The organism is Chryseobacterium sp. MEBOG07 (assembly GCF_021869745.1).
GTDB lineage: Bacteria > Bacteroidota > Bacteroidia > Flavobacteriales > Weeksellaceae > Chryseobacterium > Chryseobacterium viscerum.
Map to the genome: position 1 here is coordinate 2,825,904 of NZ_CP084579.1, position 461,373 is coordinate 3,287,276.

Here is a 461,373-nt window from a genome sequence, read left to right on the forward strand (position 1 = left end):
TCCAATTAATATGTTTCTTAAATACAGCAATTCGGGAGGCAGAACTTGTAAAAGTGCCAATCGTCAGAGAAAAAGGGACCAGAGAGGTAGGAAGCAGCAAATTCAAAATCGGAATCAGAATAAGACTTGCACCGCCTCCACAAATGGCACTGATCCAAAATGCAAGGATTGTTCCTGCGAATAAAAGGGCAATTTTTAAAATCATTTCTAAATAATATATATACCTCAGTATGTTTTCTATACAAAGGTGCAATCCGATTTAGAAGAAATTTAGAATTGTCTGAAGCAGGATATTTTTTAACTATAAATTAACAGTGAAAATATGTTGATTATTCTCAAATCTGTAACTGATATTCCAATGATGAAACTTACTTATTTCCTGTATAATGGAAAGCCCCAGCCCGCTTCCGCTGTTATCCGTTGAAAGTTTTGAAAATCTTTTGAACAGTAAATCTGTTTTCAGTTTTTCTATCCCGGAATTAGAAATTTCAAAGGAAGAACTGTTCAGGTGGATATTGATGGTGCCTCCTGGAGAAGTATGACGAATCGCGTTGAGGATGAGATTATTGATCAGTATTTCAGTGAGAATGCTGTTTCCCCTAACCACTACATTATGGGAGATCTCTTTCTGAATAGAAATATTTTTTTGTTCAATATGTTCCCCGAGAATTTCAATACTTTGATGAAGAAGATTATCAAAGGAAATAGTTTCTGAGCTGTCAAACTGGTTATTATCAATTTTAGCAAGAAGCAAAAGATTTTTATTGATGCGGGAACTTCTCGTAAGTGCTCTATTTATATCTTCTGCAATCCGATACTGTTTTTCAGTAAGATCCTGATCCTGAAGCAAAAGATCTAGCTTATTCTTGATAATGGCGAGCGGAGTTTGCAGCTCATGGGAAGCATTTTCTGTAAATTCTTTCTGAGTTTTATAAGTAGAAATATTACGTTCTATCAGCCTGTAAAGAGATTGATTAAGTTCTTCAAATTCAGTAGTATCAGAAATCGGAAATTTCAGTGTATTCTGACTGTTAAGTTTAAAAGTTTTCAGCTGATCGAGTGTATCCCTGAACGGTTTCCAGATAGATGTAGAAAGTTTTCTATTCAAATATAAAAGCCCAACTACAATGACTATAAAGAAAAATATGGTGATCATAGCAATCACAGCGATTGTCTCATGAGATTCTTCAATATTGGTCTGTATCGTAAAAAGATAAGGTTTGTGATGAAGATAAATTACCTTTTTAAGGCATCTATAGCGCTCTTTTTTCTGCTCTGATATAAAAGGTAGGTGTTTTTCATACGTATATATCGTATCTCTTTTAATCTGGCTGGAAGAGATTTTCTCAATATTCGTTTCAGGCTGAATATGGTTCCATAGTTCAAGACTTTTTTCCAGCGCTTCATCAGACAGCTTTAGTTGGTTGAACTCATAAGCTGTTTTCTCAACAATAATCTGATTATGCTCATCCAGCTCACTTTTCCAGATCGTATCCACCACAAAATAGTATACAGGAATACTTATCATCAGTACAATAAGTACGTAGATAAGAAAGGGTTTCGTGGTTTTGGTAAGTAGAGGCTTCACAGTAATGATGAATTATAAATTATGGATTATGAATTCTTTTTTTTTGATTTATTTTTTGATGTAATGATAATGCTTCGGATTATTTTTAATATTTATATCTGTAAAGATTAATAATCCTAATAGCAAAACTAAAACTTTTATCTTTTCAGCACATTTTTCTTTTCACTCATAATTTATAATTCATAATTATTTAAACTTCCCATTTATACCCCGTTCCATATACCGTTTTTAGATAATGCCCACATCCGGCATCATAAAGCTTTTTCTTAAGGTTTTTTACGTGTGCATAAACAAAATCATGATTATCAAGCATATCTGCGAAATCTCCGGAAAGATGTTCAGCTAATGTACTTTTGGAAATTACTTTATTTTTGTTGCCGATAAAATAAATTAAGAGATCAAATTCTTTCTTAGTCAGTGAAATGACTTCATCATTTACCGATACTGTTTTGGCCAGCAAATCAATCTGAAGTTCATTTTGCGTTACCACATTAGAGCTGCTGAACTGTTTTCTCCTGATAATAGAATATACCCTTGCCATCAGCTCCGAAAGATGAAAAGGTTTGGTAAGATAATCATCAGCACCAAGTTTCAGCCCTTCAATTTTATCATCAAGCGCATTTTTGGCAGAAATAATAATGACACCGTCCTGTTTCTGCTGTTTTTTTAATTCTTCCAGAATCTTCAGACCATTCCCATCCGGAAGCATAATGTCCAATAAAATACAGTCATATACAAACGTTTCTATTTTGTTCATAGCCTCACCAAATGTACTGGCGGATTCACAGAGATAATGCTCTCCGGACAGATATTCGGAAATACTTTTGGCAAGCTCTGCTTCGTCTTCAACGATTAGAATTTTCATGCAATAAAACTATTATTAAATTTCGAAGAAATTTTGAACTCAAAATAAAAGTTAATCATAATATAGCAAAAAACACTGAAATCACGTTATAAAACATTGATTTACAAATTTAAATAAATATTGCCTTTTTTAAGTTTAAGAAAGAATACCCACATTTTGGAAAGCCCTTTTTATGATTTTTTATTATATATTTCATAAATTTACGGTGCTGTATCAATCTGATGATAGTGTAAAATGTTTCGAAGGTGAAAATTCACAACAAAAAAAAATACCTAAGCTTCCTTAAATTTAAAAGAGATTTCCAGAAATACGGATTAGAAAAAGCACGCAGTTATGAGCTCATCCTGCATTGGCTGAATAACAGATTGAGCAGAAATCAATTTCTCGTTCTTTCAGGGATTCTGGTAGGCTGTACTGCAGGTCTTGCCGGAGTTATTCTGAAAACCCTGGTACACAATATTCATTATTTCATTACCAATAAAGTTCATTTTGAATATCAGATATTATTCTATATTGTTTTTCCATTTTTAGGAATTGTTCTGACCACGATGATTGTTCTGACCTTGTTTAAAGGACAGGACCGTAAAGGTATCGGAGCCATTCTCTATGAGATTGCACAGAATTCCAGTATTGTAGCTTCTGTTAAAATGTATTCGCAGGTGATACAGAGTGCGGTGACCGTAGGCCTGGGAGGTTCTGCCGGATTGGAAAGTCCGATTGCGGTGACCGGAGCAGCTATTGGTTCAAACTATGCACAGACGTACAGATTGAGCTACAAAGAACGTACATTATTGCTGGCTGCCGGTGCTACAGCGGGAATTGCGTCCGCATTCAATGCTCCCATTGCAGGGATTATGTTTGCGTTTGAAATCCTTTTGACCGGGGTTGTTTTTACAGATTTTATTCCTTTGGTGGTTGCTGCAGTTTGCGGAAGTCTTTTATCAAGGATTTTGCTTCAGGAAGATGTTCTTTTCAGATTTTATACAAGAGATCCTTTCAACTATAAAAATGTTCCGTATTATCTTATTTTAGGAATTTTTACAGGTTTGTATGCCCGTTATTTTGTGATCATTTCTCAAAAAGTGGAGCATTTTATTAAAGGACTTCAGCTTTCGAGAATGCGTAAAGCGATGTTTGGAGGTGCGGTACTTTCACTTTTATGTGTTCTTTTTCCTCCTTTATTCGGAGAAGGATATGAAACCGTAAAAGCCTTTACCAACGGAAATACCTACTCTATTATTGAAAACAGTTTTTTCAGATATTTTGAGATCGGAGACTGGACGATTATTATATTTTTAGTACTTGTATTGCTTTTAAAAGCATTTGCAACTTCTTTCACCATATTTAGCGGTGGAAATGGAGGTAATTTTGCACCTTCCCTTTTTGCAGGCGGAACTTTAGGCTATTTATTTGCCCTTATTTGTCAGCATTTAGGCTTTACGGATGTTCCGGTGACCAATCTTGTTTTGGTGGGAATGGCCGGAGCGATGAGCGGTGTTTTGTATGCTCCGCTTACTGCCATATTTCTGATTGCGGAATCCAGTTTTGGATATGACCTGTTTATCCCTCTGATGATTGTTTCTGTGATCTCTTATCTTATTGCAAAATGGTTCTCTCCAATTTCTCCGGAACTGGAATCTTTAGCAGATGAAGGAAAGATATTTACCAATAAGCACGATAAAAACCTTCTTTTTGCTTTAAGAACAGAAGATTTTATTGATAAATATTCGCAGACGATCAATGAAAATGCTTCTGTGACAGAATTATTTGAAATGGTAAAGAATGGCGATAAAAATATTTTTGCCGTTGTAGATGAAAACCGCAAATTAAAAGGAGTTCTTACATTGGATGACATCAGACCTTATCTTTTTAACAAAGAGATTGATGCTTCCCAGATGGTAGTTCAGTTGATGAAGGCCCCACCGGCAATACTTCATCGTGAAAATAAGCCGTTGGAAATTCTTCAGACTTTTGATGATACCGGAGTATGGAACCTGCCCGTAATCAGTGATAATAATGATTTTATAGGCTTTATTTCAAAATCTTCAATATTAATGAGCTACAGACAGCTATTGAAAGAATATTCTGATTAATAGTAAAAACCGAATATGACAACCGAAAGCCTGAATTCCCTTCCTCTGGAGGGGTGGCAAAAATTCAAAGAATTTTTGACGGGGTGGTTAGCGTCATCGAATCATAAAAAAATCCGTTCATTGTTGAACGGATTTAATTTTAATCTATAATGAAGTCGAAAACTAGTTGCTCGCGTTATTCAGCAGCTCAATATCTTCCTGATCCAAAACCAGTTTAGGAGCATTGAATACCGTTTCAAGCTGAGATGCACTGGTAGCACTTACAATCGGTGCTGTAATCAATGGATTGGATAATAACCATGCCAGAGAAACCGTTCCCTGAGTGGTATTATGCTTTGCACTCACCTGATCAAGAGCTTTCAATACTTCAAGTCCTTTTGGATTTAAATATTTTCTTACTCCTTCCCCTCTCGCACTTTTTGCAAGATCTGTTTCATCACGGTATTTACCTGTTAAGAAACCTGCTGCCAAAGACCAGTATGGAAATACACTTAAACCAAACTGTTCTGCCAGAGGAGCGTAATTTGTCTCAAAACCTTCTCTTTCCATTAAGTTGTAATGAGGCTGTAAAGCAACATATTTAGGAAGATTATTCTTTTCAGCGGCTTCAAATGATGCTTTTAAACGTTCTGGTGATAAGTTGGAAGCGGCGATATAGCGTACTTTTCCAGCTTTAATGATTTCATCATACGCAGAAAGTGTTTCTTCTACCGGAGTGATATTGTCGTCAAAATGAGTATAATAAATATCAATATGATCCGTCTGAAGTCTTTGCAGGGACTCATCTACCGATTGTAAGATATGCTTTCTGCTAATATCATAACCATGCTCTTTGGTTTCAGAACCCACCTTCGTAGCCAAAACAATATGATCACGATTCGCACGGCTTTTCATCCATTTTCCGATGATTTCTTCAGACTGTCCGCCTTTACCATTTACCCACCATGAATACGTATCTGCAGTATCCACAAAATTAAAACCGGCTTCTGCAAAGCGGTCCAATATATCAAAAGATTGTTTCTCATCCAGTGTCCATCCAAAAACATTTCCCCCGAAATTGATTGGAGCAATCGTTAAATCGGTATTTTTGATCTTTCTTTTTTCCATAAAAAAATTTTACTAAGTGACGTCTAAGGTAAGGAATATTAAGCCTGAAGAAAATTCAAAATAGCCATTCACTCCATAGTTATTATAAATAGAAATGCTGATGTTTCCTAAGTTTTTTTGATTATTGTTTTGTTGGAGAAACGCAAAGGCGCAAAGATTTATAGAATTATTGTGTATTTAAGGCGCAAGAAAATCATAGATTTTCAGCAAATGGTATGCTATAAATTTTTCCTGCAAATCTTTTCATTATCCTCTGCTTAATTTGCAGCATTTGCGAGAGAAGATTCAAAATATCCAGGATTCAATTTTATCGGAGATAAAATCTTTGCGCCTTATAACACAATGCAGGTAAGATTTCTTTGCGCCTTTTCGTTTTTCCAACAAAAACAGCTTAAAAAAAATAAAAACAGCCCCATTTGAAAGCTGTTTTTATTATCTATCAATTAAAAAAATACGGTTATTTTTCAACCTGAGGAACCTCAATAGCGATAAGCTGAAGTTTGTATTCCTGTAATTGCAGGTTGATGGTTGATAAACCGTTGCTGAAGTATGATGATGCTTTAAAAAGCTCATGATAATATTCTATACCTTCTAAGATATTTTTCTTGAAAGCATTCCATTTTTTGGTTTGTGAATGGGTAATCTGTGCTGATGATTCAACGATTTCTTTTTTAAGATAATCAACATACATTTTCAGTTCGTTGATGAACATATTGGGGCGTTGATTATCAGCAAGAATATTGGTGTTTCCATAAATATGCTTTACCATTTCCGAAAGCGAAACTTCTTTATCAAAAAAAGCAATATTCGGTCCGGGACATATGACAACTCCTTGTTTTTCACCTTTGATCTCAAGATTTTGCTCCATATAGGCAGCATTTACAAGACCTACACACAGACAGGCTTTATCTGTAATTTCGGATTTCCTTTTATCAAATTCTTTCTCTGTGAATGTTTCCCTGTCAGCATACAATTCTTTCAGTTTGATATCCTGATATTTCTTAGAAGCGGTGCAGGTGCCTTCCGGAGAGAACTCTTTACTCAATGCCAGAAGTTTTTTCGGACATGAGCTTCCATGTTTTCCCTTAGCCTCTTTTTCATGTTTCAATCTTTCGTTGGAGGTTCCTTTTACTGTATTGAAGGGAACTCCCAGTGGCGAAATATTACTGAGATAAAAATCCTGCTCTTTTGCTTTTACAAGAAGATTTCTGGTTTCGGTGTCTACAGAAGTCGCTTCGGGCACCAGTAAAAACGGTGAGCCCCATCCTACGCTGTCTACATTGTAATTGGCCAATAAAAATTCGTGTTCTTCAGAAGTTCCCACTCCACCCTGAACGGTAATTTTCATTTCTAAAGGTTCGGAAACTATAATTTTCCCTTTTTGCTCCAAAGCTTTCATCATCAATTGATGAGCTGACTGTATCAGTTCATTTTTTTTCTGCTTAAATTCTTCCATAATAGGCCCGAGAAGCATTCCTTCGGTTGCAAATGCATGTCCCCCGCAATTCAGCCCGGATTCTATTCTATATTCTGAAACCCATAACCCTTTTTTAGCAAGAAAGTTCCCTTGGATCATGGCAGAACGGAAGTCACTCACTTTAAGAATGATTTTCTTTTTAATCTTTCCGTTTTCATCCGGGAAAAAGTCTTCAAATTCTTCCATGTAGCTGTACAGACGAGGGTTCATTCCTGCAGAAAGAACCATAGAAGATGATAGTTTACTTTTTGCAAATCCGCGCAGTGAAGCATGGGCATCATTATACATGACAGGAAGCTGTTCGTTTTTTTGATAATTGTCTTTATCTACTTTCGTCATGATATTGACGTCGATACTTCCAGGTTTTAAGTTGGTTTCAATGAAGTTTTTTATAGAAGAACTCCAGTTATCCGTTTGATTAACCATGTTTTGAAGCCCGGATTTCAGATCTGAAGAATTCGGAAGCATCGCCACAAAGTCTTTTAGAGCCTCCTTATTTTTACTGATTTCCTGTTTGAAAGATTCAAATTTTTCGTTCACGATATCATCCACCATATCCAGATAGGCAGTAATTCTTCTTGCTCTGTAATCTTCCGTTTTCGTTGAAATGCCCCAATAGTCAAGATTAAACTTTTTGTTGTAAAAGTTTTTCATCTTTTCAAGGATTTCATCATCAATGATAGAGATCACAGAAGAGATTCCATATTGGGCAACACGGATCGGGCTGTCTATTGTATAAGCCAGTCCCATTACCGGAATATGGAAGTTGTGCAAAGGTTTTTTTGTCATAAAGTTTTGATAAAAGTTCTTTTATTATTCATCTAAAAATCCTTTACAACTATTCACTTCTTAAAAATATTATTTTAAAATGAATTATGCATTAAATAGTATTTCTCAATGTGTAAAACATGTCAAATGTCATGTTTTTAAGTTTTTTAATGCAAGGTAATAGTGATTCAAATGCTCATTTTGAAAGAGTAAAAAAGTGCGACTTTGTCACTGAAGAAGCTTTATAGTAAAACATTGAAGCCGTCTCAACTCCTATCTTGATTGTTTTTAATCACAAAAGGCACAAAAGTTTAAACACTTAAGCTTTTTAGAGCCAAGCTTTATGCATAGTAAGTACACCTAAGTTTTGTAAAAATCAAAGATTTTCATCTTATGTGAACTTTTCTTCAGAATAATTCTAACTAAATCTATTTGAGTAGATTAACATGTATTTAAAATGAAAGCTTTTGTGACTTTTGTGGTTTTATAAAGTTTAAACAACTTTATTGTATCAACAAAAAAGACCAATCTTTCGACTGATCTTTTGATTGTACAATATGTATTTAAAATTATTGTGCTTTGTTTTTAAGGATCATCAGAAGGCTGTAAGCACCTTTCTGTACAATTTTCTTATCTTTAAAAAAATCAGCTTTTAATACCTCTGTAAATTGGTCATCTGAAATTCCAATAACCACAGGAATCATTTTATAATTGGATTTTCCCAGGTCTTCAAAAATATAATTTTTATTTTCAAAAGAAACTACCGCTTCGTTGGGAAGTCCCTGCGTGTAATGGCTGCTGATATTGACTTCAGCGTTGATGTACATTCCTTTTACAAATTCAGAATTAGGAGAAGATAGTTTGGCTATTGCTGTTGCAGAACCTCCGTTTTCAATGTTTGGAACAACACTGACAATTTTAGCGTTTGATTTTATATCCGGTTTCTGATTGTTGTACACTAAGATTTCCTGTCCCACTTTTACATCATTCACATCATTTTCAAAGATTTTTAATTCTAAAAGAAGTCCGGCTGGATTGATCAGCTCAAATAAAGTATCTGCCGGATTGATGTATTGTCCATTATTCACAAGAATTTTGCTCACAAAACCTGTAAACGGAGCATAAATATTGATCTTACTTCTGATATTTCCGGTATTTAAACCTTTGGCATTAATTCCAATGATTCTTAGTTTTTCTTCAAGACCTTTTAAAGTTGCATTAAGGGTAGCATAGTCTGCCTGAGCGGTCTGCATCGTTTTATCACTGCTGGCTTTGCTTGTATTAAGATCTTTCTGGCGGTTGAAATTCAGTCTTGCTGCTTCAAGCTGTGCTTTGGTTACCAGATAATCCTGTTGCAGCTGTATAAACTGAGGATCTTCTACCACAGCAAGAACCTGCCCTTTGCTGAAATGACTTCCATTCATCACATGGATAGACTTGATGTGCCCACCCATAATGCTGGAAACTAAACTAATGTGAGAAGGCGCAATTTCAGCTTTCCCGTTCAGTCTCACCAGCTTTTCCATATTCCTGTTTTGGATGGCGGTTGTGGTAATTCCTACAGACTGAATCTGTTTTTCCGTAAGATGAATCGAATTTTGGTTGTTTTTAGTGAATTTTGTGTTTTCGTAAACCGTTTTTTCTTCCTCTTTTTTCCCTGAACATGAAGATAAAACAAGAAGTAGAGAAAGGCTGTATATTGATATGTTTCTGAATTGCATGACGTTGTTATTTTGAAATTAAGAATTGAAGTTCGGCTCCTATTTGATTCAATTTTTCCAACTGATCAATATAATCTGCTTTGGTTTTTACGGCCTGATTCACTAGTATTACCCAATTCAGGTAATCAATTTCCCCTACTTCCATCTGTTTCTGGGCTGCTTTTAAGATGATATCAGATTTTGGAAGCTGTTTTTGTTCATAATTTTCAATGATTCGTTGTTGGTTTTTATAATTGCTCAATTGCTGGTTCAATCTGTTTCTAAGTTCAATTTCTTTTCGCTGATATTGATTTTCGCTGATCGCAATTTTTGCCTGTGCAGCCTTTGCCAAAGCTCTTTGCCCTTTCGTAAACAATGGAATTCCTACCCCCACCTGAACCGAATTGAAGCGGTTATTGTTGATGTTTTTCATACTCTGATTGGTGTATCCTACAAGAAGATCAGGAAGCAGTCTGCTTTTTTCGAGTTGTACTTCGGCCTCTCCTATTTTGATCTGTTGCTGCAGGTATTGAAGCTCAGGATGCTGTTTTACCATTTCCTCAGAAATCTGAAGCCCAATATTCATCGTTGGTTGATCAGCAATTGGCTGGTAAGGAATCTCGGACTGAAGTAATAACTGAAGCTGAAGTTTTGTGATGTTCAGATCATTTTCAAGGGTGTTCAACTGTACTTTTATCTGTTCTTTTTGAATTTCAGCCGTTGATTCTTCCAGAATATTCGCTTCTCCCTTTTTTAATCTTAAGCCTGCTTTCTCAGCAAAATTATTGTACAGCTGGCTGATATATTCCAATACTTTTTTCTTTTCCTGAAGCACCAATATTCTGTAGAAAACGTCTGTCACTTCTTTGGTAAGCTGTGTTTTTGTCATATTTTGATTGATAACACTTGCAGACCATTCAGCATTCAGCATTTGTTTTCTTTTTGAATATACCGTAGGAAAACTGAACCTTTGAGAGATCCCGAATGAATTGTCGGTTTCTTCTCCCTGGATCTGTCCAAAACCTCCCGTCACTTCCAGCTGTGGAATATCCAGATAACTGGCTTTCAGTTTTTCCTGGTAATCGGATACCAATTTTGAGTTTTTAAGGATACCATTCTGTTGAAATGCTTTTTCCAAAGCCTGGTCGTAAGTAATGTTTTCCTGAGCCTGAAAGCTTCCGAAAGAGATCAACAATAAGAAAACAGACAATTTTTTATAGTTAAGTTTTTTTGAGAATTTCATTTTATCTTTATTAATATGTTCAAACAGGACGTATAGAATAGGAAGTACAAACAGGGTTAAAAGTGTAGCGAGCATCAGACCACCGATCACTACCGTTGCCAAAGGTCTCTGTACTTCAGCTCCCGCACCGTTGCTGATCGCCATAGGAAGAAATCCTAAAGAAGCCACAAAAGCCGTCATTAAAACCGGACGAAGCCTTATTTTTGTACCTATGAGTACAATTCTGCTGGTATTAGTTAATCCATTATTTTTCAATCGGTTAAACTCTGATATCAAAACAATTCCATTAAGTACAGCAACTCCAAATAAAGCGATGAATCCTACCCCGGCACTGATACTGAAAGGCATTCCTCTCAAAGCCAGAAAATAGACACCTCCTATCGCAGATAATGGAATGGCAGTGTAGATGAGTAAGCTGTGTTTTACAGAACCGAAAGCAAAAAACAATAACAGGAAAATCATGACTAATGAAATAGGAACAGCTAGTCCCAGTCTTGCTTTGGCTTCATTTAAATTTTCAAAAGCACCTCCATAAGAAACTGTATATCCTGGAGACAGTTTCAGGCTTTTACCTGCTTTTTGCTGAAGCTCTTCCACAATACTCTGCACATCTCTTCCTCTTGCGTTAAACCCTACAATAATCCTTCTTTTGGTATCTTCTCTTTGAATCTGGTTTGGACTGTTTTTCAGTTCCACTTTCGCCAGTTGTGATAATGGGATCTGTTCTCCTGAAGCTGTAGGGACCAAAAGATTCCGGATGCTTGTAATGTCTTTTTTATGCTCATTATCCATTCGGACAACGATATCAAATTTTTTCTCACCTTCATACAAAGCACCCGCAGTCTGTCCTGCAAAAGCCATATTGATCACTCTGTTGATATCTGCAACCGAAATATTGTAGCGGGACAATTCTGAACGGTTATAATCAATCACCACCTGCGGCGCTCCAACGACAGGCTCAATATAAAGATCCTGAGCGCCTTTCACGGTATTGATGACACTTCCTATTTTTTTGGCATACGCAGCAAGACTGTCCAGATCTTCACCATAAATTTTGCATACGACGTCCTGTCTTGCTCCGGTCATCAGTTCATTGAAACGCATCTGTACAGGAAACTGAAAACTGGTTGTTAATCCGGGAATAACGCTTAATGCCTTACTCATTTTGTCAGAAAGCTCCGGAAATGATTTTGCAGAAGTCCATTCTTTTTTAGGTTTCAAAACAATGATCATATCTCCGGCATCCATCGGCATTGGCTCTGTAGGAATTTCGGCACTTCCAATCTTCATCACCACCTTCTCTACTTCTGGAAACTGTGTTAAAAGGATATTGGCTGCCTGAGTGGTTGCTTTCTTGGTTTCACTGATATTACTTCCCTGAAGGATTCTCATTTCAACGGCAAAGTCACCTTCCTCCAAAGACGGAATAAATTCTCCTCCCATTTTGGAAAGGGTAAAAACAGCACCAGCAAACAGAATTAATACACTTACAATAATTGTTTTTCTGTATTTAAGGGCTTTCATCAGGAGCTTTTGGTGTCCTGTCTCCACTTTTCCCATTACCCTGTCTGAGATATTTTCTTTTTCTTTTTTCTTTCTGCTCAATACCAGAGAACTCATCATAGGAATGTAAGTCAGAGAAAGAATAAATGCTCCAATCAGGGCAAAAGCAACCGTTTGAGCCATTGGTTTGAACATTTTTCCTTCAATTCCCTGAAGCGTAAAAATTGGAAGATATACAATCAAGATAATGATCTGACCAAAGACTGCACTGTTAACCATTTTGGTTGCAGAACCAGACACCTGATCATCCATTTCCTTTTTGCTCAGCATATTGTCTTTCCCGAAATGCTTTTTGTGGGCAAGCTGATGCAGTACGGCTTCAACAATGATAACCGCTCCATCTACAATAAGACCAAAATCAAGAGCTCCAAGACTCATCAGATTTCCTCCTACCCCGAAGATATTCATCATAATAATGGCAAAAAGCATGGCCAATGGAATCACAGAAGCAACCAACAGTCCCGCTCTTAAATTTCCTAAAAATAAAACCAGAATAAAAACAACAATCAAAGCTCCTTCCATCAGGTTTGTTTTTACCGTACTGATCGTATTGTTGACCATTTTAGCGCGGTCAAGGAAAGGTTCAATGACAACGCCTTCGGGCAATGATTCCTGAATTTTTTCCAGCTTCTGTTTGATATTTCCAATCACCACATTGGCATTCTCCCCTTTCAGCATCAGTACAATAGCCCCGGAGACTTCTCCCGTATCATTATAAGTCATCGCTCCGTATCGTGTTGCAAAGCCAACCTTCACAGAGGCAACGTCTTTAATATGTACAGGAATGCCTTCTTTGGTTTCTGCTACCTGAATGCTTCCGATATCTTCCTTACTTCCCAGTAGTCCTTCACTTCGGATAAACAGAACGGTTTCTTTCTTTTCAATATAAGCCCCGCCGGTATTTTGGTTATTTTTCTCCAGAGCCGCAAAAACATCGTTGATATTGATATTAAATGCCTGAAGTTTGTTAGGATTAATGGCTATTTCATATTGCTTCAATTTCCCTCCAAAACTGCTGACATCGGCCACTCCTTTAGTCCCGAGAAGCTGTCTTCTAACTACCCAATCCTGAATAGTTCTGAGCTCAGTTTCATCATATACATTTTCGTATCCTTTTTTGGCCCTCACCACATATTGGAAAATCTCTCCCAGGCCGGTTGAAATAGGTCCCAATTCCGGTTTGCCAATTCCGGCCGGAATATTATCCTGAACAAGCTGTAAGCGCTCCTGAACCTGCTGACGGGCCCAATATACATCGGTATTGTCATCAAAAACGACGGTTACTAAAGAAAGTCCGAAACGTGAGAAACTCCGAAGCTCCGTAATTCCGCTGATATTGCTGGTAGCCTGCTCAATAGGAAATGTAACAAGACGTTCTATATCTGCTGCACCATAGGAAGGAGCGGTTGTAATAATCTGAACCTGATTATTCGTGATGTCCGGCTGCGCATCAATAGGAAGCTGGGTGGTCTCATAGACTCCCAAAAGGATAAGCCCCGCTGCAAACAGAGCGATGATGAGTTTATTCTTTACAGAAAACTCAATAATTTTATTTAACATGGAAAAAACTATTAATTGATAACCCGGAATGCTTTATAAAAGTTGGATGGCTTGAAGAAGTATCATAAAACCACTTTGTCAGATCATTGATTTGCTCCCCTTCATTCTCAGTCTTTAAATTCTGATATTTGGAGACAAAGTTTAAATGTTCAAGACAAAGCTTTGTAACTTCCTTAGAGTTTACGCACAGTTATAATACATTACGAATTAATGGATATGTAACAAGAATTGACTACTTTAAGTAAAAAACGTAAAGTATTAATTTTCAATTTAAAGTCAGTTAAGAAAGCCGTGGAGGCTGGAAAATTTGGGAAAGGTAATGGTTGGAAAAGTCTTTTTCCTTATAAATACTGTTTTTCTTTGAAACAGTAATTTCTTTAGGTTTTTTTATTTCAAATGTAAGTTCCGGAAGCTGGGCATGTACTGTCAATACAATCGGAGGATTGATAAAGGGTAGTTTTTGATCAGTATCCCAGTCAGAGTCTTGTTTATGGTTATCATAGTGCTCCATTACAAATTCTGAAAGACTTCCGTGATATTCCATATAATGTTCTACAAACATAGGTACCTTCAGTACTTCCCCCGCATTGGTGGTAGCCAGCACATACATCATCGAGCATAATATGGATAACCATTTTAACATTAATGCAAATATAAGGTTTAAATTTTTTCTGAAAAGGATCCAGTATTAATTTTCTTTTAATTTCTCTAGCTTACATCAGCCTTACAAGCTATTCGCTGATGAAGAATTTTTAAAAATAACTCCATAGCAGGACTGATCCATTTATTGGAATGGTGAGCTGTAATCATCGTAATGGTACGCTGAAATGCTTTGATCTTAATTTCTGTAATTTCTCCTCTTTTCAGTTCTTCTTCCACCACAAAATGCGGAAGACAGGCGATCCCAAGATTATTCATTATACTTTTTTTGATGGCTTCTATACTCCAGAGTTCGATACTTTGTCCGGTTCTGATGTTCTTTTTCTCAAGATAGTCTTCAAAGTATTGCTGATAGACTCCATTCGGATCATTATTGATAATAGAACATGTCTTTACCTGATCTTTTCTGTCAAAATTTTTTTCCCGTTCTAAAAATGCCGGCGATGCCATGACTCCTACTGTGAAAGAAGAAAGTTCTGTTACCTTGATTTGATCATCATATCCATGTACCTGATAGTGAATCCCCAGATCAATATCATTCCGGATAATCTCTTTCTGGACTTCGTAGCAGTTTCTCACTTTTAATTTAAGTTTTACATCAGGAGCCGTTTCCACAAATTCCTTAAGCACAGGCTGAAGAATATAAGTTAACAAACTGTCAGAAACTGAAATGGTAAGATTTCCTTCTATTTTTCTGTCTTTTGAATTCAATTGTTTGATCTGTTCTATTTCTTCTTCTATTTTTTTGATGTGAGGAATCAACTTCAGAGATTGTTCTGTAGGGAGCATTCTCCTTCCTATCTTTTCAAATAACGGAAATTTCACTTCATTTTCAAGCTGTTGAATCTGGTAACTTATAGCAGATAAAGAATAATTAAGTTCTTTGGCTGCATCCTGAAAATTTCCTTTTTCCACTATCGTTTTGAAGCTTCTGAGCTGATGAATATCCATACTTTAAATTTTTCGAAGTAAAAGTATAAATAATTCCGATTGTCTGAAGTATATACACTCGTTAATTTTGTCAAAAAAAAATATGTGGTTTTCATTTTTTATTTACAGCGTTTTGACAGCTCTTCTTCCTGGTCCTAATAATATTCTGGCGCTTAACAGCAGTATGAAATCAGGTTATAAAAATAGTAAAACATTGCTTTTTGGAATTTATTCAGGATTTACAGCAGTAATGATTCTCGCTGCCTTTTTCACGGAATTTATATTGAATTCCTATAGCTTTCTTCTCGATTACCTGAAATATCTGGGAGCTGTTTATCTGCTCTATCTGGCATGGTCTGTGATGTCTGGGAAACCTTCAGAATTACATGTTGAAAAAGAGGAATCTGTTTCTAAAGCAGCGACAGATTTCTGGAAAGGATTTTTCTTACAGTTCGTGAATGTAAAGATCATTATTTATGGTATAACGGCATTCAGTAGTTTTATTTTCCCACAATTCCAGGAGCTTTGGATCATTCTTGTTTTTGCTATTTTCCTTTCCTTTATTGGGAATTCTGCAACATGGATTTGGGCAATTGCCGGAGAAAAACTTCATTTGTTTCTCAATAAACATTACAAAATAATCAATATGGTAATGGGTATTTTATTGTTATATTGTGCTGTGAGCTTGTTCCTGTAATTTTGTAGAATGATCTGTTATTTAAAGTCTGGATTTCAGCCTGCTTAGTGTTTCCTGAGAGATATTGAGGTAGGAAGCCACCATTTTATTAGAAAGCCTTCTTACCACAACAGGATTTTCATCCAGTAGCTGACGGTATTTTTCAAGGGCATCCTGAACAAGAAAAGACATCAGTCTTTTCGTATTGTTAACATATGCGGTTTCCAGATAGATCCTGTAAAACTTTTCCCATTGCGGAATAATATCCAGAAGATGGTAGAAATTTGTATGGGTAATATAATATACTTCTGAATCCTCCACGGCCTGAATAAATTCCTCAGAGGGTTCAGAAGTAATAAAACTGGTGAGTGCTGTTGCAAACTGGTTTTCAAATGCAAAATATCGTGTGGAGTCCTGCCCTTCTTCATTGATGAAAAATATGCGCAGACAGCCATTTACTACAAAAAATGTCCGCTGGCTTTTTTGTCCGTTGGCAAGAAGCATTTCATTCTTTTTTAATGGAATAGCTCTGAAATAGGAAAGAATAGTTTCCAATTCATCATCCGTTACTGATATTCTATTCTTGATATATGAAGCTAAAAGTTCCTGCATGTAAGCAAAAATAGTGATAAATGGCTTTGCTTACTACTTTTATTCTATAACAATCTATCTATTTTCTGCTTGTCCGGCTTTCCAGTATGAGCCAATATATAAACCATGAGGATCCCATTCTAAGGTTGTTTTGAAGTAAGTTCTAAGCTCATGCACTGTACTGTATTCTGCAGCGATATAAACATATTCTTTTAATATTCCGGGAGGAAATGGAACAGATTTTACTGCTTCTGCAAGCTGGCCTCCCATTTCAGGATGAGGATTATGAAGCCAATCAACCGAAATATCTGCTGCAGAGCACAGAATAAGTTCATCTTCCTTGCCTGCTACCTCCAATACTATCTTTGCTGACACATAAGGCGGAAACTGTTCTGCAATAGCACAAATAACAGGTAACGCTGTTGCATCACCTGCCAGCAGATAGAAATCAGCATCAGGAACTAAGGGTTTTGCACTTTCTTTCATTCCTATTTCCAATACATCACCAGTATTGGCTTTTAATGCCCAGGCAGAAGCAGGACCGTTATCACCATGGGCTACAAAATCTATAGTCAGTTCTCGTTTTTCAAGATCGATTTTCCTGTTGGTATAGGTTCTTATTAACGGATCACTTCCTTCTTCAGTCGGGATAAAGATTTTATTATTAGACCCGGATTTCACATGGGCTAACAGCTCAGATTGGTTTTCATCAATATGAAATATAACCCGGATAAGATGGGGTGTAAGCTTATTTTTATTTTTAACAGTAAATACTGAACGTATTTTTTTAGTTTCCTTTACAGAAGTTATTATAGAATTTTCCATTTTATTTCTTATTACATAGTAAAACAATCATTGAGATAACGCAGCCTATTCCTCCGAACAGATATGCCGATTGATAATCAAACCAGCCGGCAATCAATCCTGCTAACGGTCCGGCCACACATAATGAAAGATCAACAAAAGCGACATAAGCGCCCAATGCAGTTCCTCTCATCTGTGGTTTCACTTTTTGAATTGCGAGAACTCCCAAAGCAGGAAAAATCAATGAAAACCCAACACCCGTCAACCCACATCCGATGATAGCCAGTGTTTTGGAAGCAGCGGTCCAGATTAATACCTGTCCTGCAGCTTCAATGAGTAAAGAGATCAATGCAATCTTAAAACCTCCGTATTTATCAGGAAAAGAAGCAAAGAAAATTCGGGTCAGGACATAGCATGCTCCAAAGATGATAAAGGCAAGTGAAGCATCACCCCAATTTTTTTCAGAGAAGAATAAAGCAATAAAAGAGGCAATACATCCAAAAGCCATTGATGAAAAGGCAAGACTCAGCCCTTGTCCGGATACTGCTCCGATTACTTTATAAAAAGGAGTTCTTACGTGATCTTTATCTACAGGAATAGAAGGGAGTTTTGCCGTAGAAATCCAGCTTACAAGCGGAAGTAAGGCAATAAGGATAAAGGCAGGCAGAATATGGTATTCTTTACTTATCCAGATGCTGATGGGCGCCCCGATGGCAATCCCGGCATACATCGCAATCCCGTTCCAGGTCATTACTTTCCCGGAATTGGAATGTCCTACGAGACCTATTCCCCATGTTAAAGCTCCGGTAACCAGAAAACTTTCCCCAACACCATGAATAATTCTCGCTACGAGCAGCAATACCAGCGCCAGCAATGGATGAGTCTGAAATAATACAGCCAAAACATATATAATTCCGGCAATAACGGCTAGTACCACGCCGGACATCTTACTTTTCTTAGCTCCTTTTGTATCTGTGATTTTCCCGGAATAAGCCCGGGTCAAAAGTGTTGACAGTGATTGCAGACCAATGACAAGTCCTACAATAATATTGTCAAATCCTAAGCTATTCTGAACAAACCTGGGAAGTACTCCCAAGGCAATTCCTATAGTAAGATAAACTCCAAATACCGAAATGATAATCGGAGTGATCGCCTGATAAAAATGAATGGTCTGACCTTTTGTTAATGTTGTACTCATAAATTTTGTTTAAAATATTCGGGTGCAAATGTCCCTGTACAACACATATAAAACTTTGATCTAGATCAAAAAAGGAATATCATGTTTAGTCAATATCCAAAAGACCGTCAGTGAGCTGCTTCCATTGAATTTTTGAAATACCCGTCATTCCTCCGACTGCAATGGCAAGATTTCTCATCGTATCAAGAAATTGCGCATTGAAATTCGGGGTTTCATTTCGCCCGTAGATCGCTGCTTTCAAATGAGCAGGATTTCGGGAGATCATAAAGGTAGAACTTGCTCCAGAGCTATAAAAATGAGCAATATGACTGCTTTTTCTATTTTCCGGATTGATGGATGGGCTGCATATCATGGATATGCTTTCAGAAAAACTATCCTCATAGAAACACATATCTGTAATTTCTACCCAATCATAGCCTTTGGCTTCGGTTTCTCCAGGTCCTGGAATATCGATCCTGATAAAATCTCCTTTTTGAGGTTCACGATCTACCGGATCGCCATTTAAATCATAAAGCTTAAATGCTGCAAATGCCTCTCCGCAATAACTTTTCCATTTATTGATTGAGAAAAATCTTTCTTTCAACATCTCAAACTTCAATGGAATCATATCCTGCTTAAATAGTTTTCTGCTTTCAGTATCATGAAAGCCTCCAAATTTTTGTGTAGGAACTCCCTTGAATGTCTTTGGACTCATTTAATATAGTTTTTGAACAAATTACTACAAAAACCGTACTGAACTTTATGAGTAGGCTCACAAAAAAGTTAAACACTCGTTTATATTAGAGTTTAAAAAGGGGCTGTATTCACTATAATTCACCATTTGGAATTCCTTATTATATTGGAAAAAACAGCACACAATTCATCAGAGCGCGAATTATCTTCGATAGGATATGTTTTTGCTTAGCTAATTCCAGAATCCTAAAGAAAAATAAAATCATTTAGAGAATAATTATTTTTACTTAAAATAAATAATATTTAAAAAAATGACCTTATAGTGTTTTGCATAACACAATTTTTGCTTATATTTGTGAATCGAAATAATTTTTTTTCATCATTTGTGTTTTTTTAAGGTCTCCATCCGTGGAGACCTTTTTGTTTTCAATGATCTCATAATTGAATATTAGCTATTGAAGTGGAAAATCTTACAAAATGGGAAATATTCTTTTTTTTAATTCGATCAATTGCTTTTATACAAAGGAATACTTACTATTTTAATAGGTTGATAATTCCCTTTTTTAGCATTTTTCAACGTGCTCTGTAAGCGCTTTAAACGGCTATTGAATCGTTTTAATAAAATCTGTAGGTCTGAACTGCATGACCGACAAAAAACTTCTGGTATAAGCCTGCACACTCTTGTACCCTACTTCATAGGCTGTTTCGGAAATTGTTAAGCTTCCTGAACTCAAAAACTCCAGACTTTTGATGATACGAAGCATCTGCTGGTATTTACTTAAAGTAAGACCCGTTTCTTTTTTGAAGATTCGCTCCAACGTACGGAAAGATAAAAGGACTGCGTCACTGAGATCTTCCATTTTAATTTCTTTATGGTAATGATTGTGAAGATGCTCAATCACTTTGGTAAGGCGTTTATCTTTTGGAAGACTGACATGAATTGTCAGTGAATGCTCTACAAACCGTGGAAGTTCATTAAACAAGGCTTTCAAAAATATATTTTCATCATGGTCTGCCGTCATCAATTTGGACCATTTTTCTGCATATTTTATCATTTCCTTTAAAACCGAAGGCACAGAAAATACATTGATCTCATGATAAAAAGGATTTTCTGTACTGATATCGGCAAACATAATCATCAGTTTTATCTTTTCAGAATGGGAATTGGTTTTATGAACAGCATTGGGAGGAATCCACACCGCATGATTTTGTGGTAGAAGATAAATTTTATCATCAATGGTAATATACTGGAAACCGCTTTCAACATAGACCAGTTGACCTTTTTGATGGTGATGGAGAACATTATCATGAACCCAGTTTTCTTCAAACCATACAAAGTAAGGCTTCTTTAGGTCGTCTATTTTTATGCTGTCATTAGTATTCATGTCGTTTTGGGTTAAAACTTTGGCAAAATTAAACAAAATTACTATACTAATTTTGCACAAAAGTTTTTATTATGATGAAGAATGAAGTAAAAAAGAACGCTTCGTATGTTTTATTAATTATAAATGTTCTGATAGTTATATTAATTTCCAGCAATCTTCGTTCACCGATCGTAGCGGTTGCTCCTGTACTTGGAGACATAAGAGATGCATTGAAACTGGATAATTTCCAGGTGAGCCTGCTTACCTCTATTCCACTGTTTATGTTTGCGACCTGTTCTGTACTGGTGAGTAAATTTTCAAATAAGTTTGGAATCAGTAAACTTTTGATGTATTCCTTGATTATTTTAAGTTTCGGATTGTTTCTGCGAATTAGCGGGTCTCTTTGGCTGCTATTTTTAGGCTCTATATTCATTGGCTTGGGAATATGCATCGGAAATGTAGTCACTCCGGGATATGTTAAAAATAATTTCCCGAAACAGATTGGCCTTATGACAGGGATTTTTGCTGTATCAATGAATCTTACTGCAGCTTTGGCTTCCGGTTTCAGTGTAAAAATCGGAGAATGGACAGGATTTGGATGGAAAGGTTCTTTGGGAATCTGGCTGGTGATTGCAGCATTGGGTTTCCTTGTTTTAATGGTGGAATTTATATTCAACAAAAGAAATCCGAATCAGCCTAAGACAGCACTGAGCACGTCTGATTTTAATATGTTTAAATCTGCCCAGGCATGGAATATCAGTATTTTTATGGGACTGCAGTCTTTATTTTATTATTGTCTGGTAGCCTGGCTTCCTTCATTTCTTTCAGATTTTCATATGCAGGGTGAAAGCTCCGGCTGGGTGTTTTTTGTGATTCAGATTACGATGATTCCTGTGACCTTCTGCTGCCCTATTATTGCCAGCAAAATGAAAGATCAGAGGCTGATGATTCTTTTTATATGTACTCTGATGTTCGGAAGCACCATGATGTTTGTATTCCTGAAATCCCAATGGATCTATTTGAATGCTGTTATTATAGGGATCTCCAACGGATTGTCTTTCAGTCTGTCTATCTTATTCTTTTCTACAAGGACGAAAAGCAGTATCAATGCAGTTAAAATCTCCGGAATGGCGCAGTCTGTGGGATATCTGATTGCCGCATTTGGGCCTCCGTTATTTGGAAAACTTCATGATTGGGATATCTCATGGAACAGTTCGTTCTATTTATTAAGCTGTGCTGTGTTTCTGATGCTGTATTTTGGATTGAAAGCCGCAAGAAACAAGTGTGTAGAAGACTAAAACGTATCGTTCCGAAAAAAATAAAGGATAGAGCAATTGTTCTATCCTTTTTATTTTGTATTATTTCTTTTTCAATGCTTTTAATTTCGATGCCAGTAAACTGTTCAGTTCCACGGCTACACTTCTTTTTCCTGCTTCTACAGATGCTGAGGAAATACTTGCATTAATCTCAGGAATATAAAGGGCATCAGTGCCCAATCCGCCTCCATGATTGTAAGCAGTCATCCCCCCGCTTTTAATTTTCCTGATTCCCAGACAGTAGTTGATTTCCAGATTGGGTGGAACATCGGTATACATCAGCTGTAAGACTTTTGGATCTTTGATTATTTTTCCATTAAATAATGCCTGGAAAAACGTTGCCATATCTTTCACATTGGACGCTATTCCGCCTCCGCCATAGAGATCCCATGATGGATTAAGATCCTTTATTTCCCAATCAAACTGCTTCCAGTACTGATTAACCAATGGAAGTGATTTCTTTGGCTGTTTTTCAAGCTGAATAAACCATGTATGATCAAGCCCCAGTTTTTTATAATCTAAAAGACTTCGCAAAGCCTGATAGAAAGGTTTTCCGGTTTTCTGTTCAATGATTTCAGAAATCAGGACGAAATTGATATCAGCATATCTGAAAACGGTTCCGGGTTCTCCTAATTTTTTTTCCTTTCCGGCTAGTGCAATTTGCTCATCTCTCGTCCAGTTGTGAGTTTTGTGACTGCTTATAAAACTGAAATAGTTTTCCGTCACATAATCATTAATCCCAGCAGTATGCGATAAAAGATGACGTACATTGATCTTATCCAGATCATACCCCGCATCGGAAAGAACTTTAGCTGTTTTTGAGCTTAAGAGACTTTTCACAGGATCATCAATACTTAACTTACCATTTTCAACCAATCTGAGAACGGCTGCTGCCATAAAAGGTTTTGTGGTGCTGGCGATCAGAAGAGGCTGAGCAGGATTAATAGATGCATTGCTTTTGTTTCCATTGTGTCCGGCCGCATAGCTCCATGAAATATGCTGGTCCGGAGATTCTACATCTACAATCAGTCCGAGCATTTCAGGATGGGCATTGTAAGTGGAATCCACTATTTTTTTAAACATAGCTTCTGTATTTTGAGCAAATGCAGAACTGCTTATAGTCAGAGAAACGGTAAGAGAAAGTAATAAACGCATAAGAATTGATAAGCAGCAAAAGTATTAAATCTCCCTGTAATAAAGAGTACGGAGAGATTTAATATTTCTATCACTCTGAGTTTAAAAATGAAGATCAACTTCTTCTCCGTCATCCAGAATAAAACACCTTTTCTCTAATCCATTTTCAAGGATCTTTTCCTTGATATATTTCCGGTCTTCTCTGCAATGGCTTACGGCTTCCAGATGCGTCACCCAAACAGTGGATTTTGGAGCGTATTCACAGACTTTGATAATGCCTTCGCTGGTCATAATTATAGGATCTCCCACGGAAAAAGTGGCTGCTCCTCCTGCAACAATGATGTGTTGTGGCTGATGTTGTGCAATTTCTTGAGCAATTTCGTCATACCAAATGGTGTCTCCTGCGATATAGACTGATTCATTTTGTGTTTTAAAAACAAAACCATTTACGATTCCCATTTTTTCTCCGATTTCTCCGGTTCCGTGTTGTCCTTTGGTGGTAGATATCTCAATGTTTCTCCATTGAAGTTGATCATTTACTGCTATAATATTTGTAAATCCCTGTCCTGCAATGTGGTCTGAAATGACATCTGAACAGATAATCGGAATATTTTTGTCAAGCAGTTTGATAGCCCTCGTATCCCAATGATCAGGATGAAGATGGGTTACAGCAACAGCATCTACTTTTTCCAGTTTTTGACTTAATTCTTCTTTATCAAAAGGTAGATCTACCAGCGGATTCAGTAATCCGCTGTCTGTCATAGGGATTTTTCCCATAGAACCTTTTTCTCCGAGCATAGGGTCTACGAGGATAGAAACCCCATTAATATTCAATAGCAATGTTGCATTGCGCCATAATTGTAATTTCATTTTGCCTAAGTTTGTACCACAAAACTATTGCCCAACCAGAGTAAAACAATCGAAGGTTACCAAAAGGTTAACCATATATATTCAATTGACTTATGAATTTTGAAGAATTTAAAAACTGTGGATTAAGACGAAGCCTGAATATCCTTTCGGGTAAATGGAAACCATTGATCCTTCATAACCTTTTTGAAGAAGATCAGGTACGTTTTGTAGAACTGTGGCGGAATATGCCCAGAGTTTCAAAGAAAGTCCTTGCAGAGCAATTGAAACAACTGGAAGAAGATCTTATTATCGAACGGATTGAGGTCTATAATTTCCCTCCGGAAGTGTATTATAAATTAACGGAGAAAGGGCAAAGATTGGGGCCTATTCTTTCTGAACTTCATTCATGGGGCAATGAACTTGGGTAAAATTTTTATTTAATTTTTATATATTGTGGAAATTACAGTGTAATTTTAATAGTCTAAAAACTAATAACAATCCTACAAATGAAAAGAATCATTATTTTGATTTCCTGTGTATTGAGTACATGGGCCACTGCACAGATAGCACCACCTCCGACTATTCAAAGGTCTAATACGACATCACGTGGACTTACAATCAATTCAAGAAAGGGGACATTAATTGAGAAAAAAATCACCAATCTAGGCAAGTTTAAAACCCTGAATATTCAGAAAATTGTAACGAAAGATATCTCGGACAGTTCATCAGAATCTCTTCTGGGAATCATGTATGAATATGAAACGTTTGACGAAATATTCAAAAAGACACTCACCGTTGATAAAAATGAATTGGGAAAACTGATTCAGGCTCTTCAGACTGTAGAACAGAGAGAAAACGAAAAAGCGACTCAAGAAACCAAGTATAAATTTGTTACAATGAGCAATATAGAATTTGGAAGTATTTATCGTGAAAAACTTTCATCATGGGTTAATTATATAAAAATTCCCTCCCATTATTTGAATCAGAATTTACTGGAATTCAATAAGGATGAATTGAAAGAATTAATTGGTGTTTTGAAAAAGGCAGAACAGGAACTTTAAAGATATCTGAGTATTAATCATCTGAACATAAAAACCTTATAGGTTTTAGAAACCTATAAGGTACATTTAAAAAAATTAAAAATAATTATTACCAGAAGGGACCGTTTACTCTTTAAACTGATCCAAAACTTCCATAATATTCTGATATACAAAGTCTAATTCTTCAGATGTAATACAATATGGCGGAACCAGATAGATTACATTTCCCAACGGCCTCATAATAATCCCTCTCTGGAGGAATTCATTGTAAAGCTTCTTCCCTATTTCATTAAAATAAGAAGTACTATTCCCGGTTTTAAAATCGAAAGCTAAAATAGTTCCGATCTGACGAACCTTTTCTACATGAGGATGAAAAGCAAGTGCTTTCACAAACTCTGAATGCTGATGAGTGATGCGGTTGATATTCATTTGAGTTTCGGTTGTAAGTAGTAGTTCCATACTCGCAAGAGCCGCTGTACAGGCTAAAGGATTAGCTGTAAACGAATGCCCGTGAAATAGGGTTTTATAACGGTCATCTGAAAGAAAAGCATTGTAGATTTCATTGGAGCAGGTGGTAATTCCCATTGGCATAGTTCCTCCTGTAAGTCCTTTTGAAAAACACATAATGTCCGGTTTCTCCGTAAGATAGTCTGCTGCGAAAAGCTTACCTGTTCTTCCAAATCCTGTAAAAACTTCATCCTGAATCATAAGAACGCCTTCTTCCCTGCAGAATTTCATCAGCTGGCTAAGATCTTCGGCTTTGTACATCAACATTCCGGCAGCACCCTGAACTAAAGGCTCATAGATAAAACAAGCGACTTCATCAGCATGTTCTTTAATCTGTGACTGAAGGCTATCCAGATTTTCGGAATTGGGGGTATCAATAAAAACAACTTCAAACAGCATGCTTTCAAAAGGTCTTGTCCAGAAGCTTTTTCCACTTACAGACATGGCTCCGAAGGTATCTCCGTGATAAGCATTTTTAAAAGCTAAAATCTTCGTTTTCTTTTTATCCTGATTGTATGCATATTGAATACACATTTTTAAAGCAACTTCTACTGCTGTAGAGCCATTATCAGAGTAAAAAACTTTTTCCTGACCTGCCGGAAGAAGCTTCAGTAAATTTTCTGAGAGCTTTACAGCGGGTTCATGTGTAAATCCTGCAAAAATAACCTGTTCCAGTGTATTCAACTGTTCAAAAACACGTTGTGCAATATAAGGATGTGAATGCCCATGCAATGTTACCCACCATGAAGAAACCACATCCAGGTATTTTTTCCCTTCATTATCATAGAGGTAAATTCCTTTTCCCTTTACAATAGGAATAATATCGTCAGCTGTTTTCATCTGAGTATAGGGATGCCAGTTGACTGCTTTATCTCTCTTTTGCAGACTGAGTTGTTCTGTTATTGTATTCATATATTGATGTAAAAAGTAATAATGAGTGATGAAATTGGATCTAACAATAATTGAGTTGAATATATTATGTTGAATAAGGCGCAAGAAAATCAAAGTTTTTCAGCAAGGAATACGTTATAATTTTCTCGCAGATTATGCAGATTTTTTCATAATCATCTTCTTAATTTGCATAATCTGCGAGAGACTAAAATTTACAATACCCAATTTTATCGGAGATAAAATCCTTGCGCCTTAAAATATTACTTACTAAAAAAGCTTTTGCGCCTTTGCCTTTTCCAACTTGTAGAGCAGTTTATAAAAATTCAAAAACAAATTTTATAACAAATGCCATAATACCAGTAATCCTGCTCATCACTCATAATTTATCATTTATAATTTTCTAACAGCATGTTTCTTTTTTCATCATAGGCTTTAATCCTAAAGTCTGCAGCATCTGCATATCTTCAGAAACCCCCGGATTAGGAGTTACCAATAAGGTTTCTCTTTCTCCTGTGAAAATAGAATTAGCTCCAGCCATAAAGCACCAAGCCTGCTCTGTTTCTGACATTTCTATACGTCCGGCACTTAATCTTACCATGGAAGAAGGCATTACGATTCGTGCTGTAGCGATCATTCTTACCATTTCCCAGGCATCTACTTTTTCATTATCTTCTAATGGAGTTCCTGCTACTCTGGCTAGTGCATTGATAGGAACAGATTCCGGATGTCTTGGCATCGTTGCCAACGTCAGAAGCATTGAAATTCTATCTCTATGCGTTTCACCCAGTCCGATAATTCCTCCGGAACATACTGTGATCCCTGCATTTCTTACATTGTTGATGGTATTGATTCTGTTATCAAATGTTCTGGTAGAAATGATCTCTTCATAATACTGTTCCGAAGTATCAAGATTATGGTTATAGGCATATAACCCTGCTTCCTGCAGCCTTACAGCCTGTTCTTCCGTAAGCATTCCTAAAGTACAGCACACTTCAAGCCCAAGTTCGTTTACTCCTTTTACCATATCAATTACCCTGTCAAAATCACGGTTGTTACGAACTTCACGCCATGCTGCAGCCATACAGAATCTTGAAGATCCTGAATCTTTTGCTTTTTGAGCGTGGGCAATCACTGTTTCTGTAGGCAGCAAAGCCTGTACTTTAATATTGGTGTGATAACGGGCTGCCTGTCCGCAGTAGGAACAATCTTCCGGGCAACCACCGGTTTTGATGGACAATAATGTAGAAATCTGTACTTCAGAAGGATCATGCCATTCACGGTGTACAGTGGCAGCTTTATAGATCAGTTCCATTAGAGGAAGGTTATAAATTTCTTCAATTTCCTCTTTGGTCCAGTTGTTTCTCAATGTTGTTTTTATATCCATTATCATAATTTTGTTATTGTTAATTGCTTTGCAGAATGTTGTATAGATTCCTTATCCGTAGTGTTGATTTCGGGAATCTTTATAATTTTTGTTTCTTTTTCTATAAAACTGCAGATCACTCTTTCTGTATCTTCGGGAAAATCTCCGTTAAGGATTAAATATTCCAGTTGCAGGTCTCTTTGTTGTAGAGCCATAATTGAGAGTAAGCTATGATTGATGCAGCCTAGATAATTTCTGACTACCAGTGCTGTTGGAAGATTTAATTCTTCAATCAGATCTATCATAAAAGTAGTATCAGAAATTGGCACCATAAGTCCTCCGGCTCCTTCTACAATTAATGGATTGTCAGTTTGGGGTAATTGAAAATCATCCAGATCTATTGTGATGTTTTCTTCCCTTGCAGACTGGTGTGGTGATGCTGCCAACTGTAAACGGTAAGCTTCCGGATGGCAGGTGGTATGATCAGTCCATGCTTCAATTTTATGGCTGTCTGTATGATGTAAGTCGCCGGATTGTATGGGCTTCCAATATTCTGCTTTAAAATGTTGAACCAAAATAGCCGAACAAACTGTTTTTCCTATTTCGGTTCCTATTCCTGTTATAAATAATTTCATGGGTCGGGATTTGTGTTCCGGGGTTCGAAAATTTCTTTGTTTTAAACAAATTCTTTAATAATTCCTGTCAGTCTTACAATTTCCTCTTCAGTATTAAAGCTGTGAAGACATATCCTCAATCGTTCGCCTCCTTCTTTTACCGTGGGACTGTATATCGCGTAGGTTAAAAACCCTTCCTCAGATAAAGTGTCTTGTAACTTTTTAAGTCTTTGGTTATCTGGGATTACAATCGCTTGAATCGGGCTTGTTTCTGACGATGGAGATTGTAGATTTCGGCTTCTGAAAACTCTAATATTGTCCTGAAGTTTTTTGGACAATTCCTCATGCTGATCCAAGAATTCATATCCTGTTTTTATACCCATCCACTGAAAATCCTGTGCAGAAGTGGTATAAATAAAAGGGCTTGCAAAATTGATCAGATAAGATTGTATTGTTTCATTGCAGAGAACTGCTGCTCCATGGGCTCCAAGAGCTTTTCCATAGGTCACTACTACCGCTGATACATGGTTCTGTAATTGATATTTTTCAACCAATCCATAGCCAAAAACACCAAAAGCATGGGCTTCATCAACAATCAGATACGCTTTATATGTATCGGCAAGCACAGCTATTTCCTGAATGGGAGCAAAATCTCCCTCCATGGAGTACAAACTTTCTATTCCGATATAACAATGTCCTTTTTGTCTCTTTAAAATATTTTCAAGATCCTCGAGGTCATTGTGCTTAAATTTTAGCTTTTTAGCATTGGATAACCGACACGCATCGTGTACAGACCGATGAATCTGCTCGTCTACAATCACCACATCATGACGACTGGGAAGCGTGGAAAACAAGGCCAGATTAGCATTATATCCCGATGGAAAAAGCAATGCCGATTCAAACTGATGTTTTTGAGCAATACCATTTTCTACCGAAGTCACAACGCTGCTGTTTCCACTGATCAAACGGGAACCCGTACTTCCTGAAAGCAGCAGAGGGTTATCTGTAACCTTTTGCAACAGGATATTTTGAAGTTCATTATTTCTGGCAAGACCGAGATAATCATTGGAATAAAAATCAATTCCTTCCCGCAGGGGTTTTAAACTTCTTATTATTCCGTCCTCTTTTCTTTTGTCAAGAGACTCCTGAAAACGAAAGACATTGTTAAGCATAATTCAACTGAGCTACTTCCTGCGTTATAGCATTGATCCATTGTTCATGCAATTCTTTTTCAATGGTCAGAATATGATCTGCATGTTGTCTCCAGTCTTGAGAAAACTCATTGAGCTGGTTGATCATTTCTTCCAGATGTCCTTCTTCTTCAAGAATAATAGATTTTACCATGATTTTAGAAGACGTTTCCGTAAGAACCTGCTGGTAAACCGGATAAAGTTCATCAGCACGAACCTCAATAGCGTAGGTTACAAAAAGGTAAGCCGCATATCTGAGATCTTCTTTGTTGAGTTGAAATGCCTCTTGAAGATAACGACAGGATTTAATATCCAGTGAATGGAGATACTGTCGCGTAGCAATAGAAGCCAGAAGCTCTGAACTTTCATAGGTTTTGCATAATTCAGGGTCTATTTTTCCAATCTGTTTTTTTAGATAATAAGCATGGCGGTGTTCTTCGGCAGCATGTTTCAGCTGGATCTGAGAAACCAATATTGGATGTTCACATTTTGATATTTTTCTTGCACCGGCATTTTCCATAAAAGAAAGGGTATTCAGCCATTTAGCATGGGTGCTTCCTTCCTGTACAATTTTTTTTAACAGATGATGAAATTCCATAGATTTTTATTTTGATGTCAAAAGTAGTATATTGCCGGATGGTTGTATGGTGCCAGTTTTTATATTATGGATAGTCCGGTTAAGATTCCTTATGAAAGTTTTATAAAAATAGATAGAAAATCAGAGACTTCTATCTATTTACAAATTGCGAATCAGTTGATCAATGCGATTCAGAGAGGAGTTTTGCCTTTCGGAACGAAGCTTCCCGGAACCAGAACTTTTAGTGAAATGCTGGAAATCCATAGAAATACAGCCGTTGCTGTATATGATGAGCTATCGGCTCAAGGCTGGACAGAAAGTTTCCCCAATAAAGGAACTTTTGTGATTGGGAAAGATCAGGAAAAACCTGTAAAAGTGAACGATTTTGAGCAGAATAACCTTCAAAACTATCCAATAACGACCGGTTTCTCATTCAAAACATCCAATATTCTAGATAATCCTTTTGAACATTCAGACTGTGAATATGTCTTTAATGATGGGGTGCCGGATATTCGTTTAACCCAAATCGGACAGCATTCCCGGTTTTACAGTTCTATTCTGAAGCGTAAATCCAATCAGAAAGCTTTAGGACATTATAACCATGACGGGAGTGAATTTTTTAAAGAACATTTGTCTGAATATCTGAATCTTTCCCGTGGACTTCCTATTTCCAAAAATAATCTGCTCATCACCCGAAGCACGGAAATGAGTATCTATATTGTTTCCGAAATTCTTCTTTCTGCAGGAGATACCGTATTAGTAGGCGCTCTGAGCTATTTCTCCGTCAATATGATCTTTATGAAAGCAGGAGTTGACATTGTTTCTATTCCCATTGATGAGGAAGGAATTATCGTAGAAAGTGTACGGGAAGCCTGCAAAAAGCAGAAAATACGAATGCTTTATCTCACTCCGCATCACCACTATCCTACTACCGTAGCGCTGAGTGCCCAGAGGAGATTTGAATTACTGGAACTGGCCAATGAATACGGATTTATTATTCTGGAAGACGATTATGATTATGAATTTCATTATGACAAAAGTCCTATTCTTCCCCTCGCTAGTGCCGATACGAATGGAATGGTAATCTATATCGGTTCTTTTGGAAAGTCTTTGGCACCAGGATTCAGGACCGGATTTATTGTTGCCCCTGAAAATCTGATGATAGAAATGCGGAAGTACCTGGGTATTATTGACCGTCAGGGTGATATTCTGATGGAAAGAGCCCTTGGAGATATGATTGCTGAAGGGGAAATTAACCGTTATCTGAAGAAATCTTTAAAAGTGTATCAGGAAAGACGGGATCATTTTGCTTTGTTGCTAGAAGAAAATCTGGGTGACCTCATCACCTTTCAAAAGCCATCCGGCGGACTTGCCATCTGGCTGGAATGGAATATTCCGATCAATCTTATGCAGCTGAGCCGAAATTGTATGAAGGATAATCTTTTCATTCCTAAAACCTTGTTGTATCAAAATAAAGGGCTTACGGCAATTCGATTGGGGTTTGGAGATTTGAATGTTGAAGAGATGAATAAAGGAATTGAAGTCTTTTCAAAAAATGTGAAGGGATTGGTTGGGTGATTGAATCTCTCGCAGATTTAGGGGGATTCTGCAGATTTTTTAATAGATATTTATAAAATTTGTGAAAAATTATATCATATTGCTTGCTGAAAATCTCTGATTTTCTTGCGCCAAAAAAAGTATAGAGATTAAAAAAATTGCGCCTTTGCGATTTCCAAAAAAACTTCAGCAAAAAGAGATTACATTAGTTTTAGAACGCAAAGGCGCAAATATGATGAAAAATAAGTTTTCATAAGGTGCAAGGATTTTATCTGCGATAAAATTGATACTGGATATTCTTACCTTTGGACTGTAAAAGTAAAGAGGCTGTCTTAAAAGTCAAATATTTGACTTTTGTCATTCTGACGAAGGAAGAATCTCATTGATAATCCAGTTTATGAGATTCTTCACTCCATTTCATTTCATTCAGAATGGCACTTTTGAGATAGCCTCTTCCTTTATTAATGATGAGAAGGAAAAACGACTTTGTTTTTCTTGTGCTTTGGTTTCTTCTTTTTCTTGTTGAGATAGATAATAAAACCGGTAATTGGGAGCGATGCTGCAATGATAGCAGCCAGAAAATAAATAATTCTGGTGGTGAGTCCCAGGATACTTCCTGTGTGGAGATCATAATTTCTATCTCTTAATGCGGTTCCATATCTGATATTTTTGTTTTTATAAGATCGAGATTTTAAAACATCTCCTGAATATTGATCAAAATTAAATTGTTCATTACGGTATTGTCTGCCGTCATACGTCAGTTCAGCGTAATAAGTTCCTTCTTCCGACCTTGGAAAATTGACAAGTGCAGATTTCTTATTTATCAGTCCTTTTTCCATTCTATTTCCAATTAAATCGAGAATATTTCCGCGGTTTGAAAATTCTTCGGAAGGGATTGTACTTTTGGCTTTCTTTTCTGTCGGAGTATTGCCATTCAGTGTATTCTTTACCCATTTATCTACATCTTCAAAGCTCCATATCAATGCGGAATAAGAGATTAGAAGTAAAGGAATCACGGCGTAGAATCCTAACACATTATGAGCATCATAGTTGATTCTTTTCCAATTGGCAGATGTTTTAATGAAAAACATTCCTTTCAGCATGGCTTTACTCATTTTACGGGGATACCATATCACAAGCCCCGATAAAAGGATAACAGCAAATATCAATGTGGAATATCCTGTAATGGTTTTTCCTATTTTCTCACCAAGCAAAAGTCTTCTGTGAAGATCCAGAACAATTTCAAAAAAATCTTGTTTTGCATTTTCTACTTCCTGTATTTTTCCGGTATAAGGGTCTACATAAACCCGGTAATAATAAAGATAGGTTCCCCAATAGGTCCACGCTTCATCATCCATCTTCAGCGTTCGGAATACATACGTTTTTGATGGATCAGAAGACATTATGACTCTCTTCATCTTCAATCCTTCAGGTAAAGCCTGTTCTGCTTTTCCGGTAAGCTCGGATAGTGAAAGCTTTTTTCTGCCGATATTTTCAACGAAATATCTGTTGGGATGAACAATATGTTTTAATTCTTCTTCAAAAGCCAGGATACATCCTGTAGCTGCCATAATAACAACTATAAGCCCGGACGTTAGTCCGAGCCATAGGTGTAATTGATATGCAATTTTTCTAAATTTTAATTTCATCCTTAGAACTTAAAGCTAACCTCAGCAACAAAATTACGAGGCATCTGAGCAACTACAACTCCCTGCCCTGCAAAATATTGTACATTACCCAGATTATTCATTTTAAATCCTAATCTGTATCTTTCTTTTTCAAGGGAAATGGAAGCATTCACTAAAGTATAGGCAGGGAATTCAAACTGTCCCGTTTTCACTTTATTTCCGGTAATCTGTTTTCCTACACGGTTTACTCCGAAACCTATTCCAAGTCCTTGAAGTCCTCTAATAGGAAGAATATAGCTGATCCATGAATTGAATACATTCGCAGGACCTGCAGATTCCGGACGGCGCCCTTCTACATCAGCATCTGCTTTTTCATATCTACTGTGATTGTAAGCATATCCGGCCATAATATTCAATCCCTGAACAGGATTCATGATGGTCTCGATTTCAATACCTTTACTTCTCTGTGTTCCGTCCTGAACTACAATATTATATTCTTTTCCGTCACGGATCACCCCACTTCCTCTCTGAATATTGTCCACTAAAATATCATAGTAGCTCACCGTGAAATTAACTTTGTTTCTCCAAAGATTTCCTTTGACCCCTACTTCCCACTGATTGGCCATTTGAGGCTTCATCTCTCCACTATAGTCTGGCAACTGCTGCGAAACAGGTGCTGTATAACTGAAACCATTCATATAGTTCCCATAAGCAGATAACTGATCTTTAAGGATCTGGTATACGATTCCTACTTTTGGAGACCATGCAGTCTGCTTGAAATCACCAACACGTTTGTTATCACTCATATTAAGTTGCCCTTTACTTTCATAATGATCCATACGTAAGCTTATAAGGGTGATCAAACGATCGGTAATATAGGTTACGTTTGAAATATAGGCTCCATAAAGGTTCGCTGAAGAGGTATTTCTCACTAAATTGGCTGGAGAGGCTTGAATCTTTTTTAGTGCCAAATCTTTAGATATATTACCATATACGCCTGTCACTGGTAATACAACTGGTCCTGTAGGATTTTTACCATCAATGTAATCAAACACCACAATTGGAGAATGATTATTGTTAATAGACTGGTTTAAATAATCTACCCCAATAAGGACCTTATTTTTAACTTTTCCAATGTTGAATTCTCCATTAAAGTTCTGCTGAACACTTGTAGAAGAAGCTTCAGAATTTTGCCACTGTACATTACGTTCCAGTATGGCATCACTTGTATTTCCTCTGATAAACTGATACTGATATAATCCTTCTGTTTTTCTGAAGTTTCTTGAAAGCAACGTTTGTGAAGTCCATTTATCTGAAATCTTATAATTGGCCTCAGCTTTTACGTTGATAGATGGCGCTTTCAAAGTCATGTCATTGTTTGAATATGATCTTTTCCAGTCGAAGCCTAGCTCATCTGGGTTGTGAGCGAAATAAGCTCTTGTTCTTGGAAGGAAGATAATTGGGGTATTGGTTCCTTCATAGTTGTAGATCTGAGCTCTTAAGTTAAATTTTAGTCTCTCATTAACCTGATAGCTTATAGTAGGGGCCACAAAGAATGATTTTCTGAATTCAGAATCTCTGAATCCGTTTTGATACTGATACGCGGCATTTAAACGGAATAACATATTTCTGGATTCTGTAATCGGGCCGTAAACATCAGCGGTTACACGGTTCAGATTGTAGCTTCCCATAAGATAAGAAGCTTCTCCTCCGAAATAGTCTTTCGGTTTTTTGGTTACAGCATTAATTAAACCTCCGAAAGAAGTTACAGCACCTCCATACAATGTTCCTGAAGGACCTTTGATCACTTCCAGACGCTCAAGGTCAGCAGGATCTATTTCTCCGTTCGTTGTTGCAGGAATACCGTCTACCATAGATACTTTGGTAGGAAAACCTCTAAGGCTGTAATAGAAACTTCCGTCTCCTGAACCTCTTCCCGGACTTCCCTGCATCTTTACCATACCCGGAACATTTTTCAATACCTCCGAAATATCGTAAGTAAGCTGTTCTTTCATGATCTGCTGATTGATGCTGGTATAAGCCTGTGGATTTTCAAGAACTTTCAAAGGCATTTTAGCCACTGATGTACTGTCTTTATCCAAAAATTTATTTCTGCTCACTGCATATACTGTAATTCCCTCAATCACATTATTGTGTAACGGGGCATAGATAGCAGGAATTTCGTGGACATCTTTCTGAATGTGGATAGACTCCCTCATCAGTTCGATATCATTTAAAACCACCTGAAGGGTATATTCTCCAGGTGGCACATTTTCAAAGTAATATTCTCCTAAATTATTGGTTTTTGCCTGATAAGACGTGTTGACAAGTCTTAAAATAGCATTTTTTACTGGTGCCTGTTCAGTCAGCATGATCTTGCCATGAATTCTGTCACCCTGCTGTGCAGAAAGCGAGTTTGAAGATAAAGCAAGACCAAGAAGTAATATAAGGGTTTTAGATGTTTTCATGCTGTAAGTTTTGTAACAGGGGATAGTTTATTTTACCGTTTTGTGATAATGGGAATGATTCTATAAGTTCGGTGCGTACATATAGTGGGTTGATACGCAGTTTATTTTTAATGGTTTCGGTGATGATTTGAGGATCTACATCCTGATTGTCATACAGTACAACGATTTTCTTATCATTGGCATTCAGACATACAAACGTATTGCCTTGCATTTCATTTTTAAGAATAAATTCTACCTCATCCAGATTGAGACGTATTCCGAAAAGTTTCATAATACGTTTTATTCTTCCTGTGATATAATAAATTCCGTTTTCACCTTTTCTGGCAGTATCCCCGGTATGAAGTAGAGAAGGCTGTTCATAAGTGGCTAGATCTTCCAGCGTATTAGCATATCCTCCAAAAATACTGGAATGTGAAAAGAGAAGTTCATCCGTTTCAGGATGAATTTGGAAACTTCCATTATCTATGGGAGTTCCGATAGAAGTTTCTTCTTCCAGCAATCCTTCTGTAGGCAGATAAGCCATTCTTCCTCCTGCTTCTGTCTGACCATATTGAGCAAAGAATTCTTTTTTGAATTCATGACAGTAAGAGAAAATTGTTTTTCTTAACTCCGCATTGATCACGCCTCCGGTGTGGGTAAAATACCTCAGGCTTGGAGAATCTTTTCTGAAAAACCCTATTCTATTCAGATTTTCATAGAGAAAAGGAACTCCTCCCAGTGTACTGTAACCATATTCTTCTAATTCGTCCCAGAATGCTTTCTGCATAATGTCTTTATCTGTACAGACTATTCTTCTGGCGCGCATACAGTTGGTCGTGAAAATAGAGAATCCGTATACGAAGTTGATCGGAACGTTTAAAGGAACCACATCAGATTCCAGAACAGGCATATATTTAAGAATACTTAAAGCATTCTTATAAAGACCTTCATCCGATAGTTTGACAAGTTTGGGAACTCCCGTTGTCCCTGAAGTGCTCAGAAGAATCTTGATTTCAGGATGAATGGTAACTTCATTCTTATAATCATCCTTTGCAAAAATTCTGATACTTTCTGAGAATTCTTTTAAGCTATAACCCGGAATATCTTCTCTTTCTGGATCGAAGATATACTTAGGACGGTATTCTGCTTCGATACGTTCTTTGAACTCCGAATGCAGTTTCTGTCCCAATACCGCAATCGCGTGTGCTGTTCCATAAAAATTGAGGAGAACCTCAACACTGGGCAGCTGATTGTCATTGTACAAAAAAAGTAATCCTTTTTCTACAGGGTTTAAGCCTAAAGATCGGTACAGCGTTCCCACCGGTATTGTTTTACCGGTGGAAGCATCTGTAAACTCCAAGTTCTTATTGGCAATTACATTTTCTAAAATTTTCATATGCTTAGTTTTCTACGAGTACATCGTATTTTTTCATTTTTTCCCGAATTTTTCCGACAGTTCCCATCTCCAGAATATCGTTAAAATCAAATTTGATCTGATAAAACTGTTCAAGTGCTTCTACGATAAGAAGGTGGGACATAGAATCCCATTCCGGGATTTCCTGATACGTCAATTTTTCATCTACCAATTCTTTCTTTATAGCGATGGCAGAGGCGATAATTTCATAAAATTCTTCTGTAGTGTTCATTTTAAATTTTTATAGTTTTCCATTTTCCATTTCTAAAAATCATTAGGAATAGTACTGCCAATACAATTTCCGAAGAAACGATAGCGGTAAATATTCCTCTCAGTTCCCAATGAAGCCTTACTCCAAGGAGATAAGCCATAGGAAGCTGAATTACATAAAACATCACGAGGTACAGCAGTGTAACCTGCAGGATGTTTCCAGCCGCATTCAAAGCACGGCTGATCACCATCGTGAATCCTAACAGCAGATAAGCCATAGATACCACATGGATATACTGCACTGCATATCTTGCAACCTCCGGTTCTGTGGTGAAAAATTTCACCACATATTCAGCGGCAATCTGCCAGAATAAGGCTACTATTACCAGATAAGTCATGTTGATTGTTCCTGCTCTCCAGACTGTTTTCTCTGCACGGTCAGGCTCTCCAGCTCCCAGGTTCTGTCCTGTAAGAACTCCAGCCGCATTTCCTATTCCCCAGGCAGGCATCGTAGCTACCGAAGCAATACGCTGGGCAATAATATATCCGGCAAGAGCGGTTGTTCCGAAAGTAGAGATGATCTTTACCATAATCAGCCAGCTGGATGTCGGAATGATATATTGAACCAATCCTCCAAAGGCTATTTTCAGAATTTTCTGCAGTAATGGGATGTCCAGATGAAAAGGGACTCTGATGCTGATGCTGGTTTTCCCGGTTATCAATATAAAAGCCTGGTATAAAACCCCTAATAGTCTTGATAAAACGGTAGCATAAGCCAGACCCATCAATCCGAAAGCAGGAATAAAACCTAGTCCGAAAACAAGAATCACAGCGAATATGATATTGGAAATATGACAGATCCAAAGTGATTTCATGGCAATATCTGCATCACCGGCACCTCTGAAAAGTCCATTTACCGAAAGTCTTAGAATCACAAGTCCTATACTCAGGAAGACCAATCTTGAGAATGATATTCCATCAACGACTACACTGGCATTCACTCCCAGGAAATCAACAATTTCCGAGGCGAAAACACACGAGATCCCGCCAATAAATAAAGCAAAGAATAAAGCAAGAAGGATAATGTATTGAGCCGTTCTGCCCATTCCTTCTGTATCTTTTTCTCCAGCCCTTCTGGCGATAAGAGTGGCTGCCGCAATACCAAGACCTACTGCTATGGCATAAGCAAAGTTGATGTAGTTATCCGTGATTCCCACAAGACCAAGAACTTTATCTCCTAATTTTGCAATAATCAACAGGTTGACACTCACAAAGACAGACTCCATCATAAGCTCCATCACCATAGGAATGGCCAGACTAAAGATGGAACGGTTGATGCTTCCTGATGTCAGCTCGACTTTTTTCCCAGCTATCGCTCCATAGGCAAAAACCATCCCTTCTTTTAGTATATGCAGGAATTTCCTCATACTGCTGCTACTGAATTTTTATTGGCAATCTGATACAGAGGATTAGGCAGTGCTCCATCTTTTCTAGGGATGGCAAATGCTTTATTTTCACTGTAGCCATTATTTTTCAGACGCAGACTGTTGATATAAAATCTTTTGAATGCCGGCACGTAAAGGTCATACTTTTCGTATCGTTCCTGAAGGTGGGTATTCTCAGCTTTATAATTTTCGATACAGTTGTGAACCAGTTCCCAGAATGCCTCTTCTTTAAAGTCAGAATACGTATGCAGGGCATTTGACATATATCTGAAGAATGCATCGAAAACTCCCAGGAGAATAAACAACGGAATATTTTCTTTATTGGAAGACTGGATCAAACCATCTGCAAGATGCGCAGGAAGTTTTTCTCTTGCTTCTACGGTAAGTACAATATCATCTACAAAGTCTTTGATTACAATTCTCTGCGGAACTCCATTTTTCAGCACAACCATAATGTTTTCTCCATGTGGAGTTACACATAATGAATGGGTATAATAGATGTGCAATAAAGGAGTAAGATACGCATCAAGATAGCTTTCAACCCATTCTTTGATGCTCATATCTGCCTTTTCTGCAAATGCCTGAACCAATGGAACTCCATTTTCATCTACATACAGTAGAGAAGCCATCGTTACCATTTGTTCACCTTCTGTCAGATAATTTTCAGCACTTTCTCTCCATAACGCGCCAAGGAATTCATTATATTGATAAGGAACACTGGCAATTGCTCCATATTGTGGATGCAAATAAGCTATGGAAGCCTCTTCACCTAAGAAAATAGTTCCTTTGTTTTCCAGATACGCATCATCTTTGATCAAGCCTTTTACCCAATCGGTAATAGCGGGAGCAATTTTCATCTGTTTAGGAGACAATCCTCTGATATTTCCGGTGCTCAAAATAGAAACAGCCGTTTTCAGATATCTTTTTTCAGGATGATCTACATTGAATAAAGTACGAATACTCTGCTGTGCGCTGTAGGTATCACTTCCCTCTCCCATTTGGATTAAAAGCCCTGAGGCAATATCTCCAGCGAAATGAATTTGAAGCTTATGCTCCCACTGCCAAGGATGTACAGGGATAAAATGATAATCTTCAACATCTTTACGGGCATTGATTAGCTTTTGTTGAAAATCATGATACAATTCCTCTCCTATTTCAGAACGATAAAACTCTTCTCTGTCTATATGTTCCAGAGATTGGAACGCTGATCTGCTCTTATGGGAAGCCAGCCAGATTACTTTTAGGTTTTCATCCGCTTCAGGAGCAAATGTTTTAAGGTCTCTTGGAGAAAAACCAAGTCTGCTTTTGTTCACAATAACCCATGGATGTCCGGTCATATTATGCTCAACAGTTTGATAATCTGAATGGGCAAGGTCTTTTGAAGACATGACGCCTTTAGATAAAATTAATGCATCACAATATAAAGTATGCAGTAATTCTTCCGTATATCTTGCAATGGTATAAGGATCTAAATCAAACACGGACTGCATTTCCAGAAAGAAAGCCGCTACATCTACCGCAGATAGATCTTCTCCGTTTTCTGTCTTTGTAATACTGTCTTTGTCGATATGCCAGTAATCCATCATTCTCTCTTGTCCGCGAAAGCTGTATACGACATTTTCAAACCCTGTTTCAAGTTTAAAAACAGTAAATCCTTCTTTATTTTCAAACGTTACCGTTGGTTTTAGAAGTTCTTCATGCATGAGTTCTGCAATGGTTTTGGCCATCAGATTTCTGTTAGCCTGCTGCCAGTTTTCCTGGCTTATTGTATTTTTTAAGTTGGTGTTCATTGTATGATTAAATTTTGGCAGTTGGTAGATCAGCATATTTTTCCACATCAAAATCCTGGAAAGCAATCTTCTTTTCGATTTTATAATGTTCTCTTCCAAGAATATCATTGATGATATAAGAATTGCGGTAAGCAGCCATTCCCAGATCTGTAGAAATATAACTGTGGGTGTGTACTTCTGCATGAAGCACATAAATTTCCCCTCCGTTGTGATCTATTGAATAATTTCTATTGACATCAAATAGTCCGCTTGAATCTCTTTTTATTCTTGACTGAATATTCTTCAAGAAAGCAGGCTCATGATAACGATATCCGGTTCCAAGGATGACATAGTCAGCTTCCTGATCATATGGTACATTCTGCTCCAGTTGTATAAATTCAAGGTTGATGAAATCAGGGTTGCTGTTATCAACAGTATTCAGCTGGCTGTTAGGGATAATTTTAAGATTAGGATCTGCATTATCGATATTAAGATCATAAATAAAATCATAGATATCATTGATCAAATCATAATTGATTCCTTTAAACTGAGCTTGCTGTTTGCTTAAAATACTTTTCCTTGCTGATTCACTTCTGTTGTAAAAATATTCAACATAATCCGGGGATGTGAGTTCCAGAGTCAACTTAGAATATTCCATAGGGAAAAATCTGTCCGGACGGGAATACCAGCCCAACTGAGTTTTTTCATTTCTGCTCTGAAGCAGGTCATAGAATACCTCTGCTGCACTCTGACCGGAACCGATGATGGCAATTTTCTTCCCTTCACTTAAAAGTTCCTCTTTTCGGTATAGATAAGAGCTTGTGTGGATGATTCGCGAATCATCTTTAGGAATAAAAGACGGAATATGAGGCTGTGTTCCTGTTCCTAAAATCAATCTCTCTGTTTTAAAAACAGTCGTTTCTTTGGTTTTTGTATGAACTGTAGTCACCTGATATAAACCCTCTTCATAGGTAATATCCACCACCTGAGTTGAAAAACGACACTGTGGAAGCTGCTCAATTACCCATTGGCAATAGCGGTTGTATTCTTTTCTTGGAATAAAGAAGCTCTCGCGGATAAAAAATTTATACAATCTTCCGGTTTCTTTCAGATAATTCAGAAGGCTCAAAGGATTGGTAGGATCAGCCATGGATACGCAATCACATAAAAATGGAGTCTGCAGGGTTACATGGTCAATCATCAATCCCGGATGCCAGTCGAAACCGTCTCTCTGGTCTAGAAAAAGAGTCTTCAGTTCCGGAATTGGGTTAGATAATGCGGCAAGTCCCAGATTAAAAGGGCCTATACCTATGCCTATTACATTGTATACGGCTTCGTTAGTCATTTTTTGTGATGTTTGTGGTGATTTGTACCTCTTTATTCTGTGGAAACTTTTCCCAGTACCATTCTCTGTAGCAGAAATTCAGATTGGCCTTTTTATGAGGCATCTCAATTACTTTGTCTACTTTGAAACCTACATGGGCTTTATTCATCATAGATGCCAGTGAATCTACAGAACCTTCCCCTACCATTTTACCTACCTGTGGCTGTGCAAAAACATAATCTACCATAGATTGTGTAGAGGGAGATACATTTTTCTTTTTAGGATCAGTTGGTGCTATGAATTGGTGTGTTCCGTAATCGGTAGGCAGTACTTCATAATAATCTCCTACGATATCTCTACATGCCCAGTAAACCTCGATATTACAAGAAGGTTCATCATTACCGGCAACGATGTAGCTGTGAGCTTCATCACTTGGAAGCATGAGTCTATAATAGGTTTCCAACTCATCAATGGGCCAGTTCATCTGCCATATTTTTACAGCATGCTCTCTATTGAACCATTCATGAAGCATTTCAAGGTCATTTTCAAGATCGATAGGACGCATACTCATGGTCACATCTTCTTTCTGAAAATATCTTTTAAAGAAAACTTCTGTCCCTTTCGGATGAATCAGCTGATCTGAGAAAAAATGTTTGTGAAGGATATTCGGAACTTTAGCATAAGAAATAGATGCCGCGCTTATCCCTCCATCTACATCAGAAACGGCCGACTGAAGGTTTGATTTTACGGCCCAGTATCTTTGATTCAGAGCATAATCTGTCAAAAATGATGGCTCAGATTCATGAAGCTCATCAAATTCTCTGTATAGAATATGGATAAGTTTTCTTTCCTTAACCAATCCGGTTTTTCCTATGGAAGAGATCAAAGCACTTAGATTACTTACCAAAAGATGGTGGGAAACAATATCCAGAAGACGCTCATCTCTGATAAAAAGATCTTCAACTTCAGGATAGTCTTTCATCAGGTTTTGATATTTCTCTTTAAAGCTTTCTTTAATCAGATATCCTTGCCCGTCTCTTACACAGATCGATTGCGGCAGAAGCTGATTATCCAGCTGAATAAGAAGATTCTGCTGGTGCACTTCCGGAGCCATCCCTAATTGATTGAATAATCTGTTTAAAGGGGACAACAGAAGGTTTACATATTTTTCAAACCAAATGATGGTTGCTTTCTCAGCATCAATTCCCAGATGATTGGCAACATTTTTAAAGAAATGTGCTGTAAAATTAAACCCATCTGTAGATTCATCCTGACAAAGTCTTGCCAATAAAAGAACCTTATCATCTGTTGAAAAAGGATTTTTACGGATCAGGATATTCAGGCTTTCTACATTCTTTTCTTTATAATGAACACTTAATGTAGAAGGTTCCATCAACAGTTTAAAATTGGGGAAGCTTTCTTCAAATGAAGCTTTTTCATGCTGCCACCAAACTGCTGAAGCATATCCTCTGTTAAGATCCTTTAAACTGTTGGTTCTCACAGATCCTGTCATTAAAACATGCAGAGAAAATTTCAGCATCCAGCTGAAATCAGGATTATACAAGGTTCTTATAGAAGATGTTGCATAGAAATCTTCTCCCAAAGGCCCGATATGGATGATTTTACCGGATCCGAGCATTTCGGGATATTCTTCTGTGGACAAAAGATATTGTGCTTCCCACGGATGGCACGGAACAATATAGAAATCATTTGTGTTTTCAAAATCGTAACTTTCTGGTATTGCCACCCACTGTTCGAATATTTCTTTTGCTGAAATTCCGGGAAGAGATTTTTCAGTGATACAGTCTTTATGAATCAGGAAATAATCCAGCTGGAATCCTTTCCCAAATTCGGGACCATATAAGAACTGCTCAGATTCAGAAAAGCCCATTCTTGATTTGGTAAAAGGATGCAGATTGTGCCCTGCCGGGAGCATCTGCTCAGATTCCAGAAATGAATAGGTTAAAAGTTGATCATCCTGTAAACATGCTTCTGTAGTCAGTTCCAGATTTTTCAGACTGCTCTGGATTCTTTCTGCAAATTGTTTGAAGCCTTTCTCATTGGTCGTCTCAGAAAATTCCTGGTAAACGAGTTCAATCAGTTTTTCAGTATTTACTTCAAAAACGGTCTGATTCTGGTGGTCAACAACCCATACAGCAGGGCCGTATTCATGAAAAAGAGTCTCGGAACGATAAGAAACCGGAGCAAATAAAAACAACCCGGTTTTCTTCATTTCAAACCTCATATGCAACGGGTAATCGCTGTTCTGAAGAGCTTTTGCTGTAAGAAGATCATATTTTGGAATTCCCTGATAGAATTTTCCATTTCCAAGCTCTCTTAACATTCCGTTGAGAAGAATCCTGAAAGTAATTTCCCGGGATTTTTCTCCTGTTTTATTTTTCTGTATTAAAGTCTTTTCCATGGCTTTTGATTGTCGTAAGAATTTGATGAACGTCTTCAGTTGTTGTGATCGGGTTCAGGAAAGTAAACTTCAGATAGAAGTTTCCATCCACCTTTGTACTTGCTACAAGGATTTCTCCGCTGTAGAAAAGTTTCATCTTGATATATTGGTTCAGGGCATTCAGATCGCTGATTTCCGGTCTTACATATCTGAAAACAAGAACACTTAGATCTGAATCTGAAAGCAATTCAAAATCAGCATCTTCGGTAATCATTGAGGCAACATCTTTTGTAAGATCAATAACGGTATCTGTATATTCTGCCAGCTGTTCTTTACCCATCATTCTTAGGGTAAACCAAAGCTTTAAGGCATCGAACCTACGGGTACTCTGTGTAATCGATTTATTGATCTGTGCCGGGATTTCTTCTTCATCCATTTCTTTAGGATTCAGATAATCTGCATGATGTTTAAGAATCAGCAATTCTTTTTTGTTTTTAACAATGAAAGCACTGCTGCTGATAGGCTGGAAGAAAGATTTGTGGTAATCAATCGTTACAGAGTCTGCTCTTTCGATTCCGCTAAGCAGATTACGGTATTTCTCACTCAATAGTAATGCACAGCCATAAGCTGCATCTACATGCATCCAGATATTATAATGCTCTGAAATATTCGCAATATCTTCAAGTGGGTCAACATTTCCGAAGTCTGTAGTTCCTGCTGTTGCTACGATACCAATAGGGATATTGCCTAGCTGCTCTTCCCTTTTGATGTATTTTTTCAAAAGAGAAATATCCATACAGAATCTTTCATCGGTAGGAACTTTCACTATGCTTTTCTCACCCAATCCCATAATGGAAGCATTTTTCAGATTGCTGAAGTGAGATTTGTCTGAAACAAAGATTCTGAAGCGGCTTGCCTCTGCTGGCAGACCATCCATTTTTATATTATGATTGTATCTCTTCTGGGAGAAGCAGTCACGCATCATTACCAGCCCCATTAAGTTACTCTGTGAGCCTCCCGCCGTGAAAACACCATCGCTTTCATTCGTATTATATCCAATCTGAACCGCGGTCCAGTCGATCAGTTTTCTTTCCATAAAAGTTCCTCCGGCACTCTGATCATAGGTATCCTGTGAAGAATTGATAGCACTCACAAGAATTTCTCCTGCCAACGCCGGAATGACAACCGGGCAGTTAAGGTGCGCTACATATTGTGGAAGATGAAAAGCTGTCGCATGTTTTACATAGATATCATCTACTTCATCTAAAAGTTCGTTATAATTGGAAAGTTTTTGATTAAGGTCTATCTGTTGTACCATTCCTTTCATTTCCTTGGCTTCTATACCGCTGAAAGGTTTGTCATTTCTGTAAAGAAATTCCTTTACGAGGTCTAATGTACTATCGACTGCATTACGATAATGATCGTAATTATCTGGATGAAAAATATTCCCAAAATTCCCCGAATTGTGAGGCAAGGTAGCATTTGAAAGCGCTCCTAGGGATATTATTTTATTGTTCATATAAGTATTTGTAAGGTGATTTTTAAAATCAGTGATTGTTGTTAATTTTCAGATATACGCATTTATATATTTGAAAATCAGGTTTTTAATTTTGTCATTTTTTTTAAGTTTTTATTTGGTGGTTACTTAATTATTCATAAATTTGAACCGGCTATTGTTATTTAGAATAATTAAAAACAAAGATAAAAATTATTAGTTAACACCAAATTTTTTTTAATGAATTCTACAGAAATTTTAGATAAAGACTGTTTAACGGCGGTAAAACTGCTTCCAACGGTCATAGAAGTCACCCCACAGGAGAGAAGAATGATAAAAGATGCAGCAGAGCATCTTCAGAAAAAATATGACAGTTATGAAAACCGCGACTTTATAAGACATGTTCATCAACTGGCATCCTATTTCTTACCGGAAAGGATATTAAACATAGCGGCTGATTTTGCGAGTGACTTTTCTAAAAATCAGTACGGAGCATTGATCCTCACCGGATTAATGGATATAGATCAGGAGGATATTGGTTCTACTCCTTCTAATTGGCAGTCTGCAGATTATTCAAAATTCAATTTATATGGTTTTGCATGCGCACTTATTCATGGTGCACTCCCTTCAAAGCCTGTACAATATTATTCACAGCGTAAAGGAGGAGGATTGATACATGCCATCATTCCGGATGAAAGAATGAAAGAAACGCAGACGGGATCAGGATCTTCAACAGATTTGTATGTACATACTGAAGATGCTTTTTTGAAACATCAGGCAGACTTTTTAAGTTTTATGTATGTCCGTAATGAAGAGCAGGTTCCTTCTACTCTTTACTCAATCCGCTCTCATAAGTCGATTGGTGAGAATTACAGACCTCTTTTTGACCGTATTTATAAAATCCCGAAAGATGCGAATCTTGAAACGGCAGAGAATGAAGAAGAGACATTAGATGCTGTATTGTATGGCAATTACAGTCTTCCTTTTATGAGATTTGATGCCGCTGAACAGCTTTTCAATTCCAGTATCAGACAGACGGACGAAGCTCATCATTCTCTGAATGAGTTCTGGGAAGAAGCCAGACATTTGATTTACTCAGGATTTACGCCACAGGCGGGAGATGTTATTTTGGTTAATAATCATCTTTGTGCACATGGAAGATCAGCTTTCCGTGCAGGAGTAAGAAATATAGATGGTATAGAACAGCCGTGCGAGAGAAGAATTATGCTTCGTATGATGAGTAAAGTGAGCCTTATCGATATGAGGGCACATACTCTTACAGAAGACCCGTTCTTTGTGATAGAAGAACATTTGGGTAAAAACTTTCAACATTTTTAATATGCTGACTTGTTAGCACTTTTGAATATCAATCAATCAACTCAAACCCTTTTTAAGCAATGCTTAAAAAGGGTTTTTGTTTTCCTTTTGAAATTTAAAAGCCATCTGGATCCTTGTCAAGGTTTAAAACCTTGACAAGGAGAAATTTTAATAAATTATTCTTTTTCATGAAACATATGCTGTTACCACACGACAGATATAAATGAAAATTAAAAGATCAAAATTTTCTTTAAAAACTAATCATCATGACAAACTTAATTTCAAGAAAAATAATCAGTCTTCCGCTCGTATTGTTTGCTATCGGTACGTATGCCCAGAATGAAGCCAAAACACTGGACAGTCTTTTTACAGCACTTCATCATCAGAAAAAGTTCAACGGAAATGTACTGGTTGCCGAGAAGGGCAAGCCTATCTTCGAAAAGAGCTATGGGATGGCAGATGAAGAAGCCAAGCGCCCACTCAATCTACAGAGTACTTTTGAACTCGCTTCTGTATCTAAGCAGTTTACCGCCATGGGTATTGTTCTTTTGCAGAAAGCTGGAAAGCTGAATTATGACGACAAAATATCTAAATATCTTCCTGAACTGGCTTTTTATGATAAAATCACTGTCAGAAATCTTTTGAATCATACCAGCGGACTTCCCGATTATATGGAGTTATTCGAAAAGAATTGGGATAAAAGTAAAATTGCTGTAAATGACGATATCATCAAAGAATTTGCAAAATCTAAACCCGCCTTGGAATTTGAGCCTAATCAACAGTTTGAATACAGCAATACAGGGTATGCCTTTTTAGCAAGTATTATTGAGAGGGTTTCTAAAAAATCGTTTGGGGAATTTCTGAACCAGAATATTTTCAAACCATTGGATATGAAGCATACATTGGTATACAGAAGCCGATATCAGCCGCAGACAATTTCCAATTATGCCCTGGGCTATGAAGCAGACAATTCCGGAAAAAAAGTTCTTTTGGACAGTCATGGAAAACAAAATTACTCGTATTATCTGGATGGAATTGTAGGTGATGGTATGGTAAATTCTACCCTTAAAGATCTTCTGAAATGGGACAGAGCTTTGTATACCGACAAACTGGTGAATGAAAATGATAAGAAGCTGATATTTAATGATGTCACTACAGCCAATGGAAAGGCAAGCAACTATGGATTCGGATGGTTTGTTCAAAAGACAACCAAGTATGGAAAAATAGCGAACCATTCCGGAGGCTGGGCAGGTTATACAACCTTTATAGAAAGACATCTTGATCATGATAAAACTTTTATTCTGCTTCAGAATAATAGTACTCCGGAGATAATGATTCCTACTGATGACGTGCGAAAAGTTCTTTATCATGAAAAACTGGGCGTAGAAAATCTCAAAAAAGCAACCCCAACAGCTGATCAATTACAGGCTTATACCGGAGTGTACTCCACTGCTGATTTCCCGATGAAGATAAAAGTATTTGTTCAAAACGGTACTCTTTACGGGCAGGCAATGGCGGAAGGACAGAATGCATTTGAACTGGCAGCCTATGAAAATCATATTTTTAAGTTTGATGATGCAGGCATAAGAATGGCTTTTGACCTTGAAAACCGTAAGATGGATTTCAGCCAGGGAGAAGCTTCAAAATACACCTTTTCGAAGGAATAATAATCTATACTAAATCTTATAAACAACAAAACCTCATGCGCGTACATGAGGTTTTATTGTTTTATATGAGGTTATTATTTAAAGAACCTGTTAAATAGAGCCAGCTGTTCTGATAATGATCTGCTCCAGTATTCTGTAGTATGTCCTCCTAAAGATTCTGTGTAGAGATGCTGAACCTTCATTTCTGTCAACTTTTTATGAAAATTTCTATTCATATTGATCATTTGAGTATCTTCTGTGCCACAGTCGAAAATATATTGCTGCCCGGCCCCAGCCATCAGTTTTATTTTGTTGTCTGTAAGAAAATTGGGATTCAAAGATTCCAATGGTCCCAGCACTTTATTCACCATATATTTCTGATATCCTTCGCCAAACGAATTGAAGTCTAAAGCTCCACATGAACTTCCTACGATACCGAAAGTCTTGTTATAAGTAACTCCAATATTCGTTGCACCATAGCCTCCCATACTCCATCCTAAAATACCCCGAAACTTTTTCTCAGCTTTCACAGGATAATTTTTATCTATAAAATCTACCAGTTCCTTTCCGATAAAAGTTTGATATTGGGAGTCTTTAACGATCGGACTGTCTGCATACCATGAACTGTAGTTTCCATCCGGAAGGACATAGATTGTTTTGTATTCCTGAGCTTTCTGAACCAAGTCCGGAATATCCTGCTTAATAATCCGGTCCGGATTGCCACTGAAACCATGAAGAATATAAACCGACGGATAGGTTGTGTTAGGTTGAAGATCTGGTGTAATGATAACCGTTTTGATCTTTTTATTCATTTTTGGACTGAAAATCTCCTGATGAATAATTTTTTGCGCTGATACCTGAACAAACGCTGTGAGTACAAATACAATGTTGATAAGCTTCTTCATGCTGAAAAATGTTTAATTAATAATAATCATAGAATCAATAGTATTCTAATGTTCTTAAAACATATTGCGTACCAATGATCTTATGACAAAGCAAAATTGTCACATAAAAAAGAGAAAAGCCTCAACATATGTTGAAGCTTTTGCTAATTTATTTTTCACTTCGGTCTAGGAATATTAGTGTATTTCCTTTTTTATCCGGCTTAGCTGTGTAGGGGTAATTCCCAGATAAGAAGCAATGTGATGCTGTTTTAACATACTGTACAATGATTCATTTTCAAGCAATTGTACATAACGCTGTTTGGCGGTTTCGTATTTCAGGGAGACTTCCAAAGGCTCTTTTTTCACCACCCAGTTTTTTTCTAAATAGTGCATGTGAAAAAGCGCCAGATCATGATACTTTTCGAGCAGTTCCCGATATGCTTTTACAGGATATTTTATAACGGAACAGTCTTCAAGCGCAACAATGTTGAAGTCGCTGGGTTCATTTTTAATAATAGAAGCTGTGGAGGCTACAAAGCTATTTTCTTCAAAGAAAATTTTATAAATATTATTTCCCTGCTCATCCACCGTGTAATATCCAATCAGTCCGGATCGTAGAAAATAATAATATCTTGCCATGGAGCCTGATTTCAGCAGAATATCGTTTTTGTGGTAGTATTCTTCAGTGCAGATATCCAGTAAAGCTTTAACCGTTTCTTCGGATAACGGATAATATTGGTTGATTTGTTTTACAAACTCTGAAATGTTCATTTTGAAATATTTTGTCTTACTGCATTAAACTTAGCATAAACCTTTCTAATCCAGCATCTTTTTCATCATCAGATCAGTCTGTTCTTCTTCTCCCAGTTTGAAAATATGCTTATCAAATTCAACAAATCCATTTTTCCTGTAAAAATTGAGCGCTCTTAGGTTTTCTTCCCAGACACCCAGCCACAGATAAGCTTTATTAAGGTGCTGAGCCGTCTCTAAAGCCTGGTGATAAAGAAGCTGGCCTACTTTTTTTCCATGGTGGCTTTTCTTTACATAAATCCGTTCAATTTCCAGACTGGTTTCATCCTGAAGCTCGGTCTGTGCCTTCCCGGAGTTCACTTTCAGATAGCCCACCGGATTGTCCTCTTCCCAGGCAATATAGAAAAAGGAATTGGGGTTATTCAACTCCGATTTTATTTTTTCGGTATTAAAGCTTTCTTCCAGGTACTTTTTCATAGCCTCTTCAGTATTATCTTCTGCAAATGTTTCTGAAAAGGTCTGTATTCCTAGGTTTTGTACAATTTCCAGGTCTTCAGAAGAAGCTTTGATGATGATAATTGATGACATAGTATGTATTTATTGTTCTAATGTATTAATAAGATTTTTTATTTCAGGTAAGGTTAATTCTGTTTTTGCACCTGTTGCTAAAATATTTTTCAAAATCTTAAGATGGGCAGCCTTTAAAGCACCTTCGCTTTTCACCTCCTGATCGGGAATCACTCCTAGATGTTCCCAATTTTTTTGAGTGATTAAAGAAGTTATTTTTCCTGTCTGAACAAGCAGTAAAATATAAAGGAAGGGTTGAGCGTAACAAAACAAATAGAAAACAAAATCCTGAAAATTTATTCAGGATTATATTGATGAGAACAGTATTTTCTTGAATGCTTCAGAAGCCAGATGTACCTGTACACTCCAATCGTCTGCAGCATCACTTCCGGCATCATCAGAAATATATTTCAGGCATAGGAACGGAATATTTTCCTTTTGAGCAATCAATGCCAATGGATAGGCTTCCATATCTACAATATTGTAATCTGTTTCAGAATGGTTCATTTCAAAGCTGTCTCCACTTCCACAGATTCCTTCTTTCAATACGTCCATTTTAAGACCATATTCCAATACAGGCGGCACTCCGGATAGCGGAGTTTCATAAAGTTTGAATCCCAGCCCTCTTACATCCATATCTCTCTGGATGAATTTTGTACAGCATACGACCTCTCCTTTGTGGAAGCCTTTACTTCCGGCAGAACCTAAATTCACGATCAGTTTAGGTTTTTTTGTATGAATTTCTTTGGTTAATTCGATCGCTGCATTTACTTTTCCAATCCCTGTAATCAGTTTATTTTTATCATCAAATACGGTTCCCGCTTCGGAATCCAATGCAAAAACAAAAAGGGTATCATCAATTGAATAATGAGTTTCGTTGTTAATTTTTATCATTGAGAAATCAGATTTATACAGCTATTGGTGCTGTATGACAAAGATACGAGACTATATTAAATTAAAAAACCCAAAATAAAACTATTTTGGGGTTTTGATATCTTAAATACTACATCCGTCAGCATCACAGGAAGCTCCGCTGTCGCCGGAAAGATCCTTAAAAGGACTCACTGTTTCTTTATATGTCTGCTGCAGTGCATTTTCAAATACGTCTACAGGCTGCGCTCCGGAAACAGCATATTTACCGTTCAGAACAAAAAATGGAACTCCGGAAACACCATTGTTTCTTGCTTCCTGAATATCCTGGTTCACTTCATAATCCAATTGATCCGTTGTAATCGCTTCTCTAGCTTCTTCTGTGCCAATTCCTAAACTTTCGGCAAGGGAAACCAAAACTTCTATATCCCCTACATTTTTACCGTCTATAAAGTGAGCGATAAATAATGCCTCTTCCATCTCATTGGATTTGTTGTGCTTTTTAGCCAAATGAAGCAGTTTGTGAGCACTAAAAGTATTAGTGATCAGTGTTTTCCCAAAATCAAAGTTAATTCCGGCGTCTTTTCCCATTTGGCTAACCTGACCAAGCATTTGGGTAGCCTGAGCTTCTGGAACTCCTTTCTTTTCTCTAAAATATTGAATGGTATCCTGAGTCTTTTGCGGATCTAAAGTGGGATCCAGCTGGAAACTCTTCCACTCTATTTCTACTTTATCTTTGAAAGGAAGTTTATTCAAAGCCTGTTCAAAATTATTTTTTCCGATATAACAAAACGGACACATTACGTCCGACCAGATTTCTATTTTCATTGTATTCAATTTTACATCAAATTAATAGTGCAAAGTTACTACAATTTACTCAATGTAACAAAATTTGTTACAGTTTAATTCTGACATGTGGAAAGCACCTGATTTCTTTTCTCAACAACACTTTTTAAAATCATCATCAAAAATGCAAGAAGCCCGAAAACAAAACCTATCCATGGAATATACTGTACTCCTTGTGTCATGATAATCCACCCTCCTATTGTCGTTCCCAGCGTTACACCCAGATTTCCAAATGATGTGGCAAGACTGTTGGCAAATTCCAGTGAGTCTGGTGCAGAAAAGATCATATAGGTGGAAGCATTCAAAAAGCTAGGTGAATACAGGAATCCCCAAATTCCGATCACTGCAATGGTTGCGAATAAATTTCCATCAGAAAAATATAAAAGCACAGGCACTAAAATAGTTCCCGAAAGAAAAAAAGCAGTAGTTCTTGCAACGTTCTTATTGAGCATTTTACCGGCTACACCATTCGCAATGATTCCGATACCACCAAAGAGAAGCAGCATATAGCTTATCATTGAAGTATCCATTCCTTTGGCTTTGTTCAGATAATCGGCAAAATAACTGTAGGTAGAAAACCATGCTGTAATCATGAAAAAATTCGTCAAAGTACTCAGAATAAATGGAGGATGCTTCAATATTCTGACCTGGTTTCCGTATGATTTTTTCTCTTTCACCGGCATAGATGGAAGAAGAAAATAAATACTCATTAAAGCAATCAAACTTACAACAGCTTGTATCATAAATGAATATTCCCAGGACCAAAGCCCGGCTATCCACGTTGCAAAAGGAACCGTAGTGACCATGGCAATAGCGACTCCATTAAAAACAATCCCCATCAGTTCATTCTTTTTCCGTTCATCTGCCTGAGATACCGCCACTGACAAGGCAGTTGCAATATATACAGGCTGCAGGAATGCCGGTAAAATCCTCACCAGCATCAGCAGCCAGAAAGGAGGTGAAAAAGAGGAAACAATTCCTGTAACCAGAAACATAAAAATGGCTGTAAGCATTATCTTTTTACGGTCAATTCCTGACGTAAGTAAAGTCATAAAAGGTCCTGTAAGAGCAATAATTAATGCAAAAGCACTCAGCAGGTATCCAGCCTTGTCAATACTGATCTTATAATGTTCTGCAATTTGCGGGAGAATTCCGATGACTCCAAATTCTGTAGTAATAACTGCTATAAATCCCAGACATCCAATATATGCGTATTTTTTCATTGTTACTGTTCTCTGTCGGATTCAAAATGGTGCGTGGCAAAAGCGGCCATCTCATCCACTGCTGATTGTACTTCCTCCAAAAGTTCTCCCATATGCATAAACCCATGAACCATATCTTTGTAAAGACTTGTTGTAAGCGTAACACCTGCATTTTCCATATTCAGGGAAAGCGTTTTGCCATCATCTAAAAGTGGATCATGCTCTGCCAGAATTACTAAAGTAGGCGGCGTTTCTTTAAAATCTTTAATCAACACAGGAATCGCCAAAGGATTATCTTTTTCTTCTTTTGGAAGATACCATTCCCAGGCTTCTATTCCGCCTTGCTTATTAAGAACCGGCCCGTTTTCATACGTTTCCCATGATTTTGAGTTCAACTGATTATCAGCTGCAGGATAGATCAATACCTGAAACTTGAACTGTCCTCCTATTTGCGTGGAAACGGCTGTTGACAAGGCTCCTCCGGCACTATCTCCTATGATTCCAATTTTATCAGGATCAATTCCTAAAGATTCTGCGTTGTCGACCACCCATTGTATTCCGTCAATACAGTCATTTAAACCTGCCGGAAAAGGATGTTCGGGAGCAAGACGGTAATCTATAAATATAATCACAGAACCCGTCTTATTGGCAAGTTTACGGACCACAGCATCGTGAGTTTCGTATCCTCCTGCTATAAACCAACCTCCATGAATATAAATAATAGCTGATGACTTCTCTGTTTTTGTTCCATTGGGACGGTAAATCCGAATAGGAATCTGATGGTTTTCCTGCTGAATATTCAATTCTTCGATCATCGCCACTGATTCTTTCTTACCGCTAAGCTGGAAACACATTGTTTCAAGATATTTGCGGGTACCATCTAAAGAATTTTGTGGATTGAACGGTTGTATTGTTTCTAAATGATTTAAAATCTGTGTTATTTTAGGAGTTAATTGCATTTTGATTTTGATTTAAGTTATTATTATGTCTGCAGGGAACATGAGCGCTATTGTTCATTACTGCTGTATATTTTCTATTTTAAACAACAAAATTAAATCTCAAACCTTACATTTGCACTGTATACAGCTAAATGTATGGTACTAACAAATTTGTAAGTAATGGGTAAAATAAAAGAGAATTCAACGAATAATATCAACCGCCAATATATACAGGGATGTGATTTAAGTTATGCAGTATGCAGAATCGGAGGCCGATGGAAGCTGATTATTTTAAACAAGTTAAAAGACGAGAAATTGCGCTTCAGCGAGCTTAGAAATTCTATTTCAGGAATAACGGAAAGAATGCTTACCCTTCAGCTGAGAGAGCTGGAAAAAGAAAGCTTAGTAACGAGAACTGTTCATGCAGAAGTTCCACCAAGGGTAGATTACGAATTGACAGCTATAGCCAGAGAGCTGATCCCCATATGGAAACAGCTTGATGAATGGGGAGGAAGACACAGAGAATTGATGCAGGAGCAGGAAGAAACCGGAGAATTAAAATAAAAAAGTTTCGGGGATTTTATCGCTGATAAAATCCCGAAACTTAAAAGAATCAGAAATGTAAAACAAATTCTGATTTATGCTTTATTGACTCTTTTACAAAATAATATATGTGCGATCAGAGCCAATACACCAAATACAGTTCCCACAAGGCATACACCACTCCATTGAGCTTTTTGCCATGCAATAGAAGCTAGCCAGGTTCCCAATGATCCGCCAATGAAATAGGAAACCATATACACCGTATTCAACCTGTTCACAGCATTCGATTTAATCAGAAAATAATTGGTCTGGTTCATAATATGGCTCGATTGTACTCCCAGATCAACAAGAATAACTCCTACAATCAGTCCCCAATAGGTTTCTCCTGCAAAATAGGTAAAGCCCCAGCTTCCTATGACAATCAGTAAAGAATACAATATAATTCGGTTAATATCCAGATACTTTTGAAGTTTTCCCACCTTTGCCGCTGCTAAAGCGCCTACCGCTCCTGCCAGCCCAAAGCTTCCTACAACGGAAGATCCCGCATTGAAAGGCGGTTTTTCCATATGGAAAACCAATGTTGTAAACAAAGCACACATAGACCCGAATGCCATTGCTCCACGAAATGATGCCAGCTGAAGAATAGGTTGTGTTCTGGCAAGATGGGCAACAGAACGCATCAGTTCTTTGTAACTCCCTTTAAAATTAGGTGACAGCTCAGGAAGCATTTTATATACAGCCAGCCACACCAGAATCATCAGCCCTGCTGCAATACCAAACATCGCTCTCCATCCCCATACTTCTCCTACAATTCCCCCTACAAAACGGGAAAGAAGAATTCCCAGTAACAATCCGGACATCACCAATCCGATATTGGATGATTTTTCTTTATCTGAAGAAAGTTCTGCTGCAATAGGAACAAAAAGCTGTGGAATAACCGAGGTAGCTCCAATCAATAAACTGGCTGCATACAACATCCATAACTCAGTGGCAAAAGTCATCCATAAGAGCGATCCGAAAACAAGAAACAGGTCTATTAAAATTAATCTCTTTCTAAAAAACTTATCTCCTAATGGAACAATCAGCAACAGTCCCAATGCATATCCTATCTGAGTAAGCACCGATATTTTGCTGGCAGCACTTTCAGAAACCTTAAAATCTTCCGAAATAAGCGCCAACAAGGGCTGGTTATAATAATTGTTGGCCACTACAAGCCCTGAAATAATAGCCATCAGCCAGATGACAGTCCGGGAAATACCTTGGGAAGAATTCTCCTGCATTATGTTACAATTTTATTTGAATCAATAGAAAGTGATCTGACATTTGATCATCATGTAGACTGTCAGATTTTTGAGACCTCAAAGATAATCATTAAAAAAAGAAAATTTCGGTACCCTGACTTTACATTTTTATGAATGATACAGGATTTTTTGATAAATACAATAGTCTCAGCATACTGCTGTATGATTGTTTTTATTGATGATATATATCGATGAAAAACCTTTTGAATATTAGAAATATTAAGGAAATTTGCATCATGAAAATCATTCCGCTCAAAGAAGGCAATTTTTCGGCTAGTAAATCCAAAGACTTCACTCTTTTAACAGAAGAAAATTTTGATAAAATTGGAGGAATCAAAATGTCTGTTCAGCCGTTTCTTATCATTACAGAAAATGATTATATCCTTCTGGATGCAGGGATTGGCTGGAAAAATGAGTCCGGAAAAACGATGGTCTCAGAAATTCTGGAAAGGGAAAATATCCATCCTGAACAAATCACAAAACTATTGTTATCTCACCTTCATAAAGATCATATTGAAGGAGCTGTGAAGCTTACAGAGAGTGGTTTTGAAGCAACTTTTCCGAATGCACAGATTTATATCCAGAAACGAGAGCTGGATTTTGCGATGGAAAAGAAAGGCAATCCTTCTTTTGATTTTGATATGCTGGAAAAACTGACTCAGCTTCCCAATATTATCTGGATGAATGAAGATAAAGGACAAATCACGGATGAAATTTCCTATGAAGTGGTGGGCGGACATACTCCTTTTATGCAGGTTTTCTGGATCAGAGAAAATGAAGAAACTGTTTTTTACGGGGCCGATGATCTTCCCCAGGCTTCTTATCTAAAATATCACTTAGCGTATAAAAGTGATTTCGATGGCAGAAAAGCCATGGAATTACGACTTCAATGGGAAAAAGAAGCCAGAGAAAACAATTGGAAAATTCTTCTTTATCACGATCTGGATAAAGCAATTCTGGACTTTTAAATCAGAAAAAATGGTTTAAATTTCATTAAACCATTTGTAGATATCAAATTCAGAAGCGATGTTGAGTTTTTTTCTGATTCTGTTTTTCCTGTTTTGTATAGCTTTTGGGGTAACAAAGATGCAGGTTGCAATTTCTTTTGTTGTCATATTCAGCTTTAGGTAAATACAAAAGATCAGTTCAGAATTTTTAAGACTGGGCTGTATAGCAGATAATTTTTTAAAAAAATCGGGATATACCAATCTGAATTTATTCAGTAAACGAGGCGAATTGGCTTTGGCTAATGCCACTATTTCGTCCTGTACACGAATTTTCTGGTCCAAATCCTCCAAGTTAGTTTCAGGTTTTCTATTTTTCATAATACTTTTTCATCTCTACTTATTTTAGATGCAGTATATTTTGTGCATCAGGATAAAGTCTTTTTCTACAATCAATCTGTTTCCTGATAATTTAATATCAAAACAAAATGATTTCTATATATTCATAAATGCAATATAACTTAATGATTTACAACACTTATTTATTTTTAATAAATGGCGAATGTAGAAAATCACATGTATGAATTTCGTTTTAATTTTATATAGACAAAGAAAGAAAAAATGATTAAAATTTTGTTAAAACTGTATACCACATAGATACCACGTTACGCCCTAAACAAAATATCATAACGGCTTTTATCAGCCTGTTTCCAATTATCCGCTTTGCTATTTTAATTATTGTAAATGTAAAGGCTTCCTAGGTTTACTTTTTATGATCTCGATCAATGTTTTGGGCTTAATAGAAACATATTTGTGACCAATGAATAGAAATGGATAAGTAAGAATAGTAAAACAGACAAAAAAGGATTTTTTAAAAGACAAAAGAGGCAGTCTCAAAAACCAAATTATTTGGCTTTTGAGATAGCTTCTTTCCAATATCATTATTAATTGTTTTCTATAAGTTTCAAATCTTTGAGGTAAGCATTACAGCCTTCAAAATCAAAATACTTTTCCTTCAAAACTTTTACCTGATAGTTTACAGGAAGATACTTTCCCCACTTAGAAAAGTCGATGATTTGGGGACTGTTTTCTAATAAATCGTTCAGAATTTCATCTATATTCTGACCGATATCTGAACGGGCTAAGGCTGTTTTTAACTCTTCTGCGGTATGATCTTCTATTTCAAAGGAGCTGTCTTTATCATCCAGTGTAGTTTCTATCTTCAACCCATCCAATAGTAATTTTAAGGTTCGGTTGATTTTTGAACTTGTAAAAGAATAGAAAGTCAGTTTTTCGTTATGATCCAATAATGGTCTTTCTTTTCTGAAATCATTGATGGTAAACGAAGAAAATTCATTTCGCAGAAGAAGAATGATTTGCTGGGCAGCCTCGTCCAGAAAGTCGTATTGCTCTTTTGACATAAGAATCTCAAGCATCTTTTCCCTGATCTGATAAGCAGTATCTGCAGCATCTCCAGAAAACTTAGGCTTTTTTCCATCTTTGGCAGGAAGCACTTCTATTTTTTTCGTTTGATAATCAATATCCTTTATGCTCCATATCTTAGCAGAGAGATAAATATTTTCATTCTCTCTTATCTGTGGTGATAGAGGCAATTCTCCAATTTTCACTCCACCGCTCGAAACTTTAAAGAATACAGGGGTATCAAAAAGGCTGTAAAAATCTTTATTGTTTACCACTTCCTCTCCTTCCATTCCAATGATCAGTTCATGGCCCAATTTTTCAAAAAAATCAATACTTATGAGATACCTGATTACGTCTTCTGTCTCTTCAGGACTGATATTTGAAAATGTTGAATTTCCAGCAATTTCATCCAGAAGCTGAGTCGTAGAAATCCCTGAAGATCCCTTCACAATAGACAAAAGCTGATGAACCAATACATCATAAGGTTTTTTGTTTACAGAGACAGGTTCTATGTATTGTTCCTGATAGAGCATCCAGCAGGCTAAAGACTGCAATAAACTCCAAGGTTCTGTAGCATAGAGAAACAGATTGCTGGCTTTCCCCTCTCTTCTTCCACTTCTTCCTACTCTTTGAATTAAAGAAGCAATACTGTGAGTAGCATCAATCTGTACCACATCATCTACATTCCCAATATCAATTCCAAGTTCCAGCGTTGAAGTACAGGAAATACAGAAGTTCTGTAACGTTGAATTTTTAGCAAAAAACTCAACATATTCACGGACTTCCTTGTCTACAGAAGAGTGATGTGAAAAATAATTCTTGTGACCGCCTACTTTTTCTGAAATCTGCTTTAGTTTTACTGCTACTTCTTCCACTCTTCCGCGGGCATTCGGAAATATTAAGACTTTACGATCTCTGGTCCTTATGTACAGGTCTTTTAATAAGGGTAATGGCAGTTCTTCAACAGAGCCTGCAAAATATTTAAATAAGACATTAATTGGCTTGGGAGTGGTGTCCCTGATAACTTTTGTACGGTCCGTATCTCCAAGAAATTCTTTCAGTTCAATGTATTGATTCGCATCACTTACGGTAGCCGAAAGTCCTACAATACTGAATTTTTTGATGTTGATCTTTTGAAGGCGGTTCAGCAAGGACTGCAGATGAGCTCCCCTGTCGGAGCCTAAAAAAGAATGAATTTCATCAATAACAACGTATTCCAGAGTAGAAAACAGATGGCGTAGATTATAAGGCTTATTCACAAACATGGCTTCCAGAGATTCCGGAGTGATGAGAACAATACCTTCCGGACTTTTCAGAAGGCGGTCTTTGGCACCTTTAGAAGCTTCGCCATGCCATTTCGTAACAGAAACGTCCAGATATTCACAAAGACTTTCCACCCGAAGAAACTGGTCGTTGATCAAAGCAATCAAAGGTGAAATATAGAGAACTTTTACACCCGGTTCTTTAAAATTAACCTTGGATAAAATAGGCAGAAAAGCAGCCTCAGTTTTCCCTGAAGCTGTTCTGGATATTAAAATATAATTGTTGCCTGTAGAAATAATCCTTTGGATAGAAGCTTCCTGAATAGGTCTCAGGCTCTCCCATTTTTTATCCCGGATATATTTTCTGATGGGCTCGGAAAGCAGATTGAAGGCTGTCATAGTTCTTCAATACTGTCTAACAGAATAAGATCACTCGGCCTTTCGTCTGCAATTTCAATTTCCCCGAAAAGCCTTCTTTTATCCACTTCCGGATTTTGTCTGATGATATTAAGGATATTCAGAAAGTCTCTGATCACTTCTCTTGGGGTCAGGAATTCTGCGGCACCAGGTTTGTTGAAAATTTCTTCCATAAAAGCAGAAATTTCTTCATCTGTAATATTCAGTTCTGTTTTATAATTAAAATCAAAGATGAGCTTCAATTTTTTGAGCAGCACAAAAATCTCATTATGATTCAGAGGCATCAGTTTGATCACAGGCTGTGCAAAATCACGAAGCTCAGAAGTTTCAAATTTATTGGATTCTAGTCTCGTTTTCAAAGCCTGATAGCTGAAAAGTCCTCTCCTTTCATTTTCCAGGAATTCTTTTGTCCCGGCAAAATTGATGAAAAGATTGGCCACTTTCCCTTGGAAGCAGTCATTATAAATAGATAAGATTTTTTCATAGTTTTTATCACGGGTAGCCGTAACAGAGATCTTATACAGATTGATGGCTTCATCCAGATTGATCATAAAACCGCTGTAGCCCATGCTTACAAAAAGCTTACAGAAGTTTTTAAGCATGTCATAATAATTAGAGTCATTGATAATCTCCCTGATTCCGAGGTCTTGTCTGGCTTCCGTTTTCGTGCTGTATTCGCCTTTCAGCCACTTTAAAGCATTTCTGCGCAATAGTTCATCTCCTTTGATATAGCCTTCATAGTATTTTATAATAGCAGACCCGAAATCAAAACCGCCAACTTCTGTAATCTCGTTTACCGTTTTCATAATAGAATTCTGAATCAGACTGAGATACTGATCATTTCGGATGTCCATCAGAGAAATATGATTTTCCTCTGCAGTTTTTACAATCACCTGCTCAATCCATTTTTCAAGTAAAGTCTGCAAAGCTCCGCCCTCCGGCTTCGTCTGGATCGCAATATTATCCATAATAGCAGAATATAGGATCACACTTTTCCCGTCATTGGAATAAAGCCTGTTATCCGGTGTAAAATCTGCATTGGCGACCACAAATTTCTGTTTTAAAGCCACAGTATTCAAAAGATGGAGCATAAAAGACTTTCCGCTTCCGAAATCTCCAATCCAGAATTTTACAAGACTGAGACCGTTTTTGACGTCTTCCAGAGAACTGATAAAAGCATGTATTTCTTCAGATCTTCCTACCGTAATATGTTGTACTCCTATTTTCGGAACGACTCCGCTTACCAGTGAATTGATAATGGAAGTCGCTTCTTTAGGTTTAATATTGTCAATCATTGTTTAAAAGTTTTTGGTAATAATTTGTGTTAATAATAAAATATTCATCTTCTTCCTCGATGAGAATATCATCAAGGGTCTCAAAACAGCATTCATTAATAGAATCTATGGTAGAGCCCATAAACAGGCCTTTTGCTTTGATAAAATCCTGAAGATCTTCCTGAAGTATATTGAAGCTGTGTTTTTCAAATAAGTCAAGGATATCCTTTTGAATATCTGTTAAATGAAGCTCTTCATTATATTTAGAAGTTTGAAGTTCCGTAACCTGCTGTGCCATAGTTATCGTTAACACTTTCGTATCTGCTGTTTCTGCCATTTTTAAAGAGGTAACTTCTTCTTCACTTTCGTCATTCAGAATCTGTCCTAAAATAGTTGCCGTTTCGGAATGCTGTGCCTGAATATTTTTGATGGCTTCATGATCAATCATGATTCTCTTTCTTTTGGGAAGATAAAGCTGATTGGCTTTTTCAAGGGCTAGCTTAAGGTTTCTGCCGGCAATAAATTCATTCAGGATATTTTCAAAATCAGAAAGCAGTTCTTCTGTTGGAAACAGATTCTTCTGGATATTTTTGGGGAAATCTCTTTTGTCAAATTTGGGAGAGTTCAGATCCTTTTCCAGATAATGGATATAAAGTCTTAATGTAGAGTTTTTATCATGTTCCGATACAAATTTTGAAGCTTCAAAAAACAGAGCATCCACAGACGGATTTTTAACATTGACCTCAGAAAGTCTGAAAATTTCCCTTTCAAATGCCAATGGATTGGAATAATCATCCCTGATCAGATCAAATTTTGTCTTCCAGCGGTTGGTATTATTCTCATTGAGGATAATATTGGTTTTGTAATCGGCATCAAGTATCTGATGGTGGTTTTCTGCCAGGAAAATATCAAGCTTTGAAACAATCTTTTTATTGTACTGGTGAAGAATATCCGGATCATTATAATTAAAATCAGTATTGATTTTCCTTTTAATACCATACACTTCACGGACCGTATTTTCACATAATTTCAAAATATGATTGAAAATTTCTGTTTGTACAGACTGATAGGTGTAATTGTAATTCAGGCTGTCTTTTTTATAGTTATACCGGAGGCAGACAATGATCTGCGAAAGCTCATCAATGACCGTCGGATAGGATTTGTTAACGGGAATACATTTCTGGTAAAGGTATTCAATAGACCTCAAGAATTGCTTTATGATCTGTATTTTACAATAGTCAATCTCATTGAAAATATTTCCGGCAAAAGACATTCTATCCAGCATGGCTGCCTGGTCTTCAGTAAGACTGAGTTTTCTGCTGTATTTTTTTCCTATTTTCCAGGAATCCGGATCATAAGATCTGTTCTGGTCCTCGGGAGAGTTCCCGGAAGCAGATTCAGTCCCAAAATCAATTGGGCTGTCCGATTGTCCGGAAACATCAATAATAAAAGAATCTGTATCGGATGAAAATTGATCGTTCGGCATAATATCATCAGGATTAATACAATTGAGTTATTGGTTAATTAGTTCTTTTGATCGTAAAATCAATTTTCTAATATAGTAATATATTGACTCAAATGTATTGAAGATTTGAAAATATTCTTTACGGTTTCCCGTAATGAAAGAACGAGAATTTGTAAGAGTAAATCTGTCAATAAGCTTACTTACTTTTATTCACTCTTACCCCTCCAATCCTCAAGCGCCACAACGATCTGCTATTGATCAAGTTGTTTTTGAAACTCTTCCAGATAGTGTGCTAGGTGAAGCCCGTCGGCCAGTCCATGATGCGCTTCAATAGAAACCGGAAGGTATTTTCTCCCCTCACGGATATTAAATCTTCCAAAAGCAATTTTAGGGATCGATTCTGTTGTATTAAAGTCTGTAGGATGCAGGATTGCACTGAACGAGTTCCATGGAATCGTGGTATGTCTTACATGATCTTTCCCTAATCTTTCATTCCTTATCCTCAATCCTGAAGTCTCATGTACCCCTTTTATTTCTTCCTGCAAAGCAACATTAAACGTTTCAAAATCTTCTGAAAAACGGGTAAACGAAAATCCGAAAGTTCCATCCGGTCTTCCGATTGTACTGCCGGCATGTAAAGTATCAAACTGTACAACCTGTCCATCTACAATTCTGAGTTTTAATTCGTCCACAGTATTGATCGCTACCATCGATTTGTGAAAATAATAGGCAAAAAATGAATACCCTTTTTCTTTAGCTGTATCATACGCTTTTGTACAGTCTACTTCTGTAGTAAATCCAAAATATGGGCTTGCCATACCGGAAAAAAATTCAAAATGCTCCTTTCTGTTCCATTTTTCAAGGTCTACGATCTTCATTGATTTTTATTTTGATGCAAATTTCTGAAAGTTTCTCCAGTTTTAAAAGTTTCTCATAGAAAATATAATTAAAACTTAACGTTATAAAGTTCCTATTTGGTAGATATTTTGCTTAAAAATAGAGGTATTTTGAAATCTCATTCATTATATCTGATACTAAATTCCTTCTTATTGAGGATATTTACACTCTAAAAGACTTAATTCATCATAAAAAAGAAAAATATGGCAATAGAAAAAATCGGATTCATCGGATTAGGAAATATGGGACATCCTATGGCCAAAAATCTTGAAAAAGCGGGCTTTCCACTTTCCGTTTACAACAGATCATCTGAAAAAGCCAAAGATTTTGAAGAAAAATCTACAGTCTGCACCCAAATTAAAGACCTGGTAGAAAACAGCGATATTATATTCACAATGCTCACCAATGATACTGCCGTGAAAGCAGTTTATGAGGAGATTCTGGCTTTGAGTATTCAAGGAAAGCTCTTTATAGATATGAGTACCATTTCTCCCGAAGCTTCCACAGAAACAGCCACATCTTTGAAGATAAAAGAAGCCTCTTTTATTGATGCTCCTGTAGCAGGAAGTACGGCACCCGCACAGGAAGGAACATTGATCATTATGGCTGGTGGCGTAGAAGAAAGCATACAGCGTGCTATGCCCTATCTGCTGAAGATGGGAAAATCTGTGAAACATTTGGGTGACAATGGAAAAGGAATTGCCGGGAAACTGTCTATCAATTATTTCTTAGCGACCATTTATCAGGGATTGGCAGAAACCGTTTTACTGGCCGGAAAATTAGGAATTGAACGATCAGACATGCTCGAAATAATCAATGAAAGTGCTAGTGGAAGCGGTGCTACCAAGGTAAAAACACCCATGCTGACTGCAGATCAGTATGCCCCGGCATTTGCGCTTGATCTTATGCTGAAAGATATTCTTCTTGCTAAAAATGCAGGAGCTGATTTTCCTCTGTCTGAAACCCTGATTCAAACTTATCAAAATGCTCATGATAAAGGCTTCGGGCAGGATGATGTCATAGGAATTATTAATTATTTAAAACAAAGCTAAATATGGAGATCATCAATTGTAAAGGAAACCATTGGTCTGCAAGAAAGGCAGGTCAAATCTATGTGGTAAGTCTCGACAATCATTCCAATATAGTGGAAACTTTAACGGATTTTATTCAGAATCAAAATATTCAGGCTGGAGAAGTGACAGGAATTGGTGCTGTAAGTGAAGCAACACTCCGTTTCTTTAATCCGGCAACCAAAAAGTATGTTGATAAAACTTTTAAAGAACAGATGGAAGTCACCAATATTTCCGGAAATATCTCTGAAATAGAGGGCAAACTTATGCCTCATCTTCACATTACGTTGGGGAGAGAAGATTACACCGCTTTGGCAGGGCATCTTTTGGAAGCAAAAATTCAGGGAGCTGCAGAATTTATTTTTTATCCATTAGATACCAGAATCGTAAAAATTAAAAACGAAGAAATAGGAATCAATCTTTATGATTTTGAAAAATAAGATTCAGTTTGCTGTTGAAAGTAGTATTTTTGATGAAATATTTATTTAATGTTTGAGGTCCTTCTTTCCCATATTGAGAATAAGGTTGATATTACAGAAGAGCAAAAAAGTCAGCTACAATCTTTTTTTACTCTTAAAAAGCTTCGTAAAAAACAATATCTGCTTCAGGAAGGAGATATCTGCAAATCTTTGTCTTTTGTAAGCAAAGGCCTTCTAAAATCTTATTTTCTGGATGAAAAAGGAAATGAGAATATCAATATGTTTGCCTTTGAAGGCTGGTGGATCTCGGACTTCAACAGCTTTATCAATCATGAAAAATCAGTCCTAAATATTGATGCTATAGAAGAAACCGAAGTGCTGATGATCACTTTGGAAGATTATGAAAAAATGATGATGGAAATTCCTGTGATGGACCGTTATTTCAGAATTTTATATCAAAACAGCCTCGTTACGAAAGATTACAGACTTATTGTTTCCAACAGCTACACGGCTGAAGAAAAATATCTTCAACTCACTCAGAAGAATCCTGAAATGATCAAAAGAGTCCCGCACAATCTTATTGCTTCTTATCTTGGCCTTGCTCCGGAAACCGTGAGCAGGATCCGTAAAAAGAATTCCCTGAATAACACTTGATCCAGATCAACCCAAACGCATGATCCACATCAAGGATAAAACCCTGATTCCGTCCATAATTTTGTACAAGAAATTTTACAATACTTATGGAAAATATTGCATTGGTAGTAGGCGCTACCGGAATTACAGGAAGTAACCTTGCCGAAGAATTGATCGCACAAGGCTGGACAACCTATGGCTTATCCAGAAACCCCAACACTAATACCCCTGGTCTTCGTCCTGTAAAGGCAGATCTTTTGGATGAACAAAGCCTTACTGAAGCACTGGAAGGGATCTCTCCTACTCATATTTACTTTACGACATGGATGCGTAATGATACTGAAGAAGAAAATATCCGTGTCAACAGCACGCTGGTAAGAAATTTATTAAATGTTTTATCTCCTAAAAAATCAGTGAAGCATGTGGCTCTGGTTACAGGACTTAAACATTATTTAGGACCATTTGAGGCTTATGCTAAAGAAGGTATTTTACCTGAAACGCCCGTAAGAGAAGAGCATCCAAGACTTCCGCTTCCCAATTTCTATTACGCACAGGAAGACGAAGTGTACAAAGCTTCCGAAAGAGATGGCTTCACATGGAGCATTCACAGACCTCACACCGTTGTTGGATATGCCATTGGAAACCTGATGAATATCGCAACCACATTGGCCGTATACGCTAGCATCTGTAAGGAAACCGGAAGAAAATTCATCTGGCCGGGATCAGAAGCACAATGGAACGGAGTTTCGGATGTAACGGATGCCAGAATATTGGCTGCACAATTGGCTTGGGCTTCTACTACAGAATCCGCAAAGCATCAGGCATTCAATATCACGAATGGAGACGTTTTCCGATGGAAATGGCTTTGGAAAAGGCTGGCAGACTGGTTCGATGTAGAAGCGGAAGGCTTCAATGGTACTATAAGACCTCTTGAAAAAGAACTGGAAAATGATCACGAAATCTGGACAGCCATTGCAGAAAAACATAACCTTAAAGAAAGCAATCTTGGTCGTCTGTCTTCAGCATGGCATACAGATCTGGATCTGGGAAGACCTTTGGAAGTGATGTGTGATATGTCTAAAAGCAGAAAATTGGGCTTCACAGCATACATCAGTACAGAAGATTCTTTTATAGATGTTTTTGAAAGACTTAGATCAGAAAATATGATCCCTTAATAAATGTAGGAAAACGCAAAGACGTAGGAAAATCATAAATGATTAATAGATTCTCGCAGATCTTAGAGATTACGCAGATGTTGTGGTTAATCAACAAGCATTTTGAAATATTCAGTGTTAAATTTTATCGGAGGTAAAATCCTTGTGACTTACAATCATCACATTGTAAAACCTTTCTTTCGTCTTTGCGTTTTTCCAACAGTTAAATTATAGTATAATTTGTGTTTTTTTATGGTTAAAAGCTATACCTCCGTAGTCGTTACGCCAAATTTTTTTTGAAAGAAGAATAAAAATGGGATAAATTCTCAAAACCCAGATCAAGATAAATATCTGAAGGCTTTTTATCCCTGTTTTTAATTAAATAATAGGCTTCTTTCAATCTTTTTTCTTTCAGCCATTGCTTGGGTGTCATCTCAAATGTTTTGTTAAAATCCCTCTTAAAACCTGATAGACTCCGACCTGTAAGCCGTGCAAAAGCATCTACCGATACATTGAACATAAAATTCTTATTCATAAACTCCTTAAGATCAATTTTATAAGGTTCGGAAAAATCAAAAAGGAGATTTTTAAGATCAGGATTACTCAGCAAAAGGAGTTCGATGGCTTCTTTCACCTTTAAAACCGCTAATTTGGGAGGAATTTCCTGTGTTTTATTGACGTAAGGAATAAGAGAAGCAAAATAGCTTTCAAAAAAATCATTGGGTTCAAAAAACAACCGCTGATTTCCTGGAAAATTATTATTTACAGCGATTTTGTTTTCAGTGGCATACTGTCTCAGTGTTTCATCATCCAATGTGATGGAGATAAACTGATACTTTTCATGAGCTGAAGGATATTTAATCGTTCTGATCAGTTGATTTTTCCTGACCAGGACCACTGTATTTTCTTTGATCACCGTTTTACCCTGTTCATGAAAAGCATGAGTTTCCCCGGATATCTGAAATCCAAGAAAATGGTCCGGAATAAACTCCTCATGGCCTCTATAAGATTCAAAAGCACATGAATAAACCAGTTTGTCGAATATGATTTCAGAAGTGTTTTCCATAGTACAAATATCTGAAATTTAAGCAATAACCTGAGCGCCTGCCCCGGCAATTTCTTTATCCTGCTCGGGAGTTCCACCTGATGAACCTATAGCACCAATGATCTTACCTTCTGCATTCTTAAGGACAACACCGCCTGCAATAGTCAGAAGTCCGTCATTGGAATTCAGCATTCCATAACCATGAATACCGGTTTCTGAGATGATTCCTCCCATCAGATCACTGTTTACTCCGAACATCACTGCTGTTTTTGCTTTTTTAATGGCAAAATCAATCACTCCGTAGACACTGTCCAGTCTTGCCAAAGCAACAAGATGTCCTCCAGCGTCTACCACGGCAATACTCACAGGAATATTCATAGACAATGCCTTTTCTTTGGCTGCATGTAAGGCTTTTTCGGCAACATTATAATTCAACTCCATGATATTTAGCTTTTTGAGGTCCATGCATCTGCCTGAAGCTGTTTTACAAAATCTTCAGTTTCTTTTGGATGTACATTTCTGAAATGACTGTCATCATCTAAAGCTACATTCACAATCACATCTGCCATAGACTGTGGATCAAGCTGGTGGGCTAAAGATTCTGCCGCTCCGTCAAAAGCGGATTCCGGAGTGAAGTTAATTTTCGGATCATACCAATGGAAAATAGAATCTACTCCCCTGTCATTAAATCCTGTTCCAAATACACCTGGGTTGCAGGTTGCAATTTTGATATTAAACGGAGCAAGTTCTGTTCTCAATCCTTCAGCGATAGATTCCAATGCATGCTTTGAAGCGCAATAAGCAGCCACATACGGAACCGTCCATAAACCTCCCATTGATGAAGTAAAAACAATTTTACCCTTCTTTTTTTCAACAAACTTTTTGATAAAACCCTGGGCAAGGTTCAATGCACCAAACACATTCACATCAAACATAGAACGGATAATATCGACAGGCTGCTCAGCAATCGGACCACCTTCCATGATTCCGGCATTACTGATTAAAATATCTATTTCATACTTTTTTAAGATATAATCAATATCTCTTTGGCTGGTTACATCCAGTTTATCCACCGTAAGGTCAACATTCTGTTCTTTAGCTTCACGGATTAAATCACTCATCTGAGGATAGACCTGCGCAGTAGCAATTACTGTATGCCCTTTTCTAGCAAGATCAAAAGCAGCAATCTTTCCGAATCCGCTTGCTGCACCTGTAATTAAAATTGTTTTACTCATTGTATTCTTTTTTTATGATAGTACAAATTTCAAAGATTTCAAGAAGGTCGATATTGGCTGAACGTTCATTTTTATATTGCTGAAAAGTTCAGATAATCGATTAACAAGAGTTTTATTTTAATTAAATATCCTTTTCAATCATAAAAAAATAGAATTATCATTAAATTTGTAACCCTTACAATAAAACTAAAAACCAACGTATGCTTAAAATCAAAGCACTTCTTTTCATTTTTATATCCTCTTCTTCTTTTAGCTTTGCCCAAAACTGTAATTGTGAAAGCAATTATCAATGGGTTAAAAAAACATTCGAGGAAAATGATGCCGGATTTCAATATGTGATCGATAAAAAAGGACTCCCAGCTTATCAGGCCCATAACAATGACTTTCTGAATAAAATCAAAAATGTAAAATCGGATACTGAATGTACTCAGACTATTTATGAATGGCTTAAGTTTTTCCGCTCCGGCCATCTTTCCATTTCAAGAATTGAAAAGAATAATCAGCAGGCTCAACCTGCAGCTGATGAAAATCTGAAAACAGAAATGGTAAAAGTAGATCTTGAAAAGTTTAAAAAAGAAGCGACATCCAAGAAAGACTCTGATATTGAGGGGATTTGGGAAACCCAGCCCTATACAATAGGAATTAAAAAATTTGGAGATATCTATAAAGGTTTTATTATCAAATCGGGAGCTGAAAACTGGAAACCCTATGAATTAAAATTGACTCTTAATGCTGATAAAACAAAAGGAACGTATTATGTAAGAAACAAATCCGGCCAGGAAATAACCAACATACGATTTATAGGGAAAAATTACCTTGAAATCAATGATTTTACCTTGAAAAGAATCTCTCCAACATTTGAAAAAGAAGAAGGAATTGAGACTTACTTTGAAGCTGCAATGGCAGAAAAACCTTTTTTGAAAGAGATTAACAAAAGTACTCTACTCTTAAGAATTCCGTCCTTCAAGGGTCCCTTTAAAAAAGATATAGACAGCGTTATTACAGCCAATCAGGCGAAAATTGAAAGTACGGAAAACCTTATTATCGATATTAGAAATAACGGTGGCGGAAGTGATAATAGTTTTGCCAAAATTATCCCATACCTCTATACAAATCCTATCAGAAGCATCAGAACACAGTTTTATTCTACAAAACTGAATAACCAAAGAATGCTGGATTTCTATGAAAACTACCAAAAATATGGGATATCTGCAGATTCCAGAGATTATCTAAAAAAGTCTTATGATAAACTAAGCCAGAATCTCGGCCAATTTGTAAGCCTGCAGGAAGACGGAAGTATGGTAGAGATCAAAAAAATGGATAAAATCCTGCCTTACCCAAAGAATGTAGGAATTATCATCAACAACGGAAACGGCAGTACTGCAGAAGAGTTCTTACTGGCAGCCAAACAAAGCAAGAAAGTGAAGCTTTTTGGAACAACCACTGCAGGTGTTTTGGATATCTCCAATATGTATTTCGTTACTTCCCCTTGCAACGAATTTAAACTGGGCTATTCCCTATCCAAAAGTTTCCGTATTCCGGATATGGCCATTGACGGAAAAGGAATTCAACCGGACTATTTCATCGACAAAACAATTCCTGATTATCAATGGATTGATTTTGTAAATGATGTCCTGAATGAAAAATAATATAAAGAAGCTGTTTCGAATAGAAGCAGCTTTTTTTTATGCTTTAAAATCCTCTTGTAATCCTTCCTTTCATTACTTAAATGCTATAGGATATCAATAGAAATGGGCTTTAGCCCATTTAATTTTTAAAATATTCCATCGGCTTTAGCCAAAACCTAAGATAAAAAATAAACAGTTTGTTGTAAATTGGTTAAGTTTTTGAAGCTTATTCCACAAAACCTGTCACACCATTGAAATTAATCACATTTACAAAAAAAGGAATTTACTGTCCACAGGGGAAATTTTATATAGATCCCTGGAGGCCTGTAGATCTGGCGGTTATTACCCATGGTCACGCTGATCATGCCCGCTGGGGAATGAAAAAATACCTTTGCCACCATTTCACGAAACCTATTCTCCATCAAAGAATAGGCATGGATATCGAATGCCAGAGTCTGGAATATGGAGAAATTGTGACCATCAATGGAGTAAAACTTTCGCTTCATCCTGCCGGACATATTATTGGTTCCGCACAGATCAGACTTGAATATAAAGGATATGTGACCGTCATTTCGGGGGATTATAAGGTTCAGGATGACGGCCTGAGTACTCCTTTCGAGCTGGTAAAATGCAATGAATTTGTTACGGAAAGTACTTTTGGACTGCCTATTTACAACTGGCTTGAAGTTCCGGATTTAAACAAAAAGCTTCAGAATTGGGTACTGAAGAATAAGGAAAATAATAAAACATCTGTATTCATCGGGTATTCTTTAGGAAAGGCCCAGCGTATCATGAAGGCGGTAGAAGGCCTGGGGAAAATATACGTACACTATTCCATCGGAAAACTGAATGAAGCCTTTGAAACAGTAGGAATCAATCTTCCGGACTATACCATTGCAGATTTTAGGGAGCGTCCCAAAGAGGTGGAACATGAAATTGTAATTGTTCCCCCGGCTTTATTAGACAGTAATATCATCAAAAAAATTCCTGATCCGGCTACCGCAATATGTTCCGGCTGGATGCAGGTTCGCGGTGCAAGAAGATGGCGCAGTGCAGATGCAGGCTTTGCAATGAGTGACCATGCAGATTGGAAAGGATTATTGCAGACTGTAAAAGCCACAGAAGCAGAACTTGTACATGTAACGCACGGACAGACAGAAGTCTTTTCAAAATACCTGAATGAAATAGGAATCAAGGCAGATGTTGTGGAAACCCTATTTGGTGAAGATGATGATGAATCTGAAAAAGAAACCATTGAAAATCCGGAATCATGAGACATTTTGCAGACCTTATCAACGCGTTGGAAACCACCAATAAGACCAATGCTAAAATTGATGCCATCATTGATTATCTGGAACGTGCTCCGGATGAAGATAAAGTATGGTTTATTGCTCTGTTTACCGGGAAAAGACCCAAAAGAAACGTCAATACCAATTATATGAAAGAATGGGCTTTGGAAATTACCAGGCTCCCTTTCTGGCTGTTTCAGGAGTCTTATTCTTCTGTAGGAGATCTTGGAGAAACACTATCATTGATTCTTCCTCCTCCACAGGAAAAAATAGAACGCACCTTATCAGAATGGATGAATGATATTGTTGGTTTGAAAGGTAAAACAGATTCAGAAAAGAAAGAATTTGTCTTAAACTCATGGAATGGTTTAGATTACACTGAACGTTTGATTTTCAATAAATTAATTGGCGGAAGTTTCCGTATCGGAGTCTCAGATAAAACATTAATCAATGCACTGACAAAATTTTCCGGCCAGGAATCGAGTGCACTGATGCATAGTTTAATGGGAAAATGGCTGCCTGATGAGGTCTCATTCAAAGAACTTATTGATGCTGAGAATGTAAATCCTGACAATTCAAAACCTTATCCCTTCTGTCTTGCTTATCCTTTGGAAAAAGTAACTGCAGAACTGGGAAATCCTGATGAATGGCTGGTAGAATACAAATGGGACGGAATACGGGGACAGATCATCCGGAGAAACGACGAAGTTTTCATCTGGTCAAGAGGTGAAGAACTCGTCACAGAACAATTTCCAGAAATCACAGAAGTCGTAAAAGCGATGAAAGGCAACTTTGTCATAGATGGAGAAATACTTGCGGTAAAAGACAGTAAGGTTTTAAATTTTAATGAATTACAAAAAAGATTAAACAGGAAAACTTTAACTAAAAAAATGTTATCGGAAATTCCGATAGAAGTCTTTGCCTATGACTTGCTGGAACTTGAAGATCATGATCTGAGAGAAAAACCCATCTCTGCAAGAAGAGCCCTGCTTGAAGAATTATTATTAAATGAAAATCCCCAAAATATAAGTCTTTCCAACAGTCTGGATTTTGAAAAATGGGAAGAACTGGATTCGCTTCGTGAAAATTCAAGAGCTGTAAACAGTGAAGGTTTGATGCTTAAACAAAAAAACTCTCCCTATCATTCCGGCCGGAAAAAAGGTGACTGGTGGAAGTGGAAAATCAATCCGTTTACCATTGATGCAGTCCTTATTTATGCCCAGAAAGGAAGCGGCAGACGAAGTGCTTATTATACCGATTATACTTTTGCCGTGAAAAACGGAGATGCTTTGGTGACCATAGCCAAAGCGTATTCCGGATTGACGGATAAAGAAATCATGGAAGTGAGCCGGTTTGTTACCAAAAATGCAATTGAGAAATTTGGACCTGTGAGAACGGTAAAAGCAGAACTCGTCTTTGAAATTGCTTTTGAAGGCATTGGTTTCAGCAACCGTCACAAAAGTGGTGTTGCGCTCCGTTTTCCAAGAATTGTAAGATGGCGGAAAGATAAAACCGTAGATGAAATTGACAACCTTGAAGAAATCAAAAAATTAATACAATAAAATTGGCAGCTTTTGAACATACCGACGGATTGAAGATCATTCAGCAATGGATGACCGATAAAGGTATTGCTCCTTTTAAATTTCAACTGGAAACCTGGAAGAAATTTGGAAATGGTTACAGCGGAATGGTGGTGGCTCCTACCGGTTTCGGAAAAACTTTTTCTGTATTTTTAGCATTGGTTTCAGATTTCCTGAATCACCCTGAACAATACAAAAAAGGGCTGAAAATGATTTGGATTACCCCATTGCGGTCTTTATCCAAAGATATTGCGAAAGCCATGCAGGAAGCGATTGATGAAATTGGACTTGATTGGGTCGTAGGCGTAAGAAACGGAGATACCGATCCGAAAGTACGACAGCAGCAGATAAAGAAAATGCCTGAAATTCTCGTTGTCACGCCCGAAAGTCTTCATCTGCTTCTGGCTCAGAAAAATAATGAAACGTTTTTCAGGGATATGAAATGTGTTGCTGTGGACGAATGGCATGAATTATTAGGTTCAAAGCGCGGTGTCATGGTAGAACTGGGGATTTCCCAGCTTAGAAAATATGTTCCCAAGATAAAAATATGGGGTATTACCGCGACCATTGGAAACCTTGATGAAGCCATGGACGTTCTTATTCCTTATGATATAAAAAAGACAAAAATTACAGCCAAAGAACACAAAAAGATAGATATTATTCCTGTTTTTCCGAACGAAATTGAAATATTACCGTGGGCAGGACATCTTGGAAACAAGCTTGCCGATAAAGTAGTCCCGATTATTCTGGAGTCAAAATCTACGATTGTTTTTACCAATACCAGGAGCCAGAGTGAAATGTGGTATCAGCTTCTGTTGGATGCTTATCCTGATTTTGCAGGTCAGATTGCTATCCATCACAGTTCCATTGATGCCCATTTGAGAATCTGGATTGAAGAAAATTTAAGTTCCGGCAAGTTAAAAGCTGTGGTTTCTACCTCATCTCTTGATCTAGGAATTGATTTTAAACCTGTTGATACCGTTATTCAAATAGGGTCTGCAAAAGGAGTCGCACGATTTCTGCAAAGAGCAGGCCGTAGCGGGCACTCCCCTTTTGAAACTTCCAGAATTTATTGTGTTCCAACCCATTCTCTGGAGCTGATTGAAGTTTCAGCTTTAAAAGAAGCCGTAAAACAGAAAGTTGTTGAGCCCAGAGAACCACAGGTATTATGTTTCGATGTGCTGGTTCAGTTTCTGATGACATTGGCTGTGGGTGATGGTTTTTATCCTGATGAACTGTATGAAAGAATCAAAAAAGTATATGCCTTTCAGGAAATCCTGGATGAAGAATGGAAAGGTATCCTGGAATTTCTTACCATTGGCGGAAGTGTTCTGAAAAGCTATGAAGAATTCCATAAGATCGTCATTATGGAAGACGGACTTTACAAAGTAACTTCAAGAAAAATTGCCATGCTTCACCGGATGAATATGGGTGTGATTGTAAGTGATGCCATGCTGAAAGTGAAATTTATTTCTGGAGGATATATCGGAATGATTGAAGAATATTTTATTTCAAAACTGAAAAAAGAGGAAAAATTCATTCTGGCAGGCCGTACCCTGGAAGTTGCTATGATCAAAGATATGACGGTTTATGTAAGAGCAGCAAAAGGAAGAGCTTTGGTGCCAAGTTATCTAGGAGGAAGACTACCTTTAAGTTCCAATCTGGGTCATTTTTTAAGAGAAAAACTTGCACATGCTTTAAATCCCAAAGCTTCGGAAAAAGAACTTAAATTTCTGCATCCTCTGCTCGCCAATCAGGAAGAAAATTCCCATATCCCAACAGAAAATGAATTTCTGGTGGAAATGATCAAAAACCGTGAAGGATATCATGTCTTTATGTATCCGTTTGAAGGGCGTCTCGTACATGAAGTGATGGCAGCTCTGATAGCCTATCGTATTTCCAAACTGGCGCCTATTTCCTTTTCTATGGCGATGAATGATTACGGATTTGAGCTGTTCAGTGATAAAGAAATTCCTTTGAATGAAGATAATCTGCAGCAGATTTTAAGCCGAGAAAACCTTATGAATGATGTGATTGCCAGTATCAATTCTGCTGAAATGGCGAGAAGAAAATTCAGGGATATTGCCGTGATTTCAGGAATGGTTATTCAAAACTATGCAGGACAGCAGCGCTCCAACAAATCTTTACAAAGTTCTGCCGGACTTATTTTTAAAGTTCTGGAAGACCACGACTCTAATCATTTTTTAGTAAAACAAGCTTATACGGAAGTCTTTAATATGCAGCTTCAGGAACAACGGCTTGTAGAAGCTTTTAAAAGGATTGAAAAGTCTGAAATTATTTTAAAACATTCCCGTTCTTTTACTCCGCTCAGCTTCCCGATCAAAGTAGACAGTTTGAGGCAGACCCTTTCTAGTGAAGGGCTGGATGCAAGAATTAAAAGAATGTTGAAATTATCCAATATAAGCGATGTCTGATGAATCTATCAATGCTTTTTTCAATGAATTTACCTGTCATTTTAATCTTATTCTTAGCCTAATATTCTAAGTTAATTTTCTTGATAAATTTAAATAATCATCGTACCTTAGAGTATACCTTCTTAGAAGTATAAAATAAAATTTAAATAATGGAAAAGTTGTTCTTAGTCCGTCACGGACAGTCACTCTGGAATCTTGAAAACAGATTTACAGGCTGGAAGGATATCGATATAACAGAAGCTGGTATTGAAGAAGCAAAAAAAGCAGGCCTTTCTTTACAAGGAGAAAAAATAGATATAGCTTTCACTTCTGCACTCATCAGAGCACAGCATACTCTCTCTATCATTCTGAATGAAATAGGAAATCCCAATATTCCGGTCGTTATGGATAAAGCATTAAACGAACGTTCTTACGGAAATCTTGAAGGATTAAACAAAGCAGAAACCGCATTGAAATACGGTGATGAACAGGTTCATACCTGGCGCAGATCTTATGATGTGGTTCCTCCCGGAGGAGAAAGCCTTAAAGATACCTACAACAGAGTGATTCCCTATTTTGAAAGTCAGATAAGACCGCTATTAAAGCAGGGAGAAAATGTATTGATCGTTGCTCATGGAAATAGCCTGCGTGCTTTGATTATGTATCTGGAACACCTTTCTCCTGAGGAAATTTTAGAAAGAGAAATTGCGACCGGCATTCCTCTGACTTATGTTTTTGATGAAAAATTTCATGTAAGCCGGAAGGTTAGCTGATGCAATTAATATAGTTCAATAAGTCTATTCAAATTTTCAATTATAAAACGTGTTTATAGCAACCAAAAGCATTTCCATCCAAAACGAAACTTTCATTCTGACCAATCAGCGTGCGGCATTCTGGGAAAGAGAAAAAGCATTGATCCTTTCTGATCTTCACATCGGAAAAACTGCTCATTTCCGTAAAAATGGTATTGCATTAGCGAATCATATTATGAAAAGCGACCTGGAAAGATTATCAGCACTGATTGAATATTTTCAGCCTGAAAAATTCATTGTGGTTGGAGATCTGCTTCATGCCGGAGACAATTCTGATGTGGATGAATTCTGTACATGGAAAAATCAATATCCTAATATACAGTTTTATCTTATTGAAGGAAATCATGACCGGATTTCAAAAGCTCTGGAGAAAAAACTATGTTTTAATAACAAAACTGAGTGTCTTGAAATAGAAGGCATTACCTTTATTCACGATTTTGATTCCGAAAGATCCGGATTCCAGATTACCGGGCATATTCATCCAGGAATTGTCCTGAATTCTGCTGTTAAAAATATAAGACTTCCCTGCTTTGCACTCAGTGACAATCAGTTATTACTCCCGGCCTTCAGTGAATTCACAGGATTGGATACTAAAAACCTGCCTAAGAAAAGTACATTTTTTGTATTTACCGATGCGGATATTTATGAAATTTAATAACCTAAGGTGTTAATTCGAGTGGATTTTGATATTTGCTGTTTTCTTCCCTTGTTTTTTCTCTCTTTTTTAACATTTCCTGTCCTTTTACGATAGTGGTTCCATAGCTTGCAAGTACGGCAGCTGTATTCGCTTCATTATTTCTTTGTGCTTGTTTCAATTTAGATTGTGTTGTTTCTACAGCCCCGGTATATCTGCTTTTCTTAATATTGATTAATCTTCCTTTTAATTGAGAATCAGATACAGATTTTACCAGCTCAAAATCAAAATCTTCCTTATCATCCGTTATTTTCACAATCAAACCGGGTAATCCACTGAATTTCATAGGGCCATACGGAAACGGAATTTCGGGGGCATACCATGCTATCCAGTTTCTTCCTTTAAAGGTAACTTCTGCTTTTTTGCAATGTATGGTATTGATTACTTTAGTTTCATTCACAAGTTTCCAGTTCTTTATGACCGGCTCTTTATAGGTGAGTAATGCCATGAAAACTGAATCAAAATATTGTATATTTTCATTGGTTTGTACAATGGTAAAGTTAAAATCTGTTTTTGGAATCGTTACTCCTTTTTTCCAACCAAGACTTATACTTCCATCAGAATTATGGGTAGTTGTTCCTGAGTTTGTCATTACAGAATCGCCTTTCAGTGATACAATACTTGCAAAAAATGCACGATTATCCCCTATTTGTAATAAGAAAAAGTCTTCAGATTTGTTATCATTTCGTATATCAAATTTAGCTTTTAACTGATAAGTAAACTCACCACGCAAAGTATCTTGTTTGGATTGAGCATAAGATAAAACACTATATAATAAAATGAATAATTGAAGTAGTTTTGGAGAATAATGCATAAAGGATATTTTATTATAAAATTGTTTTTACAATCTGTTTCAGTTCTGGATTAGTCTTTAAATTTTTTATCATTGTGTAATTTTGATGACCAGGAGATAAATATATACAATTAACTGAGACATAAAGAGCATTTTTTATTATGTTAAACACTTTTAAATCAAACAAAATAAGCTATACCTGTTTAAATAATGAAAAGAATTCTTAAAGAATAACCATATGATTTTTATATATGCAGATTACCTGTCATAAGCAGAAAAACTTCAATTGCGAACTTTTTACAAAAAAATAAAGGCAGATCAAAACCTGCCTTTATAAAACCATCTACTTCATCATCACCGTATTGGTTCCTCTTCATTTATATACCTCTAACATTCTGGTTCTTTTTTAACTATGAAACACATCCATGTCAAGGTTTTAAACCTTGACATGGATTGATAAGTCAGGTAAAACTATTAGTGAAATCTTATTTTTTGTTGCTTAAGCTGATACTATACATGGTAATCAATACCGTAACGACCAGGAATAAAGCTCCAATCCATGGTGTACTCACCAGTCCCAAAGATGAGGTTACAATCATTCCTCCGGCATAAGATCCTATCGCAATACCAATATTGAATGCTGCAATATTGATCCCTGAAGCAACATCCTCAGTACCGGGAAGTTCTTTTTCTGCAATCTGTACCACCAATAGCTGAAGTCCAGGAACCGAAGCAAATGATAAGGCTCCTAAAAAGAAAAGGGTAATGATACTTAAAACCGGACTGCTTACTGTAAAATAAAATGCTAATAAAACCAATCCCTGTGCTGCAAACATCCATAGAAGAGCTTTCAAAGGATTTTTATTGGCCACCTTTCCACCAATCAGATTTCCCAATGCAATGGCAACTCCATAGATCAACAGGATAAACGTAACGGTAGATTCCTGAAATCCTGTGATTTTCTGTAAGATAGGTGACAGATAAGTAAAAACTACAAATGTTCCTCCATATCCCGTTGCGGTCATCAAAAAGGCAAAAATAAGACGTTTATTTCCCAGAACTTTAAACTGGCTTTTTAAAGAAGCGGACTTCCCGTTTTTCAGATTATTGGGAACCAGTAATAAGCTGGCTACCAACCCTATGATTCCAAGAATTGAAACGCCTATGAAGGTCGCTCTCCATCCGAAATGCTGCCCGATAAAAGTCCCCAGCGGAACTCCTGTTACAATGGCCAGTGTAAGTCCTGCAAACATAATAGAAATAGCGGTTGCCCTTTTTTCTTCAGGAACCAGTGATGCTGCAATGGTAGAACCAATGGAAAAATAAACCCCATGGGCAAAGCCTGTTAATATTCTTGCCAAAACAAGTGTTACAAAGCCTGGAGCAATAGATGCCAATCCATTCCCGATAACAAACAGCAGCATAATGGAAACCAAAAGCATTTTACGGGGAATCTTCCCTGTTAAAGCCGTTAAAATTGGAGCTCCGATAGCCACTCCTATCGCATAAAGACTCACCAGCAATCCTGCTGAAGGAATCGTGATTCCAAGATCAGAAGCTACTGTTGGAAGCAGCCCTACAATCACAAATTCTGTAGTTCCTATCGCGAAAGCACTTATTGTGAGTGCCCATAAAGCTGCAGGAAGACCCTTTTTTACAGTCTGTGATGCAGTATTGGTCTGTATTTCTTTTTGAAAATTCATTGTCTTGTATTTTGTTGATATTGACAAGGCAAATTTCCGACGAATTATTGTATTATAAAAATTATTTAAATTGTATTAATGTATCAGAATAATGATAGTTTTATTTTTTGTTTAAATTTTGTTCCTTTGTATTATAAACAGCAGTTTTTATGAAGAAATCCGAAGCAACCCGTCTTACTATTCTCCAGAAAGCCTTTGAACTAATCTATGAGAAAGGCTTTCAGACAACGAGTATTGACGAGATTATTGCAAAAACTCAGGTCACAAAGGGTGCTTTTTATTATCATTTCAAAACTAAGGATGAAATGGGTCTTGCCATTATCACTGAACTTTTGAAATCTACTTTCAGAAAAACTTTTATTGATACTTTACAAAACGGTCCAAATCCTCTGGAAAACATCTATCAGGTCTTCTATAATCTTCTCATGGAAAATGATTTTCTAAAGGTTGAATACGGCTGCCCTACTTCTAATTTTGTACAACAGATGGCTCCATGGCATACTGCATTTACGGAAGCTCTGCACAAACTTTCAAAAGAATGGGAAAATGCTTTCACAGAGTGTATTGAAAAAGGCAAAGAAGCTGGATTGATCAAAAAAGAAGTAAGCGCAAGAGAAGTGAGCGTTTTTGTAATTTCAGGATACTGGGGCGTAAGGAATATGGGTAAACTTGAAAACTCAAAAGAAGTTTATCTTGTTTATTTAAAAGGACTTAAGTCTTATTTCAATACTCTTCAATAATTTTTTTGATTAAAAACATACTAATTAGTATGTTTTTGTTATACCTTTGCTTCATTCGAAAAAACAACCGATGTATCAGACTCTTACTTTTTTGCACTCCCTGACCCGCTGGCTGGTTTTATTAAGTTTATTCTATGCAATTTTCCGATCTTTTAAAGGATATTTTTCAGGCAGAAAATTCACCAAAACGGATGATTCAGTACGGCATTGGACCGCTACTATAGCGCATATTCAATTGATCATAGGAATGATATTTTATTTTAAAAGTCCGGTTATCCAATATTTCTGGAAGAATCTGAACGAAGCCAAAGAATCTTTTGAACATCTGTTTTTCGGATTAATCCATATTTCACTGATGATAACGGCTATTATTATCATCACGATCGGCTCTGCTTTAGCCAAACGAAAGGATTCAGATAAAGAAAAATTTAAAACGATGGGAATCTGGTTCTCCATTGCACTGATCATTATTTTCATTGCGATTCCGTGGCCCTTTTCTCCTTTTGCAAACAGACCTTATTTCAGATAATTATGATGGATTTATTTAAAACAAAGATCGGCCGGCTGAGGATTCTGGCTATTTTAGAAGGTATTTCACTGTTGAGCCTAATATGCATTGCTGTTCCCATGAAGTATGGGATGGGAAATCCTTTATTTGTAAGAATATTGGGTCCCATTCACGGAACATTATTCCTTCTTTTCCTGTTCAACACGCTGAGCGTGGGTGTAGAGCAAAACTGGAAGTTTAAAGAGGTAACATGGAAAGTGATCTTAGCCTGTTTTATTCCGTTCGGAACGTTTTATATTGATAAAAAAATACTAAGCAAGCTATGAAGAGTTTTCTCATATTCTGCGGTATAGCGCTTATCTTGTATGTTGCTTATAAAATTTACCGCTTCCAAACCCTAGATAACGGATTACCAGAACTGATGAAAAAAGGAGCCGTTATTCTTGATGTAAGAACCGAAAAAGAATATGAAACAGGACATATAGAAGGTTCCGTCAATATTTCGTTGGGAACCATCAGAGAGCGATATAGAGAACTTGATCCTGGAAAAACATACATCACCGTATGTTCTCACGGGTTAAGAAGTGTAAAAGCTGAAAACATTCTAAAAGAGAGGGGCTTCAAGCACATCTACAATGGCGGTGCCTGGAGCGATCTGCAGAAAACCATTCATCAGTAAATGAATCTCTCCTATAGATTATACTACAGGAGAGATTGTATTTTAAACTGTTTTATCGTCAAGCCACACCACTTTCTGCTCAGACGAATGTTCCTGCCCTATTATAGATCCATACAATTCCGGCCTGCGGGCTTTAATATACCTATATCCTCCTGCCTGGGTAAGTTTTTCAGGAGTAATCACAGCAGATTCGAAACTGTCATCGAAGGAACGGCATTCGGCAATGACATCACCGAAAGGATCTATAATCATGGAACATCCGTTTTTCAATTGGTCATCATCCATACCAATCGGATTTGAAAAAACAATATAAGCTCCGTTATCATAGGCTCTTGATGGCAGCCACTTCATCAGCCAGTCTCTTCCCTTCATCCCGTTAAATTCCAACCGTAAAGAGGTAGGATCTGCTTCTCTGTTTTCCCAAAGTTGAGGGTCTACAAAACCGGCTCCCGGCCTTGTAGAAGGCGTACACATGGTAACGTGAGGCATGAAAATAATTTCAGCACCAAGAAGTCTGGTAGCCCTCACATTTTCAATAATATTGTTATCATAGCAGATGAGAATACCACATTTCCAGCCCAAAATATCAAACACGCAATACTCATTACCGGGGGTAAGATGGGGATTGATAAAAGGATGCAATTTTCTATATTTTGCCTTCAACCCTGTTTTATCAACACATACATAGGCTTTGAATAGGTTATTATGTTCATCTTTTTCAAACAATCCGGCTAATATGACGATATCATAGCGAGCAGCAATCTCCTGCAGTTTTTGAATGCTTTCTCCTTCCGGAATACGCTCTGCAACATCAAGCAGCTGTTCTTTAGAAAGTTTTCGGGCGAAAGTATAGCCTGTAATAGAGCATTCGTGGAAAACAATTACATCAGACCCCTCAGAAGCAGCTTTGCCAGCCAGCTTTTCTATAACAGAGAGGTTATAAGCTTTGTCTCCACTTTTATTTTCAAATTGTGCGGTTGAAATTTTAATATTCATTGATTTTTTTTGACAAAACTAGATCAGATCGTCGTCAAAAAATTGTATAAAACCGACATGAATAGTTTACAACTCGATGAAATTAACAGCCATTTTATTTTCTGTTTTCAGGTATTGTTTGGGGGTAAGTCCGATATTATTTTTAAATTCCCTGATAAGGTGCGATTGATCAGAATAGCCCGCTTCATAAGAAAGCATCGCCATATTTTTATGATCAATACCTTTATTGATAAGGCTTAAGAAGTAATGAAGGCGTATAATATTTCCATATTTTTTAGGGGTTACTCCCATATGATATTCAAACTTCCTTTCCAAGTGGCGTTCTGAGTATCCTGTAAATTTTTCTAAGTCCTTGGATGATACGACACCTTTATGCTGAAGAATATATTTTTGAGTAGCCATCATAATCTGATGATCAATACTTATTCTTTCTGATAAAAATTCGGTAAAAAAAATATTCAGATGATTAATAATATCTGAAGGATCAACTTTATTAAAAAGCTTTTCCTGAAAGACTTCGAATCTGTTTTTCAATACATCTTCCACAGAAACAATCTGATTTTGAATCTCTTTTGCAGATGTTTTTAAAAGGATATTCAGAAAATAAGGTTGAAACACAACAGCAATCAAGGAAAATCTGCCTTTTGAAGAAAAATCTTTATATCCGTTTAATGCTCCGTAAAAAAAAGAAAGCGGCATCCGATCCTCAGAAATACCAGAATACAGTTTCATATCTCCGGATAGAATAAGTCCGGAACTTCCATCAGTAAAGAGTCTTAAACTCCTCATATTCTCCTCGGAATTTTCCAAAAAGATATAATGCCTTATAAAAGGAGCCAGATGTTTAGGAGGTGAAATCTGCATTCATCAAATTTACGTAAAACTTATTTCTAGAAAAGAACAATATCTAAATTTAAGACATGCAAAAATATAAATTTAAATTATCACGCAGATTTTGAAAATTAAGCAGATCTATACATAATTATCTGCGCAATCTGTGTGATCTGCGAGAGATAAAATTCTTGCACTTTATATAACATAGAAAACATCCTACATCTTTGCGATTTCCAAAAAAATAAAACAAATCCGTTTTAGGTACCACATTTTATTCCCTTTTGGTCGGGTATTTGAATGTTTTAATGAATAATATTCATCAAATTCTGTTGAATAAATTAATTTAAACATCAACCAATCACTTAAAATAGTATATTATGTCAACACAAAATCTTACCCATCTCGAAGCGATCAAAAAAATCAAGGAATTGTCAGAAAAAGCCCGAATATGTATGTTCTGTACAGAATTGGAAACTGTTCCTGTGAATTCAAGGCCCATGACACTGCAGGAAACGGATGACAGCGGAAATCTCTGGTTTATCAGCAGTGGAAACAGCAACAAGAATTTTGAAATAAAAGAAGACCGACAAGTACAGTTGTTTTTCATGAATAACAGTGATTCCCAGTATCTTTCAGTGTACGGAAAAGCTTCTGTTTATAAAGATAAAGCCACCATAGAAGAAAAATGGTCTCCTCTCGCTAAGGCCTGGTTTGACGGAAAAGATGATCCGAATGTTACCATTATCCGGGTAGAACCCAAGGAAACTTATTATTGGGACACTAAAGCTGGAAAACTGGTGAGTCTGTTTAGCTTTGTTGCATCAGCAATAACAGGTCATAAAACCAATAATTCTGACGGTATAGAAGGAAATGCTATAATTTAGACGGTACAAAATAAACCATAAATTCTCTCACAGATTTTGCAAATTAAGCAGATCTATAAATCATCAGCAAAATCAGCGAGAGATAAAAATAGTCAGCATTTAATTTTATCAAAGATAAAATCCTCGCGCCTTACAACACAAAGTACCTATTATATTTGCGCCTTAGCGCTTTCCAACAATAAAAAACGGCTCAATTTCTTGAGCCGTTTTTACAAGATTAAAAATACTATTTTTTCACATCTTCCATAGATGCTCCAAAATTAATATGAAGAACATTCCCGTTAGGAGTTACTAAAGCAGGCACAGATTGTACACCCGCTTTTTCAGCGTCTTCAATTTTGCTTCTCTCGTTTCCCAAATGGATGATTTCAACATTTTCAGGACCTACAAGATTGATAATATCGTGTTCTGCACTGATGCACACAGGACATCCGGCATGATAAAAAATGGATTTTTTCATAAGATTGTATTAATTAGTAAGAGTTTTAATAATATTTTTTAACTCTTCAGTTTCTTTTTCATGAAGAGGTTTTAAGGGACTTCTCAGATTTCCGCCATCTTCACCCAGAATAGTAAGACCTGCCTTTACAGCTCTCGGCAATCCTTTATTGACAATGAATTTTAAGAGATCAAACTGCTGGTAGAAAATAGCTTTTGCTTTTTCAAGGTTTCCTTCCTCTACCGCATTATAGAGGTTGATATTGAGTTCAGGAATAAGATTCGGGGCTGCGGTACACCACCCTCTCGCTCCAGCAGAAAATGCTGCCAATGCCAAAGGATTTGAACCGTTATAAAACGCTACTTCTTCTCCCAATTCTCTTCTCAGAGAATGCATTCTCTGTATATCTCCGGTACTTTCCTTGATCATGGTTACATTAGGAATCTCAAGAAGTCTTTTCAACAGAGCGGGCGACATATCTACTCCACTCGTGGCAGGATTGTTATATGCCATAATGGGAATGGAAATTTTACGGGCCACCGCATCATAATGCGTTACAATCTCATCATCAGTAAGTTTCCAGTAGCTCATCGGAATAATCATAACCGCATCTGCGCCTGCTTTCTCTGCAAACTGAGCATGGTGGATTGTTTTCTCTGTTGTAAGATTGGAAACCCCTACAAGAGTCGGAATTCTTCCTTTTACCTGCTGTAAAGTGGCTTCCGTCACTTCTTCTTTTTCTTCATCAGATAAGTAAGGCATTACTCCCGTACTTCCCAATGGAGCAATCCCATGACTTCCGGAAGTAATCAGCCTTTCTACAAGATGTTTGAAAAGGGTAATATTTACTTTTTCATTTTCATCAAAAGGTGTTATGGGATAGGCAATAATCCCTTTGAATGGCACATTTTTCATGTTTTGTGAGTTTAAAAATTTAAAATAATTTTTAGCAAAAGGTGTAAACCATTAAGAGAAATTAAACTGTTAAGACAATTAAGTAATAGCTTCACTTTGAAAAAGAAAATCATATCCATTATCAATAAAAATCTGTAAAACGATCCCTTAATGGTTTACCTCTCAAATATTAAAGGTCTCTGCCTTCCTCTTCTCTCAAAGCAACCCCTAAGTTCTGCAGTTGAGGAGCATTTTCGCAGGCAATATATTTGGCAGATTCCGTATCACTTAGGTTCTGGTGCTTATGCCATGCCCATGAAGGAATATATACGGCATCTCCGGCTTCCCAATGTACCTTTTCACCTTCTACTTCTGTCCATCCTTTTCCTTCAATGACAAACAATACGGTTTCATAAGTATGACGGTGCTTATTGGTCTGCTGCCCAGGAAGTAGTCCACCGATTGTCATGCTGACATTTTTACTCGGAAGATCTACAAAGAAAACCGGGTGCTTTCTTTCCGTTGAAAACTGATTGTGCTCTCCTGCATTCTCTACATTTTTATGAATTAAATGGCTTGGCTTTACATACTTTGGTCTTGCAAAAGTTTCGTGGAAATCTTTAGAACTGAATTCTTTCTTGTCCATGATTTTAAAATTATTATGGTTTTGTGCTTTATTGCATGACAAAATTATTCTATATTTGGACTATTAAAATGATTCAGTTTTCATATAAATAGATAGTCCAGATGTTACGACCTTGGAAATTAGAATTAGAAATAGATAAAAAGCTTGATAAAGCAGTTTATCTACAGATTGCAGATACGATTATCAGCGATATCCGTTCAGGCAGGTTAAAAGCCGGGGATGCACTTCCCGGAAGCAGGAATCTTGCGCAGACGTTAAAAATCAACAGGAATACCGTTGTGGAAGCCTATCAGGTGCTTATCAATGAAGAATGGGTAATTTCTAAAGAAAGAAAAGGTATTTTCGTATCAGAAAATCTGCCTGTTTTGCATGAGAGAAATGCTGATCATATCAATAATACCGGACAGCAGCAGGTCTTGTCTACTGGGTTTTTAATCAATTTTGACGATGGTCATCCAGACAGTAAACTTGCACCCGTAACGGAGCTGGCAAGAGCTTACAGACAGATCTTCAGCATCAAGGCAAAGTGGCAGATGATGGGTTATGGAGATGAACATGGTGATATTGAATTTCGAAAAATGATCTCCCAGATGCTCAATCACCAGCGTGGAATGCACATTCATGAAAATGAAATTTCAATTACACGAGGCAGCCAGATGGGAATGTTTCTGACCGCGCAAAGTCTTTTAACTTCAGGAGACCAAATTATTGTAGAAGATCCCGGATATCAGCCTGCATGGCGTGCCTTTGAATATGCTGGTGCAACCCTCCTATCCGTTCCTGTAGATCAGGAAGGAATCAGTATTGAAGCCATTGAGAAACTGGTGACACAGCATCAGAATATAAAGGCCATATACATAACTCCTCACAGGCAATATCCTACTACGGTTACGCTGAGTCTCTCAAGAAGATTAAGACTGATTGAATTATCAAACCAATACAATATCACGATCATTGAAGATGATTATGATAATGAGTTTCATTTTGGATATCGTCCTATCCTGCCGATTTCAAGCTTTCCCGAACTTCACAATTATGTATATATCGGGACATTGAGTAAGGTGGTAGCCCCTGCTTTGAGGATCGGTTATCTGGCGACTAAAAACCAGGAATTACTGAGGAAAATAGGGGATCTGAGGAAAATTATTGATGTACACGGAGATGTGATTATGGAACAGGCTGTTCTTCAGTTGATCAGGGAAGGTGCTGTGAAAAAACATATTAAAAAAGCAACGGTACATTATAAAAACAAGCGAGACTTTGTTTTTGAATTGTTGAAAAAACATATGAAAGACATTGTAGATTTTACACTGCCTGAAGGGGGCTTGCCTTTTGGATTGTTCCCAAAATACAATTGGATTGGGATATCGTAACAGATTTACTGCTGGAAAAAAATATTAAGATCATTCATCCGAAACAATACAGTCAAAATCAGGTTAATGGTTTCAGACTGAGCTATGGAGCGCTTTCTGAGGAGCAGCTGGAGCAAAGCATTCCTATTATTTCAGAGGTTTTTTCTAAATTTTCTTAATTATTTTAACCACAGATGCACACAGATTTTTATGCTTTCATTAGCATTTCATTGTACCCTTTATACACTTATAATCTATATACATCTGTGGTTAATATTTGAAATACTACTGCAGATTTTGATTGAAGTCTACTCTACTTCAAAAATCGCCTGAATCTCCACTGAAGAGCCTACAGGAATAGAGGAAGCTCCCAAAGTAGCTCTGGCATGTTTCCCTTTCTCTCCGAAGACTTCAACGGCCAGATCAGAAGCAACGTTCATCAGGTCTGCATGTTTGGTATAATCATCTTTGGTATTGAAAATTCCGGTAAGCTGAACACATTGTTTTACTCTGCTTAAGTCTCCTCCTACAGCTTCATTCAATACAGAAATAACATTCAGCATGGTCACTTTTGTAGCATCCTTTACCTGTTGCTCATTGACTTCCACTCCTAATTTACCAGGATTGAAAATCTTTCCGTCTTTCAAAGCAACCTGATTAATAAATACCAGATTTCCGGAACGGACAAACGGCTGATAATTTCCTGCCGGTTTAGGAACCTGTGGAAGGATAATATTTTTCTGTTTCAATATTTCATTGAAATTCTGATGATTTTCAACCATAGCTGTCGTTTTTTTAGATCTTGTACCTTGTAATGCCAGCGCTACTTTTGCAAAGTTTTTTCCTTGCAGCTCGGCTATATTTCGTTCCCCTTTTGTAGGTCGTTCAACATCTTTTAAAGAAGCCATACTCGTCACTCCTAAAACCGTATTTCCCTGCGGAATTGCTTTATTCAGTTCTTCAGTTCCTCGAATTCCGTTAGAAACCAATACCATTCCGTGCACCGCAAGACTGTTCCAGAATGCCTGAAGTGCCAGCTCTTTTCCTGCTCCGCTTCCTGCCGACATGAATACCGTCGCCGGAACGCCTTCTAATCCATGATTGGTCCAAATTTGAACCGTTTTGGATAAAAATTCACTCATTCCTGTGCTGATATTTCCGAAATAAACCGGTGAGCCAAAAGCAATTCCATCATAATTTGTCAATTCATCTACCGTGGCCACAGGCAGATTTTTAAGATTGGGATTTTGTGATGCTTTGACCAATTTTATATAAGGAACTGCATTGTTTTCGCTTTCAATTCCTTTGGCAATTTCCTTGGCCAGTTCGTAAGTTCCGCCATTATCTGAATGGATAAGAACCAATATTTTAGCTTTATTTTGTGCCATGATGTTGGTGATATTAGATACTAAAATTAAAATAAAAAAAAGACATAATTTTTTCATTCTGAATAAGATATAGGTTTTATTTGTATTGATATAATTGATAGTACAAAAATACTACTGGCGTTTTTATTAAATTTGCCAAAATATACATACAAAACGACAACATGAAATGTGGATTGATTGAAAAAACGGAAAGCCAATTTGTAGATTCCATCGAAAAAGAAGCTTATGTGTGGTGTGAAAAAAACTGGAAACATGATGATTATGAACATAAACACAACCGTGCCCAGCTAACTTTTGTGGAAGAAGGATACCAGTATTTTCATATCGACAGGAAAATTTATCTTGTCCCACAGCATCATGTCATCTGGATTCCTTCAGAAAAAGCTCACAAAATCACTTCTGAAGCCCAAACAGTGAATTTGATGGTATTCCTTTTCAAATCTGTCTTTGAAGATGAATTTTATAAGAATGTTCAGGTATTTGCCGTTCCGCCGGTTTTAAAGGAAATGCTGTTGTATGCTTCAAAATGGAACCAATCATTGGATGAAAATGAAGAACAGGATATATTTTTTAAAGCTATTTTAAAAAGTCTTCCCAATTTCTGCAGAGAAAGCAACGGACTGGAAATTCCTGTTCCTACGGATGTAAGACTGATTCCTGTATGTAATGATATCAATTCCAATTTCAGATACAATCTGGATATTGATTCCTTAGCTGAAAAAGCACAAATGTCTGTAAGAAGTCTCCAAAGAATTTTTAAAAACGAAACAGGAATTACTTTACAAAAATATCTGCAGCTGACAAGAATTTTAAAAAGCATTGAACTGATTGACACTAAGCAATATACTTTGAGTGAAGTTGCTTATAAAGTAGGATATCAAAGTCTTTCTGCATTTACGTCATCTTACTTCGCGATCATGCAGTCCAAGCCAAAACTAAACAAAAATTAAATCTTTAATACAATCAGCATACAGCTGAAAGTATGTAGTTATTTTAAAATTAAAAGACCGTTAAGTTCACTCTTAAAGCATCCCAAAATAAATTCCGTGTAATACAGCTGAGCATTTAAAGCCTGGGTTTTGGGGTGTAGTTCCAGTTTTTTATTCAGAATGATCTCCCCTTTATAGGAGAATGAGAAATAAGCAAAAATTTTATGTCCCGAATCCCGGATTGGTGTACAATATCCGGTGGTTGCAATAGACCAGTCAGATTCAAAAAGCTTTGCAACGTTTAATGCCATTGTTTGGGCAATATTTTCTGATACACAATCACATTCTTCGGCTTCCGGTCTGCTGACCTTTAATAATCTTACTTTTTCCTCTAAAGAATAAGTTGTTATCCCTCCTTTATAGAACAAAGAGGCATTGGGCATTTGTGAAAAGGCCAACTGCAAGCACCCTGAAGTGACACTTTCAGCGATAGAAATAGTTTCATCAGTAGTTAACAGAGACTGGCTTATATAATCAAGAAGATTTTTTTGAAATTCCATAATAAAATATTTTGAGTGGTTGGATAAAACATTAAATAATAGGATCAAAAAGCCACTGAATGTTTAAAAACAGCAGCTTTTATGATTACAATATTTAAATGATGTGAAGGTGTTCGTATTGTTATTAAATCTTTGTCAAAAGCAATTAAATAAGAATTTAGAGTATTATAAAGCTTACAGTATTCATTTAATTTTCCTTATTCTCATCGACATTAATGGATGTTTCAGCCATCTCTGCAGGTTGCCAATTCGGACTCTCAGCCTTATGAATATCTTTAAGAGCACTTATAAAAAATGGGTAAAGCAAAGCGTTCTTCATCTCATCCTCCTTTACAGCAGCATGATCTCGTTCCGTTTTTACAGCTGTGGAGGCAGTGGTATTGGATTCTGTGGTTTTATCAGCCATAATATGAATTTATATTATTGATTCTTACAGCCCATACATGGCATTAGTCTACAATTTCAAAGATGAACAAAGGGTGAACAACTTTATATTTCTCTTATTTAAGATGTTAAAAATTGTGTTGAAAATTATTATTTCAAATGTAGGTTATAATAATTCACTTTTTTATGATTTGAATCATCAAAATCGATATTAATATAAAATCTTTCGGTCTTTTAAAGTGATATTACCCTCTTTTTCCATCTTCTTTAAAGTTCTGATGACCGTTTCTACCCGGAGACCTACAAGATTGGCAATCTGTTGTCTGGTAAATGCAATATGAAAACACTGATGGCAGTCTTCATCATGATAGCTCTTAAGATAATCTAATAAGGCTCTCAATCTTTGCACTGGATTTTGAGATGCCATACTCTGCATCATTTTCAGTTTATAAAAAACTTCCTGAGAAAGGCAGGCATTCATTTCCAGAGAAAGATCGTGATTCTGGCTGAGCATTTCAAAGAAATTATTTTTGGGAAGTCTTATAATTCTAGCTTCCTCAAGACATACTGCATTGATCGGGTAATCCTGATTGAGAAAAAGCATTGCTTCTCCAAAACTCTGCTTCTTGCCTAAAATATTATGAATAAACTCTTTTCCGTCTTCATTATAGTTATTAAGCTTTACTTTCCCCTCACCAATCTGAAAATAATAAAGTGAGTGATCTCCTTCTTTAAAAACCATTTCACGTTTTTTCAAATCCCGATCTTCTGCACCAAAGGAATACAGAAGATTTTCATCAATGTTCATACAGCTTATTGTTTTCATAGTTTTATAAAGATTTAAATAAAAAAATCATAAAATAATATCTGAAATAGGGTTAATATAAAATTTTACGGTTTTCAATTCTTAAGATTTTATCTCTTTCCATATGTTTGATCGTTCTTATGGCAGTTTCTACGCAAAGTCCTGTAAGACTTGCCATCTGCTGCCGTGTCAGGGGAACCAAAAAAGAGTAAGGAGATAGATTCTTTTGAAAACTTTTAAGATAGTCCATTAATCCTTTCAGTCGTATAGATGGATTTTGTGAGGAAAGGTTCTGCATCATGATAAACTTATAATACAGACGTTCTGAAAGGTAACTGCTCACTTCCATGCATAATTCCGGAGATTCACTCAGTAAATTAAAAAAAACAGATTTATGGAGCCTTAGAACACTGCATTCTGTAATGGCTTCAGCATTCATAGGATAAGGTTTTTTTATAAAAAGAATAGATTCTCCACAGCTTTCTCCATCGGATAAAATGTTTTGAATAAATTCTTTCCCTTCCTCATTATAATTGTTCAGTTTCACTTCCCCTTTACTAATCTGGTAATAATAATTGGGGATATCTCCTTCACAGAAAATCATTTCTGAAGGGGTATAATGTCTCGTTTCTGCTCCCGCTGAAATCAAAATATTTTCGTCGATAACCATAATAATTGTTTTTGGCGTTGTTTTCTTCTTATCCTCTTCTTAGTCTTAGTAAAAATATCATTGGGAACTGATTTTGGTATGCATGCAAAAACCACACCTTAATCTTTGTTTATAAAGTTAAAAAAAGTTAAAACCATTGACAACTTTGATTAATTTTTGACTTATTAATTATTTATTTACATTAAAACTCAAATTAATTTACATTTTTGATACCACATTTTTACAAATAACTGTTTTAATTATTTGTAATAAAATAAGACAATAAACCCCGTTTTCACTCAGTGAAACGGGGTTTTAAAAGGAATAACAGAAAAAATTGTTATTTTTTTTATATTTTATTTAGAGGGCCGGATGACATCAATACTTTTTTGAAAGTCTTAAATCCTTATGCCTAGGGATAAAATTAGATATTGTATCTCAATTATTTCGCAAATTTTTTGGTTCCGGCAACACATAAGATCACTCCTACTGTAACTCCCAGCATTCCCATACTTACCGGCTCATGTAAAAATAAGCTGCCAAAGCAAGACCAAAGAATGGCTGAAGAAGCTGAAGCTGCCCTACTGAAGTAATCCCTCCCTGCGCTAGGCCTTTATACCAGAATATAAAACCAATGAACATGCTGAATAATGAGATATATCCCAATCCGAACCAGCCTTTAGAACTTACTGCTTCCAGATTTGTAGGGAAATAAATAAAAAATAACGGCAGCATTATAGGTAAGGATAAAACCAATGCCCATGAAATGACCTGCCATCCCCCTAAAGTCTTTGACAACTTTGCTCCTTCAGCGTAGCCAAGACCACATAAAATAACAGCCAACAGCATCAGAATATCGCCGATAGGAGAAGCCGAAATTCCCTGAGAAAAAGCATAACCAATGACTAAAACACTACCAATTATGGAAAAGAGCCAAAATATAGGATGCGGTCTTTCTCCTCCACGGAACACGCCAAAAATAGCGGTCGCTAAAGGCAGCATCCCTAAAAATACAATAGAATGAGCAGATGTCAGATATTGTAATGCCAGAGAAGAAAGCAACGGAAATCCTATCACACAGCCAATTGCTACAAGAACTAAGGAAAATATCTGATTTTTTGCAGGGCGCTTCTCTTTATAAATCAGTAAAACAGAAAGAGCCAGTAATCCTGCAATTACTGCCCGTGCAATGGTCACAAATATAGGATCCATCTCCATGACAGCTAATTTTGTAGCAGGCATTGAACCGCTAAAAAGCAGTACTCCTATGAAACCATTTATCCAGCCGCTTACTGCCTGGTCTTTTGAAATTGTATTTGTCATCATTTTAAGAAAGGTTTTAATTGATGGTTCAAAATTAGAAAGGATAATTTGATAAACACAGTCTCAGTTTTGTATATTTGCATGAACACAGTTGAACGTATGAGTAAAGAATTTTTATATACAGAAATTGCAGACGGAATTGCAGGACAGATCAGAAATGGCATTTTAAAAGCCGGAGATAAGCTTCCTTCGGTAAGAATGCTATGCCAGGAACATCAGGTAAGTATGAATACAGCCAAGCGTGTTTTCCTGGAGCTGGAATCTCAGTCTTTAGTGGAATCAAAACCGCAGTCTGGTTATTTTGTAAGCCAGTTGCTCTCTGCAAAACTCCCTTTACCGGAAGTCAGCCGTCCGTCATTGATCGCCAATAATGATGAACCGGACGAGCTGATCAGCAAAGTATATGAAAATATGGGTAAAAAAGACCTTACTTTTTTCTCAATCGGTATTCCGTCAGGAGATCTGCTGCCTCAGGCAAAGCTGAAAAAGAAATTGTAAATGCCATCCGGGAATTAAAAGAAGGAGGCACCGAATACGAAGAACTCCAGGGAAATCTGAAACTCAGGAGAATGATCGCCATACGTTCTTTACAATGGGGTGGAAATCTGAGTGAAAATGATCTGATCACAACCAATGGCGGGATGAATGCCTTATCTTTTTGCTTAATGGGGCTGGGAAAACCTGGTGATACGATTGCGATTGAAAGTCCTTGTTATCCCGGAATTCTACAGTTGGCCAACGGATTGGGTTTAAAAGTACTGGAACTTCCTACCCATCCCACTACCGGAATAGAAATTGAGGCTTTGAAGAAGGTAATTCCCAAAATAAATATGTGTCTGCTTATTCCCAATTTCAACTCTCCTTTGGGAAGCTGTATGCCGGATGAAAACAAAAAGGAAATTGTAAGAATACTTTCTGAAAACAACATTCCATTGATTGAAGATGACGTCTATGGAGATCTTTATTTCGGGTCTGCCCGTCCAAAATGCTGTAAATCTTTCGATAAAGATGGAAGCGTACTGTATTGCAGTTCCATTTCAAAAACACTGGCGCCGGGATATCGTGTAGGATGGATTGCTCCGGGAAGATATAAAGATAAAATCATGAAACTTAAGCTCCTGCACTCTACTTCATCTATTTCAATTGTGAATGAAGCAGTTGCCAACTTTCTGAAATCAGGAAAATATGAAAAACACCTCCAGCAGCTTCGCAGAACATTACAGTTCAATTACCAGAACTATGTTCAGACCATTGCAGAATCGTTCCCGGAAGGGACCAAAACCAGCCGTCCGCAGGGAGGATTATCATTATGGGTAGAGTTTGACAAGAAGATACGCACAACAGAATTATATGATCTGGCCATCAAACAAAATATAAGTATAGCTCCCGGAAGAATGTTTACCTTTCAGGAGCAGTTTGAAAACTGTATGAGGCTTTGTATAGGACTTCCATGGACGGAAAATACACAGACAAAACTCAGACAGGTCGGAAATCTTGCAAAAAAAATTTATTTGAAATAAGGAATATAGAGGCTGGAAGATGGAAGTTATTGTGTTTTAAATTATATCAATTCTTATTGATAATGTCTTAATAGCTCCCTAAGTTCTTTTATGTTCACTAGAACTTCAAGCCTCCATCTTCCGGCCTTTTCTATTTGTTATCCGGAACGAAATTTTTTCTCGCCAGTTCTTTTCTTACACGGCTCAGACTTTCAGGAGTAATCCCAAGGTAAGAAGCGATCATCCATTGCGGAACTCTCAAGAGCAAATCCGGATACATTTTGATGAACTTCATATACCTTTCTTCAGCAGTCTCTCCCAGCAAGGAATTGATTCTGTTCTGAAGGCTTCTGATATGTTTCTGAAGGAGAAAATCACTTCTTTCAATACTGTTGGGGAACTGCTCCACCAATTTGTTGAAGAAATCAGGATGCAGAAAAAGCACTTCCGAATCTTCAACTGCTTCTATATAATAAATAGATTTTTCATTGAAATAAAGACTGCTTCGGTCAGAAATCAGCCAGCTTTCCGGAGCAAACTGTATAATATGTTCCTTCCCGTTTTTATCAATGGAATACATCTTTATCAGTCCTTTTTCTACAAAGAATATATGACGGCATATCTCACCGTACTGAAGAAGAAACTGATTTTTAGGGATCTTCTTTACTTCATAATGCAGACTACAGGTATTAACGTTCTGAAGAGGAACATTTAAAACCTTGGCTAGATAATTATTTATATTCTTCATGATACAATCTGGCTTAAAGAAATATCCTGATGTGAAGCATTATTGATAGGCTTCCCATTCTCTATAACGATCAGCTGCGGACTTTCATGCCGTACCCCAAGCTCTACCGCTATTTTACTTGAAATAGCCCTGTTAGCCAACAGATCCAAATAATATAAACTAACCGGCTTGTCTGAATGTTCAACTTCTCTTTCAAAGTTTTTCAGTACAGTCTTGCTGATGAAACAGCTTGTTGAATGTTTAAATATTGCTATCTTATTCTGAAAAGAATCTTCTATAGCTTTTTTCAGATCTTCTTCAGATTCTATTTTTTTCCAGAACGATTTCTGATCAGGGGTTTCGCTCTTTCCACCGAATATTTTATCAAAAAAACTCATACACTAAATTGTTTTAAATGATGATCAAGATGTTTGTATTCTAAAAATTCCCAGTCTTTTTCAGTCATGTTTCCGAATAATCTGTGACGGTTTGGCAGGTTGCTTTTTGCACAAGCCTCCCCAAACTCCTCCAGCGTTTTCAGCAGATTGGTTTTTGATTCATCAAAATCACACTCAAAATTAACGATTAGTTTTTGAAAAGTAGGCATGTTTCTGGGAATTCCATTATTGAAAACATACATTTCTACTTTTGTAAAGATTCCTATTGTCTCAAACAGGATATTGATACGGGGAAGGTCTACTTTTTTCAAAGCTACTTGAAGGACTAGATCACAATGCTTTAGCATTTGGGACACGCTCATTTTCCCCCATTTTCCTGAGGAATTTTCAGATAACATGGAAATTCTGTTTACAATCTCCTTATAATATATTGGATTATTAAGATGCTTTCTTACCAACCTTTTTCGTTCTTCAGATTTTCAATATGAGCAAAATGATGGTTACAATGCCAGACGTATAAAGCAAGGCTCTCTCTTAAGTCATAATTTTTGTTGTGTTCAGGGTGATGAAACGTTCTTTCAAATTGTTTATTTGTAAGACTTTTAAGGAGTACAACCCATCTTTGGTGAGTTCCTTTCAGCATTCTCATAGCCGGTTTTACAGGCATATGATAGCTGTCCTGAAGCTCTGCCCATTTAGCCTCATCATAAGGTTTTATGGTAGGATTATCTTCCGTAAGAGCCAGTTTGAAACGGATAAAACTGTTCATGTGGCTGTCTGAAAGATGGTTCACAAGCTGTCTAACAGTCCATCCTCCTTCCCTGTAAGGAGTGTCCAGCTGATCATCCGTAAAATGCTCAATGAGGTTTTTTAGTCTGCCGGGAAAATCTTTGATCACTTTGATGTAAGTATCCAACGTGGTGTCACAGATATCCTCAGGAACTTCAAACGGTCCTATTGGAAACTTTTTTTTCTCTAAATCACTCATTGCTCAAGGTTTTATTTTTTAATTATTGCCGATTTGTCCGATGCTTATCTTTTAGAACAATTTTATCAATATCAGCTTGTGTAAATTTATCAAAAATTCAAGAATCTAAGGTGAAGAAAGCATTAATTGTACCGATAACAATTTTTGTGGTACCTATTCTCATCAAAAAAGGCTTCAATGATAAACTGAAGCCTTTTTAAATTATATTGATGAAGGACTAATAACCATGCAGATCAATACCTTCTGTTCTTTGCAGAGTAACTTTTTTACCCATTTTCTTTTGAATGACTCTGAAATGCTGCAGTTCATCATCTGTCAGAATGCTAATAGCCGTTCCTTTTTCATTAGCTCGCCCTGTTCTACCAATACGGTGAATGTAATCTAATGGCGAACGCGGCAATTCATAATTGATTACACATGGTAATGACTCGATGTGAATTCCACGGCCTATTAAGTCTGTAGCTACCAAAATCTGAGCTCCGTTTACTTTGAATTCTTCAAGGTTATTTCTACGGGCACCCTGAGATTTCTGACTGTGGATGGCTACCGCTTTGATTTTATTCTTTTTAAGCTTTTCTACTAAATTATCTGCAGATCTTGTAGACGAAACGAAAATCAATGCTTTTTCAACTTTCTTTTCTTTAATCAGATAGCGTAAAAAAGGACCTTTATCTTCAGGAGAAACATGATAAGCCAACTGCTCGATATTATCAATTTCAACTTCTTCTTTCTTAATTTCAATAATGACAGGATTAATGGACAAACGTTCCTTCATCTCAGAAACCTTATCATTTAAAGTTGCCGAAAACAAAGTGGTTTGTTTCACGACAGGCATCATTGCAAAAAGCTTATTCATTTCTTCGCCAAAACCTAGCTGAAACATTTTGTCTGCTTCATCAATTACCAGGTGCTGGATTCCTGAAATACTCAATGCATTATGATCAATGAGGTCTAATAAACGTCCGGGAGTTGCGATCAAAACTTCTACTCCAAACATTCCTTTCATCTGTGGGTTAATAGAAACCCCTCCATAAACTGCCATCGTACGAATCTCCCTTTTAAGATTTTCTGTAAAAGCTCTGAAAACTTCATCAATCTGAATGGCCAATTCACGGGTAGGCACCAATATTAAGACCTGAACATTACGGTCTTTTTTAACTTCCGAATTCTGTAATTTTTCTAAAATTGGCATCACAAAACAAGCCGTTTTTCCGGAACCTGTCTGTGCAATACCCATCAGATCTTTCCCCTGCAAAATAACAGGCACCGCCTGCTCCTGTATTGGAAATGGCTTTAAATACCCCAATTTGTTGACAGAACGAATAATATTGTGTGATAATCCTAAAGACTCAAATGACATAAAATACTTATTTACGGCAAAGATAAGCTATTGATATTTGGTTTATGCTTTGAAAGCTACTCCTCTGCCAATAAAGTTGAATTATTTTAATTTCTCGTTCTTTTATCCTGTCTTTACTGGAAATTTATTTTGCCGATTTGTCCGATAATTCAGTTTTGGACAAATTTTTGAAGATTAGTTTTGTAAATTTATCAAAAATTCGAGAATCAAAATATGAAAAAAGCATTAATAATAGTCGATGTACAGAATGATTTTTGTGAAGGCGGAGCACTTGCAGTCCCTGGATCCAACGAAATTATTCCATATATCAATCTTCTGATGGAGGAAAATGCATATGATCAAGTGGTTTTAACGCAGGACTGGCATCCTGCAGGTCACAAAAGCTTTGCAAGCAGTAATGGAAGAAAGGTAGGAGAAAGTATTATTTTAAATGGTGTTCCTCAGTTTATGTGGCCTGATCACTGTATTCAGGGAACTTTCGGAGCAGAATTCCATAAAGATCTGAACAGAGATAAGGTAACACACATTATACAGAAAGGTAAAAATATTGAAATTGACAGCTATAGCGGTTTCCAGGACAATAATCACTTTATGAAAACCGGTTTGGATGATTTCTTAAAATATCACGACATCCAATTGGTGGAAATTGTAGGATTGGCATTAGATTATTGCGTTAAATTTACCTCTTTAGATGCTGTAGCTAACGGATATGTTACATGCCTTCATTTCAACGGGACACGTGCTGTAAACGTAAAACCAGACAATGCAAGAGATGCAATTTATGATATGATCGAAAAAGGAGTTACTGTTCTTGGATAATCAATATTCAACTCACTTTTAGTACTATACATGTACTGATTAATATACATTCAAAAGCGTAGGAATTTATTTCTGCGCTTTTTCTATAATCAAAACACACGTTTTCCAACAGCTTAATACATTTGGGATAATTCTTTATATTTGAGAAAAACATTTGTAATGAAGAAAGTAATTCTATCCGCTATAGTCTTTTTTGGAGTGCTTACTAAGGCTCAAGGTACAGCAGATTCGCAATTCAAATATCTGGAATATGATATTGAAAAGATCCAAAATCTGTATAGAAATAATAAAGTGACGGTAAAAGAGGTTGTTGAAGCTTATTTTAAACGCATCAATGATATTGATAAAAACGGAATACAATTAAACTCTGTGATCACTACCAATCCGGATGCTATTAAGATTGCTGACTCTTTGGATCATTTGGATTCAAAGTTTAAAAATAAGCCATTATTTGGAATCCCTGTATTATTGAAAGACAATATAGATACTCATGATAAAATGCCCAATACGGCAGGTTCTCTGGCTTTAAAAAACTCTTTTCCGCTACAAGATAGTTATCTCGTTAAAAAACTTAGAGATGCAGGTGCTGTAATCATTGGAAAAACCAATCTTAGTGAATGGGCAAATTTCAGAGGGGAGAAATCCACAAGTGGCTGGAGTGGATTGGGCGGACTTACCAAAAACCCTTATATTCTTAATAGAAATACCTGTGGGTCCAGTGCAGGTTCAGGGGCTGCTATCTCCTCCAATCTCGGCATAATAGCAATCGGCACAGAAACTAATGGATCTATCGTTTGCCCTTCAAGTTTCAATGGAATTGTTGGTTTAAAACCTACTGTTGGTTTAATTTCCAGACAAGGAATTATTCCCATTTCCAGTTCACAGGATACCCCGGGACCTATGGCAAGAACGGTGAAAGATATTGCTATAAGCCTTGGAACGATGGCAGGTGAGGATAAAAATGATAAGAAGACCATTGGTAATACACCATTTCTACATAAAGATTATACCCAATTCCTTACTCTAACAGGATTGAAAGGAAAAAGGTTCGGATATGTAAAGGGAATTACCAAAGGAGCCAATAAAAAAGTGGACGATTTATTTTTACAAACATTAAAAATATTAGAAGCTCAGGGAGCCACAATTGTTGAAATAGAAAAAGATTGGATTTCACCCGAAATTTCAAAAAACTCTTTTGAATTAATGGTCAGTGAATTTAAGGATGATTTGAATGATTATTTAAAATCTTTAGGAAAAAATGTAGCAATAAAAAATATAGATGAGCTAATTGCTTTTAACAAAAACAACAAAGAAGAACTTCAATACTTTGGACAAGAATATTTGGAGATTTCGGCTAAAAGTAATGGGAAGAAAGATAAGAATTATAAAAAGGCAGTTACAATTGCACAAAAAGGTAGCCAACAAGGAATAGATTCTGTAATAAAAAAATATAATTTAGATGCAATAATAGCTCCTACTACTGCGGAAGCATGGAAAACAGATTTGAAAAATGGGGATAATTATGAAAATTTCTATTCAAGTTCCAGCCCTGCAGCTATTGCCGGATATCCAAGCATTACCTTACCCATGGGCTATATAAATGAATTACCTATTGGTATTTCTTTTTTTGCCGGAAAATGGGAAGAAGGTAAGCTGATCAATATGGCCTATTCATTTGAACAGATCAACCCACAAAGAAAAGTTCCTCAGTTTTTAAAAGAATAGCAAGTTTACTATCCGTTACAATATATCAAATACAGTTTTTAACTCCTGATCTTTTAAAATTTGATTAATTGTCAACTTATTTCAACAGGGAACATACAAAAACAAAAAAAGCGCAGAAAGTTCTGCGCTTTTTTATTCTTTACACTTAAAAGTACTGTTTAAAAGAATAAATGAAATAAGTTTGAAACATGAATCTGTTATTCATAATTTATAACTCATCATTCATTATTATTCTAAAGCATTTTAAGGTTGTTTACTTCCAGTTCTGTAAGGATTCTCCAGTGTCCTCTCTTGATATTCTTCTTCGTTAATCCTGAAAACATTACTCTGTCTAAAGATTCTACTTCATATCCTAATCTTTGGAATATTCTTCTCACAACACGGTTCCATCCGATGTGAATCTCAATTCCGATCTCATTTTTAGGTTTCCCTTCAATGTATGAAATCTGATCAACAAGGGCAACTCCCTCATCAAGACGGATCCCTTCAGCAATAAGACGTAGATCTTCAGCCGTAAGCTTTTTATCCAGCGTTACATGATAAATCTTTTTAGCATCAAAAGATGGATGCGTAAGTTTTTTAGTCATGTGTCCGTCATTCGTTAACAAAATAACTCCTGTTGTAGAACGATCCAGTCTTCCAACCGGGAAAAGTCTGTAAGGAGAAGCATTCGCTACAAGATCCATTACAGTTTTTCTTGCTTTATCGTCTTTCGTAGTAGAAATATAACCTTTCGGCTTATTTAAAAGTACATATACAGGCTTTTCAGGAGTAATATTTTGTCCGTCAAAGACTACTCTATCTGTTTTCTGTACCTGATACCCCATTTCATTGACAACTTTTCCGTTTACTTCCACCAATCCCTGAGTAATCAGTTCATCAGCTTCTCTTCTGCTGCAAATCCCGGAATTAGCGATATACTTGTTAAGACGGATAGTGTCTTTATGAACGTCTTTTTCGATTTTATTCAATCTCCTTTTCTGTACAAAAGATCTTGTTTTGTCTTCATTTCTTTCATCTCCACTAGAGGGTCTTCTTCCGTATTTCAGGCTGCCTCTTTCATACTTATCTCTGGTATCGAATTCTCTTCCGCCTCTTTTAGGTTTTCCAAAAGATTTTTTCTCATAGCCCTCACTTTTGTTCGTGATATAAGGTTTTCTTTCAGATTTTGAACCAGAATCGTCATTCGAGCTTTCTGCACTATCGGTATTTCTTTTGAAAGGTTTCTTTTCAAATCTTGAGTTGGATCCTTGATGTTCTGGGCCTTTTTTTCCGCCTTCTTTAGCAAAAGGTTTCTTGAAAGACTTTGATCCTGAAGAATTTCCAGATCTGGAAGCACGAGAATCATCAGAACTTTTCTTGGTTGAAATTCTTGGTCTCTTTGGTCTGTCTGAATTATTATTATCTCTGCTCATTCTAAAAATTTCTGCAAAGATAGTAATTTAGTTACGAGTTAAAAATTAAGAATCATAACTTTGCAATATAGTTTACATTTTAACTTTACATAAAATCGAAGATGATAACAATATTAAACGATAATTTTTCTCAGCTCAATACGTTTCTTCACGAAAAAACTTTCAGCAAAATTTTCATCCTGGTAGATGAAAATACACATGAATACTGCCTTCCTATTCTTTTGGGAAATATGGAAACAGATCTTGGCTTTGAGATTTTAGAGATTGAAGCGGGTGAGGAAATGAAAAATATCCAGACAGCCAATCAGCTGTGGGAAATTTTGACAGAGATGCAGGCAGACAGAAAAGCATTGGTTATCAACCTTGGAGGTGGTGTGATTACTGATATGGGAGGATTTGTTGCATCTACCTATAAAAGAGGAATACAGTTTATCAATATCCCTAGTACCCTTTTATCTATGTGTGATGCTTCTATAGGAGGAAAAACAGGAATTGATCTGATGCACTATAAAAACATGGTGGGAACTTTCGCTTTCCCGGAACAGATCTTTATTTTCCCAAAATTTCTGGAAACATTACCCTTTAAAGAATTAAGAAGTGGATTCGCTGAAATGCTGAAGCATGGATTAATTGCTGATAAAAATCATTGGGATCAGCTGATTCAGATTCGTAAACTGGAAGTTGAAACGGTAGTTCCCCATATTCAAGCTTCTATGAACATTAAACAAACTGTGGTAGATCAGGATTTCCATGAACAAAACATTAGAAAAACCCTGAACTTTGGTCATACAATAGGTCATGCAGTAGAAAGTTTGTGCTTACAGCAGGGAAATCCTATTCTGCATGGAGAAGCTGTTGCTATGGGAATGATTGCCGAAGCTCATCTTGCTTATCTTGAGAACCTTATTTCTGAAGAAGATTCAAAAGCGATCATTGAGAATATCCAGAGATACTATCCATATCTTGATATCAGCGATTTTAAAGATGAAGATATCACCGCATTATTATTGAATGATAAAAAGAATACAGACCGTAAAATCAATTTTTCTCTGCTTTCAGGAATTGGTTCTTGTAACTATGACCATCAGTGCAGCCAGGAAAACATCCTTGAGTCGTTATCTTTTTACCGAAAATTGAATAATGCTTAATTATTTTCTGAACTCAAATATGCTTTAAAAGGTGTTATTTAACAAAAATGTCAATTTAAACACCTTCTAAACAAATGTTTATTTAAGTAAATAATATACTGTAAATCAATTATATATTGAAAAAATCACTTAAACACTAAGTGATTTTTTTATTGATTTTACTCCTAAAAAAGATTTTTGGCAAGCAATTTGAAAGATACTCTGCGTTCAACTGAAAAGCTGAACAAGTAGTAAAATTTAAAATTAAGAAAGAGTAAAATTTAAAAAAATTAAAGTTATGAAAAAGTTAATTTTAGGATTAGCGTTAACTGCAGGAACATTCGCATTCGCTCAACAGACAACAAACACATCTTCTTCTAACCCAGTAACATTTGGGGTAAAAGGTGGGATGAACGTATCTTCACTTTCAAAAGATAGTGGTCTAGACGATCAGAAATCTAAAATAGGATTCAACGCAGGTGTATTTGCAAACATTCCATTAGCAAGTTCATTTAGTGTTCAACCGGAGGTGCAATACTCACAATACGGTAATAAATCTAATTATACTTTAGCAGGAACAAAATATTCAGCTTCTACTAAATTAGATTATATTACGGTTCCGGTAATGTTCCAGTATAACCTGATTCCTGATCTTTATGTAGAAGCAGGACCAGAATTCGGTTTCATGGTAAGTGCTAAGAACAAGTTCAAAAATGAATCTAATGGACAGTCATCTACTACAGATAACTACAAAGACAATCTAAGCACATTCAACTTTGGTATCGGTCTTGGTGCTGGATATTACTTCACACCGAACCTAGGACTTACCGCAAGATATGTTGCAGGTTTAACAGATGTAGCGAAAAACAGACCTAGTGGATCTGATGCTACAAGAAACAACCTATTCCAGGTAGGTTTAGCTTATAAATTTAAATAAGCTTACACATTCACTAACAAATTTTATATTCAATAGAAAAGATCAGATTAATATTTTTAATTTGGTCTTTTTTTATTGTAAAACGTTGATATAAGTTAGTATTTTAACAGGTGTGTTATAATATTCTCCTAATAGATTTCTAAACAATTTTTTTTCTTTTTTTGTGAAAGAACAACCTCAAATACTTCAAATATAATTGCTGCTTATTCAATAAATATTGAGCAAATAGAATAATAATAAGTTATCTAAAAAAATACAATTCAATAGGAATCGTATTTTTTTTAATTACTTCTTTGGTAAATTATTTTTTAATTCTTCTGTATATTTTTTTTTAAAAACAATTGCGCGAAGTTCACCATCTGAATTTTTATATGGTATTCCTTTGTACTCTTTGTTATTTAATACAGCCTTAACGTCTTCATATTTTAGCTTTTTATCTTCTAAGAAGAAGACTATAGGTTCTTTAATTTTAAATGATCCCAGTGCATTTTTTTCTTGTGAAGTCATTTCTTTAAGATCTTTCAAACCATTTGTTAACTCTTGTGAATTCTGAGTCTGAGCTGAAATACTCAAAGAAACAAAAAATAAGAAAACACCAAAGACTTTTGATCGTTTTTTTAGATTTTTCATCATCAATATTTTAGAATTAAGTTATAAATATATAATTATTTCAATTCCTCTACAAGGAACTTTATTATGCTAAAAACATTATCCTTTAATTAAGAAGCACAGCCATTCACTAACAAATTTTATATTCAATAGAAAATATCAGGTTAATTTTTTAATCTGGTCTTTTTTTATGTTAAATTTTTATTGAGTTCATAAAAGACTAAACATACCTCCCAAAATGTTGATTTTTCCATCTGTTAAAAAAACGATAAATTCTTTATCCATGGGATTCACGGCATATTGTTTGTTGATTGTCGGATGTTAAACAACTTAAAAATAAAACTAATCTATGAAAAAGATTTTTCTAGGCCTGGCTCTTATTGCAGGTACTTTTGCTTTTGCTCAAAGCACATCCACTTCAACTGAAACAACTGCTTCATCAACTCCTTCTAAATCCAAAATTAAATTTGGTTTAAAGGCAGGACTTAATGTATCCAACCTTTCTAATATGGATATGAATTCAAAAGCAGGATTTTATGGTGGTGTTTTTGTGAATATTCCTGTATCAAAGGATTTTTCTGTTCAACCGGAAGTATTGTATAGCGCTACAGGAGCAAAAGAAAAAGGAGGCAGTAATGCAAAACTTAATTTAGAATATGTTTCCGTTCCGGTAATGTTTCAATACAAAGCGCTTCCTAAATTTTATGTAGAAGCAGGTCCTCAATTTAATTTCTTAATGGATGCCAGATTGAAAGACAATGAAGGAAGTTTACACCTTAAAGACGCAACCAGAGGTTTTGATTTTGGAATTGGATTGGGTGCAGGTTATAATTTCACCAAAAACATCGGTGTGAATGTGAGATATACTGCAGGATTATCTGATATTGTAAATAAAAGCCAAAGATATCTTTATGGATATGACAGAACTGGTTCTGTGAAAAACAATGTATTCCAGGTAGGAGTAAATTACAAATTCTAAAGCATTATCAGCTTTTAACGACAAGTTTTTATAATTAAAGTAGATCCGGGCTCAAAATGAGCCCGGATCTTTTTATATAAATATCTTAAAAACAATAAGTTAAAAGTATTTATGAACTTTGGCACACCGTTTGTTTCTTAATGAAATGTTAAATAAAACTTAAAAACTATTAAAATATAAAACTTATGAAAAAGTTAATTTTAGGCCTTGCCTTAGTAGCAGGTACTTTCACTTTCGCTCAGAAGACTTCAACTTCTACATCTTCATCTTCTCCAGTTAGATTTGGAGTAAAAGCTGGTCTTAATGTTTCTAGCATTTCTAACAGTGATTTAAATTCTAAAGCAGGATTTTACGGAGGTGTTTTTGCAAACATTCCAGTAGCACAAGACTTCTCTGTACAGCCGGAAGTATTATACAGTGGTTTGGGTGGTAAAGCAAAATCTAACAGTAGTGCAAAAATTAATATGGATTATATCGCAGTACCAGTAATGTTACAGTATAACCTGATTCCTAATCTATATGTGGAAGCTGGTCCTCAATTCGGTTTCCTTATCAGTGCTAAAGGAAAAAGTAGCGGTGTATCTGTAGATATAAAAGACAATTTAAAAACTTTTGATTTCGGAATTGGTCTTGGAGCTGGATATTATTTCACACAAAATATCGGAGTGAATGTAAGATATACAGCAGGATTATCTGATGTTCCTAAAAACAATACTGATGATGCTTCAAGAAACGGAGTATTTCAGGTAGGTTTAGCTTATAAATTCTAAAAGCTGAATTCAGTTTTTAGACAGCAAAAACTTTATATTCAATACAAAGCCGGATTAGATTTATCCGGCTTTTTTATTGGGCTTATATTTTGGCAAGAAATTTGCGTACAGAGTAGTGATTGTACTCTATTTCGGAAATCCTCAACTTACGGTTTCTGTTTTTACAATGAAACAAGTGTTGATTCTTTTGATCAATCAATTGAATTTCAAAACTGAAATCTAACTATTACCATTATAAACTTTTTACCGAAAACTACATTAGAGTGCAGAACAGAATACTGAAAAGTATTTTGGCTATATAATTAAGATACATTTTGATTTCAATAGAAAAAGTCAGGTTTATTTGTTTAAGCTTGACTTTTTCGCTTACTGCATGATTTTTATCACATTTCCCCTTTGTGGCAGATATTTTGTCGCAATGAAGAAAAATTAAATTAAAACTTAAAATCATGAAGAAATTCTTTGCAGCGCTTGCATTCACAAGTATTCTTTTTGCAAACGCACAAGAAAAAACTCAGAAAACTTCTCCATCATCTCCTGTTACATTCGGAGTTAAGGCAGGATTAAATGGTTCTACATTGACCAGAGGAGACGGCTATGATTATGATAACAACGAAAAAATGAAAGTAGGTTTCCATGCAGGAGTATTCGCAAATATTCCGGTTTCAGCGAAATTTAGCATTCAGCCGGAACTTCTTTTCAGCCAGCTGGGATCAAAATCAGATTATAACTACAGAACAAGCTCTGGTAATTACAGAAGAACAGAGCACTATGATTACAGTACAACACTCAATTATCTTACTCTTCCTGTAATGGTTCAGTATAATATTCTTCCTCAACTTTATGTGGAAGCAGGTCCTGAATTTGGTTACTTGCTAGGTGGAAAAACAAAAGGAGACTTAACCACTATCGAGACTACCGGAAATTCAGTAAACATTGACCATACGGAACATGTTTCAAAAAGCATTTCAAACGATCTTTTTAACCGCTTCAACCTGGGAATAGGTATCGGTGCGGGGTATTATTTTACTCAAAACTTTGCAGTTACAGCAAGATTTACGGCTGGTATTACTGAAGTTTACAAATACAACCAAGAAGATAAGGTAAGAAATAATGCACTTCAGATTGGAGTCGCTTATAAGTTTAAATAGAGATATTTATTATTTTCAAAATTGATACCGGACTTTTAAGTTCGGTATTTTTTATTTCTAGTGTTAAAAATGATCCGAATAACTCATTATTTTTCTAAAAATCTATTCTGGTTTTTAAATTTTTATTATTTCTATTATCAACAATCAAGCTTTTTTACTATTGAATTTTTTTCATAAAATATCAAGTTTGGCAATCTATTTATTCATCGAAAAGTGATAAATGATTGAAAAAACACTTTCCGAAAACCACTTAGAAAGTCCTATAAATAAGCATTTTTCAACTTTGGCAAGCAATTTGCAAAATAATACGAGTCAGATGATAAATCATAAGACGCACAAATAGTAAAATTAAAAAATAAAATTATGAAGAAGTTATTTTTAGGATTAGCATTAACTGCTAGTACGTTAGCTTTTGCTCAGGAAACAGAAACAAAGACAGAAACGAAAACAGTAAATGCATCACCGCTAAAAAAAGATGTTCAACCTATTAGATTCGGGATTAAAGCAGGGGGAAACTCAGCATACTTCAGTCAACAGAAGTTCGGAATCAATACTCAACAACTAGGTTTCCACGCGGGGGTATTCGTTAATATTCCAATCTCAAAACAATTCAGCTTCCAACCAGAGGTATTGTATAACCAGATGGGAGCAAAAGATGTACTTTATTCTACAGAAACTGATAACGGTGTGACGAATGTAAAAACTAAAGCACAAAGTAGAGTAAACATGAACTATATTTCAGTTCCATTAATGGTTCAAATGAGACCTACTGATAAGTTTTATATTGAAGCAGGACCTGAATTCAGTTATTTCATTAATGGAAAAAACAAAGGAGAAACTACTGTAGCAAGTACTACTGGTGGTGTTACTACGACTACTTCAAGTTCTCACTCTGCAGATATCGACAAAGACATGATCAACCAGTTCAACTTTGGTTTAGGTCTTGGTTTAGGGTATGATATCACTTCCAATATCGGTATCAGTGCAAGATATGTAAACAGCTTGACAAAGATCGATAAGAGCAGACCTGCTGCTGAAAATAACAACAGAGTATTTCAGTTAGGTTTGAACTATAAATTTTAATTATAGAACCAATTTTTTAACCCCAAGTGCAGCCATCTGCACGCATAAAATAGCCGGAAGAATTTCTTCCGGCTATTTATTATTGTAAGTACAGCTATGTAAATGCTTACTCAAATATTCTCGGATCATCAGTGATTACACCGTCAATTCCCATCTCTTTTAATTCCTGTAATCTCTCTTTTGAGTTTACGGTCCAGGGAATCACTTTCATCCCTAATACATGGCATTCCTGTATTAATTGGGGAGTAACAAGGGTATGATCAGGACTGTAAATAGTCGGGGTAAAACTCAGGAATTTCATATCTCCTGAAACTCCATTCAGGTGGTCAGGATACATCTTGAATTTTTCTACAGAAATATTTTTAAAATAAGCCTGCTGCTGCGCCAGTTTTTTATCATCCACTTTTTCTACCAGCAAAGCGGTCATGATTTTAGGATATTGCTTATGCAGGATTTCCAGTGTTCTTGGATCAAAAGACTGAATAATGACCCTATCCTGGATTTTTTTCTCTACGATAATCTTCATCATCAGATCAACAAATTCTTTCGGTTCGGGGTGAAATATATGATCTGAGAACGGGCGGGTCTTAGTTTCTATATTATAAAAAGGCAGTGGTCTTTTCAATTCACGGGCATACGACTCGCAGGCATCTATGACGTCTGAGAAAAGTGGTTTTTGAGCCTTCATTTTCTTTTGATCAGGATAATTATTCAATTTCTTTAACCCTACATCAAAAGTTTTAATCTTTGCATAAGGCATCTCGTAGATTTTATAATAAAAACCTGAGTCTTTTGGAATATAGGTTCCATCAGGCTTTGTGACCAATTCAGGAGAAAGGAAAGCATCATGAGAAAGAATTACCTTTTTGTCTTTGGTGATAGCCAGATCCATTTCCAGTGTTGTGATATTCATTTTCAAGGCATTCTTCATGGCCGGGATCGTATTTTCGGGGTAAAGAGATTTTCCACCGCGGTGTGCCTGTTTGTCGAAAGACTGTGAAGAATAAAGTTGGGCACATACCAGAAAAATACCCGTCAAAAATGCGTTTTTCATATCCTGAAGTTTTAATCTGACAAAATTAAAACTTCGTTGTGTACTGTATAATAAAGGAATATTAAGCTTTTGCTACATTTATAAAACAAAAGAGCCAGGGACAGCCCTGACTCTTTTTGTTTTTATATTTTAATAAAAAATATTAATTGAATAATTCTACCTCCTCTCCTTTTTCTACCGGATATTCTTCAGTAAAACATCCGAAACAGTGATTGGCAGATCCTAAAATAGTTTTCAGGTTATCAATACTTAAAAACTCTAAAGAATCTACTCCCAGATAGTTTTTAAGTTCCTCTGTAGTCATATTCGCAGAGATCAAATCATCTTTAGACGGAGTATCAATTCCCAGATAACATGGAGCAATAATAGGTGGAGAAACACTTCTGAAGTGGATCTCTTTTACGCCTGCATCTTTTAAAATTTTAACCAGTCTTTTTGATGTTGTCCCACGAACAATAGAGTCATCAATGATCACTACTCTCTTATCTTTCATCTCGGAGATGATCGGGTTCAGTTTAAGGTTCACTACCCTTTCTCTCATTTCCTGTGTAGGAACGATGAAACTTCTTCCGATATATCTGTTTTTGATCAAAACAGGACGGAAAGGTATTCCTGAAGCCTTAGAGAAACCAATTGCAGCCGGAACTCCGGAATCCGGAACCCCAATAACCAAATCGGCATCTACAGGAGCCTGCTCCCAGATCTTCTCCCCTGATTTCTCTCTGATCTCATATACATTGATGTTTTCTAAGGTAGAGTCAGGTCTTGCAAAATAAATGTATTCAAAAGAACATATTCTCTGCTTTCCTTTCGCCTCATCCATCATGTAAGAGTGAAGTTTTCCAGGTTCGTTTTCATTGGTATAAATGATCTCTCCCGGAAGGATATCACGTACATACTGAGCTCCTACTGCATCCAGTGCAACAGACTCTGAAGCAACTACGTAAGATCTTTCGTCGATAGCTCCTAACACCAATGGACGAATTCCGTTGAAGTCTCTGAATGCAAAGAATTTGTTTCTTGTCATCCCAACTACAGAATAAGCTCCTTCAATCTTTTCCATCGTTGCTTTAATCGCTCCACGAAGACCTAAATCAAGGTTTTTCTGGATCAGTCTCAGGATTACCTCAGAATCGGATGTAGCTCTGAAAACAACGCCTTCAGCTTCTAATTCTGTTTTTAGTTCTCTCGCATTGGTAAGGTTACCATTGTGCGCTATAGAAAGTATAATCTGGTCATATTCGTTTTTCGCGAAAAATGGCTGGAAGTTATATTTCTTTTTATCTCCTGCAGTGGTATAACGGGTATGCCCAATTGCAGAATTTCCCATAAAAGTTTCAGGTTCCTGAATGTCTTTATAAACATCTAAAACCAGTCCTTCGTCTTTCATGTTGGTAATTCTTCCATCTTTTAAGACGGAAATACCACAAGCCTCCTGACCTCTGTGCTGTAATGCAAAAAGCCCGAACTGTGAAAGAGAGAAAGTATCCAGATCATTATCCGAATACAATCCGAAGATCCCACATTCTTCATTAGGAGCATCCAATCTTTCCTCTTCCTGAGTTCTGAAAAGATTTCTCCCGTAAGTCTGGGTTTCAAACTGTTTTAAATATTCACTTTTATGAATGTCTAAACTTTTCATTTCTATTTTTTCTAATTGTAGATCTTAGAAGTCAGATAACAGATCTCAGATTAAAGCCAACTTCAAATTTTAATTTTGTTTGAATTAACAATATTTTAGTGCCAACATCTGAAATCTGTTATCTTTTATCTGAAATCTTATTTCTGTAAAAGATTTTTAAGTCTGTTATAGATCTCAACATAAGCTTCAGTAACTTCTCCTAAGTCTCTTCTGAATCTGTCTTTATCTAATTTTTTCATGGTATCTTTATCCCATAGTCTGCAAGTATCAGGAGATATTTCGTCAGCTAAGATGATTTCTCCGTCTGAAGTTTTACCAAGTTCGATTTTGAAATCTACCAGGATGATATTGATTTTGTCAAACAGGTCGATAAGGATCTCATTGATGTCTGAAGTTAACTCATACATTTCGTCAAGCTCTTCATACGTAGCAGCACCTAAGAAAACAGCATGGTGATCGTTGATAAGTGGATCTCCCAATTCGTCTTTTTTATAGCAGATATCGAAGATCGTTACCGGAGATTTTATTCCTTCTTCCACTCCTAATCTTTGTGCCATACTTCCTGCAGAGTAGTTTCTTACTACCATTTCCAAAGGAATGATAGATACTTTTCTTACCAACTGCTCTCTTTCGTCCAATTGTTTGATGAAATGAGTTTTGATCCCTTTTTCATTTAAATATTCAAAAATAAGGGTTGTAATAGCATTGTTCATTTCCCCTTTCAGATCAACCTGACCTTTCTTTTGAGCATTAAATGCTGTAGCATCGTCTTTGAAACGTACTACTACTTCATCAGGATTATCGGTAGCAAATACCTGTTTTGCTTTCCCCTCGTACAACATTTCTTTCTTTTGACTCATAATTTTACTTTCTAAATTGTAGTTAGATTTATTGATTTATTTTATTATTATTCCTGTTAAGACAGCCAGTCCAAAACTCAGCAGTGTACCAATTAATACATATTCTGTAAGTTTTCTCTGTTTTGCCTGTGCAAGGTCGCTGAACCTGAAAACAGATTTGGCAGCTACCATGAAACCCACGCCTTCCCAGTGATTCACCATGATAAAAGTGAAAACCAGCAGACGTTCTAAAATTCCGATATATTTTCCGGCACTTGATAAAGATTCGGTTTGAATAGCGTTGGGGCCATCCGGAGCAGGGGTCCAGGATGACAATAATATTTTGATAAAAATAGAAGCAGGTGTTGTCAGAAACAATGCAGCCATGATAAGCTTTAAAAATTCCTGATTTTGTAAAAAGCTGAAGCTGAATTCCTGAAAATAAAAAGAAACTCCTGCAATGACCAGAACATGCAGCAACTGATCAATGAAAAACCATGTTTTTTTAGTTTTTACATTCTGAAAGCTAAGCTTTGCGGCATCTATCATAAAATGAGTAATCCCCACCAAAACAGCCACCCACCAAAGCTGCAGATCCCAAAGGAAAATAAGGCTTAAAGCGATGTGAATCAGAATATGAAAGTATAAAAACTTACTTTTTAGTTTATAGTTTTCCTTATCCGCAACCCATGAATTTGGCTGAAGTATAAAATCTCCGAGTAGATGTGCCAATATGAGTTTGATAAAGATCATGCCTATAGTTCTGAGATTTTCTTTCTGAAATACTGGTTGGTTTCCACGATGAGCTCATAGTTGGCTCGCTTCAGTCTCTGGCTTACAGAAGACTGTGAAATAGCAAATCTCTTGGCAAGATCTTCCTGCGTAATATCCTGGTTCATGATCATTTCATGAATAATCTCTGATGTAGCCATCGTCCAGTTATCAAAATCTTTGGATGACCATTTCAACAGAATATTAAGATCTCTGTCAACCGGGTCACTGGATGTTTTGATAGCCACGGTGTGGCCATCATTTTTAAGGTCATTCAAAAGTCTTCCGGAATTGACATACGCGGTACCATTGGATTCAGTGATCTTCTCAGAAGAAAAACTTTCCTCACCAATACCTATGGCCATTCTTACATCTAAATTTTCCTGACTTTTAATAAGAGATTTTATGGCTAGAAAACGCCAGAAAACGTCATCAATATTGCATTTGAACTGAAACTCATCTCCCCTGTAGATTTCCCATGTGAGAGGAGCGCTCCCCCATTTTTCGAGAAGATGTTTTAGTCTGGTAATCCAAACTTCAGTATCCGCATGCTGTGAATTTATAATATCACCGGTAATGACCGCTATCATACTGCAAATATAAGCATAATTACTTATATATAAAAAATATAAGCAGAAACACTTATAGATATTGATTATTAGTGAATCTGCTTATATCGATTATGTAGTAAACATAAGGTTTTTAAGACTTTATATAAAATTGCAAAATTATATAAAAACAAAAAATGGAGAAAATTTTTAAAATTACATTTCCTTTAACTCTACTTTTTTCATTTTTTTAGTGAGAAGCTATTCCTGCTATCCGCTCATACTCCTCGCTCCTTGCTATCCCAACCCCTTAACCCTCCAACCCTACACCATACTCCGGGGTAACCGCTTCTATCAGGGCTAAAACCGTCATTGCGAGCAAAGCGAAGCCATTTCATCAATTTCCTTTACCCATTATAAAAAATAAACCTCACAGGTTTTAAAAACCTGTGAGGTTTGGCTTGTCACAAAAATGATTATTATTTAAACACTGAGAAGCTTTTATTTTTTGATAAACTGATGGGCATTCTCATCAAGCTTTAAGAAATAGATTCCCGTCGGAATTCCTTGTACAGAAATGTTTTTCTTATTTCTGAACGGATCTTTCTCTGTATAAATCACTTTTCCGGAAAGATCTATAATTTGGGCTGTTTTTATTTTTTCCGTTACTCCTTTTACATAAAGGTTATCATAAACCGGGTTTGGATAAATTGTAAATTCATCATGAGAAGCAATCAATTCTGAAGTAGATAAGGTACCACCCAAATTTTGACAATAATTAGAAGGATAAGAATCCCACTCACTGATATTAAAGGTATCCGCAGGCTTATTGATTGTACTTTTTCTATACAAAGATACATTACCGTTATTGTTCGTTGTATATTTTATCCCAATAGCATCTACTGTAACCGTCTTATTATAAGCAAGCTCTACGTAGTTTCCTCCGGTAAACGTCAAAGGATCAGAAGCTGTTACAAACCTTGCCTGATCATTAGTATAACATGATAAGGTTGCTTTTGGATTCAAAATAACAAAAGTTTCATTATTCCCAATCTTACCTTCCAGTTCATACGTATCTCCACTGTAGATGGCTCCTGAACTGTTATTTTTAAACTGGATATTTATCCTGTAATTATTCAGATTAACTTCATGCCCTGTCTTATTAACTATTTCCAGCGCATTATTCTTAATAGTATTGTTGCTGTTATTGGTTCCTGATATATACTTTGTAATCATAAGATCCGGAGCATAAGAATCCGAAGCAATCGTAGAAGCTGTAACCGTATTACTAAACGGAGATTCCAGGTATCCTTTATCAAAAGCTTTTACAGTAAAAGTATAAGTCGTTGACGGGCTCAGGTGATCGATATTTACAGAAGTTCCTTTAGTAACTGTAACAGGGATTGTTGAACCATTCATATATACTCTGTATCCCAGCACGTCGGTATCGGGAGAAGCAGTCCAGTTCAAATTCACAAAATAAGCATTCTGCTGAGTTGAAACCAATGATCCAGGAGCTGCCGGAGCAACACTGTCTGGCGTTTCAGACCAAATCATATTAATCCATTCGGGATGATCAATAAATGGGTTTCTGTTTTTCTGTATGGTATAGATGCTGTTATTTCTATCAATTTCCCTTTGAGAAACAGGATCCGCTGTACTCCATTGTTTCAGCATGGCAACATAGGCAAGATCAACGGCTCTTTCTTCCGTTCCGTCAAGCGGACATTGATCTGTAGCAGGTGTTATGTTGGCTGATGTAGTATACGCTGTATTAAATGAACCTAGTTTTCCTTCATATCTTACCGCAAAGTACAATAAAGTTCTTGCGATATCCCCTTTAAATTCATTAATAGGTTCGTAAACTCTTCCGGTATAAGGATAATTGGGAATGGCCGCATTAGATATCCTCGACGTATTGGTAAAAATATAATGATTCGTATTATTTCCTATTCCATAAGGATAATTACTTCTGCGTTGGTTAATATAGGCGTCAGCAGGAATAATAAAATTAAGATCCGAATACATTGGATAATCACTGATTGATGAACTCGTACTGAACGTACTTTGCGGCATCATATGTTCTCTGTTATATCCTTGACCTTCCATACCTACCCCTGCTACCATTTGATCTACGGTATATTCATAGGCATCCGGCCCTCCAGGGATCTCAGAATACATATCTAACAGATACTGAGTATTGGAAGCATCATGGTCATAATATTTGTCAAGATCAGTCTGGCCATATAACGATTTAAGATCGTCATAATGCCAATTGACCATTTTTTCCGAAATAATATCGTGAAGTTTCGATTTCAGGGCATACCCCGTCAATCCGGCTGTTCCGTTATAATATCCGGCAGGAGCCTGCGCAGAAAAATAAGAGGAAATTAAAATGATAGGAAGTAGAATTTTTTTCATGCCTTAAAAATTGGGGGACTAAAATAGTGAAATAAAAAAAGCAAAATGCAGAATATTTTATTACGAAAGTGTTAATTTTTAAAATATAAAAAATTGAAAATTAATAGTATTGCCCTCTAAATATTATGAATGAAATAATTTTTTTTAGCATTCCGCCAATTTGGTTATCTTTGGGAACTAACTATTATTATCATATGAATACAGAGACTATTGACAACATCAAAATGATAGCGGAGACGGCTAGAGAATTTGCAGAAAAGAATATCAGACCGAACATTATGGAATGGGATGAAAGCCAAACATTTCCTAAAGATCTGTTCCACCAATTAGGTGAAATGGGTTTCATGGGGATCGTAGTTCCTGAACAATATGGAGGTTCCGGCTTAGGATATCATGAATATGTTACTATTCTGGACGAAATTTCTCAGGTTGACCCATCTATTGGTCTTTCTGTAGCAGCACACAACTCACTTTGCACCAACCATATCTATGAATTTGGAAATGAAGAGCAGAGACACAAATGGCTTCCTCAGCTAGCTTCCGGAAAAGTAATCGGAGCTTGGGGACTTACAGAGCACAACACAGGTTCAGACTCAGGAGGAATGTCTACTACAGCTGTAAAGGATGGTGATGAATGGATCATCAGTGGAGCTAAAAACTTTATTACTCACGCTATTTCAGGAGATATTGCCGTAGTAATGACAAGAACAGGAGAAATAGGAGCTAAAAATAACTCTACCGCTTTTGTTTTAGAAAAAGGAATGCCTGGCTTTACTTCCGGGAAAAAAGAAAATAAATTAGGAATGCGTGCTTCTGAAACAGCAGAACTTATTTTCGATAGTGTACGTGTACCAGATTCTCACCGTTTAGGAGAAGTAGGAGAAGGTTTCAAGCAGGCAATGAAAGTATTGGATGGTGGTAGAATTTCTATCGCTGCGCTAAGTTTAGGTACTGCAAGAGGTGCTTATAAAGCTGCTTTGAAATATGCAAAAGAAAGACATCAGTTTGGAAAGCCAATTTCAGATTTCCAGGCTATCAACTTTATGCTGGCAGATATGGCAACAGAAATTGATGCTGCAGAACTTCTTATCCAAAGAGCTTCTACATTGAAGAACGCTAAACAAAAGATGACAAAAGAAGGAGCTATGGCAAAACTATATGCTTCTGAGGCTTGTGTGAGAATTTCCAACAATGCAGTTCAGATTTTCGGAGGATACGGTTACACAAAAGACTTCCCTGTTGAAAAATTCTACAGAGATTCTAAACTTTGCACCATCGGTGAAGGTACTTCTGAAATCCAGAGACTGGTAATTGGAAGAGATATCACAAGATAACCTCACTTTTAAAATAAATACAAATGATTAAACAGGCACTTTTAGGTGAGTTTCTGCACGAAGCTGAAAACACCAGAAAAATTTTACAGGCAATCCCTGACAGCGCACTAGACTGGAAACCGTCTGAAAAGAACTGGACAACCGGTCAGCTGACTTCTCATATTGCTGAAGTATACAATTGGTACGAATCCACTTTCAATAAGGATACTTTTGATATGGGTGCGTATAAGTATGATAAAGGAGATATTTCTAAAGCTGAAAATATCTTAGCAAAATTTGAAGAAAATGTTGCCAATGCACAGAAAGTTCTTGAGAACTCTGACGAAAACACTTATTTTAATGAGTGGAAAATGGAAATGAACGGAAATGTACTTTTCCCTCCGTCTCCAAAGATTCAGGTGATAAGAGGCTTTCTTTATAATCATTTGTACCATCACAGAGGAGAACTGGTTGTTTATTTAAGATCAACCGGAAATAAAGTTCCCGGGCTTTATGGTCCCACTGCTGATGACAAAATGTAATTGAAAATATTATATTGAACAAATTAAGAATGACATATGCTGCGGTGTATGTCATTTTTCTTTTAGAGAAAGGCCTTTTCAATTATACTCAATGCATTACATAATATATTAAACGTAAAGTCTAAAATAATCTTAAAAAACTTAGTTTTCAATAACATATTTTTTATTAGCTTTGATATTCCACAATCAAATTTAATATTTAATATGAAAAAACAATTAACGCTGATTGGAATGCTCCTTATTTCGGGTATTTCTTTCGCACAGACTGACCGTCTTTGGTCCGAAGGCTCCAGAAAGGCTTCATCAGAGATTTTTGAAAACAAATCCAGCATCAGCAATCCAAAGGTGTACAACCTGAACATCAACGGATTGAAAAATGTTCTGGCAAAGGCTCCCAAAAGACTTGCAGCAGGCGAAAAATCAGAACTCATCATCTCTTTTCCCAATTCTGAAGGTAGAATGGAAAATTTTAAAGTGAGGGAGAATTCCAATTTTGCCCCTGAACTGGCAGCAAAATATCCGGATATCAAATCCTACGTAGGAGAAGGTCTGGATGATCCTAACTCTACAGTCTATTTCAGTGTTTCTCCACTCGGACTGTCATCGATGGAAATTTATGGTGATAAATCGGCAGTATTCATCGAACCTTACACTAAAGATCTTTCCACTTATGTAGTGTATAGAAAATCTGACAAAAAAGATGATCTTAACAAGTTTGAGTGTACCGTAGTAGATGCCGCACAGAAAGGAGTTTCCAACTCTGCTCTAGCTGCAAGACCTAATGCTGACGATGCCAAACTGAGAACATTCAGACTGGCTCTATCCTGTACAGGGGAATACACCACTTATTTTGGAGGTACAAAAGCTCAGGCCCTAGCCGCAATGAACACTACAATGACCCGCGTAAACGGTGTTTTTGAAAAAGATTTTGCTGCAAGAATGGTTCTGATCGCTAACAATGACGCCGTTATCTATACCAATGCATCTACAGACCCATATTCCGCAGCTTCAGGAATGAGCAGCTGGAATTCTCAATTACAAAGTACTCTAACTTCTGTAATTGGTGAAGCCAACTACGACATCGGACATTTGTTCGGAGCTTCAGGAGGCGGAGGAAATGCAGGCTGTATCGGCTGTATCTGTACAAACGGATCCAAAGGAAGCGGATACACGTCTCCAGCAGATGCTATTCCTTCAGGAGATAATTTTGATATCGATTACGTGGCCCACGAAATGGGACATCAGTTCGGAGGAAACCACACCTTCTCCATGAATAATGAAGGAACAGGTGTCAATATGGAACCGGGATCAGGATCAACAATTATGGGGTATGCAGGAATTACCAGTCAGGATATCCAACCGCATTCTGATGCATTTTTCCATGCGATAAGCATTCAGCAGATCACCAATAACATTAAGGCTAAAACCTGCTCTGTCAATACCAATACAGGAAATTCTATTCCAACGGCTAATGCAGGCTTAGACTATACAATTCCAAAAGGAACTCCATTCGTATTGACGGGTACAGGAACGGATGCTGACGGGGATTCTTTAACCTACATCTGGGAGCAGATAGACAATGCTTCTTCTTCTCAAACAGGAGCAAGTTCTGCCGCCAGCGCAACAAAAGCTTCAGGACCTAACTTCAGATCATGGGTTCCAACAACATCTCCAGCAAGATATTTTCCAAGAATGGCTTCTGTATTAACGGGGGCTACAACTACAGCCGGTTCTGAAATCACTGTGGAAGCTCTTTCTTCAGTAGCCAGATCATTAAACTTCAGATTTACCGTTCGTGACAACAAAGCGGGAGGCTCTGGAAATAATTCTGATGATGCTGTAATCACTGTGAATTCGACAGCAGGACCATTCCTGGTAACTTCACAAAACACAGCTACTACTTATGCCGGAGGAAGCTCTCAAACAATCACATGGGATGTAGCCGGAACTACAGCCAATAGTGTCAATACAGCCAATGTAGATATCCTTTGGTCAACAGACAGCGGAAACAACTGGACTACTCTATTAGCAGGAACTCCAAATGATGGTTCACAGGCTGTTACTATTCCAAATTCTACTACAACAACAGGAAGAATCATGGTAAAAGGATCCAATCACATTTTCTTTGATGTAAACAATGCCAACATCTCTGTAAATGCAGGTTCCGGAACTCCTGATACCGTTGCTCCTACAGCTCCTACCCTTGCTGCTTCAGGAACAACTGCTACTACCACTAACCTTTCATGGTCAGGGGCTACAGATAATGTAGGAGTTACAGGATATGATGTCTATCAGGGAGCTTCATTAATAGGATCTTCAGCTTCTACAACGTATACCGTAACAGGACTTACTCCTGCAACAACGTATTCTTTCTCTGTTAAAGCAAAAGATGCGGCAGGAAATGCTTCCGTTTCCAGTAATACAGTAAGTGTTACCACTCTTTCAGGAGGAACTGTTTCACATTGCTCTTCTTCAGCATCCAATACAGCGGATGAAAGAATCGGAAATGTAACATTCGGATCCATTAATAACACTTCTACAGGAACAGCAGGTTACGAAAACTTCACTTCAGTTTCTACCAACGTGACAAGAGGAAGTGCTTACACCATCTCTATCACTCCGGTTTGGACTTCTACAAAATACAGTGAAGCATATGCTGTTTATATTGACTATAACGGCGATGGAGACTTTACAGACAGCGGAGAATTAGCCTGGACAAAAGCAGGTTCTACAACCAGCCCGGTTACAGGATCTATTACAATTCCAGCTACAGCTACTGTGGGATCTACAAGAATGAGAGTGATGATGAAGTACAGCTCAATACCTACTTCATCATGTGAAGCTTTCACTTATGGTCAGGTTGAAGATTATACCCTTAATATCGTTTCTTCAGGAAAAGGAGATCTTCAGAACACAAAAGATCTGATCACAGATATTAAGCTTTATCCAAACCCGGTTAGAGACCTACTTTATATTTCCAATACAACTTCGGAAGACTACAAGATTTTCGATATGGGTGGAAAACTAATTGACTCAGGAAAACTACAGAGAGGCTCAGTGAATGTAAGCAATCTTATCAAAGGTGCTTATATGCTTCAAATTGGAGAGTCATCCAAGAGGTTTATTAAAAATTAATCAATAATAGACTTTTTAAAATTAAACGATGTGAAAAACTGTTCTGTATAGAACAGTTTTTCTTTTTTATCAAATTATATAAAATATTTTTCACAACCCCCTTTTGTTTATGGGGAGTCCTGGCAAAAAATACATGAATAAAATATTTTTCCAGATGTTTTTTTTATTATTTTTGATGAAAATACATTTACGTGAAAAAACAATTATTAATGACGGGGATGCTTGCATTGTCGGGTATTTCTTTTGCACAAACAGATCGTTTATGGATCTCGGGCTCTTCCAGAATATACTCTCCCATTTTAGAAAACATGTCACGTTTTGAAAACCCGCAGCTTTATCGTCTGAATATAAACGGATTAAAAAACATATTAGCAAAGGCACCCAAGAGATTATCAGAAAAATCTGAAATCATCATCTCTTTTCCAAATTCTACAGGGAAAATGGAAAATTTCAAAGTAACAGAAAATTCTAATTTTGAGTCTGAACTGGCCGCTAAATATCCGGATATTAAATCTTACATTGGCGAGGGCATAAAAAATCCGGGTTCAAAGGTTTATTTCAGTATTTCTTCCCTAGGACTTTCTTCTATGGAAATTTATAGTGACAAATCCGCCGTTTTTATCCAGCCATATACCAAGGATCTTTCTACTTATATTATTTACAAAAAATCTGACAGTAAAGACAATCTGAATAAACTAGAATGTAAAGTTTTTGATGCAGCTCAAAAAGAAAGCTCCAATGCCATAGCCAATAAAAATGCAAACGATTCTACACTAAGAACCTTCAGGCTTGCTCTTTCCTGTACCGGAGAATACACTTCTTATTTTGGAGGAACAAAAGCTCAGGCATTAGCAGCCATGAACAATACAATGACTCGTGTGAATGGTATCTTTGAAAATGATTTTGCTGCGCGAATGGTCCTTATTGCCAATAATGATGACATTATTTATACTGATGCCTCCACAGACCCCTATTCTCAGTCTTCACAAATGAAAAACTGGAATCTGGAGCTAATGAACAATTTAAGTACTTCTATCGGAAATAATAATTTTGACATAGGCCACCTTTTCGGCAGAGATGGCGGTGGTGGTAATGCAGGATGTATCGGATGTTTATGTGACAACAATATGTCTAGGGTGTAACTTATCCCAGCAGCTATAAAGGAAGCGGATACACTTCTCCGGCAAACGGTATTCCTTCCGGAGATACTTTTGATATTGATTTTGTTGCTCATGAAATGGGACATCAGTTTGGAGGAAACCACACATGGTCATACGAACCACAACCTGGATTAAAACCTGTAGAACCAGGTTCAGGATCTACGATCATGGGATATGCAGGTATTACCAACTATGATGTTCAGAAAAACTCCGATCCATTTTTTCATGCCTTAAGTATTGAACAGATTACCAAAAATATCAAAACAAAAACATGTTCTATCAACTCTCTTACCGGAAATTCAATTCCTACAGCCAATGCGGGGCTTGATTATATTATTCCGGTAAGCACTCCTTTCATGCTTACCGGATCCGGAACTGATGCAGATGGAGATCAGCTTACTTACATATGGGAACAAATGGATAAAGGAACGTCTTCCGAAACAGGAGCTAATTCTGCAGCAAAAGACACAAAAATTATGGGTCCTATATTCAGATCATGGACGCCTTCAAAATCTCCGGTAAGATATTTCCCGGTAATGTCTTCTATTTTGACAGGTACTCTCAAGACTGCGGGAGCCGAAATAGATGTTGAAGCTCTTCCTTCTGTTGCCAGAACTTTAGATTTTAGATTCACCGTTCGCGATAACAGAGCCGGAGGTGGCGGAAACAATTCGGATGATACAAAAATAACGGTCAATCCAGCTGCCGGGCCATTTGCCATAACATCACAAAACACATCAGTTTCTTACGTAAAAGGGAGCTCGCAAACCGTTACATGGGATGTAGCAGAAACCACAGCCAACGGAGTGAATACAAGCAGCGTAGACATTCTATGGTCAACAGACGGCGGCAATACCTGGACAATATTATTGGCGGGAGTCCCTAATAATGGCTCACAAACCATTACGATTCCTGATAGTTTAACAAATTCAGGGAGAATCATGGTAAAAGGAAGTAATCATATTTTCTTTGATGTAAACAACGCCAATATTGCTGTAAAAACTTCTGAAGACAAACCAACAGACGAAAATTCATCATCCACAGAAATCAGGCTGTATCCCAATCCTGTAAAAAGCATTCTTACTCTTACCAATACCAGCAATGAACAATATAAAATCTATGACATGTCCGGAAGGCTTGTCAGCGAAGGAAACCTGGAAAGCGGAACAGTGAATGTAAATAAATTAACCAATGGAACCTATGTAATCCAAATCGGAAAATTCACAAAACAATTCATTAAAAAGTAAGAAATATACAATTCAATCACAAAGCTGTCCGTTTGGGCAGCTTTTTTTATTCTCTAAAATGTAAAATATTAACACGAAAACATTTATCATTACATTTAATTCCATAATAATATTTTATTTAAAATAAAATTACTAATATTTGAGTTTTTTGGTTTAAATTTATCGCATAACAATATTTTGTTGTGCCGTTTACCCAGATTGTATTTAAGGGAGCTCCAGACCCTATTTTGACGTCTGATGCAGTTGCTTCTTTTGACTCTATTCTGAGATGAATTGATATTTCAACAATTTACTGTCAGAAAAGTGTATTATTCAACCCAATTTCAGTTCTGAAATTTTCTTTTACAGACTGGAAAACAGCAATACTATTCATACTACTATTTCACTTAAGATTTTTGTAAAGAAAATGATGTTTCAAAAAGGCAGACCCCTTTAATACCTTACTAATTTTAAAATAATTTAAAATTTTATATATGAAACATTTATTTAAGTACATTTTTTTTTTAGCGATTACTTCGCTCTCGGTTGCCTGTAATTCAGACAGGGATGATCAAGTTGAAACGAATTCGGATGTTACCACCGTATTCTACAAAAATGCTGATGAGCTGGCAGTAACCTACGACAGCAATAACACCGTAAGCCAAACCATTAGAAATCAAGCTTATGACCTTTACAAACAAGGTAAATGGAGCGAACTGGAATCTCTATTTAAAGCCAATAATTTAAATGGCGGATGGCCTCCTGCAAACGGCGGATACAATATTGTTGATGAAGTACCTTTACAGGTTGGACAAAAATTTGACCGTTATAGTGGGGCTGTCGGGAGTTATAATGGAACGGGAGTTCCTACTTTAGGAGGAAGTTTTACAAGTCCTATCATCAACGGATATGTATATACCTTTACCCAAAGAGCTTTAAATCAGGCGGAAGACAAATACGACTTCTATTATGAGATTGATGTAGTGAACAACTCCATGCAGTTCAAAACTCAGACAGCAGATATTATTCCTTGGTTTAACCAGGCAGGAAAAGGAAAACAAACGATGTGGAAAATTCCAATTGACATCAATACTGGGTATCAGAAAACATGGAATAAGCTGGCACAAGAGGGCTATATAAAAATTACCATTAAGAAAAGTCCTAGCGGAAAATATCCTAACTTAGTAGGCACAGTTATTCAGCCATAAAAAATTCAAATGTATTCAATATCAAAAAAATAAGCATTATTAAAAAGGCTTCTATTGCAAAAAGTACTTTCATGAATGATGAAGCCCTTCCCTCTGCAATCACCACTTTCACCTGCTGCAGTTGTGGTCATGAAAATACCGTAGAAATAAAACCCTACGAATCAGGATTCGCAATACTTCAGCTATACAACGAAGATCAGGTTTTATCCAAAAGTGAATTATTAAAGCACGGAATGGTCAGCGAAACTTCTCAAAGAATGATGTATTTCGGAGAATTGACAGTCAATGATCAGCCAACGTTATATTTTGGCACCGATTGTTCATCTTGTCGTTCGCAATACATTGGTGTATTTAGCTATGGGGAAAAACAACCAGGCCTATCGATTCTAAGTATCTCTGGCTTATGGAAGTATGAATAATTGAAATCATTTATACCGAATATAGAAAAGTCCACAACCTGAAAGTTGTGGACTTTTTCTTAATTTTGCAAACAAACTAATCGTACTCATTCAAAGTATTTTTAACCGTGGAAACACTTCTAAAATGAACAAAACAACCTTATTTCTCCTTATTCTACTCTCTGAATCAGCATTTTCACAAAAAACACTCGCAAAATACCCTGATGGCCAGTTTCCTTATAAAGGAGGGCCCACTCAAATGTCTTCAGAAATGCAGGACTATTTTTTGAAAAGCGGCACAAAACCCTGTGATAAAAACGAAATATATTATGTAACCTTGAAAATAGATGAAAATGGTAAACCTTCTTTGATAAAGAAAAAAAGTGATGAAAGTGCTATAGAAAGAAACAAATGCGCCTTCAATCTTGCTGTCAAATCCCTGGGGAGTTTAAAGAACTGGCAGCCTGCAGAAGAACAGGGAGAAAAAGTTAACGCCTATTTTGATTTTCCTTTTTTACCAGAAGATTTTTTTGAAAATTATAAATCTGATTATGATATTTCAAAAATATATCAGCCTGCTGAACTACCTGATGGATTGAGAGAACTAAGAAAAGAAATCCACAAAAAACTGGAAAACAATATAGATCCGGAATCTTACAACCCAAAAGGGAAATTTATTATATCCTTCATCATAGATACAGATGGCAATATTTCTAATGTAGATGTCGAACCTAAGGTAGAAAATAGTGAAAAGTTTTTTGAGGATATAAAATCTATAATGAAAAGAATCAAAGTAAAATGGAATCCTGGAAAAATTAAAGGAATACCGATACGATCAAAATTCCGAATGCCTTTTAATTTTAAATCGTCAGAAAGAGACTGAGATTCCTTACAGTCTGTTCTTTTTACGCTATACATTTCACATTTTACAAATCCTTTTCTATCTTTGTGGGAAATAAAAAAATTCATGGATAAAATTGATAGTTTGAACCAAGTAGCAGAATTCCATACTACTTTCAAAGCCCCTATTTTAGATACCCCACAAATTCCTTCTCCGGAAAGATGCAACCTGAGAGTAGAACTTTTACAAGAAGAATTAAACGAACTGAAGCAGGCCATTGCAGATAATGATATTGTAGAAATTGCGGATGCATTATGTGATCTTCAATACGTTTTGAGTGGTGCTGTACTGGAATTCGGACTTGGCAACAAATTTGTAGAGCTATTCAACGAAGTTCAGCGTTCCAATATGTCGAAGGCATGTGATAATGAAGAGCAGGCAAAGGAAACTGTTGAATTCTATAAAGAAAAGGAAGTAGAATCTTTTTATGAAAAGTCTGGAGAAAAATTTAACGTTTACAGACAGGCTGATCATAAAGTATTGAAAAACAAATACTACTCTCCTGCTGATTTAAAATCAATTATCGAAAAATAAATATGAAGAAAATTATTACCAATATTGTTGCCTTTTCAAGCTTATTTTTAGCCGCTCAACAGTTGAGCGCTCAAAAAGTAGTGATGAATCGTGAGGTTGACACCCAGAAAGATGGCAAAATGCTTTTAGGAAATCAATTGAAAGAGCAGTTTTTAAAAGCTCCTTATGCAGATTGGTATGTAAAAGAACATGACGAATATGTTCTTGACCAAAAGGCAGTCAGTGAATTGAAAAAAGAGAAAATTGGCACTTATGACATTATTGTTTTTATGGGAACATGGTGTGAGGACAGCCACAGAGACTTTCCAAGACTGATGAAAATATTGGAAACGGTAAATTATCCGGAAAATAAGTTAAACATTATTGCCGTAAACCGTAAGAAGGAATCTCCTACCGGAGATGAAAGTCTTTATAATCTTCAGAAAGTTCCTACTATTATCCTGAAAAGATATGGAAAAGAAATTGGGAGAATTATAGAAATGCCTACTACAGGATATATTGAAAGAGATCTGGTTCAGATTCTGAAAAAAAATGATTCATCTGTTATCAAAGAAATTTTTAAATAGATTTTGAGAAATTATAAAACAATTTTGTCTTTTGCAGCCGGCGCTGGCGTTGTGATACTGCTGTTTTTCGGTCTTAAATCCTGCCTAAACCTTGGAAATAAAACTGAGAAATCAGATTATTATATCCTGACCAATCAGATTTCCAAGATGAATAAGATGGTGGTAATCGAACAGAATACCTCCAGTATGCAGAAAACGAAGATGGGATTTGAAGTATTTGGCAAGGAGGTATCAAGCAACAGCATTATTACCTATACAAAGACCAATGCGCAGGTTTCTTATGATCTTAACAAAATGAAGATCGAAGTAGATTCCATCAACAAAAAACTGGTTATTACAGAGCTTCCTGATGCAGATATCAGAATCACACCAAGCGTTGAAATCCAGTCTTTAGATGATTCTTTCTTTAACCGAATTGAGGAAAAAGACATTAAGAATGTTACTCAAAAAGCTAAAGAAACTGCAGAAAAATCAATTGACCAGAATCAGCTGAGAAGTGAAGGCCATAAGCAGCTGATGGAAAATCTTAATAACATTTTCGTTCTGGCAAAAGCTTTGAATTACACTATTGAAGATAAGACAGGAAAAATTGGTATCTTAGGTCTCTAAGACTAAATACTAATATCATGAATTCAACAGAAGACAAAAAAGAAAAAGAAGAGACGTTACAGAATCAAGATTTGGAAAACAACCCATCTCCAAAAAAGACAGAGAAAGAAAATGTTCCAAAATCTTCTACAAACAAATCCGGTAAAACTGGGGGTTAAACAGGATGAGGATCTTAACAGTACCTCTCCACAAAAAAACCTGCTTGTGATAAAGAAGATGTTCCAAAGTCACAACCCAGAAATCAGGAACACGCGGAGGGTAACTTATGCTTTTCCATTTTGGCAAGCGCTTTGAATGATAATATCAATATTTTTGAAATTAAAAATTTAAAGTCATGAATACAAAAGGAAACACCAACAAAAAAGAATCTGCCAATACTGCAGAAACTAAAAAGCAGAATGAGGATTTCCAGGATATTCCTGCTGCCTCAAAAAAAACCAATCCACCTGAAATTGATAAGGAAGACATTCAAAAAGCTTCAAAAAACAAATCAGGAAAAACGGATAACACGAAAAGATAAAAGAGCTGTCAAAGCTTCTTTATAATTAAAACACGAAAAGTTCCGCTTCATATGAGGCGGAACTTTTCTTTCTAACTATCTAAATGAACTTTTTGTTTCTATACAATGGTTGATTTTCCGATCTTGATATTTTCAAAATTGTAATACGACTTTTCGGAATATCTGATATGGTCGGCAATAAAGCTTCCCACTTCACTTGTTGAGTAATACTGCTTTGTATTCAGGTCTACAGTAACATACTTATTTTCAATAGCATGCTCCACAGACTGCCTTAGTTTGCTGGCTGCAGCCTGTAAATTAAGATGGTCCAGCATCATGGCCACACTTAAAATAGAGGCAACAGGATTTGCAATTCCTTTTCCTTTAGCCTGTGGATAAGATCCATGGATAGGCTCAAATAAAGCATTCTTCTCACCCACCGAAGCAGATGGCAGAAGCCCGATAGAACCTCCAATCACACTCGCTTCATCTGAAATAATATCCCCAAACATATTTTCAGTCAGAATAACATCGAAGTGCTTAGGATTAAGGATCAGCTGCATTGCGGCATTATCCACAAACATATAATCAAGTTGTACATCAGGATATTCTGCGGCAATTTCCTGACATGTTTTTCTCCATAATCTTGAAGTATCCAAAACATTGGCTTTATCTATAAGCGTAAGCTTTTTATTTCTTTTCTGAGCTTCCTGAAATGCCATATGAGCAATCGGAATGATATCTTCACGGCTGTATTTACATACGTCATAGGCATAAGCTCCTTCCGGATCTGTAAATTTTTCACCAAAATAGATTCCACTTACCAGTTCTCTGAAGATCTGAATATCCGCACCTTCAATAATTTCTCTTTTGAGCGGGCTCTTATTAATTAAAGAGGCATACGTTTTCAAAGGACGGATATTGGCAAACAATCCCAGCTCTTTGCGAAGTTTTAGCAACCCTTGTTCAGGTCTTACTTTTGCATCCGGATTATTATCAAAAATCGGATCTCCGATGGCCCCAAAGAGAACAGCATCAGATTCTTTACAGATTCTCAGGGTCTCATCCGGTAAAGGATTCCCTGTTTTGAAAATAGCTTCTGCACCGATTAATCCATAATCAAAATGGAATTTACATTGAAAAGCTTCAGCAATAACATCTAATATTTTAATGCTTTCGCTGATGATTTCCGGGCCGATCCCATCTCCGGGAAGAACCGCGATTTTAAAATAATTGTCGTTCATTTGTTTTTTGTGTCTTTAGTTCAAACTTTGTAATCGCCTGTTTTCTGCTGATTAAAAAATCAATATCGTCATAGCCGTTTAATAGGCATATTTTCTTATAAGAATCAATCTCAAAGGTTTCAGTGGTATCTTTAAAGCTGATAGACTGCAGCTCTACATCAATAGCAATTTCATTGTCAGGATTTTCATTGATGCCTTCTAAAATTTCTTTTAAAAACTCTTCAGAAACTTTTACAGGAAGAAGTCCATTATTCAAGGCATTCCCTTTGAAGATATCCGCAAAATAGCTGGAAACAATTACTTTAAAACCATAATCCGTTAAAGACCAGGCAGCATGTTCACGACTGCTTCCGCAACCGAAATTATTTCCCGCCACCAGAATCTCACCACTGAATTTAGGATTGTTTAAAACAAAGTCAGGATTCGGTTCACCTGTATGAATATTGAACCTCCAGTCTCTGAACAGATTCTCACCAAACCCTTTTCTGTCTATACTTTTCAGAAACCTTGCCGGAATAATCTGATCTGTATCTATATTTTCTGCCGGCAATGGAACTGCAGTGGATTTTATAATAACTAATTTTTGCATGTATTCTATATTGTTAGACTTTAAACCACAAAGACACAAAAGTTTTCTTTTTTATCCTTCAGTTCAAAACATATTTTAAAATTCCTTTTTAGTGTACACTTTCAAAAGCGGAAATTTTACCTTCTATCGCTGCTTTTGCTGCGGTAAGCGGACTGGCAAGAATGGTTCTTGCTCCTTGTCCCTGCCTCCCTTCAAAGTTTCTGTTGGAGGTGGATACACAATATTCTCCTTCAGGAATCTTATCATCATTCATCGCCAGACACGCTGAACATCCCGGCTGACGGATCTGAAATCCCGCTTCATTGAATATCTTATCTAATCCTTCTTCATAGATCTGCTTAACAACCTGCTGAGATCCAGGTACTATAAGAGCTTTCACTGCTTCAGACTTACTTTTTCCTTTTATATACTGAGCTGCTGAACGGAAATCCTCTATTCTTGCGTTGGTACAGCTTCCTATGAAAACATAGTTAACCTTGATGCTGTTAACTGTCTGACCTGCTTCCAATCCCATATACCGTAATGCCTTCTCTTCAGATTCACTCTGGGGAGCCGGAATTACTTCACGGATAGAAATCCCCATTCCCGGGTTTGTTCCATAGGTAATCATCGGATAGATGTCTGCAGCATCAAAGCTGAGTTCTTTATCGAAAATAGCCCCATCATCTGTTTTCAGGGTTCTCCAATACTCTACTTTCTCTTCCCATTCTTCACCCTGCGGAGCGAATTTTTTATCTTTAACATATTCAAAAGTCGTTTCATCAGGAGCAATCATTCCGCCTCTGGCACCCATTTCAATACTCATATTGCATACGGTCATTCTTCCTTCCATCGACATTTCTTCAAATACATTTCCAGCATATTCACAGAAATATCCTGTTCCACCATCTGTTCCTATTTTTGAAATGATATAAAGAATAACATCCTTAGACTGAACATTTTCATTCAAAGCACCAGTCACAGTAATTCTCATTGATTTTGGCTTGTTGAGAAGCAGACATTGGCTGGCAAAAACCTGCGCTACCTGGCTCGTACCAATCCCAAAAGCAATAGATCCGAATGCTCCATGGGTAGAAGTATGGCTGTCACCGCAAACAATACTCATTCCCGGTTGTGTAATTCCCAGTTCCGGAGCAATGATATGAACAATTCCCTGGTATTGGTGCCCCAATCCGAAGAGTTCAATATTGTTTTTCTTACAGTTTTCGGTAAGCTGCTCGACCTGATTTCTTGAAAGCTCATCCCTGATTGGTTGTTCCTGATGCAAAGTAGGAACATTATGATCAGCTGTTGCTACAATCTGTTCCGGCCTGAATACTTCCAGGTTTCTGGACTCAAGTTCCGCAAAAGCCTGAGGGCTCGTTACCTCATGGATAAGGTGTTTGTCTATGTATATAATCTGGGGTCCGTCAGGAATAGTTTCTACCACATGAGCGTCCCAAACTTTATCAAAAAGTGTCTTTTTATTACTGTCCATTGTTTACTTTATCTTGATTTAAATCAAACCTTACCCTATTTTTCTACTGAAAGAATCCATCATTATGCTCAGGTCATCGTTGTCTATTTCTTTTTTAAGGTCAGCAATTTTCAAAAATTCCTGATATAAATAATCAAGTTCGTTCTTCGTAATATCATACCCTATATTTTTAAAGCGGTATGCCAATGCTGAGCGTCCGCTTCTTGCCGTAAGAATGATAGAAGATGCATTGACTCCTACTTCAGCAGGATCAATGATTTCATAAGTTTCTCTGTTTTTGATGACCCCATCCTGATGAATTCCCGAGCTGTGCGCAAATGCGTTAGCCCCTACAATAGCTTTATTCGGCTGCACAGACATCCCCATCAGTTCAGATACCATGGTACTCATTTCATTCAACATTCTGGAATTGACATCAGTATGTAGATTTAGATTTTTATGCTGTTTTAAAATCATGACGACTTCTTCTAATGCCGTATTTCCTGCTCTTTCTCCCAATCCGTTGATGGTACATTCGATCTGACGGGCACCATTGATAGCCCCGGCAATAGAATTGGCAGTAGCCAGCCCAAGATCATTGTGACAATGACATGACAAAACCGCTTTTTCAATTCCTTTTACATTTTCTCGCAGGTATTTTATTTTCCGGCCATACTCTTCTGGAAGACAATATCCTGTGGTATCAGGAATATTCAACACTGTAGCTCCGGCTTTAATTACAGCTTCACATACCTGTGCCAGATAATCATTATCTGTTCTTCCGGCATCTTCAGCATAAAATTCTACATCTTCCACATAGCTTTTTGCGTATCGAACTGCATCTGCTGCTCTCTCAATGATATCTTCTCTTGTTGAATTGAATTTATATCTGATATGGGAATCAGAAGTTCCGATTCCGGTGTGTATTCTTGGTCTTTTGGCAAATTTTAATGCTTCTGCAGCTACATCAATATCTTTCTTGTTTGCTCTTGTCAATCCGCATACTTTTGCATTTTTCACCAGTTTTGAAATTTCAGAAACAGATTCAAAATCTCCAGGACTGGAAATCGGAAACCCCGCTTCAATGATATCAATCCCCAGCCCATCCAGCCTTTCAGCAATAATCAGTTTTTGTTCCGTGTTGAGTTTACATCCCGGAACCTGCTCCCCATCTCTTAGTGTTGTATCAAAAATTTCAATTTTATCGGAATTCATAAGTGAAGTTTTTTACTTAATTTTGGTTCAAAACTACAGCTTGCAATATTTTTTGATTTTCACTTTTTGTGAAAACTACAATATTCAACAGTTGAAAAAATGACCGTATTCATTTATTAGTCAGTATTTTAATTTATAAAAATTTACAATGGCAGAATTGCAGAAAGATTTTTTGTTTGTATTGGTAAAGTCATTGACCACCTCAGAAAAACGACAGTTTAAGTTATATGTAAACCGTCTCGGAATCAACGTAGATGCCAAATTTCTCCTGTTATTTTCCGAAATAGACAAGATGAAGGAATATGATGAAAGTGTAATTATTGAGAAAAAAATCTCTACAAAGCAGCAACTTTCTAATCTTAAAGCCCACCTTTACAAGCAGGTTCTGGTAAGCCTCCGCATGAACCCAAGCCACCAGAATTATAGAATTCAGCTCCGGGAACAGTTGGATTTTGCCAATATCCTCTATCAAAAAGGTCTTTATAAGCAGGCTTTAAAAATATTGGATAAAACCAAGCAGTCTGCGCTGGAACTGGATGAAAAAAGTATTGCTTCCGAAATCATAGATCTTGAAAAAGTAATTGAATCACAGTTTATTACACGAAGTATTGAAGGACGCGCTGAAGAGCTCATCAAACAATCCCAGGAAATAAGCAAACAGAACCGATATACCACAAAATTATCTAATCTTTCACTGAAATTATACAGCGAAATGCTTACCCATGGCTATGTAAAAAATGATACAGGCCGACAGGAAGTGATGGATATTTTCAATGCTCAGATTAAAAATATAAGCCCGGAAAAACTGAACTTTACTGAAAAGCTTTGGTATTACAAAGCCCATGTCTGGAAAAACCAGCTTTTACAGGATTATAAGTATACATTGAAATACGCTTATCAATGGGTAGATCTTTTTCATAAGAAGCCTGAAATGATCTTCAGCCATCCGGTTTGGTACATCAAAGGCAATACGTATCTGTTGAAAATTCTGTTTTTGTATGGAAATATTGACATTCTGGAAGAACATTTTGCTAATTTTAATAAGATGGTGAATGCTGAGAATTTTGCACAGAATGAAAATCTTCAATCTCTTATTTTCCTTACCCACTACAATACACTGATGAATATTCACTTTGTAAAAGGTGAATTTTTCACCGGAACCAAGCTTATTCCTGAAGTGGAATTAAAAATGGAAAAACTCAGAGAAAGAATTGACGAACACCACTTTATGATTCTCTACCTTAAAATGGCAGCGATGTTTTTCGGCAGTAAAATGTTTGAAAAATCGATTGAGTATTCTATGAGGGTGATAGAGTCAAAAGGAAATGTACAGGAAGATCTGTTGTTTCATACCCGAATTTTGATTTTAATGGCGAAGTATGAATCCGGAAATGATGAGGATTATGATGAATTTATTGCCTCGACATTGAAGTTTGCAAAAAAAATGAAAAAGCCGGAAGACTTCCATTTTGAAAGCATTCAGTTTTTTAAGAATCTTAATAATCAGGTGTTGAATCAAAGACAGAAAGCCTTTGAAAGTTTTGATAAAAAGCTGGAAGAATTTTCCAATAATGAATATTACAGACGGTCATTATTTTATATTGATATTCATGGATGGATCAAATCTAAAGTCCAGAATGTAGATGTAATTGAAATTATCAAACAGAAAGTAAAGTATAAAAGAAAGCATTAAATAAAATATCATAAAACACTGTTTTAAAATCAATTAAAATGCTTTATTTAATGTAAAATTAAACATTGAAAACGGTCAGTTTATTTTAAAAAATAATCTCTCGCCGATTGAGCAAATTAAGCAGATCTTTTTATGTACATCTGCGAAATCAGCTGAATCTGCGAGAGAATAAAATCGTCTTCAATTCTGTTTTTATTTATACATATTCTCTATAAACCTAAGAGCATTTTTATGACTGATCTTTTCTACCAGTTCGGATGAGAAGCGTTTTTCAATTTCTTTATTGATCGCATTGAAGGCAGACGCATCATCATATCCTTCAAAGAAAAAAGGATAACGGGATTTATCCGGATGGTTTTTGCAAAAGAAAAAATCTGCACCATAAGCAATAGCATCTTCTGCTCCTAAATCAAGACCGTACTGAATATGTTCATATAACATCTCGGGATTTTTCTCATCAATACAGTTGCGGATAAAATTGAGCCCTATTAATCCTTTCCTTTTAATAACTTCTTTTGCCAGTTCATCAGGAAGGTTTCTTTTTTTGTCATGTACCTGTCTATAATTAGAATGACTTGCCAAAATAGGAATCTTGTAGTTTCTTTGATCTATATAATTAAGAATTCCATAGGCAAGCTGATCACTGGTATGAGCCAGATCAATAGCGATATTCTTTTCTGAAATATAATCTAGCAGAACTTTTCCGTCATCTTTCAGTCCCACATCAGAATTGTTTCCTCCTCCAAAACGGTTTTCAGTATAATGGGTTATTCCCAGGTAAAGAACTCGCTGTGTTTTTTCAATGATGTCTTCCAGGTTTTTAAAACCAGATTCCAGGGTATCACTTTCGCCACAAAAGCCGGATGCATTTTCAATAGAAGCAATAACCCCTACTTTGTTCGTGTTCTCAGGATTCTTATAGTTTTCCCCATCAAATAAGAAAAAACTTTCATTTTGTAGGAGATCCGAAAATATTTCACTCTGTTTTGCTCCATAAACAGTACTATTTTCTCCTGTTGCCGAGTATATGGCCATAACCTGAAGCTTTACATTTCCTTCTTGTAAATAAGGAAGTGAACAGCCAAGCTCTTTGTCATCAATTAATGAGCCCGGCTCTAATAAATAGCATAATAAATCGCAGTGCAAATCAACATTTATAGTATTCATATTGAAGTATAATTTGTTTGTTTTTTAAAGAATTTCAAAAAAATGAGTCTTAATAACAAGGAAATACATATCAGAAAATTCTGAAGTATTTTTTTGTGAAAAACTGAATCTGGAGTTCAATGAGACAAAAACACCCCTATTTTTCTTTTTTAATATTAATTCTCATTCTAAATATATAGGCTAATATAGTATATTATCTAAAAATTCCGTATTTTTGCATCTTAAAATTTCTTAGTAAACAATGATAAAAATTACACTTCCAGACAATAGTGTCAAAGAATTCGAGGGAGCAGTGACTCCACTAGATGTGGCAAAATCTATAAGCGAGGGATTGGCTAGAAACACCATTTCCGCAATTGTTAATGACAAACAAGTAGAAACAACCACACCTATAACCACGGATTCTACGGTACAGCTATTGACATGGAATGATGATCTTGGAAAGAAGGCTTTCTGGCACTCTTCTGCCCACCTTTTGGCGCAGGCAATCCTTGAATTTTATCCTAATGCTAAGTTGACCATCGGGCCTGCCATTGAAAGCGGATTCTATTATGATGTAGATTTCGGGGATGAAAACTTATCTGAAAAAGATTTTGAAAAGATTGAGAAAAAGATCTTAGAAAATGCGAAGAAAGGTTCTACTTTCTCCTTATATCCGGTTTCTAAAGATGAAGCTTTAAAAACATATGCAGACAACCCGTACAAAGTAGAATTGATTTCTAATCTTAATGATGGAGAAATCACTTTTGTAACACACGATAATTTCACAGATTTATGTCGTGGTGGTCACATTCCGAATACAGGAATTGTAAAAGCGGTTAAAATTTTAAATGCAGCAGGGGCCTATTGGAGAGGAAATGAAAAGAACCCACAATTGACAAGAGTATATGGTATTTCTTTCCCGAAACAGAAAGATCTTACTGAATATCTTGAAAGATTGGAAGAGGCAAAAAGAAGAGACCACAGAAAATTAGGTAAAGAACTTGGAATTTTCGCATTTTCTGAAAAAGTAGGTGCCGGTTTACCACTATGGTTGCCAAAAGGTACTGCTTTAAGAAGAAAACTGGAAAATTTCCTTTCTGATGCTCAGAAAAAAGGAGGGTATGAATTTGTAATGTCTCCACATATTGGATCTAAAGAATTATACGTAACTTCTGGTCACTGGGATAAATATGGAGCAGACAGCTTCCAGCCGATCAAAACTCCGAACGAAGGTGAAGAATTTTTGCTGAAGCCAATGAACTGTCCTCACCACTGTGAAATTTACAAGACTTCGCAATGGAGCTACAGAGATTTACCAAAGAGATATGCAGAGTTCGGTACAGTATACAGATATGAGCAGAGTGGAGAGCTTCACGGCTTAACAAGAGTTCGTGGATTTACTCAGGATGATGCTCACCTTTTCTGTACTCCGGATCAGCTTTCTGAAGAATTTGAAAAAGTAATTGACTTGACTCTTTATGTTTTCAAATCTCTAGGTTTTGAAGATTTTGTCACTCAGGTTTCATTAAGAGATCCTGAAAACAAAGAAAAATATATCGGTTCTGATGAGAACTGGGAGAAAGCAGAAAGTGCCATCATCAATGCTGCTCAAAAGAAAGGCTTGAAAACAGTTATTGAATATGGTGAAGCGGCATTCTATGGTCCTAAACTTGACTTCATGGTGAAGGATGCTTTGGGAAGAAAATGGCAGCTGGGAACCATTCAGGTAGATTATAACCTACCGGAAAGGTTCGATCTTCATTATATCGGAAATGATAACGAAAAACACAGACCGGTAATGATCCACAGAGCACCTTTCGGTTCTATGGAACGTTTTATCGCTATTTTGTTAGAAAATACGGCAGGTGATTTCCCATTATGGCTGAGCCCGGATCAGTTTATTATTCTACCAATCAGTGAAAAATATGTAGATTATTCGAAAAAAGTTTCAGAATTTTTGGAAAATCACGATATTAGCGGTCAGATTGATGACAGAAACGAGAAGACAGGTAAAAAAATCCGTGATGCTGAATTGAAGAAGATTCCTTTTATGCTTGTAGTAGGGGAAAATGAAGAAAATGAAGGCACGATTTCTGTAAGAAGACGTGGAGAAGGAGATCTTGGAGTGATGAAACTAGAAGATTTTGTAGCTTACTTCAAAAAAGAGGCAGCAATATAAATTTAAATTAAAAGATTGAAGGATTCAAAAATAAATGGATCTTTCAATTTTTAAATATTTAAATCAATTAAATTAAGTAATTAACCAATAAAATTATAATACAATAGCACAAAGATTTAACAACAGGGGCCCACAAAGACGTCCTGTACAGGAGGACTTACACTTGATCAACGATAAAATTCGTGTGAGAGAGCTTCGTTTGGTGGGCGATAACGTAGAGCCAGGAATTTATCCAATTGACAAAGCAAGACAGATTGCAGCGGATCAGGAGTTGGATTTAGTAGTAATTTCTGATAAAGCAGAACCTTTTATTGCAAGAATATTAGAATATAAAAAATTCTTGTATGAGCAAAAGAAAAAACAAAAGGAACTTAAAGCTAAGCAAGTAAAAGTGGTTGTAAAAGAGATCCGTTTCGGACCTCAGACTGATGATCACGATTATGAATTCAAGAGAAAGCATGCTGAAAAATTCCTTGAAGAAGGTTCAAAATTAAAAACCTACGTATTTTTTAAAGGACGTTCGATTATCTTTAAGGACCAGGGAGAAATTTTGCTTTTAAAACTTGCTCAGGAATTGGAGCATGTTGGTAAAGTAGATCAGCTTCCTAAGCTTGAAGGAAAAAGGATGATTATGATGATGAGTCCTAAAAAACCAGCAAAATAATTAAATCATTATTTTACATATAAACCTCAAAGCAATTTGAGGTTTTTTTGTTGTACAATTTTCAGGGAAGTTATAGAAATCGTTGATTCAGACTACTCTACCGCCTGAATCAACGATCATCTTCTCACAGAAATTTATAAAATTCTACTATCCTTCAAAATCACCACAATCATGCTCTGTAAAAAGAGACAAAGCTTTTTGGGTGGTGAAATAGGTGGATATTCTTTTGTTTTTCATTTCCAGTTTCTGACCTTCTATAACAAGTTCGTAAACCGGGGATTTATCTATTTGAATTAAGGTATAAATTCTTTCCGGGGTTTTAAAAATAGTTTTATTTCCTTCTATAGAATATGAAAAATCATGGATTTCAAAGGTGTCTTTTTCATCACAAACATTGGTCCATCTTATTTTCTTCTTTGTGATGGACAAGCTTGCTAAATCGCATGAATAACAGTTACCTGAGAACTCAATCCCATATTTCTCATACACGTTTGTACTTTTACTATTCAATACATCAATAGGAACTAAGGATGCAAAATCACTGGGTACTTCTAATTTTGATGTGTCCTTCTTTTCCGGATCCGTTTTAGAAACCGGAGCTGTTTTTACATCTGGAGAAGCATTTTTTTCCACTTTTCTTTCTGTAGCGGGTGAACAGGAAGCTAATAAAGCCATGACAACTGAAAAGCTGATTATTACGTTTTTCATTTTTATAAAAATAATTTACAATACTTAGTGTATCGCTTTGTAAAATTGTTCAAATTCTACCGTTTGATATATCCCTGTTTTCAGCCATTTATTCCCCATTTTAGGCGGTTTTGTTGGCTGCTGGTCTGAATACTGATACATTTGCCAAAAAATGTAAAATGAAATTCTTAAATCAATTCTTTATATCATCTATGGTTGTTTTTGTGGGATGTAACCAACAGAATAAAATGTCAGGGACCAACAAGGCAGAAACTGAAGTTAAGCAAAAAAGAATAACCTTTGCCGATTTCAAAAAAATAAAAGGAGTAGATAATGTACAGGATGTCCCCTTTCAGTTATTCACCAAGCTGGATTCTATACAGTTTTTTGTAAGTCCAAGCAAAGATGCGGCTCATCTGAAAATAGCTTATAATAAACTTCATAATTATTATGGATTTGAAGAGTTTGAGGACTTCTACTCCATTCATTACAGCATTGATAATAATATTTCGAACAGCATTGAAGCTTTTGTTTTGAAATCAGAATTCAAGGCAGCATTTGAATTGACTTTAAAAGGGGTGGATCTTTATGAGATCAGAAGCAGTACATTTAAAAAATCTGACGATTTTAAGAATAAATCTTTTAGCAAATACGGAACAATTGCTGAGATTTCAGAGCAGGAATTTAAAGCAAGCTCAAAAAACCGAATCGGTGAAGCGTTGGTAAAAAATCCGAATGTACAGCTGCAGGATGGTAACTGGGTATACACTGACAATAGCAGAAAAGAGGTTATCACACAACATGAAAATATATCTACCGAGACCGGACCACTTGCTAATGAATATGTAGGACGATCACCTTTCTTAAATCTGGAGGTTTTCAAAGAAAATACTGATGAAGCCGTAGATTCTTTCTATTCTTTTTACAATATAAAAAATGCACCCATGTTTGAATTGGGTACACAGGGTTATCCACAGATTCTACCTACTAAGAACTGGGTCACCTACATCTCATCCAATAATGATGTGGAGAGTAATTTTGTGATCACCCAATACTTACCACAAACTAAAAGACAGGAGAACCTTTTGTATGCAAATTTTACCAATTTCAAAATAGCCGATGAAAAAAAAGCATTCTGGACAGATAATGAGACCTTTTACGCAGAAGTTTATCCACTCAATTCTGCTTCGGCCAATGGTAAAAAACAGAAAACGGCTTTTATCAAAATTCAACTGAAGGCTAATCTGTTTTAAGTAAGAATGCATTTTAATATCTATCAATAAAATAAAAACCCCTGAAACCAGCGAGTGTCTAAGGGAATAAAGTCTAATATCTTTGCTGCAATTATTTAAAGAGATACAATGAAAAAATTAAGTTTAACCCTTCTTTTTTGTTTACTAAGTTTTATGACTTTCGCACAATCGTTAAAAGTAGTTATAAAACAGGATGGAAAAGTGATTGAGCCCGTGAATGATGTTTATGAACTGAAAAAATCTACATTCCTGTTCGAAATTACCTCTACCAATCTGGAAGGATTTTTAGTGGGGGCCACTACGAATAAGGACATTTATGCCGGAGCTTTAGGTCTTTTGAATACGGAGATTCCATGGTTTCAGAATACGGGAATGGCGGAGGAACTGTATAACAAGGATAAAGAAATGTTTCTGATGGATTCTGCGCCTTCGTACTGGTATTATACAGACGCAAGAGACCATAGATTCGATAAAAACCCTAAAGGTAACATCAAACAATGGACAGCTACCCGTACTATTACAAGGTTTTATGATATCATGGTGGATCAGCCCATCAATTTAAAAGATTTTGACGGCAGCGTTTACCTATTAATGTATCAGCCTGAATATAATGACGAGTATGATTTAATAGGAAAGAAAAACCTGTTTCAGGCTGCGTTGAAATTCAAAGATTAATGCTACACACCTAAATTATTTGATTATATAAAAAAAGGTCTGTTTCCGTAATGAAAGCAGGCCTTTTTTGTGGAATGAATATTTTTACGCGATAATCAAACCGTATTCTATCGCTAATTTTATAGCTGAGCTAAGATTGGATGTTTGAAATTTTTCAATAAGATTTTTTCTATGACTCTCTACAGTATGTGGGCTGATAAAGAGTTTTTCTGCCATTTGATTGGTAGTAAGCCCTCTTGCTGCTTCCCCCAGAATTTCTTTTTCTCTTCTTGTCAATTTCGGGACCTGGCTTAATCCATCCACCGATTTTTTCTCCAGAACAGACTTGGTTTGTGAGCATAAAAACCGATTCCCTTCATATACGGCAGTAATGCCTTCCAGAATTTCAGAAACTGAAGCATTTTTTTGAATGTATCCCAAAGCACCTTCAGCCAAAGAACTATTGATTACAGGCAGTTCATTGTGAACGCTAAGGATAATAATCTGGAGATTTCCGTATTTTTTCTTTAAAGGTTTTATGAGTTCAATGCTGTTGGTATCTACCAGATTGATGTCCAGCAACAAAATATCAATGGTTTGCTTTGCAAGACCTGCATTCATTTCTGAAACGTTTCTGAAACAATCTACAACATCTATGGTGTTACTGTTTCCTAAAATATTCTTCAATCCTTCTAAGAGAAGTGGATGATCGTCTGTTATGGCTACTTTTATCATGTTTAATGAATAGGAATTTGAAGTTCTATACTGGTTCCAATATTCAGTTCGGAGGTGATGTTCATCGTTCCTTTTAAAAACTGGACTCTGAGTTCTATATTGTGAAAACCAGCTGTTTTTTTCTCGTCTAAGCTTGCAGGGTCAAAACCTTTGCCATTGTCCTCTACGGTAAGGTTTAATGCATTTTCTCCCTCACTTATCTGAATAATAATTTCGGAAGTATTGGCATGTTTTATGGCGTTGTTGACCAATTCCTGGATGATTCTGTAAATGATCAATTGCTTTTCCTGTGATATGGAATTGCTGTAATTGATAAATTCTGTGTGAATTTCTAATGCATTATTGGAAATACGCAGGGCAAACTCCTGAATGGCGATTTCCAGACCGTATTTCATTAATAAATCGGGCATTAAATTGTGTGCTACACGTCTTAGCTCCTCCACTGCACCATCAATCTGGTCAATTGATTTAGAAATCCCTTCTTCTATATTCCCAGACTGATGAGGGTTCAAGTAAGACAACTGATGTTTGGTTCCGGAAAGCAGACCTCCCAATCCGTCATGGAGATCACGGGCGAGGCGGCCACGCTCCTGTTCCTGCCCTTCAAGCAATGCTGTAAGCGTGGATATTTTTGAGTTTTGTTTCTCTTTTTCCATGGCTAAAGTATGCAACTCGTCTCTCCGCTTGATGGATTTCGCACGTTGTTTATAGGCATAAAGCAGTAAAAGGATCAACACAATGAAGAATATAATAAAGAAAATATAGTAGGTATTGATCTTTTCTTTGAACGCCAGCAGCTTTTTGTAGGTATTGATATCGTTGTTCTTCTGCTGGGTTTCTAATTTTGCCAAGTGAAGCTGCTGCTCTTTTTTCTCCGATTCAAGTTCTGAGAATTTCAGTCGTTCACGTTGGTTTTCTTCTACCAGTTTTAAGTTGTTGTACACCTGTTCACGCTGTGCCCGCAAGATGTTGATCAACTTAATTTCCTGTGCTTTTTTATCACTTTCCAGCTGCAGCTTTATATACTTCTGCTCCTGTCGTTCTTTATCAAACTGAGATTCTAATCTTTTGGTAATATCGAGTTTTTCCTGATCGTAAATGCTTTTATATTTGTCAACATAACTTTTATAATACGTAAGTGCTTCTTTATAATTGCCCTGCTCTTCGCTGATTCTGGATAAAGATTCAAGAATAGACAATTCTATATTATGATCTCTAACCGGGCTTTTCCCAATTTCCATAGAAGCTTTTAGAAAATAAGATTTAGCTAAGTCATAATTTTTATCCTGTAGGGCCAATTCTGCCAGAATCCCAAATGAAGAAGCGATATGGATGGGATCTCCTATTTCCAGACTCACGCTGTTGGCTAACCTGGCATATTGCATGGCCTTCTCCCTATCAAAACCAGTATACAAATTGGCTAAATTGATCGCAGCATAGGAAAGACTGCTCCTATTGAGCATAGCCTCTTTGTTTTTGTTGAAAGTCGTGATAGCCTGCAGATAATACTGCTCTGTTTTATTTCTAAACTCTGTATTCGATGGAGTTTGGGTGTATTTTTGTTCGTATACGTAGCCCATTCGCATATAGGCATCGAAGATAAGATTAGGATCATTTTGTTTGGATGCCAACAGGAGAAATTGTTTGCTGTATTTCTCTTCCAGTTGGTATTCATTGAGGTTAGAATAAATAGCAGAAAGCTCTTTGGCTGTATTGCCAAATCTTCCGTACAGCGTGGAAGTCGTTGGCGAATTTTCGTAATATTCGATCGCTTTTAGATAAGCAGCAACGGCATCAGTTGTTTTATTATTGCGTACCAAAATCCAGCCTTTAGCATATTGCAGGTAGCCTTTGGCTTCGTTACTGTTCGTTTTTAAACTATACCCTTTTGCCATGTCCAGACTTTTTAAAGATTCCGCTCCTTTATTATCAAGCCGATAATTCATGGCTTGTACGGCATACAAAATGGTGGCGTATTTCCCGTCAGTCTGCTTTGTGGCGATGGAGATGTTGGTTTCTAAAACCTGATAAGATTTAGACTTAAGGTTGTGAAAAAATAAGGCTGTAGCGTATTTGGGAGCCAGATTCAGCTGCTCTGCTGTATTGTTTGAAGCATGGTTGTATTCCTTTTCAAATTTGCTTAAAACATCTTGTGCCTGAACAAAAAACGGACAAAAAAGTACAATAAATATAAACAATAACCTGTGCATCAAACCCTTATCTTTATTAAGTTGTATTGTAGTAAAGAATGTAAATATAAGTAAATACCTGCTAATTGATTTTGAAGCCATTTTCTTCAGCGAAAGATCTCCACTTCTGAAGTTTTTTTTCATTTTTAAATGCCGGATCTTCACCGTAGTAGTACACCAAACGCTGAGTAGCATATTCGTAGGCATTGTAAGCATTAGCTTGTTCGTAGTACTTAATAGCTTTCTTTGCATCGGCTTTTACACCCATGCCATGTTCATAGATAATACCGTAATAGATCCCCGAATAAGACTTATCATAGTCTTTCTTTAAATACATCAAAAGGTTCTTATAATCTCTTAGCTGATAATAGATTTCTGAAATCTTATCGTAGTTATAGTAGTATTTTTTCTCGGCCTTTTGATAAAAATCCAAAGCTTTATCATAATCCTGTACGACATGTTCTCCAAAATAGTACAAATCACCTAAATTGGTAAGCGCCATTCCGTCATCAAGCTCAGCGCCTTTTCTGTACGCCTGAATTGCTTTTTTGATATTAAAAGCATATCCGGTTCCGTTGTGGTACAAAGCCCCTATATTGTTCCAGGCTACAGGGTGATTTTGTTGTGCCGCTTTTTCGTAATATGCAATCCCTTTTTGTGGATTAAATAATGATTCAATTTCAGGATCGGTGAGTAATATCCCCATTTCTACCCAGCTGTCTACATCGTTTTTCTGAGCAGATAGTTCAAACAAGCGAAGTGCTTCCCGGTAATTTTGATTTTCTTTTGCATCAAAAGCCATTTTTTTAATGATTTCAACATCCATAAACTGTTCAAAGTTACTACCGGCCTGGTTTTTCCAACGGTTATAAAAGGAAGTAAAATATTCCAAATCTTTTCCCCGGAATGAATACCGATCCAGATAAATAGGTCCATACTCAGCTGTCTCTACCATCTGAATGCTTCTGTCTTCATTTATTCTAAACATATTGGCTCCTTTATATAGAAACAGCAACCCTTCTTCCGTTCTATAATTCAAAGGATTAGAAATATAGTCATACAATTCTGCCGACAAACCATTTTCGAAATCAAACAATAGATACCCTTTATTTTTTTGGACAGATAAAAATCCGTTTTGCAAATAATGCATCTGTTTAATTTCTGATTGAGGAGCGATTAACCAATTCTCATTATCTGCATCGAAAAGTCCTAATCCGGTTTGGGTTTCCAGGATAAAAGCATTGTTTTTATATCCAATACTTGATTCTGCTTTTACTTTAATAATATATTCATTGTCTAACAAAAACAGATGTTTTAAGGCATGATAGATCTTCCATTTTTTATCTTTACGAACAGCCAGTGCTTCAAAATGATCTATTAAAATCAATTGATCTGCTTCATCTATTATAAGGCCGCCATTTTCATCAATCAATCTACCTTTTTTGTCAAATTTGTTCGGTTTAATCCAGAAACAAGCATTCGTTTTTAAGATACTACCTTCTAAGAAATCACCCAAATAGCATCCTTCTTTTGTATAGTACCTGCGTTTGCTGGTTCCCTTTTGTTTGGTGAAAAACAACTCTGGAAAATAATCATACTCATAAGAGCTTTCGCTTTCAACAGGAATAATGATATTATTTTCATCGCCATACACTCCAAATTTCCCTTCTTTTTCCACCCCTAAAAATCCATAGGCTACTCTTTCGATTGCATCATAATCAGCGGGAACCAGCCAGGTTTTTGAATACACTTTTAAAATCCCCGATTTCCCATTCACTTTTACTTCACCCAAAGGTTCCAGAGCAAAATCGAACACATCAAAAGCTTCTTCATACATTGGAGGAACCAATTCTTTCCCGTCACTTTGCAGGTACCCGAACAGTCCTTCTTTTTGGATCACCGATATCCCGTAATGATAGTCTGTTTCAAATATTTCATCATAAACAGCCGGAGCCAAAATAGCACCTTTTGCATCCTTCAGTCCCAATTTTCCGTTTTTTTCAAATACAGAAGAGGCTGCTTTCTTATAAGCAAGCTCCTCAAAATATCCCAGTCCGTAATTGATCCAGTCCGTCTGTAAAATATCGAGAAATGAAGAATAGCCTGTACGCGAAAACAAGGAATCTAATAATGAAAGATTCTGACTTTGCACCGCTTTTTTATACAGCTTGCTCTTCTGTTGAATTTCCACCAGCCATTCCTTTGCCTGTACTTTATGCTTTTCTTCATTCATATTGAACACATCTGTGGCATTCAGCACGAAGGAATCATAAGGCAAAGCCTCCAGGAACTCAAACATTTTATTGACAGGTTCGTAGTAAGCTTTTTTGTAATGCAGTTGATAGGTATCGGCCAGTAAATTGAAAAAATAACGCAGGTGAACAATTCCTTGTTCTTTATTAGAGAAAAATTCAACGCCTTCCACTGTGATATCTTCTGCAATAAGAGGATACAGCAATAATGGAATTTCATAATTCCACTCGCCTAAATAAGTATCGAACGATTGATCTGTTTTCTGATCGTAATTGTATAGATAAATACGGTGTGCCATTCCTTGAAATTAGTAAATCGTAAAGCTTTGAAACATTCTGTTTACGATGATTTTATTGAAATTAAACAGAAATCTCCAGTGAAGGTGTTATCTAAAGGATTTGTATGGTAGATTAAGTATACTCAAAACAGATCACTGCCTTTTTTAATTCTTTGTCGTAAAATAAATATAACTGGTCTGCTGCCCATTTTTGAAAGTCGTAACCTTCTAAGCATCCAATATAATCCATCAGTTCTATATCGTTTTTATAGGGCTTTTTTATCAGATTACATCCCGAAAACTGACATGATTCAAAAGGGAGTTTATCGGAATTTATCTCATCAAATACACCTGATATTTTCCCCTGAATTCTTTCCTGCAGATAATCATTAGGCTTATCATTTTCGAGATCCTCTACCGTCAATTGACGCAATCTTTCTAATCTTCTTATATCTTCTACCTCCAATCCGGGTCTGTTAAAATCTTTATCATACAGTTTTCCATTTTTATTGAAGTATGCTTTTAACAGAGAATACATGGCGCTATTCACACTGTATTCAATTTCTTCTTCCGTATATTGATCGCCGTAGTTGGCAGGATCTATTTCTTTGGAAATGGTAAAATAATTCCAGTCGGCATCAAATTTATATTTGCCGTCAATAACATCGAAGCCAATCATATCTTCTTTTGTAAACTGGTTGTGATATTGCGAAGTAGCATCACCAATTTGCCCATCAAAGAGTTCTTTTACTGATACAATATGCAGCCACTGATCTTCTGATGGATCAATAATTTTTAAATTAATTGAACAAATGGGAAGGAAATATTTTTTATGATTCTCAATATCATCATAAAATACGTCTTCATACTCCGGAAAAATTTTTATTAAGTCTGTCATTTTATTTTCTTATGAGTTTTAGCTGTTCACCCTCTTTTGCCAAGTTAAAAGACATAGCTTTTGATGGTTTGAAAATTTTTGTTGGAGCTTCACAGGTTCCCGATTTACTCACACTGTCCACTTCCATTTCTATTTGGTTGGTTTCCGTAAAATAATATCTCCCATACACTTCTGTAAAGCAGTCATTTCCGCATTGCCAGCTATCATAACTTTTGAATTTTTCTTCATCCAAAAAGTTTACCGCGTGAAAATTAACGATCCATGCAGAATCTATTCTTTTAGACAGAGAATAGGTTTTTCCGCCTTCTGGAGTAATAAGTCCTCCAACATCTACAATCCAATTCGTGTTTTTCAGGTAATTTGGAAAGTTTGTTTTTTTCTTTCAGGATTTTTGCAGCTGAAAGCACTTATTATCATGAAACTAAAAAAAACTAAGGTAAGAGTCTTATTCATTCTATCAGCTATTTCATTATTGATATCAATTTGCAAAATATAGGTCTGCAAAGATGTTATGTCTTCAAAATTAATGATATGGTTTTATAAAACCAGCTATCTGATTACTTTTACAGCTTCTTCTTCACTCAATTTTATTTGGCTATTGTTTTTACCCATCTTTTTTATTGTAGTGTTTGTTCGAAATAAGAATTTATCATTGAATTGGGTGTGAAAAAGAAAGCTATAAAAGTTATAAAATTAAGAAGGTCAAAATCATTAGATGTTTCACCGTTTTATTTTTAACAAATCTTTGAGCCAAAGGTAGTCAATGGTATCACATGAAAATATCCCTGATACTGGTGGTTTTTTAGTTTATTTCATTTTGAACATCTGCTTTATCTGATACTTATTTTTAATCTATTCAATAGTAAGAAGACTCAGATAATCATTCTTTATATTCTTTTCCTGAGTAGATATCAATATAGTAGTATAAATCTTGTCCGGAATTAAGTTTTACCCTCACCAAACCATCCGAATTGATGGACTGATAAGCTTTTGATCCAATACTTTTTTTAGTTTTATTATCATAAAGTTTGTACAAACCATCTTTCTCTTTTTGAAGAGCATAGATCTGATTTTCTATATCCAAAACCGAGATTTCGTTGTATTCAGGCTTTATTTCCCAGCTCTTTTTAGTGCTGTTCCACAAGCCTTTTGTTCTCAATTGTTTTTCGTTTTCAATGGGAATAAGATATAAATCATTCATTCCTTGATAAGAATTTATTTTCCCGAATTTCCAGTTTTTCTCAATGAATTCATTGGGTAAAATCATTTTTCTATCGGGCCAAATCACATTGCCAAGCTGATCCAAAACCTTAAAATTATAGGTACCAATAGAATCTGTAACCTCTCCTTTAGTATCGATATATAACCAATCGAAAGCCCAGATATCATGATCGTAATTGAAAACACCCAGCAAAAAATAAGGTGAATTGGTAATAGAATACACTAAGGAAGTTTTTCTTATGAAATCAATTTGAGAGGCTGTTGCCTTTGTAATTTCTTTCGGAAATACTTTTTCATATTGTGGAAAAGGGTAAATATGACCGGTTTTACTATCTGCTAAAAGTTTAGGAACTTCCGGTTCATAGCGCTCTTTATTCACTTCACTCAATATTATATTTTCGTTTCCAAAGCGGATAGAAAGAGTTTCAGTCCCTTTTAGTCCGCTGAGAATTGGCTTTTTCTGATTCAGTTCATATATTGAAAAATTTGTGTTTGAAGCTTTGAGAAATCGTTTGTTCTCCAATAGCTCAGCAATATTGTTTTCAATTTTATTTAAATGGTCTTTTCTGATTTCGTAAACGCTTCCATTCCAAAAGACATGGTTTTCATCTACAGAAGCTAAATTCAGGTCATAATGATCTTCCAGATACGGAACGTCTTCGTGAAGTAAGATTTGTTTGGTTTCCAGCACTCCAATCTCAATCTTATGATACGTTTGTTCTTTCTTGATGTCTCCTCCCATAATATTCCAATCCCATTTCCAGGCAGGCATTTTCTTTTCGTATTCTATGTCTTTTTTATAAAAGGTAAGTCCATTGACCACATTTAAATTGATTTCACTGGGTGAGAAATTCAAAACAGTCTTTCCATTTTCATCGATGACGGCATATTCATTTTTCTGATTTTCAACCACAGCAAAACCTGTAGGTGTAAACACAGATGCATTTTTGAATTTCTGATTGGTAACAGATTTCAAACTTATCTTATCTACATAAACAAAATCATGCTGTTTAGTTAAAAACGGAATACTATTTATGGGTTTTGTTTTTGATGGTGCTAATGAAGAGTTTTCTTTTTTCTCCTGAGTACAAGCCGTTGCCGAAGCTGCCATAAAAAGGATACTAAATACTATTGTTTTCAAGTTTTCGAAATTTTATTGATCATCTTAATCAATATTAGAGAGAATCGAAGGATAAGACAATCCCGATTATCAGCTATATTTCATGGCAGACACGATGCATTTCAACTAATGTTACCTGTATATTATTATTGTTTAAAAATTCTTAATCAATTATTATCTTAGATCAATATGTAGTGAAGATTTTCTATCTACATTTGTGAATATAAAAAAGTCAAATACACTATTTATTAATCATAAAAAAAGAAACAATGAGCACACTTACATTAAAAGACGGAACAGAGATTTATTACAAAGATTGGGGAAAAGGACAAACGATTTTCTTCCATCACGGATGGCCGCTATCAAGTGACGACTGGGATGCACAGATGTTCTTTTTCTTAGAAAAGGGTTACAGAGTAATTGCTCATGACAGAAGAGGACACGGGAAATCTGAACAAACTCCTTACGGACATGATATGGATACTTATGCTTCTGACGTAGCAGAAATTGTTACAGCATTGGATCTAAAAGATGTCATCCATGTAGGACATTCTACAGGTGGTGGTGAAGTCATCCGATATGTAGCAAAACATGGTAATGGAAGAGTTTCAAAAGCCGTTCTGATAAGTGCAGTTACACCTATTATGGTTCAGAATGAGAATAATCCGAACGGAGTTCCTATTTCGGTTTTTGATGATATCCGAAATAATACAGCTAACCACAGACAACAATTTTTCATTGATCTTACCTTCCCTTTTTACGGTTACAACAGAGAAGGGGCCAATGTTTCTGAAGGAATCCAGAGAAACTGGTGGAGACAGGGAATGAGTGGTTCTATTAAAGCGCATTATGACTGTGTAAAAGCTTTTTCTGAAACAGACTTCACGGAGGATCTTAAAAGCGTAGAGGTACCAGTGCTTGTTATGCATGGTGAAGATGATCAGATTGTTCCTTTTGAAAAAACGGGTAAAGTAGCCGCTACCCTTCTTAAAAACGGAAAGCTTATCTCGTATCCTGGTTTCCCACACGGTATGCCGACAACGGAAGCTGAAACGATCAACAAAGATCTTTTAGAATTCTTTAAATCATAGTTTTAAAAGACGAAGTTAAATAGCTTATTATTATAAAAAGGCAAACCCGTATTGATACAGGTTTGCCTTTTAAATTTCATGATAAGAATCCCTCTATAGATACAGATTAAAATTTACTTTCACGTGTCACATTTTTTTCGTAATTTTGCAAACTATTATTCCTAATGTCCTTAGGGGTAACCAATACAGATATTGATAACAAAAACAATAAAAAAGCAAAACAATGCCAAAATTAAAAACGAAATCAGGTGCTAAAAAGCGTTTTGCTCTTACTGGTTCTGGTAAGATCAAAAGAAAAAATGCTTACAAAAGCCACATCTTAACTAAGAAAGAAACTAAGCAGAAGAGAAATCTTACTACTACTTCTTACGTAGCTAAAGTGGACGAAAAAAGCGTTCAACGTCAATTAGCAATTAAGTAGTTTTTATAAATCTATATTCGGTTTATAAGAATTCAAACAAATTCAACACTTTAACCCTGAAACGGTGCCACTAAGAGCAATATATGTTGCCGCCCTTTTCAAAAAAACAATTTAAATTATGCCAAGATCAGTAAATGCCGTAGCTTCAAGAGCTCGCAGAAAGAAAATTTTTAAGCACGCTAAAGGTTATTTCGGAAGAAGAAAGAACGTTTGGACTGTAGCTAAAAACGCGGTAGAAAAAGCAATGCAATATGCTTACCGTGGTAGAAAAGAGAAAAAGAGAAATTTCAGAGCACTTTGGATCACTCGTATCAACGCAGGAGCTAGAGAGCACGGAATGTCTTACTCTCAATTTATGGGAACTCTTAAGAAGAACAACATCGAACTAAACAGAAAAGTTTTAGCAGATTTAGCAATGAATCACCCTGAAGCTTTCAAAGCTGTTGTAGATCAAGTAAAATAATGTAGAATAGATTTTGTTATCAATATAAGTCCCGGGTTCGCCCGGGATTTTTTTTGTTTTTTATACTTCTACCCTACAAAATAAGATATATCATAAGACTGGTACTAAGATTCAATTGCTTTCTTAATAGCGATATTCACTCGATCAATTTAGCAGACAAACTCTTTAATCTTTATTTCAAAATCTGGTTTCAGTCAACATATTTTCATACAAATTGACATATCATCAAATGCAAATTTTATATTAAAGATTAAATTACCAAACATTTAACACGATACTGATAAAATCAAAGAAAAAAATAAATAAAAAACCATCATTAAATGAATGAAAATCTACCATTCTAATAAACTGCATAAAATGATATATTATTATTAAAAAATCAATTGAAATAACACGAACGAATACTATTATCAACAATAAATGATGATTTATTGCTATATTAGCAATCTCTAAAGAAAGTATCAAAATGAAAAAAGTTGCAGCTTTTTTGCTAACATCAATTGCATTACAAGCCATTGATGCCCAAAGTTTTATTCAGGTTTATAAAGACCGGGCGAATATGGTTACTCAAACCAATATCAATACAAACCTTCAGGAATTTGCCGGGTTTGGGATAAAAAGAACAGGTACAACAGCTAATAACAATGCTTTGGACTGGATTAAAAACAAATATCTTTCTTATGGATATACCGCAAGTGACTTTTCTGAAGACGCCTTCACCTACGGAAGCAATACATCAAAAAACCTGATTATTACCAAAACCGGAACTTTATATCCCAACAAATATGTCATTATCTGTGGGCATTACGATACCATTACAGGGCCTGGAGTGAGTGATAATGGCAGTGGAACTTCTATTATCATGGAAGCAGCAAGAATTTTGAAAGACGTTCCAACAGAATATTCTATCAAGTTTATTCATTTCTCAGGAGAAGAACAAGGTCTTGTAGGAAGTAATCATTATGTGAATAATGTTGCTTATCAAGGAGGCACCCGTGTTCTGGATATCAAACTTGTTTTAAATATTGACCAGGTAGGAGGCCTGATAGGAAATAACAACAATACCATCAACTGTGAAAGAGATGAAGGCGGAGTATCTTCCAACAATGCAATATCCAATACGATGACACAGGAACTGATGACCTGTACTACCCTTTACTCTCCTCTTCAGACCAATCTATCTCATGCTTACAACTCAGATTATATGCCTTTTGAAGCAAAAGGATATACCATTACCGGATTTTATGAAACTATCGAAAGTAATAATCAACATACAGTAAGTGACACCTATGCAAACCTTGATCCTGTATATATTTTTAATGTAGGGAAAGCCACTGTGGGTGCATTACAGCATTTTGCCGTTGCCACAACAACCAATAATCTTTTAAGCACTCATGAAAGCGCTGTGCAAAAATCAGCAGAAGCCATCAGAATTTATCCTAATCCTGCTAAAGATCTTATCACAGTGGAATTTCAACAAAAAGTAAAACAATTCAAAGTTGAAATTAATGATATGGTAGGAAACATGATTTTACAAGTTGAAAATCAGGAGAAAATAAATACTTCCGGCTTAAAAAATGGAGTGTATACCATTATGATTAAGACTGATAAAGGAAATACATCAAAAAAAATAATCATTAACAAATAATGCCGGACCGGAAATGCTGATTTAAGCTTACTTCCATCAGTATATTACACATTACGATTAAAGAATGAAGAAAATCACTACATTTTTACTGGCTTCTCTCGCTATTCAAAGTATTGGAGCTCAAAGTTTTATTCAGGCTTATCAGGACAGGGCGAATATGGTAACTCAGACCAATATTACAACGTACCTTCAGGAATTTGCCAATTTAGGAGTAAAGACTACCGGGTCACCGGCTAATGCCAATGCGCTGACATGGCTTAAAAACAAGTATACCTCCTATGGATATGCAGCCAATCAGATGGCAGAGGATCCTTTTACTGCAGGAAGCTATACTTCTAAAAATCTGGTGATTACAAAAACGGGAACTGTGTATCCTAATAAATATATAATCATCTGTGGACATTTCGATAGTATTACTGGCTTGGGCATCAATGATAACGGAAGCGGAACTTCTATTATTCTTGAAGCAGCCAGGATTCTGAAAGATGTACCAACGGAATATTCTATAAAATTCATTCATTTTTCCGGGGAAGAGCAAGGGCTTCTCGGCAGCAGTCATTATGCAAATACTGTAGCATATCAGGGAAGCAACCGTGTTTTGGATATCAAACTGGTCTTTAATCTGGATCAGGTAGGTGGTGTGATGGGAAATAATAACAATACCGTTTATTGTGATCAGGATCTTGGAGGGCTTACCTCAAACAATGCTGCTTCTGCGGTAGTGACGCAGGAATTAAGAAACTGTACTGCACTCTACTCTCCTCTTCAGACGGCTGTAGACCCTGCGGAAGCTACAGATTATATTCCCTTTGAGCAGAAAGGTGAAGTAATCACAGGCTACTTTGAAAGAATCAGGAGCAGCTATCCGCATACTTTAAGTGATACTTTTGCCAATACAGATCCTGTGTACATTTACAATATAGGAAAGGCAGCTGTAGGCGCTTTACAGCATTTTGCCGTTGCTACCGGAACATTGGAAACCCATGAAGCTGTTTTGAAAAACACATTGGAAACCGTAAAAATTTATCCTAATCCCGTAAAAGACATCATCAATATTGAACTTCCTGATTCTGGGATTAAGAATTTTACATTTGAAATTACTGACTTTCAGGGGCGGTCTATTCTCAAGAGAACCAACGAAACAAAAATTAATGCTTCAGGACTGGAAAATGGCGCTTATCTTGGTATTTTAAAAGTCGGAGATCAAACCGTAGTAAGAAAAGTGATGATTGAAAGATAAATTCAGATTACCATAAAATCTTATTATATACAAAACCTTTGAAGCAATTCAGAGGTTTTATTTTTTTTGCCAGCATTGATATTAAGATATTTATAACACATCTATACTTATTGATATGACATTCATAATAAAATTCATTTTATTTTATTAACATTAAACACTTCATTGTGATTTATTTACTACATTCGTGTTACCAAAATAATATTATATATGAAAAAATTCGCAACACTTGTATGCACTGCAGTGATGATGCAGGGTATTTCAGCTCAAAGTTTTATTCAAGCCTATAAAAACAGGGCTGATATGGTTACTCAGGCTAATATCACGGCCAACTTACAGGAATTTAGTAATCTGGGAGTAAAAACTACGGGTTCGCAGGCTAATGTCAATACCATGAACTGGATTAAAAACAAGTACCTTTCTTACGGGTATACAGCCAGTCAGATAGAGGAAAGCCCTTTTACTTTCGGGAGCACCAGCTCTAAAAATCTAATCATCACTAAAACAGGAACACTTTATCCCAACAAGTATGTTATCATTTGCGGGCATTTTGACACCATTACGGGTCCTGGTGTAAATGATAATGGCAGCGGAACTTCTATTATTCTTGAAGCAGCAAGAATTCTGAAAAATGTTTCGACTGAATATTCTATAAAATTCATTCACTTTTCTGGCGAAGAGCAGGGATTGAGAGGAAGCACCCACTATGTCAATAATGTGGTATATCAGGGAGGAGTCCGCAAATTGGATATCAAACTGGTCATCAACCTGGACCAGGTAGGTGGTGTGAAAGGAAATAATAACAACACGGTATATTGTGATGAAGATCAGGGAGGTCTTTCCAGCAACAATGCTGCTTCTGCAGCGGTAACGCAGCAGCTGAGAAACTGTACAGCACTCTACTCTCCTCTTCAGACGGCTGTAGATCCGGCAGCAGATACCGATTATATCCCTTTTGAACAGAAAGGTGAAGTAATTACCGGTTTTTTTGAAAGAATAAGAAGCAATTATCCACATACCTCCAAAGATACTTTTACCAATATGGATCCTGTGTATGTATATAATATTGGAAAGGCTACTGTAGGTGCATTACAGCATTTTGCAGCGGCTTCTACAACACTACCTGTAGCAAAGAATTCATTAGAGACTGTAAAGATCTATCCTAATCCCGCCAACAATGTTATTAACATTGAATTACCGGATTATAAAGAAAGTAATTTCAGTTTTGAAATCACCAATTCTATGGGAAGAACAATGCTTAAAGTGAATAATGAAAGAAAGGTTGATGTTTCCGGTCTTCAAAACGGAGTCTATATTGGAGTTTTGAAAGTAGGTGATCAGACGCTTGTTAAAAATATCATGATTGAAAGATAAAAGATAATCTCACTGAAAAAATACAGCCCTTTTCTATTGTGAAAAGGGCTATTTTTATAAAAAGGATTAATATTAATAATTAAAATTAAGGGAAACCGTATAATATCTTCCGTTTCCGCGTACATATTCTGCATCCCTTGCAGTATACATTGAGGTTGGTGTGAAATAAGAAGTATTGAATAAATTCTCTATTCCAAGTCCTATGGTCAGGAGTTTATTCAGTTTATAGCTTCCCTGAACATTAAATAGATTAAAGCTTTTCACAGGTCCTTCTCCTTCATCATACTTTCCTGAAGCTGCGGGCTCAAACTTATCTCTTTTAAATGAGTACATATGATAAACTCCTAACTGTAATTTCTGAGCCTTATCATTCCATTTGACGAAAGAATTCAACCTTGCCGGAGCAATTCTCAAACCACTTAAATATTTTTCGTAATTGTTGTCATTTTTCACATCTACTTTTCCTTCCTGGTAAGTATAATTGGTTCCGATAGTTAAGCCTTGTGTCGGATAGACATTCACTGACAATTCAACTCCGTTGATGTACTGAGGAGCCCTAAGCGGAGTCCAGAAACCATTCACAGAAACGAGATCAGCACCAAGTTTGGAATAATTATAGAAATAACTGGCAGAAAAATCTACATACTGCCCGATTTTACTGTTGAAACCTATTTCATAATTATCAATGACTACAGGATCAGTATTAATTTCACTTAAGACATTGCTTTTAGCATCTCTAAGTACACGGCCCAAGTCATAGATATTAAATCCTCTGGAATAAGAAGTGAAAGGCTGGAAGAAATCAAACGCCACATAGCTCACGCCTACATTGTAAGACAGATTTGAATAATTCAATTTTCCTCCTTCTACATTGAAAGGAACATCTTTGTTGGATGGTAAAGTAGTATAATCCGGAACTTTTACAGACATTTTATCCCATCGGACTCCTGCCTTTACTGTCAGATCATCGGTAAGAAATAATTTTCCCTGTACAAAAGGCGCTGCAGCCAGCATATTCATTTCAGGAACCCACATTCTACCATCTACCAACGGCTGGCTTGTTTTTTCATTTAAGAGATCCAACCCATACGTTAATGAACCTTTTAATCCTTTATCTTTTCCAAACTCCGTATTGAAATCTGCTCTGAATCCATATTTTTTCTCTAAAATGGCCGACTGTCCTCCTGTTTTCCATCTCGGCGCATTTCTATAGTCATAAATGGTATAGAAGTCCTGGAAATACAAGGTTGTATTAAGACTAGTGTTACGGAAAATATTCTTATTGATATATTTAAGATACCCGTTGTGATTATATCTTGTTCCTTCTTTTACCCCTTCTCTATCTCCTAATTTTCCGGTAGAAGGCTGTTCTCCGTATTTCCCAAGATCCAAAATATATTTTGAATCCTGCAGACTGGAATAGTAATTATACATCACTTCCAGCCTATTGTTGTTATTAATATCGTAGCCTATTTTCGCAAAAATATTATTGACCGCAGTTTCTCCCAATCCGTATCGTGGATTCTGAACCAATCCATCACCGTCTATTTTCACTCCGTTCTGAGTCAATGTTCCGTTCACAAGATAGTCGAACTTCCCTGCTTTTCCAAAGAAACTTTGTGATACTCTATATCCTGCACCGCCATCTGATTTGAACATTTTGTTATTAAACAAATCATGGCTGGTAAATCCTAAAACGGTTCTTCCTGAAAAGGTTTTACCAGAAGTGCTTTTTTGCGTAATATAATTTATGATCCCTCCTTCGGCACCATTCCCATAAATGGACGTTGCTCCTTTTACGACTTCAATTCGTTCTAAAACAGAAGGATCGATGCTTCTGATTTCTCTGTCATTGTTACGCAAGGGGCTTGATTGCGGGATTCCATCGATCATGATCAGAACGTTTCTTCCTCTTAATGTCTGCCCTCTATTGCTCACCAGATTATTCCCAAATGCTAATCCGGGTACTTTGTAGGCAAGAATATTGCTGAGATCGGCAGAGATCAATGACTGTTCTGCAATTTCTTTTTTGCTGATGATATTGACGGTAGAAGCTGTTTTCTTTACAATTTCCGGAGATCTTGATGCGGTAACAATCACTTCATCAAGCCTGTTCTGTTCTAATGAATCTTTTTTCTGGGCAGCTGCTTGAGAAAATGCCACAAGACTCCCTATCAAAAAAATAGATTTATTCATACTTAAGCGTTATTTAGAATAATTAAAAACAAAAGTACGATTTTTAGCAGTTTTCGAAATTTGGGTGTTTTAACAACTAACTCTACGCTATAGTTTTAAATGCAATCATCAAGCATATTTAAATAAAATAATCAATATATACAGTTATTATAATTTATTTTATTAACATCAACTGATAATCATCATGTATAAAAGCTCTATATAATATATCTGATTTCATAATTTTTTTCTGTTTTAATGAAAAAGAGCTGTCTCAAAAATGTCATTCTGAGCGCAATGAAATGCAGTGAAGAATCTCATACATCTGGTTATCAATAAGATTCTTCCTTCGTCAGAAATCGAAGATTCGGCATAGTCAATGACAAAAGTCAAATAATTTGACTTTTGAGACAGCCCCTTTATTTATCTCTATTTTTAAGAATTTCTTCTATTTCTTCCAGCGAAAACCCTTTGGCTTTTAATAAGATCAGAAAGTGATACAACAGATCTGCAGCCTCATTTTTAAAGAGCTCTTCGTTATTATCTTTTGCTTCTATGACAAGTTCTACCGCTTCCTCACCTACTTTTTGAGCCATTTTATTGATTCCTCTTTGGTAGAGTGCGTAGGTATAAGAATCTTCAGCTTTACCATCTATTCTCTGGGCTATTTTATCTTCCAGCTCATACAGAAATCCTTTGGCGTTCTTTTCTCCAAAACAGCTAAAACTCCCCGTGTGGCAGACTACATTTTTGGGAACGGCTTTGATTAATATGGTATCCTGATCGCAGTCTATATCAATACTTTTTACCGTTAAGAAATTACCAGACTCCTCACCTTTTGTCCAGAGTATGTTTTTGGAACGGCTGAAAAAAGTAACGATTCCTTCCACTTTTGTTTTTTCAAAAGCTTCTTCATTCATATAGCCCAGCATCAATACCTGTAAGGTTCTGCTGTCCTGAATAACCACAGGAACAAGCCCGTTATCTTTATTAAAATCTATGTTCATCGTACTTCTATTTTTTGAGTTTTTAATTGATTTTTTAAATCCTGAATTCCTATTTCATTAAAATGGAAAATACTGGCTGCTAGTCCTCCTGTAGCCTTTGTTTCATTAAATACTTTAACAAAGTCATCAACCGTTCCCGCACCACCCGAAGCAATCACAGGAATGCTGACTGCCTCTGAAACCAGCTTCGTTATACGAAGTTCAAAACCGTTTTTTGTGCCATCGCCATCCATAGAAGTCAACAGAATTTCTCCTGCTCCCAGAGATGCAGCTTCTTTTGCCCATTCTACCGTAAGAAGTTCCGTAGCTTCTCTCCCTCCTTTGATATGAACCAAATCAATATCATCAATCTGTTTTGTATCAATAGCCACCACAACACACTGGCTGCCAAATTCTTTAGCCAAATCAGAAATAAGCATTGGATTTTTTACCGCAGAAGAATTGATGCTGATTTTATCTGCACCCGCTTCCAAGAGCTTTCTAACATCTTCTACAGACGAAATTCCACCTCCCACAGTAAAAGGAATACTAAGTTCTTTTGCAATATCTTTTACAAGGTCTACAAATGTTTTTCTATCCTCAATGGTCGCGGTAATATCCAGGAAAACAAGTTCATCAGCGCCTTCCTTCTCGTATTTTTTGGCAAGTTCTACGGGATCTCCTGCATTTTTAAGATCTTCAAAATTGACTCCTTTCACCGTACATCCGTCTTTAATATCCAGACAGGGAATAATTCTTTTCTTAAGCATTTTCAATAAAGTTTTGAAGTTGTTGTAGGCTTATTTTACCCTCATAAATCGCTTTTCCGATAATTGTCCCCGCACAGCCGATATCTTTCATTTTATAGACATCAGCAATCCCGGAAATGCCTCCGCTTGCCACCAACTGAACGGATGTTTTATATAAAATTTCAATATAAAGTCCTGTTGACGGACCTTCCAGCATACCATCTTTTGCAATATCAGTACATATGGTGGTTTGTATTCCTTTTTCCTGATATTGAAGAATAAAATCAATGATATCATGATCACTTTCTTCCAGCCAGCCTGAAGTTTTAATCTTCCGGTTTTCACAATCTGCTCCTAAAATAATTTTCTCAGGACCATATTTTTGCATCATTTCGAAACAGAATTCAGGATTCTGAACCGCAATACTTCCTAAAGTGATCTGTTTTGCCCCGGAATTAAAGGCTGTTTCAATATCCTCCTGCGTTTTTAAGCCTCCTCCAAAGTCGATATGCAATGAAGTCGCTCCGGCAATATTTTCCAGAACCTTCTGATTGACAATATGCTTTGATTTCGCCCCATCAAGATCTACCAGATGAAGAAACTGAATGCCGAAACTTTCAAATTCTTTCGCCACTTCTACAGGGTCTTCATTGTATATTTTCTTTGTGCTGTAATCTCCTTTTGATAAACGGACACATTTACCGTCGATAATATCAATAGCCGGAATTATTTTCATCATTATAAATTTATAAAGTTGCTTACTATCTGATTTCCTACCATTCCTGATTTTTCAGGGTGAAACTGTACCGCATAGAAATTATCTTTCTGCAAAGAAGCACTGAACGGCAGGATGTAATCGCAAACAGAAGTCGTAAAGTCCGAAAGCTCACAATAATAGCTGTGAACAAAATAAACATCACTATTCTTATCCATTCCTGAAAACAATGGCGAAGACTGCCCTGAAACCGTATTCCAGCCCATATGCGGAACAATATCCTTTGCTGGAAATTTTCTGACATTGATATCAAAAATTCCCATTCCTTCAGTATCTCCTTCTTCATTTCCTTTACACATCAGCTGCATTCCCAGACATATTCCTAAAACCGGTTGTTTAAGGCTCGGAATAAGAAGATCAAGTTCTCTTTCCTTCAACAGTTTCATGGTGGATGAAGCTTCTCCTACGCCCGGAAAGATTACTTTATCGGCTTTTAAAATCTGCTCGGGATCATCGGTGATCACAGAATCAACTTTCAGCCTGTTGAGGGCATTCTGAACAGAGTTTACATTTCCTCCGTTGTATTTTATTATAGCAATCATATTTATAAACTTCCTTTTGTAGAAGGCAGGCTGTAGTTAGTGTCCGATTGGTTTACCGCCATTTTGACGGCTTTTGCAAAGGCTTTAAAGATAGATTCAATTTTGTGATGTTCATTATCACCTTCTGCTTTGATATTCAGATTGGATTTTGAGGAATCCGTAAAAGATTTAAAGAAGTGAAAGAACATTTCCGTAGGTACATCTCCGATTTTTTCTCTTTTAAACGGAGCATCCCAAACCAGCCAGGGTCTTCCGCCGAAATCAATAGCCACCTGAGAGAGACAGTCATCCATCGGAAGCAGAAAACCATATCTTTCAATCCCTTTTTTCTTTCCTAAAGCTTTTACAATGGCTTCTCCCAGTACAATTCCTGTGTCTTCAATAGTGTGGTGTTCATCTACGACAAGATCTCCATTCACTTTAATGGTAAGATCCATATTTCCGTGTCTGGCAATCTGATCCAGCATGTGATCGAAAAAGTGAAGTCCGGTTGAGATATCTGACTTTCCGTTTCCATCAAGATTGACTTCAATTTCAATTTCTGTTTCATTGGTCTTTCTGGAGACTTTAGCCTTTCGCATTCCGGATTTTAAGAACTGATAAATGTCTGACCAATTTGTTGTAGACAGCTCAGCTTCCTCATTAAAGTTATGATTAAGATAAATAGCTTTAGACTTAAGGTTTTTAGCAAGTTGAACATCAGTACTTCGATCACCAATTACATAGGAATTTTCAAGATCATAATTGCCGTAGATGTATTTTCCAAGCATCCCTATTCCTGGTTTCCGGGTAGGAAGATTTTCGGATTCAAAGCTTTTATCAATTAAAATATCACTAAAAATGATCCCTTCATTTTCAAATGCCTGCAACATTTTTGCATGGGGTTTAATGAAATTTTCTTCAGGAAAACTTTCAGTTCCCAAACCATCCTGATTGGTTACCATCACCAGTTCGTAATCCAACTCATTGGCTATTTTTGAAAGGTTTTGGAAAACACCCGGATAAAACTCAAGCTTTTCCAAAGAATCTACCTGAAAATCTGTAGGAGGTTCAATGATGAGTGTTCCGTCGCGGTCTATAAAGAGTACTTTTTTCATATGTTTTTTCTATTTTTTTTAACCATTAAGTTTTTTTTAAGTGATTAAGAATGATTAAGAGCATAGCTAAAGCTATTTTATTCAGTTCTCTTATTGTTTCATCTTTGATGAACCTTAACTTTTCTTATCATCTTCCTTTTCCTTAATGGTTTATATTTTAGCAAGTGATTTTATTTATATTCCTTTTAAAAGACTGATCAGCTTTTCATTTTCACTACGATTTCCCACATTAATCCTGATGCAGCCGGGAATAGCAGGATCTCTTCGGCTGGTTAAAATCTCTTCTTCCAGCATTTTTCCATATACTGCATCCACGTTGTCCATTCTGATCAGAAAGAAGTTGGCATCTGTGGAAAATACTTTTGAAATGCATTCAATTTCGTTAAAGTGTTCCTCCAGCCATGTTCTTTCCTCCAGAATATTATTTACATTGTCCTGAAGTCTGTTTTCATCATCCAACGTCTTTAAAATCAGTTCCTGGCTCAATACATTCACGTTATAAGGTGCTTTTACCGTATTGATAAGACTGATAATCTCTTCCGATGCGTAAGCCATACCTACCCTTGCTCCGGCAATTCCCCATGCTTTAGAAAAGGTTTGCAGTACAATCAAATTAGAATATTGATCCAAAAGCTCCAGACTCGATTTTTTCCCAGAAAACTCGATATACGCTTCATCTACCACTACAATTCCGTTGAAATTCTGAAGATAAAATTCAATATCATCAATACTGTTTCCGGTAGGGTTATTGGGAGAACATAAAAAGAAAATTTTAAGAGAGGGATCTTCTGAAATCTTTAAAAAATTATTTTTGATAATCTCAAAGTTTTCATCCAGGTCCAGCTTCAACACTTTATTCTCATTGATTGTCGCATAAAAGCCATACATCGCAAAGGAAGGATTCATCATCAGAATGGCATCTTTTTTAGGTTCGCAGAAAATTTTAATGATAAGGTCTATCAGCTCATCACTTCCGTTTCCTATGGCAATCTGTGAAGATGAAAGGTTTTTAAGCCCCGCAAGTCTGCTTTTAAGCTTTTTCTGAGTAGAATCCGGGTAGCGGTTACATTCCCCAAAAGGACTTTCATTGGCATCCAGCATAACGGGAGCATTGAATTCATTGTGATCCCTGAAACTGATGTAGGGCTGTAATTGTAATATATTTTCTCGTACTAAAGTTTTGATACTGTTATTTTTCATTGTATTGCTTTTCGTTTTAAAATTGATTATCAAACGATTATTTAATATAAAATTGTTTTTAACCATTAAGATGAGTTGAGCTATTAAGAATAATAAAGAAGATATATTTAAATCTTTATTAAGCAATGAGCTGAATTCAAATGTATTTGAATCTTAACTCTACTTAAAAGCTTCGTTTTCTTAATGGTTTGAATTCTTTTTTTGGATCAACGCAAAGGCGCAAAGTTTTTTCATCTTATGTTTTTTAGGCGCAAGAAAATCAAAGATTTTCAGCAAGTGATGGGTCTTTATTTCTCTCGCAGATTTCACAAATTTCACAGATTTTTCATTTATATCTGATTCATTCGCATAATCTTATACAGCTCAGGATATTTGATATTCAATTTTATCGGAGATAAAATCCTTGCTCCTTAAAACGTTACCCTATTATACTTCTTGCATCTTTGCGTTTTCCAACATTCATTATTTTAATCTTATGGACACTGCATTTTTGTGGGCAAACAAACCTTCTGCTTCTGCCATGAGTTCTATTGTTTCGCCTAAATTCTGAAGCCCTTCTTTTGAAAGATGCTGGAACGTTATTTTCTTCACAAAACTATCCAGTGAAACTCCGCTATAGTTCTTCGCATACGCGTTGGTAGGAAGCGTGTGATTGGTTCCGCTAGCATAGTCTCCGGCACTCTCACAGGAGTAATTTCCAAGAAAAACAGAGCCTGCATTTTGGACCCCTGGAATGTATTTTTGAAAATCATCAATGGCCAGAATAAGGTGTTCCGGAGCATAAAGATTGCTGAATTCAAGAGCCTCTTCCAGAGAATTCACCAAAATAAAAGAACTATTTCCCAAGGCCTGACCTGCAAATTCATTTCTGGGTAAGTCTTTGACTTGCTGCTCAACAGCTTCTACTGTCTCTTCAAACACTTTAAGGTTTGTCGTAATGAAAACAACCTGGCTATCGCTGCCATGTTCTGCCTGGGAAAGAAGATCTGCAGCACAAAACTCAGGAACAGCTTGTTCATCGGCTATAACCAGAACTTCACTCGGACCAGCGGGCATATCGATAGCTACTCCGTAACGTTGTGCATATTCTTTGGCAGCTACGACAAACTGATTTCCCGGACCGAAAATTTTATAAACCGCAGGAATGCTTTCCGTTCCCAAAGTCATTGCTGCTACAGCTTGTGCCCCTCCTGTCCTAAATATTTCTGAAACTCCGCAAAGTTTTGCAGCATACAGGATCGCAGGATTGATATTTCCGTTCTTATCCGGTGGTGTACACAGTACAATCTCTTTACATCCCGCCAGATTTGCAGGAACAGCAAGCATCAACACTGTAGAAAATAAAGGAGCTGTTCCTCCGGGAATATAAATTCCGACTCTTTCTACGGCTCTGTTTTCACGCCAGCAAACTACCCCTTTCGTTGTTTCAATTTTCTGAACCTCTTGCTTTTGTGAAGCATGAAACTTTGAGATATTCTCTTTAGCTTGCTGAATAGCCTGTTTCAATTCATCCTTAATCTGTTTTTCTGCCTCCTGAATTTCAGTATCAGAAATTTTTATGTTTTCAGTTTCTGCTTTATCAAACTTTTTGTTGAATTCTATTAAAGCTTTATCGCCATTTTTTCAACTTCTGCGAATATTTCTGTAATCAGACCTGAAATTTCTTTCTGTTCCAAAACAGGACGCTTTACTAAGTCTTTCCAGGTGTCTTTTGTTGGATATCTGTATATTTTCATTGTATTCTTTTTAATTTTTTTGAATCATTAAGCTATTTTTTGATAAACGCAAAGGCGCAAAGTCTTTTTGAATGCTATGTTTTTTTAAGGGCGCAAAGATTTTATCTTCGATAAAATTGAATAACGTATACTTAAATACACAGAATAATATTTATATCTTGCTGAAAATATTAGATTTTCTTGCGCCTTTGCGTTTTCCAACATCAATTATTCTTAATCTCTTCATGACCTTAATGGTTAATTATTTTCAATTTTTAAATAACCATTTTATCAATGGGAATGATTAGGATATCCTGTGCACCATTGTCTTTCAGTTCGTCAATGACTTCCCAGAAACGCTCTTCATCAATCACAGAATGAATGCTACTCCAGCCTTCTTCTGCCAGTGGAATGACAGTAGGGCTTTTCAAAACCGGAAGAACTTCAGCTACTTTCTGAATTTTTTCGTTGGGAACATTCATTAGAATATATTTTGAATTTTTTGCTTTTAAAACGGCTTTGATCCTGAATACCAATTTTTCAAGAATGGCTTCTTTTTCAGCGGATAATTGTGGCGTTTGAGCTAAAACAGCCTCCGATTTCAATAGAGTAACCGTTTCTCTTAATCCGTTTTTGAATAAGGTACTTCCAGAACTGACAATATCACATATTCCATCTGCAAGGCCGATATTAGGCGCAATTTCTACAGAACCAGAAATCACGTGAATGTCTGAAACAATTCCTTTTTTTTCTAAAAAGTTTTTGAGGGTATTGGGATAAGAAGTGGCAATTTTTTTCCCTTGAAAGTAAGAGATTTCATCCGTTTCCACCTCTTTTGGAACCGCCAATGAAACACGGCATTTTGAAAAACCAAGTTTCTGGATTGTTCTGATATTTCTGCCTTTTTCAACCAGGAGATTTTCGCCTAGAATAGCAACATCTACCACCCCATCTTCCAGGTATTGCGGGATGTCTGAATTCCGGAGGTACATGATTTCCATCGGAAAGTTATCTACTGAAACTTTGAGCTGGTCTTTTCCGTTGTTGACAAAGATTCCACAGTCTTTGAGAAGCTGTAAGGATTCTTCATAAAGCCGGCCGCTTTTTTGGATTGCAATTTTTAATTTACTCATTTTGCCTTTTTGGGTCTGAGTAAATAAAAACTGATCTATTGAGATTTCTGAGGAGAATTCAGGAAACAAAAAAAACCGTCTATTTACTCAGACGGTTTTTAATTATTTTTGATTTTAGCATACACATATATCAATCAATTCCGCCTAACAGAGATGATGATAATAATGATGTAATGCTAAAAAAATTGGTTTCATTGTATTGAATTGTGATGCAAATGTAGGATTTATTTTTAAAATGCAAAGTTTTTTCAGAGAATTTTTTGATAAAAATTCATCAGCTCTTTTGCAATGGGTTCGTCATTAAACTTCTGAACAAACTCAAAACCCTTTTCCTCACGGCGTTTTCTCTCGGATTCATTTTCCCAGAGAAATTGTATTTTGGCACGGATATCAAGATCCTTATCGGGATTGACATAAACAGAGTCTTTTCCTCCTGCTTCCGGAAGGCAGCTTGTATTGCTTGTCACCACAACAGTTTTAGAGAAAAGTGCCTCAATGACAGGGATTCCGAAGCCTTCAAAGAAGCTTGGATACACAAAAATATCTGCCAGTTTATAGAGACAAGCCAGCTCATCCATGGAAACACCCTCCAGAAAAAGCACCTGCTTTTCCATCTTGTTCTTTTTAAGGAAATTTTCTATTTTCTGATAATATTTGGTCTTCCTTCCCACCACTACGAGAGGAATTCCGGTACTGCTGATTGCTTTTACAACATTCAGAAGATTTTTACGCTCTTCAATCGTTCCTACGTTAAGAATAAATCTTTCGGGAAGTTTATATTTGTCTTTTGCAGCCTGCATCAGTTCTGCTGACTGCTGTTCTTTAAAAGCCTGATGACAACCTTGGTAAATAACGTCAATCTTAACCTCAGGAACCTTTAAATACTGAATAATATCTCTTTTGGTCTGTTCTGAAATAGCAATGATTTTATCTGCCATGTCAGCCGCTTTTTTAAATTTCCAGAAATGGATTCTCCTGTCAAAAAAAGAGTAATACTGAGGATATCTTACAAAGATCAGATCATGAATAGTAACCACTTTTTTAATAGGTTTTGGATCCCATTTCAAAGGAAGTTCACCGGATAAACCATGGAAAATGTCCGCACCTTGTTTCTGGGCATCTTTACCCATTTTCAACTGACGTGAAAAGTTTCCTTTTGAGGTTTCAATAAACTGAACATTCGGGTGCTCCAGGATATCTTTTCCCCGCTCCGATTTGTTTTTGTTGAGCAACAGATATTCATTATCCGGTTGATACTTGGAAAGTATTCTTACAAGGTCTCTTGAGTAATTTCCAAGACCTGAAGTGTTGTGGAAAAACCGTTTTGCATCAAAAGCAATCTTCATCGTTGTATCTGTTTTTGAAATTCCTGAAATGTACCGAATCTATGACCTTTTTCTTTCAGCCAGCCTACAAATGAATCAAATCTTTCCACCATATCTTTTCCTGAGTTTTTTACAGTAAATCCGGGAAGCTTAAATGCTTCGTCCTTAATTTCTGCAAATTCCCACGGATGGAAATAAATATTGAGATAATTGTCTTTTTTCAAGGTATCTGAAGCCAGTTTTTTGTAGAAAGACAACGGAAAATTGTGAAAACTTAACCAAAACAAAGGAATTCTAAAGTTAGGCGAAACCGAGGCCGGAACCTGAGTTACATTTCCTTCTTTGAAATAAGTTCTTGAAACTTTTAGGTTGTTATATCTTCCTGGTAAAAATGTAGGATTGATTGATGAATTGTATGAATACCCTGCCCTTTCCACTTCTTTTTCGTCTACAGGCATCATTCTCGGCATTCTTAATCCGGTTACTTTTGTGGAAAATAATTCTTCCAGTTTTTCTCTTGATTCCTTCAGGTGTTTGTCTTCAAATTCTGAATGAAACCATGTGTGAGAAGCCAGTTCGTGACCTTCATTTAATAACCTTTCGATAAGGTGTCTGCTGTTTTCTGCAAAAACTACTGTGGAAAAGAAAGTAGCCTTGGCATTATGTTTTTTAAGGATATTGAGAATTCTCTCTAATCCTGTTTGTGAAATTGAAATCTGCTTTTCAAAGGGAATTTCACCCTTATATTCTAATGGCATATCAAATTCTTCAATGTCAAAACTCAATAAAACCATTCTAAAAATTTTTGTTTTTAATAATATAATTAGGTCTGTCTTTCACCTGTTTGAATATTTTACCTAAATAAATTCCCATGATCCCTAAGATAATGAGCTGAAGTCCACCAAAGAAAACAATGGTCATAATCAATGATGCCCAACCTGAAATTTCCGTTTTGGCGATAAATGAATGAATCACATACGTTCCATAGCCGATCACAGAAAGTGCTGAGAACAAAAAGCCCAGATAGGCAGCCAGATAAAGAGGTTTCACGCTGAAAGCTGTGATTCCCGTAAAGGCAAAAGTAAACATCTTTTTAAGGTTGTAACTGCTTTTTCCTGAGAGCCTTTCTGCCGCAGTAAAATCAATTCCTGCTTGCTTAAAACCCATCCAACTCGTTAATCCTCTGAGGAATAGATCGTCTTCATTAAAATTTCTCATGACTTCAACAGCTTTTGCATCCAATAGTCTGAAATCTGAACCGCCTCCTTTTGTTAAATTAACATCTGACAGGCTTGATAAAAGCTTATAAAATAAGTCTGATGTTTTTCTTTTAAAAAAAGAAATCTCCTTGGGATAAGTTCTATAGGTAAATACTACGTCATTGCCTTCTTCCCATTTCTTAATCATTTCCGGAATAAGCTCCGGCGGATGCTGAAGGTCTCCATCCATAGAAATGACTGCATTTCCAAGGGCATTGTCCATTCCTGCTTTCACTGCGGGCTGGTGGCCAAAATTGCGGGAAAATTCGATGAATTTCACTTCATCATATTGGTTGGAAAGTTCTTCTAATTTCTGTTGCGTACTGTCTCTACTGCCATCATTGACAAATATGATTTCAAAGTCATAGCTGCTTAAACCCTCAAAAACTTCTTTAATTTTCTGATGGATCATCGCAACATTTCCTTCTTCGTTATAGGCGGGAATTACAATTGAAATTTTCTTCATATGTATTAATTCAGGCTGTAATTTTTCTCAAAATCTTTAGTCAAAAGTTCATATGTCACTCTCAACCAGATCACAATACAAGGTACGGCTTTTAATGAATATTTGATGATATAGTTTTCTTTTACAAATTTCGGGAATAGATCCGACGTTGAAAAACAAGTGAAAATAATGACAAAAACAAGCAATCCTATAATCAACGGTGTTCTTTCTTTCTGAAGGAAAAACCATATCAGTACTCCTACAACAGCAATAATATATGTTGGAGATTCTGAACTGGAACTGAACAATACTAAAAATAGTAATGTAGAGGCCAGGATCATCAATTGGAAAGCATAGTGTTTGTATTGCTTAATTCTGATATAAGGTAAAGCAAAAAGCGGTAATCCACCTGCTAAAAACACGAGGTTGGAAATGGATGCATCTCCTAAAACTCTTCTTACAAAGCCCATCAGCGAGATGTCCTGCATGTTTCCTAATACCTGATTTTCACTGTTCTTTTCTACAATAGACTGAAACCAGTCCGCGTAACACTGAATCACAAATTGTGGGCTTGAATAGGCCATTGGCAGTACGAAAAACAGAACTGCAATGGCAACTCCTGAAAGAATAAATTTGGTTTTATTTTTAATGAAGAAAAATTGTGTCAATCCTACAATTCCGTAGATTTTCACAAATATTCCGATTAAAATTGCGGTTACAGACTTTACTTCTTTTCTTTCGTAAATGTATACTGCAGATAAGAGTAAAAGTCCTGTCAGCGCTACATTGAACTGCAAACTTAAAGCTGCAGTAATGTATTCCTGAAGGCAAAGCAGTCCGAAAATCGCTTTTTTACTATCTGAAAACGGAAGTTTATAGACCCCGTAGATAAAGATAAAAGTGTTGGCTATATTCCAAAGTGAGATTCCCAGCCAGTCTGGCATCATAGCGAACGGGGCAATCAATACACTGAAAAATATACCATAATGGTTTAGATCAAAATATAGGTCAGGATAATGGATAAATAAGTTTTTCTGATGAATGGTATTAAAGAATACGTTTTTAAAAATCAGATAATTATTGATCGCATAATCTCCTCTCAGATATTTGGAAATTGCTGTAACAACCGATATAATAAGATAAACCCCAAATATATATTTAGGGTTTAAAAGTATTTTAAGAAATTTTTCTTTCAAGATTGTAGTATTAGCTTAGAATGTTAATCTTAAACAGCTACATTATTCTCTCTCAATGCATCATTCAGAGATGTTTTCTTATCTGTAGATTCCTTTCTCTGACCGATGATCAATGCACATGGAACCTGATATTCTCCAGCAGGATACTGTTTTGTATAGCTTCCAGGGATTACTACAGAACGTGCAGGAACTCTTCCTTTGATTTCAATAGGAGTATCTCCTGTAACATCGATAATTTTTGTAGAAGCTGTCAATACTACGTTTGCACCCAATACTGCTTCTTTTTCTACGTGAACTCCTTCTACAACGATACATCTTGAACCGATAAAGCAATCATCTTCAATGATTACCGGAGCAGCCTGTAATGGCTCCAATACTCCACCGATCCCTACACCACCACTCAGGTGAACATTTTTACCGATCTGTGCACAGCTTCCTACTGTCGCCCAAGTATCAACCATCGTTCCTGAATCTACGTAAGCACCAATGTTTACATAAGATGGCATTAAAATAACTCCCGGAGCAATGTAAGCTCCTTCTCTCGCCACTGCATGTGGTACAACTCTCACTCCTTTTTCAGCATAGTTTCTCTTCAAAGGCATTTTATCATGAAATTCAAACGGACCTACTTCAATAGTTTCCATTTTCTGAATCGGAAAATACATTACTACAGCTTTTTTCACCCATTCATTTACCTGCCATCCGTTTTCTGTAGGTTCTGCAGTACGAAGTTCACCTTTATCAACTAAAGAAATAACCTCTCTGATCGCCTTTTGGCTGTCTTCATTCTGCAATAATTCTCTGTTGTCCCAGATATTTTCAATAGTTTGTTGTAACGACATGTTTCTTATTTAAATTAGTTTGAAAAATTATACTGCCCAAAGATACAAAAAAGTTCAGCAAAACAGTTTTTAACATGCTGCTTTTAATAAAGGTTCAACATACGCTTAACCCTCTTTTTATAGGCCTGGTAGATTTCTCCGTGTTGTTTCAGCAAATACTCTTCTTCAAGCCGTATCTGAATCTGCATCAAAATACTACCTATCAACAGGAAAGCAAAAACAATGACGGTTGGAACAACAAAGAAAAATCCAATCAGGCTTATGGTCATTCCTAAAAATATAGGATTTCTTGAAAAACGGAACAGCCCGTGAGTGATCAGCTCTGTTTTTATTTCGCGGTCAATCCCGATACGCCACGATTCTTTCATTTGCAGCTGAGCGATACATACCCAAATAAAAGCGAAAATCAATAAAACGAATCCTATATATTTAAAAATATCATCCTCCATATGATTGATTTTAAAAGCATGGAAAATATCTTCAGGAAAAAATAAAAGGAGCATCACATATACCAGCAATACCAGCAGAATCAGTTTAAAGTACAATCCTACCAATGCATAGGCGGAGCCGTCTTTTGGGAGAACGTTAGGGTTTTTACCAATCTGTTGTGCTACTTTATAACTTATTCCTAAAAAGGAAACAATAAAGAAAAGAATGAAGTATAAGGGAATAAAGAATCTGATGAAATCGGTCATAGTAAAATTGTTTTTTGACAAATTTCATCAGATTTATGATGCAATGCTATTGCAATGAAAAGGGGTTTATTTTAATTACAGAAATTTTTCAATTGGAAACCTAAGAATTCCCATCCTTTGGAGGGGTGGCGAAAATTCAAAGAATTTTTGACGGGGTGGTTAAAGAATGTGATAAAATAAGTTTCGGCTAAAGCCAATTTGATCGTTTATTCTTTTATTAAACGGGTTAAAGCCCGTTTCTATTGAATGTTTTGTACATTATAATCTCGCAGATTGAGGATATTACGCAGATTTTTTAATCTCTTTAATCCAAAATAATAAACTCCATTGTTTTTGCAGCATGCTTTTCCTGAACAATTCCTTGTGAATATTGGATATTATGACCCGTATTGTATTTATTCAAATAGGCCTGATTAATTTCTTCGGTAAGGTCATTGATATCTTCAGGAATGGCTGCTTTTATAGTATGAATGGTTTCGCCACATAGGATTTTTCCTGTTGAATCTTTTAAAAAAGTATTATACCAGCTTCTTTCAGCGAGCCCCCACGATCTTGCAAATATTCTATTTTGAACAACAACCATCCAGATTTCAAGAAAATCCGGTCTTTGCAGGCCTGCTTTTATTCCGATAATATTGTTGTTATTAATGTAATCTAATGCGCTGTCTTTATTCATGAGCTTAATTTTTGGTAAAACTAGAATAAGAAAACAGAAAGGAAAACTTTTTTATGTAGAGGATCAGAAATACGATTTGGATGAATGTTTTCCTGATGTTGATTGGCTTTAAAGCATCATTTTACTGAGAGTGGTATGAAGACATTCTTTGTAGCTTTTGGCAACTGTAATTTTTAAGTCACCACACATCAGTCGATTGTCTTCAAAAGACGCAATATTCGTTAAATTGACAATGTATGAATTGTGAACGCGCATGAATTCATCCGGCAGCGTTTCAATCAGATCTTTAAGTGTTTTGTAATAAATAAATCTTTTATGATCTATAGTATGAATTTCCACATAGTTGCCTAGCCCCTTGATGACATTGATATCTTTGAAGAAAAGCTTGATCAGTTTTTTGTCCGATTTAATAAAAGCAAATGTCCGGTTTTCCATAGCGGCAAGGTAAATAGAGCTTATAAAACCCTTTGAGCGTGAAGGTAAGCCTTATTCCAGTATTTCTCATTTAGGGATGAGATCATGACACCTTTTGAAGTAGAAGCATGAATGAATCTCACCTCTCCATCCGAACCGATATCATGAACAATGCCTACATGGGATACCCTGCTTCCTCCAGCGGTAGCAAAAAATAACAAATCTCCAGGCTTTACGTCTTTGATATCAATATTCTTTCCGGCCTCAGCCTGGTCAGAAGATCTTCTGGGAAGATTAAAATCGTTTTCTTCAAATACTTTTACGGTAAATCCGGAACAGTCAAATCCTGATGATGTATTTCCTCCGAATTTGTAAGGAGTTCCGATGTATTTCTCAGCATCTTTAAGAATATCATTGATAGACCTGGATACACTACCATCAAATTTTGAATCCAGTTTTCTTAGATTCTCAGATTTTGCGACTGTTTTGGTCCCTGATTTCTTATTGTTGGAAGCACTTTTCGATGATCCGCAAGAAACCACGAAAGCAGATGTAATCAGCAAAACAGACAACTGCTTTATTTTTATTCTTTGTGTAAATAATCCCAATCCCATACTCCTCTGATTTATACTTATTTAACTAATTCTTCACAAATATACATTTTATATTTTAATTACGATATAACTATACTACAACTATATTATAAATATATGTTAAAACTTTGATTTTCATTATTTATTGGTATATTTGATCTCTATTTTGAAGATATGGCAACATATGAAAGTGTAATCAAGATCACAGGGGCTGTAGGCGACCTGGTATTTTATAATCTGAATGGGAAAAATGTGGTTCGGAAGAAAAGCGGGTTCAATAAAACGGCTTTTAAAAAAAGTGCGTCGTATGAGAAAGTCCGCCAAAACAGTTCGGAATTCGGGCACTGTTCAAAAATTGGAAAGATTATCAGAAACAGTCTTGCAGATTATATAAAAGAAGCAGGAGATCCCCTCCTCTACCAGAAGTTTGCAAAGTTGATGACTGAAATCAAAGATTTAGATGTAATTTCCGAAAGAGGAAAACGAACTGTTGAAAATGGATTAAAAACTGAAGAAGGAAGAAAACTTCTGAGAGGATTCCAGCTGGGTACCATTCAGAATGTTTCGGATTGTATCCGCATTCAAAATAATATCCTATATAAGGATGATGATTGTAATGTAAATACAGCAGTTATTTTAACAATAAAACTGGATTCTGAAAACTATAGTACTGAATGTACTGAAGAAATAATGAGTTTTGATAAGCAACAGAAAGGCTCTTTTAAAATGTATTTTTCAGATGATGATCTTCTCCTCTATTTTATAGCATTAAAGAATGAGAATAATACAATTACTCATATGGGATTTGTTTAAATAAAAAAGTCTGCAGAATCTGCAGACTTTCTTGTTTTATTTCTTTTCTCCTTTCCAGGTTCCTGCTCTTGCAGGGGTAGGAATTGAGTTGGACCAGTTTCCGTTACCTTTTTTATCCGTAGTTAAAGTTCCTTTGAAATCTCCTTGTGAAGGAAGTCCTACTCTTGCGTTAAGATCTCCTGTTTCACTTAAATTTCCGGAAATATTATAGTTTTCATTATTAACATCGGAATGCATTGTACCTACCACTTTACCACTTTTGTCTACCACAATGTTCCATACTCCTTTATCATTTCCTTCATAAGAACCAGACCATGTTCCTACATAATCATAAATGGTATCATCATTGGAGCTGCAGCCGATAAATAAAAACGCCGTTAATAAAAGTAAAAAAAGTTTCTTCATAGTTTCAGTAGTTTTATAACCTAAAATCCTGTTATTCTCTATATACTCCATCCTAAAGGTTTTGTCACAGAGAATACTGTTTAATATTTATTATTTTTTTGTTCCGTGCAAATCTACTAATTTTTTTTATTCAAATTATCTGAATTTTAATTAGTCCCCAATATGTTTATTAAAAACCAACATATTTCGGCTAAAATACAAATATTTTTCAAACAAATATAGGGTATATCATTTTTGAGTTATCTTAAATAAGATCGTTGAAAAATTAGATTTATCCATTCAATATATGTTTACCATTACTTTATTCTATTATTTAAAGCAATTTTAATTTCTATTTTACATATATTTCTTACCTTAGTGAAAAATTTAACCTTTTCAAAAAATAACATGAAAACAAAAACATTCTTTTTGGCAGCAATTGCTTTATGTGGTACTTTAACAGCGCAGGTAGGGATAAATACCACCACTCCATCACATACGCTGGATGTCAATGGTCTGGTAAGGGTAAGAGGCCTTTCAAATGCTGAAAAAAAAATTGTTGCAGCTGATGATCAGGGAGTTTTGTTCCTTATTTCTCCAGAAGAAATTTTTGCTCCTAAGGCACTATTAAACACTTCTATGTCAGCTACCGATCAAAGACTGACCATTTATGAAGGAAAATGCTTTCAACCTATTGATAATGCTTCTTCCTGCACGGTTTCTATAAATCATTACACGTCTTGTGCCGGATTTTCCAATCCTGTGGATACCCAAATTATTGTAGGCCAGGGAATCAATACCGGAAACGGACAGTTCCTGGGCACATGGACAGCCCGATATGTAGACAATAAAGGATTCGCTGGTACAGCTCCAGTTGCCAACCAAACAGCACCAGATTATCCAAGGATTTCTTATCCAAGTACTAATACAGTAAACTATTTAGGGAGTGGAAACTTTGCCGGTCAATGCAATACAGATCTGGTAACAACGATTAACCAGACTACAGGAGATATAAAAATAGAGTCTGTAAAGCGAAGTATGTATGCACACCTTGTATACCTTATTAATATTGCCCGCTCCAGATCTTTATAATACTTGATATTTTATTTCAAAAAAAGAGCAGCCACAATATTTCATTGTGGCTGTTTTTATTAAAATGGAAAACCCTCTTTTCAGAGGGCTTTATATTATACTGGTTTTGTTACAGGTACACACCCGCAAGCACAATCCCAAATATCCTGATCAGGAAAACAAGCTGCTTCTGCCTGGCACATATAGATGTATCCTACTCTGCAATGAGGAATTGGGCCTGCACCTCCTGAAATGTCTTTTAAATTGTCTCTCGTTAGTTTTTTGAAATTTTTCATGGTTTATAATGTTTTAGTTCGCCCCAAATATAGGAATATTCCTCAAATAGAGAATTACTTTGTAAAAAAAAATATCCAATATAGAAGCCTTCAGTCGGGAGGTTAAAAACTATGGGATCAATGAAAAACTTGTTTCAAATCTATGAAAGGATTTATCCGGCACTTTATGAGTATCATCAAATAGTATCATTTAAATACTAATTAATGATTTCCCCTTTGCCATTATCTAATTTTTCACGAAATTTTTGAAGGTCTTCAGAAGATGGCTTCACCCACTCCGTAATTTCCCCAATGATTTTCAGAGGCATTTCAGAGCGATAAGAACGAGTGGGATTTCCGGGAAACTTCTTATCTGTAACATTGGGATCATTTTCAAAATTCCCTGTTGGTTCCACCATATATACGCGCTCTGCTCCATCACCTTTTGCCAGTGCAGCAGCCAGTCCTGCTCCATTGGTCAAAGCTGTGAAATAAATATGATTCATTTTTAATTCCGATTTATAGTTAGAATTTCCACCAGCTTTCAGCAGATCTCCAATATGCAAATCGGCTTTTGTTCCGTGGTAAAAAGGACCTTTATCAGATGGATGATTTTTAAGTAACAATGCTAGTTCAGCATTCTTTTTTGATGTTTCTATATCCCCTAAATTCTCATAGCATTTGGAAATATTCTGGTAAAGAGAAGGCAGAGCACTTTTGACGGTATCATCATTTATCTTTAAAGCAAATTCCAAAGAGGTTTCAAGCCATCTTAACCGATCAGCAATCGTTTTCTGATGACGTGATACATAATGAGCTGCCAGAAATTTTTCATGGTCATTCGAAGATTCTTCCCAGGCTTGCAAAAATAATATGTCTGCTTCTTCAGGCATTCCTTTGTCTTCAAAGCTCATCCCTTGCAGGCAAAGCTTGATCACAGGATTAAAAGGTGAAAATTCCATGTTTTATTTTTTTTCAAATCTAGGTTATTCTATTGGAATACATTGATTTGAAAATAAATACTTAAAATAAAAAAAATCTACAAAATTTAAATTTTGTAGATTTTACAACCCATCTATTTGACGGGTGTTGCCCTTATATTAATAACATCACGGTTACCTGAGCCAAATGTTAGTCTAAAAGCAGTTCCACTTGCACCGGCACCGTTTACTGTAAGGGTATAATTTCCCGCAGGTAAATTTAAAGTAGAACGGGGAACAAGATAAAAATTACCTGTTGCAACAAATGTTGCAAAGCTATTAATATAAGTTAGTGAGGATAATCCAAATACGCTATTAGTAGGGATACCGGCAGGCGCAGCAGTGAACGAATAATAAAGACTGCACAGTTTTACGACATTATCCGTTATCCCAGCTCCGGCAGCACCCTGGGCAATACCTGAGTTGGTGAAAACCGCAGAAATATTAGAATTAAATTCTACTAAAGAAGGTTTGTTGAGTGTAAATGATATTGTCGCCAAAGTAATAGTGGATATAGACCCACTAGTGGTAGCAGCGGGAACATCTAAAATTGTTGCAGCAAGTGCATCTCCGTTTATTGTACCTCCAGAAAACATTGTTTTTTCAAACCAGGCGGCTGTTCTCAGCCATTGGCTCCCGTCATTGTAATATTCTCCCGGATACACAGGATTTGTTGCTACAGAATTATTTGTTGCAGTATTGTATACAGTCATTCCGGCAACATGAGCTGAAAGGGGTGACGGATTATTGGTTGCGGTAAGGGCTACTCTGGGAATTAATAAGCCCTTATTGTTGCTGCTTACATCCAGCATTGCATTGCTGTTGGGTGAAGCAAGGCCTATTCCCACTTGTGCTGCTACTGGGGATGAAACACCTAGAAAAATAATTAATAGAAGAAATAAATTTTTCATTAGTTCGGTTTTAGTCAATTTATATTCAGTATTTTCCTTTTTATTTTGTTGGAGTGGCTTTAATCTGAGCAAGATCACGCACACCCGATCCATAAGTGACTCTAAAGGCAGTGGCACCAGAGGCTGATCCGTTTAAATTAACAACATAATTTCCCGCTGGTAATTGAAGTACAGCATGAGGGGCTGTATAAAGATTCCCCGTAATGGTGGTTATATTAGCCGTAGTTGTATTCATATAAGTCATTGTATTATCTCCAAATGGAGCATTAACAGCTATTCCGCTAGGTGCTGAAGTAAATATGAAATTCACAGTAACTAATTTTACAGATGAATCACCTACCGGGGTGTTGCTATCACCATTCGCTGTAAAAGACATGGATATATTTCCTCCGAATTCTACACTCGAAGGCCTGTCCAGAGTAAAAGAAAATGTAGTTAAAGTGGTATTAACAGGACTGGCTGCCGGAACGTCAACAGGAATAGATGAAAGTAAATCAGCAATAGTACCTCCCGCTATCATTCTCACATCACTCGAAGCCGAATTTCTCTGCCATTGAGTTCCGTCATTATAGTATTCACCCGGATATACAGGATTGGCTGCAACAGAAGTATTGGTTGCTGTATTGTACACTGTCATTCCGGCTACATGACTGCTGAGTGGTAATGGACTATTCGTTGCTATTAATGCTACTCTAGGCAGTAAAAAACCTTTATTAGTACTTGCGATATCCAATTGTGCATTGGCATTTGGATCCGATAATCCTATACCTACCTGAGCATGCGAAAATAAAAAGCAAGCCATGAATATTGGAATGGAATATTTATTTTTTTTCATTTTTTTGATTTTTAAATGGTGTTAAAATACAAGCGTGTCCTAATTACCGTAATGGAGTTGCTTTAATCTGAATCATATCATGAGTCCCTCCGCCATATCCTATTCTGAAGGCTGTCCCACTTAAAACAGAGCCTCTTAAATTCAAAACATAGCTGCCCACAGGTAAGGTAACTACTCCATATGGATTCAGGTAAATATCTCCTGTAGCTGTTCCGGCAGCCGAAAACGAATTGGTATAGGAGGAAGAATGATCACCAAAAAAAGCTGTTGTAGAAACTCCGGCAGGAGCTGTAGTGAACTGAAAGTTGATTGTGCATAATTTTACAGCTCCGTCTGATAATGGAGTTGTATTGCTCCCGGAAGCTGTATACCGGGTAGAAACATTAGCACTGAATTCTACAGTTGAAGGTCTGTCTAATGTAAAAGCAATAGTACTTAGAATTGTATTCGATGCGGTTTCTACAGCAGCGTCTGCCGTGATTAGTGAAATAGGATCGCTTATACTTCCCCCGGTAATTGCTCTAACATCATTCCATGTAGATTTCCTTACCCATTGAGTACCATCATTATAATAGGGTCCCGGATATACAGGATTGGAAGCCACAGAAGTGTTAGTAGCTGTATTATAGACGGTCATTCCGGCAACATGGGCAGAAAGAGGAGATGCACTATTGGTAGAAACAAGAGCAATCCTTGGAAGTAATACTCCTTTATTCGTACTGGTTACATCCAGCATGGCACTGGCATTGGGAGAAGGTGTACCGATTCCGATTTGGGCTTTTATCATTGAAAAACCGGCCAATAAAAAAGGAACCATAAAATTCACTGTTTTCATTTCTGTATAATTGCATTAGTTTTTATAAACAAAAAATATCTTTGAAAATATTTACGAGTTTGATGCTTATTCGGTTTTTATTTTGATAAAAAAATTGAAAAAATAATGTACGAAATCGTAAAAGGTTCAGATATAAACAACTTAAAGCAAAAAATGATAAGTTTCTTTCTCAATTGATCTTTCAAAAATTGAATAAGAAACTCAGGTTATAAAAAATGATTATTAATTTTGAGAAATAGTGTATAAAACATTTGCATATATCATTTAAATACTTACTTTTGTACCACTCAAAAATTGAGGAAAACATGGGGGATTGGCGCAGTTGGCTAGCGCGTTTGACTGGCAGTCAAAAGGTCACGGGTTCGAATCCCGTATTCTCCACTGAAAGCATGTAAGATATATGCTGAAAATTTAAAAACCCCTGCAAAATTTAAATTTTGCAGGGGTTTTTTGATGATGAAATTCTAAAGCTTTCTCCTCCAAACCATTATTCAATAATAAAGAGTGAAAATTGGAGATTCCAGCTATTTAACTCTTAATAATAAAGCTTCTTACTCTTCAAATAATTAATCAGCTCTTTTGGGCGGTCGGTCTGAATAATATTGACTCCTTTATTAATATACCAATCATAGACATTAGGATGATCCAATACCAGATCATCATTATTTCCTGCATTATGATGAGGCCACAATGAATTTACCCAGATTTTAACCTTCTTTTCTCTCAGATTTTTAAAATCAATCAGATTTTTTTCTGTTGTTCCTATCGTGAATTCAAAACCGTAGATTTTATAACTATTGATATATTCTGAGATCTTTTTCATATCTTCATCTTTACCCAATTGAATAATCGGCATATAATGGATGTCATTTTTTATATCACCATATTTTTGGTTGAACTCCGTATAAGATTCGTGACCTTTAAACAAAATCTGATCCAGCATATTTCGTTTTTTCACCAAAGGATATACCTGCTTTATATAATCAAAACCTTTATCCAGATTCAGAAGAATTTTTCCATCTGAGATCTCCAAAATCTCTTGTAATGTGGGAACATTCATTTGGGTTTCTACTCCCAAACCGTCTCTCAGATGCAATTTTTTAATTTCGGATAATGTAAAATCAGAGGGTTTCCCCTTTCCGGTTGTCGTTCTGTCTATGGTATTGTCGTGCATAAGGATCAACACACTGTCTTTGGTCATCGCAAGGTCTATTTCAGCCATATCAACTCCCTTTTCAATGGCCTTTTTTACTGCCCATACCGAGTTTTCAGGAGCTTCTCTCCAATCACCGCGATGAGCAACTACCATTACTTTACTATCAGGAAAATCAGAAAGTGAAACTTTCTTTTGTTGAGCAATGAACAGAGAAGAAAAAATAAGAAGAAATAATTGTAATAATTTATTGTTTAGCATAATTTTAATTTTTTAATTAATATCCGGGATTTTGTTTAATGGCAGGATCTGTATTGATCTGTCCCTGCGGAACCGGCATCAGAAGATGATATGGTTTGATCTGTGCAGTACTGTATCCTGCATTATTATTAAAATGAGCCGTCATCACCGAAATAGCCTTTCCGGTTCTCAGGAGATCAAACCAACGATGCCCCTCTCCTACAAATTCAAGTCTTCTTTCGCGGTCTATTTCATTAAGCAGCGCATCTTTTGTTGAGAGGTTTACAGCAACAATTCCTGCTCTGGTTTTAATTTTATTTACATATAGATTTGCATTGGCAAAATCATTTTGTTCAGCAAAACATTCTGCCATCATCAGAAAGACATCAGCTAATCTCAGGACCACAAAATTGCTTCCTCCATCGGCAATGGTATTCGAGGTTTTTACTAATTTTTTACTAAAAGGAATTCCGTTTGAAGTCAGCCCGATATATGCAGAACGTCTCGTATCTCCAGCCGAATAAAAATTATAAACTTCTTTGGTCGGAAGATTATGACCTTTCGCCCCTGAAACTGATCCGGACGGGCTGAACATCTGAAATGCATTGCTTCCTTCCGAATTTCCATTCAATCCTGAAGCAAACTGTACATCAAAAATAATTTCAGCATTATTTTTATTGGTGACATCAAAAATTTTATTGACATCGGTCAAAAGCTGATACCCTAAAGATTCAACCTGATTTAAGTAAGTCAACGATTCAGCAAATTTCTTTTGTGTTAAAAGTACTTTACCCAAAATTCCCAAAGCAGCTCCTTTTGTCACTCTCCCCTTTTGTGTTGTGGTGGTTGGCAAAAGATCGATGGCTTCTTTCAAATCCTTTTCTACAGCAGAATACACCTCTGCAACAGGAGTTCTTGGCTGCCCGAAATAATCATTCACATTCGTAGTTTCTTTTAAAACCAACGGAACATCACCAAAATTCTCACCAGATTAAAATACATCAATGCTCTCAGAAATTTCATTTCGCCGATTCTTGTATTCTTCAGCGCATCAGTCATATCAGGAATTTTCCCAATTCTCGTCAGAATAATATTGGCCTGCTGAATGCCAACATAATTATCCTTCCATGCACTTGCAATAAGACTATTATTAGGCTGTATCGTGAAAAAATCCAGCTCACCATAAGTAAAAGCATCATTGGCAGGAACCTCATCATAGGTATTATCTGAAGGTAATTCTCCCAAAGCCGGCACTGCCAGCTGATACTGTCCCGTGTACTGAAGTGCTCCATACACCGAAATAATACCCTGCTCAATTTCTGAAGAATTAGTATAGAATTGGGATGATACTTTCTGCGCTTCAGGATTTACATTCAAAAGATCAGACGAACAAGAACACATCACCGAAAGACTGAATATTGTAATGAATATTTTTTTCATGATTTTAAAATTTAAGGTTAAAGCCCACAGAATAAATTTTAGCTACCGGATAATAAGCCTGATCAAAACCCTGCGTAAGAACATTGTCTGAAGTAGCATCGATATTCATTCCTTTGTATTTTGACAGGGTAAAAAGATTGTTTCCTACCACATAGATCTGGGCATTTTCCAACCCGATATTTTCAAGCATAGATTTTGGGAAATTAAAAGCCAGGCGAAGTGATCTCAATCTCACATAATCTGCATTTTTAAAGTACAAATTAGAGGTTCTGGCCTCTTTTCTGTTGTTGGAGAAATTCATATTCGGCATCCCAAAAAAGCCATCTGGATTGGTTACTGCATTATAGCGGTTGTCAAAGTAATACTGCGAAGCCATTCCGAAGCCTTCTCCTGATTCTAAAGTGGTTACCGCATCCGCATTGTAGATTTTTTTACCAATTTCGCTGTATAATGAGAAACTCAGTTCAAAAAGTCCATATCTGAAATTATTATTAAAACCTAGAATATACTTTGGAACACCACTTCCGAAGCTTCTTTTATCATTCACATCTATTTTTCCGTCTCCATTCAGATCTTCCATGATATAATCTCCTACCATTGTTCCGGTAATGTGGGGTGAATTGTTGATTTGTTCCTGAGTTTTATAAATTCCCAGGATATTGTAACCGTACATTTCACCAATCGAGCCGCCTACTTTTGTGACAGAGAAATTATTTTCTCCTGTAATAATCTGGTTTTGCCCGTTTGCCAGAGCCAAAACTTCATTTTTGTTGGTTGAAAAATTAAAACTTCCCGAATACGTAAAGTCTGTAGCGATATTGAATGTCTTTGAAGCAATCTGTAATTCGAAACCGGAGTTTTTGATCTTCCCAATATTTTGAAGGGATGTACTGAAACCGGACTGTTGCGGAACGGGAACATCCAATAACAAACCATCTCTGTTCAGTATATAATAATCTGCAGAAATGTTCAGTATATTTTTAAACAGAGAAAAATCGATCCCGAAGTTATTTGATCTGGACTTTTCCCATGAAATATTAGGATTGGGAGCCGTTGCCGTTGTGTAACCTGGTATTAAAAATCCTCCAAAGTTATAATTATCAGGATTCATCAGTGAAAAAGCCCCGAAATTAGGAATCTGATTGTTTCCGTTGCTTCCAAGGCTATATCTGAGTTTCAAATCGGTCACGATATTATTTTCAGGAAAGAAATTTTCATTACTGATGGTCCAGCCTGCAGAAAATGCATAGAAATCTCCCCATTTGGAGTTTTTTCCGAAACGTGAAGAACCATCTCTACGATAAGATGCCATCAGATTATACTTATTATCGAACGTGTAATTAACCCTTGTAAAATAAGACATCAACCGCCATTTGTATTGAGTTAACGTATTTTTAAATGAAGTTCCACCAGCAATATTTCGGATGCTGTTATCAGGAAATGCTGTGGCCTCGGTTAAAAGCTGGGTATTATCTTCCTGCTGAAAAGACTGTCCCAAAATGGCATCTACTCTGTGAGAACCCCACTTTTTATCAAATGAAAGTAAGTTTTCAATTAAATAATTTTTGCGGATATATTCAGTTCTGTTGGCAAAAGTAACGTCCGGAGCTGCTGCTCTGTAAGCTCCTACTGTAGAAGGATCGAAGAAATTATATTCGTAATTGGTGTAGTCTCCGCCTATAGACAATCTGTACTTCAAACCTTTCAACACTTCAAGTTCGGTGAAGATATTTCCGAATGTTTTAAATAAAGTATATTTTCTGTTCGTCATTTCCTGAACGGCAACAGGGTTTTCTACCAAGGCTCCATCAGTAGCCGTATTTCCTAAGATTTGCTGCGAAATGGCAAGACTTCCGTCATCATTGTAGGGCTTAAAAAATGGATACATTGCCGTAGCCATCTGCAAAGGATTATAGCTTCTCGAATTTTCTGCAGCATTGATGGTTCCCGTTGCATAAGATGGCGTCATGGTTACTCCTACTTTCCATTTATCTGTAAGCTCTGTAGAAAGATTAATACTGGTGGAAAATTTCTCATAATCTGTCCCGATCACCAATCCTTTTTGCTTAAAATAGCTCATTGTAAAAGCGTATTTACTTTTATCGCTTCCTCCGGTAATATTCAGTGAAGTCTGGCTGATGGGCGCAGGTTTCATTACCGTATTCAACCAATCGGTATCTGTGAGTCCCGGTTGTTTTGCCAGATAAGGAGCCAAATAATCAGGAATTAACTCTCTTAAAGAAGCTCCTTTGCTTATTCTTGTTGCATTATTATCCGAAATGCTTCTGTTGCTGCCTTTAGAAAGGTAGTTGTTGTCTCTGGCTTCTTTCAGAAAAGTGGCCATATCATAAGCGTTGACCAATTTCACATTATCGCTTCTCATCTGCATTCCGTAATAGGAATCGAAAGAAACAGCCATTCTCCCCTTCTTTCCCTGTTTAGTTTCAATGATAATTACTCCATTGGCTCCTCTGGAACCGTAAATTGCGGCAGAAGCAGCATCTTTTAAGATATCAATTTTGGCAATGGAATTAGGGTCAATTGCATTCAGATTGGAACCTTCGGTTAAAGGAAGTCCGTCCACAACGATCAAAGGATTGGAGCCTGCGGTTAAAGTTCCGATCCCTCTTACTCTTATTGAGGGCGAACTTCCCGGACTTGCATTCGCCTGAGTGATCTGAACTCCGGTTGCCTTTCCTGCGATAATATCTCCAAAGTTGCTGGAAGCTACTCCTTTCATCTGCTTCTCATCAATAGAAGAAATAGAACCCGAATTGTTTTTCTTGCTCTGCTTCCCATAACCGACCAAAACAACCTCATCAATGTTTTTTTCTCTGGATTTTGCAGTGTCTCTTATTGAATTGACATAGTCTGCAGTCTGCATGGCATTCGCTCTCTGAATCCTGGCAATTGCTTTGGAATTGAGACGAACTGTTACTGTTTTTTGATCTACATTAAAGTCCAGGCCGACATTTTTCTTCAGATAGTCTAAAGATGCTGACAGCGATTGATAGTTGACCTGAGATTCATCTACCTGGATATCTTTCAGGTCTGAAACCGAATAAAAGAATTTTACGTCATGCTCTTTTGAAAGTTTTTCAAAAATTTTAATTAAAGGCGTTTTCCGCTGATTGACGGACTGTTGAAAACATTTGTTAGCCTCTGCGAAGGAAAACTGTGGCGCACACAAAAGACCCAACAACATCATGCTAATTGTTGTTTTTTTCATAGCTTTGCTGAAATTAGTTGTTATTTGACTGATTTATATTCAATGCATCGGTAACCCCAATTACTGGTGCATTATTTTTCTAAAATGATATGATTTTCTGATTCTTTTCTTGTTTTCAGATTAAAAGGAAACCTTATTGTTTTAATCACTTTACCCAGATCCCCGGTGATGTCTCCATCTATAATATTCTCTTTGTAATGCTGAGGATAGGTTATAGAAATATTGTAGGTATTCTCCAATTGGGAAATCGCCTGCCCAAATTTCATTTCATTAAAATCAAATGTTCTTACGACATCCTGATCATAGAAATGTTTTTCAGTTCCGTCTTTATCTGCAAGCCAGGTTTCTTTAGGTAAAAGGAATGTAGTATGTCCTTTATAATCTATTTTCACTTTTCCTTCTTTCAGATAGACTTTTTTATCTTCGGATCTCTGATCAAGCAAAAATTTGGTTCCTAAGACTTTTACTTTAAACCCATTGGCATCAATAATAAACGGCAACGCTTTATTCTTAGCAACACTGAAAAATGCTTTTCCTTTAAAAGAAACATTTCTGGTTTTCTTTCCGAAATTTTCAGTCAGTTTCAGTTCGCTTTCTGGTTCTAAAGTAATAGTACTTCCGTCGGAGAGTGTAAATTCTTTTTGAATCTTTTCTGTTCTGAAAACCATTTGCTGATGCCCTGAAGAGTTCATTTCATTTCCAGTAAAAAACAAGGTCATCACGGTAAATAAAGGCAAAAGAACAGCAGCAGCCCATAAAATTCGTTTTGTATTATTTCTGGATTTTATTTTACTTTCAAGCCCGTTCCAGATTCGCTGATCTGCCGAATCCTTCATTTTCCGATTTTCGTCTTTGACCGATTTCCATTGATTTTCGAAATCCATACTCTCCTATTTGATCTTTAATAGAGAATACGCAGAAAGTGTACAATCGTCAACCTAAGTTTTTTTGATTTAACGATTTGTTCATATTGGTTGATATTGGGTTAAAATTGGAAATTGATTTATTCAGAAACAAAACAATAATAATCAATAAATTACATTATTTTTTTTAGTTTTTTAAAGTATATATTTTTATGTATAGAGAATATGTATATTTGAATTTTAGAAGGTATTTTATAAATACCAAAAACCATGAATAAACTAATGAAACATATAAAGTACATTATCTTAATCTTATTCTCTATTAATTGTCTGGGGCAAAAAAACTGTAAATTTAAAATTAACGAAGCCACCATTCTTAAAAATGAGAATCTAGACTATTTTATAGGGAAAATGCAGAAAGATCAATTTGAAACTCAAACAAGAAAACAAGCAATTCCTAGTTATATAAAGAAAGAATTAGATTGTCTTTCCGGAGATTTCAGTATTGCCAACCCAGATAAGGAGTATCAAAGCAGCTGCATTTATGAGAAAAATATGCCCAGAAGGCAATTACTATTTCTTGCAAAGAGCAAAGATATTCTCATTCTGACTTATGCAACAGGAGGGATTGGAAGCACAACTCATTTTCTTTTTATTAAATATGATTCAAAACAAATTCTTGATTTGTGGACAGGCGTTACAATGGGTATTTTTAAACCAGAATCACTAAAAAGTATTATTAAATATATCCAATCAAACAGAGATCTGGATTGGGAACTTAATACAAATATGATATCAATATAAACTAAAGAATCTAAAAGAAAAAATTCAAATTCGCTCTCAGAAACTTCAACACCTTATTGACATGTTTTTCAACTGCTGTTTTGGAAATATCATTTTCCTGAGCAATTGTAAAAAGGCTGAGATTCTGGATTTTATTTTTGATGAAAAACTCACGGCTTCTTTCGGGAACTTGTTCTAAAAGACTTTCTATCTTTTTTAGCTGATCTTCCTGCAGAGTTTGTTTTTCGATTTCTGAGGTTTCTTCATCCTGGCTTTCCGGGGAATTTTCAAGAGGAACGAAGATCATTTTTCTTTTGCGGTAGAAATTGGAGATTTCCTGTTTGGCAGATTTAAAGATGAGTGCTTCAATTTCTGAAGGTGAATGGGTTTTGGATAGATATTTCCAGACGTGCATAAAAATATCCTGAACAATTTCTTCAATATCCTCTTCTTCTGAAAGGTATTTTGCCACAAAAAAATACACCCTGTGCTTATAACCGGAATATATTTCTTTAAAATGATCCATCTTTTAAAACGTCTTTGAACTCAAAACAATGATGCAAAAGTATCCAAAAGCTATGTCAATCATATTAACGTTATATTAAGTTTAAATTCCTAACCATATTGAGCTGAAAGCAGTTGACATTGTAATCACTCCTAAAGATTTATTTCAAAAAGATACATTTAAATCATCGATTGAAGGTCTGAAATTGGAATGCATCGCCGCCGTAAAATAATCACAGAACACCTGATACACTGCAGAATCTGTATCTGTTGCCCGGATTCCCAGCTGTGTGTATATCTTAAGTATCTGATGGGATAATTGCTGAACCAGCTCTACCCCATAGCTATGAATTTCGTTTTGTTGATCTGCCGGAATTGCATTGTTATCACTGAGCGAATTTTCAACATTTCTGGAAATATTTAATACTTTTTCCAAATGCTTTTCAATGGACTCTGCAAAACTTTTGAAATTGATCTGAGGACGAATAAATTCTGCTTCTTCAATAAAATGAGAAGCGATTCCCAGATAATTGACCAAAAGTGTCAAATCCGCAAAAACCCGAAACGGAATGCTGTCCAGAATATCATTCGTGAAAAAAGTATCATAAACAAAACTGTAATCCTCGCTTACCAGAACATTTTTAATGGTAAAAGAATAGGTCCCGCTGGCTTTCATTCCCATAGATTTCCAATTGGGGATGATTACAGCCTGTTCTTTCGGAACGATGAACGAGCGAATAATCTCGTTACCGTCATCATCCGTTATTGACTTCCCATTTTCTGTAATGCTGGCATTGAGTGTAAAATGGGTCAGATGGGGTGCGCCTGTTGCAAAATTCCATAATCCATTAATAAGGTACGTGTTATCACTTTGTTTTTCCGCAGTTCCGCCTACCATTCCACTTCCCCCAAAACACGTTTTAGAGTGGGTGAACAGTAATTGAGCCACTTCAGGATTGATATTTCTGGAAAAATAATTGGCCCCGGCACAAAGTGTCAGCATCCAGCCAAAGCTTCCATCGGTTTCAGCCCAGTCAAATAATGCTTTAAGTCCTTCTTCAAAACGATACCCTAAGCCACCATATTTTTTCGGCACCCAGATCTTAAGCCATCCTTCTTCGTGAATATGCTGTATCACCTTGTCAGAAATTCTAGAGGCGCCATGAAGTTCCTTTCTGATGTCTTTAGTACTGAGCATGAGCTTTAGATTTAATAATTTTCTGCCATTCCAGATATCCGGAAATGGCTACTAAAAACAAAAATGATGTCAAAACAGCGTAGAGATATAATTCTTTATGAATCATTAAGGGGATGGAAATAATATTACTAACGTTCAGTATCACCCAGTTTTCAATTTTTCGTCTTGCCATCAGCCACATTCCTGCCCATGCGAAAGCACTTACCAAAGAATCCCAAATGGGAACATCTGAGTCGGTGAAATGAGTGAGAAAGAACCAGAATAAACTAAAGGTTCCCAGGACAATTCCTCCGGTAATCCATTTTTCAGCAGTTGAGGTAAAAGAGATTTCCATTTCGGATTTTTGCTTCCCGAATTTCCAATACAGCCATCCATAGATGCTCATGACCAAATAATAAAGGTTTAATGTAAATTCAGCATACAATTTTGATGTAAGCATCACATACAATGTAAGCAGAATACCGGCAATTCCGAAAAGATAGTTGTTTACGTTGTTTTTGCGAGCCAGTAAAACCTGGATTATCGAAAATAAGACCCCAAACCATTCCGGTAAGGTAATTTGTTTTAAAATGTCCTGCATCATATTAATCTTTAGAAATCAAATGATGAGATGATAAATAAGCAATCCCTACGCTGGTATTATCCAGATCAGGTGTGGAAGTACATTCCTGGGTATCATCTCAGCCACTGTTACCTGCGGCACCCCATTGTTGGGGCAAAGGTGCAGCTTTTTTCCGGAAAAAGAAAGCAACACGGGAAAATAATAATCTCCATTGATTATTAATAATTTTTATATTTGTCAAACAATACACTCTAAAAACTGTAACCCATGAACTTCTTCAAAAAGATTTTTTCAAAGAATAAAAACACAGCCAATCAACCGTCTGAAAATCCCAGAATTGATGGAATATATACAGATGAATATTTTAACAACAGATATACTGAAGATCAGATTTTATCAGATGATGTTCTGGTTGACGGCTCTTTCAAAATGTTAAATAGTTTTTTCATCGATAATAAAATAATACCGGCAATAGAAAATCCTATCTACCATCCCAGCAATATAGATAAAGCCGTTACTGAAGAGCCTGGGTTTTACCAGTATTGTAAATCATTTGATCAGGATGACAAACAGATTGGACTGATGCTAACAGTAGCATTTTCCTACTATATGGTCAATGAATTAGGATTTAAACTATACAGGGACAAAAACCCGGAATATCCTTTAAGATTCATGACTTTGAAATATAACAATAATGGAGGTGTTATTTCTTTATATCCATTCGAATATTCATTGAAGGTTCTAAATGGAGAAGCATCATTCAATGATCTTTTGGAAAAAATTAATAAGAATCTGGAAAATATTCCCACTGCAGAGGACTTTATCGCTCATTTTAAAAGTAATCTATCTCAAGAATAAAGTTTGTATTTGTTAAACTAGATGTTTTTATTTTACACGGTATAAAATTTGTATTTTAAAGTGTAATGACAACAGTTATGGATGAAACTAAAACTAAAATATTAAATCCAATAACAGATAAATATCTGATTGATGAGTATTTCAATTTAACCGTAAGGCAAGAATTAAATATTGATATTGATCTTAGCTTTGAGTATATGATTGCACAAAACATCATTTCAAAAAAAACAATTCTGGTCAAAACATTTTCAGATTTTATCATGGGAAACCCGGAACTTTATAATTTATTACACTCTTTGATTTATAAGGTGAATACCTATTCTTTAACAAAAGCCCAGATCATCAGTGCATTGGAAATTCTCAGAAAAAGCCAATAAGATCATTCTATTTTACATAAAAAATCTCTCAAAATTTTGAGAGATTTTCATTTTCCAGTCATCGGCTAAAGACCAAAATATCTGGTATTTATACCTGTTCTTTTATATGTTTTGCCACCTTTTCCTCAAGATCATCAAGATTAAAAGGTTTTGATACATAATCATCTGCCTGAGCTTCTGATGCCAAAGCAACAATATCATTATTTGCGGTAACATAGATTACCGGAATATGCTTAAATTCTTCAGTGCTTTTGAGAAGTTTTGTCGCTTCCACTCCTCCGATTCTTGGAATCCAGTTATCCATAAGAATAACATCAGGCTTATATTCTGCTACTCTCTCAAGAATATCATGTGATGTTTCTGAGATTTTGACCTCATAGCCATTTTCTTCAAATATGATGGTAATCACTTCTAAAATAGCCGTATCATCATCAAAAATTAAAATTTTCTTTTTACTCATATTATTTAGATTATTCTATTCAGAAATATTACAATTGATTGATGTAATCTGCTAAACTATCAGGTCTGATAATTAAATCATAATCAATCTTTTCTATAGCATGTCTGGGCATATATTCTACCTCTGCTGTTTCAGGATCCTGAATCCAGACCTGCCCTTTGTTTTTTTTAATATAGCTCAGTCCTTCCACTCCATCCGCATTGGCACCTGATAAGAGTATTCCGATCATATTTTCTTCATAAATTTCAGCTGCTGACCTGAAGGTAACATCTATTGAAGGACGGGAATAGTTCATCTTTTCTGAGCTGTCCAATGACATATTTTTCTTATCTTCAAACAACAAATGATAATCCGCAGGAACAATATATAGGGCACGATTACGGATTTCGGTTTTATCTTCAACTTCTATAACGGATATCTTCGTAAACTGCTGCAACAGGGTTCGTAAAACATCTCCTGATTGAGCTTTACGGTGAACTACCAGAACAATAGGGATATTCACAGCATCATCAAGTTTTTTAACCATTTCAATAATGACTTGTAAACTTCCTGCTGATCCTCCGATGACAATCAATTCTATGTTCGTTTGTAATTTCATGGCTGTTGTTATAAATGGTGATCAAGTTTTTTCCATATTTTCTGGTCTTCGACCTGATGATAATTTTTATCAATAGTAGAAAACCTAAGTGTTTCTTTGGCCCCCAGAGCGAGAAAACCCAGATTCTCGAGACTGTTGTCAAAAAGACGGAATACTCTTTCCTGCAGCTCTCTTTCAAAATAGATAAGGACATTTCTGCATATGATCAGCTGAAAGCTGTTAAAAGAGCTGTCTGACACCAGATTATGGGTAGATAAAATCAGTTTTTCCTGTAAGCTTTTATCAAATCTTACGCTATCATAGTTCGCAGTATAGTAATCAGAAAAATCTTTTACCCCACCTGAAAGCATATAATTTTCGGAATAGAGTTTCATCTGCTGCAAAGGGAAAACACCGGTTCTTGCAGTTTCCAGAACAGAAGGATTCAGATCAGTACCATAAATCAGGCATTTATGATAAAGACCAGCTTCTTTCAACAGAATCGCTATAGAATAAGCTTCTTCTCCAGTTGAGCAACCCGCAATCCAGATTCTGATCAAGGGATAGGTGCCCAACTGCGGTAATATCTTTTCCCGCAATGTTTTAAAAAAAGAAGGATCTCTGAACATTTCTGTAACGTTTACGGTCACTTCTTCTACAAAGCGTTTCAAATATTCCGGATCATTCATAATGGTATATCTAAGCTCTGCAAAGCTGGTAAACCTGTCCAACAGGCATATCCGGTTTACCCTTCTTTTAAACGAAGCCTTGCTATAGCCCGAAAAGTCGTAGCCATACGTCTCATAGACATCATTGATCAGATATTCTACTTCCTGATCTTTTATGATACTTGGTTCCAGCATCTATAAAAGTTTTTCTATTGCTGTTATTAAAAGATCTACATCAATAGGCTTTGAGACATAGTCATCAGCTCCTACCTCTATACATTTCTGACGGTCTTCAGGCATCGCCTGTGCAGTAACCGCAATGACAGGAATATCCTTGATCTCTGGGGTACGTCTTATCATTCTGACCGCTTCATATCCATCTATTCCCGGCATCATCATATCCATAAGAACAGCAGAAAACTTTTGGTCTGACATCAGAATATCAAAAGCTTCCTGAGCCATTGTACTGGTCTCAACGGCATATCCACGGGCCTTAAGAGTGAGTTTCAATGCAAATATATTACGTGGATCATCATCCACAATTAAAATTTTCTTATTCATCAGAATTTTATCTGTTTAACTTTCATATAACCAAACGCGAAGGAGAGATAATAACTGATCTATATCTACAGGTTTTGAGATATAATCTGAAGCTCCGGCGGTAATACATTTTTCACGTTCTCCAATCATAGATTTGGCAGTAATAGCTATAATAGGCAGCCTTTTGAATACGGGCATTTTTCTGATTTCCCTGATGGTATCATATCCATCCATTTCAGGCATCATCATATCCATTAAAATAACATCTACATCAGGATTCTGCTGAAGCTGCTGAAGAGCATGCTTCCCATCCATGGCTACAATCACATCTACTTTATATTTTTCCAGGGCTTTTGTTAAAGAGAAGATATTTCGTACATCGTCATCTGTGATGAGTACTTTTTTTCCGCTCAATACTTCTGTTAAAGATCCCAGGGCCTTACTTGCTGTGCTTTCAGATGCATTGTTTTTTTCTTCCACCAAATGTAAGAATAAACCTACTTCATCTAAAATTCTTTGATAGGAATGTGCCGTTTTTACAACAATAGAATCTGCATACTGTTTTATTTTCAGTTCTTCTTCCTTCGATAAATTATGCTCTGTAAAAATAATGATAGGAAGGTTCTCCAGCCCTTCATAACTTTTGATTGATTCTATTACGTGGTATTCATTTCCTTTTGAGTTCCCAATATCCAGAATAACGCAGTCAACAAGATCAGAAGTCAATGCTTTTACACTATCTTCCACATTGTGTTCTACGGACAAAGAAATATTAAAATTGCTCAAGAAATAGGATAATGCACTGGCATGTTTGGCATTCTCTTCAACGATGAGGACTTTCTGAGGCCCTTTTTCTAATGCATTTTCAATTTTTCTGAATACATCTGTCATTTTATCCAGTGCTACCGGCTTATTGATAAAATCAACAGCACCTTTCATAAGACTTTCTTTTTGAAGATGCAGAACAGACATCATGTGAACTGGAATATGTTTGGTAGCAGAGTCCGATTTCAACTCATCCATTACTTCCCAGCCGTCTTTTACAGGAAGTTGAACATCCAGTAAAATTGCATGTGGACGGTACTGCTGAGCTGCTGACAAACCATGGTCTCCTCTTACCACAACAATACCCTTGTAATTTTGTAAATGGGCAAACTTTAATAATGCTTTTGCAAAATTAACATCATCTTCTATAATCAAAATAACCTTGTCTCCCTCCTTAATATGATCTCTGTCGTCCGCTACATCTTCAGGAATATCCAATATGTTCAGCTGAACTACTGGTCTTTCGCCCTCATCGAGAATATTCTGAATTTCTTCAACATCTTCACGTATAATCTCTACCAGATCCTGATCTGTTTCGGAATGAACAACTTCAGTGACAGCATGTACAGGAATGACAAAGCTAAACTCACTTCCCTTGTTCAATTCACTTTGCAGAACCAGCTCTCCTCCCAGAAGTCTTGCAATTTCACGGCTTATTGAAAGTCCTAAGCCAGTACCTCCAAATTTCCTTTTGGTAGATCCATCAGCCTGCTGGAATGCTTCAAAGATAATTTTTTGCTTCTCCTCTGCGATCCCAACACCGGTATCTTTTACTAAGAATATAATAAAGTCAGGTTTTTCAGAATGTTTTCTGATATGTAAATCAATGCTTCCTTTTGTTGTAAATTTTAAAGCATTAGACAATAAATTTCTCAATACCTGATCGATTCGGAGACGGTCACTTTCAATGACGGCCTGCACATTTTGATCGATCTGAATATTAAATGGAAGAGCTTTCTCCTGAAATACGGGATTGAAAAGGCTCTTTAAATCTGTTACCACTTCTTCTATGATCACATCCTGATATTCCAGGGTCATTTTACCGGATTCTATTTTCGCTAAATCCAGAATTTCATCAATCAGAGTTAATAAACTGGTCCCCGAGCTTTGAATAACTTTTGCGGATTCCACCTGATCTTCGTTGAGATTTTCATCCGGATTTTCTGCCATCAACCTTGACAGAAGAAGAATAGAATTCAGAGGGGTGCGCAATTCATGAGACATATTAGCCAGGAATTCGGACTTATATTTTGTACTTAAGGCCAGCTCCTCTACTTTTTTCTGAATTTCGTTATTACGCTCAGCGATCAAATGGTTTTTTTCTTCCAATAATCTTGAACGTTCTTCGAGTTCAGCATTTGCCTGCATCAGTTCTTCCTGCTGTACTTTCAATTCCTCTTCTGAGGCCTGGAGCTTTTGTGTTTGTGCTTCCAGTTCAGTATTCAGGTTTTCAAGTTCAGAATGCTGAACCTGTAATTCTTCAGACTGTGCCTGCGTTTCTTCCAATAGCTGCTGTTCTTTTTCTCTTCCTTTTGCAGCATTCAGCGCAATTCCTACATTGACAGCGCATTCTTTAAAATAGCTGATTCTGTCTTCATCAAAGTTAGAAGTGGAACCCAGCTCCAAAACTCCAATGGCATGTCCATCTGCAAAAATAGGAATCAGTATAATTCCGTATATTTTAATAGTGCTGCTGGCAAAAGTTACTACAAAATCATCTTCATGTAGGTTATTATAAACCTTAGTTTTAGAATTAATAAAGGCTTGTCCCACCATTCCTTCTCCGGGTTCAAAAGTCTTTTTCATATTAGCTTCCAGCCCGAATGCTTTATTAAGCTTTAGGATACCTTCGTCGTACAGATATAATGAACCATTGATACAGTTTCCATATTCAATCAATTGTTTTAACGCTTTATTGGAAACTTCTTCTACCGACTTATTTCCTACCAGGGACTCATTCAACAAGGCAAGACCTTTCTGCCGCCAGTCACTTTTATTAATTTTATCAAAAGAGATTTTAAGAGATTCTGTCATATGATTAAGAGAATCTACAAGATCTCCCAGGTCGTCCTGTGCATTATCTACAACTTTTTCATTGTAATCGCCATTGGCAACTCTATTTGCAATTTTTTGAATGGCACTTACACGCCGTGTCATTTCCTGATCTTTTTCCTTAAGCATTTTTTCCAGCTTATCTCTTCGAATAAGATCCGCTCTCATTTTGATATAGAAAAATATCGTCACGACTATTGCGGCCAACGCGGAAAAAATAATAAAAATAACAGTTGTACCGGATGAACGGTTTAAGTCTTTGTTTTTAATTTCCAACTGACTTTCTTCATATTGTACAAAACCATTTACCGCTTTCCGGCACTGATCCATATATGCCTTACCAGTAACCATTTGCTGCTGAGTCATTATGATGCCTCTGCGTCTATTTTCAACCAATTGCTTCAGGTTTTCCATCACCTGATTAACTGCTGTTTTTAAGCCAGCAAGTCTCTCCAATTGATTTTGATCCTGAATTCCTAATGATTCTGCACGTATCAAAGCTTTAGGATATTCTCTCAGACCACGTTTGTATGGCTCCAGAAAATCCTCTCTTCCGGTCAGCTGATATCCTCTGTTACCTGTTTCTGCATCCAGTAATGCTACCAGCACATCTTTCACTGCTGTCACAGAACGTCTGCTTTTTGAAAGACTTTCGCGATGATTCATCTGATTCTGGATACTCCAATATGAAGCCACTGAACTTGCTATTAAAATCAAAAGGGAAAGACCTACTCCAAACTGAAGATTTCTTATAATTTTTTTCGGCATGCAAATTAATTTAGGGGTAATGTGAAATAAAAAGTAGAACCTTCATCTAAGATACTGGAAACGCCAACACTTCCATGATGCTGTTTGATGATTTCAGAGCAGATAAACAATCCAATCCCCATTCCCTGGAACTGCAGTGAAGATTCTTCTACCCGATAGAATTTTTTAAATACGGCATCCTGTTTAAAATCAGGGATTCCAATACCGAAATCAGTTACATTAACTCTGACCTCCTGTGCTTCTTCATCTACAAAGGTGGTGACAATCACCTGATTGTTATTGGGAGAATATTTAATCGCGTTTGTCAGAAAATTAATCAGTACCTGTTCTATACGGATTTCGTCTAATGGGATTAAAATATCTGGTTTGATTCCGTGGCGTTCAATTTTGACTTTACCTTCATCATGGGTCTGCAGTATCGTTTCAATGGCGTTACTGATAACTTTTTCCAGATTAACCTGCTTTTTATTGATTTTCAGTTTTCCATTTTCGATCTTGGAAACATCCAGCAGATCTGTAATCAATGTATTCAGCTTCTCAATCTGTCCCTGAACTTTCGTCACAAATCCTGCTTCAGGACTGTCTTTATCTAGTTTTAATTTTCTTTCCAATAGCTGAACGTATGCTTTAATACTGGTTAAAGGTGTTTTCAACTCATGGCTCGCAATGCTTAAAAATTCATCTTTTTCTTTTTCCACTTTTTTCTGATCGTCAATATCAGTAAAAGTACCAACCCAGTTCTTAATACGGTCTTCATTATAATATACAGGCGTTACTCTCAACAAATGATACCGGTAATGACCGGAAATCACGTTTTTAATTCTAATTTCTAATTCGAGAGCCTTTCCTTTTTTCCTGCATCGCTCAAATTCCTCTTTAATATCATGATCGTCAGGATGTGTTTCTGGGAAATTCTGTTCAGCATCAGAGTACTGATACCATTTACCATTAACAAAATCAATGATTCCTTCTTCATTGAATGTGAATGCAATCTGAGGAAGAGATTCCAGCATTAAATGAAAATGATCTATCTGAGACTTCATCGTAACCTGAGACTCCCGCCTTCCCTTCACCTCTAATTCAAGATTCTGCTGGGTCTTTTTCATGGCTATATTCTGCTCCTGAAGATTATAGAAAGTTTTTACTTTAAGTAAAAGAATTTCAGGATCTACAGGTTTGGTTACATAATCTTTGGCGCCGGAAGCATAACCACGTGTTATAAATTTTTTATCTGTACTGACGGCGGATAAAAATATAATAGGAACTTCCTTCGTTTTACTATAATCTGCCAATGTTTCGGCAACTTCAAAACCATCCATATCTGGCATTTGAACGTCTAAAATAATCAGAGCATAGTCATTTTTTAGAGCTTTACCAAGAGCCTCTTCTCCTGAGCTGGCTGTTTCTACTTGGAAGTTTTTTGATTCAAGTAATTTTTGTAGTGAATAAAGATTACTTTGGTTGTCATCAACAATTAAAATCATAGAAATTAAAATCAATAATTAAATACTGGTATTTTAGGTTCAAAAATACTCACAATATTTGAAAAAACAGTAATTTTTAAAGGATTATGATTATACATTCCATACCACATTTTATGATCGAAACAAGGAAAAATTATGTTTTGTAACGGTACTATATCTTTTTGAAAGCTTTAATTTCTGTATCATTAATTGCTACAGTACTAATACAGGATGGAATGTCAAAGAAAAGTTTTAGCAAAAAGGATTTTCATCCAGAAATGAGTCAACGAAGCAGTCTAAATGTCAGATTGATACGCTCTTTCATAGAGGTCACAGATTTGGCAATCCGGTGTTCCCAGTTTTCCTGTAAATCTCCTTTCATAATCAATAATGAACCATGAGGAAGAGGCAGGCTGTATTTATTCTGATGATGATCTTTTTTCCGGAAATCAAAGTTTCTTGTCTGTCCCAAACTTACCGATGCAATCACCGGGCGGTTTCCATATCTGCTTTCCATGTCCCGATGCCAGGCAACAGAATCATTGTGATCCCGGTAAAGATTAAGCAATACAGAATTGAACTGATACCCAAAGGTTTGTTCTATTTTTTGTTTTAAGGAAAATAGTTCCGGTGTCCAGGAATGATTATCCACTTCACCATCACCCAAAGGATAAGCATTTTCTTTATCTCCATACCATGCTGTTAAACGTGGTGTCAAAACCATTTTGTCATACATTTTCTGGGTACGTTGTTTCCATGGAGCGGTTTCCAGCAGATGAGCCCTAAGCTGATCCGCTTCTTCCCTGCTCAAAAAATGCTCTCTATACTCCAGAAGGTCCTTTGGAAATTCATATAATTCTTCTGAATCGAACAAACTGAGCTGGGTCATATTTTTCTAATTTTTTAATACTTTACTATCTTCCAGTTGCTTCCTGAAAATCGTATGCTGTCTCAGAAAATAAAATTGATACAAATAATATCTACAAATATATTAAAATTGATACAAAATAAACCAAGCAATAAAACCTTTCAGGGAAAAAGTAAGCCATGATAAATTTCATAAGAGCTATATAATTATTTTATGTATTTAAACAGATTTCTTTTTTATAACAAATTGTAAACTAAAGATCTGAAATAATTAACACACTCAAAAAAATGAGTGGCAATAATCATTTCACGCGCTGTATGAAGTCACGTAATGAAGATTTAATACTTTATTAAAAAATAAATTTTCATCTTTGCAGCCTTAAAATCAAACACGCTAGTTTATTTCATGAGCATTACTTTTAAAAAGCGACTTTTTATAGCGCTTGTATTACCTACGGCCGCCATATATTATGGGCAGAGTACAAAGGATTCATTAGAAAAATCAAAATCTATTGATGAGGTTATGTTGGTAGGTAGAAACCTTTCCCAAACAGCCAAAGAGAGAAAAACTCCTGTTGCAGTTTCCAATATTAAGGCAGCTGAGATTCAGGAGAAGTTAGGAAATAGAGAATTTCCTGAGATTATGAAGTCTACCCCATCCGTATACGTTACCAAAGTAGGTGGAGGATTTGGAGACAGCAGAATCAACATGAGAGGCTTTGATGGTGCCAACATTGCGGTTATTATCAACGGACAGCCGGTTAACGACATGCAGGGAGGTACCGTATACTGGTCCAACTGGACGGGATTGGCAGATATTGCGAGCAATATTCAGATCCAGAGAGGTTTGGGTGCTTCTAAATTTGTAGTTCCTTCTGTAGGGGGAACCATCAATATTGTAACCAAAGCTACCGATTCTGAGCAAAAAGCAATGATTAAGGGAGAAGTTGGAAACGATAACTATTCCAGAATATCAGCAATGTACTCTTCCGGATTAAAGAACAAATGGGGAACCACGGTATTACTTTCCCGCTGGCAGGGTGATGGCTACATCAATGGAACAAAAGGAGAAGGTTATTCATGGTTTTTCTCAACAGGATTTAAGCCTAATGAAAAGCATGCGTTCAATTTAATTGCAACCGGAGCTCCCCAGGTACACGACACCAGAAGATCTTCAGCAACCGGAGCGAACGTAGCTACTCTACAGCAATTTGACACTTATGGAAGAAGATACAATCCACAAACAGGAATGTTAAATGGTTCTCAATTCAACCTGGCTCCTAACTTCTATCATAAGCCTATTGCATCCTTGAACTGGGACTGGACTATGAATGATAACCTGAAGTTATCTACAGTTCTTTATGGTTCGTGGGGACGTGGTGGCGGTGGTACCGGACTTAATGGTTCTATTAAAAACGGCAGCGGACAAACCATGAACTTCATGAATTATGGTGCTGGTGGAGATGGTACAATCAACTGGGATATGATTTACCGTTATAACAGAGGGGGTATGGTAACAGATTATAATGGAAATACCTTCCAGAAATCAACCTTTACTGCACCTGCGGGCTCTCCAGGTGATTACAACGGACAATATGTAGCGACTCTTAACGGAACCAATGGTATTGTGAGAAAGCAAAGTATTAATGCTCATGACTGGTATGGTGTAATTGCAGACCTTAATTACAAAAAAAATAACTGGACCTTTAACGGAGGTATCGATCTTAAAACTTATAAAGGAGCACTGTATGATATTGTGACGGATATGTTAGGATCTGATGCAGTATTTGTTCCTAATACAGCGAATGCTCCAAAAGGATATTATATTAACCAAACCGTAAAACCGGAACCGCTTACGAAGCTTAAAGATGCTCAGAAAGTATCTATACACAATGAAGGGCTGGTAAAATGGGCAGGTATCTATGGAATGGTTGAGTACAGCTCTGAAAAACTAAGTGCATCTATTCAGGGATCTCTTTCCGAACAATACTATAAGAGAATAGACTATATGCTGTACACTCCTGGAAACCAGGAAACAAAATGGTATCACAAAACGGGTTATATTGTAAAAGGGGGTGCCAACTATAATATAGATGACCACCATAACGTATTTTTCAATACTGGAGTTATTTCCAGACAGCCGTTATTTAACGCCTTGTTCCCGTCAAATCAGAATATTTACAACGATGCAAAGAATGAAAGAATCTTCTCTGTAGAGTTGGGATATGGTTTCAAATCTCGTTATGTAGATGTGAATATCAATGCGTACAGAACGCAATGGGATGACAGATTTATTTCAAGAACATTCAATGCTACTTCCGCAGATATTGCAAAGTTCCCTCAACTGAACCTTGGAAATGCTTATTTCTACAATGCTCTGAATGTTGGACAAGTACACCAGGGGATTGAATTGGAAGCAAAAGCAAGACCTTTTAGCAACCTTAAGCTTAGAGGAATGTTATCTTTAGGTAACTGGAAATACAAAGGAAACGCCAACTTCAACATCCTTGATGTTCAAAGCAATCAGGAAGTATCCGGAGCAACGGGAATGATCAATATCAAAGACCTGAAGGTTGGAGATGCTGCTCAAACAACCGCTAGCATCGGGGCTGATTATAATATTACGAAAGCTTTCAGTATTGATGCCAACTGGGAATATTATGACAAATTATATGCACAGTTCAACCCGATCAACTTCCTTACTGAAGCAGCAAGAGAAAAAGGAATTGTAAAATTGCCAAGCTATCATTTATTTGATGTGGGAGCTTCTTACAAGTTCACGATTGATGCGAAAAAATCTTTAACACTGAGAGCTAATGTGTACAACTTATTCAACAAATATTATGTTTCTGAATTAAGCTCTAACATCTTCGCTGGGGATAAAATTGCCAATGGTCCGGATGCCGGAAAAACGTATCAGGATGCAGGCAGAGTGTATCAGGGTATTGCTGATGGTAATACAGGATTTCTTGGTTTTGGAAGAACCTGGTCTGTTGCAGCAACTTTAAGATTCTAAGATCATATCATTTCAATAATGAATCAATTGAATAGGCTGTCCCAAAGTGGGACAGCCTATTTTTATATTGGTCAAAGGCCTGAAGCTTAAAAGTTTTTAGGTTTCTTATTCTGAGCTGCCTGTATTGCTATTTCATCAATGCGATTTTTCCTGGTTTCGGGTCTTTTGGCAAGTACAATCCATTGCAGCATCATTTTTTTTATTGATTTGCTCAAGCTTAAAAAGTATGCTTCTGAACCTTCATGAAGTTTAAATGTTTCATTCAGATCTTCCGGAATTATCAATTCTTCCACAGTATCTAAAATAGTCCAGGAACCATTTTCTTTTGCAATCCTGATCGTTTCAAGGCCTGCCTGAGTCATCAGCTTATTTTCAATCAGTCTTTCAACTTTCTCTTTGTTGATCTTTGACCATGTACTCTTGGGTTTTCGCCTGCTGAATAACTGCATAAAAGAACCTTCATCAATTGTTTTCCTCGTACTATCAATCCAGCCAAAACAAAGTGCTTCATCCACTAGTTCTGTCCAATAAACAACAGGTAAATTAGATTTTTTTGTATTGCATACAAGCCATATGGATTGCTCTACATGATGATTATTTTCTAACCATTCTCTCCATTCTGCTTTTGTATTGACATATACCGTTGACCTTTCTGAAGATGTTCCCATAGTATTGTGTTTTTAAACTTTCTAATCATGTAAATTTAAAAAAAATGAGTGACAACGGTTTGTCAGTATAAAAATCGAATTCTATGATAAATTAGACACGACAAAAAACTAAGAATTATTACCCTTTTTCAGTTAGATATGGATAAAGAAACAGTAGATTATATCATCAGGTATTTTAGTAAATTAATGAATGATCATGAAACGTTAGCACTGAAACATCAAATGTCTTCTGCCAAGAGTGATGAAAATCCTCAATTCAGAAAGATAATGATAGAAAAGAATTGGATAAGTTCCGATCCTGAAATCACCAATCTATTAGAAAATGGTAATGAGGTTTTTAAACAGAACATTGTAACTCGGATAATGGCTGAAACTCCTGAGAAAGTATTTTTCAACAATTGTCCGAAATGTGATAAACTAGCCCGTACTCCTTATGCCAGACAATGCAGATATTGTGGCTATAACTGGCATCATCTAGTAGTTGCTCAATTTAAACTCAACAATACTTTTCAAATTACAGGAAGACAATTTTTCCTAATAGGAGAAATTATAGAAGGTGAAATCAAAGAAGGGCAACGAATAGATTTGAGAATACTGGGACTTAATAAGAAACCCAAAATTGAATCCATTGAATTGGCTCTTAAACGTCAGGATGGAAAAGCATCAGAGGATATTGCACTTGGAACCAATGAACTCACGGAGGAGGACAAACAATATTTAAAAAGCATAAATTCTTTCAGAGAATTACTTGATATAGTTATTGAATAAAAAGAGCTATGTCCTATCAGTACAGCTCTTTTCAATACAATAAATAATTTATTTTATTTCGAATTCTTAACCTGCAGCGCTCTCTGATAAAAAGACTGGCTGGCTATTTTCTCTTCCGCTTCATCAATGGCCATCAGCAGATTGTTTGTATTATCGGTAATATCTCCCAAAATCTGTGACATCAGCTCCCAAACGGGTTTCATTTTATCGATGAGTTCCTGACCTTTTGGAGTCAGCTTAAACAATCTCTTGCGCTCGTCCTGCTTATCTTTTTCCCACTGTATCAACTCCAGTTTTTCGAGTTCTTTGAGCAAGGTTATTGTGGAGGGATGGGTGTATCCAATCTCATTGGCTATTTCGACAACGCTGGCTATTTCTTTTTATAGATGGTAAAAATGACCGGAAACCATTTCAGTTCAAAATCAATTCCGAATGCTTTATAGATCAAGGCTCCGTCTTTCCTCAATTGCTCACTGAGGCGGTGCAGTCTGGTGGATATCGCAAGAATTCCTGCTTCGTTGATCACATTCATGTTTAGTCAATATGTAGATGGTAAAAAATATCGTCGGCACTCATTAAAGGGAATTTCACAGGAAGATTTCCTTTTTCAATCTTCACAAACTGATTCCGTTCGTAGAAACGCTGAGCTGCTTTCAATACATTTATGGTTCCTAAATACAGATCATCAATTCCATTTTCTTTGCAAAAAGAAATTAAAACTTCTAATAATTCCTGAGCAATATTCAGTTCTTTCCCTCTGAATTCTTTTTTAACAAACATTTTTCTGATCGCTCCTGCCCTTTCATCAAACTTAACCAATGCAATAGAACCCACCAGTTCTCCTTCTACAAAGGCTCCCCAAAAGTTACCTCCGGCCTCCGTATAGAAACTTTCTATCTGCAAAAGATCAGGCTGATCCTGTATCGTAATCGGAATATTAAACTCCTTCTGCTGAATAGTCAAAATCAAGTCAATCGCTTGCTCTGAATATGAATTTCCTATGGTTTGTATCTCCAATTTCATAGTGCTTATATTTTAAAGTACAAAACTACGTAGTTGAATACATATATACAAACAGTTTTTACTTTTTAAAGAATTTTAACATAAATATTTAAAATTGAATTGAACTTTCTGATCTGGATGACGACTTAGTTTTATCTACTTAGAAAATAAAAAAAAACGTATGCCGTTTCTGACATACGTTTTCATTATCTAACAAAAATAGTGTTATTTCCAGCCTCCGCCTAAAGCCTGATAAAGCTCTACAGCTGCTTTCATTTTACTATATCGTGCATTGGAAATATTAAGTTCCGCGTTCAATGAATTCACATTTGCATTCAATACTTCAAGGTAGTTTGCCATACCATAGTTCACCAATTCCTGGGAATAGTCAACAGATTTTTGTAGGCATTCAATTCTTTTTGTTTTAATTCAATAAATGAATCCTGTACAGAAAATACTCTGATTGCATCTGAAACTTCTTTTCCAGCAGTAAGCACTGTTTTTCTGAAGTTTAAATAAGCCGTTTCCTGATTTGCAAGACTTACATCATAGTTGGTTTTGATCTGTCTTTTATTTAAAATCGGCTGTGCCAACCCTGCTACTACATTCGCGAACAATGAGTTTACACTGAATAAGTGATCAATATCCACAGACTGAAGTCCTCCGCTTCCTGTCAATTTTAAAGTAGGATAAAATTGAGCTTTGGCAGCATTCGTCAATTCGAAAGTATTCATTAAGTTATATTCCGCTCTCATCACATCCGGACGGTTAGCCAAAAGCTGAGCAGGATAACCCAATTTCAAATCGATCGGAATATTTTGCCCTTCCAGGGTAGATCTTTCAATAGAGTGAGAAGGTTCTCCCATCAAAAGACTCATGGTATTTTCAAGCTGCTGGATCTGTGTATCAATATCAATCAGTAATGATTTGGCATTGAAGACAAGAGCCTCGCTCTGCTGTACTGCTACTTCTGTTACGGTTCCTGAAATTTTCAGAGCTTTGGTAGTCTCTAAGTTTTTCTCACGTACCGCAATAGTTTCTGTAATAATTTTCTTCTGGGCATCAAAAGTCAGCAATTGATAATAAGCAGAAGCGATGGAAGATACCAGGCTGCTTTTTACTGCTTTATGAGCGGCAACAGTTCCTAAATACGTTGCTAATTGTGCTTTCTCCTGTGCTTTTAATTTCCCCCAGATATCTGCTTCCCATCCGATAGTTCCTGTAATGTCAAACTGGTTCACATAACGTCTTTCCCCAATGATCTGTCCAAACTGAGTATTGATTGACTGCGTTTGAAAAGTATAGTTGGGTCCGATAGAAAGTGTCGGCTGATAAGCAGCTTTGCTTTGTTTAAGATACGCCTCTGCAGAATTAATGCTTTCTAAAGCGATCCTGATATCAAGGTTGTTTGCCAGTGCTTTAGAAATATGCCCCTGCAATATTGGATCTGTGAATATTTCTTTCCATGAAATATCTGCGATACTGGCACTGTCAGAAGGAAGCATATCCGTACGGAAAAGCTTTTCGTCTACAACGTTTTTCGGTCTTTCATACTCTTTTCTTGCCATACATGATGATACGGCTCCGAGTATGAAAACTGAAAAAGTGATTCCTTTTATGATGTTTAATAAACTCTTCATTATTTAAAATTAGAAATTAGATGTTAGAGGCTAGAAGCTAGATTTGATTTTAGACTAATTTCTAATATCCAGCTTCTAACTTCTCTAATTAATTTTATTCTGCTAAATTGATCTCTTCTTTTTGATAGGTTTAATTTTTTCCTGCAATGTTTCAAAGATGACATACAGAACCGGAATGACAAATAATCCCAAAATAGTTCCTATCAATAGTCCGATTGCCGCACCCGTTGCAATAGATCTGTTACCTACCGCACCAATTCCACTTGCCAGAACTAGCGGCAGTAAACCGAAGATAAAGGCAAACGATGTCATTAGAATCGGTCTCACCCTGGCTTTAGCTGCATTGATGGCTGACATTACAATCGTTTCACCATGATGTCTTCTCTGAACAGCAAATTCGACAATAAGGATCGCATTTTTCGCCAGTAGTCCTACAAGCATGATCAGTGCAATCTGGAAATAAATATTATTTTCCAAGCCCATAATCTTCTGTCCGAAGTACGCTCCCATTACCCCAAGAGGAAGAGAAATAACAACAATCAATGGAAGAATATAACTTTCATATTGTGCAGAAAGGATAAAGTAAACGAAGATCAAACTTAGCCCGAAAATAAGAAGCGTCTGAGATCCTGAGTTTAATTCTTCTCTCGTCAACCCGGTAAATTCTACTGCGTAATTTTGATTCAGGGTTTCACTAGCCACCTGCTGTACAGCAGTAATGGCATCCCCGGAACTATATCCATCAGAGTTTGCTCCTGTTACCTTTACTGAAGTAAACAGGTTATAACGGCTTACAGATTGTGGCCCGTATGCTTTAGTAAGGGTTACAAACTGGGAGATCGGAGACATGACACCTGAACCGGTTTTTACATACAATTCATTCAGGTTATCAATACTTTTTCTGTTATCAGGAAGTGCCTGAACCATTACTCTGAACTGCTTTCCGTATTTTGTAAAGTCAGCAGTATAAATCCCTCCAATATACCCCTGCATGGTAGCAAGGATATCACTAACGGAAACTCCAAGTTGCTTTGCTAACGGAACATTGATATACATCTGATACTGAGGATATTTTGTATTAAATGAAGTCTGAGCAAATTGAATCTCCGGTCTCTGCATCAGCTTACCGATGAATTCATTGGTTTTATTATCCAGGTCAGCATAGTCTCCACCTGATTTATCAAGCAATACCATTTCAAAACCTGCACTGTTACCAAATCCTGGTACACTTGGTGGTTGGAAGAATACTACTTTGGCGTCAGGAACGGCTCCTACAATTCCAAATAGTTTTTTGGTAATATCTTCAGAAGTCTGGCCATCTTTTTTTCTTTCTTCGAAAGGTTTTAGTTTAACAAAGGCAAGACCGTTGTTACTTCCGTTTCCGGATAAGAATCCTCTACCGGTAGAAATCGTTACATTCTGTACTCCAGGAACCTTCATTGCTTTGGCCTGAAGTGTTTTCAAGGCGTTGTAAGTTCTTTCCATAGAAGCTCCCGGAGGAAGCTGAACATCTGTAAAGATAATCCCTCTGTCTTCTGTAGGTACAAACCCTTTCTTCATACTGCTGCTTGCCCAGAATAAGATCCCTCCGGTAACAGCGAAGATAACCAGGGTTACCCATTTATGTCTTAGCAGGAATACAAATCCTCTTCCGTAACGCTCGGTCGTTGTTTTAAAAGCAATATTAAACTTATAGAAAAACTTCTGCAGCAGGTTTAGGTTCTTGTATTCTGTATGATGCTCTGCGTGAGGTTTCAGGAATAATGAACATAAAACCGGGCTCAGCGTTAATGCGTTAATAGCAGAAATGATGATGGCTATGATCAGCGTAATCCCAAACTGTTGGTAGAATACCCCTGTAGGACCTGTAATAAACGTTACAGGGATAAATACGGCTGCCATTACCAAAGTAATAGAAATAATAGCCCCTGTAATCTCATCCATGGCTTCTACCGTTGCCTTTTTAGCATCAGAAATACCGTGCTCCATCTTCGCATGAACGGCCTCGACGACGACAATGGCGTCATCCACCACAATACCGATGGCGAGTACCAATGCAAACAAAGTCAATAGGTTCAATGAGTATCCGAAAAGATTCAGGAAGAAGAATGCCCCTACAATAGATACCGGAACCGCAATGGCCGGAATCAGGGTAGATCTGAAGTCCTGAAGGAAAATATACACTACAATAAATACAAGAATGAAGGCTTCGATCAGGGTATGTACTACCTTTTCAATAGAAGCTTCCAGGAATTCGTTTGTATCAAAGTTAAAAGTATACTTAACGCCTTTAGGGAAAGTGCTTTCTGCAGATTTCAGATACGTTTTTATATTTTTAATAATCTCCTGTGCGTTAGAACCCGGTGTCTGGAAGATCCCCATACTGATGGAAGGATTATTTCCGTTCTCCCCGATTCCTGTATAAGACTGCCCTGCCAGTTCTACTTTAGCAACGTCTTTCAGCATCAGGTTTTGTCCGTTTGCAAGAGATTTGATGATGATATTATCGTACTGCTCTTTATCGTTGAATTTACCTACATATTTGATGATATATTCAAAAGAACTTCCGCTGTTCTGGCCAATAGAACCCGCTGCAGCTTCTCTACTCTGCTCATTGATCGCATTGGTAACATCCGTAGGAGTTACACTGTAGGCAGCCATTTTTGCCGGATCCAGCCATATTCTCATGGAGTAGTTTTTACCTCCGAAAACGTTGGCATCCCCTACACCATTTACCCTTTTCAGGTTTGGAATAATATTGATATTCAAAAAGTTCTGAAGGTATACGTCATCAAGATCTTTATTTTCGGAATAGAAAGACATATACATCAGGGCACTTGTCTGCTGCTTTTGAGTTACAACCCCTGAACGCGTCACTTCGGACGGCAGCAAAGGTGTCGCTCTGGCCACACGGTTTTGTACGTTTACCGCGGCAATATCCGGGTCTATTCCTTGTTTAAAGAAAACCTGGATCTGGGCAGAACCATCATTTCCCGCAGAGGAAGTGATATAATCCATTCCTTCCACCCCGTTGATCTGTTCTTCCAAAGGTACTACCACACTCTTCATCACCGTTTCCGCATTGGCTCCTGTATAGTTTGCAGAAACACTTACCGTGGGCGGTGCAATGTCCGGATACTGTGTAACCGGTAACGAGATCAGCCCTAGCACACCGAGAATCACAATCAAGATTGAGATTACGGTAGATAAAACCGGTCTGTTAATAAAGTTTTTTATCATTAGAATTTCGGTTTTATTGATTGAACAAGACTATCCATTTTGATTGGTTTTGGCTTCACAGCTGTTCCCGGTTTCAAACCTCCGATACCTGCTGCAACAACTGTTTCCCCTTTATTAACTCCTGATTTTATAAGAGCCAAATTGTCGATTCTGTCAATAACATTTACCACAACGTTTCTCGCAGTATCTCCTTTTTCTACTTTATATACGTACACAATACCTTGTTGTTCGTACGTAGCACTTTCAGGAACGACAAGAACATTATCATAGCGCTGAGGGAATCTGATGGTTCCACTGTTACCATTGCTTAATAATTTTTGAGCATTGGAAAACACAACTCTGAACTGAATAGTCCCTGTTGTAGGATCAATCTGACCGGTAATGGCTTCAATTTTCCCTTTTTCAGGATAAAGACTTCCGTTTGCTAACTGCAGCTCTACCATGGGTAGGTTTTTGATTTTCTCAGGCATAGAAGATCCGGGAGCTTTTTCAAGGAAATCAAAATATTCTTTTTCATTCATTGCAAAGTAGGCAAAGATCTCAGAAGTATCAGAAATTGTTGTCAGAGCGGTCTGATCAGACGGTCCAACTAAACTTCCTACTTTTAACGGAAGTCTTCCGATTACCCCTGAAATAGGAGCACGAATAACAGAGTATTCGATATTGGCTTCTACCCCTTTATAATTGGCTTCTGCCTGTCTTTTGGCAGCATTGGCCTGTTGTAACTGAGCTTGGGCCTGAGCCAGCTGAGCCTGGGCTGTCTGTAACTGTACGTTGCTGATGATATTTTTCTGAACCAGAGGTTTTAGTTTGTTCACTTCAACCTGAGCGGCATTTACCGAAGCCTGAGCTGCTGCAATACTGGATTCAGCAGCGCCAATTCCTGCTTTGGAAGCAGCGGCGTTTTCGTTCAGAATATTAGTTTCCAGACGGAACAATGGCTGTCCCTTTGTAACATATTGTCCTTCATCTACCAATACCTGGGTAATGTACCCCTGTATTTTTGCACGTACATCATTGTTTACTCTACCTTGGATGGTAGCCGGAAACGTCTGATAACCCACTATATTTTTTGACTCCACAGAAACAACAGGGTACGGCTTGGCACCATCTTGTTTGGGAGCTTCTTTTTTGCAGGCAGTCAGTGAAAGCGCTGCAATGGAAAGTATAACTAGCTTATTATTCATTTTATAGTTTATTAAGAGATTCCTGAATATTTTCTATGTTTTTATTTAAGAGTGCTTTGTAAACTTCTATTCTTTCATTGTATCCATCATCTTTACTTTTTTTAAAATTGTTTAAATCATCTAATAGTTTTAATTCGTCCTGCATCTTTTGGACAATTTTTTCGAATCGTATTTTCTTGTATTCATCATTGATGAAAAAATATCGTTTCCGCTCATCCATTTTATTGTGGTCTACGATAAGCTGTGCATTTAACAGTAATGAAATACTTGTAGAAACAGAGCTTTTGCTCGCAGAGAGCACTTCAACAAATTCGTCAAAAGTAATTCCTACTTTCTCATAGTCAAAAAGAAGGTAGGAATAAATTTTCGATGCTAAAGGGGGTAAGCTAAACACGGTGCCATAGAACTTTACGGCATCCTGAAAAATTTTCTCATCAATTTCTATACTTTGGTGCATAATATAAAAATTTTTAACAAATGTAAAAATTAGTTCAGAACCAAACGAACAAACCTGATAGAGTTTATAAATACACCCCGGTTTAAAAATTCAATGAAAGATGATTTAACTTTTTGCTTAAATTATAATCTTCTCAAAGGCCTTTCTCATTCCGTCTTTTAAAAGAACCTCTCCACAATAGGAATAGCCTCTGCCTTCAAGGATTTTCAACATAGCAAGATTGTCATGATTGGTATCTACCTTAATACTCTGAATTCCATGGGACTTGGTAAATTCTTCAATCTGATCAAAAAGTTTTTTTACCATCCCTTGTCCTGCAAATTTTTCGTCAACAGCTACTCTGTGTACTACTACAAATTCACCATCACTCAGCCATGCTCCTTCAATGGTACTGTAAGCCGGCTCATCATTCAGAATCAAAGCAGCATATACTGCAATTTCTCCATCTACTGTCATCACATAAGCGAATCCTTTGGCAATATCACTCTCTACTGTTCCAAGATTAGGATATCCGTTCTGCCATTGGGTACTTCCATCCTGTCTTCTTCTTTCTATGGATTGCTGGATAATTTCCCAAATACTGTTTCTTTCTTCAATTTCCGCTTGTCTTAGTTTAATCTCTGGATTCATTTTGTCATATTTGATTAAAAAATGAGATGGCTTAAAGAATTAAAAATCTAGAATGACAGCTAGTTATTTATTCTTTAAAACCCTCTTCTATAATAGTTTATAATTAAAAAACCGAAAATTAATAAGAAATTAATTTTCGGTTCGAAGTAGTAAAATTTAAAATTATGAAATTGTTTATTGATTCTCACTTTGTTGAAGGTAAGCATCAATAATATCAAATGCTTTTGTTTCATCTTCCAAATCTACCATTACCTTTAGCGAAGTTGCTGTAGGCGTTGTAGTAAACGTAAGATAGTTATTTTCAACGGTATTTGTAATTTCAGCATCATCCAATTTAGACTTAACCAATTGAATTTCTGAAGGGTTATCACTTACATAAACCGATACTCTCGTACTTCTTTCCATATCCTAATTGTTTGAGTATCTAAATATATGATAATTTTTTTAAAATTACAAATCCTCGAGGTTTAAATTTTATTAATATTGTTTTCAATTTTGTCTAAAGCAAGCTGGATTTCTTCCTTTGTAACATTCAAATGAGGTCTGAAACGAAGAGACTGATCTCCGCATGGAAGAATGATCAATCCATCGTTGAAAAGCTCGCTCATCAGATGGTTTCTTTGTTCTGCAGTTGGCAGATCAATCGCACACATCAAGCCTCTTCCTCTTGCGTTTGAAATTTTTTCAGGATACTTTTCAGCAAAACCTTTTAAGCTTTCTAATAAGAAGTTTCCAACTATTCTTGCATTTTCTACAAGGTTTTCTTTTTCGATAACTTCCATTACCAATTGGAAACGAAGCATGTCTATAAAGTTTCCTCCGAAGGTAGAATTGATTCTTGAACTTTCTCTGAAAACGTTATTCGGAACTTCGTCAAACTTTTCTTTATTGGCTAATACACCGCAAACCTGAGCTTTTTTCCCGAAAGAAATGATATCCGGTTTTGCTGTAAAATGCTGGAATGCCCACATTTTCCCTGTAATAGCAATCCCTGTCTGAACTTCATCAAAAATAAGTAAGATTTCGTTGTTATCACAGATTTTTCTTAATCCTAATAAGAATTCATCTCTGAAATGATTGTCACCTCCTTCTGCCTGAATAGGTTCTATGATGATACAAGCCACTTTATTGGGGTTCATCAGAATAGCCTCTTCAATCTGAAGCAAAGCAAGGTTTTCATTTTTGATCGTTTCTTCCAGGTTTTCTTCTGTAATCGGGAATTTTAATTTTGGATTTAAAATTCTCGGCCAGTTGAACATTGGGAAATATTGGTACTTTCTCGGGTCAGAAGTATTGGTTAAGCTCAATGTATAACCGCTTCTTCCGTGGAAAGCCTGTTTGAAGTGAATGCAGATTCCTGCTTCTGTATCTAGTCCTTTTGCAAAGTTTTTACGGGTCTTCCAGTCGAAGCATGCCTTCATTGCATTTTCAACGCCCAGACTTCCGCCTTCGATAAAGAAAGCATATTGTAATTCTTCAGGAATAACCACTCTCTCGAATACTTCAAGGAAATGAGCATATTCTTCTGAGTACACGTCAGCCAAAGTCGGCTTGTTCACAGCCATTCTTCCCAACCACTCTGATCTTTCCAAAAGATAAGGGTGATTGTATCCGATAGACGCTGATGCAAACATGGAGAACATATCCAGATATTCTCTGTCTGTCAATTTATCATAAAGCCATGATCCGTGTGATTTTTCAATATCCATCACAAAATCGAAACCGTCTGCCAATACATGTTTTCCTACTGTTTCTTTTACTTTATTTGCTTTTATATCTAATGTTTGTTCCATAATAAATTGTTGTGTGATTTAATAAGTGAATGATTAAATGATCCAAAGAATGAATCATTTAATCACTCAGGTTATTAAGTTTTTTTGTTTTTTGAGTTCTTTAAGTAAAGCTTTTATAAATCAAACTTAATCCCTTGTGCCAAAGGAAGATGTGCAGTGTAATTTATAGTGTTGGTTTGTCTTCTCATATAGTACTTCCAAGCGTCAGAACCTGACTCTCTTCCGCCTCCGGTTTCTTTTTCTCCCCCGAAAGCACCACCGATTTCCGCACCGGAAGTTCCGATGTTTACGTTGGCAATACCACAGTCTGAACCTGCCTGAGAAAGGAACAATTCTGCCTCTCTTAAGTTCTGAGTCATGATAGCAGAAGACAATCCCTGAGGAACATCATTCTGAATGGCAATAGCTTCTTCTAATGTTTTGTATTTGATAAGATATAAGATCGGTGCAAAGGTTTCATGCTGAACAATCTCATAAGAGTTTTTCACTTCTGCAACACAAGGTTTCACGTAGCATCCTGATTCGTAATCTTTTCCGGTTAAAACTCCGCCTTCAACAGCGAATTTCCCTCCCTCTTTTTTACATTTCTTGATCGCTTCTTCGTATTGGTTTACAGCATCAGTGTCAATAAGTGGTCCTACATGGTTGTTTTCATCCAACGGATTTCCTATTTTAAGCTGGCCATAAGCTTTTGTCAGTCTTGTTTTTACTTCGTTGTATACGCTTTCGTGGATGATCAGTCTTCTTGTTGAAGTACATCTCTGTCCTGCAGTTCCTACCGCTCCGAAAACAGCTCCGATGATAGACATGTCAATATCGGCTTCTTTCGTAATGATAATAGCGTTGTTTCCTCCTAATTCAAGAATAGATTTTCCGAATCTTTCTGCTACTTTAGAAGAAACCATTCTTCCTACTCTTGTAGATCCTGTGAAAGATACCAATGCTACTCTTTTATCGTCTACTAATTTCTGTCCGATTTCGTGGTCTGATACCAATACACTTGAAAGTCCTTCAGGAAGGTTATTCTCCTTTAAAACTTCAATCATTATATTCTGGCATGCAATGGCACAAAGTGGTGTTTTTTCAGATGGTTTCCAGATGGTAACGTTACCACAGATCCATGCTAATGCTGTATTCCAAGACCATACGGCTACAGGGAAGTTGAATGCAGTGATGATTCCTACAACTCCTAGCGGATGGTATTGCTCATACATTCTGTGTCCTGGTCTTTCAGAGTGCATAGTGTACCCCTGAAGCTGCCTTGAAAGTCCTACAGCGAAATCGCAGATATCGATCATTTCCTGAACTTCTCCAAGTCCTTCCTGTAATGATTTACCCATTTCGTAAGAAACAAGTTTACCAAGATCGTCTTTGTATTCTCTTAATTTTAAGCCCAGCTGTCTTATGATCTCTCCTCTTTTGGGAGCCGGGATCAGTCTGAATTCCTGAAATGCTTTTTGAGCAGTTTCAATTACTTTGTCATAATCACTTTCTCCGGAAGTTTTTACTTTAGCGATCAACTTTCCGTCCACAGGAGAAATGCTTTCTATCACCTTTCCTGAAGCGAAATATTTTCCGCCTGTTGAGGTACCTTTATTTTCTTCTTTAATACCTAAATTTTTCAGCGTTTTTTCGATTCCGAAATCCTTTACTTTTTTTGACATAAAATCTTACTTTTCGTTCTCTCTAAAGATAAAAATATTATGCGAACCTCAAAACTTTAATTTTTAATGTGTTTTTTATTTGGACTAATTATAAACATGTTTATCTTTGCAGGGTAATCATTTTGACAATCACCGATGGAAAATTCACAAGAAAACAACTCAAAGTTTAAAAAGTGGTTCAAGCGTGTAGGATGGGCGGGATTTGCTTTCTTTACCATTAAAGGCTTGATTTGGCTCGTCATATTCTACTTTGGAGCAGACACGCTTCAGAGTTGTATAAAATAAAAAAGCAGAGAAATTTTCTCTGCTTTCTTTTTTTGTAAAAGGTTTGCCGAATTGTCATTTTTTTATTGAAACGTTAAAAAAACAGCCCTTTTTTGTATTTTCTGTAATTAAAAAAAGGAATGAAATACCAAGTTCTAATTGATCATCACCCGAAAAGATCATTTATTATCTTAAACTGACCGTTTTAAAACTAATCATTCTTCTTTCTCCCTGCATGGATCAGGCTCTGATGCAACAGGTATTCTATCTGTCCATTCACACTTCTGAATTCATCGCCTGCCCACTTTTCAAGAAGTTTATAAGTAGACTCATCTATCCTTATGACAAAGGATTTTTTACCTTTATTTTCCGAAGTGTTCTGAGCTTTTTCTGATTTCATTGTTCTTGTTTTTAATGCAAGATTTATTTTCCAGGTTTATAAGTTCAATCATTAACCTGAAAATTTTAATTATTATTCTTAGTTATACAGCGTTCCCGCATTTAGGATGGGGGTTGCTGCTTTTTCACCACATAAAACCACCATTAGGTTGCTTACCATGGCTGCTTTTCTTTCATCATCAAGTTCAACGATATTACCTTCGGAAAGCTTTTTCAAGGCAAGATCTACCATTCCTACAGCTCCTTCCACAATTTTGGTTCTTGCTGCAACAATAGCTGTAGCCTGCTGTCTTTGAAGCATTGCTCCTGCAATTTCCGAAGCATAGGCCAAGTGAGAAATTCTTGCCTCCTGAATTATAATTCCTGCTTTTGAAAGACGGTCTGTAAGTTCCTGTTCCAAAATAGAATTAATCTTATCTCCACCTTCTCGTAAAGTGATCGGTGCATGATCGTCTTCCAGGTTATCATAAGGAAAGCTCATGGCCAAATGACGAACTGCCGCTTCACTCTGCATTTTTACAAAGTCAGAATAGCGTTCTACATCAAAAGCTGCCTTATAGGTATCTCCTACTTTCCATACCATTACTACTGCAATTTCGATAGGGTTTCCCATTTTATCATTTACCTTCAGGGTTTGTCCTTGTAAGTTCTCGGAACGTAAAGACATTTTCTGTGACGAGTACAAAGGATTGATAAAAAACAGTCCGTTTTCTTTTACCGAACCTACATATTTCCCAAAGAAGTTCAATACTCTTGAGTGATTAGGCTGAATGATCATTAATCCTTTCAGAAAAAAGCACGAAGTAAGAAAGCAAAGCATAGCGATAACCACATAGGCAATACTTTGATCTACTCCACTAACAAAGAAGTAAACTGCTGCCACAAACAAAGCAAGACAGATGACCAGTGTAATGTAACCTGACATAGGTTTTAATGTTTTTTCCATAATTGAATTTTATTTTGATATTATTTTGATATCATAAAGATAGCAATGAATTTTGAATTATGTGGTATTAATTATATTTTTTTTGTGAGGTTCGGGATAAGGGTAAGTAGTATTGAAATAAAAACTGTTTCAAGCTTTTGAGTTAAAAAGAAAATACAATAATTAAGCTACGGGAAGCCATAAGGAAGTTATCGAGCTACAAAATACTTTTGTGAAAATTTAAATTTAAAAACTATGAAAAAATTCATGTTATGCGCTGCAATGACCATTACAGGATTGATGTTTGGACAAATCACACTTGATAAAAATTTTGTTTCTGAAAATCTGCAAGTTTACACCAATGCCGATGAAACATTTTATTATTCAGTAGGACATACGATAAATGAGGTAAAAATTTATAAAGCAGATTACTCTATCTACAAACAGTTTACTCCAATTGTACCAAGCGGATATAGCATGTTTATAGATCAATACAATAACAATTTCATATTATCTAAAAATATTTTTAACACTGATAATAAATTGGAAATCATTATAACATTTGAAAAATACAATCCTGCCACCTCGGAAAGAGAATACATTATAAAAATTTACAATGAAGACGGAAATACAATACATGAATTTGGTCCAAATTATAAGTTCACTGATGAATATGACATCAATATTTATCACGACAATACCACTAATATCAATAAGCTAAGATTATTCAACCAAAATACAAATTCAACTGAAATTTATAGTTTGCCAACAACCTTACTTTCCGCAAAAGAAGTTCAGTCAAAAGCAAAACTTTCTGCTTTTCCAAACCCTACGAATAAGATTTTAAATATAATAAATCCGGGGAAAGGGTCAACTGCAGTAGAAATTTATGAGAGTACAGGAAAAAGGGTTTTAACTCAACATTTCAATGTATCAGACAGCAAAATCTCAATCAATGTTGAAAACTTACCTGTTGGAACGTACTTTTATCAGATAGGTGAAATGCGTTCTAAATTTATTAAGAACTAACCCCTTATTGATTTCCATATTCACAAAAAAATCCCGGAAAATGAATTCCGGGATTTTGCTTTTTATATGTTTGAAGTTTTATTTCTTCGTTAAAGTTTTAAACTTGAAATAAGATACTGCTGATAGCGTAATCATTGTTGCGATTCCGATATATACCCAAGCTGGTACTGGTACCGGATCTCCTGCTGCATAAGAGTGAAGTCCGCTCAGGTAGTAATTTACTCCAAAATAAGTCATTACCATTGAGCAGAACGCAAACATTGTTGCTACGTGGAATGCCCATCTGCTTCTCAATCCAGGTACTAATCTCATGTGCAATACAAATGCATACACCATGATGGAAATGAAAGCCCAAGTTTCTTTCGGGTCCCAGCTCCAGTATCTTCCCCAAGATTCGTTTGCCCAGATTCCTCCTAAGAAGTTTCCTACCGTTAATGCAAACAATCCGATTGTTAATGACATTTCAGAAACGACAACCAATTCTTTTAATGTTGTATCGTGGTGAATTTTATATGTTTCTTTATTGGATATAATATAGAATACCAATGAGATTACAGCAATGATCATCGACAGTGCAAAGAATCCATAACTGGAAGTAATAATGGCTACGTGAACAATCAACCAATAAGATTTCAATACCGGAACAAGCGGTGTGATCTGCGGATCAAGAGCAGAACCTCCGTGTGCAAATCCCATCATGATTACAGCCACCATAAATCCGGAAGCAGGAATCAGAGCATTGACACCAGCTCCTCCTTTATTGTTCAATAAATTCCCAACTGCCAAAGCTGCTCTCTGCCCCAAATTAGGTTTTGTAAATCTAAAATAGAACGACAAACCAGCTGTAATACCTACCCATGAAATAAAGATGATCGCTTCATATCCGTTACTCCAAGGAGCGTGTCCCGAGATATACCATCTTGCTACAAGACCTAAGAAATGACAGATGTATCCTACTAATCCAACATAAATAGTCACTTTGATAGCCTTGCTTAATACTTTATTTGGCTTGAATAATTCAACAAACCCTAGAACTAAAAGAAGACCTCCAATGATGGTATAGAAAATCAATAATTTAAAGTTAATATCCGCTTTATTCATGAAAACCTCAAGATCAACTTTAGATTTTGTAGGAACTACTGCTTTCCCCCATTTCTGCTGATACTCTGAAAGCTTTATCAATTCTTCATCTGCTTTGCTCCAGTTTCCTGATTTCTGAGCAGTAAGTGCTTGTGCAAAGTAAGGTCCCATTACCTGCTGAGATTCCATATCCGGTTCGAATTTCTGATCTAACCATGAATGCCATGTATGATTGGCATCATTTTTCACAGGAACAATTCTCATAAACTGACCGCTAAAGAACTCATTGAAGATCTGTACTCTTTCGTTTACAGCAATAACTTCTTTATCATAATTGGTCTGATCAGCCGGTTTCTTACGGAAAGCCGTATTGTAATCATGATCTAAAATATAGGTTAGATTACCATTGGCATCTGCCGGGAAAAGGTTCATCAGTGAAGTATAACCATCTTCATCTGCCTTTGTTTTATTTTTCAGTTCGTCACCACCTTTAGGTCCCACCTTGATTATTGGAACCATTGTCCAGCTTGGAGTGTCTGTATTGATAGAGAGGAACCATTGGTTAGCAGTAAGCGACTTTCCGTCTGTTCCTTTGAATTCGTCTTTTTTATATAGTTTTCTTAAAACATCTAATGCTACTGTATTAATAGGAACAATTCTTCCTTCAAAACTTTGCACCAAAAGGTAACCGAATTTATCCGCATGTTCCTTAGTGATTCTGTTTCTCGCAATGATTTCATCCGGAGAGATAGATCTCATTTTACCCATTGGGGTTGCTAATGAGTTATTCTTTGGAGCAGCACCATCAAGCGGTTGGGCAGATGGAGCCGGTGCATGAGAATGATTGTCTCCTTCTACATGGATATGTTCTCTGCTTCCGTCAGTAGTACCATGGGTTTCGATTTTCTGTGCATTTAAACCTAAGCTTAAAAGAATCAATAATACTGCAGCTGCTTTTTTCTTACTAGCATCTACAAGCATTTTATTTAATTTCCAGAAGTGTGTTCCTTTCCAGAAGAAAATAACAAACATTCCTAAGAATAAAAGACCATATCCGATGTAAGAAATCAAAGTTCCCCAGAAATCATGATTTACAGAAAGTACAGTTCCCATTCTGTCCGGGTCAAAACTTGACTGGAAGAAACGGTATCCTTTATGATTAAGAACGTGGTTCATATAGATTTTATAAGGAGTTTCTTTACCTTCATCAATGATTTTAATGTGGCTTTCATAAGCACTTGGAGATGAACTTCCCGGATAAGTTTCCATAACGAAATCATCCAGTTTCAATGCGAAAGGTGTATTGTATACTTTAGGTCCGAAGCCTACCATGATGTTTAAACCATCCATAGTAACCTGTTTGTAAACATTTGGATTTCCTCTTTCAACAGAAAGATCTACCAATCGTTTTGTTTTTGGTCCCTGAAGCTCAATCTGAAGCATATCCGGAACACTAGCATCTTTCTTTCTGTCGCCTTCAATAGCGATCAGTCTTCCTTTTTTAAGACCTTCAGGAACTACAAGTTTTAATTCGTTGATGGTATATAAACTTCTTAATGCTAACGGCTGGAATTCATTTTTAATGGTAGTTCCGGTAGCCTGAGTAGCCATGGTCATATAGTTGGCATCTACAGGAGTTTTGATGAACAATTTCCCGCCTTCATTTTTGAATTCAACAGCTCCTTCAATAGCTCTGTTGAATGTCACCAAAGTTCCGTTGATCGACTTTGTCTCTCCCGGTTTGATGTAAATGTTTTGTCTTCCGGTACTTCCGGTAGAAACCAAATGAAGATACTCTGCACCGTTTGGCTCAGCTACAAGGCTGTCTTTTTTTCTTTGAATGTATTCCTTAGCAAATACTTTCACTTCTTTTCCGTGGAAGTCATAAGTTGCATTGAAATCTTTGTGCAATGGTGACATCAGATAAGGAACATCCTGATAGTTAAGAACATCTCCTTTTTCTTCGACCTGGATTTTAAAGAAATTTTTATCCGTTACGATTTCGTTGGAGGTCTCACCTTCCCTGATGTGCATTTGCCCTTCAAAACTGATGTATCTTGTGATAGCACCACCGATGAAAATAAAAATAAAGGCAAGGTGGAAAACAAGAACCGGCCATTTTTCCTTTTTCCACAGTCTGTATCTTCCGATATTTCCTATGAAGTTAAGAATGAGCACGACCATAATCAGTTCGAACCATTTGGCCTCATAAATTAATGCTTTTGCTGTAGGAGTTCCGTAGTCGTTTTCTAAGAACGTTGCATAAGCCATCGCAAATGCGTACACCAGCAACAATACAGCCATTGTTCTGGTTGAGATAAGAATATCTTGGAGCTTCTTCATGATTTATTGTACTTGACATGCAAAAATAAGCATGATAAACCATAACAAGCTTAAAAAAAGCTGTTTTTTGTCACTTTGGCCTCAGTTTTGCTTATTTTGAAACATTCTTAATAAGCCTGAAAACATTAAGAAAAATTCAATTTCAAAAATCTAAAGAATCCAGATTTATAATACCTATCCCGCTGATTGAATTCTTCTATATCGCAACACCTTTAAGTAATTGTAAAAACACTAATAGACAAATAATTAAAGCGCTTTGTACTATTAAAAAACGAAATAAAAATGTAAATTATTTCCCCAAGTATATTTTTTTCCTGATTTTACTTAAAAATTCATGGGTAATTCCCAAATAGGAAGCCACCTGTTGCTGAGTCAGTCTTTGTTCTAATCCTGGATATTTTTCAAGGAATTCCAAATATCGTTTATCAGCCGTTTTGCCCGTTAATGAAAGAATTCTTCTTTGAAGTGCTACCGAAGATTTTTGGTTCATAATTCTGAAAAGCTTTTCTATCTGAGGCATTGTTTCGTACAAGATATCTTTATCTTTTTTTGAAATCATCAATACTTCACTATCCTCAAGAGCTTCAATATTTAATATAGAAGGAACATGATTGATCAAACTGTCTATATCTGTAATCCACCATCCCTCCACTGCAAAATATAATGTCTGCTCAAATCCGGTTTCGTTCAGGTAATAAATTTTAAAACACCCATTCAAAACAAAACCTTCAAAAAGGCAATAGTCTCCTTCTTTGAGAACCACATCTTTCTTTTTAAACGTTTTGGGTTCAAAAGGTTTTACAAAGCGGTTGAAATCTTCATCTGACAGATTTATATATTGACTGATATTTTTATAAAGTAAATCGGACATTGTTTTATTTAAGCAAAATAAAGGTATCAAAATTATTGACACCTTTACGTACTAAGTTGTGTTAAGTTATTTTCGTACTTGAGCAATACAACCTCAATTTTTTGTTGGGTAAACGCAAAGGCGCAAAGACTTATTATACATTATACTTATCTTTAGACGCAAGAAAATCGAAGATTTTCAGCAAGCTGAACTGTTTTTAAATTTTATCGGAGATAAAATCCTTGCGTCTTATAAAGCACTTTTTAATATCATTTTGCGCCCTTGCGTATCCAAAACATGCTCACTTTTAAATCTACTTACTTAAAAACTCATTTGTATTTGTTATACCAGCATAAAGATTTCCTAGAGCAGAAATACCTGCCAAAAAAGATCTTTGAATCTCCGCTGCTTTCACCACTTCCCCATTAAGCTCCCTGTTTCTGGTTGCTGTAGCATCTCCAATAATTGTATTATGAAAACCGAAATCGAAAGCCGCTCTGGTAGTTGCTTCTACACAAACATCGGTCATCATTCCTGTAATCACAAGGTTTTTGATTTTATTTGATTCTAGATAGTTCAAAAGATCAGTTTCTCTAAAGCTGTTGGGAAAATGTTTGGTAATTATTTTCTCATTCTCTCTTGGTGAAACTAAACGGTTAATTTTAGCTCCATCCGTATTCGGAAGAAAAAAAGTGGCGCCGTCATTCGTAGAAATATGTTGAATATGAATAACAGGAAGATTATTTTCCCTGAAATATTCTAAAACCTTCTTACTATTTTCTCCAGCCTGCTCCGCTTTTTCCAATGTCATTTTTCCTCCCTGGAAATAATCATTTTGTACGTCGATAATTAATAATGCGGTGTTTTCCATTTTTTGTTTTTGTTGTGCGTTCATTGTAATCAGTGAAATAAATACCAGACCTAAGGCCAGAATTGTTTTGAGTCTATTTTTCATATGTGAAATTTTATGAGACAAAATTACATAGGCTCCGGATCTTAACCTTTGAACTAGTTCAAAAACACAGCTAACCTTCTATAATATCAACTGTATTCTCAAATATTATTATTTTTTTATCCCTGCAGATTTAAATCAGAAATTTTATTATCTTTTTAAAACAAAACAAAAAACAACTAGTTAATATAATTTAACAGGATCAGATTTGGATAAACAAAAAAAATAGTCTTATTTTATTTTCTAAATAGTAGAAAATATTTTTCAATCAAGTTTTAAATAATCGCTGTAAAAAGCGGGATTTCCAAAATGTTTTTTGGAGAAAAAAGATTCTTTTAGTGTTGAAAAAACATTAAATTTGTGACATTGATATTATGGACAAAAAGACACAAAAAAACAGAATGAATTGCCTGAAAAAGGCAGAATTTTATCTAAGCCCCGTATTTTTTCCGGGCTTACTTTTATACTGTTCTCGGCTGTTCTCGCCTTCTCATTCATCTCTTATTTAATGAACTGGAAAGCAGATCAAAGTCAAGCGGGAACGATGCTGGACAAAACTATACAATCTTCAAATATCTTTGGTAAGGTGGGTGATTGGCTGGGAAATATTTTCATTTTCGAAAGTATTGGTATTGCCTCATTTATTATTGCATTTTTATTTTTAGTAGTCGGTACGATGATTCTTAAGAAAAAAATCTTCAAACCCTGGAAAACCATCGGACATTCTTTATTCTTCATCTGCTGGCTTCCTATTTTTATGGGAGCACTTACCAAAGGGCAAGGTGTTTTAGGAGGAGTCTATGGATTTCAGATTATGGATTACCTTAATTCTATCATTGGAACAGTAGGTCTGTGGACTGTATTGGCAGCAAGTATTCTTTTATATTTTATTCTTGAATTTAATCTTCGTCCAAGTTCCATCAAAGCAAAACTGGATAAGATCAATGAAAATACAATTGGAAAAGTAAAATCTATGATTCCTGATTCTGATGAAGATTTCGAAGCTGATGAGGAATTGAAAGAAGAAATGGAAGAGGCAGAACAGGAAGTTGCTCCTCGTGTTACGGTAAGCGAAGTTTCCAGTAATAGTTCCAATAATTCAATTAATACAGTGAAAGAGCCAGAACCGGTGAGTATTCCGAAAGGATTTCCTGAAGTTCCGCTTTCTACCAATATAGAAACAATTACCACTCCCAATCATACTTCTTTTGAAGCGGAGCCAAGAGAAGTGAACCAACCGGTAAGCTTAAATTTATCTACAAAACCAGTTATTCCGGTTTCCACTCCGGAGGAAGCATTTGATATCAGGCCTTCTACTCCATCTCCTGCAGCACCTTCCCCTGCGCAGGAAAACATTAAATTCAATGTAGAAATAGCTCCGGTTATTGATATTCTGGACGATTCTGATAAAAAATCACAGGAGCTTGTAGAAAAACATGGTTTGTATGACCACAAGCTGGACCTGGCTAATTTCCAGATGCCGCCTGTAGATTTACTGAAAGACTATGGAAACGAAGAGATTTCTATTAACAAGGAAGAGTTAGAAGAAAATAAAAATAAGATTGTTGGACTTCTGAAGAATTTCAACGTAGGAATTGCAGAGATCAAAGCTACCATAGGTCCTACCGTTACTTTATACGAAATTGTTCCGGAAGCGGGAATCAGAGTAGCAGCCATCAAAAAACTACAAGATGACATCGCACTGAACCTCTCTGCTTTAGGAATCAGAATTATTGCTCCGATGCCTGGAAAGGGAACTATAGGTATTGAGGTGCCAAGAAAAAACCCTACAATGGTTTCTATGCGTTCTGTAATTGCTTCTCACAAATTCCAAAATACGGATATGGATCTCCCGGTGGTTTTTGGTAAGACAATCTCCAACGAAGTTTTTATGGCCGACCTTTCAAAAATGCCTCACTTGCTTATGGCAGGAGCAACAGGTCAGGGTAAATCTGTAGGGATTAACGCCATTCTTACTTCTCTTCTTTACAAAAAACACCCAAGTGAACTGAAGTTCGTTATGGTGGATCCTAAAAAAGTGGAACTTTCATTATATTCAAAAATTGAAAGACATTATTTAGCAAAACTGCCAGATGCGGAAGAAGCGATCATTACAGATACCAATAAAGTAATCAATACCCTGAACTCTCTTTGTGTTGAGATGGACACCCGATATGACCTTCTGAAAAATGCTTTCTGTAAAAACCTGAAAGAGTACAATAAGAAATTTACAGAAAGAAAATTAAATCCTGAAAACGGACACCGTTATTTACCCTATATTGTATTGGTAGTAGACGAGTTTGCAGATTTGATTATGACAGCAGGGAAAGAAGTTGAATTACCGATCGCCAGACTCGCACAGCTTGCAAGAGCCGTAGGTATTCACCTTATCGTTGCAACACAAAGACCTTCTGTAAACGTAATTACGGGTATGATCAAGGCCAACTTCCCTGCAAGAGCAGCCTTTAGAGTAATTTCCAGTGTAGACTCCAGAACAATCCTTGACTCTACAGGAGCAGATCAGCTGATTGGTAAAGGAGATATGCTTTATTTCAACGGAAACGAAATCTTAAGACTTCAGTGTGCTTTCGTAGATACTCCGGAAGTAGAAAGACTTGCAGAGTTTATTGGAGAGCAAAAAGGATATGCTTCAGCATTCTTACTTCCTGAATATGTTTCTGAAGATTCTACAAGTTCAGTAGGTACTTTTGACCCGAATGAAAAGGATGCTTTATTTGAAGACGCTGCCAGAATTATTGTTTCTACTCAGCAGGGATCTACCTCAATGCTTCAGAGACAATTGAAACTTGGGTACAACAGAGCCGGAAGAATCATGGATCAGTTGGAAGCAAGTGGTATTGTAGGAGGTTTTAACGGAGCCAAAGCAAGAGAGGTGATCATCAGTGACCTTCATTCTTTGGAACAGTTTTTGGAAGATCTGCGTAGTTAAAGGGAAAATTGAACGATTTAACCTTTCAAAATTAAGAATGTCTAAAGATTATTAAATAAAAAAATGAAAAATATTATTTCAAAAGTTATATTAGGAAGTTTTGTTGTAAGTGCAGTAGGTATGGCGAATGCTCAGAAGATTGATGCTAAAGCCAAAAAGATATTAGATGATATTACAGCCAACTACAATTCTAAAAAGAATTCTTACTTCAAATTTTCTTTTGGAAGCGGTCTTAACGGACAGGTTACGAAAACGGAACCGGGTATTTATTATGTTGCCGGAGAAAAATACAAACTGAAGATCATGGATACAGAGCAGATCTTCGACGGAAACAAAATTTACAATATCAATGCTGATGATATGGAAGTAACGGTTGCTAAACCTAATGGAAGTGGCACCATGTTCTCCCCTATCAATTATCTTACAACCTATAGAAACGATTATAACGTAACGTATAACGGGAAGAAAATGGTTAACGGTGTCAATGCTGATTTTATTAAACTGACGCCTGTAAAAGCAAACGGAATACAGTTTGTGTACATTTTTGTAGATTCTGCGAAAAAGCAAATGGTAAAACTGGAACAGCACGGAAATAACAAAGATGTTGCTGTAATTGCGATTAAAGAATACAAAGAAAACCAGGAATTGGATCCTAATATGTTTGTTTTTGACAAGAATAAGTTCAAAAACTACGTAATTACAGAACTTTAAAAAGCTGAAAGTGAATTCGCAAATAAGCAAATTTGCTTTTTAAATTAAAAAAATAACAAAATATAAAAAGCCACAAGTAAACTTTGTGGCTTTTTGATTAATTTTGGCGCATGTTAAAAATACTAGACCGATATATCATAAAAACCTTCTTTGGACCGTTTTTCTTTATATTCAGCGTATTGTTTTTCATTTTTATTGTAAACATTATCTGGGTTCAGTTGGGACAATTTATGGGAAAAGGGTTAAGCTACTGGCAGATCCTCAAACTTCTTTTTTACCTTGGGGTAAACGTTATCAGTATGGTTCTTCCACTTACGATCCTCCTCGCGAGTATCATGTCATTCGGGGAATTTGGTGAACGGTATGAGCTTGCCGCAATGAAAGCAGCAGGAATTCCTTTGACAAGGGTAATGACTCCTTTGCTTGGAATTTCAACGGCACTTGCTATCATGCTGTTTTTCTTCTCTAATAATATTATCCCGGATTTTCAGAAAAAAGCCAAGAACATGCTTTTCAATATTGCCCAGACAAAGCCGGCAATCAATTTTACCCCGGGGCAGTTTATTGATCAGATTCCTGGTTACATGGTAAAGTTTGACAAAATATACGGAGAAAACGGAGAAAATATTGAAGGAGTTTTTGTTCATAAAAAAGCCAATGCTTACGAAAATCAACAATCTGTAGTGGCAGAAAAAGGAAAGTTTGTTCCGGCTGCGAATAAGAACTACCTAAAGCTTGTCTTGTATAACGGATATGTATTTGAAGATGCATTCGCTGGAAAAGGTGACAATGTAAGACAGAAACAGCCTGATCAGGCTATTAAATTTGATACCCTTACTTCCCACTTTGACATCAGTGAGATCATTAATAAAGCGATCGAAAAAGAACAGATTACAGACGACTACCGTTTCCAGACGTATAACCAGCTCAATGGAACGATTGCTAAGAACAAGAAAGACAATAAACAGTTCTTTGACAATATAGGCTCTGAGGTCCTTAACCAGACTAATTCCGTTGTCACTTATATGGATAAGGGCAACAAACATAAGGTGGCTCCCAAAACCCAGATAAAACTGGATACGGTAAAAGGTGACAAAAAACTGGAAATCATTTATAACTCCTACAACAGGTTAGAAAACCTAAAATCAACTTTGGAGTCTAAAAAGAATGAGTACAGTTCCAATGTAAAATACTTCAGTAAGGTGGTAATCTATCAGCAGAGAATTGTTGCTTATTCGGTGACCTGTATTATCTTCTTCCTGATTGGAGCCAGTTTGGGGTCTATCATCAGAAAAGGAGGAATGGGACTTCCGGTAATCATTGCGATTGTCATTTTCATTATCTTTTATGTAATGAATGTTGGGGTAGAAAACATGTCATGGAGCGGGAAAATGAACCCTTATCTTGCAGCGTGGCTTCCTAACCTGATCCTTCTTCCTTTTGGAGTATGGATGACATATAAAGCACTTACCGATTCACAATTATTTGATGCGGAAAAATACAAAACACTATTCAAACCGATCACAAAAAGGTTTACAAAAAGTAAAGAACATCAGAGATATCAGTAATTCTGATACAAGAAATAAGATTAATAGTAAAGCTTCGATTTTTTCGGAGCTTTTTTATTGATTTTTAGCAAAACATTTAGTTTCATATTATTGAATATAAAATTTATATTTGCTGGAATTTAAAACAAAACCATGAAGAAATTACTAATTATTGGCCTATTTGGTCTTCTTTCGTTGAATGTCTATGCTCAGGAGCAAGATGAAAACGGAACCTATAATGGTGAAAAATACGGATACATTATTGATAAATCAGGAAGGAAAACGGAAGGAGTTATACATCTGCACGGAGGCTACTCCAGCCCATGGCAAAATCAGTTAAAAGTAAAATTTGCTGCAGTTGCTGATATTGATAAAGTAAAAAACAAAATCAAATTTAAAACCTACGATACAAATGACATCAAAGAATATATGCTGTATGAAGGCGATACTCCAAGAGTTTTTAAGTCTGTAAAATATTCCAATATGAGAGAAGCTTTAAACAGTTTTGAAAGCACAACAGGATTGGCAGCAGGCTTTAAAGCGATCAATAATCTTTCCAGAACGGATCAGTTTGCAGAAGTTATAGTAGAGGGTAAAATAACTGTTTATAAGTTGTATGGTTATCCTACAGCTCTTTCTGCAAACAGTACACAGGCAATCACCTATGCAGAAACAGAAAGACTAAAAGAAAACCCGAATTATATCTTTTCTAAGAAAAACGGAAAAGTAGAGGAACTGACCCCCGCAAAAGCAAAAATTATCCTTGCAGACTGCCCTTATGTAAAAGCAAAAATTACAAAAGGAGAATATGGTTCCCTGAAAAATGAAGAGAAGAAAAGAAGCGGTCTTGGGAAATTTATCAGAGACGAAATCAGCAATTCTACAGTAGATAAACTTTCAATTATCAATGAAGTGATCTATGATTACAATGAAAATTGTAAATAAAATAAATGTAAGGCTTTCAATCGAAAGTCTTTTTTGTGATCTTAATTTATTTGTATTTTTATCAAACACTCCATACTATCCTAGGAAAACTTTATGTAAAACACAAAGACCAGAAAGCATCAATACAATACTATAAAAACAAAAGAGGATTCCGATGGGAACCCTCTTTTTATATTCTTAAAACTGAAGTTTATATTTCTATAATTTCAGTGTATTTTACAAGCTTAAAACTGATAAACAAAAGCGTTAATATTCATTCCTGCTCCTACTGAAGCAAATAATACTACATCATTTTTCTTAATCTTATGATGCTCCATTTCATCCTTTAAAATCATTGTCAACAAAGTGGGAATAGTTGCCACACTGCTGTTTCCAAGTTTATGAATAACCATAGGCATTATATTTTCAGGAACCGGTTTTTCATACAATTGATAAAACCTGCTAACGATGGCTTCATCCATTTTTTCATTCGCCTGGTGAATAATGATTTTATCCAGCTGGTCAATGGTAAAACCACTGCTGTCCAGACATCTTTTCATGGCATCAGGAACATTTATAAGAGCAAACTCATATATTTTCCTTCCATCCATTTTGATGTATCGAGTATCCGGACATTTATCATTGTTGTAAGATTTTCCAAAATACAGGAAATCTTTCTCATTGAATGTATAAGAAGCCGATAAATGGGCCTTTATACCAGAATCGTCATCGTTGTTAACTTCCAGAATAGCCGCTCCTGCTCCATCAGCATAGATCATACTGTCTCTGTCGTGAATATCCACTACACGGGAAAGCGTTTCAGCACCAATAACCAAACATCGTTTTGCAATACCCGCTTTAATAAAGGCATTAGCCTGTATCACTCCTTCAATCCATCCAGGACAGCCAAAAAGAACATCATAGGCAACGCAGAAGTTATTTCTGATCCCTAATAAATGTTTTACTCTTGCTGCAAGGCTGGGTACCGAATCAGACTGAATGGTCCCGAAACGGACATCTCCGAAATTATGGGCAAATATGACATAATCTAATGTTTCAGGATCTATCCCTGCATCTTCTATTGCCGCGCGGGCGGCAATAAAGCCAAGATCTGAAGTGACCTCTGTGCTATGGGCATATCTCCTTTCTTCAATACCTGTAATTTTTTTAACTTGTCTGTAATGGAAGCATTATTCTCTTTTAATAATACCCCTTCTTCATTAAGAAAAATATGTTTATCAAAAAATAAATTGGTTATTGTTTCCGATGGGATGTAGTTGCCTACACCAATAAATTTAGTCATCGCTTTAGCATTTTGATTTCCAGATCATTATATAATAAATCGGAATAATTTTGTAAATATAACGATTAAAAGCTAATAATCATCATTTCTTTTTATGCAAAGAATACAGATCATCACTGATAAAAATGCAACATTCTATCATTCAATAACTTTAATTTTCAATAAAAAAACAAAAAAGATGCTGCTAAAAAACATCCATGAAGATCTGTTAGTTCTTGGTAGAGTGAATTGAGTCAAACAAAACCTCCTGCTAGTAACAAGAGGTCCAATGAAAACAACAGAATCATTAAAGCTTCCGGCCTCATTGTTCTACAATAAAAAAATAACTTAATATATTGAAAATGTCATTTTTACAAATTAACATCTAAAGCTACACTATTAAAAATGGATACTACTATAAAGATTATATTTATTTGAAAAGGAAAATCCTCATAGAAAATATTTTCTTTTGATATCCCATCATTCTCTTTGTGTACAGCATCAACATAAAAAACTACTGCTATTGAACTTTATCCTACAAAAAAAGAGGCTCCCATTGGAAACCTCTTGATTATTTTCAAATAACTGAAAATTATACTTTCATAATTTCAGCTTCTTTTGTCTTAAGATGCTCATCGCAAAGTTTTACATATTTATCTGTATAAGCCTGGATTTCTTCTTCCACACCTTTTACAACATCTTCAGAAACGCCTTCTAATTTTTTAAGTTCTTTCAAACCATCCTGTCTTGCATTTCTTACAGTTACTTTAGTATTTTCAGCTTCCACTTTAGCTTGTTTTGCAAGCTCTCTTCTTCTTTCCTCCGTCAAAGGCGGAACATTCAGGATAATATTCTCTCCATTATTAGAAGGTGCAAAACCTAAATTTGAGTTGATGATCGCTTTTTCAATTGCATTGATTGCGGTTCTGTCCCAAGGTTGAATAGAGATTGTCATTGCATCCGGAACAGAAACATTCGCAACCTGGTTGATAGGAGTAGGTGCTCCATAATATTCTACCATTACATCCTGAACCATTGCTGTAGAAGCACGTCCTGCTCTAATTCTTTGAAATGCATGATCCAAGTGCTTTACAGCCCCATCCATGTCTTGTTTTACAGATTCTAATATAAGATCTAATTCTTCCATTATTATATTAAAGTTTGATAAGTTACACATCTATTAATAAGTCTGAATATCAATTGTTTAAAATTAAAAAACACTGTAAAAACCAGTGATTTCTAACTGTTTTAAACTATTTTTTTCTATTCAATGCTGCAAAAATAATAATTGTTTTTGAATAATAGCTATTTCCATAGATGGATTTTGTGCAGTTCCCCCTGCAGGGTAACTGCTTGTTTGAAAACTCTACTGAAGCCAAGAACCTGAAGTACAAATACCTATCTTATATTTTGGGCATTTCTACTTACTGACATATCATTTTTTATGGCTTATTTTACTATGTGCTTTTAAAGAAGCTTCTTATTGATAAACATGGCTGATCTTGAAATAAGATCAATGCTATGATAAAAAATGGAAAGTCTTACAAAAGATAATTCCCTGAAAGATAACTCTTATCATTTTAAAAACTAATTTTAAACCAATCACATTATGACAAATCCATCTTTAGACGCCTATCAACAAGTTTTTGCTATGTCAGGTCTTGCCAACCGTGCCGGGGGCTACAACGGTTTTGGTATCCAACTGCAGCAACAGCTTCAGTATGATTTATCTTATTATTTTAACAATGTTCCTCCAGTTAAAATAATGGACCAGAAAACACCTTCAACAGCCAATCCTTCAGTGCTGGAAAAATTAGGAAGCTGGGATCTTGTTTGGGGCCCTGCCCTGATCGAAGAAAAAAATGAAAAAGGTGTTCCTACCGGTGTTGCAGATAATGCATTATATGTAGCTAAGTCTAATGCTGTCGCATTTCCGGGAGGTCCTACATTGCCTACTTATGTTGTAGCGATTGCAGCAACGAACCCTTCCTCCCTTTATGACTGGGAAACAGAAGATTTTTCGGTAGCTGAAGTTGTGAACTGGACAACTTATAACCCTTCCAATTTCGCTCCGTCAGCGTATAATGGTACTGACCCTTATATTTCAAAAGGGACTGCTACCGGTATAAGTATCCTTCTCGAACTTGAAAGCCCTTCTTCTGCAGCTTCACCCAATACCACACTCCAGCAGTTTCTTGCTGGCTTAAATCCGGATCCGGGTACAGCCATTATATTTTGCGGACACAGTCTTGCAGGAGCATTATCTCCTACTCTTGCTCTTTATCTTAAAGAAAATAAAGATCTAAATGCTTTCGGAGTAACGCTTGTATATCCTACTGCCGGACCAACGCCGGGTGAGACAGCATTTGCCAGTCTGTTCAATAGTAAATTTCCACCGTTGCCTCCAGGATGGCAGCAACAAACAGGTCCTTACCAAAGCTGGAATACGATGCACTGGAATGATCTTGATGTTGTGCCTCATGCATGGCCAGTATCAGAACTGGGGAAAATTTCCACTATATATGGCCAGGCCACTACCAATATGACGGCCTCCATATTAACAGCTTTACAAACGATGGCTATCACTGATTCTTCAAATTCAGGAGCCAGTTATACTAGAATACAAAATCAATCGCTTCTAGGTCAACTCCAAAACTTAAGCAGCACCTCGATTATCATCAAAACACCTCCTGAGACCTTGCAGGACTATATGCTCCAGTTATCAATACAACATGTGGGGATGTATAATGGTATTCCTGCAATAGGGTCTAATCTACCAGTAAAAGGTCTTATTTTAGACCAGCCATTACCCAAACCAGACGTTGTACTGGTACCGGGAGTAACTGCTGTCTCCGAATTGGAAATGATTATGAAAATAATAAATCAGATCATTGGGTGGATTTCTTCCCATTATATTTTGGTTGAAAAGGAAAATGCCCCACAAAATGTTGAAGCAGACCAATAAGTATTAAAAACTATTATAAAAACAAAAACACCTGTCACGCTAATCGTGGCAGGTGTTTATTATATTTTTTCAGCTAAAGTTGATTATAAATCAACCAAAGTACCTACATTTTCTCCATCTACAATTTTTTCTAAATTCCCGTCTTTATTCATATCGAATACGATGATAGGCAATTTGTTTTCATGACTCAAAGTAAAGGCAGTCATATCCATTACTTTAAGGTTTTTCTCAAATACCTCGTCAAAAGATAATGAATTGTATTTTACAGCATCAGCATTCTTCTCAGGATCGCTGTCATAGATTCCGTCTACTCTTGTTCCTTTTAAGATTACATCAGCTCCTATTTCGATGGCTCTTAAAGTAGCCGCAGTATCTGTTGTAAAATAAGGGTTTCCTGTTCCTGCTCCGAAGATCACTACTCTTCCTTTTTCAAGGTGTCTTACTGCTCTTCTTTTGATGAAAGGTTCAGCTACTTTATCCATTTCGATAGCAGACTGAAGTCTTGTCTTGATTCCTGCATCTTCCAAAGCTCCCTGTAGTGCCATTCCATTGATTACAGTTGCCAGCATTCCCATATAATCTCCCTGCACTCTGTCCATTCCTTTTGCAGCTCCTGCTACACCACGGAAGATATTTCCTCCTCCAATCACAATCGCCACTTCACAGCCTTTTTCTACTACTGTTTTGATCTCTGCAGCATATTCCTGCAGCCTTTCGTTATCAATACCGTATTGTCTGTTTCCCATTAAGGCCTCACCGCTTAGTTTCAGAAGGATTCTTTTATATTTCATCTTTTATTTTTAGTAACTTTTTATTAGTATGGGTCTCCCCTGAATTTGATTTTGCAAATATAATCATTAAAGATATTGATAGAAGAAAAATATTTAAATAGAAATAATGTAAGAAATATTTTGAAAAGTACGAAAAAGGATTATTTTTGCATTAATTATAAATTGAGTTGAAGAAAATTATCATTTTTTCATTATTTCTATCAGGAATTGTTTCTTATGCACAAACAGGAACAAATGTTTATCCGTTCTTAAATGTACCTGTATCTGCAAGACAGGCTGCTTTGGGTGGAGATGCAATTTCGATAAGAGATTATGATGTTTCCTTTGCTATTGCAAACCCTGCCCTGTTAAATAAAGATTCCGACAAACAGCTTTCCGTCAACGCAACGGCTTATCTTGCCGATTCGAAATACGGTACTATTGCTTATGCCAAAGACTTTGAGAATGGCCACATGGCTACCATCAATGCAAGGTATATGAGCTATGGAAGTATTCCGAGAACGGATGAAAGCGGTTTTCAAAATGGAGAATTCAAAGCTTCAGATGTCGCTATTGGTGCGGGCTACGCCTACCAGTTTGAAGAAGACTGGACGATTGGTGGAGGACTTAATTTTATTACCTCAAAAATTGACAACTATACTTCTTCCGCTATTTCAGGAACTGCGGGAGTTACCTATCATAATAAAAAGACCAAAGAAGTACTTTCTCTTGTGATGAGAAATTTTGGTTTCCAGCTGAAATCATTCAACGGGGAAAGAGAAAATCTTCCTTTCAGAATTGATGTGGGATATACCAAAATAATAAAGAACTTCCCTCTTGCGATCACGATTACAGCACACGATCTTCAGAAATTTGATATTTCTTCCGAATACAATCTTGACGGACAGAAAGTGAATGCCGGCAGAAAAATTGCAGACCACTTTTCATTGGGAGCAGAATTGTTTCCGGAGAAGAATTTCAATATCAGATTGGGATATAATGTGAAAAGAGGAAATGAACTGGCTGTTGCAGATCAAAGAAATTTCTCAGGACTTTCTGCAGGATTTGGAGTTAAAGTTTCCAGATTCCGTATCGATTATGCTCACGTAAGATATCACAACTCTTCGAACGTCAATCAAATAGGAATTTCTATGGACCTTTCCAGCCACAGAGGAGAATAATCTGTCTGGAAGAAAATTTCTTAATTATTCTGATTTTTTTTTACTTCCCCTTGATTTTTAAGAAAAAATCTTGAAATTTGCAGTATGAAAAAACCTGTAATTGCTATCGATGGGTACTCGTCTACCGGAAAAAGTTCTATCTCCAAAATCATTGCTGATAAACTTGGACTTATTCATATGGATACAGGGGCACTTTACAGAGGAGTTACCTGGTATGCATTACAGCATTGTCTGAATGAAAACAGCGAGATTGATCTGAACAGATTATTCTCTTCCTTAGACCAGATCAAACTTGAATTCAAAAACAACGACGGAACGCTTATTCTTTTCCTTAATGATATCGATATCTCTAAAGATATCCGCACCAATATCGTATCTGACAATGTAAGCCTGGTTGCCAAGCAGAAAGAAGTAAGAGATTTTCTGCTGCAGTCACAACGCTCTTTGGCAGAAAAAGGTGGTGTTATTATGGACGGACGTGACATAGGGACAGTAGTTCTGCCAAATGCGGACTATAAATTCTTCCTTACTGCCAGTATTGACGAAAGAACCAACAGGAGATTTTTGGAACTAAAAGGACTGGGAATTGAAGCAGATAAAGAACAGGTAAAGCAGAACCTTATTGAAAGAGACAAGATTGACAGCGAGCGCGAAATAGCCCCATTGAAGCAGGCTGAGGACGCTATCGTTATTGATAACTCAGCATTAACCAAAGAAGAAACCATAGATCTTATTTTATCTCACATCGAAAAGATTTAACAATTTTTAATAGGCTTAAAGCCTCCTTTGGTATACAAATTGTAAGTTTTATTACTGTAAAAACTAATCTTATTATTAATTATTAAAAAACTTAAAATGTCTAGAAAAGAAAAAAATACAGCAGGTATATTGGCAGGACTTCTTGCAGGTGCTGCGGCAGGTGTAATCTTAGGAATGTTATACGCGCCGGAAGAAGGTAAAGAAACCAGAAAAAAGATTAAAAATAAAGCAAATGATCTTAAAGATCAGGCTAAAGATAAGTATGGAGAGGTTTCTGAAAAAATGAAAGACCAGTACAGCAATATTTCTTCTACTTTCAAAGAAACTGCAAACACAGTAGCACATACTGTGAAAGACGGATATGACAAATACAAAGATCAAATTGTTGCTAAAACGGCAGATGTAGTAAAGGATGTAGAAGCAGAATTGAATGATCTAAAAAATAAGTAATTTATCTTTTTTAAGTAAATTACAGAAAGGAACTTTTGTGAGAAAGTTCCTTTTTTTGTAACTTTAAAAAAAACAATGATAGAAACTATTAAAGAATATGCCTCCAAGAGAATAGATCTTCTGAAAATTGAAGCTACTGAAAAGTCATCTCTTTCTGCTGGTCTCATTACCTACTTTGTAGTACTCCTTGTTGCTTTTGCTTTTTTTATTATCCTTTTCAATTTTGGAATAGCCTTTCTTATCGGAAAAGCACTGGATAATTACTCCTACGGATTCTTAATTGTTGCTGCATTCTATGCACTTGTAATGGCCTTTGTCATTGCCTTCAAAAATAAGATTGTCAATGCTGTTGCAGATCAGGTTATTAAATTTTTAAATCATTAAACTATGGGCAGAAAATACGAAAGCATAGAAGAATTAAGAAGAAAGAAAAAACTGCTTCAAGGGGAAATAAGTGATCTGGAAAACCTTCTTACCTTCAAAACACGAAAGAAAGCTTAAGTGCATTTACCAATGGTTTAAGCGATCAGTATCTGCAGGAAAAGGTAGATGAAGATGGTGATGAAAAAGTGGTATTGAGAAAAGATGTCATTGCCAGACAATTGACTTCAGAAGTAAAAGACCTTCTGATCAACAAAAATACAGCCGTGGGGCTTGCTAGTTCCGCCTTCAAAGGAGGAAATATTACAGACAGCCTCGTTAAGCTGGGAGTTACCGCTATCGTTGGAAACTATGCCAAAAATAATATGAAAAGCTCTAATTGGAAGAAAAAACTGATTGGTGCTGCATTGATCTATCTTGCTCCTATAGCATTGAAATATGTCAGAAAAAAGATGGAAGTATATCAGAAGAATAAAAGTGTTTCCAGCTTGGAACAATTGATATAAAAGGTAGATGTTAGAAACTAGAAGTTAGAGAATACCCAGTGATTTACACTAATTTCTAACCTCTAGTTTCTAGCTTTTATTTTGAAAATAGCTGTCCCAAAATAATCCCGGCAGCCATAGAAACATTCAGGCTTTCTGTAGACTGGGATTTTCCAAACCTTGGAATACTGATACTTTTTTGTAGAAGTTTCTCTGTTTCCGGTCTCATTCCGTTTCCTTCGTTTCCTAAAATCAGATTTATCTTTTCCGGTTTCTCAAAAGTATAGATATTCTCCCCTTCCATATCCGTTCCGACATTTACATTTTCTGTTTTAGAAAGGTATTCTACGAGATCAGTATAAACGACATTCACTCGGGTAAACGAGCCCATGGTCGCCTGAATCACTTTTGGATTGTAGAAATCCACCGTATCTTCACTACAGATAATCTGTTCAATTCCGAACCAATCTGCCAGTCGTATAATTGTTCCTAAATTTCCCGGATCCTGTATCCCATCCAAAACCAATTGTATATTCTTATCCCTCATTTTTTCTTCCCCAGCAAGGTAACATACCGCTATGGAATCTTTTGGAGTTTTAAGGAAACTGATTTTTTTCAATTCATTTTCAGAGATATGAGTAATAGGGATATCAGTCCGGTCCAATTTTTGCGGATCGGTTGATAATATTTCTTTAACTTTAAAGTTAGAATTAAAAAGTTCACAAATGATTTTATTACCTTCAACCAAAAACAAATTGTATTTTTGTCTGAACTTCTTTTTATCTAAAGATTGTAAAACTTTTATTGTATGAGCTGTAAGCATTATAAGAATTCTCCTCAAAAATATTATAAAATTATCTCATTTGCAACATTTGTTGGTCTCCTTTATGCTTGTAGTACAACAAAAAAAGTTCCTGAAGGCGAATATCTCCTTACCAAGAACAATTTAGCGTTCGAGGATAAGAGAGAATTTTTTGACGAAGAGCTCAAAGATTACATTCAGCAGAAGCCCAACAAAAAGCAATTTCTCTTCATGCCATTGAGTCTCCTTTTGTATAATATGGCTGAGCCGAAATACGACACCATACTTAATGAATATATGACCTATCCAGGTGAGATGAGAAATCAGAAGCTGAGAGACTCTTTATTCCTTAAATACAACATGAAAAGCAGTGTTGGAAAAAGCCTTCTTTTTGATCGTTTATTGCACAATTGGGGAACACCACCGGTAATTCTTGATCAGACCAGAAGTGAAAAAAGTGCTGAATCTATTAAAAAAAGACTTACCTACAGAGGATATTGGGATGCTGATGTAACATTCAAACATTCCCTAGACTCTGCGTCTAAAAAAGCATCTGTTAATTATTCTATTAAGCATAACGAGCCTACCCGGATTAAGGATTATTATTACAATATTCCGGATCAGGGAATCAAAGGTTACTACAACTATAATCTGAGCAGGAGTCTTGTGAGATCCGGGCATATCCTGGATCAGACTGTCTTGGAAAGAGAAGTAGTGAGAATTACCGACCTGATGAGAGAGTTTGGATTCTATAGATTCAACGCCTCCAATGATGAGGTCTATTTTGTCGCGGATTCTCTTAAAAGCAAAAAACAGGTTCCTTTGACATTGGAAATTCATAAAGATTCACTGGACACCCCTTATAAGATTGCCACTTTTGGAAATATTGATGTTGCCATCGTTGATGAACCTGGTGACTACCCTAAAAATACCAGGAAAGACAGCTTAAGAAGAATAAGATTTCATACGGTGAATGATAAATATAAGCTTTCATCTATATGGAGAGCTATTATTCCGGACAGTAAAAAGGTTTTCGACCAAACTAAGCTGGACATTACCAAGAGAAACCTTTTAGCGATGAACAACTTTAGTATCGTCAAGGCAAGAGACTCTCTGAGACAAGGTGGAATGACATCTCCTAATGACAGTATTGTTGATGTTTTATATGTATTGAAACCACTTCCGAAATATGAGCTTAAAGTGGGGACAGATGTTAATTATTCTCAGATTTTGAATCTCGGGATCTCTCCATCTGTAGACCTTACTACCCGAAATATTTTTAAAGGGGCAGAAAACCTTTCTACAAGCCTTTCAGGAACATTTGGTTCTATCCGAAGTACGAAGGATATTGATAAAAGAGTGGCTGCCTATGAAATATCAGCACAGGCATCTCTGAATTTCCCGAGACTGCTGCTTCCTTTTAACTATTATAAATTCATCCCTAAACGATACACTCCTACTTCATCTATTTTGCTGGGAGCATCCATACAAAACAATATTGGTTTAGGAAGAATTATCTTTAATACAGGACTGAATTACCAGGCAAGTGTGAATGATCAGGTATATCATAAGCTTACCTTATTCAACACTCAAGTCAGTTTGACTAAAATAAAGATGCCTACTATGATTACTTTGTGAATGACGGAAGGGTTAAAGATGAGGTTTTCGGAAATTATTTTATGTTTAACCCGGAAACCGCACAAACCGGACAAGATTATAAAGATGGAAAACTCACTGTAGATGAGGTTTCCAAAAAGATTATAGAGAACGAATCTTACCGTGGAAGTCTGAATCAGCAGGGAACTGATCTTTTAACAGCGTTTAGAGGAACTTTGGTGAACAAAGATAGACAGACACAGGATGTTCTTATTTCTTCCATGATTTACAACTTTGTTTACAGTGAGATTGGAAAAAAAGAATATCCAAATGCATTTTACTTTAACGGAAAAGTGGAACTTGCGGGTAATATTTTAAGTTTATTCAACAAAAAAGATAATGATGGAGGGGTTGTTACCAGTCCTCAAAAAACTATTTTCGGGTTACCTTATGCACAGTTTGTAAAGTTTGATATTGATGCCAGAAAATATTTCAAATTTAATGGAAATCAGACATTGGTACTTCGCCAGTTTATCGGAGTTGGAATTCCTTATGGAAATTCTGAAGATATGCCAATTATTAAGTCTTATTTCAATGGGGGTTCCAATGATATCAGAGCATGGGTTGCGTTTGGAGGATTAGGTCCTGCAGACTCTCAGGTGGATGAAAGGGTTCGTACCTATATGACGGATAACTTAAAGCTTACTACCAATATTGAATATCGAATTCCTTTCAATAAAACCTACGAGGGAGCCTTATTTACCGATATCGGGAATACATGGAGTCTTCGTAATTATAATGACGGATACGGAGATGAGTTTAAGTTCAATAAGTTTCTGAAGCAGGTAGGTGTCGGAAGTGGATTCGGATTAAGATTAAACATAGCTTATGTTACTGCCAGAATTGACCTTGCCTACAAGATCTACGACCCGAATAAACCTGAAGGAGACCGATGGAGATTTAAAAATTTACAGCCTTTCAAACCAACGGTTAATATTGCGTTCGGATATCCTTTCTAATCCGGGGAAACGCCTAAAATAAAATACACTACAGCAATCACACGGGCGAGGATTTCTCTCGCCTGATTTCTGTAAAAGCTTTCAGATTTTGTGACATCCTGAGCGTCAAATCCCAAAGCATTCATATCATTATTTCTCGCAAAAAACAACGCCCTAAGGTTGTGAAATCCCTGAGATACAATAATGACATTTTTCTTTTTATAAACATCCTTACAACGAAGAATACTTTTATAAGTATTGAAACCCTTTGGATCTTCCTCAATAATATCTTCCGGAACACCCTCTTGGTAGATCAGGTAGTTTTTCATTGCTCCCGGCTCATTATATCCCTTACTCTTTTCCCCGCTTACAATAATTTTTTTGATTTTGCCATGATGGTAAAGAAGTGCTGCCGCATCCATTCTTTTAGTAAAGTAGGGATTCGATTTTCCGGATCTCATTTTAGGAGATGTTCCCAAAACCAAAGCAACTTCTCTGGGTGGAATTTTTGATATTTTGGTATAGGTTCTCCCATTGGTAAGGCCGAATACCCATACATTACAGAAACATATCATTAGAATTCCTAATTCCAATGATATAAAACCCAGGTTAAATATGTTCCTAATAATTCTCAACTAAGATCAAAGTTAAGCTTTATTTTTTTACTTTTCACAATAGACATGCAAGCTAAAATATGCCCTTGCCCTTCTTCCTTTTCGGTAAGATACTCATTTTCCAACAGTTCCACTTCACCTTCATCCAAAGAACATTCACAACTTCCACAAATTCCTGACTTACAGGAATAAGGAACCGGAAACTTCTGAATCAAAAGTTGCTGAAGGATTTTATCCTTATTATCAGGAAGTTGAGCCGTATATTTCTTTCCGAATATTGTAAACTCCACTTCTATATTTTCAATCAGAGGAAATTCTCTTTCTACAGGATAAATATCATCATTAAATTCTTCAAAAAGTTCAAAATGGATATTTTTCTTTGGAATCCCGTAGTGATAACAGGCATTAGCCAATGTTTTGATCATCTCTCCTTTTCCACAGATCAGCACTTCATCTACAGCATCCCAGATCGTAGACTCTTCGTCTGTATCATCCAAATGAAGGATTTGATTGATGATAAGGTGTAATTTTTTTTCATCCAATCTGCCGTAAAAAAACTGATCTCCTGTTTTCTCCTGTGAAAAAAAGTAAAATATCTGAAGTCTGTCCCCGAAAGTTCTGGCAAGATGATCCAACTGTTCGCGATAGATTAACTCATCCGAGCTTTTATTTCCAAAAAACAAAAATAACCTTGTTCTCGGCTCGGTATGAAGAATATTTTTAAAATGACTCAGAATAGGAGTAATTCCTATACCGGCAGCGAAAGCAACAATCGTTCTGAATTCACTTGGCTTGGAAACCAATGTAAATCTTCCGGCAGGTTCACTCACCCAAATCTCGTCACCTGCATTATAGTTTTCAAACAGCTGAGAAGTTGCTCCATCAGAGGAATTAATCTTTATTCCAAGACTTATTTTACCCTCATAAGGAGCCGAAGTCATTGAATAATCATTAATAACCTCTTTCCCATGTGATTGAAATCGTATACTGACGAATTGCCCGGCCTCAAACCTGAAATTTTCTTTTAAATTCTCAGGAATATCGAACTCCAGAGAAAAAGTATTTTTGGTCAGCTCTTCCTTTTTCGCTATTTTTAACGGATGAAACTGTATTAGTTTCCCTTTATAGATTTGTTGTTCCATAACTTCAATTCAAAAATAGATAAAAAATAATTTATGAAGAAGATAATTTTATCCACGTTACTTCTTACTGCACTGTACAGCTGTAAAAAAGAAGGTCAGAAAACTGAAAATACTACAGCGACAGATTCTCTTTCAGTATCTCAACCAACAGATACTAAGGAAAATACAGCCGTTCCCAAAGAACTTTCCCCTGAAAATGTAAGCCAGCACTTAGCCAAAAATAATGATACATTATATGTTACCAATTTTTTTGCAACCTGGTGTGGTCCATGTATGAGAGAAATTCCAAGCTTTAAAAGTAAAATGGAGGAATTGAAGGGAAAACCTGTAAAATTCACTTTCGTAAATCTTGATGATAAGGCAGAATGGGCTGGTGCTGTTAAAAATTTTGCAACAGAAAACAAGTTGGGAGGGAATATTATCTTACTGGATGGACAAAAATTAGATCAAAACTTCTTTCATAATAACTTCAAGCAATGGGACGGAGGTTCTATTCCCTTTACTTTCATGAGAAAAGGAGATAAGACCGATGAATATCTGGGAATGATGACGGAAGATGTATTGAATTCAAAAATCGCTTCTTTCTTACAATAAAAATAGACTGAACTCTTTCTGAATCATGTCAAAAAGATTTAAAATCCTGTGTTTATTATTCGTGATTGCAATTATTGTAAGTGCTGTCATTAATATGAACACAGGATTTTTAAGTTTAAGTTTCCACGACTTTTTTCAAGATTCTGCTCATAATCAGATTGCCGAGATCCGTATCAATCGTGTTCTCGTGATGATGCTTGCCGGAATTTCAATTCCTACTTCAGGTTTTCTGATGCAGGAGTATTTTCAAAATCCCCTGGCCGGGCCTGATATATTGGGAATCACTTCGGTCGCCAGTCTGTCGGTCGCTTTTTATATTTTCTTTTCCCATAATATTCTACTGCCTGAGTTTCTGCAGAACAGTTTTCTTAGTTTATCAGCAATTGGAGGAAGTTTACTGTTAATGCTGATTCTTCTGTCCATGTCTAACAGGTTTCAGGATAAATCTTATCTTATTATCTTCGGGTTCCTTGTCTCAGCTTTTGCCGGAGCAATTGTATCCCTGCTTCAGTTTTATGCAGAAAATCAAAGCCTGAAAAACTATATTTTATGGTCTTTCGGAGCTAATAATATGGTGACCAGAAACCAGATCTATGTACTATTTATCTTAGTATCTATAGGTCTTTTCATTTGTTTCAGAGCGATAAAGCCTCTTATTGGGAACTCTCTTGGGAACTCTTATGCACAAAGTTTAGGAGTAAACCTGAAACAGCTGAAACTATTAATAATAGTAGCGTCCTCTCTTCTTTCAGCCTCTATTACTGCATTTTTAGGTCCTATCCTATTTATCGGAATCATTGTTCCTCATTTTTGCAGACTCATCTACAATCCATCCAAATTATGGCAGCAATGGATTCTTAATATGTTTCTGGGAATTCTGATCATGTTATTTTTCTCAGTTATCGCAGAAAAAACACAGATCCCTTTGAATGTAATAAGCTCTGTATTTGGAATTCCAGTGATTCTGATGATGCTTTTGAAACAGAATAAAGTGTAATTTTTTTGTTGGAGAGCGCAAAGACGCAAGGATTTTTTATCCAATCTGTAAATTTTAAGTCGCAAAGATTTTATCTCCGATAAAATTGAAAACTGCATATTCAAAACAAAAAATATCCTTACCCCTTCTTGCTGAAAATCTTTGATTTTCTGGCGCCTTAAAAATATACACAACGTATTACAAACCTTTGCGCCTTTGCGTTTAACCAACACCTTTTATCAATAAAACTATACTCACACTTTCTGAGGGTTTTTAATTTTCTTATACATCATAGATTACAATCTTCCATCTCACAATTATTAACCAACAATTCATATATTTAGATTCAACAAAACATCACAAATGACAGAAAATGAATTATCAAAAGTAGTTTTTGAAACCGGTTTAAAGATTCATAAAAAACTTGGAGCGGGATTATTTGAACATGTATACGAAGAATGTATGTTCTATGAATTAACAAAATCAGGTTTTATGGTAGAAAAACAAAAACTTTGTCCCATCATTTATGAAGATTTGAAAATAGAGAATGCTTTCAGACTTGATATAATGATTGAAAAAAAATTAATTTTAGAAATAAAAACTGTCGATTACATTAACCCTACTCATAAAGCGCAACTTCTAACTTATTTAAAAATGACAAACTGTAAATTGGGCATGTTGCTTAACTTTCAATCTGATGTTTTCAAAAACGGAGTGACAAGAATCGTGAACAACTTATAGATCAAACAGGATAAAAATTTAGAAAAGTCAAATTCCCTGCGCCTTAAAACACTATTTTTGTAAAACATTTTAATCTTTTGCAGACAACCAACAAAAGCATGTACCTACAGATCAAACAGGCAAATATCGGCTACAATACAACATTAATCTCCAACGCCAATGCGGATTTGAAGCTTGGTGATGTATGCCTGCTGATTGGTAATAATGGGGTAGGAAAAACAACACTGATCAAATCTATTCTGCATCAGCTTCCTTTACAGAATGGAGAGATTGCTATTAATGGAAAAAATGTAAAGAGTCTTTCTGTAAAAGAAATTGCCGAGAATATTGCTATTGTTTTTTCAAAGTCGGTTATTCCGCAGCATTATACGGTTGAGGATCTTATTTCTCTGGGAAAATACATCTACTACCCTTTTTATTTTGAGTTAAAAAAAGAAGACCGTGAAGAAGTTGCTCATATTATCGAGGAATTGGATTTGAATCAATACAGATATACCCTTTTGAAAAATCTGTCAGACGGAAACCTTCAAAAAGCATTTATAGGACGGGCTATTACTCAGAATTCTCCCATTATTATTTTGGATGAGCCTACCACTCATCTGGACGAAAAAAATAAGGTAATTATTCTCAAGACTCTCAGAAAATTAGCCAAAGAACAGAATAAGCTCATCTTGTTTTCTTCTCACGACTGGCGATTGGCTAAAGAATTTGCAGATAAAATATGGTATGTAAAGGAAAACCATCTGTATTCGGGAATTGTTGAAGATATCCTGCTTCAGCATGATGAACTTACCAATGCTTCCTTATTCCAGGTCAATGAAAATTTTATTGCTCCGCAAATCTCAGCACCGCAAGTTCACAAAGAAATGTTGTATTCTCTGCTTCAAAAAAACTTCCAAAAAGACCTTTCTTCTTTCAATTTTGAATTCCAGAACTCGTTTTGGGTAATCACTAAAGATTCCGCCAGTTACCAATGTGAATCTTTTGAAGAAATCATTAATTCTATTAAAAACACTCACTAATACTACACTTTTATTGATTATTTCACATACTATGCATGCATAGTATTATGCTAATCATACAATTTAATCTATTTACTATCAGGTTATTAACAAAATTTAACGTTAATAAATACTATGCATGCATAATATTTACTAAATTTGGGTAACACCATTCGTACATAAATGATGGATAATAATAAAGAAAAAATAGAAAACGTAGATTTAATTTTAAAGCAGACTTGGTTGGCTGTTTCTAAAATGTACACAGAACTAGCCCAGGAACATGATTCCACAGCGGTACAGGCTCTCACCCTTCTTAAAATTGATCCCAAAGAAGGAACCAGAAGTACCAATCTTGGTCCCAAAATGGCTATTGAACCCACTTCTTTAACGAGAATCATCAAACTTTTGGAAGATAACGGATATATCTATAAGGAAAAGACAACCACTGATAAAAGAGAGGTTATCATTAAGCTTACAGATAAAGGACTCAACTCCAGAAACATGTCAAAGGAAGTCGTTGTCAACTTTAACAAGAAAGTGATGGAGAAAATCGCTCCTGAAAAGATGGACGCTTTCAAAGACGTGATGACTGAAATCATGAAAATAGCAAACGAATTATTAAACAACAGAAAATAAATTATGTTGAAACCTCAGGGTTCCATATAATCTTATAAAAATAAAAATTTACATATGAAAAGAAGAATCAAACATGTAACGGTTCTTGGTTCAGGAATTATGGGAAGCGGTATCGCAGCTCACTTCGCCAACATCGGTGTTGAAGTATCACTCTTGGATATTGTTCCTTTTGAACTTACTGAAGCTGAACAGAAAAAAGGTTTGACCAAAGATGACAAGGCAGTGCGTAACAGAATTGCTTCCGAAAACTTTGAAAAACTAAAAAAAGCAAGTCCTGCACTTCTTTATTCTCCAAAGTTTGCAGACAGAATTAAAATCGGAAATTTCGATGATGATCTTCCGAAAATAAAAAATACAGACTGGATCATTGAAGTAGTAGTAGAAAGACTTGACATCAAAAAGTCAGTATACGAAAAGATTGAACAGTTCAGAAAACCGGGAACATTAATTTCTTCTAATACTTCCGGTATTCCTATTCATTTCCTGATAGAAGGTAGAAGCGAGGATTTCAAAAAATACTTTGCAGGAACTCACTTCTTCAACCCGGTAAGATACCTTCCTCTTTTAGAGATTATTCCTACTAACGATACAGATCCAGAGATCATCGATTTCTATATGAACTATGGAGCAAAATTCCTAGGTAAAACTACTGTTTTAGCCAAAGATACTCCAGCTTTCATCGCCAACAGAATCGGAGTATTCTCTATGATGGATCTTCTTCACAATGTACAGAAACTAGGACTTACCGTTTCTGATGTTGATAAATTAACAGGTCCGGTAATTGGACGTCCAAAATCTGCAACATTCAGAACAGCTGATGTAGTAGGTCTTGATACTTTGGTGATGGTAGCCAACGGTGTTCGCCAGAGCGGTGCTGAAGCGAATGACTTTAATGATGTATTTGCCCTTCCAGCCTATATCCAGAAAATGATGGATAACAAATGGTTAGGTTCAAAAACGGAACAAGGTTTCTATAAAAAAGTGAAAAATGCAGATGGAAAATCTGAAATTCATGGATTAAACCTTGATACTTTAGAATATGAACTTCAAGGAAAATCATCATTCCCTACCCTGGAATTAACAAAAGCTATTGATAAGCCGATTGACAGATTCAAAGTTCTGATCGGTGGTAAAGATAAAGCTGGTGAATTGTACAGAAAGTCTTTAGGTGCATTATTCGCTTATGTTTCGCATAAGGTTCCTGAAATTTCTGACGAGGTTTATAAAATTGATGATGCCATGAGAGCTGGTTTTGGATGGGAAAACGGACCATTTGAAATCTGGGATGCTGTAGGCGTTCAAAAAGGTATTGAATTGGCTAAAGACGCTGGTTATGAGGTTTCAGACTGGGTTAAAAATGTAGAGACTTTCTATAAAGTAAATGATGAAGGACAAAGCATTTATGTGGATAAAAACTCAGGAGAATACAACATGATTCCGGGTCAGGATGCATTCATCATCTTAGATAATATCAGAAAAAATAAGACGCTTTGGAGCAATTCAGGGGCTTCAATTGAAGATTTAGGAGACGGAATCATCAACTTCGAGATCCGTTCAAAAATGAATTCCCTTGGCGGCGAAGTTCTTGACGGCTTAAACAGAGCTATCGATTTAGCAGAAAAAGAATATGACGGATTAGTGGTAGGAAACCAGGGAACGAACTTCTCTGTAGGAGCCAACCTTGCTATGATCCTTATGATGGCTATTGAGCAGGATTGGGATGATTTGAATATGGCGATCGCTTACTTCCAGAAATCAATGATGAGAGTGCGTTATTCTTCTATTCCTGTAGTAGTTGCTCCTCACGGAATGACCTTAGGAGGTGGATGTGAAATGACAATGCATGCAGACAGAGTGGTTGCGGCAGCAGAAACTTATATCGGGCTTGTAGAGACCGGTGTTGGGGTAATTCCTGGCGGAGGTGGTACTAAAGAATTGACTTTAAGAACTTCTAGAGAATTCCACAACGATGATGTTAAAAACAACAGACTTCGTGAAGCTTTCATGAACATCGCAATGGGTAAAGTAGCTACTTCTGCTTATGAAGCTTACGATATGGGAATCCTTGAAAAAGGGAAAGACATCGTTTCCGTAAGCAAAAACAGACAGATTGCAGAAGCTAAAAAAGTTGCAAAACTATTAGCAGAACAAGGATATACTCAGCCAATCGAGCAAAAAGTAAAAGTTCTTGGTAAAGATGCATTAGGAATGTTCTACGTAGGAACGGACCAGATGTTAACCGGAAACTTCATCTCGGCACACGATAAGAAGATTGCTGATAAACTGGCCAACGTGATGGTAGGTGGAAACTTATCTGAACCAACAGTTGTTACAGAACAATACTTGCTGAACCTTGAAAGAGAAACCTTCCTTCAGCTTTGTGGAGAAAGAAAAACTTTGGAAAGAATCCAGTACATGTTACAGAACGGAAAACCATTAAGAAACTAATCATTTCAAAAAATAATTAACGAAGACTTTGTCATTCCGAAGGAATCAAAACATTGGAAAGATGCTTTTTAGCATGACAAACAGTATGGTTAATTTTTATAACAATTAATTAATAAAACAATGTCAAAGACAGCATATATAGTAAAAGGTTTCAGAACTGCCGTTGGAAAAGCTCCAAAAGGAAGTTTAAGATTTACAAGACCTGATGTCATGGCGGCTACCGTTATTGAAAAATTAATGGCTGAGCTCCCACAATTAGATAAAAACAGAATTGATGACCTTATCGTAGGAAATGCAATGCCGGAAGCTGAACAGGGGCTGAACGTTGCACGTCTGATCTCTTTGATGGGATTAAATACCGATAAAGTTCCGGGAGTAACCGTGAACAGATACTGTGCTTCAGGAAGCGAGGCGATTGCAATTGCTTCTGCAAAAATCCAGGCTGGAATGGCAGATTGCATCATCGCTGGTGGTACAGAATCAATGTCATACATCCCAATGGGAGGTTACAAGCCTGTTCCTGAAACAGATATCGCAAAAACAAACCCTGATTACTATTGGGGAATGGGCTACACTGCGGAAGAAGTAGCTAAACAATATAATATTACAAGAGAAGAACAGGATCAGTTTGCTTTTGAATCTCACATGAAAGCTTTAAAAGCCAATCAGGAAGGAAGATTTGCCAACCAGATTGTTTCAATTCCTGTAGAATATAATTTCTTAGATGAAAACCAGAAAATGCAGACTAAAAAGTTTGATTTTTCAGTGGATGAAGGGCCAAGAGCAGATACTTCACTGGCTGGTTTGACTAAATTAAGACCTGTATTTAAAAACGGAGGAAGCGTAACAGCTGGAAACTCTTCTCAAATGAGTGATGGAGCGGCTTTCGTAATGGTAATGAGTGAGGAAATGGTAAAAGAATTAGGATTGGAGCCTGAAGCAAGATTAGTTGCTTATGCTGCAGCTGGATTAGAGCCAAGAATCATGGGAATGGGACCTATCTATGCTATTCCAAAAGCTTTAAAACAAGCAGGTTTAGAATTAAAAGATATCGAGTTAATCGAACTTAACGAAGCTTTTGCCTCTCAATCGGTTGCCATTAAGAAAGAATTAGATTTAAATCCTGACATCTTAAACGTAAACGGAGGAGCCATCGCCCTTGGACACCCACTTGGATGTACAGGAACAAAGCTAACTGTTCAACTTCTTGACGAAATGAGAAAACGTGGCAACAAGTACGGAATGGTTTCTATGTGTGTAGGAACAGGACAAGGAGCGGCTTCTATTTTTGAACTACTTTAATTAATTATAGATTTTAAATTATAAATTTTAGATGTAATGAGTTTCAAAGAAGACAACTTGATACAAATAAAAACTTTTGATTTTGCCTTAAGAATAATTCAATTTTATACTGAATGCAAGTCTCAAAACGAATTTATTTTATCAAAACAAATTCTTCGCTCTGGAACTTCAATTGGGGCAAACGTAGAAGAAGCTATAGCAGCTCAATCTAAAAAAGATTTTATATCAAAGCTTTCGATTGCAAATAAAGAGGCTAGAGAAACAAAATATTGGCTAAAACTTTATCATTCTTCAAATCTTGTTCAAATTGAGATCAATTCATATTTAAAAGATATTGAAGTGATTATTAATATTTTGACTAAAATCATTAAAACATCATCTGAAAATTTATAACAACAAAATCTAATTTAAAATTTATAATCTAAAATTTAAAATAATAACAAATGAGCAATATACTTAAAGGCGGGGAATTCCTAATCAAACAAATTCCTGCAAACGAAATTTTCAGTCTTGAAGAACTGAGTGAAGAACAAAAAATGCTTCGTGATTCTGCGAAGGAATTTATAGATAGAGAAGTGATTCCACATCATGACCGTTTTGAGAAAAAAGACTATGAATTGACCGAAAAAACAATGCGTCAGTTAGGTGAAATGGGACTTTTGGGAATTACCGTTCCTGAAGAATATGGAGGTCTTGGAATGGGATTTGTGAGCACGATGTTGGCTTGTGATTATGTTTCAGGAGGAAATGGATCATTAGCAACAGCTTATGGAGCGCATACAGGAATCGGAACTCTTCCAACTCTTCTTTACGGAAGCGAGGAATTAAAAAAGAAATATCTTCCCGATTTAGCTACCGGAACAAAATTTGGAGCCTATTGTTTGACTGAACCGGATGCTGGATCTGATGCCAACTCAGGAAAGACAAGAGCAAAATTGTCTGATGACGGAAAACATTACATCATCAACGGACAAAAAATGTGGATTTCCAATGCTGGTTTTGCTGATACTTTCACTTTATTTGCTAAAATAGATGATGATAAAAATATTACAGGTTTTGTTATCAACCGTTCAGAATTAGAAGATCCAAACAGCTTATCTTTTGGTGAAGAAGAGCATAAATTAGGAATTCGCTCCTCTTCTACTCGTCAGGTTTTCTTTAATGATATGAAAGTGCCTGTCGAAAATATGTTGGGTGAAAGAAACAATGGTTTCAAAATCGCTTTGAATGCATTAAATGTTGGTAGAATTAAGTTAGCTGCTGCAAATCTTGACGGACAAAGAAGAATTTTAAACCACTCTATTCAGTATGCAAACGAAAGAAAACAATTTGGAGTTTCCATTTCAACTTTTGGGGCCATCAGAAAGAAAATTGCTGAAATGTCAACCGGAGTTTTCGTAAGTGAAGCTGGTTCTTACCGTTTAGCAAAAAATGTAGAAGATAAAATTGCAGAATTGGTTGCCGGAGGAATGGATCACCAACAAGCTGAATTGAAGGGTGTTGAAGAGTTTGCGGTTGAAGCTTCTATCTTAAAAGTTTTTGTATCTGATCTTACTCAAAATACAGCCGATGAAGGAATTCAGATCTATGGTGGAATGGGATTCTCAGAAGATACTCCGATGGAATCTGCATGGAGAGATGCAAGAATTGGAAGAATCTATGAAGGTACCAACGAAATCAACAGACTTTTGGCTGTAGGAATGCTTATTAAAAGAGCAATGAAGGGTGAATTGGACCTTTTATCTCCTGCAATGGCAATCAGCAAAGAATTGATGGGTATCCCTTCATTTGAGGTTCCTGATTATTCAGAATTCATGAGCGAAGAAAAAGCAATTATTGCCAATCTTAAGAAAGTATTCTTAATGGTTTCCGGAGCTGCTCTTCAGAAATATATGATGGATATTGAGAAACAACAGCATTTATTATTGAATGCATCTGAGATCCTTAACCAGATCTACATGGCAGAATCTGCAGTTTTAAGAGCTGAAAAGCATTTCTCTGCTGATTCTGTGGAAGCTGCAATGGCTCAATTAAATCTTTACAAAGCTATCGACAAAATCATTTCTGCGGCAAAAGAAGGAATTGTTTCTTTCGCAGAAGGCGACGAACAGAGAATGATGCTTTCCGGATTAAGAAGATTCACAAAGTATACTAATCAGCCGAATGTAGTAGCTTTAACTGAAAAAGTTGCGGCTCATTATATTGAAAAAGGAGCTTATTAGTCTTTAATAACATAAATTTGATTCAAAACGCCTCAAAATGAGGCGTTTTTTATATATTTAAATGATAAAAACTAAACATGAAGTTAAAATTATATTTTATCATTACTATTTTACTACCCGTTATTGCATTGTCACAACGCAGACAGAATGATACTTTAGCCTGCAATGGTATTCTTGAAGATCGTGTTTTAAGCAAAATATTGGCTGCCTATCGTTCAAAACCTGAGAAACCTAAAAAAGTATTTGTGGATCGCAGAATAACCATTTGTGGTAATGAAGCAATGCAAGAGATTGAAGAAAGGAGATGTAATGATGCCCACATGATTTTGAAAAAGTATCCCTTTCTAATCGATGAAATAAAGAACTTAGCCCATGATTATCCTGGTTATTTAAACATGGATTTATTTTGGATGGAAAAGGAAAAAGATGAAAATGACGAAAGCTTACAAATATATAGAGATACAGAGTTTGAAAAATGGAAGTCCAAAGGAAACCATTCTTATTACTCTATGGCTATTATTTCTGACAAAAAGAATGATCATCATGAAAATATATTACTTACGATTTTATTTCCCAAAAAGATCATTACAAAAAAGTATCAGCTATCATTAAAAGATGAATGGACATTTAAAAAACTTTAAGTATCAATAATTTTTGCTAATTTTATTATAAGTAAAAACGACAAAACGCAAAACATCATATGAAGACATTATTTCCCCTACTCCTAATATCTGCTGCTCTGACAGCACAAAAAAGAGATAAATTAATACCTTTTCCTAAAGCAGATACTGCAAAAATCCAGAATAAAGATTTGTTTAAAAATTTTGGACTGACTTCTACTCAGCAGCAGAAAGGATTGTATAAAATACTGGTAAAAAAGCCTGGTGATACCATTACATATCTTGCCTTGAAAGAACCGCCGAAGGACCATTCACAATACAAAATTTTAAATGCCATTACCCCTGACAAGCTTCAGGTGAATCCAAAAAAACTAATACCATCAAAATAATTACAACACCAAACTCAAAAACTATTATCATGGGAAAATTCATTATCTCGAAGAGAGTAAACGGCGACTTTCAGTTTAACCTTAAAGCCGGAAACGGACAGGTTATTTTAACCAGCCAGGGATACAGCACAAAACCATCCTGCGAAAACGGAATAGGGTCTGTAAAAACCAATGCACAGGAAGATTCAAAGTTTGAAAGAAATACCGCCAATGACGGCAGGTGTTATTTTAATCTTAAAGCTGGAAACGGGCAAATCATAGGCACCAGCCAAATGTACGAATCTGATAACGGCATGGAAAACGGAATAGAATCTGTAAAAAACAATGCTCCACATGCTCATATAGAGGATGATGCCAATTTGTAAAATCATCTGAAAATAATTTTACTAAAAATGCTTTATTTTTTAAGGCATTTTTTATTTTTGTATTCTATTTTTCATTAGAAATGACAAAAGAAGAATTACTGAATAGAGCAATCAAAATTGCCGACAAGGCACATAAAGGACAAACCGACAAATACCATGCTCCCTACATCGGCCACGTGATGCGGGTGATGAATTATGGTAAAACACTGGATGAAAAGATCGTAGGTGTTCTCCACGACGTTGTGGAAGACCATCCGCTGGAATTCAGCCTGGATTATTTAAGATCTGAAGGGTTTCCCGAATACATTATTTTCGCAATCAGCTGCCTTACGAAGTTTGATCCCGAAGAAGATTACGATGACTTCATTAAAAGAACGGAAAGATCTCTTCTCTCTGTGGCCGTAAAGCTTAATGATCTGCGCGATAATATGGACCTTAGAAGAGTAAACAGAGAGCTTACTCCGAAGGATATCAAAAGATTCAACAAATATCTGAAAGCCTATCGCTATCTGATAGAGAAATATTAATCCGCACCAGGAAAATCGTAAGTCTTCGTGTGATGGTCTGTTCCGTCGATGTTGATGTTTAAAGCAAGGTAAACGAAATGTAAATTTTTGTTTCCTTTCGCTTCAAATTCACGCTGCCACAGATATCCGCTCACGATTCCAAAATAATCATCGATCTGATAGCCGAAACCGCCATAGACTCTGTTTCTGGCAAAAGTAGGCTTCATCGGGGTTACAAAGAAAACTTCATCGTAGGCATTCGCAAAGACAGTTCCTTTCTTTATTGTTTTGGAGTTTAAAGGAACACTTACATTCAGACGGTATCTGTAACGCATTCTTTGAGAGGTCAGATCTGTTTTGGGCTCGTAAAACCAGCTCTTTTCAACACGGAAACGGTTTTCAAATTTTACGATACCTTTTTTAATATCGATAACGTCCTGAAGCCATACCCTGAACTCCTCTCTGCTTAAGCTGTGCTCTTTATAGTTGACATATCTTCCTAGTCCTACAAAAGGTTTGTGATTTTTGGTAAGATTATACCCTAAGCCCCCTTTTATCTCATAATAATCAGGGTAGGTATAATCTTCGTTACCACGCAGCTGCCCTTCGGCATAGAGGAAAAATTTCGGATGAAACTTGTAGGTCAGAGTCACTGCATTGAAGCTGGAGATGTGCTCCTGTGCTTTAAAAAAAGAAATTCCAAGTAGTAAACCTAATCCTAATAGACGTTTCATAAAAAATTTTTGCAAATGTATATTTTTTAACAATTTGTTAATATTAACTTTCATTAATATTAAATTAACACCTACTTAATATTAATTGTATAAGAAAACCCAATGTGGAACCACCTTTGCGGCATTGCTACCCCAAATGCTTCCGTATATTGTGTGTTAGTAATATTGTTAATCAACACATACACCGAGTAGTCTTTTTTAGCAAAACTTAGTTTCTCATCTAAGAGATTATAGGTTCCCAGATTTACTCTTTCATTATACCTATAAACAAGCTCATTGGTAAAGTATTTCAGGAATTTAACCTCTAATTTAGAAACAAGCTGGTGTCTCAGATTGTCAAGAATATATCTTGAAACAAGGCCATTCTTTTCTTCATATTTGCTGTCGATATAAGTATATCCAACCGTATATTTTAACCAGTCCATCGGTCTGTGACTCCATTCTGCTTCAATCCCTTTGGTTCTGATATCTCCTACATTTTCTGCAAACCAGATTTTATCATTGATATCTTTTTTCACCCAGTCAATAGAATTGCTGGAATTCCTTAAAAACCCACTGATTTTAGCTAAAATCTTACTATTCTGATATTGATATCCAACCTCTGATGAAACGGCATTTTCAGGGCGTAAATCTGGATTTCCCTGCTCCGTTTTACTCATGTAATAAAGATCCGTAAAAGTCGGGATGCGGTGTACTTTAGCGATATTTCCGTATACTTTATGATTAGGATTGAAGTTATACCCTACGTCAAGCCCCGGATAGAAGAAGTTCCCTTCTTTAGAATAATTAGCCCATGAAATTCCCGGAGTAATATTCAGTTTTTTATCCAGTAATGAAAAATGATGTTCAAAGAAAACCTGAGATACAAAACGATTTCTGTTTCCCAAATTACTGCTGGCTAAAAACTCTTTTCTCAGCTCTACTCCTACTCCTGTGGTTCCTAATCCCCATTGGTAGCTGGAATTCACTTCACCTCCCACGTTATTCCCGATATGCATATTCCTGTAAATATCAGGATTCCATCTGTCAAAAAGATACATATCCTGCCCTCTTCTCCAATATACGTTAGAATTAAGTTTCAGTTTTCCAAAAGTCTGCTGATGTGATACACTGACGATAGAAGCCTGCGTTTCCTCATACTGTTTTGTAGCAGTACTGGAAGCATAAAATCCATTGGCCCCGAATTTCTTTTCTGAAAAACCGGCTTGTACTCTTACATCTCCGTTTTTGATATTCAGTTTCCCCTGATAGAAAACATTTCTGATCTCGTAATCAGTATTGAACATATATCCCTCTGAAGAAGCAGAATTCGCCTGAAGGGAATTGGTGAATTTTTCATTTCCAATCTGTGCATTGAATCCAAGACCATAAGTACTGTAGTCTCCTCCATCTGCACTGATCTTCACTTTTTTCCCGGGACTCGTTTTAGTAATGATATTGATCACCCCGGCATACGCATTCTGCCCGAAACGTCTGGCAGCCGGTCCTTTTATGATTTCTATTCTTTCTACGTCATCCAGATCTACCGGAATATTCATGTTATTATGTCCGGTCTGGGAGTCGTTCATTCTGATACCATTCAGAAGCAGCAGAACCTGTTCAAAAGAGCTTCCACGGAAACTGATATCACTCTGCACCCCATTGGCTCCTCTCCTTCTGATATCCATTCCCGGTACCTGCTGAAGAATTTCGTCTATACTTTTAGCCGGAGAATTCACAATATCTTCCCTCGTGATAACACTGATATTCTGATTGGCGCTTTTATAAGGTGTAGAAATGAATTTTCCCTGAAATTCGATGATTTCAATATCCGTTGTCTTTTCCTGTGCACTTACCCAAAGTAGAGATCCCAGAAAAAAAGTACTTCCTATCTTTTTGATCATAATCGGTTCCGTAGTTTTCTTTAATAACAGGTTCCAAAAGTAAGAGAGTTCAGCAAGACAGACAAATGATACTTGTCATAAAAAAGATGCAGCATAATGCTGCATCTGTGTGAGGGAGTAGTTTTATCTTTTTCTCATTAAATGTGTAACTAGATCTCTGAATAATTTTCTCATTTCTCTATTACATATTTATGAATACAATTTTAAATAATTTTAAAATATAAAACAATACTTTAGTAAAAAAATATAATGTAATTTACAAAACTCTATAAAACACTGTAAAATAAATAGTAAAAGAAGAATAATTCCACAAAACACATCTCATTTCTCCATTTTCAATGTATAATATTTCCATTTTATCCGTCTAGTTTAACCTTCATTATAATAATTTTTAACAATAAGATATAGATAAAATTTTCAGTAAAAATTCGTAATTTTGTGGGTCTTAATTTTACAATGGAAAGATTCTTTTTCAACCATATTTCTCACATCATTCTTACAAAATGCTGTCATAGAAGACCGGATGAATTCAGGAATAGATATAAGAGTTCAATTGATGACCGCCCTGAAGTATTCTGAGGCAAAACACCATTACACTGGCAGTCCTTACCACTGCACAGTTACTTTATGAATAAACAAAATATGGCTAAAACAGCAGAAATAGACATAAAAAAACAGATCTTTGTTAAGAATGCACATCTTAACAATCTGAAACATATAGATGTCCTGATCCCGAAAAACAAACTGATTGTGATTACAGGAGTTTCAGGAAGTGGTAAATCGTCTTTGGCTTTTGATACGATCTATGCAGAAGGACAGAGAAGATATGTTGAAAGTTTAAGTTCTTATGCACGTCAATTTTTGGGTAAATTAGAAAAACCAAAAGTAGATGACATTAAAGGACTTGCCCCATCTATTGCCATCCAGCAGAAGGTAATCTCTTCCAATCCTCGTTCTACTGTAGGAACTTCTACGGAGATCTATGATTATATGAAGCTTTTATTTGCAAGGATCGGGAAAACTTTTTCTCCGGTTTCTGGTGAAGAAGTAAAGAAAGATTCGGTTTCTGATGTTATAGATTTCATTAAAGGATCCAAAAAAGAGACTTCTTTCCTATTAACGGCACCTTTGGAATATGATGCTGACAATTTTAAAGAAACTTTGAATATTTTAAAACTGGCAGGTTTTACAAGACTTGAGATCAGTGGAAATGTAGCCGGAATCGAAGATCTGGAAAGCTTTGGATTTGCTCCGGAAAAAGGAATGCAGATCAATCTTGTGATTGACCGTTTTTCTTATGAAGAAGATGAAAGCTTTTTACAAAGACTTGCAGATTCTATTCAGATGGCATTCTATGAAGGACGAGGCTATTGCTCATTAAAAAATACAGATACTGAAAAAGTAAAAGAATTCTCCAATAAATTTGTACTGGATGGGATGGAGTTCCTTGAGCCGAATGTTCATTTTTTCAGCTTTAATAACCCATACGGAGCATGTCCGGCATGTGAAGGATACGGAAAAGTAATCGGAATTGACGAAGATCTTGTCGTTCCCAACAAAACTTTATCCATCTATGAAGATGCTGTCGTATGCTGGAGAGGAGAAACCATGAGTGAATGGAAAAAAGACTTCATCAAAAAAGCTGGTGACTTCCCTATTCATAAGCCTTATCACCAATTAACAAAAGAACAGAAAAACTTCCTTTGGAAAGGTGACGGAAAAAGTAATTTCCCATGCATCAACAATTTCTTCAAAATGCTTGAAGAAAACCTCTATAAAATCCAGTACAGAGTAATGCTTTCCCGCTACAGAGGAAAAACGCTTTGTCCTACCTGCGAAGGGTTAAGACTTCGTGAGGAAACAACCTGGGTAAAAGTAGACGGGCACAATATTCAATCGATGATTGAACTTCCTTTGGATGAACTGGCACCCGTAATTAATGGCTTAAAGCTTTCAGAACATGATAAAGAGGTTGCAAAACGATTATTATATGAAATCACAACCCGTCTGGAATTTTTATTAAAAGTAGGGTTAGGATATTTAACATTAAACAGGACATCCAACACCCTTTCTGGAGGAGAAAGTCAGAGAATCAATCTGGCAACAAGCTTAGGAAGTTCTTTGGTAGGTTCTATTTATATCCTTGACGAACCTTCTATCGGACTTCATTCAAAAGATACTGAAAATCTGATCGAGGTATTGAAAAATCTTCGTGATCTTGGTAATACCGTGATTGTTGTAGAACATGATGAAGATGTCATGAGAGCCGCTGACTATATCATTGATATTGGTCCTGAAGCCGGTTATCTTGGTGGAGAGCTGGTATTTGCAGGAGATTATAAAGACCTGAAAAAAGCCAACACCCTTACTTCAGAATATCTTACCGGAAGACTGGAGATAGAAGTTCCGAAGAAGCGAAGAAAAGCAAAAGAATGGATCTACATCAAAGGAGCCCGTCAGAACAACCTTAAAAATATAGACGTAGACGTTCCTTTGGAAAGTCTGGTCGTGATTTCAGGAGTTTCCGGAAGTGGAAAATCTACTTTGATGAAGGAAATCTTGACCAACGATATTCAGATCCAATTAGGAATGGGAGGTAAAAAAGGAGATTATGATTCCGTTGAATTCCCGAAAAAACTGATCAAAAACATTGAACTGATCGACCAGAATCCAATTGGAAAATCATCCCGTTCAAACCCTGTTACTTATCTGAAAGCTTACGACGATATCCGTGATCTTTTTGCGAAGCAGAAAGTAGCAAAAATGATGGGTTACAAGCCTAAACATTTCTCTTTCAATGTAGATGGCGGAAGATGTGACGAATGTAAAGGAGAAGGCGTGATCAACGTTTCTATGCAGTTCATGGCAGACATCGAGCTGGAGTGTGAAGTTTGCAAAGGTACACGATTCAAAAATGAGATCCTAGAAGTAAGATTTGATGAGAAAAATATCTCTGATATCCTTCACATGACGGTAGATGAAGCATTGGAATTCTTTAAAGACAATAATGAAACGAAGATCGTAACAAAGCTGAAGCCTCTACAGGAAGTCGGTTTAGGCTATCTGCAACTGGGACAAAGCTCTTCTACCCTTTCCGGCGGTGAAGCACAGCGTGTAAAACTGGCTTCATTCCTTGTAAAAGGGGTTACAACGGATAAAACATTATTTATCTTTGATGAACCTTCCACAGGACTTCACTTCCATGATATTCAGAAATTATTGAAATCATTGCAAGCCCTGATTGATCTTGGGCATTCGGTGATTGTTATTGAGCACCAGCCTGATATTATTAAATGTGCTGATTACATTATTGATATCGGTCCGGGAGCAGGAAAACACGGTGGAGAAATTGTATTTACAGGAACACCCGAAGATCTGACAAAAAATAAAAAGTCTTATACGGCAAAATATATCAAGGAAAAGCTTGAACAATAAATTAAAAGCGACTGTTTTAGAAACAGTCGCTTTTTTTATGATTAGCATTTTTGAACTTATTTTACGATAGATTCCCTTATCTTTATATGATCATTTCAAAATTATTTTTATGCCTTGGAATCCCGAATTATATGATCAGTACAAAGATGTACGTTACAAACCCTTTTACGATTTAGCCGCATTAATTAAGCCTGAAAACAATATAAAAGCTATTGATCTCGGCTGTGGTACTGGTGAGCAGACCTCTCTTTTAACAGAAAAACTGTCAGGTTCTACATTTTTAGGAATCGATTCATCAGCGGAAATGCTTGAAAAATCGAAGAAATATGAACATGAGAATCTACACTTTAAACTTCAGACTATTGAAGAAACAGCACAGTCTGATCAAAAATGGGATATTGTTTTCAGTAATGCAGCGCTTCAATGGGCTGATGATCATGAAACCTTATTCCCTAAAATCATAGGACTGCTATCTCCTGTAGGGCAGTTAGCGATTCAGATGCCCGTTCAGAAAGAAAATATCCTGAATCAGATTCTAACGGAAATGGCAGATGAAGAACCTTATGCGTCACAGTTAAATCATTTCAACCGTAATTCCCCTGTGCTTTCAATGGATGATTACGCACAGATACTGTTTGACAACGGAATTCAGGACATAGAAATATTCCAGAAGGTCTATCCTATCATTGCAGATGATCACGAGGCTTTATATGAATTTATTTCAGGAACGGCATTATTGCCTTATTTAGAGCGTTTGGAAGGAGAACAAAAAGAAAGTTTTATTACCGAATTTAAATCACGAATAGTCCAAAGGTTTACAAAATATCCGGCTATCTACGCATTCAAGCGCATCCTGATATACGGTCGTAAAAAATAAAAAATATTCTAAATAATACCTGATTCATAGTAGTATTTATTGGGAGATTCCAATGAAATAAATCCCATTAATGAGTATTATATTTTTTCATACATTCGTAGTTAACATATTCAAAATCAATTGCTATGAAAAATTTAAAAAAATTAAAGAGAAATCATTTACTATTGATAAATGGAGGTGATTTTCCTTATGCAGACTGCGATGCTGAAGGAAGATGTCCGGCAGTGTCAGGATCATATTATTGCTCCGGCGGAATCTGCTACAGATCTACAGGTGGCGGAACTCCGGGAGGAAACTGTCATGAACCTATGCGTGACTGCATGGAATGGGAAACCGGATGCGGATGCGTATACTCATAAAATAATTGATTGATCCAATTGAGGAGCGGTTTTCTATCGCTCTTTTTTTGTTATTTTTATCAAAATTTTCAGTAAAAAATAATTTCCTGTGACCTAATTATTCTTTCATGCAGTATAAAAAAATCTTTTCATTTTTCCCATCTTTCTGTTTTTGATTAATTGTTCAGTTAATAAAAATACAGACCTCATTACTGATTATGAAATAAAACTGGATACTCTCACTCTATTTGATCAAAGCCGAAACCGTAAGATTTCCGTTGCCTTTTACAGTCCTAAAACTAATAAAAAGATTCCGAACCAACAGGTTGTTATCTTCAATCATGGGTATGGTTTCAATAAAGGCGGAGATTATTTTGTATATTCTTATTTAACAGAAAAGCTGGCTTCTAAAGGATATTTTACGGTAAGCATTCAGCATGAGCTTACCACCGATAGTCCGTTGCCGGTAGAAGGTAATTTACAGATGGTAAGAAGACCTTTCTGGCAGAATGGTTCAGATAATATTCTGTTTGTACTTCATGAACTTAAGAAGACAAATCCTGAACTCGATTATAAACATCTTACATTAATAGGCCATTCCAATGGTGGTGATATGGCTGCATTATTCGGTAATCAGCATCCTAACCTGGTATATAAACTGATCACAATGGATAACAGAAGAATGTTCCTGCCAAGAACTTCTGTTCCTAAAATTTATACGCTACGTTCCAATGATTATCCGGCAGATGAAGGAGTATTACCAGGTGAAGAGGAGCAGAAAAAGTATCATATAACTGTACAACAGACCTCGATCAATCACGGTCATATGGACAATAAGGGAAATGATGAAGAGAAAAAAGTCTTAAATGATTTTGTTTTAAAATATATCTCAGAACAGTAATTTTGCAGAAGTTCACAAGTTATCCACAAAAAATTGTGGATAACTTGTGAATTTTAACATTAAATTCATATTTCGTATTAAAATTATTACTACATTTACTATGTAATAAACATCGAAGTGGAAACTTTATTTGCTTTTCTTACTACTCTTGAAATTGCAATTAAATTTGAAATAAAAATTTAAGCACAGCATTGTCGGCTGTGCTTTTTTATTGTTGTCTAATTAAAAAAATGAGATGTATTTATCTACTGAATCTGCCCCTAAAGGGCAGATTCTTTTATGTCAATACCCTTTTCAATCTCCAGCTAGACCCAATCCTTTCTATTCATACATTGATCATTACTATGTTTCAGAATAATTTGTAATTTTATTATTTAAAAGGCCTCATAGTTCAATGGATAGAATAGAAGTTTCCTAAACTTTAGATCCAAGTTCGATTCTTGGTGAGGCTGCCATACAAGGATAAGTTATTTTCTTTTCATTTTTTATATTTTCTTCACACACACAATCCACTGGTCATAAAAAATATACTACCTAATATAGAATTTACTCTGGTAGTTTGATACTCCATTCCTGTAAATTCAAGATTTTCGGGAGTAAGTATAGCCAATGTTCATGATAGTAAAGCGGCATTATTACTGATGAAAACACTGCGATATTTACTTATCCCACTTCAGGTAATCTGGCGGAAAGAGGCTATAGAGGAGAGATTATTGAGGAAATAAGAATTAAGTTTAATTATATCATTCAAATCGTTATGCGGAATGACAAAAAAGAAAAAGAGTTTGAGCCAATTCATAAACGATGAATTATAGAGCGAACTTTTTCATGGTTTGATAATGATAGAAGATTATGCAGAAATTATGAACTCCTAATGGAATGCTCTGAAAACATGGTCAAATTATCTGCTATAAAATTATTACTAAATAAAATTTAAACAGGCTCTTATTATTTAATTTTCAAATTTTATTGGTTCGCTCCATAGAATTTCATATTTTTTGTTATCGACTTTTTCCCAGTAAGATTTAAAAGAATAATATTTATTTGGAAAAATAATTTTTTTGTATCCAATTTTGAAATAATTACTTTTTGAATTATGATTTTTTATCACCAGTAATTTATATTTTTCAGAAGTATTTTTTCAAACTCTATATATACAGGAAAGTTAGAATCACATTTAAAAGTTTCAAACGAAAAATCCTCGTTGTCAAGTATGAAGTTGCTATTGTATGAGCAACTCATAATTCCATATAATTTATTATTATTTTTACTTTTTATAAATTGAATTTCGACTTCTTGACCAATTTTTCCAGGATGGTATTCTTTTAAATATTGATTATTATTTCGATTTAAATTTATATTAACAGTTTTAATATCCATTTTTAATTCTGGTTTTTCTTTGCAAGAAAATATTAAAAATAACATCAATAAAAATAGTGGAAATCTCATTTGAAATAAGGATTTTATGATATTGCAGATAACTTTCAAATTTATGCATTGCATAAAGCTATTTATGCTACTAAGATAAAATTTATTTTGATCGTTTTTTGAGACTTTTTAATAATGGACAAATAATTTTGCAAATTAATTCTTGTTCTTGAAATGTGATTTGAGGCTGTTTCATTGCTTTTCCGTAAAGGGGCTTTTGTTTTGTGTGGGATATTTACTATCATTGTTTTTTAATAATTTTAAATATCCAGTACCTTTTACAGGGCTTTCACCCTGCAAAACGATACTAAACCTCATCATTTGTGTAATTTTCTGAGTTCTAATAAATTTTCCTGCCTTTAGGGCAGGGGAAAGAAAATTTATTATTTCTTATAGTTGATATTTAATTTGTTTAACTTCAATCTTAAGCAAGAGTAAAGATTAAAATATTATCAACTGAATATTTAAAATTTAAAATATTTTGCAACATCATTCACATCGGAGATTAAAACATTTCCATCGGTTGGCGTTCCTGTGGCAGGATTATCTTTGGCTCCATCTACAATCAAAATACTTTGAGGATTAGATGTATTAATGCCGATCTGGGCATAAGTTGCAAAAGAAGCAAATAATAATACTTATAATAATTTTTTCATTGTGTGTGTTGGGAAATTTAACTTTGATTATTAATGATTCGAAAATCATCTTAATCCGGTTATATTTCTCTCGCAATATTACAGCAATAAACAGTAATCTTGCAAAATAACAGGTATGACACAGATATTACATTGAACTAAACATGTGGTAATCAGTCTTATATAATTAATTATTTTCTTTTTTTTGAAAGAACAATACTATATTAGATCATTGTATTTGTTATATTTACATCAAATTTTTATTTGATGAAATATATTATTTTATTTATTCCCCTATTGCTATTCGGAAAGCAAAAAATGACGCCAACCATTATTGATGAGAGGCTCGAAAAGTCTAATGCTCTTCTTATTGATGGTAAAACAGATGATATGATTAAATTAAATCTGTCCACACTAAAAGACTCGAAGGATATTAACTATCCGAAAGGAAAGGTATATTCCTGTTACAATTTGGCTCTTGCTTTTTCTATGCAATACAAATATAATAGGAGCAATTACTATCTAAAATTAATGGAATCTGAGTTTAAAATATAAAAGATGATGATGAAGAGATTTCCCTGAATTTGTTATACAGTATAAATTATAGAGGAATCAAAATGTATGATGAATCATTGAAGAAACTTAGAAAAAACATCGTTCTGGCCAATAATATAAAGATAGATTCCACCAGATATTCCACAAGGATTCATACTCTGGTCGAAATGGCGAAAAATTATCTAGAGAAAAAGGAGTATGATTCTGCCACCTATTTTTCCAAGAGAGTTATTAAAGAAGCAAAAAAGCCAAAAATAATGAATCCCGGCCTGAATACGAGTTTAAAAATATCATACTTAATTTTAGCTGAAGCAAAGTTCAAAGAAAATAAAATCGATTCTTCAGAATTTTATGTAAAGTATGCTCAATCTGTACCTATAACATTGGGTAATAATGAATTCAGAACATTTAAGCTTTTAGGAGAAATTCATGAGGCGAGAAAAGAATATGATTCTGCCATTGTAGATTATGAAAAAGCGATAGAGCTTTCTACAAAAGTAAAGAACCTAAAAAAAACACTAGAATTATACGGATTAATCTCTGAGGTATATGAAAAAACAGGACAGGTAGATGACCAGAAAAAATATTCCCTGAAATACAAAGCTCTTAATGACACCTTAGACATGATAGAAGCCAACAATCTAAAGGATACAGTCGGGCTTTTTGTAGAGGGAGAACAGAAATTTTTAGAAGATAAAAACAATCTTCTGTTGTATATTATACTTATCGGAACTACAAGTGCAATTGTGATTGCCTATTTTGTAAACAAAAAAATCAGAAATAAAAACACTGTTTTAAATGTGAAAAATGAAGAAAATAAAGAATTAAATCAAAAATTAAACTTAGCTTTCGATGAAGTAGTACAATTAGCCAAAAATAATAGTCCTGAATTTCTTACAAGATTTCAGGAAGTATACCCGTCGTTTTTCCCAAAGTTGCTGGCAATTGAGCCTCAACTACTACATACGGAACTAAAATTTTGTGCTTTACTATTTCTCAATTTTGGCACCAAAGATATTGCCAATTATACATTTGTGCAGCCGGAATCTATACAGACCAGAAAAAAAAGATTGAGAAAAAAATTGCATATTCCTTCAGATGTAGATATCTACATCTGGATAAAAAACCTATAGTGATCAATTTACTTGCGTCTTTATTGATATTCAGGTCTAATCCTGAAATAGCAACACAAAAAAAAACGTTTTTTGAGATTTATTAAGTCTATTGCTAAAGTTCCGGTCTTGGCGATGATGGCATAACGAATACAAAATTTTCAACCAAATCACAAAATTGTAATAAACATAAGTGTTAATTGAAAAATTTCAGTCTGCTATTGCCGGACTTATCAACAGAAGTAATATTCTTAGTTGTTAGTAATAATTGGAGCGAGTTCCTCTTTTAATTTTACAATCGCTTCATCTCTGATCATTTTTCTATTTTTCAAAAGAATTTCACCAGACTCAACACCTAACTCAGTATCCATTACGCTTAAAAATTTATTTATTCCAAAAGCTCTACCATTTTTATTTCTCCTAAAACCACAACTATATATATGAGTTTATTTTTACTGCCTTTATGATATGTTTTTATTTCATTTACAACAACTTTAGTATTCTTTAAACTGTTATCTGCACATTCTGTGCATCACCATTCAGAGCAGACATAATACTTCCCAATCCAGCTGGATTGGGACTAAAATAATTGTAAAATATAGATAAGCGAAATTCAAATTTTCAATTGGTTTATTTCCAAAAATAAGAATTATCAAAAATGATAAAAACGCACTATAAATTGATATTGAAATGAACCCCATCATAACAAAAAATCAAAATTTCTTTTGAGCAAGAAACTCCTTAGTTTCATTACCCTTAACGTATCCACACTATACACAAATGCTTTATTATGTTTTTAACTAATTGAAATACAAAACATTAAGCACATGTCACATCTATGTAACATCTGTTTTATTGCACAAGATCTGCTTTTCTCAGTAACATTGAACATTGAACATTGAACAATGAACATTGAAAATTGAACATTGTTAAAATTTAACACATAAGCTTAATACAAACAAGAATGAAAAAATTATTTTTATTACCCTTGGTAATGGCATCTGCTGTTGCATTCTCGCAAGTTGGAATTAATACAATTACTCCTGACCCTTCGTCTATACTAGACATTAAATCTACAAACAAAGGTATTCTTATCCCCAGAGTAGCCCTTACAGGGAAAACAGATGTTACAACCATTCCTAATCCTGCTCATTCTTTATTAATTTATAATACTGCCAATGCAGGCACTTCTCCCAATAATGTTGTAGAGGATAATATTTATAAGTTTAATACAACAACGGGGCTATGGCAAAAATTATTAGATGAAACGACTGGTATTCCAGGAGTTTCAACTGTATCGAACATCATAGGATTCAAAAGTACCGGAAATGATACCACTTTTTTAGGTGCTGATGTAGGTAGTACAATCAGATTTATTAAATATGATGATGTACGACAAACTTCCAGCTATGCCAACTACGATACAGCTACCAATGAATTAAAAATACTAAAAACCGGATATTTCTCATTTAATATTAATTTTGTTGTAAGAGGCGCTTTTAATGGAGTTCTAAGAGTGGGTGTATCAAAACCTTATTCTGGTAGCTTTGTATATAATGGGAACGCCTCTTTTGCATTTCTAGCACAACCTAACATATCAGTAGATTCTTCTACTCCTGCTATCATAAATGCATCAGGAACTCTTCTTTTAACGGCGGGTCAAAAAGTTATATTCTTATCAAGATATATTGATCCTGCTGTTAATACTTTGAATGTTGAAGCTATTAACTACAACAGAACATTGATTAATTCTGTAATTATCAATTACACTGAGCCTCAATAAATATTTATAAAAATTTCTTCCGTGTATTAGCACATATTATTCATCGTTTATTGTAAAATATTAGTAACTATTCTCTTCATAGACACAGGAATACAATTAATATATTACCCTGAGCTAGGTGGAGGGCGTTACTATTTCCCTTAAATTATAAACCTTAACTAAAAAGCACATCGCCTAGGATTAGCATATTAAAGTAGAATATAAAATAATTGAACAAAAAAATTAATTTGAGTTGTTAATCTAAATTATTACTTCTGCTTGGTTCACTCTATTTCAATAATAGAGTGAATATTTTAAGCAAGAATATGAAAAATGGATAGCTTAAAAAATAATTAAAATAAGATTTCTCTATGCAAAATTTTAAAATTATACACATCGGAACAATTATCAAAAAAAGAGTTGCAGAATGTGATATTAGTATTTCAAGAATTTGTAAATTCTTCAACTGTGAAGAACAATTTATTGATGAAATGTACAATAGTGAATCTTTATATTCTACTCACCTATTAAAATGGAGTAAACTTCTAGAATATGATTTTTTCAGATTATATTCTCAACATTTAATTTTGTATTCTCCACCAGCATCTCATAAATCTACAAACTATAAAATAGAAAAAACAAGTTTACCACAGTTTAGAAAAAATATCTACACTAAAGAAATGATTGATTTTATCATAGAAATGATTGAAACAAAAAAGAAAACGAAGGCTGAAATTATTAGAGAATATAAAATTCCCAAAACAACCCTTTATAAGTGGTTTGCTAAATACCAAATATCGAATAATAATTTAAAAGACTAAAATAATGATAGATTATTCAAAAGATGAAGATTTAAAATCTCCGGATTATATACGAATTTTTAAAGACATGATTCAGATTAAATATCCTGAAAAAGAAAAAGAATGCCAAATTTTACTTAACAAAAAAAAATTATCAAGTTTAGACATTCTCCTTCTTAACGAAAAAATATTTGGAATAGAGAATAGAGAAACTCAAGTATTTAACCAAGTCCATCGTTCATACGATAAAGAAGCTATTGCTGAAATTTTAGAATATCAAAAGAAAAACAAACTTAATAATTCAGAAGTGGCAAATAATATAAAAATGAGCAGAAACACTATAGCAAAATGGAAAAAGATATTTGGTTCGTCTAGATAGCCTTCTTACAATAATGGTAGCCAAAGGTCCCATTTGTCTTTGGTTATCCTTACTGCATAAAAAAACCTCCCGAAGGAGGAAAGTGATAAATAAATTTTATATAAAAGTGATGGTGTTAAATAAGTTTTCTCTTAAAAACCTGCTTTAACATTAACAATGCCCATGCCATATACATCACCGTTTAAAGAGATCTCTATTTTTGTGGTATATTTTAATAGTGCTACATTCGAATCAAACTTTATATTATTTTTTTTCTTCATCACCTATTTATTTTCTAAAACAATCTGTTATGCAATGACCTTAAGGCTTCTATCTTGAAAACAGATGGAACTAATAATGAAATATTATTTTCACTTCCTCCATAGGAAATCATTCGTATTGGAATATGCTTTACTGCTTCAGAGACAATGGTTGCATATCCATGATTATTTTTTCTGAAGTCTCCGACAATGCACATGATCGACTGCTCACTGTCAATTTCAACTGCTGAAAAAGAGTTCAATTCTTTTACAATTTCAGAAAGTTTATCTGTTTGGTCAATGGTAAGCGAAACAGCTACTTCAGAAGTAGTAATCATATCTATAGGCGTTTTGTACTTTTCAAAAACTTCAAAAACCTTTCTCAAAAAGCCATACGCCATCAGCATACGGGAAGATTGAATACGGATTGCTGTGATCCCATCCTTAGCGGCAATTGCCACAATCTGATTTTGATTGGTTGATTCTCCCGAGATCAATGTTCCGGCAGCAGATGGATTCATTGTATCTAATAATCTTACAGGAACATTATATTTTCTTGCAGGGAAAACACTTTGAGGATGAAGGATTTTGGCTCCAAAATACGATAGTTCTGCTGCTTCATCAAAGCTCAGTCTGGCTATAGACTTTGTATTCTGGACATATCTCGGATCATTATTGTGGAAACCATCGATATCTGTCCATATTTGGATTTCTTCTGCCTGCAATGCTGCTCCTAGTAATGAAGCTGTGTAATCAGACCCTCCCCTTTGCAGATTATCAATTTCACCCTGAGCATTTCTGCATATATACCCTTGAGTAATAAATAAGGTTTCTTCGTGGTATTTTTCAAATTCAAGACTTGCTTGTTTTCTTATTTCCTCAATATTGGGTTCCTTATCTTCATCAATCAGCATAAAATCTAATGCCGATAATAGTACAGAGGAGACTTCTTTTTCCTTTAAGTGCAAATGAAAAAGTGTCGTTGAAATAATCTCACCTTGCGCAAGTATAATACGTTCTGCACTGGCACTAAAATTTTTATGTTTAAACTGATAAAACAAATCAAAAATTTTATCAATAAAAGCTGAAGCTTCCAAGATCCCTTTTTCTGTTTTAAATAATTCATTTACAAATTTTTTATATTTCTGAAATAGTAAATCGATATGTTTGTACGCTGCTTCAATATCCTTGCTTTCATATAGCTCTGATAATTTCACCAAATCATTTGTAGTGCCAGAAACAGCTGATAAAACAACCAAGTGTTTATCTGATGACTGAGATCTGATAATGGGTAATAACTCTTCGATACGCTCCGGACTTCCTACCGATGTCCCGCCAAATTTCAATACTTTCATAATAGATTAAATTGTTAATTTTTTTCCAAAAAAAAGAGCCTGTCGTGATGACAAGCTCCTGATGTATTTAATTTCTAACCAATAGGAAAATGACTCACGACGCTGGACGTAAGTACTGTTTCTTTCCTTTTTTTAAGTTAGATAATATCATTTTCTTTTTTTTTGCTGGGCAAATATACAATTTTTTGGTAATCTTTATAAAAATATAAAAAATTTGCACCAAATGAGCTACAACCAGGTCAGGGTTTTGTATTTCGCCAGAAATCTTTACTTTAGTAGAACGTTACGGCTTCGAAATCCCGTCTATCAAAAGCAGCAAGCCGTTAGTTGTAAACTTTCTAAACAGATCGCACAAACTAAAAACTGATGAAGAATATAGAACAACTTCAAGAAAAATTCTGCAAAGCTCAAAAGAATTATAAAACGATAAAAACAGAAACAGAACAAAAAGTAATTAGATGGTTTTGGGCAACTGACAGCATTTCTAATCTTGAGCCTTTTTATTTTGAGGAAAACCGCTTTCCCAAAGGCAGACTTCATAAGGGTGAACCTGTAAAAAAAGAAAATCAATATCAATATGGTATTGATGACAATAATGAAATAATTGTTGAAAGACAATTTACTGGTCTAAAAGACTTATTTTACGAAATTTTTTATATAAGGGGGAAAGATAGGATAGAAAGCTACCGATTTGATTATAGTATAGAAAAAGAAATAGACAATATGGAACTTTTCATTTATGAGAATTCAATATTAACTATTAGTTATGCTGTTTTTAAAGACGGTTGGATTAAATATGTTTACACTTACAATAAGGGAAAACTGTCAACTAAGACAATGCAACGTATTTATCAAAATATAGAAGTTCCGGACAGAATATTTGACTATCATTATGACGAAATGGAATTACTTCAATCTATTAAAGAAAAAGACCACTATTGGTATGATAAGCCTAGCAAGAAAATTAGCTACAAAAAACTAACCGAGCTTGTATCAGAAAAACTTCTTGAAATTCTAAAACAGCACATTTTAAATTATAGCATTCGGGAAAAAATTTATTGCATTTATGTTTATTACTATCATGAGAATATGCTCCCACCTTCAATTGGATTTGGAACAGAGGCAGAGCGCAAAGAATGGCAAAATGAAAAAGGGAAAGAAGCAAAATGGATAATTTGGAACCCCATAGATTATTCTCATTACCTCGAAATTGAATTGAACGAAGAAACTCAAAATCTGTTTAATTTATATAATCAAGAAACCTCTTTAAATAATAAAGAAAATAATACGATAAAAATGATTATAGAATGCTGTAAAAATTTAAAAGATAATATTTCTGAATTTGAACTTAACAAAACCGATGATTTTGTGATTGTTGCTTCAGACTATGAACAAAGCGATCTGAAGAAAAATTTCAAACTTATTAACCCTGAATTGTTTTATGAATTTAAAAATAAACTTGCATAAAAAAGCTACAGCAATATAATGGGATCTGTTTTTCAGTTTATTAAACAGAAAAAAGCCAATGTTGGGATCCCTCAACTTTAGTGAAAAAATAATTTGATTTGTTTAAAGTTTTCCATAAAAAAACCTCCTGAATCATCAGAAGGTTATACTGTAATTTGTTAGAAATATGAAATTTTCTATGGTTCAAATATAGCAAGCGCCTGGGCTGCGAAGTATGATCTGAATCATACCGCTATATAAAATTGTAATTGAGTTCTTAAATTCAGTAACTTTTCTCAAATATAATTGTCCATTCTCTCCGGAATCTGAACTTTTTTAAGCGTAACTGTCTCTTAATATTCTTAAAGCTTTATTATTTCTTACTGATTAATAAGAACGTTCAGCCCTTTTACTTGGCGTAAAACTGAAAAACATGTGTTACTTTTTATTCATTATTCAATTTTTATCAAATTAAATTGTACTTTTGTTTTCTATTATGCAAAAATTTCTCAGAGTCTTTTTTGTTTTCTCCTTACTTCTGATATTCGTTTCTAACGTCAGCGGTGTAAGCACATGCCTAGATCATGCGCACCACTCCAAAAGTAAAGTGACATATAAAAAAGGGTCCAAAGAAGAGAAAATTCCTACTTTTTCCCAGGATGACGAATGTCAGTGTGCGCTTCATATGCACATGAACAATATCCTTCTTCCTGAACCTTTGGACATGGATTTTGCAATCAATACTACAAATGACAACGAAATACCACAGCCAAAAGCTATTTCATACCGTTGTCTTCTCGACTTTTTCAGCTCCAGAGCTCCACCCGCAGCATTTTTCACGGTAGCTTAATTTACGCTGCCTTTATTTCTCCATACAGATTCTATAGTCTGTACTGTTATTCCGTGGATACTTAGGTCTTCATACCGCTGAAACTATCCTTTTATTAATGGGGCATATTGTATGTCCATCAATTCTATTCATGATTACCAATAATTTTTATTATTCGGGAATAATTCATTGTATTCCTTCTAATCCCGTGAAGCTTTTCAGTCTAAGTTTCATTACAGCATCCTCATTTTTTTATGCTCAATCCCGCCCTGCAGATTCTTTATCTACAGTAGTACAAACCGTTGAAATAATTGGAAGAAAGTCTAAAGATTATACCTCCGATTATTCTTTTGCCGCTACTAAGATTGCGATGAAAAATAAAGATCTTCCCTTAACGCTTAATACGGTTACCAAAGAACTGATTACCGACCGCCAGGCCTTTCAGCTGGGTGATGTCATGAAAAATGTAAACGGAGTTTCTCCTTCCAGTTATTACAATCAATACAATATCCGGGGAATCAGCCAGAATGAAGAAGGGCAGATTATCAATGGAATGCGGACACGACAGTATTATTTTTTACAGCCTATGACCTCCAATATAGAGCGTGTAGAAGTTTTCAAAGGTCCGGCAAGTATTACCATGTCCAGTGTTGATCCTGGAGGTACAATTAATATGGTGACCAAAAAGCCATTATCAACTCCCCGTCATGAGATCAGTTTATCCGGGGGCAACTTTGATACATACCGTGTCACAACAGATCTTACAGGTCCTTTAAACAAGAGTAAAACCCTACTGTACCGTTTTAACGGAGCGTATCAGAATGCTCATTCTTTCAGGGATCATGTCAAAAACAGCGGTATTTTAATCTCTCCTTCCCTCACCTTTGTTCCCAACGAAAAAACATCTGTCAATGTAGAAATGATTTTCAATGATCTTTATGGAACTCTGGACCGGGGACAGCCTATTTTCGGGGCTGTTGCAGGGAAAACAGATCTGAACAGTACTCCCAGAACATTAAATCTTGGTTCTCCCAATGATTTTTTTAAAACCAGGGAACTTATTTTAATGGGAAGTTTGGCGCATCATTTTAATAAAAATATCAGCTTCAATGCATCTTATATGAAGCAATACTGGAGAGAAAATCTTCAGGAACACAGAACAACCAATTCTTTTGTTCCTGATATAGATAATAAACCCGTTTCCAGTCTTGCAATGATGCAGTTTGTTCAAAGAAAACAAAATTGGGCAACCGATAATATTAATGCTTATTTTAATTTCAATTTTAAAACCGGGTCTGTTCAGCATCAGGCTTTAATAGGCTATGACAGTCAGAGATGGGAAAAACGTCAAGGAGGCCAGCAGAATGCAGCAAGAGGTTTTCTTTTAAAGAACGGCTCTGTAGCTTCTTCGTACAATCCTGCAAAGGCTTCCGACTATCAAACTACCAATTATAATGGAACCATAATTCCTAAACCCAATGTCACTCCATTTGATTTGAATCCGGGAGCAGAAAATTATCAGGGTACTGATTTTAATACGCTTAATGTCATCACTCCTTTGCCTTCTGCTCTTACAACAACTCATGCGGCTTATATTCAGCATCTTTTTACCTGGAAAAAGTTTAAAATACTATCAGGCATACGTCAGGAATGGTTTCAGGACACCACCAATTTTAATGAGTCTAATGAATCTTCTTTCCAAAACAACAAACTTCTGTACAGGTTCGGTATTACGTACAGCTTAACGGATAATATCAATATATACGGAACTTATCTTACCGGTTATCAGCCGCAATCCAATACGGTAACTTTAATGCCCAACACGTCCAGTCTTACAGGTTCTGCAGCAAGATTTAAGCCTCTGACTTCTGACCTTAAAGAATTGGGAATCAAAGCTCAGCTTTTCGGCAGGATATCATTGAATCTCGCCGTTTATGAGATTAACCAGAGGAATATTTTAATCAATGCCAATAATCCTTCGGAACCTGATGAACTTGTACAGCGTGGTGCCGACCGAAGCCGTGGGTTCGAGGCCGATTTTTCCGGACATATCCTTCCACAATGGCATATTTACGGAGGTTACAGTTATATTGATGCTAAAGTATTGGATGATTCCAACCCTGATCTTGTGGGGAAAAGGAAAGAAAATACGTCTAAAAACTCTGTCAATATCTGGACGCGTTACAATTTTTCAACCATTGATTTGATAAAAGACTTTGGAATAGGTGTAGGTATGCTGTACCAAAGTTCAAAAGTTCCGTGGTTTACGAGAAGTTTTGAGCTTCCGGCATATACTACACTAGATGCTGCATTGTATTACACTCCGGCAAAATCTATTCAGCTGACCTTTAACCTTAATAATATCACCAATAAGACCTACTGGATCGGAGCTCAGAATTACCTAAGGCTATTTCCGGGAACACCAAGAAATTATTTACTAACTGCTACTTATAAATTTTAAATTATGGCTATTTCAAACTTACAACTGATTGTGAGAAAGACCTGGCAGGATTTGTTTAAAGGAAAACAGACCCTGCTCATCACTGTCGCTGTACTCCTCTTCTGTATGCTGAGCATCGGCATTGGATTCTCAAAATATGAAGATTCTTTTTCAAAAATAAAAGAATACCGGAAAGAAGTTCGGGAAAGCTGGGAACACAGACCTGACAAACATCCACACCGTATGGCTCATTATGGGTATCTCGTTTTCAGAATTGGCCATCCTTTGAATATTTTTGATAACGGGCTGGATGATTATCTTGGAAATGTCATATTCCTGGAAGCACATAAACAGAATACAGCCAATCTTTCGGAAGCGGGAAGCTCAGGGACTTTGGTCAGATTCGGGGCTTTCAGCAGTGCGTTTATTTTACAGAGTATCGTTCCTCTGATTATTCTTTTTTTAGGATTTGGATTAATTGTACAGGAACGTGAGAATGCCACATTAAAAATTATCAGCGTGCAGGGCGCTTCAGGCCGGGATATTATCTGGGGGAAAGTTCTGGGACTCTGGTTGTTTTCATTATGTTTCCTGATTCCTGTAATTCCTGTCGTTTTCGTGGCAGCGTTGATGTCAGAAACAACAGATACTGCTGATATTTTGATACGATTGTTGTTCTTATTACCAGCTTATATGATCTATTACTTCTTTATCAGCACTTTGACAGTGGTGGTTTCTGCGAACAGCAGAAGTACATCTTCAGCGCTGATCAGTCTTATCGGATTCTGGCTTCTTTTCATTATTGTTCTGCCTAAAGGTGTTCAGTTTGCTGCCCAGAATTTATATCCTGCTCCTTCGCGTATTGCTTTTGAAACCAACCTGGAAAAGGATATTCTAAAATCGGGAGACAGCCACAATCCTGATGATCCTCATTTCAAAAAGATCAAAGATTCTTTACTGGCTCATTATAAAGTAAGTACTACCAATGAACTTCCTTTCAACTATGGCGGATTTGTAATGAAAGAAGGAGAAAAAATAAGTTCTCAAATTTATATCAGACATCAAAAAGAACTGCAGTCTGTTTACAATAAACAACAAAATCTAACTGACATTTCCGGATTGATCAATCCTGCCATTGCTATTAAAAACTTTTCAATGATTGCAACAGGCACCGATTTTTTCTCCTACACCCAATTTCAGAAACAGGCTGAAAAGTACCGTTACCAGATGGCTCAGCATTTAAATGATCTTCAGATTGAGCATATCAGCAATATAAAACCTGAAAAAGGCGGACCTCCTGCCATTATTGATAAAGACAACTGGAAGAAATTTCCGGATTTTAACTACCAATACACCTCTGTTTTCTACAGTCTGAAAGAACAGTTGATACCCGCTGTAGCTTTAGTCTTCTGGCTGGCTCTAAGCATTATTGCGATCGAATTAAGTGGAAGAAAATTAAAATTAATTTAAATGAATCGTTATTTATATATCCAATTTTACCGTAACAAAGCGTATATCATTGCATTGTTATTTTTGTTCATGGCTGGGCTTATGGCCATTTATACAGGGAAAAAATTTCTGGACCGAAACGAAGATATTATCTCCAAAAGCGGAGCATATCAGAAAGAAAGTATTGAAAGGAATACAAAGTTTCATAAAGATGATCTTGGCTTGGTTCTTTATTATATCAAATTCAATCTGGTGAATGAAACTCCCAAACTGGCTGCCTTAAATATCGGTATGCGTGATTTGAACCCATCTATCCAGGGAGTAACCATCCGGAATCTGGAAGAACAGCGCTACAATTCTGATTTTTATAATCCTGCCAATGCAGCTGTCGGAAACTTTGATTTCAGTTTTGTTCTTGTTTTCCTTTTCCCATTGATCATTGTAGCATTCTGCTATAATCTGATTTCTGAGGAAGAAGAAAGGGGAACATGGAAACTCCTCTCAGTTCAAAGCAGTAATCTAAAAAAGATGCTGGATCATAAGATGCTCATTCGTTTATTGGCCATAACGGCTGTGTATCTGGTATTAATGATTATTGCTTTGATTTGGATAAAAATACCTTTAGACTTATATTATATTGTTTTTGGTATCAGCGGATGGCTTTATATATTGTTTTGGTTTGCTTTGTGCAGATGGATTATTTCTTTCCGGAAATCTTCGGCTCAGAATGCATTGGTCCTTCTTATTGTATGGGTGAGCATCAATTTTATTATTCCGATGAGCAGTAATATCCTGATTCAAAAGATCTATCCTGTTCACGAATCCCTTAAAGCGGTCATGGAACAAAGAGAAGGCTATCACAACAAATGGGATGAGGCTAAACGTCCTACGATGGAAAAGTTTTACAAAGTATATCCCCAATACAGAAATTTCACGGTGGAGGAAAATGATACATTCACCTGGACTTGGTATTATGCCATGCAGCATATGGGAGATCTTGAATCTTCGAAATCATCTGAGCAGTATACTGAAAAAATGCAGAAAAGAAACCAGGCAGCCCTCTATTTGGGCTATCTCCTTCCTAATCTCCATACCCAGCTCGTAGAAAGTCATCTGGCAAAAACTGACATGAAAAATCATTTGCAGTATGCTTCTTCGCTCAAGAAGTTTCATGAAGAAAAACGACTATTCTTCTATCCTCTTATTTTCTCGGGAAAGAATGCCGAATCTATAGACTGGCCACAGCAAACTATAAAATTTTTCAGTTCTTCTGAACAGGTAAAGTTCCTTCAGATATTGCTGCCCTACCTCATCTTTATTGCTCTATTCCTTATCCTTTCACAAAACAAATACAGAAAACTATGCTAAAAACAATCAACTTACATAAAAAATACAACGATTTCACCGCCCTTCACGCTCTTAATCTGGAAGTAAAGAAAGGAGAAATATTTGCTCTTCTCGGACAAAATGGTGCGGGTAAAAGTACAACGATCAATATTCTTCTGGGGCTTATTAAAGCGACGTCCGGGGATGCTTTCATCAATGATATTTCTGTACAAAATGAGCCTCAAAAGATTAAAAAGCATTTAGCTTATATCCCTGAAACGGTTCTTTTATATCCTCATCTTACAGGAATTGAAAATCTCGATTTTTTCTCCAAAATTGCGGGATTTAATTATGAGAAAGAAGAATTATCTGCATTACTTCAGCGTACCGGCCTGCAGGAAGCCGCTCATCAAAAAGCATTGGGTGGATATTCCAAAGGAATGCGCCAAAAAGTAGGAATTGCCATTGCCCTCGCCAAAGACGCAAAAGTGCTTCTTCTTGATGAGCCCACCAGTGGATTAGATCCCATCGCTACAGCAGAATTTACAGAAATTGTGCGTCAGCTGGGCAAAGAAGGCAGAACTGTTTTAATGGCTACCCACGATATTTTCAATGCGGTAAGTGTTGCCACCAATATCGGGATCATGAAGCAGGGAGAGCTTGTACAGAACCTACCTTCCAAAGCCTTTACAGCACAGGAATTACAGGAGTTGTACCTGAAAACAATATGATGTTTCGTTTACTTTAATAAGTAACTTTTCATATATTATCAATTTGGTTGATGCCCGGTGACTTTTATGGTCATTGGGCATTTTTTGATCCTCTATTATTTATGCCAATCCTTTTTTATATTCTGCTAAAGCTCTTTCCCTGACATAGGTATGTTCTACGATCGGAGCCGGATATGCTGGTGTATTCCATTCTGGAAGCCATTTTTTAATATAAAGAAACTCTTTATCAAACTTTTCGACCTGAGCAGTAGGATTGAAAACCCTGAAATAAGGAGCTGCATCACAACCGCTGCCTGCCGCCCACTGCCAGTTTCCATTGTTGGCAGACAAATCATAGTCATTCAGTTTTGAGGCAAAATAGGCTTCTCCCCATCGCCAGTCGATCAGTAAATGCTTACATAAGAAGCTCGCCACAATCATTCTCACACGATTGTGCATATACCCTGTCTGATTAAGTTCCCTCATTCCGGCATCTACAATGGGATATCCTGTAGTTCCTTCACACCAGTGTTTGAATTCTTCTTCATTATTCCGCCAATTGATATTGTCATACTGTATTTTGAAAGATTGATGAACGACCTGAGGAAAATGATATAAAATCTGCATAAAAAATTCGCGCCAGATCAATTCCGAAAGCCATGTCGCATTATGCTTCAATGCAAAAGCCACACATTGTCTGATACTGATCGTTCCAAAGCGTAAAGCAATTCCTAGTTGTGTGGTATGCTGCAAGGCCGGATAATCACGGTATTGATCATAATCATCTATAATTGAAGCTTCCAGAACAGGTTTTATAAAATTAAACTCTGTTTTTGTAAACCCGATTTCCTTTAATGTGAGGATATCAGCGTGTTTTTGCAGAAAGAAATTGTCAAGATTTAATTCTACAGACTTATACTGTTCAGAAGTTAATGCCTCCCTCCATTTTTTTGCAAAAGGGGTATAAACGGTATAGGGAGAACGATCTTTTTTAACGATCTGATCTTTATCAAAAATGACCTGGTCTTTATAGGCTTTAAAAGGAATATTCTTTTCTGTGAAAAAATAATAGACCTCCTTATCTCTTTCAATAGCCTGAGGTTCATAGTCCCGGTTACAGAAAACACCTTGAATATCATATTCTTCCGATAATTTTCTGAATATGTCTATGGGCTTACCATAATAAGTATTGACTGCTGAATGGTATTTTTTTAATTCAGTATTGATACCTGTCAAAGCCTGATGAATGTAGTCTACTCTTCTATCTTCCTTATCTTCCAGTTTTCCGAGAATATCGCTGTCAAATATAAAAATGGGCAATACCTGAGCTTTAGATTGAAGGGCGTGATGCAGACCGACATTGTCTTCCAGCCTCAAATCACGTCTGAACCAGAAAAGGGTGATTTTTTTTTTCATAGGGGTTTGTTTCAATTCCATTGGGCATTCCTGTTTTAGAAATGCTTTCGTAACTAATGATAAATATACAGATTTTACCCTATAAATAATTTTAGCAATTTGTATTTTTTGGCTTTATCATTACAATTTGTATGATAATATGAATTAAAATTTTCCGACATTTACCCGGAATTTAAATCAATAGAAACTTACAGCAATGGAAGAATTTGAAGTACCAGTAACTTATAAGGGTAAAGAACTGCTTTTCAATGGAAAGCTTGCTACATTCTCTCATGGATATAAGCTTTATGTAGATGTGGATGGCACTGAAGTGGTTATTGAGCGTGATGACCATGGTGACCTAAGAGCGCTGTTACCAGATTTGGCTTCGGAAAAAACTATAGATAAAGGGCTTATTGAAGCCATTATTGAGGTCTTTAAAGAGCTTCAGGTTTTATAATTCGTGCATTGAATAGGCTTGAATAAAAAAGACTCACAAAAATTCTTTTCATTCAATCATAGTTTTAATTTCCTGTATTCACCCGGAGTTACTCCCCTATGCTTTTTAAAAAGCTTCGACAAATGACTTTCATCGCTGAATTGGAGTTCATAGGCAATTTCACTCAATCGAACACTGCTGTATTTCAAATATGTTTCTACAAGCTTCAGGCGGTAATCCAACAAATAATCCTGATAGGAAATTCCGGTCTGCTGTTTAAAATACTCCCCGAAATAATTCCCTGAAATTCCAAAATGATCAGCGATAACCTGAATTCCGGTTTTTTCACGGTCTTTTATATGCTGTTGAATATAAGCAATGATCTTCATGATGGAAAAAGCTTTGCGGTTTTCCTGAAGATCAGATGTTTCACTTTGAATGATATTTCGGGCAATAAGATTGAGCAGAATTGACATACAGTTGCGGATAATAAGATAGTCTTCCGCGTTGTTTTTGAACTCATTGGCAATCTGCAGGATAAGGGTTTCTGCAAAATGCTCATCATTTTTATTGCGGAAAACACAGCCTGCCCGGGCATGGTAATTATTACTGATGTATTGCAATTTGTATAGATTCTCACAGCTTTCAATACGATCTGCCTCCAGACGGATTTTATCAATAAACTCAATCGGACATTGGATACTGATAAGCTGAGCCGCTTCACTTTTAAATTGATAAACCTCCTGCTGCGGAATAATGAACAGTTTACCCTGCGTAAAATTGATATTGCGGTCATCATACCTCAACGTACCATTTCCTTTGACAATATAAACGAATGAAAGAAACGTCTTTGTTTTAAATGTGATCTCTTCCTCTTTCAGTTTTATTTCCTTTACATCAATCTCTTCAAGATGTATTCCTTTCATTACGCACTGGTTTTTCCTCCAAAAGTACAATTTTAACAGAACAACAACGGGGTATTTTTGTATAAAAAAATTATGAACGCATATCCAAAACGATGGCAGGCTCTCAATTTTCTGATCGCAGGGGCATTTCTTTCCCCTCTGGATTATTTTATTGTCAATATGGCTTTACCTTCTATCAAAAAAGCATTCAGAGCCAGTGATCATCAGCTGCAGATGGTAATTGCCATTTATGGACTTACTTATGCTGCACTTGTGGTGTGTGGCGGAAGGCTTGGGGATATTTATGGACGTAAAAAGGTATTCATATCAGGATTATATATTTTTCTGTTTTCATCTCTTGCCTGTGCTTTTTCTCCTGATGTTACATGTCTGATTATTTTCAGGCTTTTTCAGGGGGTTGGCGCATCACTGCTTGCTCCGCAGGTATTGGCTTCTATAAAGGATCTTTTCAGCAATCAGGAGCAACCTAAGGCTGTAAGTCTTTTCAGTTCGGTATTTGGTCTTGCATCTGTGATTGGACAATTGCTTGGCGGGCTTCTTCTAAGTATGCATTGGGGCTCTTTTTCATGGGAGATGGTATTCCTAGTGAATGTACCGATTACGATCATCTGCCTTTTGGGTATACATTTTACCATGGAAGATAGTCATAAGAAAGAACAGGCAAGTATAGATTTTATAGGCGCTTTGTTATTAATCACCGCTTTGCTGATGCTTATTTGTCCTCTTATTTTCGGACAGAAATTTGAATGGGCCTGGTGGATTTTCGGGATTCTTTTTGCTGGAATATCACTCTTACTTACATTCTTACAATACGAGAAGAAACAACTGCAAAAAAATCGTCCTGTCCTTATAGATCCGGCGCTTTTACAGCAGAAACCTTTTGCATTAAGCCTTCTGATTATTTTCTTCTACAATTTCACGGCGGGTTTATTCATTTGTTATCCTTACTATCTGCAGCAGTTTCTCCACCAAAACTCAATGCAGACAGGGCTCGCCATAGTTCCTTACGGACTTGCCTTTTTTCTGGCCCCTCTTATTACCTCGCGGATAAAGCTCACAGCTCCCAAAATGATCCACATAGGATTGGGATTGTTGATGGCAGGCTTTGTGATGAGTGCAGTAGCTTTTTATTTTCAGCAAAAACCATCTTTTATCACCCATATTACCCTGTTTATTGCCGGATTCGGGCATGGTACCATTATGCCTGTGATGATGCGCACTGCAATTTCTTTGGTTTCCAGAGATAAAGCAGGGCAAGCTTCGGGGTTGGTAAGTATAGGCATTCAGATTGGAAGTGTCACAGGAGGAGCCGTTATTGGGACTTTATTCTTTAATCTGATTCAAGTTCTGGGGTTCACAGAAGCATTTGTTGCCGCAGTAGGAATGATTGGTGCTTTTCAACTCATCGGAATATGGGCAGGGAGCAGATTAAGAAAAATCATGAATTAAAAAATAGTTTACAATCAAAAAATAATATACATTTAAATATGAGCAATACAGAAAAAATCATTCAGGAAATAGAAGGTTTTCATGAGAATATTGAGAAATGGTTCCAGGGAAAAACAGAAAATCAGGAAGATCTTTATCAAGAATTATTGTCCGGATTTTCACCGGAATTCAAAATGATCAATGGAAATGGAGATATTGTGACCTTATCTATGCTTTCAGAGTGGCTTCCGGGTGTATTTGGAAAATTTCCGGAACGCAGTATTCAGGTCGAAAATATAAAAGTGAATGATACTGATCATCATGGACTTGCTGCTTATATTGAAACTCAGATTACAGGAGAAACGACAACCCAAAGAAAATCATCTGCTGTCTTTCTGCTGAATGAAGAAAAGGCAGTCTGGCTTCATCTTATAGAGAACTGGATATAACTGAAATCCTGTTAAAAACAAACAGCCCGTTTATTTTCGGGCTGTTACAAAAATCTGTTTTTCAATAGCTTAAAATGATAGTATAATAATTATCATTTTCAGGCAGAAATATCAGCTTATTCCGACCATGGGGAGTGTAAAATACAGTCGCAGAAGTTTTTTCTTTTAAAATTCGGGATCATGAAAGCGCAGACATCGGCTTTTATATTTCCAAAAGTAGTGTCTGTTTTATGCTCAAAACCACCGAAAAATGTAGGAATAATTTTCTTTTTAAAATCATTTCTCGGAAAAGCTTTTATGATCTCCTCCCGATGTTCTGTACTCAGGTTTTCATATCCTTCTCCCATCACGTCCAGTCCTACTCCTGAATACATTAAGGCTACTTCATTCTCTTTATGCTCAGCAATTCCAATGGTGGTATGAAGTGCAATGGTATCCCATACCAATTGTAGTTTATCCTGGGCAATACCGTGACCTTTTAAAAAGTCTCTTGCTGCATTGGCTCCATCTACCTCAAATCTCAGTTCCGGACTGCTGTAATGGGAAACCAGCCCCAGATCATGGAATACGGATGCAACGTATAACAATTCGGAGTCGTGAGCCTTGTTTTCACGTTTGGCGTTCAGTGAGGAAAAGAGGAAAACACGAAGGGAATGGTTATAAATAAATTCTGTTCCGTGTTCCAATAGAAGTTCTGTTGCTTCTGTTGCAATTTTACTGTCCGGAATGATAATTCCGGCTACTTCTTTCATACGATTTACTGACATAGCTTTATCTAATTTTAACCAAAGGTATTCTGATTACAGACCTCTGGGAATATCAATAAATACCGATGACATGTCAAAATTTCGCAGCGTTTAAACTCCGATATGAATAAAATGACTGCGATAGCTTACCGGTGATATTTCTGTATTTTTTTTAAAGAAGTGGCTGAATTGCTCTGATGTACCAAAATTAAGCTGATAGGCAATCTCTTTTACAGAATGGGAACTGAATTGGAGTAATCTTTTGGCTTCCGCAATGATTTGCCCGTTGATGATTTCCTTTGCGCTTTTATTACTACACCGCTTACACAGTTCGCTCAGTCTTCTTGGGGTAATATTCAACATTTCTGAATAGTCATTTACTGCATGCAGGCTATGATACTGACTGCTTAACAGCTCCATGAATTTGCGGTAAATGATGTAATCCTGACTGTCGAAAGTTTCCTCTTTCACAATTTTCACATTCGCCAGTTTGATCATAATGATCTTTAAATAGGCAGCCAGCACATCCATCTGATTGGTATAAGAAGGAGTTTTGTATTCCGTCAGTAAATTTTTAAACAACGTTAAAAATTCTTCTATTTCAGTCTGCTCCGGTTCTAGCTTCTGATTGGCCGAGGCATTATTAAACAATACAGCTTTACAATTACTGGCACTGGAAGGGACTCTTTCCCAGAAACAATCTCCAAAGGAAATATGATAACCGCAAATAGCCGGATCATTTTCAAACTTGCAGATCTGGCCTTTAGACAACAGAAAAATTTCCTGACCTGCAATCTCAAAAGAATGATGATCAACTGTCAGTACACCTCTACCACGCTCTATTATTACAATATGATGATAATTGAGCCTTACAAAATGTCCAGAATAAGGAACATCATCATCCAGCCGTTTTACGGAAAAAGAATTGTCGATAACAGATTCAGTTAAAATTCTTGAGGCCGGTTTCATAGCAACGAATTTTGAATAAAGATAACAAGATTTTAAAGACGGTATTTTGAAATGCAATATTAATCTTCCTTCATGCACTGAAACATGTCAAAAACCGCCTAATAGATGTCAAAATTACCCTACAAAAGAGATTAACTTTTCTTACTGAATACTTTCATCTGCCCGGCCATAATTGCCAGTAAAATTCCAAAGCAGGCAAAAAGACCGTATGAATATCGGAGATCAAAACTTTCAGCAATGTACCCGATAAGAGGCGGCCCCATTAGAAATCCTAAAAATGAAATGCTGGACACAAACGATAGTGCTATACTTGGAGCCACTGTACTTACTTTCCCTACGGTACTGTAAACAGACGGCACACTCAAAGAACTTCCAAGACCAATAATCATAAAAGCAATGATACAAATCCATAGCTCCGGGAAGAAAACACTTAGAAAAAGACCTCCACTCATCAGTAAACCACAACATTGAAGAACAATCTTTTTTCCATATTTTTCAATGATTTTATTCCCGACAAACCGACCTAAAGTCATCATTAAAATAAAACTTGTATACCCCAGTATGACAAGGTTTTCAGGTGCTTTAACTATCGTTTGGAAATACACCCCGCTCCAATCGAACATGGCCCCTTCAATAGCCATGCTCAGAAATCCTATGATGCCCAATCCAAACAATGTAGGATTTACTGATTTAAAAATTGACCGGGTCTGTGGCTCTGCTTTATGAATAATATTGGTCAGGTTTCTTTTACTGTAAAACCAAAGTATACCAACAGCGATAAAAACAATGGCAAAATGATAAAAGGTTCCTACATGAAGATTAATCATTAATAAACCAATAACAGCTCCTGTAAGCCCCGCAAAGCACCAGGCTCCATGATATGATGAAAGAAGAGTTCTTTTCGTAATAGATTCTATTTCAATAGCCTGTGTGTTGATCGCTATATTGCAAAGATTTCCGGAAATACCAAAAAAGAACAGAACAATAGCCAAAGTCCAGTAAGAAGGTGCTAAACCAATTAATAAAAGAAAAAAAGGATACAATAGAAAGCACCTTTTAATCACCCAGCTGCTTCCATAAATACTGATGAGTTTTCCGGCTAAAACCATCGTCGAAAGCTGCCCTATCGGCATCAGAAGCAATAGTGTTCCCAACTCTGCTTCATTGATAGAAAGTGCATTTTTGATGATAGGAATCCGGCTGGCCCAGGAAGAAAAAACAAGCCCATGGGCAAAGAAAAGTAAGAAACAGGCTGTCGGCATTTTGGCATTAAAAGATTCTCTCTCGTTCATTATAACAGGGTGATAAAAATTCCTTTTGCAAAGTTAGGCACGCCCACCCATTAAAATCTAGTCCGTTTTTGTCATTTTTATGTTCCATTTTAACCAATAGATCAGAAAACAGACGTGCCCATGTCAGAAAACCGCCGATTATTATTTTTTGTCAACAAAAAAACACCCGGTATTTGAACCGGGTGTATGATATCTAATTGAATGATTGTCTGTAACTCAGAGGTGTTTTGTCTGTTTTCTTTTTAAACAGTTTATTGAAAGACTGCGGATGTTCAAATCCTAGCGCATAAGCAACTTCGGATACCGAGAAGCCTGTTGTGGTAAGATATTCTTTAGCTTTCTCAATCAGTTTTTCATGAATATGCTGTTGAGCATTCAGTCCCGTCAGATTACGGAGCATATCGCTCAGATAATGGGGAGAAAGATTGAGCGTGGAAGCCAGAAATTCTACTGTAGGAAGGCCTTTATTTAACGTTTCCTGTTTATTGAAATAATCTTCCAGCACCGTATCCATTTTGGTCAATAAATCATTATTTACCGCTTTTCTTGTAATAAACTGTCTCTTGTAAAAGCGATTGCTGTAATTGAGAAGAACATCAATGTAAGAAACAATGACATCCTGGCTCACTTCATCAATAGCGGTATTCAGTTCATTTTCAATATTGTTCAGCAGTCCTGTTACGGTAGCTTTTTCCTGATCAGACAAATGCAAAGCCTCATTGGTATCATAAGAAAAGAAACCGAAGTTCTTGATATTCTTTGCCAATGGATAGCTTCTGATAAAATCCGGATGTACCAGTAAAGTATATCCGCAGTATTCAGCGTTCTCATCGGTTGAAAGAACCTGCCCGGGCGATGTGAACATCATTCCCCCTTCATTGAAATCATAATACCCTTGTCCGTACCCCATTTTCCCAATGGTTGAATACTTATAAGAGATTTTATAAAAATTCATAATAAAACTTCTCCTCAGCATATCCTTATTGATGCTCATCTTTGTATTATCCACAAGGCTTACCAATGGATGAAGCGGTTTGGGAAGCTGCAGCATGTCATGAAGTTCCGATATGGATGAAATCTTCAAAGGAATATTATCTTTCTTTTCCATAATATAAAATTATAAATTATTTGATGGAAAAGACAGTATAAATGTCATTTACTTTATACTGTCTTCCAAAAACCTGACTAAATAAACTGTTTCCCAAACTGCTCTCTGAATGCCTCGTCACCTAATTCAAGACGTTGTGCATAGATCGCTTTTGCATCTTCTCCGGCTACATATCTCAGCTGTTTTTTGCCATCTGTAGCTGCCTCAAATACAACTTCTGCAATCTGTTCAGGTGTAGAAGCGGCTTCCATCATTCCCTCCATTTTAGAAAACAGAGAATTGGTCATGTCTTCATAAGCAGGACTGGATGCTGAATCCAGAGAACGGCTTACAAAATCGGTCTTGATTCCTCCGGGAGAAACGGTTTTAATATCAATTCCCAACGTATTAAGTTCAAAAGCTAAACTTTCGCTCCATCCTTCAAGCGCCCATTTGGTAGCGTGATAAGTAGAACCTAACGGAAAGGCAACCAGTCCTCCAATAGACGTTGTAGAAATAAACATTCCTTTTTTCTGTTCTCTGAAGTAAGGAATAAATGCCTGTGTAACGCGTATAACCCCTAATAAATTCGTGTCCAGCTGTTTTACGATCTGATCGTCAGAAAGCGCTTCCAAAGGTCCTATTAAGCCATATCCTGCGTTATTGTACACCACATCAATGGCTCCAAGTTCCAGCGCCTGCTTCACGGTAGACTGTATCTGTTCCGGATTGGTAACATCCAGCGGAAGAACAGTTACATTTTCCAAAGCAGCAAGGTCAGCTGCCGCTTCAGGGTTTCTCATGGTAGCGATTACTTTCCATCCTTTGTTTTGAAATAATTGGGCAGTTGCTTTTCCTAATCCTGTAGAAGCACCTGTTATAAAAATTGTTTTCATTTTTCTTGGTTTAAAATTACAGGACAAAGTTCAGCATTGAAAGAATCATAAGAGTTGCCAAAATGCAGTAAGCTGTAGCCAAAACGGATTCCAAAATAGATTTGTTTTTTGTAAGTTTGCTTTATCAATTCTTATGGCAGAATATATTCTTGAAAACATCAATATCAGTACACTTTCTGTATATGATCTCTTGAAACATACTTCAGACAGCACATTTATCGGAATCAGGGATTTTCGTGAGATCTACCCTGTTGCTATTGAAAATAATACAGGAATATTTACCAAACAATCTTCACTCCAGGATTTTCCCATTGTCACGATCAGCAGAATCGGCAGTTCACTACTCTGCTCCTGTACCTGTGACAACCCGAAAAACCAGCTTTGTTCCCATCAGGCAGAAATTATCCACTGTATTATCGAGGATAAAAATTACCGCCTTTTTTTTGATGAGACCCTCCGCAAAAAGACACTTATTCCTAAAGCCAAAGGATATGGTCTGGAAAATGAACCAGATCTCGACCTCTATTTTCAGCTGGAATATATGAATGGCAGCATTGAAATACTTCCTAAGATCAAGGAAATGCTTCCTGTAGATGATATGCTTACAAGAGATCTTCTTCCGCAGCATCCGTCTAAACTGGATGAACTGGCAGTATTGGAAACAGGCAAAAAACAGATATTGGTTATCGGCAAGCACCGGTATTATAACCACCTGACTTTTTCTCTGATGGAAGCTGAAACAACGCAAACCGGGAAAATAAAAAATCCTGTGACTCCTGTAGATGCCATGCAATTGATATGGAAAGCAGAAAAGCCTGCAGACATCAAATTTTACACCGCGATTACCTCTTTTCAGAATAATTACAACGAGGATTACAATCCTGCAGAACTGGAAGCTTTAAAGCTCATTGTACAAAATCCTCTGGGGCTGGAAGTCTTTTATCATGACCGCGAAATTGCAGAAACCGTTTCCGCAAAGTCACTTTCCCATGTTGAATTAAACACTTTAGATGCAGAGGTCCAATTATCTGTATTTAAGAAAGATCCGTTCTATGAAATAACGGGTGAGTTACAGTTTAATGACATTTCTGTTCCTTTTAAAAATATTGTTCTTAGAAATGAGTATTTTGTTTATAACCGAAACACTTTCAGCTTTGTAGATCATCCTGACATGCTCAGAATCATTAGGTTTTTTAAGGCTAATAATGAAATTTTACTCGTTCATTCTTCAAAATACGAAGCATTTATGCAGAACACCCTCTCTGCTATTGAAGAACGTATTCATATTAATTACAGCTATATACAGCCTGCAACAAAAGTACAGCTTGAAGATAAAAATTATAAGATCGAAAAAGTCGTTTACCTTCGTCAGCAGGAAAATTATATAGGAATTACGCCCGTTATGAAATACGGAGACGTTGAAGTTCCTGTCTATTCCCGAAAGCAGCTTTTTGATACGGATCAGAATGGAAACCCATTTAAAATAGAAAGAAATGAATCTGCAGAAGCCCGTTTTACGTCCCTCATCATGCAGCAGCATCCTGATTTTGAAGAGCAGATGGACGGATACCAGTATTTTTATCTTCACAGAGATAAGTTCCTGGATAACAATTGGTTTCTTGAAGCATTTGAGATCTGGAGAAACGAAGGGATCACTATCCTTGGTTTTAATGAATTAAAAAACAATAAATTAAGTTCTCACCGGGCCAAGATCAACATTCAGATTACCAGCGGACTGGATTGGTTTAATGCTAAGCTAAAGGTGGCATTTGGGCCCAAAGAAGCCTCTTTAAAACAACTTCACAGGGCCATTCGCAATAAAAGTAAATTTGTTCAGCTGGATGATGGCAGCCTGGGAATTCTCCCTGAAGAATGGATGGAAAAGATAGCGGGTTACTTCCAGTCAGCTGAAATTGACGAAGAACTTCTGAAGATTCCTAAAATCAATTTTACTGAGGTTTCTTCGCTATTTGAAAAAGAAGTCCTGAGTAAAGAAGTTCAGGATGAAATAACGTCTTATTCGACTCAATTTTCGACAGGAAAAGCGATTCCCAAGGTCAATATTCCTGCTGAGCTGAATGCTGAGCTGCGGGATTACCAGCATGACGGACTGAACTGGCTCAATTTTCTTGACGGGTTCAACTTCGGAGGATGTCTGGCAGATGATATGGGGCTTGGAAAAACAATTCAGATCATTGCTTTCATTCTATCACAAAGGGAGAAACGGGGACATACCACCAATCTTATTGTGGTTCCCACTTCCCTGCTTTTCAACTGGCAGGATGAGATCAGAAGATTTGCGCCTTCTATAAAAGTTGGACTGCATTATGGTGCAGACCGCCCAAAGACAACAGCTCATATGCCTGATTACGAAGTAGTCCTTACGACGTATGGAATGATCCTTTCTGACATTCGATTTCTGAAAAATTTTAATTTCAATTATATTTTTCTGGATGAATCACAGACCATTAAAAACCCAAATTCCGAGAGATACAAAGCAGCACGCCTCCTTCAATCGAGAAACAGAATTGTTCTGACAGGAACTCCTGTTGAGAACAGTACTTTTGACCTTTACAGCCAGCTTTCATTTGCCTGCCCGGGACTGTTGGGAAGCAAACAGTATTTTAAAGATATTTATGCCATTCCCATTGATAAGTTCGAGTACAGTAAAAGTGCGATGGAACTTCAGCAAAAGATAAAGCCCTTCATCCTCAGAAGAACGAAGAAACAGGTGGCCAAAGAGCTTCCGGAAAAAACAGAAACGGTCATCTATTGTGAGATGAATGCGGAACAGCGCAGGATATACGATGCTTATGAAAAGGAGCTTCGTGAATTTATCGCTGCCAATGATGACGATGATCTGAATAAAAACAGCATGCACGTCCTTACGGGGCTTACAAGGCTCAGACAGATCTGTAATTCTCCTGTTCTGATGAAAGAGGGATATTCCGGTGAAAATGCCGTTAAAATCGAAATTCTGATGGAACAGATCCTTGGGAAATCAAAAGATCATAAAATTCTTGTTTTCTCACAGTTTGTGGGAATGCTGGATCTTATAAAGACAGAACTGGAACATCACAATATTCAGTTTGAATATCTGACGGGACAGACTAAAGACAGAGGAGAAAAGGTGGCGAATTTTCAGAAAAATGAAAATATCCGGGTATTCCTGATTAGTTTAAAAGCTGGCGGTGTAGGTCTCAACCTAACCCAGGCCGATTATATTTATCTGGTAGATCCATGGTGGAATCCTGCTGCTGAAAATCAAGCCATCGACCGTACTTACCGTATCGGACAAACCAAAAATGTAATTGCTGTCCGAATGATATGTTCTAATACTGTGGAGGAAAAAATCCTTACGCTTCAAAAAAAGAAAAAACAGCTGGCCGAAAATCTGCTTACAACCGATGGAAAAAAATTCCAGGGATTATCCAAGCAGGATCTTATGAATTTGCTGGGACCTGGTTCCTAAAAATATCCTCGCTGTAGTCCATGTATTTTCCTTATGGCAATAAACCGTTTTAATTAAAATCCCTTTAAACAAATGGATTACAGTGATTCCAAAAATAAAAAAACCGACAGGTAAAGAACCTGTCGATAAAAACAAAAATTGATATGGATATGATTTAGATATGATGTGTCTATTTTTAATAATCTTTTCTGTAATGAGTTTTTGATCTTTTGTAAGAATTTTTATCAGATATGTTCCGGATATTAAGCTCTCCATATGTACGGTCATCGAATTACCTTCCAGCATTTTTTGCCCTGACATATTATAAATTTCATATTTCTCCAATCCTTCCTTCATCTTGATAGTTACGGTATTTGTTGTAGGATTTGGATATATTTTAACGTTTACTGATGCTCCTTTAGAAACTTCAATTGTTGAAAGACTTTCCGGTTGAATCTTAAGTGTATAATCCTCAACCTGACCGATAAACCACCCTGAAGGACATGGAAGGTTCTCCAAAGTTCCCATCCAGGAACTGGATTCATAAGCTTTTACCAGCCTGAAACGAGTGTCTCCCAATTGTGCACCTGCCGGAATGGTAATGTTAGCTGACGTAACTCCCGATTCCGTACTAGAAACCGGATTGGAATTGTCCAGATATCCCAGGTCAATTTTTTCATCAGCATCAAACTGATTATTATGGTTAAAATCAATATAGGCATACGCTGATACGGTATTCTGCCCATGGGTACCTCCTGTAACCGTTATAGGATAGCTATTTCCACGGTTGACCGTAAAGACAGTCGCTGTAAAATTTTCAAGAACATCCGAGTTGCCATCAATAGCACTGCTTCTAACAGTTCCGGCAAATTCTACCTTGCTTATTTCACTTACTGTAAGGCTGGTCACATTCTCTGCTCCACAGTAAGGAGCTGGGAAACTTACTGTATTCCCTATGATATTCACTGTATAATCTTCTGTTTGTCCTGCTCTTAAACTGGAATCACAAGCTGAACTGATAGAGTTAGCCGCTGCGGGATTGGAGTAAGCCTGAACATTTGTATTTTTAAGAACCCTCATCCTTGTGCTTCCACTGGCAGCATTGGCAGGAACGGTTATCGTATTGCTGATTGTAAAAGCATTGGCTGGATTAGCGGCTGCCAGTCTTCCGATATAGAAGCTTTCCCCGGCATCATCAAAATTACCGTTCTTATTAAAATCTATAAAAACAACTACATCGCTCGGAAATGTACTGGAAGGACCTTTTATTGATATCGGATAAGAGTTCCCGGACTGCAGATCGGTAGATATTGAAGTGAAATTTTCATAAATCTGTGCATTCCCGGACTGAACCGGTGACGAATTATTAATCGTTCCTAAAGTAACATTACTGATCATATTGCTGTCTGCTCCATACTGAAACGCAGGCATACAATACTGTAATTGGGCGTTCATCAGTGAGCAAAGTACAATACCAGAAAGAGTAGTTATTTTTTCATTTTTCTTGTTTAAATTTCTTGATACAAATTTATGTTTATTTAGAATTAATAAAAATAACAACGTAATGATATTTATCAGCTTATCAAAAATAAGCGTTTTATACTTGATTATTACGCATGGAATAATTCAAATTACTCATGGATAATCAATTTGTTATATAAAAAATACCTTCCCCGAAATTGTACTCGCAGGAAAGGTATTTTATATTTTAAAATAAGAAATAGAGGGAATTTTACATCTTTTATCCTATATTTTCAATAAGAATTGCTGAGGCTCCCCCGCCCCCGTTGCAGATGGCAGCAATACCGTATCTCCCTTTTTCCTGATGCAGGACGTTGACCAGTGTTGTGATAATCCTTGCTCCTGAAGCACCAATCGGGTGTCCTAATGCAACAGCTCCGCCATACACATTTACTTTGTTCAAATCATACCCAAGAATTTTCTGATTGGACAGAATGACTGAAGAATAAGCTTCATTAATTTCGAAAAAATCGATATCAGATAAGCTAAGACCAGTTTGTTTCAGAAGCTTTTGAATGGCTAAAGAAGGTGAAGTCGTAAACCATTCCGGGGACTGGGCTGCATCTGCATAAGCGATTATCCTTGCCAATGGCTTAAGATGATGATGTTCTATAGCCTCCGAAGATCCTAATACTATTGCAGAAGCTCCGTCATTCAAATTACTGGAATTAGCGGCTGTCAATGTTCCATCTGCTTCAAATGCAGGTTTCAGCAGGGAAATTTTCTCAGCGATAAGTTTATCAATATCTTCATCTTTATCCACGATCGTCGTTCCCTTTTTTGTTTCAAAGGATACATGGATCAGCTCATTACTAAATTTCCCGTTTTTTGCGGCTTCCTGAGCTCTCTGATAGGAAAGTAATGCATATTCATCAAGTTCCTGTCTGGTGAGCCCATATTTTTTCACTCCCAGTTCGGCAGCACTTCCCATATGGAAGTCATTATATACATCCCAAAGGCCATCTTTAATGAGGCCATCCGTAAGACTGGTATCTCCCAGCTTTGTTCCCTGACGGAGTTTCGTATAGTGCGGAACATTGCTCATACTTTCCATTCCGCCCGTCATAACGATATTCTCCAGCCCCAGCTGAATCTGCTGAGCGCCAATGATTGCAGCTTTCATTCCGGAAGCACAGACTTTATTAATCGTTGTTGCATCTTTATCCACAGGGATTCCTGCAAAAACAGCTGCCTGCCTTGCCGGTGACTGGCCCAATCCAGCACTTAAAACATTTCCCATATACACACTGTCTACATACTCAGGAGCAAGCCCAATACTTTCATACGTATTCTGTATTGCTATAGCACCCAATTGAGTTGCTGTAAATCCGGAAAGGCTGCCCATAAATCCACCAACAGGGGTTCTTTTGGCTGCCACTATAAATACTTCTTTCATAAGACATTATTTTACAATATACCGATTGGTATTATTTTTATTAAAAAAATTCCCTCTTTTATTGATGAGGGGGATATACAAAGATAGCAAAATATACCGATTGGTATATTGATGATGTTAAAAAAGTCTTACTTTCTACAGTAAGACTTTAATTTTTTATGTTCTGCTCAGTTGATCCAGTTTTTTCAACAGCGTGGGTATTCTATAATCTCCATGCATTTGTTCTACTTTTAGCTTAACTTCATCTACATCAAACCCTCTGGCCGTTACAAAAAGCGGTGTTTTACTTTCCCCACGGAAAACACTTCTCCGCTGTGAATCGGGAGTTGTAAAATCGTTCTTTGCAATCCCAATAATAGGATGCTTTTCTTCCAGTGCTTCATAAAGATGTCCGCCTAAGCCAATTTTCCCATTGTTGTCAAGGGTAACATATCCGTCAACAATGATAATGTCTTCCGGTTTTAATGCTATTTTATTTAACAGGCTCAAAATACAGGGCAATTCTCTTTTGTAAAAAGCTCCACTTTCATATTCTGAAGTCACAGGAGTTTCTTCTATAAAAGTTTCTATTTCTTTTTCAGAGGTCCAGTTTTCAAATGCAATACACACTGTATTAGCATAATCCTCGTAATAATAGGTATCAAATGCGTAAATCATATTTTCTCTTCCTTAAAAAACTCACCAAAATGCCATAAAATCCCGGACGGATCGTGTACAAAACACTCTTTTCCCCAATCCATCGTTCTCACAGGAGTAAGTCTTACATTTTCATATCTATCTGTAAGCTCTAAAGACAAAAGCTCCTTCCAGAATTCGTCTGTATCGGCAACTTCCATAAAAATCATGGTATTGTCAACCCATTCTTTTGCATAATAATCCTGAAGATAGAAACCTATTTCCTGCCGTATAAAAAGGGACAGCTTAGGCTCAAGCACAACTTCTTCAAACCCAAGATCTTTATAAAATCTTCTGCTGTTTTCAAAATTTTGTGCACCAATAAACGGTCTGATTGATTTTAGCGGAGATTTCATGATATTTTTATTTTTCCAACTTTCATAAGTCATTTCAAACTTAACCTCTCCTTTTCCGTGCGTTCCTGCTTCCTTCCAACCGGATTTCCTGTAGAAGTTTACAGCCCTTGTCCCAGGCGAAGTACCAAGCCAGACATAGTTTTTATTCTGTTCAAAATACCAGTCGAGCATTATATCATGAAGTTTTCTGCCAATTCGCCGGTTTTCAAAATCAGGATGTACAAACAATGCCCATATATTATTGTCTTTAAGATCCGCAATAGAAAAACCTACAACCTGACCTTCCACTTCACTTACCCATCCTTTTCCTCTTTGAAACAAAAATTCTTCACAATCTTTATCAGTAACCAATCCTGGATCTGAGAGTGTGTTTTCCTTCACAGAATTTCTTACCACCTGAATCTGCGGAATGTCTTCTGGTTTTGCTTCTCTGATTACTATATTCATGGTGATTGTTTTGTTGATTAAGGGCATGAAGTGTTTTTCTTACCCCTTGTCAAGGTTTAAAACCTTGACAAGGGGTAGAACCAATCCAAAATAAAACTGGTGGTTATTTCTTGTCAACAACAATTCTTTCTTCTCTGTTGGCAATATCCCAGGCGGTTGTAAAAATAAGCTGGGTTCTTTTCTGCAATAGCTGATAATCTATCTTTTCAGGATCATCACCTGGTTTGTGGTAATCTTCATGAATACCGTCAAAGAAGAATGCTACAGGAATATTATGTTTGGCAAAATTATAGTGATCTGAACGGTAATACAGCTGCTCAGGGTCATTCAAATCATCATATTTGTAATTAAGTTCCAAGTTATTGGTTCTCTTATTTGCTGCTTCATTGATCACTTTAAGCTGAGAACTTAACATTTCCGAACCAATCACATAGACGTATTGTTTTCCTCTGTTAGCAGGATCATCACGTCCTATCATATCAATATTAAGGTCAACAACAGTATTGGCTAATGGAAAGACAGGATTCTCGGAGTAATATTCTGAACCAAACAATCCATGTTCTTCTCCTGTAACATGCAAGAACAGAATAGATCTTTTAGGTCCTTTTCCTGCTTTTTTAGCTTCCTGGAAAGCTTTGGCAATTTCCATGACAGCAACAGTTCCGCTTCCGTCATCGTCAGCTCCGTTGTATACCACTCCATTTTTTGTTCCCACATGATCATAATGTGCTGAAACAACCACAATTTCTTCTGGCTTTTCACTTCCTTCAATAAAAGCCAGAATATTTTCAGAATCAGAAAGGTTTCCACCGCCTCTTTTCTTCATAAATTCTGACGGAACCTTCTGATAATAGGAACCTAATGCTTTAGGCCCTGAAATTCCGAGGTTCTTATAATAATTGATCATATACTCACCCGCTTTTTTCTGTCCTTTGCTTCCCGTATCTCTTCCTTCCATATCATCTGCAGCAATCACGTAGAGATTCTTTTTTAAAGCTTCAGCGCTTATCACTTTGTATGCATTGTTAAATGCATTACTATGTTTTGTGGAAACAGGATGTGAAGCATTCCCATCAGATATGTTTGCCGATCCACAACTGGTTACTACAGCCATGGCAAATAGCGGAATAAGTATTTTTTTCATAAAAAATAAATTTCTTAAAAATAACAAATTTTATTGAATCCGAATGGAAAAAATAAATAGGATAAGAGAACACCTGCTTCTACACGAATTTAACAATACGTCAATTTTAAATTCAATACGGTATTGAATTTTTATTATATTTGATTAAAATACAAAATAGGTGGATGAAATTTACGGATTTACTCATTATTCCTTTTTTACGGAAATGTCCGAACTGGCTACCAGACACGGAAGCTTTGATCTTTCTCTGGGACTTCCCGACTTTGATATTGACGAGCGTCTGAAAATATTTTTAAAAGAAGCTTCTGAAAAAGATACCTATCATTACGAACCTCTTGCCGGTAGCCCCCTTCTGATTGAAAGCATCATCCGTTTCAATGCAAAACGGAATCATAAAATCACGATTAGTTCTGGTGAAGTCACCATTGTTCCCTGTGCAACCTTTGCTTTATATACTTCCCTCAAATCTATTATTAATCAATATGATGAAGTCATCATTATTCAACCGTCCTATTACACATATGGACCTGCTGTTGTCATGAATGGTGGAATCCCAGTCTATTATGATCTTGAAGGTAATTTTACGATCAACTGGGACTTATTTAAAAACTGCATTTCGGAGAAAACCAAAGCGATTATTGTCAATTCTCCCCAGAACCCAACGGGAAAAGTATGGAAAAAGGAAGACTGGAGCCAGTTGTACGAACTGATTAAAGAGCGTGAAATCTATTTGATTTCCGAAGAAATATATGATACCTATTGCTATAATGAAACTGAACATTACAGTTCCTTTATTCATCCAGGCCTCAGGGAAAAGACATTCTGTATTTTTTCTTTTGGCAAAATGTTCCATACTTCCGGATGGAAGGTCAGCTATATGCTCGCTTCTAAAGCATTAACTGAAAATTTTCAATGCCATCAGCAATATATTTCTTACAGTGCCAATGCTCCTGCACAATACGCTATCGCAAAGTATCTGGATGTATTTGACCCAGCTATTAATAAAGAAATAATGCAGAATAAAAGAGATATTTTTAATCAGCTGATCCGGGAAACTCCTCTGCAAGTGGAACAACAGGCGGAAGGAAGTGTTTTTCAGATTGTCAATTTCCGCAATGTTTCTAAAACAATGACAGATGTAGAGTTTTCAAAATGGCTCACGATTGAGAAAAAAGTTTCCTGCCTTCCCCTTTCTGCTTTTTATAATTCAAGAGATAATTCAGATTATATCAGGTTTAGCTTTGCAAAAAAAGATGAACTGATTATTCAGGCAATGGAACATTTGAAAAGGAATCTTTGATTTTTTCCATATTAGTTTTCCCGCGGATTGCACAGATAATTGCAGGTATCTTATTTGCCTGAGTTTTATTTTTAAGAATAACCAATAAAAAAGCACCGCCAGAGCGATGCTTTTCTATTATTTTTAACATTGATTCTAAAGAGCCAAAACTCTTACGTCAATTCTTCTGTTTTTTGCTTTACACTCGTCTGTATCATTCGCTTCGCATACCGGATGTTGGGATCCATATCCTTCTGCTTCTATTCTGTCTGCTGAAATTCCTAATTCAAGGAGTTTCAATTTTGCAGTTTGTGCTCTTAAATTGGATAACTTGATATTACTATCCTCATTACCGCTATTATCTGTATATCCGCCTAATTTAATTTTTAAATCCGGATAGGCATTTAAAATTTCAGCTAACGTATTCACCTGAAGTACAGATTCTGCTTTCAGATCACTTGAACCTGTTTCAAAATAAAGGTTTTCAATCGTGTACCATTTATTCGGGTCTAATGCAGATTTGTCTTTTTGTTTCACTACATTATAAAGCTGATAAAGCTGACTACCATCTCCAATGGCAATCGTTTTTCCTCCATCCAGCTTTATTTTTTGAATATTTCCTGTTTCATATACAAAGTCTCCGCTTTCATTAAGGTGTCCTTTAATTTCTCCAGGAACAGCAGTAATGATTTTCGTATCTCCATTAACACCCGTTGCAGCATTGGAAATCCCTGTAAGGCTTTCAATTTTTGCTTTTCTGTTCGCTTCAATTTTGTCTTTATGTAAAACGGCCAAAGTAGGCGCAATAACCAATGAAACGATTGACATTAATTTGATCAAGATGTTCATAGAAGGTCCGGAAGTGTCTTTAAACGGATCTCCAACCGTATCTCCTGTTACAGATGCTTTATGTGGCTCTGAACCTTTGTAATAGGTCTGTCCATTGATATCCACTCCTTTTTCAAATGATTTTTTAGCATTATCCCATGCTCCTCCTGCATTATTCTGAAACATTCCCATCAGAACTCCACATACCGTAGCTCCTGCCAAAAATCCACCTAATACTTCAGGTCCAAAAATAAAACCAACTAAAATGGGTGAAATAATAGTAATAGCTCCGGGAAGCATCATTTTTCTGATAGATGCATCGGTGGAGATCGCGACACATTTTTCGTATTCAGGTTGTGCTTTTCCTTCTAAGATCCCTGGAATTTCACGGAATTGTCTTCTTACCTCTTCTACCATCGCCATTGCTGCCTGTCCTACTGCTGTAATGGCCAGTGAAGAGAAGATAAATGGGATCATTCCTCCTACAAACAACCCTGCCAGAACATCTGCTCTGTAAATATCAATACCGTCAATGCCAGCAATTCCTACAAAGGCAGCAAATAAAGCTAATGCAGTCAAAGCTGCAGAAGCAATAGCAAATCCTTTTCCACTGGCTGCCGTTGTGTTTCCAACCGCATCCAGAATATCTGTTTTTTCACGTACTTCTTTTGGGAGCTCACTCATTTCAGCAATTCCTCCGGCATTATCTGCAATCGGTCCGAAAGCATCAATAGCGAGCTGCATGGCAGTAGTTGCCATCATTCCGGCAGCTGCAATGGCGACCCCGTACAGTCCAGCACATAAATAAGATCCGTAAATACCACCTGCCAATACAAGGATTGGAAGAAGTGTAGATTCCATACCAACAGCCAAACCGCCGATAATATTTGTTGCATGGCCTGTAGAAGACTGTCTTACAATACTTGAAACGGGTCTCTTGCCCATAGCTGTATAATATTCTGTGATGATACTCATCAAAGTACCTACAACAAGTCCTACCATTATAGCTCCGAAAACACCCATTTTAGTAAATTCATGCCCTCTGAGTACCATTTTTTCAGGAAGAAGATAGTTGACCAAGAAATAAGAAGATATAGCTGTAATCACGATACTTCCCCAGTTCCCCAAGTTCAGGGCATTCTGTACACTGGAAGTAGATGAACCTTCATTATCATTAATTTTAACAAATAAAGTTCCGATCATTGAAAATATAATTCCTGTTCCTGCAATCAGCATCGGTAAAAGGATTGGGGCAAAACCTCCGAAAGCATCCTCTGAAATAGTTTCCCGGCCCAAGACCATGGTCGCTAAAACTGTTGCAACGTAAGATCCAAAAAGGTCAGCTCCCATTCCTGCTACATCTCCTACATTATCACCTACATTATCTGCAATCGTTGCAGGATTTCGGGGATCGTCTTCCGGGATTCCGGCTTCCACTTTTCCTACAAGGTCAGCCCCTACATCTGCCGCTTTTGTATATATACCACCACCTACTCTAGCAAAAAGTGCTATAGACTCAGCTCCCAGAGAAAATCCAGTAAGAATTTCGATGGTTTTTTCCATTTCCAAAGAATCTACTGTGGCCTCGGGAGCAAAGATCTGCTTAATGATGATGAATAGAGTCCCTAAGCCTAAAACAGCGAGCCCAGCAACCCCCATTCCCATTACAGAACCTCCTGTAAAAGATACTTTAAGAGCTTTTGAGAGGGAGGTTCTTGCTGCTTCTGCAGTCCTCACATTGGCTTTGGTAGCGATTTTCATTCCGATAAAGCCTGCTAATGCGGAGAATACAGCTCCTACAGCAAAGGCAATTCCGATACTCCAGTGTGAGTTGGAATTACTCAATCCCATCACTGCCAGTAATATCGCGACCACTACAACAAAGTACGTTAAGATTTTGTATTCAGCCTTTAGAAAAGCCATTGCTCCGTCTGCAATATGGCCGCTGATTATTTTCATTTTTTCATTTCCGGCATTCTGTTTACTTACCCAGTTGCTCTGAAGAAATGTATAAAGCAAAGCTACGACACCAAAAATTGGCACTAACATAAATAGATCCATAGTTTAATATTTTTTTGGTAATAGAAAATTAAATATAATAAATAATTACCATCAAAGCATTAAAAACTTTAACAGTATGATGTTTATCATCAAAAAAATATAAATATGACAACGAAATAATGATGATCAGAACCTGTGAAAAAGCGAGACTGAATAAAGGTTTCAGAGAAGTATGTGGAATAGAAAATCTTTGAAGAAATTAAACCATTAAGATTTAATAAGTAAATAAGAAAGTTAAGAAGAGTTCCCCTGGAAATAAGATTTATTCCCATTGAAACGGTTCTTTTAGACAACAAAAAAGGATAAACAAAAAATTTGTTTATCCTTTTTTTATTTTAAATCCGAGTATTTTATCCTCCGAATTTTTCTGCATAATCTTTTTGAGAAGCGATGATCACTTTTCTAGCGTGCTCAGCTCCATATACCTCATGAATTCTGCATTTAGCAGGCTCATCTGGTAAGTTCTTATACGTTAAGAAATAGTGCATCAATCTTTTAACTTCTGCTTCCGGAAGCTCAGAAATATCTCTGAAATGTCCAAAAGCGTGGTCACCGATCATTACTGCGACGATTTTATCATCAGCTTCTCCACCATCGATCATTTTGAAACCACCGATTGGAATAGCTTCCATTAATAATCCTCCGGAATGAATATTGTGAGAGCTTAATACACAAATATCAAGCGGATCGTGATCTCCTTCCGTCACATCATCAGCCCCAGCTTCTACAGCCAGTTTCATAACTTCAGTGTGGCAATATGTTCTTGGAACAAACCCATATAAAGCGGGAATAATATTAGAAAATTTCTGAGGTCTGTCTACCTTTAAAAATCCTGTTTCTTTATCTACTTCATATTTAATTGTATCTGAAGGAACGATTTCCACGAATACGTTTACAACATTTGGCGCATCTTCTCCTGCAGAAACCCCATGCCATGGATGTGCTTTAAAATTTGGAATCATTATTTATCTGTTATTTTTTAAGTTATTATTAAAATTTCTTTTCTTAAATCTTCTATTGTTTCAACAATATAGTCATTGCTTTCCATGTAGTTCATGATGAAAATCGTTTTGAACTCATCCAGCTGAACCTCTCCTTTCAATCCGTCATAGGTTTTATGAAGAAGCTCTATAATTGCATTTTTAGAGTCTACGATATTCTTCCATGAATTTTTTGTGATGTATAACTGTTGTGAGGAGTTATATTCAAATTCTTCATTAATGGTCTTTTCTGTAAGGAAAATAAACTCATGAACGGCCAGTTCACTGTCAAATCTCTGGATAAGGTTTGACGGTTTCATTCTGTCCAGAAACAGGGTCATCCTTTCATAGGAATGGGCCTTATTCTCTGAATTTGATTTCATAGTGAGTAATTTGATTTCCTGGTTTTTAAGGGTGATGTACGAGTGTACAAATTGTCTGAGCAAAACCAGAAAAGGAATTGCAATAATCAATGCAAATGCATACGGTAAATATCCTGAAAGACTCGTCATAATTTTAGACTGCAAAATTACTAATTATTTTCCGTCTTCTAAAGAGTTTTTAAAGATATCCACTTTAGAATTCTGGATATAGATCAATGCGAGGATAATGATGAGATAAAAGCCCAGCATCATCCTGTTGGCCAGAGACGGAAAAACCAAAAATCTCAGCATCACAGTTCCATATATAATCACGAAAAACAAGAGCTGAGCCTGTATTTTTTTATTACGGAACGAAAAATTATTAGCCAGAATGATCGCTATAAAAATCAATAGGATCGGAAAATATGAACCGTTGAATTCCAGCATTATTTTACTTTTAATAAAATGAATATAATCTGAAAACAAAAACGGATCAGGCTGCGAAACAGGATAAATCTGAACCTGAGTAAACTGATTCATAAAGAGTGTAGACCACGAAACCTGATTGAAAACCTGTATTAAAAAGAAAGAAAGGAACAGATACCCATATGATATAAACAATGGGCCTATTTTTAACTGAAGTTTGTTTCTGTAAAGGTAAATAAGGACATACAGACATGAATAAAAGATAAAATATTCCGGTCTTGTCAAAATGCATAACATGGCAAATATACCTGCAAGAAAGAAATTCCTTCTCACTAAAAACACATAGAAGCTCAAAAGAAGCAACAGACATGATAAAGAATCTGCTGAAACGTGTCTTGCTGACTCCGGAAGAGGCTTGAACATGGAAATTAAAATCGTGATGACGAAAGCAAAAGTATAATTTTTCAGAATTTTTATCAAAAAGCTGAAAATCAGAATAAGAATCAGTGCGTAAGAAATACTTGATATTAAAGAGTTGGAGGCAGAAGCACTGAAACCCAGTTTGAAGAATGACCAGTTGACAAAGTTATAAAAGGGTTTTACCACAAAAAGCTGCAGTTCTTCTTCGTAGGCTTTGGGATTTTCTGATAATATTTTGTAATACGTGCTTTCTCCTTTTGCTACCTCTTCCACCATAGGATCTACAGGTCCTAATCCTGCAAAATTGGGGTCCTTTTCCCTCAGTTCATCATATACTTTCTGATGAATCTCTTCAATTTTCATATCGGGGTATTCTGTTTTATAAATCAGCCCCATATAAGCTTCCATATCCGTATTGTAATACTGGTGGGTATACAGATAGTATGACATGAAACATACATAGATTGAAAATATAAAAACAAGAATATTTCCCTTTTTTTTCATACGTTGATATTATAAGAATACAAATGTAAAGAAACTATCTTTTAAACCCGTATTCTTATAAAAAGCTTTTATGATAAGGGAATGCCTTAAAGTTCAAACAGAGCCGGTCTTTGGGTCACTTCATGATAGCATACGCTGTTTTCGTCAAAGAAATGATATACAAGACTTTTTCTCGTTCTGTTTTTATCGGTGTGAGGTTCGCCACCGTGAAGGATATTGGCATGCCAGATTAATAGATCTCCTTTTTTCGCCTTAAAAACTTCTTTTTTTAATCCCAGTTCTTTTACTTTATCTTCAAGGAATGTTTCATAAGCTCTGTAGCTTTTTTTTCCAATTTTCAAAGCTGTTCCTTCGTTATCATAATCTGAATTCAGGAAATAAGGCAGCTTATGGCTTTTGGGAATATAATGCAGGGCACCGTTCGTTTCATCCACATCTTCCAGTGCAATCCATACTCCAAGCAAACCTCCTAGCGGATAAGTAGTCATGTGAATACTGTCCGAATGGGTTTTCTGCTGGCTTCCATTGATGAAATTGATACTTTGAAAAAGTTTAGATTTTCCGTTCAGCAAAACAGATAAAAAGTCTAACAATTCCTTGTCACTTCCAATATTTCTAATGATTTCCGAATGATGAATGGCAAACATCAGCTTTCCTCCGTAAATAAACTTCAGCGTTCCCTCTTCCATCAGCTTATCAATTTCCATATTGATTTGATCTGCCGTTTCTGGAGTCAGAAAATTCCTTAGAATCAAATATCCGTTATCATCATATTGAAGGGTACTTTCTTTATTTTCTTCTGATAGCTTTTTAAAAAAGGGGGTTTCCGTAAGTTTTGTATAGTCTACCGTTCTTGTACTGGCAGGAAGATGCACAAAATCTTTACTCGAAATACTTGAAAAATAGTTCTTATCAATTCCGTATTTTTTATACAGCGGAATATTATGCTTTAACTTATTCTTTTTAAAGAAGTTATACAGCATATATGATAATTTGTACTGACGAATCTGTTGTAACATAACGGTTTTTACTAGTATTTTATAAAGTTACAGAATATTACTTAATTAGAACCAATCTAAACAATGCTTTTCATCATAAAAAAGGCTTTCCTTTCATAATAAGATTACCCAATTTTTTAAAAAGATTTTTTTTTGAATTTTCAATAATGCCGTAAGGTCTTAATTCCGGACGGAATCCTCTGAAAAACTCTTCAATATTTGGTAATTCTCCTCCTTCAAAATCAAATATATGAGTTTCTATATTTTCTTTAATCAGATGGTCAATCAATAACGAGGCTCCTGATAATTTCACATAATCTTTATCATTAAAATTACCTAAAAGTGCCACCATATTGCAGTCTGTGTAAGTAGCAATTACGTTTACAATCTTACTTTGGTAGTAAAAAGCAGTGAATTTCAGATAATCTAACTTGTGAAAACTTTCGAAAATCCTCATAAATTCAGACAGGTCATTGTCTTTGCTGAGTCCTATCGTGTTGGCTTCAATAAAAGTCTTTGCGTTGTCATAAGAAATGGGTAGGATTTCCGATTCTTTTAAAACTTCTTCATTCAGCCGAAGTTTTCTTTTTCTTTTGGGAGAATATTTGACATAAACTTTTTCATAAGAATCAGGATACAATAAAAAATTCTTTTTGATTCTGATTTTAGTACGAAGCTGGTTTACATCATTAAAAGGATACGCTCTGATCATGTAATTTTTTTCCAGAAATGCTAAAAAAGCCTCATTAAGATCCACATCATCTTTGTCTGAAAAAACACCGAGCTGCTGACAAAGTTTCGGGTTGTGTACAATTTTCACTCCATACTTTCTTACAAAAGGCACAGGCATTACTGCTTTGTAATCTTTGTAAACCAGAATTTCCCATGGCATCGTTGAAGTAGTATCTAAAAAGTCTTTTGTAGCAGAATATTTTCTTTGTTCGGAGTTCTCTAAACATTGAGCATATTTTACAAAATCAATTTCATGGTATTTCAATCTTCTAATCATAATAATCCTGCGTCAGAGAAACTAAAATAGGAATCCTGCGTGACAATAATATGGTCTAAAAGCTGGATACTCAACGTCTGTCCTGCTTCTTTTATTTTTTGTGTAATGCTGATATCTTCTCTGCTTGGTTTCAAGCTTCCGGAAGGATGGTTGTGAGCAATGATAATCCCTGTTGAAAATTGATCCAACGCTGCTTTGTAAAGAATTCTCACATCTACAATGGATTGGCTGATGCCTCCCTGAGTAAGTTGAGAAACATGTATAACTTTATTATTGTTGTTTAGAAAAATAGCCCAAAATTCTTCTGTTCTTAAATCAGAAAGCTGATTTCTAAGAATAACATAAGCATCACTGCTATTCCCGATGATCGTCTTTTCCGGAATTTCCTGTACAGCTTTTCTTCTTCCTATTTCTAAAGCCGAAATGATGGAAATGGCTTTTGTCTCTCCAATTCCTTTGAATTTTATCAGATCCTTAACAGAAAGTAGACTCAGCTGATGCCAGCTGTTATTGACAGAGGTTAAAATTTTCCTTGCCAGCTCTACCGCGTTCTCCTCTCTATTTCCACTTCCCATAATAATAGCCAGCAGCTCAGAATCAGAAAGTGAGCTTTTGCCTTTTTGCAAAAACTTTTCTCTGGGTCTGTCATCTTCAGCAAGAAGTTTTATAGCCATGGAAATATATTATAGATTAATAGAAAGCATATAAAATCACAGGTTTCGTCGACTGATCAATATATTTTGAGGTTTCTTTAAAGGCATTTACAGAAAGCATCGGACATCCTAAGCTTAAACATGCCGGAGTCTGAGATTCAGCATCAGGAATGCATCCATAAGAATGAAGTACAATCGCTCTCTGCATGGCATTGCTATTGGTAGAGTCCAGGCCTTTTAAGCGATAGGCTTTTCCAAACTTTCCTACATAACTTTCTCCTATGGCATATTTTCCGAGAGATGACTGATAAGAGCCTTCTGTATTACTGAATTTTAAAGCATCTGAACGTGGAATAACAGAACCTGAACCATGGGAAACAACAGCCTGTTGGACAATTGTATTTTTTTTCAGGTTATAAATGAAGTACCTGTATTTTCCGGAAGGCATTTTAAAATTGATAAAAACAGCCAGTTCCTGATTATACTCTTTTCCTTTAATATAATTTTTAACCTCTGAAATTCTTTCCTGAGGTACGTTCATTGAACTCAACTGTTGAGATTCAACTTTTGAACAGGAAATAAAAATTACAAAAAGAAAAATAAAGTGTTTCATTATTTGGGGTCTGTATACTCCTATTCTATGATCATCCCGTCTTTCATAACGAGCTTACGGTCTGTTATTTCTGCAAGATTCGGATTGTGGGTTACAATCACAAAGGTCTGATTGTATTTGTCTCTCAGATCAAAAAACAATCTGTGAAGATCATCCGCATTCTTAGAGTCCAGGTTTCCTGTAGGCTCATCTGCAAAAATAATTTTTGGTGAATTGATTAAAGCCCTAGCCACCGCAACTCTTTGCGCTTCTCCACCTGAAAGCTGATTGGGTTTATGCTGCAGTCTTTGTTCTATTTTTAAATCTTCAAATAAAGCATACGCCTTTTCAAGTGCTTCTTTTTCATTGGCTCCAGCAATTCTTGTCGGAAGCAAAACGTTTTCCAGTGCGGTAAACTCCGGAAGCAGCTGATGAAACTGAAATACAAAGCCGATATTCTGATTTCTAAATTTCGATAACTGCTTATCATTCATATTAATAAATGACTCTCCTGCTATTTCAATTTCAGTATCATATTTATTTGATTGGCTTGGATGATCCAAAGTTCCTAAAATTTGAAGCAATGTAGATTTACCTGCTCCAGATTCTCCTACAATAGAAACCACCTCGCCCATTTTGATGTGAATATCAACTCCTTTCAGTACTTCTAAATTCCCATAAGATTTATGGATATTTCTTGCTTTAATCATGATTCAAAAATAGTAATTTGATTTTGAAATTCCATCAAAAAATGCGGTGATAATTTTCAATTCTCAAATTGATATCCCAATAAAACCTTCCTTACAATTTGGAAAGTAAATCAAATTTAATGGATTTTGTAAATTTTGTTCTTAATGATTATAAGAATTAGACATCAGTAGTATAATCTACAACCTTATAGCTCTTATTCTTATTTTCCGAGCCAACAAGATTTATGAAATATTTTAGATATTGTTCCGGGTATTGGCATTTCAAATTCCCAATAAACAAAAAAACCTCCCGATTTGGGAGGTTTTATTATTTTCATTTCAGAAAATTACAGTAACAATGTTAATGGACTTTCTAAATATGTTCTTAATGTTTGTAAGAATTGTGCACCTGTAGCTCCATCTACTACTCTGTGGTCACATGCCAATGAAAGTTTCATGGTGTTTCCAACTACGATCTGACCATCTTTAACGATTGGTTTCTCGATAATTGCTCCTACTGAAAGGATTGCAGAGTTAGGTTGATTGATGATACTTGTAAATGTCTCGATTCCGAACATTCCTAAGTTAGAAATAGAGAATGTAGATCCCTCCATTTCATTAGCCTTAAGACCTTTGCTTTTTGCTCTTGAAGCCATATCTTTTACGGATGCAGAAATCTGAGTGTACGTCATCTGATCTGTATTTTTCAATACAGGAACTACCAATCCGTCGGGAATAGCTACTGCTACACCAATGTTGATATTTCCTCTGTGGATGATCTTATCTCCTGCCCAGCTTGAATTTACCTGAGGGTGTTTTCTTAAAGCAATTGCAGTCGCTTTAATGATCATATCATTGAAAGAGATCTTAGTATCAGGTAAAGAATTGATTTCTTTTCTTGCCTCAATTGCTTTATCCATGTTGATCTCAACCATCAGATAGTAGTGAGGTGCAGAGAATTTACTTTCAGCAAGACGTTTTGCTATAATATTTCTCACCTGAGAGTTTTGAGTCTCTGTATCTTCACCTTGTACGAAGTTTACTGCAACAGGAGCAGCGCTTGCTGCAGGAGCTGAAGCAGCTGGTTTCGCAGCTGGCTGATAGTTTTCAATATCTTTTTTAACGATTCTTCCGTTTTCTCCAGATCCCTGAACACTGTTGATGTCAACTCCTTTATCCTGAGCCATTTTCTTAGCCAATGGAGAGATTGCCACTCTGTCAGAAGATGAAGCGTCAGCAGCCGGAGCAGCTTTTTCTTCTGTTTTCGCTTCTGCTTTTTGTTCAGCTGGTTTTTCAGTTGACTGAGCAGCAGCTTTTGGAGCACCTACCGCAGAAATATCAGTTCCTGCAGGGCCAATAATGGCTAATACAGAATCAACAGGAGCAGCTCCTCCTTCTTCTACACCTTGCTTCAATAATACTCCATTGAATTCAGATTCGAAATCCTGTACTGCTTTATCTGTTTCGATCTCAGCAAGAAGGTCACCTTCTTTTACTGTATCGCCTACATTTTTATGCCATTTAGCTACCTTACCTTCTGTCATTGTATCAGAAAGTCTAGGCATTGTAATAACTTCTACTCCAGCCGGAACTTCTGCCGCAGCAGATTCAGTTACAGGAGCCTCAGCTTTAGGTTGTTCTTCGGATTTTTTTTCTTCAGAACCTGCACTTGGAGCAGCAGCTCCGCCTGTCAATCCTGAAATATCTTCTCCTTCATTACCGATAATTGCTAAAACAGAGTCTACAGCAGCAGCACCTCCTTCTTCTACACCTACGTATAAAAGGGTACCTTCTATCTCAGATTCGAAATCCTGAACTGCTTTGTCAGTTTCAATTTCAGCTAAAATATCTCCTTCTTTTACTTTATCTCCAACTTTTTTATGCCATTTTGCCACTTTACCTTCCGTCATAGTGTCGGATAGGCGGGGCATCGTAATTACTTCTGCCATAATTTTCTAATATGATAATTTGTTAATGTGATGACGTGAGAATTAAAAAATTTAATTCATTTTCAAATTCTCAAATTATCTAATTATTAATTTTCTAATTTGTCTAGGAATGGATAATTTTCCTGAGCGTATACATATTCATAGATCTTATCAACCTCTGGATAAGGAGAGTTTTCCATAAATTCGATACATTCGTCAACGAAGTCTCTTGATTTATTATCCGTAGCTTCCAATTCTGCTTCTGTAGCCCATCCGTTTTCTAAAATTCTGTGCTTTACAAGCTCGATTGGGTCATCATTTTTATGAATAGCTACCTCTTCTTTAGATCTGTATGGCTCAGCATCAGACATAGAGTGTCCTCTGTAACGGTAAGTTCTTGCTTCAATGAATGTAGGCCCGTCTCCTCTTCTTGCTCTTTCAATAGCTTCATAAGCAGCTTCTGCTACTTTTTCAGGATCCATTGCATCTACAGCAAGGCAAGGCATTTCGTATCCTAATCCTAATTTATAGATATCTTCGTGGTTGGCAGTTCTTTTTACAGAAGTTCCCATTGCATATTGGTTGTTTTCCACAACAAATACTACAGGCAGCTTCCAGTTCATAGCCATGTTGAATGTCTCATGTAAAGAACCTTGTCTTGCAGCACCATCTCCAAAGAAACAGATGTTCACTGCTTTTCTGTCAAAATATTTATCTGCGAAAGCAATACCTGCTCCTAAAGGAATTTGTCCTCCAACGATACCGTGTCCTCCATAAAAACGGTGTTCTTTACTGAAAATGTGCATAGATCCACCCATACCTCCAGATGTTCCTGTAGCTTTACCACAAAGTTCAGCCATGATTCTTTTAGGATCCACTCCCATCGCCATTGGATGAATGTGACATCTGTAAGCAGTAATCATACTATCCTTTGATAAATCCATCGCATGCGTGAATCCAGCAGGGATAGCTTCCTGACCATTATACAAATGTAAAAAACCTCTGATCTTTTGTTTTAGGTAAAGAGAACGGCATTTGTCTTCAAACCTTCTCCACATTGTCATATCTTCATACCACTTCAGGTATACCTCTTTAGAAAATTCTTTCATGTGTTAGCTCTTGCTTTTTTATGATGAAATAGTTGAGCAAAATTATGAAAAAAACTTCGTTTTTATTCTATACATAGATAACTTTTCGTTTTTTCTGTAAAATCTATTTGCGCGCTGAATGGATTATTCTTAATTTTCGAGCCTTGGATGTGCTCATGAAGCTCCGTCCCATCTGTTATTTCTCTACTGTCATATATAAGGAACAAGCCTATCTATGTGCCTTTTCTGAAATAGTAAAAGGGGCAGAAATATCAGAAATTCATGGCTCATTATTCCTCTTCTCCCTTCTCCTTTAATTATTGTTAACATAACTTTTGGTCATTTCAGCAGCTTCTTTTCAGGGGAAATTCTATCAACTTCGAGTTTTTCTCTTTAGTATTATTAATGAATTTAATATAAAAATTAAAAAAGGCCCCTCTTACGACAAACACATTGATAAACATTCACTTAAATAATTTCCACATCCCTCCTATTGATCTGTATCCATTTGATTTTTGAGGTTATAATAGTATATTTGGTTTTTAAACTAAAATATGGAAGAAAAGCAGTCTTCATTACTACACAAGATTTCAAAAGTCATCTCTGATTTTTTCAATCCTTTGGTCTCTCTGATCATTTTTTTTGTATACATGAGCATCAGGGAATACACCCTTAAAGATTCTTTACTTTATTTCCTTCCCATATTATCAATGATCATTATTCCCGTTGTCATATGGCTTGTGTGGAATGTGAAGACGGGAAGATATACCAATATGGATGTATCCAACCGGGTTCAAAGAAAAACCCTTTATATATTTATTGCAGTCTGTGTAATTGCTTATCTTATTTTCAATTACATCAGAAACGGATCTATTGATCTTATCATGCTGTTTATTTTAATCCTTCTTTTTGCTCTTCAGATCAGCAATCTTTACATCAAAAGCTCGATGCATACTGCATTCAACATATTTGTAGCTGCATTATTTTTCTCATTGGGCTGGAAAATGGGACTTGCCTGGCTGGGAATCGCTATTTTGGTTGGCATTACCCGGGTTATTTTAAAAAGGCACACCGTAAAAGAAGTATTTATGGGCGCTGGAATAGCTTTTATGGTATCTTTTATCTATCTTTATTGCAATATTCAATTTCAACATTAGAATACTCTATGAAAATAAATCATCTTACCGCCGCTGAGGAAAACTTTATGAAGCTGTTTTGGAAAATGGAATCTTTCTATCTGAAGGATGTTATGGAGCAGCATCCGGAACCGAAACCACACCAGAACACGGTTTCCACTTATTTGAAAATATTAGTTGAAAAAGGCTATCTATCAACAGTAAAAGAAGGAAGGATCTTCAAATACACTGTACTTGTTCCTTTGACAGAGTATAAAAAATTCCTATTGAAAGAACTTTCGCGCAACTTTTTCAATGATTCTGGAAAAGAAATTCTGGAACTTCTATTAAGTGAAAAATTGATCTCCCAGGAAGATATGAAAGGACATTTTGATCTTAAAATCGAAATAAAACCAGCCAAAATTGAAGAACCTAAATTTGAAATTGCTGAAGAAATTTTAAGTCCAAAAAAAGAGAAAAAGACCAAAGTAAAAGAGAAAGACAAGAAGAAAAAAAGAAAAAGGACTAACCTAAATTCTAAAAACACCAAATCATGAAAACAAAATTCCAGGAAACGATAAGCCGGGCCAATGAAGTCATTTTCAGATATCCAATAATTCTGGTCATGGCTTTATTAGCTTCTACTGGTGCCATTTGTATTGCGGAAAGTACCTTTAATGAAACTACCGTTTACACCAGATTTACTATTTGTGCCTGTCTCGGAATTTCCCTGATGTTTGCATTGAAAATGTTATCTCAGAGAATCAGGAAAGAATTACTGTTACATGTATTGGGTATTGCTTTTCTTATAGGCTTCTATTGTATTCTGCCTGATAAAAAGAATAATTTCACAGAGGTTTACATTTATATCATTGCCATTACATCACTTCTCTTCCACTTATTGGTTTCTTTTGTTCCGTTTCTGGAGAAAGATAAGGAACTTAGATTTTGGCAGTATAATAAAAATCTCTTTGTCAATTTCTTTCTTACGGTTGTATTCACAGGCGTTTTGACCGGCGGAGTTGAGTTGGCAATCGTAGCTGTTGATAATCTTTTTGATTTTCATTTTCACCACAGGGCTTATACAGATACATTCTTTGTTCTGGCTATTTTTGGGAGCAGCTTTATTTTTCTTTTATTTAATGATAAAGGTTTAAATAATCTCGAAAAAGACGGAACTTATCCTGTTGTTTTAAAGTTTTTCACCCAGTTTATTCTCATTCCGCTACTGCTTATATACGCAGCTATTCTTTACTTCTATTCTGCTAAAATATTAATCAACTGGCAGCTTCCAAGAGGCTGGGTTTCTTACCTTATTTTAGCTTACAGTACCGTTGGTATCCTGGCGTTGCTGCTTGTACATCCACTAAAAGAGGAAAATGCGAAATCATGGGTTAGAATATTTTCAAAGGCATTTTACTATACCATTGCTCCTTTGATTATCCTTCTCTTCACTGCTATTTTTACAAGAATTTTAGAATACGGATATACAGAACCAAGGTATTTTGTGCTGATGCTTGCTCTCTGGCTGCTGAGCATTGTTATTTACTTTATTTTTAATAGAAAAGCTACCATAAAGTTTATTCCGGTCAGTTTATTTCTATTTGGTACTTTTACTTTAATCTTTCCTTATTTCAATGCTTTCAGTGTAGCTCAAAGAAGTCAGAAAACAGAACTGATGAATATTTTAAATAAAAATCAGTTAATCAGTGGCAACAAAATCAATTTCAATAAGAAAGTAACCGATACAATACGGACTGAAATTGCGGATAAATTTGAGTTTCTAGCCGAAAGAAAACAAGGAAAATTTTTATCCAATCTCCTGAATCAAAAAGATCAGACTGAATTATCAGATAATATTGAAAAAGGGGCATTTTATAGCATAAAATATGATATTCAGAACAAGTTTTCAGATGTAAATATCACTTTAAAAAACAAACCGTACGAAGTGAATAGAATTGTTCTCGTTTCTGAAAAACAGATCATGGAAATTGCAAACTATCAATATTTGTTGTCTTTCCCACGCTACAATAGAGATCCACAAAAGCTGAACGAAGATCAATTTGAAATCATAGATCAGTTAACAGAGAAATCATCATTAAAACTAACGTTAAACACTAAGGAAGAAATCGATTTCGGACCACAAATCATCAAATTATTTGAAGACAATAAAAATAAAACCGGAACGGTAAAAGTACCTGATATCGCCATGGAATCTGATTTGGGGAAATACCATGTTAAACTTATTTTTAATGAAATCACACGGGAGAAATACTCCGATGATAATCTTACCAGTATTTATTACGACAATGCTTATCTTCTTATAAGATTAAAATAGATCATAAAATAAAAGCGGCTACCTCGTTGGATAGCCGCTTTTTATTTATCTGAATTAGTTTATTTATCTATTAGTTCCTGAGCTCCATATTGGAGAATAATCGCCATAGATCACTAAGTTTCCATCATTCTGTACTGTAAGCTTATTAGCTCCTCTGCGTGAAGTATTAGAACTCCATACAGATTTATTATAAGAATCATATACAACCAGATTTCCATCACCCTGGAATTCAGCTCTGCTTCCTTTGTTATCCGTTCCGGATGCCCAAATTGAATCGCCATTGTTGTATGACAACACTAAATTTCCGTCATTTTGAAAGGTCAAATAATAATTACCATTAGGTGAAAACACTTTTTCTCCCTTACGGAACTTGTGTCCTGTACTTACATTGCCACTTCCACGACCATAGCCATTATCTCTTCCACCATTGTTTGATTCATTTTTTGAAGCCCAAAGAGGATTAGAACCATTGTAAACAACAAGATTTCCATCATCCTGAATAGCCAATTTATCAGCTCTTCTTCCGTTGGTATTAGAACTGAAGGCTACCCCATTTCCAGGTGTATACACAACTAAATTACCATCATCCTGAAAAACAGCCCTTACTCCTTTGTTGTTCGTATTTGAACTCCACATTGAAGCGCCCGCTCTGTTATACAAAACCAGGTTACCGTCATTCTGGAAAATCAGATAATATCGGTTGTTATTTGCCCAATATTTTCTATTCTGCTCAATTGTCTGCCCAGTGTAAATGTTTTGTGCATTGATTAATAATCCACCAAACACCATCATTAATGCTAATAAATGTTTTCTCATTATAATTATTTTTCGATTGATTGATAATTTTCTAAAATTATGCCAAAACATCATAATATTTCAATCCTAACTCTAATTATATGATTGACTGGAAATTAAATTCCATAAAAAAAGCGGCTTAAAAGCCGCTTCATATTTTTTACCAACGATTTCCGCCTCCGCTACGGTTGTTGTTACCACCGCCATAGCCTCCGCCTCTATTGTTGTTACCTCCGCCGTAACCTCCACCTCTGTTGTTGTCGAAGCTTCTTCTTGGTTTTTCTTCTCTTGGCTTAGCTTCAGATACGTTTAGAGCTTTTCCGTTGAATTCTTTCTGGTTAAGAGCTTCAATAGCCTGCTGTCCTTCTTCATCACCCATCTCTACAAAACCGAAACCTCTGGAACGACCAGTTTCTCTGTCTGTAACGATTTTAGCTGATGATACATCACCAAATTCTGCGAATAGATCGTGCAACTCATACTCTTTAGTTGCGTAATTGATGTTTGAAACAAAAATGTTCATTTTAAAATAAATTAAAAAATTAATAAAAATTTGGTATATAAAAGAAAAGCAACATAAATTAATGAACAAATATTGATTCCAAATATAAACGTATGCAAGATACAATTAAAATAATCAAATCCAAGCTTTTTTTATATATTTCTCACATTATGTTGAATCGAAGCGGTGAAAAGTCACCAAAAACAAAAATAATAAGCTGAATATCAATTAAATAAACCCCAAAACAAGGTTTAGTTAAAATTGTTTAATATTTCAAATAAAATCATAAAAAATATAAAAAGCATACTCCCAATTACGTCAATACTTTTATTGAATCAGCAGAAAACTGCCCAATTTCTGAAGCACTAGCACCTCCTGAAAAGAAAAAGCATACGATTGCCGATCTTCACTATGAGAAACTCATAAAATCCTTATCAATATTCATCAGACGATATTATTTTTCGAATGTTATGTTATTTCAGAGAATGAAAAACACAAAGAAAGTGAAAAATTCTTTTCCAACGGTCAGACACGCCTCCCTTGTTCACATTTAGCCTTAAAATACAAATTTAGAATTCATTATAATAGGAAGGAAAAAAATAGCTCTTTAGCATAGACAGTAAGGAATATCAAACATTCCTAAAATGATACTTCTACGGCAAAAACAAAAGCCATGTGTTCCAAAAGAAAAATGATTGAGAAAATGAATCATCCTTTTCAGATCAATAAATGCTATTCTTTTGAAAAGATCAGCTTTTAACACTAAATTTGTACTGCAAATTAAAAAGACATGAACTACCATACAAGAAAATGGGTAAAACCCGAAGATCTAAACCCAAACCATTCACTTTTCGGAGGAAGACTCCTTCAATGGATCGATGAAGAAGCAGCCCTTTATGCTATTATCCAGTTGGAAAACACAAAAGTGGTAACGAAATTTATCTCTGAAATTAACTTTGTCAGCTCCGCCAAACAGGGAGACATTATAGAAATAGGAATTGAAGCGATCCATTTCGGATCCTCCTCTATTGCTTTAAGGTGTGATGTACGAAACAAAATGACTCATCAAACCATTATTACTGTAGATAAAATTGTAATGGTAAACCTTGATGCAGAAGGTAACCCTGCTCCTCATGGCAAAACCCAGATCGAATTTGTAAAAGACAGGTTAAACGAAAACCTATGAAAATTTTCATAAAAAATATGGTCTGCAACAGATGCATTGCGGCAGTGGAAAACATTTTCCGTAATGCAGATGTAAAGATAAACGTTGCCGTATTAGGTGAAATAGAAACCGATTCTGAAATCTCCCGTGATACAATGCAGATCATAGAAAAACAACTGTTGGATACAGGCTTTGAAAGAATCATGGATTCTGCTCATCAACTTGTTGAAAAAATTAAAAATCTAATTATTGTAAAAGTTAGCGAGCTTGATGTTTCTGAAGATTTTCTGCTTTCAGAATTTTTAAGTTCAAAACTTCATAAGGATTACAGCGCTCTTTCAAAAACGTTTTCACAAAATGAAAATATTACGTTAGAACAGTTCTTCATCCTTCAGAAAATTGAAAAAGTAAAAGAACTTCTTCTGTATAATGAATTCAATCTTACCGAAATTGCAGGAAAGCTTGGCTACAAAAGTGTTCAGCATCTCTCTTCCCAATTCCGGAATGTAACCGGGTTTACTCCTACTGAGTTCAAAAAACTGAAAGAGCACAACCGCAAAGCACTTGACAATCTTTAATATCCTTGAGAGTTTGAGTACTAGGAAATTGACAGTAATTAAAACACAAACATTTTATTCCCTCACCCTAATACACTCAAACTCTCCCACCCTCCAACTTCTCCCTCTCCTAATTTTATAACTATTATCCTTAAATTTATAACAGCCTTAGAATTCCATTTTGGAAATTTGTACTATAAATTTAAGAATCATGGACCAACAGTATAAAATACTCGGAATGACCTGTTCCGGCTGCCAGAAAAAGATTTCGAATCAACTGAACAGTATTGATGGTGTTAAAGCCGATGTAAATCTGGAAAACAATACCGCAACAATCACTTCTGATCATGAAGTGAAACTTTCAGTTTTAAATAATGCTTTGGCAGAAATAGGAAAATACAGACTTGAAGATCCCAATAATCCTGAGAAAGCTTTCGTAAAACCTCAGGACCGGGTATCTCCGTCTTCAGTATACTATTGTCCAATGGAATGCGAAGGAGATAAAGTATATTTCAAAAAGGGTGAAAGATGCCCTGTCTGCAAAATGTACTTGGTGCCTATTGAAGAAAAACTGGCCAAAGATCCTAATCAAAAACCAACTTACTCAGCAACCAACCTTCCTGAAAATTTTAAAGACAGTATAGGAAAACACTATTGCCCAATGTTTTGTGAGGGTGATAAGATATATGATGAAAAAGGAGAATGCCCGGTTTGCCATATGGACCTGGAACCGATTACTGAAGAGCTTGCACAAAAAGCAGGCTCACATCAACATCATTCCCATTCTCACCATGAACATCACGGCCACCATCATGAGACTCCAAAAGTAACTGATGAAATGGCTGGCAAATATTATTGTCCTATGTATTGTGAAGGAGATAAAACCTACGATTCTAATGTAGGATGCCCTGTCTGCGGAATGGACCTTGTAAAATATCCGGAAAAGAAAGTGGCAAAATACACTTGTCCGATGCACCCGGAAATCATTCGTGACGAACCGGGAGACTGCCCGATCTGTGGGATGGATCTCGTAAGAATGCCTGACAGCAGTGATGATGATGAAGATGAAACCTATACTATATTAAAGAGAAAGTTCATTACTTCATTAGCATTTACCATTCCTGTTTTTATCCTTTCAATGGGAGGAATGTTTATCAATTTCCCTTTCTCACATCAAATCCAGGGGTTTATTGAGCTTGCTCTGACTCTTCCGGTGATGTTTTATTCCGGATGGTTCTTATTAAAAAGAGGATGGGTTTCTTTTAAAACATGGAATCTTAATATGTTCAGCCTTATCGTCTTAGGTGTAGCCGCAGCGTTTATTTTCAGTATTGCAGCTTTAATTTTCCCTGATATTATTCCGCATGAGATTCGCGGACATAATCATGAAATTCCGTTGTATTTTGAGGCGGTCTGTGTGATTTTAACCCTTGTTATTTTAGGTCAGCTAATGGAAGCAGCAGCCCATAAAAAAACAGGAAATGCCATTAAAGAATTAATGAACCTTTCACCCGATGAAGCCAATCTCATGGTAAATGGTGAAGAAAAAAGAGTTCTGCTTTCTCAGGTAAAAATAGGAGACTTACTAAAGGTAAAACCCGGTGAAAAAATTCCGGTAGACGGAAAAATTACAGAGGGAAATTCTATAGTAGATGAAAGTATGATCACTGGAGAGCCTATCCCTGTTGAAAAAAGTGTAGATGACAAGGTCTCTTCGGGAACGATAAACGGTAATCAGGTATTCATCATGAAAGCCGAAAAAGTAGGTGACGAAACATTGCTTTCACAGATCATTAAAATGGTGAATGAAGCCAGCCGAAGCAAAGCACCTATCCAGAAGCTGACAGATAAAGTTTCAAAAGTATTTGTTCCTGTGGTCATCCTTATTGCTGTGCTTACTTTTATTCTATGGCAGTTTTTCGGACCGGAAGGAAAAAGAAGCTTATTTGCTTTCGTGAATGCTGTTGCAGTCTTAATCGTCGCATGTCCGTGTGCCTTGGGACTGGCAACTCCAATGTCATTAATGGTAGGAATCGGGAAAGGTGCTAAAAACGGAATCCTGATCAAAAATGCTGAAGCTCTTGAGCAAATGCATAAAGTAAATGTTTTAATCACTGATAAAACAGGAACTTTAACAGAAGGAAAACCTTCCGTAGAATATATTGAAACGGTAGATCATGAAGATAAGAATCAGATTTTAAAACTGGCTTTTTCTTTGAATCAAAATTCCGAACATCCACTTTCCAATGCAGTTATAAAGAGAGCGAAAGAAGAAAATATAACCGCCGAAAAAGTAGATCAGTTTGAAAACATTTCCGGAAAAGGAATAAAAGGAAACATTAATGGTAAAACCACTTATTTAGGAAATGAAAACCTGTTGACGACCCATCAGATACAGATTCCGGAGACTTTAAAACAAAAAGCAATAGAAGTACAGTCAAAAGCCCATACGATTTCTTATATCGCACAGGATCAGCAGGTGCTCAGTTTCATCAGCTTTACAGATAAAATCAAAGAAAGCTCTAAAAAAGCAGTGAAACAGCTGATGAGCGAAGGTATCGATGTAATCATGATGACTGGAGATAACGAGCATACCGCCAAAGCTGTAGCTGATGAATTAGGAATCAAACATTTCAAAGCCAATTGTCTTCCTGAGGATAAACTGAATGAAGTAAAAAAACTACAGCAGCAAGGTAAAATCGTTGCCATGACCGGAGACGGGATCAATGACTCCCCTGCTCTTGCCCAATCCAATGTGGGAATTGCGATGGGAACAGGAACGGACGTAGCGATCGAAAGTGCCGAAATCACTTTATTACAAGGAGATATTCTAGGAGTGGCAAAAGCAAAACTACTCAGTGAAAAGCTTCTCAAAAATATTAAAGAAAACTTATTCTTCGCATTTATCTATAATGTGTTGGGAGTTCCGGTAGCGGCAGGATTATTGTATCCATTCTTTGGAATTCTCTTGTCACCAATGATAGCTGCAGCTGCGATGAGCGTCAGCTCTTTATCTGTGATTCTGAATTCGTTGAGATTAAACTCAGTGGATCTGAATATAAAATAACAGTATGAAAAAAGGAAGTCTTTACATAGGATGTTCAGGATTTTATAATAACGACTGGAAAGGGTCTTTATACCCTGAAAATATGCCTAGTAAAGACTTTCTTTCTTTATATTCAAAAACTTTCAACTCGGTAGAGATCAATTCTACCTTTTACAGGAAACCTACAGCAAAAATACTTCTGAAGTGGTATGATGAAACCCCTGATGCATTCAGGTTCTTTATTAAAATTCCAAAATCCATCACTCACGAAAACCGACTTGAAAATTCTAAAGAAGAAATCGCATTATTCTGCAATCATATTCAAAGCAATCTGAAAGAGAAGCTATCCGGATTTCTATACCAATTTCCCCCTTCTTTTAAAAATACGCCAGAAAATACAGAACGCATTATTAATAATATGGATCATGCTTTTCTGAATGTTATTGAATTCCGTCACCGCTCATGGTGGCAAAAAGAAGTTTTTGATCTTTTAAAAGACCATAATATTGTTTTTTCCGGCGTCAGTTTTCCGGGTGATCTTCCTGAAGATATCATCATCAATCATCCCCAAACAGTCTATTACAGACTTCATGGAAAACCCATCCTTTACAAATCAGAATACAGCGAAAATTTCATGAATGAGCTCGCTGAAAAAATTAAGAATCATAAGCAGACCCTTTTTATTTTTTTCAATAATACATGGGGAACCGCTGCCATTCGAAACGCTCTGTATTTAAAAAGTATTTTAGAATAGAACCAGTTATCTTCTTTTCCAGTTTTCTAATTTTTGTTAAAATAAAAATAATTCCCCATCCCATGAAAATGTTTTTAATTCAACATAAATAGAGAAAAGCTATTGGTTTAGCATTTATAAATGTTAAAATTTAAAGAAAAGAAAAACATATGTTCACAATTAGGATTTAAAAGGAAAATTACCTTAAAATAAAGTTCTTAAAATAAGCTTAAAAAGAAAAATAAGTGTACAGCATGGCATATAATTTGTTAACTTTCAACTGTTATTTTTAACGATTTTTAACAATTTAAAATTCCATTATCTTTATGAAAAAAATTTTTGCAGGAAAGTCAAAAAATGCGACTTTTCTCAGGGTGTTTGCATTGGTGAGTGCAACTTCAGTTTTATTGAACGGCTGTAATTTCAAGAATGAGGTGAATGACCCCGTCGTCAATTCACAAGAACATCCTGCCGCAGAAATAGTTCCTAAAATGGATGATGAAAATGTAGACCCAGACAAAAGAGTGATCTACCTTACCTTCGATGATGGTCCCAATCAGGGAACCGAAAATCTTTTAAAAATCCTTGACAAAAGAAATGTTTGTGCAACCGCCTTTTTGGTGGGGAAACATGCCTATGGAAGCAAGAAACAGAAAGATGATTTACTGCTTCTGAAGCAAAATCCACTGATAGAGCTGGCGAATCATAGTTTCACTCATGCCCACAACAAATACACCGATTTTTATAAAAATGCTGATGCTGTAGTTCATGATTTTGATATCGCTAAAGACAGCCTGAAGCTTTCAGATAAAATAGCAAGAACTCCGGGAAGAAATATCTGGAGACTCAATAATATTAACGTAACCGATATCAAAAGCTCCACTGCCTCAGCAGACGGTCTTAAAAAAGCAGGTTATAAAGTGATCGGCTGGGATCTTGAATGGAGACCTTCCCAAAAAATGACTTTAAAAGGAAGCCATGAAGCGATGATCAAGAAAGTAGACAGTATTTTCTTTAACGACCTTGAAAAAACGTCAAGACATCTTGTTTTCCTTACCCACGACCAATATCTTAGAGATGCAGATTCTATCAACGAGCTGGATATGTTTATTGAAAAATTGCAGAAAAGCAACAGGTTTGTTTTCAGAAAAATTTCTCAATATCCTAAGATCAATGAGGTTTTGAATTAACAAAGAGATTAGATTCACGGGATTACGGATTAAAACATCTGGCTGGAAAATCTAGACTTCACAACCTTAAACTTTAAACCCCTGAGCTTTGAACCTTCGGGGAATTTTCGGAAATTTGCACCTATGAGTATTAAAGAAAATTACATCGCTATAAAAGATCAACTGCCATCAGGCGTTCAGCTGGTTTCCGTTTCGAAAACACATCCGGCTTCTGCCGTTCAGGAAGTGTATGATCTGGGACAAAAAGTTTTTGGAGAAAATAAGGTGCAGGAACTGATGGAGAAATCCCCTCTTCTTCCTGATGATATCCAATGGCACCTGATCGGTCATTTGCAGACCAATAAAGTCAAGTACATTGCTTCTTTTATAGATACCATACAAAGCGTGGATTCTGAAAAATTATTGGCAGAAATCAACAAGGAATCTGGAAAACACAACAGAGTCATTAAAGTTCTTTTGCAGGTAAAAATTGCGGCGGAAGAAAGTAAATTTGGCCTTGAAATTTCAGAAGCTAAAGATCTGTTTCAACAATATACTGAAGGTAATTTTCCCAATATTGAAATTACCGGCTTAATGGGAATGGCAACATTCACTGATGATGAACAGCAGGTAAGAAATGAGTTTTTAATACTGAAGGGTCTTTTTGATGAATTAAATCAACTAAAAACATTGAATACCTTATCAATGGGAATGAGTGATGATTTCCCGGTAGCCATTGAGTGCGGAGCTAATTCTGTGAGGGTTGGATCTGCCATTTTTGGGAGACGAGACTACTCAAAATAGAATATTTAGGTATGGTTTTTGCTAATAATTGAAACAAAAAATTTAAATTTGCAACTATGCAAAAAATCCTTATAGTAGAAGACGAAAAAGCAATCTCAGGAGTACTTCATAGTATTCTTTCGGATGAACTAACCGATTATGAATTTGTTATCGCAGAAGACGGCCTTGAAGGTTACAAACAGCTAGAAAAAGAAGATTTCGCATTGGTGATTTCTGATATCAAAATGCCTAAACTTTCAGGAACTGAACTTTTGAAGCAAAGTCTCGCATTAAAACCAGAAACTACTTTTATCATGATCTCAGGCCACGCAGATATTGATTCTGCTGTTTCCTGTTTGAAAGAGGGCGCATACGATTTTATCTCCAAACCAATTGATATCAACAGATTGATCACGAGTGTGAAAAATGCATTGGTAAAGGAAACTTTGAAGAAAGAAAACAAAAATCTTCAGACCGAAAATAAGACCTTAAAGAAGAAAGTCAACAAAAAATACCAGATGATCGGTAACTCTCCTGCTCTTCAAAAGATCCAGGATATGATCGAAAAGGTAGCGGTATCTGATGCCAGAGTTCTGATCACAGGACCCAATGGTGCAGGAAAAGAATTGGTTGCTCATGCTATCCACAATCAAAGTGAGCGTGCAAGAGGCCCGATGATAGAGGTAAACTGTGCTGCAATTCCGTCTGAGCTTATTGAATCTGAACTTTTCGGACACGTAAAAGGATCTTTTACGGGTGCTATTAAAGATAAACAAGGAAAGTTTGAGCAGGCTAATGGCGGTACCATCTTCCTTGACGAAATTGGAGATATGAGCCTTATTGCTCAGGCAAAGGTATTGAGAGCTCTTCAGGAAAGCAAAGTTTCTCCTGTGGGAAGTGATAAAGAAATCAAAGTTGATGTAAGAGTAATTGCAGCAACTAATAAGAATATGCAGAAGGAAATTGAAGAAGGAAAATTCAGAGAAGACCTTTACCACAGACTTTCTGTTATTGAAATCTATGTTCCACCGTTGGATGAAAGAAAAGAAGATATCAAATTATTGGTTGACCATTTTTCAGGTATGATTGCTGATGAGCATGGTACTGCTATGAAAAAGTTTGATGATAAAGCTATTGACGCTTTAAAAGTTCTTTCATGGACTGGAAATATCAGAGAATTAAGAAATGTCGTTGAGAGGTTAATTATTCTTGGTGGAAACACTGTTTCTGAAGGTGACGTTGCAAGTTTTGTAAGGAAATAATAAAAGCTATTATTTACGATATTATAAAAATTTGCAGTGTACTCACTGCAAATTTTTTTTTGCCCCTATTTAATTTATAAACTATATGAATCTTAAAATATTATGAACTTTTTAAACAAAAACTATACGAAAGAATGCCTGACTTTGGCTCTGCCTGTAATGCTTACTCAGGTGGGGCAAGTTTCGGTAAACTTATTCGATAATATTATTGTCGGACAACTGTTAGGTGCTGACGCACTGGCATCCGTTTCATTAGGCAATGCTGTGTTTTTCTCCATATTTGTATTAGCGCTTGGCTTTTCATTTGCGATTCCTCCATTGGTTTCAGAAGCACACTCAAGAGAAGATCACGCAACCATCAATTCTGTATTTAGCCATGGATTTATCATCAATATGTCTGTTGGGGTTATCCTGATGGTCATTTTACTGATGGGGATGCCACTCCTCAGTCACTCCGGGCAGCCTGCCAAGATCATTCCGGACACAGTAAGCTTCCTAAGTATCATGGTGGTCAGTATGATCCCAATTATGGCGTTTCAGACCCTTCGTGAAGTTTCTGAGGGGTTATCTTATACTATTGGCGTTACCAAGGCAACTATTATTGCCAATATCATCAATATTGTCTTAAACTATGTTTTCATCAAAGGACTTTGGGGAATTCCGGCAATGGGGGTACAGGGATCCGCACTAGCAACCTTGATTTCCAGAATTTTCATGGTGGTTTTCCTTTATTTTGTTTTGGTAAAAGAAGAAAGAACAAGACGTTATATCAAAGATTTCTCTTTAAAAATTCAGGATTTTTCAAAACAGATGTTTGATAAAATGGTAAGACTGGGATTACCTACAGCTTTGCAAATGTTCTTTGAAGTAACCGCTTTTGCAGGGGCAGCATTTATCTGTGGATTGATTTCTGCTCACGATATTGCTTCTCACCAGATCGCTTTAAGTATGGCTTCCTTTACCTTCAACTTGTGTGTAGGGTTCAGTGTTGCCTCTACCGTAATGATCGGGAGAAAATTGGGAGAACAGAACTTTGTTGAGCTTAGAAAAATAGGAATCAACAACCTGAAGATTGCTTTTATCTTTATGTGTATCTGTGGATTGGTATTTATTTTGGGCAGAAATATACTCCCAACTTTCTTTACGAAAAAAGAAGAAGTGGAAGTGATTACCCTGGCTTCAAAACTAATGATTATCGCCGCTTTATTCCAGCTTTCTGACGGAGTACAAGTAACGGCCTTAGGAATGCTGAGAGGATTGCAGGATGTGAAAATCCCGTCAATTTATACTTTCATTGCTTATTGGGTGATCACCATTCCTTTAGGATATTTCTTATGTGTAACCCTTGAAATGGGAGCATTTGGAATGTGGATCGCACTCGGATTAGGATTGACAGTATCGGCTGTTTTCCTGGTGAAAAGATTCTTGAATATGTCTGCTAAAAGAATTAAGCAGAATTCATAAAATAAAAATATAAGTAAATATTGACGCAGAGTTTTTTAGCTCTGCGTTTTTTATTGAATTTTATTACTTTTAATTTAGTAACTATGAAAATAAAAAATAACTGATGGAATTAAGTACAGAACAACTTCGGAGTCATTCAATCAGTTTTGATATGGCTGTATCAAGGCTGCAGATTATTATCAAAGGGCTAAACGATGCCTTGGCATATCTGAGATGTGAAGAACAAGGTATTGATTGGTGGGGAACTATAAATGAAAAATATGAATATGAATCAATATACAATCTAGCCATTTTAGCTTTTGAACACTATTTAGAAACAATTTTAACGGATTTTAAAATTTTTGATGAAGAAGACAACTCTCAACTCTACTACTCAGAACCCAATATTTCACTAATTTTCATCCTGGCAAAGTATATAAAAAACGAACTGGAGTTCCCACAAAAAGCTTTAAACCACTACAATTTAAATATTCATGATTATCCTGTATACAATGGTATTATTGCATTAAATCCCCAAAAAGATCTTGAGGAGATTATTAAACAAATGCAAAATTGGAGGAATAAAATTATTAATATATATTATCAGAAATCAGAACAAAATAGCTCTACAGAGTAAAAATTAAAGATGTTTCAAAGTTGAACCAGCCTCTTTTATATCCTCTCGCAGATCTTACGGATTACGTAGATTTTCACAACATATAAGTGCTGCATAAATCAATCTATCCTCTTTCCTAAAATCTTCAGGCTTCTTTCTACACCATCCAGAACAGCTACATTAGGAAGATTTCCCCAATCTTCAAAACCAAAGTTTCTGAAAAGCTTCAAACTCGGCTCATTATGAAGAAAAATGAGAGCGACCAGGTTTTTTACCCCAAATTTCCCTGCATTATCAATACAGTATTGAAGAATGGTTTTACCGTATCCTTTTCCCCTACAATTTTCATCCAGATAAATACTTACCTCTACTGTACCATTATATGCGGCTCTCTCATGGAATGAACTGAAGCTTACCCATCCAATGATTTGATCCTGGTCATCTTCAACCACCCAAAGTGGTCTTGTCTGAGGATTGTGCTCATCAAACCATTTTAATTTGCTTTCTACAGAGACTTCTTCCATATCTGCAGTCACCATTCTTGAGGCAATTGTTGAATTATAGATGGCTACGATTTTGTTTAAATCAGCCAATTCAGCATTTCTGAATTTTAATTTTTCCATGAAGATAATATTCAACTTAATTTTATGCAAAAATACTAAATTTTAAAAACACCCCTTTAAAATTTAATTATTTCATTACAATTTTATTATTAAAAACAAATACACCCCTAAAATGAATTATATTTTAACTAAAAAATAGGATTACAACAAAATTTTTCTTTGTTGGAAATCGCGAAGGCGCAATGATTTAAACTGTTGATGTTTTTTAAGACGCAAAGATTTTATCTTCGATAAAATTGAATATTGCTAATTTTTACTGCTCGCTGATTATACAAATAAAGCAGGTTATAATAGAAAGATCTGCAAAATTTTCTCAATCTGCGAGGAAAAATTAATCTCCCTTTTATTTACTTAAAATTTTCGATTTTCTTGCACCTTAAAAACAGTATAAAAAAACTCTTTGTGTCTTTGCGTTTTATGAAACACTTTATTTCAAATCCTTTAAGATTCTATTCAAGCTTCTTACAGTGATTCCCAGATAAGCAGCCATATCTTCTTTAGAAATCTGAATTCCTTGTTTGGACTGCATATTCAGTAATTGTGTTAAAGTATGTTCTACCGTATATAACTGTTGATAGGATGCCCTGCTGGAAGTATTGATAATCCGTTCTGCGAATGAATCCAATAATAAATGATTCAGGGCAAGATCATTTTTAATCAAAGATTTAAAATAAGAAATATTCGTTTCATATACGGTTACTTCAGATACTGCTTTCACCCCGCATAAACAGCTGATATTTTTAATCAACTCTACTTCTCCAAGGATTTCACCGTTTCCAAGAAATTCGACAATATATTCCTTTCCGTTTTCTTCGGTAAAATAACATTTGGCTATTCCTTCTTTGATCAACATAACCTTTGACAGCGGCTGATCCTGTATCAATATATTTTCATCCTGGGAAAAAGACTTTACGATGATCTCTTCTCCAACTTTCTTCTTATGATAAAGTTCTTCAAAATAGCTTGAAAATGCCTGATTTGTTCGTAACATATGGATTCGGGACAAATGTCCTTTGCTTATTTATTTTTTATCCTGAATTTTGAAGACAGAAAATTACAAAACAAAAATGAATAATCATATTACAACGATTGCCTTTGATGCAGATGATACTCTTTGGATCAATGAGCCTTATTTTCAGGAGGCAGAAAAAGAATTCTGTATATTGCTTGAAGACTATCTGCCACAGCATTCTGTATCACAGGAATTGTTCAAAACAGAAATGCAGAATCTTCATTTATACGGTTACGGAGTAAAAGGATTCATGCTTTGTATGATTGAAACCATCGGCAGAGTTTCCAACAATACAGCGTCCCTAGAACTGGTAAACAAAGCGATCCAACTTGGCCAGGATCTTCTTCAAAAGCCTATTGAATTGTTGGATGGGGTTATAGAGACTCTTGAAAGCTTAAAGGGAAAATACAGACTGGTTGTCGCCACAAAAGGAGATCTTCTGGATCAGGAACGTAAACTGAAAAATTCAGGATTACAGGACTATTTCCACCATATTGAGATCATGAGTGATAAGAAAGAAAATGACTACAAAAAACTCCTGAAACATCTTGACTGCCAGCCTGATAACTTTTTGATGCTTGGAAATTCTATAAAGTCAGATATTTTACCGGTATTGGAAATCGGAGGATCTGCGGCTCATATTCCTTATCATGTCACCTGGAGCCATGAACAGCATGATGTTACTCTGGAACATCCGAATTTTATGGAGCTTAAAAATATTGATGAGATCCTGAAGTTTCTTTAATACTTAAACCATTAAGGAGGATTAAGAGGGTAAGATCATTAAGATGAGTTTCGCTTTAAGCAAGTATATTTAGATAATATCTTAACTTCCTTATTCTATTTTTCAATCAAAAAAAAGAGACTGTTTGTGATAAACAGTCTCTTTCATATTTTATTTCTTCAGGCACTTTTCAAGGAACTGATCCTGTTCCCATAAAAGGTGTAAGATATTTTCTTTAGCCTGGTATCCGTGGGCTTCTTTTGGAAGAAGAACCATTTTTACCGGAGCACCCAGATTTTTCAAAGCCTGGAAGTATCTTTCTGTTTGTAAAGTGAAAGTTCCAGGGTTGTTATCTGCATCCCCATGAATCAGAAGAAGCGGTGTCTTCATTTTGTCTGCATTCATGAACGGAGACATGTTGTTATAGATCTCCGGAATATCCCAATAGTTTCTCTGCTCGCTCTGGAAACCGAATGGAGTTAAAGTTCTGTTATAAGCCCCACTTCTGGCAATTCCACATGCAAAAAGGTTAGAGTGTGTCAGAAGGTTTGCGGTCATAAATGCCCCATAAGAATGCCCACCTACAGCTACTTTCTTTTTGTCGATATAGCCCAGTTGATCTACTGCATCAATTGCAGCTGCAGCATTCGCTACCAATTGTGGGATAAATGTATCGTTAGGTTCTGTTTTTCCTTCTCCAATAATTGGGAAAGCGGCATCATCAAGAACTGCATATCCTTTTGTTGTCCAGTATACAAAAGATCCGTAGTATGGGAATGTAAAATCGTTCGGGTTTTGGGTGTTCTGCCCTGCTGTATTTTTATCTTTATATTCTGTAGGATAAGCCCAAATTAATAACGGAAGCTTCTCTTTTTTCGCTTTTCTATCGTAATTGGCAGGAAGATACAGCGTTCCTGTTAAGGTAACTCCATCATTTCTCTTATACGTAATCACTTCTTTGTAAACGTCTTTGATGCTTTCAAAAGGGTTGGCAAAGTTGGTTACAGCTTCTGCTTTATTGGATTTAATATTCTTTTTGAAGTAGTTAGGATAAAGGCTCGGTGACTGTTGAGTTGTAAGAATTTCCCCCTTTGAAGCATTTAGGATATCAATGATTTCTTCCTTCCCGTTTTTTATATTAGAAGTATAAAGTCTTTTCTTTTTCAGTGATTTCACATCCATTTCATCAATAAAAGGATGCTGTCCGTCTTTGGTAAATCCATTTCCAATCAGGTAGGCTTTTCCACCTTTCATATCTATAACATACTTTCCGTACTGGTTTTTTGTTGTGTTGAAGTTCCCCGGATCACTGTAAACATCCTGATAATTTCTGTCATCGAAAACTTTAGATTCTCCATTATTGGTATCTATCAGGTAAGATTTTGTATTTCTTGTGTCATACCAGCCTTCAGAAACAATGGCATAATGATCATTTGTCCAAAGGACATCATCATATCTCTGCTTTGTTTTGAAGAAAGATTTCGGAGCTGCTGTAAATGGAGCCTCCCAAGTAAATACCTCGTCTCTGTACTCTGCTGTTTTAGACTGATCTCCTCCATCCAAAGCTTCAGCATACGTAAGAGTAGCAGGAGCATCACTTCTCCATGCCATATCTCTTTTTCCGGTTCTTACCGATGAGAATCCTTTCGGCATGATTTCATTCAAAGGAACTTCATTCACTGTTTTTACAGCATTCCCTTTCGTATCATACACTACTGTTGTTGAAGGAAATCTGTTTAGAGGAACGATATATGAAAACGGCTTTTTGATCACCGTAGCCATCAGATAATTTCCGTCAGGAGATAAACTTAAGCCGGCATACATATCCTGATCTTTCAATTTCTTAAGATTTCCTGAGAAATCTACATTATAGATTTCAGAAGCGGTAAGCGTCTCAAAGTTTTTTTCGTCCTGAGGATTTTTCAAAAGATCCTGATACGTTCTGTTCTGGGAAACTTTACCATCTGCTGTTGAAACAATCGGACCTGTCGGAAGATCTTTGCTTGCATCTATAAGAGCGGGTCTGTTTTGTGGAATTGCCCTGACCAGGAAGCTTTGAGAGTCATTACACCAAACATAGGGCATTCCTAAATTGGCATTCAGATTATCAGCTGTAATTTTTTTAGCAGAAGCGGTTTCCATATCCACTACCCAAAGCTCTACTCCTTTAGCTATTGTATTGGTAAAAGCCAGTTTCTTTTCATCCGGTGAAAACGAAACATAGGTAATTTTTGGATTGGAAGGCAGATTTTTTACCTGAATCTCATTTTTATCATTGATCTTTCTGATCTTCAGATTATTTGAGTAGGTAGTACTGCTTGAAATATTGGTAACCGGATTAATTCTTAGTCCTCCAAGTTTCATTTCCTGCTGACTAAGATCTTCCAGTGTTTTATATGTTGGACGGTACGTAAAAACCACCCAGTCTTTTTTGCTGTTCATCAGAACACTTGGCGGTCTTTGATAATCTGCCAGTTTCAGGATTTCAGCAGATGGCTTTTGGTACGTAATATTCTCCTGTGCATCGTAAAAATTGAGAAATGCCAGAAGGCAGATGGTCAGTTTTATCTTCATATAAATTCATTTTGTACGAATGTAGTGAATTTTGCAATATTTATAAAATTAAATAAATAAGACACTTTTTAGTGCCGTATTCGTTTTTTATTACATTTACTTTACAAATTAAAATAATATGAAAAATTTAAAAAAATTATCAAAAGTACATTTAAAAACAATCAACGGCGGAAGTGCTCCTTTATGTGATGCAGGCTTTATGGCTTGCAGAGTAAGAGATGAAAACGGAAAGCTGATCTGGGATTGCTTACCTCACTGTAATTATTAAGAAAAGAAAAGGCACTTCATTTTCTGAAGTGCCTTGTTTTATTTTCTATTGTTATTATGGTTAAATTACCATTCTGAAGCTCTTTTCCTTCTCTCGATCATATGATCTACTGAAACTTTTCCGGCTCCGATTACCATGAGTAAAAGATAAACGGAAAGATAGACAAGAGGCATTTCTCTCTTTTCAAAAGAGTCTCCACCATGTACTACAAAACCAGCAATAATCATTGTAAAGATCAGAAATCCTAAAGAGATTCTTGTAAAAAGTCCTAATATAAGTAGTATTGAACAAACAAATTCAGCAAAAACCGTAAGAATAAGAGATATCTGAGGTCCTAATCCCATAAAATCGAAAAACTCAATTTTACCGCCCGCCAACAACATCTGAAGTTTTGGGAAACCATGAGAAAGCATTGCAAAGCCAACAAAGACTCTTACCGCTAATAAAACAATATCTTTAGGTATTGAGCTCCAATTTGAATTATTATAGTTCATGTACTAAAAAATTTATACTAAGATAATAAAAATCTTTTAATACAACGGGATTCCGGCTGTTTTAGTTTATCTGTAACCGAAATTTTTAAGATCTCTGTCGTTCTTTCTCCAGTCTTTTTTCACTTTTACAAATAGATTTAAGTGAATTTTTTTGGTGAAAAACTTTTCCAGGTCCAATCTTGCTTCTGTTCCTACTTTTTTGATAGCCTCTCCTTTGTGTCCGATAATAATTCCTTTCTGAGTATCTCTTTCTACATAAATAATAGAGTCGATAAAAATGATTCCTTCTTTCTCTTTGAACTGTTCTGTAACTACTTCTACAGAATATGGAATTTCTTTATCATAATTCAAAAGGATTTTCTCACGGATTGCCTCGTTTACAAAGAATCTTTCGGGTTTATCCGTATACTGATCTTTATCGTAATAAGGAGGGTTCTCAGGAAGTAAAGATTTTATTTTAGGTAAAATGATCTCTGTATTAAAGGCATTCAATGCCGAAATAGGCAGAATTTCAGCCTTCGGAATTCTGTTGTGCCATTCTTCTACTAGTTTTTCAAGACCTGCCTGATCAGTCTGGTCTACTTTATTTAATAAAAGAAGTACTGGTACAGGGATTTTATTTAATTTATCAATTAAAAATTCTGATGGTTCCGCTTTATCGGTAACATCTACAATAAACAGGAAAACATCGGCATCCTGTAAAGAGTCCTTTACAAAATCCATCATTTTTTCCTGCAGTCCGTATTTTGGGTCCAATACTCCGGGAGTATCAGAAAATACAATCTGAAGGTCATCTTCATTATAAATACCAAAAATTCTGTGACGGGTTGTCTGCGCTTTCTGCGTTACAATCGCCAACTTCTCTCCCATTAATTGGTTTAGCAAGGTCGATTTTCCCGCATTGGGCTTTCCAACTATATTTACAAATCCAGCTTTGTGCATAAAAATAATATTACAAAGCGCAAAGTTAGTAAAACAAAATTGGTCTTTACCTTTAATCTCAATATTTAAAAGAAAAAAGAGAGTTATAGCCAAATATAGCATGTTGAAAAGGAATTTACAGGAAATCGATTGCCTGGCTTATTTACTGTTTGGGAGTTTTATTTATAAAAGATTAAACCACTCCGTCAAAAATTCTTTGAATTTTCGCCACCCATCCAGAAGAGGGGAATTTTCACCCTTCCCGTTATAATATTTGATGATATGCATCTTGAGTTGGAATCATTTTGATCACTTCATCACAATATTTCTTATAAAAATTACCCGATAATTTTGTATTGCATTACCTAAAACTGATACTTTTGAATATTAGAATTCATCTTTATGAATATAGACCAGATTCTGGATAAGATTTACCTTCTTCCGGAAGCATCAAAAAACAGTTTAAAAGAACGTATCACAGAAGTTTCTCATCCTAAAGGTTTTTGCCTGATGGAAGCTGATAAAGTGGTTCCGTACCTCTATTTTATAAGAAAAGGAATTGCACGTGCTTACTCTTCAACTGCTGAGAATGATATTACGTTCTGGTTCGGAAGTGAGGGGCAGTGCATTCTTTCTATGAAAAGCTATGTAGAGGATAAACCCGGCTATGAAAGCATCGAATTGCTGGAAGACTGCGATCTGTACAGAATGGAAACAGAAAGTCTCAGAAAACTGTTTAATGAAGATATTCATATTGCCAACTGGGGAAGAAAACTAGCGGAAGCAGAAATGATAAAATCTGAAGAACTGATTATTTCAAGACAATTTAAAACTTCTTTGGAACGCTATAAAGACATTATCACCTATCAGCCTGAATTACTTAAAAGAGTTCAGCTTGGTTATATTGCTTCTTATCTCGGGATTACCCAGGTAAGTTTAAGCAGAATCCGGGCAGAAATAAAGTAAGTTTTACAATTGAAAAACTGAAGGATTAAAAAATTCTTATGTTTTGGCTAAAGCCAGAGAAATGGCTTTTTATTATTGAGAGCGGACAAAAGTCAGACCCTATTGATATGACTATAGTTTTTTCTTCCCGCTTTCAGCTTCTTTCTGTAATCAACTCCGAAACTTCATTTTTTAACAATTGTAAAATTTTTTCTTCTGACAAATCCTGAACTTTGCCGTAGAAAAATTTAAAAAATGAATTGGATCATATTAGTTATCGCGGGATTATTTGAAGTTGCCTTTGCATCATGTCTGGGAAAGGCAAAAGAAACATCAGGAACAGAAATGTACCTGTGGTATACCGGTTTCCTGATAACAATGACTATCAGTATGCTTCTGTTGATCAAAGCGACTCAAACACTGCCTATCGGTACGGCTTATGCGGTATGGACGGGAATTGGGGCTGTAGGAACGGCTTTAATGGGAATTATCTTCTTTAAGGATCCCGTTAGTTTTTGGAGAGTATTTTTTATTCTAACCCTTATTGCTTCTGTAGTAGGCCTGAAAGCTGTGTCTTCATCACATTAGAAAAGTGCATAAACTTCTATCTATATTTAAAAATGGAAACCGTCTTTATCATGAAGGCGGTTTTTTATTTTATATGATTGAATCTCTATTCTGCTTATTTATACTTTTACCTTGAAGCAAAAGTATACAAAAGTTCAAGACTGGAAACATCCACTAAAAATTTAAATCGACTCTTATAAGCATTCAAAATTCTACTGGTAATTCTTCATATAAAAACCCGTTTCAGTAGTTGAAACGGGTTTTGTTTTATTTTTTGTATACTAAAGGTAGGATCTCATTATGCCTTAACCCGTATTTTTTTATTTCATCTTCCGGAAACTGCTGTGAGTAGAAATTAGGTTCTGTTTCAAAGCCTGCCTTTCTTAAACGGTCAAAATAATCCATTCCATACCAACGGACATGATCATATTGCCCAAAATGTTTCTGGCGTTCTTTAGGATCTTTGATGGTAAAATCTTCGTAGGTCTTCTCCAAAGAATTTTTCATCGGAACCTGAAGAATTCCCCACCCTCCGGGTTTCATTACTCTGTACAGCTCGCTCATTGCTTTTGCATCATCTTCAATATGTTCCAGAACGTGGTTACAGAAAATAATATCGAATGTTTCATTCTCAAAAGGTAAGTCCAGAATATCAGCCTTCACATCAACAATCGGAGAATATAAGTCTGCCGAAATATAGTTCAGATTACTCATTCTTTTGAACTTCCTTAGAAATTCCTGTTCAGGAGCAATATGCAGAACTTTATAATTTTTAATAAAAAAATCGGTTTCGTTCTGAAGATACAGCCACATCTGGCGGTGTCTCTCCAAACTTAATGTTCCGGGAGAAAGAGCATTTTCTCTCTGTTTTCCATATCCATATGGAAGAAATTTCCTGTAAGATCTTCCGTCAATAGGGTCAAAGAACTGATCTCCTTTGAAAAACTGATAGATAAGCGGTCTTGCCCAAATGCTCATCTTAATAAGCATCGGACGTGGTATTTTATTCAGTAAAAGCTTAGTTAACTTTTTCATTAAAAATCCAGTTGGAACTGCTTTTCTTCATCACTTACAATCCCTAAAGCTTCATACACATATTCAAATGTTGAAAGCAATACCGGCTTACCATTGATCACCGCTACATCATGTTCAAAGTGAGCAGATGGCATATTATCTAACGTCGTTACCGTCCAGCCATCACTATGGAATTTCACTTTCTCTGTTCCAAGATTGATCATGGGCTCAATAGCAATTGCTAAACCGTCTTTAATTATTTTTCCGCTTCCTTGTCTTCCGTAGTTAGGAACCTGTGGATCTTCGTGCATTTTTCTTCCCAAACCGTGTCCTACAAGCTCTCTTACTACTCCATACCCTTCTTTCTCACAATGAGCCTGAATTGCATGGGAGATATCTCCTATTCTTTTTCCTCTGACACATTGCTCAATACCTTTGTAAAGAGATTCTTTGGTAACCTGAAGCATTTTCTTTACTTCCGGCTTCACTTCTCCAATTTCAAAAGTATACGCATGATCTCCTACGAAACCGTTAAGAATAGCCCCACAGTCTACAGAAAGAACATCTCCTTCTTTTATTTCTTCCTTGTTTGGAAAACCATGTACTACCTGCTCATTTGGAGAGATACACAAAGAGTTTGGAAATCCTCCATATCCTAAAAATGCAGGTTCAGCACCATGATCTTTAATAAAATCATGAGCCAATTTATCCAAATATAAGGTCGTAATCCCTGGTTTAATTTCTTTTGCCAACATTCCCAATGTTTTAGAAACCAAACGGGCGCTCTCCTTCATCAGACGTAATTCGTCTATCGTTTTTAATTGAATCATTGTATATAGATGTTAGATATTAGATGTTAGAAGCCAGATTACAGCGTTACGCTTATTTTTGCTTCCCATCATCTTATGAACTTTCTATCATAAATTATAAAAAATCAGAAGCACTTGATATTAAAAAAACTAAAATCTAGCTTCTACCTTCTATATCTTACCAGAAAAGTCCTTTTTTCTTTTCTTTTTTAAGTTTTGAATAGGCAAGAACTTCTTTTCCTTCTACACGGAATTCTATTCTTTCCTGAATAATATTGTAGATCTCACCCCAGCCTGGGAATCCACCTAAGTTTCTGTCGTCAATGAACCAATCTGCATCTAATTTTCTGGATTGAGTCTCAGAGTCAAAAACTTCTCCTTCAAAGCTTGAATTCACTGCATAAAATTCTATTCCGTTTTTTTTGCAAAATTCTACTGCTTCATCTAATGTTTTTCCGTGTCTGTAAGTCCAAAGAATAAGTCTGAAACCTTCGGCCTGGAGTCTTCTTAATGTTTCGAAAGCAAAAGTTTTCGCTTTTCCAATTGCCGGGTAAGCGTCATCTACAATCGTTCCGTCAAAGTCAACAGCAATCTTTTTATTATTTAACATTTTGTTTTTTTTAGCTTTTGCAAAGATAAGAAATAAAAAGAGTGCCCAAAAGAAAGGCACTCAATACTTTTTATAATTTAAATAATATGCAAATCAATTATTTCTTTACCCAGCTGAACTGAAACTGAAGATCTGGAGTAGAAACTCTGTCTGTGATCTTCTGTAGTCTTGCAGGAAGCTTCATCAGGTATTCCTGAGCTTTTTCTGCTTTTTCTGTAAGTCCTTTCACGTGTTCAATTTTCCATTCATCTAAAAGGTCTTTCATGATATTGATATAATCATGACCAGTGTATACCATACATCTTTGTGCTGCATCTGAGAAATGTCCCCAAAGCTCTCCTGCCTTCTGCCCTGACTGTCTCATCAGGTGAGCCGGCATTACAATCTTCTTACGCATCATATCTTCGAAGGCAAGAATCATTTCTGAAGGGTCTATTTCAAGAATTTTAGCAACGAAATGTTTGTATGCTTTAGCGTGTCTTGCTTCATCTGCAGCAATTACCCCACACATTTTTGCCAGTTTTCCGTTTCCGGATTGCTTTGCAAGCGTCCCTACTCTTCTGTGGGAAATATTGGTTGCTGTTTCCTGGAAGCTCGTGTAGACGAAATTTCTATATGGATCCATACTTGTTCCCAAGTCGAAACCGTCATTGATCAGGTATTGAGTTGTAATCTCTACTTCTCTCATGTTTACTCTTCCACACAGATAAAGATATTTGTTTAATAAATCTCCGTGTCTGTTTTCTTCTGCAGTCCATGCTCTTACCCAATTGGCCCAACCTAATTTTCCTTCCTGATTGATTCCGTCAACACCCATCAACCAAGACTCATAAGAAGGAAGTGCTTCTTCTGTGATACAGTCTCCAATCAGTGTTACGAAAAGATCATAAGGCATTTCACGAGCAAAAGTCTGAATTTCTTCTAAATCGTGTTTGAATTCATCACTTGAAGGATCTGGTAAATAATCGGAAGGCTGCCAGATTTTTTCAATTGGCGTTAAAAATTTATCAAGAAAAGAACCTACTTCCTTTTCCAATATTCCCATTACTTCTTTCCTTACAAGCTTTTGATACATTTTACTATTCAGTTTTAATTTACAAAGATATGATTTATTTATTATTTAGCGCATAATAAAGTATGCAAGTCATACCTTATCTGACATAAGTCATAAAAAAAATGCCGCTACAAAAGTATAACGGCATTTTTTTAACAATATTATTGAATTTTAGTTAACTAAAACTTCTCCTGTCATTGTATCTGGTATTTTAACCCCCATTACATTAAGGATTGTAGGGGCTACATCTCCTAATTTACCGGGTTTTAGGTTCCAAGTATGTTCTTTATCCATTACGATAAAAGGAACAAGATTTGTTGAGTGCTGGGTATTAGGAGTTCCGTCTGCGTTGATCATTACATCAGAGTTTCCGTGGTCTGCAAGAATGAAAACAGCATATCCGTTTTCATAAGCGGCGGTTGCCACTTTTTCAATGCACTGGTCTACTACTTCAGCAGCTTTTACAGCAGCTTCAAAAACACCTGTATGCCCTACCATATCTGTATTGGCAAAATTTAAGCAAACAAAATCAGCGGTTCCCTGTTCCAATTCTGGTACGATGGCGTTGGTAATATCATAAGCTGACATTTCCGGCTTTAAATCATACGTAGGAACATCTTTTGGACTTGGGCACAGCAGTCTTCTTTCCCCTTCAAATTCTTCTTCTCTTCCTCCTGAGAAAAAGAAAGTAACGTGAGGATATTTTTCAGTTTCTGCAATTCTGATCTGGGTTTTTCCATTTTTTTCAAGAATTTCACCCATTGTTTCCGTTAATACATTTTCGTCAAAAACGACCTGTACATTCTGAAATGTCTTATCATAGTTTGTCAGTGTGACATAATAAAGATTCAGCTTTTTCATAGAGTACTCCGGGAAATCCTTCTGAGAAAGCACTTCTGTAATCTCTCTACCTCTGTCTGTACGGAAGTTGAAGCAGATCACCACGTCATTATCAATGATTTTTGCTACCGGAACGACATTTCCTGTCGCTGTCGTATTCATTAAAATAATAGGTTTCAGGAACTCATCTGTTACGTTATTATCATAAGAAGCCTTAATCGCTGCCAAAGCATCCGTTGATGGCTCTCCTATTCCTTCTACAAGCGCATCATAAGCCAGTTTTACACGTTCCCATCTCTTGTCTCTGTCCATCGCATAGTATCTTCCTACCACTGTTGCCAGTTTTCCTGTAGTTGCTTCCATATGCTTCTGAAGCTCATCAATAAATCCAAATCCTGAATGCGGATCACAGTCTCTACCATCGGTAAATGCATGAACAAAAACGTTCTCATTCAAACCAAAGTTTTTTGCTGCTGTCAGTAATCCTTTTAAGTGATTGATATGTGAGTGTACTCCTCCATTGGAAACCAATCCGATAAAGTGTATTTTTTTATTTTCTCTTTTGGCATATTCAAAAGCATCCTGAATCACTTTTTCCTGACCCAGTGTTCCGTTTTCAACAGCCATGTTGAGTTTAACAAGGTTCTGGTAAACGACTCTCCCGGCTCCCAGGTTCATGTGTCCAACTTCAGAATTCCCCATCTGCCCCGCTGGTAGTCCCACAGCCAGACCACTTGCTTCAAGTGTAGTATGTGGAAATTTTTTGTAACAGCTGTCTATGAATGGTGTATTTGCTTTGTCTATTGCAGAAACGTTAGGGTTTGTTCCCAATCCCCATCCGTCAAGAATTGCCAGTATTGCTTTTTTTGACATTTTGTAAAACTTTTGTTATACAAATTTACCTAATTTCCTATGAATAGAAGAATTTGAAGTCTTGAATTTTATTGATGACTGATCTTATTATCATAAAAGACGCAAAAGCTTTTTAATACTTAAGCTATTTTAAGTGATATGATGGCTGCATAGAAGTTCACTTAAGTTGTGAAAAATCTGTGATTTTTTCTGATATCACAATGGGGTTTTTATATTCCCGGAACCCTGTCAAGGTTTAAAACCTTGACAGGGTTGAAAAATTGAAATTTCGTTGGTTATTTCAGTCAATTAATCGGTAAATCTTTTTAATTTTGCTTTATGGATTTACGAGATCAATTGAAGAATCTTTTTCCTGATCATGATGAGCAGGATTTTGAGATGCCTGAAGAGCAATTCAAGCAAAAAGAGCCTTTGGTGTGCAAGTTTGAGAAAAAAGGGAGAAATGGTAAGCCTGTGACCGTTGTTGAAGGTTGGGAAGGCAGTGAGGAAGAATTGAAAAAAATCTCAAAGAAAATAAAAACCACCCTGGGTATAGGCGGTTCTGAGAAGGATGGGACGATTATCATTCAGGGGGATAACCGTGATAAAATAATGAATATCCTTAAAGAAATGGGATATAAAACCAAACGTGTTGGCGGATAGATCTAGAAATAGATCTGGGTCTCCGGAAGTAAGGTTTTTAAATTTTCAATTGTAGATTTTTCTATAGGATTTCCTGTAAGAATCAAGGTTTTCAGTTTCTTTAGCTGTTTGATTTCTACAGGAATATCTTTCAGATTGTTATTGGCCAGATTCATGCTGACAATATTTTTCAACCCTTTTACTTTGGGTGAAATTTCCGTGATATTATTTCCGCTTACATTCAAAAATTCAAGATGCTGAGATTTGAACAGATTTTCCGGAAGTTGGGTGATGGAGTTCTGCTGCAGTTCAAGATATTTTAGGTTTTTAGGAAAAGATAAATTCCCTAAATCATTGATCTGATTATCAGAAAGATTTAAAAACTTCAGATTTTTAATCCCGTCAAGCCTGTCTGCTATAAAGCTGATCTGGTTTCCCTGAAGATTAATCTCTTCCAGCGTCGGAATTTCCATTAAGGCTTCGGGAAAGGTATTCAGGTTGTTGGCATCGAAATGCACTACCTTTAAGTTCTGAAGCTTTGCAAGATTGGGATTAATGCTTGTCAGGCTGTTCAGATTCATTGAAAAAGAGGTCAATTTCTTAAGATTACTTACCTCATCCGGAATATATTTAATGCTGTTTTCATTCACATTTAGAATTTCCAGTTCTTTTAGTGCAAAGAGTTCCTGATCCATCTTTTCAAGCTTATTGGCCATGATGTTCAAAAAGAATAATGAATCCAGTTTTACGATCTGAGGAGGAAGATTAAAAAGACCTTTTTCCCTGAAACTTATACTATAAACTGCTTTTTTACTGTTTAAAGCGTCTTCGATATTTGTAAAAGTGGGATACTTCACCGGATCAATCTGTGCTTTGATCTGGGAAAGTGAAAGAATGGAAATAAGTAAGAAAAGCTTTTTCATAAAGATAAAACGTCTGCCAGCAACCAAGGCTGCCGACAGACAAGAATTATAAATAATTTATTTCTTTAAAAGTTTAACTGTTTTCTGGAATCCTCCTTCAGCTTCAATATTTAAAACTAAAACACGAGATCCTTCCAACTGTTGAGTGAAATCAAGGTCTAATACTTTGTTTGTCCCATTGAATTTCTTCGTATAAACGATTTTCCCGTCCATGCTGTAAGCTGTCACAGAAATATCTTTCAATCCTTTTGGTGAATTGATTTTTACGATTCCGGAAGTTGGGTTAGGGGCTACTGTTACTGTATTTTCTGCAGTATGGTTTTCAATAGTTCCTAAAGAACCTTCAATTCCCAAGTTATTTTTAAGTGCAATTACGATTGTTGCTGATTTTCCTTTATAATCAATGGTATTTCCTGTTGCATCGATATCTGTAGAGATCGTTGAATCCGGATGCTGAATAGAGAAGAAACCAAATTTGTGATCAGGGGTAAATGTCAATCCTGTAGGTTCTGAACCAGCCGGCATAGAAGCAAATAATCTTACTTTAGGGTTTGCCTGTGTATGATCCGGAGCAATTACCCAGATATAGTTTTTGCCTCCATCCTGAAGTACCCAAAGGTTACCAAGTTCATCGAAAGTAAGGTTGTCATTTCCGTCTCCCCAAGCTTCAGATTTCGTTCCCTGAGCGGTATTGAAAGAATATACAGAAGAACCACCTCCTACAAATGTTTCTACCTGAGAAGCTGTAGTTCCGTTATCCTGAAGACGATATACTCTGTCTAATCCTTTTGCTGTAAAATAGATTTTACCATCCAACGGGCTGATGTCAACATCTTCTACTCCGTTGAATTTTGTTCCTCCTACTGATAAAGCATTATTATTGGTGTTGTTCTGATCGGCTTTTTCTTTATTCGGAACCTGAACCCAAGTTGCTGTAGTTCCTACCGGATCTCCTGCAGCAGATAATCCCTGATCTAATTTTAGAACATAAAGATTTCCTGAAGAAAGATCATTGGGAGTATCCATTACATATTTGTACACCATATGAGTACCTCCATCTTCCCCATAGTAAGCCACAGTTCCTGCATTATTGATCACCACGTTTTCATGGTTCATGATCCCCATCTGCCAAAGCTTGCCTTTTGTCCCGTTAGTGTTTTTAGAGATAACCTGTGCTGTTGCAGGGTCTATTTCTACCAACCATCCGTAATCTTTATATCCATCATTGTTCACATCATTGGAAGTAACAGATTCTTCTGCTGTCACTATTGTTCCCCAAGGGGTAACTCCTCCTGAACAGTTTCTGATGGTTTGTACCAGACTTGGATCTGAAAAACTTACCGCTCTTGATTTTGTCAGCTGCCAAAGCTTTGAAGTAGCATTATAGTTGATCTCTGCCATGGTAACTCCTCCAGGATTTGTTTCATGGTTTACAGAAAGATATCCGTTGGTACTGCTTCCTGCTTTTGCAACATACCCTGTAAAGTCATTCTGACCTCCTACAAATCCTCCTCCTTCAGTATAGCTGTCCCCTTCTTTTAGAATAAGCTGGTATTTATGTTCAGCAGGGATAATCAGTTTGTTGGTCTGTGCTGTAGGTACAATTGAAGTAAAACAGCTGATATGGGTTCCGTTACAAGCTACAGGAATAGTTGTATTGGTTGTTGTTTTCAGATAAGCATCAATTCTTAAATCTGAACTGGTTACACTTCTGTTATGTAATTCAACAGAGATTCTGTTGACACCGTTTACAAATTTTGATTTTGGGATAGAAAAAAGATTATAAACACTCTCTGCCGCCCCGTCAATAGTAGTCGTTGAGAAAGTGTTGAATGTAACCGTGCCTGCAGGCATGTTATCTCTAACTACTTCTTCACCATTAAGGTATACAATGATACCGTCATCTCTCATTACCCCAAGCTCCATATTATCGGAAAGCGTTGAAAAATCTACAGTAAAGTCTTTAGCAAAATAAGCTGTAGTAAGCCCGGTATTGATCGTTGTAGTTACAGGATCTCCATATCCTAGCGGGCCGTCTCCTACCGACCATGTTGAAATGTCATAGGTTTTAGCATTCCATCCGGCTGGCTGAGCCTGATTGTTATCTTTATAGTTCCAAGACGCATTCTTGTTAAATATAAAGGTCTGCGCCTGAATACCAGAACTGGCAAGTACAGCCAAAGCTCCTATTGCTAGTAGTTTTCTTTTCATTTCTTATTAGATTTATTAGACGTTGCAAAACTATTTTTTTAAAGCTTTCCTTCTGTTAATAGGACTTTAAATATAAATCAGTCAATATTAAATTATCAAAAACCTAATGTTAAGGGGATTAATTTTTTGTTAAATAATGCGGGGTTCGTGGGTTAGAGAGCTTGAGGGTTTTAGGGCTGGAGTTGAGAGGTTCGGGATTTGGGGTGTAATTATTTTATTTTTTTTGGCTATTTATTTTATTTGCAGATTGATTCTTAACATTAGATGTTCAATAAGAGAAATTAGTGAGAAAAGAGAAATTTTTATTTGAAAACAAGGATATTTTAGAAGATAATTTATTTTAAAAACTAGCTTTATTCTTATCTGTTAAAACTTTATATTTGTTATTATGATTGACACAGTTATGCAAAATAAAAAAATACATCAGGGCAAAAATATTAAACGTTTCCGTGAAATGCTGGGCATCAAGCAGGAAGCCTTGGCTTTTGAATTAGGTAACGACTGGAATCAGAAGAAAGTCTCTCTTTTGGAACAAAAAGAAATTGTGGAGTCTGATATTCTGGCACAGGTAGCTCAGATTCTTAAAGTTCCGGCAGAAGCAATTGAGAATTTTGATGAAGAATCAGCAATTAATATCATTGCAAATACATTTAATAATCATGATCATTCTTCACCTCAATTTGCTACAATTATTAATAATTCACCAAACTTCCATCCTCTCGACAAAATGGTTGAACTTTACGAGCGTATGCTTAAACAACAGCAGGAAATGATTGATAAGCTGGAAAAGCTGATTCAAAACAAATAAACAGACAGATTGATCCGATCTGTAAAGCTTTAGGCTAAATTTTGAAACCTTCATAGATCACATTTACACCAGTTTCAGAATTTAGCCTATTTTTATTAAAACTATATTGTCCCTACCAGATCTCTAGTCCGCAAAACAAACACTCAAACCCTCCCACCTCATTTCGCTTTACTAACATCCGTAAGAGCATTCAGAAAGGCGATGATCTGTTTAATTTCCGTGTCGGTAAGGTTTAATTTATCTGGTGCAAGGGTTTGGTTTTTCATTTTCAATCCTAATCCTTCTCCCCCTCCTTCATTATAAAAATCCAGAACTTCCTCCAATGTGTTGAAAGCTCCATTATGAAAATAGGGTTTGGTAAGGGCAATATTTCTCACAGTTACCGTTTTGAAAGAATAATCATAAATCCATGATTTCTCCTTTTTCACAGGGCTGTTTCCTCTTCCTAAATCCTGATCAAGTTCTACAGGAATCTGCTTGATTGGTCTGGTCGTTATTCCCAGTACTTCAGATTCATTTTCATTAAAAAATGGGGGAACCAATCCTGAAAAGTGAGGCGCAAAGTGACAGGTTGCACAATTGGCTTTTCCCATAAACAGATTGAATCCTTTTTTCACATCATCAGACACCTCTTTTTCATTCCTCATAAAGCGGTCAAAGTCGCTGTCAAAAGAATACAATGAAGCCACATATGAACTTAATGCTTTGGAAAAATTCTCTTTGCTGATCTTTCCGTCTTTGAAAGCGGTACGGAATGCTTTTTTATATTCAGGTTTTGTTTTTAGCTTCTGAATAATGCTTTCATAACTTGTGTTGAATTCCTGATCATTATAAATAACGTGTTCTGCCTGCTGCTCAAGATAAAAAGCACGAAGGTCATAGAAAAACCTCTTGGCAAAAACAGCATTATATAAAGAAGGTGAATTTCTCAAAACTGTTTTTCCTTCTACATTGCTTTGTGATTTTGCTTTAAGATCTGTAAAGGCGTTTTCCTGAAGATGACAAGTCGCACAGCTCATTTTTCCGTTACCACTCAAATTCTGGTCATAGAAAATAGATTTCCCAAGGTTTCGGAGGTCAGGGTTATCTTCTGAAGATTTCAATAAGGTATAAAAATATGGATCTAAAAAATCACTGCTGAAAAAGTTTTTATTTCCAACATTCCAGCCGGAAAATTCTTTCAGATCATCAGGTCTTCCGTCCCATTTTCCTAATTCTTCATACAATGGCTGTATGTATTTTTTATAGAATTCAATTCTGTCAAAAGTTTCAAAATCGGTATTTTTTGAAAGATAACTGATCGCTTCTGTTAAAGTCTGATTGGCTTTTTCAGTAGTATAATTTTTAAAATAAGGATCATCATTAATATATTTCTGCATCCCTGAAAGCGCATGGCTTGTCTCCTCAGAAATGTTCAAAGATCCGGGAGTATCAAAACCGGACACTCCAAGTGAGTATATTCTGATCAGTTCTATCCTTAAGGGTAATGTTCTGTTGTTTCCCTTACTCAAACCGTTTTTTAAAGCACTTAAATAAAACCCGGAATAGCTGTTGTATAAAAAGGCTGTAATGGTTTTAATCTTTTCTTTCTCATTTTCTGCTTCCTCTGAAAATATAAGTTCATTCAGCACCTGCAATCCTTCGGGAGGAAGTGTATATGCAGATGTTCCCGCAGCTTCGATATGAAACAAAGGGGCCGCATTAAGGTGGGTTTTGGAAAATTCAGGATAATGGTAGGCGATATAGAATTCTATTTCCTTGAATGAATTTCTTGTACTGCTCAGAGATTTCTGTAATTCTTCAAGGGAAATGCGGTCTTCGGAGAACTTATCAACATCTGATTTCAGCTGTTCCAGCTTGGTTTTAAAGTCAGTTAATCCTTTATTAACAAATGTATTTTCACTTTCTACTCCTTTATAAACAGGATTAAAAGACATTACTGCAAATCCTATCAGAAGGATAATTACAAGCAGTGGGTAAGATCTCATTAATTTTTAGCGGCAAAAGTATTAATCTGATGTTATCTCAGTTTTAATAGCAGATTAAATAATGTTTATATTTCTGATACAATATTTTTTACTAATTTTAAACCCCGAAATCAAATTCATTATTCTAAAGGAAACGGTTTTTCAAAATACCGGTAAAAATAATGGCGGGAGATTATTGGGAGAGGATTTTTTACATTAAATTCAACACATCAAAAAAACTAAGATAGTATTATGAAAACAAAACTATGGTTTGCTGTTATGGCAAGTTTCCTTTCTATGACTGCATTTTCCCAGAAAAAAAAGCAACCGGAAAAACAATCCGGAAAGCAGCAGGAAATGGCTGTATATGCAGAGAAAAGAGGTTCTGATTATTATTTGGTCCGCCTTGAGAAGGATAAAGAGATTCCTAATGTCTATGTATATTCCAATGGGGTAACCAAACCTTATAAAACTTATACTGACCTTAACAATATCCTTATGGATTTTCCTGGAATGATGACATCCAACAATTCCACAAAAGAAGAATTGGTTTCGATTCTTAAAAAAGATGATCATTTCTACGAAATCACTTCACAACGAAAAGATCCTAAAAATATTGAAAAAACTGTTGTTACTGTATACGAGGTAATGAACGGTCAGAAAAGGATTGTAGAAGAATATAATGACATCTACGAGGTTATGGCATCTCCTTACAAAGACGCTATTATGATTAATTAAAAAAACAAAAAATATACATATTATGCTAAACAAACTTGCTGCCTCAGAACTTGTTCTGAATGAAGACGGAAGTGTATACCACCTGAATCTTCTCCCTGAAGATATTGCTGACAAAATCATCCTTGTGGGTGACCCGGACAGAGTGGCAAAAGTTTCAAAATACTTTGATACTGTAGAGATCAAAAAAAATAAAAGAGAATTCTATACGCATACAGGAACGCTTCGTGGAGAAAGAATTACCGTAATGTCAACCGGTATCGGAACTGAAAACATCGATATCGTTATGAATGAACTTGATGCTTTGGTGAATATCGATCTTAAAAACAAAGAGTTTAAAACTGAGCACAAAGCCCTTGAACTTTTCCGTATGGGAACTTGTGGAAGTGTAAACCCGGATGTACAGGTTGATAATATGCTGGTTACTCAGAATGTAGTAGGATTGGACGGATTGATGCATTTCTATCAGGATTATAACTTCGAAAATGAGTTTTCTAAAAGCTTCATGGAGAAATTTCCTTACGAAAAAATAAAGCCGATGCTTTACTTCTCAGACTGGGCAGAAGAAATGGGTGACTATTACAAAGATGCCAAATACCACGGAAATACAGCAACATTCCCGGGGTTCTATGCTCCACAGGGAAGACAGCTTCGTCTAAAAGCAGTGGATGACAAGTTTTTAGAAACATTGAATGATCTTGGAGTTACCAATTTTGAGATGGAAACATCTGCGATCTACGCTCTTTCAAAATTATTAGGCCACAAAGCAATCACGGTAAACAACGTTATTGCCAATAGAAGACGCGGTGAGTTCTCAGCAGACCACCATGCTTCTGAGAAAAACCTTATTGACTGGGTATTGGAAAGAATTATTAAGTAATCACTTTTGTTTACATTCAAATAAAAAAACTCCGGAAGCTATTTCCGGAGTTTTTTTATAGGTTTTGGCTAAAGCCAATGGTTTATTATTGTATTGACAAACGGGCTAAAGCCCGTCCCTATTGAATTTTATTTTGTTGAAAATATTGATCCTTTTACTTCAAACTTTTATTCATCAGGTATATTTTTCTGTGCATTAATGACCTGGAAGATTAAAACCACTTTATAAAGCCACACTCTATTTTTGTTTCGGATTGTATTTCACGCTATGATTATTTTATTATTTTAGCTCAATCAAAAACTAACCATTGAACATGAAAAACACTAAGCAGTCGGAAACGAATAAGCTTTCAGAGCTCTCCATTGAGGAACTTACAAAAGAAGAAAAAAAACGTTCCGCAGCCCATATTTCTTTTTGCATTATTCTGGGATTGCTGTTAGCAGCCTGTATCTATGTCACCATAAAGAAGGGTTTTAATGGAATTAGCCCGCTTCCTTTAGCTTTTTTCCCTTTATATCTTATTATAAGAAAAAGCTGGCAAGATGCCCGTAAGGAACTTCAGTCCCGTAAGCTTAATTAAAATTGATAACAATAAAAAAAGACTTCCATTCGGAAGCCCTTAACACCATATCAATTATAATAAAAAACTTATTATTTAAAACTCATTGATCATCACATAAAAATGTCCGTAATACAAACCACTGGCATTTCCTGAGATATTAGTAAGATTAATGGTAATACTGGAAGTGGAAGTCATCCTTGGATTCGAGATAGAAAATGAAGCGTTTCCTGGAAAGTCTCCCGCTGGAGAAACCACGACAACAGCTCTTGTAGAACCAGGCTGATATCCTGCCGGAACCGGAATATCAATTGTTGTTGATTTTCCTGGCGGCAAATTATTGATGGATATTCCCGGCCATGCTTCAAAACTGATCTGGTTTTTCTGCACACTTCCTTTTTCCCCCAATTTGAACTGTCCGTTTACGTCCAGTTTCGCAGAAATATTCGGAGCACCTGTCCCAATCCCTACATTTGCATTATTGTCTCCCAGAACAATGGCATTGGCCTGTGAAGTAGTTGCCCCATATCCTACTGCTGTTGAATATTGTCCCAATGCATTAGCGCCAGAGCCTAAAGCCGTTGAGTTTTGACTATTTGTTACTGCATTATATCCTAAAGCCGTTTCGCTATTTGTATTCGTTTTCGCGTTATATCCTAATGCGATAGACTGAAATCCATCTGCAGAAGAGTTATTTCCAACGGCAACAGATTCGTTACTGCTGGTTTGGGCATGAAATCCAATTGCGGTAGATCTGAAACCTCCTGCAGTCGATTTATTTCCCACCGCCAAAGCTTCATTCCCGGAAACTGTTGTTGCACTCCCAATAGATATTCCCATAAATGCAGCGCTAGCACTTCCAATGGCAATACCATTCTGCCCTGCAGTAGATCCTATTCCCAGGCTTACAGAATTATCAACGCCTAATCTTCCGGCCGTTAATGCATTCACTTTGAAGATAAGATCATCATATGTTTTTGTTCCTAATGCCAGTGTGGTATTTGCTCCTCCGTAATTACCAACATTAGTTCCTGTAAGGTTCCAGCTTGTGCCGTTATCTATTTTAGTGGGATCGCCCCCATTCGTTAAAATTTTGTTCCACTTTGATTCAAACCAATAATAAAATCCAACGTCTTTTAAAGCTGCATTTCCATTGTTCCATACGATGAGCCCGTCTGCCGGTGAAGGCACTGTTGTGTTGTCTGTTGTACTTGCCAAAGCAATACTTGGAAGGAGTACCCCTTTATTGCTGGCATTAATATGCAGCATGGCTGAAGGCGCCGGATTAGGAGTCCCTATCCCAACCTGGGCATATATAAAATAATTAAAGAATAATAAAAGAAGAGTGTATTGTAGTTTATAGTTTTTATGCATTATCTGCTTTTTTTGAGGATGCAAATATACAAATTTTCAACAATACACCTATTTTATTGATAAAATCATAATTAAAAACACATTATAGTGATTAAAATAAACCTTAATCACTATACAATGAAAAATATTTAAATATCAAGTAGTTATCAAATGTTGTATTCATAAGCATTTACAGATATCTCTAATTTTCTGCTTAGTTTTTAGAATTGTATTATTATTAATAAACATCACTAAAAAATGAATAAAGTATAAGTATTATTTTCTCGTAAAACAGCTTTTTATATGATCATTCACCATTCCGGTCGCTTGCATATGGGCATAAATTACCGTTGAACCGACAAACTTGAACCCTCTTTTTTTGAGATCTTTGGAAATAAGGTCCGAAATTTCTGTAGTGGCAGAAACATCGGCTAGAGTTTCGGGTCTTTTATCAATTGGTTTTCCGCCTATGAAGTCCCAGATATAGCTGGAAAAACTTCCAAATTCTTTCTGAACTTCCATAAATTTCTGTGCATTGGTAACTGTAGCCATAATTTTAAGTCTGTTCCTGATGATTCCGGAATCATTCATCAGATCTGCTATCTTTTTATCAGGATAGCATGCTATTTTTTTATAATCAAAATGGTCAAAAGCTTTTCTGAAATTTTCTCTTTTGGCCAAAATAGTATACCAGCTCAGTCCGGCCTGAAAACTTTCAAGAATCAGAAATTCAAATATTGTTTCGTCGTCATAGATGGGTCTTCCCCACTCTTCATCATGGTATTTTCTGTAGAGATCATCTTTTTCGCACCATCCACAGCGTATTTTTTCCATAATAACCTATTTTGTTATCTAAAGGTAGGTTTGATTTGGAAAATTATAACATAAGATTATGAAAAATTTAACAGAGACATCTAATTTTAGGAATGGTTATTGTTTAATTACTGATACCAAACTAAAAATTACAGTATTATGAACAATTCAGAGTATAACAAAGCGGAAGATGCAGTAAACAATGTAGAAAATTCTATACAGAATGCAGCAGACAAAACGAAGTGGAAAATCAATGAATTGGCAGATAAGGCCAAAGATTTTATTAATGAAAAAAAGAGTAATGATCAGGAGGCCAATCAGGAAGACTGGTTAGATAAGGTAAAAGCTAATGTATCCGATGCATGGGAAGATATTAAGGATAAAGCAGATGAAGCATGGGAAAAAACCAAAGATGCGGCAGAAGATGTAAAGGCAGAATGGAATAAGAAAACAAATTAGTATTTCAGTCATATAAATATTTTCAATAAAATGGAGTCTTAAATTGATAAGGCTCCATTTTTATTATGTCATAACCACAATTATTGCTACATTTGTATTATAATAAACATTAAAAAATTATGTCATACGGTTTACTTAAAGGCAAGAAGGGAATTATTTTTGGAGCCCTTAATGAACAATCTATCGCATGGAAAGTTGCTGAGAGATGCCATGAGGAGGGTGCTGAATTTATCTTATCTAATGCTCCAATTGCTTTGAGAATGGGAGAGCTTAATGATTTAGCAGAAAAAACAGGTTCTGAAGTAATAGGTGCTGATGCGACTTCTATAGAAGATCTTGAAAAACTTTTTGATGCCGCTGTTGCCAAATTTGGAAAAATCGACTTTATCCTTCATTCTATTGGTATGTCTATCAATGTAAGAAAAGGAAAACATTATACAGAAATGAACTACGATTGGTTGGAAAAAGGTTGGGATATTTCAGCTGTTTCTTTCCATAAAGTAATGCGTGTAGCATGGGAAAAAGACTGTATGAACGAATGGGGAAGTATTTTGGCACTTAGTTATATTGCTGCTCAAAGAACATTCCCGGATTACAATGATATGTCTGATAACAAAGCGTATCTTGAAAGTATTGCAAGAACTTTCGGAAACTATTGGGGTGAAAGAAAAGTACGTGTAAATACTGTTTCTCAGTCTCCTACAATGACTACAGCAGGTAGCGGTGTGAAAGGCTTCGGAGGATTCCTTGGATATGCAGAAGATATGTCTCCACTAGGAAACGCTACGGCTCTTGAATGTGCAGACTACTGTGTAACGCTATTCTCTGATCTTACTAAAAAAGTAACCATGCAGAATCTTTTCCATGATGGTGGATTCAGCAGTTCAGGGGTTACTCAGAAAGTAATCAGCAAATATGATGTAGAATAATCATCAGAAAGATTATTTTTTCAATACAATAAAGGAGCAATCCTATTCAATACAAGCAATGCATTCATGATGCATTGCTTTTTTTATGATAACCATTACAATAAAAAAATATACTTCATCAATTCATCCAGATTCAATCATTTACCCCAAACTATCAAAAATATTCATTCAAAATATTTATTAAATATTCAAAATATCCATAAATTAGTATTACCAAACCACTTATTTTATGGAAAAAAAAATTAAATCTTGTGCTGCAATATTGCTTATTGCTGCATCCTCGTTTTTCAATGCCTCCAATGCTCAGACCTGCCCAAGCTGGGGTCCTTATCTTGAAGGCTTTGATATGGCTAATTCCGGTGAACTCTGGTATTCTGAAGTAATGGCAGACAACACTTGCAAAAAGGTTAATACCTATTACTCTACTCTGAATTTTTCTTTGGGTCCGCGAGGCGGATATGCAGGAATTCAGTACAAACAGAACGAAATCTACAATAACATTTTTTCAATGTGGGATTTGCAGGATACCAACGTACCGCAATGTACTACAGAATATACGGCTCCCAATACTTTTGTAGATGGTTTCGGAGGAGAAGGAACAGGTCTTCACACGGATAATCCAATGCCATGGACTCCCGGAATATGGTATGCCACTGTCGTGAGAAGATGGTCTACCGGTGACGGAAAAACCAGAATCGGATTTTTTATGTTTGATTATGGTACAGGAAAATGGAAACATTATGTCACCATTGTCACCCCTGAAAACGATGCGAAATTCACTGGAACCAAGTTGGGAGGTTTTGTAGAAAACTGGAACTCAGCTGCCAGCAAAGCTACCCGCTGCGGATATTTCAGAAACTTCTGGAGTATGAATGCACAAGGGAATTGGTCGAAACCTTCACGATATACTGCTTCGGCCGGAACAGGATCCTGGGGAGCAGAAACAGCCTTCAATAATACAGCAATCAAGGTGACTTCGTGTGGTACAGCTCCGGCACCTGCAGGTGGTTCGGTAACATTCAACGGAATCACTCAGGATGGTACAAAACCTGCAACAACAACCCCTGTTACTGTGACTACCGTTACTCCATCTTATAATACTTCTAATAATACAGTAAATGTAAATTGGGTTAATTCAGAAACCACAAGTCCGCAGTTTTCCTATAAGGTTTCATTATATACAGAAGCCAGCTGGGCAAATTCTTATACTCCTGTAGCCGTGGTTACGGGTATTCGCCCAGATCAGAGAAGTGCCCAGGTACCGCTTCCTACAAATTCCCAACCGGGGAAATATTATGTGAGTGTTGTCTTGGAAGATATTTTTAAACAAAATTCCAATTTTGGATATAATAATTTAACGATCAATACTATTGTAACCGCACCTACTATTGATCCGAATGCCTACTACCGAATAAAATGTGTGGGAAGCAGCCAATACATAAGCCCTGCTAATTACAGTGCTGCAGCCAATACCAAAATGGTTCAATATCCTTTTAACAGCAACCTTGCTCAACAATGGAAACTGGAAAAAACGGGAAATAATTATATCATTATCAATCGTGCTTCAGGCTTGGCGATTGATGTTCCAGCATCCAATATAAGCAACGGTACTACCTTAGTACAATACCCAAAACATGGTGGTAATAATCAACAATGGGTATTAAGACCTTACCTATCAAACACCCTTGTCATAGGAACCGCATTATCTACTATGAAAGCAATGGATAATCCTGCCAATTCACAAACTTCAGGCACCAATATCAACATCTGGGATCAGGATATGAATGGTCTGGCAGGAGTGAATCACCAATGGGTTCTTGAGCAGGTAACAACTGCAACCTCAACTATTTCTGCGAAACAGGAGATTACTTCTACCGCTTATCCTAATCCTGTAAAACAAGGTGAAAACATAACCATCAGTCTTCCTGAAAACGGAAGTACTTATGAGTTGACTCTAGTGAATGCAGAAGGATTAACAATAAAATCCCAACAGGCGAAAGCAGGTAAAACGATCATTTCTACTTCAGGTATGAGAACCGGAATCTATTTCTATAATGCTCAAAACAGCAATGGAACGATTTCCGGTAAGTTTTCGGTACAATAACTTATACAGATATATGATAAGCGAATCGGCGGCCTCTTCGAGGCCGCCGATTCTGTCAAAAATAATATTAATATGATATTATAAAATTACGGTCTGTATAGAGTGTGCCGGAGCATTCAGCTTGGCAGCCTTTCCTTCAATCCATAGATTGGTATCGATATCATTGTCGGAATCGTTCATAATAACAGTTACCAACTGTCCGTTTTCGTTCATAAAGGCAGAAGATGTCAGTGCAGCTCTGTTGGAAGAACTTCCTATTCTCTGAGCATTCGGCTTGATATATTTTGAAACATGACCTATATAATAGTATTCATAGGTATAGAATACCTCTCCTGTTTTGGTATCCGCAATAATGGGAGCAAAGCAGAAATTGCCTTTATGATTAGGTCCTCCGGTTTCATCCAAAAGAATATTCCAATCGGTCCATAAGGCGTTTCCTTTATTGAAATCATTCAGCATATTTTTGCTGTATAGTTCTCCCAGGCTTACATCATAGATTTTATCCATACTGAACTGTTCTTTACACCCTTCGGTGAAGGCCAGGAATTTATCCGGAAAAGCTCTGTGGGTTTCTGCTAAATTATCAAAAAGCTGGGTTTTATTATTCCATGTTTCATACCAGTGATACCCAATTCCATGAGCGTATTTTGATGTTTCAGGATCACTTAATGTAGTGGTTGCTCTCTGATAGATCAGGTCTCTGTTGTGATCCCAGATCATGACTTTTTTATCTTTATATCCGTTTTTCCAAAGGGTTGGTCCGAGGTTCTTTTTAAGAAATTCACCTTCTTCTTCAGCGGTGTAGATGCATGATTCCCAGCTTTGGGTAGCCATTGGTTCGTTCTGAACGGTCAGTCCCCAGATATTAATTCCTCTTTTTTCGTATTCTTTGATGAATTTGATATAATAATCTGCCCAGGTCTGATAGTATTCGTTTTCTAATCTTCCTCCTTTGTATAAGCTTTTGTTTGATTTCATCCAGGCCGGTGGGCTCCAGGGAGAGAAATAGAATGTGAAATTATTTCCTATGGCTTTCTGAGCTTCTTTAATCATAGGAATCTTATACTTCTCATCATGAGCAACGTTGAAACTCTTCAGCGAAGTATCATTATCCTCTACATACGTATAAGAATCACTGGAGAAGTCACAGGAATTCATATTGGTGCGGACAACGGTATATCCCAATCCATTTTTTCCAAAATAAGCATCCAGAATTTCTTTCTGCTTATTCTTCGGCATTTTATAAAAAGTTTCGGCTGATGCATCTGTAATAGCACCACCAATTCCTATCAGTTTCTGATATTTAAAATTGGGAGCCACAAAAATACAGGCGTCCGTTTCTTTGGGCTGTCCAAACTGCTCAAACTTAACGGCACCTTTATCCACCATCTTCTCATTTACTTTGGAGTTGGTAAGGATTACTTTAGCTGTTTTCCCTTCATTCTTTTTCCAATAATTCTGAGCATTGACATTGATGACAACGCCTACTACAAAACAACTTACAATTAGTTTTCTCATGATTTTTTTCTGTTTCCGGACCCATCTGGTCCTCATTTTCATTATTTATTTTGATAGACTCTTACGTAGTCTATGTAATACTTCTGTGGAAAAATAGTATCATCGATACCTTCTTTTCCGCCCCACATTCCGCCTACGGCGAGATTTAAAATGATAAAATAAGGCTGGTCAAAAGGCCATGCTTCATAGTTCTTTTCCTTATTCTCGTAGGTGAAAAATTTCTGATCGTCAATATAAACGTCTATTTTTTCCGGTGTCCAGTCTGCTTTATAGACATGAAACTGTTCGCTCGCATCCTTTATAATCAGCGTATCCGTTTTCTGCGTTCCCTGAATATGATTGTATTTTTTAGTATGAACAGAAGCATGTATATATCCCTGATTGAAACCCACGTGCTCCATAATATCCAGTTCACCATCATCCGGCCATTTCTTCATATTTTCGCTCATCATCCAGATTGCCGGCCATGTTCCACGACCTTTGGGAAGCTTTGCTCTAACTTCTATTGTACCATATTGAAAAGAGAATTTTCCTTTGGTTAAAAGTCTTGCAGAAGTATATGTATTGTTTTCCCAATTTTCTTTTCTGGCTTCAATGACCAAATTTCCTTTTTCCATCCTCGCATTCTCAAGCCTTTTTTTTGTATAAAACTGAGCTTCTTCATTACCATAGCCTCCTCCACCTACATCGTAATTCCATCTTAATGAATCGGGAAGCCCTTTACCGTTGAACTCATCATTCCATATCAGGGTTCTGCCAGAATCTGGTTTGTTTGAGGCACAGTTGAGAACAGAAAGGAAGAAAGTTCCTGCTGCACATATTTTGATAATACTTTTAGCTTTGAAATTCATGTGTATTAAGTTTTGGCTAAACCCTTTCCTATTGAATGGAGCTTATTTCACCCAATTAATTCTTTTGGTTTGTACATGCTGAGAATCGGTTCCGATCATAATATCGAATTCTCCGCTTTCCCAGTCAAAGTTCAAATTGTCATCAAAAAATTTCAGATCTTCCGGTGTCAGTTTAAACTCTACTTTTTTACTTTCTCCTTTTTTGATGAGTATTTTCTGGAAACCTTTCAATTCCTTTACAGGTCGTACTACTTTTCCGAAAAGATCCCTGATATAAAGCTGTACCACTTCTTCACCATCATATTTCCCTGTGTTGGAAACGGTAACGCTGATATTCAAAGTCTGGTTTCCTGTAAGGCTTGCCGAATTTAAAACCATATCAGAATATTTAAAATCGGTATAGCTTAATCCGTATCCAAACGGATATTTCGGATCGTTATCAAGATCTATATAGGCTGAAACATAGTTTCTGTCTGTATTATTTTTTGCCGGTCTTCCTGTATTATAATGATTGTAGTACACAGGAATCTGCCCTTCTGTTCTCGGAAAACTCATCGGAAGTTTCCCTCCGGGGTTCACAGTCCCAAACAAAACATCTGCAATGGAGTTTCCTGCTTCAGTTCCCAACCACCATGTATATGCAATTGCAGGGATATGATCTGCTGCCCAGTTGAAGATCAAAGGTCTTCCTGCATTGATCATCAGAATGATTGGCTTACCAGTCTTGGCAATTTCTTTCAATAGTTCTTCCTGTACTCCTGTAAACCCGATATTGCTTCTGCTTTTCGCTTCACCACTCATCGCATGGCCTTCTCCTAATGTCATAATGACAACATCTGCTTTTTTTGCCGTTTCTATCGCTTCTGCAAATTGAGTTTTGTCCTGATCATCAACATTACAGCCTTTTGCATATAATAAAGTGGAATTTTTATCCAGTTGATTTTTAATTCCGTCAAACTGCGAAACAATTCTTTGGTTATCATCTTTGAAAGCGATAGACCAGAAACCGTGATTTGCCACCGTTTCTTTTCCAAAAGGACCAATCAACGCAACAGTTTTTGTAGTTTTTGAAAGTGGAAGAATATTTCTCTGGTTTTTAAGAAGGACGATACTTTTTGATCCAAATTCTCTTCCGAATTTTCTATTCTCCTGATTATCGGTCTGTTCTTTCTGCCTTTTTTCACTGCTGAATCTGTAAGGATCGTCGAAAAGCCCCATTTCGAATTTTTTGGTTAAAATTCTTGCAGTTGCATCATCTACCAGTTTTGGATCTACCTTTCCTTCTTTCACCAGCTTTGGAAGTTCCGCCATGTAAACACGGCTTTCCATATCCATATCACTTCCGCCCTGGATTGCCTTCTCAGCGGCTTCACCGGCATCTTTAGCATAGCCATGAGGAATCATTTCTCCGATACTCCCCCAGTCTGAAACCACAAAACCTTTATAATTCCATTTTCCTTTTAAAAGATTTCTCTGAATATATTGATTAGCGGTCGCCGGAATTCCATTGATATCGTTGAAGGAATTCATAAAAGTAGCTACTCCTGCTTCTGCAGCAGCTTTGAATGGTGGAAGATAAGTTTCATTCAGTTGTCTGAGACTCATATCCACAGAATTGTAATCTCTCCCACCAACAGCTGCACCATATGCAGCAAAGTGTTTTGCACATGCCATCACAGCATCAAGACTTCCTAACCCTCTGCCCTGGAACCCTTTGATCCTTGCCAATCCTATTTTTGTTCCCAGATAGGTATCTTCCCCGGAACCTTCCATTACTCTTCCCCATCTCGGATCTCTGGCAATATCTACCATTGGAGCGAAAGTCCAGTGAATACCATAAGCCGAAGCTTCCGTTGCAGCAATTCTTTCTGATTTTTCGATCATTCCCAGATCCCAGCTTGCTGCCTGTCCCAGATTCACAGGAAATGTAGTACGGTATCCATGGATAACATCCTGTCCGAACAGTAAAGGAATTTTCAGCCTTGACTGCATGGCCAGTTTCTGAAATGCTTTGGTTTCTTCAGAGCCCGCTACATTCAGCATAGAACCTACTTTCCCTTTTTTAATTTCTTCCAAAACTGCTGCTGAATTAGACTGCTGGGGTCCAGTAGCATATTCAAACCCGCTGTACTGGACCATTTGCCCTACTTTTTCCTCTAAAGTCATTTTAGAAAGCAGCTCTGCTACCTTCTGATCAATGGTCTTCTGTCCGTAAACATTCATTCCTAATGTGGAAAGTGCCAGTAAAAAATATGCTCTTTTCATTGTATCGAATTAAAAAATATAGGTTGCCGTAGAACGTCCCGAGATTGCTACAGCAGCAGTTTTCCCGGCAAATTTAATATTAAAATTTTCATCTTCCTGATTATCGTTCTGCACAATTAAAACTATTTTCCCAGATTGAGTCATAAAAGCTGCTGTTGAAAGTTTATCAGTCTGCGTGGAAGCAATACGCTGAGAGCCTGCAGGAACAAATTTTGAAGCGTGGGCAATAATATAATAGGCAACATTTCTGGTAAAGTTTTCACTATCAGAAATCGTAATAGCTCCTTTACACTCTGTACATCCACCGTCTGTATGCGGGGCATATTTCGGATCGTTTGCAAGATTCCATTCCAAAGCAATTTTGCTCCAGTTTCTCATAGAACCAATAATTACATTTTTGGTATGCCAGTTTAGGTCTTCAGTAAAAGTTCCTTTTGAGCCTGTCCACTGTTCGGTAAAGTATAAGTTTTTATCAGGAAAAGCATCATGCACAGTGCTTAATGCAGAGATATCTCCTTCATACAAATGAAAAGCAGATCCATCTATATACTGATTAGCTTTAGAATCTTTTAAAATATCAATAGCGTATTCAGGTTTGTTGCAATTGTGATCATAAACAACAATTTTGGTAGAGATTCCGTTGGCTTTAAAAACAGGTCCTAAATGGTTCTTTATAAAATCCCCCTGCTGTTCTGATGGCATATACAAACTTGGATTATTTCCAGGATGCAAAGGTTCATTCTGAGGAGTTATGGCATCAATCGTAATGCCTTCTTTTTTCATCCCCTGGATGTATTTTACAAAATATTGAGCATAGGCTCCATAGAATTCAGGTTTCAAGCTTCCTCCTTTTGATTTCCAGTTGTCTTTCATCCAGACAGGAGGAGACCACGGTGCTGCAATGATTTTTATTTTTGGATTGATTGCTAAAATCTCTTTCAACATGGCAATAAGTACTTTATCTTTTGCCAGACTGAATTTTGAAAGAGAAGCATCGGTTTGCCCTGCAGGCAGATCGTCATATGAAAATACTTCACCATCAAGATCGGATGCTCCTATACTTAATCTTAAGTAACTAATGGAGATTGAATTTTTATCGTTTCCAAAAAGTTCGTTAAGCAATGCTTTTCTTTTGGAAGGAGACAATCGGTTGATTACCTCAACACTTCCTCCTGTCAATGTATATCCAAAACCATCAACATATTGAAACTTTTGAGAATCATCAATTTCAATATTCTGAAAGCTGTTGGAGTTATTTACAAATTTAACGGGAGTCTGCAGCTGTAATTTTACGGTTTCATCGCCTTTTGTAAGCCAATACTGCACTTCGTTTCCTTTATTGTTAGCAAGTGATGTACATGATAAAGGAAAAAGGGCCACACCACTAAGTAGTGCGGCACCTCTAAAGAAACTATATAAGTTGTGAAACTTCATGTTTTAGTATCCTGGGTTTTGTTTTAAAGCAGTATTTGCCAACTCATTAAAAGGAATAGGCAGAATTTCACTTTTCCCTGCTTTAAATCCTCTTGTTCCCAGTTTTGACGGTGCATCTCCCCAACGAACCAGATCAAACCATCTGTGGCCCTCTCCTGCAAGCTCTCGTCTTCTCTCGTCTTTAATAGCCTGCAAAGAAACTGGAACTGATGCCAAACCGACTCTTGTTCTCACCGCATCTAATAATGCCTGAGCTCTTCCTCCTGAACCTCCTAAAGCTTCAGCTTCCATCAGGTAAGTATCTGCTAATCTTATCGCAATATAATTCTGACGGAAATTCAGTTCTGTAGGTCCTGGCAAAGTAGATTTGTCTGCATTTCTCGGTAAGTATTTATTCAGGAAATATCCTGTGTCTCTATATCCAGGTGAGTAGGTAATTTTACCTTCGTCTTTGAATTTTTTACCATTGAAAATAGTAGCATCCAAACGGGGATCTCCCTGCATGAAATTAAATAGGTCATCTGTAACAGGATTGAATCCCCAGCTTGCATAAAGATCCGGAGCATCATTATTCGGAACATTGGCAACACGCCCGTAAGACTTGATACCTAGCATTACATTTATAGAGTTCCCTTCATCCTTTCCGGAGCCCCAGAACGGCCAATCGGCATTACTTACGTTGGTATGCATCACTTCAAGAACAGATTCTGTGGTAAACTTATTATCTACCTTCCACAAATCTGCATAATTAGCAATAAGTTTATATCCATATTGGCTGGTTCCCCCAGGAGTACCATTTACCTCCGCAAACTGGGCCGCTGCTTCAGTATTCTTTTTATCATATAAATAAATTTTACCCAAAATAGCACGGGCTGTACCTTGTGTGATTCTGCCTTTTTCACCTGCCCCGGATGGAACCATCATAAGGTCTGGTATTGCAGAAACAATATCAGATTCTATTTGAGCATATACTTTCGCCGGATCTTCCTGTGGAATATTATAATAATCATCTGTAGCCAAAACTGGTTTCAGAATAAGGGGAATATTTTTGAACATTCTTAAGAGTTCAAAATAGTATAATGATCTCAGTACTTTGGCTTCTGCAACAAATCTCTTTTTTGTCTGCTCATTCATGCTGGCACCCGGAATTCTATCTAACAAAAGATTAGCCTTTGCAATCCCTTGATAATAGTCTTTCCAATAGCTGGGAGGCATGATAATTGGATTGATAGAATAATTTGAGAACCCTTGAATTCCCGCTCCATCTGAAGAATTCCCTCCTCCTGAGTAGAAATCATCAGAGGCTCCATTGAAGAATGTCACCATGTTTTCAAATCCACCAGAGTATTTTCTCAGCATATCATAGGTAGCTACCAAACCGGTGAATGACTGTTCTTCATTTTTAAAATAGTTGTTTGAATCAAAAGTACCTGTATTTTTTACATCTTCTAAATTTCCTCTGTCACAAGATACTGCTCCAAAACTAATACCTGTTAGAAATAAAACAGATAGACTTCTATAGATAAATCTTTTATTTTTCATTTTTTAATTATTAAAATTGAACATTAGCTCCGAAAAGGAAAGTTCTCGCTTGTGGATAGAAAGCCCTGTCTATACCAAATGTATCTGCTCCTGCAATTTCAGGATCATAACCTGTATATTTGGTAAAAGTTGCAAGATTTTCTCCTGTCACATAGAATCTGATTTTTGAAGCTCCGATAGATTGTGCCGCATCTTTAGATAAAGTATAGCCTATCTGAACCAATTTAAGACGTAAGTAATCTCCTTTCTGAAGATAATAATCAGACATTCTGGTATAGTTTTGATTATCATCATTTCTTGTAACTCTCGCTATTATATTGGAGGTTCCTTCACCCGTCCAACGGTCCAAAATAGCTGTTTGGTAATTGGCTTCCTGAATATCAAGTCTTCTCAGACCCTGGAAAATTTTATTACCAGCCTGCCCCTGAGCGAAAATCATCAGGTCGAAATTCTTATAATTCATATTGATCGTAAGTCCAAACGTATATTTTGGTACCGAATTACCCAGATTGATATAATCTTTCTCATCAATCACTCCATCTCCGTTTGCATCTAGTCTTTTGAAATCTCCAGGTTTTGCATTAGGCTGAATTAATCCTCCATTCGTATTTTTATAGGCATCAATTTCCGCCTGATTTTGGAAAACGCCCAGATTTTTATACCCATAGAAAGAACCGTAGGACTCACCAACCTGTAATCTGGAAACAGCGCCCAGCGTTTGGAAAGAAGCAAAGTTGACATAAGGTCTGTTATCTTCAAGTCTTGTAATTTCATTTTTCAAATAAGCAAGATTACCGTTGACAGAAAAACCAAAGTCTGCCCATTTCTTTTTGTAACCTAAGCTTACTTCAACTCCGTCGTTGTTCATATCCCCAATATTTCTATATGGATTATTAATTAATCCTAAATAGCCAGGAAGCTCAACTCTTCTTAAAATATCGGTACTTTTCTTTCTGTAAACATCAACACTTAGATCAAAATTTTTGAAAATCTTAAGATCTGTTGCAATATTGAACTGTGATGTTCTTTCCCATTTCAAGTTGGGATTTTCCAGGGTACTTGGTGCATATCCGACACGGATAATATTATCTCCGAAAGTATAATTACTTCCCGCTATTAAGAAATTGGCAAACTGGAAGTCATCAATCGCATCATTACCCAATACCCCATATCCTCCTCTCAGCTTAAAATTGGTGATCACTTTATTTTCAGGCCAAAAGCTTTCGTTAGACACATTCCAGCCTAAAGACATTGCCGGGAAGTTCCCCCAGTGATTATTGCTTCCGAATTTTGAAGATCCATCTCTACGGATTGTTCCTGTAAAAAGGTATCTGTTATCATAATCATAAACCACTCTGGCAAAATAAGAAGCTTTGTGTGTCTGCTTCCCATCCCAGGCATTCCCTGTTTTATTTTCCGGAGAGATATCAAAATTGAAAGATGCATCTTCCCAATTATTTACCGGAAGATTGGTAAATCTTGTATTTTGTCCTGAAGAGATATTGTATTCATAGTAACCTTGTCCGAGTAATACATTTAAACTATGCAATCCAAACTTATTTTGATAGGTCAGTGTATTTTCAGTACTCCACTCAAATTTTTTATCAGTTTGTCTGAATAGACTGTTGAAGTCATTTTTATTAGCTGTACTCAGGTAATTAGTTGGTGTAAAGATCTGCTCTCCCCAATAAGAAAGCTTCCCATTCATGCTTGATTTAAAGGTGATATGTTTATTAAGCTTTAGTTCAGCAAATACATTGGCTATAATATCATCAGACCATTTGTATCTTCCTAACTGAGTTTGTCTGAAAGCCAGCGGATTGGTCATCTCTTTACTTACATACTGTGAGATTCCATATGCATTTCCATTAGGATCTCTTACATAATTTGGATTATTAACATAGTCACTAAAGTTAGGCTCATTATTAATCCCATTTTTTACAATGACAGGAGTCAATGGATCCAAGTTAATTGCTGAACTTAAAGGTCCTCCAAATTCACCATTATCAGTAACTCCCTGAGATCTTGTATGAGTATACGCAAAAGTTTGGCCTATTGTCAAAAAGTCGAATACTTTGTGAGTTGAATTTAATCTGGCATTCACTCTTTTATAGTTTGAGATATCTCTCAGTACAATACCTTGCTGATCATAATACCCAAAAGATGAATAAAAAGTAGATTTATCATTTCCTCCACTAATACTAAATTCATGAGACTGACGCTGTGCACTGTTAAAGATCTGTTTTTGCCAATCTGTTCCCACTCCGTATGATGAAGGATCTCCCAACACAGGCTTCAGCCCATCGTTGATGTAAGACTCGTTCATGATGGCGGCATATTGTGATCCATTTAACAGGTCGAGCTTTTTAGAAGCATTTCCAACGCCAAAGAAGCCATTATAGGAAAGATTCATTTTCCCTTTTGCACCTTTCTTTGTTGTGATCAAAATAACTCCTTTTGCAGCAGATACTCCATAAATGGCGGCAGAAGCTCCATCTTTAAGAATTTCCATTCCTTCAATATCAGACTGATTCAACCAGCCAATATTATCCACTACAATTCCGTCTACCACCCATAAAGGATCATTACTTCCTGCTCCGAAACTGGTAATACCACGAACGCGGACCGTAGCAGCGGTTCCCGGCTGTCCTGAATTTGATATGACGGAAACACCGGCAGCCCTTCCTTGAAGTACCTGTTCTGGCCTTCCTGCTGTTGGAGAGTTGTCAATATCTGAAGCTTTAATACTTGATATTGCTCCAGTCACATTACTTTTTTTCTGACTGCCGTAACCAATCATTACGACCTCGTCTATTTTATTTTCTTTTGGGACAGTGTCCTTTACGGTAGTCTGCGCATTGAAATTTGCTGTAAAATACAGCACAGCAATGACTCCAAGACCTCTTGATAATATTACACTCATATACAGTTATTGTTTAATTCTCAAATTGAGACAATAAAAATATATTTTTTTTCAATTAATTAACATTCTATTCACAAATATTTTAATTTTTCTTTTATTTTTCAGGGTTAGAAGCCCTATCTTCGCATCAATATTTCATAAAATTTCAAAAAAAAACAATAAAGAAGTCTCCCAAAATGGTCATCAAGCTTTCTAAAATTTCTCTTCCTTTAAAACTTTCCTTTCTTATTTTTTCAATGGTTTTGAACTGTATGGGACTTATCATTTTGCAGTTGTCTGAAGAAAAAGTAACCTATGGAGAACTGGGACTTTTAGAATCTTTTAAAGACTTGCCTATTGCTTTTATTTCTCTTTTTGCAGTAAGCTTTATTAACAAAACAGGAACGAAGAAAGCATTGATTTCGGCTTTGGTGATTGTAGGTTTTTGCTCTTGCCTTCTTCCGTTTATAGAGGTTTTCTGGTTTTTTAAGCTGTGGTTTGCCATCATCGGAGCGTGTTTTGCTATTGGCAAGATCTGTGTATTCGGGATTATCAGAAACAATATTTCGGATGAAAAGTCACTGGCAAAAACGATGAATAATGTGGAAGCTTCTTTTATGATCGGAATTTTTGTCGTCAATACCTTTTTTGGATGGGTGATATCCAGTTCTTATTCTGAATATTGGAAATTTTGTTTTTTAATCATCGCTTTCTTAGCTGCAATCACTATATTTTTGATTTCAAAGACTGAAATATCAGAATCTAAACCTCTGGAAAATAAGAATATCTTCTCTGAACTATCAGGATTTATGACCCCTACAGTAATTTTATTTCTGGGAGTTGTTTTTTCTATTGTTTTTGTAGAACAGGGATTCAATTCATGGCTTCCGTCTTTTTATAAAAACCACCTGAAAGTCAATTCATTCTTTGCCCTTCAAGCCACCTCTTTCCTTGCCGTGTTTTCGTATGCAGGAAGAACGATAACAGCTAATATCATCCGAAGGTTTTCATTACCGAGTTATTATATTTCCTGCATGGCTTTCATTATTGTATTGCTGTTAATTATTCTAGGAATACAATATTTTGAATCTGTAAATTCAAGATTGATTCTTTTCTTATTTCCGGTAATAGGTTTCTTTTTATCTCCCCTCTATCCTGTCATCAACTCGAAGATGATCGCACAGGTTGATAAAGAAAAGGTTAATCTTTTTACTTCTCTTATTGTCATTTTCTCCTCTCTGGGCAGCTCTGTCAGCTCTATTATTATGGCAATATTATTTGAAAAACAACTATTAAATTTCTATCCTTTATATATTTTATTTTCTGTAATTCTTCTTTTTGGGATTAGTTTTGTATTTTTTAATGTTTCAAAAAGAAAATAGTTTTATTTTTACTGCCATGAAAATCAAAGACACAAAAAGTAAAGAAACACTTCGGGAACTTATCGATACAAAAGATTTTGTAGCCCATATATCTGTTGACTGCACTATATTCGGCTTTCATAATAACATTTTGAAAGTTCTTCTTTTAAAGTACCATGATCTTGATTTGTGGTCACTTCCAGGTGGTTTTGTTTTCAATGATGAAGATTTAAGGGAGGCCGCTGAAAGGGTTTTGCATGAGAGAACACATCTTAAAGGTTTATTTTTGAAGCAGTTTCATACTTTTGGAAGAATAGACCGTACAGAAAATAATGTTCACCAGATTCTTCTTAAAAATAAAGGAATAGAAGTTCCTGGAGACCACTGGATTTTTCAACGATTTGTTACCGTAGGATATTGCAGTCTTATCGACTTTTCATTGACGAATACTTTTCCTGACGCTTTCAATGAAAGCTGTGAATGGTTTGAGGTCGACAACTTACCCAAGATGGCTTTTGACCATGACCGAATCATAGAAACTGGATTAGAATATCTTAGAATGAATATTAATACGGAAGTGGCAGCCAGTAATCTGCTTCCTGAGAAATTTACGATGAAAGATCTTCAGTCTCTTTATGAAACTATTTTGGGACAGAAATTCAGAAGAAATAATTTTCAGCGTAAAATTTTAAGCTTAAATATCCTTGACAGAATGGAAAAACTGTATGACGGTTCAGCCAATAAAGCACCTTATCTGTATAAATTTAAAACTGAAGTTCATAATTCTACCAATCAGTATCCTATCTCTAATGATGAGGAGGTCTAAAATGTAGAATTTATCCTATAAACAAATAAAAAGGGCATTATCTGTCTGAAAACCAATCTCAAGATAAGTTTTCAAAAAAATTTCTCAGACACCACGAAAAATGCTACTTTTAACCAAATCAAAAAATCATGTCATATTATCCTCTTACAAGCATCCCTGATTATTATGGAATTGATGCTTTACTTACTGAAGAACACAAACTAATCCGCCAATCTGTAAGAGACTGGGTAGAGAGTTTTGTAATGCCGCAGATTGATCAGGCCGCTCAAAATCATACAGATATTCCTAATCTTATGAGAGAATTGGGGAAAATCGGGGCATTAGGACCTTATATCCCGGTTGAGTATGGCGGTTCAGGATTAGACCAGATTTCTTATGGTCTGATTATGCAGGAATTGGAAAGAGGAGATTCCGCAGTACGTTCTGCTGCTTCGGTTCAGAGCTCTTTGGTGATGTTTCCTATCAATGAATTCGGTTCTGAGGAACAGAAAATGAAATATCTTCCTAAGCTTGCTGCCGGAGAAATGATCGGATCTTTTGGATTGACAGAACCTAACCACGGTTCAGACCCAAGTTCTATGGAAACTTATTTTAAAGATATGGGAGATCATTATCTTTTGAATGGGGCTAAAATGTGGATCACCAACTCTCCTCTATGCGATATCGCTGTGGTATGGGCAAAAAATGAGGAAGGGAAAGTACAGGGATTGATCGTTGAGAGAGGAATGGAAGGATTCACGACTCCTGAAACTCATAATAAATGGAGCTTAAGAGCTTCTAAAACCGGAGAATTGGTATTCAATAACGTAAAAGTTCCAAAAGAGAACCTTCTTCCTGGTGTAACAGGACTAAAAGGACCTCTATCTTGTCTGAACTCTGCTAGATATGGAATTTCATGGGGAGTAATCGGTGCTGCTATTGACTGCCACTGTACTGCTGTTCAGTATTCTAAGGAAAGAAATCAGTTTGGAAAACCAATCGCTTCTTACCAGCTTCAGCAGAAAAAATTGGCTGAATTCTTAACAGAGATTACAAAAGCACAGTTGTTATGTCTTCAGTTAGGAAACCTTAAAAATGCTCACAAAGCAACTCCGGCTCAGATCTCTATGGCTAAACGTAACAACGTAAATATGGCGATTGAAATTGCCAGAGAATCCAGACAGATCCTTGGTGGTATGGGAATCATGGGTGAATTCCCAATGATGAGACACGCTGCTAACTTAGAATCTGTGATCACTTACGAAGGAACGCATGATGTTCACTTGCTGATCACCGGATTAGATATTACAGGAATCAACGCTTTCTAAAGAAAGACAAAAAATATAAATAAAAGAGTCTGGCCTTCGGCCAGACTCTTTTATTTTACTCACTTTACAGAGAATTGATATTCAATGAATAATTATTGATGCTATAATATTTTTGTCTATTTGTTAAAGTTATTACCTTAATGAACACAAAAAATCATCAATATGAAAAAAATTACGACTTTTTTAATGGGTCTTACCGCTCCATTCTACTTTGCACAGCAAGCAGGAGATCTGGTAAGCGCTGAACAGAAACTGGATTTAACACCACAGGGAGTCATCAATTTTATCGCCAATAATCTGGGTGAGCAGAACGCCCCGGAATTTGCCAATTACCTCAACGGTTTTAATGTTGGTTTAAAAGGTTACAAGATTACTTATTACACCAAAAATGAAAAGAATGTTCTTGTAAAAGCCACCGGACTGCTGATGTACCCTAATGTAGGATTTAAATTATCAACAGTTGTATCAGATCATGGAACAACAGACAGCAGAAACAATGTTCCGTCTAATTTCAAGGGAACTTTAACTGCAGGATTTGTTGTTGAACTGTCTTATGTACTTAATGGCTATGTTTTAATGGCACCTGACTATGTAGGAATGGGATCTGGAGACGGAGTTCATCCTTATGTAGACTATGCCACTGAAGCAGGAGCTACTATTGATTTTATTACTGCTGCCAATAAAGTGCTTGGACAATTGGGTGTGAAACGCTATGATGAATACTTCCTAGCCGGATATTCCCAGGGAGCGCATGCTGCCATGTCTACTTTAAAAAGATTAAGCATTTCAAATCCCAATAATATCAAATTCAAATATGCGTATATGGGTGACGGTCCCTATGATTTCTCTGGAGTTACTCTAAATAAAGGAGTTCTGGAAAAAGATTTTTATCCGTTTACCTCATTCCTTGCCAACGTTCTTCATACCTGCAACAACACAGGATATAAAACCTATAATAACAACATTTCGGAAGTTATTTCTGCAGAATATCTTGATAAATATAATTATCATGTTGTTCAGGATAATGGGGGTCTTTTATGGGGCCCTGTGATATGGCGAAAATTATTTACACCCAACTTTGTAAACGATGTCACCACCAATCCTAATAATAAACTCAGACAATGTATGAAACCAAAGGATGTCTACGATTGGTACAATAAAACACCTATGACATTGGGGCATTCTACTGTAGATCTGGCCATTCCGCCTGAAAACACATCCAAAACCATCGATGTTCAGCGTGGATATTATGCATGGTGGGACCTGAATAAGTACAAATTAGATTCTTTTTACTGGGGACCTATCGGACATGTAGGAGGAATTCTGCCTTTCACCTTGGCTTCCAATGTCAAATTCAATACTTTGAGAAGCGGCGGGCTTCTTAATGAATGGGCAATTGCAGGATCCATTTTCGGCAAACAGTCAGCAGACAAAACTAATGAAAAGACCGCTCTGCTTCCATCTCAAATAAAACCTGATCTTGGTGCTATGGAACTGGTTGAAATTACAGATTTCAATAAAGAGAAAGCACAGAGCAGAACCGCAACTGACCGCAGCTTATCTACTTTAAAAGATGGAGTTTACCTGTTGAAAGTATCAGAAAATAATGAAAATAAAATAATTCCATACATCAAAAACACTCCTAAAGAGGTTTCTGAAAACGAAATCGTACAATCAGCAACGCCATCTGTTCTACAGTTAAAAGTTGATCAGAATGAACTTTCTGCTGTCTATGTTTTTGATGAAAGTAAAACGCTGGTCAAAAGCATTTCTCAGAAACAATACCGTGAAACCGGAGGAATCAGTCTGCAGGATCTGGAGAATAAAAACTACACTTTTGAAGTGGTCACTCCATATTATAATCTTCAGTTCAATAAAGCAATTGGCGGTACACCATCTTCCGAAAGTAATACAGATATCTTTACCCAAAAACAACACATTATTGCAAAAGCCGGCAATGACATTAAAAACATCAGCATTTACAGTATTTCCGGTTCTCTGATTGTTCAGCAGGAAGTTAACAAACCCCTATTTGAATCGAGAAATTTAGAACCGGGAGTATATCTTGTACAAGTCACTCTTTCTAACGGAAAAGTCATTCATAAAAAAGTAAAACTCTAACTTAATCCTCTTCATAATATCATTTCAAGTTAATTTTGGCACTTCAGCAATGAAGTGCTTTTTTGTATACATTCTTATTGTTGCAATCTATCTTCCTGAATTAAGCGATAAAATAACTCCACAAAAAATAATTGGAAATAAAACTCAATGAAAGACAAGCAGAATTACGTAATTCATTATTATTAATCATTTTACATCCTAAAATTTTAATTTTCAATAAATATTATTTTAAAATCGCATAAATGATTCTTGTCATTTATTTTAAATTATTCTAAATAAAATTAGCAAACTTATACTGAGCCTGTTACTTTTGCCGAAAGAATAATGCCAGATGGTACATAATGACTCCCAATCCCCTTTGAGGCTCCGATTTTTCAGTTTTCTTATTTTTCTCACAACAATTACAGCAGTCAAGGCACAGAACCTACCGTTTACAATCACCTTTGAAATAAAGAATAAGGATCAAACTTCAGTAAAAGGCTCTGAAATAAAGATTTTTTCTGAAGAAAACACCTATACAGCGTCTACCAATGACAATGGAATGGCAGTAGCGCACCTTATTCCGGGAAAATATACAATAGAAGCCTGGAAAAACGGAATTATTGGGTATTCTGGCAAGATATCCGTAACAAAGTCTGAAACATTCGTTTTCCCATTTTCAGAGAAACTCAATACTATTGAAGAAGTCGTTATCACCGCCAAGGAAGGAAAAGGGCTTACCTCCTCCTCTATGATCAGCCAGCGGGCGATGCAGCATTTACAACCTTCGAGCTTTTCCGATCTTTTGGAACTTCTTCCCGGAGGGAGATCTGGAGACCCGGTTATGAATCAGGCTAACAAAATCAGTCTTCGTGAAACCGGCAGGCCCGGCAGCGATTATAATACTTCTTCCATGGGGACTACTTTCCTGCTGGATGGAGCTCCTCTGAACTCTAATTCTAATCTGCAGTATACCTATGATTTTTTAGATAAAACGAATAACGGTCTCAAACGAAGACTTAATATAACCAGTGGTGTAGATATGCGAAGTATTTCTACAGACCAAATTGAAAGTGTGGAGATCCTTCGCGGAATTCCTTCTGCAGTCTATGGAAACCTAACTTCCGGAATTGTAAAAATCACCAATAAATCCGGCTATACAAAATGGAAAGCAAGATTTAAAGCAGATGGCTACAGTAAACTTTTTGCGGTGAGCAAAGGTTTTGAAAATAAGGAAAAAGATCTGAAAATAAACACAGGTATAGATTACCTGAATGCAAAATCCGACCCAAGAGACCGACTTGAAAGCTATAAAAGAATAACCGCTCACCTGGGTGTTATAAAAGAAAAAAAATATGATCGTGGAACGGCTAGATGGCAGAGCAACCTTAGCTATACTGGTTCACTGGACGGTTCAAAATCTGATCCGGACATCGATTTGTCTGAACTCAATTCTTATGAAGTGAACAATCATCTTTTGAGCCTTTCCAATCTGTTTACTTATACTAAAAATGAGCCTTCGTTCTATCGATCAACCGAAATCCAGGCAACCGTTAACCAAAGATTTGACAAAATAAAGCAGACTAAATTTATCCAGCTGGAAAATGCAACTGCCTTTCCTTTATCAGCAACTGAAGGGGAATACGATGGCTACTATCCGGAACCCCGCTATATTTCAAACTATACCGTGGACGGAAAACCTCTTGATTTGTTTATCAAAATGATCAATAACTTTCAGGTCAATTATAAATCGATAACGCATGAGTTTAATGCCGGATTTGACTGGCAAATGAGTAAAAACTGGGGCAAAGGACAATTATTTGACATCTACAGACCTATTGATCCCAAGGCGACATTCAGACCGCGTGCTTACCGTGATGTTCCTGCTTATATGACTTCTGCATTGTTTCTGGAGTCTATCAATTCATTACAAGCAGGTAAGCACAAGCTTACACTGGCATTAGGACTAAGAGGAAATACGATGATGAATCTGCCTTCTCATTTCAAAATGAACGGGAAATTGTATGCAGACCCCAGAGCCAACTTTCAATGGCAACTCCCTTCTTTTGATTTGATGCAAAAAAAAGCAACCATAGCTTTAACATTAGGATATGGTAAGCAGAGCTTATTCCCTGATCTTAATCTCCTGTATCCGGAACTTATTTACAAAGACATTCAGCAGTTGAATTATTTTCATAATAATCCAAACTATAGAAGAGTCAATTATAAAATACTGATTTACAACCCACAAAATCCGGACATAGAACCTGCTGTGAATGAAAAGTTTGAAGCAAGAATAGATTTCAGTCTGGGAGCACATCAGCTATCGGTTACTGTTTTCAAAGAAAATATGCGCAATGCCTTCCGTTCTATGAATGAATACGCTTTATATCAGTACAAAAAATATGATACTTCAGGACTGAATCATGATGCCATCACTTCCCCGCCAGATGTGAGTACACTTCCCTATCAGACAGTGAATGAAAACTTTCTTTATACGACTCAAAAAAACGGCAGCAAAGTAGACAAAGAAGGGGTGGAATTTCAATATTCCTCCAATAGAATCCCTGTAATCAACACTAGGTTTACTGTAAATGGAGCATGGTTCCGAACGAAATATGGCAACAGCCTTCCGGTATACAGAGGAAGAGATTTGTTGATCGACGGAAGACCTTATCCTTATCTGGGATTATATGACGGAATGGAACCCAACTCTGTAAATGAAGTATTGAATACCAACCTGATGATGGATACTTATATTCCCCGTCTGGATCTTGTTTTTTCTTCATCATTCCAGTTTTCATGGTATTCTATGAGAAAACTTCTTCCCATGAGCGGAATCCCAAGTCATTATGTGGATCAGAATGGTACTGTGCTTCCTTATAATCCGGATTCCGTAAAAGGAACAATTCTGGAAAGCCTTATTATCGCTCAGAATGAAGATCTATACAACACCTCCAGAAGACCTATGGAAATGAACGTCAATCTGAAAGTAACCAAAAGTTTCAGAAACAAGGCAGTTGTTGTCTCCATGTTTGTGAACCGATTATTCAGCTATTATACCCCTTACAACATCAACGGATTTACCATCAACAGAAAAGGAGCTTATGATCCTTACTTCGGAATGGAAATCAATTTCAATTTATAAACAATTTCAATTCAATAAAGTTATGTTAAAACATGTATTAAGAACACTGCTCGTATTGTGTGCAGCAATTGCTATTACAGCCTGTTCTTCAGATTCCAATGATGCTTCGGAAGCAAAGACTTCATTAAAACTGGAACTCAAAGTAGTTCCTGACAATATTCAGGTTAAAGAATACAAACATCTTATGATAAGTTTCAAAGAACTTAATTCGGGATTTACGATTACCCAAGAGCTTAAAAATACCAATATTCTACAGGTTGTTCTTCCTTCAGGAACCTATAACATCATTGCAGAAGGAAGCATCATCTATGCTGACAATTCCGGGCCGACAGAAGCTAAAGTTGCCGGGGTACAAAACGGAATTGTCATTAACGGAAGCGAAACAAGCAAGACGCTGGATTTGTCCTTAAAATCAGGAAGCAGCAATGATCTTATCCTGGAAGAGGTTTTCTTTACCGGAACCAAAACACCACAGGGAGCCATGTATTTCGGTGATCAGTATTTTAAAATCACCAATAATACGGACAAGACATTGTATGCCGATGGTATGTTATTGATACAATCCAGTTTTATGACCAATGAGAAACAGGACTACAGTCCCAACATCATGGGAACTACTCTATCTGCCGGTGCTATTATCAGAATTCCAGGAAACGGAACAATGTATCCTGTAAAAGCTGGAGAATCCATTATTATTGCAGAAGATGCCATTAATCATAAAGATTTTAATCCTTCGTCTATTAATCTTTCCAATGCCAATTTCCAGATTTTCAAAGAAGATTCTGATGATATTGACAATCCTGCGGTTCCGAAAATGGTAAACGTTTTTGAAAAAATGGTGATTCATACACAGGGATATTATGCCTATGCTTTGGCGCGTATGCCACAAGGGATGACGAATCAGGCTTTGATCGGTCAAAATTCATATACTTATACCTACAACCTTACTATAGGCGGTGATGTATATCCTATGGACGGCACTGCTGTCAAAATCCCAAATGAATGGATAATAGATGCTGTGAATCTAAGTGTACAGGATTCATTCCAATGGCTGGTAACTTCCCCTTCTTTGGATATGGGATGGACTTCAGTAACCACTTTTGATGGAGATAAAAATCGTTTTGGTAAAGCTGTCCGCAGAAAAGTGACAGGAAAAACAATAGACGGTAAAAATATTCTTAAAGATACCAACAACTCCACAGCAGATTTTGAACATGGTGTAAAACCATCTTTATTTAATTAAAAAATGAAACATTTTCTTTCCATATCCATCCTGCTGATCTCCTTTTCAGGTATAAAACTCCAGGCTCAGATCAATGACACCATCATAGAAAAAGTACGTGAAGAGTACAGTTATGAAAGGCTTATTAAAAACAGTATTACCATCAATCCTGCCAGCCATGCGGGAGCGAGGAAATACAGCATTACGACTTTCAATGTATTTACTGAAAACAGCAAAACTCCCAATCAGATCCAACAAAAAGGCAAAGGGAAAAATCTTTGGGGTGCGGAAGCAAGCAGCTTACAGAACCTCGATGATACAACAACAGTATGGGGCAATGCTCCCTATACTCAGGGGAAAAATAAGCAGGTGGTATGGAACGAAAATGCAGATTATGAGCGTATCTATCCTTACGTAGCCGCCGATAGTGTAGGTGGTGATATGAAGTTTGAAAATTATAGCTTTTCAGGAGGATATTCTAAAAAGATCAATACCTACACCCTGGGGATTACCGGAAGCTATCAGGCTACGTTAAGCTACAGAGATGTAGATCCACGCCCTAAAAATACAGCAGCCCAGTTTTCCTTAGCCATAGGGGCCAATAAACTGATGTTTCAGAAGTTCAGAATCGGAGCTTATCTGAATGCTGAAAAATATACTCAAAAGCATTATCTGAGCTTTGTGAGCAATCAGGGATATCCTATGATCTATAATATGAGCGGGCTAGGAAATTACAATGAACTGCTTTCCGGAAAGCTCCGCCAGGCGTATTATGAAGGCTGGTCTTATGGAGGAGGTTTACAGATCTTTGAAGCAGACAACAGAAGCTGGTACCTGAATATGGGGCTAAAAAAGTTTAATCTTGATAAGCTATTGACAGAATATGCAGATCTCAACGCTTCCAAAATTGATGAACGCCAGTTCACCTTTTCAGCGGGAAAATTCTTTGATTCCGGAAAAATAATCTGGGGAGTTTCTGCCGAAGGAAACAGTACGGAACGCAAAGGTACTGAGAACCTTTTCCTGAATGAAAATTCAAGAAACTACATACAGATAGGAAGTGTGGAAAAATATAACCACATAATTAATAGTCTTGTTTTTAAAGGACTTGTGCAACTGGGGAATGAAAAAGCCACCTCATCTCTGTCTCCTTTCTTTGGATGGGCTCAGGAAAAGGAAAAATACAGCAGCCCGGCATCAAAAATAGAATTGAGCAAGATGATGTATGGGGCAGATTATCAGTGGCTGAAAACTTTCAATCAGCAGCAGGTATTATCTGTAATCGTAGGACTTTCTGCAACCAATGTCTATCAAAAGGATGCTCTTTTCAACAATTCCGGAAAGCCGGCCATCAATACTATGCTTCAGGAAAATTTTGCTTTTCAGTCTTCAGATTTCTGGCAGGCAAAGCTTGATATTAATTTTCATTTCAGCTTCCCTGTTATCAAGACTGCTTTTGTAGGGGGTAAGATGATGTACAGCAATTTTAAAAGTAATAGCAACACCCTATTTTCAGTCAGTATAGGAAGTATTTTTTAAACACATTATGATAAAATTTTCAGATCTTAAATTAGTCGCAGTCCTTGGAGGAATTTCACTATTCTGTATGCAGCATACCCTTCAAAAATACAGAATAGATTATGGAGAAGCTGTGGAACAATATAAAAAGCCATCACAATACTGGCCTAAACCGTCAGTGGATGCGGGTGTCAACTGGAAAGAATTTGAGGCTATAGAATGGGATTCCAATTATTATGACACGCAGGAGATTCCCGAAGTAATGTTGGGAAAAAAGCTGTTTTTTGATCCAAAGCTCTCCTCATCCAGCCAGATATCCTGCAGCAGCTGCCACAATCCGGAGCTAGGCTGGGGAGATGGTCAGGAAGTCGGATTGGGAACGGATCATTTACAGGGAAAAAGAAATACACCGTCTCTTTTTAATATTGCAGACCGTCTTTCTTATTTTTGGGATGGAAGAGCCAAAACACTGGAGGAACAACTTGTAGGACCTATTTCCGCTCACAATGAGATGAACATGAAACCGGAAAAACTCGCCGGAAAACTGTCTAAATTGAAAGAATACAGACAGCTTTTTAAAGAAGTCTACCAGAGCGACAAGATTACATTTGATAAAATCGCCAGAGCGTTAGCAACTTTCCAAAGAACGATCAGAAGCCAGCCAAGCAAACTGGACAAGTTTATGAAAGGAGATTATAAAGCCATGAGTGATAAGGAAATCTACGGCATGCATTTATTCCGTACTAAGGCAAGGTGTATGAACTGTCATTATGGGAAATATCTGACAGACGAATCTTTTCACAATATAGGACTTACCTATTACAAAAGGGAGTATGAAGACCTTGGACTGTATCATATCACCAAAAATTCAGATGATACAGGAAAGTTCAAAACCCCTTCTCTGAGAGATCTGGACTATACGGCTCCATGGATGCATAACGGACTAATGGATGATATGCATGGGATTGTCAGCCTATACAACAGCGGTATGCAGATGATAAATCCTACTCCCGAAGAAAAGAAAGCTGATCCTAATTTTCCTGTTACCGACCATTTGATACAGCCTTTACATCTGAATGAGCAGGAAATAGATGCTATAGTTTCATTTTTAAAAAGTATGTCCGGAAGTTATTATAAAATGCCAAGACCGGAAATTCCAAGAAAATAAATTAATTAATTGATACCATTAGCAGTAATCCTTTTATCTAAAGTAATTATTTAGATGAAAGGATTTTTTTAATGCCTTTTAAATTGATATAAAGTATTCCTTAAAACTTAAATCCAACACTGAAATAGATCCTTGAAAAATCAAGCTGGCTGTTTCTGGAAACATTCAAACTGATAGGCCCGATGAGAGATTCATACCCAAGATTCACTCCATACCCAAACATATCGAAACTATTGTTAAGAGGTGAAAGCTCTTCACTCACTTTTCCATAGCTGAAAGAAGGCGTAAGATAGAGTTTTTTCATAATTCTGTACTGAAGGGATATTGCTGCCTTAGCCACCGAAGTCATAGGAAGCTCTTTCTGACGAAGACCATTGAATTCAGGGCTTAGCAGATCATAATTATATTCACTGCCTCCCAGATTATATTTCTGATTTAGGAATAGATATGGAACCTGATCTTCCCTCTTTGATCCAAAACTTGCCCCCAAAAATACGTTTGCTTTTACGGTCAGTCTTCTTGTGATTGGATGATAAAAATTTTCATTCAAAGTAAAAGAAATAAGATTCTTAGGTTCGTAATAATAAGCGTCTTTTGGATTCAATATTTCATACAAAAAGGGTTGTACTGTTTCCAGATCGTAAAGTTGATATCTGTCGCCATAATAAAATCTTGTACTCACCTGAAGATGATTCCCTCTTGTTGTAAAGTATCTTTTATTGAGATTGTTCTGTTCAAACTTAAGGAATGTATTGAAATTGCTGTGATTATATAGTTTTTTACTGTAATTATCTACTTTTGACTGATCTACTTTATCCAGTAAACTGTACATTCTTTCCGTACTGAACTCCGTTCCCAGTGACAGATAGGCATTTGGAGTAATATTATAATTCAGGGCAATCTTACCGGTTATATTACGGTACATATGGTTAGGAAAACGGTCGCCGCCATCTTCATTTACATCATACAGTCTGAAGTTAAGGTCATTACTTTTAAGATTAACCATTTTAGCCTCCAGATCCAGCCATAAACGCTCGCCGCTGTCTAAGAACTGCTGATAAGCAACTTTAGCCTTGAAACGTTCTGAAATATCTACCGTTGCCAAAAATCTTGATCTGTTCAAAAGAATATTCCTGTAAGTATAGTTGATGATAATCCCTACAGACTGTTCCGTATCATAGTGCAGAGCCAGTTTAAAAGCTCCTTTTTTCGCTCTTTTTACAAAAACATTCATCACCAGTCCGTCATTTTCATTGGTATACGTATAATACACCTTTGTGTACTGGCGCATTCCAAATACTCTGTCTATTGCTTCATTGATGGTTTTAGCATCGTAATACTTCCCTTCTGTAAGCCCCATTTGCCTTTTAAGCACTTCAATTTCTGCCGGGTCTGTAATAGGAGTTCCATCTTCTTCATTGTAGGTAAATTTCGTTGTAGGCAATTTTACTTCTTCAATCATTGTGTGCTCATACTTGATGCCTAATTTTCGTTGGGCTTCTGCCAAAGCGACAAACTCAGGAAGGTGCTTTTTCGCTTCCATTTCCCCTATTTTAATGATTCTTCTGAATTGGGCAAAATCCTTCGTTGTAATATCTCCTAATGGGTCTACAAAGTCTACCAGGATATTAGACAACTCTTTCTGATGTTTGAAATCCTCCACCGAACGAATGGCGTGAGTCTGATAAATCATCTTCATCGGATTCTCAATCTCCTTCTTGGTAAAAAGCCTGAAACCGGTATAGCCTCCGATTACAAAGTCAGCTCCCATTTCACGGACTTCATTGGCGGGATAATTACGATCTAGTCCTCCATCTACCAAAAGTTTTCCATCGATATAAACCGGTGCAAAAGCTGCTGGGATTGCCAATGTAGCACGGATAGCCAGGGGCAAAGATCCTTCTTTCTGCATCACAAGCCCCCCATTCACAATATCGGAAGACGTGAGCTGTACAGGAATTCTTAATTTACTGAAATCGTTAATATGTTTTGCATTAAAAGTAAGGTTATTAAGCACTTCCCCCATATATTGTCCTTCAATATAAGAACTTGGAAGAGTCGGAATTCCTTTTACTACCGGAAACTCCAGAATATACTTATCATATTCGTCTTTCTCACTGATATTGACTTTATTGTACGGCATTTTATTGCTCAGAATTCTGCCCCAATCCATTTTGTATACCGTATGTTTCAGCTGGTCAGCATTATACCCCATTGCATATAAGCCTCCCAGAATTCCTCCCATACTGGTTCCTGTAATGTAATCTACCTTGATTCCCAATGAGTCGATCATCTTTAGAATTCCAATATGAGCAAACCCTTTTGCTCCGCCTCCACTAAGTGCAAGACCGAATTTAGTGTCTTTGGTGACATTCTGAAGGGCAATATTCAGAGAATCATTCTTTTGCTGAGACTTGATAATAAGAGAGAAAGCGATGGCAAAAAATATCAGGATTTTTTTCATTGGTAGTGCTTAATGTATCTGATTTAAACTTTAAAAGTTTTTAATAAGTAGTAAAGATACACAAAAAGTTACCTGCTTTATCAGGACAATCCGTCAATAAAACAAATGCATTTAAGGTATTAAAAACAAGCAAAACATTGATTTACAAACAAATATATTGTTTATTTATAATTAAATATTTTTAATACGTTTTTATAGTTTCCACAAAATTAACATCTGGATTCAGGATTTCAAGGATCAGGTTTTTGACAGATTTCATGGCATCATCAATGTTTCCTTTGTCAAACTGCAGAGAAACCATTCCTTTTTTAGCATCTGCAAAACTCCAGATTCCTGTTTCTATCGGGAAGCCCCAAAACTCAGGAAGGTGTTGTACTACATAATGATAAATACAAAGCTGAAGTGCCTGTTTCCTATCGCTGTTATGAAAATATTCAGATACATTATTCTCATCAATTTTCACACTGAGATTTTTGATCTTGGCTGTTTTATAATCGATAATCCTCAGCGTCCCGTTCAATTTATCAATTCTATCAATATATCCTAAGAAGGAAATTTTATCATTTCCATCAAGAGGAAAATCGATGTTTTCAAACTTTCTTTCGATGTCAATAATCTCCAGTTTATTGCCCTGTTTTATCAGTTCAAGATCATGATTAAGGACATTTTCAATCACCTTTTTAGCAATTGCTTTATGGATATAGTTCATCCCCTTTTCATAGAATTCCGGCTGGTGTTTCAGCTTTTCAATAGCAATATTAATATAGTGATCTATTGCTTTAACTGAATTATTTAAATCACTTTCTTTTAAAACCTTACCCTTTAACACCTCATACACTTCTTGAAGTGAATAATGGACTAGATTTCCGTAATTCTTCACTGACAGTTCTTCTTCAATTTCATCTGTTTCCGAGGTGTTCAAAATCTTGGAAAGATAAAAATCAATCGGATTATAGAGGTAACTTGTAAGGTGGGATGCGGATACTTTTTTCTTCCAATTCTCAAGACGGTCCAGTACAATCTGTGTCTTGGAAATTTCTATCGGTTTGGTGGCGATAGGCTCGGAAGAGTTTTCAATAATCACGTGTTCGATATCATGTGAGCTTTCCATTTCGATCTGCGTAATGAAACGGCTTTTCTCTCCTGTATTCACTCCGGAACTTAATGCATTGTACAGCAAATGTACATTCTGTGCATCCTGAATCAATCTGTAAAAGTGATAGGCATAAATACTGTCATTTTCCAGGAAAGTATGAAGATCAAAGAACCTTCGGATATCAAATGGAATATAGGTATTCTGAGAATTTCCCAATGGAAGTTTTCCTTCGTTCACAGAAAGTAAAATAACATTCTCAAAGTTCAGGAGACGGGTTTCCAGCAGTCCCATGATCTGTAATCCTCTCAACGGCTCTCCCTGAAAATCTATACTTTCAGAGTTGATGTGCTGGTTGATCAGAATTTCCAGCGTTTCCATTTTGATCTCGATATTGTAAGGATTCAGCTGATTTTTGATGATTCTGAATGCATTTTCAAAGTGCGAAACATTCTCGTACTGAATATCATCTATTTCGAGCCATTTTACCTTCTGGCAAAAGTCGATAAGCATATCCAGATATACATTGGTTCCTTCCGCTTTCTGAAGGAGCCCAAAGTAAGACAGCCCGCTGAGCAGCTCGTACAAAAGCTTTTTGGAGATATACACAATATTCCTCTCTTCTACTTTGATTCTAAAATCATTGATAACCTGTTCATCTTCAACAGATTTAGGAAGCTCCTCCAGGATTGGAAAAACATCTCTGTAATAGTAAGAGGATTTATTTTTTTCCAGTTGTTTCTGCAGATAGAAAAGACGTTTTACAGCATTAGAAAAAGATAAGTTCTTCAATGGGAATCCCATCGTAATATTCAAATTATCAACACCATGCATCACATCAAGGCTTGCAGGAAGAAGGTTTTCATCCAGCAATATTACAGCGGTATTGGAATAGGTTTTATTATTGATCTCTTTAAAGATCTCAGGCAGCACTTTGGTCTGGGTTACATTCCCGGATACTTCGTATACCTTAATTTTTTTAGGTTGATTAAAATCATCTTCGATCCATTGGAAAGCCCTGTTATCATCAAATTCTTTCCATGTTTTATGATTTCTCAGAAATTTTCCGGCTTCCTGTCTCTCATCATCAAAATAATAACGGTCTCCCTGAAAGAAGCACTGTGCTTTGTTCCACTGCAGAAGGCTTCTTACCAGCTTTTCCTCTACCGGAGTAAAGGCATTAAACCCGCAAAAAACAAACTGTTCTTTGGTATTTTTAGCAAAATCAACAATCTTTGCTTTCGCTGCCTCATGAATCATTCCGGAAGTAGCCCAGTTTTTTTCCTGCAGTCTTTCCTTCAGAGCGGGGAGAAAAACGCTCATATTCTGCCAGAAATTAAGAAACTTCTTCCTTGGGACATCATCGTCCTCACCCAGGTTTTGAGCCCATTCCTTGATCCTTTCCTCATCAAACATATACTGCAGAACCGCCAGATCACTGTCTGAAAACTTCAGAATATCATCCCAGTCTTTCTGCAAGGTAGGAAACCATTTCAGAAAGTCAGAAAAATCATCTCTTGGGATAAGATTCATACTTCTGTATACATCAAATGAAAAAAGCCATAACGGAATTCCCTGAATCGGCTGTTGATCAGCAATCGTATTGATAAGTTCCTCTATAGTAAAAAAGTTAGGCAGGAGTCCTGAATAATTATTTTCCTCCAGAATCTGCCTGATAAATACAATGGGACGCTTTCCGGGCAGAATGATATTAAACGCAGAAAGATCCGTGTTTTGTGTCAGCAGTTCGTGAATGATCTTATTGAGGAATTTCAAGGGCTTGGTAGCTTTTTAAGTTGTCTAGTTCTTTAGAAATTGCAGTATTATATTCTGCCTGTTTTTCTTTATCTATTCCATGGCGGGTATCTCTGTCATAGGCCATCTGGAAGTTTTTATAACCCGCAGATATTTCATCATAAACTGCTTTGAAATATTTGCTATAATCACCTGATGTCTTTATTTTTTCAGCGACTACCTTTCTGAATTTTCTCACAAATAATTCTGCAATATCAAAATGTTTCTGCTCATGCAGTAGAATGTAGTCATCCATTTTTTTGACATCTTTCCAGGATTTATTTTCGTTAAATATTGTTTTGATGGTAATCGTAACCGGTGATTTTGGGTTAGAGGATTTTATGGCAGAATATTCCCATCCACAGTGGGTATATGCTGCTACATCGGGATTATTTTTCTTATTGACCGGGCTTCTAAAATTATCCCAGCTTAGTTTTTTACCTTCCTGCCAGGTAATAACCTGTCCGAATACAGTCTGAGCAGCCAGCAAACACAATACAAAAGTCAATCTCATTATTCCACCACAATTGTTTTCGTAATCCAGTTATTTCCGCCGTTCCAGAATTTAAAAGTATAGGTTCCTTTTCTTTGCGGGCTGAAATTGATCTGGTTGGCACCTACATAATTTCCCTGCGTACAAGGTCCGTTGGTAATATATTTATAGGAAGTAACCGTTCTCTCAAGATTATTGTTGTAAATATAATCATATCCGTAAAAACCTTCGCAGTGAGACGGATAAGTGGAATAAGTTTTTATGCTCTGAATCGCAAAAACGTCCATCGTATCATTGACGATTCTTACGCTGTCTATTTTGATCTTATCGATAGATTCAACCGTATGGTAATCGTCATCATTACACGAAACCAGAAGCCCACCAAACACTAATACCGAAAATCCAATGTTTAAAAGTTTTTTCATAACCTTCAATTTTCTGATTATTAATAAATATTTAGCAAAAATTATTCCCCAACTCTATAAAATCAGGAACTAAAATTACCTTTTGATACGTAAACTACTTTTTTAGTATCAAAAAATTCTCCATCAAAATAGTGTTTAAGATCGAAGATTTCACATCGAAGCCCGGCTAGCTCTTCTGCAAGATCACCGCCTTTCAAATATAAAATCCCGTTATGCTTAGGGTTAAACTGTTCTTTTTCAAACTTCCCTTTCAGCCATCTTAAAAATTCAGGCATCTGGGTTACCGCTCTGCTTACTACAAAGTGGAATTTCTCTTTCAGCTTCTCTGCTCTCCCGTGAATAGCCGTAACATTCGTTAATCCTATTCCTTCTGATACAGCCTGTACCACACTAATTTTCTTACCGATAGAATCGATCAAGGTAAACTGTGTTTCAGGAAATAAGATGGCCAGAGGAATTCCTGGGAAACCTCCTCCGGTTCCGATATCCAATACTTTGGTTCCTGGTGCAAATTCCATCACTTTTGCAATTCCCAAAGAGTGCAGGATGTGCTTTTCGTACAGCGACTCCATATCTTTTCTGGAAATTACGTTGATCTTTTCATTCCATTCATTATACAGTTTTTCCAATTGTGTAAACTGTTCTACCTGTTTTTCAGTAAGATCCGGGAAATATTTTAATAGTAACGATGCAGACATGTGAATTATTATAAACAGCAAAAATAAGTTTTATTTCTCTTGTATTCAAATCTACTTTTTCTGACCAAACTCTGAGACCCGTTTTCAACAAGGGTATTATTTTGCAACCCCCGGAATTACAGGTACGTTCAGGTTTCCGGACTTGCTGACTGTTTGTACGGCAAAAATATAATTGTCTTTCGAAAGCGGGACTTTAATGGAAAGTCCTGTTGTAAATATTTTTTTCTGCCATACCGGACTGTCTGTTTCCCTTGCCAATACGTAATACCCTGCTGGTGTTCCCGATTTTGGCTTTTCCCAATGAAGGGTTGTAGAATTGGTCAATTCTTTAACATCCATTTCTACTTTCTCGGGTTTTGAGGTAGATTTTGCAAGACTTGCCAGCACGGCAATATTAGCGGCGACATTCTTTTTCAAATATTTAAAATCTATGAATTCCGGCAGATCACCATATTGCTTATTATTCTCTATCCGGATATCCTGATGCTGATGATCATAGTTTTCATAATATTCGGTAAGTCTTACCGATGGAAATCCGTTATTGACAAAACTGGTATGATCTCCTCCGCGCAAAAACCTGTCATTTCTGTAGATCAGTTTCACTTCAAGTCTTTTGACATATTGTTCTGCAATCTCTTTGATATATCGCGCTAACTGTCTGGATTCGCTGTCATTTTCAAAACCCAGATTCCTGATCGTCATCGCCTTTTTGTCCAGATCTTTGTAAGGCAGCCCCTCACTGAATACACGAAGTATACGGGTATTAATCTCCCCAGTTTCTCCTGCTTTAGGATTCCCGATCATATCATTGTTCAGGACAGCTTCAAGCTGTAAATTTTCTTTTTTTATTTTTTCGGCAAGGACTTTCGATCCCAGCAAGGATTGCTCTTCCCCTGAAAAAGCGACAAAGATGATGGAAGCTGGAAATGAAGATCTGCTCAATATTCGCGAGGATTCTATAACAGCGCTTACTCCACTGCCGTCATCATTGGCTCCGGGCGCCGCTGAAGTTCTATTCATCACATCTGTCACCCTGGAATCAAGATGTCCGCCAATCAGGAAGACTCTTTTATCATTAGGATCGGTGCCTTTCAGAAAAGCAACCGCATTTCCAAGATTGACGACTTTATCGATTCTTTTTCCATCAGGCTGGATATCTTCCTGCTGAAGGTATACCTCCATTCTGCCACCGGAATTTTTCGCGTAATCATTGAATTTTTTAATAACCCAGTTTCTTGCGGCTCCTATTCCTCGTTTGGGATCATCTATCGAGCTTAAAGTATGTCTGGTCTCAAAACTTACCAGGGTATTGATGTATGATTTTAATGAGTCTTCATTGACCTGCAAAACATATTTCTTCACTTCATCATCTTTATCTTTTGAACGTCCCTGAGAAAAAACAGTACAGGAAACCAGCAATAAAAAAACGGAATATTTCATAGAATAAATCTTAAATCGATTAAAGATACAAAACCCTGAGCTTCAGAAGTCAATTTTATTTTCCATACAATTTTTTGTTTACTCTCTTTATTGATTGTTATTTTACTAAAAAAGGAATCAACTTATTGATATTTATCAGAGATAACATAATGATTCTCATCCCAAAAAAATAATCAAAACCTGACAAAAATCTTTAAAGCAATCCCACTTTTATTATCTCTGCAACACGTTTTTATTATATATTTGTTAAAATTCAAAAAAATTCATGGATAAACTTTCAGATAGAGTAAAAAGACTAGGATACTCACAGACATTTGTCATGTCAAACAAAGCCAGAGAAATGAAAGCCAGCGGAATAGATGTGATCAGCTTAACTCTTGGCGAGCCGGATTTTGATGTTCCGGACAACATCAAACAGGCAGCTTTCGATGCCATCAATCAAAACTACAGCCACTACTCTCCTGTTCCGGGATTTCTGGAACTGCGTGAGGCTATTGCATATAAATTAAAAAGAGATAATAACCTGGAATACAAACCTACCCAGATTTGTGTTTCCAATGGTGCTAAACAAGCTATTTTGAATGTATTGGCATCTGTTATCAATGACGGAGATGAAGTTCTTCTTCCTGCTCCTTACTGGGTAAGCTATGATGAAATGGTAAAAATGATGGGAGGAAATTCCGTGATGCTTCCTACATCTTATGTTACGGATTTCAAAGTGACTGCAGAACAGCTTGAAGAAGCTATTACAGAAAAAACCAAAGCAGTCCTTTTCAGCTCACCATGTAATCCGTCAGGAGGATATTATACCTATGACGAGTTAAAGTCTATCGCTAAAGTGATTGCTAAATACCCTCAGGTGACTATCATTTCTGATGAGATCTATGAATACATCAATTATGAAACAAATACGACTTCTATTGCCCAGTTTCCTGAAGTATATGAGCAGACAGCCGTAATCAACGGAATGTCAAAAGCATTTGCCATGACAGGATGGAGAATAGGATACTCTGCATGTCCGGAATGGCTGGCAAAAGCTTGTGAAAAAGTACAGGGGCAAATGACCAGCGGAGCCAATACGGTAGCACAAAGAGCATCCATCACGGCACTGAAAACAGATCCTTCCGAATATAGATACATGATTGATGCCTTCAAAAAGAGAAGAGATCTTGTGTATGAACTGATCCAGGAAATTCCAGGGTTTAAAGTATTGCTTCCAAAAGCAGCATTTTATTTCTTCCCGGACATTTCGCACTATATCGGAAAAACGCTGAACGGAACTGAAATCAAAAACTCAGACGACTTTGCCATGTTCCTTCTGGAAAATGCTCATGTAGGATGTGTGGGAGGTTTTTCTTTCGGAAGCCCGGAATGCATCAGATTCTCTTACGCTGCTTCTGAGGAAGATTTGAGAGAAGCTATGAAACGAATCAAAACATTATTGGAACCATTCAATTAATTAAAATAACCATCAAAAATAAAACACAACAGCAATGAATCTGTTAAAAAAACTAACTATAGCAACAAGTATTGCCGCTGCAAGTTTCGCAGGGTATGCTTTTGGCCAGGATTTTCAATGGAAAGAAGGGACTTCCAGTGGATATAAGTATAAGTATGTAACCAATGACCCAACGTCAGCAAGGTACTACACCTTAAAAAACGGGTTAACAGTAATTTTGAGTCCAACAAATAAGGATCCGAGAATACAAACGTATATTGCAACAAAAGCAGGTAGTAAAACCGACCCTGCAGATCACACAGGTCTTGCTCATTATCTGGAGCATATGCTTTTCAAAGGAACTAATCAGTTTGGATCTAAAGACTGGGCGAAAGAAAAACCTCTTTTAGACCAGATTGATGCTCTTTACGAGAAATATAACCAAACGAAAGACGAAGCCAAAAGAAAAGAGATCTACAAAGAGATTGACAGGGTTTCCGGAGAAGCTGCCAAGTATGCGATTGCCAACGAATACGACAAAATGATGGCTGGTATGGGAGCTGACGGAACCAATGCCTTTACTTCATTTGAACAAACGGTATACACAGAAGATGTACCTTCCAATGTTCTTGACAAATTCCTTGCTGTACAGGCTGAAAGATTCAGAGAGCCAGTTTTAAGATTGTTCCATACTGAGCTTGAGGCTGTATATGAAGAAAAAAACAGATCTCTTGATGATGATGGAGATAAAGTTTACGATACCATGTTTGCAAGCCTTTTCCCAAACAACAATTATGGAAAGCAAACAACCATCGGGACGATTGAGCACCTGAAAAATCCATCTCTGCATGCGATCAGAGAATATTTCAATAGCTATTATGTTCCCAACAATATGGGTATCATCATGTCCGGAGATTTTAACCCGGATGAAGTCATTGCAAAAATTGATAAGGCTTTCTCTTACATGAAGCCTAAAGCAATTCCTGAATATAAAGTGGGGCAGGAAAAAGCGATTACCGCTCCTATTGTAAAAGAAGTAGTAGGACCAAACCCTGATAATGTAATGCTTGGGTTCAGATTTCCAGGAGCTTCTACCAAAGATGCAAGAATGCTGAATCTTGTTGGAAACATGCTTACCAACGGACAGGCAGGATTAATAGATCTTGATCTGGTAAAAAAACAAAAATTACTGGGAGCTTACGCCGGAGCTTATATTTTAAAGGATTATTCCGTGTTACTTTTACAAGGGAAACCTACTGAAGGACAGTCTCTGGATGAAGTAAAAAATCTTCTTCTTCAAGAAATTGATAAGTTAAGAAAAGGAGAATTTTCTGATGATCTGATTCAGTCCATCGTAAACAACGAAAAGAAAAGCATTATTCAGAAGGATGAAAAATATTCGTCAAGAGCAAGCATCCTGATGGATGAATTCACCTCGGATATTGACCACAAAGCATCGTTGGAATATGTTGACGAAATTTCAAAACTTACAAAGAAGGATATCATGGATTTCGTATCCAAATATCTTCAGAATAACAATTACGTTGCTGTTTATAAAAGAAAAGGAGAGGACAAGAGCATTGTAAAGGTTGACAAACCAACTATTACTCCGGTTTCCGTTAACAGAGAAGATCAGTCTCCTTTCCTTAAGAAGATTGATGAAATGCCTGAAAACCCTATCGCTCCGGTATGGTTAAACTACGATAAAGACATTGCTAAAAACAAATTAGCTGATGTAGATGTACTTTCTGTAAAAAATACCGACAATGCGCTCTTCAGAATGTATTATCATTTTGATTCAGGAAAATGGAACAACAAAGTTCTTCCATTGGCAGCAGAATACCTTCAATATTTAGGAACTAAAGATAAATCTTCTGAAGTGATCAGTAAGGAATTCTACAAACTTGCTTCAAGCTTCAATGTGAGTGCAGGAAACGAAGAAACTTACGTATCATTGGAAGGTTTAAATGAAAACTTCGATAAAACAATCGCTTTATTTGAAGATTTGATTAAAAACAGCCAGGCAGATCAGGCAGCTCTTGATGCTTACAAAACAAGATTGAAGAAAGCCAGAGCAAATGCAAAACAGAATAAAGGGGTGATCATGGCCGGATTGAGAAGCTATGCACAATATGGCGCACAGAATCCGTTCAACAATGTATTGAGTGATGCTGAACTTGACGCTTTAAAAGCGGAAGATCTGATCAATGTTCTTCATGACTTGTTTAATTTCAAACATAGGGTATTGTATTACGGTCCGAAATCAGGAAACGAAGTGGTGGCTTCTTTAAAACCAATCCACAAACTTCCTGCAACCCTGAAAGACCTTCCTAAGTCTAAAACCTTTGCTCAGATCCCGACTGATAAGAACAAAGTATTATTCGCTCATTATGATATGGTACAGGCTGAAGTCTTCTGGGTAAGAAACTCTGACCAGTACAATGCTACCATCACTCCTACCGTAAATTTATTCAACAACTATTTCGGAGGTGGAATGGGATCTATCGTTTTCCAGACAATCAGAGAATCTAAGGCACTGGCCTACTCTACTTATTCTTACTTTGCTCTTCCTAGCAAGAAAACAGACAAAGATATGATTATGGCGTATGTAGGAACACAGGCAGATAAATTCAATGAGTCTACAACGGCAATGAATGAGCTTTTGACTACCCTTCCAAAATCTGAACAGTTATTCGAAACAGCGAAAAGCGGATTGAAAAAATCAATTGCTTCTGAAAGAATTACTCAGGACGGAATCATCTTCTCTTATCTGAAATCCCAAAAGCTTGGAAACAATTTTGATATGAGAAAGAATGTCTACGAACAAGCACCAAAACTGTCTTTTGCAGACATCAATGCCTTCCATGATAAGGAAATGAAAAACAAAAACTACACTTACTGCCTTGTTGCTTCTCAAGATAAAGTAAATGAGGCCGATATGAAGAAATTAGGTGAGGTAAAAAAACTTAATTTAACTGAAATATTTGGTTACTAAAATCAACAAAAAGCCCTGTTCTCAGGGCTTTTTTATTTCACAACACATTAAAACAATTATAGATTTTATTTATCGATATTTGTTTGTTCGATAGATGAATCTTTTATATATTTGCATTAGAAATTTAAATATAAAACAGAAAAATTATGTCTTTAGTAGGAAAAAAATTCCCAAATTTAACAATCGACGCAATGTCTGAGATGGGTGACGATCTTAAAATCAACATCCTTGATGAAGCAGTAAACAACCAGCAAAAAGTTCTTTTATTCTGGTACCCTAAAGATTTCACTTTCGTATGTCCTACAGAGCTTCACGCTTTTCAGGAGGCTTTAGGTGAATTCGAAAAAAGAAACACTAAAGTAATTGGTGCATCTTGTGATACTAACGAAGTACACTTCGCATGGTTGAACACACCAAAAGATAACGGAGGAATCGAAGGAGTAACTTACCCACTTTTAGCTGATACTCACAGACAATTGGCAAACACGTTGGGAATCGTTGATCAGGATTTCGAATATGATGAGGATGGAAACGAAGTTTTCACAGGTTCTAACGTAACTTACAGAGCAACTTACCTTATCGACGAAACTGGAAAAATCTTCCACGAAGCGGTAAACGATATGCCTCTAGGAAGAAATGTAAAAGAATTCTTAAGATTAATCGATGCTTACACGCACGTTCAAAAACATGGTGAAGTATGTCCTGCAAACTGGGAAGAAGGAAAAGATGCAATGAAAGCGGACAGAACTTCTACAGCAGAATACTTAGCTAAGAACTAATATAATGTGTTAATTTGAAAATGAGATAATTTGAGAATTATCAAAAATTATCTCATTTTCTTCTTTACAAAGCATTAGCACATTTTCAAATAATAAATTTTCAAATTACAATCATGTATACAGAATTAACCGAAGATACATTACAAAATATAGTTAGCGACAACGAAAAAGTAGTTGTTCAATATGGCGCAACATGGTGCGGAAACTGCAGAATCATGAAGCCAAAATTCAAAAAATTAGCGTCTGAGAATGATTCTATTCCATTTTTATACGTAGATGCTGAAAAGCTTCCTGAAAGCAGAAAACTAGCAAAAGTAGACAACTTACCTACTTTCGCCATCTTTAAAAACGGAGAACTGGTGAACCAGGTTCAGTCTAACCAGGCAGAAAGTTTAATTAACCTTTTTAACGAATTAGCATAATGAAATTACCCGTAATCAGACAGTTTTATCAGAATCAGACTCCTGAAAATCTAGAAAAAACATTAGAAGTATTGGAAAGTTTCAGCGAATTCAGAGGAACAAGTGAAGAAGATTTAAATGTTGCAGGAGAATTGATCACGAATATCTGTGGAGCTTTAGAAGTTCACGCCAATGTACAGAACGGAATGAGCGAAAAAGATGCTTTAAACTCTTTTGCTCAGAAGGTTTTAGGATCAATTGATAAATAACAACTTACGATTATTTCTAATCAAAAGATTGTAAAAACACAAAATGCCTGAGGTTTTCCTCATTCCTATATTTTTTTTCTTATTCTTTAAGAACCCTTTTATTTTAACTGTAAAATTCACTTCAAAGTACTTTAACCGGTCATATGAAGCTGGCAGTTGCATGGAAATTTTTAAAGAATATCCAATTAAAATCCCGGTGAGTTTTCATCAGGATTTTTGGGTTTACGGTTTGAAACACGAATGACACAAACGTTTTTGCACAAATTTCACAAATAAGAATCTGAAATTCATTATCAAAAATATATGCAATCATCCGTATCAATCTGTGAAATCCATGGGATACTTACAGGTTCCGGCTAAAGCCATAAGATGGCATTCTAAAGACAAACGGGCTAAAGCTCATTCCTATTGAATTAGCATCCCTCATATTTGCTACTAAACACAAATGACACAAATATTTTCCACAAATTTCACAAATAAAAGAATCTGAAATTCATCATCTAAAAATATACGCAATAATCCATGAAAACTATGATTAAAAACACTTTGAGTTTCGGATAAAACCATTGGAAAATTCCCCATAAAGATAAACGGATTAAAGCTCATTCCTATTGAATTCGTGTTATTTGTGAAATCATTAGTGACGTTTGTGTTTAAGCATTATTTGTATTCAAAAAAAATCCCGATGAGAATATCACCGGGACTATTATTTTAAAAGATAAAATCAACGTATCAATTAGTTTCTTTTGCTCATCAAAATACTCAAAATGTACCAGAACAAAAGCATAATAGAAGCAAAAAGCTGCAATGCCGCTCCTACATACTGATTCGTTCCATATGAATCCTTTAGCTTGCTTGTTTGATATAAAATAGTAGCTGAAGCCAGAAGTACCATTCCTACTGAAAACCACAATCCAAGGTTAAAACCAAAGATCATCCCTGCTACAATCAGTCCGATTGCAATAAACCCACCGATTACAATGATATTTCTTAAAAAAGAAAAATCTCTCTTAGAAGTAAATGCAACTGCAGAAATACCTGCAAACATCGCAATAGTCAAAGTAGCAGCCTGGAAAATTACATTCGCCCCTCCTGTCATATTGGTTGCGATGAAAAGCAGTGGCATAAAGATAATTGCTTCCAACAGGATATAAAATCCTAATCCTAAATACTGGGTAGATTTACTTTGTGAAAGTGACCATTTGGAGGCTAAAAAAGAAGCCAACCAGAAAACTCCGATAATCAGTAACCAGATATATCTCTGACCAAACATCATGGCGATAAGTTCTGCCGGAACAGTTTTCAATAATATCGTTTCAACTCCAATAAATGCAAGAATAGATAATGCAACATGCAAATACGTCTTCTTGTAAAAACTCGCTTTCTCCACGTCCGAAGAATGAGCGACTAAAACATCTGTCATCATAGTTAATATTTTTTAATTAATCGAAAATAAATTTTTATCTATTTCGCAGGCAACACACCCAATATTTTTCCATCATCCTCAAATACAGCTGTAATGGCTTCTTTGGATGATGATTCTCCTGCATATTTGTATTTAATACTCGGATGGTTGGTACCATCCATTGTTTTGTAATATCCTGCTTTTAAGATTTCAAGCTTTTTATTGGGGTCAATTCCATCTTTGACCTTTTTAAGAACAGTGTCCGTCACGATTTCCTTTACTTTCTCAGAAAGCAATCCATCAATAGTGGCACGGTCAGAAGCCTGTAAAGCATCTACAAACTTAAGGAAGTTATCATTATATAAACTTACTTTTTCCTTACTTATAGCAGCTGGCTGCTCTTTTTTTTGGTTATTATCAACCTTCGAACCTGCTTTTGTTTGTGCAAACATCAAGTGTCCACCCATAAGAACAAGTCCAAGCAATAATTTTTTCATTGTATTCGTTTTATTATCTGGTGAAATAAGTGATGGAAGATACGAAAATCAGACCAGTTCTAAAAATTTCATTGTATCTACATTATCGGCATAGGTATCAAGCCCCGGATTCTGTGCTTCTCCAAACGGAATTGCATTCAAACCTAACTCCTCTTTACCCACTACACACTGTATATTTTCTTCATTTTCAGTGATAAAGTTTTTCACATCTTCCAATGATTCATATCTGCTGAAATTGATCACAGAAAGCGGACTGAACAGCTTATCATCTTCCTTCAGCATCACAAAATTATTATCCCAGAATTTGTCCTGGTTTAAAAGATAAACCGCTCTGTTATAATCATAATTGTTAGCATATTTATTATGATTGATGATATCCTGATATGCCAGGAAGTTTTCAAAAAGCCTGTCAATAAGAAAATCCTGCGGAATAAAAACTCTCGTCACATTTCTGCATCCCAGCCCAAAATACTGGAAAATATCTTTTGCCAGCAATTGCAGCTCTTCTTCCGTTTCATCACCTTTCAGCACAGCAACAGAAGTTCTGTTCTTACGGATAATACTTGAATGATTCTTGAAATAATATTCCAGATATCTTGCTGTATTGTTACTTCCTGTAGCGATAACCGCATCAAAATTCTCTAATTTCTCTACAAATTCAAAAGCTACGTTTCCATCAGAAAGCTCATTCCATTTCTTTAATAAAAACGGAATCATGCGTTTATCTTTTGAAGATAGCTTAATCACAGGAATATGATTGCCCAAAACGACGGACATTACATCATGAAATCCTACCAAAGGAATATTTCCTGCCAAAATAAGTCCTACTCTTTTTGAAATTTTAGAGATGGAATAATTTCCAAGCCAGTTTTTGATATTCTCTTCAGTCAGAAGATCTGCCCATTGCTGTAAAGCAAATTTCTGATTATCAATGGTAAACCACGAATTCTCTATTTCAGACCTTTTTAACAATAATTCAATATCAGCATCATCTTCATTGTGATATTCTGGTTTCTTAGCTAGAAACGCTTTTATATAATCACTTAATTTAATAAGTCCTAAAACTTGATTTTCGGTATTCATAATTACTTTAAAATTGGGGAATATTTTGTAATTTTGTGCAAATTTAAAAAAAATTAGCGATGGCTATCAAAATAACTGATGAATGCATTAATTGTGGAGCTTGCGAACCGGAATGCCCAAACAATGCAATATATGAAGGAGCTGTAGATTGGAAAGCTTCTGAAGGTACGGCTCTTCAAGGTACCATTACAATGCCGTCGGGACTTACTGTAGATGCAGAAGCACCACAAGAGCCTGTAAGTGATGATGTCTATTTTATTGTAACAGATAAATGTACAGAATGTAAAGGATTCCACGAAGAACCTCAGTGTGCAGCGGTATGCCCTGTAGACTGCTGTGTTCCAGATGAAGATCACGTAGAATCTGAAGAAGCACTGCTTAATAAAAAAGCATTCTTACACGGTGAATAAAAATAATTCCGTCTCATCATGTATGAGGCGGCTTTTTTTGATCAAAAATCCAACTTAACCAAAAAATAAGCGACAGGAGTTTAAATTCCGGAAGCAACCAAAAATAAAAATATGAACAAAAAGCACAACTTCAGCGCAGGGCCATGTATTTTACCACAAGAAGTATTTGAAAAATCAGCACAGGCTATCCTGGACTTTAACGGTATCGGATTGTCTCTTCTTGAAATTTCCCACAGAAGCAAGGATTTCGTTGCGGTAATGGACGAAGCGCGTGCAATTGTAAAAAGATTGATGAATCTTGGTGATGATTATGAAGTTCTTTATTTAGGAGGAGGCGCCAGCATGCAGTTTGCAATGGTACCCTACAACCTGATGAAAGTAGGTGGAAAAGCAGCTTACCTGGATACAGGAACATGGGCAGCCGGAGCCATCAAAGAAGCTAAAAAAGTAGGAACAGTAGACGTATTAGGTTCTTCAAAAGAAGAAAACTACACTTTTATTCCTAAAGATTATACGGTTGGTTCAGAATACGATTATTTCCACTGTACTTCCAACAACACTATTTATGGAACTCAAATGAAATCTTTTCCTGAAGTGGACACACTGATGGTTTGTGATATGAGTTCTGATATTTTCTCAAGACAACTGGATTTTTCTAAATTTGATCTGATCTATGCCGGTGCTCAGAAAAACATGGGACCTGCAGGAGTTACTTTAATGGTAATAAAAAAGAGATCCTGGGTAAAACAGGAAGAGAAAACATGTTTTCTATATTAGATTATTCTCAACATATTGCTAAAGAATCCATGTATAATACCCCGCCGGTATTTCCTGTATATGCGTCTTTACTTACCCTTCAGTATCTTGAAAAAAACGGAGGAATTGCTGCTGCAGAACAAAGAAATGAAGCTAAAGCTAAGCTTTTATATGATGAAATCGACAGCAATCCTTTATTTGAAGCATTCTGCGTAAAAGAAGACCGTTCACTGATGAATGTTTCTTTCAACATTACAGACGAAAGTAAGAAAGAAGAATTTGACAATGCATGGAAAGCTGCAGGAATCAGCGGACTGAACGGACACAGAAGCTTAGGCGGATACAGAGCAAGTTTATACAACGCCTTACCTATCGAAAGTGTACAGGTTTTGGTGGATGTAATGAAATCGATCAAATAATTTAATCATTAAAAAAATTCAAAGATTGAAAGACTGAAGAGCAGTTAATTTAAATTCATTAATTTGCACCCTAGTTTTAAAATTTTGAAATATGTATATCTTTCAATCTTTAAATCAAATAACTCATGAAAGTTTTAGCAAACGACGGAATTTCAAAAGCAGGAGAAAACGCTCTAAAAGAAGCCGGAATTGAAATTCTGGACAATAGAGTGGCTCAGGATCACGTTATAAATTTTATCAACGATAATAATGTGGACGTTCTTCTGGTAAGAAGTGCAACGAAAGTGAGGCAAGACCTTATTGATGCCTGCCCTGGCCTTAAAATAATTGGAAGAGGCGGTATAGGAATGGATAACATTGATGTTGAATATGCCAAAAGTAAGGGCATTAAAGTAATCAATACGCCTACAGCATCTTCAAAATCAGTGGCAGAATTGGTTTTCGGACATTTTATTTCTCTGGCAAGGTTCCTTCACGAATCTAACAGATTAATGCCCCTGGAAGGAGATACTCATTTCAACGCTATGAAAAAGTCATTCGGTAATGCGTATGAACTTTCAGGAAAAACATTAGGAGTAATCGGCTTTGGAAGTATTGGACAGGAAGTCGTAAAAATAGGAATTGCTTTAGGAATGAAAGTAACTGTTCTGACGAAAAGCCATAAAACAAAAGTTCTCACCCTGAACTTCTTTGACGGACAATCGGTAGACTTTGAAATCACTTCCACCAATGATATGGACGCATTTCTTAAAGATGCAGATTTCATCAGCATCAATACGCCGAAAACGAATGAGTATATTATAGATACCCCTCAGTTTGAAAAAATGAAAGACGGAGTCTATATTGTAAATACTGCAAGAGGCGGTGTCATCAATGAAGTGACACTGATTGATTTTATTGAGTCAGGAAAAATAGCCGGAGCGGCATTGGATGTTTTTGAAAATGAACCGAGCCCGGAACTACCATTACTGATGAACCCCGCATTGTCACTTTCTCCTCATGTAGGAGGAAATACAGTAGACGCGCAAGAGAAAATCGGTATCGAACTTGCAGAACAAATTATTAAGCTACAAAAAGAAACTATAAGATAAATATGCCTGTTTTTAAACCTTTCCGTGGAATTAGACCTCATAGAGACTTTGAGAGTACTTTCCCTACACATCCACTGGATAATTTCACCCAGGAAGAGATTGCAGAGAAAGCTCAAGTTGAAAATACTTACATCAATATGATTAAACCCTATGTTGTAAGTAAATCTAAAGATATTGACCGGAATCTGCGAAAGATCCGATCTACATTTGAAGAACTTCTGGACGAGAAGAAATTGGTCCAGGACAATTCAGCCTATTATCTTTATGAGCAGATCTACCCCAACAAACAAGTGTTCAGGGGACTTCTCGGATTGGCTAGTATTGAAGATTTCTGGAATGGAAAAATCAAAAGACACGAAAGTACCATTCCTCAGAAAAAAGAAAAACTGGCTCATTATCTTGAGAAAGTAAGTCTGCAGGCAGAACCTGTACTTCTAACCTACCCTGCCAACTCAAAAATTGAGCTGCTGATGAATCATGAGGAAAAAAATGTTCCTATTTTCAATCACATAGACTCTATTGGCATCAGACATAAAATCTGGAGAATAGACAACCGTCTGAAACTGCAGCAATTCAAAGAAGTAATTGATCAGATCGATTCTTTTTACATTGCTGACGGACACCACAGAATAGGTTCTACAGCATTGAATGCGAAGTATCATAAAGAGAAAAACAAAAGACATAACGGCACAGAACTTTACAACTTTGTGTTCAGCTTTATCGTTTCCAACCAGTCTATTAAAATTCATGACTATAACAGGATTTTACATGATCTGAACGGCATTTCTCCTGAGGATTTCCTAAAAGAGCTTGAGCATTATTTCCTTATCCATGAAAAAGGAGAAACATCATACTATCCTTCTCAGAAATTCCATATTTCAATGTATCTGGACGGGAAATTTTACTCTCTTCACGTAAAGCATGACCTTCGTTCTAAAGAAATGTCTCTGGACAATCTGGACCACCATCTTTTAGACAAATATATTTTCAAAAATATCCTGAAAATTGAAGATCCTGACAGCTCTGAGATGATTTCTTATGTAAAAGGAACCTCCAATATCAACGGAATCAATATTTTAAAAGAAAAGATAGACAGTGGTGAAGGTAAGGTCGGTTTTGGAATCTATCCTGTAAGTTTTAATGATATGATTAAAATTTCAGATTTAAAACTAAGTATGCCTCCGAAATGTACATTTATTGAACCCAAACTGATTACAGCTCTGTTAATGTACGACATGAAACCTTAATAAATTCCTATTTTTTTCCTACTTTTATCAATGGAAAAAGAAAGGTAAATAAAAAATGAAAAAACTATTCATTATACTTCCACTCTTTTTGAGTGGATTTTTATTTTCTCAAAAAAGCCACAAAAAAGTCCGGCAAAAAAAGGTACCGTTGCCAAATTCAATTATCATGATGAATTTAGAAAGATTTCAGATGAAATTATGACCAATGGTACTGCCTATAATAATCTCGGAGAACTCACCAAAGGTATCGGTCCTCGTTTCAGTGCCACTTCCGGCTATGCAAAAGCAGTAGAATGGGCAGAAAAAAAGTTCAAAGAAATTGGTATTGAGATGATCTGGAGACAAGAGGCCAAAGCCCCTGTCTGGACCAGAGGAAAAGAATCTTTACAGATAAAAGCAGGAAACGGAGATTGGAAAAATATCAGAATGCTTTCTTTTGGAAATTCTGAAGGAACAGGCGGAAAAGATCTGGTAGGTGAAATTGTTTTAATCAATTCCACTTCAGAGCTTAATGCAATGTCGATAGGCCAGCTAAAAGATAAAATAGTTTTCGTGAATCTTCCAATGGATCCGAAAATCATTAATACAAGTGATTCCTATTTACTGACGGCAAAATCAAAATTAGTTTCCGCTTCCATCATTGCTAAAACAGGTGCAAAAGCATTAATTATAAGATCATTAACAACAGCTAATGACGATACTCCCCATGCTAAAATGATTTATTATGAGCCAGAGGATAAAATAAAGATTCCGGCTTTATCCATCGGAGTAAGATCCGCAGATGAGTTGGAAAAAATAGTAAAAAAACAAAAAGTTACTGCCAAAATCAACATGACTGCTGAATCAAAAGGAGACACGACGAATCCAAATATCATTGCTGAAATTCAGGGCAAAAAAGATTCTAAAGTAATTGTTTTAGGCGCTCAGCTTGATTCGTGGGATTTTGGTGAAGGTGCAATTGATGACGGAACAGGAGTTGTGCAGTGTATCGAAGTTTTAAGAACACTGAAGGCGCTTGGATACGAAAACAACCACACCATCCGGGTAGTCTTGTACGCAAATAGCGAAAACGGAGGACAAGGCCGTGAGATGTACGCTGCTTATGTAAAAAAGAAAGATGAAAAGCACATATTTGCCTTAGGAACAGACGCTGGAGGATATTCTCCACGAGGATTTTCTTTGGATATGTCACCTCAAAGAAGAAGGCTGGTTTATCCATGGAAAGAATACTTTCTTCCTTATGGGGTGTATGATTTCGACCAAACAGAAGCAATTCAGGATATTTCTCCTTTAAAAAAACTGGATATTCCTTTAGCAGAGCTTGTTGTAGATACACAAAGATATTTTGATTATCACCATTCCGAACAAGATACTTTTGACAAAGTGAATAAAAGAGAACTTCTTCTCGGAGCAGTTGCGATAACACAGATGATTTTTATGGTTGATAAAAACTGGTAACAATGAAAAAGATAGTAGGAACTTCATTATTGCTTTTTGGAATGGCTGCTTTTGGCCAGACTAAAGAAGATTCTATCCAGTTCAAAAGGATTTCCACCGAAATCCTGAACAATGGTAAAGGATATGCTGAGCTGAGAGAGCTTACCAAAAATATAGGACACCGTTTAAGCGGATCTGAAGCCTATGAAAAATCGGTACAATGGGCTGCACAGAAACTTCGCGATGCCGGAGCTGATAAAGTATGGCTTCAGGAGGTGATGATCCCGGTATGGATAAGAGGAAAAGAATCCCTCCACATCCAAGCTTCTAACGGAAAATGGAAAAGCCTTCCAATGCTTTCTCTTGGAAATTCTGAAGGTACCAACGGAAAAGACGTTTCGGGTGATATTATTATGGTAAAATCTCTGGAAGAGTATGATCAGCTTCCCCCAGAAAAAGTAAAAGGTAAAATTGTTTTCTTCAACTACCCTTTTAATCAGGGAAATGTACAGACTTTTATTTCTTACCGTGAAGCAGGAGCCTATAGACGGACTGCAGCTTCTTTAACGGCTAAAAAAGGAGGAAAATTTACCATTATCCGATCTTTATCTTCAGCTTTTGACGACGTTCCTCATACAGGAAACATGCGCTATGAAGAAAACATCCCCAAAGTGCCGGCCATAACGATCGGAAACACATCAGCTGATGACCTGGAAGCATTATTGAAAAATCAAAAAGTTACCGCTAAACTCAATTCCAACTGTGGCATGAAAGGTGAAAAGCTCTCCCACTCTGTCATTGGTGAAATTACAGGTAAAAAAGACCAAAGCGTAATTGTCGTAGGAGGTCATCTGGATTCCTGGGATGTTGGTGAAGGGGCACATGATGACGGAGCAGGAATTGTACAGAGTATTGAGGTACTGAGAACTTTTAAGAAATTAGGAATACAAAATAGCCATACCATCCGTGCCGTTTGTTTTGCCAACGAAGAAAATGGGACAAAAGGCGGAAAACAATATGGTAAAGTTGCCAAAGAAAACAACGAAAAACATCTTTTTGCAATAGAAACAGATGCCGGAGGTTTTTCACCCAGAGGAATTTCCCTGGAGATGGATGAGCCTCAAAGAAACCAGATCAAAAGCTGGGTCAATCTATTTTTACCATATGGCGTTTACAATTTTGACGGAAAATATTCAGGATCAGATATTGCTCCCCTCCACGAAATGGGAGTTCCCACCGCTGAGCTGGTTCCTGATCCACAGCGTTATTTTGATATTCACCATACGGCAGAAGACACTTTTGAAAAAGTCAACCGTAGAGAACTGTTACTCGGTTCTGCGGTGATGACACAACTTATTTATATGATCGATAAAAATTGGTAACCATGAAAAAGATACTAGGAACTTCATTATTACTTTTTGGAATGGCCGCTTTTGCCCAATCCAAAGATGATTCTATTCAGTTTAGAAAAATCTCTACGGAGATCCTGAACAATGGAAAAGGATATACTGAGCTGAGAGAGCTTACAAAAAATATCGGACACCGTTTAAGTGGCTCCGAAGCCTATGAGAAATCAGTAAAATGGGCCGAACAGAAACTCCGTGATGCCGGAGCTGATAAAGTGTGGCTTCAGGAAGTGATGATCCCTGTCTGGGTAAGAGGAAAAGAATCCCTCCACATCCAAGCTTCCAACGGAAAATGGAAAAGCCTTAAAATGCTTTCTCTTGGAAATTCGGAAGGAACCGGAGGAAAAGATATTTCCGGAGAAATCATCATGGTAAAATCTATGGAAGAATATGACAAGCTTCCTGCTGAAAAAGTAAAAGATAAAATTGTTTTCTTCAACTACCCTTTCAGTCAGTCATTCATAGAAACATTCAAAGGATACGGCGATGCTGCAAAATACAGAACTACAGCTGCTTCTTTAACAGCCAAAAAAGGAGGTAAATTTGCGATCATCCGATCTTTATCTTCAGCTTTTGACGATGTTCCCCATACCGGAGCAATGCGTTATGAAGATAAAGTAACCAAAATACCAGCCGTGGCCATCGGAAGCACTACAGCAGATGAACTGGAAGCTTTGTTGAAAAGCCAGAAAATTATCGCTAAACTCAATTCCAACTGTGGGATGAAAGGAGAAAAACTCTCTCATTCTGTTATTGGAGAAATTACAGGCAAGAAAGACCAAAGTGTAATCGTTGTAGGCGGACACCTTGATTCCTGGGATGTGGGCGAAGGCGCACATGATGACGGAGCCGGAATTGTTCAGAGCATTGAGGTATTGAGAACCTTTAAGAAACTAGGAATGCAAAACAATCACACCATCAGAGTAGTCTGCTTTGCGAATGAAGAAAATGGAGTAAAAGGTGGAATTCAATATGGTAAAACGGTAAAAGAGAAAAATGAAAAACATCTTTTCGCAATAGAAACAGATGCCGGAGGTTTTGCACCAAGAGGTATTGCCCTGGATATGGATGATGCGAAAAGAAATCAGATCAAAAGCTGGTCAAACCTATTCCTTCCTTATGGAGTTTACAATTTCGAAGAGAGATTTTCAGGAACTGACCTTTATCCACTCCACGACATTGGAATTCCAGCAGCTGAATTGATGCCGGATTCTCAGCGTTATTTCGATATCCACCATACGGAAGAAGATACTTTTGAAAAGGTGAATCGTAGAGAGCTCTTATTGGGCGCTACCACTTTGACACAGATTATTTATATGATAGATAAAAACTGGTAATACATATGAAACCGCCTCTAGAGGCGGTTTTCTTTTTTAAACATTGATACTATGATTTAATTCAATAGGAACAGGGTTTAGCCTGTTTATCTTTATGGATGCTTTCGAATGGCCTCAGCCAACCAAAACTTATAATAATTTTAAAACCATATTTTCAACCACGGATTTCACAAATTGACACAGATAACTGCGTGTTCTTTTATGAATGAATTTCCCCTCCTTTTATTCCTTAAATTCGTGCAGCAACATTTGTGTTATCTGTATTTTTTTCCTTTAATTTTACGTTTATACAAAAAATTCCGCCACCAAAATATTTTCCATGCATGATCCATCCCTCCACCTGATTCCCAATTGACATCAAACTTTCCTCCCTCCCATGCATATACCGGCATTGCAATTTTTGAATGAAACATGGGCGGATCATCTTTTACTAAAGCAAAATAATCAGCATCAAAATTGGATTTCCTGTAATATTGAATTTCTACAATAGTTTCATATTTATTTCCTTGAAAAATATACAGAGTGACATCATAAAGGTCATAAAACTCTTTATACAAAATTTCCAGTGCCCAATCTAAAGTCAATAGTGGTTTTGAATTATTTATTCTGGTCCTGAATTTCATCTTCTCAGATAAATTGGATCCTTTAAATTCATTAAAATCAGATAGAATAAAAAACAAATGAGGGGAAATTGTATTCCAGCAGTGAACCTTTGCCAAATTCAAGAGGTTAGCTATACAGAACTCAATATTATTTTTTAAATTTTCCTGATTCATTTTTAAAACTTTTCTATAAATATTTTAAATGGTATAAAAATATGATCAAACTGTAATATTTTCTTTGTTTCAAATTATTAAACCTTAAAAATAGAAAATTTTTCTTTGTTTAACGAAATAACAGATGAAAATACGCTCTAACACGAGCCTTATCAACCTCTTAAAACAAAGTGTTAATCGAGAAAGTAATATTTTGGCATGATATTGGCATTTAGAATATTGAGAAAAAATTAAAAAAGCACTAAGGATGAGAAAAAAGGTTTTCTGTGGATTTTCAGTTTTTCCACTGATTCAAGTTCATATCTAGCATATGAATCCTTTTTTTCTACGATGCCGTAAAAGATACGGGCTCGTGATTAACTAACCCCCGTTAGTTAATCACAGCAGTTTTGCACCCCGTATCTAACTGGTATCATCAATAACCAAGAATCTTTATTGATTCAAAAAAACAAAAATATCCCGGACTTTTAGCCCGGTATTACGATATAAATAAATGGCAAAGTCATCGTGAATCTTAGCCCAGTAAAGGAATTTATTCTTTTTACCGTGATGAGTGCGCCTTTATTCTTTAATTAATGTATAACCCTTAAAATGTTAGTAATGATGAGATCCTTTTTTGAAATGATTTTTAAGAGAAATGAAGATGCTGCAAAATTGAATATATGGAGCCTATTGTTGGTAATGAGTTTTGCTGCATTTTCGGTTTTGGTATACGCCTTAAAACCAAGCTTAAACAGCTTAATAATATATCTGACGGCATTTGCCGCTTATATCGGCTTTGGCCTTGTATTCATTAGTTCCCTGGCTGGAACTGGTATGAAGAAAAGATAACAGAACATATAACTTTCAATTAATTTTTACTGAAAAAACCGTCCTTTTGGGGCGGTTTTTTTGTTTTACAATTTACTGTTCATTACTTTTATTGACATTCATTAAGGTTCAAAATGCACAACAAAAAAAGCCACCCCATCAGGAGCAGCTCTGCGATAACAAAGTTATCTTAACATTGTAAAAACTTATTCTTTAAACAGATCCTTCATCATTTTATCGAGAATCGTTTTTGTCTCTTCTTCAATCATTTTACCGGATTTTTCAACCATTTTCTCTCTGAAAGGCTCACAACAGGCTTTTATTCCAAAGCCCTCATCTGTTTTAATGAGTTCCGGATGCAGACCGTGTTCTTCACACATTTCTGACTCAATTTCTTTTTTTATTAGGTCGTAATTCAGATCAAACATATTTTCTATTTTGTTTCTTATAAGTGATGGATAAAGATAGAAGTATTAAACCCTTACCGAAATCCGTATTTCTACGGTATTTATAGGAAACAAAAAAACCGCCTTTTTCAAGACGGTATTATTTTAATAAATAAATCGAAGCTTGCTGCTTAACCCTTTAAAATTTATCCAGAATCTTCTTCGGTAAGACTTTCACTAGTTCTTTTTTATATTCCTTTTCCAGAATAACAAATTTCCAGTTTTTTTTATCTTTTGAAACAGCACAGGCTTTCATATTGGCGTTGATGAGATATGAACCTTCACTGGCTAGATATTTTACATTATTCGCTCCATATTTAGCTGTTAAAGCGCTATTCATTTTTTGTTTCATCTCATCATTTAATGAACTGATATTACATTTCAGTTTCAAAAAATAATGGGTAATAGAAAAATATTCACCCGTAATGAGTTCAGGATTTTCAATATTTCCAAACTTTAAATCCTGCACTTCAATTTTCATGAATGGATTATTGTAAGTCATATTCAAAATCTGTGTCATCTGCTCTTTTGAAACTATGGTGAAGAATTTTGGATATATACAACTTACCGCTTGATCTATCTGTTTAGATTTAATACTGTTTACAAAATAAGTAAGTGATTTTTTTATCGCCGCATTGTCAGGATTTGCTTTGGTCTGAGAAAAAGTCATAAACGACAGCAGAACAAACAGAAACAGAAGTGATTTAGTTTTCATTATTTAATAGTTGTTACAAATTTTTAGATTACTTTTTACCAGAAAAATCATTAAACCTTCCAGATATTGAAATGTGTCGTAACATGTACGCAGATCGTTACAGAATGTATTTGAACTGAATAAAAAAAGCCGTCCTTATCGGACGGCTTTTGAGAATATTTTAAAGATTCAATTATTTTACTTTTACAAGCTCAACATCGAACACTAACCAAGAGTTTGGCGGGATCACTCCTCCTGCACCTCTTTCTCCGTAAGCCATTGCTGGCGGGATCAATAACGTAGCAGTTTCACCTTCTTTCAATAATAGGATACCTTCATCCCATCCTTTGATTACTCTTCCCATTCCAATTGGAATATCGATAGGCTCATTTCTTTTGAATGAAGAATCAAACTCAGTTCCGTCTACCAATTTACCTGCATAGTGTACAGATACATTGTCACCAACTTTTGGAGCTTTACCATCAGCTGTTTTTGTGATTTTATAATAAAGACCTGATTCAGTTTTTTGCATACCAGCTTTTAGGTTTTCAACCAATTTTTCCTGATTAGCTTTGAATTCTTCTTCTTTTTTCTTTTTTTCAGCTTCCTCCTTAGCAGCAAAAGCTTTATTGTTTTCTGCGATTTTAGCTTTTCCTTCGTTGAAAGTTTTAGCTGCATCGTAGTGCTTATATTCGTCACCTTTACTGAAAACAGAAACTTTTTCTAAAACGATATCTGTTTTAGGCTTATCCTGAGCTCCTTTTTCAACGTTAGCAATTACATCAATTACATCATTACCTTTTACTACTTTTCCGAAGATTGTGTGTCTTCCATCTAGCCAAGGAGTCGCAACTTCAGTGATGAAGAACTGAGAACCGTTTGTATTTGGTCCAGAATTCGCCATAGAAAGAATACCTTTTCCTGTGTGTTTAAGGTCGTTTCTTTCGTCCTCGAATTTATATCCCGGATCACCTGCTCCAGTTCCTTTAGGGTCTCCCCCTTGGATCATGAAATCTTTGATCACTCTGTGGAAAATAGTTCCGTCATAATAAGGAACTCCCTTAGCCTTAGCTTTGTTGTCGATTTTCCCTTCTGCAAGACCGATAAAGTTGGCTACAGTTACTGGTGCTTTCTTGTCTTCAAGCTTCACAATCAAATTACCTTTTGTGGTTTGAAGATTGGCATAAAGCCCGTCATTAAGACCTTCGTAAGTTTCTTTGTCTACGTTCATTTTTTTATAAATTGGGGTACAACTCATCAGCGAAATACTTGCCGCTGCCAGAATTATATTCTTGTTAAACAATTTCATGTATTATTGGGCTTTTAATTTTATGATTAATGGTATGTCGTTATCTATTTTCTTTTCGTCTCCGAAAGTTCCGTAAGCCAAAGAAGACGGCACCAAAAGCGTCACTTCCTCTCCATCATGTATAAAACGCAAAGCGTTTTCCACTGCTCTCAGTTCATCAAAGTGCCCGAATCTGGCATCTCTTCTTTCAAAAGACTTCTCATAGATTTTAGTCTGGTCAAAATCGTACAGATCATAAGAGTAAGAAATCAAAGATTCATCTTTTCTTCTTTCTCTCTGATCATAGTCTTCTGCCGTCACCCAGTAATTAAGCTGCGTAGGATAATACTTCACAGACTGACCATTGATCCAATCCTGAATCTGGCCTCTTTCTATGGTATTTAGATTTTTCATCCTGTTTTTAGAAACATCCAGATCTTTTTGGCTCAAAACACCGCCTACAGGTGGATGGGCCGTCTGTGCATTTCTGTTGCAGCTCAACAGGCTTATGGCTGATATGAAGAGTAATTTTCTCATAAACTTTTGCGAAAATACACATTTCGCGAATCAATTACAAAACTTGACGAAGAAATATGTGAATGTAATAACGTATCTATTTACTAATAGAACCAGACTGTTAAATTTAATCCTATAGTTAAAGGACGTTCATCCACTTTATATTTATATGAATGCATACATACAAAAAAACCGGGAAATTCCCGGTTTCTGTATATTATTTGTTCAGTTAAGATTAAACTGTTTCCAGAGCGTGATCTACGATAACTCTCCATCCGAATGGATCTTCAGTTAAGTTATTTTGTAGGTCTACCAAGTCTTTCTTAAGGAGAGCCGCATAGCTTTCATCATCAGATAATCTTGGAAGTTCCAATTTCTCACCCTGGTATCCTAAAGCCTGGAACTGAGTGGTAACTACTGCTGTACCTACTCCCCATACTTCTTTAAGAGCACCTTCCTTCAAAGCTTCAATAACTGTTTTTACAGGGATTGGCTCTATTTTCACTTCAATTCCTCTTTTCTTAGCCAATTGGATGAAGCTGTCTCTTGTTACCCCATCAAGAATTTTTTCAGAAGTTGGAGGTGTATAGATTGTATCGTTGATTCTTACAAATACATTCATTGTACCACTTTCTTCGAAATATTCGTGAGTAGCATCATCGGTCCAGATAATCTGCTCATATCCTTCTTCGATAGCCAATTGTGTAGGATAGAAAGAAGCAGCATAGTTACCTGCAGCTTTTGCAGAACCTACTCCTCCGTTTGCAGCTCTTGAATAGTGATCAGAGATTTTCACTGATACCGGTTCTGAGTAATAGCTCTTCGCTGGTGTTGCAACGATAGCAAACATATATTTATTAGATACTCTAGCTTTCAAAGCTTCTTCTGTAGCAAAAATCAACGGTCTGATATATAGTGACATTCCTTCCCCCTGTGGAATCCACTCTCTGTCGATATCTACTAATGCTTTTAATCCGTCTAAAAACATTTCTTCAGTCACCTCTGGCATAGCAAGACGTTTTGCTGACTTATTGATACGTTCAAAATTCTTTTCCGGTCTGAAAAGTAAAACCTGCCCGTCTTTGTCTTTATAGGCTTTCATACCTTCAAAACAAGCTTGCCCATAGTTTACTCCCATCATAGCGGGTGTAAAAGGTATCGGACCGTAAGGAACTAATTTTACATCACCCCATTTTCCATCTTCATACTCACAAATAATCATATGATCAATGAAAGTACCACCAAATGAAAAATTGTTAGGGTCAAATGTTGAAATTCTGGAGTTTTCAGTTTTTTGAATTATCATTTTTTAAAATTTTTACGATGTTCTACAAATTTAACATAATTTTCTAAATATAAAAATTTTAGAGTAAATTTGACAAAAAAATAGCTTGAAAAGAGAGATTAAGACCACAAACGACGGTAGTAAAACATTGTTTATCAACGAATTAAACGAAAACTACCATTCTCATCATGGAGCACTTCAAGAAGCAGAACATGTGTTTATCAAAAACGGATTAAATCTAGTGAATGATTGCGAAATTAATATTTTAGAACTCGGTTTTGGAACAGGTTTGAATGTTTTAGTAACAATTAATGAATATTTAAAAACTGACAAAAATCATGTCATTAATTATTTTTCGCTCGAAAAATATCCAATAAATGAATCTGAAGTTAAGGATTTGGCTTACTTTGAGCTTTTTGACAACCCTGAGTTTAAAAATATTTATCAGAAAATTCATCTGGCAGATTGGGGAAAGTCAGTAGAAATCATTAATAGATTCAACTTAAACAAGATAGAATGTGATTTTTTTGACCTAAAGGACATTGATTTGCCTAAAATCAATCTTGTTTATTTCGATTGCTTCGGAGCCAGAGTACAGCCTGATCTATGGGAAAAACCATTATTTGAACTGGTTTCTGACAAAATGGCCATTAACGGATTATTAACGACCTACTCTTCCAAAGGCAGCGTAAGAAGAATTCTTCAGGAACTGAATTTTCAGGTAGAGAAAAAACAGGGTCCTCCAGGAAAGAGAGAGATGATTAATGCCGTGAAGCTGTAAAATAGTAAAAGGAAGAAATTATTAACAAGGAAATTTGCTTAGTATTTTGCCCTTTTACCCTTATATGACTCATAAAAATTCCTTACATTAGCTATACAAATATTATACATTATATATATGATAGATAAGATCAACATTAGAGTGTATGGATGTGCGGTAAAAGATAAACAAGTTCTGACCTTATTTGAGGAATATGCCGGCGAAGCTTTAATGAAATTTCCAGGTGGTGGATTAGAATATGGTGAAGGTGTATTAGAATGTCTGCATCGTGAGTTTGATGAAGAGCTTAATGTAAAGGTAAATGTTCTGGAACATTTTTATACTCAGGAAAACTTTCTGGTTTCCCGTTTCAAAGAAAATGAACAGCTTCTTACCATATATTATATAGTAGACATTGCCAATGAAGAGGATTTCCTTATTATGGATCCCTGTATTGAAAAAACAGAATGGATTGATATCGACAGACCAGACAATCCTTTTCCTCTCCCAATAGATAAAATTGTCTTCAATAAATTAAAAGAAAAATTCCTGTAAGTGTTCTTACAGGAATTTATATTATTTCTTGACTTTAAAATCACTTGCTCCTGGATAAGGCTGCAGATAACCAGAATTCCAATTGGACTGAAGCAATGATTCTACAAATTCATCCGTTCTGTTGTTATGGGGATCATAGCGGTCTTTCAGATCAATATCGGCCATTTTTCCTTTTACATTCCACCAGAAAGCGCTCCATCCTCCTCTCAGCTCTTTGATAATTTCAAATACATTTTTTCCGGTAGCCCTATTCATCAGTTTTGCAAAAACCTGCCCTTCGGTAGTGGTAAGATCTCTCAGTTGTTTTTCATACTGATCAGCAAGCATATTCTGTCTTTCTCTTACAAACTTTCTTTTGGCCTTGCTATCCATATCGTTCATATCCTTCTGAATATCTCTGTACTGCTGGAGTGCCGTGACAAATAAAGGATATACTCTGTACAGCTTTTTATTCAGAAAATAATAGTAATTTCTATCCAGCTGGTTATTAAATCTCGGTTTATTAACCAAAATCAATTCATCTAATACGACTACAGGCTCGCCATTGATTTCATAAATCTTGACCTTTTGCTGTTCGTCATAATAATATTTATTTCCAAATTCATCTGTTTTCAATGATTCAGCCGGATATTGATTGAGTGGTTTTGCCACTACACCATCCTTTTGGCCAAAAACACTGACTCCAAAAAAGAAAATAAAAAGGCAGATAATCTTACTAAAATTCATTATTTTTACACTTATAAGAACAAAAATTAAACGCAAAAATCATTCCTTTTTATGAAATTTGAAAAGAAATCTTTGAAATTTTTAGAAAAATATTTAAACACATCATCACCAACAGGTTATGAACACAAAGGACAAGAAGTCTGGATGGACTATATCCGACCTTATGTAGACAAAATAGAAGTAGATCATTATGGAACCTGTTATGGGATCATCAATCCTGAAGCTGAATTTAAAGTAGTGATTGAAGCACATGCAGATGAGATTTCCTGGTATGTAAATTATATTACAGATGACGGATTGATCTATGTCATCAGAAACGGAGGCTCAGATCAAACGATTGCTCCTTCAAAGGTTGTCCACATTCACGGAGAAAATGGAATCATAAAAGGCGTATTCGGATGGCCAGCCATTCATACGAGAACCAATCAGAATGAGCCTACTCCTAAAATCGAAAACATTTTTATCGACTGTGGGGCTACTTCCAAAAAAGAAGTGGAAGAAATGGGAATTTTTGTGGGATGCATGATTACTTACCCTGACGAGTTTTTTGAAATGAACGACAGATATTTTGTCTGTAGAGCACTCGATAACAGAATTGGTGGTTTTATGATCGCTGAAGTGGCCAGACTTTTAAAAGAAAATAAAAAATCGATCCCGTTCGGACTGTATATTACCAATTCTGTACAGGAAGAAGTAGGTTTATATGGAGCAGACATGATTGCTGACACTATTAAGCCTAATATCGCCATCGTTACTGATGTTACTCATGACACTACCACTCCGATGATTGAAAAGAAAAAAGAAGGAGATCAAAAATGTGGTGAAGGACCAGTTGTATTCTTTGCTCCGAGTGTTCATCATATAATCAGAGAATTAATCATTGACACGGCGAAAACAAAAAAAATCCCTTTCCAAAGAGCAGCAGCAAGCAGAGCTACAGGAACTGACACAGACGCTTTTGCCCATTCTAACGGCGGGGTACCAAGTGCGTTAATTTCCTTACCTTTGCGTTATATGCATACTACGGTAGAAATGGTATCTAAAGAGGATGTAGGCAACGTTATCAAGCTTATCTACGAAACCATTCTTAAGATCAAGCCGGAAATGAAACTGAAGTATCATTAATTGAGATTTCAGATTTCAGATATCAGACAGCAGATATCAGACTCTAATGAATACATCTACTTCTGCTCTTTAAAGATCTGAAATCTGAGATCTAGCATCTTATATCTAAATAAAAAGTATAAAAAGTAAAAATGAAAACGAAGCTTATTGCTCCATCCCTTCTATCTGCAGACTTTGGGAATCTGCAAAGAGACATTGAAATGCTGAATAATTCTCAGGCCGACTGGTTCCACATTGATGTAATGGACGGCAGATTTGTTCCCAATATTTCATTTGGTTTTCCGGTGATGAAAACCGTTCAGCAGCATGCTAAAAAATTTGTAGATGTTCACTTGATGATCGTAGAGCCGGATAAATATGTTGACGAATTCATCAATCATGGTGCAGACCTTATTTCTGTACATTATGAAGCTTGTACGCATCTTCACAGAACGATTCATCACATTCAGAGCAAGGGGGTAAAAGCAGGGGTTGTTTTAAATCCTTCCACGCCGGTATTAATGCTTGAGGACATTATTGCAGATGTAGATCTTGTATTATTAATGAGTGTAAATCCAGGTTTTGGAGGTCAGAAATTCATTGAAAATACTTACAAAAAGATTGCAGAAACCAAAGACCTTATCTTAAGCAACAATTCTACTGCACTTATCGAAATAGATGGCGGTGTGAACCTTGACAACGCTTCTAAATTATTTGAAGCCGGAGCTGATGTTCTTGTTGCAGGAAATGCTGTCTTCTCAGCTGAAAGCCCTGAAAAAATGATCGAGCTACTGAAGATCTAATAGATTATATTTTATCATAAGCAAAAGGCAGCCATTGGCTGCCTTTTCTCTTGTTTGGAACTTAAGTCGTCTTGGTTATAATCTTTTTTTTCAACACTTTGAAAATGTTAAATTATGTCTCGCTAACAACACAAAGATCTGAATAAAACCCTATGTATACATCCGTAGAAATACCGAATCTTTTGACTCCGTATTTTCACTTAACCTTTCTTATCTTTTTCACACCTCTTTGTTCCAGATACAGGCACAGACAACAAAAATTATGGAAAACACAGAAAATACAGTTCTTATATTATTTAGGAAATTCCATCTGTTTTCAAAATTTTCACGCATCTGTTTGATGGCATCTGCTGTAGAATTGGAAATATCAAACTTATCCAAAGCATCATTCATAGGAACATTTCCAGCAACCGTTACTCCAAAAACACCGATCAAATAAGCCAGTGCTGCCAGCAAAAGAAAAATAAAAACAGGCTGCTGCCCCCGGAACAAAAAGACAGATACCGGAAGTAGAACTGCAGTTCCTATAAAGCTCATAAAGAAAACAGGGTTCAGAATTTCCCGGTTGATGCTTTGCATAGCCTTTACATATTCCATATCAGAGAGTTTTCCCAACCCCAGAACAACTGAACATGAATAGGCATAGAAAAGTCCTCCTATCAAAGCAGTGAGGACGGCAGTAATGATCAATACTAATGTTGTCATTTTCATATAATTTGATTTGGTTATCAGGATTGAGTTTTAATAAGGATTCCATTTTTTAATGATATTCTGGGCTGTCAAAATCATTTCGGGATCCCAGTTTTCTGTGTTAAAATAATGAAAGCCCTGATCTTTAATGACTGCTGCTCCTACATTATCAAAAAGAAGCCTGGTAAGCCTCGATTGCTCTTCATACAAAACCAGATCTTCAGCAGGTTTTTCTGTAAGTTGTATTTCCTTTTTAGTCCAGCTATTCTCTCTTCTATTTTTCCAGTCTGAGGCTTCAATAATTGTTCTAACCTTATTAAAATCATGTAAGAAATTACTTTTTTCCTCTTCCGTTTTGAGGGTATGTCCAAGCCTTTCAATAATGACATACTCCAGGTTCTGGCATTGTGTCAGTACAGTAGGTAAAACAGAAAAAATATCTTCCGGAATAACATCATCATGGGTATCTCTCCTCACCGGCATTTTCCCATATACACTCTCCTGCCAGCTCCCTCCTGAAAGATGAATTTCCTTTACTTTATCCAAAGGATACAAATTGATTATTTCCTGCATTTCTACTCCGAAATTACAGGATTGGCAATATATATTATGAAGATCCAGAATCAAGAAACCATTGCTGTCTTCTGTGAGTTTGTCAAGGAACATTCCCTGTTCTTTAACATCATCCACAGAGAACGAAAAGGCAAGATTTTCTATACCGACAGGAATGTCAACCGCTTCCTGAAGTCTATACAATCGGTCTTTCCCTATCTGTAAAGTTTTAGGATGTAAAGATACCGGCAATGGGACTCCCTGATGAAAATTATCAGTATTCATGAAACCAAAATGTTCCGTGATATGATTATACTTCCGTTGTAGAACTTCTTCTTTTAATTTTCCCAGCCATTCCTCCTGTCTTTCTGTCCATCTTGCATCTAACAGAGAATAGTAAACGCCATGTCCTATCAAACGGTTATTTTCGGCATAAAAGTTCAGCAGATCGCAAAGCCAGTCCGGCTCATGAGTATGATAAAGGGTATCAAAAGACCATTCCAATACCTCAATGGAGTTATTCTGCAGCAACGGCAAAATAGCAGAAACAAAGTCTGCTTCTGCCATCATGGATACTCCCAACAGTGGCTTTCTCATCTTTTATCCCATTCCGCAAGCCGGGCATCCATGACCACGAGGAATTACACTGTCTTTTTTTACAATCACTGTAGATTTGCCTGGTTTAGGCTTTCCTGGTGTTTCAGTAATGGCTGTTTTCTTAATCTTTTTTGCAGGCTTTTTCTCTTTATTGGCGGGTTTTGTAGTTTGTGCAGAAACCCCTACAGCCAGTAAGCTCGCCATTAATAATGTTGGAATTTTCATAATTGTTTATTTTTCAGATAGATTTTACAATAAACGTTCCAATATTATACATGTTGTGTATTGAAACTCTTATCTTAAAACCGCTTTATCCAGATCTGCTGTTTATTTTCCCTTTTCTTCGTATTGTTTCACAGCCTTTTCTTTCATAAATAGTTTAAAAGAAATATACAATAATAAAAGAAACGTTTTCATAACAATTATTGGTAAATAATAAGAAACTATTACATGCCGTAATCTATTCTTTATTTATATTTAGTGTTAAAATAAATCTACCTATGAAAAGCAGTCTGATTAAAGCTATTTTCCTTGGATTGACACTGTCAGCATACAGTATCGATGCACAGGTTCAAACAGCTGACAACAGCAAAAAATGGAATGGTTTAAAAATGCCAAGCTGGGTATTTTTATTCATTGGGGAATCTATTCTGTCAACGGAATCTCCGAATCCTGGTCATTCTTCAACAATTACATCAATCACGAGAATTATATGAAACAGCTGAATGGTTTTTCAGCTTCAAAATACCAGCCTGAACAATGGGTGAACCTTATTAAAGAATCCGGAGCAAAATATGCCGTCATTACGACTAAACATCACGACGGAGTTTCTTTATGGAATTCTAAGGCAGAAAATGCAACGACAATTCCTCATCAGTCTTTGGCAAAAAAAGATGTTTTGAGTCCTTTTGTTGCCGCGCTGAAAAAATCAGGATTAAAAACCGGGCTTTATTTTTCATTACCGGATTGGGGCCATCCGTACTATGACATCAATACCCGGACAAAAAAGCGTTACGAAATAAAAAATGATCCTAAACGCTGGCAGAATTTTATCAGCTATTACCAAAGCCAGCTTAATGAACTGTCTTCTCAATATTCGCCGGATCTTCTTTGGTTCGATGGAGATTGGGAACATACTTCTGAGGAATGGAAAGCTTCTCAGACCCTTGATCTTCTTAAAAAACACAATTCTGACATCATTATCAATTCCAGGCTTAATCATCATGGGGATTATGATACTCCTGAGCAGGGAGTTCCTGTAATTCCGCCACAAAATCCATACTGGGAACTTTGTTACACCATGAATGATTCATGGGGATATCAGCCCTATGATAAAGCATACAAAACACCCAATATGATTGTCAGAACCCTTGCAGATGTGATCAGCATGGGAGGAAATCTGTTGCTTGACATCGGTCCCAAATCAGATGGCACGATTCCGGAAGAGCAAATTGAAATTCTGAAAAACCTTGGCCGCTGGACTTCCAAAAACCAACATGCCATTTATGAAACAACCCGTGGAATTCCCTTTGAAAACTATAAAGGGAAATCTGCCTTATCCACATCACAAAAAACTTTATTCCTCTATCTGGAAGAAGCCAAAAAGCTGACAAAGATCTATGGATTGGCAACCCAACCTATTTCAGCAAAAATTATAGGAGATCCTTCAGCCGTTATCAAAATGGATTATGACGCTGAAAAAACGCTGACACTGAACTTCTCTAATGTAAAATTTGATCAGGATGTCACTGTGGCAGAACTCACTTTTGATACTCCCCCTGTTTTTCTTAAAGATTTTAAGAAAGAAAAGCTTTCCCTCACTGCAGTACTCCAAAATAAAAATACATTATTAGCGGCTTATGACCTGGCCAATTCATTGCATGATGGTATCAATCTATTGAATAACTCTGGATTGACCAGTGACGGACTTGATATGAAGCTCGGAAAAACACCTCTATCCAATACCGAAACCATCAATTGGATTGGTAAACATGCAGAAGCTTTTTTTGAAACTGAAAAAGGATTACCGGATGGACATTACTCCGGGATGAGTGCTTTATCAAAAGACAAACAGACTCTTTATCTTTTTGTGGAAGGAACACCTACGGGACCTATCGCCCTAAAAGGAATAAAAAATGACATTTCCAGAATAAGAATTGTGGGTGAAGGCACTATGCTTCCCCATACGATTTACAATAAACTTTACTGGAGTGACAGACCCGGAATTATTTATATTGACATTCCCAAAGAAAGGCTTGATAAGCAGATGACCGTTATTACTGTTTTGCTGAATAAGCCTCTTGAGCTTTACAGAGAAAATGTAGAAGCCATTGAAAACAATCTTTAATATCGTTTGACACCTACGCTTATTAAAAAACAAAATCCGGAGAAGTTTCTCCGGATTTTTATTTTGTAAGATGATTTTCTTAGAAAATCTCTCTTCCTGAAAAATGGAATTGAGCTTCGATCAATGCATTCTCGTCAGAATCTGAACCGTGAACAGCATTTTCTCCGATGCTTCTTGCAAACATTTTTCTGATTGTACCTTCTGCTGCTTCTGCAGGATTAGTAGCACCAATTAATGTTCTGAAATCTTCAACTGCATTGTTTTTTTCTAAAACTGCAGCTACGATAGGACCAGAACTCATGAATTCTACCAATTCACCATAAAATGGTCTTTCAGCGTGTACTTCATAGAATTTTTTCGCATCAGCAACTGTAAGCTGAGTTAATTTTAAAGCTTTGATCTTAAAACCTCCTTCAGCAATCTTACCCAATATAGCACCGATATGTCCGTCAGCAACTGCATCAGGCTTAATCATAGTGAATGTAATGTTAGACATAAATGTATATTTTTTTAATGGCGCAAAATTACAAAAAATATCTTTGATTTTTATTTTAATTTTTTTTTAACATAAAAATAACTTTTATTAAGAAATTGTGAACCAAACTTTGGCACAGTAATTGTTTATTTTATTGCGATTCTCATGTTTAATTTGAGTTTTCATGGTTATTAGTTTTTACCCAGCTTCGGCTGGGTTTTTTATTTCCTAAAAACAATAGTGTTTTTTTATCAATTCCATAATTTAACAAGCAAAACAGGGCCATTTTTAACAGCATTATTGTTTCTATAGCAATTAATAAAATAATTGAAATTTCCAAAATGTCATTGCAGAGAAAATTTAAAATGTGACAAAAGTGGAGTTATCTGCCAAAATAGCTATGCCAAAAAGTAGAGTTATTTTAAAAAAGAATTTTTTTCATTAAAAAATTAAAAAAATAAGCCGTAAAAACAGATAACCAAACAGAAAAGTTAATATGATTCTTATAAAAACATATTATTGAAAATATTATTCTGGCATAAGGGCACTAAAATATGTACAGATTGTCCGAATTAATCTGCATTAGTATGATAAGATGCTGTTTCTGATTATTTTTGGGAAGCTTCTTCTGCTTCGTCCATCAATTTAATATAGGTAGAATAGCGCGTATCTTGAATTTCGCCTGTTTCCAGTGCGTCAAGAACGGCACATTTGGGTTCGTTAATGTGAAGACAGTTGTGGAATTTGCACTCTTTTCTCTTTTTGAAAATTTCGGGAAAGTAATGCTGTACTTCTTCTTTTTCAATATCGATCATGGCAAATTCACGGACACCAGGTGTATCAATAACATTCCCGCCAAAATCCCAGAAATGCATCTGAGCAAAAGTAGTGGTATGTTTTCCTTTCAGATGGGTATCTGAAATTTCAGATGTTTTTAAATTTAATCCTGGCTGTAAAGCATTCACCAAAGTAGATTTTCCGCAACCGGAATGTCCGAAGAATACTGAAGTTTTATCTTTAAGGATTTCCTGAAGTTGATCCAGGTTCAATCTGGAATATGATGAAATCTCCAATGTGTCATAGCCTATTTCCTGGTAAACAAACTCTATGTCTTTTACGATTTCAATTTCTTCTTCATGTAAAACGTCAATCTTATTAAAAAGAATCAACGGTGTAATATTATAAGCTTCGCAACAGGCCAGAAACCTATCCAGGAAACCTAATGATGTTTCAGGATGTTTAAGGGTAAAGATAAAGCATGCCGTATCAATATTAGAAGCAATGATATGAGCTTCTTTCGAAAGGTTTACGGATTTTCTGATCAGATAATTGAAACGGGGGTCAATTTTTGTGATCCAGGCGATATCATCCTGTTCCAGTTGAAACTCAACAAAATCTCCTACAGCAAGTGGATTGGTAAGTCTGGTTTTTATTAATTTGAATTTCCCCCTGATTCTGGCCTCGAAAATTTTATTTGTTTCCAATTCCAAAACCTGGTACCAACTCCCTGTAGATTTAATAATTTTTCCTTTCATAGATAATGCTGGTGCAAATATAAGGAATTAGGGCTTAGAATTCAGGAAATAGGTTAAAAACACATGTTTCAATTCCCTAAGTCCTGATGTCTAAGCCCTAATCTATATTTTTTGCCGGAAATCTGGTAAAAGTTTTCAGTCTCTCTTACCTATTATCTGCAATTTATCTCTTATCGATCATAATATTATTCTGAACTTCAATAGACTCCTCGTGAATCGCTTTGAAGACTTTTTCAATAAATTCCTGAGACATTCCGGTTTCTTTCGCTTTTTGTGTAGCGTATTCTGTAATTACTTTCCAACGTTCCGGCTGGAAGATGGCAATATCGTTTTCCTTTTTAAGCTTACCAATCTTTTCAGAAATTTTCATCCTTTGAGATAGAAGTTCAATTAACTGGAAGTCAAGGTCTGAGATCAAAGTTCTGTGTCTTCCCATTTCACCTTCAAAACCTGCAAGATTGGTACTTCTTACTTTCAGGTTACCAATAAGATCTGCAAGAACCTCAGGAGTAATCTGCTGTGAAGCATCACTCCAAGCTTCATCAGGATTGCAGTGCGACTCAATAATAGCACCCTGGTATCCTACGTTAAGAGCTTCCTGCGTAATATCAGCAAGACCTGTTCTGTTTCCGCAGATGTGCGACGGGTCAATCAGCATTGGAATATTTGGAAACTGGCTCTTGAAGTCAAGGGCAATCTGCCAGTTTGGATTGTTTCTGTATTTTGTTTTCTGGTAAGTTGAAAATCCTCTGTGGATTACACCCAGGTTTTTAATATCCTGTCCTAAAAGTCTTTCCAACGCTCCGATCCATAAAGCAAGATCCGGATTAACAGGGTTTTTTACGAATACCGGCTTATTGGTTCCTCTTAAAGCCATTGCGATTTCCTGTACTGTAAACGGGTTTACTGTAGAACGCGCTCCGATCCAAAGAACATCCACATCTGCTTCCAACGCTGCAAAAACGTGGTGTGCATTTGCCACTTCAGTCGCTGTTTTGAAACCGTACTCTTCTTTCACTTTTTTTAGCCAGTTCAAACCGATCACTCCTACTCCTTCGAAACCATTTGGTTTGGTACGTGGTTTCCAGATCCCTGCACGGAAAACCGATACATTCGCATTGGATTCTTTAATTCTCCTAGCCGTTTCAAGCATTTGAGTTTCACTTTCCGCGCTACATGGTCCTGCAATCATTAAAGGCTGTGTAAGCCCATCGATCCACTCGTTTTTTAAATCATTTAAATTCATATTCTAAATTTTATTGTTTTTGTATAATTTTTTTAGTTGACAGCAATAGCCCTTTGGATTATAAAATTAATTTATAATTCTTTTCAAAAAATGCCGTTCAAAAATTGTTTAAAGGAATCAGGAAAATAATAGGGCTCTACTTCTCCTGTATTTTTTGGAAAGAAATTCAGTTAACAATACCAATAAAATCGGTAATAGGTTCTGAAATTTCTATAATAAGAAGCAGAAAAACTAAAATAACCGCTAAAAAAATAATTAGCGGGTGCAAAAAAAGACTGATATGTGTTAGTCAATTTTTCCATTTTATTCTGGAAATGTCTTTGTTTTAGCGTTTCTGGTTGCAATTTGTTCTTGTCGAAAACGTATTTTCAACAGAAATATTTTACAAATATATAAAAATTATGTCAAATCAAACTTCATTAAATCATCAAGATCTTTCAAAAGTGGATTTTTTTCTATAAATTTTTCAAACATTTTTCTCTTGGTAACGACCTCAATCTTCAGGTTTTCAACGTCTCTGACGTATTCTATCTCGATAGCATGGTTCTGAATTTTTCTTTTAAAATGATTAAAAAATTCTCCGCTTATTTTATCAAATTCTACTTTAGCAGAATCTGAGGGGAATAAAACTCTGATTTTATTTTCTTCAGATTTTACCAGTTTGAAGGTTTTTACAGCATTGAATACAATGTTATTTTTTACCTGGAGATGTTTAAGCATAATTTTCCATTCCATCTGCAGATCTGTATCTGTAAAATGGTGCTGAGGAAGATTTTCAGTTTTCACAACAACATTTTCTGCTGTTTCCACTTTATCTTCTTTATTCAAAAAGGAATTGATGCTGAATCCGGAAGAGATTCCCGGTCTTGATAATGGCTTGGTTGTTTTCGTTACAGAAGTTTCCTGTGTTTTTTCAGGAGCTGCAGACTGTTGTTCTGCTTTAACTTCTTTTTTCTCCGGAGCTTTTTCCGGCATCTTCACCTCCTGCTTCTCACTAAGAAACGGAGCTAGAATCAGGAACTTTTTTTTTTAGTATCACCTAAATTAGCTGTCAGTGAAGCCAGCTGCATTAATGCAATTTCAACCGTAAGTCTTGGGTTTTTGGAATTCTTATAATTAATATCCGCATGATTGCAGATCTCAATACCATCAATCAGCTGCTGGGCGGCCCACTTCTGTCCCTGTTCTATAAATTTGGTTTTTGTCTTCTCTCCTACTTCGATGAGATCAATAGTAGAAGTATTCTGTGCCATCATCAGGTCTCTGAAATGATTTCCTAGTCCGGCAATGAAAATATGAGAATCAAATCCTTTTTTCACAATCTCATTGAACGCAGAAAGCACTTCAGGAATTTTGTTTTCCTTGGCGAGATCTACAATATTCAGATATTGGTCGTAATCCAGAATATTTAAGACTTCGGCTGCTTTAGCCAGCGTAATATTTTTTTGGGAGAATGTGGAAAGCCTGTCGAAGATAGAAAGTGCATCTCTTAATGCGCCATCAGCTTTTTGAGCAATCAGGTACAATGCATCGTCTTCGTACTGGATATTTTCTTTTTGGGCAATCGTTCTCAGATGATTCTGGATGTCTTCAATGACAATTCTTTTGAAGTCATAGATCTGACAACGGGATAAAATTGTTGGAATAATTTTATGTTTCTCCGTGGTTGCCAAAATGAAAATAGCATGAGCAGGCGGCTCTTCAAGCGTTTTAAGGAAAGCGTTGAAAGCGGCAGAAGACAGCATATGAACCTCATCAATGATATATACTTTGTATTTACCAACCTGAGGTGCAAATCTTACCTGATCTATCAGTTCCCTGATATCATCTACAGAGTTATTGGATGCAGCATCCAGCTCATAGATATTATAGGCAAAGCCGTCTTCTGAAACCGAGCCATCTTTCTCATTGATCTTTCTTGCAAGAATTCTGGCACAAGTAGTTTTACCCACACCACGAGGACCACAAAAAAGTAATGCCTGAGCTAATTGGCTTTCTTCAATTGCATGTTCTAAAGTATCTGTAATATGGGATTGTCCCACAACAGTATCAAACTCCTGAGGACGATATTTTCTTGCAGATACTATAAAATTTTCCATTGGTCAAAAATAAGAAATATAGTTTTAATTTGAAAATTAAAAGTTTTCAAATATCAACAAAAATGTATTTCTGCTCAAATCGGAAAACTTTTAATGATTATTTCTTATCGTATGCAAATCCAATCAATTCAACAATAGCTTTTTCTATTTCTTTTCTTCCGTCCTCTGTTTTCAGATCAATACCACAGAATTTACTTGCGTTATAAGCTGTATAAAGGTTGAGATAGTAAGCTCCCGAAACAATTAGGGCCATAATTGCTCTGTGTCTTGTTGCTCCTTCTCCGAAGAAAGGGTCTGATATATTTCCAAACAGCACTTCTCCTACTTCTTCACGTTGGTCTACTAATTTTCTAAGGATAGGTTTGCTTTCTGAAAGTTCCCAAAGAATAATCTTCTGAAGTTCTTTATTTTTCTTCAGATTCTCAAACTGGTTCAGAACAACCATTTTGGTAAGCTCTTGTCCTCCGTCGGAAAAATCAACATTTACGTCCTGATTTACCTGACTCCAGTAATCCTGAGATTTGATATATTCGTCGATAAGCTTATCAGTACTTCCAAAGTACTCATAGATCAATTTTTTATCAAATCCAGCCACTGCGGCAATCTTACTTACTTTTAATCCGGAGTATCCTTTTACTCTTAAAATTTTACCAACTGCAGCAAGCAGTTTTTGTTTTGTTTTTTCTTTGTCCCTAATGGGGCCCTGCACTACTTTTCTAGGCATAATTTATTATTTTTTTGCAATATGCAATTTTTTATTAATATCGTCAAACGCGTTAAGCGTTTTGTCCAGATGTTCTTTTTCGTGTCTTGCCGTTACACTCATCCTTATACGCGCATCTTTTCTTGGTACAGCCGGGTAAAGAATCGGGTTGGTATAGATTCCTTTTTCTATTAGTAGTTTTCCAGCTTCTCCTGTTACATAAGGATCTCCAATTTTTACGGGTATAATTGCGGAACAGGTAACTCCGGTATCCAATCCTAAATCATCAAGTCCTTTTTTGAAATAGTTGATATTGTTCCAGAGTCTTTCTCTCCAGATAGGTTCTTCATCTATTAAATCAATGGCTTTAACGATTCCTGCGGATGATGGTGGGGCTGTAGCTGAGAAGATCTGCTGGCGGGAATGGAATCTCATGAATGCTGCCAATTTTTTGTCGGCTATAACATATCCTCCAAGGTTACCAAACGTTTTACTGAATGTTCCAGTGATGATATCCACTTTATCCAATAATCCAGCTTGTTCCAAAGTACCTCTTCCGGTTTCTCCAAGGATGCCGACACCGTGTACGTCGTCTACCATCAGAAAAGCATTGTACTTTTTCACAAGATTATAGATCTCATTAATATGAGAGGTATCACCATCCTGGGAATACACTCCATCCACAATAACGAGTTTCGTACGGTACAGATTTTCAGATACCTTCAAAATGTGTTCCAAAGATTCCAAATTATTGTGCGGAAATGTTTTTTTATTGGTAAAAGCACATCCTTCATGTACACTGGCATGCACTGCCATATCTAAAATAGCGAGATCTTCCTTCTGCATTAAGCATTGTAAACTCGCACTATTAGCTGTATAACCGGTAGTAAATACTACGGCTTCGTCTTCTGTTCGTTTAAAAAAACTTGAAATTTTCTTTTCTAAAGCATTGTGATAATCAAAATAGCCACCGATAAGAGGAGTTGCTCCTGTACCTGTACCATATTTCTCTATCCCTTCAATTGCAGCTTGTTTTACTTTTGGGTGCTGTGTAAATCCCAAATAATCACTTGATACAAAACTAACAAATTCTCTGTTTTGGTTTGCAATATTTACATTCAGTATTGCATTGGTTCCTGAAGTATTCTTCAGTCTGTAGTTCATATGACCATTAGACTTTACATAGTCTAAATATTCATAAAATATTTCAGCCCTTTGAGCCATATTATTATCTGGTATATTCTCAAAGTCTTTAATAGTTGCTGTTGTGAAATTGATGCTCATCCTTAATCTTGTTTGTTGTGGTTTAAAAAAACAAATATATAACTATTTAAAGGGCTTAAGCTCCCTAATTAAGATTAAATATTATTAAAGACACAATAATTTATTCTTACCCGCTGGAAACCAAACTCATTTTATATATATGAATCTTTTAACATTTTCTTCTATTGAATTAATTAGTTTTTTCTTACCTAAATTTAATAAAAAAAGTAAACAATAAAGAAATATTAATAGATAAATAATAAAAAAAGACAGTTATTTTTTTACAACCGTCTCATTTATAAAAGATTATTTTCCAGCAATTTTAACATTATAATTCACTAAACCCACTTTTAATGCTGAAATCCAAGCATAATTAAATCCCTATCCCGAGATAGAAATCATCATAAACACCCTGTCACAGCAATTTTAAAGAAATAAAACAGTCAGTTTATAATATATTGGATTTTCTGAATTCTCCGGGAGTAAGACCGGTCATTTTTTTGAAAAATTTTGAAAAGTTGGATGGATCGTAAGTAAAAATACGGGCAATTTCTGCGATGGATTTATCGGAAATAATAAGCATCTGTTTTGCCTGTTCAATAATTTTTTCGTCATAAAAAAAACAGGGATGCTTTCCTGCTTCTTTTTTTATTGTATCGGTAAGATGTGTGTGAGAAACAGCAAGTTCTCTGGCAATTTTATTCAGTTCCATAAATTCGGAAACCGACCCTGAAATAACATCCTGAATATGTTTTTCCAAAAAGGCAAAATACTGACGGGTAATCTCTTCACTTCTTTTCATCTTGTGTTGTTCTTGCTAATTTGTATTCAAGGTATAAATTTAATTATAAGATACAAAACAACATGGTGAACTTTTCGGATATTCAAGCTGAATATCTAATAGAAACTATCTTTGAAGGCCTGGGTAGAGTTTTTCACTTTCAGTTTTTCCAGAATATTTTGACGGTGTCTACTCACTGTATTGATGCTTATGGAAAGCCGGTCGGCAATTTCTTTACTCGCGTATCCCTCTCCTACAAATTTTAAAACTTCCAGCTCTCTTGGGCTCAGAATATTTTTATAATCAAGCTTATCTTTTACCACAACTTCTCCCTTTACTGTATTAATAATCATAAAATCAGGGACTGTAGAGCTGGCCAGAGAAATATTATAAATGCAGAGCGCCAGCCTCAGCTTGTCATTATACGGTGAATACACATAAAACATTCGGTGTTTTACCCATCGATATTCCTCGTTTTTATCTTTCATCCTGATCTTTGACACAACACTATATTCTGCACGTTGTTCCATTTCCATAGCATCCAGTAATTTGAAAAAACGGAGTTCATGGATATATTTCTTCAGCTGGTCGTCGGGGTGTATTTTTTTCAGCATCTCTTCTTCCCAGATTGTATCTATTTCTGTGGGGTTTTCACCCATACTCATCCCAAGCTCTAATGCTGCTGCAGATTTATAGATATAACTTTTATTTGCCTGCACATCACTTAATACACATATAGCGCCCTCCATTTCGGAATATGCTTGGGCTCTCTGCTTATAGACGTCAATATCAAGCATGCATTTTTTGGAAGTGTTATTCAATAATTTATGACTGAGTTGTTCCCGGATTTCCATAATGGTTATTTATCAGTATTGACACAGTGTGGGTTTAATAATACTTTTGCTAAAATAATAATTTACCCTTAGAACTTATCCAAAAGAGAATGAATAAATTGATTTTAGGCTTTTGCGCCTTGTTCCTGATTCAAAAATTTTCTGCCCAGACTCTGGAGAAAATGACCTGGTTTAATGAACCTGAAAAATGGGAAATCAAAAACAACAGCCTGTCGATGTTTGTAACCCCGCAGAGTGATTACTGGAGGATTTCACATTATGGATTTACTGTGGATGATGCCCCCTTCTATTACACTACTTACGGAGGTGAATTTGAAGCAAAAGTAAAAATAACCGGCAGCTATAAAGCAAGGTTTGATCAGATGGGTCTTATGCTGAGAACAGACAAAGAGCATTACATCAAAGCCGGAGTGGAGTTTGTAGACGGTAAATATAACCTAAGCACTGTTGTCACTCACAACAAAAGTGACTGGAGTGTCATTACATTAGAAAAAACGCCACCTGCAGTATGGATAAAAGCAGTAAGAAGACTGGATGCTGTGGAAATATTTTATTCTTTTGATGACAAGAGCTATATCCTGATGCGAAATGCACCTTTACAGGACAATACCCCTGTAATGGTAGGATTAATGGCAGCCTGTCCTGACGGAACCGGATTTAATGCTGTTTTTGAGAACTTTACCGTAAAACATTTACCGGATCAACGCAGGCTAGAGTGGCTCAAAACTCATCAATAACGATTGAATTACACTTCAATATACAATCAGTTTAATTTAACCTCCCATCATTTCCGGGAGGTTTTTTATGGCTTAAAATGGTAAATTTTGAGAATAAAAAACAAAAAAGAGACCGCTTTAGATGGAGACAGTCTCTTTTATTTTTGAGATAAAACCGTTTGTGTTCTTAGAATCATTATTTAAACGATGAGTTTCTTTAATTGTTCCGAGAATATTTTTGCAAAAATATGAATATCCATAAGCTTTAGCAAAGATATCATGTAGAATTAACCTCAGATTTTTGTCAAACTTTTACTACAAAAAGCAATTAAATAAAACCTAACCCGTTAATCAATAAATTTGAAAAAAAATACAGAAGCATCACTATTTTTCATTTATAAAATCCTAAAAGAAATCACAATCATAGTACAGCATTGAGATTAATAGAAAATGTTTCAAAAGGAATCTCTTATGAATTTATCACTTATTTTTGAAATATGTAAAATTTCATATGCAATACTATCGTAAAACCCGTATAAAACTTATATAAAACAAATCGTGGCATACTGATTTATCTCCATAATTTCACTATTTTTACACGATCAAAAAAAATAAAACACAAAAGACCAGAAAACTTCAATGATAAAAATTTATTTTCAATCGTTCCTACCCATTAAAAAAACTTCGACTTGTACAAATACTAATATTAACCGTCTCTTGCATTAGCAGCAGACATAGATCAGTTTTGCACATATATGAGAATTTGGGCATTTGTTTTTGCTTGTATATATTTAAACATTCATGGGCAGCACCATACTTCCACGTGGTACAATATAGACAATGGGCTACCTCAAAGTAGCGCAAAGGCCATTGTAAAGGATAAATATGGCTTTATCTGGATCTCTACAGAAAACGGACTTGTTCGGTATGATGGGAGTTCCTTTATTACTTTTAATAATTTTAAGGTAAATAATCTGCGTTTCGGAGAGTTTATTGGCGATCCTCTCCTGGACAGTATTACGGTTCTCAATAATTTTCAGGAAAATAAGATTATCATTAAAAACAGGTTTCCGAAGCTTTCTAATCTTACCAGCAGTGATAAAATGGCATTTTCCAACGGTACCGGACTTGTACATAGAATTGCCAATAATATCATATCCTCAAACTTCTATAACGATGTTCAGTATTTTATTCAACTTAAAAATTCGGTTTATCATTTTACCGACAAGAACACGATTATCTATAAGGAAGGGAAAAAGAAAATCAAAATAGTAATCCCTTTTACCAATAAGGATCTGAACTATGCTTTCATATTGAATGATACTCTTTTTATCAATGATCTGAAAAGAAGAAAAACCTATTCCCTCTATAAAGGGCATCTTTCTGTTTCTGAGAAGCCTACTCTTTTTAATCATCCGGACACTAAAATCTATTGGCAGCAGATTACCAATCAGACTTTTATAATCAATCATGATAACATTTATATTGTAGAGGGCAGCGAAAATGACCTTCGTTTGAAATTTCTTGTAAAATTTGAAGAAATAGGAAATCATTCCTACTATTCTATGTTTTATGGTAAAGAATTCCACAAACTTTATCTGGGAACGCTCAATAACGGCCTGAATGTGCTTAATCTTTCTCACTTTTATGTTTCAAAGAAAGAAGCCGATTTTTCCAATAATGTGTATTACGCTTCTCTTCCTTTCAGCAAAAGTACCATCATTGCTGAAGACGGAACAGAGTTCGGAAAAAACGGCATTGTCAAAAAGCATTTGTTTGGCAGTAATGAAAACTACCTTATGATGTATGACAATTCCGGAAATCTTCTGATCAGAAAGAGGAACAGCATTGTCAGGTTTTATAAAAATTCAGGGTATAAAAAGAAGGATTCTACTTTTATCAGCAAAGGATTTGAAAGTTTTATGAAAAGCGGGAATCTTTATGGGACCACATGTACTGGCCCCTCCGGCACCCAGCTTAATCTTTACAAAAAAGACCAGTTTACAAAACCGGACTTCACTTATCATTTTAAAAGCTCTGTCAATATTTTTCATCAGTACAGCGAAAATGAAATTCTGACAGGTAACAGTGATGGGCTGTATTCGGTACTGCTGGGAAGTAAGACAATAACTCCTTTACTCAAAAATATCTATGTAAAAAGTATCATCAGGACAAAAGATAATCTAATCTGGATCACTACGAATAAAAGCGGGTTCTATCTTTTCAAAAACCACAAACTTATCAAGATGCCGAACGACAGGAACGATTACCTGCAGTCGGCGCATTATATCCTTGAAGATCAAAAAGGATATTATTGGATTTCTTCGAACAACGGATTGTTTAAAGTTCTAAAAAAACAGTTGCTGCAATATGCGGAAGACAGAAAAACTCCGGTGTTTTATTACCGTTTCACCAAGAAAGATGGTTTTCTGACCAATGAGTTCAATGGCAGTTCGGAGCCCAATGCCCATGCTCTTGAGAGCGGAGATTTCGTATTCCCATCAATGGACGGTTTTGTATTTTTCAATCCGGACACTATTCGAACATATTATCCGGACAGGAAAAAAATCTATATTGAAAGGGTAAAAATCGGAAATTCTGAACCTCAGTATTTTCATCAAATTCTTGATTTAAAGAATGATTATAAAACCGCTGAAGTTTTTATTGACATTCCCTATTTTTCCAATCTGGAAAATCTTTATATCGAAGCCAGGATATCAGGAAAGGAAAACTCCGCTTGGGAAAAGATTGCAACCGGAAAGGAATTAAAATACACCATCAGTAATCTTTCTCCGGGTGAATATACGCTCAGTGTAAGAATATTGGTATCTCCTGATGGAAAGTATGAAGAAAGGGCAATCCATTTCAAAATTCAGCCTCTTTTCTATCAGACATTATTGTTCAGAGTGTCAGCTTCTATCGTCATCCTGATCATTATTATCATCATTGTTCAGCTGACAACCAATTTTTTAAGAATAAAAAACAAAGCCTTAAAACAAATTGTTCATAATAAAAACTCTGAACTGAAAGAGACGTCTCTTCACCTTGAAGTAGTAAAAAGCAACCTGCAAAAAGAAACTGAATATCAGAAAAAGTTGGTGGAAACCATCAGCCACGACATTACCACTCCTATCAGGTTCATTGCGATGCTTTCTCAGAAGCTTCATGAGTCTGATGATGTGGAACTTCAGAAGAAGTATTTTGACAGTATTTATAAGTCTTCAGAGCAGCTGTATCAGTTTACGCTCAACTTAAAAGAATATACTGAGCTTTATAAGGCTGAAAATATTTTTGAAGAAAAGGAATATCCTATGAATAGAATTCTGGAGATTAAAAGCAGATTATTCTTTGAAATTGCAAAGGAAAAAGGAACTACCATCACCCATCTTGCTGATCATAAGATTTATTCCAAAGTGAATGAAAGTATTTTAACCGCCATTATCCATAACATCCTTGATAATGCAGTGAAAAATACATTTGAGGGAGAGATCACCCTGAATATGACAGAAAAACAACAACAATCCACAATAATAATTGCTGATACCGGAACAGGAATGTCCGAAGAGCAGATCGCTACTTATATGAGCCTGTTCAGAAATCCTAAGCTAGAAACGCCCAGTTTCAAAGGAAAAGGGCTTGGTCTGCATATGGTTATCCATCTGGTGAAAAAGATCAACGCTGAGATCAATTTCGGAAAAAATCTGCCCAAAGGAACTATTGTGGAGATAACGATCAATAAAAACTAATCTCTATGAATGAAAGAATTTTAATTGCTGATGATCACTATGTAGTAAGGGCAGGGACTTCTCTGGTTCTTGAAACGGCTTATCCGAGACTGAAAATAGATTTTGCAGAAAACTATGAACAGGTTAAAAAAAAGCTAGACGATCAACGTTATGATCTTCTTATTTTGGATATTGATATGCCCGGAACTCAGTATAAAAAAATGGTTCCTGAGCTTAAAAACATACAAAATGACCTTAAGATTCTCATATTTTCAGGGTATGACAAAGATGTTGCCATCCAATATATCAGAGAAGGCGCTGAAGGCTATCTGAACAAACAAAGCAGTGAAGAAGAAATAAAGAATGCCGTGAAAACTGTCATAGAAAAAGGATATTTCTACCCTGCTGAACTCATCGGTCTTATTATTCAAAACAAAAGAAACAATCCTGTAGAAAAGTTATCTACCAGAGAATATGAAATTTTTAAACTCCTTGCTGACGGAAACGGAAACCTGGAAATTGCCAACAGGCTGAATATCCAAATGTCTACAGTAAGCACTTACAAAAAAAGGATCTTTCAAAAGCTTGATGTCAACAATATTGCAGAACTGATCAAAGTGTACGAAATGATGCATTAAAAAAACGGGGCAGGAATTTCATACTATTCCCGCCCCAGAAAAAACACAAATCTCATTAGATTTTGAATAATCCATCTACTGATTTCGTTGATTTTTTTATATAGTCATTGTATTTTTAGAATCATCAAACAGCTTTACGAAAAAGCAACCCTTCAGTATAACCTCTGTACAGAAAGAAACAGTTCTCTTGTGTTGTCAGAAGGATTGGGATCTGTTGTCGTGGCATCACTGCTCCCTGCTATAGATTTATTGTCTACACGAAATGCATAATACACTCTGTACCATCTTGGCTCCGGCTCCTGTATTGTAATATCAAATGTTACCGTCTCATTATTCGTTTGGGTAAGGTAAACACCATCATCAAACTGTCTGTAGGCTCCTGGTGATAACTTGATATTCCCGTTATCGGAATCACCGGTATGGGTAGACATTTCTGAAACCCAGATTTTCACATCTGAGGTACCTGCATTATAAAGCCTTGGGTTAAAAGTTGTAACACCTCCTGTTCCTGCCGAGCTGCTGTTAAATTGCGCATCAAGCCTTAAAAATCCTCCCAAAATAGGAAGATCAGAAAGATAGGTACTGGCCAATACATTAGCTCCCGAAGTACCTGCTGGTATGCTTCCATGATAGTAAATTAAATCTCCAATGGTAATGTCATCATCTTTTCCTCCAAATGCAAATTTCCAGGTCGTTCCATTGAACATATAATATCCAGATTTATCTACTTTTGCCGTTTTTACAGAAGGCATAGTCACCGCCTGAATTACATAGACCAACGCTCCGGTCTGTGCAGCTAAATAAACGTCATCTTTAGATTTCAGCTGGTCTCCTGTCATTCTGGGAGCCATCACACCATCCGGTACGGTAGCCACATCCGGTTTCCCTTCTACATGTAATGTTACTTTAGGGGAATCTGTGTTGATACCTACCTGGGAAGACGCAGCTATTGAAAAACATATCATTATGCTGGCGAGAGTTAATTTTATTTTCTTCATTTTAGTATATTTGTTTAAAAAATTATTTGATTTATTTAAAAGGAGAATAAATCATGTGGGTCAATTGACAAATCATCAATCAGCCTTTATTGAGCTAGCTGGTGCAAAGTTATCCGCATTGATCAATCAATTTCATGAATAATCAATGAAAAACCGGAAACGGCTCAAAAACACATAAACAAATAACAATCAGTATTTTAACCTAGTCATTTTCTGATATCTGACTGTTACAAAACACATTGGAATGATTTAAAATTATCTATTACCACAAATGACTACCACCCAAGACATACAAATTGAACAATATAAAAGACAGCTGGTGTATTATTACAACATTCTGATGTCTGTTATTCTTGCCGTATTTGGTTTGATATTTACTTTTATTATTCCGGATAGGATAATGGCCTGGTATCTTTTTGGTGGACTTTTTTTACTGGTCTATACTTACATGATTGTACGTAAAACGTATTCAGTCAATGTCATGGTACATTCCTACATTATTACAGCAACACTTTATAATTTTTACATCATGCTTGCTTTCTGGAATAATTCTATTGCAAGCTTTGTGTGGCTTATTCCGATTCCGCTGGCAGCCTATGTTTTCTTTCAGAGGAAATACGTTTTTATCTACAGTATGTTTATATTATTGAATATTATTGCGGGATATCTTATTTCAAAAACATTCAGTTTTAAATTTCCAATACACAGACCTGAAGATGTGAGAATTACCGATACAATTCTTATGATTTCCAATGTAGCTGTGATATCCCTTCTGCTCTATTTTAAGGATAAAATAAAAAGAGTGGAAATCTACCGCGAAATTGAAAAGAAGACCCTGAGTATAGAACCCCAGCCAGCGCCTGTGGTAGAAAAAGCACCTTTTGCAGACGAACTATTTGAGAAAATTGAACTTGTAATGAGGGAAAAACAACTGTATAAAGACGTTAATTTTAATATTTCAAAGCTTTCTACAGAAATGGAAATCAACAGCAGCTATATTTCAAAATCAATCCGGGTAAAGGGATATCCCAATTTCAATAACTATTTGAATATGTACAGAATTGAGTGTGTAAAAAGACTGCTTAATGAAAATGATCTTGAGAAGGTAACCCTTATGTATATTTATACAGAAGCCGGATTTTCAAACCAGTCTACCTTCAACAGGGTGTTCAAGCAGATGGAAAACATCACTCCTTCCGAATACATCAGCGGTTTACACATACACTGATTTGTTTCACCAATCAATATCATTGAGATAATGATTTTTTAATTCGGAAAATAATCAGGAAATTTACGGTACTTAATTTTCTGTTAAACCTCTGCATTTTAATTGCAAAAAATCATGAATTCATCTGAAAAAACCGATCAGGGAAGCCAACGTTTCCGATATATAAAACTTTGTATTTTCTTTTCAGGACTTTCTGTTTTTGCCCAGCTTTATCTTTTCCAGCCGATGCTGCCAATGGCTGCAGAACAGTTCGGGGTGTCTGTAGGTGACACTTCCCTACTCGTGTCATCATCTACAATAGGAATGGCTTTAGGATTACTGTTTTTCGCTTTTAAAGCCGACAGTTATTCCAGAAAAAGCCTGATGGTCTTTTCGTTGATTTCGTCTGCCCTGCTTACCATTATTTCTACCTGGATCCCAAGCTTAAGCCTGTTAATTGCCATCGGAGTGTTGAAAGGCTTTGTCGTTTCTGGTGTTTCTGCAGTTGCTCTTGCCTATCTTACGGAAGAAGTGAATGCATTGGCGGTACCTGCGGCAATCAGCATGTATCTCAGCGGCAATACAATTGGTGGGATGAGCGGAAGAATACTCGCAACTCTTATAGCAGGAGAATTCGGATGGCGAAATGCTGTGCTTCTTATCGGGATAGAAAGCTTCATTCTGGGTATTGTATTCTGGAAACTATTTCCGGAATCAAGGTTTTTCAATCCTCAGAAAACGGATTATCATCTAAAGGTAAAGCAGATGAAGTTTTTCCTGACAAATCCTTATATGCTTCGTCTATATTGCACAGCAGCTTTACTGATGGGAGCTTTTGTGAGTGTATACAATTATCTTACATTCAGGCTGGAGGCAAAGCCTTTTTCATTGAGTCATTTTATCATTGCTTTTATCTTCCTGATGTATATTTTTGGAGTTTTCGGAACTATGATTGCAGGCCGGCTTTCCAAAAGATTTAGCATGAATGATATTTTGAAAGGTTCAATTTTGTTTATGCTTACCGGAGCTTCATTATTATTATCAGAAAACATCTATATCCTTATTTTCGGACTTGGGCTTTTTACCCTTTCATTTTTTGCGGCTCACACGATGGCTAGTCAGATGACTGCTTTATATGCCAAACGTGGAAAATCTTCAGCCACTTCTATTTACTGGCTATTTTATTATTTTGGCTCAAGCATTCTGGGAAGTGGCACCGGGTATCTTCTTCACGCTTATTCCTGGAACATCTTCATAGGCCTACTTATTATATCGGTAATTGCAGCACTTCTGTTGACCACTGCGAACGCAGTTCCAAAAGAAAGAACAAAAAACTAGTACCACACACGTACCACATCTATTTTTTCTCAAAATGCTATTATTCCCTTATGGGTGTGCTATTTTAACATATCATTAATTTTTTATAGTAAAAATTTAACCTAATCTTCACTAAAACAAGGCTTAACAATATGATGCAGGGCATACTATTTGCTATTTATTTGAGACTTTATCATCACCCTAAAAACTCAAAATATTATGAATGTAGCAGATTTAAAAATCAAGAACTTAGTTGAGTACAAAAACGAAATTTATACAATCACTGAGATCTTCCACAATGTTGAACAGGCTTATTTTGTTAAAATTGAAAATGACATTCAAAGTATTTCAGTCCCGGCAGCATCTATAAAGCCTATTAAAATAACAGAAGAATGGCTTGAAAAGCTAGGATTTTCAAGAACTTACACTTCGGATCAGAGTATACGGTATGAAAGACCGGAAGCTTTTATAAAATATGATATAGACCTGAGTTCCAGAAAAATCCTGGAAGGTCTGAAAATATACGGCAACGCCATAAAATGCAGATACATCCATGAGTTTCAGAATATTTTCTCAAGCTTATTCGGAAAAGAAACAGCTTTGCATTATGGCTATTTGAAAACAGAGTCGTAGTTAAATAATTCTTAGTGAAAGAAGACCACAATTTATTCCATAGATTGTGGTCTTCTTTTGGAATACAATAAACAGAATGTATGATTTTGTCATCATTCAACATTAATTTCCGAAAAATTCACCATTGATACGTCATTAATTTCATTGATATTTGTATTCATAATATAAAAAACACATCAATGATTCTAAAGATTATCAATTCTGCACTGATTCTATTTGCAGTCTTTATGGGCTTCAAACAAGGAATTGCTATGATTTCAGGTAAACCCGAGATGACAGAAATGTTCGGAAAATGGGGGGTTGACAAAACAGGACTTATCATCAATGGAGCATTCACTGTGCTGGCTTCTGTCATGATTTTATTTCCGAAAACATTTGTCTGGGGAAACTTTCTGATGGCAGCCGGTATCCTATTGATCATCTGTTTCCAGCTTTTGAACAAAGATCTGAAAGGTGCCATGATAGAGCTTCCTTTTCTTTGTTTGAATCTTCTGATCGTCTATCTTCAACATCCTCTTAAAAGCTAAAACGGATGAGAGCCTATAAGTTGATAACCCTATTTCTAATAAGCTTCTCCTGCATAACCTGTGGACAAAATACGAACAAAGAGAAACAACAATCTTCAAAAAAACAACCCATAATGGACTTATCAAAAATAACAGATCCTTCGGTAAAACAAGCGATCGAAGCATTGCAGAACGGCAATAAAAGCTGGTACAGCTTCTTCACAGAAAACCCAACAATGACAGATGACGGCCAGCATGTAGACTTTAAATCATTTTTCTCTAACGCTCTGGGCAATGAGAAATTTCTCAGCATAGACCGTGTAGAAAATGATGGAAAAGATATTTATGGCAACTTTCAGGCTGGAAAATGGGGAACATTTCCTGTATTTTTCAGATTCCATAAAAACGCTGCAGGCAAATTTGAAAGGCTGGATATCGGACAGAACAAATAAATTTTATCGATACCGAAAAAGTGTCATTCTGATTTTCCATGTAAGAACATCCGAATGACACTTTTGAGAAGCCTATTTTATTCTTTTGAACTCAACATTAGAGAGATTTCCTCCTGATAACAGGAATCCGGATACTGTTTTATTTTTGTCATATTTAACATCAAGCCGTCCGAAAAATGACACAGAAGAATACAACTTTGAATCGCTTAGAAAATACAACGGAATATCAGGATTCAAAGGATGTCTGGCAATCAGTTTATTATTTTCTATAACCAACTGATAAATGGTGTTGAATTCTTCATTCCTATAAAACCCTACAAACTTGGTAAGATCTATTTTATCTTCTTTTAAAGGCTTTAAGGTTACTTTTTTACAGATAAATGTAAAATCTCCAATCCTGAATGTTACCGATCCCGGATGAAATGTAAGGCTTCCTGTCGGAATAGAAGGGATATTAAATTTGTTATCTCCTACTGCCTCCAAAGAAGTTTTACTCCCTTTAGGATACATATTTCTGCCATCTGTTGTGATGTCCAGATAATTTCCAGGATTAATTTCATAAGTCCCTTCAAATGATTTCAGCTCGGCAGCGGTATACGTTATTTTTTGGGGAGGCGGCGGAAGAATCTGCTGATCCTTAAGAAATACGTCTACTACTCTATAGGCAATCAGCAATCCGTCAAAGGCCCTTTTATTTCCGGCAAGAACAATAGACAGATTATAGGCGGGAATATGCAGAATATAAGATCTGTAGCTGGCCGTACCTCCACCATGAAAGATAATATCCAGACCTTTATACTTTCCGGTTTGCAGGCCTAATCCGTACTCTACTTTTTCCCCATTATTTAAAAAGGTGTTTTCCTGCATCTTATTATAAATCTCGCGGCTTCCAATGGATGGTTTCTGAAAATTAATTGCCCATGTGCACAAATCGTTCAGTGTAGTGAAAATATTGGAAGCTCCATTTCCCATTTGCCCCAGAGGTGTTTTTACAAAACCGGAACTGTCTTCCTGATAAGATTCTGCTCTATTCGGAGTAATGTTCACCGCATCCTCCACTACCACTGTATGATCCATATGCAATGGTTTGAAAATATATTCTTTAAGTATCTGTGCGAAATCTTTTTTGTAAATTCTGTGGAGAATTTCTGCAAGCAACAGAAAACCGGTATTGTTGTATCTGTATTCATCACCAGGTTTAAAATTGATACTTTTAATAGCCAAAACTGTTTTTGCAGCATCCGCACTAGTCACCCTCACTTCAATTCCAATTCCTTGCAAGTCTTTGATAGTTGTATAATCCGGCAGTCCGTGGGTATGATTAGCAAGCTGCCTGATGGTGATTTTATGAGGCAAATGTTTCAGCTCCGGAAGATAAGTTCTGATATCATCTTCAAAAGACAAGCGCCCTTCTTTTTCAGCCAAAAGTGCTACAAATGCGGTAAACTGTTTGGAAACGGAAGCGATATTAAAAGCCGTAGAATCGGTCACGGGAATCCGGTCTTCAAGATTTGCAAGTCCGTATGTTTTTTTATAGATTACTTTTCCGTCTTTTATAATGCCAACAGCCATCCCGGGTGTATTGGATTTGGAATAACTGTTCACTACGGAATCTGCTTTTCGGATCTTATCCTGCTGGGTCAATTGTCCGAAATAAAATCCGGTGTTCAGGACTGTAAAAAGAAACAATGCCAATCTGATTTGTGGTTTCATCTGTTTTAAATTTTAATGATGAAGCAAATCTGAGATTTTGCAATGATTTAAATATCCGACTACCGGAAATCGGACTATTTTTATCTGAGAAATCAGTCCTATTTAAAGTCGGACACTGTCTAAATAATTGATTTTCTGTAATCTGTAGGAGTAAGCCCTGTTTCTTTTTTGAATGCTGTATAAAATGAAGATTTGGAATTGAAACCCACTTCATACAGAACTTCAAGCACGGTAAGCTGAGGCTGATCCTTAAGAATCGCTTTCGCTTTATTAATTCTGAACTCATTAATAAAGTCAAAAAAATGTTTACCTGTATGCTGGTTGATTAATCCTGATAATTGCTTTTCCGGAATATCGATCTGCTTCGCCAGTTTCTGCAAAGTAAGCTTATCGTCCAGATATGGTTTTTCAGTTTCCATAAATTTCAGGAGATTTTTCAACTGTTCCGGTTCCTCTTTTTGAGGCTCGTCAACTTTTTGTATAGGAGTCAGATCCTTATTGATCCCAGCCAAAAGATTGGGACGGTATAAAGCATTTAATACAAACCAGCTGATGATAAATAAAACAAACAGTGATGAAAATGCATATAAATACATAAAAGTAGAAGAATCCGCCTTCATAAAACCTCTCAGCAATACAAAAAAATTCCCGATCAAAAAGAGAATAGTGGTCTGCATCAGCCATTTATACGTAAGATGATGATTGCTTGAGTAATTTTCCTGATACAGCTTCCGGAATGTCCTGAGTACAAGAAATACAGCAACGATATAAAAGTAATACTGAACTGTAGAAACGATATCAAATACCTGATTATTTTGCTCAGAAATTCCTGTTATGCTAAACCACACCAAAAAGATCAAAAACGGTAATGCATGCAGGAGATGTTTTGTACGAAGAGTAAAATTATAATAACAGGCAGCATTGACATACAGAAAATAAAGAGGCATCTGGAGCAGAACACTGCCCAGTTTGAACCCTTTAATCATTGTATTATCAGACGGCGCCAGAAAGAACCCCGAAAGATCAATCACAGAAATCAACAGAAAGGCCGCAAATAGATAATTGGGTAATTTTCTTTCTGATTTTGCTGTAATAAGAAAGGCGCTTAACAGCAGAAACAGGAAAAAAATAATTTTGCCTAAATCGTTGATGAATGACATATTCTCTATTTTCATGATATTCACAAAACTACAAATAATCAGGATTCTAAAAATTATATACAGAAATTCATCATCAGAATAATTCATTCTATCCATCATTTTCTTCAATCCATCATTTAACAAACTGACAAACAATCAATTAAATAAATATTAAAGTTTCTTTGTGCTTTCAAAAAAGAAATATATGAGAAAGAAATGGATTATAATAGCTGCTCTCACACAAGCAGTTTATGCTTTTGCTCAGATAGAAATCAGATCAGAATATCTGCCACAGCAAAAATACATTGATGATAATCGGGAAAAAACCGACGGAAAAAGCTCTGCTTTTACCACCACCCTTACAGTAACCGCTCCGGTAAGTGTAAAGCCGACTGCTTATCAACAACCTAAAATATGGGCAGCAACACTGAATGCTTCATACACTTCGTTCAGCAATGAGGGCGCTACTACAGAGGCATTGCCTAAAGAAATAGTATCCACAGACCTTGGAGTACTGTATATGACTCCGATACATGAGAAACTGATGTTTGTCGGAGGAGTTTCAGCAGGGGTATATTCTACCCATACCGATCTTCAGAAACTGGAAATAGATCAGGTTGTAATAAATGCCTATTCTTCATTGATATGGCAGATTCGTCCTAAGATAAAACTTGGCGTTGCCCTTATCGCAAATAATGCTTTTGATAAGCCGATGCTTATCCCCATGCCTTATTTCCAATACCATAGCGAAAAAAAACGGGGAATGGAATACCATGCTGAGTTTAGTTATACTCCCAAATTCTCTGTGGGCTACAGATTTAATGAAACCTTCGCTTTGCGCATTGTAAACCGTCCGAAATTTTTCTTCTCTCTTGCCAAAATTGACGGACAGAAGAAATATTTTGATCATCATTTTGTAAGTCTTGGCATAGAACCGGAGTATAAAATCAACAACTGGACGTTCAGTGGCACATTTGGAGCCAACTTCGGACGTACAGACCGATACAGAGACCGGGAACCTTCCCAATTTTTGAAATGGGGAAATGCTACTTTTGATCCTTCATTTTATATTTCTGCAGGGATTAAATATAACTTTGCAGGAAAACGAAAATAACTTATTCTTGTATCACAAAAATGAACAGAACAGCTTATTATACCTTTTATCACCAACACAATATTAAATATGGATTTTGCTGAAATTTTCAAAGATCAGGAGACAAAGAACAGGAAATATGTGATTGCTCTTTATTATTTCATTGTCACTTCCATCTACACCGTATATCAGATCTTTTTCTTCAATACCATTATGCAGAGCAGTATTCTGTCTAAAATCAGCCTGTGGGATAATTTTCCGCTGCAGTTTGTGCTTATATACCCTATTGTATTGGTGATGACTTTTCTGGATTATCTGTTGATCAAATTAATCAATGGAATTACTCCCATGCATACCAGTATGTATAGACATGCTTCTTCATTATTTGTAAGTAATATTCTGCTGTGTATTTTGCTGTATTTTGCATTCAATTTTATTGTTACAGAGATATTTGATGTAGGAATAAAGCAGTCTCTTTCTTATAAAACAGGTCTTATTCTTAATATAACTGCCAATTTGCCCATTCTGCTGATACTCGATTTATTATTTTACTTTCAGGCAGAGCGCAAAGCCATTAAAGCTTCTGAAAAAGCAAAACACAATATGCTGATGTATCAGTATAATGCATTGCGGGCACAGGTAAATCCACATTTTCTGTTCAATTCTCTGAATGTACTGTCTTCTTTGATATATGAAAATCAGGAACAGGCCAACAAATACACCAAAGCTTTGTCGCAGGTATACAGACAGGTACTTTCTGTAAGTAAAAAGCCACTGAATACCTTACAGGAAGAAATGCATTTCTTCCGCCAATACCAGTTTTTAATGGAAATAAGATTTGAGAAAGGCTTTGTTATTGATATCGGAACAATGGATCAATGGCAACATCAGAAAATTGTGGCTTTCAGCTTTCAGCTCCTGTTGGAAAATGCCTTCAAGCACAATATAAGTTCAGCTGCAACTCCACTGATGATCCATATTTCTGCTGATAAGAACGGCATATCTTTCCGAAACAAAATATCTTTGCGAAATGATGCCATCAAAGGAGAAGGAATAGGTCTCTCTTTTCTGATTGCACAATACGACCGCTATCACAAAAAACTGGAAATAATAGAAGAAAAGGATGAGTTTATTGTTAAAATACCTTTCGTAGAATGAAAAAATACCTGATCATTGAAGATGAGCGTCTGGCTTTTTCTGAACTGAAACGAATGATGGATAAACTCCGTCCGAATGATATATTGCTGGAAAGAACTCAAAGTGTGCTGGAGTCTGTGGAATTTCTCCAGGAAAACAACCCTGATTTTATTCTGATGGATATCAGCCTTTCGGACGGAAGTTGCTTTGAAATCTTCAATCATATCAAGGTGGAAGTTCCTATTATTTTTACGACAGCTTATGATGAATATGCAATCCAGGCTTTTAAAGTCAATAGTATAGATTATTTACTGAAACCTATCTCTGAAGAGGATCTGGAACGGGCACTTATAAAACTGGAAGACCTGCATTTTGACAGAGAACAGAAAGAAACAGGCATTCGTATGGTGGAATCATCATTGATGAAAAAAGTAAAAAACAGATATTTGGTACATTCCCGTGAAGGATATCTGTATGTGGAATCCAAAAATATCGCCTATTTCTATAGTGAAGAAAAAGTAGTGATGCTGCATACTTTTGACAATAAGAGATATATTATCAATTATACTTTGGACCAATTGGAAGATCAGCTCATTGAAGACCTATTTTTCAGGGTTTCCCGCAACTGCATTGCTAATATTAAAGCGATCAAAGGAATTAAAAAGGTGGAAAATAGCAGACTGAATATCGAATTTGAACCAGAATGTCCCCACGAAATTATTGTAAGCAGAGTACGGGTTCAGAATTTCCTGGAATGGCTGAATGATGATTAAATAATATGCTTAATCTCCGTGTTCATTTCTTATTTTTACAGTAAACTTAATCATCCGTCATGAAAGAAGTAATCGTCTATCAAATAGATTCTTTTACCAAAGAAAAATTCAAAGGAAATCCCGCAGGAGTTGTATTAAATGCTGAAAATCTTACCTCTGAAGAAATGCAGCTGATTGCCCGGGAACTTAACAATTCTGAAACAGCATTTGTTTTCAAACCTGATACCCGGGAAGAAAATTTTGACTATCATGTTCGTTACTTCACTCCTACCACAGAAGTTCCTTCCTGCGGGCATGCTACTATTGCCGCACTCTATGCAAAAGCTCAGGAAAACCAGCTGGATTCCTGCACCATTAAAATAAATACCCAAATCGGAGTATTACCAATTTATATTGACAGAAAAAGTAATGATTATCTTATCACAATGACACAAGGAAATTTTGAGCTGAGCCCTGTTTTTGATGCTTCAACCATTCAGAAAATTGTGCTGGCTCTGGGATTGACAATAGATGATCTTGATGAAAAATGTCCGGTACAGATCGCTTCAACAGGACATTCAAAAGTCATGATCGGCATTAAAAGCAGTACGACTTTAAATCAACTTACTCCTGATCTTTCCGCTTTGGAAAAACTTAGTAAAGAAATCGGCTGTAATGGATATTTCGTATTTACTTTTGATACGGATGAAAAAGATATTTTAACCAATGGAAGAATGTTTGCTCCAGCCATCGGTATTTCTGAAGATCCGGTTACCGGAAACGCTAACGGACCTTTAGGAGGTTATCTTATTCAGAACAAAATCAGGGAGGCTGCTGATGGGGTTTTTGAATTCACAGGAAAACAGGGTGAAACCCTCAACAGGATTGGTAAAGTAAAGGTACGAGTAACCGTCAAAGACAATCAACCTGATATCATAAGTATTACCGGAAATGCAGTAGGTGTTTTCAGAACAACTATGGTTCTGAAATAATTCCACCCATTATATTTACAAAAGTTGTCCCCGTTAGAGAGAATCAATCGTCATTGACATGAAGCAAAAAATTGGAAAGTGAAGGAGATCCCATTTTCATTGCGCTTCTGCGTATCCAAAGCAAATATAATTACATTTGATAGAGCCTTTTTGATAAACCATGGTCAATCCGAATGAAATAACGCCGCATTTATTCAGAACCGAATACAGCAAAATCGTTGCAGTACTTTGTAAAAGTTTTGATATTAAACATATCGAAATTGCAGAAGATATTGCCAGCGAAACCTTTCTGAAAGCTTCAGAATACTGGGCAATGAATGGGCTCCCGGATAATCCTGCAGCGTGGCTTTATACGGTGGCTAAGAATAAAGCAAAAGATTATTTCAAGCACCTTTCCGTTGTTGAAAAAAATAAACAGGAAGGAGTGAAAATATTTGAAAATGAAAATTATACAATAGACTTTGACACCAAAAACATCTCTGACAGCCAGCTGGAAATGATTTTTATGATCTGCAATCCTGTCAATTCCCAGGAAACCCAAATAGGTCTGGCTCTTCAGATTCTCTGTGGTTTTAGTGTTGAAGAAATTGCCAATGCCTTTCTTTCCAAAACGGAAACCATTAAAAAACGTCTGCAACGGGGACGGGAAAAGCTCAGAACCCATCATTTTACAATAGAATCTTTAAGTGAACAGGATATTCACCAACGTTTGGAAGCGGTATTGACTGCTTTATATTTACTGTTTAATGAAGGCTATTTCTCCAGAACAAATAATCTTTTAATCCGTAAGGATCTCTGTCTGGAAGCGATAAGACTCACCCTGATTCTTACTGATCATCCATTTACGAATACCCCTAAAACTAATGCATTACTGGCATTGATGTGTTTTCAGAGTTCAAGGCTGGATGCCAGAACGAATGATAAAGGGGAAGCGGTTCTCTTTGACGAGCAGGACGAAACTTTATGGGATAAAGCTTTGATTGAAAAAGGCAATTACTACCTGATAGAAGCCTGTCAAACCGACAGCACTTCCATTTCTAAATACCATCTGGAAGCAGGTATCGCTTATTGGCATACTTCTCCGGCTGGTCAAGATAAATGGCAGCATATTTTAAACCTGTACAATCAGCTTATCATTTTCGAATATTCTCCCATTACTGCTTTAAACAGAGCTTTTGCATTTTCCAAAGTCTATGGAAATAAGAAAGCAATCACTGAAGCAGAAAAACTTAGTCTCACAGACAACGAGTATTATCATGGATTATTGGGATATTTATATGCTGAGCTCGATACAGATGAAGCCATTCATCATTTTGAAGAAGCCATCCGTCTTACCCAATCAAAATCGGAAAAACAGACTTTGCAGAAACAGATCAATGTTTTAAAGCAATCAAAGTAAGATGTAAATAAAAAGCCCCCAGATCATTGATTTGGAGGCTTTATTTTAATTATTTGTCGTTGACAGTATTGACAATTTATTTCCCAATAAGATAAATATTGATCAGTTTTTGTCTGTTGATCTCAACAATGTCACCGTTTTTAATCTTATATTTCTTTTGTAAAGGTTTTTCATTACAATAAACTGCATCTGTGTCAAGCAGCAGATTCAATTGAGATGATGAAAGACCTAAACATGTTCGGATAACTGTTGAAGCTCTTATATTAAAATCAAAAGGACATTGTATTTGAAATGAAATCATTTCATTGTCTATATTGATAACATCCTCTACTGGAAGGCTTTGATATAGAATTTCATATTCTACACTTTCCAAATCTGCTTCCACATTATTTTTCCTTCTTATTTCCTGTGAGAAAGCATGTTCCCAGGCGATTTCCGTATTGTTTTCTGAAAATTTGTTGAATATCTCTTTATTGATGGATTCTGTTCTGATTCTTGAAAACACCGTCATGTTATAGGTATTATTGCATTTTACACATCTGTAAATTAACCATATATCAATATTCTTTTTTTGAGCATTCAATCTGAATTTATCGCTGCAATAAAACCTTTCGCTGTTACAATGACTGCATTTCTTTTTGAGTAAGGGAGTGTTTTTCGCTTGTACCTCCCATATATAGTGTGTACTCATTACTTATAATTGTGCTTAGTATTCTTTGTTGGATTTTTTCCATACTATTCAGGCATTACAAGAAAGTGGGTAGGCATCTGGCTCTTACCCCAAAGAGTATTTCTTAAGGTATAGTTTGCCATCTATTTCAGTCTTTGATCAATAATAATTGTTAAAATCGAAATAGCAGATACAGCTGCCCTTTACAGGCAATGCAATACATAATATGATTAAATGAAAACCTGTTCGGGTAGAGTTACCCAAACGAAAGAACGATCAGCCTGTGGTTACTGAGACTGATACTAAGCGATAATAAGTTTAAGAGTTGTTCTCAAAACGAGTTATTTACTTGGTTATGATAAAAATAGTCAATTTTATCGAAGAATAGGATGTATTTAAATTTTTATTAAAAAAACGAAATTATCAGACTGTATTTTCAAACAAATTAATGCTCTAAAATGAACCATACAACAAATAAAATTTGAGCCATACAGCAAACCTGTCTTTTCTGTTTCTGACGAACTTTGTGGTATTAAAATCATCAAAATGAAACAGATTAATACAATTTACATCAACGGTGAATTTGTTACACCGAATGGAACAGAAACATTTGACCTTATAAATCCTACAACCAATCAAAAAACCGGAGAAGTAGTTTTGGGAAATGAAGAAGATACCCGAATAGCCATTGCTGCAGCGAAGAAAGCATTCAAAACATTTTCAAAAACAACAAAAGAAGAACGCATCAGTATTCTTAAAAAGCTTCATGAAGCTGTGAGCAAACGGGAGGATGAACTGGTTTCTGCGATGGTGAATGAATATGGAGGAACATTACAATTCTGCAGAATGAGCGTTCAAAATGCAATTTCAGCCTTCACAACAACCATTACTACGCTGGAATCTTATGACTTTGAAAAAACAGTCGGACATTCTAAAGTCCGTTTTGAATCTCTGGGAGTAGTGGGAATCATTACTCCATGGAATGCCAGCAACAGTTTCATCTGCAGCAAGCTTGCCACTGCTATTGCTGCAGGATGTACCACCGTTATCAAACCAAGTGAAATGAGTGCGGCGCAAACCCAGCTGATTACGGAATGTTTTCACGAAGCAGGTTTACCGGAAGGTGTATTCAATATTATAAACGGATTAGGAAATGTTGTAGGCGCTGAAATTACCCAGCATCCGGACATTGCTAAAATCTCTTTCACCGGATCTACATTAACAGGAAAAGCAATTGCTAAAGGTGCTGTAGATACGATGAAAAGAGTGACATTAGAACTTGGCGGAAAGTCTCCTAACATCATCCTGGAAGATGCTGATCTCGATAAAGCCATTCCTATGGCTGTTTTCGGAGCTTATATGAACAACGGGCAGGCATGTATCGCCCCTACCCGTCTGCTTGTTCCTCAAAACAGACTGGATGAAGTGAATGAACTGGCTAAAAAAGCTGCAGGACAGGTAAAAGTAGGAAATCCTAATGAAGAAGACACTCTTGTTGGGCCTATGGTAAGTGCCAAGCAATTTGAAAGAGTACAAAGCTATATCCGTCTGGGACAGGAAGAAGGGGCTACGCTGCTTGCGGGAGGAGAAGGCAAACCGGAAGGCCTTGAAAGTGGAAATTTTGTAAAGGCTACCATTTTTACTAATGTCCGTAATGATATGCGTATTGCACAGGAGGAGATTTTCGGACCTGTATTGTCTATTATTCCTTATGCCAATGAAGAGGAAGCAATTTCGATTGCCAATGATACCACTTATGGTCTGGCAGCTTACATCAGTTCTGCGGATCAAGAACATGCAGAACGTGTTGCAGCCCAGATTGATGCCGGAAGAATATGTATAAACGGGTTCTCTCATGATCCTTTTGCGCCTTTTGGTGGTTTTAAACAAAGCGGTATTGGCCGTGAGTTTGGGGTGTTCGGACTGGAAGCCTATCTGGAACCAAAAGCTATTCTGGTGTAATATGAAATTCTTCACAGCAGAATGTTCCCAGGATCATTCTGCTGTGAAGATTCTACGATCCTAAAAAAGTTTTGTAAGTTTGAAAAAGAATCTATCAAAAAATAACCCTCTGAGCCATGAGCGAAAATAACATTCCCTTTCCTATCAACTATTCATGCCACTTTTCAGAATTCAGAGAAGGAGAACAGTTTGCACAGATTCACAGTCTTGGGCTGGTTATTTCCGGAGAAATGGAGTTGAATGACGGCATTAACAAAACCATATTCAAGGAAGGAGAACTCTATTCTGCAAGGAAAAACAGTTTATTGAAATTTGCAAAATACCCTCCTAAAAATGGTGAAATCAAAACTGTATCCATCTACTTTGATGATGCTATGCTGCATGACTTCAGCCGTGAATATGGATATCAGGCAGAGAAAAAAGATACTATTCCCGCCTTTATAAAACCGGATCAAAAGGCATTAACTTCTTTTATGTATTCATTACTGGCATATGAAGATCTTACTGCTTCCGAAGAAATTCTGCGTCTCAAACAGAAAGAAGCTTTACTGCTTCTGCTGAACTATGACCCGGGTCTTAAGGATATTTTATTTGATTTTTCGAAACCTTATAAAATTGACATTGAAGCGTTTATGAACAAGAATTTTCATTTCAATGTTAATGTAGAGCGTTTTGCTTACTTAACGGGGAGAAGTTTGTCTTCCTTTAAAAGAGATTTTCAGAAAACATTTGGGATCCCTCCAAGGCAGTGGCTGCAGCTCAGAAGATTACGGGAGGCTCATTTTCTGCTTACCCAAAAAGGAAGATCTGTTTCTGATATCTATCTTGATCTTGGATTTGAAAATTTATCTCACTTTTCTTTTGCTTTTAAAAAACAGTTTGGATTTTCTCCAAGCTCATTACAGGCAAAATAACTTAAACCTCATCTAGAAAAATATACCTGAAAGCGAGGATAACCAGGATCATAACTGCTATTGTAATGATTTTCACTTTCATATCACTTTTAAGATTTTCAGGAGCATAACGCAATGTTTTTTTATCAAGATAAAAATCCGTGTAAACCTCTGTATCAATTTTCAGATCAGGACGGAAAGTTTGTATGCCTTTCAGAAAATGTCCAATAAGATCATATCGGTTTTTAAGGGTAATTATATCCAGATTGATAAGCTTCTTTCTGGATTTTCTGTTTTCATCTTTTTCATGAACATACAGATTCTTTCTGAAGTTACCGTATTTTCCATTGGAAGCAGCTTCAGAATAGATATCTTTTGTATAAGGATCCTGGCTTTTGGCCAAATCCTGATATCTAATTTCTGAAAGAACTTTGTCATTCCTGTTAAGAAACAGAATTCCCTGATCGTTGATCAGCATACCACCGATCTTCTTATCTTTATTTCTGGTGATTTCATAAGCCAGCCAACCTGATAACGCTCCTGTAATAAGAAAGAGAAAAAGAAAGATCATCGTAGCAGAAGTGTCCGAAGAAGATGCTGAAACAGCCTCAATAAAAAATATGAGCAAAATAACAGCAATTACTGCAAAAAGAATGACGATGCTCCACCTCAGTCTGGCTATGTATTCAGGGCTGTAGGTTTCCGATCTCATTTCAGGAAATGATTCTTTCATGGGTTTATTTATAGTTAACTGGTTATCAATTGTCAACAATTTTTAAATAAAAAAAATATTCTTTTAAAAATGTCGAAGTGCAAAAATATACTATATAAATGAATAACCAATACCAGAGTTCATCAATGTTTTAGGGGGTTAAAAAGACAAATCGTGCTATGAAAATCATAACACGATCCGAATTGTTGAATCTAATTATTTGAAAGTTTTTTTAAAGTGCATATTCCACTGATGCTTCTTTAGCGGCTGCTACCATTGCTATTAAAGCTTTTTCTGTCTCGTCCCAATGTCTGGTCTTCAGTCCGCAGTCCGGATTTACCCAAAGCTGATTGGCAGGAATTACATTCTGGGCTTTTCTCAATAGCTCAATCATTTCTTCTTTTGAAGGAACTCTTGGTGAGTGAATATCATAAACGCCAGGACCAATTTCATTTGGATATTTGAAGTCTGCAAAGGCATTCAACAGTTCCATCTGAGAACGGGAACATTCTATGGTAATTACGTCGGCATCCATATCGGCAATGTTTTCAATAATATCATTGAATTCAGAATAACACATATGGGTATGGATCTGTGTGGCATCTTCTACTCCGCTTGCTGAAATTCTGAAAGCTTCCACGGCCCATTTCAGATAGTCTTGCCAGTCGGTTTTTCTTAATGGAAGTCCTTCTCTTATGGCAGGTTCATCAATCTGGATAATTCTGATTCCTGCTTTTTCAAGATCTACCACTTCATCACGGATCGCCAAAGCAATTTGTTTACATGTTTCCGAACGAGGCTGATCATCCCGTACAAATGACCATTGTAAAATCGTAACAGGACCGGTAAGCATTCCTTTCACCCATTTTTCAGTCTGAGATTGCGCATATTGAGACCAATATACCGTCATAGGAGTCGGGCGGGAAACATCTCCAAAAATTACAGGAGGCTTTACACAACGGCTTCCGTAGCTCTGTACCCATCCATTTTTAGTAAATACAAATCCTTCCAGCTGTTCTCCGAAATATTCAACCATATCATTGCGCTCAAATTCTCCGTGTACCAGCACATCAATTCCGATTTCTTCCTGCCAGCGAATCGTTCTTTGGGTTTCTTCTTTCAGTAGAGCATCATATTGTTCTGCTGTCAACTCTCCTTTTTTGAACTTTGCTCTCCAGCTTCTTACTTCTGTTGTCTGAGGAAATGATCCGATTGTTGTCGTTGGGAATAACGGAAGCTGTAATTCTTTTTGCTGTTCTTCTTTACGGATTTTGAATGTATTTATTCTTTGAGCATCCTTTTCAGTTACAGCATGGGCTCTTTGCTTCACTTTATCATTATGAATGAGAGACGACGTTCTTCTGCTTGCAATTGCTTTTTTATTGTCTTCAAATGTTGCAAGAATCTGTTCATTTTCTGTTCCGGAAGCCAGCTCTTTAAGCGTTACTATTTCTTCTACTTTCTGTTTGGCGAAAGCCAGCCAGTTTTTAATCTCAGCATTCAGGTTGGTTTCAAAATCCAGATCGCAAGGTGAATGAAGCAATGAACAAGATGGAGAAATTAAAATCCTTTCAGATCCTAATTTTTCAACAGCTTTTTTGATGAAGGACAATGACTTTTCATAGTCATTTTTCCAGATATTTCTTCCATCCACCACTCCTAATGAAAGACTTAAGCTTTCCGGAATAGCATTCAGAATATCATCCAACTGTTCAGGATTTCTTACAAGATCGATATGCAGTACATCCACAGGAAGTGAAGCAGCAAGCGATACATTATCTTTCAATCCGTCAAAATACGCGGCGACAATAAATTTCAGTTTCGGGAAACGTTTTCTTATTTCAGAATAAACAAAATGATAAGTTTCTTTCGCTTTCTCCGTTAAATCCAACGCCAGAAAAGGTTCGTCAAACTGAATCCATTCTGCGCCCTGCTCCTGAAGTTTTGTTAAGATCTCTGTGTATACGGAAAGAAGATTTCCAGCCAGATCCAGTTTATCAAATCCTTCTTCTTTTTCTTTTCCTAAAAGAAGATAAGAAACAAGTCCGATAATAACTGGCTTTGCGTTGATTCCCGCTTGTTTTGCTCCTGCAAATTCATTGAAAATTTTATCCGAGCTTAGCTTAAATTGCTGGTTTTTATAAAATTCGGGAACGATATAGTGATAATTGGTATCAAACCACTTGGTCATTTCCATTGCTGTGATATCCAATCCTTCTTTCTGATATCCTCTTGCCATGGCAAAATAAAGATCCAGTTCAGAATTATTCTTTTTCAGCACCACTTCATGATAACGTGCAGGGATCGCTCCTACTACAAGGCTCATATCCAATACCTGATCATAATACGAGAAATCATTGCACGGAATAAGATCAATTCCTGCTTTTTTCTGAATATTCCAGTTTTGGTTACAGATAGTTCTGCCTGTATTCAGAAGTTCTTCCAGAAGAATTTTACCTGACCAATATTGCTCGCAGGCTTTTTTGAGTTCTCTTTTGCTACCAATACGCGGATAGCCTAGAATGTGAGTTTGCATTTTTTAAACTTTTTAATTAAACTTAATGATAAAGCCCTTTAAAATGTTTCATAATGCTTTGGATAAAGAGTTTTTGGAAAATAGTAATATAGCGAACGGTACAATTTCTCTCACACGAAAAAATGTATTATCCGATATATCATCTGTATGACCCAAAAGCTTCAGACCGCGAAAGCATTGTCAATTCAGTAAAGGCAGGTCTCCTGACTTGTAACAGTTTCTGTCATCCTTCCCGCTTTGGCAGTGGATATGCAAGGACAGAAACCTTTGGTGTGTTACTTACAGTTGCGCGACAGCTCGTGATTCTCACACGATTCCCTATTAATTTACCTTAAGTAAAACCTTTCCTGTTTGATGAAGTATCTTTAAAGAACTGTACTTTTATTGATAACAATTGCCATCACTAAAAGTTTTTAATTTTGTGTAAAATTAATAATACAGAATAAAAGCGCAATCAAAGTAAATTAATTAAGCAAATTAATCTTTTAAAAAACAATACTAAAGCATATAATTCTGTAAATTTGACTGTTTTAATACTATAAAAGAATAATATTCTGTGGAACAACTCGATGATAAGGATGTACAGCTGCTCAGGCTGCTCCAGAAAAATGCAAAACTGACCGTAAAAGAACTTGCAAAAGAAGTAAACCTTTCTACTTCACCGGTTTTTGAAAGGGTAAAAAGACTGGAACAGGACGGATTTGTAAAAAGATATGCTGCTGTTCTTGATGCTGAAAAGCTCAACCGTGGGTTTACCGTTTTCTGTCAGATCAAACTAAAAATTCACGACAGGTCTGTAGGCTATGATTTTGTAAAAGAAATTTTAGAAATTGAGGAAGTTGCTGAATGCTATAATATTTCCGGAGATTTTGACTTTCTTCTGAAAGTACAGGTCAGAGATATGAAGCATTATCAGGATTTTGTATTTAATAAGTTAGGCTCTGTAGATTCCATTGGAAGTACTCACAGTACTTTTGTCATGGCTGAGGTGAAAAACAATCATGGACTGACCATATGATTTGATGAGGAGTTGAAAGTTATCGACTCTAAAAAAGATTTCATCCACTATTCTTCTATCCACTTTCTAAAGGAAGAGGTATTGCTTTGGCTGGTAATAAGATGGTCTTTGTATCCTTTTATTTTGATGGAGAGTGTGTTTTTGTTGTAGCGTTCTATTCTTTCAATATGTTTTTTTTGAACAAGTTCGCTTCTGTTGATCCTGAAAAAGGCTAAAGGATCTACCTGTTTTTCAATTTCTTTTAACGTTGATTCATTTAGCAGGTTTTTCTTTCCAGCAGTGTCAACGGCAAAAACAATTCCTTCTTCTGCTTCAAAGAAAGCAATATCTTCAGTATTTATAAAATAAATTCCCTGATGTGAACTGATTGTAAATCTCTTTTTATAGTTTTTTCCGGGATGATTGTTATTAAGCATTTGCTGAAGTTTTACTAAAACATCTTGCTGCTCAGAGGCTGTGCTTTTCAGTAACAGAAATTTGTTCCAGGCTTTTTGGAAACGATCCTTTGAAAATGGTTTTAAAAGATATTCTATTCCATTACTCTCAAAGGCATTCATCAAGAACTGATCATAGGCAGTAGTAAAGATAATCGGGCTGGAAATATCCACCTGATTATAGATTTCAAAGGCATTTCCATCCAATAGTTCAATATCAGAAAAGATCAGATCAACATTTGAATTTTTAAAAAAAGCGATAGCTTCTTCTACTTTGTCAATTTCTGCAACAATTTCAACGGATTCGTCCAGCTCATTGATGAAACGTTTCAATTTGTTTCTGGCCGGGATTTCGTCTTCGATGATTACCACTTTTATCATATTTCTTATGCTGGAATTATAGGAATGATTACTGAAAATTCATTTTCTGTTTTTAAAATCTCTACCTGCTGATCTGTTAGCAGCGCATACTGCTCTATAAGATTATTCAATGCTCTTCCGGAGGTTTTCTTACTGTTTCGCTTGGGAAGCCTGTTATTAGAAACTGTTATTTTATGATTCAGATCTATTACAATCAAAACCGGATTGGCAAAGGTCCCAATATTATGCTGAACTGCATTTTCCAGCAGCAGCTGCAGTGAAAGCGGAATAATATTCCCTGACGTCTCACTATGATCCACTTTCAAAGAATAAACATTTCCATATTTGTACTGTATCAGTTTAAAATATTTTTCTGCAAAAGCCAATTCTTCTTCCACTGAAATTATTTTTTTATCAGAAACATCCAGAACATAGCGGTATATCTCAGCAAATTCGTTCAAAAAGTCAGAAGCTTTTTGTTTATCTTCTTCAATGAGCTGGTCCAGAATATTGAGATTATTGAACAAAAAATGAGGATTAAGCTGTGCTTTCAGCTGATTAATTTTACTGTCAGATAATGCCTGATGATAAAGAGCCAACTGTTTCTGATAGGCTGTATTCTTTTTATAATAGCGGTAAGCCAGGAAAAAACTCCCGTATATAAAACCACCAATGAGGTCCGAAAAAGTAGAGAGGGTGAATACTTCCTTGTTGAAATTTTTCTCAATGGTCCCAAAGGCCAATGAAATCATAAAGCCTATTATTTTTATCACCAACAGGTAGGTCAAAAGTGAAGAACTGAATATTTTAAGAATATCCGCAATACTGAATGTTGATGATTTCTTCCAATTCTTTACGAAAAAATCCATTACAAAAAAAAGAATACATGCACTGATAAAAGTGGCAACAGCACCTTCCGGAGTAAAGACATATGCATCTAATGTCCTTCTTATAATTATACGGATATGAATAGATTGCAGATAGGCAAACAAAAGTACAAACAGAAGGAAATATCTGTTCTGATTAATCTGTTTTAAAATAGTTTTCATCAGCTTTATGAGTGGTCATTTTTTCACAAAAATAGCCCTATATTTTTACAGAGCTATTTCTTTGTATTATTATTTTTTCTTTTCGGGAAACGAGGCAGTAACATTCCCTTTATCATCTAAGAAATCCAGCTTGGCCTCATTATTTTTATCCACACAAAACCTGGCTCTTGGCTGCCCTTTGCTGTCAAATAAAAACAGTCCGTTATTTTCATCTTTAGTTTTCCCAAGCAACATTCGTGGAGCCCCTCCAATCAGTCCCTGCTGTTCATATTCTTTATATTTTTTCTGTACCGCTTCCGGATCTTTCAGCAGATCCAGCTCTGCCATGATCTCTCCGGTTTTGATTTGTGATTCTTTTGATGGACGATCATTGAAATAAAGCCCACTGGATACTATTCTTTTATCTCCTTTTCTGTAATCCTGAGTCAGCAGCTGCATCACCTGATCTCCGTCGTACTGATCATAGGTAAGCGATAATCCAGAACTGTGCCCGTTCTTATTTTTCTGTCCGTCATAGATAAAACCACCACATTCAATCCCATCTTCATTGAAGAAAAGCATCCCAGACCGTTTCTTTCTTGTTTTATTGGTAGGACTTCCATTGATCTGGTCTTCTCCGTTAGGAAATTTCCCGACATTGGTAATAATCATTTTTACAGTACCGTCTTTTTCAACAATATTGATTCTTTCGACATCTATTTCAGTAAATTTCTGATGCCCGTCTGTTTTGAATGCGGAAGCTGTTAAAAAGACAAGTCCAATGACTGCTGCGAAAGCAAATGTTCTTAAAAAAATTAATTCCCTGTTCATCTATTATAGTATTAACTGTTTCTATTTTGATAGGTCAAAACTATTAGAACCATGGCTCTTATTCAAACCGAAAACAATGGACTAAGGAAATAAAGAAATAAACGGACGATTTTTACAGATGAATATACAGAGACTCTTTTTCTGTAATCAGGATCAATTCAACCAATAAAAAAATCCGCCACTCTATATGACGGATTTTCTATTATTTTTAAGCTTTTTTAGACTCATTAATTCGCAGCCGGATCAATAAGCTCTGTTGTAAGCCCTAATGACTTTAAGAGATTTTTACTGTCAAAAAGTAAGGTTGCATAATGTTTTCCTTTCTTAAAAATCAGTTTTGAACCGCCAGGAAATTCACTGCCGGCATCAAGCTTTTGGATCTTCGGATTGTATTTACTCAATTTAACTTTACTATCATGCAATGTACTTTTGTTGATGGTAAGACCAAAAGGCAGCCCTTCTACGATCAAATATTTATTGTCTGAAATAGTGAAAAACATTTCATTCACCGTATTATCTTTTCCCAGACTGCAATAAAGTTCCAATCCTGTTTTTGTAGGCCATTTCGCATACTTTTCTTCATTGGCATCTTCATAGAACACCGTTTTTACATTCAAAGCCTTTGATATTTTATCGGTGGTTTGTGGGAAAATAAATTCAGAATTTTTGTCTAATAAAGAGTTCAAAGCAGCTGTTTTCTGGGAAAAAGCAGTTATACTTACTAGTTGAAAAAAGATTATCAGAATTAAAGTGAATGGTTTTGTCTGCATAGGACTATTTTAACATTTTAATGATTGGATGGCTAAAGGTATTAAAAATACGCTATCCAGTTTCAATATTTTCCTAAATCACCATAGAAAAAATCTTTTTCACTTCCCAGCAGCCTCTTTACCCTTTCCATTTTTGAGGACATTATTTTTCATAAAATCATTTTAATACGACGAGTTTTGGCGTTGTGGTGGGATAAATTTGTTTTCATAAATAAGAACAGAAACACCAATATTCAAATTTTAATTTATGAAAGATCCCCCTCTAAAAAGTAAACTTATCCATTGTATACAATTCATTACCAATCACAATAATTTTTAAAACAAAACAATATGAGCATTCCAATCAGCGACGTTGAATATCTATACACGAATGATATTCTTGTAGGAGATATCCTTAAAAGAACCGATTTAAAATCAGGAATTGATTTAAATTACAGAGAAACCACTATATGGCATGATAACACCCCCATTCTTCCAACAACGGTTTTAGATGGCATTATTTATAGAAAGTTTGGCGACAAATATTATAAATTACAATTTTCTGGACCATTAGATGCCAGATGGTTTGGGCTTCAAGACCAGACAGATGGATGGGCAGCTCTTACAAAAGGGGTAGATATGGCAGCAAAACTGCATGTTCCCTTATACATACCAGCAGGAAATTATGCACTTTTTAAAGCTTTAATACTTCCTAATGAGGTCGAAATTATAGGAGATGGAACTGGTAAAACAGTGATTAATAATGGTTATAGTCCTGTAGAAGGAGGAATCATGCTTAAAACATCAGCTCATAAGCCTCAATATATCAGATTAAGAAACATGTCTTTTAATGGAGCACAAGTAGATCAATGGTTTGATGTAAATTCTGATGCCATCGATGGTGATCAATCTTTTTTTGAATTTGAAAACATTGATGTTTATAATATAGAAAAGGGAAAAGGATTTGTGTGTCATATCCCTTTTCAGATCAATATTTTCAAAAATGTAGGTTTTTATAATGTAGGTACTCCTATTGAATTAAACGGATGGACCAGTAATTTCAATGCTTTCCATAACTGTAATTTTGGTGGTAAGCGAATGATCATTATTAAAAATCAGAGCGAGGCTAATACCTTTTATTCCTGCAGATCAGAAGGAGGAGGAGTAGCAGGAGATGCAACCCCTACTATTGAAGTTGAAAATGCCACCAACCTGAAGTTTATCGGATGTTATTTTGAATCTACCGGTACCAATCTCTTAAAAGAAATAACATCTCTGAATGGAGTTACTTTCGACGATTGTCATTTTTCAGGAGCTGTAGGTAACCCATGGTTAGATTTTCATTTTTTATCAGAAGGCACTGTACATTTTATAAATCCTTTTTTCAGTGTGTCTGATGGATTTGTTTCTAAATTTACATTAACGGGCGGCATCCAGGCTGGCAATATAAAAAAATTAAAAGGGACTACGCAGATCCTGAACAATACTCCTCAGATTTCAGAATTTATCATTTCAAATAAAAAACTTACCTCTAATGCAAATAAAATTGAAATCTTCAAAATAGAAATTCCAAACGATGATATTATAGCAAAAAACTTCAAACAAATCAGCGGAAAAATAAAAATTGATTCCTACACATTTATCAACGGAGGATTCACATTCAGTGATGATTATGAAATAGATATCCTATTGCCTTATCAAAGCGGCTATCCTATCACACTTCAAAAAAATATCAGACAGATCTTCCATACCTTATTTACGGCAGATGTTGAGATTGTAACCAATAATAATATTGTCAGCGTCTTCGTCAATATGAACAACCCAAACCAGCTGGATATTGTAAATTCATTATGCACCATAAAAGTGGAACTTTCTAAAAATACATCAGAAGGATATAAGGATTTTGAAATTCTGATCTAGAATCATATGAATTTCTGATGATAAAGATGTACAGATCTTTCGATCTGTACATCTTCTTGTAAATAAAATCCATCAATTCCCTATAGAGTTTGCTGTAAATTAAACACTGTTCCCGCAGGATCCGTAATCCAATGCATATTTTCAGGAAGTTTTTCAATTTCGTCACAGGTTTCTATGCCATTTGACTGCAAATATTCTGTTGCTTCTTCTATATCAGGAACTATAAGCTGTAACCAGGTTTCGGAATGGGTGTAGTTGTCCACACAATCTAACCAAAGGACGTTATTCCCGAATTTCACTTCATGGGTTCTGGAAATCGTGGGATTATTAATCGGTTTTTCCTCAACTTCAAACTTTAAAATATCTCTGTAAAAAGCAACTGTTTTTTCATATTTATTTTTGGGAATTTTTATGGCGATATTGATTCCCGCTTCAAATTTTGTATTCATAATACTATTTATCAGGCTATTTTAAAAAACCATTCAGATAATTCAGAATCGTTGTGGTCTGCATCATCAGGCTGACATGGCTTTGACCAGGAACAACTGCCAACTGAGATTTAGGCATAGCGCCCATATCAGCAGCAATACCACCGCCTAATAATTTATAGGTTTTTGCAAGCTCTATTTTATCCAGTCCATCATTGTCCCCGGATATAATTAAAACAGGTGCTGAAATTTTAGAAATATTAGAATCTCCCAAATCAAAAGGCTGTCCGGCAGCAGCGATCATCTGCTCTAAGAATTTTGTCCATTTTGTCTTATCAGGGGCTACAGCCTCATATCCGGTTTGCAGAGGACTGTTCATAAAAAAGGCAGGTTTCATTGTTTTAAAAGCATTACTTACTTCAGGTATCCAGCCACTGCTTTTATAGGTTGCTGAAATAATCACCAGCTTATTTAGCCTTTTGGCATTCTGTATAGCAAACTGGTAGGCAATGGCTCCCCCAAAACTATATCCTACGACATCTGCTTTATCAACTTTCAGATAATCCATTACCCCTGCTACATCACTTGCTAACGTGGCATGCGATAATTTTCGTTCTGAAAAAGGGGTGTGTCCATGTCCCTGCAGTTCAATAGCGATTACTTTTCGGTTTTTTGAGAGCTCAGGAATCAATTCTCCCCAATTCATATCAATGGTCATAAAGGCACCATGCAGTAATACAATGGGCGCTCCTTGTCCATACACTTCATAATACACTTTAATACCATTAACAGGGGCATAGCCACTCTCAGAAGGTTTTATTTTCTGTCCATATAACTGTGATGTTGTACACATACTGATTGCAATGATCAGTATTGTTTTCAACAGATTGTAGAATTTGAATACATTTTTCATACTATTATTGGGATTTGAGGTTAGTTAAAAACTTTTAATCAAAATTACCAAGTCATGATGAAAACTCACTTGTCACAGGACAAGATTTTATCTGGATGAGACCTATTCTTTATAGATCTTGTTTAAACAAGTATTCCGCGCTTTACACAGATTATATTTTTACCTGATTTCAGAAGAATTACAATAAAATATCACACAAATAATTTAATTAAAGATAAATATTTTCAATATATTTTTATTTTGGTTGCTAAAAATTGATTAATTTCGAACATCACTAAACCTAAATATTATGAAAAATTTAAAAAAATCGAAAGACAGGAATTGAAAACAATTAAGGGTGGTATTGATTGCAGAGGCGGTCAATTATGTTTAATCAGCGGAAAATGGCAATGCATGCCATATGATGGATGTGGCGGTGGAAATCAACCTTAAATCTTAAGTC

At 36.3% G+C, this 461,373-nt stretch carries 409 protein-coding genes, 2 tRNA genes, 9 pseudogenes and 2 riboswitches (1 of these 422 cut by a window edge); of the genes and pseudogenes, 183 read left to right on the forward strand and 237 right to left on the reverse strand.

What is annotated here, in order from left to right; genetic code table 11:
• The 3 genes from LF886_RS13065 to LF886_RS13075 form a co-directional block, all read right to left on the reverse strand.
• Nucleotides 1–205 carry the 5' end (the start) of a sulfite exporter TauE/SafE family protein gene (locus LF886_RS13065; RefSeq protein WP_236849979.1) on the reverse strand. 830 nt of this gene lie to the left of the window's left edge, so 205 of the gene's 1,035 nt are visible here — the first part of the coding sequence; the start codon lies at nucleotides 203–205; its stop codon lies off the left edge, out of view.
• A 96-nt stretch (nucleotides 206–301) separates the two neighbouring features.
• Nucleotides 302–1,588: a sensor histidine kinase gene (locus tag LF886_RS13070; RefSeq protein ID WP_236849980.1), complete on the reverse strand. Its 1,287-nt coding sequence runs from the start codon at nucleotides 1,586–1,588 to the stop codon at nucleotides 302–304.
• A 190-nt stretch (nucleotides 1,589–1,778) separates the two neighbouring features.
• Entirely contained in the window at nucleotides 1,779–2,453 is a 675-nt protein-coding gene (locus LF886_RS13075) for a response regulator transcription factor (protein ID WP_109738907.1), read from the reverse strand.
• A gap of 245 nt (nucleotides 2,454–2,698) precedes the next feature.
• Here LF886_RS13075 and LF886_RS13080 point away from each other — a divergent pair, with 245 nt between their 5' ends.
• Nucleotides 2,699–4,546 (forward strand): chloride channel protein, encoded by a 1,848-nt coding sequence (locus tag LF886_RS13080; RefSeq protein WP_236849981.1) that lies wholly within the window; start codon nucleotides 2,699–2,701, stop codon nucleotides 4,544–4,546.
• Between the two features lie 162 nt (nucleotides 4,547–4,708).
• Here the strand turns inward: LF886_RS13080 and LF886_RS13085 are convergent, their stop codons facing one another.
• The 6 genes from LF886_RS13085 to LF886_RS13110 form a co-directional block, all read right to left on the reverse strand.
• Nucleotides 4,709–5,653: an aldo/keto reductase gene (locus LF886_RS13085; RefSeq protein ID WP_236849982.1), complete on the reverse strand. Its 945-nt coding sequence runs from the start codon at nucleotides 5,651–5,653 to the stop codon at nucleotides 4,709–4,711.
• A 457-nt stretch (nucleotides 5,654–6,110) separates the two neighbouring features.
• Nucleotides 6,111–7,919, reverse strand: a complete 1,809-nt coding sequence (locus LF886_RS13090) for a hypothetical protein (protein WP_236849983.1) — start codon at nucleotides 7,917–7,919, stop codon at nucleotides 6,111–6,113.
• A 548-nt stretch (nucleotides 7,920–8,467) separates the two neighbouring features.
• Complete coding sequence (locus LF886_RS13095; RefSeq protein ID WP_236849984.1) at nucleotides 8,468–9,619, reverse strand: efflux RND transporter periplasmic adaptor subunit; 1,152 nt, start codon at nucleotides 9,617–9,619, stop codon at nucleotides 8,468–8,470.
• Between the two features lie 7 nt (nucleotides 9,620–9,626).
• The gene (locus LF886_RS13100; protein WP_236849985.1) at nucleotides 9,627–13,964 is read right to left on the reverse strand and encodes a CusA/CzcA family heavy metal efflux RND transporter; all 4,338 of its coding nucleotides are present in this window, start codon (nucleotides 13,962–13,964) and stop codon (nucleotides 9,627–9,629) included.
• A gap of 280 nt (nucleotides 13,965–14,244) precedes the next feature.
• Nucleotides 14,245–14,607 carry a hypothetical protein gene (locus LF886_RS13105; RefSeq protein ID WP_236849986.1) on the reverse strand — a complete coding sequence of 121 codons (363 nt, stop codon included), beginning with the start codon at nucleotides 14,605–14,607 and terminating at the stop codon, nucleotides 14,245–14,247.
• A 65-nt stretch (nucleotides 14,608–14,672) separates the two neighbouring features.
• Nucleotides 14,673–15,575, reverse strand: a complete 903-nt coding sequence (locus LF886_RS13110; protein ID WP_236849987.1) for a LysR family transcriptional regulator — start codon at nucleotides 15,573–15,575, stop codon at nucleotides 14,673–14,675.
• A gap of 82 nt (nucleotides 15,576–15,657) precedes the next feature.
• Here LF886_RS13110 and LF886_RS13115 point away from each other — a divergent pair, with 82 nt between their 5' ends.
• Nucleotides 15,658–16,251: a LysE family transporter gene (locus LF886_RS13115; protein ID WP_236849988.1), complete on the forward strand. Its 594-nt coding sequence runs from the start codon at nucleotides 15,658–15,660 to the stop codon at nucleotides 16,249–16,251.
• Nucleotides 16,252–16,272: 21 nt separating this feature from the next.
• On the opposite strand, the gene LF886_RS13120 is transcribed toward LF886_RS13115, so the two are convergent.
• From LF886_RS13120 to LF886_RS13140, 5 genes are all read right to left on the reverse strand, one after another.
• A complete protein-coding gene (locus LF886_RS13120; protein ID WP_152288726.1) occupies nucleotides 16,273–16,842 on the reverse strand; it encodes a Crp/Fnr family transcriptional regulator in 570 nt (189 codons plus the stop codon).
• Between the two features lie 54 nt (nucleotides 16,843–16,896).
• Entirely contained in the window at nucleotides 16,897–17,646 is a 750-nt protein-coding gene (locus LF886_RS13125) for a siderophore-interacting protein (protein WP_236849989.1), read from the reverse strand.
• Between the two features lies 1 nt (nucleotide 17,647).
• The gene (locus tag LF886_RS13130) at nucleotides 17,648–18,823 is read right to left on the reverse strand and encodes an MFS transporter (RefSeq protein ID WP_236849990.1); all 1,176 of its coding nucleotides are present in this window, start codon (nucleotides 18,821–18,823) and stop codon (nucleotides 17,648–17,650) included.
• 85 nt (nucleotides 18,824–18,908) lie between these two features.
• A complete protein-coding gene (locus tag LF886_RS13135) occupies nucleotides 18,909–19,517 on the reverse strand; it encodes a hypothetical protein (protein ID WP_236849991.1) in 609 nt (202 codons plus the stop codon).
• 580 nt (nucleotides 19,518–20,097) lie between these two features.
• Complete coding sequence (locus tag LF886_RS13140; protein WP_236849992.1) at nucleotides 20,098–20,880, reverse strand: helix-turn-helix domain-containing protein; 783 nt, start codon at nucleotides 20,878–20,880, stop codon at nucleotides 20,098–20,100.
• Nucleotides 20,881–20,951: 71 nt separating this feature from the next.
• Between LF886_RS13140 and LF886_RS13145 the strand changes: the two genes are divergently transcribed.
• Nucleotides 20,952–22,157 (forward strand): CynX/NimT family MFS transporter, encoded by a 1,206-nt coding sequence (locus LF886_RS13145; RefSeq protein WP_236849993.1) that lies wholly within the window; start codon nucleotides 20,952–20,954, stop codon nucleotides 22,155–22,157.
• Between the two features lie 60 nt (nucleotides 22,158–22,217).
• Here the strand turns inward: LF886_RS13145 and LF886_RS13150 are convergent, their stop codons facing one another.
• Both LF886_RS13150 and LF886_RS13155 read right to left on the reverse strand, forming a co-directional pair.
• On the reverse strand, nucleotides 22,218–23,330 hold the full coding sequence (locus LF886_RS13150; RefSeq protein WP_236849994.1) for a serine hydrolase domain-containing protein: 1,113 nt from the start codon (nucleotides 23,328–23,330) through the stop codon (nucleotides 22,218–22,220).
• 81 nt (nucleotides 23,331–23,411) lie between these two features.
• Entirely contained in the window at nucleotides 23,412–24,179 is a 768-nt protein-coding gene (locus LF886_RS13155) for an MBL fold metallo-hydrolase (protein ID WP_236849995.1), read from the reverse strand.
• A gap of 92 nt (nucleotides 24,180–24,271) precedes the next feature.
• On the opposite strand from LF886_RS13155, the gene LF886_RS13160 reads away from it, so the two are divergent.
• Both LF886_RS13160 and LF886_RS13165 read left to right on the forward strand, forming a co-directional pair.
• The gene (locus LF886_RS13160) at nucleotides 24,272–24,586 is read left to right on the forward strand and encodes a winged helix-turn-helix transcriptional regulator (protein ID WP_124531466.1); all 315 of its coding nucleotides are present in this window, start codon (nucleotides 24,272–24,274) and stop codon (nucleotides 24,584–24,586) included.
• Between the two features lie 78 nt (nucleotides 24,587–24,664).
• On the forward strand, nucleotides 24,665–25,219 hold the full coding sequence (locus LF886_RS13165; RefSeq protein WP_236849996.1) for a hypothetical protein: 555 nt from the start codon (nucleotides 24,665–24,667) through the stop codon (nucleotides 25,217–25,219).
• A gap of 105 nt (nucleotides 25,220–25,324) precedes the next feature.
• Here LF886_RS13165 and bioA read toward each other — a convergent pair whose 3' ends face one another.
• From bioA to LF886_RS13190, 5 genes are all read right to left on the reverse strand, one after another.
• A complete protein-coding gene (gene bioA / locus LF886_RS13170; RefSeq protein WP_236849997.1) occupies nucleotides 25,325–26,617 on the reverse strand; it encodes an adenosylmethionine--8-amino-7-oxononanoate transaminase in 1,293 nt (430 codons plus the stop codon).
• Between the two features lie 379 nt (nucleotides 26,618–26,996).
• Nucleotides 26,997–27,980 carry a biotin synthase BioB gene (gene bioB, locus LF886_RS13175; protein WP_236849998.1) on the reverse strand — a complete coding sequence of 328 codons (984 nt, stop codon included), beginning with the start codon at nucleotides 27,978–27,980 and terminating at the stop codon, nucleotides 26,997–26,999.
• A gap of 2 nt (nucleotides 27,981–27,982) precedes the next feature.
• Nucleotides 27,983–28,594 carry a dethiobiotin synthase gene (gene bioD / locus LF886_RS13180; RefSeq protein ID WP_236849999.1) on the reverse strand — a complete coding sequence of 204 codons (612 nt, stop codon included), beginning with the start codon at nucleotides 28,592–28,594 and terminating at the stop codon, nucleotides 27,983–27,985.
• A 41-nt stretch (nucleotides 28,595–28,635) separates the two neighbouring features.
• Entirely contained in the window at nucleotides 28,636–29,745 is a 1,110-nt protein-coding gene (locus LF886_RS13185) for an aminotransferase class I/II-fold pyridoxal phosphate-dependent enzyme (protein WP_236850000.1), read from the reverse strand.
• Nucleotides 29,738–30,361, reverse strand: a complete 624-nt coding sequence (locus LF886_RS13190) for a hypothetical protein (protein WP_236850001.1) — start codon at nucleotides 30,359–30,361, stop codon at nucleotides 29,738–29,740. Before LF886_RS13190 ends, LF886_RS13185 begins: the two co-directional genes overlap by 8 nt.
• A 66-nt stretch (nucleotides 30,362–30,427) precedes the next feature.
• Between LF886_RS13190 and LF886_RS13195 the strand changes: the two genes are divergently transcribed.
• Entirely contained in the window at nucleotides 30,428–31,918 is a 1,491-nt protein-coding gene (locus LF886_RS13195) for a PLP-dependent aminotransferase family protein (protein WP_236850002.1), read from the forward strand.
• Between the two features lie 440 nt (nucleotides 31,919–32,358).
• Here the strand turns inward: LF886_RS13195 and LF886_RS13200 are convergent, their stop codons facing one another.
• The 9 genes from LF886_RS13200 to LF886_RS13240 are packed head-to-tail and all read right to left on the reverse strand — an operon-like array spanning nucleotide 32,359 to nucleotide 46,054.
• Nucleotides 32,359–33,546: a PepSY-associated TM helix domain-containing protein gene (locus LF886_RS13200; RefSeq protein ID WP_236850003.1), complete on the reverse strand. Its 1,188-nt coding sequence runs from the start codon at nucleotides 33,544–33,546 to the stop codon at nucleotides 32,359–32,361.
• Nucleotides 33,547–33,548: 2 nt separating this feature from the next.
• Entirely contained in the window at nucleotides 33,549–35,993 is a 2,445-nt protein-coding gene (locus LF886_RS13205) for a TonB-dependent receptor (RefSeq protein ID WP_236850004.1), read from the reverse strand.
• A complete protein-coding gene (locus LF886_RS13210; protein ID WP_236850005.1) occupies nucleotides 35,980–37,368 on the reverse strand; it encodes an AMP-binding protein in 1,389 nt (462 codons plus the stop codon). Before LF886_RS13210 ends, LF886_RS13205 begins: the two co-directional genes overlap by 14 nt.
• Before the next feature lie 4 nt (nucleotides 37,369–37,372).
• Nucleotides 37,373–37,618 (reverse strand): acyl carrier protein, encoded by a 246-nt coding sequence (locus LF886_RS13215; RefSeq protein ID WP_103232497.1) that lies wholly within the window; start codon nucleotides 37,616–37,618, stop codon nucleotides 37,373–37,375.
• A gap of 1 nt (nucleotide 37,619) precedes the next feature.
• Nucleotides 37,620–39,023, reverse strand: coding sequence for an MATE family efflux transporter (locus tag LF886_RS13220; RefSeq protein WP_236850006.1), 1,404 nt, complete (start codon nucleotides 39,021–39,023; stop codon nucleotides 37,620–37,622).
• The gene (locus tag LF886_RS13225) at nucleotides 39,020–40,831 is read right to left on the reverse strand and encodes an IucA/IucC family protein (RefSeq protein ID WP_236850007.1); all 1,812 of its coding nucleotides are present in this window, start codon (nucleotides 40,829–40,831) and stop codon (nucleotides 39,020–39,022) included. Before LF886_RS13225 ends, LF886_RS13220 begins: the two co-directional genes overlap by 4 nt.
• 7 nt (nucleotides 40,832–40,838) lie before the next feature.
• Nucleotides 40,839–42,155, reverse strand: a complete 1,317-nt coding sequence (locus LF886_RS13230) for a lysine N(6)-hydroxylase/L-ornithine N(5)-oxygenase family protein (protein WP_236850008.1) — start codon at nucleotides 42,153–42,155, stop codon at nucleotides 40,839–40,841.
• Nucleotides 42,148–44,556 (reverse strand): GNAT family N-acetyltransferase, encoded by a 2,409-nt coding sequence (locus tag LF886_RS13235; protein WP_236850009.1) that lies wholly within the window; start codon nucleotides 44,554–44,556, stop codon nucleotides 42,148–42,150. Before LF886_RS13235 ends, LF886_RS13230 begins: the two co-directional genes overlap by 8 nt.
• The gene (locus LF886_RS13240) at nucleotides 44,528–46,054 is read right to left on the reverse strand and encodes a pyridoxal phosphate-dependent decarboxylase family protein (RefSeq protein ID WP_236850010.1); all 1,527 of its coding nucleotides are present in this window, start codon (nucleotides 46,052–46,054) and stop codon (nucleotides 44,528–44,530) included. The genes LF886_RS13235 and LF886_RS13240 overlap by 29 nt, the downstream gene beginning before the upstream one ends.
• 216 nt (nucleotides 46,055–46,270) lie before the next feature.
• On the opposite strand from LF886_RS13240, the gene LF886_RS13245 reads away from it, so the two are divergent.
• Complete coding sequence (locus LF886_RS13245; RefSeq protein ID WP_152288706.1) at nucleotides 46,271–47,368, forward strand: TauD/TfdA family dioxygenase; 1,098 nt, start codon at nucleotides 46,271–46,273, stop codon at nucleotides 47,366–47,368.
• Between the two features lie 245 nt (nucleotides 47,369–47,613).
• Nucleotides 47,614–49,014, forward strand: coding sequence for a serine hydrolase domain-containing protein (locus tag LF886_RS13250; protein WP_236850011.1), 1,401 nt, complete (start codon nucleotides 47,614–47,616; stop codon nucleotides 49,012–49,014).
• Nucleotides 49,015–49,088: 74 nt separating this feature from the next.
• Here LF886_RS13250 and LF886_RS13255 read toward each other — a convergent pair whose 3' ends face one another.
• The 7 genes from LF886_RS13255 to LF886_RS13285 form a co-directional block, all read right to left on the reverse strand.
• Nucleotides 49,089–49,898: an alpha/beta hydrolase gene (locus LF886_RS13255; protein WP_236850012.1), complete on the reverse strand. Its 810-nt coding sequence runs from the start codon at nucleotides 49,896–49,898 to the stop codon at nucleotides 49,089–49,091.
• A gap of 174 nt (nucleotides 49,899–50,072) precedes the next feature.
• The gene (locus LF886_RS13260; protein WP_410684860.1) at nucleotides 50,073–50,648 is read right to left on the reverse strand and encodes a Crp/Fnr family transcriptional regulator; all 576 of its coding nucleotides are present in this window, start codon (nucleotides 50,646–50,648) and stop codon (nucleotides 50,073–50,075) included.
• A gap of 45 nt (nucleotides 50,649–50,693) precedes the next feature.
• Complete coding sequence (locus LF886_RS13265; RefSeq protein WP_236850013.1) at nucleotides 50,694–51,215, reverse strand: GNAT family N-acetyltransferase; 522 nt, start codon at nucleotides 51,213–51,215, stop codon at nucleotides 50,694–50,696.
• 285 nt (nucleotides 51,216–51,500) lie between these two features.
• Nucleotides 51,501–52,088 carry a nucleosidase gene (locus tag LF886_RS13270; protein WP_124531417.1) on the reverse strand — a complete coding sequence of 196 codons (588 nt, stop codon included), beginning with the start codon at nucleotides 52,086–52,088 and terminating at the stop codon, nucleotides 51,501–51,503.
• A 102-nt stretch (nucleotides 52,089–52,190) separates the two neighbouring features.
• On the reverse strand, nucleotides 52,191–52,892 hold the full coding sequence (locus LF886_RS13275) for a DsbA family oxidoreductase (protein ID WP_236850014.1): 702 nt from the start codon (nucleotides 52,890–52,892) through the stop codon (nucleotides 52,191–52,193).
• A 74-nt stretch (nucleotides 52,893–52,966) separates the two neighbouring features.
• Nucleotides 52,967–54,133 carry an MFS transporter gene (locus LF886_RS13280; protein ID WP_236850015.1) on the reverse strand — a complete coding sequence of 389 codons (1,167 nt, stop codon included), beginning with the start codon at nucleotides 54,131–54,133 and terminating at the stop codon, nucleotides 52,967–52,969.
• 2 nt (nucleotides 54,134–54,135) lie between these two features.
• Nucleotides 54,136–55,071: an alpha/beta hydrolase gene (locus LF886_RS13285; protein ID WP_236850016.1), complete on the reverse strand. Its 936-nt coding sequence runs from the start codon at nucleotides 55,069–55,071 to the stop codon at nucleotides 54,136–54,138.
• A gap of 159 nt (nucleotides 55,072–55,230) precedes the next feature.
• Between LF886_RS13285 and LF886_RS13290 the strand changes: the two genes are divergently transcribed.
• Complete coding sequence (locus LF886_RS13290) at nucleotides 55,231–55,614, forward strand: winged helix-turn-helix transcriptional regulator (protein WP_236850017.1); 384 nt, start codon at nucleotides 55,231–55,233, stop codon at nucleotides 55,612–55,614.
• A 74-nt stretch (nucleotides 55,615–55,688) separates the two neighbouring features.
• Here the strand turns inward: LF886_RS13290 and LF886_RS13295 are convergent, their stop codons facing one another.
• On the reverse strand, nucleotides 55,689–56,873 hold the full coding sequence (locus tag LF886_RS13295) for an MFS transporter (protein WP_103235077.1): 1,185 nt from the start codon (nucleotides 56,871–56,873) through the stop codon (nucleotides 55,689–55,691).
• 257 nt (nucleotides 56,874–57,130) lie between these two features.
• Here LF886_RS13295 and LF886_RS13300 point away from each other — a divergent pair, with 257 nt between their 5' ends.
• Nucleotides 57,131–57,862, forward strand: coding sequence for an MBL fold metallo-hydrolase (locus LF886_RS13300; RefSeq protein ID WP_236850018.1), 732 nt, complete (start codon nucleotides 57,131–57,133; stop codon nucleotides 57,860–57,862).
• Between the two features lie 15 nt (nucleotides 57,863–57,877).
• Here the strand turns inward: LF886_RS13300 and LF886_RS13305 are convergent, their stop codons facing one another.
• The 5 genes from LF886_RS13305 to LF886_RS13325 form a co-directional block, all read right to left on the reverse strand.
• Nucleotides 57,878–58,219 (reverse strand): helix-turn-helix transcriptional regulator, encoded by a 342-nt coding sequence (locus LF886_RS13305; protein ID WP_124531405.1) that lies wholly within the window; start codon nucleotides 58,217–58,219, stop codon nucleotides 57,878–57,880.
• 563 nt (nucleotides 58,220–58,782) lie between these two features.
• Nucleotides 58,783–60,921 carry a DEAD/DEAH box helicase gene (locus LF886_RS13310; RefSeq protein WP_236850019.1) on the reverse strand — a complete coding sequence of 713 codons (2,139 nt, stop codon included), beginning with the start codon at nucleotides 60,919–60,921 and terminating at the stop codon, nucleotides 58,783–58,785.
• Complete coding sequence (locus tag LF886_RS13315) at nucleotides 60,918–62,234, reverse strand: ATP-binding protein (protein ID WP_236850020.1); 1,317 nt, start codon at nucleotides 62,232–62,234, stop codon at nucleotides 60,918–60,920. Before LF886_RS13315 ends, LF886_RS13310 begins: the two co-directional genes overlap by 4 nt.
• On the reverse strand, nucleotides 62,227–63,699 hold the full coding sequence (locus LF886_RS13320; protein ID WP_236850021.1) for a tellurite resistance TerB C-terminal domain-containing protein: 1,473 nt from the start codon (nucleotides 63,697–63,699) through the stop codon (nucleotides 62,227–62,229). Before LF886_RS13320 ends, LF886_RS13315 begins: the two co-directional genes overlap by 8 nt.
• A gap of 230 nt (nucleotides 63,700–63,929) precedes the next feature.
• Entirely contained in the window at nucleotides 63,930–64,556 is a 627-nt protein-coding gene (locus LF886_RS13325) for a CatA-like O-acetyltransferase (protein ID WP_236850022.1), read from the reverse strand.
• A 222-nt stretch (nucleotides 64,557–64,778) separates the two neighbouring features.
• Here LF886_RS13325 and LF886_RS13330 point away from each other — a divergent pair, with 222 nt between their 5' ends.
• From LF886_RS13330 to LF886_RS13345, 4 genes are all read left to right on the forward strand, one after another.
• A complete protein-coding gene (locus LF886_RS13330; RefSeq protein WP_236850023.1) occupies nucleotides 64,779–65,627 on the forward strand; it encodes an NAD(P)-dependent oxidoreductase in 849 nt (282 codons plus the stop codon).
• Nucleotides 65,628–65,629: 2 nt separating this feature from the next.
• Nucleotides 65,630–66,085: a PPC domain-containing DNA-binding protein gene (locus tag LF886_RS13335; RefSeq protein WP_185151259.1), complete on the forward strand. Its 456-nt coding sequence runs from the start codon at nucleotides 65,630–65,632 to the stop codon at nucleotides 66,083–66,085.
• A gap of 48 nt (nucleotides 66,086–66,133) precedes the next feature.
• Entirely contained in the window at nucleotides 66,134–66,718 is a 585-nt protein-coding gene (locus LF886_RS13340; RefSeq protein ID WP_236850024.1) for a Crp/Fnr family transcriptional regulator, read from the forward strand.
• Nucleotides 66,719–66,804: 86 nt separating this feature from the next.
• On the forward strand, nucleotides 66,805–67,872 hold the full coding sequence (locus tag LF886_RS13345; RefSeq protein WP_236850025.1) for an SDR family oxidoreductase: 1,068 nt from the start codon (nucleotides 66,805–66,807) through the stop codon (nucleotides 67,870–67,872).
• Nucleotides 67,873–68,131: 259 nt separating this feature from the next.
• On the opposite strand, the gene LF886_RS13350 is transcribed toward LF886_RS13345, so the two are convergent.
• The 3 genes from LF886_RS13350 to LF886_RS13360 are packed head-to-tail and all read right to left on the reverse strand — an operon-like array spanning nucleotide 68,132 to nucleotide 70,131.
• Nucleotides 68,132–68,917 carry a helix-turn-helix domain-containing protein gene (locus LF886_RS13350; protein ID WP_236850026.1) on the reverse strand — a complete coding sequence of 262 codons (786 nt, stop codon included), beginning with the start codon at nucleotides 68,915–68,917 and terminating at the stop codon, nucleotides 68,132–68,134.
• An 18-nt stretch (nucleotides 68,918–68,935) separates the two neighbouring features.
• The gene (locus tag LF886_RS13355; protein ID WP_236850027.1) at nucleotides 68,936–69,337 is read right to left on the reverse strand and encodes a GlcG/HbpS family heme-binding protein; all 402 of its coding nucleotides are present in this window, start codon (nucleotides 69,335–69,337) and stop codon (nucleotides 68,936–68,938) included.
• 5 nt (nucleotides 69,338–69,342) lie between these two features.
• A complete protein-coding gene (locus tag LF886_RS13360; protein WP_236850028.1) occupies nucleotides 69,343–70,131 on the reverse strand; it encodes an SDR family oxidoreductase in 789 nt (262 codons plus the stop codon).
• 200 nt (nucleotides 70,132–70,331) lie between these two features.
• Between LF886_RS13360 and LF886_RS13365 the strand changes: the two genes are divergently transcribed.
• The 6 genes from LF886_RS13365 to pdeM all read left to right on the forward strand — a co-directional run bounded on the left by LF886_RS13365 (nucleotide 70,332) and on the right by pdeM (nucleotide 78,509).
• A complete protein-coding gene (locus LF886_RS13365) occupies nucleotides 70,332–71,780 on the forward strand; it encodes a S41 family peptidase (protein ID WP_236850029.1) in 1,449 nt (482 codons plus the stop codon).
• A gap of 230 nt (nucleotides 71,781–72,010) precedes the next feature.
• Nucleotides 72,011–73,033, forward strand: a complete 1,023-nt coding sequence (locus tag LF886_RS13370; protein ID WP_236850030.1) for a ligase-associated DNA damage response exonuclease — start codon at nucleotides 72,011–72,013, stop codon at nucleotides 73,031–73,033.
• Nucleotides 73,030–74,610: an ATP-dependent DNA ligase gene (locus tag LF886_RS13375; protein WP_236850031.1), complete on the forward strand. Its 1,581-nt coding sequence runs from the start codon at nucleotides 73,030–73,032 to the stop codon at nucleotides 74,608–74,610. Before LF886_RS13370 ends, LF886_RS13375 begins: the two co-directional genes overlap by 4 nt.
• Before the next feature lie 50 nt (nucleotides 74,611–74,660).
• On the forward strand, nucleotides 74,661–77,063 hold the full coding sequence (locus LF886_RS13380; RefSeq protein WP_410685633.1) for a ligase-associated DNA damage response DEXH box helicase: 2,403 nt from the start codon (nucleotides 74,661–74,663) through the stop codon (nucleotides 77,061–77,063).
• Between the two features lie 149 nt (nucleotides 77,064–77,212).
• Nucleotides 77,213–77,815 carry a 2,3-bisphosphoglycerate-dependent phosphoglycerate mutase gene (locus LF886_RS13385; protein WP_202980630.1) on the forward strand — a complete coding sequence of 201 codons (603 nt, stop codon included), beginning with the start codon at nucleotides 77,213–77,215 and terminating at the stop codon, nucleotides 77,813–77,815.
• Between the two features lie 49 nt (nucleotides 77,816–77,864).
• Nucleotides 77,865–78,509 carry a ligase-associated DNA damage response endonuclease PdeM gene (gene pdeM, locus LF886_RS13390; RefSeq protein WP_236850033.1) on the forward strand — a complete coding sequence of 215 codons (645 nt, stop codon included), beginning with the start codon at nucleotides 77,865–77,867 and terminating at the stop codon, nucleotides 78,507–78,509.
• A 4-nt stretch (nucleotides 78,510–78,513) separates the two neighbouring features.
• On the opposite strand, the gene LF886_RS13395 is transcribed toward pdeM, so the two are convergent.
• Both LF886_RS13395 and LF886_RS13400 read right to left on the reverse strand, forming a co-directional pair.
• On the reverse strand, nucleotides 78,514–79,362 hold the full coding sequence (locus LF886_RS13395; RefSeq protein WP_236850034.1) for a GLPGLI family protein: 849 nt from the start codon (nucleotides 79,360–79,362) through the stop codon (nucleotides 78,514–78,516).
• Nucleotides 79,363–79,826: 464 nt separating this feature from the next.
• Nucleotides 79,827–81,044: an MFS transporter gene (locus tag LF886_RS13400; protein WP_236850035.1), complete on the reverse strand. Its 1,218-nt coding sequence runs from the start codon at nucleotides 81,042–81,044 to the stop codon at nucleotides 79,827–79,829.
• Between the two features lie 149 nt (nucleotides 81,045–81,193).
• Between LF886_RS13400 and LF886_RS13405 the strand changes: the two genes are divergently transcribed.
• From LF886_RS13405 to LF886_RS13420, 4 genes are all read left to right on the forward strand, one after another.
• Complete coding sequence (locus LF886_RS13405; RefSeq protein ID WP_124531366.1) at nucleotides 81,194–81,784, forward strand: TetR/AcrR family transcriptional regulator; 591 nt, start codon at nucleotides 81,194–81,196, stop codon at nucleotides 81,782–81,784.
• A 70-nt stretch (nucleotides 81,785–81,854) separates the two neighbouring features.
• Nucleotides 81,855–82,313, forward strand: coding sequence for a hypothetical protein (locus tag LF886_RS13410; RefSeq protein WP_236850036.1), 459 nt, complete (start codon nucleotides 81,855–81,857; stop codon nucleotides 82,311–82,313).
• A 2-nt stretch (nucleotides 82,314–82,315) separates the two neighbouring features.
• Nucleotides 82,316–82,618: a DUF3817 domain-containing protein gene (locus tag LF886_RS13415; RefSeq protein WP_236850037.1), complete on the forward strand. Its 303-nt coding sequence runs from the start codon at nucleotides 82,316–82,318 to the stop codon at nucleotides 82,616–82,618.
• Nucleotides 82,615–82,971 carry a rhodanese-like domain-containing protein gene (locus LF886_RS13420; protein ID WP_236850038.1) on the forward strand — a complete coding sequence of 119 codons (357 nt, stop codon included), beginning with the start codon at nucleotides 82,615–82,617 and terminating at the stop codon, nucleotides 82,969–82,971. Before LF886_RS13415 ends, LF886_RS13420 begins: the two co-directional genes overlap by 4 nt.
• A 42-nt stretch (nucleotides 82,972–83,013) precedes the next feature.
• Here the strand turns inward: LF886_RS13420 and LF886_RS13425 are convergent, their stop codons facing one another.
• Complete coding sequence (locus LF886_RS13425) at nucleotides 83,014–83,967, reverse strand: nitrilase family protein (protein ID WP_236850039.1); 954 nt, start codon at nucleotides 83,965–83,967, stop codon at nucleotides 83,014–83,016.
• Between the two features lie 66 nt (nucleotides 83,968–84,033).
• Complete coding sequence (locus LF886_RS13430) at nucleotides 84,034–84,831, reverse strand: AraC family transcriptional regulator (protein WP_317207628.1); 798 nt, start codon at nucleotides 84,829–84,831, stop codon at nucleotides 84,034–84,036.
• Between the two features lie 347 nt (nucleotides 84,832–85,178).
• Here LF886_RS13430 and LF886_RS13435 point away from each other — a divergent pair, with 347 nt between their 5' ends.
• Entirely contained in the window at nucleotides 85,179–85,685 is a 507-nt protein-coding gene (locus LF886_RS13435; protein ID WP_124531354.1) for a pyridoxamine 5'-phosphate oxidase family protein, read from the forward strand.
• 226 nt (nucleotides 85,686–85,911) lie between these two features.
• Here LF886_RS13435 and LF886_RS13440 read toward each other — a convergent pair whose 3' ends face one another.
• The 3 genes from LF886_RS13440 to LF886_RS13450 form a co-directional block, all read right to left on the reverse strand.
• Complete coding sequence (locus LF886_RS13440; protein WP_236850041.1) at nucleotides 85,912–86,145, reverse strand: thioredoxin family protein; 234 nt, start codon at nucleotides 86,143–86,145, stop codon at nucleotides 85,912–85,914.
• Nucleotides 86,146–86,154: 9 nt separating this feature from the next.
• Nucleotides 86,155–87,039: a dihydrodipicolinate synthase family protein gene (locus LF886_RS13445; protein ID WP_236850042.1), complete on the reverse strand. Its 885-nt coding sequence runs from the start codon at nucleotides 87,037–87,039 to the stop codon at nucleotides 86,155–86,157.
• A 169-nt stretch (nucleotides 87,040–87,208) separates the two neighbouring features.
• Nucleotides 87,209–87,664: a cupin domain-containing protein gene (locus LF886_RS13450; RefSeq protein WP_236850043.1), complete on the reverse strand. Its 456-nt coding sequence runs from the start codon at nucleotides 87,662–87,664 to the stop codon at nucleotides 87,209–87,211.
• A gap of 101 nt (nucleotides 87,665–87,765) precedes the next feature.
• Between LF886_RS13450 and LF886_RS13455 the strand changes: the two are divergent.
• Nucleotides 87,766–89,195, forward strand: a pseudogene (locus tag LF886_RS13455) (PLP-dependent aminotransferase family protein).
• Nucleotides 89,196–89,324: 129 nt separating this feature from the next.
• Here LF886_RS13455 and LF886_RS13460 read toward each other — a convergent pair.
• On the reverse strand, nucleotides 89,325–90,404 hold the full coding sequence (locus LF886_RS13460; RefSeq protein ID WP_236850044.1) for an Atu1372/SO_1960 family protein: 1,080 nt from the start codon (nucleotides 90,402–90,404) through the stop codon (nucleotides 89,325–89,327).
• A gap of 161 nt (nucleotides 90,405–90,565) precedes the next feature.
• Here LF886_RS13460 and LF886_RS13465 point away from each other — a divergent pair, with 161 nt between their 5' ends.
• Nucleotides 90,566–91,354, forward strand: a complete 789-nt coding sequence (locus tag LF886_RS13465; protein ID WP_236850045.1) for an AraC family transcriptional regulator — start codon at nucleotides 90,566–90,568, stop codon at nucleotides 91,352–91,354.
• 38 nt (nucleotides 91,355–91,392) lie between these two features.
• Here the strand turns inward: LF886_RS13465 and LF886_RS13470 are convergent, their stop codons facing one another.
• The 5 genes and pseudogenes from LF886_RS13470 to LF886_RS13490 all read right to left on the reverse strand — a co-directional run bounded on the left by LF886_RS13470 (nucleotide 91,393) and on the right by LF886_RS13490 (nucleotide 95,057).
• Nucleotides 91,393–91,893, reverse strand: coding sequence for a CinA family protein (locus LF886_RS13470; protein ID WP_236850046.1), 501 nt, complete (start codon nucleotides 91,891–91,893; stop codon nucleotides 91,393–91,395).
• Between the two features lie 187 nt (nucleotides 91,894–92,080).
• Complete coding sequence (locus LF886_RS13475) at nucleotides 92,081–92,299, reverse strand: hypothetical protein (protein WP_236850047.1); 219 nt, start codon at nucleotides 92,297–92,299, stop codon at nucleotides 92,081–92,083.
• A 189-nt stretch (nucleotides 92,300–92,488) separates the two neighbouring features.
• Nucleotides 92,489–93,103, reverse strand: coding sequence for a Crp/Fnr family transcriptional regulator (locus tag LF886_RS13480; RefSeq protein WP_236850048.1), 615 nt, complete (start codon nucleotides 93,101–93,103; stop codon nucleotides 92,489–92,491).
• Between the two features lie 52 nt (nucleotides 93,104–93,155).
• On the reverse strand, nucleotides 93,156–93,752 hold the full coding sequence (locus LF886_RS13485; protein WP_236850049.1) for a Crp/Fnr family transcriptional regulator: 597 nt from the start codon (nucleotides 93,750–93,752) through the stop codon (nucleotides 93,156–93,158).
• Nucleotides 93,753–94,173: 421 nt separating this feature from the next.
• Nucleotides 94,174–95,057: pseudogene (locus LF886_RS13490) on the reverse strand (DMT family transporter).
• Between the two features lie 96 nt (nucleotides 95,058–95,153).
• Here LF886_RS13490 and LF886_RS13495 point away from each other — a divergent pair.
• Nucleotides 95,154–96,574 (forward strand): annotated as a pseudogene (locus LF886_RS13495) (PLP-dependent aminotransferase family protein).
• A 130-nt stretch (nucleotides 96,575–96,704) separates the two neighbouring features.
• Here the strand turns inward: LF886_RS13495 and LF886_RS13500 are convergent.
• From LF886_RS13500 to LF886_RS13520, 5 genes are all read right to left on the reverse strand, one after another.
• Nucleotides 96,705–97,301 (reverse strand): Crp/Fnr family transcriptional regulator, encoded by a 597-nt coding sequence (locus LF886_RS13500; protein ID WP_089691886.1) that lies wholly within the window; start codon nucleotides 97,299–97,301, stop codon nucleotides 96,705–96,707.
• Nucleotides 97,298–97,678, reverse strand: coding sequence for a bacillithiol system redox-active protein YtxJ (gene ytxJ / locus LF886_RS13505; protein WP_124531326.1), 381 nt, complete (start codon nucleotides 97,676–97,678; stop codon nucleotides 97,298–97,300). The genes LF886_RS13500 and ytxJ overlap by 4 nt, the downstream gene beginning before the upstream one ends.
• On the reverse strand, nucleotides 97,675–98,076 hold the full coding sequence (locus LF886_RS13510; protein WP_236850050.1) for a DUF1569 domain-containing protein: 402 nt from the start codon (nucleotides 98,074–98,076) through the stop codon (nucleotides 97,675–97,677). The genes ytxJ and LF886_RS13510 overlap by 4 nt, the downstream gene beginning before the upstream one ends.
• Nucleotides 98,077–98,129: 53 nt before the next feature.
• Nucleotides 98,130–98,666, reverse strand: coding sequence for a YfiT family bacillithiol transferase (locus LF886_RS13515; RefSeq protein ID WP_236850051.1), 537 nt, complete (start codon nucleotides 98,664–98,666; stop codon nucleotides 98,130–98,132).
• Nucleotides 98,667–98,883: 217 nt separating this feature from the next.
• Nucleotides 98,884–100,026 (reverse strand): DEAD/DEAH box helicase, encoded by a 1,143-nt coding sequence (locus LF886_RS13520; RefSeq protein ID WP_236850052.1) that lies wholly within the window; start codon nucleotides 100,024–100,026, stop codon nucleotides 98,884–98,886.
• Nucleotides 100,027–100,239: 213 nt separating this feature from the next.
• Between LF886_RS13520 and pncA the strand changes: the two genes are divergently transcribed.
• Both pncA and LF886_RS13530 read left to right on the forward strand, forming a co-directional pair.
• Entirely contained in the window at nucleotides 100,240–100,845 is a 606-nt protein-coding gene (gene pncA / locus LF886_RS13525; protein WP_236850053.1) for a bifunctional nicotinamidase/pyrazinamidase, read from the forward strand.
• A 159-nt stretch (nucleotides 100,846–101,004) separates the two neighbouring features.
• Nucleotides 101,005–102,570, forward strand: a complete 1,566-nt coding sequence (locus tag LF886_RS13530) for an amidase (RefSeq protein WP_236850054.1) — start codon at nucleotides 101,005–101,007, stop codon at nucleotides 102,568–102,570.
• 233 nt (nucleotides 102,571–102,803) lie between these two features.
• Here the strand turns inward: LF886_RS13530 and LF886_RS13535 are convergent, their stop codons facing one another.
• Nucleotides 102,804–103,985 carry a pseudouridine synthase gene (locus LF886_RS13535; RefSeq protein WP_236850055.1) on the reverse strand — a complete coding sequence of 394 codons (1,182 nt, stop codon included), beginning with the start codon at nucleotides 103,983–103,985 and terminating at the stop codon, nucleotides 102,804–102,806.
• Nucleotides 103,986–104,086: 101 nt separating this feature from the next.
• Here LF886_RS13535 and aroB point away from each other — a divergent pair, with 101 nt between their 5' ends.
• Nucleotides 104,087–105,133 carry a 3-dehydroquinate synthase gene (gene aroB, locus LF886_RS13540; RefSeq protein WP_236850056.1) on the forward strand — a complete coding sequence of 349 codons (1,047 nt, stop codon included), beginning with the start codon at nucleotides 104,087–104,089 and terminating at the stop codon, nucleotides 105,131–105,133.
• A gap of 277 nt (nucleotides 105,134–105,410) precedes the next feature.
• A complete protein-coding gene (locus tag LF886_RS13545; protein ID WP_103234874.1) occupies nucleotides 105,411–106,049 on the forward strand; it encodes a porin family protein in 639 nt (212 codons plus the stop codon).
• Nucleotides 106,050–106,334: 285 nt separating this feature from the next.
• On the opposite strand, the gene LF886_RS13550 is transcribed toward LF886_RS13545, so the two are convergent.
• Nucleotides 106,335–106,679, reverse strand: coding sequence for a hypothetical protein (locus tag LF886_RS13550; protein WP_236850057.1), 345 nt, complete (start codon nucleotides 106,677–106,679; stop codon nucleotides 106,335–106,337).
• Nucleotides 106,680–107,007: 328 nt separating this feature from the next.
• Between LF886_RS13550 and LF886_RS13555 the strand changes: the two genes are divergently transcribed.
• From LF886_RS13555 to LF886_RS13570, 4 genes are all read left to right on the forward strand, one after another.
• Nucleotides 107,008–107,637, forward strand: a complete 630-nt coding sequence (locus LF886_RS13555) for a porin family protein (RefSeq protein WP_236850058.1) — start codon at nucleotides 107,008–107,010, stop codon at nucleotides 107,635–107,637.
• A gap of 185 nt (nucleotides 107,638–107,822) precedes the next feature.
• Entirely contained in the window at nucleotides 107,823–108,407 is a 585-nt protein-coding gene (locus LF886_RS13560) for a porin family protein (RefSeq protein WP_236850059.1), read from the forward strand.
• A 449-nt stretch (nucleotides 108,408–108,856) separates the two neighbouring features.
• Complete coding sequence (locus LF886_RS13565) at nucleotides 108,857–109,558, forward strand: porin family protein (RefSeq protein ID WP_236850060.1); 702 nt, start codon at nucleotides 108,857–108,859, stop codon at nucleotides 109,556–109,558.
• A 363-nt stretch (nucleotides 109,559–109,921) separates the two neighbouring features.
• Nucleotides 109,922–110,641: a porin family protein gene (locus tag LF886_RS13570; protein WP_236850061.1), complete on the forward strand. Its 720-nt coding sequence runs from the start codon at nucleotides 109,922–109,924 to the stop codon at nucleotides 110,639–110,641.
• Nucleotides 110,642–110,747: 106 nt separating this feature from the next.
• Here LF886_RS13570 and LF886_RS13575 read toward each other — a convergent pair whose 3' ends face one another.
• From LF886_RS13575 to LF886_RS13600, 6 genes are all read right to left on the reverse strand, one after another.
• A complete protein-coding gene (locus LF886_RS13575) occupies nucleotides 110,748–111,695 on the reverse strand; it encodes a glycerophosphodiester phosphodiesterase family protein (protein ID WP_236850062.1) in 948 nt (315 codons plus the stop codon).
• A gap of 142 nt (nucleotides 111,696–111,837) precedes the next feature.
• Complete coding sequence (gene purF, locus LF886_RS13580; RefSeq protein ID WP_103233784.1) at nucleotides 111,838–113,337, reverse strand: amidophosphoribosyltransferase; 1,500 nt, start codon at nucleotides 113,335–113,337, stop codon at nucleotides 111,838–111,840.
• A 137-nt stretch (nucleotides 113,338–113,474) separates the two neighbouring features.
• Nucleotides 113,475–114,197 (reverse strand): phosphoribosylaminoimidazolesuccinocarboxamide synthase, encoded by a 723-nt coding sequence (gene purC, locus LF886_RS13585; protein ID WP_027372243.1) that lies wholly within the window; start codon nucleotides 114,195–114,197, stop codon nucleotides 113,475–113,477.
• 36 nt (nucleotides 114,198–114,233) lie between these two features.
• The gene (locus LF886_RS13590; protein WP_236850063.1) at nucleotides 114,234–114,929 is read right to left on the reverse strand and encodes a DUF3307 domain-containing protein; all 696 of its coding nucleotides are present in this window, start codon (nucleotides 114,927–114,929) and stop codon (nucleotides 114,234–114,236) included.
• 2 nt (nucleotides 114,930–114,931) lie between these two features.
• The gene (locus LF886_RS13595; RefSeq protein WP_124531302.1) at nucleotides 114,932–115,537 is read right to left on the reverse strand and encodes a SatD family protein; all 606 of its coding nucleotides are present in this window, start codon (nucleotides 115,535–115,537) and stop codon (nucleotides 114,932–114,934) included.
• Nucleotides 115,538–115,996: 459 nt separating this feature from the next.
• A complete protein-coding gene (locus tag LF886_RS13600; protein ID WP_236850064.1) occupies nucleotides 115,997–117,916 on the reverse strand; it encodes an endonuclease in 1,920 nt (639 codons plus the stop codon).
• A gap of 194 nt (nucleotides 117,917–118,110) precedes the next feature.
• Between LF886_RS13600 and LF886_RS13605 the strand changes: the two genes are divergently transcribed.
• The 13 genes from LF886_RS13605 (at nucleotide 118,111) to LF886_RS13665 (ending at nucleotide 130,028) form a co-directional block, all read left to right on the forward strand.
• The gene (locus tag LF886_RS13605; protein WP_103233787.1) at nucleotides 118,111–119,250 is read left to right on the forward strand and encodes an acyl-CoA dehydrogenase family protein; all 1,140 of its coding nucleotides are present in this window, start codon (nucleotides 118,111–118,113) and stop codon (nucleotides 119,248–119,250) included.
• A gap of 23 nt (nucleotides 119,251–119,273) precedes the next feature.
• On the forward strand, nucleotides 119,274–119,771 hold the full coding sequence (locus LF886_RS13610) for a DinB family protein (RefSeq protein WP_236850065.1): 498 nt from the start codon (nucleotides 119,274–119,276) through the stop codon (nucleotides 119,769–119,771).
• A gap of 204 nt (nucleotides 119,772–119,975) precedes the next feature.
• Nucleotides 119,976–122,906: a reprolysin-like metallopeptidase gene (locus LF886_RS13615; protein WP_236850066.1), complete on the forward strand. Its 2,931-nt coding sequence runs from the start codon at nucleotides 119,976–119,978 to the stop codon at nucleotides 122,904–122,906.
• A gap of 191 nt (nucleotides 122,907–123,097) precedes the next feature.
• On the forward strand, nucleotides 123,098–124,048 hold the full coding sequence (locus LF886_RS23930; RefSeq protein WP_262913020.1) for a reprolysin-like metallopeptidase: 951 nt from the start codon (nucleotides 123,098–123,100) through the stop codon (nucleotides 124,046–124,048).
• A gap of 74 nt (nucleotides 124,049–124,122) precedes the next feature.
• Nucleotides 124,123–125,313 carry a zinc-dependent metalloprotease gene (locus LF886_RS23935; RefSeq protein WP_262913064.1) on the forward strand — a complete coding sequence of 397 codons (1,191 nt, stop codon included), beginning with the start codon at nucleotides 124,123–124,125 and terminating at the stop codon, nucleotides 125,311–125,313.
• A gap of 473 nt (nucleotides 125,314–125,786) precedes the next feature.
• The gene (locus LF886_RS13630) at nucleotides 125,787–126,500 is read left to right on the forward strand and encodes a glycohydrolase toxin TNT-related protein (protein WP_236850067.1); all 714 of its coding nucleotides are present in this window, start codon (nucleotides 125,787–125,789) and stop codon (nucleotides 126,498–126,500) included.
• A 71-nt stretch (nucleotides 126,501–126,571) separates the two neighbouring features.
• Nucleotides 126,572–126,919 carry a transcription elongation factor 1 family protein gene (locus LF886_RS13635; protein ID WP_236850068.1) on the forward strand — a complete coding sequence of 116 codons (348 nt, stop codon included), beginning with the start codon at nucleotides 126,572–126,574 and terminating at the stop codon, nucleotides 126,917–126,919.
• Between the two features lie 124 nt (nucleotides 126,920–127,043).
• Nucleotides 127,044–127,781, forward strand: a complete 738-nt coding sequence (locus tag LF886_RS13640; RefSeq protein ID WP_236850069.1) for an energy transducer TonB — start codon at nucleotides 127,044–127,046, stop codon at nucleotides 127,779–127,781.
• Nucleotides 127,782–127,865: 84 nt separating this feature from the next.
• Complete coding sequence (locus tag LF886_RS13645) at nucleotides 127,866–128,333, forward strand: nucleoside triphosphate pyrophosphohydrolase family protein (RefSeq protein WP_109738951.1); 468 nt, start codon at nucleotides 127,866–127,868, stop codon at nucleotides 128,331–128,333.
• Between the two features lie 2 nt (nucleotides 128,334–128,335).
• Complete coding sequence (locus LF886_RS13650) at nucleotides 128,336–128,899, forward strand: TlpA family protein disulfide reductase (protein ID WP_236850070.1); 564 nt, start codon at nucleotides 128,336–128,338, stop codon at nucleotides 128,897–128,899.
• A 3-nt stretch (nucleotides 128,900–128,902) separates the two neighbouring features.
• Nucleotides 128,903–129,508, forward strand: coding sequence for a DUF4230 domain-containing protein (locus LF886_RS13655; protein ID WP_124531284.1), 606 nt, complete (start codon nucleotides 128,903–128,905; stop codon nucleotides 129,506–129,508).
• 17 nt (nucleotides 129,509–129,525) lie between these two features.
• Entirely contained in the window at nucleotides 129,526–129,666 is a 141-nt protein-coding gene (locus tag LF886_RS13660; protein WP_236850071.1) for a hypothetical protein, read from the forward strand.
• A 176-nt stretch (nucleotides 129,667–129,842) separates the two neighbouring features.
• Nucleotides 129,843–130,028 carry a hypothetical protein gene (locus tag LF886_RS13665; protein ID WP_103234663.1) on the forward strand — a complete coding sequence of 62 codons (186 nt, stop codon included), beginning with the start codon at nucleotides 129,843–129,845 and terminating at the stop codon, nucleotides 130,026–130,028.
• Between the two features lie 98 nt (nucleotides 130,029–130,126).
• Here LF886_RS13665 and leuB read toward each other — a convergent pair whose 3' ends face one another.
• The 4 genes from leuB to LF886_RS13685 all read right to left on the reverse strand — a co-directional run bounded on the left by leuB (nucleotide 130,127) and on the right by LF886_RS13685 (nucleotide 134,511).
• Entirely contained in the window at nucleotides 130,127–131,251 is a 1,125-nt protein-coding gene (leuB, locus tag LF886_RS13670; RefSeq protein WP_236850072.1) for a 3-isopropylmalate dehydrogenase, read from the reverse strand.
• Nucleotides 131,232–131,840, reverse strand: coding sequence for a 3-isopropylmalate dehydratase small subunit (leuD, locus tag LF886_RS13675; protein WP_103235438.1), 609 nt, complete (start codon nucleotides 131,838–131,840; stop codon nucleotides 131,232–131,234). The genes leuB and leuD overlap by 20 nt, the downstream gene beginning before the upstream one ends.
• Before the next feature lie 88 nt (nucleotides 131,841–131,928).
• The gene (gene leuC, locus LF886_RS13680; RefSeq protein ID WP_236850073.1) at nucleotides 131,929–133,317 is read right to left on the reverse strand and encodes a 3-isopropylmalate dehydratase large subunit; all 1,389 of its coding nucleotides are present in this window, start codon (nucleotides 133,315–133,317) and stop codon (nucleotides 131,929–131,931) included.
• A gap of 30 nt (nucleotides 133,318–133,347) precedes the next feature.
• Entirely contained in the window at nucleotides 133,348–134,511 is a 1,164-nt protein-coding gene (locus LF886_RS13685) for a 2-isopropylmalate synthase (RefSeq protein WP_236850074.1), read from the reverse strand.
• 148 nt (nucleotides 134,512–134,659) lie between these two features.
• Here LF886_RS13685 and LF886_RS13690 point away from each other — a divergent pair, with 148 nt between their 5' ends.
• Nucleotides 134,660–136,204 (forward strand): hypothetical protein, encoded by a 1,545-nt coding sequence (locus LF886_RS13690; protein ID WP_236850075.1) that lies wholly within the window; start codon nucleotides 134,660–134,662, stop codon nucleotides 136,202–136,204.
• A gap of 192 nt (nucleotides 136,205–136,396) precedes the next feature.
• Here LF886_RS13690 and LF886_RS13695 read toward each other — a convergent pair whose 3' ends face one another.
• Nucleotides 136,397–137,371 carry a dipeptidase gene (locus LF886_RS13695; protein WP_236850076.1) on the reverse strand — a complete coding sequence of 325 codons (975 nt, stop codon included), beginning with the start codon at nucleotides 137,369–137,371 and terminating at the stop codon, nucleotides 136,397–136,399.
• 241 nt (nucleotides 137,372–137,612) lie between these two features.
• On the opposite strand from LF886_RS13695, the gene thrS reads away from it, so the two are divergent.
• Nucleotides 137,613–139,532: a threonine--tRNA ligase gene (thrS, locus tag LF886_RS13700; protein ID WP_236850077.1), complete on the forward strand. Its 1,920-nt coding sequence runs from the start codon at nucleotides 137,613–137,615 to the stop codon at nucleotides 139,530–139,532.
• A 163-nt stretch (nucleotides 139,533–139,695) separates the two neighbouring features.
• The gene (gene infC / locus LF886_RS13705) at nucleotides 139,696–140,196 is read left to right on the forward strand and encodes a translation initiation factor IF-3 (protein ID WP_236850078.1); all 501 of its coding nucleotides are present in this window, start codon (nucleotides 139,696–139,698) and stop codon (nucleotides 140,194–140,196) included.
• Between the two features lie 147 nt (nucleotides 140,197–140,343).
• Here infC and LF886_RS13710 read toward each other — a convergent pair whose 3' ends face one another.
• Nucleotides 140,344–140,904 (reverse strand): hypothetical protein, encoded by a 561-nt coding sequence (locus LF886_RS13710; protein ID WP_236850079.1) that lies wholly within the window; start codon nucleotides 140,902–140,904, stop codon nucleotides 140,344–140,346.
• Nucleotides 140,905–141,062: 158 nt separating this feature from the next.
• Between LF886_RS13710 and LF886_RS13715 the strand changes: the two genes are divergently transcribed.
• Entirely contained in the window at nucleotides 141,063–142,136 is a 1,074-nt protein-coding gene (locus LF886_RS13715; RefSeq protein ID WP_236850080.1) for a resolvase, read from the forward strand.
• A 108-nt stretch (nucleotides 142,137–142,244) separates the two neighbouring features.
• Nucleotides 142,245–142,811, forward strand: coding sequence for a hypothetical protein (locus LF886_RS13720; RefSeq protein ID WP_236850081.1), 567 nt, complete (start codon nucleotides 142,245–142,247; stop codon nucleotides 142,809–142,811).
• An 84-nt stretch (nucleotides 142,812–142,895) separates the two neighbouring features.
• On the opposite strand, the gene LF886_RS13725 is transcribed toward LF886_RS13720, so the two are convergent.
• The 6 genes from LF886_RS13725 to LF886_RS13750 form a co-directional block, all read right to left on the reverse strand.
• Nucleotides 142,896–143,525: a response regulator transcription factor gene (locus tag LF886_RS13725; protein ID WP_236850082.1), complete on the reverse strand. Its 630-nt coding sequence runs from the start codon at nucleotides 143,523–143,525 to the stop codon at nucleotides 142,896–142,898.
• A gap of 2 nt (nucleotides 143,526–143,527) precedes the next feature.
• Entirely contained in the window at nucleotides 143,528–145,858 is a 2,331-nt protein-coding gene (locus LF886_RS13730; protein WP_236850083.1) for an ATP-binding protein, read from the reverse strand.
• Nucleotides 145,797–148,265: a tetratricopeptide repeat protein gene (locus LF886_RS13735; protein WP_236850084.1), complete on the reverse strand. Its 2,469-nt coding sequence runs from the start codon at nucleotides 148,263–148,265 to the stop codon at nucleotides 145,797–145,799. The genes LF886_RS13730 and LF886_RS13735 overlap by 62 nt, the downstream gene beginning before the upstream one ends.
• Nucleotides 148,266–148,377: 112 nt before the next feature.
• Nucleotides 148,378–149,142, reverse strand: a complete 765-nt coding sequence (locus tag LF886_RS13740; RefSeq protein WP_236850085.1) for a hypothetical protein — start codon at nucleotides 149,140–149,142, stop codon at nucleotides 148,378–148,380.
• A gap of 1 nt (nucleotide 149,143) precedes the next feature.
• Nucleotides 149,144–149,374: a hypothetical protein gene (locus LF886_RS13745; RefSeq protein WP_236850086.1), complete on the reverse strand. Its 231-nt coding sequence runs from the start codon at nucleotides 149,372–149,374 to the stop codon at nucleotides 149,144–149,146.
• A gap of 648 nt (nucleotides 149,375–150,022) precedes the next feature.
• Nucleotides 150,023–151,504: a hypothetical protein gene (locus LF886_RS13750; RefSeq protein WP_236850087.1), complete on the reverse strand. Its 1,482-nt coding sequence runs from the start codon at nucleotides 151,502–151,504 to the stop codon at nucleotides 150,023–150,025.
• 248 nt (nucleotides 151,505–151,752) lie between these two features.
• On the opposite strand from LF886_RS13750, the gene LF886_RS13755 reads away from it, so the two are divergent.
• The 6 genes from LF886_RS13755 to LF886_RS13780 all read left to right on the forward strand — a co-directional run bounded on the left by LF886_RS13755 (nucleotide 151,753) and on the right by LF886_RS13780 (nucleotide 157,720).
• Nucleotides 151,753–152,574, forward strand: coding sequence for an alpha/beta fold hydrolase (locus LF886_RS13755; RefSeq protein WP_236850088.1), 822 nt, complete (start codon nucleotides 151,753–151,755; stop codon nucleotides 152,572–152,574).
• A 223-nt stretch (nucleotides 152,575–152,797) separates the two neighbouring features.
• Nucleotides 152,798–152,995, forward strand: a complete 198-nt coding sequence (gene rpmI / locus LF886_RS13760; RefSeq protein WP_002979658.1) for a 50S ribosomal protein L35 — start codon at nucleotides 152,798–152,800, stop codon at nucleotides 152,993–152,995.
• Nucleotides 152,996–153,113: 118 nt separating this feature from the next.
• Complete coding sequence (gene rplT / locus LF886_RS13765) at nucleotides 153,114–153,458, forward strand: 50S ribosomal protein L20 (protein ID WP_103233532.1); 345 nt, start codon at nucleotides 153,114–153,116, stop codon at nucleotides 153,456–153,458.
• A 466-nt stretch (nucleotides 153,459–153,924) separates the two neighbouring features.
• Complete coding sequence (locus LF886_RS13770; protein WP_236850089.1) at nucleotides 153,925–155,106, forward strand: M28 family peptidase; 1,182 nt, start codon at nucleotides 153,925–153,927, stop codon at nucleotides 155,104–155,106.
• A gap of 64 nt (nucleotides 155,107–155,170) precedes the next feature.
• On the forward strand, nucleotides 155,171–156,346 hold the full coding sequence (locus LF886_RS13775; RefSeq protein WP_236850090.1) for a M28 family peptidase: 1,176 nt from the start codon (nucleotides 155,171–155,173) through the stop codon (nucleotides 156,344–156,346).
• A 210-nt stretch (nucleotides 156,347–156,556) separates the two neighbouring features.
• Nucleotides 156,557–157,720 (forward strand): M28 family peptidase, encoded by a 1,164-nt coding sequence (locus tag LF886_RS13780; RefSeq protein ID WP_236850091.1) that lies wholly within the window; start codon nucleotides 156,557–156,559, stop codon nucleotides 157,718–157,720.
• 72 nt (nucleotides 157,721–157,792) lie between these two features.
• Here LF886_RS13780 and LF886_RS13785 read toward each other — a convergent pair whose 3' ends face one another.
• The 18 genes and pseudogenes from LF886_RS13785 to LF886_RS13870 all read right to left on the reverse strand — a co-directional run bounded on the left by LF886_RS13785 (nucleotide 157,793) and on the right by LF886_RS13870 (nucleotide 175,558).
• Nucleotides 157,793–159,916 carry a TonB-dependent receptor gene (locus tag LF886_RS13785; protein WP_236850092.1) on the reverse strand — a complete coding sequence of 708 codons (2,124 nt, stop codon included), beginning with the start codon at nucleotides 159,914–159,916 and terminating at the stop codon, nucleotides 157,793–157,795.
• 398 nt (nucleotides 159,917–160,314) lie between these two features.
• Entirely contained in the window at nucleotides 160,315–160,902 is a 588-nt protein-coding gene (gene hisIE, locus LF886_RS13790; RefSeq protein ID WP_236850093.1) for a bifunctional phosphoribosyl-AMP cyclohydrolase/phosphoribosyl-ATP diphosphatase HisIE, read from the reverse strand.
• Nucleotides 160,899–161,651, reverse strand: coding sequence for an imidazole glycerol phosphate synthase subunit HisF (gene hisF / locus LF886_RS13795; protein ID WP_236850094.1), 753 nt, complete (start codon nucleotides 161,649–161,651; stop codon nucleotides 160,899–160,901). Before hisF ends, hisIE begins: the two co-directional genes overlap by 4 nt.
• On the reverse strand, nucleotides 161,644–162,366 hold the full coding sequence (gene hisA / locus LF886_RS13800) for a 1-(5-phosphoribosyl)-5-[(5-phosphoribosylamino)methylideneamino]imidazole-4-carboxamide isomerase (RefSeq protein ID WP_236854315.1): 723 nt from the start codon (nucleotides 162,364–162,366) through the stop codon (nucleotides 161,644–161,646). The genes hisF and hisA overlap by 8 nt, the downstream gene beginning before the upstream one ends.
• Nucleotides 162,367–162,368: 2 nt before the next feature.
• Nucleotides 162,369–162,947 (reverse strand): imidazole glycerol phosphate synthase subunit HisH, encoded by a 579-nt coding sequence (hisH, locus tag LF886_RS13805; protein ID WP_236850095.1) that lies wholly within the window; start codon nucleotides 162,945–162,947, stop codon nucleotides 162,369–162,371.
• 2 nt (nucleotides 162,948–162,949) lie between these two features.
• Nucleotides 162,950–164,044, reverse strand: a complete 1,095-nt coding sequence (hisB, locus tag LF886_RS13810; protein WP_236850096.1) for a bifunctional histidinol-phosphatase/imidazoleglycerol-phosphate dehydratase HisB — start codon at nucleotides 164,042–164,044, stop codon at nucleotides 162,950–162,952.
• 174 nt (nucleotides 164,045–164,218) lie between these two features.
• Nucleotides 164,219–165,244, reverse strand: coding sequence for a histidinol-phosphate transaminase (gene hisC, locus LF886_RS13815; RefSeq protein WP_236850097.1), 1,026 nt, complete (start codon nucleotides 165,242–165,244; stop codon nucleotides 164,219–164,221).
• Between the two features lie 462 nt (nucleotides 165,245–165,706).
• Nucleotides 165,707–166,980 (reverse strand): annotated as a pseudogene (gene hisD / locus LF886_RS13820) (histidinol dehydrogenase).
• A 254-nt stretch (nucleotides 166,981–167,234) separates the two neighbouring features.
• Entirely contained in the window at nucleotides 167,235–168,092 is an 858-nt protein-coding gene (gene hisG / locus LF886_RS13825; protein WP_236850098.1) for an ATP phosphoribosyltransferase, read from the reverse strand.
• A gap of 248 nt (nucleotides 168,093–168,340) precedes the next feature.
• Complete coding sequence (locus tag LF886_RS13830; RefSeq protein WP_236850099.1) at nucleotides 168,341–169,438, reverse strand: glycosyltransferase family 4 protein; 1,098 nt, start codon at nucleotides 169,436–169,438, stop codon at nucleotides 168,341–168,343.
• Complete coding sequence (locus tag LF886_RS13835; protein WP_236850100.1) at nucleotides 169,435–170,211, reverse strand: polysaccharide deacetylase family protein; 777 nt, start codon at nucleotides 170,209–170,211, stop codon at nucleotides 169,435–169,437. The genes LF886_RS13830 and LF886_RS13835 overlap by 4 nt, the downstream gene beginning before the upstream one ends.
• A 1-nt stretch (nucleotide 170,212) precedes the next feature.
• Nucleotides 170,213–171,142, reverse strand: a complete 930-nt coding sequence (locus tag LF886_RS13840; protein WP_236850101.1) for a glycosyltransferase family 2 protein — start codon at nucleotides 171,140–171,142, stop codon at nucleotides 170,213–170,215.
• A 5-nt stretch (nucleotides 171,143–171,147) separates the two neighbouring features.
• Entirely contained in the window at nucleotides 171,148–172,317 is a 1,170-nt protein-coding gene (locus tag LF886_RS13845; RefSeq protein ID WP_236850102.1) for a glycosyltransferase family 87 protein, read from the reverse strand.
• Between the two features lie 29 nt (nucleotides 172,318–172,346).
• A complete protein-coding gene (locus tag LF886_RS13850; protein ID WP_077417676.1) occupies nucleotides 172,347–173,159 on the reverse strand; it encodes a 2,3,4,5-tetrahydropyridine-2,6-dicarboxylate N-succinyltransferase in 813 nt (270 codons plus the stop codon).
• 83 nt (nucleotides 173,160–173,242) lie between these two features.
• A complete protein-coding gene (locus tag LF886_RS13855) occupies nucleotides 173,243–173,854 on the reverse strand; it encodes a methyltransferase family protein (RefSeq protein ID WP_236850103.1) in 612 nt (203 codons plus the stop codon).
• Between the two features lie 304 nt (nucleotides 173,855–174,158).
• Complete coding sequence (locus LF886_RS13860; protein WP_236850104.1) at nucleotides 174,159–174,530, reverse strand: DUF2255 family protein; 372 nt, start codon at nucleotides 174,528–174,530, stop codon at nucleotides 174,159–174,161.
• A 108-nt stretch (nucleotides 174,531–174,638) separates the two neighbouring features.
• On the reverse strand, nucleotides 174,639–174,965 hold the full coding sequence (locus tag LF886_RS13865) for a LytR/AlgR family response regulator transcription factor (RefSeq protein WP_236850105.1): 327 nt from the start codon (nucleotides 174,963–174,965) through the stop codon (nucleotides 174,639–174,641).
• 20 nt (nucleotides 174,966–174,985) lie between these two features.
• Nucleotides 174,986–175,558, reverse strand: coding sequence for a C40 family peptidase (locus tag LF886_RS13870; RefSeq protein WP_236850106.1), 573 nt, complete (start codon nucleotides 175,556–175,558; stop codon nucleotides 174,986–174,988).
• Nucleotides 175,559–175,711: 153 nt separating this feature from the next.
• On the opposite strand from LF886_RS13870, the gene LF886_RS13875 reads away from it, so the two are divergent.
• Nucleotides 175,712–176,350 carry a hypothetical protein gene (locus LF886_RS13875; RefSeq protein WP_236850107.1) on the forward strand — a complete coding sequence of 213 codons (639 nt, stop codon included), beginning with the start codon at nucleotides 175,712–175,714 and terminating at the stop codon, nucleotides 176,348–176,350.
• A gap of 36 nt (nucleotides 176,351–176,386) precedes the next feature.
• Here the strand turns inward: LF886_RS13875 and LF886_RS13880 are convergent, their stop codons facing one another.
• Nucleotides 176,387–176,755, reverse strand: a complete 369-nt coding sequence (locus LF886_RS13880; RefSeq protein ID WP_109739013.1) for a hypothetical protein — start codon at nucleotides 176,753–176,755, stop codon at nucleotides 176,387–176,389.
• A gap of 387 nt (nucleotides 176,756–177,142) precedes the next feature.
• Here LF886_RS13880 and LF886_RS13885 point away from each other — a divergent pair, with 387 nt between their 5' ends.
• On the forward strand, nucleotides 177,143–177,826 hold the full coding sequence (locus LF886_RS13885; RefSeq protein ID WP_236850108.1) for a hypothetical protein: 684 nt from the start codon (nucleotides 177,143–177,145) through the stop codon (nucleotides 177,824–177,826).
• Nucleotides 177,827–177,921: 95 nt separating this feature from the next.
• Here the strand turns inward: LF886_RS13885 and LF886_RS13890 are convergent, their stop codons facing one another.
• The 5 genes from LF886_RS13890 to LF886_RS13910 all read right to left on the reverse strand — a co-directional run bounded on the left by LF886_RS13890 (nucleotide 177,922) and on the right by LF886_RS13910 (nucleotide 181,641).
• On the reverse strand, nucleotides 177,922–178,101 hold the full coding sequence (locus LF886_RS13890) for a bacteriocin-like protein (protein WP_124531213.1): 180 nt from the start codon (nucleotides 178,099–178,101) through the stop codon (nucleotides 177,922–177,924).
• 197 nt (nucleotides 178,102–178,298) lie between these two features.
• Nucleotides 178,299–178,706, reverse strand: a complete 408-nt coding sequence (gene arr / locus LF886_RS24130) for an NAD(+)--rifampin ADP-ribosyltransferase (RefSeq protein ID WP_410685634.1) — start codon at nucleotides 178,704–178,706, stop codon at nucleotides 178,299–178,301.
• 449 nt (nucleotides 178,707–179,155) lie between these two features.
• Nucleotides 179,156–179,971: a hypothetical protein gene (locus LF886_RS13900; protein ID WP_236850110.1), complete on the reverse strand. Its 816-nt coding sequence runs from the start codon at nucleotides 179,969–179,971 to the stop codon at nucleotides 179,156–179,158.
• A 40-nt stretch (nucleotides 179,972–180,011) separates the two neighbouring features.
• Nucleotides 180,012–180,806, reverse strand: coding sequence for a hypothetical protein (locus LF886_RS13905; RefSeq protein ID WP_236850111.1), 795 nt, complete (start codon nucleotides 180,804–180,806; stop codon nucleotides 180,012–180,014).
• A 43-nt stretch (nucleotides 180,807–180,849) separates the two neighbouring features.
• Complete coding sequence (locus LF886_RS13910; RefSeq protein WP_236850112.1) at nucleotides 180,850–181,641, reverse strand: hypothetical protein; 792 nt, start codon at nucleotides 181,639–181,641, stop codon at nucleotides 180,850–180,852.
• Nucleotides 181,642–181,948: 307 nt separating this feature from the next.
• Here LF886_RS13910 and LF886_RS13915 point away from each other — a divergent pair.
• A tRNA-Ala gene (locus LF886_RS13915) sits at nucleotides 181,949–182,022 on the forward strand.
• A 154-nt stretch (nucleotides 182,023–182,176) separates the two neighbouring features.
• On the opposite strand, the gene LF886_RS13920 is transcribed toward LF886_RS13915, so the two are convergent.
• The 5 genes and pseudogenes from LF886_RS13920 to LF886_RS13940 all read right to left on the reverse strand — a co-directional run bounded on the left by LF886_RS13920 (nucleotide 182,177) and on the right by LF886_RS13940 (nucleotide 188,587).
• Complete coding sequence (locus tag LF886_RS13920; protein WP_236850113.1) at nucleotides 182,177–183,055, reverse strand: glycerophosphodiester phosphodiesterase family protein; 879 nt, start codon at nucleotides 183,053–183,055, stop codon at nucleotides 182,177–182,179.
• A 16-nt stretch (nucleotides 183,056–183,071) separates the two neighbouring features.
• Entirely contained in the window at nucleotides 183,072–183,629 is a 558-nt protein-coding gene (locus tag LF886_RS13925) for a RagB/SusD family nutrient uptake outer membrane protein (RefSeq protein ID WP_236854316.1), read from the reverse strand.
• A 243-nt stretch (nucleotides 183,630–183,872) separates the two neighbouring features.
• Nucleotides 183,873–184,474, reverse strand: a pseudogene (locus LF886_RS13930) (RagB/SusD family nutrient uptake outer membrane protein); the annotation flags it as partial.
• 4 nt (nucleotides 184,475–184,478) lie between these two features.
• Entirely contained in the window at nucleotides 184,479–187,703 is a 3,225-nt protein-coding gene (locus LF886_RS13935) for a SusC/RagA family TonB-linked outer membrane protein (RefSeq protein WP_236850114.1), read from the reverse strand.
• 71 nt (nucleotides 187,704–187,774) lie between these two features.
• Nucleotides 187,775–188,587 (reverse strand): FecR family protein, encoded by an 813-nt coding sequence (locus LF886_RS13940; protein WP_236850115.1) that lies wholly within the window; start codon nucleotides 188,585–188,587, stop codon nucleotides 187,775–187,777.
• Nucleotides 188,588–188,848: 261 nt separating this feature from the next.
• On the opposite strand from LF886_RS13940, the gene LF886_RS13945 reads away from it, so the two are divergent.
• On the forward strand, nucleotides 188,849–189,370 hold the full coding sequence (locus tag LF886_RS13945) for a hypothetical protein (RefSeq protein WP_236850116.1): 522 nt from the start codon (nucleotides 188,849–188,851) through the stop codon (nucleotides 189,368–189,370).
• A 10-nt stretch (nucleotides 189,371–189,380) separates the two neighbouring features.
• On the opposite strand, the gene LF886_RS13950 is transcribed toward LF886_RS13945, so the two are convergent.
• From LF886_RS13950 to pnuC, 3 genes are all read right to left on the reverse strand, one after another.
• Nucleotides 189,381–189,875, reverse strand: a complete 495-nt coding sequence (locus tag LF886_RS13950) for an RNA polymerase sigma factor (RefSeq protein WP_236850117.1) — start codon at nucleotides 189,873–189,875, stop codon at nucleotides 189,381–189,383.
• A gap of 144 nt (nucleotides 189,876–190,019) precedes the next feature.
• Nucleotides 190,020–191,051: a hypothetical protein gene (locus LF886_RS13955; RefSeq protein WP_236850118.1), complete on the reverse strand. Its 1,032-nt coding sequence runs from the start codon at nucleotides 191,049–191,051 to the stop codon at nucleotides 190,020–190,022.
• Entirely contained in the window at nucleotides 191,038–191,634 is a 597-nt protein-coding gene (gene pnuC / locus LF886_RS13960) for a nicotinamide riboside transporter PnuC (protein ID WP_236850119.1), read from the reverse strand. The genes LF886_RS13955 and pnuC overlap by 14 nt, the downstream gene beginning before the upstream one ends.
• A 25-nt stretch (nucleotides 191,635–191,659) precedes the next feature.
• A riboswitch (TPP riboswitch) is annotated at nucleotides 191,660–191,768 on the reverse strand.
• Between the two features lie 112 nt (nucleotides 191,769–191,880).
• Between pnuC and LF886_RS13965 the strand changes: the two genes are divergently transcribed.
• Together LF886_RS13965 and LF886_RS13970 are read left to right on the forward strand one after the other, a co-directional pair.
• A complete protein-coding gene (locus tag LF886_RS13965) occupies nucleotides 191,881–192,471 on the forward strand; it encodes a hypothetical protein (protein ID WP_236850120.1) in 591 nt (196 codons plus the stop codon).
• Nucleotides 192,472–192,548: 77 nt separating this feature from the next.
• Nucleotides 192,549–192,848 (forward strand): hypothetical protein, encoded by a 300-nt coding sequence (locus LF886_RS13970; protein WP_236850121.1) that lies wholly within the window; start codon nucleotides 192,549–192,551, stop codon nucleotides 192,846–192,848.
• 88 nt (nucleotides 192,849–192,936) lie between these two features.
• Here LF886_RS13970 and LF886_RS13975 read toward each other — a convergent pair whose 3' ends face one another.
• The 7 genes from LF886_RS13975 to LF886_RS14005 all read right to left on the reverse strand — a co-directional run bounded on the left by LF886_RS13975 (nucleotide 192,937) and on the right by LF886_RS14005 (nucleotide 201,090).
• Nucleotides 192,937–193,308: a response regulator gene (locus LF886_RS13975; protein ID WP_236850122.1), complete on the reverse strand. Its 372-nt coding sequence runs from the start codon at nucleotides 193,306–193,308 to the stop codon at nucleotides 192,937–192,939.
• Between the two features lie 28 nt (nucleotides 193,309–193,336).
• Nucleotides 193,337–193,906, reverse strand: coding sequence for a chemotaxis protein CheB (locus LF886_RS13980; protein ID WP_236850123.1), 570 nt, complete (start codon nucleotides 193,904–193,906; stop codon nucleotides 193,337–193,339).
• A gap of 8 nt (nucleotides 193,907–193,914) precedes the next feature.
• The gene (locus LF886_RS13985; RefSeq protein ID WP_109738976.1) at nucleotides 193,915–194,748 is read right to left on the reverse strand and encodes a CheR family methyltransferase; all 834 of its coding nucleotides are present in this window, start codon (nucleotides 194,746–194,748) and stop codon (nucleotides 193,915–193,917) included.
• Nucleotides 194,749–195,114: a response regulator gene (locus tag LF886_RS13990; protein WP_185147138.1), complete on the reverse strand. Its 366-nt coding sequence runs from the start codon at nucleotides 195,112–195,114 to the stop codon at nucleotides 194,749–194,751.
• 15 nt (nucleotides 195,115–195,129) lie between these two features.
• Nucleotides 195,130–198,738 (reverse strand): response regulator, encoded by a 3,609-nt coding sequence (locus tag LF886_RS13995; RefSeq protein WP_236850124.1) that lies wholly within the window; start codon nucleotides 198,736–198,738, stop codon nucleotides 195,130–195,132.
• A 5-nt stretch (nucleotides 198,739–198,743) separates the two neighbouring features.
• The gene (locus tag LF886_RS14000) at nucleotides 198,744–200,222 is read right to left on the reverse strand and encodes a response regulator (protein ID WP_236850125.1); all 1,479 of its coding nucleotides are present in this window, start codon (nucleotides 200,220–200,222) and stop codon (nucleotides 198,744–198,746) included.
• A 262-nt stretch (nucleotides 200,223–200,484) separates the two neighbouring features.
• A complete protein-coding gene (locus LF886_RS14005) occupies nucleotides 200,485–201,090 on the reverse strand; it encodes an alpha-ketoglutarate-dependent dioxygenase AlkB family protein (RefSeq protein WP_236850126.1) in 606 nt (201 codons plus the stop codon).
• Nucleotides 201,091–201,474: 384 nt separating this feature from the next.
• On the opposite strand from LF886_RS14005, the gene LF886_RS14010 reads away from it, so the two are divergent.
• Nucleotides 201,475–204,084, forward strand: coding sequence for a TonB-dependent receptor (locus tag LF886_RS14010; protein WP_236850127.1), 2,610 nt, complete (start codon nucleotides 201,475–201,477; stop codon nucleotides 204,082–204,084).
• A gap of 86 nt (nucleotides 204,085–204,170) precedes the next feature.
• On the opposite strand, the gene LF886_RS14015 is transcribed toward LF886_RS14010, so the two are convergent.
• Complete coding sequence (locus LF886_RS14015; RefSeq protein ID WP_236850128.1) at nucleotides 204,171–204,752, reverse strand: YdeI/OmpD-associated family protein; 582 nt, start codon at nucleotides 204,750–204,752, stop codon at nucleotides 204,171–204,173.
• Between the two features lie 138 nt (nucleotides 204,753–204,890).
• Between LF886_RS14015 and LF886_RS14020 the strand changes: the two genes are divergently transcribed.
• The gene (locus LF886_RS14020; RefSeq protein WP_236850129.1) at nucleotides 204,891–205,520 is read left to right on the forward strand and encodes a hypothetical protein; all 630 of its coding nucleotides are present in this window, start codon (nucleotides 204,891–204,893) and stop codon (nucleotides 205,518–205,520) included.
• Nucleotides 205,521–205,573: 53 nt separating this feature from the next.
• On the opposite strand, the gene LF886_RS14025 is transcribed toward LF886_RS14020, so the two are convergent.
• The 13 genes and pseudogenes from LF886_RS14025 to LF886_RS14085 all read right to left on the reverse strand — a co-directional run bounded on the left by LF886_RS14025 (nucleotide 205,574) and on the right by LF886_RS14085 (nucleotide 218,742).
• Nucleotides 205,574–205,834: a MarR family winged helix-turn-helix transcriptional regulator gene (locus tag LF886_RS14025; RefSeq protein ID WP_236850130.1), complete on the reverse strand. Its 261-nt coding sequence runs from the start codon at nucleotides 205,832–205,834 to the stop codon at nucleotides 205,574–205,576.
• Between the two features lie 56 nt (nucleotides 205,835–205,890).
• Nucleotides 205,891–206,052: a hypothetical protein gene (locus tag LF886_RS14030; protein ID WP_236850131.1), complete on the reverse strand. Its 162-nt coding sequence runs from the start codon at nucleotides 206,050–206,052 to the stop codon at nucleotides 205,891–205,893.
• Nucleotides 206,053–206,054: 2 nt separating this feature from the next.
• The gene (locus tag LF886_RS14035) at nucleotides 206,055–206,543 is read right to left on the reverse strand and encodes a GNAT family N-acetyltransferase (RefSeq protein WP_236850132.1); all 489 of its coding nucleotides are present in this window, start codon (nucleotides 206,541–206,543) and stop codon (nucleotides 206,055–206,057) included.
• Between the two features lie 204 nt (nucleotides 206,544–206,747).
• Nucleotides 206,748–208,162: pseudogene (locus LF886_RS14040) on the reverse strand (efflux transporter outer membrane subunit).
• A 102-nt stretch (nucleotides 208,163–208,264) separates the two neighbouring features.
• Nucleotides 208,265–211,402: an efflux RND transporter permease subunit gene (locus LF886_RS14045; RefSeq protein ID WP_236850133.1), complete on the reverse strand. Its 3,138-nt coding sequence runs from the start codon at nucleotides 211,400–211,402 to the stop codon at nucleotides 208,265–208,267.
• Nucleotides 211,402–212,589, reverse strand: coding sequence for an efflux RND transporter periplasmic adaptor subunit (locus tag LF886_RS14050; protein WP_236850134.1), 1,188 nt, complete (start codon nucleotides 212,587–212,589; stop codon nucleotides 211,402–211,404). The genes LF886_RS14045 and LF886_RS14050 overlap by 1 nt, the downstream gene beginning before the upstream one ends.
• 1 nt (nucleotide 212,590) lies before the next feature.
• A complete protein-coding gene (locus LF886_RS14055; protein WP_065394571.1) occupies nucleotides 212,591–213,046 on the reverse strand; it encodes a transcriptional regulator in 456 nt (151 codons plus the stop codon).
• Between the two features lie 117 nt (nucleotides 213,047–213,163).
• Nucleotides 213,164–213,676 carry a GNAT family N-acetyltransferase gene (locus tag LF886_RS14060; protein WP_103233440.1) on the reverse strand — a complete coding sequence of 171 codons (513 nt, stop codon included), beginning with the start codon at nucleotides 213,674–213,676 and terminating at the stop codon, nucleotides 213,164–213,166.
• 174 nt (nucleotides 213,677–213,850) lie between these two features.
• Entirely contained in the window at nucleotides 213,851–214,081 is a 231-nt protein-coding gene (locus tag LF886_RS14065; protein WP_103233441.1) for a DUF2007 domain-containing protein, read from the reverse strand.
• Between the two features lie 62 nt (nucleotides 214,082–214,143).
• A complete protein-coding gene (gene lat, locus LF886_RS14070) occupies nucleotides 214,144–215,469 on the reverse strand; it encodes an L-lysine 6-transaminase (protein ID WP_236850135.1) in 1,326 nt (441 codons plus the stop codon).
• Between the two features lie 113 nt (nucleotides 215,470–215,582).
• Nucleotides 215,583–217,133, reverse strand: coding sequence for an aldehyde dehydrogenase family protein (locus LF886_RS14075; RefSeq protein WP_236850136.1), 1,551 nt, complete (start codon nucleotides 217,131–217,133; stop codon nucleotides 215,583–215,585).
• A 475-nt stretch (nucleotides 217,134–217,608) separates the two neighbouring features.
• Nucleotides 217,609–217,797, reverse strand: coding sequence for an Arc family DNA binding domain-containing protein (locus LF886_RS14080; RefSeq protein WP_103234566.1), 189 nt, complete (start codon nucleotides 217,795–217,797; stop codon nucleotides 217,609–217,611).
• Between the two features lie 78 nt (nucleotides 217,798–217,875).
• On the reverse strand, nucleotides 217,876–218,742 hold the full coding sequence (locus tag LF886_RS14085; RefSeq protein ID WP_236850137.1) for an SPFH domain-containing protein: 867 nt from the start codon (nucleotides 218,740–218,742) through the stop codon (nucleotides 217,876–217,878).
• Nucleotides 218,743–218,976: 234 nt separating this feature from the next.
• On the opposite strand from LF886_RS14085, the gene LF886_RS14090 reads away from it, so the two are divergent.
• Nucleotides 218,977–219,750, forward strand: a complete 774-nt coding sequence (locus LF886_RS14090) for a T9SS type A sorting domain-containing protein (RefSeq protein WP_236850138.1) — start codon at nucleotides 218,977–218,979, stop codon at nucleotides 219,748–219,750.
• Nucleotides 219,751–219,828: 78 nt separating this feature from the next.
• On the opposite strand, the gene ccsA is transcribed toward LF886_RS14090, so the two are convergent.
• The 3 genes from ccsA to LF886_RS14105 form a co-directional block, all read right to left on the reverse strand.
• On the reverse strand, nucleotides 219,829–223,173 hold the full coding sequence (gene ccsA / locus LF886_RS14095) for a cytochrome c biogenesis protein CcsA (RefSeq protein WP_236850139.1): 3,345 nt from the start codon (nucleotides 223,171–223,173) through the stop codon (nucleotides 219,829–219,831).
• 289 nt (nucleotides 223,174–223,462) lie between these two features.
• On the reverse strand, nucleotides 223,463–224,044 hold the full coding sequence (locus LF886_RS14100) for a Crp/Fnr family transcriptional regulator (protein ID WP_236850140.1): 582 nt from the start codon (nucleotides 224,042–224,044) through the stop codon (nucleotides 223,463–223,465).
• A gap of 292 nt (nucleotides 224,045–224,336) precedes the next feature.
• Nucleotides 224,337–224,978, reverse strand: a complete 642-nt coding sequence (locus LF886_RS14105) for a cysteine hydrolase family protein (RefSeq protein ID WP_236850141.1) — start codon at nucleotides 224,976–224,978, stop codon at nucleotides 224,337–224,339.
• 403 nt (nucleotides 224,979–225,381) lie between these two features.
• Here LF886_RS14105 and LF886_RS14110 point away from each other — a divergent pair, with 403 nt between their 5' ends.
• The 4 genes from LF886_RS14110 to LF886_RS14125 all read left to right on the forward strand — a co-directional run bounded on the left by LF886_RS14110 (nucleotide 225,382) and on the right by LF886_RS14125 (nucleotide 231,128).
• Entirely contained in the window at nucleotides 225,382–227,925 is a 2,544-nt protein-coding gene (locus LF886_RS14110; protein WP_236850142.1) for an FtsK/SpoIIIE family DNA translocase, read from the forward strand.
• 63 nt (nucleotides 227,926–227,988) lie between these two features.
• On the forward strand, nucleotides 227,989–228,636 hold the full coding sequence (locus LF886_RS14115; protein WP_109738988.1) for a LolA family protein: 648 nt from the start codon (nucleotides 227,989–227,991) through the stop codon (nucleotides 228,634–228,636).
• A 110-nt stretch (nucleotides 228,637–228,746) separates the two neighbouring features.
• A complete protein-coding gene (locus tag LF886_RS14120; protein WP_236850143.1) occupies nucleotides 228,747–230,204 on the forward strand; it encodes an LptF/LptG family permease in 1,458 nt (485 codons plus the stop codon).
• A gap of 132 nt (nucleotides 230,205–230,336) precedes the next feature.
• Nucleotides 230,337–231,128: a hypothetical protein gene (locus tag LF886_RS14125; RefSeq protein WP_236850144.1), complete on the forward strand. Its 792-nt coding sequence runs from the start codon at nucleotides 230,337–230,339 to the stop codon at nucleotides 231,126–231,128.
• A 224-nt stretch (nucleotides 231,129–231,352) separates the two neighbouring features.
• Here the strand turns inward: LF886_RS14125 and LF886_RS14130 are convergent.
• Together LF886_RS14130 and frr are read right to left on the reverse strand one after the other, a co-directional pair.
• Nucleotides 231,353–232,410 (reverse strand): annotated as a pseudogene (locus LF886_RS14130) (3-oxoacyl-ACP synthase III family protein).
• A 571-nt stretch (nucleotides 232,411–232,981) separates the two neighbouring features.
• Nucleotides 232,982–233,536 (reverse strand): ribosome recycling factor, encoded by a 555-nt coding sequence (frr, locus tag LF886_RS14135; protein ID WP_236850145.1) that lies wholly within the window; start codon nucleotides 233,534–233,536, stop codon nucleotides 232,982–232,984.
• A gap of 462 nt (nucleotides 233,537–233,998) precedes the next feature.
• On the opposite strand from frr, the gene LF886_RS14140 reads away from it, so the two are divergent.
• On the forward strand, nucleotides 233,999–235,354 hold the full coding sequence (locus tag LF886_RS14140) for a lipase family protein (RefSeq protein ID WP_236850146.1): 1,356 nt from the start codon (nucleotides 233,999–234,001) through the stop codon (nucleotides 235,352–235,354).
• Nucleotides 235,355–235,437: 83 nt separating this feature from the next.
• Here the strand turns inward: LF886_RS14140 and pyrH are convergent, their stop codons facing one another.
• Entirely contained in the window at nucleotides 235,438–236,145 is a 708-nt protein-coding gene (gene pyrH / locus LF886_RS14145; protein ID WP_109738992.1) for a UMP kinase, read from the reverse strand.
• Between the two features lie 167 nt (nucleotides 236,146–236,312).
• On the opposite strand from pyrH, the gene porQ reads away from it, so the two are divergent.
• From porQ to LF886_RS14170, 5 genes are all read left to right on the forward strand, one after another.
• A complete protein-coding gene (gene porQ / locus LF886_RS14150) occupies nucleotides 236,313–237,305 on the forward strand; it encodes a type IX secretion system protein PorQ (protein WP_236850147.1) in 993 nt (330 codons plus the stop codon).
• Nucleotides 237,306–237,389: 84 nt separating this feature from the next.
• On the forward strand, nucleotides 237,390–238,064 hold the full coding sequence (gene cmk, locus LF886_RS14155) for a (d)CMP kinase (RefSeq protein WP_124531164.1): 675 nt from the start codon (nucleotides 237,390–237,392) through the stop codon (nucleotides 238,062–238,064).
• 96 nt (nucleotides 238,065–238,160) lie between these two features.
• The gene (locus LF886_RS14160; protein WP_236850148.1) at nucleotides 238,161–238,514 is read left to right on the forward strand and encodes a YtxH domain-containing protein; all 354 of its coding nucleotides are present in this window, start codon (nucleotides 238,161–238,163) and stop codon (nucleotides 238,512–238,514) included.
• 75 nt (nucleotides 238,515–238,589) lie between these two features.
• The gene (locus tag LF886_RS14165; RefSeq protein ID WP_103234809.1) at nucleotides 238,590–238,898 is read left to right on the forward strand and encodes a phage holin family protein; all 309 of its coding nucleotides are present in this window, start codon (nucleotides 238,590–238,592) and stop codon (nucleotides 238,896–238,898) included.
• A gap of 191 nt (nucleotides 238,899–239,089) precedes the next feature.
• Nucleotides 239,090–239,401 (forward strand): hypothetical protein, encoded by a 312-nt coding sequence (locus LF886_RS14170; protein ID WP_236850149.1) that lies wholly within the window; start codon nucleotides 239,090–239,092, stop codon nucleotides 239,399–239,401.
• A gap of 76 nt (nucleotides 239,402–239,477) precedes the next feature.
• Here LF886_RS14170 and LF886_RS14175 read toward each other — a convergent pair whose 3' ends face one another.
• A complete protein-coding gene (locus LF886_RS14175) occupies nucleotides 239,478–240,203 on the reverse strand; it encodes a TrmH family RNA methyltransferase (RefSeq protein ID WP_236850150.1) in 726 nt (241 codons plus the stop codon).
• Between LF886_RS14175 and LF886_RS24135 the strand changes: the two are divergent.
• Nucleotides 240,189–242,797, forward strand: a pseudogene (locus LF886_RS24135) (BamA/TamA family outer membrane protein). The gene LF886_RS14175 and the pseudogene LF886_RS24135 sit on opposite strands and share 15 nt — an antisense overlap.
• On the opposite strand, the gene LF886_RS14185 reads toward LF886_RS24135, so the two are convergent.
• Together LF886_RS14185 and LF886_RS14190 are read right to left on the reverse strand one after the other, a co-directional pair.
• Nucleotides 242,794–243,351: a vancomycin high temperature exclusion protein gene (locus LF886_RS14185; RefSeq protein WP_394337108.1), complete on the reverse strand. Its 558-nt coding sequence runs from the start codon at nucleotides 243,349–243,351 to the stop codon at nucleotides 242,794–242,796. The pseudogene LF886_RS24135 and the gene LF886_RS14185 sit on opposite strands and share 4 nt — an antisense overlap.
• A 56-nt stretch (nucleotides 243,352–243,407) precedes the next feature.
• Nucleotides 243,408–244,532 (reverse strand): ferredoxin--NADP reductase, encoded by a 1,125-nt coding sequence (locus LF886_RS14190; RefSeq protein WP_236850151.1) that lies wholly within the window; start codon nucleotides 244,530–244,532, stop codon nucleotides 243,408–243,410.
• Between the two features lie 33 nt (nucleotides 244,533–244,565).
• On the opposite strand from LF886_RS14190, the gene LF886_RS14195 reads away from it, so the two are divergent.
• The 13 genes from LF886_RS14195 (at nucleotide 244,566) to LF886_RS14255 (ending at nucleotide 256,356) form a co-directional block, all read left to right on the forward strand.
• Entirely contained in the window at nucleotides 244,566–245,126 is a 561-nt protein-coding gene (locus LF886_RS14195; RefSeq protein ID WP_236850152.1) for a TlpA family protein disulfide reductase, read from the forward strand.
• 25 nt (nucleotides 245,127–245,151) lie between these two features.
• Nucleotides 245,152–246,123: an iron ABC transporter permease gene (locus tag LF886_RS14200; RefSeq protein WP_236850153.1), complete on the forward strand. Its 972-nt coding sequence runs from the start codon at nucleotides 245,152–245,154 to the stop codon at nucleotides 246,121–246,123.
• A gap of 342 nt (nucleotides 246,124–246,465) precedes the next feature.
• Nucleotides 246,466–246,843 carry a GxxExxY protein gene (locus LF886_RS14205; RefSeq protein WP_236850154.1) on the forward strand — a complete coding sequence of 126 codons (378 nt, stop codon included), beginning with the start codon at nucleotides 246,466–246,468 and terminating at the stop codon, nucleotides 246,841–246,843.
• 77 nt (nucleotides 246,844–246,920) lie between these two features.
• Nucleotides 246,921–247,865: an ABC transporter ATP-binding protein gene (locus LF886_RS14210; protein ID WP_410684917.1), complete on the forward strand. Its 945-nt coding sequence runs from the start codon at nucleotides 246,921–246,923 to the stop codon at nucleotides 247,863–247,865.
• 165 nt (nucleotides 247,866–248,030) lie between these two features.
• Nucleotides 248,031–248,483: a MarR family winged helix-turn-helix transcriptional regulator gene (locus tag LF886_RS14215; RefSeq protein WP_103233950.1), complete on the forward strand. Its 453-nt coding sequence runs from the start codon at nucleotides 248,031–248,033 to the stop codon at nucleotides 248,481–248,483.
• Nucleotides 248,484–248,537: 54 nt separating this feature from the next.
• The gene (locus LF886_RS14220) at nucleotides 248,538–250,931 is read left to right on the forward strand and encodes a 3-hydroxyacyl-CoA dehydrogenase/enoyl-CoA hydratase family protein (protein ID WP_236850155.1); all 2,394 of its coding nucleotides are present in this window, start codon (nucleotides 248,538–248,540) and stop codon (nucleotides 250,929–250,931) included.
• 120 nt (nucleotides 250,932–251,051) lie between these two features.
• Nucleotides 251,052–252,233, forward strand: coding sequence for a thiolase family protein (locus tag LF886_RS14225; RefSeq protein WP_236850156.1), 1,182 nt, complete (start codon nucleotides 251,052–251,054; stop codon nucleotides 252,231–252,233).
• A 36-nt stretch (nucleotides 252,234–252,269) separates the two neighbouring features.
• The gene (locus tag LF886_RS14230; RefSeq protein ID WP_236850157.1) at nucleotides 252,270–252,626 is read left to right on the forward strand and encodes a four helix bundle protein; all 357 of its coding nucleotides are present in this window, start codon (nucleotides 252,270–252,272) and stop codon (nucleotides 252,624–252,626) included.
• A 50-nt stretch (nucleotides 252,627–252,676) separates the two neighbouring features.
• Nucleotides 252,677–254,455 carry an acyl-CoA dehydrogenase family protein gene (locus LF886_RS14235; RefSeq protein WP_236850158.1) on the forward strand — a complete coding sequence of 593 codons (1,779 nt, stop codon included), beginning with the start codon at nucleotides 252,677–252,679 and terminating at the stop codon, nucleotides 254,453–254,455.
• Between the two features lie 77 nt (nucleotides 254,456–254,532).
• Nucleotides 254,533–255,096 (forward strand): hypothetical protein, encoded by a 564-nt coding sequence (locus LF886_RS14240; RefSeq protein ID WP_236850159.1) that lies wholly within the window; start codon nucleotides 254,533–254,535, stop codon nucleotides 255,094–255,096.
• A 59-nt stretch (nucleotides 255,097–255,155) separates the two neighbouring features.
• Nucleotides 255,156–255,464 carry a hypothetical protein gene (locus LF886_RS14245; RefSeq protein WP_236850160.1) on the forward strand — a complete coding sequence of 103 codons (309 nt, stop codon included), beginning with the start codon at nucleotides 255,156–255,158 and terminating at the stop codon, nucleotides 255,462–255,464.
• A 29-nt stretch (nucleotides 255,465–255,493) separates the two neighbouring features.
• Nucleotides 255,494–255,829 (forward strand): YegP family protein, encoded by a 336-nt coding sequence (locus LF886_RS14250; protein WP_236850161.1) that lies wholly within the window; start codon nucleotides 255,494–255,496, stop codon nucleotides 255,827–255,829.
• 80 nt (nucleotides 255,830–255,909) lie between these two features.
• Nucleotides 255,910–256,356 (forward strand): phosphohydrolase, encoded by a 447-nt coding sequence (locus LF886_RS14255; protein ID WP_124531147.1) that lies wholly within the window; start codon nucleotides 255,910–255,912, stop codon nucleotides 256,354–256,356.
• Here the strand turns inward: LF886_RS14255 and LF886_RS14260 are convergent.
• Together LF886_RS14260 and LF886_RS14265 are read right to left on the reverse strand one after the other, a co-directional pair.
• A complete protein-coding gene (locus LF886_RS14260; protein ID WP_236850162.1) occupies nucleotides 256,353–257,069 on the reverse strand; it encodes a DUF2490 domain-containing protein in 717 nt (238 codons plus the stop codon). The two genes, LF886_RS14255 and LF886_RS14260, sit on opposite strands and share 4 nt — an antisense overlap.
• A gap of 71 nt (nucleotides 257,070–257,140) precedes the next feature.
• The gene (locus LF886_RS14265; RefSeq protein ID WP_236850163.1) at nucleotides 257,141–258,952 is read right to left on the reverse strand and encodes a TonB-dependent receptor plug domain-containing protein; all 1,812 of its coding nucleotides are present in this window, start codon (nucleotides 258,950–258,952) and stop codon (nucleotides 257,141–257,143) included.
• A gap of 642 nt (nucleotides 258,953–259,594) precedes the next feature.
• Between LF886_RS14265 and uvrA the strand changes: the two genes are divergently transcribed.
• The 5 genes from uvrA to LF886_RS14290 all read left to right on the forward strand — a co-directional run bounded on the left by uvrA (nucleotide 259,595) and on the right by LF886_RS14290 (nucleotide 264,958).
• Nucleotides 259,595–262,387, forward strand: coding sequence for an excinuclease ABC subunit UvrA (gene uvrA / locus LF886_RS14270; protein ID WP_236850164.1), 2,793 nt, complete (start codon nucleotides 259,595–259,597; stop codon nucleotides 262,385–262,387).
• Between the two features lie 109 nt (nucleotides 262,388–262,496).
• Nucleotides 262,497–263,264, forward strand: coding sequence for a methyltransferase domain-containing protein (locus tag LF886_RS14275; protein WP_236850165.1), 768 nt, complete (start codon nucleotides 262,497–262,499; stop codon nucleotides 263,262–263,264).
• 125 nt (nucleotides 263,265–263,389) lie between these two features.
• A complete protein-coding gene (locus LF886_RS14280) occupies nucleotides 263,390–263,623 on the forward strand; it encodes a hypothetical protein (RefSeq protein WP_124531141.1) in 234 nt (77 codons plus the stop codon).
• A 151-nt stretch (nucleotides 263,624–263,774) separates the two neighbouring features.
• Nucleotides 263,775–264,503, forward strand: coding sequence for an alpha/beta hydrolase (locus LF886_RS14285; protein ID WP_236850166.1), 729 nt, complete (start codon nucleotides 263,775–263,777; stop codon nucleotides 264,501–264,503).
• A 380-nt stretch (nucleotides 264,504–264,883) separates the two neighbouring features.
• Nucleotides 264,884–264,958, forward strand: a tRNA-Arg gene (locus tag LF886_RS14290).
• Between the two features lie 652 nt (nucleotides 264,959–265,610).
• On the opposite strand, the gene LF886_RS14295 is transcribed toward LF886_RS14290, so the two are convergent.
• A complete protein-coding gene (locus tag LF886_RS14295) occupies nucleotides 265,611–265,952 on the reverse strand; it encodes a hypothetical protein (RefSeq protein ID WP_236850167.1) in 342 nt (113 codons plus the stop codon).
• 932 nt (nucleotides 265,953–266,884) lie between these two features.
• Between LF886_RS14295 and LF886_RS14300 the strand changes: the two genes are divergently transcribed.
• From LF886_RS14300 to LF886_RS14320, 5 genes are all read left to right on the forward strand, one after another.
• Entirely contained in the window at nucleotides 266,885–267,121 is a 237-nt protein-coding gene (locus LF886_RS14300; protein ID WP_236850168.1) for a hypothetical protein, read from the forward strand.
• Nucleotides 267,122–267,198: 77 nt separating this feature from the next.
• Entirely contained in the window at nucleotides 267,199–268,254 is a 1,056-nt protein-coding gene (locus tag LF886_RS14305) for a tetratricopeptide repeat protein (protein ID WP_236850169.1), read from the forward strand.
• Between the two features lie 943 nt (nucleotides 268,255–269,197).
• Nucleotides 269,198–270,016 (forward strand): hypothetical protein, encoded by an 819-nt coding sequence (locus LF886_RS14310; RefSeq protein WP_236850170.1) that lies wholly within the window; start codon nucleotides 269,198–269,200, stop codon nucleotides 270,014–270,016.
• 350 nt (nucleotides 270,017–270,366) lie between these two features.
• Complete coding sequence (locus LF886_RS14315; protein WP_236850171.1) at nucleotides 270,367–270,816, forward strand: transposase; 450 nt, start codon at nucleotides 270,367–270,369, stop codon at nucleotides 270,814–270,816.
• Between the two features lie 4 nt (nucleotides 270,817–270,820).
• The gene (locus LF886_RS14320) at nucleotides 270,821–271,174 is read left to right on the forward strand and encodes a helix-turn-helix domain-containing protein (RefSeq protein WP_236850172.1); all 354 of its coding nucleotides are present in this window, start codon (nucleotides 270,821–270,823) and stop codon (nucleotides 271,172–271,174) included.
• A gap of 131 nt (nucleotides 271,175–271,305) precedes the next feature.
• Here the strand turns inward: LF886_RS14320 and LF886_RS23940 are convergent, their stop codons facing one another.
• Both LF886_RS23940 and LF886_RS14325 read right to left on the reverse strand, forming a co-directional pair.
• The gene (locus tag LF886_RS23940; RefSeq protein ID WP_262913022.1) at nucleotides 271,306–271,434 is read right to left on the reverse strand and encodes a hypothetical protein; all 129 of its coding nucleotides are present in this window, start codon (nucleotides 271,432–271,434) and stop codon (nucleotides 271,306–271,308) included.
• Nucleotides 271,435–271,448: 14 nt separating this feature from the next.
• Nucleotides 271,449–272,768: an aspartate kinase gene (locus tag LF886_RS14325; RefSeq protein WP_236850173.1), complete on the reverse strand. Its 1,320-nt coding sequence runs from the start codon at nucleotides 272,766–272,768 to the stop codon at nucleotides 271,449–271,451.
• A 366-nt stretch (nucleotides 272,769–273,134) separates the two neighbouring features.
• On the opposite strand from LF886_RS14325, the gene LF886_RS14330 reads away from it, so the two are divergent.
• The 6 genes from LF886_RS14330 (at nucleotide 273,135) to LF886_RS14355 (ending at nucleotide 280,989) form a co-directional block, all read left to right on the forward strand.
• Nucleotides 273,135–274,235, forward strand: a complete 1,101-nt coding sequence (locus LF886_RS14330) for a hypothetical protein (RefSeq protein ID WP_236850174.1) — start codon at nucleotides 273,135–273,137, stop codon at nucleotides 274,233–274,235.
• Nucleotides 274,236–274,821: 586 nt separating this feature from the next.
• Entirely contained in the window at nucleotides 274,822–275,064 is a 243-nt protein-coding gene (locus LF886_RS14335) for a hypothetical protein (RefSeq protein ID WP_236850175.1), read from the forward strand.
• Nucleotides 275,065–275,194: 130 nt separating this feature from the next.
• Complete coding sequence (locus LF886_RS14340) at nucleotides 275,195–277,504, forward strand: TonB-dependent siderophore receptor (protein WP_236850176.1); 2,310 nt, start codon at nucleotides 275,195–275,197, stop codon at nucleotides 277,502–277,504.
• 3 nt (nucleotides 277,505–277,507) lie between these two features.
• Nucleotides 277,508–278,953: an ABC transporter permease gene (locus LF886_RS14345; protein WP_236850177.1), complete on the forward strand. Its 1,446-nt coding sequence runs from the start codon at nucleotides 277,508–277,510 to the stop codon at nucleotides 278,951–278,953.
• The gene (locus LF886_RS14350; RefSeq protein ID WP_236850178.1) at nucleotides 278,954–280,300 is read left to right on the forward strand and encodes a DUF3526 domain-containing protein; all 1,347 of its coding nucleotides are present in this window, start codon (nucleotides 278,954–278,956) and stop codon (nucleotides 280,298–280,300) included.
• Nucleotides 280,294–280,989 (forward strand): ABC transporter ATP-binding protein, encoded by a 696-nt coding sequence (locus tag LF886_RS14355; RefSeq protein ID WP_236850179.1) that lies wholly within the window; start codon nucleotides 280,294–280,296, stop codon nucleotides 280,987–280,989. The genes LF886_RS14350 and LF886_RS14355 overlap by 7 nt, the downstream gene beginning before the upstream one ends.
• Nucleotides 280,990–281,088: 99 nt before the next feature.
• Here the strand turns inward: LF886_RS14355 and LF886_RS14360 are convergent, their stop codons facing one another.
• Nucleotides 281,089–282,384: a cryptochrome/photolyase family protein gene (locus tag LF886_RS14360; RefSeq protein WP_236850180.1), complete on the reverse strand. Its 1,296-nt coding sequence runs from the start codon at nucleotides 282,382–282,384 to the stop codon at nucleotides 281,089–281,091.
• 196 nt (nucleotides 282,385–282,580) lie between these two features.
• Here LF886_RS14360 and LF886_RS14365 point away from each other — a divergent pair, with 196 nt between their 5' ends.
• On the forward strand, nucleotides 282,581–282,823 hold the full coding sequence (locus LF886_RS14365) for a hypothetical protein (RefSeq protein ID WP_124531131.1): 243 nt from the start codon (nucleotides 282,581–282,583) through the stop codon (nucleotides 282,821–282,823).
• Between the two features lie 56 nt (nucleotides 282,824–282,879).
• Here LF886_RS14365 and LF886_RS14370 read toward each other — a convergent pair whose 3' ends face one another.
• Complete coding sequence (locus LF886_RS14370; RefSeq protein ID WP_236850181.1) at nucleotides 282,880–283,728, reverse strand: AraC family transcriptional regulator; 849 nt, start codon at nucleotides 283,726–283,728, stop codon at nucleotides 282,880–282,882.
• A gap of 72 nt (nucleotides 283,729–283,800) precedes the next feature.
• Between LF886_RS14370 and LF886_RS14375 the strand changes: the two genes are divergently transcribed.
• A complete protein-coding gene (locus LF886_RS14375; RefSeq protein WP_236850182.1) occupies nucleotides 283,801–285,177 on the forward strand; it encodes an MFS transporter in 1,377 nt (458 codons plus the stop codon).
• A 38-nt stretch (nucleotides 285,178–285,215) separates the two neighbouring features.
• On the forward strand, nucleotides 285,216–285,605 hold the full coding sequence (locus LF886_RS14380; protein ID WP_236850183.1) for a hypothetical protein: 390 nt from the start codon (nucleotides 285,216–285,218) through the stop codon (nucleotides 285,603–285,605).
• Between the two features lie 116 nt (nucleotides 285,606–285,721).
• On the opposite strand, the gene LF886_RS14385 is transcribed toward LF886_RS14380, so the two are convergent.
• The 5 genes from LF886_RS14385 to LF886_RS14405 form a co-directional block, all read right to left on the reverse strand.
• Nucleotides 285,722–286,372 (reverse strand): HD domain-containing protein, encoded by a 651-nt coding sequence (locus LF886_RS14385; protein ID WP_152288551.1) that lies wholly within the window; start codon nucleotides 286,370–286,372, stop codon nucleotides 285,722–285,724.
• Between the two features lie 90 nt (nucleotides 286,373–286,462).
• Nucleotides 286,463–287,320 (reverse strand): AraC family transcriptional regulator, encoded by an 858-nt coding sequence (locus LF886_RS14390; RefSeq protein ID WP_236850184.1) that lies wholly within the window; start codon nucleotides 287,318–287,320, stop codon nucleotides 286,463–286,465.
• Between the two features lie 131 nt (nucleotides 287,321–287,451).
• Nucleotides 287,452–288,612 carry an MFS transporter gene (locus LF886_RS14395; protein ID WP_236850185.1) on the reverse strand — a complete coding sequence of 387 codons (1,161 nt, stop codon included), beginning with the start codon at nucleotides 288,610–288,612 and terminating at the stop codon, nucleotides 287,452–287,454.
• A gap of 193 nt (nucleotides 288,613–288,805) precedes the next feature.
• On the reverse strand, nucleotides 288,806–289,720 hold the full coding sequence (locus tag LF886_RS14400) for a helix-turn-helix domain-containing protein (RefSeq protein WP_236850186.1): 915 nt from the start codon (nucleotides 289,718–289,720) through the stop codon (nucleotides 288,806–288,808).
• Between the two features lie 77 nt (nucleotides 289,721–289,797).
• Entirely contained in the window at nucleotides 289,798–290,595 is a 798-nt protein-coding gene (locus LF886_RS14405; protein WP_236850187.1) for an SDR family oxidoreductase, read from the reverse strand.
• Nucleotides 290,596–290,728: 133 nt separating this feature from the next.
• On the opposite strand from LF886_RS14405, the gene LF886_RS14410 reads away from it, so the two are divergent.
• Entirely contained in the window at nucleotides 290,729–294,067 is a 3,339-nt protein-coding gene (locus LF886_RS14410) for a DEAD/DEAH box helicase (RefSeq protein ID WP_236850188.1), read from the forward strand.
• Here the strand turns inward: LF886_RS14410 and LF886_RS14415 are convergent.
• From LF886_RS14415 to LF886_RS14440, 5 genes are all read right to left on the reverse strand, one after another.
• Nucleotides 294,023–295,501, reverse strand: a complete 1,479-nt coding sequence (locus tag LF886_RS14415) for a T9SS type A sorting domain-containing protein (RefSeq protein ID WP_236850189.1) — start codon at nucleotides 295,499–295,501, stop codon at nucleotides 294,023–294,025. The two genes, LF886_RS14410 and LF886_RS14415, sit on opposite strands and share 45 nt — an antisense overlap.
• A gap of 286 nt (nucleotides 295,502–295,787) precedes the next feature.
• Entirely contained in the window at nucleotides 295,788–296,963 is a 1,176-nt protein-coding gene (locus tag LF886_RS14420; protein ID WP_236850190.1) for an acetyl-CoA C-acyltransferase, read from the reverse strand.
• Between the two features lie 156 nt (nucleotides 296,964–297,119).
• Nucleotides 297,120–297,620, reverse strand: a complete 501-nt coding sequence (locus LF886_RS14425) for an endonuclease V (RefSeq protein WP_236850191.1) — start codon at nucleotides 297,618–297,620, stop codon at nucleotides 297,120–297,122.
• Nucleotides 297,617–298,441, reverse strand: a complete 825-nt coding sequence (locus LF886_RS24050) for a GNAT family N-acetyltransferase (protein ID WP_317207631.1) — start codon at nucleotides 298,439–298,441, stop codon at nucleotides 297,617–297,619. Before LF886_RS24050 ends, LF886_RS14425 begins: the two co-directional genes overlap by 4 nt.
• A gap of 103 nt (nucleotides 298,442–298,544) precedes the next feature.
• Nucleotides 298,545–299,585, reverse strand: a complete 1,041-nt coding sequence (locus tag LF886_RS14440) for a M28 family metallopeptidase (RefSeq protein ID WP_236850192.1) — start codon at nucleotides 299,583–299,585, stop codon at nucleotides 298,545–298,547.
• A gap of 160 nt (nucleotides 299,586–299,745) precedes the next feature.
• Here LF886_RS14440 and LF886_RS14445 point away from each other — a divergent pair, with 160 nt between their 5' ends.
• A complete protein-coding gene (locus LF886_RS14445) occupies nucleotides 299,746–300,885 on the forward strand; it encodes an aminotransferase class I/II-fold pyridoxal phosphate-dependent enzyme (protein WP_236850193.1) in 1,140 nt (379 codons plus the stop codon).
• Between the two features lie 135 nt (nucleotides 300,886–301,020).
• Here the strand turns inward: LF886_RS14445 and LF886_RS14450 are convergent, their stop codons facing one another.
• The 11 genes from LF886_RS14450 to pdhA form a co-directional block, all read right to left on the reverse strand.
• A complete protein-coding gene (locus tag LF886_RS14450; protein ID WP_236850194.1) occupies nucleotides 301,021–303,753 on the reverse strand; it encodes a sodium-translocating pyrophosphatase in 2,733 nt (910 codons plus the stop codon).
• Nucleotides 303,754–304,103: 350 nt separating this feature from the next.
• Nucleotides 304,104–304,715: an inorganic pyrophosphatase gene (locus LF886_RS14455; RefSeq protein ID WP_124531115.1), complete on the reverse strand. Its 612-nt coding sequence runs from the start codon at nucleotides 304,713–304,715 to the stop codon at nucleotides 304,104–304,106.
• 17 nt (nucleotides 304,716–304,732) lie between these two features.
• Nucleotides 304,733–305,245 carry a hypothetical protein gene (locus LF886_RS14460; protein WP_236850195.1) on the reverse strand — a complete coding sequence of 171 codons (513 nt, stop codon included), beginning with the start codon at nucleotides 305,243–305,245 and terminating at the stop codon, nucleotides 304,733–304,735.
• Between the two features lie 24 nt (nucleotides 305,246–305,269).
• Entirely contained in the window at nucleotides 305,270–306,445 is a 1,176-nt protein-coding gene (locus LF886_RS14465; protein WP_236850196.1) for a hypothetical protein, read from the reverse strand.
• Nucleotides 306,446–306,531: 86 nt separating this feature from the next.
• Entirely contained in the window at nucleotides 306,532–307,464 is a 933-nt protein-coding gene (locus LF886_RS14470; RefSeq protein ID WP_236850197.1) for a phytanoyl-CoA dioxygenase family protein, read from the reverse strand.
• A gap of 73 nt (nucleotides 307,465–307,537) precedes the next feature.
• Nucleotides 307,538–308,452: a hypothetical protein gene (locus LF886_RS14475; RefSeq protein ID WP_236850198.1), complete on the reverse strand. Its 915-nt coding sequence runs from the start codon at nucleotides 308,450–308,452 to the stop codon at nucleotides 307,538–307,540.
• Nucleotides 308,449–309,126 (reverse strand): RadC family protein, encoded by a 678-nt coding sequence (radC, locus tag LF886_RS14480; protein WP_236850199.1) that lies wholly within the window; start codon nucleotides 309,124–309,126, stop codon nucleotides 308,449–308,451. Before radC ends, LF886_RS14475 begins: the two co-directional genes overlap by 4 nt.
• A 16-nt stretch (nucleotides 309,127–309,142) precedes the next feature.
• The gene (locus LF886_RS14485) at nucleotides 309,143–309,646 is read right to left on the reverse strand and encodes a murein L,D-transpeptidase catalytic domain-containing protein (protein WP_236850200.1); all 504 of its coding nucleotides are present in this window, start codon (nucleotides 309,644–309,646) and stop codon (nucleotides 309,143–309,145) included.
• Nucleotides 309,647–309,738: 92 nt separating this feature from the next.
• Entirely contained in the window at nucleotides 309,739–310,407 is a 669-nt protein-coding gene (locus LF886_RS14490) for an ABC transporter ATP-binding protein (RefSeq protein ID WP_103232842.1), read from the reverse strand.
• 326 nt (nucleotides 310,408–310,733) lie between these two features.
• Entirely contained in the window at nucleotides 310,734–312,335 is a 1,602-nt protein-coding gene (locus LF886_RS14495; protein ID WP_152288529.1) for a pyruvate dehydrogenase complex dihydrolipoamide acetyltransferase, read from the reverse strand.
• Between the two features lie 86 nt (nucleotides 312,336–312,421).
• Nucleotides 312,422–313,423: a pyruvate dehydrogenase (acetyl-transferring) E1 component subunit alpha gene (gene pdhA / locus LF886_RS14500; RefSeq protein WP_236850201.1), complete on the reverse strand. Its 1,002-nt coding sequence runs from the start codon at nucleotides 313,421–313,423 to the stop codon at nucleotides 312,422–312,424.
• A gap of 533 nt (nucleotides 313,424–313,956) precedes the next feature.
• Here pdhA and LF886_RS14505 point away from each other — a divergent pair.
• From LF886_RS14505 to LF886_RS14515, 3 genes are read left to right on the forward strand one after another with little or no spacing between them, the layout of a single operon-like run.
• Nucleotides 313,957–314,559: a phosphatase PAP2 family protein gene (locus LF886_RS14505; RefSeq protein WP_236850202.1), complete on the forward strand. Its 603-nt coding sequence runs from the start codon at nucleotides 313,957–313,959 to the stop codon at nucleotides 314,557–314,559.
• A gap of 8 nt (nucleotides 314,560–314,567) precedes the next feature.
• On the forward strand, nucleotides 314,568–315,074 hold the full coding sequence (locus LF886_RS14510) for a BlaI/MecI/CopY family transcriptional regulator (RefSeq protein WP_236850203.1): 507 nt from the start codon (nucleotides 314,568–314,570) through the stop codon (nucleotides 315,072–315,074).
• Nucleotides 315,071–316,855 (forward strand): DUF4153 domain-containing protein, encoded by a 1,785-nt coding sequence (locus LF886_RS14515; RefSeq protein ID WP_236850204.1) that lies wholly within the window; start codon nucleotides 315,071–315,073, stop codon nucleotides 316,853–316,855. Before LF886_RS14510 ends, LF886_RS14515 begins: the two co-directional genes overlap by 4 nt.
• A gap of 63 nt (nucleotides 316,856–316,918) precedes the next feature.
• On the opposite strand, the gene LF886_RS14520 is transcribed toward LF886_RS14515, so the two are convergent.
• Entirely contained in the window at nucleotides 316,919–317,671 is a 753-nt protein-coding gene (locus LF886_RS14520) for a hypothetical protein (protein ID WP_236850205.1), read from the reverse strand.
• Between the two features lie 139 nt (nucleotides 317,672–317,810).
• Entirely contained in the window at nucleotides 317,811–318,173 is a 363-nt protein-coding gene (locus tag LF886_RS14525) for an RNA recognition motif domain-containing protein (protein WP_109738282.1), read from the reverse strand.
• 332 nt (nucleotides 318,174–318,505) lie between these two features.
• Between LF886_RS14525 and LF886_RS24140 the strand changes: the two genes are divergently transcribed.
• From LF886_RS24140 to LF886_RS14570, 10 genes are all read left to right on the forward strand, one after another.
• Nucleotides 318,506–318,706, forward strand: a complete 201-nt coding sequence (locus LF886_RS24140) for a hypothetical protein (RefSeq protein ID WP_410685635.1) — start codon at nucleotides 318,506–318,508, stop codon at nucleotides 318,704–318,706.
• Nucleotides 318,707–318,942: 236 nt separating this feature from the next.
• The gene (locus tag LF886_RS14530) at nucleotides 318,943–319,338 is read left to right on the forward strand and encodes an acyl-CoA thioesterase (protein WP_236850206.1); all 396 of its coding nucleotides are present in this window, start codon (nucleotides 318,943–318,945) and stop codon (nucleotides 319,336–319,338) included.
• Nucleotides 319,335–319,895 (forward strand): helix-turn-helix domain-containing protein, encoded by a 561-nt coding sequence (locus LF886_RS14535; protein WP_236850207.1) that lies wholly within the window; start codon nucleotides 319,335–319,337, stop codon nucleotides 319,893–319,895. The genes LF886_RS14530 and LF886_RS14535 overlap by 4 nt, the downstream gene beginning before the upstream one ends.
• A gap of 190 nt (nucleotides 319,896–320,085) precedes the next feature.
• The gene (locus LF886_RS14540; protein ID WP_236850208.1) at nucleotides 320,086–322,941 is read left to right on the forward strand and encodes a heavy metal translocating P-type ATPase; all 2,856 of its coding nucleotides are present in this window, start codon (nucleotides 320,086–320,088) and stop codon (nucleotides 322,939–322,941) included.
• A 4-nt stretch (nucleotides 322,942–322,945) separates the two neighbouring features.
• Complete coding sequence (locus LF886_RS14545) at nucleotides 322,946–323,674, forward strand: DUF72 domain-containing protein (RefSeq protein WP_236850209.1); 729 nt, start codon at nucleotides 322,946–322,948, stop codon at nucleotides 323,672–323,674.
• A 305-nt stretch (nucleotides 323,675–323,979) separates the two neighbouring features.
• The gene (locus LF886_RS14550; protein ID WP_236850210.1) at nucleotides 323,980–324,843 is read left to right on the forward strand and encodes a polysaccharide deacetylase family protein; all 864 of its coding nucleotides are present in this window, start codon (nucleotides 323,980–323,982) and stop codon (nucleotides 324,841–324,843) included.
• Between the two features lie 123 nt (nucleotides 324,844–324,966).
• Entirely contained in the window at nucleotides 324,967–325,626 is a 660-nt protein-coding gene (locus LF886_RS14555; protein WP_236850211.1) for a YggS family pyridoxal phosphate-dependent enzyme, read from the forward strand.
• A 56-nt stretch (nucleotides 325,627–325,682) separates the two neighbouring features.
• Nucleotides 325,683–326,867 (forward strand): sigma-54-dependent transcriptional regulator, encoded by a 1,185-nt coding sequence (locus LF886_RS14560; protein ID WP_236850212.1) that lies wholly within the window; start codon nucleotides 325,683–325,685, stop codon nucleotides 326,865–326,867.
• 102 nt (nucleotides 326,868–326,969) lie between these two features.
• Nucleotides 326,970–328,331, forward strand: coding sequence for an MATE family efflux transporter (locus LF886_RS14565; protein WP_236850213.1), 1,362 nt, complete (start codon nucleotides 326,970–326,972; stop codon nucleotides 328,329–328,331).
• A 103-nt stretch (nucleotides 328,332–328,434) separates the two neighbouring features.
• Nucleotides 328,435–328,947: a hypothetical protein gene (locus LF886_RS14570; protein WP_236850214.1), complete on the forward strand. Its 513-nt coding sequence runs from the start codon at nucleotides 328,435–328,437 to the stop codon at nucleotides 328,945–328,947.
• A 98-nt stretch (nucleotides 328,948–329,045) separates the two neighbouring features.
• Here the strand turns inward: LF886_RS14570 and LF886_RS14575 are convergent, their stop codons facing one another.
• Together LF886_RS14575 and LF886_RS14580 are read right to left on the reverse strand one after the other, a co-directional pair.
• Nucleotides 329,046–329,549, reverse strand: coding sequence for a GNAT family N-acetyltransferase (locus LF886_RS14575; RefSeq protein WP_236850215.1), 504 nt, complete (start codon nucleotides 329,547–329,549; stop codon nucleotides 329,046–329,048).
• 427 nt (nucleotides 329,550–329,976) lie between these two features.
• Nucleotides 329,977–330,540: a Crp/Fnr family transcriptional regulator gene (locus LF886_RS14580; RefSeq protein WP_124531093.1), complete on the reverse strand. Its 564-nt coding sequence runs from the start codon at nucleotides 330,538–330,540 to the stop codon at nucleotides 329,977–329,979.
• 76 nt (nucleotides 330,541–330,616) lie between these two features.
• On the opposite strand from LF886_RS14580, the gene LF886_RS14585 reads away from it, so the two are divergent.
• The gene (locus LF886_RS14585) at nucleotides 330,617–331,306 is read left to right on the forward strand and encodes an HAD family hydrolase (protein WP_236850216.1); all 690 of its coding nucleotides are present in this window, start codon (nucleotides 330,617–330,619) and stop codon (nucleotides 331,304–331,306) included.
• A gap of 150 nt (nucleotides 331,307–331,456) precedes the next feature.
• Here LF886_RS14585 and LF886_RS14590 read toward each other — a convergent pair whose 3' ends face one another.
• The gene (locus tag LF886_RS14590; protein WP_236850217.1) at nucleotides 331,457–333,859 is read right to left on the reverse strand and encodes an alpha/beta hydrolase family protein; all 2,403 of its coding nucleotides are present in this window, start codon (nucleotides 333,857–333,859) and stop codon (nucleotides 331,457–331,459) included.
• A gap of 118 nt (nucleotides 333,860–333,977) precedes the next feature.
• Here LF886_RS14590 and LF886_RS14595 point away from each other — a divergent pair, with 118 nt between their 5' ends.
• Complete coding sequence (locus LF886_RS14595) at nucleotides 333,978–334,127, forward strand: bacteriocin-like protein (RefSeq protein WP_183084543.1); 150 nt, start codon at nucleotides 333,978–333,980, stop codon at nucleotides 334,125–334,127.
• A gap of 65 nt (nucleotides 334,128–334,192) precedes the next feature.
• Here LF886_RS14595 and LF886_RS14600 read toward each other — a convergent pair whose 3' ends face one another.
• Complete coding sequence (locus LF886_RS14600; RefSeq protein ID WP_236850218.1) at nucleotides 334,193–334,621, reverse strand: DoxX family protein; 429 nt, start codon at nucleotides 334,619–334,621, stop codon at nucleotides 334,193–334,195.
• A 66-nt stretch (nucleotides 334,622–334,687) separates the two neighbouring features.
• The gene (gene era / locus LF886_RS14605) at nucleotides 334,688–335,563 is read right to left on the reverse strand and encodes a GTPase Era (RefSeq protein WP_103233612.1); all 876 of its coding nucleotides are present in this window, start codon (nucleotides 335,561–335,563) and stop codon (nucleotides 334,688–334,690) included.
• A 381-nt stretch (nucleotides 335,564–335,944) separates the two neighbouring features.
• Between era and LF886_RS14610 the strand changes: the two genes are divergently transcribed.
• Nucleotides 335,945–336,508, forward strand: coding sequence for a Crp/Fnr family transcriptional regulator (locus tag LF886_RS14610; protein WP_124531089.1), 564 nt, complete (start codon nucleotides 335,945–335,947; stop codon nucleotides 336,506–336,508).
• 234 nt (nucleotides 336,509–336,742) lie between these two features.
• A complete protein-coding gene (locus LF886_RS14615; RefSeq protein ID WP_124531088.1) occupies nucleotides 336,743–337,075 on the forward strand; it encodes a DMT family transporter in 333 nt (110 codons plus the stop codon).
• Between the two features lie 246 nt (nucleotides 337,076–337,321).
• Here LF886_RS14615 and LF886_RS14620 read toward each other — a convergent pair whose 3' ends face one another.
• The 5 genes from LF886_RS14620 to gpmI all read right to left on the reverse strand — a co-directional run bounded on the left by LF886_RS14620 (nucleotide 337,322) and on the right by gpmI (nucleotide 342,254).
• Nucleotides 337,322–338,089 carry a class I SAM-dependent methyltransferase gene (locus LF886_RS14620; protein ID WP_236850219.1) on the reverse strand — a complete coding sequence of 256 codons (768 nt, stop codon included), beginning with the start codon at nucleotides 338,087–338,089 and terminating at the stop codon, nucleotides 337,322–337,324.
• On the reverse strand, nucleotides 338,089–338,898 hold the full coding sequence (map, locus tag LF886_RS14625) for a type I methionyl aminopeptidase (protein ID WP_103234041.1): 810 nt from the start codon (nucleotides 338,896–338,898) through the stop codon (nucleotides 338,089–338,091). Before map ends, LF886_RS14620 begins: the two co-directional genes overlap by 1 nt.
• A 157-nt stretch (nucleotides 338,899–339,055) precedes the next feature.
• On the reverse strand, nucleotides 339,056–339,487 hold the full coding sequence (locus tag LF886_RS14630; RefSeq protein WP_109738270.1) for a BT0820 family HAD-type phosphatase: 432 nt from the start codon (nucleotides 339,485–339,487) through the stop codon (nucleotides 339,056–339,058).
• A 97-nt stretch (nucleotides 339,488–339,584) separates the two neighbouring features.
• Nucleotides 339,585–340,562: an acyl-ACP desaturase gene (locus tag LF886_RS14635; protein ID WP_103234039.1), complete on the reverse strand. Its 978-nt coding sequence runs from the start codon at nucleotides 340,560–340,562 to the stop codon at nucleotides 339,585–339,587.
• A gap of 150 nt (nucleotides 340,563–340,712) precedes the next feature.
• Entirely contained in the window at nucleotides 340,713–342,254 is a 1,542-nt protein-coding gene (gene gpmI / locus LF886_RS14640) for a 2,3-bisphosphoglycerate-independent phosphoglycerate mutase (RefSeq protein ID WP_236850220.1), read from the reverse strand.
• 318 nt (nucleotides 342,255–342,572) lie between these two features.
• Here gpmI and LF886_RS14645 point away from each other — a divergent pair, with 318 nt between their 5' ends.
• Complete coding sequence (locus LF886_RS14645) at nucleotides 342,573–342,896, forward strand: translation initiation factor (protein ID WP_109738269.1); 324 nt, start codon at nucleotides 342,573–342,575, stop codon at nucleotides 342,894–342,896.
• Nucleotides 342,897–342,898: 2 nt separating this feature from the next.
• Here the strand turns inward: LF886_RS14645 and LF886_RS14650 are convergent, their stop codons facing one another.
• Nucleotides 342,899–343,798, reverse strand: coding sequence for a leucine-rich repeat domain-containing protein (locus LF886_RS14650; RefSeq protein WP_236850221.1), 900 nt, complete (start codon nucleotides 343,796–343,798; stop codon nucleotides 342,899–342,901).
• Nucleotides 343,799–343,855: 57 nt separating this feature from the next.
• Nucleotides 343,856–346,009, reverse strand: a complete 2,154-nt coding sequence (locus tag LF886_RS14655; RefSeq protein WP_236850222.1) for an alkaline phosphatase PhoX — start codon at nucleotides 346,007–346,009, stop codon at nucleotides 343,856–343,858.
• Between the two features lie 388 nt (nucleotides 346,010–346,397).
• Here LF886_RS14655 and LF886_RS14660 point away from each other — a divergent pair, with 388 nt between their 5' ends.
• A complete protein-coding gene (locus LF886_RS14660) occupies nucleotides 346,398–346,817 on the forward strand; it encodes a helix-turn-helix domain-containing protein (RefSeq protein WP_236850223.1) in 420 nt (139 codons plus the stop codon).
• A gap of 158 nt (nucleotides 346,818–346,975) precedes the next feature.
• On the opposite strand, the gene LF886_RS14665 is transcribed toward LF886_RS14660, so the two are convergent.
• Nucleotides 346,976–348,805 carry a cytochrome-c peroxidase gene (locus LF886_RS14665; RefSeq protein WP_236850224.1) on the reverse strand — a complete coding sequence of 610 codons (1,830 nt, stop codon included), beginning with the start codon at nucleotides 348,803–348,805 and terminating at the stop codon, nucleotides 346,976–346,978.
• 231 nt (nucleotides 348,806–349,036) lie between these two features.
• Here LF886_RS14665 and LF886_RS14670 point away from each other — a divergent pair, with 231 nt between their 5' ends.
• The 3 genes from LF886_RS14670 to LF886_RS14680 all read left to right on the forward strand — a co-directional run bounded on the left by LF886_RS14670 (nucleotide 349,037) and on the right by LF886_RS14680 (nucleotide 350,979).
• The gene (locus tag LF886_RS14670; RefSeq protein ID WP_236850225.1) at nucleotides 349,037–349,522 is read left to right on the forward strand and encodes a hypothetical protein; all 486 of its coding nucleotides are present in this window, start codon (nucleotides 349,037–349,039) and stop codon (nucleotides 349,520–349,522) included.
• A 22-nt stretch (nucleotides 349,523–349,544) separates the two neighbouring features.
• Complete coding sequence (locus LF886_RS14675; protein ID WP_103235454.1) at nucleotides 349,545–350,399, forward strand: nucleoside phosphorylase; 855 nt, start codon at nucleotides 349,545–349,547, stop codon at nucleotides 350,397–350,399.
• 313 nt (nucleotides 350,400–350,712) lie between these two features.
• A complete protein-coding gene (locus LF886_RS14680; RefSeq protein WP_236850226.1) occupies nucleotides 350,713–350,979 on the forward strand; it encodes a hypothetical protein in 267 nt (88 codons plus the stop codon).
• 75 nt (nucleotides 350,980–351,054) lie between these two features.
• Here LF886_RS14680 and LF886_RS14685 read toward each other — a convergent pair whose 3' ends face one another.
• Both LF886_RS14685 and LF886_RS14690 read right to left on the reverse strand, forming a co-directional pair.
• Nucleotides 351,055–352,332, reverse strand: coding sequence for a hypothetical protein (locus LF886_RS14685; protein ID WP_236850227.1), 1,278 nt, complete (start codon nucleotides 352,330–352,332; stop codon nucleotides 351,055–351,057).
• 255 nt (nucleotides 352,333–352,587) lie between these two features.
• Nucleotides 352,588–353,145: a DNA-3-methyladenine glycosylase I gene (locus tag LF886_RS14690; RefSeq protein WP_236850228.1), complete on the reverse strand. Its 558-nt coding sequence runs from the start codon at nucleotides 353,143–353,145 to the stop codon at nucleotides 352,588–352,590.
• 138 nt (nucleotides 353,146–353,283) lie between these two features.
• Here LF886_RS14690 and LF886_RS14695 point away from each other — a divergent pair, with 138 nt between their 5' ends.
• The 3 genes from LF886_RS14695 to LF886_RS14705 all read left to right on the forward strand — a co-directional run bounded on the left by LF886_RS14695 (nucleotide 353,284) and on the right by LF886_RS14705 (nucleotide 356,616).
• Nucleotides 353,284–353,583, forward strand: a complete 300-nt coding sequence (locus tag LF886_RS14695) for a hypothetical protein (RefSeq protein ID WP_236850229.1) — start codon at nucleotides 353,284–353,286, stop codon at nucleotides 353,581–353,583.
• A gap of 119 nt (nucleotides 353,584–353,702) precedes the next feature.
• The gene (locus tag LF886_RS14700) at nucleotides 353,703–354,512 is read left to right on the forward strand and encodes an enoyl-ACP reductase (RefSeq protein WP_103233893.1); all 810 of its coding nucleotides are present in this window, start codon (nucleotides 353,703–353,705) and stop codon (nucleotides 354,510–354,512) included.
• Between the two features lie 229 nt (nucleotides 354,513–354,741).
• Nucleotides 354,742–356,616 carry a DUF3472 domain-containing protein gene (locus LF886_RS14705; protein WP_236850230.1) on the forward strand — a complete coding sequence of 625 codons (1,875 nt, stop codon included), beginning with the start codon at nucleotides 354,742–354,744 and terminating at the stop codon, nucleotides 356,614–356,616.
• Nucleotides 356,617–356,694: 78 nt separating this feature from the next.
• Here the strand turns inward: LF886_RS14705 and LF886_RS14710 are convergent, their stop codons facing one another.
• The 6 genes from LF886_RS14710 to LF886_RS14735 are packed head-to-tail and all read right to left on the reverse strand — an operon-like array spanning nucleotide 356,695 to nucleotide 367,149.
• Nucleotides 356,695–358,134, reverse strand: a complete 1,440-nt coding sequence (locus LF886_RS14710) for a glycoside hydrolase family 30 protein (RefSeq protein WP_236850231.1) — start codon at nucleotides 358,132–358,134, stop codon at nucleotides 356,695–356,697.
• Between the two features lie 41 nt (nucleotides 358,135–358,175).
• Nucleotides 358,176–358,985 carry a family 16 glycosylhydrolase gene (locus LF886_RS14715; RefSeq protein WP_236850232.1) on the reverse strand — a complete coding sequence of 270 codons (810 nt, stop codon included), beginning with the start codon at nucleotides 358,983–358,985 and terminating at the stop codon, nucleotides 358,176–358,178.
• Nucleotides 358,986–359,027: 42 nt separating this feature from the next.
• Nucleotides 359,028–361,250, reverse strand: a complete 2,223-nt coding sequence (locus LF886_RS14720; protein WP_236850233.1) for a glycoside hydrolase family 3 N-terminal domain-containing protein — start codon at nucleotides 361,248–361,250, stop codon at nucleotides 359,028–359,030.
• 9 nt (nucleotides 361,251–361,259) lie between these two features.
• Nucleotides 361,260–362,684 carry a glycoside hydrolase family 30 protein gene (locus LF886_RS14725; protein WP_236850234.1) on the reverse strand — a complete coding sequence of 475 codons (1,425 nt, stop codon included), beginning with the start codon at nucleotides 362,682–362,684 and terminating at the stop codon, nucleotides 361,260–361,262.
• 3 nt (nucleotides 362,685–362,687) lie between these two features.
• On the reverse strand, nucleotides 362,688–364,226 hold the full coding sequence (locus LF886_RS14730) for a RagB/SusD family nutrient uptake outer membrane protein (protein WP_236850235.1): 1,539 nt from the start codon (nucleotides 364,224–364,226) through the stop codon (nucleotides 362,688–362,690).
• Between the two features lie 10 nt (nucleotides 364,227–364,236).
• Entirely contained in the window at nucleotides 364,237–367,149 is a 2,913-nt protein-coding gene (locus tag LF886_RS14735; protein ID WP_236850236.1) for a SusC/RagA family TonB-linked outer membrane protein, read from the reverse strand.
• A gap of 251 nt (nucleotides 367,150–367,400) precedes the next feature.
• Between LF886_RS14735 and LF886_RS14740 the strand changes: the two genes are divergently transcribed.
• From LF886_RS14740 to LF886_RS14775, 8 genes are all read left to right on the forward strand, one after another.
• A complete protein-coding gene (locus LF886_RS14740) occupies nucleotides 367,401–368,510 on the forward strand; it encodes an MFS transporter (protein ID WP_236850237.1) in 1,110 nt (369 codons plus the stop codon).
• A gap of 16 nt (nucleotides 368,511–368,526) precedes the next feature.
• Nucleotides 368,527–369,315: an NUDIX hydrolase gene (locus LF886_RS14745; protein WP_236850238.1), complete on the forward strand. Its 789-nt coding sequence runs from the start codon at nucleotides 368,527–368,529 to the stop codon at nucleotides 369,313–369,315.
• A gap of 128 nt (nucleotides 369,316–369,443) precedes the next feature.
• Nucleotides 369,444–370,622 (forward strand): acyl-CoA dehydrogenase family protein, encoded by a 1,179-nt coding sequence (locus LF886_RS14750; protein ID WP_124531068.1) that lies wholly within the window; start codon nucleotides 369,444–369,446, stop codon nucleotides 370,620–370,622.
• A 162-nt stretch (nucleotides 370,623–370,784) separates the two neighbouring features.
• Nucleotides 370,785–372,743, forward strand: coding sequence for a T9SS type A sorting domain-containing protein (locus LF886_RS14755; RefSeq protein WP_236850239.1), 1,959 nt, complete (start codon nucleotides 370,785–370,787; stop codon nucleotides 372,741–372,743).
• Between the two features lie 331 nt (nucleotides 372,744–373,074).
• The gene (locus tag LF886_RS14760; protein ID WP_236850240.1) at nucleotides 373,075–375,870 is read left to right on the forward strand and encodes a TonB-dependent receptor plug domain-containing protein; all 2,796 of its coding nucleotides are present in this window, start codon (nucleotides 373,075–373,077) and stop codon (nucleotides 375,868–375,870) included.
• A gap of 22 nt (nucleotides 375,871–375,892) precedes the next feature.
• A complete protein-coding gene (locus LF886_RS14765) occupies nucleotides 375,893–377,113 on the forward strand; it encodes a DUF4876 domain-containing protein (protein WP_236850241.1) in 1,221 nt (406 codons plus the stop codon).
• A 3-nt stretch (nucleotides 377,114–377,116) separates the two neighbouring features.
• Nucleotides 377,117–378,631 carry a DUF6850 family outer membrane beta-barrel protein gene (locus LF886_RS14770; RefSeq protein ID WP_236850242.1) on the forward strand — a complete coding sequence of 505 codons (1,515 nt, stop codon included), beginning with the start codon at nucleotides 377,117–377,119 and terminating at the stop codon, nucleotides 378,629–378,631.
• A 67-nt stretch (nucleotides 378,632–378,698) separates the two neighbouring features.
• A complete protein-coding gene (locus LF886_RS14775; RefSeq protein ID WP_236854319.1) occupies nucleotides 378,699–379,778 on the forward strand; it encodes a cytochrome-c peroxidase in 1,080 nt (359 codons plus the stop codon).
• 100 nt (nucleotides 379,779–379,878) lie between these two features.
• On the opposite strand, the gene LF886_RS14780 is transcribed toward LF886_RS14775, so the two are convergent.
• From LF886_RS14780 to LF886_RS14805, 6 genes are all read right to left on the reverse strand, one after another.
• On the reverse strand, nucleotides 379,879–382,242 hold the full coding sequence (locus tag LF886_RS14780; RefSeq protein ID WP_236850243.1) for a patatin-like phospholipase family protein: 2,364 nt from the start codon (nucleotides 382,240–382,242) through the stop codon (nucleotides 379,879–379,881).
• A 181-nt stretch (nucleotides 382,243–382,423) separates the two neighbouring features.
• Nucleotides 382,424–385,111, reverse strand: a complete 2,688-nt coding sequence (locus LF886_RS14785; RefSeq protein WP_236850244.1) for a PD-(D/E)XK nuclease family protein — start codon at nucleotides 385,109–385,111, stop codon at nucleotides 382,424–382,426.
• Nucleotides 385,095–385,643, reverse strand: a complete 549-nt coding sequence (locus LF886_RS14790; RefSeq protein WP_236850245.1) for a DUF922 domain-containing Zn-dependent protease — start codon at nucleotides 385,641–385,643, stop codon at nucleotides 385,095–385,097. The genes LF886_RS14785 and LF886_RS14790 overlap by 17 nt, the downstream gene beginning before the upstream one ends.
• Nucleotides 385,643–386,047 (reverse strand): hypothetical protein, encoded by a 405-nt coding sequence (locus LF886_RS14795; protein ID WP_236850246.1) that lies wholly within the window; start codon nucleotides 386,045–386,047, stop codon nucleotides 385,643–385,645. Before LF886_RS14795 ends, LF886_RS14790 begins: the two co-directional genes overlap by 1 nt.
• A 62-nt stretch (nucleotides 386,048–386,109) precedes the next feature.
• A complete protein-coding gene (gene rsmG / locus LF886_RS14800) occupies nucleotides 386,110–386,745 on the reverse strand; it encodes a 16S rRNA (guanine(527)-N(7))-methyltransferase RsmG (protein WP_124531058.1) in 636 nt (211 codons plus the stop codon).
• Nucleotides 386,746–386,841: 96 nt separating this feature from the next.
• A complete protein-coding gene (locus LF886_RS14805) occupies nucleotides 386,842–388,185 on the reverse strand; it encodes a M20/M25/M40 family metallo-hydrolase (protein WP_236850247.1) in 1,344 nt (447 codons plus the stop codon).
• A gap of 265 nt (nucleotides 388,186–388,450) precedes the next feature.
• Between LF886_RS14805 and LF886_RS14810 the strand changes: the two genes are divergently transcribed.
• From LF886_RS14810 to LF886_RS14830, 5 genes are all read left to right on the forward strand, one after another.
• Entirely contained in the window at nucleotides 388,451–389,644 is a 1,194-nt protein-coding gene (locus tag LF886_RS14810) for a pyridoxal phosphate-dependent aminotransferase (RefSeq protein ID WP_236850248.1), read from the forward strand.
• A 34-nt stretch (nucleotides 389,645–389,678) separates the two neighbouring features.
• Nucleotides 389,679–392,618: a M16 family metallopeptidase gene (locus LF886_RS14815; RefSeq protein ID WP_236850249.1), complete on the forward strand. Its 2,940-nt coding sequence runs from the start codon at nucleotides 389,679–389,681 to the stop codon at nucleotides 392,616–392,618.
• A gap of 146 nt (nucleotides 392,619–392,764) precedes the next feature.
• Nucleotides 392,765–393,397, forward strand: a complete 633-nt coding sequence (locus LF886_RS14820; RefSeq protein WP_103235396.1) for a peroxiredoxin — start codon at nucleotides 392,765–392,767, stop codon at nucleotides 393,395–393,397.
• A 113-nt stretch (nucleotides 393,398–393,510) separates the two neighbouring features.
• Complete coding sequence (locus tag LF886_RS14825) at nucleotides 393,511–393,819, forward strand: thioredoxin family protein (RefSeq protein WP_124531054.1); 309 nt, start codon at nucleotides 393,511–393,513, stop codon at nucleotides 393,817–393,819.
• Nucleotides 393,819–394,067: a DUF6952 family protein gene (locus LF886_RS14830; RefSeq protein ID WP_027375263.1), complete on the forward strand. Its 249-nt coding sequence runs from the start codon at nucleotides 393,819–393,821 to the stop codon at nucleotides 394,065–394,067. The genes LF886_RS14825 and LF886_RS14830 overlap by 1 nt, the downstream gene beginning before the upstream one ends.
• Nucleotides 394,068–394,803: 736 nt before the next feature.
• On the opposite strand, the gene LF886_RS14835 is transcribed toward LF886_RS14830, so the two are convergent.
• The 3 genes from LF886_RS14835 to LF886_RS14845 are packed head-to-tail and all read right to left on the reverse strand — an operon-like array spanning nucleotide 394,804 to nucleotide 397,052.
• Nucleotides 394,804–395,493: a Bax inhibitor-1 family protein gene (locus LF886_RS14835; RefSeq protein WP_236850250.1), complete on the reverse strand. Its 690-nt coding sequence runs from the start codon at nucleotides 395,491–395,493 to the stop codon at nucleotides 394,804–394,806.
• 38 nt (nucleotides 395,494–395,531) lie between these two features.
• Nucleotides 395,532–395,969, reverse strand: coding sequence for a peptidylprolyl isomerase (locus tag LF886_RS14840; protein WP_236850251.1), 438 nt, complete (start codon nucleotides 395,967–395,969; stop codon nucleotides 395,532–395,534).
• Between the two features lie 48 nt (nucleotides 395,970–396,017).
• Nucleotides 396,018–397,052 (reverse strand): acyl-CoA reductase, encoded by a 1,035-nt coding sequence (locus LF886_RS14845; protein ID WP_236850252.1) that lies wholly within the window; start codon nucleotides 397,050–397,052, stop codon nucleotides 396,018–396,020.
• A gap of 59 nt (nucleotides 397,053–397,111) precedes the next feature.
• On the opposite strand from LF886_RS14845, the gene LF886_RS14850 reads away from it, so the two are divergent.
• The 7 genes and pseudogenes from LF886_RS14850 (at nucleotide 397,112) to LF886_RS14880 (ending at nucleotide 405,155) form a co-directional block, all read left to right on the forward strand.
• Nucleotides 397,112–397,462, forward strand: a complete 351-nt coding sequence (locus LF886_RS14850; protein WP_103233725.1) for a 4Fe-4S binding protein — start codon at nucleotides 397,112–397,114, stop codon at nucleotides 397,460–397,462.
• 111 nt (nucleotides 397,463–397,573) lie between these two features.
• A pseudogene (gene serC / locus LF886_RS14855) lies at nucleotides 397,574–398,637 on the forward strand (3-phosphoserine/phosphohydroxythreonine transaminase).
• A gap of 125 nt (nucleotides 398,638–398,762) precedes the next feature.
• Nucleotides 398,763–399,728, forward strand: a complete 966-nt coding sequence (locus LF886_RS14860; protein ID WP_236850253.1) for a D-2-hydroxyacid dehydrogenase — start codon at nucleotides 398,763–398,765, stop codon at nucleotides 399,726–399,728.
• Between the two features lie 2 nt (nucleotides 399,729–399,730).
• On the forward strand, nucleotides 399,731–400,975 hold the full coding sequence (locus LF886_RS14865) for a DUF1015 domain-containing protein (protein WP_236850254.1): 1,245 nt from the start codon (nucleotides 399,731–399,733) through the stop codon (nucleotides 400,973–400,975).
• A gap of 198 nt (nucleotides 400,976–401,173) precedes the next feature.
• Nucleotides 401,174–402,433 (forward strand): M28 family peptidase, encoded by a 1,260-nt coding sequence (locus tag LF886_RS14870; RefSeq protein ID WP_236850255.1) that lies wholly within the window; start codon nucleotides 401,174–401,176, stop codon nucleotides 402,431–402,433.
• A 2-nt stretch (nucleotides 402,434–402,435) separates the two neighbouring features.
• Complete coding sequence (locus LF886_RS14875; protein WP_236850256.1) at nucleotides 402,436–403,794, forward strand: M28 family peptidase; 1,359 nt, start codon at nucleotides 402,436–402,438, stop codon at nucleotides 403,792–403,794.
• Nucleotides 403,795–403,796: 2 nt separating this feature from the next.
• A complete protein-coding gene (locus LF886_RS14880) occupies nucleotides 403,797–405,155 on the forward strand; it encodes a M20/M25/M40 family metallo-hydrolase (RefSeq protein ID WP_236850257.1) in 1,359 nt (452 codons plus the stop codon).
• Nucleotides 405,156–405,409: 254 nt separating this feature from the next.
• On the opposite strand, the gene LF886_RS14885 is transcribed toward LF886_RS14880, so the two are convergent.
• Nucleotides 405,410–405,778, reverse strand: a complete 369-nt coding sequence (locus LF886_RS14885; protein WP_236850258.1) for a hypothetical protein — start codon at nucleotides 405,776–405,778, stop codon at nucleotides 405,410–405,412.
• Nucleotides 405,779–406,531: 753 nt separating this feature from the next.
• On the opposite strand from LF886_RS14885, the gene LF886_RS14890 reads away from it, so the two are divergent.
• Nucleotides 406,532–406,762, forward strand: coding sequence for a hypothetical protein (locus LF886_RS14890; RefSeq protein ID WP_103233717.1), 231 nt, complete (start codon nucleotides 406,532–406,534; stop codon nucleotides 406,760–406,762).
• A gap of 185 nt (nucleotides 406,763–406,947) precedes the next feature.
• Here LF886_RS14890 and LF886_RS14895 read toward each other — a convergent pair whose 3' ends face one another.
• From LF886_RS14895 to LF886_RS14915, 5 genes are all read right to left on the reverse strand, one after another.
• Entirely contained in the window at nucleotides 406,948–407,169 is a 222-nt protein-coding gene (locus LF886_RS14895) for a hypothetical protein (RefSeq protein ID WP_236850259.1), read from the reverse strand.
• Between the two features lie 157 nt (nucleotides 407,170–407,326).
• Nucleotides 407,327–407,902, reverse strand: a complete 576-nt coding sequence (locus LF886_RS14900) for a hypothetical protein (RefSeq protein ID WP_236850260.1) — start codon at nucleotides 407,900–407,902, stop codon at nucleotides 407,327–407,329.
• Nucleotides 407,903–408,074: 172 nt separating this feature from the next.
• Entirely contained in the window at nucleotides 408,075–409,112 is a 1,038-nt protein-coding gene (locus LF886_RS14905) for a peptidylprolyl isomerase (RefSeq protein ID WP_228410045.1), read from the reverse strand.
• A gap of 81 nt (nucleotides 409,113–409,193) precedes the next feature.
• Nucleotides 409,194–409,706 carry an FKBP-type peptidyl-prolyl cis-trans isomerase gene (locus LF886_RS14910; RefSeq protein WP_236850261.1) on the reverse strand — a complete coding sequence of 171 codons (513 nt, stop codon included), beginning with the start codon at nucleotides 409,704–409,706 and terminating at the stop codon, nucleotides 409,194–409,196.
• A gap of 214 nt (nucleotides 409,707–409,920) precedes the next feature.
• Entirely contained in the window at nucleotides 409,921–410,991 is a 1,071-nt protein-coding gene (locus LF886_RS14915; protein WP_236850262.1) for a branched-chain amino acid aminotransferase, read from the reverse strand.
• Between the two features lie 85 nt (nucleotides 410,992–411,076).
• Between LF886_RS14915 and mnmD the strand changes: the two genes are divergently transcribed.
• Complete coding sequence (gene mnmD, locus LF886_RS14920; protein ID WP_236850263.1) at nucleotides 411,077–411,751, forward strand: tRNA (5-methylaminomethyl-2-thiouridine)(34)-methyltransferase MnmD; 675 nt, start codon at nucleotides 411,077–411,079, stop codon at nucleotides 411,749–411,751.
• Between the two features lie 117 nt (nucleotides 411,752–411,868).
• Entirely contained in the window at nucleotides 411,869–412,285 is a 417-nt protein-coding gene (locus LF886_RS14925; RefSeq protein ID WP_236850264.1) for an NUDIX hydrolase, read from the forward strand.
• 21 nt (nucleotides 412,286–412,306) lie between these two features.
• Here LF886_RS14925 and LF886_RS14930 read toward each other — a convergent pair whose 3' ends face one another.
• Nucleotides 412,307–413,011 carry a DUF4294 domain-containing protein gene (locus LF886_RS14930; RefSeq protein ID WP_124531038.1) on the reverse strand — a complete coding sequence of 235 codons (705 nt, stop codon included), beginning with the start codon at nucleotides 413,009–413,011 and terminating at the stop codon, nucleotides 412,307–412,309.
• A gap of 51 nt (nucleotides 413,012–413,062) precedes the next feature.
• Between LF886_RS14930 and LF886_RS14935 the strand changes: the two genes are divergently transcribed.
• Both LF886_RS14935 and rpe read left to right on the forward strand, forming a co-directional pair.
• A complete protein-coding gene (locus tag LF886_RS14935) occupies nucleotides 413,063–414,136 on the forward strand; it encodes a M42 family peptidase (RefSeq protein WP_103235058.1) in 1,074 nt (357 codons plus the stop codon).
• A 131-nt stretch (nucleotides 414,137–414,267) separates the two neighbouring features.
• Complete coding sequence (rpe, locus tag LF886_RS14940; RefSeq protein WP_103235059.1) at nucleotides 414,268–414,918, forward strand: ribulose-phosphate 3-epimerase; 651 nt, start codon at nucleotides 414,268–414,270, stop codon at nucleotides 414,916–414,918.
• Between the two features lie 219 nt (nucleotides 414,919–415,137).
• Here the strand turns inward: rpe and LF886_RS14945 are convergent, their stop codons facing one another.
• Genes LF886_RS14945 through LF886_RS14955 form a run of 3 tightly spaced genes read right to left on the reverse strand, consistent with a single transcriptional unit; the run spans nucleotide 415,138 to nucleotide 416,982 of the window.
• Nucleotides 415,138–415,623: a DUF1772 domain-containing protein gene (locus LF886_RS14945; protein WP_236850265.1), complete on the reverse strand. Its 486-nt coding sequence runs from the start codon at nucleotides 415,621–415,623 to the stop codon at nucleotides 415,138–415,140.
• Nucleotides 415,624–415,659: 36 nt separating this feature from the next.
• On the reverse strand, nucleotides 415,660–416,757 hold the full coding sequence (locus tag LF886_RS14950) for a DUF692 family multinuclear iron-containing protein (RefSeq protein ID WP_236850266.1): 1,098 nt from the start codon (nucleotides 416,755–416,757) through the stop codon (nucleotides 415,660–415,662).
• 3 nt (nucleotides 416,758–416,760) lie between these two features.
• Nucleotides 416,761–416,982, reverse strand: coding sequence for a hypothetical protein (locus LF886_RS14955; protein ID WP_236850267.1), 222 nt, complete (start codon nucleotides 416,980–416,982; stop codon nucleotides 416,761–416,763).
• A gap of 370 nt (nucleotides 416,983–417,352) precedes the next feature.
• Here LF886_RS14955 and LF886_RS14960 point away from each other — a divergent pair, with 370 nt between their 5' ends.
• Nucleotides 417,353–419,104 (forward strand): alpha-L-fucosidase, encoded by a 1,752-nt coding sequence (locus tag LF886_RS14960; RefSeq protein ID WP_236850268.1) that lies wholly within the window; start codon nucleotides 417,353–417,355, stop codon nucleotides 419,102–419,104.
• Nucleotides 419,105–419,183: 79 nt separating this feature from the next.
• On the opposite strand, the gene LF886_RS14965 is transcribed toward LF886_RS14960, so the two are convergent.
• The 9 genes from LF886_RS14965 to LF886_RS15005 form a co-directional block, all read right to left on the reverse strand.
• Nucleotides 419,184–419,600: a nucleoside-diphosphate kinase gene (locus LF886_RS14965; RefSeq protein ID WP_236850269.1), complete on the reverse strand. Its 417-nt coding sequence runs from the start codon at nucleotides 419,598–419,600 to the stop codon at nucleotides 419,184–419,186.
• Between the two features lie 587 nt (nucleotides 419,601–420,187).
• Nucleotides 420,188–421,114: a ribosome small subunit-dependent GTPase A gene (gene rsgA, locus LF886_RS14970; protein WP_236850270.1), complete on the reverse strand. Its 927-nt coding sequence runs from the start codon at nucleotides 421,112–421,114 to the stop codon at nucleotides 420,188–420,190.
• A gap of 163 nt (nucleotides 421,115–421,277) precedes the next feature.
• Nucleotides 421,278–422,360 carry a chorismate mutase gene (locus LF886_RS14975; RefSeq protein WP_124531033.1) on the reverse strand — a complete coding sequence of 361 codons (1,083 nt, stop codon included), beginning with the start codon at nucleotides 422,358–422,360 and terminating at the stop codon, nucleotides 421,278–421,280.
• 399 nt (nucleotides 422,361–422,759) lie between these two features.
• Complete coding sequence (locus tag LF886_RS14980; protein WP_236850271.1) at nucleotides 422,760–423,335, reverse strand: hypothetical protein; 576 nt, start codon at nucleotides 423,333–423,335, stop codon at nucleotides 422,760–422,762.
• A gap of 38 nt (nucleotides 423,336–423,373) precedes the next feature.
• Nucleotides 423,374–424,459 (reverse strand): DNA polymerase III subunit gamma/tau, encoded by a 1,086-nt coding sequence (gene dnaX / locus LF886_RS14985; protein WP_109738241.1) that lies wholly within the window; start codon nucleotides 424,457–424,459, stop codon nucleotides 423,374–423,376.
• Between the two features lie 97 nt (nucleotides 424,460–424,556).
• Entirely contained in the window at nucleotides 424,557–425,183 is a 627-nt protein-coding gene (locus LF886_RS14990; protein ID WP_236850272.1) for a TetR/AcrR family transcriptional regulator, read from the reverse strand.
• A 6-nt stretch (nucleotides 425,184–425,189) separates the two neighbouring features.
• Nucleotides 425,190–426,446 carry an aminotransferase class I/II-fold pyridoxal phosphate-dependent enzyme gene (locus LF886_RS14995; RefSeq protein WP_236850273.1) on the reverse strand — a complete coding sequence of 419 codons (1,257 nt, stop codon included), beginning with the start codon at nucleotides 426,444–426,446 and terminating at the stop codon, nucleotides 425,190–425,192.
• A gap of 427 nt (nucleotides 426,447–426,873) precedes the next feature.
• The gene (locus LF886_RS15000; protein WP_236850274.1) at nucleotides 426,874–427,227 is read right to left on the reverse strand and encodes a helix-turn-helix domain-containing protein; all 354 of its coding nucleotides are present in this window, start codon (nucleotides 427,225–427,227) and stop codon (nucleotides 426,874–426,876) included.
• 95 nt (nucleotides 427,228–427,322) lie between these two features.
• A complete protein-coding gene (locus LF886_RS15005; protein WP_236850275.1) occupies nucleotides 427,323–428,060 on the reverse strand; it encodes a response regulator transcription factor in 738 nt (245 codons plus the stop codon).
• 89 nt (nucleotides 428,061–428,149) lie between these two features.
• Between LF886_RS15005 and LF886_RS15010 the strand changes: the two genes are divergently transcribed.
• The 3 genes from LF886_RS15010 (at nucleotide 428,150) to LF886_RS15020 (ending at nucleotide 433,139) form a co-directional block, all read left to right on the forward strand.
• The gene (locus LF886_RS15010; protein ID WP_236850276.1) at nucleotides 428,150–428,797 is read left to right on the forward strand and encodes a DUF1349 domain-containing protein; all 648 of its coding nucleotides are present in this window, start codon (nucleotides 428,150–428,152) and stop codon (nucleotides 428,795–428,797) included.
• 734 nt (nucleotides 428,798–429,531) lie between these two features.
• Nucleotides 429,532–432,522 carry a sensor histidine kinase gene (locus tag LF886_RS15015; protein ID WP_236850277.1) on the forward strand — a complete coding sequence of 997 codons (2,991 nt, stop codon included), beginning with the start codon at nucleotides 429,532–429,534 and terminating at the stop codon, nucleotides 432,520–432,522.
• A gap of 5 nt (nucleotides 432,523–432,527) precedes the next feature.
• The gene (locus LF886_RS15020) at nucleotides 432,528–433,139 is read left to right on the forward strand and encodes a response regulator (RefSeq protein ID WP_236850278.1); all 612 of its coding nucleotides are present in this window, start codon (nucleotides 432,528–432,530) and stop codon (nucleotides 433,137–433,139) included.
• A gap of 152 nt (nucleotides 433,140–433,291) precedes the next feature.
• Here the strand turns inward: LF886_RS15020 and LF886_RS15025 are convergent, their stop codons facing one another.
• Nucleotides 433,292–434,137, reverse strand: a complete 846-nt coding sequence (locus LF886_RS15025; RefSeq protein WP_236850279.1) for a hypothetical protein — start codon at nucleotides 434,135–434,137, stop codon at nucleotides 433,292–433,294.
• 271 nt (nucleotides 434,138–434,408) lie between these two features.
• On the opposite strand from LF886_RS15025, the gene LF886_RS15030 reads away from it, so the two are divergent.
• The 5 genes from LF886_RS15030 (at nucleotide 434,409) to LF886_RS15050 (ending at nucleotide 438,252) form a co-directional block, all read left to right on the forward strand.
• A complete protein-coding gene (locus tag LF886_RS15030) occupies nucleotides 434,409–435,365 on the forward strand; it encodes a helix-turn-helix domain-containing protein (protein WP_236850280.1) in 957 nt (318 codons plus the stop codon).
• A 114-nt stretch (nucleotides 435,366–435,479) separates the two neighbouring features.
• Nucleotides 435,480–436,682, forward strand: a complete 1,203-nt coding sequence (locus LF886_RS15035; RefSeq protein WP_236850281.1) for an MFS transporter — start codon at nucleotides 435,480–435,482, stop codon at nucleotides 436,680–436,682.
• Nucleotides 436,683–436,880: 198 nt separating this feature from the next.
• A complete protein-coding gene (locus tag LF886_RS15040; RefSeq protein ID WP_236850282.1) occupies nucleotides 436,881–437,294 on the forward strand; it encodes a hypothetical protein in 414 nt (137 codons plus the stop codon).
• 179 nt (nucleotides 437,295–437,473) lie between these two features.
• A complete protein-coding gene (locus LF886_RS15045) occupies nucleotides 437,474–437,821 on the forward strand; it encodes a DoxX family protein (protein ID WP_236850283.1) in 348 nt (115 codons plus the stop codon).
• 113 nt (nucleotides 437,822–437,934) lie between these two features.
• Entirely contained in the window at nucleotides 437,935–438,252 is a 318-nt protein-coding gene (locus tag LF886_RS15050; RefSeq protein ID WP_236850284.1) for a hypothetical protein, read from the forward strand.
• 72 nt (nucleotides 438,253–438,324) lie between these two features.
• Here LF886_RS15050 and LF886_RS15055 read toward each other — a convergent pair whose 3' ends face one another.
• Together LF886_RS15055 and LF886_RS15060 are read right to left on the reverse strand one after the other, a co-directional pair.
• On the reverse strand, nucleotides 438,325–439,965 hold the full coding sequence (locus LF886_RS15055; protein ID WP_236850285.1) for a serine hydrolase domain-containing protein: 1,641 nt from the start codon (nucleotides 439,963–439,965) through the stop codon (nucleotides 438,325–438,327).
• 119 nt (nucleotides 439,966–440,084) lie between these two features.
• Nucleotides 440,085–441,140, reverse strand: a complete 1,056-nt coding sequence (locus LF886_RS15060; RefSeq protein WP_236850286.1) for a helix-turn-helix domain-containing protein — start codon at nucleotides 441,138–441,140, stop codon at nucleotides 440,085–440,087.
• Nucleotides 441,141–441,309: 169 nt separating this feature from the next.
• On the opposite strand from LF886_RS15060, the gene LF886_RS15065 reads away from it, so the two are divergent.
• From LF886_RS15065 to LF886_RS15085, 5 genes are all read left to right on the forward strand, one after another.
• Nucleotides 441,310–442,218 carry a DUF6268 family outer membrane beta-barrel protein gene (locus tag LF886_RS15065; RefSeq protein ID WP_236850287.1) on the forward strand — a complete coding sequence of 303 codons (909 nt, stop codon included), beginning with the start codon at nucleotides 441,310–441,312 and terminating at the stop codon, nucleotides 442,216–442,218.
• A gap of 69 nt (nucleotides 442,219–442,287) precedes the next feature.
• The gene (locus tag LF886_RS15070; protein WP_236850288.1) at nucleotides 442,288–443,355 is read left to right on the forward strand and encodes a sensor histidine kinase; all 1,068 of its coding nucleotides are present in this window, start codon (nucleotides 442,288–442,290) and stop codon (nucleotides 443,353–443,355) included.
• Complete coding sequence (locus LF886_RS15075) at nucleotides 443,352–444,107, forward strand: LytR/AlgR family response regulator transcription factor (RefSeq protein WP_103233260.1); 756 nt, start codon at nucleotides 443,352–443,354, stop codon at nucleotides 444,105–444,107. The genes LF886_RS15070 and LF886_RS15075 overlap by 4 nt, the downstream gene beginning before the upstream one ends.
• A 59-nt stretch (nucleotides 444,108–444,166) precedes the next feature.
• A complete protein-coding gene (locus tag LF886_RS15080) occupies nucleotides 444,167–445,078 on the forward strand; it encodes a PhzF family isomerase (RefSeq protein ID WP_236850289.1) in 912 nt (303 codons plus the stop codon).
• Between the two features lie 160 nt (nucleotides 445,079–445,238).
• Nucleotides 445,239–446,477: an RNA polymerase sigma factor gene (locus LF886_RS15085; protein WP_236850290.1), complete on the forward strand. Its 1,239-nt coding sequence runs from the start codon at nucleotides 445,239–445,241 to the stop codon at nucleotides 446,475–446,477.
• A gap of 76 nt (nucleotides 446,478–446,553) precedes the next feature.
• Here the strand turns inward: LF886_RS15085 and LF886_RS15090 are convergent, their stop codons facing one another.
• Nucleotides 446,554–447,168, reverse strand: coding sequence for a DUF1062 domain-containing protein (locus LF886_RS15090; protein WP_236850291.1), 615 nt, complete (start codon nucleotides 447,166–447,168; stop codon nucleotides 446,554–446,556).
• A gap of 525 nt (nucleotides 447,169–447,693) precedes the next feature.
• On the opposite strand from LF886_RS15090, the gene LF886_RS15095 reads away from it, so the two are divergent.
• Complete coding sequence (locus LF886_RS15095; protein ID WP_236850292.1) at nucleotides 447,694–449,109, forward strand: aldehyde dehydrogenase family protein; 1,416 nt, start codon at nucleotides 447,694–447,696, stop codon at nucleotides 449,107–449,109.
• A gap of 116 nt (nucleotides 449,110–449,225) precedes the next feature.
• The gene (locus tag LF886_RS15100; RefSeq protein ID WP_236850293.1) at nucleotides 449,226–450,023 is read left to right on the forward strand and encodes a helix-turn-helix domain-containing protein; all 798 of its coding nucleotides are present in this window, start codon (nucleotides 449,226–449,228) and stop codon (nucleotides 450,021–450,023) included.
• A 1-nt stretch (nucleotide 450,024) separates the two neighbouring features.
• On the opposite strand, the gene LF886_RS15105 is transcribed toward LF886_RS15100, so the two are convergent.
• A complete protein-coding gene (locus tag LF886_RS15105; protein WP_236850294.1) occupies nucleotides 450,025–450,735 on the reverse strand; it encodes a hypothetical protein in 711 nt (236 codons plus the stop codon).
• A 211-nt stretch (nucleotides 450,736–450,946) separates the two neighbouring features.
• Nucleotides 450,947–453,250 (reverse strand): 5-methyltetrahydropteroyltriglutamate--homocysteine S-methyltransferase, encoded by a 2,304-nt coding sequence (gene metE, locus LF886_RS15110; RefSeq protein WP_236850295.1) that lies wholly within the window; start codon nucleotides 453,248–453,250, stop codon nucleotides 450,947–450,949.
• A 175-nt stretch (nucleotides 453,251–453,425) separates the two neighbouring features.
• A riboswitch (cobalamin riboswitch) is annotated at nucleotides 453,426–453,611 on the reverse strand.
• A gap of 195 nt (nucleotides 453,612–453,806) precedes the next feature.
• Between metE and LF886_RS15115 the strand changes: the two genes are divergently transcribed.
• Nucleotides 453,807–454,268 (forward strand): Lrp/AsnC family transcriptional regulator, encoded by a 462-nt coding sequence (locus tag LF886_RS15115; RefSeq protein ID WP_089690995.1) that lies wholly within the window; start codon nucleotides 453,807–453,809, stop codon nucleotides 454,266–454,268.
• 47 nt (nucleotides 454,269–454,315) lie between these two features.
• Here the strand turns inward: LF886_RS15115 and LF886_RS15120 are convergent, their stop codons facing one another.
• The 4 genes from LF886_RS15120 to LF886_RS15135 all read right to left on the reverse strand — a co-directional run bounded on the left by LF886_RS15120 (nucleotide 454,316) and on the right by LF886_RS15135 (nucleotide 457,607).
• The gene (locus tag LF886_RS15120) at nucleotides 454,316–455,083 is read right to left on the reverse strand and encodes a LytR/AlgR family response regulator transcription factor (RefSeq protein ID WP_236850296.1); all 768 of its coding nucleotides are present in this window, start codon (nucleotides 455,081–455,083) and stop codon (nucleotides 454,316–454,318) included.
• Nucleotides 455,084–455,088: 5 nt separating this feature from the next.
• Nucleotides 455,089–456,111 (reverse strand): sensor histidine kinase, encoded by a 1,023-nt coding sequence (locus tag LF886_RS15125; RefSeq protein WP_236850297.1) that lies wholly within the window; start codon nucleotides 456,109–456,111, stop codon nucleotides 455,089–455,091.
• Nucleotides 456,112–456,180: 69 nt separating this feature from the next.
• Nucleotides 456,181–456,921, reverse strand: coding sequence for a hypothetical protein (locus LF886_RS15130; protein ID WP_236850298.1), 741 nt, complete (start codon nucleotides 456,919–456,921; stop codon nucleotides 456,181–456,183).
• Between the two features lie 227 nt (nucleotides 456,922–457,148).
• Entirely contained in the window at nucleotides 457,149–457,607 is a 459-nt protein-coding gene (locus tag LF886_RS15135) for a hypothetical protein (protein WP_236850299.1), read from the reverse strand.
• Nucleotides 457,608–458,021: 414 nt separating this feature from the next.
• On the opposite strand from LF886_RS15135, the gene LF886_RS15140 reads away from it, so the two are divergent.
• The gene (locus LF886_RS15140) at nucleotides 458,022–459,590 is read left to right on the forward strand and encodes a hypothetical protein (RefSeq protein ID WP_236850300.1); all 1,569 of its coding nucleotides are present in this window, start codon (nucleotides 458,022–458,024) and stop codon (nucleotides 459,588–459,590) included.
• An 80-nt stretch (nucleotides 459,591–459,670) separates the two neighbouring features.
• On the opposite strand, the gene LF886_RS15145 is transcribed toward LF886_RS15140, so the two are convergent.
• Both LF886_RS15145 and LF886_RS15150 read right to left on the reverse strand, forming a co-directional pair.
• Nucleotides 459,671–460,039, reverse strand: coding sequence for a VOC family protein (locus LF886_RS15145; protein WP_236850301.1), 369 nt, complete (start codon nucleotides 460,037–460,039; stop codon nucleotides 459,671–459,673).
• Between the two features lie 16 nt (nucleotides 460,040–460,055).
• A complete protein-coding gene (locus LF886_RS15150) occupies nucleotides 460,056–460,931 on the reverse strand; it encodes an alpha/beta fold hydrolase (RefSeq protein ID WP_236850302.1) in 876 nt (291 codons plus the stop codon).
• 306 nt (nucleotides 460,932–461,237) lie between these two features.
• On the opposite strand from LF886_RS15150, the gene LF886_RS24145 reads away from it, so the two are divergent.
• Entirely contained in the window at nucleotides 461,238–461,363 is a 126-nt protein-coding gene (locus LF886_RS24145; protein ID WP_410685636.1) for a hypothetical protein, read from the forward strand.
• The last annotated feature ends 10 nt before the right edge of the window (nucleotides 461,364–461,373 follow it).

Coding starts and splice junctions, on each gene's coding strand:
- rpe (WP_103235059.1), top strand. CDS start 414,268: ATGAAAACGAAGCTTATTGCTCCATCCCTTCTATCTGCAGACTTTGGG.
- LF886_RS13835 (WP_236850100.1), bottom strand. CDS start 170,211: ATGGTTTTATTGAGTTTTGACATTGAAGAATTTGATATGCCATTAGAA.
- LF886_RS15000 (WP_236850274.1), bottom strand. CDS start 427,227: ATGAAAAGAAGTGAAGAGATTACCCGTCAGTATTTTGCCTTTTTGGAA.
- LF886_RS14420 (WP_236850190.1), bottom strand. CDS start 296,963: ATGAAAGAAGTATTTATAGTGGCAGCCAAAAGAACCCCTGTTGGTGGA.
- LF886_RS14115 (WP_109738988.1), top strand. CDS start 227,989: ATGAAAAATATTATTTCAAAAGTTATATTAGGAAGTTTTGTTGTAAGT.
- LF886_RS14710 (WP_236850231.1), bottom strand. CDS start 358,134: ATGAGAAAACTAATTGTAAGTTGTTTTGTAGTAGGCGTTGTCATCAAT.
- LF886_RS13445 (WP_236850042.1), bottom strand. CDS start 87,039: ATGAAAAATGTGCCATTCAAAGGGATTATTGCCTATCCCATAACACCT.
- LF886_RS14255 (WP_124531147.1), top strand. CDS start 255,910: ATGACAAAAGAAGAATTACTGAATAGAGCAATCAAAATTGCCGACAAG.
- LF886_RS13710 (WP_236850079.1), bottom strand. CDS start 140,904: ATGAAAAACGTAATAATCAGCTTTTCAGTTGTCATGGCTTTATTAGCT.
- LF886_RS13480 (WP_236850048.1), bottom strand. CDS start 93,103: ATGAAAACAATAAGCTGTATGAACATTGATGAAAATCTTCTGTATTCC.
- LF886_RS14055 (WP_065394571.1), bottom strand. CDS start 213,046: ATGCACCAAAGTATAGAAATTGATGAGAAAATTTTTCAGGATGCCGTA.
- LF886_RS14830 (WP_027375263.1), top strand. CDS start 393,819: ATGAAATTACCCGTAATCAGACAGTTTTATCAGAATCAGACTCCTGAA.
- LF886_RS13995 (WP_236850124.1), bottom strand. CDS start 198,738: ATGCCGAAAAAAATTATAAGAAATCTTCAGTTTGGAGTAGGTCTTTCC.
- LF886_RS14475 (WP_236850198.1), bottom strand. CDS start 308,452: ATGATTAGAAGATTGAAATACCATGAAATTGATTTTGTAAAATATGCT.
- LF886_RS13640 (WP_236850069.1), top strand. CDS start 127,044: ATGAACAAAACAACCTTATTTCTCCTTATTCTACTCTCTGAATCAGCA.
- LF886_RS13990 (WP_185147138.1), bottom strand. CDS start 195,114: ATGAATAAGAAAATTTTAATTGTGGATGATGATCCACGTAATATATTT.
- LF886_RS13305 (WP_124531405.1), bottom strand. CDS start 58,219: ATGAAAAATAGAAAACCTGAAACTAACTTGGAGGATTTGGACCAGAAA.
- LF886_RS14230 (WP_236850157.1), top strand. CDS start 252,270: ATGAGTTTCAAAGAAGACAACTTGATACAAATAAAAACTTTTGATTTT.
- LF886_RS15035 (WP_236850281.1), top strand. CDS start 435,480: ATGAATTCATCTGAAAAAACCGATCAGGGAAGCCAACGTTTCCGATAT.
- pyrH (WP_109738992.1), bottom strand. CDS start 236,145: ATGAAATATAAAAGAATCCTTCTGAAACTAAGCGGTGAGGCCTTAATG.
- LF886_RS14325 (WP_236850173.1), bottom strand. CDS start 272,768: ATGAAAGTATTGAAATTTGGCGGGACATCGGTAGGAAGTCCGGAGCGT.
- LF886_RS14330 (WP_236850174.1), top strand. CDS start 273,135: ATGAAGAATATAGAACAACTTCAAGAAAAATTCTGCAAAGCTCAAAAG.
- LF886_RS13200 (WP_236850003.1), bottom strand. CDS start 33,546: ATGAAATTAAAATTTAGAAAAATTGCATATCAATTACACCTATGGCTC.
- purC (WP_027372243.1), bottom strand. CDS start 114,197: ATGAGTCAAAAGAAAGAAATGTTGTACGAGGGGAAAGCAAAACAGGTA.
- LF886_RS14205 (WP_236850154.1), top strand. CDS start 246,466: ATGACAGAAAATGAATTATCAAAAGTAGTTTTTGAAACCGGTTTAAAG.
- hisH (WP_236850095.1), bottom strand. CDS start 162,947: ATGATTGCTATAATAAAATACAACGGAGGAAATGTAAACTCTGTTCAG.
- LF886_RS13085 (WP_236849982.1), bottom strand. CDS start 5,653: ATGGAAAAAAGAAAGATCAAAAATACCGATTTAACGATTGCTCCAATC.
- LF886_RS14925 (WP_236850264.1), top strand. CDS start 411,869: ATGATAGATAAGATCAACATTAGAGTGTATGGATGTGCGGTAAAAGAT.
- LF886_RS14680 (WP_236850226.1), top strand. CDS start 350,713: ATGAAAAACACTAAGCAGTCGGAAACGAATAAGCTTTCAGAGCTCTCC.
- LF886_RS13420 (WP_236850038.1), top strand. CDS start 82,615: ATGAAGAGTTTTCTCATATTCTGCGGTATAGCGCTTATCTTGTATGTT.
- LF886_RS13660 (WP_236850071.1), top strand. CDS start 129,526: ATGAATTCAACAGAAGACAAAAAAGAAAAAGAAGAGACGTTACAGAAT.
- LF886_RS14655 (WP_236850222.1), bottom strand. CDS start 346,009: ATGAAAAGAAAACTACTAGCAATAGGAGCTTTGGCTGTACTTGCCAGT.
- LF886_RS13735 (WP_236850084.1), bottom strand. CDS start 148,265: ATGGCACACCGTATTTATCTATACAATTACGATCAGAAAACAGATCAA.
- LF886_RS13965 (WP_236850120.1), top strand. CDS start 191,881: ATGAACTTCTTCAAAAAGATTTTTTCAAAGAATAAAAACACAGCCAAT.
- LF886_RS14930 (WP_124531038.1), bottom strand. CDS start 413,011: ATGAATTTTAGTAAGATTATCTGCCTTTTTATTTTCTTTTTTGGAGTC.
- LF886_RS14650 (WP_236850221.1), bottom strand. CDS start 343,798: ATGAAAAAGCTTTTCTTACTTATTTCCATTCTTTCACTTTCCCAGATC.
- LF886_RS13630 (WP_236850067.1), top strand. CDS start 125,787: ATGAAACATTTATTTAAGTACATTTTTTTTTTAGCGATTACTTCGCTC.
- LF886_RS14015 (WP_236850128.1), bottom strand. CDS start 204,752: ATGGGAACATCTTCAGAAAGGTCAACGGTATATGTCAATACAAAAGCA.
- LF886_RS13130 (WP_236849990.1), bottom strand. CDS start 18,823: ATGAGTACAACATTAACAAAAGGTCAGACCATTCATTTTTATCAGGCG.
- LF886_RS15080 (WP_236850289.1), top strand. CDS start 444,167: ATGAAAGAAGTAATCGTCTATCAAATAGATTCTTTTACCAAAGAAAAA.
- LF886_RS14580 (WP_124531093.1), bottom strand. CDS start 330,540: ATGTTACGAACAAATCAGGCATTTTCAAGCTATTTTGAAGAACTTTAT.
- LF886_RS13575 (WP_236850062.1), bottom strand. CDS start 111,695: ATGAAAAACGCATTTTTGACGGGTATTTTTCTGGTATGTGCCCAACTT.
- LF886_RS14685 (WP_236850227.1), bottom strand. CDS start 352,332: ATGCATAAAAACTATAAACTACAATACACTCTTCTTTTATTATTCTTT.
- LF886_RS14720 (WP_236850233.1), bottom strand. CDS start 361,250: ATGAAAAGAGCATATTTTTTACTGGCACTTTCCACATTAGGAATGAAT.
- LF886_RS14125 (WP_236850144.1), top strand. CDS start 230,337: ATGAAGAAATTACTAATTATTGGCCTATTTGGTCTTCTTTCGTTGAAT.
- LF886_RS14350 (WP_236850178.1), top strand. CDS start 278,954: ATGAATCGTTATTTATATATCCAATTTTACCGTAACAAAGCGTATATC.
- LF886_RS15075 (WP_103233260.1), top strand. CDS start 443,352: ATGAAAAAATACCTGATCATTGAAGATGAGCGTCTGGCTTTTTCTGAA.
- LF886_RS13315 (WP_236850020.1), bottom strand. CDS start 62,234: ATGATTGACAATATTAAACCTAAAGAAGCGACTTCCATTATCAATTCA.
- LF886_RS13430 (WP_317207628.1), bottom strand. CDS start 84,831: ATGCAGATTTCACCTCCTAAACATCTGGCTCCTTTTATAAGGCATTAT.
- LF886_RS13210 (WP_236850005.1), bottom strand. CDS start 37,368: ATGAAAATTTTAGAAAATGTAATTGCCAATAAGAACTTGGAGTTTACA.
- rpmI (WP_002979658.1), top strand. CDS start 152,798: ATGCCAAAATTAAAAACGAAATCAGGTGCTAAAAAGCGTTTTGCTCTT.
- LF886_RS14220 (WP_236850155.1), top strand. CDS start 248,538: ATGAAAAGAAGAATCAAACATGTAACGGTTCTTGGTTCAGGAATTATG.
- LF886_RS14820 (WP_103235396.1), top strand. CDS start 392,765: ATGTCTTTAGTAGGAAAAAAATTCCCAAATTTAACAATCGACGCAATG.
- thrS (WP_236850077.1), top strand. CDS start 137,613: ATGATAAAAATTACACTTCCAGACAATAGTGTCAAAGAATTCGAGGGA.
- LF886_RS14995 (WP_236850273.1), bottom strand. CDS start 426,446: ATGAGCATCAATTTCACAACAGCAACTATTAAAGACTTTGAGAATATA.
- ccsA (WP_236850139.1), bottom strand. CDS start 223,173: ATGAAGAAGCTCCAAGATATTCTTATCTCAACCAGAACAATGGCTGTA.
- LF886_RS13925 (WP_236854316.1), bottom strand. CDS start 183,629: ATGTTCAGCCCGTCCGGATCAGTTTCAGGGGCGAAAGGTCATAATCTT.
- LF886_RS15045 (WP_236850283.1), top strand. CDS start 437,474: ATGATTCTAAAGATTATCAATTCTGCACTGATTCTATTTGCAGTCTTT.
- LF886_RS13565 (WP_236850060.1), top strand. CDS start 108,857: ATGAAGAAATTCTTTGCAGCGCTTGCATTCACAAGTATTCTTTTTGCA.
- LF886_RS14355 (WP_236850179.1), top strand. CDS start 280,294: ATGCTAAAAACAATCAACTTACATAAAAAATACAACGATTTCACCGCC.
- LF886_RS14840 (WP_236850251.1), bottom strand. CDS start 395,969: ATGAAAAAATTATTGCTTGGACTTGTTCTTATGGGTGGACACTTGATG.
- LF886_RS15015 (WP_236850277.1), top strand. CDS start 429,532: ATGAGAATTTGGGCATTTGTTTTTGCTTGTATATATTTAAACATTCAT.
- LF886_RS13135 (WP_236849991.1), bottom strand. CDS start 19,517: ATGAGTCCAAAGACATTCAAGGGAGTTCCTACACAAAAATTTGGAGGC.
- LF886_RS13190 (WP_236850001.1), bottom strand. CDS start 30,361: ATGGAATTTCATCATCTGTTAAAAAAAATTGTACAGGAAGGAAGCACC.
- LF886_RS14730 (WP_236850235.1), bottom strand. CDS start 364,226: ATGAAAAATAAAAGATTTATCTATAGAAGTCTATCTGTTTTATTTCTA.
- LF886_RS13125 (WP_236849989.1), bottom strand. CDS start 17,646: ATGGAAAATTCTATAATAACTTCTGTAAAGGAAACTAAAAAAATACGT.
- LF886_RS13120 (WP_152288726.1), bottom strand. CDS start 16,842: ATGCAGGAACTTTTAGCTTCATATATCAAGAATAGAATATCAGTAACG.
- LF886_RS14045 (WP_236850133.1), bottom strand. CDS start 211,402: ATGATAAAAAACTTTATTAACAGACCGGTTTTATCTACCGTAATCTCA.
- LF886_RS13695 (WP_236850076.1), bottom strand. CDS start 137,371: ATGAATACTATAAATGTTGATTTGCACTGCGATTTATTATGCTATTTA.
- LF886_RS15020 (WP_236850278.1), top strand. CDS start 432,528: ATGAATGAAAGAATTTTAATTGCTGATGATCACTATGTAGTAAGGGCA.
- LF886_RS13160 (WP_124531466.1), top strand. CDS start 24,272: ATGAATTTTGAAGAATTTAAAAACTGTGGATTAAGACGAAGCCTGAAT.
- LF886_RS14775 (WP_236854319.1), top strand. CDS start 378,699: ATGCAGCATACCCTTCAAAAATACAGAATAGATTATGGAGAAGCTGTG.
- LF886_RS13185 (WP_236850000.1), bottom strand. CDS start 29,745: ATGCTTAACAATGTCTTTCGTTTTCAGGAGTCTCTTGACAAAAGAAAA.
- LF886_RS14620 (WP_236850219.1), bottom strand. CDS start 338,089: ATGAAAAAGTTAACTAAGCTTTTACTGAATAAAATACCACGTCCGATG.
- LF886_RS14990 (WP_236850272.1), bottom strand. CDS start 425,183: ATGCCTAGAAAAGTAGTGCAGGGCCCCATTAGGGACAAAGAAAAAACA.
- pnuC (WP_236850119.1), bottom strand. CDS start 191,634: ATGATGCAGGACATTTTAAAACAAATTACCTTACCGGAATGGTTTGGG.
- LF886_RS14020 (WP_236850129.1), top strand. CDS start 204,891: ATGGATAAAGAAACAGTAGATTATATCATCAGGTATTTTAGTAAATTA.
- LF886_RS23940 (WP_262913022.1), bottom strand. CDS start 271,434: ATGAAGAAAAAAAATAATATAAAGTTTGATTCGAATGTAGCACTATTA.
- LF886_RS13635 (WP_236850068.1), top strand. CDS start 126,572: ATGAATGATGAAGCCCTTCCCTCTGCAATCACCACTTTCACCTGCTGC.
- LF886_RS13145 (WP_236849993.1), top strand. CDS start 20,952: ATGATGAAGAATGAAGTAAAAAAGAACGCTTCGTATGTTTTATTAATT.
- LF886_RS13410 (WP_236850036.1), top strand. CDS start 81,855: ATGTATCAGACTCTTACTTTTTTGCACTCCCTGACCCGCTGGCTGGTT.
- LF886_RS14585 (WP_236850216.1), top strand. CDS start 330,617: ATGAATAATCATATTACAACGATTGCCTTTGATGCAGATGATACTCTT.
- LF886_RS13510 (WP_236850050.1), bottom strand. CDS start 98,076: ATGTTATCTGAAAATTCCTCAGGAAAATGGGGGAAAATGAGCGTGTCC.
- LF886_RS13115 (WP_236849988.1), top strand. CDS start 15,658: ATGTGGTTTTCATTTTTTATTTACAGCGTTTTGACAGCTCTTCTTCCT.
- LF886_RS13970 (WP_236850121.1), top strand. CDS start 192,549: ATGGATGAAACTAAAACTAAAATATTAAATCCAATAACAGATAAATAT.
- LF886_RS13295 (WP_103235077.1), bottom strand. CDS start 56,873: ATGCAGGAGAATTCTTCCCAAGGTATTTCCCGGACTGTCATCTGGCTG.
- purF (WP_103233784.1), bottom strand. CDS start 113,337: ATGAAAAGTTTAGACATTCATAAAAGTGAATATTTAAAACAGTTTGAA.
- LF886_RS14250 (WP_236850161.1), top strand. CDS start 255,494: ATGGGAAAATTCATTATCTCGAAGAGAGTAAACGGCGACTTTCAGTTT.
- LF886_RS13615 (WP_236850066.1), top strand. CDS start 119,976: ATGAAAAAACAATTAACGCTGATTGGAATGCTCCTTATTTCGGGTATT.
- radC (WP_236850199.1), bottom strand. CDS start 309,126: ATGGCTATAAAACTTCTTGCTGAAGATGACAGACCCAGAGAAAAGTTT.
- LF886_RS14380 (WP_236850183.1), top strand. CDS start 285,216: ATGAGCAATACAGAAAAAATCATTCAGGAAATAGAAGGTTTTCATGAG.
- LF886_RS13840 (WP_236850101.1), bottom strand. CDS start 171,142: ATGAAGAAAATTTCAATTGTAATTCCCGCCTATAACGAAGAAGGAAAT.
- LF886_RS14415 (WP_236850189.1), bottom strand. CDS start 295,501: ATGAACGCCCAATTACAGTATTGTATGCCTGCGTTTCAGTATGGAGCA.
- hisC (WP_236850097.1), bottom strand. CDS start 165,244: ATGAAAAATAACAGTATCAAAACTTTAGTACGAGAAAATATATTACAA.
- LF886_RS14850 (WP_103233725.1), top strand. CDS start 397,112: ATGGCTATCAAAATAACTGATGAATGCATTAATTGTGGAGCTTGCGAA.
- LF886_RS14215 (WP_103233950.1), top strand. CDS start 248,031: ATGGATAATAATAAAGAAAAAATAGAAAACGTAGATTTAATTTTAAAG.
- LF886_RS14560 (WP_236850212.1), top strand. CDS start 325,683: ATGCAAAAAATCCTTATAGTAGAAGACGAAAAAGCAATCTCAGGAGTA.
- LF886_RS14175 (WP_236850150.1), bottom strand. CDS start 240,203: ATGCTTACAGCTCATACAATAAAAGTTTTACAATCTTTAGATAAAAAG.
- LF886_RS14700 (WP_103233893.1), top strand. CDS start 353,703: ATGTCATACGGTTTACTTAAAGGCAAGAAGGGAATTATTTTTGGAGCC.
- LF886_RS13350 (WP_236850026.1), bottom strand. CDS start 68,917: ATGGAAAACACTTCTGAAATCATATTCGACAAACTGGTTTATTCATGT.
- LF886_RS14615 (WP_124531088.1), top strand. CDS start 336,743: ATGAATTGGATCATATTAGTTATCGCGGGATTATTTGAAGTTGCCTTT.
- ytxJ (WP_124531326.1), bottom strand. CDS start 97,678: ATGAGTTTTTTTGATAAAATATTCGGTGGAAAGAGCGAAACCCCTGAT.
- LF886_RS14345 (WP_236850177.1), top strand. CDS start 277,508: ATGGCTATTTCAAACTTACAACTGATTGTGAGAAAGACCTGGCAGGAT.
- LF886_RS15060 (WP_236850286.1), bottom strand. CDS start 441,140: ATGAAAATAGAGAATATGTCATTCATCAACGATTTAGGCAAAATTATT.
- leuC (WP_236850073.1), bottom strand. CDS start 133,317: ATGGACAGTAATAAAAAGACACTTTTTGATAAAGTTTGGGACGCTCAT.
- LF886_RS13075 (WP_109738907.1), bottom strand. CDS start 2,453: ATGAAAATTCTAATCGTTGAAGACGAAGCAGAGCTTGCCAAAAGTATT.
- LF886_RS14060 (WP_103233440.1), bottom strand. CDS start 213,676: ATGAATCCAGAGATTAAACTAAGACAAGCGGAAATTGAAGAAAGAAAC.
- cmk (WP_124531164.1), top strand. CDS start 237,390: ATGAAAAAACCTGTAATTGCTATCGATGGGTACTCGTCTACCGGAAAA.
- LF886_RS13300 (WP_236850018.1), top strand. CDS start 57,131: ATGAAAATCATTCCGCTCAAAGAAGGCAATTTTTCGGCTAGTAAATCC.
- LF886_RS14520 (WP_236850205.1), bottom strand. CDS start 317,671: ATGAGAAAACATTTATTAGCATTAATGATGGTGTTTGGTGGATTATTA.
- LF886_RS14315 (WP_236850171.1), top strand. CDS start 270,367: ATGCAAAATTTTAAAATTATACACATCGGAACAATTATCAAAAAAAGA.
- LF886_RS14260 (WP_236850162.1), bottom strand. CDS start 257,069: ATGAAACGTCTATTAGGATTAGGTTTACTACTTGGAATTTCTTTTTTT.
- LF886_RS13255 (WP_236850012.1), bottom strand. CDS start 49,898: ATGAAGAAGCTTATCAACATTGTATTTGTACTCACAGCGTTTGTTCAG.
- LF886_RS13740 (WP_236850085.1), bottom strand. CDS start 149,142: ATGACAGACTTAATAAAAATTTTTCCGGAGTATGAAGACGTATTTTAT.
- LF886_RS13275 (WP_236850014.1), bottom strand. CDS start 52,892: ATGAAAATAGAAATCTGGTCGGACGTAATGTGTCCGTTTTGTTATATC.
- LF886_RS15090 (WP_236850291.1), bottom strand. CDS start 447,168: ATGAGTACACACTATATATGGGAGGTACAAGCGAAAAACACTCCCTTA.
- LF886_RS14645 (WP_109738269.1), top strand. CDS start 342,573: ATGGATTTACGAGATCAATTGAAGAATCTTTTTCCTGATCATGATGAG.
- LF886_RS14870 (WP_236850255.1), top strand. CDS start 401,174: ATGACCAATGGTACTGCCTATAATAATCTCGGAGAACTCACCAAAGGT.
- LF886_RS14405 (WP_236850187.1), bottom strand. CDS start 290,595: ATGAAAACAATTTTTATAACAGGTGCTTCTACAGGATTAGGAAAAGCA.
- LF886_RS14805 (WP_236850247.1), bottom strand. CDS start 388,185: ATGAAATATTCCGTTTTTTTATTGCTGGTTTCCTGTACTGTTTTTTCT.
- LF886_RS13520 (WP_236850052.1), bottom strand. CDS start 100,026: ATGTCATTTGAGTCTTTAGGATTATCACACAATATTATTCGTTCTGTC.
- LF886_RS15040 (WP_236850282.1), top strand. CDS start 436,881: ATGAATGTAGCAGATTTAAAAATCAAGAACTTAGTTGAGTACAAAAAC.
- LF886_RS14875 (WP_236850256.1), top strand. CDS start 402,436: ATGAAAAAGATAGTAGGAACTTCATTATTGCTTTTTGGAATGGCTGCT.
- LF886_RS14295 (WP_236850167.1), bottom strand. CDS start 265,952: ATGAGATTTCCACTATTTTTATTGATGTTATTTTTAATATTTTCTTGC.
- LF886_RS14395 (WP_236850185.1), bottom strand. CDS start 288,612: ATGAACGAGAGAGAATCTTTTAATGCCAAAATGCCGACAGCCTGTTTC.
- LF886_RS14770 (WP_236850242.1), top strand. CDS start 377,117: ATGAAACATTTTCTTTCCATATCCATCCTGCTGATCTCCTTTTCAGGT.
- LF886_RS14340 (WP_236850176.1), top strand. CDS start 275,195: ATGATTACCAATAATTTTTATTATTCGGGAATAATTCATTGTATTCCT.
- LF886_RS14630 (WP_109738270.1), bottom strand. CDS start 339,487: ATGTTAAATAATAAAAAGATTGCTGTTGACTTTGACGGAACGATTGTA.
- leuD (WP_103235438.1), bottom strand. CDS start 131,840: ATGCAAAAATTAGTTATTATAAAATCCACTGCAGTTCCATTGCCGGCA.
- LF886_RS14965 (WP_236850269.1), bottom strand. CDS start 419,600: ATGTCTAACATTACATTCACTATGATTAAGCCTGATGCAGTTGCTGAC.
- uvrA (WP_236850164.1), top strand. CDS start 259,595: ATGGCTAAAACAGCAGAAATAGACATAAAAAAACAGATCTTTGTTAAG.
- gpmI (WP_236850220.1), bottom strand. CDS start 342,254: ATGTCAAAAAAAGCAATACTGGCAATTCTTGACGGATGGGGATTGGGA.
- LF886_RS13770 (WP_236850089.1), top strand. CDS start 153,925: ATGAAAAAAGTTGCAGCTTTTTTGCTAACATCAATTGCATTACAAGCC.
- aroB (WP_236850056.1), top strand. CDS start 104,087: ATGATAACAATATTAAACGATAATTTTTCTCAGCTCAATACGTTTCTT.
- LF886_RS13405 (WP_124531366.1), top strand. CDS start 81,194: ATGAAGAAATCCGAAGCAACCCGTCTTACTATTCTCCAGAAAGCCTTT.
- LF886_RS13375 (WP_236850031.1), top strand. CDS start 73,030: ATGAGACATTTTGCAGACCTTATCAACGCGTTGGAAACCACCAATAAG.
- LF886_RS13975 (WP_236850122.1), bottom strand. CDS start 193,308: ATGAGTAAAAAGAAAATTTTAATTTTTGATGATGATACGGCTATTTTA.
- LF886_RS14310 (WP_236850170.1), top strand. CDS start 269,198: ATGAAAAAATTATTTTTATTACCCTTGGTAATGGCATCTGCTGTTGCA.
- LF886_RS14705 (WP_236850230.1), top strand. CDS start 354,742: ATGGAAAAAAAAATTAAATCTTGTGCTGCAATATTGCTTATTGCTGCA.
- LF886_RS14600 (WP_236850218.1), bottom strand. CDS start 334,621: ATGAACTATAATAATTCAAATTGGAGCTCAATACCTAAAGATATTGTT.
- LF886_RS14450 (WP_236850194.1), bottom strand. CDS start 303,753: ATGGATCTATTTATGTTAGTGCCAATTTTTGGTGTCGTAGCTTTGCTT.
- LF886_RS15140 (WP_236850300.1), top strand. CDS start 458,022: ATGAGCATTCCAATCAGCGACGTTGAATATCTATACACGAATGATATT.
- LF886_RS13850 (WP_077417676.1), bottom strand. CDS start 173,159: ATGTCGTTACAACAAACTATTGAAAATATCTGGGACAACAGAGAATTA.
- LF886_RS13215 (WP_103232497.1), bottom strand. CDS start 37,618: ATGAACACTACAGAAGAATTTTATGAAATTATCGCCTCTGCCATCGCT.
- LF886_RS14030 (WP_236850131.1), bottom strand. CDS start 206,052: ATGAATGTGATCAACGAAGCAGGAATTCTTGCGATATCCACCAGACTG.
- LF886_RS14320 (WP_236850172.1), top strand. CDS start 270,821: ATGATAGATTATTCAAAAGATGAAGATTTAAAATCTCCGGATTATATA.
- LF886_RS14975 (WP_124531033.1), bottom strand. CDS start 422,360: ATGAATTTAAATGATTTAAAAAACGAGTGGATCGATGGGCTTACACAG.
- LF886_RS13950 (WP_236850117.1), bottom strand. CDS start 189,875: ATGGATCATTTTAAAGAAATATATTCCGGTTATAAGCACAGGGTGTAT.
- LF886_RS15145 (WP_236850301.1), bottom strand. CDS start 460,039: ATGAATACAAAATTTGAAGCGGGAATCAATATCGCCATAAAAATTCCC.
- LF886_RS14610 (WP_124531089.1), top strand. CDS start 335,945: ATGAATATAGACCAGATTCTGGATAAGATTTACCTTCTTCCGGAAGCA.
- LF886_RS13220 (WP_236850006.1), bottom strand. CDS start 39,023: ATGAGGAAATTCCTGCATATACTAAAAGAAGGGATGGTTTTTGCCTAT.
- LF886_RS14540 (WP_236850208.1), top strand. CDS start 320,086: ATGGACCAACAGTATAAAATACTCGGAATGACCTGTTCCGGCTGCCAG.
- LF886_RS13460 (WP_236850044.1), bottom strand. CDS start 90,404: ATGGCACAAAATAAAGCTAAAATATTGGTTCTTATCCATTCAGATAAT.
- LF886_RS13715 (WP_236850080.1), top strand. CDS start 141,063: ATGAAATTCTTAAATCAATTCTTTATATCATCTATGGTTGTTTTTGTG.
- LF886_RS13330 (WP_236850023.1), top strand. CDS start 64,779: ATGGCAATAGAAAAAATCGGATTCATCGGATTAGGAAATATGGGACAT.
- LF886_RS14915 (WP_236850262.1), bottom strand. CDS start 410,991: ATGATAATTCAAAAAACTGAAAACTCCAGAATTTCAACATTTGACCCT.
- frr (WP_236850145.1), bottom strand. CDS start 233,536: ATGGAAGAATTAGATCTTATATTAGAATCTGTAAAACAAGACATGGAT.
- LF886_RS14895 (WP_236850259.1), bottom strand. CDS start 407,169: ATGTTTGATCTGAATTACGACCTAATAAAAAAAGAAATTGAGTCAGAA.
- LF886_RS14300 (WP_236850168.1), top strand. CDS start 266,885: ATGACGCCAACCATTATTGATGAGAGGCTCGAAAAGTCTAATGCTCTT.
- LF886_RS14100 (WP_236850140.1), bottom strand. CDS start 224,044: ATGTCCGATTTACTTTATAAAAATATCAGTCAATATATAAATCTGTCA.
- LF886_RS14035 (WP_236850132.1), bottom strand. CDS start 206,543: ATGAAATTGGAGATACAAACCATAGGAAATTCATATTCAGAGCAAGCG.
- LF886_RS14235 (WP_236850158.1), top strand. CDS start 252,677: ATGAGCAATATACTTAAAGGCGGGGAATTCCTAATCAAACAAATTCCT.
- LF886_RS13095 (WP_236849984.1), bottom strand. CDS start 9,619: ATGCAATTCAGAAACATATCAATATACAGCCTTTCTCTACTTCTTGTT.
- LF886_RS13230 (WP_236850008.1), bottom strand. CDS start 42,155: ATGACTAACGAAGCCGTATACAATGTAATAGGCATAGGTATAGGCCCT.
- LF886_RS14955 (WP_236850267.1), bottom strand. CDS start 416,982: ATGAAAATTCCAACATTATTAATGGCGAGCTTACTGGCTGTAGGGGTT.
- LF886_RS14905 (WP_228410045.1), bottom strand. CDS start 409,112: ATGAACGTAGACAAAGAAACTTACGAAGGTCTTAATGACGGGCTTTAT.
- hisG (WP_236850098.1), bottom strand. CDS start 168,092: ATGAGTAAATTAAAAATTGCAATCCAAAAAAGCGGCCGGCTTTATGAA.
- LF886_RS14085 (WP_236850137.1), bottom strand. CDS start 218,742: ATGGAAAAAACATTAAAACCTATGTCAGGTTACATTACACTGGTCATC.
- LF886_RS14945 (WP_236850265.1), bottom strand. CDS start 415,623: ATGACAACATTAGTATTGATCATTACTGCCGTCCTCACTGCTTTGATA.
- LF886_RS14535 (WP_236850207.1), top strand. CDS start 319,335: ATGAAAATTTTCATAAAAAATATGGTCTGCAACAGATGCATTGCGGCA.
- LF886_RS13205 (WP_236850004.1), bottom strand. CDS start 35,993: ATGAAAACATCTAAAACCCTTATATTACTTCTTGGTCTTGCTTTATCT.
- LF886_RS14090 (WP_236850138.1), top strand. CDS start 218,977: ATGAAAAAATTCATGTTATGCGCTGCAATGACCATTACAGGATTGATG.
- LF886_RS14460 (WP_236850195.1), bottom strand. CDS start 305,245: ATGACGAGTCTTTCAGGATATTTACCGTATGCATTTGCATTGATTATT.
- LF886_RS14065 (WP_103233441.1), bottom strand. CDS start 214,081: ATGGAAAGAAGTACGAGAGTATCGGTTTATGTAAGTGATAACCCTTCA.
- metE (WP_236850295.1), bottom strand. CDS start 453,250: ATGCAAACTCACATTCTAGGCTATCCGCGTATTGGTAGCAAAAGAGAA.
- LF886_RS14265 (WP_236850163.1), bottom strand. CDS start 258,952: ATGATCAAAAAGATAGGAAGTACTTTTTTTCTGGGATCTCTACTTTGG.
- LF886_RS14160 (WP_236850148.1), top strand. CDS start 238,161: ATGTCTAGAAAAGAAAAAAATACAGCAGGTATATTGGCAGGACTTCTT.
- LF886_RS14185 (WP_394337108.1), bottom strand. CDS start 243,351: ATGATATGTTTCTGTAATGTATGGGTATTCGGCCTTACCAATGGGAGA.
- LF886_RS14590 (WP_236850217.1), bottom strand. CDS start 333,859: ATGAAGATAAAACTGACCATCTGCCTTCTGGCATTTCTCAATTTTTAC.
- LF886_RS14715 (WP_236850232.1), bottom strand. CDS start 358,985: ATGAATTTCAAAGCTAAAAGTATTATCAAAATATGTGCAGCAGGAACT.
- LF886_RS14760 (WP_236850240.1), top strand. CDS start 373,075: ATGGTACATAATGACTCCCAATCCCCTTTGAGGCTCCGATTTTTCAGT.
- LF886_RS15150 (WP_236850302.1), bottom strand. CDS start 460,931: ATGAAAAATGTATTCAAATTCTACAATCTGTTGAAAACAATACTGATC.
- LF886_RS13470 (WP_236850046.1), bottom strand. CDS start 91,893: ATGGAATTTCAAAAAAATCTTCTTGATTATATAAGCCAGTCTCTGTTA.
- LF886_RS13785 (WP_236850092.1), bottom strand. CDS start 159,916: ATGAATAAATCTATTTTTTTGATAGGGAGTCTTGTGGCATTTTCTCAA.
- LF886_RS15055 (WP_236850285.1), bottom strand. CDS start 439,965: ATGAAACCACAAATCAGATTGGCATTGTTTCTTTTTACAGTCCTGAAC.
- LF886_RS14555 (WP_236850211.1), top strand. CDS start 324,967: ATGAGTATTAAAGAAAATTACATCGCTATAAAAGATCAACTGCCATCA.
- LF886_RS13955 (WP_236850118.1), bottom strand. CDS start 191,051: ATGCTCAGTACTAAAGACATCAGAAAGGAACTTCATGGCGCCTCTAGA.
- LF886_RS13485 (WP_236850049.1), bottom strand. CDS start 93,752: ATGGTTATCGACGAAAATATTTTGATTTCAGCGGGAGCAGAAACGAGA.
- LF886_RS15120 (WP_236850296.1), bottom strand. CDS start 455,083: ATGATAAAAGTGGTAATCATCGAAGACGAAATCCCGGCCAGAAACAAA.
- LF886_RS14385 (WP_152288551.1), bottom strand. CDS start 286,372: ATGTCAGTAAATCGTATGAAAGAAGTAGCCGGAATTATCATTCCGGAC.
- LF886_RS14410 (WP_236850188.1), top strand. CDS start 290,729: ATGGCAGAATATATTCTTGAAAACATCAATATCAGTACACTTTCTGTA.
- LF886_RS13665 (WP_103234663.1), top strand. CDS start 129,843: ATGAATACAAAAGGAAACACCAACAAAAAAGAATCTGCCAATACTGCA.
- LF886_RS15085 (WP_236850290.1), top strand. CDS start 445,239: ATGGTCAATCCGAATGAAATAACGCCGCATTTATTCAGAACCGAATAC.
- LF886_RS13290 (WP_236850017.1), top strand. CDS start 55,231: ATGGGTAAAATAAAAGAGAATTCAACGAATAATATCAACCGCCAATAT.
- LF886_RS14765 (WP_236850241.1), top strand. CDS start 375,893: ATGTTAAAACATGTATTAAGAACACTGCTCGTATTGTGTGCAGCAATT.
- LF886_RS14900 (WP_236850260.1), bottom strand. CDS start 407,902: ATGAAAACTAAATCACTTCTGTTTCTGTTTGTTCTGCTGTCGTTTATG.
- LF886_RS13595 (WP_124531302.1), bottom strand. CDS start 115,537: ATGATAGCGGTCATTACCGGTGATATTATAAATTCACAGCATGCGGAT.
- LF886_RS13385 (WP_202980630.1), top strand. CDS start 77,213: ATGGAAAAGTTGTTCTTAGTCCGTCACGGACAGTCACTCTGGAATCTT.
- LF886_RS14530 (WP_236850206.1), top strand. CDS start 318,943: ATGAACTACCATACAAGAAAATGGGTAAAACCCGAAGATCTAAACCCA.
- LF886_RS14440 (WP_236850192.1), bottom strand. CDS start 299,585: ATGAAAAAAATACTTATTCCGCTATTTGCCATGGCTGTAGTAACCAGT.
- LF886_RS14695 (WP_236850229.1), top strand. CDS start 353,284: ATGAACAATTCAGAGTATAACAAAGCGGAAGATGCAGTAAACAATGTA.
- LF886_RS15010 (WP_236850276.1), top strand. CDS start 428,150: ATGAATAAATTGATTTTAGGCTTTTGCGCCTTGTTCCTGATTCAAAAA.
- LF886_RS13435 (WP_124531354.1), top strand. CDS start 85,179: ATGTCAACACAAAATCTTACCCATCTCGAAGCGATCAAAAAAATCAAG.
- LF886_RS14725 (WP_236850234.1), bottom strand. CDS start 362,684: ATGAAGTTTCACAACTTATATAGTTTCTTTAGAGGTGCCGCACTACTT.
- LF886_RS14515 (WP_236850204.1), top strand. CDS start 315,071: ATGAAAACAAAATTCCAGGAAACGATAAGCCGGGCCAATGAAGTCATT.
- LF886_RS13245 (WP_152288706.1), top strand. CDS start 46,271: ATGAATTCTACAGAAATTTTAGATAAAGACTGTTTAACGGCGGTAAAA.
- LF886_RS14545 (WP_236850209.1), top strand. CDS start 322,946: ATGAAAAAAGGAAGTCTTTACATAGGATGTTCAGGATTTTATAATAAC.
- rsgA (WP_236850270.1), bottom strand. CDS start 421,114: ATGAAAGGAAAAATTATTAAATCTACAGGGAGTTGGTACCAGGTTTTG.
- bioA (WP_236849997.1), bottom strand. CDS start 26,617: ATGAATACAATAACAGAACAACTCAGTCTGCAAAAGAGAGATAAAGCA.
- LF886_RS13870 (WP_236850106.1), bottom strand. CDS start 175,558: ATGGGATTGGGATTATTTACACAAAGAATAAAAATAAAGCAGTTGTCT.
- LF886_RS13110 (WP_236849987.1), bottom strand. CDS start 15,575: ATGGATATTCATCAGCTCAGAAGCTTCAAAACGATAGTGGAAAAAGGA.
- LF886_RS14360 (WP_236850180.1), bottom strand. CDS start 282,384: ATGAAAAAAAAAATCACCCTTTTCTGGTTCAGACGTGATTTGAGGCTG.
- LF886_RS13425 (WP_236850039.1), bottom strand. CDS start 83,967: ATGAATATTAAAATTTCAACCGCACAATTTGAAAATAAAAGTGGAGAC.
- LF886_RS14225 (WP_236850156.1), top strand. CDS start 251,052: ATGTCAAAGACAGCATATATAGTAAAAGGTTTCAGAACTGCCGTTGGA.
- LF886_RS14505 (WP_236850202.1), top strand. CDS start 313,957: ATGGAAGAAAAGCAGTCTTCATTACTACACAAGATTTCAAAAGTCATC.
- LF886_RS13155 (WP_236849995.1), bottom strand. CDS start 24,179: ATGAAATTACAATTATGGCGCAATGCAACATTGCTATTGAATATTAAT.
- LF886_RS13450 (WP_236850043.1), bottom strand. CDS start 87,664: ATGGACAAGAAAGAATTCAGTTCTAAAGATTTCCACGAAACTTTTGCA.
- LF886_RS13500 (WP_089691886.1), bottom strand. CDS start 97,301: ATGAAGAATATAAATAATTATCTAGCCAAGGTTTTAAATGTTCCTCTT.
- LF886_RS13285 (WP_236850016.1), bottom strand. CDS start 55,071: ATGCAATTAACTCCTAAAATAACACAGATTTTAAATCATTTAGAAACA.
- LF886_RS14570 (WP_236850214.1), top strand. CDS start 328,435: ATGGAATTAAGTACAGAACAACTTCGGAGTCATTCAATCAGTTTTGAT.
- LF886_RS13875 (WP_236850107.1), top strand. CDS start 175,712: ATGGCAACATATGAAAGTGTAATCAAGATCACAGGGGCTGTAGGCGAC.
- LF886_RS13550 (WP_236850057.1), bottom strand. CDS start 106,679: ATGAAAAATCTAAAAAAACGATCAAAAGTCTTTGGTGTTTTCTTATTT.
- LF886_RS13610 (WP_236850065.1), top strand. CDS start 119,274: ATGATTAAACAGGCACTTTTAGGTGAGTTTCTGCACGAAGCTGAAAAC.
- LF886_RS13755 (WP_236850088.1), top strand. CDS start 151,753: ATGAGCACACTTACATTAAAAGACGGAACAGAGATTTATTACAAAGAT.
- LF886_RS14670 (WP_236850225.1), top strand. CDS start 349,037: ATGAAAACAAAACTATGGTTTGCTGTTATGGCAAGTTTCCTTTCTATG.
- LF886_RS14755 (WP_236850239.1), top strand. CDS start 370,785: ATGAAAAAAATTACGACTTTTTTAATGGGTCTTACCGCTCCATTCTAC.
- LF886_RS13195 (WP_236850002.1), top strand. CDS start 30,428: ATGGATAGTCCGGTTAAGATTCCTTATGAAAGTTTTATAAAAATAGAT.
- LF886_RS13605 (WP_103233787.1), top strand. CDS start 118,111: ATGAATACAGAGACTATTGACAACATCAAAATGATAGCGGAGACGGCT.
- LF886_RS14400 (WP_236850186.1), bottom strand. CDS start 289,720: ATGGAAAAGAAAGATAATATTCCTTTGAAGATTTCATCCATATCGGAA.
- LF886_RS13475 (WP_236850047.1), bottom strand. CDS start 92,299: ATGGCTGATAAAACCACAGAATCCAATACCACTGCCTCCACAGCTGTA.
- hisIE (WP_236850093.1), bottom strand. CDS start 160,902: ATGAACATAGATTTTAATAAAGATAACGGGCTTGTTCCTGTGGTTATT.
- LF886_RS13910 (WP_236850112.1), bottom strand. CDS start 181,641: ATGAAAACAGTGAATTTTATGGTTCCTTTTTTATTGGCCGGTTTTTCA.
- LF886_RS13530 (WP_236850054.1), top strand. CDS start 101,005: ATGAAGAAAGTAATTCTATCCGCTATAGTCTTTTTTGGAGTGCTTACT.
- LF886_RS14240 (WP_236850159.1), top strand. CDS start 254,533: ATGAAGTTAAAATTATATTTTATCATTACTATTTTACTACCCGTTATT.
- LF886_RS15070 (WP_236850288.1), top strand. CDS start 442,288: ATGGATTTTGCTGAAATTTTCAAAGATCAGGAGACAAAGAACAGGAAA.
- LF886_RS14665 (WP_236850224.1), bottom strand. CDS start 348,805: ATGAGATCTTACCCACTGCTTGTAATTATCCTTCTGATAGGATTTGCA.
- LF886_RS13380 (WP_410685633.1), top strand. CDS start 74,661: ATGACCGATAAAGGTATTGCTCCTTTTAAATTTCAACTGGAAACCTGG.
- LF886_RS13590 (WP_236850063.1), bottom strand. CDS start 114,929: ATGATCTTTATCAAACTCATATTGGCACATCTACTCGGAGATTTTATA.
- LF886_RS14550 (WP_236850210.1), top strand. CDS start 323,980: ATGAAAAAAATTTTTGCAGGAAAGTCAAAAAATGCGACTTTTCTCAGG.
- LF886_RS15005 (WP_236850275.1), bottom strand. CDS start 428,060: ATGGAAATCCGGGAACAACTCAGTCATAAATTATTGAATAACACTTCC.
- LF886_RS14790 (WP_236850245.1), bottom strand. CDS start 385,643: ATGAGATTGACTTTTGTATTGTGTTTGCTGGCTGCTCAGACTGTATTC.
- hisF (WP_236850094.1), bottom strand. CDS start 161,651: ATGCTTAAGAAAAGAATTATTCCCTGTCTGGATATTAAAGACGGATGT.
- LF886_RS15125 (WP_236850297.1), bottom strand. CDS start 456,111: ATGAAAACTATTTTAAAACAGATTAATCAGAACAGATATTTCCTTCTG.
- LF886_RS14140 (WP_236850146.1), top strand. CDS start 233,999: ATGACAAATCCATCTTTAGACGCCTATCAACAAGTTTTTGCTATGTCA.
- LF886_RS13650 (WP_236850070.1), top strand. CDS start 128,336: ATGAAGAAAATTATTACCAATATTGTTGCCTTTTCAAGCTTATTTTTA.
- LF886_RS14745 (WP_236850238.1), top strand. CDS start 368,527: ATGAAAATCAAAGACACAAAAAGTAAAGAAACACTTCGGGAACTTATC.
- LF886_RS13855 (WP_236850103.1), bottom strand. CDS start 173,854: ATGACCGATTTCATCAGATTCTTTATTCCCTTATACTTCATTCTTTTC.
- LF886_RS13645 (WP_109738951.1), top strand. CDS start 127,866: ATGGATAAAATTGATAGTTTGAACCAAGTAGCAGAATTCCATACTACT.
- LF886_RS13940 (WP_236850115.1), bottom strand. CDS start 188,587: ATGGATTTCGAAAATCAATGGAAATCGGTCAAAGACGAAAATCGGAAA.
- LF886_RS14050 (WP_236850134.1), bottom strand. CDS start 212,589: ATGAATAATAAGCTAGTTATACTTTCCATTGCAGCGCTTTCACTGACT.
- LF886_RS14890 (WP_103233717.1), top strand. CDS start 406,532: ATGATGAGATCCTTTTTTGAAATGATTTTTAAGAGAAATGAAGATGCT.
- LF886_RS15100 (WP_236850293.1), top strand. CDS start 449,226: ATGAGCGAAAATAACATTCCCTTTCCTATCAACTATTCATGCCACTTT.
- LF886_RS13265 (WP_236850013.1), bottom strand. CDS start 51,215: ATGTCATCAATTATCATCATCAAAGCTTCTTCTGAAGACCTGGAAATT.
- LF886_RS13985 (WP_109738976.1), bottom strand. CDS start 194,748: ATGCTGGAACCAAGTATCATAAAAGATCAGGAAGTAGAATATCTGATC.
- LF886_RS13345 (WP_236850025.1), top strand. CDS start 66,805: ATGGAAAATATTGCATTGGTAGTAGGCGCTACCGGAATTACAGGAAGT.
- LF886_RS15050 (WP_236850284.1), top strand. CDS start 437,935: ATGGACTTATCAAAAATAACAGATCCTTCGGTAAAACAAGCGATCGAA.
- LF886_RS13920 (WP_236850113.1), bottom strand. CDS start 183,055: ATGCTAAACAATAAATTATTACAATTATTTCTTCTTATTTTTTCTTCT.
- LF886_RS14200 (WP_236850153.1), top strand. CDS start 245,152: ATGTCAAAAAGATTTAAAATCCTGTGTTTATTATTCGTGATTGCAATT.
- LF886_RS14750 (WP_124531068.1), top strand. CDS start 369,444: ATGTCATATTATCCTCTTACAAGCATCCCTGATTATTATGGAATTGAT.
- LF886_RS14660 (WP_236850223.1), top strand. CDS start 346,398: ATGATTGACACAGTTATGCAAAATAAAAAAATACATCAGGGCAAAAAT.
- LF886_RS14165 (WP_103234809.1), top strand. CDS start 238,590: ATGATAGAAACTATTAAAGAATATGCCTCCAAGAGAATAGATCTTCTG.
- map (WP_103234041.1), bottom strand. CDS start 338,898: ATGATTCAATTAAAAACGATAGACGAATTACGTCTGATGAAGGAGAGC.
- LF886_RS14810 (WP_236850248.1), top strand. CDS start 388,451: ATGGATAAACTTTCAGATAGAGTAAAAAGACTAGGATACTCACAGACA.
- LF886_RS14565 (WP_236850213.1), top strand. CDS start 326,970: ATGAACTTTTTAAACAAAAACTATACGAAAGAATGCCTGACTTTGGCT.
- leuB (WP_236850072.1), bottom strand. CDS start 131,251: ATGAACGACAATTATTTTAAAATCGCGGTTCTTCCCGGAGATGGGATC.
- LF886_RS13730 (WP_236850083.1), bottom strand. CDS start 145,858: ATGAAAAAAAACTTCAGAAGTGGAGATCTTTCGCTGAAGAAAATGGCT.
- LF886_RS15025 (WP_236850279.1), bottom strand. CDS start 434,137: ATGAAGAAAATAAAATTAACTCTCGCCAGCATAATGATATGTTTTTCA.
- era (WP_103233612.1), bottom strand. CDS start 335,563: ATGCACAAAGCTGGATTTGTAAATATAGTTGGAAAGCCCAATGCGGGA.
- LF886_RS13415 (WP_236850037.1), top strand. CDS start 82,316: ATGATGGATTTATTTAAAACAAAGATCGGCCGGCTGAGGATTCTGGCT.
- LF886_RS13250 (WP_236850011.1), top strand. CDS start 47,614: ATGACAAACTTAATTTCAAGAAAAATAATCAGTCTTCCGCTCGTATTG.
- LF886_RS13880 (WP_109739013.1), bottom strand. CDS start 176,755: ATGAAGAAACTTTTTTTACTTTTATTAACGGCGTTTTTATTTATCGGC.
- LF886_RS14935 (WP_103235058.1), top strand. CDS start 413,063: ATGAAATTTGAAAAGAAATCTTTGAAATTTTTAGAAAAATATTTAAAC.
- LF886_RS14735 (WP_236850236.1), bottom strand. CDS start 367,149: ATGAGTGTAATATTATCAAGAGGTCTTGGAGTCATTGCTGTGCTGTAT.
- LF886_RS14245 (WP_236850160.1), top strand. CDS start 255,156: ATGAAGACATTATTTCCCCTACTCCTAATATCTGCTGCTCTGACAGCA.
- LF886_RS13555 (WP_236850058.1), top strand. CDS start 107,008: ATGAAAAAGATTTTTCTAGGCCTGGCTCTTATTGCAGGTACTTTTGCT.
- LF886_RS13340 (WP_236850024.1), top strand. CDS start 66,134: ATGTTTGAGGTCCTTCTTTCCCATATTGAGAATAAGGTTGATATTACA.
- LF886_RS14010 (WP_236850127.1), top strand. CDS start 201,475: ATGAGCATTACTTTTAAAAAGCGACTTTTTATAGCGCTTGTATTACCT.
- LF886_RS13360 (WP_236850028.1), bottom strand. CDS start 70,131: ATGAGTAAAACAATTTTAATTACAGGTGCAGCAAGCGGATTCGGAAAG.
- LF886_RS14690 (WP_236850228.1), bottom strand. CDS start 353,145: ATGGAAAAAATACGCTGTGGATGGTGCGAAAAAGATGATCTCTACAGA.
- LF886_RS14595 (WP_183084543.1), top strand. CDS start 333,978: ATGAAAAATTTAAAAAAATTATCAAAAGTACATTTAAAAACAATCAAC.
- pdhA (WP_236850201.1), bottom strand. CDS start 313,423: ATGAAAGAATTTTCTAAAGAGGTATACCTGAAGTGGTATGAAGATATG.
- LF886_RS14280 (WP_124531141.1), top strand. CDS start 263,390: ATGAAAAATTTAAAAAAATTAAAGAGAAATCATTTACTATTGATAAAT.
- LF886_RS15130 (WP_236850298.1), bottom strand. CDS start 456,921: ATGAACAGGGAATTAATTTTTTTAAGAACATTTGCTTTCGCAGCAGTC.
- LF886_RS14880 (WP_236850257.1), top strand. CDS start 403,797: ATGAAAAAGATACTAGGAACTTCATTATTACTTTTTGGAATGGCCGCT.
- LF886_RS14005 (WP_236850126.1), bottom strand. CDS start 201,090: ATGACCCAGCTCAGTTTGTTCGATTCAGAAGAATTATATGAATTTCCA.
- LF886_RS14795 (WP_236850246.1), bottom strand. CDS start 386,047: ATGAAAAAACTTTTAAACATTGGATTTTCGGTATTAGTGTTTGGTGGG.
- LF886_RS13775 (WP_236850090.1), top strand. CDS start 155,171: ATGAAGAAAATCACTACATTTTTACTGGCTTCTCTCGCTATTCAAAGT.
- LF886_RS13165 (WP_236849996.1), top strand. CDS start 24,665: ATGAAAAGAATCATTATTTTGATTTCCTGTGTATTGAGTACATGGGCC.
- LF886_RS14390 (WP_236850184.1), bottom strand. CDS start 287,320: ATGAAACCGGCCTCAAGAATTTTAACTGAATCTGTTATCGACAATTCT.
- LF886_RS13100 (WP_236849985.1), bottom strand. CDS start 13,964: ATGTTAAATAAAATTATTGAGTTTTCTGTAAAGAATAAACTCATCATC.
- LF886_RS13780 (WP_236850091.1), top strand. CDS start 156,557: ATGAAAAAATTCGCAACACTTGTATGCACTGCAGTGATGATGCAGGGT.
- LF886_RS14275 (WP_236850165.1), top strand. CDS start 262,497: ATGCCTTGGAATCCCGAATTATATGATCAGTACAAAGATGTACGTTAC.
- hisA (WP_236854315.1), bottom strand. CDS start 162,366: ATGAAAATAATTCCGGCTATTGATATTATCGACGGTAAATGTGTCCGT.
- LF886_RS14080 (WP_103234566.1), bottom strand. CDS start 217,797: ATGAAATCAGAAAAAGCTCAGAACACTTCGGAAAATAAAGGTAAAAAA.
- LF886_RS13335 (WP_185151259.1), top strand. CDS start 65,630: ATGGAGATCATCAATTGTAAAGGAAACCATTGGTCTGCAAGAAAGGCA.
- LF886_RS13720 (WP_236850081.1), top strand. CDS start 142,245: ATGAAAAAATTAAGTTTAACCCTTCTTTTTTGTTTACTAAGTTTTATG.
- LF886_RS13105 (WP_236849986.1), bottom strand. CDS start 14,607: ATGTTAAAATGGTTATCCATATTATGCTCGATGATGTATGTGCTGGCT.
- LF886_RS13325 (WP_236850022.1), bottom strand. CDS start 64,556: ATGAAGATCGTAGACCTTGAAAAATGGAACAGAAAGGAGCATTTTGAA.
- LF886_RS14495 (WP_152288529.1), bottom strand. CDS start 312,335: ATGGCAGAAGTAATTACGATGCCCCGCCTATCCGACACTATGACGGAA.
- LF886_RS14835 (WP_236850250.1), bottom strand. CDS start 395,493: ATGATGACAGATGTTTTAGTCGCTCATTCTTCGGACGTGGAGAAAGCG.
- dnaX (WP_109738241.1), bottom strand. CDS start 424,459: ATGGAAAATTTTATAGTATCTGCAAGAAAATATCGTCCTCAGGAGTTT.
- LF886_RS13885 (WP_236850108.1), top strand. CDS start 177,143: ATGAAAACAAAAACATTCTTTTTGGCAGCAATTGCTTTATGTGGTACT.
- LF886_RS13400 (WP_236850035.1), bottom strand. CDS start 81,044: ATGAATTTTCAAAAAGAAATACAGACCAATACTGCATCACAGACTGTA.
- LF886_RS13090 (WP_236849983.1), bottom strand. CDS start 7,919: ATGACAAAAAAACCTTTGCACAACTTCCATATTCCGGTAATGGGACTG.
- LF886_RS14375 (WP_236850182.1), top strand. CDS start 283,801: ATGAACGCATATCCAAAACGATGGCAGGCTCTCAATTTTCTGATCGCA.
- LF886_RS13890 (WP_124531213.1), bottom strand. CDS start 178,101: ATGAAAAATTTCAAAAAACTAACGAGAGACAATTTAAAAGACATTTCA.
- LF886_RS14465 (WP_236850196.1), bottom strand. CDS start 306,445: ATGAAAAAAAAGGGAAATATTCTTGTTTTTATATTTTCAATCTATGTA.
- LF886_RS13270 (WP_124531417.1), bottom strand. CDS start 52,088: ATGATAAAAATTAACAACGAAACTCATTATTCAATTGATGATACCCTT.
- LF886_RS13690 (WP_236850075.1), top strand. CDS start 134,660: ATGGCAGAATTGCAGAAAGATTTTTTGTTTGTATTGGTAAAGTCATTG.
- LF886_RS14120 (WP_236850143.1), top strand. CDS start 228,747: ATGTTAAAAATACTAGACCGATATATCATAAAAACCTTCTTTGGACCG.
- LF886_RS13355 (WP_236850027.1), bottom strand. CDS start 69,337: ATGGAGTTGAATTATAATGTTGCCGAAAAAGCCTTACATGCAGCCAAA.
- bioD (WP_236849999.1), bottom strand. CDS start 28,594: ATGAAATTATTTATAACAGGAATAGGAACCGAAATAGGAAAAACAGTT.
- LF886_RS13545 (WP_103234874.1), top strand. CDS start 105,411: ATGAAAAAGTTAATTTTAGGATTAGCGTTAACTGCAGGAACATTCGCA.
- LF886_RS13860 (WP_236850104.1), bottom strand. CDS start 174,530: ATGAATAAAGACAGCGCATTAGATTACATTAATAACAACAATATTATC.
- hisB (WP_236850096.1), bottom strand. CDS start 164,044: ATGAAAAAAGTACTCTTTATAGACCGCGACGGAACACTCATCATTGAA.
- LF886_RS13900 (WP_236850110.1), bottom strand. CDS start 179,971: ATGAAAAATTTATTTCTTCTATTAATTATTTTTCTAGGTGTTTCATCC.
- LF886_RS13980 (WP_236850123.1), bottom strand. CDS start 193,906: ATGAAATTACAAACGAACATAGAATTGATTGTCATCGGAGGATCAGCA.
- LF886_RS14865 (WP_236850254.1), top strand. CDS start 399,731: ATGCCTGTTTTTAAACCTTTCCGTGGAATTAGACCTCATAGAGACTTT.
- LF886_RS14825 (WP_124531054.1), top strand. CDS start 393,511: ATGTATACAGAATTAACCGAAGATACATTACAAAATATAGTTAGCGAC.
- LF886_RS14195 (WP_236850152.1), top strand. CDS start 244,566: ATGAAGAAGATAATTTTATCCACGTTACTTCTTACTGCACTGTACAGC.
- LF886_RS13945 (WP_236850116.1), top strand. CDS start 188,849: ATGAAACATATAAAGTACATTATCTTAATCTTATTCTCTATTAATTGT.
- LF886_RS14190 (WP_236850151.1), bottom strand. CDS start 244,532: ATGGAACAACAAATCTATAAAGGGAAACTAATACAGTTTCATCCGTTA.
- LF886_RS14960 (WP_236850268.1), top strand. CDS start 417,353: ATGGAATGGTTTAAAAATGCCAAGCTGGGTATTTTTATTCATTGGGGA.
- LF886_RS14365 (WP_124531131.1), top strand. CDS start 282,581: ATGGAAGAATTTGAAGTACCAGTAACTTATAAGGGTAAAGAACTGCTT.
- lat (WP_236850135.1), bottom strand. CDS start 215,469: ATGGAACAAACATTAGATATAAAAGCAAATAAAGTAAAAGAAACAGTA.
- LF886_RS13905 (WP_236850111.1), bottom strand. CDS start 180,806: ATGAAAAAAAATAAATATTCCATTCCAATATTCATGGCTTGCTTTTTA.
- LF886_RS15105 (WP_236850294.1), bottom strand. CDS start 450,735: ATGAAAGAATCATTTCCTGAAATGAGATCGGAAACCTACAGCCCTGAA.
- LF886_RS14525 (WP_109738282.1), bottom strand. CDS start 318,173: ATGAACATTTTTGTTTCAAACATCAATTACGCAACTAAAGAGTATGAG.
- LF886_RS13725 (WP_236850082.1), bottom strand. CDS start 143,525: ATGATAAAAGTAGCCATAACAGACGATCATCCACTTCTCTTAGAAGGA.
- LF886_RS14105 (WP_236850141.1), bottom strand. CDS start 224,978: ATGAAAAATAGACTCAAAACAATTCTGGCCTTAGGTCTGGTATTTATT.
- LF886_RS13830 (WP_236850099.1), bottom strand. CDS start 169,438: ATGAAGATTGCTTTTGATGCAAAACGGTTTTTCCACAACACTTCAGGT.
- LF886_RS14780 (WP_236850243.1), bottom strand. CDS start 382,242: ATGAAAAAAATCCTGATATTTTTTGCCATCGCTTTCTCTCTTATTATC.
- LF886_RS14635 (WP_103234039.1), bottom strand. CDS start 340,562: ATGTATCAAAAGCTTGTAAGGAAAGAAGTAATGGGAATATTGGAAAAG.
- LF886_RS14075 (WP_236850136.1), bottom strand. CDS start 217,133: ATGTCAAAAAAAGTAAAGGATTTCGGAATCGAAAAAACGCTGAAAAAT.
- LF886_RS13310 (WP_236850019.1), bottom strand. CDS start 60,921: ATGACAGCCTTCAATCTGCTTTCCGAGCCCATCAGAAAATATATCCGG.
- LF886_RS13320 (WP_236850021.1), bottom strand. CDS start 63,699: ATGCCGAACGATCAATTTTCATCCGATACAGATTCTTTTATTATTGAT.
- LF886_RS14000 (WP_236850125.1), bottom strand. CDS start 200,222: ATGATTTTAATTGTTGATGACAACCAAAGTAATCTTTATTCACTACAA.
- LF886_RS14490 (WP_103232842.1), bottom strand. CDS start 310,407: ATGATTAAAGCAAGAAATATCCATAAATCTTATGGGAATTTAGAAGTA.
- LF886_RS13240 (WP_236850010.1), bottom strand. CDS start 46,054: ATGAACAATAAAATAATATCCCTAGGAGCGCTTTCAAATGCTACCTTG.
- LF886_RS14950 (WP_236850266.1), bottom strand. CDS start 416,757: ATGAGAAAGCCACTGTTGGGAGTATCCATGATGGCAGAAGCAGACTTT.
- rsmG (WP_124531058.1), bottom strand. CDS start 386,745: ATGTCTGCATCGTTACTATTAAAATATTTCCCGGATCTTACTGAAAAA.
- LF886_RS24050 (WP_317207631.1), bottom strand. CDS start 298,441: ATGAATATAGTAATCAGAGAAGCAAAACCAGAAGACATTCCGCAGATT.
- LF886_RS14980 (WP_236850271.1), bottom strand. CDS start 423,335: ATGCCGGAAAAAGCTCCGGAGAAAAAAGAAGTTAAAGCAGAACAACAG.
- bioB (WP_236849998.1), bottom strand. CDS start 27,980: ATGGATATAAAAACAACATTGAGAAACAACTGGACCAAAGAGGAAATT.
- LF886_RS14860 (WP_236850253.1), top strand. CDS start 398,763: ATGAAAGTTTTAGCAAACGACGGAATTTCAAAAGCAGGAGAAAACGCT.
- pncA (WP_236850053.1), top strand. CDS start 100,240: ATGAAAAAAGCATTAATAATAGTCGATGTACAGAATGATTTTTGTGAA.
- LF886_RS14885 (WP_236850258.1), bottom strand. CDS start 405,778: ATGAAATTCAGGACCAGAATAAATAATTCAAAACCACTATTGACTTTA.
- LF886_RS14575 (WP_236850215.1), bottom strand. CDS start 329,549: ATGGAAAAATTAAAATTCAGAAATGCTGAATTGGCTGATTTAAACAAA.
- LF886_RS13535 (WP_236850055.1), bottom strand. CDS start 103,985: ATGAGCAGAGATAATAATAATTCAGACAGACCAAAGAGACCAAGAATT.
- LF886_RS15030 (WP_236850280.1), top strand. CDS start 434,409: ATGACTACCACCCAAGACATACAAATTGAACAATATAAAAGACAGCTG.
- LF886_RS13235 (WP_236850009.1), bottom strand. CDS start 44,556: ATGGAAAAGACTTTAATACAGAAAAATAAAACAGGAGAAAAATCCCGG.
- LF886_RS13440 (WP_236850041.1), bottom strand. CDS start 86,145: ATGAAAAAATCCATTTTTTATCATGCCGGATGTCCTGTGTGCATCAGT.
- LF886_RS14740 (WP_236850237.1), top strand. CDS start 367,401: ATGGGACTTATCATTTTGCAGTTGTCTGAAGAAAAAGTAACCTATGGA.
- LF886_RS14425 (WP_236850191.1), bottom strand. CDS start 297,620: ATGATTTACGCATTTGATACCTATTATTACGAGGATTATGCTAATACA.
- LF886_RS13465 (WP_236850045.1), top strand. CDS start 90,566: ATGAAATGTGGATTGATTGAAAAAACGGAAAGCCAATTTGTAGATTCC.
- LF886_RS13560 (WP_236850059.1), top strand. CDS start 107,823: ATGAAAAAGTTAATTTTAGGCCTTGCCTTAGTAGCAGGTACTTTCACT.
- LF886_RS13150 (WP_236849994.1), bottom strand. CDS start 23,330: ATGCGTTTATTACTTTCTCTTACCGTTTCTCTGACTATAAGCAGTTCT.
- LF886_RS13865 (WP_236850105.1), bottom strand. CDS start 174,965: ATGGAAAACCGGACATTTGCTTTTATTAAATCGGACAAAAAACTGATC.
- LF886_RS14370 (WP_236850181.1), bottom strand. CDS start 283,728: ATGAAAGGAATACATCTTGAAGAGATTGATGTAAAGGAAATAAAACTG.
- LF886_RS13935 (WP_236850114.1), bottom strand. CDS start 187,703: ATGAAAAAAACAACAATTAGCATGATGTTGTTGGGTCTTTTGTGTGCG.
- LF886_RS13140 (WP_236849992.1), bottom strand. CDS start 20,880: ATGAATACTAATGACAGCATAAAAATAGACGACCTAAAGAAGCCTTAC.
- LF886_RS14910 (WP_236850261.1), bottom strand. CDS start 409,706: ATGAGAAAATTACTCTTCATATCAGCCATAAGCCTGTTGAGCTGCAAC.
- LF886_RS13600 (WP_236850064.1), bottom strand. CDS start 117,916: ATGAAAAAAATTCTACTTCCTATCATTTTAATTTCCTCTTATTTTTCT.
- LF886_RS14485 (WP_236850200.1), bottom strand. CDS start 309,646: ATGAACGTACCTCAGGAAAGAATTTCAGAGGTTAAAAATTATATTAAA.
- LF886_RS13395 (WP_236850034.1), bottom strand. CDS start 79,362: ATGCATTATTCTCCAAAACTACTTCAATTATTCATTTTATTATATAGT.
- rplT (WP_103233532.1), top strand. CDS start 153,114: ATGCCAAGATCAGTAAATGCCGTAGCTTCAAGAGCTCGCAGAAAGAAA.
- LF886_RS13570 (WP_236850061.1), top strand. CDS start 109,922: ATGAAGAAGTTATTTTTAGGATTAGCATTAACTGCTAGTACGTTAGCT.
- LF886_RS14510 (WP_236850203.1), top strand. CDS start 314,568: ATGAAAATAAATCATCTTACCGCCGCTGAGGAAAACTTTATGAAGCTG.
- LF886_RS13225 (WP_236850007.1), bottom strand. CDS start 40,831: ATGAACACCAACTTAAAAAATACAATAAGCCAGGAAAACTGGCAGCAG.
- LF886_RS14815 (WP_236850249.1), top strand. CDS start 389,679: ATGAATCTGTTAAAAAAACTAACTATAGCAACAAGTATTGCCGCTGCA.
- LF886_RS13280 (WP_236850015.1), bottom strand. CDS start 54,133: ATGAAAAAATACGCATATATTGGATGTCTGGGATTTATAGCAGTTATT.
- LF886_RS13365 (WP_236850029.1), top strand. CDS start 70,332: ATGCTTAAAATCAAAGCACTTCTTTTCATTTTTATATCCTCTTCTTCT.
- LF886_RS13260 (WP_410684860.1), bottom strand. CDS start 50,648: ATGAACATTTCAGAGTTTGTAAAACAAATCAACCAATATTATCCGTTA.
- LF886_RS15065 (WP_236850287.1), top strand. CDS start 441,310: ATGAGAAAGAAATGGATTATAATAGCTGCTCTCACACAAGCAGTTTAT.
- LF886_RS14470 (WP_236850197.1), bottom strand. CDS start 307,464: ATGTTACAACAGATTCGTCAGTACAAATTATCATATATGCTGTATAAC.
- LF886_RS14675 (WP_103235454.1), top strand. CDS start 349,545: ATGCTAAACAAACTTGCTGCCTCAGAACTTGTTCTGAATGAAGACGGA.
- LF886_RS14845 (WP_236850252.1), bottom strand. CDS start 397,052: ATGAATACCGAAAATCAAGTTTTAGGACTTATTAAATTAAGTGATTAT.
- LF886_RS13685 (WP_236850074.1), bottom strand. CDS start 134,511: ATGAATTCCGATAAAATTGAAATTTTTGATACAACACTAAGAGATGGG.
- LF886_RS14455 (WP_124531115.1), bottom strand. CDS start 304,715: ATGATTCCAAATTTTAAAGCACATCCATGGCATGGGGTTTCTGCAGGA.
- LF886_RS13515 (WP_236850051.1), bottom strand. CDS start 98,666: ATGAGTGATTTAGAGAAAAAAAAGTTTCCAATAGGACCGTTTGAAGTT.
- LF886_RS15095 (WP_236850292.1), top strand. CDS start 447,694: ATGAAACAGATTAATACAATTTACATCAACGGTGAATTTGTTACACCG.